Origin of the sequence: Nocardia vermiculata NBRC 100427, assembly GCF_001613265.1 — a bacterium.
Taxonomy (GTDB): Bacteria; Actinomycetota; Actinomycetes; order Mycobacteriales; family Mycobacteriaceae; genus Nocardia; species Nocardia vermiculata.
The window spans coordinates 56,945-515,291 of sequence record NZ_BDCA01000001.1; the positions used below are offsets into that span (position 1 = coordinate 56,945).

Genomic DNA, 458,347 nt, shown 5'->3' on the forward strand with positions numbered 1-458,347 from the left:
CGAGTGTGATGCGGCTGTCGCGGAAGCGGGCCGCCGCTCACGGCTGAGAGCGGTGGCGACAGGCCAGCGGCTCAGGTCGCAGGACTCGGGCTGTGGTCTCCGGGAGGCGGCGCCGGGAGCTCCGGGAGGCGGTCGGCGCCCCAGCTGCGGTGCAGATAGCCGACGACCCGGTCGAGTTCGGCCCGGTCGACCGCGGCGAGTTCACCGCGCTCGAGGGGGTCGAAGTGGAAGATGTACAGCCGTGAGGCGAACTGTTCGAACGGCAGGGACGCCTCACCCGGGCGTTCACCCTGTCCGGCGGTGCCGACCACGACCCCGTCACCCCAGTCCTGCCCGCTGTCGTTGTTGGGGTTGTAGAAGTACACCCGCATGGTGTCGCTCGGGTCGAGGTTCACCCGCAGCATCGTGATCGCATGCCAGCCGACGAATCGGGCCGCGCTGTCGGTGACCGCGACCCCGGCCGGTTGCGGGTGGATCAACGGCTGGTTGTTGTTGTAGAAGGGGTGGTAGCTGGCGTAGAAGTGCCGCAGGAATTCCTCGACACCGGTCAGCTGCCCGCTGGCCACATCGACATTGATCCGGAAACCGCGTCCGGACCACCATCCGTGGAATTCCGGGTTCACCCAGCGGTGCGGGTCGCCCTCGCGCCCGGCACAGCGGCGGCCCATCTCCGCGTAGATCCGGTCCAGATGCGGAACCACCAGCAGCGACACCGGATCCAGATCCATCGGCAGTGCGGTCGCGATACCGGTGCCGACCTCTCGCGACGAGAGCGGCTGTCCCTCGAAATGCATGACGACCTCGTCGTCGCGGGCCGCACACGCCACGATCTGCAGCAGGTAGTCGGGATCGTTGTAGGACCACATCGACAATGCCCGTGCCGACTGGCAGGTGGGGTTGTCGCCCTGGCCCACGCCCAGCGGCAGTCCGAGAATCGACAGCACGCCCGACAGCAGTCGGGTCCCCGGGTCGACACCGGTGCCGAATACGTCGCTCAGCCGCTGCTGCGCCTCGGCCGACAGCCGCATACCCAGTTGCCGCCACAGCGCCGGCGCCACCGGTGGCTGATAGAGGATGCCGCGCTCGAGTAGCAGTGCGAGCCCGTACACGCTCTGCGCCGTGTCGACATGCACCGCGCGCTCGATCAGGGTGCGGACCAGTTCGTGATAGCAGAGCAGGCAGTCCCGGCCGGTGCTCGACAGCCCCAGGGCCTCCCCGATCAGATATTCGCCCTTGGTCAGCAGGAACCGCAGCAGATCCGCGTGGTACGGCGACACCAGACCGGTGTCGTGCATCGAGCGCGCGAAGCCGGTCGCCTCGTATTGCAACGCGCTGTCGTCCATGGATTCCAGGCGCTGCCGGTACACCTCGACGCCGGGATCTTCGCGGCAGGCGTCGGTGGTGGCGTACAGACTGCTGATCAGCCGGTCGGCCCCCAGACCGCTGGACCCGAGGTCGATATCGGGGTTGGCGCGCGCCACGGCGATCTGGGTGATCATCCGCTTCACCTGCTCGACCTGGATCGGCCGCTGCCGCAGGATCCGCCAGATCTCGTCGACCAGGTTCTCCAGCACCTTCTCGTAGCCGACCTCGGTCACCAGGTAGCTCATCAGGGCCCGAGACACCTGCGCCATCCGGCCCTGCTGTTCCCGCTCGGCCTCGGTGGGCGGGGTGAACAACATCGACAGATTGACCGCCAGCACCTGCGACAGATGCGCGAGTGCCTGGTCGGCAGTGACCGCCGGATGGGTGAACTCCTCCTTGGCCACCGCCAGCAGCCGCAGGTCGCTCACCGTCTCCAGCACGACGGTGTCGCCGTTGGCGCTGCGCAGTGAGCCCCCGCTCAAGGCGGGGATCAGGATCTGCGGATATGCCCAGTCGGTGCCGAGGAACAGTCCCGCCGACTCCAGCCGGTGCGACCGCTCCCGGACCGCGGCGCAGCCGCCGGGCAGCGTCAGCACCCGGCGCAACGCCGCGAGCACCCGCGCCAGCGTGACCTGCTTGCCGAATTCGCTGGTCGCGGCGAGGTTCTCGGTTGCCTCGTCGAGCGTGGCGAGCCGCCTGTCCAGGGTCGCGGCGTCGCTGCCGTGTGGGCTCACTCAGGTTCCTCCCTGCCCCATCCTGCCGAACGGGTTCACGTGTAGAAATCGAGCTCTTCCTGTCGCTTCAGCAGGTCCCGCAGACAGTACGGGTCCGCACCGAAGAAGTACAAGAGACCCCAGTGGTTTCCGAATGCGGTGCGCTTGGTGACCTTCTCGGCCAGCGGGGATCCGAGTTCGTGTGATTCGAAGTAGTCGTGATCCTCGGTCTCCTCCGGCAGCGACATACGGCTGACCACCCGGCGGCGCGGATAGACCCCGAACGAACCCGCATGCCCTTTGGCGCCGACCACTTCCTCCGGGAAGAAGTCCTGCAGTTCCTCGTCGGTGGTCTTCGGGTCGAATGCGAGCACCAGCGCGTGGTAGGCATTGAAACCGTATGCCCGTTCGAGGAGTTCGAAAACTTTGAAGCCCGGCGGCCGGTACGCCACCTCACCGAAGTACATCTCCCCGTCGCTGGTGACGAAGTACTCCGGATGCACGAAGCCGAATTCGATATCGAAGGTCTTGATCAGCTTTTCGACCTGGCGTGTGATCTCCGGCCGGAATTTCTCGAGTTCCGGTGTGGCAGGGACGAATACCGAATATCCGAGGGTGACATATTCGGAGATGTTGAGGAATTGGATCTTCCCGTTGTGGACCCACGCCTCGACCGCGAATTCCCAGCCGTCCAGGTGCGACTCCATCAACACCGGGAACTCGTCGTCGGGGATCGCGTCGATCTCGTCGGGTGTACGAATCACCCGATGCCCGAGGCAGCCGGCCTTGTCGAAGGCTTTCACATGGATGGGGTCGTTCGGGTCACCGTCCAGTTTCATCAGCGTCTGATTGACGCGTTTGAGGAACCGGATGACGTCGTCTCGTTCGTGGGCCTCCTCGAAGATGCCCACCCGGATGCCGCCCAGCTGGGCACGCCGCTTCATCAGGGACTTGTCCCGCAGCAGCATCGCCTGTCCGAGCAGTCGCGGATTGTCGAGCAGCACGGAGTTGATCGCCCCGGCCCATTCGACCGTCTCCTCGAAGATCGGGATCGCGACGTCGACCCCCAGCTCCCGTAGCGTCTCCGCGATTTCCATCGAGCGATCGTTGAGCCGCTCGAAGTTCCACGGCAGGTAGGGGATTCCGTGTTCGGTGCAATACTCCTGGGCCCACTCCGGAGCGACCACGATATAGCGTCGATCGAATCGGTCGATCGCCTCGACCGCGTTCAAACTCCACCCCAGCAGGGCGACATAGCCTTTGTCCGGGTTTCGAATCTTCGATTCTGTGACTGAAATCGACAAACTTCTCCCCTCTCGAACTCGTTGCACCGTTCGTCGATTTCGAGCCCACTGCTCCACGGTGAGTACATATTCGAGCCGCACATCGAGCGGGCTACGACGTCACCGCGCACACGCTCGGCATCTCCGACGGCCGGTAAAAACGGTGATCCGCTGCGTCACCGTCATTTATTACGGGTACCCTCACGCCTCGTTCCCAAACAGCGCGGCACCCTTTCCGCATTGTGGCACACTAATATTCGCAGGTCGAATCGTATTTGCGGCGCGAGTGTGTCGCCTGCTCAGGAGAGTGTCAACAGCGCCGCGGTGACGGCGACGGCCGTTTCCGATGCGGCCCCGAGCACGTCGCCGTTGAGACCACCGAAGCGTCGCACGCAATGCCGCACCAGCAGCGCCGCGCCGACCGCACCCACGACGATCGCCATCGGCCCCTGCCAATGCCGGTGGTCGGCGAAAACACTTGCGCCGAGGGCGATAACGTTCCACCCCGCGACAGTCCAGCCCGATTGGGTCCGTGCCACCAGCGTGCCGAATCCCGACCCCGGCGCGGGCGCGCACCCTCGGCACCCCGCCACCATCGCCACTCGCCCCGCAGCTACCGCGAGCCCGATCGCAAGCCACCGGCCCTGCTCGGCCAGTGCCGCGAACGCTGCCGCCTGGACGCCGATCGCGAAGATCAACGCCACCACACCGAACGGCCCCGCCCCACCGCTTTTCATGATCTCGCGGGCCCGTTCCGGCGGCCCGTAACTGCCCAGCCCGTCGGCCACGTCGGCCAGTCCGTCCAGATGCATTCCCCGGGTCGCCACTGCCAGCGCACCCACGCTCACCAGCGCGGCGAGCACGAAACCCATTCCGGCCCAGCACAACACCCACAGCAGCCCGGCGGCGACGGCCCCCAGCCCGACACCCACCAGCGGTGCCAGCGCGATGGCCCGTCCGGCAGCAGTCCGGTCCACACGCCGGCTCCCCCGCACCGGAAGCACCGTCAACCACGACACCGCCAACCAGACCGCGTTCACGACCTACCTCCGACTCCCCGGCAACGAGGCCCGGGCACCCGCGGTAGCACCGACGGTGGCAGCGGAGACACCGACGGCAGTGGGCCGCCGGTCCGAGACCGAGCGCCGCGGCAGGTCAGGACAGGACTTCCGTGGCAGCCGTGACGGATTCCGCCTCGGCGTTGCTCACACCCGCCTCACCGAAGGTCGCCATCTCCGACAGGGCGGCGATGGCGGATCGCAGCAGCGGGAGCGCGCTCACGGCGCCGGACCCCTCCCCCAGACGCATATCCAGCTCCACCAGCGGCTCCAGCCCGAGCCGGTCCAGGGCGCGGGAGTGTGCGGGCTCGGTGGAGCGGTGACCGGCCACCCACCAGCGGTGGGCGCCGGGCGCCAGCATGTCCGCGATCAGGGCAGCGGCGGTGACGGGGGCACCGTCCAGGATCACCGGGGTGCGGCGGGCGGCGGCCTGGGCGAGATATCCGGCGGTGGCGGCGAAATCCGCGCCGCCGGCGATCCGCAGCAGCGAGAACGGGTTCTGCCGGTGCGGACGGGCCCGCCACATCGCATCACGGATCGCCGAGGCCTTGCGCATCCAGCCCGCATCGTCGATGCCGCTCCCGCGCCCCACCGCGACGACCGGTTCGATATCGGTCAGGGTGGCGATGAGCACCGTTGCGGGCGTGGTGTTCCCGATCCCCATATCCCCGGCGATCAGCAGATCCGCACCGCTGTCGATTTCCTCGTCGGCGATCGCCCGGCCCGCGGCCAGCGCGGCGTGCAGTTCCTGCTCGGTGAGCGCGTCCTCGCGGTCGATCGACCCGTTGGCGCGGCGGATCTTGTACGCGGACACGGCGGGGTCGGTATCGGATTCCACGGCCAGATCGACGACCCGGACCGTCGCACCGCTCAGTCGTGCGAGGGCGTTCACCGCGGCGCCGCCGGCGAGGAAGTTCGCGACCATCTGCGCGGTCACCTCGCTCGGATAGGCCGACACCCCGTGCCGTGCGACCGCGTGATCGGCGGCGAACACCACCACCCGGGCCCGCTCGAACTGTTTCGGCGGGCACTGCCCCTGACAGGCCGCCACCCAGTTCCCGAGCGTCTCCAGCCGTCCCAGCGATCCGGCCGGTTTGGTCAGCAGTGCCTGCCGCCGTTCGGCGTCGGCGCGCACCATCGCATCCGGCGCGGCCACCGCCGCGAACACCGGTGTGCTGCCCCCGGTTTCGGCGACCCACGCGAACTGACCGGCGGCCGGCGCGGCGGCCCCAGTCGCTGCGTCGTCCGACGCTGCTGATCCATTCGCCTGTTCCGCAGCCGGGACGGCGACCTTCGGCGCCATCGAATCCGCGGCGTTCCCGGTCGCTGCGGCGCGCGAGACGGTAGCGGCCGCCTCGGATCCTGGTGCTGTGCCTGCCGCGTCGGCTGCGGCAGCGGAGGGAGTTGCGGCTACCCCGCCCGCATTCGTCACCGCGCCGGTGCCGGCTCCGGCGGCCGCGAGACCCGCGGCCGCAACCGCATCCGGTGCTCCGGTCGTCGCGGCGTAGGCGGCACCGGATGTCGCACCACCCGGTGTATCCACCGCGCCGGCGCTCTGCAGCACCACCGGTACTCCGGCGACCACCAGCACGACCTCGTCACAGATCGCGGCGAGGCGCTGATTGAGTGTGCCGATCTCGTCGCGGAGGAGCCTGCCGGAGGCGGTCGCCGGCACGACTCCGAGGCCGAGTTCGGGGCTGACGATCAGCAGCCGCCCGGTATATCCGGTCACGGCCGCGACCAGGGCGTCGGTATCGGGTGCGACGGTGCCGCGCGGCGCCTCCCAGGCCGCCCGCGCATCGATACGCGCGGTCAGCCAGGTGCCGAGATCGTCGATCAGGGTGACCGGCGCCGGATCGCCGAGCACCGTGACGGGATCTCCCTCGACCACCTGCCAGGTGCCGGGGCGGCGCACGCGATGGGCGGCGATGCGTTCGGCGAAGTCGGTATCGGCCGGGTCCGGGACCGCGGTCGCGACGTAGCGGACCGTCCCGGCCCGACCGGCGATCTGCTCGGCGTAAGCCGATTTACCCGAGCGCGCCCCACCGAGCACCAGCGTCCGCAGCCCTCGGCCGCCCGCAGCATCGTTCACCACGTCAGCACGGTACCAACTGTGCCCCGCCACGACCCCCGCGTACCCGCACGGCCGTAGCCGCAGCCGACCCGGCCACACCGCCGATCACGACCATGGGAACGACCTGCGGCCGAGCGATCCCCGCGGTATGTGGGCGCAACCGACGCTTCCCGCCGGTCGGCGCACGGACCACTGCCACGCGTGTGGATCGCCTGCGCCCGCCGTTCGTGAGCGTGGACGGGGAGAATCTGACGAGGCTCCGCGTCGAATAGGGAGGTTCCAGCGACAGGTGCCGACGCGACGTGGCCGATGCGACTCGGCAACTCACACCGCAACAGCCGCGCCGCGCAGCTCAGACCGCGTCGCCGGGCGATACCCGCGGCTTCGGGGCGCGCATGCGGCGGATCTGCGAGGCGCGCACGAACGCGTACCAGCCCAGCGACCAGCGGGAGGTGGTGTCGTCGGGGTAGCGCTCCTGCACCCGTTTGTTGATCATGCGGCCGATCACGAAGCCTTCGACCACCATGAACGCCATCATGATGATCATCGCGAGGGTGACATATGCCTGGACCTGCGGGGTGAGGAACATGGTCAGGATCAGCACCAGCGCCAGCGGCATGAACAGGCCGACCAGGTTGCGGCGGGCGTCGACCAGGTCGCGGACATAGGCGCGGACCGGACCGCGATCGCGTGGCAGCAGGAATTTGTCCTCACCGGCGAGCATCCTCGCCCGCCGGTCGGCGGCACTGGCCCGCCGTTCCGCCGCCGCGGCCTTGCGCTCCTCGCGGTTACCCCGGGTGGCCTTGCGGCGGGCCCGGGCCTCCTTGTTGGTCAGCGGCGCGGGTGCGACCGGGCCGCGGCGCTTGCCCTGGGCTTCCCGCCGGGACGGCGTCGGTCGCCCCTTGCCCGGCGTCGGCGTGGGCCGTTCCGGGACGGCGGCCGCGTCGCCACCGCTCACGGCCGAGGTGTCGTCGGCCTGGTCGTCGGTGGTGCTGGCATCGCCACGGCGGAGGAACTTCACGCCGACCAGGCTATTGGATGACACTTCGCCCTGGAAACAAGGTCCTCGACACCGGGTGTGTTATCGGTCATATCGCCCATATCGACCCTGGTCGCGACCGGCGCTTCCACCTCACCGACACGCCCTCGTACTGTGGTGATTCGCACGCCCGACCGCTGCCGCTCGAGGATTTCCGGGCCCACGGCGTCCGTGCCGCCCACATCAGTGGCAAGATTGGAATAGCCACCCGCGACGTGGCGTTGACAGCTACCGAGCCGTGCGCTGTTCACGGAAACAACGTTCACGGGTTGAACCAGGATCCGCGAGGAGACTTCATGACTGTGCAGAACGAGACCACCACCCACGGTGCGATCCTGACCGACGCCGCGGCGTCCAAGGCCAAGGCGCTGCTGGACCAGGAGGGCCGCGACGATCTGGCGCTGCGCATCGCGGTGCAGCCCGGCGGGTGTGCGGGTCTGCGATACCAGCTGTTCTTCGACGACCGCACGCTCGACGGTGACCTCGTCGTCGAATTCGGTGGCGTGAAGCTGGCCGTCGACCGGATGAGCGCCCCCTACATCCAGGGTGCGTCCATCGACTTCGTCGACACCATCGAGAAGCAGGGTTTCACCATCGACAACCCCAACGCCACCGGCTCCTGCGCCTGCGGCGACAGCTTCAACTGATATTCGGTCCACGGCGCGGAACCCTTACGGGGGTTCCGCGCCGTGTCGTCGACAGCGGCCTCGCACGGTACGGTAATCCTGTTTTCGCCTTCGACAGATAAGGACCGGGTTTCGTGACCATCGCTGTGTCCGCTTCCATCGCGACCGACCACCTGATGCGCTTTCCTGGAAAGTTCTCCGACGCACTGCTTGCCGATCAGTTGCAGCACGTGTCGCTGAGCTTCCTGGTGGACGATCTCGTGATGCGTAAGGGCGGTGTGGGCGGCAATATCGCCTACGCGATGGGATTGTTGCGGGGCAGCCCGCTGCTGCTCGGCGCGGTCGGCTCCGACTTCGCCGAATACCGCGAATGGCTGGAGCGGCACGGCGTGGACTGCTCGGCGGTGCACGTCTCACAGACCGCGCACACCGCGCGCTTCGTCTGCACCACCGACGAGACGATGGCACAGATCGCCTCGTTCTACCCGGGCGCGATGAGTGAGGCCCGCGAGATCTCGATCGCCCAGGTGGCCGAAAACCGTTCGCTGGACCTGGTTCTGATCGGCGCCAACGATCCCGACGCGATGCTGCAGCACACCGCGCAGTGCCGCGAACTCGGTATTCCGTTCGCCGCGGACCCCTCTCAGCAGCTGGCCCGGCTCGACGGTGCGCAGGCGCTGGCCCTGATCGACGGTGCCACATACCTTTTCACCAACGAATACGAGTGGGGCCTGCTGCAGAAGAAGACGGGCCTGTCGGCCGAGGAGATCGACAGCCGCGTCGGCATCCGTGTCACCACCCTGGGCGCCAAGGGCGCGGTCGTCGTCGACGGTGACGGCGTCGAGGTGAATGTGGAAGTGGTGCCGGAGGTTTCGAAGGTCGATCCGACCGGTGTGGGCGATGCCTTCCGCGCCGGCTTCCTCACCGCGCATGCCGCCGGCCACAGCCTGCAGCGCTCGGCGCAGCTCGGGTCGCTCACCGCGGTCCTGGTGCTCGAGACGGTAGGAACCCAGGAGTGGACGCTGGACCGCGATTCCGCCCTGGACCGGCTGCGTGGCGCCTACGGCCCCGAGGCCGCCGGCGATCTCACACCGCTGCTGGGCTGAGATCGCCTACGGCCCCGAACGAGGTCCCGGCCGACCGATTCCGGCGAACGCCTCCGTGAAAACTCACAATTGCGACCGGATGCGCAAGGTTCGCCAGGTATCAATAGGGTGTGGGTATGGGATCCGACCGTTTATATTTTCGTCAGCTGCTGGCGGGCCGGGACTGGGCCGTCGGCGATCCGATCGCCACTCAGATGCGGAACTTTTCGTATCTGATCGGTGACCGGGAGTCCGGCGAATGCGTGGTGGTCGATCCCGCGTACGCGGCGGGAGATCTGGCCGAGATCGCCGAGTCCGACGGACTGCGGCTGACCGGAGTGCTGGCCACCCATCATCATCCCGACCACGTCGGTGGCTCGATGATGGGCTTCACACTGCGCGGCGTACGGGAACTGCTGGAGCAGGTCCAGGTTCCGGTACACGTGAACCGGGAGGAACTGTCCTGGGTCGCGAACGTCACCGGCATCGCCGAGAGTGAGTTCACCGGCCACGACCACGGCGATACGCTGCGCGTCGGCGATCTCGAGATCGAGTTCCTGCACACCCCCGGCCACACTCCGGGCAGCCAGTGCTTCCTGGTGGAGAACCGCTTGGTCGCCGGCGACACCCTGTTCGTCGACGGCTGCGGTCGCACCGATTTCCCCGGCGGCGACTCCGACGCGATGTTCACCAGCCTGCGTCACCTGTCCGAATTGAGCGGCGATCCGGTCGTGTATCCCGGTCACTGGTATTCGGAGGAGCCCAGCGCGGCCCTGTCGGCGGTCCGCGAGAACAACTATGTGATGCGTCCCAAAACCCTCGAACAGTGGCGCATGCTCATGCCCGGCTGATCCGCTGCTCCGAGCCGGTACCCAGCCGACCCGGCAGCCGACCGGCAGGTAGCGACAACCGAACTGTCCGACCCGAGGCCCTCTCACTGCGTGAGAGGGCCTTTCGCTGTCCGGGCCCCGACAACGTCCGGGCGGTCGGACCGCCGGTCCGTCGGCCGACGGACCACCCGACCGGACCCCACCAAATTTTTCCCGACAGCATGTTGATATCTTACCGACACACCGTCAGGAAGACGGGTGGAAAGGTCGACCCGCGCCACCGTGGCGGCCACGACGAGGAGTTGTCATGTTCTTGGCATTGCGCGAACTGTGGTACGCGCGAATGAGATTCGGGCTGATGGGTGGCGTCGTCACCCTGATCTCGATCCTGACCGTCATGTTGTCGGGCCTGTCGTCCGGTCTGGTCGACGACGGAGTCTCGGGCCTGCGCGCCCTCCCGGTGGACGGGTTCGCCTTCGCCGACGGCACCAAAACCGATTCGGCGTTCACTCGCAGCACCATCGACACCGAACAGGTCGCGAGCTGGCGGGCCCGCCCGGACGTGGCACAGGCGGCACCGTTCGGCAACACCCTGGTCAATGCGAAGACCGGCGACGGGGTGGCGATCGACTTCGCGCTGTTCGGCGTCGAACCCGATTCGTTCCTGGCACCCGCACCCGCCCAGGGCTCGGGATTGGCCGAACCCGACGGGATCGTGGTCAGCGACACCGCGCTCGAGAACGGCGCCCACCTCGGCGACACCGTTGTCATCGACCGGCTCGGCACCACATTGCGGATCGTCGGGGTCACCTCCGGTAAGCAGACCTTCGGGCATGTCGACGTCGCGTATGTTCCATTGCGCACCTGGCAGGAGATCCACGCCGGGGCGAAACCGGGTGAGGCGGTGCCGCAGCACGCGTACCGGGAGGCCAGCGCGGTCGCCCTGCAAGGTTCCGGTATCGACCTGGCCGCCGGTGACGCCACCGCCCACACCTCGGCGATGACGCGCGACGATTCCTACGATGCCTCCCCCGGGTTCTCCGCGGAAATGGCGACGATGTCGATGATCAAGGCATTCCTGTACGCCATCTCGGCACTGGTGGTGGGCGCGTTCTTCCTGGTGTGGACGATTCAGCGCTCCGGTGAGCTGGCGGTGCTGCGCGCGATCGGGGCGCCGACCCGATTCCTGCTCGTCGACGGCCTCGCTCAGGCGCTGGTGGTGCTCGTCGGCTCGACCGCGCTGGGTGTGCTGATCGCGGTGGCGGGCAGCAGTTTCATCCAGGGCATGCCTTTCAGTCTCGATCCGGCCGCCATCGCCACCGGCGCGATCGGGTTGATCGTGCTCGGCCTCGTCGGTGCCGCCGCGGCCATCGTGCGCGTCACCCGCATCGATCCACTCACCGCGTTGGGAGCACACCGATGACCACCTCCGGCATTCGCGAATCCGGCACATCTCGCCCGCCGTCGGACGACGCTGCCGGCCTCGTCCTCGACGATGTCTGTCTGCGCCTCGGCGACGGCGCCGGGACCGTCACCGCACTCGATCACGTGCGATTGTCCGTCGCGCCGGGCGAATTCGTCGCCGTCATCGGCCCGTCCGGTTCCGGCAAGTCGAGTCTGCTGGCCGTCGCCGGTGGGCTGACCACCCCGGATACCGGCACCGTTCGTATCGCCGGCACCGAGGTACGCGCGCTCGGCACCCGCGCCCGGACCCGGTTCCGGCTGCAGCACATCGGTTTCGTCTTCCAGTCCGGCAATCTGCTCCCTGCGCTGACGGCCGTCGATCAGCTCCGCCTGGTCGCCCGACTCAGCGGTGCCCGCCGCGATCCGGCCGAACTGCTGGCCGCGGTCGGCATGGCCGACAAGGCCGGACGCCGCCCGGAGCAGCTGTCCGGTGGTGAACGCCAGCGCGTCGGTATCGCCCGTGCCCTGGTCGGTGCACCGAAGGTGCTCCTGGTCGACGAGCCCACCGCGGCCCTGGACCGGGCCCGCAGCGCCGACATCGTGGACCTGCTGGCCGCCGAGACTCGCGCCGCCTCGGTGGCGACGGTCATGGTCACCCACGATCACGACATCATCGACCGCTGCGATCGGGTGTTGCACATGGTCGACGGCACCCTGACCGAGGCGGACCTGCCGCGCGGTTGAGCACCCCGGTGGATCACCGGCGCGCCGCACGCGGCCTCGCCCGTTCACGGTGGCGGATCCGCATCCGCCACCGTGGATCCGCGTCGCGACCGGCTGTCAGGGTTCCGGCGGCAGATGACACACTGATGTTCCCCAGGGCTCGGAGCACCGGCCCGGACAACGATCGAAGGAGGGTGGATGCCGAGGATTCAGGCGGCGACGGTGGCCGAACACCGGCAGGCACAGCGCCGTGCCCTCCTGGATGCGGCCCGCGCGATCCTGGCCGAGACCCCCGGCGTCGCACCGTCTCTGGCGGAGGTGGCGGCCCGCGCGGGCCTGTCCCGGCCGAGCGTGTATCAGTATTTCGGTTCCCGCAACGACCTTCTCGACGCGATCATGGCCGACGCATTACCGCGCTGGAGCGCACGCATCACCGACGGTCTCGCCGCCACCACCGATCCCGGGGCGCAGGTCCTGGCCTACGCACGCATCAACCTGGAACTGGTCGCCGAGGGGGAACATGCTGTGGTGCAGGGCCTTTCCACACTGGTCTCCGCCGACACCCTCGCCGAACAGGGCCGCGCCATCCACGCCGAGTTGCGGACGCCACTGCTGCGCGCCCTCACCGATTTCGGCGCACCCGACCCCGACACGACCGCCGAACTGATCAACGCGGTCGTGCACACCGCCTCCCGCATGATCGAGAACGGTGCGGCATTCGACACCACATGGGCCCGGGTGCGCGACCTGCTGGCGCCGTACCTCACCCCCGCCCCCGGCTGAGGCCCACCGCGGCGGGCGGCCGACGACCTGCCGCCACCCGGGGCGTGGTTGGCGCCGGGGCAGAACCACAGCATTCCGGCCCGCGCGGAAACGTCCGGGGCCCGCTGCTGTGCTCAGGCCAGGGTGCGCAGCCAGCCGTGGGTGTCGGCGAAGGTGCCGCGCTGGATACCGGTGAGGGTGTCACGCAGGGCCATGGTGACCTCGCCGGGCTCACCGCCACCGATGGAGAACTCGCCCTCGTCCGACTTCACCCAGCCGACCGGGGTGATGACCGCGGCGGTGCCGCACGCGAACACCTCGGTGATCTCACCGGAGGCCGCGCCCGCACGCCATTCCTCGACCGAGACCTTGCGCTCCTCGACCGGGTAGCCGGAGTCGGCGGCGAGGGTCAGCAGGCTGTCGCGGGTGATGCCCGGCAGCAGCGAACCCGACAGTTCGGGAGTGACCAGGCGGGCGTCGGCACCGGAGCCGTAGACGAAGAACAGGTTGTTGGTGCCCATCTCCTCGACGTACTTGCGCTCGCAGGCATCCAGCCACACGACCTGGTCACAGCCCTCGTCGGTGGCCTGCTGCTGGGCGAGCAGCGAGGAGGCGTAGTTGCCGGCGACCTTCGCCTCGCCGGTGCCGCCGGGCGCCGCGCGCACGTACTCGGTGGACAGCCACACCCGCACCGGCTTCACACCGCGCGGGAAGTAGGCGCCGGCGGGCGAACCCAGCAGCAGATATTTGTAGGAAGCGGCGGGCTTCACACCGAGCCCGGCCTCGGTGGAGAACATGAACGGCCGTAGATACAGCGATTCCTCACCGCCGGCCGCGGGAACCCAGTCGCGGTCCACGTCGAGCAGCTGGCGCACCGATTCGACGAACAGCTCTTCGGGCAGTTCGGCCATCGCCAGCCGCCGCGAGGACTTGCGGAACCGGGTGGCGTTGGCGTCGATGCGGAAGGTGGCGATGCTGCCGTCGGCCTGCCGGTAGGCCTTGAGCCCCTCGAAGATGGCCTGACCGTAGTGGAACACCATGGTCGCCGGGTCCATGCTCAGCGGGCCGTACGGCTCGACCTGCGCATTGGTCCACTGTCCGTCGACATAGTCGATCGAGACCATGTGGTCGGTGAAGAACCGGCCGAAGCCGGGCGCCGCCAGAATCTCCGTGCGCCGGTCCGCCGGAACAGGGGCGGGATGCGGGGTACGGGAAAACTGTGCAGCGAGGGTCATGATCTCGATCTTAGAGCCGTGTGCGCGAGCCGCGACGCCCGGACCTGCGGTCGGGCACGACGTGGGCTCCGCTCGTGCCCCCGCCGCAGTGCCCGAACCACCTCCCCCGAGCCGCCGCACACCATCCCGTCAACACCCATTTTTGCGGCGAAACGGACCTGATTGCCCTGCTCGTGGCGGGAGGACCCGACGGCACCGCACCTGCGGTATCTCACCGCGTCCGACGCGTCAGGACGTGTGTGAGGTGACGAACGGCGGACGCAGCACGGTGGCGCGCAACCGGCGGCCGCGCACATCGACCTCGACCTCGTCGCCCGGCTCCAGGCCCGCATCGGTGTTCAGCAGGGCGAGCGCGACCCCCACCTTGAGACTCGGCGAGAAGGTGCCCGAGGTGGTCTCGCCGACAGCTCGGTCGCCGCGCAGCACGGTCTGGCCCGGGCGCAGCACACCGCGGTCGAGTGCCTTCAACCCCAGCAGGGTCCGGCGCGGCCCGTCCGCCTTCTCCCGGGTCAGTGCGTCCTTGCCCCAGAAGGCCGGCTTCTTCCAGCCGACGGCCCATCCGGCACGTGCCTGCACGGGAGAGATATCCGGTGACAGTTCGTGCCCGTGCAGCGGATACCCCATTTCGGTGCGCAGCGTATCGCGGGCGCCGAGTCCGGCGGGTTTACCGCCGACGGCCTCCACCTTCGCCAGCAGCGCCCGGAACACGTCTTCGGCATCGTCCCAGCGGGGCACCAGTTCGTACCCGTGCTCACCGGTGTATCCGGTGCGGCACACCCGGATCGGCCGCCCCTCCCATTCGGCGTCGACGAATGCCATGTACTCCATGTCGGTCGGAAGGCCCAGCGCGGCAAGTACTTCCGCCGACTTCGGCCCTTGCACCGCGAACACGGCGTACTCGCGGTGTTCATCGGTGACGGTGATCCCCGCGGGCGCCGCCTCCCGCAGCGCCGCGACCACGGCCGCGGTGTTGGCCGCGTTGGGCACCAGGAAGATCTCGTCGTCGCCGACGTAGTAGGCGATCAGATCGTCGATCACCCCGCCGTCGGTGGTGCAGCACAGCGTGTACTGCGCTTTGCCCGGCCGGATCCGTCCCAGATCGTTGGTCAGCGTCGAGTTCACGAACTCCGCCGCCCCGGCGCCCCGCACCGTCGCCTTACCGAGATGACTCACGTCGAACAGGCCGACGGTGTTGCGTACGGCGGCGTGTTCGGTGACGGTCCCGCCGTACTGCACGGGCATGTCCCACCCGCCGAACGCCGCGAAGGTGGCGCCCAGCTCGGCGTGGACAGAATGGATCGGGCCCTGCAGCAGCGTCTCGTCGGTCACCCGGCGAGCTTAACGAGCCGGTTCCGTCGATGGGCCGCCCCCGCCCCGCCGTGTCGGCTCGATCACCTCTCGAGGCGACCGGACGGTATGTGAGGGCGGCGCAACCAGGGCTGTACACACCGCAACCCCGCCGCGACGCGACACTAACGGCTGCGCAACACACCCTTGATGTCCTGTATTCATGCGTATCTCGTCGATCTTCTCCAAGTCGTCCTCGGAAGCACCGCCGACCGCGCCCTCGATCTACGACCGGATCGGTGGCCGCGAAGCCCTGGAAACCGTCGTCGAGGACTTCTACGTCCGAGTACTCGCCGACGACGACCTGTCCGGCTTCTTCACCGGCACCAACATGTCCCGCCTCAAGGGGCGGCAGGTCGAATTCTTCGGCGCCGCCCTCGGCGGCCCCGACCCCTACACCGGCGCCCCCATGAAGCAGGTCCATCAGGGCCGCGGCATCACCATGCACCATTTCACCCTGGTCGCCGGCCATCTCACCGATTCCCTCACCGCCGCCGGAGTGCCGGAGGAGACCGTCGCGGAGATCATCGGTGCGATTGCACCGCTGGCGCCCGAGATCGCCTCGGACGCACCGAATTCCTGACTCACTCCTCGGACATCGGCCTGCGGTCGGACGGCACGAACTCCGCGAGCACCCCCGCCGCCTGCAGCAACGCCATCGATCGCCGGTCGATATCGGTTTCACGGGCGGCGAGGATCTCCGGCATCTCGCGCCCGCCCGCCTGCCGCAGCGCGGGAAGTACCGCCCGCAGCGCGGGGATTCGGTAGCCCGCCAGACGGAGCTGGTGAACGATCCGGGCATCACGGACGTCGTCCGGTGCATAGAGTCGCGCACCCCGGACCCGGCCGGGAACAACGAGCCCCTCGGCCTCCCAATGCCGCAGTGCCGATGCGCGAATCCCCAGCGCCGCAGCCAGTTCGGCGATCGACATCGCATCATCGACCACCGGCTCACCCACCGGTTCTCCCGCGATCACCTGCGCGGCCCGCTGCGCCTGCCGCAGTTCTCGCCGCTCGGCATGCAGCGCGGCGTGCGCGCCGTCCAGCAACTCCGGCAGCGCGGAACCCCGGTGCGCCGCCCGCATCATCACCTTCGCCTGCACCGGCCCCACTGCCTGGGCCAACCACCGATACGCTCGCGCCGAGAGCACATGGATCTCGGCGTACCGACGATATCCGGACGGCCCACGCGCGACCGCCGGCAGCACCCCGTCATGCTCGAGGTTGCGCACCTGCTGCACCGAGTAACCGGACCGCCTGCCGACATCCACAGTCCTCAGACCAGCAGATTCGCGACTTCTCACTGAACGACCAGGTATTTTTCGCCCAAAAGTCTCCATAACCACATGAATGAAACGCTAGAGCAATGCAGATGGACGAGCTCGTCGAATTCGTGGAAAATCTGGGTGGGATCCTCACCCTGCACCCGCAACCGGGTGACGGCACCCCCGAGATCGCCTGGGGTGACTATTTCTTCTACTACGCCCCCGACGGGGTACTCCCCCGCACCCAACCCTTCGCCACCATCGTCACCAAGGACTACCCGGGCGACGAAACCTCCCAGCTGAATCGCCCGAACATATTCCGGATCAACGTCGCGGCCGGTAAGGATCTCTTCGAACACCACACCGGCCACGCGCCCCGAGACCACCCGGCCCCACCCACCGACACCAGCACCCCCGACGTGATCTTCGCCCATCCGGTCTACACGAGTCAGGCCTGGCTCGCCGTCGTCTCCCCGGGCCCGGCCACCGATCCCGCCGTCCGCGACCTACTCCGTGGCGCGCACAGCACCGCTCGCGCGCGCCACGAGAAACGGGACCCGCACGCCGGCAGTTGAGTTCACCGCCGCATCGGTTGTCCTTGGGTCTCAGTTGAATCCGATGACATCCACCGACTCTCCATCCTCGGATGTGCACACGACAAGCATCGAACCGGGTACCGCGATGGCGGTATCCGGAATCGGACAGTCGTCGGCGCGGCGCTCGACAGCCGACTCGCCGTCGTGCCGGTCCCAGGACCGCACCATCACCGCACCGTCGTCTTCGGCCCGAGCCTCCACGATCTGTTCGGACAGAAATTCTCGAAGCGCGCGATTCGCACCGTGGCCGCGGTCTTCCAAGACGTACCGCACTGTTCCATCAGGTGTGGTGACCGTCGAAATCCTCCCCGAATATCCCTGCCCCGTATGCCGCGAGGTCAGTATGTCGCTGCCGTCGGCGTCCTCCACCATGGCCTCGGCCCCGGCGATCGACGGCTGCGGCTCGGACGTGACCAGGTCGGCGGGCCGCACGATGCGCAAGCGAGTCCGGTCCTGCGCAGTCGAGTCGGACCACGACATATCGACCGTGTTCCGGTACCCCTCGAACAGGATGTGTTCGATATTCCCGGATCCCCGCCCGATATCGCGCGCCGCCAGGATCTTCCCCGTCTCGGGATCTGTTGCGGTCAGATGCCACCACGACCGGCCCGCTGTCCCACACGGATCGGCGCGGTAGATCGCCTCGTCGGCAACATATCCCACGGTCGCTGCCCACGACGACCGTCCCGCCGGGGCGCCGCAATCCTCGGCTGCGGTCTTCGTCGCCCACACCTGTTTGCCGGTGCGACTGTCGTATCGAGCGAGCGAGCCGACACTACTGAGGAGCAGTGGTGCACCCGGGTGAGTGCCCGGATCGTGCCATTCATCAGTGAAACGGGCTCGAATGTATTCCGAGTCCTCCCACAACTTTTCGCCGGTCAGGCTATCGAAGGCAGCCCAGCCGGTGCCGCTCCAATAGGTGAGGACCACATCATCGGCTGCCGACCTCAGCGCGCTGTCACTCTGGGACAACAGGTTTCCGTCCTGTGGGGTGCGGCGATAATGCCAGCGTTCGGCACCGGTCTGCCCGTCGTATGCGGTCAGCCCACGCTCGTCCCCGACCACGAATCCGGCACCGGCGGCAACCACATTCGGCGTCTCGTGGTATTCGAAATACTCCGCAGCATCGACATGGACGTGGAACTTCTCGTCGCCCAACCGGGCCGGCAGGGGCCGAATCTCGGCCGGAGCTGCCGTCGTCCGGTCGATGTTGGCCCCGTCGTCGCCTGCGTGGACGGCACCGGTTGTGACTGCCACCGACACCCCGAGCCCGATTACCAGTCCGCTCGCCACTACCGCCCTGCCGGCCCTCGCGGACGTCTGAAACATCCACGCCGTCATGGCGACGGCACCCCCGAACACCAGCACGGCGGCCGCGCCGGCCGTCGGTAGCTGCGGAAAGTACGGATAGTCGCGCCGCACCTCGGCATACACCGACCACCACCGGGTGCGGATCAGCACGTACACCACGGCAAGCGCCACTGCGACCACCACGGCCCGCACCAGCCAGCTGTCCCGGACCGCACCCGTGCGCCGGGCCACCCACGGCACCAGCGGGGTGATCACCACGGTGAACAGCACTACGGCACCGCCGACGAGCGACCACTGCGCAATACGCTCGGCGACCCCCTCGACCGGAACCTCGTGCCACCGATCCTCCACGACGACCGCGTCCGCGAACCAGCGGCTGTAGATCCCGAGCCCCACCCCGCCGACTACCGCACCGAGCCCGATCCCGAACAGCGTGTCGCGCACAATCGCCGCGCGTGAAGTACCGCCGAACATCCCGCCCCCTGTTGCCGCCCCGATACGGATGCCGTGAATAGTGGAGGCGGGGTCCGACATCGACAATTCGATCCCCGCGGAGGGCCGGGGTCAGCGGCTCGGTTCGTGCCGGTTCAGGAATTCGTCGATGAGGGTGTTCACCCTGTCCGGGACTTCCACAGCGACCAGATGTGCGGCATCGTCCAGGAACAACAATTCGGCGCCGGGGATCGCACGCGCCATGTCCTCGAGCTCCGCGGGCGGGAAGATCGAATCCTGTCGTCCTCCGACGACCAGGGTGGGCGTTCGAATTCCGGCCAGCAGCGGCCGCTGATCCGGTCGGTGGACGACGACACTGCGGACCGCGTGCGCCGCCGACCCGACCTTGTTCGCGCGAACCATCCGCCGGACCCGCGCCACCACATCGGGGCGGTCACGCATCGATGTCGGCCCGAGGAAAGCGGACAGCGCCGCCCGCATCACCGGCCCGGAGAATCCGCCGATCGCCCGCGCCAGAACGAGCAACGCACTGTATTCGAGACGCTGGCGGGCTCCGGCGGGAGAGGCCGTGCCGTTCATCAGCACACTGGTCAGGATCCGCTCCGGGTGACGTGCGGCGAAGGTGGCGCCGATCATCGCCCCCCAGGAATTGCCGATGAAATGTGCGCGGTCGATCCCGGCGTCATCGAGGATCCGGACCACGCACTGCACGCATTCGTCGAAGGTGAACGGCCGGTCGAGCGCGGTGCCGGCGCCGTGGCCGGGTGGGTCGATCGCGTAGGTGGTGAACCGGGCGGAGAAATGCGCGACCTGATCGTCCCACAGGGTGTGATCCATCAGCAGGCTCGGCCACAACAGCATCGGCGGTCCCGATCCGGTGACGCGGACCCGAAGGGTGCCGAGGTCGGTGTCGATGTATCGGTCGGTGCTGTTCACAGGACCTGCCGTTCCGTCGGAGAACTGCCGACGCCCGCGAACGGCCGGCGCTCCACGCGGGGAAGGCAGCATCGCCCGGAGTCGATGTCGCGCACCAGATCTCCGTAGGCGATACTCAGCTCCGCCAGACGCGTCCACGCCGTATGCATGGGCACGCCGGCCGGGTCGTCGTACATCAGTAGATGGAATGCGCGGGCGGCACGAGCGGCGATACCGTCGATCAGTTCCCCGAGCGTGCGCTCGTATACGCGGCTCCCCGTGGTGGGTGCGGGGAGATAGAGTGAACTCCAGGTATTGATTTCGGCGATCAGTGCGCGCCGCCGAGATCGCAGTCGCTCCGCGGCGGGCCCCGCGTCCCGATAGGACTGCGACAGCGCGAACGCGAGGCAACACACAGGCCCGTGGGCGCCTCGACCGCCGATCGCAGTCAACAATTCGGTGGCGCTGGGGAGATGGGAGGTGCCCGGTCCGAGGTGTTGTCGGGTCATCCTCACTCCCCGTGGTTCCTGGGGTGCTGCCACGGAGGCGGGGCCTCGCAGGGTGCGGGGCGACATTGCGGCACGGGAATGGGTCGGCGCGGGCGGCACCTCGGGGTGCGACAAAGCTGAGCAGACATTTCTGAGTCGTACTTTCGCGACGGGTTCCGATGAAACGAACTGGTCTTGTCGAACGAAGATCCACGCCGGCACCGGCGGATTCGTGATACGTGGTGCCGGGTCGAACCGGGCACAGTTATCGTATGGCGCCGTAGCGCCCACACCTATGGGCCGACGCTATGAAACATGCGGCGGATCTCGTGCTGCGCGCACAAAATGGATCGTCGCGCGCCTGCGGTGAGCAGCGAACCGGCCTACACTCCCCGGATATGAAACGCCCGACCCGGCAACCGGATGGGCTGCGTCTGGTTGTGCAGCGAATCCTGCGCGACCACGAAGCGCTGATCGGTTCGGTCGCAGTCGATATGCGCACCCGAGTTCCGGAGCTGGAGCTCGATTCCGATCCGCGGCTGCGCGATCTGATCGAAGCGGGCACCACCGACAATCTGTTGGCGGCCTTGGACTTTCTGCAGAGCGATGCCACCGCGGACCGGATTCGTGTACCGGCACGGGCCGTGGATTTCGCCAGAGTGGTGGCGCAGCGCAATATCCCGCTGTCGGCGTTGATCCGCTCCTACCGCGTCGCGCACGCCGCGTTCATGGATATCGCGATGGATTATGCGGTCGAGCTGACCGGTGAGCAGAGTTCGGCCGTCATCATCCGCCTGGTGCACCGCACAGCGCAGTACATCGATCAGGCATCCGAACAGATCGCCCACGCCTACGAGGCCGAACATGCCCGCTGGGTGGACACCCGCAGCGGGCCGCTGCGGGAGTGGGTGCGCCGGATCCTGGACGACCGGGACACCGATCTCGCCGCCGCCCAGCACGCGCTGGGATACTCACTGTCCCAGCGTCATCTGGCAGCCACCGTCTGGTCCGGCCCCGAGGTCTCCGCCTCGCAGACGGCATCGGCATTCGGTAGCTTGCGCGACATCCTCGCTCCGATCCTCGGAGCCTCCGGGATGCTCATGGTTCCCATCGACGAGCACGAAGCGCGAGTGTGGTTCGCCGTCGCTCCCGGCAGCACTTTCGATCCCGCGACCGTCGATCGCGCTCTCGCCGCACGCGCATTGCCGATCCGGCTGGCCATCGGAGGTTACGGGTACGGGCCCGACGGCTTCCGCGACGCAGCCCATCGCGCGGACCGCGTCCGCGCGGTGGCACTGATCGCCCGGACGCCCGCCCGGATGGTGACCTATTACCACCACGTTGCCGCATTGACCTTGCTCAGCGCGGATCTCGAGGCGCTGCGCGCATTCGTGGCCGAGTACCTCGGGGGTATGGCCGCGGACGACCCGCGGGCAGAGCGGCTACGGCAGACCCTGCAGGTGTTCCTGGCGACCAACGGTAGTTTCGCCGCGACCGCCCAGGAACTGCGACTCCATCGTAATACCGTGCACTACCGGGTCCAGCAGGCTATGGAGCTGCTCGGCGGCTCGCCGGAGGATCTGCACCAGAACCTGCATCTTCGGGTGGCGCTGTACGCGGCGCACTGGATGGGTTCGGCAGTGCTGTAGTCCTCGCCGAGGGATACGAGGGCCGGTGAGCACGGGCTACAACCAGGCCAGCGCCGCCACGACCAGGGCTTCGGTTCCGGCGTCCAGGGTCGGTTGGACGACCGGCGCGAAGAACGGCGAGTGGTTCACCGGAATGTCCTGCGCGACACGTCCGGCCTGTTCTGCCCTTCGATACACCTCGGCGTCGATGCCGCCCACACCCCAGTAGGTGTAGGGCACGCCCAGCGCGCCGGGGATATCACTGAAATCCTCACTGGCGCTGTTCATCGGCGCGTGTACGTGCCGGGCACCGAAGTGGGCGGTGAAGGCGTCGCCGACGCGGCGGGTGACTGCCGCATCGTTGTCGGTGAGGGGAAACCGGTCGTACAGTTCGAATTCCGGTTCGCGCGGGGAACCCGAGGCCTGGCATTCGGCGACGACGATCCGGCGGATCGCGGCGAGCATCGTGGTGCGGACCGCCTCGCTGTAGGTGCGGATATTCAGTTGCAGCACAGCGTGATCGGAGATCACATTGCTCTTGGAACCTGCGGTGATGCTGCCCACGGTGAGTACGGCGGTGTCGGTGGGCGCGACTTCCCGCGCCACCACGGTCTGCAGGCGGACCACGATCATCGCGGCCAGGACCACCGGGTCCACGGTGGCCTGCGGCATCGATCCGTGTCCGCCGCGCCCGTACACGGTGACCTGCATACTGTCGGCGGCCGACAGGAAAGGTCCGGGCCGGGTGCCGATGACACCGGCGGGTGCGGGCAGCACATGCTGGGCCAAGGCGACATCGACGGCGGGCACCAGCTCGGCGAGACCGCCGTCTGTCATCGCGCGGGCACCGTCGCCGAGTTCTTCGCCGGGCTGGAACAGCACCACCAGCGTTCCGTTCCATCGGTCGGTGTGTTCGGCGAGCAGTTGCGCCGCACCGAGCAGGCAGGTGACGTGTGCATCGTGTCCGCAGGCGTGCATCACCGGCACGTCGTTCCCGGATTCGTCGGGCGAGACGACCTCGCTGGCGTAGTCCAGTCCGGTCTGCTCGCGCACCGGCAGCGCATCCATATCGGCGCGCAGCAGCACTCCCGCACCGTCACCGTTGCGCAACACCCCGACCACCCCGGTGCCACCGACCCCTTCCCGCACCTCGTAACCGAACTCGCGCAGCCGCCCGGCGACCAGCCCGCCGGTGCGATGCTCCTCGTGCGACAGTTCCGGATGGCGGTGCAGATCCCGGTAGAAGTCCTCCTGCCACCCGCGGATCCGCTCCAGTCCCGCCAACAGGTCGGTGGTGCGGTCGGTCGAGCTCATCATTTCTCCTTCCGGCGGGTATAGCGCATCCGTTCCGGCCAGCTCACCTGCTCCGGCAGCATCCAGCCACGCCACCGTGCCAGCAGGCACAGTCCCGCACCCACCACGGTTGCCGCGATCGAACCGGCCGTCGCGTGCCCGGACCGCCAGATCAGCACCAGGGTGGCGCTGGCCAGCAGCGCGCAGGTGGCGTACAGCGTGTTACCCCCGAAAATCGCGGGTACGCGCCCGACCGAGATATCGCGCACCGCACCGCCGCCGACCGCCGTCACCGTTCCGAGCAGCAGCGCCGGCAACCAGCCCAGCCCCACCTCGAGGGTCTTCTGCGCCCCCACCGCCGCCCACGTCCCCAAACCCAGTGCGTCCACCCACGGGAACATGGCGTCCCACATCCGTCCCTCGAATCGCACCGCGAACGCCACCAGCGCCCCGACCAGCGCGGTCAGCAGGTAGGCGTAATCGGTCAGTGCGATCGGGGTGCCGCGCTGCAGCAGGGTGTCGCGAATGATGCCGCCCCCGAGCCCCGACGCCGTAGCCAGCACCGCGAACCCGATCGGATCGAACCGGAACGACCGCGCCACCGCACCACCCAGTAGTGCATTCGCGAACACGCCGGTGAGGTCCAAGGCCCGCAGCAGAGTCGGTACCGTCTCCGAAACAGCCGCCATCGGTTCAGCCTCCCGGTCGTCCCACAGTCACAGCAGTGCCATCGCACCTGGTTCCCGCCTTTTCATGGGCACCGTACCGCCTCACTCGCCCACCACCGCCCCACATCACCACCACCGCCGGGCAGCCCCACCGATCGGGGTGCACGCAGGGACGCTGCTCGCCTACGGGTACACCTGTTTTCTGTCGAAGCCGCTGGGCACGGCGGATGCCGAAGACGCGATGTCGGCCTGCCACAACCGATGCCGAGGGTGCCGGCGGTCGTCAGCGGCTGCCAGCATGAGCTCATGACTGTTTCCGGACCGGCTGCGAGCTCCGTTCGCGTAGTCACCTTCAATGTCCTGTCCCCACTCCTGGCGCACTGGAACCGGCGCAAGCCGGTCGTCGCGAACCGGTTACGCGCGGCCCGGCCCGACATCGTGGCGCTCCAGGAGGTGCACGCAGGACAAGACCGGGACCGGGCTCTGGCGGACCTGCTCGGCCCCGGCTGGCACTTCGCGTGGCATTCGCAGACCGCCGACGGCGAGGTCGGGCTGGTCCTGGCCAGCCGCTGGCCGTTGGGCGCGGTGCGCGAGCGGTCGCTGCATGTCACGGCCCGCACGGCTACCGCCGCGTGGTCCGCGATCGTTGTGGCCGAGGTGCACGCACCGGAGCCGCTCGGTGTCGTGCATATCGCCCACCACAAGCCGGTCTTCCAGTTCGGCTACGAGCACGAACGTGAGCTTCAGGCCGTGAAAGCCGCGCGCTTCATCGACGAGGTGCTGGGTGGAAGAGACGAACATGTGGTGTTGCTGGGCGATTTCGACGCCACCCCGGATTCGTCGAGTGTCCGCTTCTGGACCGGACGGCAGTCGCTGGACGGCATGAGTGTCAGCTACCACGACGCCTGGGACATGCTGCGCCCCCGCGATCCGGGCCACACCTTCACACCGGACAACCCGCTCGTCGCAGACGGTGATATGCCCACCGCGGGCGGCCGGCGGATCGACTACGTGATGGTTCGCGGCGCCGGTTTCGGCCCCACACTCGACGCGCGATCGGTCGAACGGATCGGTGTCGAGCCCGAAGGTGGCGTGCACGCCAGCGACCACTACGGCGTCCTGGCCGAATGGGCTGTCCCGGCACGCGCCCCCGGGTGGGTGGGGCTGACCCGCCGCAGGGCGAAGCGGTGGGAGACCCGCTACCGTTGATCGATGGCGTGGTCCGCACTCAATCCGATGAGCGGTTCCGCGTTGCTGAGCGAGTTCGGTGCCCTCGCCGTGCTGCTCGGCACCTTCGCCGAATCCGGGCTGGTCGTCGTCGGTTTCTTCCTTCCCGGCGACACGCTCATCTTTCCCGCCGGGGTGCTGTGCGCGAACGGGACTCTGGTGCTGTGGCAGGTGATGGTGGGTGCGGCGGCCGGTGCTGTCGCCGGGGCCCAGGCCGGCTACGTCTTCGGCAAGCACGGCGGCCGAGCAGTGCTGGCCCGCACGTCGAATCACCGCCTGCACGCCACGGTCGGCCGCGGAGAACAGTGGCTCGCCCGCTACGGCCCCCGCCGCGCCATCGTGCTGGGCCGGTTCGTGCCGATGGTGCGCACCGTGATCAATCCGGTGGCCGGCGTCCTGGAAGTCCCCACCGCGGTCTTCACCCGCTGGCAGGTGGTCGGCGGTATCGCCTGGTCCCAGAGCCTGGTGCTGCTCGGATACTGGCTCGGCACATCGATTCCCGATATCGACAAGTACCTGTTGCCCGCCGTGGGCGTGATCGTCGTGGTGTCGCTGCTACCGCTGTGGTTCGGCCGCCGCGGACAGTCTCCCGAATGAAACTCCGTCGATAGAGTGCCGTCCTGATCGACAACGAGGGCCACGGCGGGCCGAAGATGAGCGAGGCAATGGTGCGGGCGATTGCCGGATTCGCGCTGTGCGCCATTGCTCTCCACCCGCTCAGCCGATCGAGAATCTGCTCATTCGCCCGGGAAGGGCGCGTTGATCGTGGTGAAGTATTGCGCGGCCGCCGCCAGCGCCACCGGTGCGGTGACGAGCAGTTGCCCGGCCACGGTCCCGAGTGCGCCGATAGCCATGATCCCGCCGAGGCACCCCACCACGGCCGCCGGAACGAACGGTCCGAACATGCCGACGATGGTCGCGGCGGCGACCGTCGCGCCGGCGATACCGCCGAGCACACAGCCGATGCCGGCGCCACCGATACCACCCACGAGGGTGCCGATCGTCGCTCCTGCGGTGAGCGTGCTGGTCATTCGCGACCACGCCGCCTGTTCGCGATCGTAGGGGGTTTTCCACGGTGCGCTGTCCTCGAAGGGCAGCGCCACCGGCTTGTAGGTGGCGTGTGCGAGATCGAATTGCGGTGTCAGCGTGGCTGTCCGGTGGTCGATATCGGCCTTGATCGGGAAGACGAAATCGTCGACCCGGAAGGACAGCTCGGTGCCCGCGACATCGGTGCCGTCGGCGGCCTTGATCCGAAAGACGCCGTTATCCGCCACGAGCGATCCCGAATCCGTCGAAATGACAGTAGATTCCGGGGTGGATGTGGCGGTGAAATCCACCGCACCCGCACCCGGCTGTTCGGCACCGGCGGCGCCGGCGCCGAGAGCGACGGCCGTTGACATCACCGCGAGCGCGGCGATATTCGTCGTGAAACCCATGACCTTGTTCCTTCACTTGTTCATTGGAAAGCTGTCGGCGGTGACAGCCGGGGACCGGCCGGAGCCGAGGCTTACCTCGCCACCTCGTCGAGGACGCCGTCGAGATGGCCGGTGACGAGGCGGATGAATTCGGCGGGATGGTCGACCATCGGTGAATGCCCGGCTCCGGGCATCTCGACCGAGCGAGCGTGGGGAATGCCGGATTCGAGTACCGCGACATGGTCGGCGGTCCGCGCACAGTCCGCACTGCCGCGCACGATCAGGGTCGGTGCGGCGATGGCCTGCAACCGCGAGGTGAGGTCGAGTGCACGGGCCGCGCCGAGCACCGCTGCGAGGTAGGCGGGGTCGGTCCGTAGCACCGCCTGGACGTAGGTTTCCCAGTCCCGCTGCGGGGGCCGTGCGCTGACCAGCATGCCTACGGTGTCCTCGACCGCGGCGCGCGATGCCTCGGCCCCGTTGCGGATGCCGACGGTCCAGCGATCCACCGCTGCGGCGAAGCCCGGCAGAGTACCCGCGGTGCTCGCACCCGTGCCGACGAGGATCAGCCGTCGCACCCGCTGCGGCGCTGTGGAGGCGATGACCTGCGCGACGATGCCGCCGACGGAATTGCCCACCAGGTCGACCTGGTCGAGCCCTTCGGCATCGAGCATCGCGAGCACGGCCTCGGCCAGACCGGTCGGACCGGCCACCGCGGTCCAGTCCTGTCCGGTCGACGGCGAGTAGAAGTCGACCGCGTAGCACCGACGGGGTGCCAGGGCCTGCATGGTCGTGGTCCAGAACTGCCAGCAACCGAACCACGGGTGCAGAAATACCGTCGGCACGGCGGTCGGATCGGATCCGCTCACCTGATAGGACAGTGACGTGTGATCCAACGCCAGTGTGCGACTGTCGATTTCCATATCGAACCCCTTCAGGAAGATGTGCCCGATAAGCAGCGGGCGCTACGGTGCGGGCCGGGACGAGGACCGCGCGTGGTTCAGCTGACGGCGGCTTCGGCCGGCGTGGGATCCGGCTCGTCCGTCGAGGCGGCCGCACTGGACGGCAACCGCAGCACCAGTCCGGCCAGCAGGGAGATCGCACCGGTGCCCGCCATATAGATCGCGATGATCAGCCAGCTGTCGGTGGCGTCGAGGATCATCGAGGAGATCGAGGGGGCGATCGCGTTTCCGGCGATGAGCCCGATCGTGATCCCGACGGACATACCGGTGAATCGGAGGGCCGGCGGGAATACCTGGGAGAAGTAGGACGGCACCACTGCGTAGTTGGCCGAATACCCCATGAAGATCACCGCGAATCCGAGAATCATCCATCCGGGCTGCCGGGTGTCCATCAGAGCGAACCAGCAGAACGGCAGCACGATCATCGACGCCGCACCACCGAGGAACACCCGGCGAATGCCGAAGCGGTCGCCGATCGCACCGAACAGGGGCAGGCAGATCAGGATGGCGACGGTGGAGGTCAGCAGGACCGCGAGCATGGTGTCTTTGCCGAGTCCGAGCGTGTCCTTGCCGTAGCTCAGGGAGAAGACGGTCGTCATCGTGAATGCGGTGCCGGCGGCGAGGATGCCCATCGCGAGCAGAAGTACCGTGCCCAGGTGGTTGCGCAGCACGTCGACGACCGGCACCTGCTGGACCTCACCCTGGTGTTCGGCTTCTTCGAACTCGGGGGTCTCCTCCAGCGCGATCCGTGAGATCAGTCCGACGACCACGAGAATTGCACTGAGCAGAAAGGGAATTCGCCAGCCCCACGAGTACAGGGTGTCGTCGGACAACTGGAATGCGACGAGGAAGACCAGGTTGGCCAGGATCAGCCCGACCGTGGCGCCGGTATTGACCAGTGAGCCGAAGAAGCCGCTCTTCTTACCGGAATGTTCCACGGTCATGAGCACGGCGCCGCCGTATTCGCCACCGACAGAGAAGCCCTGCAGCAGCCGGGCGAGCACCAGTATCACCGGTGCCGCCGCACCGATCTGGTCGTAGGTGGGCATGAGCCCGATGAGGAAGGTGGAGGCACCCATCAGGATGAGGGTGAACACGAGCGCGGTCTTGCGTCCGATGCGGTCTCCGAAGTGCCCGAACACGATGGCGCCGACCGGGCGGGCGATGTAACCGACCGCGAAGGTCGCCAGCGACAACACGGTGGCCAGCGTCGGATCATTCGAGGAGAAGAACAGCTTCGGGAAGATCAGTGACGCCGCCAAGCCGTAGCAGGAGAAGTCGTAGTACTCGATCGTGGTGCCGATCCAGCTGGCGAAGGTGGCCTTCGCACGTTGTTTGCTGGACGACTGATGTGTGAGGGACATGATCTCCTCCGGGAAAACAAGCCATGATGCTCGGCCGTGTGAACAAGGACGGCGGAAGAACATCGACCTGTCGAGGTCCCCCGTCCGAGGGGCTGGATCCACATCTCGGTGAACCGGATGCGCGGTGTCTTGACTGGGCAGAAGGGTCAGCAGTCGACACGGGGGCTGTCCGCATGGCGACTATCGGTCGTACATTGATTCGTACTATGTACGGGTCCGGTCGGCCTGTCAAGACAGGAAATACAGATTTAACGGGGGTTGATTTTTCCCCGAGAATGTGATGCTGCCCACGGCGGAGCGGTGCAGCCGGCGGTCCGGCTACACGTCAGGGGCGAACAGCCAGAGACCGCACGGTGGCATCGATGTAGGCCGACAAGCCCGCCTCGAACTGTGCGTCCGAGGGCAGATCGGCCACCTCTTCGGCGTGCGCGACGAGTTGGGGGAACTCCTCGATCGACAGGCCCGCGTAGAAGTGCGTGCGCCGACGGCGCTGTTCGACGCCGTCACTTCCCGACAGTCCCCACTGTCGTGGCATCTGATAGCTGGCGAAGCCGATCGCGTAGGTGATGAGGAAGCCGTAGCAGCGCACGGCTTCCGGTCCCGGAATTCCGGAATCGACCAGACGCTGGATGACCGCTTCCCACGCACCACGCAGTGCCGCCGGACTGTCGGTGACGCGGGTAGCGAACAACCGCACGATGCTCGGATGTTCGCGCATCAACCCGAGTAATGCATACCCCATGGCGCGAAGGGCCTCGGCCGGGCCCGAATCCGGCTCCGGCGGCAGTTGCATCCGCCCGAGCACATGATCGGCCATGCCGTCGAGGATTTCGTCCTTGCTACGGAAGTAGCTGTAGAGCGTCATCGCACCGACCCCGAGCTCGGCGGCGATCCGGCGCATGGTCAACCGGTCCAGGTTCGCTTCCGCATCGGAAATACGCAGGGCGGCTTCGATGATCCGCTCGGCGGTGAGCGGCGTCTCGCGACGTCGAGACCGATTCGATTGGCCGGGCATAGCACTCCTCGTCATGACTGTCCTTGCAGCGTATCGGACGGGATCCGGTACTTAGTTCTCTTCCGGATCGGTCCCGGATTTCGCGCTGGAATTGCCTCTTGTTCGCTGTAGGGGTATTAAGTATCGTACTTAGTACGACATGGAGGTGAACATGACCGACGGCGATGCGGGAGTCCTGGAACTCGAGGTCACCGCGCTGCGGCAGGAATCGGATTGTGTGCTCAGTGTTGAGCTCGCCGACCCCCAGCGGCGACTGCTACCCGCCTGGGATCCCGGCGCGCACATAGACCTCGGACTGCCCGAACACCTGCGGCAGTACTCGCTCATGGGCGATCCGGGCGAGCGCGACCACTACCGGATCGCCGTCCTGCGCGAGCCGGAGTCCGCGGGCGGATCCAGTTACGTTCACGCGATCCTGCGCCCCGGCGATCTGGTGGAGGTCGGTGGTCCGCGCAACAACTTCCCGTTGGTCGCGGCGCAGGACTATCTGATGATCGCCGGCGGGATCGGAATCACCCCGCTACTGCCGATGATCCGGCAGCTCCAGGCCGAGGGAAGGTCCTGGCGGCTGCTCTACGGTGGGCGTTCGCGTCGTTCGATGGCATTCCTGGGCGATCTGCTCGGCGACGACCATGTCGAGGTACATCCGTTCGACGAGGACGGCCATCTGGATCTGGATGCCGCCCTGGAGAATCCGGCCGCGGACACCGCGGTCTACTGCTGCGGCCCCGAGGGCCTCATCGCCGCGGTAGAAGCGCGCTGCGCGTCCTGGCCCACGGGCGCCCTGCATGTCGAGCGCTTCGCCGCCCCCGTCCGCGACGACGAGGACGATCTGCGGGCTTTCGAACTCGTACTCGCGACCTCCGGTCGGCGACTGACGGTTCCGGCCGACAGCACTGCCCTCGACGTCCTGGACGCAGCGGGAATCGACCTGCCCAACGCGTGCCGCGACGGCGTCTGCGGCAGCTGCGAAACCCGGGTGCTCGCCGGCATCCCCCTACACCGCGACGCCCTGACCGGCCCCGATTGCACCGACGTCATCTACCCGTGTGTGTCCCGTGCGCAGAGCGCGGAACTGGTACTCGACCTGTGACGACACCGCCGGTCACCACTTGTCCGACATCCCCGACGAACCCGCTGGAGAAGTTATGAGCGCCCCGAGCTCCGAGACCCCCGAAGCCGCCCCGCGCCGCGCGCCGCGTGCACGCAGGGCCGCTCCCGCGCCCACCACCGTCACCGAGCCCGGGCCTCCGGTACAGGACGGTGCGGACTGGTCGGGCTGGCCGACCTACGATGCGGCAGCCCACGGCTTCCGTGACTACTGGTATCCGACCATCTGGGCACACGAGGTCGGCGAGAAGCCGGTCCCGATCACTCTCGCCGGTGAGCGCATCGTGCTGGTCCGTGACGGTGAGGTGGTGCGCGGCCTGCACGATCGCTGCCCCCACCGGGGAGTGCCGCTCTCACACGGCCGGCGCGAATTCCCCGGGACCATCAGCTGCGCATACCACGGCTGGACCTTCGGCCTGGAGACCGGCCGGCTGGACGCGGTCATCACCGACGGCCCCGAGAGCCCGATCTGCGGAAAGCTCGGTGTCGCAACCTATCCGGTCGAGGAGCGGCTCGGCCTGCTGTGGGTGTACATCGGCGATGTGGACCCCGAAACCGGTCCCCCGCCGGTCGAACGTGACATCCCCGCCGAACTGATCGACAACACCCTGGTGCTCGGCGGTCGCAACGATGTCCGGGAGGGCAACTGGCGCTTCGCCACCGAGAACGGATTCGACGAGGGGCACGCCAAGTACCTGCACAACACCGCCCTGTGGCGCCTGTTCAAGGTCATGCCGACCTGGAACAAGACCCGGATCGTCGAGAAGGACGGCTGGCTGGTCCGGGTCCAGGACGAACTGTTCTGGGAGGCGGAGTTTCCCGGGGTCGGAAAGTTCACCAACAAGCGGTGGTGGAAGCGGATTCCGTTGCCCGACCATCCGGGCAAGAACGGCAATGCCAACCCGGTCATCGACGCCCTGGATATTCCGGGCTTCGTCTCGGTCCGCATGCCCGGGCTGCTGCGGGTCGCCTACCCGAAGTTCATCCACTACGAGTGGTACGTCCCGGTCGATGCCGACCACGTCCGCTATGTGCAGCTGATGGTGCGCTTCGAAACCGGGCTCACCGCACTGGCTTTCAAGGCCAAGTATCTGGCCGCCTTCCGCTGGCTGTTCCACGGTCAGTTCACTCGCCAGGATGCCTGGATGGTGAACGTGACCGATGCACCGCCGGAGCGTCTGTACCGCCCGGACCTGTCGATCACCGCCTGGCGCCGCCACGTCGAACAGGTCAAGCCGGTAGTGCAGCCGACCGAAAAACGTATCGGTCACTGAGTGCGCTGCCATGTCGACCACAGAGCTGAACCACGGCTGGGCCGGGGCCGCGAGCGGACCGGTCACCGTGGTGCTGCACGGTGGCGGGCCGGGCTGCCACGCGGCCTCCGATTTCGCCGCGCTGATGGCCTTGCGTCCGCATCGCCGCTGGCTGTGGGTGGATCTTCCCGGCTACGGCGGTTCACCGGCCCGCACCGACGCGTCGGCATCGCGGCTGAGCACGGCGGCGCGCGCGCTCGACGAATTGCTCACCCGGCGAGGCTGCGGCCCGGTCGATGTGGTGGCCCAGTCGCTGGGCGGAGTCGTCGCGCTGCACCTGGCTGCCGACCACCCCGAACTGCTGCGCCGGCTGGTGCTGATCGGCAGCCAACCCGTACCGGCTCCCGGTGGTCGAGACGACGTGCGCCGAGAGCCGAGCCTCGGGCTCCGAGCGCGGGCACAGTACTACGGCGGTACCGGCCCAGGCGTCGAGAAGATGCGCATGCTGCTCACCGAATTGGAGTGGTACGACGCGAATCTCATCCCGGAGGCCACCGTCGAAGCCCGGTACCAGGCCAGTACCACACCCACGGCACTGGCCGCTGCCACCGCATCCGCACCTGTCGGCGATCCCGATCTGGATCCGGGTGCGGTAGCAGCACCGACCCTGGTGGTGTGGGGCAGCCACGACCCGTTCGGCGGCCCCGATTACGCGAGTGCGCTCGCCGACGCCCTGCCCCGCGGTGATCTCGCGGTCGTCGGGCGCACCGCCCACCATCCTCAGGCCGAGCGTCCCGCCACCGTCGCGGCCCTCACCGAAGCATTCCTCACCGACTGGAGTTGATAACCGTGTCTCGCGCAATCGTTTTGATCACCCTCGGCGCTCTGGCTGCCGGTGCCGTCGTCGCCGCCCGGCGGCCGCGCCTGTTCGCCCGCCTGTTCGGCGCCACCACGGTGCGCACCTTCGGTCCGGGGGCGCGATGAGCGGGCTGAGCGCGCAACAGCGCGCGTGGTTCGACACCGCATGTGCCCTGGTGGACCCGCAGCGGCTCACCGATCTCGTCGTCGGGATGGTCGACATTGCGAGCCCCACCGGCGAGGAGGCCGCACTCGCGCACTGGCTCACCGCAACCCTCGCCGAAGCCGGCCTCGAGGCCCACTATCAGGCGATCGACGACCGGCAGGCCAATGCCGTCGGCCGGTTGCGTGGTGACGGGACCGGTGAGGATCTGCTGCTGTACGCGCCTACCGACACCCTGACCGTCGGCGATCCCGACGAGGACGTGCCCTGGATCGGCGCCGAACTGCGCGCCGATATGCGGCCCCGCGCGCAGGTGCACGGCGATCATGTGCTCGGGCTCGGCGCCAGTAATCCCAAGGGGCACGCGGCCGCGATCGTCGCCGCCGCCGAGGTCGTCGCCGAGGCCGGAATTCCGTTGCGCGGCGATCTGATCGTCGGGCTCGGTGCCGGCGGCATGCCCACCAACGGCCGCCTCACCCGCGGCTTGACCCGGCACAATGCCGGCCAGGGCGTGGGTTGCTCGTTCCTGCTCGAACAGGGTTGGTGGGCCGACCACGCGTTGATCGCCAAACCTGGCTGGGCGGTGGCCTGGGAAGAGGTGGGGTTGTGCTGGTTCGAGGTCCGGGTGCGCGGCACCTATACCTATGTCGGTAGCCGGCACCGCATGCCGTACCGCAACTCGATCGCCGGGGCAGCCACCGTAATCGACGGATTGGAACGCTGGTTCCCCGAATACGCCGCCCGCCACACCGACGGCCTGGTCGCACCACAGGGCATCATCTCCTCGATCGAGGGTGGCTGGCCGCGGATGGCTGCGGTCGCACCGGCGTTGTGCCGGTTCATGATCGACCTGCGCACCAGCCCACGCCGGAACCCCGCCGAGGTGCGCCGCGAATTCGGTGCCGCCCTCGCCGCGATTACCGCCGACCATCCGGAACTCGAGGTGGAGTGGGACATGGTGCTGGCGATCCCGGGCACCACCACCCCGACCGACGCCCCCGTCGTGGCCGCGGCGATCGCGGCCTGGGAACAGGAGGCCGGACGGTCACACGCACCGATCGTCGCCAACAGCGGCGCCACCGACGCCAATATCCTGCGCTCGCGGGGCCTGCCCACCGCGCGCATCGGTATGGACCGGATCGGGCCCGATGCACCACTGCCCCTGGACTTTCCGTCCGGAATGAATGTTGTCGACATCCGGGAGGCAGCGCGGCTGACCCGGGCCATCGTGCACACCGCCATCACGTTGTGTACCCGAGAACGGAGTATTCCGTGAGCGAACTCGTCATGGGTGTGGGTGCCTCGCACAGCACCCTGATGAATACCCACTGGGCGGAGGTGGACGACCTCGATGCCGCGCACCGCTTCCGCAACGGCCTCGGTGCCGCCCGCGCAGCCCTCGCCGAACAACGACCCGACGCGCTGATCGTCATCGGCTCCAACCATTTCCGAGGCATGTTCCTGGATCTGATGCCCGCCTTCACCATCGGTGTCGGCGAGGTGAACGGTGCCGGTGAGGCGCAGACCCCGGGCGGGCCGCTACCGGTGGACACCGCCCTGGCGCGCACCCTCGTCGACGGACTCGTCGGTGACGGCTTCGATCCGGCGTTCTCGCTGCGGATGACCGTCGATCACGGCATCACCCATTCGTTGCAGCATCTGGTGCCCGCACTCGATATCCCGATCGTGCCCGTCGTGATCAATATGTTCGCGCCGCCGCTGCCGTCGCTGCAGCGTTGCCGTGATGTCGGCACCGCGATCGGCGCGGCCGTCGCAGGCGATGGCGAGGACAAACGGGTGGCGGTCATCGCCTCCGGTGGGCTGTCGCATCGGCTGCCGTGGCCGAAATGGTTCGACGCACTGTCGGAAGACGATCAGTTCCTGGTGCAGGCCTGGCTCAACGGCCGCACCTCGTGGAGCGAATACGAGGTGCGGCGCCGCCAGATCATTCGCGCCGCCGAACCCGATATCAACAGCGAATTCGACGAGTGGTTCCTCGGTCTGCTCGAGACCGGGGACCTCGGACCGCTGCTGGCCATGACCGACGAGCAGCTCGAGAAGGAAGCCGGTAACGGCGCCGCCGAACTGCGCGCCTGGATCGCGATGTCCGCGGCGTTGGCCGCGACGGGCCCCGCCCCACGGGGAGTCACCGGCCGCACACTCGCCTACGGCGCCGTCCCCCACTGGCTGACCGGCATGGGCGTCAGCCTGCTCACCCCCACCGACGAGGAGATTTCCGCATGACCATCTGGACCGATCTGGCCGGGACCGCCTTCGAGGTGTCCTACGACGAGGTGAACGGCGCCCGCACCCGCGTACTGCGCGCCGGTAAGGACAACACCGAAGCCGTGGTGATGTTGCACGGCACCAGCGGCCATCTCGAGGCCTTCGTCCGCAATGTGCCCACCTTCGCCGAGCACTTCCAGGTGCATGCCCTGGACATGCTGGGCCATGGATACACCGAGAATCCGGGCGGCGACCTGCGCATCCCACGGTATGTGCGGCACGTGCTGGACTACCTGGACAGCCGCGGTATCGAACGCGCCCACTTCATCGGCGAGTCCCTCGGCGGCTGGGTGTCCGGGCGCTTGGCGGCCGATCATCCCGACCGGGCAGGCCGGCTGGTCCTGGTCGCCCCCGGCGGCACCGTGGCCAATCCGCAGGTGATGGAACGTATCCGCACCAGCACCAAGGCCGCCGTATCGAGCGACGATCGTGCCCTCACCCGGCAGCGTCTCGAACTGCTGATGCACGATTCGGCGAATGTGACCGAGGAACTGGTCGATGTGCGCCACACCATCTACCACCGCCCGCAGTTCGTCGCCGGCATCGACAATCTGCTGTGCCTGCAGAATATGGACAATCGTGTGGAGGATCTGCTCAGCCCGGAGCAGATGGCGCGCATCACCGCACCGACACTCATCGTCTGGGGTGCGCAGAACCCGTTCGGCGATGTACCGGAAGCGCAGCGGATGCACGAGTCGATTGCGGGCTCGAATCTCGAGATCTTCCCCGAGTGCGGACACTGGCCACAGCACGAGCATGCGGAGCGCTTCCACGAGGTGGCGCTGAAGTTCCTGAGGTGACGGCGCGACCGGATCCGGTCTGCGCACCGCATATCGCACAGACGGGATCCGGTTCTGCTCTACTCACCGGTCCGCCGGATAGGCGAAGGTGTGACCTGCGGACCGAACCACCGTTATTCAGCCACCCATTTCGCGGCCCAACCCTCGTTCTGTCCGGATATCACTCGTTCGCATCGCTCGACCAGCGAATCGGACGTACCGGATGTCCCACGACGGTAGTCGTTGACCGCTCTTTCCAATTCGGCAGCGGCTCTGGCGAACTCGAGTTCCTGATAGGCGTAACGCGTCGCGGCGACATGGGCGGTGACGGCGGCGGTCATGGTGGTGACGGTCGCAACCCACGCGGAGGCCCATCCGGCCTCGAAAACGACGGCGATCGCTCCGAGAACCACCGCGATCGCCGTCAGAGTGAATTCCACCGAGCGAATCCTGCGGATCTTGCGGTTCACCCGCGCGGCTCGTGGCCGGTAGTAATTCTCGATCTGGCCGATCACCCGGATGGCGATATAGGTATCGGCGTCGGAGATTTCGGGAACAGATCGAGAGCGGGCGGTGAGGCCGATGGTGCTCGGGATCAGATCGGCGGCCTCCTCCGCGATCCGGTCGGCGCGTCCGAGTAGTTCGGCGTCCGCGTCGCCGTCGCGATACGGTCCGACTCCGGCCAGGTAGATGTGGATTTCACTCTTCAGTTGCTCACTGACCGACCGAAGGCGGACCCACTGCTTGATCTTCGCCGGGCTCGCGAAATTGGCCGCCACGGAAACGAACCCCACCGCAATGGCGGACAACAACGCCAGGGATTTCCCGAACGCGCTGTTCCAGCCCATCATCTGCGTGGCGGCAGTTCCGGCGCATGCACCCACGATTCCCAGGACGAGACCGGCCGCCCTGCCCCTTTCGATCGTGCGCTTGTCGCGGTCGGCTGCCTGCGACCAGACACTCTGCCGATCCAGGACCCACCCCACGGCCGATTCCTGCACACCACCCACGGCCGCCAGTCTGACACAGCTTCATCGCCACAAGACCTCGATTACCAACCATATAGACGTGGGAAGCGCCGACCCGGTTCGTCCGCCGGGATCTCGAGCGGCACAGATTCCGATGATCTCCCACCCTGCTCGGGCGTCGCCACTATGCTGCCGAAAAAGGTTACCTACCACCGTAATACGGGGGCTCAGCAGATGAGCGTAGAAGACCGAACGGTTCCCGACATCGATGTGAACACTCGACAGCCGCGCCCGACGGCGGCGATCGAGCAGTCACCGACCCGGGGGCGAAGACTGGAAACGCTGGGCTGGGTCGCGGTCACACTCGGAGCGGTCGGCGGCAGTGGCGGATCCGCCTTCGACTCACCGGCCGCATGGTTGACGATGGTCGTGGTGGGTATCGCCTTGACCGTCGCCGGCGTATGGGCGATCTATCGTGGCCGGCAGCATTCGACTCCGGTCCTCGGCAGCCTTCGCGAACTCACGCCGAACGAGCGAATCGTGCTGTTCCTCCGCTCGTTCAACGACGATTCTGTCTTCGCGCAATCGGCTGCCACTCGTTTTCGAGGTCTGGGACCGGCACTGTGGTCCGACACCACGACGGCCGCGGACGTTCGCACCGAGGAGCAGCAGATCGCGGCCGCCGTCGCACCGTTCGGACGGATGGTCGCACTCGGTAGTCCGGACGACAGCCTGCCGGCGCTGGGTGCCGCCCGCGCTTATGCCTCGGATGACACCTGGCGCAGTGAGGTATTCGCCGCGCTCGGCCACGCCGAGTGCGTGGTGCTCGCGGCGGGCTCGAGTCGCAACCTGGCCTGGGAGGTCGATCAGGTGGTCCGCGCCGACTGCCCAGCTCGGCTGGTACTCACCGTGGGCCATGACCAGGAGCAGTACGCGCGCTTTCGAAATGCGCTGGGCTCCATGTTCCCTCGTGGGTTGCCGGCGTACCCGGCGGTGAGCCTTCGGCAGCGGCTACTGCGGGCCCGTTCGGTGCGGGCGGTGATCTGGTTCGACAACGACTGGACACCACATATGCAGGTGCTGGCCGGCTGGATACCCTTCATCGGATTCGCCGGCCGGACACAGCGCACGGTCCGCAGGTCGCTGGGCAACGTTTTCCGTCGCGCCGGGCTGCCCACACGGGTGACTCCCACAATCCCACGCCCGGCAGCGGTGCCGGTGAGCATCACGCTTCTCGTGTCCTTCTATTCACTGCCACTACTTTTCGCTGTGATTGCCATCAGACTGTTCGAGAAACAGCTTGCAGGGTGGGTGGACGGCGGATCCGATGCGCGAGACCTATTGTCGACCTTTTCCGGGATGCTTTTCCTGATCTTGGCCTCGATTCTGCTGACGCTGGGTGTCGTCCTCGGGATCTGGGCGTGGCGGATGTGGCGGGGCGGCCCACTGGCCATCACCCTCGCGCGCGTATGGGGCGTGTCGCTCGCCGTCGGCATGTGTGTATCGCTGCTCGGCCCGTCACCGAGCCAGGACGATCAGGGTTCCGGGCCGGTCTCCTCCAGTTCCTCGCAGCAGGGGTCGTCGGATGCGACGGAGGGCGGCCTGTTCGACGACGAATACATCAGCTCGCCGTCCGAGTCCGAGTGGGATTCCTCGGATTCCTCGGATTCCTCGGCGGTCATCACCGCCACGGACGGCGAGACCGACACCGACATCCCCGAGTTTCCCGAACTACTCCCCCTCATCCCCCTGCTGCTGTGCTACCTGTGTTTCCCACTCGGCGTCAGCTATCTGCTGACCCGCCGCGACGTCCGGGAGTGGGTCGATTCCCGGCTGTAACCGCGGTCGACCTCACTGGTCGGCCGGATAGGCGAAGGCCGGGACGCCGTGTGGCATCGCGCGGGCGAGGATCGTCGGCTCGTCCCGGCCGATCCGGACCGTCAACCGGAATCCGTTGCGGTCGTCGGAGTTTCCCTGCGGTTCGAAGGCGACGCAGGCGAACGCGGCATCCGGCCGGGACGCTGCGGCGAGCCGGTCCAGTTCCGCGGTGACTGCTCGCCATTCGTCGGCCGCGACGTATTGGCGCATCACCGAATGCCACACCACGGTCAGCGTGCCCGGCACCACCTCGGTGCCGGCGAGGAACTCGCCCGCGCCCTGTAGGACGATCTCGGCGGGCACCTGCTGGGCTACCTGCAAGGCGCCGTCGAGCCTGGTCGCCCGGGCCCGCTGGTCCGGCCAGACGTAGGCGCGTAAGGCCAGGGAATCGCGGGCCGAGAGCGGGTTGAGCGGTGTGGGGTCACAACCGCGCCGCTCGACGACGTCGATGCGGGGATGGTGGCGGACTGCCGAGGTCAGCCACTGCGGTACCGGACCGCGCCACGCGTCGGTGATCCGGACAGGTGAATCCACCGGCCCCCACCCGATTTCCTCACTGTCCCAACGAAAATGGTCGGCGCGCAGGTTGAGTCCGCCGCTGGTCCCTAATTCGAGCAACCGGACGGGCAGCGGTGTCACCGCAACCGCTGCGAGCAGCCCCGCCAGCAGGGGAACCGCCCGGCCGACTTCGTTGGTCTGCGGTGGCCGGGTCAGCCAGTCACGGATCCAGTCGTGCCGGTCGATCACGGTCTGCCGGAAGGGAATCCGGGCGACAGCGGGATCGAGCACGGGGTCCGCGCCGGAACTCGGATAGAACGGCGCGAGATCGGCTGCCGCACCGGACAGTACGAGCGCATGGACTCCCGCCATCAACCGCAACGGCAGCGCATCGGCGAACGGAACGCTCTCGTATCCACGCAGCACATCCGCGCAGGGCCCACCGTCCCCGACGTCGCGCCCCACGGCCCGCAGCAGCACCCCGTACAGCGGGGATCCGAGTTTGTCGCAGGCCCGGGCCTGCAGGTCGAATTGCGCAGCAAGATCCACGAACGAACTGTGCGCCCAGAACCCGCCACAATCAAGCCGGGCAGCCAGGTGGCGTCCGTGCCCTTTCCGGAGCGAAATAGGACATAAACCGGCCGCAATTGATCCTACCGTCGGCAGCATCCACGACGAGAGGATCACCATGACCACCACCCCCGCCGGATACACCACCGTCGCCCCCTGGGTCGTCACCACCGACACCGGGGCCTTGCTCGACTTCATCACCGCCGCCTTCGACGGGGTCGAATCGGGCCGGGTGCCGCTCGAGGACGGCAGCATCGGTCATGCCGAGATCCGGGTCGGTGACACGGTGGTGCTCGCCTTCGATCAGCGGGCGGACTGGCCCGCCATGCCGTCGCTGCTGCGGGTGTTCGTGCCGGATGCCGACGCCGCGTTCGCCGCCGCCCTCACAGCCGGCGCGCGTGCGGTAACTGCCCTGTCCGACAACGCTTTCGGTCAGCGGGGCGGCCGTGTGCGTGATCCGTTCGGCAATATCTGGTGGATCACCGCCCTCGTCGAGACGGTGTCGCCGGAGGAGGGGATGCGCCGGCTGGATGAGCCCGAATACCAGGAGCAGATGCGCTTCGCGCAGGAGACCCTCGATGCGGAGTTGAGTGGCCGCAGCCGGGGCACCGCGAGTCCCGTCGCGAAACCGTAGCGCCTCGAACGCTCCCGGCCGGCGAGGGACCGCGGCCGGCCGGGGCGGCCATCCGCACCTTGACAGCAAATGTCAAAGATCCTTAACATCAGTGGCGTGGTCAGCGATCAGCCCGCACATCCGGTACGCCTGCGTCGACGCGAGTGCCGAATGACGCAGGCACAGTTGGCGACCACGGTCGGCGTCAGCCGGCAAACCGTGATTTCGATCGAGCAAGGCGACTACGCGCCGAGCGTCTACCTGGCACTTCGGATTGCACGAGCGCTGGGCACGACGGTCGAAGACATTTTCTGGTCCGACGATCTGGAGGCCACGTGGCCCAGCGCACCACCCTCGAAGACATCTTCCTAGCACCCGACGATCCCGCGTGGGGCGATGAGCGTGCCCGTGAGGAGTTCTACCGCGGTTCGACGATCGCGTTGTGCGCGACGGTCTACGGCTGCTACATCATCGCAATCGTCGCCGCCGCCATGGATGCCACCCTGGTGTCGTTCCTTATCTTCGTACTCCCCAGCCTGACCACGATCATGCTGTACCGGTACTGCTCCCGGCGCGGCATCGACGTGCGCGCACTCACCAAGAAATTCTCCCGGCGGCGCAGAATCATCGCCTATGCCACCACGTATCCGCTGGTGGCCGCCTGGCTGATGGTCTATCTGTGGCGGACGCTCCCGCAGGATTCGTTGCCGGGAAGTCTGGCCGGTGCTGCGGTCGGCGCGGTGATCGGTGGCCTCGGCGCCGTGCTCGTAGCGAAGCTGCTACGGCGCCGAGCCGAAGCGCGGCACCTCCCCGAGGACGACAGCTTCGAGTGATCCGGGCAGTATCCACAGTGCCGCAACCTGTTTCACCCGGCCGTCAACGCGAACCGCTCCGCGAACTCCGACATCCGGTCGTGCTGCTGCGCCGGATCGGTCTCGGCGAAGCCCACCACGATGCGGTCCACTCCCTGTGCGGCGAGTTCCGCGATCCGTTCGGGGCTCAGATCGGCCGAACCCCAACGGGTGTACTCGATGTCGCCGGGATCGCGACCCGATTCCACCGCCACCCGGCGGACCAGTTCGAGCTGCCGGTCCCGTTCGTGGTCGGTCAGCATGCCACCGGGAAAATAGCCGTTACCGCGTCGTCCGGCACGCCTGGCGGCTGCGCTGCTGGAACCTCCGACGTGTATCGGCAGCGTGCTCGTTCCGTACGGTTTGGGATAGCTGCACAGATTGTCGAAGGCGAAGAACTCGCCACCGTGGTCGACACCGTCCGGGCCGCCCTCCCAGAGCAGCCGCAACACGTCGATGGCCTCGTCCGCGCGGCGACCACGGCTGTCGAAATCGACACCCATCGCGGAGGCTTCGGCGGGAAAGACGCCCAGCCCGACGGTGAGCAGCCGCATCCGCCCCCGCGACAGCACATCCAGGGTGGCCAGCCGCTTCGCCAGATCCACCGGATGCCGGTACGGCAGCAGTAGTACGCCGGTACCGAGCAGCAGTCGCCGGGTGGCCGCGGCGACGAAGCTCAGACAATCGAGCGGATCGAGGAACGGCAGCGTCGGCGGCAACTCGCCGGTGCCGTAGGTGGCGCCGGGAAACAGTGCGATGTGGTCCTGGACATAGAGCCCCTCGAATCCGAGGTGCTCCGCGTGCCGGGCGAAGTCCACGAGCCGGTCGGGATCGGTGCCGTTGAATGCCGTGCTGTAGCTGGTCGCGAACCTCACGCGCACGTTCCTTCCTGGTTGCTGTTGTCGTCGTGGGTTCGTTGCAGGGAGAACTCGCACCTGGGTGCGGGGCCTGCCACAGCGTCCAGGCGGGCATGCAGTTGCCGTCGGGTGGCGGTGAGCCGGTCCATCGCGTCATCGATCTCGGCGATTCTGCGCCGCAGCGTCTCCACCGATTCCGGACATTCGTCGCCGGACGTGTGGCCGGTACGCATGCAGGTGACGAAGGGTCGAGCAGCGGCCAGGTCGAACCCGAGGTCCAGTAGCGCCCGAATCTTGCGCACGATCTCGAGCTCGTGCTCGTCGTAGATGCGGTACCCGTTGGCGGAGCGTGCCGGGCGCACGAGCCCCAGCTGTTCGTAGTACCGCACCGTGCGCGCACTGGTGTCGGCCCGCTCGGCCAGTTCCCCGATCAGCATGTGCTCTCCTCTTCCGGGCCACTGCGGCAACGGTAAACCTTGTCATCGACGTCAAGGCAAGGTCGCGACCCTGATGCTGTGTAGGTCGACGGCGGCCGGGTAGCCGACCGGCGTGCAACGCCCGACGCGGCGGCAGCGGCGCTGACGGGCGAGATGTGGATCATGAAAGGTGACCCGATATGGCTGATACCGAGGTCGACGACCAACTCTGGGACGAGTTCCACCAGCTGGTGAACATGTCCTCCCGCCAGCTCAGCGAGTGGCTTCGGACGACGGGCGGGTACACCGAGACCGAAACCCTGCCCGATCACGCGGGCCCGGAACTCGGCCGCCGCATCCTGGCTATCCTGGGCAAGCGGCGCACCGATGTGGATACCGACGACATCGCGGTGATGCGTACGGCCGTGGACCGCATCACCGCGGCGATCGGTCCGGACGCCGAGGACGAACCGCGCGCCGGCTCGGATCGGTGGCGCCGACGGCTCATGAGCATGGGCCACGACCCGCTCGGACCGGAGTGAGTACCGCTCCTCCACGGGCAAACCACTCGGTGATGAAGCTCACGTTAGATCGCACTGCCATTTGGGCAGGGGGGAGCGGGTAGGGTTGGTGCCAGCGCCGACCACCGGCCTGGTTGCCGACGCAAATCGTCCCGATCGGACAGCGCTGCCCGATCTGTTGGACACACACACCGAACACACTCCGAGACTCGGCCGTGCAGCCCGCATACCGAAGCTCCGTACAACCACGACTCCGCGGAATTGAAAGAGGGTGATGCCCGTGGCCACGTTCGATCTCGATCCGGTCGCGCCGGATCATCACGCAAAGCCGAGTCTGCGCAGCAGGATTCGGGTTGCCGGGATGCGCTTGACCCATGCCGACAGAGCGTTCTCGGGCGCCGCGTCACTGCGTGAGAGTATTCGTACCCGCCGCCGTGCCGAGGACGAGACCCCGCCCGCCGAAATGCACACCCGCTACTGGGTCATGCGGCGGATCATGGAGGGTCGCCCCGTCTACACCATTCGTCCGCTGAAGCGGCGCAGCCCGCGTCACGTGCTGTATCTGCACGGCGGCTCCTACGTGCACCAGATCCAGCGCGACCACTGGAAGTTCTTGGCGCGCCTCATCGACCGGACCGGCTGCACGGTCACCGTGCCGTTGTATCCGCTGGCCCCCTCGAGCCACGGCGAGGACGCGCTGACCATGGTGCGAACCGTGCACGACACCCTGTTCGCGCATACTCCGTCGGAGAACAAGGTGTTCATGGGAGATTCCGCCGGTGCGGCGCTGGCGCTCGTGTTGGCGCGACAGCTCGGCGAGGCGGGGGCGGTCACGCCGAAGGAGGTCGCGATGATCTCCCCGTGGCTCGACGTCACCATGACCGATCCGATGACGACGGCGCTGGAGCACTGCGACCCTTACCTTCGGATCGAGGGTTTGGCCGAGGCCGGTCGGCTCTACGCGGGCGAACGCGACCGCCGCGACCCGACGATCAGCCCGCTGAACGCGCCCGCGGCGACCCCCGGACGGTTGAGTCTGTTCGCCGGGACGCGCGACATCCTGCTGTCGGATGCGCGACGTTTCCGGGCACAGTGCCGCCGGGAAGGGGTCGAACTGGGCTACTTCGAGTATCCGGGCATGTTCCACGGGTGGCAGCTGTCCGACGTCCCCGAGGCACGGCATGCGCTCCGCCAGATGGAGCGGATCGTGCGCCGCCCCGCACCGAAACCGATCGAGACCGTGGCTCACCGGCGCGTCCCCGACGACCGAACCGATGAGCTCGCGGTGATCGGGGCGGCTGGGTAACCACTGTCTGCGTCGGTTCATGAGCATGGGCCGCGGCCCCTCGGCCCGGAGTGAGCGCTAGGCCGTTTCGGCCACACTCCATATCCGCACCACATCCTGCTCACCAGCAGTGGCGAGCAGGGTGCCGTCGGGGCTCACCGACATGGCATACAGCGGATCGTCCCCGGCGCGCAGCGGCCTCCCGATCGGTTCTCCGGTGCGAGTCTTCCAGAACCGCACCGTCCCGTCCGCGGAGGCGCTGGCGAGCCGGGCCCCATCCGGAAAGAACGACACTGCATGCACCTGACCGGCATGGCCGGTGAGCGGCCGCCCGATCTGTGTCATGGTTCGCGGATCCCACAGTCGCACCGTCTTACCGGAGGCGACAGCCAGTACGGAATCGTCGGGGGCGAAGGCCAGCGAGGACACCCCGTCGGCGTGGCCGTTGAGACCGTCTCCCACTTGCCGGTGGGTCTGCGGATCCCACAGTCGCACTGCGGCATTCCCGGTTCCGGTGGCCAGCAGGGAACCGGCGTGATTGAAGGCCACCGTGTTGCCGGGGCCCGGGTGATTCAGGGCGGCTCCGACCTGCTGGTGGGTGCGGGCATTCCACACGCGCACCTTCTCGTCTCGGCAGACGGTGGCCAGCAGGGAGTCGTCGGGGCTGAACGCGACCCAGTACACCGAATCCGGGTGGTCGAGTGCGGCGACCTGATCGTGGCTTCGCGCATCCCACAGCCGCAGCGTCCGGTCCGCGCTGCCGGTCGCTACCAGCGTGCCATGGTGGTTGAACGCCGCCGTGAACATGATGCGGTCCTCACCGACGAGGGGGCGCCCGAGCTGCTGGTGGGTTCGGGTGTTCCACAACCGCGCCGAGGTGTCGTAGCTCGCGGTCACCAGACGGGTGCTGTCGGGGCTGAAATCGACCGAATAGACCGCGGAGGTGTGGCCGGTGAGGTTGGGCTGTTGCAGCCTGGGCTCGGCAACCGGTGTCGGAACGACCTTGGTGCCCGGGGTCTGTTCGGAGGATCGGCGGGTACCGAGGGTGATTCCCACCGCGGTGGCGGCGGTGATCGGGACGGCGATACCGGCGGCGGTCAGCAGGCGGCGCCGGTTGATCCGGCGCCCGGTCGCAGTCGCCGGCGGTACGGAATCGACGGTCTCGATATCGTCGGCGGACTGCTGTGGGGCGGGAGGCGCAAGAGATTTCGGTGTGACCGGTGCGTGGGTGGCTGGTGCCGTGGCGGCGGCTCGGGCGGCATCGGCGAGGGCGGTGCAGGTGGGATAGCGCGCGGCCGGTTCCTTGGCCATCGCGGTCGCGATCACGGTGTCGAGTTCGACCGGCAGGTCGGCCCGCAACCGGCTGGGTGCCGGTGGTGGTGCGCTCAGGTGTGCACCGATGACGGCGGCCTGGTCGGAACGCGGGAACGGTTGCTGCCCGGTGAGTAGATGGAACAGGGTGGCGCCGAGCGAGTAGATATCGGCGCGCGGATCGGCGGGAGCCTGGGCGAAACGTTCGGGGGCGGCATAGGCGACGCTGGCCGAGATCGCCGACAGGGTGACGGTGCTGTCCAACGTGCGGGCGATCCCGAAATCGGTGAGCAGCGCGCGCCGGCCGTGCCGGGCGTCGGCCTCGATCAGCAGATTCGCCGGTTTGACATCCCGGTGCAGAACCCCGTGAGCATGGGCGTAATCCAGCGCCGCCGCGGCGTCGGCGATCAGCCCCGTCGCCAGATCGGCCGCGAGCCCCCGCGGATGCTCGGTGATCAATGCAGCCGCATCTCCGCCACGGATATAGCGCATGGCCAGCCACAGCGCCGGATCACCGGAAGCGCTGCGGTCGTGGACGGCAACGATATTCGGGTGATCCAGGCGGGCGCACAGTGCGGCTTCCCGATCGAATGCCACGTGCGCGTGCCGGTCGGCGGACAGATTGTCGTGCAGCACCTTCAACGCCACGATCCGATCCAGCCGCGGATGCCGCGCCGCATAGACCACGCCCATCCCCCCGGCGCCGAGCGTCTCCTCGATCACGAATCCAGCGAACTCGTCTCCTGTGGCCAGCGCCACCAGCCGCCCTCCTTCCCCAACGTGCACCGAACCACGCAGAGCTCCAACGAAATTAACACAGCCACGGGGTTGTCGTCGGGGACGGATCAGCTCGGCAACTACCGTCGCGGCACACTAGCCGCGCGCGTGCTCCACATCCCGGATCTGCTGTACCAGGTCCACCACGCGCCGGTCCTGCTCCCCGTAGCGCACCGCCATCTGTCCGTGCAGCCGCCGCAACCGGGCCAGGGCCGCGCCCACGTCCCCGTTCTGCACATCGCAGGTGGCGAGTTGGCGTTGGCAGTGCATGACCTGTTCGTCGTAGGGGCCGCGTTCGGCGGTGAGGTCGTCGATGAGCGTGCGGAGCAGGGCTGCGGCGCCGGCGAAGTCGTTGCTGTCGAAGCGGAGGTCGGCGAGGTTCAAGCGGGCTTCGACGACGTCCGCGTCGCGGGATCCCAGTTCCGACATCGCGGTGTCCAGCACGGTTTTCAGATCGTCGATGGCGGGTGTGTAGCGGGATCGGGCGGCGAGGTCGCGGGCGCGGCGGATGGCGCGTTGCACGTCGGAACGGCTGAAATCCCGCGGCCCGTCGGGGCGGACGACAGCGCCGACACGGGTGGTGGCGGTGTCGTCGAGGGGCGGCAGCCGCCGCGGCGCGAGGATCGTGTCGGCGGTGCGGGAGGTGACGGCCGCGCTCACGGCTGCCGCGTACATGCGGGCGGGCCCGTGGAAGTCACCGATTTCCGGCAGTGCGGCGAGCCCACCCGCATGGCGCAGTAGGACGGCGTGCACGGTGGCGGCGTCCTCGGGCCGGTGCGTGGGCGCTTTGGCGAGCATGCTCATGATCAGCCGCGCCATATCGGCCGGCATGTCGGGGCATTCGTCGCGAATCTCGGGCGGGCTGTAGTGAACTTGGTTCTGCCACACCACATAGGCCGAGGTCCCGGTCATCACCCGGTCGCCGGTGAGCAGTTCGTGCAGTACCAGCCCGAGCGCGTACAGATCGGTCTGGGCGACGACCTCCCCGCCCTCGACTTGTTCGGGGGCCATGAAAGCCGGTGTGCCGAGGGCGTTCCCGGTGTTGGTGAACCGCGTCTTGCCGGTGTCGCTGGTGACGGCGAGACCGAAGTCGAGCACCTTCACCGTCCCGTCGGCGCACAGCATCAGGTTCGACGGTTTCAGGTCGCGGTGGTAGATCCGGTTGCGGTGCGTGGCGGCGAGCACGGCCGCGGCCTGGGCGCCGAGGGCGGCGACCACCCCGAACGACAGCGGTCCGCGCCGGGCGAGCAGATCGTCGAAGGTGATGCCGTCGACGAATTCCATCACCAGATAGGGCCGGCCTTGCGACATTCCGGCGTCGTGGATGGCGGGCATCCCCGGGTGGCTGAGCTGCGCCATGAATTCGGCTTCGCGCAGGAATCGGCGAATCCAGGCGGCATCCTGGTCGAGGCCGGGGTGGGTGAGTTTCACCGCGATACGGCGTTTGAGGTGGCTGTCGTACCCTTCGAAGACCTGCCCCATGCCGCCGGCGCCGATTTCGCGGACCAGTTCGTACCGGCCTCCGTCGATATGCGGTTGCTCCACCGCTACCTCCCCGAATCCTGACAGTGCCGCACCGCCGACGTGTTCCGGCTGTGATGCCCGGCAGACCAGGTCCGCCGGCCCCCGGCCGGGTGTGACGGTTTTCGCCGCATCGGTGAACCTACTCGCCGGCGGTGGCCGGTCGCAGCCCACCCTGCGCCAGTCCCCGCATCCCGGTGCGCACCAGCTGCTCGATGGATGCCCGCCGCAACTGCCAGGCGGTGTCGAGTTCGGCGAGCTGCCGGAACGCCACCCCCATCCGCTGCTGTTCGGCCAGCGGTATCCGCGGGATCGCGACCCGGTACAGGTCGACCGGCCCGGAGTCGACGGCGGCCCGCAGCACCCCGGCCAAGAAGTTCGGATCCACGATATGCGAAGCCCCGCGGACCAGCTGAATCCCGGGCCCGAGCAGCACGCCGTCTTCGATGCAGACCCGCACCCCGGAGTCGGTGCCCATCACCACCGCGACATCGCCCGGGCACACTCGCACCGCCCCGGCCACACCGGCGTTGCCGAACCGTGAGGCCGGTCGTCCGAGCCGAATATCCTTGGCGCACACCATCGGCGTATCTCCGGTTCCGACGGCGACGGTCGGTGGCGCCTCGTGCACGCTCAATGCTTCGGCCGCCACCAGATCCTCGAGTGTCACGGTGTCGGGCGCGGCGGTCCGGGGTTCCAGCGCGGGCACCTCCGGCACCGGTTGCGCGTGCAGCGCCGCCCGCAGTTCCGGATACTCCTGTGCGGTGGCATCGTTCATCGTCCGCTCCCTCCGCCGTCGGGCGCCAGTGCCCCGGCGGTGAGCCCGGTGGTGATCAGTTCCACCGATTGTTCGGCGGCGGCCGCGGCCCGGCGCGCGGTGACACGCAGCAGGAACAGTTGCCGGAACAGCGCCCCGTACCGCCGCTGTTCCTCGAGTGCGAGCACCGGGACCCGTAACCGCCCGAGGTCGAACCGCACCGTGGAAGTCCTGGTGGCGGACACGTTTTCCCCGCCGGTGAGGAATCCGGCGAGGAACCACGGATCGAGCCGGCTCTGATCGACCCGTAACGCATGCACGTGGGCACCGAGCAGCGATCCGGCATCCTCCGCGGTCGCGACGCGCGCACTACGTCCGCCGCTGCTGCTGCGCACGGCGGGCATCAGCACATCCCCCTCCTGCACGTCGACCGGATCTTCTGGTGCGGAATCCATTCCTCCCGAGGCAGTTTCCCCGTTCGCCACGTCCGGCGCGGTCAGCACCCGGCGTTCGCCGCGCGCGGTCTCGGCACTGCGCGGCGCGGCCCGGAACCAGTGCAGCTGCCCGTGATTGGCCAGATCGGCGAGGGTGACGAACCGCCACGATTTCCCGGTCGCCTCCGACAGTCCGGGCATGGCGGGCAGCAGTGAGTTCAGATCCGATGCGGCACTGTCGAGTCCGGTGAGCGCCGCATCGACCTGCACGGAGAACTCACCCGAGTCGAGCGCCGAGCGCACATACCGGGCGGGAGTGAGGTCGATATCGTCGTCGAGCAGATCCACCAGCCGCACCACCGCCGACACCCCGGATTCGGCGGCCGCTTCCGGATTCTGCCCGTCGAAGGTTTGCCAGGCGGCGACAACGGCGTCCGAGCCCACCCTATCCCCGTCGGAGTGCACCGCCACTCCGGTGGAGTCGATGAACAGCATCGAATCCGGCACCACCGCAGTGGTTTCCGGACGCCGCAACACCCAGATCTGCAATCCCACATGCCAGGGCTGGGCCAGCCCGGGCGCGATCCCGATCACCGCGCGCAGCGCCCCGGTCCGCACCAGATTCGCCCGGATCTTGCGTCCCGAGGTGCGTGTCGCCACCGCCGGCGGCAACAACAGCACCGCCATCCCGCCCGGCCGCAGATGCGCGATCGCATGCTGCACCCACGCGAGTTCGGGTTCCCCGCGCGGCGGCAGCCCGTAATCCCAGCGGGTGTCGAACGCGAGCGATCCGGACCCCCAATCCCGTTGCCCGTAGGGCGGATTGCACAGCACCGCGTCGACCTGCAGCTCGGCGAACGCATCCCCGGTGAGGCTGTCACCGGCCCGCACCACGGGTTCGAGCCCGGTGTCGGCCTCGATCAGCAGCCGGGTGCGCTGCACCTGCACCGGCGACACATCCTGCCCGAACACCTCGCGCGCCCCCTCCCGCGCCGCCGCATGCAGCAGCGACCCGCTCCCGCAGGCCGGGTCGAGCACGCTGCCGATCTCGGAGGTCGTCGCCGAGCGCAGCAACGCCGCCATCACCGCGGCGACCCGGGGCGGGGTGATGTAGAGGCCGGTGGAGGTCTCCTCGTCCATCGCCCGCTCGGACAGGATGTCGAGGGTGGTGCGCAGGGTATCGGTGGTGCGCGCCGAGCCCAGTGCAGCGATCACCTCGGCGGCGAGCTCACGGTCCTCGGCCTCCGGTGCCGACCACTGGTCCCCGGTCCGCCGCAACGCCTCCATCACCCGCGTGATCGCCTGCGGTGTGGCGCGAGCCCGCACCAGGGTGCGCAGCTCGGCCTCCGGTGACTGCGCCGCCTCCACGTTGTGGTCGGCGAGCCAGGTCTGCACGGCGTGCAGGTCGAACAGGGGCCGGTTCTCGGTGCCGGCGATCGGGTCGGGGAAGTCGTCGTGACGGCGGCGCCAGTTGCTGACGGTGGCGCGGGTGACCCCGGCCAGCCGGGAGATCTCCGCGGCACTGACCTTCGACACGGGCTGCGACATACCCCTCCTCTCCGGGACCTGCTAGCTCACACCTTCGTCCACGGTTGAGCGAAAATCAATCTTCCAATTTCGATTGACAATGTTTTCATCGCAACTTACCGTTTGCATCAGCTTCGGAAAGTGAGGCCGAAACCACCGGCCCGTCGCCACCGACGCAGCACTCCCCCGGAACTCGCCGCGAGGCGATTCACCTTTCTGCCGCATCTGCACCGCCCGCTCCGCGGGCCCCGAACCCAGGACCTCCCATGACACCGGACCCCGACCGCCCCCTCGACCCACACCAACCGCCGCCCGAGGTCATGCCCTACCCCTCGCACAGCGCCCCACTGCTCGAGCCGTTCACCCCAGCCGCACCGCAGTACCACTCCGCCGACCCCTTCGGCACGCAACCCGTTGTCCCACAACCGTTCCCACCACCGGTGAACGTGATGCACCAGTACCACCCCGGTCCGCAAGTGGTGGTCAAACGCTCGTTCCCGCACGGCCTGCACCTGGTACTGACCCTCATCAGCTGCGGCCTCTGGTCCCCGATCTGGCTCATCCACTACCTCGTCGCCGACAACGACTGATCAGGAAACAACCATGAACTCCACCCGATTCTTCGCCACGCTGCTCACCACCACCGCCCTGCTCACCGCCGCAGCACCGACCGTCCTCGCGGCCGTGCCCGACACCGGCTCCGCCTCGGGCTCGGCCGGCAGCAGCTGCGGCCCGCGCAGTGCCGCCGACCACCAGTTCCTGCGCGACTACGCCGAGGACGACGAAACCTGCCGCGGCGAGGACGCCTCGATCCAGCTCGCCCAGGCCGAATGCGATTGGCTCGACGCCTACGGCAATTCGGCGCACAACCAGATCGTCGTGGCCGAGAAGTCCCGCGGCGCCGTGCAATACCCGTACCTGTTCCTCGAGGCCGCCATCGGCGCCTACTGCCCCGCCTACGAGCTCTGAACCATCCGGTTCAGCCAGGAGTGATCGCCATGACCTACCAGCCTCCGTACCCCGGCCCGCAGTATCCGCAAGGGCCGGCCGGCCACCCCGGGCCACCGAAGAAGTCCAAGACCCCGAAGGCGCTGCTGATCGCCGTCATCGGCATCGTCGCGTTCTGCGGTATCGGCGGAATCATCGCCAATGCCGGCGACAAGGATTCCGAGCCGGCGAAACACACCACCGCCGCGGCACGCCCCGCCGTCGATCCCCCCGCCGCGGACACCCCCGCACCGCAAGCGCCCGCTCCCCCACCCGAGGCCCCGCCGCCGGCTCCCGGCCTCAACACCCCCGTCCGCGACGGCAAGTTCGAATTCGTGATCACCGACGTCCAGACCGGCCTCACAACCCTCGGCGACAACCCCTATCTGCAACGCACCGCCCAGGGCGCCTACACCGTCGTCACGATGACCGTCCTCAACACCTCGAAGGTCCCCTACGGCTTCTCCCCCGGCAACCAGGACCTCTACGACACCCAGGACCGCAAATTCGGCAACGACGCCGCAGCCGCGATCAACCTGCAAGCCGACACCAGCCTGTACGCCGACATCAACCCCGGCAATACCGTGACGGCCAAGGTCGTGTTCGATCTGCCCGCCGATTCCCAGCCGGACCGGATCGTCCTGCACGACTCCATGTTCTCCGGCGGCGCGACGGTTTCGCTGCGCTGACCGGGCCGGGACCGGGACGAGCACCCACGCGCTCGTCCCGGTTCTCGAAAAATTCTTCCCAACCAGCACGAACACGTTGCGTAACCGGCCCCGCCCGCGATGAACGTTGTGCAGCAGCAGCCACCCTGGCGCAGCAACGGTGGCCGAACGTTCTCCCGCACGGGCTACTCGCCCGCGCTCACGCCCTGCGGCCGCAGACACCGAGCCCCGCAGATTCCACCGAACCGAATCATCCAGGAAAAACCATGAACATCGCACGCATACTGCCCACCGTCCTCGCCGCCGGCGCGATCACCGCCGCAACCGTCGTCGCCGCGGGTGCGGCCTCAGCCGATCCAGGCACCAGCCTCTACGAGGGAACCCAGGTGGTCGGCACCGATGTGGTGGCGGGGACCTACTACACCGCGGGCCCCACCGACGCCGACTACGGAAGCTGCTTCATCACGTGGCTGCCCTACAAAGGCGCCAAGTCCTCCGACGCCATCGATATGGATATGTACCAGGGCCCGTCCTATGTCCGTTTGAACGACGGTGACGTCATCACCGTCAACGGCTGCAACTGGACGCTTGAATAGCGTCGCCGGCCGAGCGCACCGCGCATCCGCTCGGCCCCGGCCGAATCGCGTCCTCCGCCTCCTGTACCCCGGGTAGCGCACACTGCCCAGCGCTATCCGGTGGCGTCGGGGCGAGCTCCCTCGCCCGCCCCGACGCCGAATCCCTCGCGCCCTTACCCTTCTACTCGGAAAGAAACGTATCGGCGCACTCCTCCGATCCATCCTTCGGCGCCCTCGCACTGCCCGAAAAGGGTGCCGCCCGGCTACCTAGGTTTCGTTCGAGCCTGACCCCCGAAGCGCTACTGCGGTTTCGGCGGGCGGGAACGCGCCGGCGGTCCGGTCGGTGGGCAGTGCTGGGGCGCCGCGCAGACGAACGTTCCGGCCGGTCAGCCGGTGGCGGTACCCAAAGCTCTGGGCCCCAGGACGCGGCTGTCACCGCACCGACCATCGCCACGCTTGTTCGGGCAGGGGGTTGTTCCGCTGGCTCTGATCCGCCCCGAAACCCGATCCGCCGATCCCCTGTCACATAAGTTCGGTCTCGGCCGATACTGAGTTGATCCACGCCGTGCCGACCCCCAGGAGCTTCGTCGATGACCGTTGCCGAACACCGTGACCTCATGCAGGTCGCACCCGGTTCGATCGTTGTGGTTCGAGACGAGGAGTGGCTGGTCACCTCGGCCGAACAGGGGTCGGACGGGTGGCTGTTACGGGTGCGGGGCCTATCGGAACTGGTCGCCGACACCACTGCCGCGTTCTACAGCAGTCTCGACGAGATCGAGGTCCTCGATCCGGCGCAGGCACAGATCCTGCCCGACGGTTCCTCCGGTTACCGTGATTCGCGCTTGTGGCTGGAGTCGCTGCTGCGCAAAACCCCGTTCCCGTACGGCGATCAAACCCTCACGGTGTCGACCCGTATGCTCGCCGATTCCCTCGGCTATCAGCGTGCGGCGGTGGCGAAAGCCTTGGACCCGACACATATTCGGCCCCGCATTCTGCTGGCGGACGCGGTGGGTCTGGGTAAGACTCTCGAGATCGGCATGATCCTGTCGGAGTTGGTGCGGCGTGGTCGTGGCGAACGCATCCTGATCGTCACGCCCCGCCACGTCCTCGAGCAGATGCAGCACGAGTTGTGGTGCCGTTTCGCGCTGCCGTTCGTGCGCCTGGATTCGGCCGGCATCCAGAAGGTGCGCCAGAAGCTGCCCGCGACCCGTAACCCGTTCACCTATTACAAGCGCGCAATCATCTCCATCGACACCTTGAAAAGCCCCCGCTACAAGGCGCATCTGGAACGTCAGCACTGGGATGCGGTGGTGATCGACGAATCGCACAATCTCACCAATGTCGGCACCTTGAACAACGAGCTGGCCCGCATCCTCGCTCCGAACACCGAGGCCCTGATCCTGGCGTCGGCGACCCCGCACAACGGCCGCGAGGACTCCTTCGCGGAGTTGCTGCGCCTGCTCGACCCCACCGCGGTCGCGGCTGACGGTTCGTTCACCAAGGACGATGTGCAGTCCCTGTTGATCCGCCGCCACCGCCACCATTCCGAGGTCGCGGCCGAGGTGGGTAGCGATTGGGCCGAACGCGCCGAACCGGAGCACCGCCTGGTCACCCCGTCCCCGGCGGAAGAACAGGTAGCCCAGGAACTTTCCCAGGTCTGGTTGCATCCCGCGTCGGGCCGCTCCCCGTATTCGGGCGAGACGAAGGCCCTGTTCCCGTGGACCTTGGCGAAGGCGTTCCTGTCCTCCCCCGCGGCCCTGCGCGAGTCGATCAACCAGCGCCGCACCAAACTTCAGGACAAGGGCGGCCCGCACACGCCCGAGCAGCGCACCGAGCTCGAGGCCCTCGACACTCTCGCGGACCTGAACGACAACGCGTTCACCGAATCGGCCGGTAAACAGGCAGCGTTGGTCGACCGTCTCCGCGACATCGGCGTCGGCCCCAAATCCACCATGCGCGCGGTGGTGTTCGCCGAACGCGTGGCTACCTTGAAGTGGCTGGTGGATCTGCTGCCGACCGCCCTGGGCCTGAAGCCGGATGCGGTGGCGATGCTGCACGGTGGCCTGTCCGATGTGGAGCAGCAGCAGATCGTCGACAGTTTCAAACTGGAGACCTCCCCGATCCGCGTCCTGGTGACCGGCGATGTGGCGTCGGAGGGTGTGAACCTGCACGCCCAATGCCACCACCTGATCCACTACGACATCCCGTGGTCGCTGATCCGCATCGAACAGCGCAACGGCCGCGTGGACCGTTACGGCCAGCAGCATCCGCCGGTGATCTCGTCCCTGATCCTGGCCCCGTCGGACCCGGACTTCTCCGGTGACCTGCGCGTGCTGTCGCGTCTGCTGGAACGCGAGAACCAGGCCCACGGCACCCTCGGCGACGTCGCGTCCCTGATGGGTAAACACAGTGTGGGCGACGAGGAGTCGGCGATCCGCGACGTGCTGGCCGGTAAGGCGAGCCTGGAGGAGGCGATCCGCCCGATCGAGGAGGTCGCCAACGGTGACGACCTGGACGCCTTCTTCGCTCAATTCGATCTGGCAGAAGACGAACCCCCGGTCCTCCCCGAAGAACCGCGCCACAGCCTCTACCCGGACGACATCGGCTTCCTCGACGAGGCACTACGCGCCGCATTCCACGACGTCCCGCACGCCGACCCGGCTGCCGGCGGTGTCGGCTGGATCCGTCACACCAATCACGGTGTCGCCGAGCTGATCCCACCCCGTGACCTGAAACAGCGTCTCGGCCAACTCCCGCAGAACTATCTCACCGACGGCAAGGTTCTGGAACGCCTGAAGCTCGCAACCTCCCCCACCGTCGGCAACGCCCAGCTGCGCGCCGCCCGGGAAGGTAAGGGCATCAACGACACCACCTGGCCGGAAGCTCATTTCCTGGGCCCGCTGCATCCGGTGCTGGATTGGGCGAGCGATCGCGCCCTCAGCGCCCTGGGACGCAATCAGATCTTCGCCATCCGCGGCGCGGTGGATGCGGTGACGGTCCTGCTGATGGGCACCTTGATGAACCGCCGCGGCCAACTCGTCTCCCGAGTGTTCTCCACCGCCGAGTTCCCCAACCCGTCCAACCCTGCGTTCTGCCTGGTCGAACCCCTCGAGGACCTCAACTTCCTCACCACCGACACCGGCCTGAAACCCGGCACCTCCAACCCGGGCCCGCTGCACGACCTCGAACAGCTGCAACCGCTGATCCCGGTAGCGGTCCGCGAGGCCGCCCAGTCGATGAAGGTTGTCCTCGACGCCCAGAAAACCTCCGCCCAGGAACGCCTCGACGCCTGGCGGCACCGCGCCGACCGCTGGCACGCCGGCGCCGAACAGATGGACCTGTTCAGCGGCCAGAAGAAGAAGGTCGAGAAACTGTCCCAGCGCATCGTCGAGGAACAGCGCCTCGCCGAATCCCTCGCCCCCACACAGCAGCTGGTGCGTCCCCTACTGGTGATCGTCCCCGAAAAGGATCAGTGACCATGGCTTCCTTCGATTCCATCGTCGTCGGCGAGGACTGGATCAGCGAGCACTACTTCACCACCGATTCGGTGAAGGAATCGTTCCACGGCAAGGTGATGGAACTGCGCAAAGGCTGGGACTCCGAAGCCAAGGAGGGCCGCGCCACCGTCCGCAGCACCCTGCTGTCGGCGGCCCGCGACCTGCAGACCGCCCTGGCCGGCCTCGCCGAGGATCCACTCAACGCCCCCAAAGCGCACGCCCAGGTGCGGGCGGCGTTCGGCTATCAGGGTGAGCTCGCCCCGTTCACCGCCGAACGCGCGGGCTCCGACCTGGAAATCCCGGATTCCCAACTCCCCGGCATCCCCGATGTGCTGTTCCTGCAAGCGGCACCGGTCGACACCCTCGAAGACCTCCTGGCGCCGGAGACCGGACTGCTCATCGAGCCTGCTCTCGAGGACGGCAAGCCGATCGAATCGGTATCCAAAGCCGTCTCGGCCGCCTTCCGCTCCGACACCCCACCCGCATTCGTGGTAGTCCAGGCCGGCCAATGGCTGCTGCTCGCCGAAGCCGAACGCTGGGCCGAGGGCCGCTACTTGGCCGTGGACCTGCTGGTCGTGGTCGAACGCCGCCACGAGGCACGCGGAGGTGAAATCGACCGGGCGGCAGCCATCTTCGGCTACCAGTCTCTAAAAGCCGACGCCGACGGCAGCATCTGGTGGACCGGCGTCCTGGAGGATTCGGTCAAACACACTGTCGGTGTCTCCAAGGACCTGCGCGAAGGCATCCGGCTGTCCATCGAGATCATCGCCAACGAAGTGGTCAGGCGGCGCGGCGAACGCGACCTCACCATGGACGGCATCGACGGCAATGAACTCGCCAAGCACTCGCTGCGGTTCCTGTATCGAATCCTGTTCCTGCTGTATGCGGAAGCGTCGCCGGAGATGCAGGTGCTGCCGACCGGCGCCGCGGAATACGAAGAGGGCTACGGCCTCGATCGACTGCGGGAACTGACGCTCACCGAACTCGTCTCCCACCGCGCCCGCACCGGCACCCACCTGTACGAATCGTTGAAGCGACTGTTCGACCTCGTCGACCGCGGCCACACCCCTGCGGTCCGGGACAACGTTCTCGACGATCCCGCTCCGGGACTCGAGTTCAACCCGCTGCGCGCAGACCTGTTCTCCCCCAAGGCCACCGCACTCATCGACGAGGTGCGGCTCGGCAACGAAGCCACGCAACGCGTCCTGGAACATCTGCTGCTGACCAAGGAGTCGAAGGGCCGCAAGGGCGGCGACCGGGGTTTCATCAGCTACGCCGAACTCGGCATCAACCAGCTCGGGGCGGTGTACGAGGGGCTGATGTCCTACACCGGGTTCTTCGCGGAAGAGGACCTGTACGAGGTCGCCAAGAACGGTGACCCTGAAAAGGGCTCGTGGGTTGTTCCTGTCGACCGTGCCGATCATCTGTCCGAATCCGATTTCGTCCGTGCTGAGGATCCGGACACGCACGAGCTGAAACCTGTGATCCACCGCGAGGGCACCTTCGTCTTCCGGCTCGCCGGGCGGGAGCGGCAGCAGTCGGCGTCGTACTACACGCCTGAGGTGCTGACGAAATTCGTTGTCTCGCAGGCGCTGGAAGAACTTCTCGACCAGAATGACACTCGCACCACTGCCGATGAGATCCTTCAGCTCACGATCTGCGAGCCCGCATTGGGGTCGGGGGCGTTCGCTATCGAGGCGGCCCGGCAGCTTGCCGGTGAGTATCTGACTCGGAAGCAAGAAGAACGCGGAAAGCTGATCGAGGCCGACCAGTATCCGGTCGAGCTGCAGAAGGTGAAAGCGCACATTGCGCTGCATCAGGTGTATGGGGTGGACCTCAATGCCACTGCTGTCGAACTCGCCGAAATCTCGCTTTGGCTCGACACCATGGTCGCCGGCCTGCAGGCGCCGTGGTTCGGACTGCATCTGCGGCGAGGTAACTCCCTCATCGGCGCCCGGCGCGCGGTGTACATGCCGAACGAGCTTGCCAAGAAGGCGTGGCTCAAGTCCGTTCCCAACGATGTACCCCTCGGCACCGATGTCGGCGCAGGTATCCATCACTTCCTGCTCCCCTCCCCCGGCTGGGGAGCCGTTGTCGACACCAGCGAGGCCAAGACTTACGCACCGGACAAGCGCGAAGAACTCCGTCTGTGGCGCAACGAGATCCGTAAGTCTCCTTCCAAGGACCAGGTAGCCCGTCTGCAGGGCCTCGCGCAAAGAGTCGAAACGCTGTGGGAATTCGCGCTGCGCCGCCTGACCATCGCGGAATCCGAGATCCGGCGCGACATCCAGCTGTGGGGATCCGAAGAGGCGACCCACACGCCGGCCGTCACCCGAGAGCAAATCGAAACCGTCCTCAACAAGCCGGACGGGGTCTTCCAACGGCTGCGGCGAGCGATGGATACCTGGTGTGCACTGTGGTCATGGCCTCTCACGTCACAGACCGTCCCACCGTCCTTGGATTCATGGATCGGCGGCCTGGAAGCCATCCTCGGCCAGGTACCCCACGGCAAGCCCCCGAACGTGCCTAAGCATAAGGCACCGTCGGAGAACCAAATGAACTTCGTGGGAGATCTCGACTGGGACGGACTTGATGCGACCGAGGAATGGGATCTCTCCTTCGCCGGCGCCCGACCGATCGACATCGCGCTGGACCGCTACTCCTGGCTCACCGTCGCGGCTGACATTGCCCAGCGGGACGGGTACTTCCATTGGGAACTAGACTTTGCGTCCGTATTCGCACAGGGTCGGTTCGATCTCCAGGTCGGTAACCCCCCTTGGGTGCGACCGGACTGGGATGAAGCCGGGGTTCTGGCCGAACACGATCCGTGGTGGCAACTCGCGAACAAGCCGTCAGAATCGGAGAAGCGGCGGAAAGCCGAAGAAGCGCTCAAAGTTCCGAACGTCCGCCAGATGCTCCTCGACGAGCGTGCAGCGCAGGCTGCACAGAGCGCGCACCTAGGCTCCAGTGTTGATCGCCCGGTTCTCATGGGATTGCAACCGGATCTCTACCGGTGCTTCATGGAGCGGACTTGGCGGTCCGGCGGTACCGAGGGCGTCGTTTCCCTCATCCACCCGGAGAGTCACTTCACCGAAGCTCGTGCTAAAGGACTTCGCCGCGCAACCTATCGACGACTGCGACGACACTGGCAGTTCCGGAATGAACTCAAGATCTTCACCGAGATCAAAGACACCCGGCAGTACGGCGTACATATCTACGGTGTCGACTCATCCATCAAATTCCTCCAGGGCTCGGCGTTGTACCACCCAGACGTACCAGCACGTTCCCTCAAGGCACGCGAGTCCGGTCACCGTAGCCAGACCTTTGCTCCGGGAGTGAAGGATCCTCAAGGGAACTGGGACGTACGCCCTCACCCAGAACGCATCATCGAAGTAACCGAAAACGAGCTCGCCGCCTGGGCCGCACTTGTCGACGAGCCCGGCACACCCGCGGAGTCTGCCCGGATGCTGTATCCGGTGAACCGGGCAAGCGCCGAGGTACTCGACAAAATAGCCACAGCGCCGCGTCTCGGTGACGTTCCGTTCGAATGGACAGCAGGCTGGCACGAATCTGCCGACCGCAAGCTCGGCTATTTCGAGTCCCGATCAGCTATTCCGGCAACCTGGCAGGAGACCATTCTCCAGGGCCCACACCTAACCGTCGCCACCCCGATCTACCAACAGGGCAACCCGACGATGCGTAGCAATCAGGACTACTCCCCCATCGACCTCAAATCGCTCCCGGAAACCTTCATTCCGCGCACCAACTACCAAGTAGCCCGCCCGCTCTCTGAATACCTGGCCGCCTACCCGAAGTGGATTGGCAAGCCGAGCTCGAACTACTTTCGCCTAGCCTGGCGCCGCATGGCCGACTCGGCGACCGTCCGAACTCTGCATTCAACGATTATCCCGCCGGGCCCATGTCACACACACGGAGTATTAAGTGGGCGGCTTCATGACGCAACAGACCTGGCTCTAGCTGCAGGCTTCTGGTCATCGGTACCCATTGACTTCTTTGTCAAAGTCTCCGGCGCAAGCGAAATGAACCAAGGAATCATTCGCCGGCTTCCACACATCCGTAGCCACTCCCTCGAGCGCCATCTGATCCTCCGCACTCTCCGGCTAAATTGTCTTGTCGATCAGTACGCCCCACTATGGGACGAACTCCATACAGAAAGGTGGGCCGATGATTCCTGGGTCCCGGCAATCGAACCTATCTACAACGGAAGACCAGAACTCGGGACCGCAGAGAAAAATTGGACATGGCACACGCCCCTCCGAGCAAATGCCGACCGCCGACAAGCGCTCGTCGAGATCGACGCCATAGTCGCAGTCATGCTCGACATAACCGCCGAAGAACTCCTAGCCATCTACCGAACCCAATTCCCCGTCCTCCAAAAATACGAACGCGAAGCCCTCTACGACGCCAACGGCCGCCAACTCCCCACCAAACTAGCCTCCGAATACCGAAAAAGGGGCACCCTCCCCACATCCGACCTAACCGTCGACGGCGTCACCTACGAGGAACCAATCAGAGGCGTAAATCGCGAACACGACATGGAACTGGCTCACCGGCACTTCTCCGCTCTCGCCGGTTCGGCATGACAAGCCGCCCCGTCCCCACGTGGGCGTACCACATCACCAGGATTGAGCACCTCCCCTCGATGATTGTCGAGGGCCTGTGCAGCGACTCCGAAGCGTCAGTCCGGGGGCTCACGAAGGTTTCGATCGCCTATGACCACATCAAGGCGAGGCGTGCCAGACGCCGAGTTGGCGCTGGCCCTCAGGGGACATTGGCCGATTACGTGCCCTTCTACCTCGCTCCTCGCAGCCCGATGCTATATGCGATCCACAGCGGAAATGTCAGCGCGGAAGCAGCCGACTGTACCCGGATCGTCTACCTCTGTACGACATCACAGCACCTGCGTGACCAAGGGCGGACGGTGGTCACCACCGACCGGCACGCGGCGAGCGCATTAGCAGAGTTCACCACTGACGACCAGGTATTTGCCTCATCGGTCGACTGGCAGGTGATGGCGGCCAAGTACTGGAAAGACACCGCTGACGATCCCGACCGATCAGACCGCCGACAGGCCGAGTTGCTCGTCCACCACCGCGTACCCTGGGATAACATCCTCGTCATAGCAACTGCCAACGAGCCTGTGCACACCGAGGTCCGCACCGTGCTCGGCAAGTTCGGAATCACCACCAAGGTGGTCGTCCGCCCCAATTGGTACTTCTGAAGGAGGAAGAAGTGATCCGAGAGGAACACGGCAACCTCCTGCGCGACAACGCTGACGCGCTGGTCAACACGGTCAACACCGTCGGCGTGATGGGCAAGGGCATCGCTCTGCAGTTCAAGCGCGCCTATCCGGAGATGTACAAGGCTTACTCCGCCGCCGCGAAGGCGGGCGAACTTCAGATCGGTGCGATGCACGTCTGGGAAACGGGCGCGCTCGCCGGCCCACGCGTCATCATCAACTTTCCAACGAAGCGGCATTGGCGCTCACCGAGCACCCTCGACGACGTAGCGGCAGGACTTCCCGCCTTGGTCGAGGCCCTCCACAAGTACAGCATCACGTCGGTCGCGATCCCTCCACTCGGCTGCGGCAACGGCGGGCTGGATTGGCGGGATGTAGCTCCGCTGATGTGGCAGGCCCTCAGCCCGCTTGCAGACACCATCGACATCCGGATCTACCCTCCGGAGGGCGCACCCGCCGCATCCGAGATGACCGACCGGACAAATGTTCCGAAGATGACCGCAGCCCGGGCGGCAGTCATTCGCCTCCTACAAGTTTACGAGGAATACTCGTTCCACCCCCCGAGCCTCATCGAGGTTCAAAAGCTGGCGTACTTCCTTCAAGGTGCGGGCCAGAATCTTCGTCTCGACTTTTCCAAAGGCACCTACGGCCCCTACGCGGATGCGCTCCGGAAATCGTTGCGAAATATGGAGGGGCATTACATCGAAGGGTTCGGTGACGGCAGCGCCAAGGTTCCGGAGGCAGAACCGATCAGCGTCAAGAATTCAGCTGAGCTGCAAGCGGCACACGTCCTGGACGATGCCCCTGAAACCGCAGCGCGAGTTGGACGAGTAATCGAATTGGCGGATGGGTTCACCAGCATGTACGGCTTGGAACTGCTTGCGACAGTGCACTGGACCGTCACCCGCGAGCATGCGACGACCTCCGACGAAGTTTTCAACAAGATCCAGAGTTGGACACCGCGGAAGGCGGCGCTGTTCACTCGTCAACACGTCGACACCGCACTCACCCATCTCACCGCTCTGGAGTGGCTTCCTGTGTCTGCATGAGGAAGGGGTGCCGCACTTTCCGGCACCACCGTAGGTCGCTCTGGCCGCAGTCTACGCTGCCACTCCCACTCGATGCCCAAGCTCGCGCACCTCACCACGCAACCCGGCCGGTGGCGACTTCATCAACTCCAACACCATCTCCCGCGCAAACCCGTTGTACCTGATCGTCTCCGGCGCCGTACGCTCCGACCTCACCAGCCACTCATACGCAGCCCGCGAATCTCCCTGCTGCGTGCACGCCTGCGCCACCTCGATGAAATGCCGGCTCCGCCTCGGCACCGACACAATCCGGCCTGCCTCGATCCCCTCCGCCGCACGCAACGCCTCCCCAGAACGCCGCAACTCCACCCCCAACGTCACCGCGTGCGCCGCCATCACCGGCACCGAAAACGACGTCTGCACGTGCCGATACGCAGGTCCCAACCGTCGCGCGACCTCATCGGCACGTTCCCACCACGCCCACGCGTCCCCGTATCGACCACGCCGGGCGTGGACATAAGCAATCTCCGCCTCGAGCGCTCCGACGATGCCGCGCCAATCATCGGAAACCTCGCCGCGACCGACGTAGGGCGTGAGCCGGTCGATCGAATCGCGAGCCAGTCCGATCGCCTCGTCCCACCGCCCCGCGTCGCGTAGCGCCTGCACCATCGACCACGCGCTACAAGCGATTACATATGGGTCGTCGGCTTCGTAACCTTCGTGCAGGCCACGGTCGGCAACCATCCACACCAGCTCGGGCGCGGGCTGGTACGCCACATAGAAATCGGCCAGCTGGTACACACCCGCGAGAAGCTTGCGAGCCGTCCGCCTCTCGGGACCAGTTGTCCGCGCGGCGCTCTGCGCATCACGAATCAGCCCCGGCAACAACGATCCGAGCTGGGTCCGGTGGTCGGGGCTCGAATGCCGGATCTGCCAGGCCTGCCGCAGCCGTGCGGCCAGATGTTGAGCGCTCTGCTGCCGATCGCGCGGCGCGATCCGGTAATCCGTCAGCGCCGCCTGCACCTCTGTCAGCGCGGCATGGCGCTCCCCGGCGAACACCACCACAGGCACGGCGTGATCGTTGCCGGTCAGCTCCGCGAGATCCTCGATCTCCAATACCTGCGCGATCCGCAACAGCATCGACAGTCGCGGGGTCTGCAGCCGGCCGTTCTCGACGGCCTTCAACCACTCGGCCGACTTTCCGACCAACCCGGCCAAGACAGGTCGAGACATTCCCGCGCGCTCGCGGTTGATTTTGATCCGCTGGCCGATCGCCAGTCCGTTCTCGACGTGCACGGTAGCGCCCTTCCGCCGAATGGAATGTCCTTCAAGACTATCCCCGCAGGTATGGGGTACGGAACATACCCGACGGGCTCCTCCCTCGCTCGTACCTTCAACCCCAGCCCCGCCGCCGGGTGCCGCAGACCTCGGCGGCGGGTGCGAACCAACCGTCTTGACCGAACTCGAGAGGGGCCGTATATGCGCATCGACGCCATCGGATACATCCGCAGCGACATATCCGGAGTTCACCAGCAGGCGCATGAGGAATGCCTGCGATCGCATGCCAAGGGAAACGGGTACAACCTGCGCAAGATCATCGTGTTCGGTCCGTGGACCGATGATCCCGAACGGCGACTCGCCATGGTCCTCGACAGGATGGACGAGGTCGCAGCGGTTCTCGTGCCGTGCGCTCGGCACTTCGCCGGGGGTGCTGTGCCTTTCACGATCGCCCGCCGTGCAGAGGTCGTCATCGTGACCGCGCCGGCTGCACCTTCGCGCACGCCACAGGCCAGCCGGTGAGAGAATCAAACCCCTCGAAGCAGAGAGCGTTCGTCCATGCTGACGGCGTACTCGCCGAATGGATGTGTCACGTCCACCTGATCGAACTGACGATCGCACGGGCCCGTGAACTCAGGGAAATCCACTGCACACATCCACCCGACGACTGCACCGTCCATCTCGAAGCCGCGTATCTCCTATTTTCGGAAGAGGAGCTCTGAATACTGCCGATGCCGACGGAACCTGATGTCATGCTGACGATTTTCTTCACCCAGTCGAACACTCACCCCATGAAGTTCGTGGCCTGTGATTCCGCGGCTCGGAGGTTTGCGGATCATTGGCAGCGGTACGGACATTGCGGGGCCATCGAATTCGCGGCGCCCGACGGAAGCTGCGGTCGTTTGCCGTGCGAGCGACTGTGGATCGTCCCATGAGAACGACCGTCCTCCACGCGCACGCCATTGCGTCCGTCACGCGGGACTTCCATCAACGGGGAAGCCCCTGTGTCCCTTGGGCAACCGTAGGCCGACTCAGGCGTAGACGCTGTGTCGGATCAGGGAGCAATTCCTTGGAACTGTTTCCTCAGTTCGTCATCCGTCTCGACGTACGCCAGCACAGCCTTACGGAGAACGTCCTGTGCCGCTCGCAGCTCGTCCTGAGCTTCTTGGATTCGCTGCTTGATCGAACCCTCACCGCTGCCCTTCACGGTGAACTTACGCGCGAGGTCCACGCCCATCTGGAACCCTCCGAAACCGGTGACTACCGCAACGTTTTCGATGTCAGGGCCGAAAGCATCCAGCTCGTCAATGAGGTCCTGCAGTCCCTTGATCGCGGCATCGAAGTGCGCGCGGTCGACCCGCAGCCTCAGGTTCCCTGCCTCGATCTCGGCTCCGAGCTGCTTCAAGGTTGTGAGCTCCGACATGTTGCACTCTCCCCACGTGTCTTGCCCTCGGTATTACTGCGGAAGGTTCTTGTCCAGTACGCCTGCGATCCGCGTTGCTTCGGTGCACGGGTCCCCGAACTGCCTAGAACTCAGCTTCGGCGTCAGATCGAACTGGACCGGGCCGGTTGGCATATCGAACGCGATCGTGCAGGCGTGCTCGTCGTCGTTGTGCAGCAGCGCCGTGGCCGGCCGCGCGCCGATGGTCACCGGTCGCGGGTCGTGAAACAGGGTCGTGTTGTGCACGACCTCGTCGTAGGTGTGCGCGTCGGTGGCGAGGATGTTCATCTGATACCAGGAGTCACTGCGCCATGTGCAGATGTCCCATCCGGGGAATTTGACTCCTGCGGAGCCGACTCGTTTTGTCGACGGGTCCAGGCCTGCTGCCGCGATGTCGGCGTCGGAAATATCGCACGGGTTCCACGCAGTGTTGGATGCTGGTGTGGCCGCGGCGCTCGCCGTTGCACTGGTAGATGAGACTGGTTCGGCCGACCCGCCGTTGCCCGACGAGCACCCCGCCGCCGCCAACGCCGCACACATCGACGCCGCTACTACATATCGCCGCACTGATTCCCCTACCTCGACGCCCGGACACAGACCAGATCTGCAGTGTATGGCCCGTGCCGAAACTGTGCGGTTCCAACCTTCGGACGAACGCCGGCACCGCTGACCACCTGCGCAATTCAACGTGGGATCGGTGAGCCGCTCGAGCGTTTCCATGGTTTCGGATCGGCACGTCAGCGGCCACTTCCACGGACGTAAAACGTTCGCATCGGAGAGTTTACCTACGCGGCCAGGGTAAACCGGAGTGCGAGATTATGACTCTATCGCCGACCAGATCGCCAGCTCTCCGCCCGGAAGACTCACAACTCGATACCCGCCTGGCCCCGCGACACTCCACGCCTCGTAATCACTGTCAGAAGGCACACGCAATGCAGCACCCGAATCCAGGCCGAGAGTGAGAGCTCCGGACTCGTCAGCAGTTGACGATCGGATCACCGAACCCTGAAGCGACTTGAGTTGCTGACGCTGTGCATCGTATTCCTCAGATGCGATTTGGTAGACCGATCCCGAACTCAGCGATAGTTCGATATCGCCTTCTATTTGAAGTTCGAACTCCGAGCGCTCACCCATGCGAATCGTCACCATGAATTCGACCATTATCTCAGAAACTACTTTGTCTGACAGTTTCAGATCCATAATCACCAGCCTTTTGGTACCGGGTATGTTCCGTCGGGATTCTTGGGTATATGCGTTGACGCTTTACTTCCGGGTTTTCCATTCAAGTCGACCGGCTGCCCATCCTTGTTATAGTATCGCACGTAGCCATCCGGATAACGGTCCGTGGGTTCAGCATCTCGGAACATGTTTTCGTTTCGCTCCGATCCCGGCTTTTGCCATACCCAACCTTTATCATTATCCGCTCGCCGCGGAACCCAATCTTCTGGCACATGCTCGGGACGTGGCGGTGCTGTCGATTGAGTCTTTGATTCTGTGCTGTCATCATCCTCGCCGTCGATGAGCACTTTCATCGCGATGATGGCCGCGAGTTTGGTGGCTTCGCGTTCGAGGTCTTCGGGGACGTCTGTGAAAGCGTCGATAGCGATGACTCCGCCGACAAGTGCTCCAGCGCCGAGGATGCCGGCCAAGGCGCTGCCGGTGAAGGCGTTTTCGATGGCACCGATCGTAGCCGTGACAGCGGCGGCGATACCCTCGCCGGCGACCTCGGCGGACATACCGACGGTGAAGATGGCCAAAGCGATGCCGGCGACTGCGGCAGCGGCGATGCCAGCTTCGAGCCAGTTGATTTTGGTCGCGACGTTATCGCCGAAAGCGACGGTGGCGTCGTGATACTTGCCGACCGAGGTCGCCACCGACGTCGTGGAGGCGGTTAGGGACGTGGCGCTGCTTTTGAGAGTGGTGAAGTGGTCTTGGATATGCGTGCGGTTGGTGGGGTCGTCGACGCCGTCGAACAGCGCCGAGATCGTGTCGATGCGGGCAGCGGCGCCGGTGAGGGTTTCATGGGTCGAAAAGGTCTTCCATGAGTCGTGAGCGACCTTCAGTTTCGACGCATCGGCATTGGGGAGCTGATGGAACTTTTCGATGACCGCTTTGACCAGATCGTCGAAGAACTGCTTCACGCCGCCGCTGTGTTCGAACCCGGCTCCGTTGTCACCGACCGAGGTCGGCAATACGACACTGTATTCGCCGACCTGACCGGTGTTCGGACGTGGCGGTGGCGGGTTGGACTTGTTCGCAATACCCCAGTTGTATCCCTGGGCGTAGAGCACAGCCCCGTAGTTGGTCAATGCATTGGCGAGGCTCGCGCTCACCTGCAGAGTGTGCTGAGCGGAACGGTCGTAGACCTCGGCCCACTTCACGCAACCGGCAGCGTTGCCGGCCATCCCCTCGCACTGATGTTTGACCGCCTCGTGGACCGGCTTATCGGCCGCCCGCAGATCACTCGCGAGTTGATGACATTGAGCGGCGGCATCATAGTAGGTCTGCCAATCGACGATCACTTCATTGCCCGCTTTGCAGCATCCGCCGATTGGTTTCGAGAGCGCGCGTGTAGGCAGCGTGCGCAGCCTTGGCGGCATCGCTCATATCCCGCACACCGTCCACGAATTCTTTTGCGCCGGCGATCCATTCACGATGGGCATCGTCATAGGCGCGAGCAGCTATGCCTTCCCAACCGGTTCCCTGCAGTTCGGTGACCCGTTGATGGATATCGTCGAGGTGATCATCGATGAACCCAGCCAGGCCGGCCAGGCGCGCAACGACCTGATCGAGATGCTCGAGGTCTACAGAAAATTGTGACGCCATCAGCTCACGACCAGTTCAATTTCGGAATGCCCAACTCGGCGGCACTCGCTTCATCGGTGGCAGCGAACGTTTCGGCGGTGACACCCAGCTTCTCCGCCATACCCGTCAATGCCGTGAAGATCTGCCTGCCACCGTCGTGGACCTCGTTCCAGCCCTCGGAGAACTCATCGGCATAATCACCGGTCCAACTGCTGGTCAGCAGTTCGGCGACCTCCTTGGCCGCCGAATCCAAGGCGCCCGCCAACGTGTCGGCAAGCCCGTAGACATATGTCCCGACATCACGCACCTGCTCGGGAACAATAGAAAACTCCTGCCCGGGACCAGGCGGCGTCCCCCCACTATCACTCACGACGTGATGCTAAGTGTTCCGGTTCCAGACTGTCCATCCAGACAAACACGGCAAATAGGTCTATGGGCTCCGTATAGCAACATCAGTCGCGAAGGTTCGCGAACGGGCGTCTGCCGCCATGCATGGCCTTGAAGCTCTGGATCATCGACTGCTCGAGCATCGACGCATCCGATTCTTCGCGCCAGGCGACCAGGAGTTCGGGACTATCGGCGAGCTGCCAGATGTATCGACCACCGGTATGGCCGACCGTGTGACCACATACATCCCCCGCACCTGCCGGAACATCGCTCGCCGGCAGTGCAGCAAACGGCACGAACCCCTGGAAGCCGGTCAGAGTGAAGCCATGTCATACATGATGCGCCCGGACCAGACTGTGTTTCACCGCTGGCTGCCACATGCAAACTAAGATGGAATCTTAGTTAGATCAGATCTAACTAAGATTCCATCTCACTCGAGCTCCCGGAGCGCGGCCGCCACGACCGGCATTGGCTCACATCGAACTTCGTGGACCACGCGACGCGGCCGGGCTGTCGAGGCTCTCATTCGCGAATCACTGCTCCGGCTGCTGCCGAGCGACAGGTGGACGGACACCGACGCGGTCGGCGGGTGGTGGAACCGCCAGAACAATCCCGAAATCGACCTCATCGGCGCGGACACCACCCCGACAGCGAAGTCCGTGCATTTCGTCGGCTCCGTCAAATGGCTCGAGGACCGATCGTTCGATCGACACGATTACGAGGCCCTCAGCCGGGCTCTGCTGTCGGTACCCGGCACCGAGGTCGACACCCCGCTCGTCGCGGTATCTCGATCCGGAGTCGGCAACGACCTTCCGCTGACCGCGCAGTGGAGCCCAGAAGATCTTGTCGACGCATGGCGCTGACTGAACCGCCACGGGGTTCGGGGCCGGTCGTCTTGGTTGACGTAACCAAATCCGGTCCTCAACCGATGTGCTCGCTGAACTGATCGGCTCGAAGAGGCATCGGCGAGTAGATCATCGAATACGGTTGAGCATCAGGCGTGTTCATGACCGTTAGCTCGGAACCCGAGTTACACCAAAACGTGCACAGCGACCGGACACCGAAGGGGAGTCGAGCATGGGGGCACTACTGCCCACGTTGCAGGCAGAGCGGCTGCAGGAAGGTCTCACCGACTACCTCGCCACCACCTTCGCGCTCACCGACGCCGACACCAAAGGGGCTCTGGTCGATTTCATCGACCATCCGCGGGACGGCATGTTCAAGGGCCCCTACCTGCGGCTTCGGTTGCCGTTCGCACCCGCACGGGGGAACTGGGGGATGCATCTGGACTGGTGGCCGGACACATTCGTGCCGTATGGGCATCAGGCGAAGGCGTTCGAGCAGCTGTCGACGAAGTTCCAGGCGCGGCCCCAGCCGACGCTGGTCACCACCGGTACCGGGTCGGGTAAGACGGAGTCGTTCCTGATTCCGATCCTCGATCATGTGCTGCGGGCCAAGAACGCCGGTGTGGCGGGGATGAAGGCGCTGATCATCTATCCGATGAACGCGCTGGCTAATGACCAGGAGCAGCGGCTGGCGCGGATGATTACCGAGGATCCGCGGCTCGCAGGTGTGACCGCGGGACTCTATACCGGGGAGGCGTCGTCGAATGGTCGCACGCTGGTATCGGCGGAGGGGCTGATCACCGATCGGCGGATCATGCACGATTCGCCGCCGGACATTCTGCTCACCAACTACAAGATGCTCGACCACATGCTGTTGCGGCCGGATCGGGCACCGATGTGGCGGCAGTCGGCGCAATCGCTGCAGTATGTGGTGCTCGACGAGTTCCACACCTACGACGGCGCCCAGGGCACCGATGTGGCGATGCTGCTGCGGCGGCTGGGGCTGACGATCAAATCGTATTGGGGTGCGGACGCGCCGGTCAGCGCCGCGGATCGGGCACGGCCGCTCGGGCGGATCACACCGGTGGCGACGTCGGCGACCCTCGGGTCGGAGAAGGCGCCGACCGCGATGCTCGACTTCGCGCACACGGTGTTCGGGGAGGTGTTCACCGCAGACGCCGTGGTCTCGGAGACCCGGTTGCGCCCGGAGGAATGGCTGGGTGATCGCAGTCCGGCGCTCGACCACCTGTATCGCTCGATCCGCCGCCCGGAACTCGACGAGAAAAGTCTGCGCGATCTCACCAGCCGCGTCGCCGCCGCACCGAACAACTCCGCGGCCACGGCGCTGATTCTCGCGACACTGTTCCGGCGATCCGATATCGAGGGAGAGCTCGCGGAACGGGCCGCGGACCTACGCAAACTCAGCGATACCGAACTGCTCGATCTGCTGAAGAATCACGACCTGTTCCGAAGTCTGCTCAGCAACAGCCTGAAGGCTGTCTCCCTGGCCGAACTGGCCGATATCGTTCTGGAGTCCACGACTGCCAGTCGTGAGCAGCCGCGGGATGCGCTGCGCCGCCGCCGCTACCTCGATTACCTGTTCGCCGCCCTGTCACACCTGCGCGCCGGCATCGGGCGTAGTGCGTTGAATGTCGATGTACACCTGTGGGTTCGGGAGCTGTCGCGCATCGACCGCATCCTCGACACCGCCGCGGTCTTTCATTGGGCCGACGACGGGGCTGTCGAAACGCCCGGCACCACTTATCTCCCGGCGGTGTACTGCCGCCACTGCGGACGCTCGGGGTGGGGTGCTCGGTTGGCGCCGACCGGGATGGCCCTGGATGCGACCGACGACGATATTCGCCGCCAGCATGCCGGCGGCGGACAGCGGTTTCGTGCCCTGATCTCCGCACCGGTGGAAGCGCAACTCGACGAGACAGTCGACGGCCTGCGCTGGCTGCATGTGGACGAACGCGAGATCGTCGAGCAGACACCGGATCCCGAGAGCGCCGAGGTCCTGGAAGGGCGGGCGCTGCCGATTCTGGTACTCACCGGCCCCGATGCCGAGGAGAACTCGCAGAAGGATATGTGCCCGGCCTGCCGGAGCGCGGACGGGATCCGATTCCTCGGTAGCGCCGTAGCCACGCAGCTGTCGGTGGCGCTATCGAGCATGTTCGGCGATCCCGGACTCGACGCCGAGGAAAAGAAGGCGTTGATGTTCACCGACAGCGTGCAGGACGCCGCCCACCGAGCGGGATTCGTGCAGGCACGCTCACACACGCTGAGTCTGCGCTCGACCGTGCGCAACGCTCTCGGGAAGACCGCCTCCGGGCTACTGCCACTGCCGGATCTGTGCGAGGCCGTAATCGATCTGGCCGAACCGAATCCGATGCGGCGCTATCACCTGCTGGCGCCGGATATCGTCGAGCGCAACGAATTCAAGGCCTATTGGGATGCGAACGCCACCCCGGCCGCCCGGACGAAGGCGCTGAAGCTGGTGCGCCGGCGACTGCAGTTCGACATCAACCTCGAGTTCGGTTTGCAGTCGCGGCTGGGACGTACCCTCGAACTCACCGGAAGTGTGGTCGCCGAAGTCGATTTGGGGTCGGTGCAGCGGGTAGCTCAGCTGGGCAGGCTGGCGCTGGACAATACCGAACAGCAGCTGAGCTTCACCGCACCCGAGTCCGCCGCGGTCGTGCGCTGGGTGCGCGGGACCGTCGAGCGGATGCGTACCCAGGGTGCGCTGTCACACGAATGGCTCGACAGATACATCGCCCATGATGCGAACCGCCGGTGGGTGTGGGGCGGGCGGCCCAAAAATCAAGGGATGCCCGCATTCCCGACGGGACGCCCCGCACCGGCCTTCCCGGCGACCGGAGCCCGCACCATCCCTGAAGGTTTCGACGCCATCACCTCACCCGCCGCCTGGTATGCCCGGTGGGCCAGTAAGTGTCTCGGCGTCCCGGCATTCGAGGGTGGGTTCGCGGCGCGGGCGTTGTTCGCGACGCTCGCCGAACAGCGCATCCTCACAACCAAGACCACGGAGAAAGCTCTCACCGTCTACGTACTGGGTGCGGCATCGGTCCTGGTCGGCGCCACCCAGGACGCCGATCTCGAGTCCGGGGCCAACCTGCTCACCTGCGATGTGTGTCAGACACCCAATCCAGGGACCGCAACCGTCACCGAACAACTCGACGGCGCCGCATGTCTGCTGGACCGCTGCCCCGGCACCCTGCACCGCAGCCCCCGCAGCACGAACTTCTACCGCAAGCTCTACGACGACTCGGAGATGAAGCGCGTCGTCGCCCGCGAACACACCTCACTGCTGGAGACGGACGTCCGGCTCGAGTACGAGAACAAATTCAAGCAGTCCAGCTCCGACCCGTCGGCGCCGAACGTGCTCGTCGCGACGCCGACCCTGGAGATGGGTATCGACATCGGCGATCTGTCGACGGTGATGCTCGGTTCGATGCCGCGCAGCGTGTCGTCGTACCTGCAGCGGGTCGGCCGTGCCGGGCGGGCCACCGGCAACTCTCTGGTACTCGCCTTCGTGCGCGGGCGCGGGGAGCATCTGCCGAAACTCTACGATCCCGTCTCCGTGATCGAAGGCGAGGTGCGCCCGCCCGCGACCTTTCTGACCGCCGAGGAGATTCTGCAGCGCCAGTACGTCGCGCACATCGTCGACCGGATCTCTCGGGAACCCGGGGCCCAGGACCCGATCGAAGCGCGGAAAGTGCTGGAATCCTTCGACGAGGGCAGCTGGATGGCGACACTGATCGCCACGGCCGAGACCCACGCGGCCGAACTGGTCGACCAATTCCTCGCGCAATTCGGCGAACTGCTCGACGAACGCGCCCGAAACACCCTGCGGGCGTGGGCCACTCCGGCCGAGGACGGAACCCCCAGCGAACTGACCGAGCATCTGCGTGAACAGGTGCACCGCTGGAACCGCGATGTCAAAGAGCTCACCGACCGGCGCACCGCCGTGGACGCGGCCCTTCCGGACTTCGAGAAGCGCGCCACCTCCCCCGCCGCCACCGATGAGGATCGGCGCGAACTGCGTACGGCCCGCGGCACTTTACGAATCCTGAGCAAGCACATCAAGGAACTCACCCTGGAACATTGGGTCGGTGTGCTCGAACGCTACGGCATCCTGCCCAACTACACGCTGCTCGACGATTCGGTCACCCTCGATGTCGGCATAACCTGGATCGACCCCGACACCAACCAATACGACGGCTCCACGTATAGCTACCAGCGCGGCGCTCGGGTAGCGCTCACCGAATTGGCGCCGGGCGCAACCTTTTACGCTCAGGGACTGGCCGTGCAGGTCGACGCGGTCGACCTCGGACCGGGTGGGGCGAACATCCGCACCTGGCAGATGTGCCCGGCATGTGGCTGGGCCGGCATCTCTCATACCGCCGACGAGCGGCCACTACCGGCGCAGTGTCCGCGCTGCGGCACTCCCGCCATCTCCGATGTGAGCCAGAAACTTCCGGTCGTGGAGATGTCGAAGGTGTCGGCGGAGGTGCGCCGAGACGAAGCGTCCATCACCGATGCCCGTGACGACCGCAAACGCGAAACATTCACCATCGTGACCGCAGCCGACATCAATCCCGACGATGTGACGCACCGGTGGTACCTCGACGACCGCGATTTCGGTGCGGAATATCTACGGCACGTGGATATTCGGTGGCTCAATATGGGACGGCGGACCTCCCAGGGCGGTAAGCGGGAGATCGCCGGACAGGAAACCACCAGCGGGTTGTTCCGCGTCTGCTCGGGCTGCGGGCAGCTCGACCGCATCGCCGGGCACAACCGCACCCATGAACACCGCAGCTGGTGCAAATTCCGGACGGCGACCGATGAGAAGCACGTGCGCGAGATCGCGCTCGCGCGCACCCTCAACACCCAGGCAGTACTCCTGCACGTCCCCCGCTGGATGAAGTACGACTCGTTCACCTATCCGAGCCTCAAGACCGCGATCCTGCTCGGGCTGCGGGAGGTGATCGGCGGATCGCCGGAACATCTGGACGTCGCGATCATCCCCGATGCCTTGCACGCCCCGAGCCAGCAGGCCCTGCTGATCCACGACACCGTCCCCGGCGGCACCGGATACCTCGCCGAATTCGCCGACGCCGCGAAAGTGTGGGCGGTGCTCGCGGCGGCACGCAGGATCGTGCGCACCTGCGAATGCGCCGAACAGGAGCGCCTCGCCTGCCACAAATGTCTGCTGCCGTTCGCGGCGCCGTACGAGCTCGATCGGGTGTCGCGACAGAGTGCCGCGCGGGTGCTCGACGACCTGCTGGGAGTCGACAAGGACAGCGAGCCGGAATGGGCGGACTGGGAGAACATCATCACCAGTGCGCAACCCGCACGGCGGGTGGTCAGCGAAGAGTCCGCGCTGGAAGGACAGTTCTACAAGGCGTTCATCGAGCGGTTGAAGGTAATGGGCGCGACGGTCCGTGAGACCCCCGGCACCTACGGCGCCTCGGCGACAATCACCATGCCCGGCAACACGATCCGGACTTGGACGCTGAAACCGCAAGTGCGAATGGACACCAGCAAACCGGATTTCGAGCTGAGCACCCTCGATTCCGATGTTCCCATCATCGCGATCTTCGCCGATGGGCGCCGGTACCACGCCATGAGCGACAAGAATCGAGTCGCCGACGACGCCCGGAAACGCGAGACGTTGCGCACCGGCAACAAGATTGTCTGGTCGTTCGGTTACGACGATCTGGTGCGTTTCGAGAACGGGACGAGCGCCCCCCCGTCGTGGTATTCGGAAGGCGCTGTCAAAGCCACCATGAGCAACGGTGGCCTGCGCCCGTCGCTGTTCAAACTGATCACCGCCGACCCGGTGACCCAACTGCTGGAGTTCATGCAAGACCCCGACCGGGAAGCGTGGGCCGAGGTCGGCCATTGGCTTCCCATGATGTTCGTGGGAAAAGATCGGGCCAAAGGCGATCTGACCGCGGTCGTGCCGTGGGCGCTGGATCTGCTGGACGGGCGCACGCCGAACATTCCGGCCGGCGAGTACATGTGCTGGTCCTATTCCGACGGTCCCCTGGCGATCACCGCCGCCTTCCGTCCGAATACCAAGCAACTGTTCGCCGTCCTCGTCCTCGACGATCGCGGCGAGCGGCTGGAGATCGACGGCGGACAGGCGTGGAAGGAATGGTTGCGACTGTCGAACTGGTTCGGCTTGTGCGCCAACCACACCGTGTCCGCCCGCAGCCTGCTCAGCACCGACGAGACGGCGGTGACCGAGGTCGTGCCGAGTGAGCCGGTCGAACCCGCGGAACTGGGTCCCGAATGGCAGCAGGCGCTCAGCGACGCCTGGTCGCCGGCCGAGAAGGAGCTGCTGCGCGCACTCGCCACGGCCCGCACACCCGTTCCGGAAGTCGGCGGGGAAAGTGAGGACGGCGAGGTGCTCGACTTCGCCTGGCCCGGCGCACGGGTTGTCGTCCTGTTCGACACCGAATCCGATACTGCGCAGTCGATGGCGCACCGTGGCTGGACGGTCTGCCCGCCCGAGCCCGCACAGATCGTGCGAATCTTGAGTACGAACGGGGTGATGTGATGGCGAACATCGTGATAGCGACCAACACCAAGGCGATGGGCAAGCTCGACGGCTCCGTCAAGCGCAAGGTCTACGACTTCCTGGAGAAGATCCAGGCCGACGACACCGCGCCCGGCCTGCACATCGAGCCGATCAAAGGCTCCGTCGATCCGCGCGTGCGCACCGGCCGGGTCGACCTGAACTATCGGGCGATTCTGTTCCGCCTCGACCCCGCCGGCGGCGACACCACTTACGTCTACATGGGGACGTGGGAGCACGACAAGGCCAACAAACTAGCCGAGCAGTCGACGCTGCGAATCAACGAAATCAACGGCACCGTCGAAGGAATCATCGGCGAACTCCACCGCGAAGCCGGCCGGAAGGCGCCCGTCGCAGCCGAGGCGCGCGCTAGCGCCGCGGCGGCACCACCGTCCTTCCTTGCCGATGCCGGATTCACCGCCGCCGATCTCATCGATCGACTGGGCCTCGACCCTGGCTTGGTCGAACGGGCCCTGGCCGCACCGGACGACTACGCGATCAACACGATCGCCGCCGAAGTCGACGGTTGGCAGGGGGACGCGCTCCTCGACCTCGCCTGCGGCACCTCCATCGACGATATTCGCGAAAAGTACTCGTTCACCGAACCTTCCGTCGACGAGAACCTGGACGAGGACACTCGGATCGTCGCCGCGCTGGACCGGCCCGCCTCGCAGATGCAGTTCAGCTATATCGACGATAACGAGGAACTGCGCCGCGTCATCGAGGGCGGGGATTTCGCGGCCTGGCGCACCTTTCTACACCCCGAACAACGAACCTACGTGCAGAAGGATTTCAATGGCGCGTTCCGGCTCTCCGGAGGGGCCGGCACTGGCAAAACCGTCGTTGCCATCCACCGCGCTCGCCGGCTGTGGCGCAGTAACCCGCAGGCGCGAATCATCCTGACGACTTTCAACAAAACGCTCGCCAAAGGGTTGGAAGCCGATCTGAAGGTCCTCGATCCCGGAGTCACGATCGCGAAGCAGCCCGGCGATCCCGGGATCTACGTAGCCGGCATCGACAAATTGGCCAGCGACATCGTGAACCGGGGCGCCGATCTGACCGACGCCACCGAAGCGGTATTCGGCGCACCGGTCGAAGTGTCACCCAAACGCACCGATCCGGGACGAGTCTGGCGCGAGATCGTGCACACCGCGGGCAGTGGTCTCGACCGCCGGCTGGCAACCGCTTCCTTCCTCGAAAACGAGTACGTCTCCGTTGTTTTGGCCAACAAGGTGACCTCCCTCGACCAGTACGCCCGGGTTCCGCGCACCGGGCGAGGTGTGCGGCTGAGCCGGGCACAGCGGCTGGCGGTCTGGAAGCTGGTCGAATCGTTCCGCCGGCACAATCGCACCGACAACAGTCTTACCTTCCCCGAAATCCTCGCCGTCGCAGCCGAATACCTCACCCGCGAACAGCAATCGGGCCGCGGATTCGTCGCCGATCATGTCCTCGTCGACGAAGCCCAAGACCTGCACGCCACGCACTGGGCGCTGCTGCGTGCGCTGGTCCCCGAGGGCCGCAACGACCTGTTCATCGCCGAAGACTCCCATCAGCGCATCTACGGGCAGCCGGTCGTGCTCGGCCGGCTCGGGATCAAAATCGTCGGCCGCTCCCGCCGACTGACCTTGAACTACCGCACCACCGCCGAAAATCTGAAGTTCGCCATCGGTATCCTCTCCGGCGCCGACTACCGCGACCTCGAAGAAGGCGACGAATCAACCCTGGGCTACCGCTCCGCCCGCCTGGGCCCCGATCCCGACCGCCACCACTGCGATTCCCTGTCCGACGAACTGAACTACGTCGCCACCACCATCCAGCGCTGGATCGACGACGGCATCGAACCCGAAACCATCGCGGTCCTCACCCGCGGCCAGAACGAACGCACCCAATTCGTCCGCGCCCTCGGCGAACGCGGAATCGACGCCCGCGCCCTCGACGACAACCCGGCCACCACCGGCCACGTCCAGGTACTCACCATGCACCGCAGCAAAGGAATGGAATTCTCCCGAGTCGTCCTCGCCGGCGTCGACGAAACCCACGTCCCGTCCCAGGCCGCACTGCGCACCGCGCCCGAAGAAGAACGAGCCGAAGCGGAACTGCGCGAACGGTCCCTGCTATATGTGGCGGCCAGCCGGGCCCGCGATGAGCTCGTCGTGACCTGGAGCGGGCGGGCATCGGCGTTGCTGGGATACGGTGTCCGGCAGTAGCCGATCCGAAAGCTGTTGCGGGGATGACATTTTCGGCGCTGCTACCGGAGTAGCTTGCGCAGTGACCGTCAGCGAAAGGCTCGCCGATCCGCAGACAGCGCATCGGGTGTTGACAGGCTCGGTTCGGTGGCAGCGGTTAGCTCCTAGGGCCTGCCGCCAGGCGAACGTTCGGGCTACGTCCGGCGGCCCGAACCAGCTGATTGGCACCGTTCAGCCCGTGGACACTCGGTAACACCCGCAGCGTCGACGCCGATAAGTTGACGCTCGTCGACACGCGCGCTGGGGCGCAACAGGTTTGACTCCCCAGACGCATCCGGGACGTCATCCGCTGCGCATGAACTCAGCGATACCGAGAGGTGGGGGTTGACGCCAATACACCTTGCGCTGCGCTTACGCCACGTCCCGTGCCTCGCCGATGCCACTATTGATCGAAGGTTGTCATGACAGTCGTAGGTCGACGCGCTTTCAGCACAAAGGAAGCCCAACGAATGCGCCGGCCTCGGGCGGTGTAAGCGTTACAGGGACCGTGCCGGCGTTCTCCCCTCCCCGCTCAGCCGGCGACCGCCAGGATCAACTTCCCAGTGGAGCTGCGGCTCTCCATCAGCCTGTGCGCATCCGTTGCCCCGGCCAACGGGAACTCGGCGGTGATCGGGAGACTCACATCTCCGCCCGTGACCAATTCGAATGCACGCGTGGCGATATCGCGCAGCACCTCGGGTGCATCGCTACTCAGGCCGAGGATCGAGAAACCCGATACCGAAATCCCCTTGGGGTAGAGCTCCGGCTGGCCGACCTGCCAGCCGGGTTCCCCACCGGCGTTGCCGTACGAGATCAGACGACCGAATCGTGCCAGCGAGCTCAGTCCGCGGCTGAGGGTCTTCCCACCGACCGAATCCAGCACCACGTCCACACCGCGTCCGGCGGTGACGCGCTGGACATCCGCGTCGAAGGTTTCGGTGAGGAAAGCGTCGTCATAGCCCACCTCGCGGGCATAGTCGGCCTTGGCCGAACCGGACACCACTCCGTACACCGCACGGGCTCCGGCCAACTTCGCAATCTGCCCGGCCACGGTTCCCACTCCGCCGGCCGCACCTTGTACGAGAACCGTCTCCCCCGGCTGCACCTTCCCGATCGTGTGGATCAGAGCGAACGCAGTGGGCAGAACAGTGGGAAGTGTTGCGGCAGTGCGCAGGTCGATCTCCTCGGGCACCGGGAACGTGGTCGCCGCATCGACCACGGCCACCTCCGCATAGGCGCCGCCGTCGGTGATCGCCGCGACCGGTTGACCAACCGCCAGCCCCCGCACACCCTCTCCAAGCGACCGCACGTGCCCGGAAAGTTCCAGTCCCGGCACGAACGGCAGTCCGGGAACCCGGTAACCGATCGTGCGGGCCTGCAGATCGGCGAAGTTGACTCCCACATACTCCACGTCGATCGCCACCTGCCCTGGCCCGGGCTCCGGCAAGGGCAACTCCACGAGCTGTAGTACCTCAGGGCCACCGAACTCCTCGAAGCGCACGCCACGCATAACCCTGACCTCCATACTCGAACCGAGACGACGCGAGGGGCAACTACGCCGCGCCACTCGGTATTCCGAACTGCCGCAACGGGGGTTGCACGTCGCGGCAGCAGGCGGCGTCCCCGAGGCGGCCGCGAACCGGCTGATCCCTCGCTGGTCAGGGGTTCAGTAGGTCGGCCAGTTGCCCGGCGTCATGAGTTCGAGGAGATGCTCGTCGGGATCCCGGAAGTAGATGCTGCGTCCGCCACGTGCCCAGTTGGTCCGGCCTTCGATCGGGATGTCGTGCGCGTTCAGGTGTGTTTCCCATTCGGTCAGCTGGTCCTCGGAGACGGCGAAGCACACATGGAGCCGACCGCTGCCGTCGTGGGGTGGGATCTCGCCGTTCGGCAAACCCGGTTCGGGCAGCACTTTCGGTTCGAGTGATCCACCGCGACGGAACAGCAGCAGCACATTGTCGCCCCCGATATCGAATGCACACAAGGGATCCGCGTCGAGCATCGGATTCAGCTGCAGCACATCGGTATAGAATTTGCGGGCACGACCAAGGTCGTCGACATACAACGCGGACTCGATGATCCGGTCAAGTTTCGGCATAGTTCGCTTCCCTTCTCGAACACGGCGTCGGAACTATCGTGCAACCTCGAGCCGACTCGAGGTCCAGGGTTGTGTGCGTCACTCACGGTGCAGTTCGGCAACCACCTCGGCCACCGAAACCATGGCACCCGCCGACGTATCGGCAAGTCCGTATACATACGTCCCGACATCACGCACCTGCTCGGGACAACAGAAGAATCTCGGCCGGGACCAGGCGGCGTCGCCCACGATCACTCACGACGCGATGCCAAGTGATCCGATTCCATCCGATTAACGGTGGATCTGGAGGCGCAACCGGCACTGTACGATTCCGGGTTGATAGCCCGCCTGCGCGTTGGTCGAGTCGTGTGCGCAGGACCCCTCAGGGGCGACGGGCTGCCCACACGGTGCGTTGGGAGCGCAGGGCGAGGTCGTCGCGGCGCAGCAGGTTGTGTGGGCTGGTGATGTCGAGGAGTTCGTCGAGTGCGCCCAGATCCTCGGCGCTCAGGGACGGTGCGGCGACGTCTCGGATGTGCTGCACCCCTGCTTCAGGATGGACTTCCTGTTCCGTCATGATTCCGCGCCTCGGTAATGCAGTCTTGCAACCGGTTGCGCACGTCCTGCAGGTCCGTCATCTGCCGGTCGAGGCGGTCGCGTTCGGCCGCGAGCAGCTCCAGCAGTTCCCGTGACACCTCACCGGAGTCGGCGAACGGCAGCACCTCGCGGATGGTTCTGCTGGGCAAGCCCTGGGAGTAGAGCTGTTGGATCAGTCTGACCCGTTCGACGGCACCGGCCGGATACTGGCGTTGGCCACCCGGATTCCGGGTGGAGTGCAGCAAGTCCTGCTGCTCGTAGTAGCGCAGCGCCCTGACGCTGACGCCCGCCTTCGCGGCGACCTCTCCGATCCGCACCCCGGCCTCCTGACTCGACTCCACGTCTGGCTTGCACCTGACGTTGGCGTCAGGTTTTAGCGTAGCGGACACGGCACGAACCAACTCTGGAGCAGGCCTGTGAACAGCACATCTCCAACTAACTCCTCAGGACCCCGGGAAGAATCAGCAATGTTTATCAGGAACACGTCCGTCATCGCCGAAAGCGCAGCGTGGTCGGCATGACCAACATCAACAAAACCGTCGTCGTCCTGGGCGCCACGGGGCAGCAGGGAGGATCGGTCGCTGCTGCGCTGCGGGCCGACGGCTGGGTGGTGCGCGCGGTCGTGCGCGATCCGTCCGGCTACCGGGCCCGGTCCCTCTCCACCTCCGGCGTCGAAACCGTCCGCGGTGACCTTCGAGATCCGGAGTCGCTCCGCGCGGCCTTCGCCGACGCCCACGGTGTCTTCAGTGTCCAGCCGAACTCCGGCCAGGCCGGCGCCGACGTGACCAATGAGGACGAGGTCCGCTTCGGCACGGCGGTGGCCGACATCGCCGAGCGCTGCGGCGTCGCCCACCTTGTCTACAGCTCGGCGGTCACCGCGGGCTCGACAACGGGCGTCGACCATCTCGACACCAAGAGCCGCATCGAGGCCCATATCCGGAATCTGGACATCGCCCGCACCATCATCCGGCCGGCCACGTTCATGGAGCTCCTGGTGACCCCCGAAATCGGCCTCGACCGGGGACACCTGTCCTTCCTGATGCGCCCCGACCAGGCCATGCAGTTCATCGCGGTACGCGACATCGGCCGCATCGCCGCCGCGGTCTTCGGCTCACCCGAAAGCTACGCCGGCCGCACCATGGAGATCGCCGGCGACACTCTCACCGGCAACGCCCTGGCCGGGCATCTGACCCAGGCCGCCGGTCGACCGATCAGCTACAGCCGCCTGCCGGCACAGGACGAGGTCCTCAGCAAGTTGGAAGCACTCGTAGACGACGGCAGGCTGGTGGGAAACGCGAACCTCGACGCCTTACGCACGGAGTTCCCGTTCCTGCTGTGCTTCGACCGCTGGCTGGCGGGCGCTGGTGCGGGCCTCCTCGATGAGGCGCTCCGTTCCACGGACACGGGAATCGCTCCGCGCTGAAGGAGGGTGCACCCGACCCCGGGCCTGCCGCGAGACCGTCACGCGACCGGTAGAACCACTGCCGAATCGCACGTATATGGGAGCCGGGTTCCCGCCGGAAGGACTTCACGCCGGGACGACCACGGGGGCGGTACCCGGCACGAGGGCGAGCAATTGGGCGGCGTGGCCAGGGAGCTCGGCGTCGGCCAGCCCGGCGATGAGGTCCCGCAGGGGCACCAGCTGGTCGACCATCACTGCTCCGGCTGACAGCAGCAGCGTGGGCACGGGAGTGTCGAGTTCGCCATCGCTCAATGTGTGCTCGGCAAGCGCGCACAGGGCCTCCCCTTGAGCACGGATCCGGCCCCGAAGTCCGGCGCTGCCACCACATCTGGCGATGGCGCGTTCCATAGTCCAGGTGTCCAGCGCAAGGCGGTTGTCGTAGGTGGTGCCGGCTCCCGCCGAGACGGTCGCGGCGGTGGCGATGGTGACCGCGTTGACGATGCTGATGTGGGCCAGGATCTGGTCGGCGTTCCATTCGCCGGCCGCAGGGGTGAGGACGTCGTCGCCGGCGGCTGCCACGGTGGCGGCTGCGTCCAACAGTGTCCGGTAGGCGTCGCGAAGCGTGGCGGTGTCCATCAGTTCTTCTCTCCTGAAGGCCCCACACGGGCCACTTGCATGATGCAAGTTAGGTTAGAACGTATGCTTGCATGACGCAAGCACAAGGGTGGAGGTGGCCGTCATGCTGGGCAAGACTTACGACACACAGGTGTGTTCTGCGGCCAGAGCGTTAGAAGTGGTCGGCGAACGGTGGAGCCTGCTGATCGTTCGGGACGTCCTGTTCGCCCGCGCCACCCGCTTCGCCGACTTCCAGCGCCTGGGTATCGCCACCAACATTCTCGCTAAACGCCTTGACAGCCTTGTCGATTCAGGAATCCTCGAACGCCATCCCAGCCCGGAACACCCTGACCGAAGCAACTACACGGCGACCCGGAAAGGGCTGGACCTGGCCCCCGTCATCATCGCTCTGACCCAGTGGGGAGACCGATGGGCCGCACCCGACGGGCCACCCATCCTGTACCGGCACACCGGTTGCGGCGCGGCGGTCACCGAACAGACCACCTGCGCGACATGCGGGCACATCGCCGATCTCACGGAGATATACGTAATTCATGGGCCCGGCATGCCTCCCCGATAACCGGGATTGTTGCAGGTGACGTCGCGTAAGGGCCTACCGTCGCGGATATGGCTGTCAGTGCAGAGGGAATGAAGGTAGGCGAACTCGCCCGCGCATCCGGACTCTCGATCCGCACGGTGCGCTACTACGACCAGATCGGTCTGCTGCCGCCAGCGCAGCGCACGGCGGCGGGCCATCGGCTCTATGGCGATGACGATGTCCGTCGGCTCTATCGGATCTGCCTGTTGCGCGAAATGGGTCTGCCCTTGTCCGGCATTGCCCACGCTCTCGACGATCCGGACTGGGATGTGCAGCACGCCATGCGGGATCACCTGGATCTTCTCGACCGACAGCTCGCACTAGCTCAGGCGGTGCGACGCCGCGTCGCCCGCATGAGCAGGATGGCAAAGCCCCGACAACCACTGAATTGCTCGACACTCTGGAGGAGATGAACATGCTCGACGACCCCCTGCAATCACGGATTTCCATTCTCGTTTACGACGACATTCCCGCGGTCCATGCCCATCTCGTCGGAGTATTCGGCTTGGGCGAAGGGCGCTTGGACTACGACTCCGAGGGCAACTGCGTGCATGGTGAGGTCCAAGCCGGGACGGCGTGATCTGGTTGCACGCGGCCTCGCAGCGATTCGGACTGGCCTCACCGAAGAGCCTCGGCGGCGCGAACGGCATCACCGCGGTCATGGTCGACGACGTCGATGCGCACCACGCCGACGCCGCACGCGCGGGCGCGGACGTCGTCTACGCTCCGACCGACCAGCCCTACGGCTTCCGCGAATACAGTGCCCGCGACCCCGAGGGTGGGCTGTGGTCGTTCATGAAGACCCTCGACTGATGCGCCGCACCGCGCCCGAAGAAGAACGAGCAGACGCGGAACTGCGCGAACGGTCCCTGCTGTATGTAGCGGCCAGCCGGGCCCGCGATGAGCTCGTCGTAACCTGGAGCGGGCGGGCGTCAGCGTTGCTGGGGGTTTATTCCTGATCGGATATTGCGTCGAGAAGCAGGGATTGGGTCGGCGCCACGGCACCGGTGAACTATGCTGACCTCGCCCAAATTACCGATGCGCCAGCCACTTACACGGTCAGGTCGATGTCGCGCGAGGTACGGCCCAGCGTGAACCAGAAGGTCGGAACCGGGTTGGTGCCCGGGGTGACGTCGAGTAGTTCCCAGCCGGGGAACCTGGTGCGGAGTTCATCGGCTGTGACGCCCTCCGTCCATGACGTGACTTCGGGCATCGGGTTGCCCACGGGCTCGGGACCGTATCCGAACATCAGCAGTCTCGCTCCCGGGGCGGCGCGCTCGGTGAGTCCGGCGGCGTAGGCGTCGCGGCGGTGCAGCGGGATCCCGCAGTAGCAGCTCAGGTCGAAGAACAGGTCGAAGGGGCCTGGCGCATCCAGCTCGTCGAGGCGGGTGGCGTCGCCGTGCAGGACGCGCACCGCCGCTCCCATCGCCGAGGCCTTTTCTCTGGCCTGGGCGACGGCGCTGTCGATCAGGTCGACGGCAGTCACTTCCCAGCCGTGGCGCGCGAGGTAGGTGGCGTTGGTGCCTGTGCCACAACCGAGTTCGAGGGCGCGGCCCGGTCGCAGCCTGCCGTCCCCTTCTATCAGGGTGACCAGCTCCGGCGGCGTCACGCCGGTATCCCACGGCACCTTGCCGGCGTTGTAGAACCTCTCCAATGCGTGGTAGACGGACTCCTCTTCCTGGTCTTGCTGCGTTGTGTTCGCGCTGAAGGCGGGGGTGCGGGTGGTGTCGGATCGGTCCATCGTTTCCTCCAACAAATTAGAGTCGAACTCTAGTGACTATATCTAGAGATACGCTTACAAGATGGAAAGCGTCAAGCGGCCGGACAAGAGAGGCGAGCGTTCCCGACGCACGCGCAAAAAGATCGTCGACGCGGCTCGCGAGCTGTTCGTCGCTCAGGGCTACGGGGCGACGAGCCTGCAGGAAATAGCGGACCGGGCGGGCGTCGCGGTTCAGACGGTGTACTTCGTCTTCCACAACAAGCGCACGCTGTTCAAGGACGTCGTCGATACGACGATCGCCGGGGATGCCGAGCCGGTCGCGACCATGGATCGCGAGTGGTTCCGTGCCGCATGCGCCGAGCCCACAGCGGCCGGGCAACTACGCATGCACGTCCACGGCACCGGCGAGATCCTGGGCCGGGTCGCCCCGATCATGCCGTTGATGGCGGCTGCCGCGGCCACCGATCCGGAGATCGCCGCGCAATGGCCTGACGGCCCCGACCCGCGGTACACCGTGCACTACTCAGCGGCCGAAGCCCTGATCGGCAAGCCGGACGCCCGCCCCGGACTCTCCGCCGAGATGGCTGCGGATGTACTGTTCGGCCTGCTCAGCCCGCAGCTCTACCTGATCTTCGTCCACGACCGCAGCTGGTCATCGCAGACGTGGGAAGAGTGGTCCGCCACCACGTTGATCTCCCAGCTCTGCGCCGATCTCGGCTGATCGGGCTGCCGGTCCCGACGGCGCGGTGGAGATACTTTCGACCACGGCGATGAGTTTTCCGGACCGCCCCCGTCGGTACTGGTGAACGCGCTACCAACCCGGCGCGACCGACCCAGAAGGACAAGAAATGACCGCCACCACCGCCACCCGGACCACCGCCGCCGTCCACCCCGGCAAGATCCGCAACCGCATCCTGTGGACCCTGCAGATCGTGCTCGGTCTGTTCTTCGTCATCGCCTCCGGCGGCCCGAAGCTCGTCATGCCGCAGACCCTGATGGAAAACAACGCCACCGCGTTCTCGATCCCGTTGGCGCTGCTGGTCTTCATCGGTCTCGCCGAGGTAGCGGGCGGGATCGGACTGATGGTGCCCCGTCTGACCGCGGCCGCCGCGATCGGCCTGGCGATCGTCACCTTCCTCGCCGCCGGCTTCAACGCCTTCCTGGCCGACAGCCCGGAACTGGCCCCCTTCCCGCTGGTGCTCACTGCGATCTTCGCCTGGATCGCCTACGAACGCCGGGCCTCGATCACCGCCCTGCGCGTGCTGATCAGGCGATGATCCGCGCATAACGCCCGGCTACCGGCGGCACCCAGCCGCCGGTAGCCGCGTTGTGCGTTCTGGGGACGGCCCGGTCGGGTTGGTCGGGCCGTCCCATCGGAGTCAGGGGCGGACGTATTCGGTTCGGGTCGCCCAGCGCGGCAGTCGATCTCGCTTCCTTTTGGACCGACATGCGGCGTGACAGGATGTTCATGGTGAGTACGCACAACACCGACGACAACACGCCACTTCCGGATGGCTGGACGATCGAAGGTGTGCGGCGACGTTCTCAGGACGACGCGGCGCGGTTGCTGGACCTGAGCACCCCAGTATATTTGGCTCCCAACGGTCTTGACCACAGCGTCGCTGTGAACGTCGACCTCATAGTGGAGTTCTCCGGTCTGCATCTCGCACGCTGCGTCGAGGACGGCGAGTGGTACATGGGCCAACGGGCCGCTTCGGACGAACCGATCCTGTGCTGGGCTAGCTACGGCGATGACCTGGGTACTGCGATCGACAACCTCTGACACACAAGCCGGGCGTTGGTACGCTCGCTGTGTGCCTGTGATTGTTGCCACCCTGACTCCGAAGCCCGACAAGTTCGACGAGGTTGCCGAAGTCCTCACCCGACTCATCCCGGAAGTCCACAACGAAGACGGTTGCGAGCTGTACACCTTGCACAAGGGCAAGGACCGCTTCGTATTCGTCGAGAAGTGGCGGGATATGGCCGCTATGGGTGCACACGGTGGCGGGGCGAACATGAAAGCCTTGACCGAAGGACTCGACGGCCTTCTCGCCGGCCCGCTGGATGTCCAGGTCCTCGAAGCCGTCCCCGCGGGCGACCAGACAAAGGGTGCCCTCTAGCCACTATCCGACCACGCGTCCACCGCCGCTGGTCGCGCGTGGTGGGGGCAGTGGCATTCGGTAGTTGCTGTGCCCACCACACGAGCGCATCGCCTGCTCGTCATTCGCCTACCAGAGCTGTGACGGAACCAAGACAGTCCAGACCTGCCCCTGCGCGAAGGGAATCGGTGCACCGTTCGGGCTCGTATATGTTGTGCCCGCATCCTGGGTGGGCCGGGACCACTCTGCCGGGAACTGTTGACCGTCGCGAAGGACGAGCGCCTGGCCGTTACCGGTCGTCTGAACCAGGGGCGAGACAGCTCCCGCGACATCGCTGACGGACGAGTTCTGCACCTGCACGCTCTGCAGCACGACCGTACTTGCCGCGACCCGCTCGCCATCGGCATCGCTGTAGGCGGCACCGTCCATGGACACCAGCCACTTGTTGTCGCTGGGTGACCAGTCGAACCCGATCATCGCGGCCTGATACTGCGCTTGCTGATGTTGGGTGGGTTCGCCACCGGCCGGGGTCGGGCCGAACTGCGGTTGTGAGGCCGCCGGCCAGCCGCCACCCTCCGGCAACTGATTCGGGTGAACGAACAGGTTGTGCGGCGCGGCGCGACTGTTGTCGCGGAAGTACGCACCGGGTTGTCGATCGGCCGAGGCATTCTTCAGCGCTGAGCTGTCGATGGACGGGACCAGCTCGGGTGCGGCACCGGAAGATGCCAGCGTCGGGTTGCCGAACTGGTCCAGCAGTGTCAGATCCGTTTCCCGCGCGCTTCGGACAGGTCCGATCACCGGTGGCTTGTCATTCGAGAACACCGCGGCCAAGCGGCTCAAACCGCCCTCGACCGGCTCGACGTAGACCAGGTCGGCGGCACCGAGTCCAACTGGTGGCCGCCCCTGCGGACTGTTGTCGATCTTCGCGACCAGGACCGGCACTCCCACGCGGGAGGGCGGTGTGGTCGAGCCGGGTGGCGCCGAGCCGGGTGCAGCAGACTCGGGCCCAGGCCCGGTGCCGCTACTGCACGCGGCAACTCCGCACATCCCCAGTGTCACCAGGAACGCGACAATCCATACCCACCGTCGCTGTCTCATATGGCAAACCTCTAGCTACCGACTCTACGCCCACTTGATCAAGACCGGAGCGGTCGAGACGGTGACCAGCCGAGGTTCGGATTTCCACAGACCCCGGAAGCGGTCCGACATGCAGACAACCCCCACCCACATGCAAAGACCCCGCATGAAGAACCCCAGAGGAACTCTTTCCGGCGAAACTGAAAACGTTGTCAATGCCATGTTGTAGATTGACTTCGCTCCTCAGCACGCCTGAGAGATCCGCCGGCGGTGGCTGATCAAGGAGCAATCACTGGAGCGAGGTGACGAAGTGGCAGAGAAGCATCCGGTCCTGGTAGTGCTCGGCGCGCTTCTGCTGCTGGGGCTCGTGATCACGTACTGGTACGTGATCGTGGCAGCCCTCGCCATCGTCCTGGCCGTCTATGCGTTGCGGCGCGCGGTTCACAAGAACAACGAGATTCGGCGTCGACGCGCCTGGGACAACTATCAATTGGCTCAGCGGGCGGATTACGAGCATTACCTGGTGATGACGGGAAACCCGCAGGGGTTCTATGGCCGATACCCACCGGCGAGTGTTTACGGGTCGCGGCGGTAGACGGAGGAGCAATGAGTAATGACTGTGCGGCACAACCGGGTTGGTATGCCGACCCCGCCCGCCACGCACCCCTACGCTGGTTCGACGGGTTCCGCTGGACCGACGCCGTGTCGAGCGCGCCCGGCTGGTACGCCGATCCCTGGCAGCGAGCCCACTACCGTTGGTTCGACGGCCGATTGTGGACCGACGCAGTCCATCCCCCGGCCGAACCTCACCACGGGGGCCGGAGCATTTCGGCACGTCAGGTCATTGTGCCGGAACCCGGAATCGCGCCGCTCGCTTCACTTCTCGGCACCGCAACCCGGTTCGCGGTGATGGATGTGGAGACTACCGGGCTCGGGCGCAACGATCGCGTCGTCGAGATCACCGTGCTCACCCTGGACGCGGCGGGAACGGTGACGAACACCTTCGATACCGTCGTCAACCCGATGCGCGACGTCGGTCCCACCTGGATTCACGGGCTGCGAGCATCGGATGTCGCCGATGCGCCCACCTTCGACGACATCGCGCACACTGTGGCCGAACTGCTCGACGGTGCTGTCGTCGTGGCACACAACCGGCCCTTCGACACGCGGCTGGTGGGTACGGAACTTGCACGGTCCGGGATCGACGTCGATTGGAAGGCGGGGCTCGACACCCTGGCAGTCACACGCTGCAAACTCGGCACCGCCTGCTCTGAATTCGGTATCCAACACGAGAATCAGCACCGCGCCCTGGGCGACGCCCATGCCACCGCGCAGCTCCTCACAGCGGTCGCGGACCGATTCACCGGACCGGCGAGCAGCACAGTCGTCGCCCGGTACACGCGGACCAGCGCAGTGCGGGTCCGCAATCGGGAGAGCGAACCGATCGATCAGCCCGTCCCCTTTCTCACAGACCTCAGCGCGGACCTACACACCGCTGTAGACACCGCACCCTACGAAGTCCTACTCGACCAGGCACTGGCCGATCTGCGACTGACCGCAGAGGAACGAACCGAGCTCCGGAACCTCGCATCGGACCTGGGGCTCGACGACAGCGCAATCCGCGCCGCCCACACCCATTTCCTGCGTGCCGCGACCGACGCCGCACTCGAAGACTCCGTCGTCACCGACGACGAACTGGACCGACTCCTGCAAGTCGCCGCCCTCCTGGAGCTCCCCGCCGATACGGTCACCGCCCGGACACACCGGTACCGCACCGAACCCGTCACCGTGGAGCTGGCTGCGGGAACAACCGTGTGCTTCACCGGTGACGACGGACAGCCCCGGGAAGATCTGATCGCACTCGCGCTGCACTATGGCCTCGAATCCGCGCCGAGCATGACCAAGGCGGTCGACGTGCTGATCGCCGCCGACCCCGCAACGATGTCGGGCAAGGCCAAGGCAGCCCACAAGTACGGCAAACCCATCGTCTCGGTAGCGGACTTCATGGCCGCGCTGCGTTCCGACAGGATCGCGAGCGGAACCCTGCTGCGCACGCACGGCACCGCGTGCGTCTGCGAACAGTGCGGGTCGGCGTGGACCGCGAGCAGACGGAGTCGACTCTGCCGCTCGTGCCGACGCACGTCACGGGCAAAAGGCGCGGCAGGGCAGCTCGTGCGGTGAATGCGTGAGGCGAAGCCGAGAACCCCTCGTGTCGCTGTACGACGACACAGTTTTAATGTCGCCGTACAGCGACACTTAACTAAGTATCGTCGCCATATGGCGCGTTGAGGTCATACAGCGGCGCCAGACGGACGGTTTGCCCACTGAGCATGTCCGGGTCGCTCCAGAACTGCTTCTAGGCGTTCCGGGCGAACGAATTGCGCGGCGCCGGCTAGGTCTTCACCGACATGGCGCACGAGTGAGTAGGCGTCGCTTTCGTGGGATATGCCGAATTGACGCCGCCATTGTCGAAGGGTTTCGGGGCGATCCGGCAGCAGACCGGAGAGCCACGGGTCCAGGACCGACTCACGGTATCGGCCGGCCGGGCTCGGCATAGACACCGACAGCGGGGTGAAAGTCTCACTGAGCGAGTCCGAATAGCGCAGGCGCATCTGGGTGGTCGGGCTTACACCGAGTCACACCAGCGATCAAGAGGTCCTGGCGGGCAGCAACCGGTGCGTAGCATCGTGGTCGTGAGTGGGGACGATCCGTGCGAAGTGCCGGGCGAGGTGCAGCCGGTGCAGGGTTTCGAATGTGCGGTCGCGGTCCTCGTCGAGTAGCGCGCCCGGATAACTTCCCTTCTGGCGAACATGGTCGACCTGGACCGTATGCCAGGCGGCGTCGCCGGCGAGCAGGATCCAGCCCTGCGTTGTGTGGACGAGAATGCCGACGCTGCCGGGCGTATGGCCCGCGAGATCCACCAGCAGGACGGAGGCATCGCCGAACAGGTCGTGGCTGCGGGTGAAGGTCGAGACCGGCGGGCCGTCCAGCTCGTAGTCGACGATCGGCCGATCGAGCAGGGAATCGCGCACCCCTGGCGTCGGAGCCATGGGCCCGGCCGAGATCCATTCGCGTTCGGTGCGGTGCAGGTGCACGGGAAGCCCCGGCAGGTCCAGCAATCCGCAGACATGATCCCAGTGCGTGTGGGTCGGGAGGGCGAAGTCCAGCTCGGGCGGTCCCGGCAATTCGCGCAGCGCCTCGACCGTGGCAACGCTGCCGGCGGGCGGGCTTACCACGACCCGCAGCACCGCGGGGAGCTGCGCGAGCGTGCGCTGTTCGACATCGACACAGATGCTCGGATCAACGATGAACCGCGCCTGCGGATGTTCCACCACGAACGACGTCAAAGACGTGCGCACCCGCGCCGGAGTGAACCGGCCCTCGGCGACACCGCAGGTCGGCACGGCACGCGACCGCTGGGGCAGCGCAGTCACCGTCACCGTCACGCGCGGCTCGGGCAGGCCCGCGTCGATGATCGAGCGCAACAGCCGTTGATCGGCCCGACGCGGGCGGACCATACCGGTAATCATTCCCACTGCGGCGCTGCAACATTCACCGAAACTCGGTGTTCGTGCCGGATCGGACATGTGTGCCGACTCCCCCGTATCGTGTCGACGACCCGATCGGCCGCCGCGAACGCGGCCACAGTAACAGCCGCAATCCCCTTGCGCACCAGCGCTTCCCTGTATGCCCCGGCCATAGCCTGGCGGTTGGATGTGATCGGCACTCACCACGTGCTCCACGACAACAGCAGAACGCCTCGAAGCACGCGGAGAACTCACCGGCGCCGCCATCATGCTGGTCGACCTCACCCAGAAATTCGGACCACTCCCCGGCACATCAGCGACGCCGGCCGACCGGGAAGCACCGAACAACTCCATGCCTGGGGCCGCGCCGTCCTCACAGCCGACACACTCGACGGAATGCCCGATCGTCACCGACTACCTCCGCCTCGGCTCTGCCGGACGTGGCACAACAATGAGGTGGTCGTCGCAGGTAGTGTCATGACCATGGTGGACACCCCCTTCGGTCGAGTCGTCACGGCGATGGTGACCCCTATGCACGCCGACGGCTCGATAGACTACGACGGTCTGCAGAACCTCGCCGTGTATCTCGCCGACCACGGCCATGACGGGCTGCTGGTCAACGGGACCACGGGTGAGTCCGCCACCACCACCGACGAGGAGGACTACGCCTGCGTGCAGGCGGTGGTCGAGGCCGTGGGCGACCGCGTCTCGGTGATGGCCGGCTGCGGCACCAACGACACCGAGCATTCGACCCGTGCGGCCCGCGAAATGGTTGCCCGTGGGGCCGACTCCTTGCTCGTTGTCACGCCGTACTACAACAAGCCGCCGCAGGACTGCATCCTCGAGCACTTTCGCCTGGTCGCCGAGGCCGGCGACGGGGCGCCCGTCATGCTGTACGACATCCCGGGGCGAACCGGGACAGCGCTGAGCACCGACACCATCCGCCGCGCAGCCGACATTCCCGCCGTACGCGCCGTCAAGGACGCCAAGGGTGATTTCTTCGAGGCCAGCCGGCTCATGTCGCAAACCGACCTGCTCTGGTATTCCGGCGACGACATCGTCAACCTGCCCCACCTCGCCCAGGGCGCGACCGGCATCGTGTCGGTGGTCGGACACGTCGCGGGCGACCGCTACGCAGAAATGATCGCCGCCGTCGACCGCGGCGACCTGCCCCGGGCGCGCGAAATCCACCGGCGCCTCATCCCCGCGGTCGACGCGATCATGCACGTCTCCCAAGGCGCCATCCAGTCCAAGGCCGCGATGAAAATGCTCGGCGTCATCTCCTCCGACACCTTGCGTATGCCGTACCGGCAGGGACCGGTGGAGCATCAGCAGCGATTGCGTGCGGGGCTCGAGGAGTCCGGTCTGTTGTAGGCGCGCGGTGTTCAGCGGCCGATGACGACCGCCTTACGCCGTCGTCGCCACATGGCGAGTGCGACGACCAGCACGAAAACCTCTGCCGGACGGTCGAGTTCGGGCAGTTCGGCCTCGGCGTCGCGGATGCCCCTGCGGACCGAGCCGACGCGAGTGTCTCCTTCCACGAGTTCCAGATTTCGGCTGCCGAGTCCGGTGCGAGCCAGCCGGAACTCTCGCCCACCGACCGCGACGCGCCGGCCGCGGAGTCCGTCGCGTTCGGCGCTCGCCACCACCTGCCCATCCTGGGTCCGCAGGACGCACGTGCTCCCGAATGCCGACCCGTCGAGTTGGTAGGTGCGCCCACTGACGTCCAGTTCGCCGCCATGTTGTGCAGTACGGGCGGAAATCGTCGTCACCGGGCTACCGTCGCCGGCTATTTCGTAACGGGCGGGAAGACCGGTCCGGCGTACGTGCAGTGTTGGCATCTCGAGCCTTCTTTCCATGCTGGTTCGTCGGGCGGTGCTTTCCCTCTTCGAGCTTCGCAGCGCAGCGGAATGTCGGGTAGTACGCGTTGTCATCGGTACCGATGACAGTTGTCATCTGCGTTGTCCGGCCGACGCTAGCCTGGGCTGGTGAGCAGCGCAGCAGCCGTCGACGCCGAGGACCTGGTACTTCCCGCTGCGCGCCGCAGAATGGTGATCATCTTCGTCGCGGTCACCGGGACGATTGCCGCGGCGCTGCCGATCGTCTTCCTGGCGGCGGACTGGCCCGGAACCGTGTTCGCCATACCGTTGGTGTTACTGGATATCGGCGTACTGTCGCTGCACGCCTGGTGGTTCCGCCGTTCCCTGCGCCACCCGACGGCGCGTCCGCCGCGGACGTATCTGTTCCTTGCGGTGATCCTGGGAACGAGCCTGCTCGGCCTCGGGATTATCAGCAGCCCACTCGGTTCCGTCTGGGCGTTCGGCCCCGCGCTGCTGCTCGGAGACAGCCTGACCCGTCGCCACCGATGGACCGTCGTCACCTGGGTAACCGGCGCCGGCGTCGCCGCATTCGGCATCGGTGCACTGCTGGCGCCGCAACCGCCCGGTGGTGGACCCAACTGGGTCAGTGCCCTCATCGCTGCCACCTACATGGCCGTGCTGTGGACGGCGAGTTTCAACCGTGTCTACTGGCTGGGGTCGATGAGCAGACTGGACACCTCCCGTCGTATGGCCGCCGACCTTGCCGCCGCCCGCGAACGGCTCCGGCTCGCCGACGACCTGCACGATATCCTCGGTCACGCACTGGAAGTTGTCGCTTTCAAAAGCGAACTCGCCGGCAAACTGCTGCCACCCGATGCCGCCGGGGCACGCAGCGAAATCGAGGAGGTGGCGCGAGTGGCCCGGAACGCGATGAGCGAAGTACGCAGCCTCAGCAGAGCTCGGCGCACCACCACCCTGGCAGCCGAACTCGCCGGAGCCCGCGCAACACTCGGCTCCGCAGGAATCGACCTGGTGGTGACCGGCGACCCGGCGCTGCTCCCCGACACGACCCAGGACGTGCTCGGGCGGGTGCTGCGTGAGGCGATGACCAACCTGCTGCGGCACGCCACGGCCACCCACTGCTCGGTAGTCCTGCGCTACGACACCGGCGTCGCCGAACTGATCGTGGTCAACGACGGGGTCACCGCGAGGAACAGCGGTCTGCGCGGCGCGGGCACCGGACTGCCCGGCCTGCATCGCTACCTGGCCGAACGCCTCGGACGGCTGACCGCAGGACCCGCGGCGGACGGCACCTTCACCGTTCACGCCGAACTGCCGGCACACGCATGATCCGGGTCGTCCTCGCCGAAGACGAGCGCCTCACTCGTCACGCGGTAGCCACACTGCTCGGACTGGAAGGCGATCTCCTGATCGTTGCGCAGGCAGCCACGGGCGAGGAAGCACTGCAGGCCATTCGCACCTATCGACCCGATATCGCGGTGCTCGACATCGAGATGCCCGGACTCGACGGCGCCCAGGTCGCCGAGCGCGTCGCTACGGACCACCCCGGCACCCGCTGCGTCATCCTCACCCGCCACGCCCGCCCCGGCGTCCTACGCCGCGCCCTCGCTGCCCGAGCAATGGGGTTCGTCACGAAGAACACGCCGGCCACCACGCTCGGCGAGGTGATCCGCGCCGTGCACTCCGGCGCCCGCTACGTCGATCCCGAACTCGCCGCGACCGCCCTCGACAGCGCGGACTGCCCGCTCACCGACCGCGAACTCGACGTATTGCGTCACGTAGGCCCCGCGACCAGCACGGGCGAGATCGCCGCGGCAGTGCACCTGTCCCCCGGTACCGTCCGCAACTATCTCTCCTCGGCCATGCGCAAACTTCAAGCCCGCACCAGCGCGGAAGCGGCGGAACGCGCCCGAGATCACGGCTGGGTGTAAAGGTCCACAGGCGCTGATCCTTCCCAGCGGATCACCAACCGCCTGTGAATGAGCGTGCCGCGAGCATCCGGACCGGACTCCGCAGTTCAGCGGTTCGTTCGCTCTCCGTCGGTTGCTGGTGGATTCGCCGCACGGCTGCTCTCATCGGTTGACCGTGCCGTAGCGGCACAGTGTTGACTGCGATTTACGTCAACCGTAGGGAGCACTCATGACCGTGACCACCGACGAGCGGCCACCACTGATCGATGTGGAGACCTTCTTCGCCGATCCGCACTTCGCGCTCCCATCGATCTCCCCCGACGGCACCCGTATCGCCTATGCCGCGCCGCATCGCGGGCGGCGCAACATCTGGGTTCGTGGGATCGACGGGACGCACGAGGAGGCCGTGCCGGTCACCCACGATGCGCGCCGCGGGATCGATACCTACTACTGGACCGACGACCCGCGCTGGTTGCTGTATCTGCAGGACACCGACGGTAACGAGGATTGGCATCTGTTTCGCGTCGACCTCGATGCGCCGGATATGTCGGCCGTGGATCTCACCCCGCTGGCGCCCGGATCGCGGGTGACGGGAGTGGAGCCGATCGCGGAGGCACCGGGCAGTGTTCTGGTGACGATGAACCGTCGCCCGATGTACTTCGACGCGTTCCGGATCGATATCGCCACCGGGACGACCACCGTGCACCACGAACAGGACAACCCCACGGCCGCAACGCTGTTCGACCGATCCGGGCAGGCCCGGTTTCGCACCGCGCTGGCATCGGACGGTGTGCTCGAGGTCTCCGCGATCGACTCCGGCGCCGGGCAGCCGCGGTTGTTGTGTCGCCTCGGCGGCAGCGAGTATCCGCTGGGGATCCAACCGCAGCAGGTCACCGCGGACGGGACCGGGCTGCTAGTCGGGTCGTATCAGGACGGCGACGATCTGCGGTTGGTCCGGATCGATCACCGGACCGGTTCCCAGACGGTCGTCGCCGCGGTCGACGGGCACGATCTCGACATCAGCGGGATGGTGGCACCCGGCGTGCTCCCGCCCGCGGTGCACACCGGGCGGTCCGGTGAACTGTTCGCGGCGCGGTTCGTCGGTCCCCGCCCACACATCGAGATCCTCGACGCTCACTTCGCCGAGGTCTACGCGGCGTTGCGGGAGTTGTCCGACGGGGTGCTGGGCACCATGTCCTGTGACGATTCCGGCGTGCGCTGGATCGTCACCTTCGTCCACGACCGCGATCCCGGCGTCACCTGGTTCTACGACCACGCCACCGGCGCCGCGCGGATGCTGTTCCGCTCCTATCCGGATCGGGACCCGGCCACGTCGGCACCGATGACACCCGTCGAATTCACCGCCCGCGACGGACTCCCCCTGCACGCATATCTGACCGTCCCGGTCGGAGTCCGGGCACGAAACCTGCCGATGGTGCTGATCGTCCACGGTGGGCCGTGGTGGCACAACTCGTGGGGGTACAACCCCGAGGTGCAGTTCCTGGCCAACCGCGGATATGCGGTGCTGCAGGTCAACTTTCGCGGTTCGCTCGGTTACGGGCGCCGGCATGTCACCGCCGCGATCGGCGAGTTCGCCCGGGCAATGCACGACGACCTCATCGACGCCGTCGACTGGGCCGTCGACCGCGGCTACGCCGACCCCGCACGCGTCGGCATCTACGGCGGCTCCTACGGCGGGTATTCCGCGCTGGTCGGTGTCACCGTCACACCGGACCGTTTCGCCGCGGCGGTCGACTACGTCGGCATCTCCGATCTGGCGAACTTCCTGCGCACCCTGCCACCGTTCACCCGGCCGTACCAGGTCAACAATTGGTACCGCTACGTGGGCGATCCCGATATCCCCGAACAAGAGGCGGACATGCTCACCCGATCACCGATCACCATGGTCGACCGGATCACCACCCCGCTACTGGTTGCCCAGGGCGCCAACGATGTTCGCGTCGTCCGGGCCGAATCCGACAACATCGTCGCCTCCCTGCGTGAACGCGGTGTGCCGGTCGAGTATCTGCTCGCCGACGACGAAGGACACGGTTTCGCCAACCCCGATAACGTGATTCGGCTCTGGCACGCCATCGAACGGCATTTCGGTGAGCATTTGTGAGCCGAGGCAATCGCGGCAATATGAGCGGCGAAGAGTTCGGGGTCGGAGCAGTCGAGGAGCAGGTGCACAGCCGCAACAACCTCGCCGTTGGGCACGGTCCGTCCGATCAGGAGCAAGTCGCCGTTCTTCAGACGCTTCGAACACTCCCGAAGGTGGCTCTGCACCTCGTATTCCCAGGGTTTCGGGTGGGGAAGTTTTCGTCCTCCCGGGCTTCTGGGCAGGGGCGTGGTGCACGAGAAGCTCTGCAGCAGTACCGCATCCCTTCGTCGTGTCACCCTCTCCCAGCCGATTATCGGCGCGCTCACCCTGCTTGCCGACTACCGGCAGCCCATCTCTTCAAGTCTGCCGTGCTCGGTCGGTCTTGTAACCGTTCGGCGTAAGCCTCAGCAAGTTGTTCGTCATCCGGCTCGGGGAAATCGATCTCGTCGATCGGTACATCGAGAACCCAAGCAAGGTCCCGGGGCGAAGCGGCGCCGATTTCGACACGACTCTGCAACGCATCGACCACGGTCGACGGAAAACGGCGAGCGGACGAACGCTGCTGCCTCACAATGACACTCTGCACACATGCCGGTGCATCAGCGTGCGCACGAATCAGTCGTGGTGTCGATTCCTGCATAGCGGCAGCGACCCTCGAGGACACTTGAACGCGGAGCACGTCCAAGCGGTTCTTCAGGGCAGCGGTCGAGACGCCTGTTCGCCACAAGAAATTCGCCAGGCCGCGCTCGTCCATGTGCTGCCAATTCCCCTGAAGGATCACCTCTCTGGGCAGAAGCAGTTCCGCCGCGAAACGGTTGGCGGGCGCTTCTTCTCGTTCCGCCGGCTCCGCGGTATCACCGTGGTGACCGAGCGCCAGGTGGGCCAACTCATGCGCCAATGACCAGTTGCTCCGGAACCAGCTCGGAGTCGTGGCGAGCAAAACGACCGCTCGTGCTCCGATTGTGAGCGAGTAATCGGTCGTAAGCCCCGACACGCGAACAACGTCGACACCCAGCCGCTCCTCGGCGACAGCTGCGAACTTTCCGACGAAGTCTGCCCCCAGCACTTCACGCATCCGGACAGCACTGTCGGGGAGTGGCGGGCCGGCCGGCGGTCCGTCGGGAAAAGCCACGCTGTAGATGTGGACCACGTGCGCGAGGACCTCGTCATCTGTGGAACGGCCGGGATTCGTCGAGACCCGCAGGTTCTGATCCCAACTGTGCCGAGCAGCGATGCGGACTCGATGTGGATCCTCATTGCCCGTGACAAGCCAATAAAGGTCGGCACCGAGCTCTTCAGCGACCCTGGCCAGTTCGGTGGTCGAAAAACCCCGTTGCCCATTCAGGGCGCGCGAGAGCGCGTCGGGCTTCATACCGGTCCGAACGGCTAACACGCGCTGACTCATGCCGAGCGGCATCAGCGACCGAATTCGGGCGCCCACCGCCGCGAGACTCTCGTCCATGCACTTACCCTACCGGCGATGTTGGGATTTTCCCAACGTCGCCGGGTGCTTCCGAAACTCAACCAACCGCCGCACACGTCCGACACACCAAATCGTCTTTACCCAATTGTTGCCATCTCAAACCTTTGGTTATGTAACACGCATCACACCAATGGCTATCTCTCAGCACACGACTCCGGTCGCGATGCCAGACCCACCCCCAACCAGAGGCAATCAGTCATGACCACTCCCCCGACCACCCCGCCGCAAATGCCCCCACCACAGCCTCCCGGGCCGTACTACGGCCAGCCTGCCGCACCAACGAAACAGAGGAACACGGTGGGGCTCATTGCCGTAATCGTGGCCGTCGCCGGTTTCCTCTTCGCCTGCATCCCAGGAGCTCTGATAGTCGGTTGGATTCTCCTGCCGATCGCCTTCGTTCTCGGCATCGTGGGCGTGTGTCAGCCAGGGAAAACCAAGGGCACCAGCATCGCCTCCATCATCATCCCGATTGTCGGCACAGTCGTCGGAGTCGTCGTATTCCTGACGGTCGTCTCCAACGCATTCGACGACGCGTTCGACAGCGGAGACGCATCGGTTGCCACGCCGGCCCAGGTAGCAGGCTCCGACGCGGCCGAGCAAGGGAGAGCAGCAGATCAGGGCACCCGAACCAACCCGTACCCCCTGGGATCCACGATAAGCGGCGGGGACTGGAAGGTGACAGTCAACAGCGTCACGCCCGATGCGAATGACGCTGTGGCCGGAGAGAACCCGTTCAACGATCCCCCGTCCGCGGGATCTCAGTACCTGATGGCCAATGTCACCATCACCTACATCGGCACCGACCCGCAAGGGGAAACACCTTACGCATCGATCAGCTATGTAACTGCAGACGGCAACACCGTGAACAGCTACGACAGCGCTGCTGTCGTTCCCGAGTCACTCGACACGACCAGCCCCCTGTTCGAGGGTGCATCGACCACGGGCAATGTCTCCTTCGCGGTGCCGTCGGCAACAGCAACGCAAGGCACCCTGGCGGTCGAGCCCACCATGTTCACCGACAAGGTGTTCGTAGCCGTGAGCTGACAGATTCCACAACGGCACACACGGCCTCCGTCCCCCTGACGTCGGAGGCCATGTGGTGCTTTCGCAGCAAACACGGGGAAGCCGCACACAGCTCTCGGTAGCATCAGCGCATGCCCATCAAACTCGAGAACGTCGGCATCGCGGTTCGCGACCTCGAAGCGACGATCGCGTTCTTCACCGACCTCGGTCTCACGGTCATCGGCCGGGACACTGTCAGTGGCGAGTGGACCGATACCGCTGTCGGCCTCGACGGCAATCACGCGAATATTGCGATGCTCCAGACACCGGATGGCAACGGCCGGCTCGAACTCTTCGAGTACATCCATCCCACGGCGATCGAGTCGGAACCCACGCGCCCCAACGAGATCGGTATGCATCGCGTCGCATTCTCGGTCGACGACCTCGACGCCGCCCTGGAGATCGCGGCGAAACACGGCTGCTATCCACTGCGCGGGGTGGCGAATTATCAGGACGTCTACAAACTCACCTACGTCCGCGGGCCCAGTGGCATCATCGTGATGCTGGCCGAGGAATTGCAGGGAAGCTGATTCTCGGGGGCGATCCGGCAGTGCCGCCGAGCACAGCACCACTCACTCACTCCATCCGTTTGCGCTGTTCACCGATCGCCCACTCCGCCCACTCCCCGATCGCGCGGTAGGCGAAAATGCCGAACTGTGCCGCGTAGACGCCGGGGAGGTCCGCGCCGTCGGCGGCCGCGTCCTTGTAGGTCAGGGTCAGCTCGTCGAGCGTTTCGGCGGTGCGTGCCGCGATGGCTTCGAGGGCGCCTGTTGCTTCTTCGGGGGTGAGCCCGCCGATGAGGAACATCCACAGCAGAAGGGGATTTCGGACGGTGCCTTCCTCCGGGCCGCGGAGGAGCCAGGCGTGCAGGTCGGAGCGGCCGGTCTCGGTCAGGCCGTAGACGCGTTTGCCGCGGGTGCCCTCGGCGACTACTTCGATGGCGCCTTCGTCGGCCAGTTTGCGCAGCTCCGGGTAGATCTGGCTGTGCTTCACGCTCCAGGCGTGCCGGCCGATTCCCTGTTCGAACCGCTGGGTCAGCTCGTATCCGGTGGCGGGGCAGTCCCGAAGCAAACCGAGCAGTGCGTAGCGAATCGTCACGAACCGAAGTCTACCAGTAAATATTGACATGTAAATTCTAACATGTCACGGTTTACGTATGACACAGAGCGCGACCACCTCGACGTCACGAACCGACCGACCCGACACCGCCACCCCACCGGCGGACACCCCACAACATCCGATCGCGACCATCCTGTGGGGCATATTCCTCGACGCGGGATTGGCGATCTTCGTCTATTTCGGGCTGCGGACAGCCGGGGTCGAGCCGTACTGGGCGCTACTCGCGGGAGCCGGCGTCGCCGGATTGCGGCTCTTGTACGGACTGGTGCGTGCTCGCCGGATCGAGGGGTTCGCGGCCTTCATGTGTATCGGTTTCCTGATCGGCACCGGCTTGGCATTCCTCACCGGAAGCGACCGGTTTCTCCTACTCAAGGACTCCTTCTCCACCGCGATACTCGGCCTGGTATTCCTGGGCAGTTGTTTCGTCGGAAAACCGTTCATCTTCCATGCCGCCAAGCGATTCCGCGCCGCAGGCAGCCTGCAGGATCAGCAGTGGGACCGGAACTGGCAGGAACTACCCGGCTTCCGTCGCACCTTCCGCACGCTGACCATGGTCTGGGCAGCCGGGTTCCTGCTCGAATCGGTGGTTCGGGTGCCGCTGATCTACCTGCTGCCGATCGACACCGCGGCGGCTGTCTCAGCAGTCCTCATGCCCACAGTGCTTGTCGCACTCCTGATCTGGACCAGGCGTCGCGGTCGGCACGCCGAACAGCGCTTGATGGGCCTGTGACTGCACAGGTCATCGAGGGGCCGGTCCCGGTAGGGTCTCGACATGGCGCAACGATTTGTCATCTGGGATCTTCCGAACGAACTGAATCCGCGGCAGCGGTCGTCGACGCCACCAATACCATTCCGGCATCGGCACAGTCGTTCGTCAGATCGAAGCCTGCGTTCGGTGGACCTCAGGCTCGGTGGTCGAATTCACCACTGGCCCAGCGTATGTGATTGCCCGCCGACCGGTGCACCACCTGCCGCGCATTGACCGAAGCACTAGCGGTCAGAGCGCCGCCCGCGCCAGCGGATTGACAGCTACCGCTACTTGTTTCAAGATCAGCTGGATTGGTCCGATACTTCGCGGGGGAAGCAGAAACTGTTGCATCCCTTGGCAACAGCTTTCGAACATGGGTTTTCCAGATGGTTGAGACAGTGATGGCACGGCCGCAGGAGCAGGCCGTGCCGCAGGGGGAATTCCAGCAGCGCCGTGGCCCGTCGTGGTGGACAGCATCGGCCGCGGTGCTGAGCGGAATGGCGTTATTGGCCTGGCAGGCAGCGCAATACGGCCAGTGGGTGGTGGATGATGCCGGGATCACCTTTGCCTACGCACGTAGTGTCGCCGAGGGTGCGGGGCCCGTACTGCAACCCGGCTCTCCACCGGTCGAGGGGTTTTCCGACCCCACTTGGCTGCTCGTGCTGGTGGTCGGCAAATGGTGCGGCTTGTTCGACTCCGGCAGCCTCTTCGGCATCCCGGACTTCGTGCTCTATCCGAAAGCGATCGCACTGTTGTGCTGCGGCGGAATCCTGGTCGCCACCTACCTTGCCGCGCGGCGCGTGACGCGGTGGCCCGCACTGGTCACGCTCGCGACAGGCGCACTGCTGGCAGCGATCCCCTCATTCGTGATCTGGTGTTTCTCCGGTCTGGAGAACTCACTGTTCGCGTTGGCAGTGTGCGCGCTCGCGATGCACCTGTTCGTGGCGGTGCACGACGAACGCTTGTGGACACCCACGGTGGCCGTGACAGCGGGACTGATCGCCGCGTTCGCGGCGCTCACCCGGCCCGACGGGCTGATCTATTTGGCCGCATACCCGCTGGTTTCGGTGCTTCTGGTGCGGCGGGCCAGCTGGCGCATCGCACTGACACCGACGTTGTACTCCGGTGTCGCGTTCGCTGTTCCGTTCGGGGCCTATCTGCTGTGGCGGTTCACCGAATTCGGCCGACTCGTCGCGAATACGGCGGTCGCGAAAGGCCAGGCGACACCGACCGTGCACGATCTGACCAGGGCCGGCGATCTGGTGCACTATGCGGGCGCGCCCGCGGTGATAGCTGTTGTCGGCGTGACCGGACTCGCGCTGGCCGCCCCGGGCACCCGCCGCGACCGGATGGTGGCCCTGCTGGTTCCGTTGTCGCTGGCCACCATCGCCTACTGTGTGCTGCAACCGGATTGGATGGAGCAGTTCCGCTTCGCCACCCCGGTGTGGGCGCTCGCCGCATTCGTAGCGGTGCTCTCCGCCACCGAGGTACTGACCGGACTGGGCACCCGGGCCCGCAGTCTGGTGGCGATGGTCCTGGTCGCCTCGCTCGTTCCGTCGGGGGTCGCCTGGGCCGGCGCCGCCGAGTCCTATCGCTCGGATTCGGATATCCCGCTGTGCTGGATCGCTTTCCGGTTCGGGCGCTACTTCAACGGCTACGCCGACCTGCTCGGCCTGCAGCAGGGCACGCTGCTGGCACCGGATATGGGTGGAAGTGCACTGACATCGCGGCTGCAGCTGATCGATCTGGCCGGCCTCGCCGACGCCCGGATCGCCGACATCTATGCAGGCGAGGCCGACATCACCCTCGCGGACTATGTATTCGAGGAGCTCGAACCGACTTTCGTTCACACTCACGGAGTCTGGATGCAGAACGGGCTCACCGTCGATCCACGCATGACCCGCGACTACTACCGCATCCAGCAGTCGGAGAACACTGCCAGCCCGGACGAGGACTGGGTCCGTAAAGACGCGGTGCGCGACGAACATCAGCTCGAACAACTACGCCGATATTCGGGTTCGGTACTGCCGGACCTGTTGTCCGACTATCAGAAGACCGGCGAGTGCGGAACGGAACTACGACCAGGTCAGACCGTGGCACACCCGGGGACTGGAACCGCGTCGCCGTAGCGGCGATACCTGGTGCTCCGGCGATCTCGACAGCCAATCACCCCAGCAACGTTGAAGCTTCCAGTAAACTTGTGGAACGCGATGAATCGAGGGGATATGACCGTCAGCGGGTCGGATCTGTTTGTTCAGCTTGCCGATGCACAACTGGTGCCGGACGAGGATGCGCCGGTGATGCTGCGGCGCCTGAGAACGGATTTGCTCGACCTCGATGTCGCCGCAGTGGATGTGCTGTCGCTCGAATCCGTCCCCGAAGGCGCGAAGAGCGTGTCCGGCACGGTGGGGGCGCTCGCAGTCAAGCTGGCCGGACCGGCAGTGTTGAAAGCGCTGGTGGCGCGGGTGCGGGATTGGGTCACCCGTAACGGACGCAGCGTCGAGATCACGCTCGACGGGGACACACTCAAACTCACCGGCGTCAGCCGGCAGCAACAGGACGAACTGATTGCTGTCTGGCTGGCCCGCCACGAAGGCGGTGCCTGAGTTCCACGGGGCGCGCGCAGCCCTGCTGATCACTACCGCTGCCTACGCCGATTCGACATTGAGTCAGTTGCGCGCCCCGACTCGAGACGCGGCCGGTATGGCCGCCGTACTGGCCGATCCGCAAATCGGCGGCTTCGAGGTCACCGAGATCAGCGACGAACGCGACTATGTGATGAAGCGAGCCGTCGCCGCCTTTCTGGACCACCGAACCACCGATGATCTCATCGTGGTCTATCTGTCCTGCCACGGCATTCAGGACGCGCACGGCCGGCTGTACTTCGCCGCGACCAACACCCGCCGGGACGAGCTACGCGCCACGGCGATCGAATCCTCCTGGCTACTGGACGCATTGGAGGAGTGCCGGGCCCGGCGTCAGGTCCTGATCCTCGATTGTTGTTTCAGCGGTGCGTTCGCCCACACCAAGGGCGGCGATGCCGCGGTCGACCTGGAACATCAGTTCGCTACCGCGGGCCGTGGCCGGGTGGTGCTGACGGCGTCGCGAGCCGAGGAATACTCCTACGAGGGCCGGCTTCCGGACGCCGACGACGCATTCGAGTCGGCGTTCACCGCAGGCTTGATCGCGGGCCTGCGCAGCGGGGATGCGGACGAGAACCGGGACGGTCTGATCACGGTGGAGGAGGCGTATCAGTACGCCGCCGACCACGTCCATTCGCACGGCGCCTCGCAGACCCCGCAACGCTGGGTGTACGGCGGCGAAGCACCGATCATGCTGGCGCGCACCGCCCGTGGGGTATACACCGGCGCCACCCCACCTCCGGAAACATCGCAACTGGCGCTGGAGAGTTCCCGCGCGACGATCCGGCAGGCGGCGATCGCCCTGCTCGAGAACTGGCTGCGCACCGCGGACCCGGCACATCAACTGGCCATCAGCGCCATCCTGGAGTCCATCGTCGGCGGCGGGAGCCCCACCCCGACCCCGGAACAGGTCGCCGGGCCGCAGGCCGCCGCGAAGTCATCGGCAGCCTCCGCCGATGATCCGCCCATCTCGGAGGAGAAACCGATGCCCACCTCCGGCGACGCTCACCCACCCGGTCGACGACTTCCGTTCTGGAGAAGACACCTGTGGGCCCTGCTCGGCGGTCTCGCGGTGCTCGTCGTCGCTGCCGCCACTCTCGGCGTGATCATGACCGATGCGAACTCCGACCGACAGCCGAGCACGCTGCCGTTCAGCGGACTTGCCCACCCGTGGGGAGTGGCGGTCGACAGCTCGAACAACGTCTACGTCACCGACAACGAGAGCAACCGGATTCTGAAATTACCTGCAGGAAAACATAATCAGCAGCAACTGCCGGTGCCCGATCTCGACGGCCTTCCGCTGTCTCGTCCCGCCGGTATAGCGGTCGACGACTCGGGCACCCTGTACGTGGCCGATCAGGGCAACAATCGCGTGCTGAAGTTGCCGTCCGGCTCCGGCGACGACACGACCGCAGCACAGGTCCTGCCCTTCAGCGGTCTCACCGCTCCCGCCGGAGTGGCAGTCGACGAATCCGGCGCCGTCTACGTCGCCGACTACTCACACGACCGCGTGCTGAAGTTGCCGAAGAATTCCGACACCCAAGAGGTGCTCCCGTTCACCGACCTGCACAAGCCCATGGATGTGGCGGTCGATCAGCAGGGCGGGGTCGTCGTCACCGACACCATCGATCACGAGGTGCTGCGCGCGCCGGTAGATTTCGGATACCAGGAGCCACTTCCCTTCCCCGACCTCGACGGTCCCACCGGGGTGAGTGTCGATCAGCTCGGCAACGTGTACCTCGCCGAGCACGGGAAGAACAAACGGGTGCGGAAGTGGTCTCCGGACTCCGAGCAGCTCACCACCCTGCCGATCGACGGCCTCGCCAATCCCAACACCGTCGCTGTTTCCGCTGCCACGATCTACGTGGTCGACTTCGACAGGAACGACGTGTTCACGGTGCCGATCGAACAGTCCTCGCCCTAAGGACGAGGAGGCTGTCAGGCTCCGTCCGAGTAGTCCTGCGTGATCCAGCGATCGGGGCGGATGGTGAATAGCACCGAGGCGAAGTCGTCCATGCCGTCGGTGAAGGCTCGACCGTCCTCCGGCCCGAGATAGCGGATCGCGATCTCCTCCCGTGCTTCTCGCGGTGCCGGTGTGGTGGCGTCGACCACCGTGCCCTCGACGATCGCGTACCGGTACGGCGGTTGTTCGCGCTGCACGGTGACCGTGACAACGCCGGCCTCCCGGACCAGCTTGGCCTTGCGACTGTCGGCCCCGGTGTTGATCCGGATATCACCACCAGGGGTGTAGTCGTACCAGATCGGCACGGCCACCGGCGGGCGCCCGTCTTTCGCGGCCACCGCAAGCACCGCGACGTGCTTCTCCGCGAGAAACTGCTGACGTTCGGCTTCGGTCAAAGGTTTCGGCATGTGAGTGCCAACACAGTCGAGCGGTGCGGCTATTCCCACCGGACATCGGCCGTACTCCCCCGGACCGGATCGCCGAAACGAGCACATCCGGCCGGGCCCTCGGACCTCGCGGCGTCGTCAGTTGCAGGGGGCCGCACCGACCGCAGCTCCGCCCGCAAGGCGCTCCCGCGTCTCGGGTACCGGGCTCCACTGCCCGATACTGTTGCTGTAATCCCATCCCGGTCCGTGCCCGACCAGCGCGGTGACGGCGTCTATCAGCCGGTCGACATCGGCGAGGGTGGTACCCAGGCCGATGCTGGCGCGCAGTGCCCCGTCGACGCCGAGGCGGGTCAGCAGCGGGTGGGCGCAGAATCGTCCGTCGCGCACGCCGATTCCGTGTTCGGCCGACAGGTATGCCGCGACATGGCCCGGGGCGAAGCCGTCGACGGTGAACGCCACGATCCCGACACTGTCGGTGCTGTCGGTCCAGATGCGCAGGAACCGCACTCCGGCAAGGGTTTCCAGTCCGGTGCGGAGACGCTCGGTGAGATGGTGTTCATGCGCGACGACATCGGTGTCGTGCAGCGCACCGAGTGTGTCGCATGCGGTCGCGAGCGCGACCACACCCAAGACGTTGGGCGAACCGGCCTCGTGCCGTTGCGGAGCAGGTGCCCATTCGACGTCGGCGGCGCTCACCTCCCGTACCGCACCGCCGCCGGCTAGATAGGGGTCGGCGGCATCGAGCCAATCCCGGCGGCCGACGAGTACACCGGCCCCGAACGGGGCGTACAGCTTGTGACCGGAGAAGGCGAGATAGTCGACAGCGTCTGCACGCAGGTCGATGCGCCGGTGGGGTGCGAGCTGCGCGGCGTCGACCAGGATGCGGGCACCGAAACGGTGGGCGAGCGCCGCCAGGCGGTCCAGCGGCAGGATTTCGCCGGTCACATTCGAGGCACCGGTAACAGCAAGCAGCGCAGCGGGTTTGCGCCCTAATTCCGCGGCGATGCGTCCGATCGTCTCCTCGATCGTGTCCGCGGCCGCCACGACCCGGCGTCCCCGCCGTCGCCAGGGCAGGAAGTTGGCGTGATGTTCGATATCGAGCACCACTGTGTCGCCGGGCACACAGGTGGCCAGCAAGTTCAACGCGTCCGTGGTGTTGCGGGTGAACACGACGACCTGGTCGGCGGCGCAGCACACGAAGCGGGCCACCGAGTCGCGGGCGGATTCGTAGCAGTCGGTCGAGATCCTGGAGGCGTAACCGGCGCCACGGTGCACGCTGGCGTAATACGGCAACACCTCGGCCAGCCGGTCGGTCACCGTGGTCAGCGCGGGCGCGCTCGCGGCGTAATCGAAGTTGGCGTAGGTGCGAGTTCCGCCCTGCACCAGGGGAACTCGCAGATCGCGGCCGGACACTGCAGGCACAGCGTGGTCGGTACGATCGATGGCGACGGTCATCGAGACTCCTCGGGGTCAGGGACTCCGAGTGGATGACAGCCGAAGTCCGCGCTTGCCGCGCCGAACTGGCGACGGCCAGGTCGTCACCCGGAGCACCCCACCGCGGAGGAGGGTTGCCGACCAGCAAGCCGGGGCTTCACGCTGGCACTCATGACCTGCAGCGAGAGTGGCAGACGATTCCGCTGCTTGTCAACCTCCGGGTGCGCACGCCCCGTTGCCCTCACCCTGATTAATAACGTCTGACCTGCACGGCCTCACCTCGCAGGAGAACCGACCTGTTGCCGTAAGTCGTTGCCGCGCTTACGTTCTGAATGCACGTGCCGTCCGCCCTGGCGGACGATCGCATCGACGCCGGTATACGCCCGGCACGGGGAGAAATACGATGACCGAAACACTCGACAGATCCGGGTCCCAGGATGGCCGCACCACCGGCCGTCCAGTGGACCCGCACATTCTCACCACGACGATCCGCGACTTCTCTGCCGACCATCTGCTGCAACTGCTGAAAGGTGACGTCTACGCGGTGCGAGTGCGCGACGTCGTCACCGGCCCCGCGCTGGACGGATTGCGCGGTCGTTTCGTCGGCCGCGAGGATCACGGCCCGCTCGGCACCGATCCGCAGTTCCGGCGGATCGGATACGCCTTCTCCGAAGTCGGCGCGGGAGGACAGTCCACCTACTTCGACGAGGCCGCCGAACACCGCAGCCGGCTGCGTGAACTCGCCGCACCGTACGAGTATCCCGCCGACACCATCCGGATCCTGCTCGACGAAACCTGGCCGGCCGGAACAACACTGCTCACCTCGCAGAGCCGCAAGTTCTTCGCCGGGGTCGTCCGGTATCAGCTCGGCGGCGTGGATCTGGAGCCGCACACCGACAACGTGCAACGGGGTCTGCCGGACGACGACGTGCTCGGCATCCGCCGCCAGTTGTCGGTGAACGTCTACCTCGACGTCCCCGACGAGGGTGGCGAACTCGAGGTCTGGGACTCGTATCCGTCCGAAGACGATTACCGGGCACTGTCCGGGGCGCGGGTCTGGGGCGTCGACCGGGACGCTGTCGGCGAGCCGGCGCTCACGGTTCGCCCCCGAGTCGGGGAGGCGATCTTCATCGATCCCCGGCGCGTACACGCCGTCACCCCGTCCCGGGATCGGCCGCGCGTGACGATCGGGCTGTTCATCGGAGTCCGCGGCCGCGACCAGCCGCTGGGGGTGTGGAGCTGATGACACTCACCGCAACCACGCCGGTCGGGTCCGCATCGCACAAGGCGGCGTTCGACCTGAAGGGACGACAGTACGACTACGCCGACCGCTCGGCCATCCTGTTGGTGAGCGTCGGCGCCGACTATCACGAGGGTGAGAAGTTCGGCGCCACCATCGATCTGCTCAACCGCAGCGGGTTCGGGCAGATCACCGTCGCCGTGGCCGATACGCTGCAACGCCACAATCTGGGGATCGAATCGGCGCGCGCCTACGCCGAATCGAGGAGACGCGGCGATCAATGGGTGGCACGCAACCGCCCGCTGCTCGATCTGCTCACCGCAGACACCGACATTCTCCGCTGGGACGACGCCCTCGTCGACCCGGAGTATCCGCGAGCGTTGCGCGATGTCCGGGCGGCGTACACGTCGAACACAGGGTATCGGGCGGCGATCGACACGACCATCGATCGGTTCGTCGCCCGCCGCGACGGCGATGGCGCGGATCTCGAGCGGGTACGGCAGCGCTGCCTCGCCTACCTGCTCGAGGAGGTGCCGATCATCCAACCGCTCTGGGCCGCACAGGGTTACGACTTCGTCGTCTATCCGCAGCAGATTTCCGCAGCCATGCAGGCGACGCGCGAACTGTTCGTCGCCGACGGGGCCGCGTGGCTGCCACTACGTTTCAAGAAGCGCAGGTCCGCGCGGTGAGCGTCGTCGACCGGGACATCACCGCCGGACGGCGCACGACCGGGTTCATCGGCCTGGCCACGGCCTCGTTCCTCGGTTGTATCGACCTGACGATCGTGTCGACCGCACTGCCGGCGATCACCCGTGACCTGACCACGACGATCGGCATCTCGCAGCTGGTGCTCAGCGGATTTCTCACCGCACTCGCGATGTTCATGGTGACAGCGGGACGGCTCGGGGACCGGTTCGGTCGCCGGCGCGTCCTGCTGGCCGGGCTCGCTGTCTTCGTGGTCGGTTCGGTGGGCGCGGCGCTCGCTCCGGGGATCGGCTGGCTCATCGTGGCCCGGTTCGTGCAGGGTGCAGCCTGCGCCGTGCTCTACACCGGCACATCCACGCTGGTGGAACAGCTGTTCCCGGAGGGTGAGCGCGGACGTGCGGTGGGGTGGCTGTACGCGGTGAACGGTGTCGGCCTGGCCATCGGGCCGGTATTCGGCGGACTGCTGGTACCCGCATTCGGGTGGAGTTCGGTGTTCTGGATCAATGTGCCGTTCGGGCTGGTGGCGATCGTGCTGATTCTGGCGGCGGTCCCCGCACCCGAGCCTGCCGGCCACACCGCCGCCGACCCCGTCGGTCAAGTGCTGCTCGCGGTGACCGTGGCCGCGGCGGTCGCCTTCGTCTCGCTGCCCGAGAGTGCCGGATGGCTGAGTCTGCCGGTACTGAGCGCCGCCACCGTCGCGGTACTCGGGGCGGCCGGGTTGATCGTGGTGGAACGGCGGGCGAACCAGCCGCTGCTGGACATCGCGTTGTTCACGCACCCGCGCTTCGGTGCGGCACTGCTGTCGGACTTCTTCCTCGCCGCGTTCTACGCCTCCGCACTCCTGGTGCTTCCGCCGTATCTGACGGATCGGCACGACCTCGGTGAACGCACGATCGGCGTGTCGCTGCTGCTGGTCAGCGCGACCATGGCGCTCACCTCGCCGCGGGTGGGACGCTGGGTGGACCGCGTGGGGCCGATCACGCCGTTGCGCTACGGATTCGGCGCCCTCACCATAGCCGCGGTCGCCACCCTGATCGGCGGTGTCTCGGGATCGCTGGTCGTGCTGCTGACCGGTTTCGTGTTCTTCGGGCTCGGCTGGGCGTCGATCCTGGCGCCGGCCACACTCGCCGCCCTGTCCTCGGTACCTGCCGCCGAATCCGGATTCGCGATCGGCGCGTCGTGGACCTTCCACAATCTGGGCGGCGCACTGGGGGCCGCCGTCGCGGCGGCAATCTACGTGTCGTCGGACGCTTCGGGCGGGCTGGTATCCGTCGCGGTGCTGCTGCTGGCCGTATCGCTCACCGCGCTGATCGCGAATCTGGTGATCACCGACCGGAAAGGAGTCCGGTCATGACCGAACTCGATGTGGCTGAACCCCGAAACGGCAGCCGCCTCACTCCCACCGTGCGCGCGGTGACCGCCGCGCTCACCCTGTCGCTCGCACTACCGCTCGCGGCCTGCGGCGGGGCGGCTTCGGCCTCCGACACGCTCCGCTACGGGTTGTCTTCGGCGCCGAGCTGCGCGGATCCGGCCCAGGCGAGCACCAACCAGACCGTCAACGTGACCAGGCAGGTGGTCGACTCACTGGTCGACCAGAATCCCGAGACGGGCACGGTCACTCCGTGGCTCGCCGAACGATTCGACATCTCATCGGATGGGCGCAGTTTCACCTTCACGCTGCGTCCGGACGTCACGTTCAGCGACGGGACACCACTCACCGCCGGGGTGGTGAAGCAGAACTTCGACACCCTCGCGGCACCCCGGCCGGGTGCCGGCTCGACCCGCACACTGCAGGCCTCCGGGTTCCTGCTCGGCTACGACCGCACCGATACTCCCGATCCACGCACCGCGATCGTGCGGTTCGAGTCACCGAATGTGCAGTTCCTGCAGGCTGCGGCGACGACCCAACTCGGCATTCTCGCGCCGTCGACGGTGAACCGCTCGTTCGACGAGCGCTGCATCGCGGCCAACGTCGTCGGCACCGGCCCCTTCACCTATTCCGGCTGGGAACAGAACCGGTCGGTGACACTCACCCGTCGCGACGATTATCGCTGGGCCGCCGATATCGGTCTCGCCGATGAAAGCCGCTATCGGAAGGTCGAATTCAGCGTCGTCCCCGAGTCCGGGGTGCGGGCGGGCAGCATCGGGTCGGGCCGGCTGGATGCCACGGCAGATCCGCAACCGCAGGACCGCGATACCCTCACCTCGGTGGGCGCCACCCTGGTGTCGCGACCGAATCCCGGGCTGCCGTTCGTGATTCAGCCGAATCTCGCGCACGGTGTCCTCGCCGACCGGGAGGTGCGCCGCGCCGTGCTGACCGCCCTCAACCGCCCGGAACTGGTGGACACGATCCTCGGCGACGGCTTCGAACCGGCGACGAGCGTGCTGGCGTCGACGACTCCGGGCTACCACGAGGACGCGGGCGTCCGGTACGACCCGAAGGCATCCGAACGCGTGCTCGATGCCGCCGGTTGGCGTCGGTCGGGTGAGGGCGTCCGCGAAAAGGGCGGGCAGAAGCTGACATTCGATGTGATCTACTCACCCGAGTTCTACGGCAACAAGCCGATCCTGGAGCTCGTCCAGCAGCAGTTACACGCGGTCGGTATCGGTGTGACCATCAGCGCGCTGTCCAACGACGATTTCCTGTCCCGCCGCTCGGCCGGTGACTTCGATGCGGTGTACTACAACGTCACCCGCGCCGATCCGGATATCCTCCGATCACGGGTGAGCGCCGGTGGGACCAACTACTCGCACCGCCAGGCTGATCCGCAGATCGACCCGTTGCTCGACCGGCAAGCCGGGGTGGCCGATCAGGACGAGCGGAACCGGATCGTCGAACAAGCTCAGACCCGGGTGATCGCGGCCGGTTACGCGATTCCGGTGGTCGAACTGTCCCAGGTCGCCGCTGTCGCAGCCGGATTCGACGGGATCGGGTTCGACGCCTCCGGTGTGCTGCGATTGCAGTTCCGGTGACGGGTGGATCATGACGAATGTGTTCGTGCGCGCCGTGCTGGGCCGCGTGGCTGCCGGGGTGGTCGTGGTGTGGGCGGTGTTCACCCTGGTGTTCGGGATCCTGCGGGTGCTGCCCGGCGATCCGGTCTCCCTCGCGGCGAATGCCGACAGCGGCGGTGTCCCACCGTCGGCGGCGACGATCGCGGCATTGACCGCGCAGTACGGTCTCGACCGGCCGCTGTGGCAGCAATATCTGTCCGCACTGGGTGATTTCGTCACCGGCGACTGGGGGACCTCGGTGGTCACCGGGCAACCGGTCACGACGTCACTGCTGGACGCGCTGCCGTCCACCGCGGCACTGGCGGCGGCAGCCTTGGCGCTCGGTGCGGTGGTCGCGTTCGTCCTCGCCTTCGCCGCGACGTTCCGGCCCGACGGGATCACCGCGCGGGTGCTGGGACAGCTGCCGTCGATCCTGGTGTCACTGCCGACCTTCGCCGTGGGCCTGGTGCTGATCCAGGTGTTCGCATTCGGGTTGGGCCTGGTCCCCGGATTCGGTGAGGACGGCGTATCCACGCTGGTACTGCCGGCGATCACGCTCGCCATCCCGATCGCCGGATATCTGGGCCAGGTGATGGCGGCGGGAATGCGGGAAGCGGCCGCGCAACCGTTCGTCGACGTCGCCCGCGCGAAAGGCGCATCGGAGGCGGCGGTGCATCTTCGCCACGTCGCCCCCGCGGCGGCATTGCCGGCGCTGTCAGCGCTCGGCGTCCTCATCGGTGCCGCCCTCGCCGGTGCCGTCGTCGTGGAGACCGTGTTCTCCCGCGCCGGTCTCGGCCGGCTCACCCAGCAGGCGGTCGCCGCCCACGACGGACCGGTACTGCTGGCCGCGGTGGTGATCTCCGCGGCGATCTTCGTGGTGGTAACCCTCGCCGTCGACCTGATCAGCCCGTTCATCGACCCTCGAGCCGGAAGTGTGCACGGATGACGAACTTCGTGGGACCGCGCGTCCGGGACGTCACGCTGCGGCGATTCACGGCGCGGTGGCCGTTTCCACCTGTCGCCACTGTGATTTCGTCGGTGGTGCTGGTGCTCGTGCTGGTCGCGGCGGCGGCGCCCGCACTGCTCACCCGGAGCGATCCGTTCGCGGTGGCGCCCGCCGACCGGTTGCAGGCGCCCGGACTGTCACATCCGTTCGGGACCGACCGGTTGGGTCGTGATGTGTTCACCCGCGTCATATACGGCACGGGGGCCTCCCTGACCGCGGCCTTGGTTGCCGTCGCCATCGCGGTGATCAGCGGCGGGCTCATCGGCGTCGTCGCAGGCTATCTCGGTGGCCGGCCCGACCGGGTCGGAATGCGGATCGTGGATGTGCTGCTCGCCGTGCCGAGCCTGCTGCTGTCGATGACGGTGATCGCCGCGACCGGCGGTGGGACGCTCGAACTCGGTGTCGCGGTCGGCATCGCCGGTGTCGCCACGGCGGCACGCGTCGTCCGGTCTCGCACCCTGCAGTTGCGGTCCGCGCCGTTCGTCGAGGCGGCGGCGGTCAGCGGGTGGAGCCGGCCGGTCGTGGTGAGCAGACATATCGTGCCGCACCTGTGGCCGACGGCGGCGGCGGTCGCCTCCGTGGAATTCGGGCAGGCCGTGCTGGCCGTCGCCGCACTGGGCTTCCTCGGATTCGGGCCACCACCGCCTGCCCCCGAATGGGGTTCGATGGTCGCCGACGGTCGCGCATTCCTCGCGGACGCGTGGTGGCTCACCGCCCTACCGGCTCTGGTCATCATGGTTGTCGTGCTCGCCGCCTACCGGATCTCCCGGGTGATCGAAGGAGCACATCGTGCTCGAGATTGAAGACCTGAACCTCACTTTCGGCGATACTCGCATCCTGCGCGAGGTGAGCCTGCAGGTGCAGCCCGGGGAGGTCGTCGCTGTCGTCGGGGAATCGGGAAGTGGGAAGTCCTCCCTCGCACGCACCATTCTCGGGCTGCACCGCGGGCGGATCCGGGTGGCGGCAGCGCGGCTTCGGCTCGACGATTCCGAGCTGCCCGCGCCGGGCTCCCGAGCATGGCGATCGGTGCGGGGCCGGCGGGTCGGTTATGTGCCGCAGGATCCCGGGAGCTCACTGAATCCGGTGCAGCGCATCGGAAGTCAGGTGCGTGAGGCACTGCGCCTGTGCGGCAAACCATCCGGTGAGGCCGACGCCGTAGATCGCCTCGCCGAGGTGGGGCTGGCGGATCCGTCGTACGTGCGGCGGTACCCGCATGAACTCTCCGGCGGGCAGCGGCAGCGCGTCCTGATCGCCATGGCTCTGGCCGGACGCCCCGGTCTGGTGGTTGCCGACGAGCCGACCAGCGCGCTCGACGCCGAGGTCGCCGATCAGGTACTCGACGCTCTCACCGCACAGGCCACCGGCGGCACCGGCCTGCTGCTGATCACCCATGATCTGCGGGTCGCGGCGGACCGGGCGCATCGGGTCGTCGTGCTCGACGGCGGCCGGGTAGTGGAGGCGGCACCGGCCGAGCAGGTACTGCAGAACCCGGAAAGCACTGCGGCACAAGCTTTGCAGCGGGCCATGCCGGGCCGCAGGGGTCCGGTGGCGGCCTCCGCACCGGGGGAACCGGTGTTACGCGCCCGGCAGTTGAGCAAACGGTTCGGCGCGGTCACCGCACTGGACTCGGCAGAACTGACCGTGCATCGCGGTGAAACGGTCGCCGTCGTCGGCCCGTCCGGCTCCGGCAAATCGACACTGGCCAGACTGCTGACCGGGCTGACCACAGCCGATACGGGTCACGTCGAAACAACCGGCGGGCGCGTGCAATTGGTGGCCCAGAATCCGCTGACAGCCTTGGATCCACGCTGGACGGTGGAGCGAATCGTGGCGGAATCACTGCATCCGTCGCTGGGCCTCACCCGGCCTCAGCGGGCGCAACGGGTACGCGAGGTCCTCGACGACGTCGGCCTCGGTGCCGACTTCGCCCGCCGCCGGCCCCACGAACTCTCCGGCGGCCAGGGCCAGCGCGTCGCCATCGCCCGAGCCCTGGCCCCACGCCCCGCCCTCATCGTCCTCGACGAGGCAGTATCGGCCCTGGACGTCGTCTCCCGGGCAACGGTCCTCGACATCCTCGCCGACCTACAGGCCTCACACGGCACCGCATACGTATTCATCACCCACGACCGACTCGTCGCCCGCGACATCGCCCATCGCACGATAGAAGTGCGCGGCGGGCGAGTGCGCGAACTCTCCACCGCCGAGACCACCAGGGACAATTCCGCCGCTACGCCGCCGGCAATGCTGAGCAGCCCACACCGATAACCACACCGCGTGCCGCATACGATCGCGGCACAGTTCGATCGAGGCTACTGCTCGGGTACTACTGATGGACGGTTCACTATGACGATGTCGCTGCAGGTTCCCACCCCGCTCGGGGATGTGCGCCTCGAGGGAGACGGACCGACGTTCCGGTCACTGATGCCGCCGGAACTGTGCTTCCAGGGAATTGGTTTCGGGGGTTACTCGGCCGCGATCGCCGCGCTGGCTGGCTTCGTGCAGTTGCCCGGCCGCACACTGCGCAGCATCCACGCCGTGTTCACCGCCCCGATCGAACCGGGTCCGCTCGATGTGACGGCGAACGTACTCTCCGCGGGCCGCAGCTGTGGAATGTGCGAGATTACCGTCGCACAGAAGGGCACCCCGGTCCTGACCGCGCTCGCCTGGTTCGTCGATCCACGGATGATGAACGATCGCGAAGCCCCTGCCACACAATCACTTTCCTTCAACAGCTACGACGAGTTGCCCTGGGTCGTCGAGGTGGCACCGTTCCTGAAAGGGCTGAACCTGCGGGCGATCGACTACCCGCTGACCGAAGACACCTTCTGCGACGGGCAGGGACGCGTCGCACTATGGGCCGTACCGGACGCCGCTGCATCGGCGGATCGCCGGGCCGCAGAAATCTCCGGGCGCCTCACCGACATCATGTTCTTCGATGCGTTTCTCATGGACAGCGGCCTGCGAACCGAGCCCGCGCAGACTCGCATGATCAGCTTGGACCTGTCGGTCATCTGGTCCACCGGACACGAGGCACCCGCGCCCACGCTGCTGGAAGCCGACGGACGTATCGACCGTCAACTGGCAACCACGCAAGGCACCCTGCGTGATACCACCGGAGCAACGCGAGCATCGGCTACCTCTCAATGCCGAATCTTTCGAGCCTGAGGCGGAGTTCACCCCTCGCGCAGCAGGAATTCGAGGGCCACCCGCTCGAATGCTTCCCTGGCCTCGATCATCACCCAGTGCCCATCATCGACCAGTAGGGCGCATACCCGAAGTTTCACCCGAGCGACTGGTACACCTCGGCTCAGCTCGAGACCACGAATTCACCGCCGGCAGCCAATGCCAGTTCCGGGCCGAAGAGCCTGGCCGGGGTGAACGCGCCGGGACGGCCCTCCCCCGCGGCCAGCCGACGACCGACCTCGGCGAGAGCGCCGACCGTGAAGGTCATGGCCTCGCCGGTGCGCAACCAGCCCTCACGCACGCGACCGGACGGCCATTCGACGCGGGCGCGACCCCACGACGACTCCCGTGGACGCTCCTTGGCCGTGGTGGTCGTGACGGCGGCCAGGCGGCGGGTGGCGAAGGCGGTGAGGCCGGGCAGGCGCAGTGTGGCACCGATCATCGGCATCGCCGCTCGCGCAACAGGGTTGGCGGGAACCAGAGCCGAGCCGGCGACGACCGATGTGGCGCCACTCGCCTGCCACGCGGCGAAGAGTTCGCCGCTGCCCAGGGAGGCCGTGGTGATCACGTCGCCGCCGGGGGTGGTCAACTGTTCGGCGGCGCCGGCTGCCCGGGTTCGCGTGATCCGTCCCTGCCGTACTTGGCGTCCGCCCTCACGCAAACCTTGAACAATGGTGGCGGCCAGGGCTTCTCCGAGAGCGCCGGACTCGATCGCGACCGAGGCGATGGCATCGACGCGCACGCGTGCGGGCTTCTCCTCCCCCTCGAGCAGATGCCACAGGATGCCTTCGGTGGCGAGCACACCGAAGCCCGCGCCGGAGACCAGCGTGCGGCCGGTCGCCACCGCGTCCCGGTCCATCGCGTGCAGTGACTCGAACGAGCCCAGTTCGTTGGACACGTCGACGTAGTGCGTTCCCGGCGGGCAGGCTCGGACGACCTGCGGCGCCGTGACCGCGAACGGACCCACGGTATTGATCACGACGGCCGGCGCCTCGTCGGCCAGCCGCGCACACACCTCGTCGAGCGAGCCGGTCACGGCCCGGGCGTCCGGGCTCAGCCGGGCCAACCGCTCCCGGTCCCGGCCGGTCACCACCACGTCGACACCTTCGCCCTGCAAGCGCTCGACAACTTCCCGGCCGACCCGTCCGGTCGCGCCGAGTACCCAGATCTCACCTGTCATGTTTGCCTCCATAGCGATGGCACGTCATGTCATCACTATGGCACACCATGACACGTCGTGTCATCACTAGGATGTGGCGTATGGGTCGATGGCAACCGGGTACACGCGAACGGCTCGAGCAGGCCGCGCTCGATCTCTTTCTCGAGCACGGCTTCACCGAGACCACCGTCCCGCAGATCACCGCGCGCGCCGGACTCACGACCCGCACCTTCTTCCGGCACTTCGCCGACAAACGCGAGGTGTTGTTCTCCGGTGAGGAATCGGTGCCCGACCGAGTCGCACACCTCATGGCCGAGGCACCACCGGCACTGCGCCCCATGGAGCTGATCAGCGCATGCCTGGCCCCCGCCGCGGCCCAGATCTTCGAGGGCCGCAGCCTCGACTACGTGCGCCGCCGCCGGGCCGTGATCGACGCCGAGCCCGCCCTGCACGAACGCGAGCTACGCAAGTTCGCGCTCCTGGCTCAGTCCCTGGAACGGGGCTTTCGCGACCGCGGCGTCGACGATCTCACCGCACAGGTAGCCGCCGAGCTCGCGGTCACCACCCTCCGGATTGCAGTGACCCGCTGGCTCGAGCAACACGGCGACTCCGACCTCCCGAAGGTCATCGACGAAACTCTGACTGCCATAAGACATCTCACAGCCACGCCGACCTGACAACCAAGCAGTGCGCTCACACGATCGAGAGCGACACCGCCCCGCTCGATCAGTCCCCGAAGCGGGCAACCAAACGTCCTGCGGCCTCCCGGGCCTCACCACGCGCCGTGGTCGAGCAACCCCAGGACGAGGACGGCTACGGCGGTGAGTAGGAAGACGATGCCGCCGACGATGTTGTGGGAGCCGACCCGCAGGTGGGCACCGATCGCACCGATGAAGTAGAGCACCAGGCCGCAGGCGGCGAGGGTTCCCACGAGCGGTAGCGCGAGCCCCGCCAGCAGACCCACGGTGCCTGCCGCCAGCAGCAGTCCCAGTACCGGAACATACTTTCGCGGAATGCCCTTCATATCGGCCTGAGTCTTGGGGTATTCGTGGCCGATCAGGTAGGTGACGGCGGCGGCGCCGTTGAAGAGCACGCCGAGCGCGGTGACGACGAGGAAGGCGGTGGACACGTTCTCTCCCAACCGTAGCGGGCAACGCTATCGGCTGCCCCGCGACGATCGTAACGCTGGTCGACGCCTCGGAATCGGAGTTTCGGCGCCTATCGGGGAGAGATGCCGGCTGCTGATCCAGCCCTACTGGGCCGGGAGCGTCTACTGCGTTTCAGGTACCTGGTGCGCTACTTCCTTGCGCAACGGTGCTCCGGCCTGGTGCAGGTGCCGCAGCGCTTCGCCGTACGACCGGATCAGCCCCGTCTCGTGATACGGCACGCCGATCTCGGCGCAGTATTCACGCACGATCGGTTGTGCGCGACGCAGATTCGGTGACGGCATGCTCGGGAACAGATGGTGTTCGATCTGATAGTTGAGCCCACCCAGAGCGATGTCGGTGAGTGCACCGCCGCGCACGTTGCGGGAGGTCAGCACCTGCCGGCGCAGGTAGTCGGGGCGGTCGTCGCCGGTCAGGGTGGGCATACCCTTGTGATTCGGGGCGAAGATGGAGCCCATGTAGAGACCGAACAGCGCTTGGTGGACGACGAGGAATGCGAAAGCCTTGTCCACGGGCAGGATTACGAACAGCGCGGACAGGTAGAGGGCGAAATGTCCGAGGAGAAGTACGCCCTCCAACCCGCGGCGTTTGATCGATCGGTTGCCGAGCGCACGGAGGCCGGCCACATGCAGGTTCACACCCTCCAGCAGCAGCAGCGGGAAGAACAGGAAGGCCTGTGCCCTGCCGATCAATCGAGGCAGGCCGCGACTGGCCCGAGCCTGCCGCTGCGACCAGACCAGGACGTCGGGCAGCACATCGGGGTCGAGCTCCTCGTGGTTCGGATTGGCGTGATGGCGGGTGTGCTTGTCCTGCCACCAGCCGTAGCCCAGACCGATCCCGGCGTTGCCGACCGCCCGGCCCGCGATTTCGGCCGGGCGCCGCAACCGGAAGACCTGCCGGTGTGCAACATCGTGCATGACCAGCGCGACCTGAGCGAACGTCACAGCCATGACCGCCGCTACCAACAGCGTCCACCACGAGTCGCCGACAAGAAAGAACGCTGCCCACCCGGCCACGAAGGCGATCCCGACCAGGGTGAGCCGGACGGCATAGTAGACGGGCCGCCGTTCCATGAGTCCCGCGTCGGAGATCCTGCGCAGCAGGCGAGGGTAATCATTGTTGGCGCCGCTGCGCCGCGATGATCGTGGGGTCGGCGTCGGCGCCACGGCAACTGTCGTCATATGTTCTTCCTGAGAGGTGGGACCGAGAGGGTGCCGCCACCCCTTTCCGGTCCGGCGAAGATCTGAAATATGTTCCGGCTGAACATATTTCGTCGCCGATAACGTGTGGTGGCGATGTCGATAGCCCCAAGCTACCCGACAAAATCTCGTTGCATCTCATACTCGGGTATGGCATGAGACGAGGATGTGGTGTGCTACGGCGCCCCGGACGGAGCGACATCGATCATCGAGTGCCCACTTCTGTGTGGTCGATGCCGCCATCCTAGTGGTTGATCCGCACGCGAGGAGACGATCGCGACCATAACAGACACGAATCCTAGGCCCGCCGAGATCGCTCGGCGATGAGGTCGCGAACAGCACCGAAGGCCGGTTTGGGGGTGTAGTCGTCGCGTAGGAGGCCGAAGCGGCCGGCCCAGGCGGCGTCGGTGCGGCCATCTCGTAGGCCGAAGATTTCGTACGCGGTGACTCCGGCACCGGAATCGAGAACGGCTCGCGCGACCGTTTCCAGGACCGTGCGCTGGGTCTGTTCGTCCCGATCGATGTCGGTCGGCCATCCGGTTTCGGTGATATGGATGGGGACGTTTGCGGATATTCCGGATTCTGTTGTGACAGAACGGAACTGCTCGATCAGGAAAGTGACGGAATCGGCGAGCTGGTGATGCGGGATGCGACGGAAGACGTCGGGGAAGGCGTCCAGACCGATGTAGTCGAGTCTCGCGAGAAGTTCCGCCCCGACCGCGTCGGCCAGTTGCGTCCAGAATGCCGCATCGGTCATGCCCGCGGCATTCACGCCGATCGCCACCTCGGCACCGAGGCGTTCGCGTTCCTCGAAGGCGGCGGCCAACCCGGCCGCGACGGCGTCGAAGCATCCGGGGCTACCACCGTCCTGCGGTGCCGGCATATTCGGTTCCTCGCCGACCTGCACCTTGCCGCCACCCCAGGCGGCGACGTCGCGCACGGCTTCGCGAACGAACTCGGCGAAACCATCCGGGTCCGGTTCGGGGCTCTGATAGCAGGCGACCAGATCGATCAGCCGCCCCTCCCCCGCATACAGCTCCGGACGTCGAGGCGTCCGGGACACACCCGGCGACGGGGTGCAGCCGGTTCCGAAGTGCCGATAGCAGCGCACATAGAACGCGGCGGCATCACCTTGCAGCTCCCGCAGCGCCGCCAGAGTCGCGTCGGGGTCTTCCGGTGGGCAGTCGAGTGGCCGGAAGTCGACGAGGTCGGCCGCGACGACACCGGGCCAGATACCGAAAATCATGACACCTCCATTAGTCGTATACGGCTAACCGTATACGACTAATCGGCTAGGCTGCAGCAGTGCCCCAGAACGCGCTCGACAATCCGCTGGTCCTGCCCATTCTCGGCCTCCTGGTCGAGCAGCCGCGCCACCCCTACGCGCTGTTCAGCGAGCTCCGGCGCCGATACGACTACCTGCGCGTTCGTAACGCGACCGTCTACACGCTGCTGGATCGCCTGACCGCCGAAGGATGGATCGGTGCCGCCAACGACGAGCGCGGCACCCTCACTCCCACCGAATCCGGCCGCACCGCACTCGCCGAACGGGTGCGACACCAACTGCGCGAGGCCGATCCGGCCGGCGGTCCGGCGTTCGTCACCGCACTCGCCTACCTCGGAATTCTGGAACCCGGACAAGCCACCGCTGTACTCGCGACGCGAGTGCAGCTGATCGAGCAGACGATCCGCGAGCTCGAGCAGGCGATTCACACTTCCGGGGAACCCGAGATCCACATGATCGAGGCGCACTATCTGCTGGCCCGGCTGCGGCACGACCTCGACTGGCTGGAACGGACAGCGCATCGCATCGAGGCCGGAGAACTCGGCTGGTCGCGCTGAGACGCCGACCGGCGATACACCGCACGTAGGGTGGACAGCGATGACAAGGTGTGTGGACCCGGCGCGGCCGAGGGACGAGATCCGATGAGCCCGGCGCCGAGCTTGCTGTGGCGCGACCCGGAGCACAGAACCGTCGCACAGCCCGCTCCGGAGACTGTTTCCGATCTGAATCTGGACCGTGTGTTCGCCGAGGTCGCGGTGGCGGGCAGCGCTGTCGATCAGCTGCTGCGGGCCCCACTGCTACACAGCGAGGATGTCGACTACCGCCGGCAGGTTTTCACGGATCTGGCGGAACCGTCCGTGCGAGGGCCGCTCGAGAAATTCTCGCGGTCGATGAGTCTGGTCCGGCGGCACCTGTCCGAGCTGCCGCTCGTGCGCCATCCGGTGGTGCGGCGACGGCTCGGCGTGGACATCGTGCACGTGTACTGCCGATCCGTATCGACGCTGCACCGCGGCCTGAGCGAGAGCACACTGCATTCCCCCGCCCTCGAATCGTGGCGCACCTACCTGAACAGCTATATCAGCGGGGCGGGATTCCAGCAGTTGTGCTCGGGGTGCGAGGAAATCCTCGCCGACCTCGCAGAGATTCGTTATTCGATGCAGATCGACGAGCATCGCATCGCGGTCGAACCGGCCGCTGAGATCACCGGCTACACCGCCACCATCGAGCGCTTGTTCGCGCCCTTCACCCAGGGATGGGCACCTACTGAAAAACAGACCTCCCCGCCGTTCGCGGGCGTGCATCCGGTGGAGGAGCGCGTGCTCGACGAACTCGTACACCTGTTTCCGCGCGCATTTCACCGAATGATGGACGGCGCCGAGTTCGACGAATTCATCGATCCGGTTCTCGACCGCCTGGACGGTGAGTTGCAGTTCTATCTGTCGTTCCTCCGGCTGACCGACCGGTTGTCCGCCCACGGCTCGGTGTTCTGCCTGCCCGAGGTCACCGACTCGTTCGACGGAATTCGCGTCACCGGCGCCTACGACGTGGCACTCGCGGTCAAGAATTGCGGTGAGACGGACCCGCCGGTCACCAACGATTACCACCTGTCCGGCAGTGAACGCACCATCGTCGTCACCGGACCGAATCAGGGTGGCAAGAGCACCTTCGCCCGGATGTTCGGACAGGTCACTTATCTTGCGGCCCTGGGTTGTCCGGTTCCGGCGCGCGCTGCGCGGGTGCTGCTCGCCGATACGATAGCCACCCATTTCGAGCGGCGGGAACGCTCCGACGACGCTGCCGGCAAACTCGAGGGTGAATTGACCGCGATCGGCGAAACCCTCGCGCACGCCACCGACCGGACGATCATCATCCTCAACGAGAGTTTCAGTTCGACCGCCACCGCCGATGCGCAGCAGATCGGGGCGCGAGTGCTGCGGAAAATTATGGAACGCAAAGCTGTCGCGGTGTTCGTGACATTCTTGGACGAACTCTCGGACTTGGACGGTGCCGTGAGCATGGTCGCCGGCGTCGGTGCCGATCCGACGCTCCGCACGTTCAAAGTCGAACGGAAGCCGGCAGACGGCCGGGCACATGCGGTCGCGCTGGCGGAACAGTTCGAGCTGTCCTATGACGCGATTGTCGGGCGAGTGACACGGTGAGGGTCGATCTGCTCGGGCCGCAGGGGTGGCAAGCGCCTGCCGCCGAGGTGAACGGGAAGGCCGTCGCCGAGGATCTCGAGCTGTCCGCGATGTACGACGTGATGGCGGGCGGTGACCCCTTCGTTCGCACCGTCGTCGCCGACGTGATTCCCCGGTCGGTGCATGATCGGGACGTGCTGCGGTATCGACAGCGGGTCGTGAACGACGCCTGCGGCAAACCCGCTGCGGTGCGGGAACTCTATGCCATCGCGACCGAGGCCGCCGGTGCCCGCCGCTGGATGGTCGGCCGCGACCGGGGCGCACGCGGGAAACTGCACCTGTCGCTGGAACCGCTCACCAAATTGATCGGTTTTGTGCGCCGGGCACGCGACACCTACGAACATCATTGCGCGGCATTCGATTCGGAGGGATTCGCCGGCTTCGGTCGCCGGCTCGCCGCCACCTTCGGCGACGAGTATCTGGCCGAGGTCGAACATTATCTGGATGCCCTGCGCTTCGACCACGGTTTCCGGATCGGCGCCCAGCTCGGGTCGGACGCCGGGATCGCGCATCCCGTCCTGCTCGAACCGCTTCCCCCGCCACGCCGCCACCGGACGGTATTCGGGCGGCCCAAGCGCAACGCGCTGGAGATCTCCGAATCCGACGAGAGCGCAAAGCAATTCATTTCCCGACTGACCGGTAAGAGTCTCGACCGGATCGCCGACGTGATCACCCACACCACCGACGTGATCGTAGAATTCTTCCACACCCTGCGTACCGAACTCGCCTTCCTGGTCGGCTGCGCGAACCTGGTGGACCGCTTACGCAGTGACGGCTACGCGGTGTGTTTCCCCACTCCGCTGCCGCAGGGCAGCGGATCGTCGTTCAGCTTCCGCGAGCTGCGGGACCCGGCGCTGTGCCTGTCGGGCGCGGCCGGGGTCGCGGGTAATTCGATCGACGGCCGGGACACCTCGCTGACCGTGATCACCGGTGCCAACAGTGGCGGGAAATCGACGTTTCTGCGCAGCCTGGGTGCCGCCCAGATCATGATGCAGGCGGGGATGTTCGTGGTCGCGGAATCGTTCGAATCCGATATCAGGGAGGGCGTTTTCACGCACTTCCGGATCCAGGACGACTCCTCGATGACCTACGGCAGACTCAAAGAGGAGTTGGTGCGGATGCGCGAACTGACCGGGCGGGTCACCCGGTCCTCACTGGTGCTGTGGAACGAACCGTTCGCCTCGACCAGCGAGCGCGAGGCCACCGAAATCCTGGCACCCATCACCGAGGCACTGCTCGACTCGGGCGTGAAAGTCGTTGTGGTGACGCACTTGTACGATTTCGCGTCCGCGCTGGCACACCGGGACCGCGCCACCGATCTGTTCCTGCGCGCCCAGCGACTCCCCGACGGTACGCGTACCTTCCGGCTGGAACCCGGCACACCCGACCTCACGAGTCACGCCCTGGATATCTACCGGAAGGTCTTCCGGGACGAGCCGCACGGCTCGCCATGAGCACAACCGCCCCGGCGATCAGCGGTCCGCCGGATCCTCCGGCACCACAACGAGACTGATGACATGACGGCTGCGGCCGTCCTCGGCGACGGTCCGAGCCCGCCGCGCTACGGTCGCCTCGAGTTCTTCGACGAGTTCGGTGAACTCCTCCGGTGTCAGCCACACCGCACCCTGCCGGTACAGCACGCCGTCGTGGGCGGGATCGGCGTCGGGATGTGCGAGGTATCGGTCGAAATCGGCCATCAGCGCGCCGGTGAAGACCGTGAACGCCTGCCGGTGCTGATCGGGTGTCATGCTCACACGCGCGTCGGTGTCGACCACGGCCTGCTCCTGACGAACCCGATAACTGCGTTCGACCGTGCCGCGCACGGGACGCTCTCGCACCACCTCCAGCACCTCGGCCCTGGTGAGGGCCGCGACGTGCCGATAGAGCGTGGCCGGAGCGATATCCGGAAGACGTTGCCGCAGTTGAGCAATGGTCAACTCATCGACTCCGAGCAGAGCCTGCAGCACGCGCAGCCGAACGGGGTGCAGGAGTAGTTCTGCGGTCGCCATGAACTTATGATCTCATGGTCAATAATGTTATCAACTTTGATATCAATCGAGGGAACTCCGGAATGACCGCTACTGCTTCGTCGGTGGCCGCCGGCCGCCGCAACGATCTGCTCCTGTACCTGACCATCGCCTTCGCGACGAGCTGGGGCGCGTGGCTCGTCGCGATCGGACTCGGTGGAACGCCGATGTCGGCCCCGACGGTGGTGCCCTATCTGCTCGGCGCTTTCGGCCCGCTCATCGCCGCCCTGGTGGTGCGCACACTCCGCGTCCGGCGTGGTGAGCCCATCCCCGACCGGGTGGTGCGCACCGACCGGCGCACCCTGCTCTGGGCTCCCCTCCTGCTGGTCCTGTCGGCGGCGACCGTGCTCGGCGCCGGTGTACTCGCCCGGGCCGCCGGGCAGCCACTGCCCGGCCTCGACGATGTGACAGCCACCATGAGCGAATCCGGCGGCACCGCAGCATTTCTGGTGAGCATGGTGATCTCCGGACCACTGTCGGAGGAGCCGGGATGGCGCGGTACCGCGTATCCGAGACTGCGAGCGGCACTCGGCCGATACCAGGTCTGCGTGCTGCTCGGCGTCATCTGGGCGATTTGGCATGTGCCGTTGTTCTTCGTCCACGGCACGCCCCAGAACGAGCTGGGCATCGCGACGCCCAGCGGAATTCTCTTCCTGGTCAACGCCGTTCCGATGGCCATGCTGACCGGGTACGCCTACGAGAAGGCCGGCGTGATCGCGGCCATGGCGGTGCACTTCGCGACGAACACCACCCTGGTACTGCTGGACGTCCACGACCCGGTGACCTCCGCTCTCGCCCTCGGCATCCAGGGAATCGTGGGAGTGCTGCTACTGCGCACGCTCCGGGAACAGCCGCCCAGCCGGAAGCTCTCCCCGCCCGCGGCCGAACGTGACGAAAACCGCGACCGCATGTCCGCACCCGCGGGCCGGGACTGAGATCGGCAGTGCCCGTGCGGTAGTCAGGGCACCATTGGCATCGCGATCGACGTCTGCTCGCCGGGGCGGGCGATATCGATCGTCGCCACCCTTCCGTTCCTGGTGGCGATGCCGATCACCGCGAACAGGTGACCGCCGGGCGCGATGACGTAGCACCGTCGGTCGTCGACGAACATCGGTGTGGCGGCACGGATCCGGGCGGCGAACAACCGAGTTTCCTCGGCAACCGCCGCGGCACCGGTGACGACGGGGTGGGTACCGGGAGGGGCGATGGCCGGATCCACGGTGCGTACACAGTCACCGGCCATCAGAGTGAGCATTCGATCCATATCGCCCCCGGCCGCGGCAGCGAGAAATGCGTCGACGACGGCGCTGTCGACCGACGGCGTCGCCGGGGCACTGTCGACGTGCGCGATCCGCTCGCGGGCCCGACTGGCGTGTTTCTTCGCATTCCCGGTGCTGGTGGCGAGCGTGGCCGCGATCTCGCGGAAGGGCACGTCGAACAGATCGTGCAACACGTAGGCGACGCGCTGGGCGGGGGTCAGCCGATCGAGGACCACCATCAGCGCGCGCGAGACGTTTTCCCGTTGCAGATAGCGCTCGTCGGCGGCCAGCGAGGCGGCCGGGATCAGATCCGCGAACAGTGGTTCCTCGTGTCGCCGGTGCCGCATGCGGAGCTGGTCGAGGCAGACGCGGGTGAGCACCGTGGTCAACCATGCCGCCGGATTACGAAGCTCACCGGCCGTCGACGCCTTGATCCAGGTGGTCTGCACGGCGTCCTCGGCGTCGTCGATCGAGCCGAGTAGCCGGAACGCCACCGCCGTCAACTGTGGGCGTGCCGCTTCGAATTCCGGATCCGGTACCACCAGGTGTCACCTTTCTCGGGTGTGAGACGTCGGGAAGGACGAGACCACCGATCTCGTATACCGATACTCACCAGAGGAGGCATCCTGCCGATGAGCGTACTGTTCATTGCCACTGTCGTATGCATCGTGGCGAACGTCGCCGTCGCGATCACCGATTATCTGCCGGCGAACTTCGCCCTGCAGAACTCGGCCGAGGTGCATGTCCCGGCCGGCGCCCTCCCGTACCTGGCGACGACGAAACTGGCCGGGGCCGCCGGTCTGATCGGAGGGTTGATCCTCACGCCCTGGCTCGGAGTCGCCGCCGGCGTCGGATTGTCCCTGTTCTTCATCGGTGCCGTGGCCTTCCACGTCCGGGCGCGGGCCTTCCACAACATCGCGTTCCCGGGCTTCTATCTGCTCGTTGCCATCGCCTCGCTGGGCTACATGGTCCACCTCGCGCACTAGCGGCTCATGCGGCTGTTTGCCGGAATGGCAAACTTTCGTGCCACTCGGTGACGGCCGCGGCCACACTGGCCGTATGACGACACCGAAACCGCCGACGAGTGCCACCGATGCGGTCACGTTCTGGAACGACGTATATGCGAACCGGGCCGCGGAGGCCGAACCCCAGCCGAATATTCGTCTCACCGAGACGGTTTCGGACCTGGCGCCGGGCGACGCGCTCGACCTCGGCTGCGGTAACGGCGGAGATTCGCTGTGGCTCGCGCGGCGCGGATGGCGGGTCACTGCCGTGGATATCTCGGCTGTCGCGGTCGAACGACTGCCGGCCCTCGCCGCGTCGCACGGGCTGAACCGGATCACCGCGGAACGACACGATCTGTGCGAGTCGTTCCCGCAGGGTTCGTTCGATCTGGTCACCGCGCACTACCTGCACACCCGCTTCGATCTGGACCGGTCGATCGTGCTGCGCCGCGCCGCACACGCACTACGCCCGGGCGGTCGGCTGCTGGTCGTCGATCACGGTTCCACCGCGCCGTGGTCGTGGAATCAGGACCCCGACCTCCGCCACCCGTCTCCCGCGGAAGTCGCCGCCGAACTCGACCTCGCCCCCGAGACCTGGGTCGTCGATCGCGCCGAGGCCGCCCAGCGGATCGCGGCCGGACCGGACGGGCGCACCGCCGAGGTCACCGACCATATCCTCCTGGTCCGCCGTACGGCCCGAACCGAGGGCGGCCGATGACCACCCGGCGCGATACTCCCCCACCTCGCACCGGAAGCAGCGAAACCGAAGTCCTGCGCGGATTCCTCGACTACCTGCGCACTTCGATCGCCGCCAAGGTCGACGGCGCGCCGGAACCACAGGTGCGAACGGCGGCGGTCGGATCCGGCACCAACCTACTCGGCCTGATCAACCACCTCACGTTCGTCGAACGCGCGATCTTCCTGGGAGACACGGTCTCCGACTGGCCGGCGACCTTCCACGCCGCACCAGGAGACAGCGTCGCCGAGGTCGTTGCCCGCTACCGGCAGGCCGTCGCCGCCGCGAACGAGGTCCTCGATCGATGCACCGACCCGAGCGCACCGGTGCCGCGCCCGGCGGGCCGCGCCCCCAGCGTGCGCTGGGCACTCACCCACATGATCGAGGAGACCGGGCGGCACGCCGGTCACGCGGACATTCTCCGCGAACTGATCGACGGCACGACCGGCCGCTGAACCAGCTCACCGCTGGTGAGCACCGGCCGCGAGGCCGCCCCCTCCGCGCCGAGCCCGATACACGACGGACGCGCGTGCCCGGCGTAGCGCCGTTCCTGCGTGGCCCGTACCCGCCGCTCACGCCTGCGTGCGGCGGAGGTGGGTGGCGTTCACCTCTCCCACATCGCGCACGCCGAGCAGTGTGAGCGCCCGTTCGATCTCGGTGCGGAGGATGGTCAGCACGTGATCGATTCCGCGCTCACCGGAGACCGCGGCTCCGTAGAGGTAGGGGCGGCCGATCATGACCGCATCGGCTCCGAGCGCCGATGCCACGAGTACGTCGGTGCCGCGCCGGATGCCGCCGTCGAGCAGCACCTGCGCGCGCCCGGCGACCGCGGCGGCGACCTCGGGCAGTGCCGCCACCGCCGGGATACAGCGATCCAGTTGGCGCCCACCGTGATTCGACACCACGACGCCGTCCATCCCCAGTTCCACGGCACGAACGGCGTCGTCGGCGCGGACGACACCTTTGACATATATCCGGCCCGGCCAGTTGTCCCGCATCCAGGCCAGGTCGTCCCAGCACAGCCGGGACTGCATCAGGTGGCGTTCCTGGATCTCGATCGACTCCAGCGCCGCGGTGACGCCGGCTCCGGCGGACAGGGTGCGGCCACCGATCCTGCGATGCCGGAGCACGTCGTAGGCCCACCGCGGATGGCGGGCGATTCCGAGCAGCCGGCGCGGCGTCAGGACCGGCGGCACTCCCATGCCGGTGCGCTGTTCGGCCTCTCGATTGCCGACCACCGGCACGTCCACGGTCACGAACATGGTACGGAAACCGGCGGCCCACGCGCGCCGCATCACCGTCGCCGCGACGCCGCCCGAACCGGGATACAGCTGGAATGCGTGCTCCGCAGTGGCCACCTCCGCGATCTCCTCGAGCGACCAGGACGACGCGGTACTCACCACACAGCAGGTGCCGGCCCGTTCCGCGGCGCGCACGGCGTCCAGGTCGGTGCTCCACCGTGTCAGTCCGCTGAAACCGGTCGGCGCCAGCAACACCGGCATCGACACCGGCCGTCCGGCCGCCTGCACGCTCAGGTCGTGGGTGTCGTGTCCTGCCAGCACGGCCGGGGCAAACCACCACCGGTCGAACGCCGATCGGTTGCCTTCGACGGTCCGGAGGTCGTCGGCGCCACCGTCGATATATGCCCACACCATGCGCGGCAGCCGGCCGCGCGCCGCGCGCCGATAGTCCTCGATGCTGAGCAGTCGCTCGGATGCCGTTATCCGCCAATCGAATCCGAGCGCTCTCACCGTCGCCCCTCGGTGTCGCGGCGGTGCGCATACTCGGTCACCTTCCGTACCACCGCCGCCCAGCAGCGATCGAGGGTTCCCGCGGTCGTCCCGGCGATGTGCGGGGTGACCACCGCGCCCGGCGCATTCCAGAGGGGATGTCCGGGCGGCAACGGCTCGGGGTCGGTGACGTCGAGCAGGGCGTAGAGTCTGCGTGCCCGCAGCTCGGTGACGAGGGCGTCCGTGTCGACCAGCGGCCCGCGGCCGACGTTCACCAGCACCGCACCGTCGCGCATCGCGGCGAGAAATTGGGCGTCGACCATGCCTCTGGTCTGTGCAGTCAAGGGAACCGCGAGGACGACGATGTCGAACTCGGCGAGGCGGGCGAGCGCGCCGGGAACATCGAGGACGGTGCCGCGCGCGGTCCGTCCCACCGAGGTCACGACCGTCCCGAACGGTTCGAGGCGGCCCCGCAGGTTGTCGCCGATATCGCCGGCGCCGAACACCAGCGCGTCCGCGCCGGACAGGGTGCCCGACGACACCGCCTCCCATCGCTCTTCGCGCTGCCGGGCACGGTAGGCGTCGAGTCGTCGATAGTGGCTGAGCAGTTGCGCCACCGCCCATTCCGCGACGATTCCCCCGTGCGCTCGATCCGCATTCGACAGGCGAATCCCCGCCGGTATCACGGCCTCCCACTCGTCGGAGCCGGAGCTGAACAGCTGCACCATCCGCAGATTCGGCAGCTGGGCGAAGATCTCGCCGGAGCGGGCCGGGTCCAGCCCGTGGGCAACCAGCACCTCTGCTGCCCGCCCTGCCGCCGGGATCCGGCCGTCGACGTCGTAGACGACCGGTCGGACGAGGGCCGAACCGTCGAATTCCCGCAGCCCGCGCTCGTCCGGTACGAGCACCACGACCGGATCCATATCAGCTCCCACCGTTATCGCGACCGGTCGACAATGATGTCGGCCAGGGCGGGGTCGGCGCGCAGCTGCGCCCGCACCGCCGCTTCCCAGAAGCCGTGGTATCCGTTGCCGTCACTGTTCGCCTGGCGGTCGAGCCACCAGTCCGGCAGCGACGTCTTCTCGGGGCCACCGGCAACCCGAACCATCCACGCATTCTTGCAGCGCTGTTCGAGCGCGACCGCCCGGAGGAACGCCGCCGCGGCGGTATCCGCGATGACGAACACACCGTGCCCGCCCAGCAGGGCCCGATCGGCCGATCCGATCGACGCGACCGCTTTGGTGGCGGCCTCCATACTGTTGACCGCGCCGTCGTATTCGTCGACCAGGACCAGTTCACCGCCGCCGAGGCTGGAGCTCTGGTCGTAGGCAGGTGGGACCTCGAGCAGATCGCCCCACACGGTGCCGTACTCGGAGTGGTTGTGCACGGCGAAGGTGACATCGGGACGGGCGCGATGCAGGGCCAGGTGCAGTGCAATCCCCAGGGGAACCGGCCACTTGCCTTCCAGCACATTGCCTTCGAGATCGATGCGGAGGATGTCTTCGGGGTAGATCTCCTCCCAGGTCAGCAACCACGGATTACACAGCAGGGTGCCGTCACCGGGGCTGTAGGTGATGTGGCCGGCGAGGTGGTCCCGGTAGCCCTCGTGCCAGAGGGTCCGGGCGAGCATGACGATCTGTTCACGCGGATCGAGGTCGGGAATCAGCCGATCCGCCGTCGGGGTGAAGTTCATGACGCACCTTCTCTCAGCCGCGGGGCAGAACCTGGTCCGGCAGCGGATGCCGGTAGAGCCGGGCCGCGTTCTCGCTGCACATCATGCGCAGATCCGGCGCGGAGAATTCGCCCCAATACCGCTCGATCACGTCCTGGGTGTGCGGCCAGGTCCCGTCACCGTGCGGATAGTCGGTCTCGAGCATGATGTTCTCCACCCCGATCACGTCGCGCAGCGCGATCGTGGACGGGTCGTCGAGAGTGCAGAACCAGAAGTTGCGACGCAGCACGTCGGCCGGCCGTTCCGCCCAGCCCAACCCGTATCCGGATCGGTCGATGATGTTGTCGAGCCGGTCGATCAGCATCGGCACCCAGCCGATCCCGCCCTCACTCATCGCGATCTTCAGCGTCGGATGCTCCTTCGGATACCCGGACCACAACCACTCACTGCATGCGGCGAGCGACAGCTGGCCGAACATGGTGGCGCCCAACTGGAGTCCGGGCGCGCCCTGCGGGTAGGCGTACATGCCGGAGCTGCCGACATGCAGGGAGATGACGGTGTCGGTATCGACGCAGGCCTGGATGATCGGATCCCAGTGGTCGCGCTCCCACAGCGAGGGCAGGCCGATGGCGTGCGGCCGCTCGGGGAAGGTGACCGAGGTGAATCCGCGGGCGGCATTGCGTTCGATCTCGGCGACGGCCTCGACCGGATCGGTGAGATAGGTGATGCCGCCGGGGATCACCCGCGTCGGATACTCGAGATACCACTCGTTGTAGAGCCAGTCGTTCCACGCTCGCACAGCCGCCTTGCCGACCTCCGGATCCGAGGCGAAGGCGAATACGCGACCACAGAAACCGGTGATCTGGGACGGGAAGTTCAGCATGGCCCAGATTCCGCCGAGATCCATATCCTTGACCCGCGCGTGGATGTCGTAGCAGCCGGGGCGCATCTGATCGAAGCGGAAGGGCTCGTATTTCACCGAATCCTTGCGCCGGCCGGCGACCGCGTTCATCCCGACCTGAGAGTAGATGTTGCCGTCGAATTCCCAGATCTGAGCGCCCTGTTCGTTCTGGACGATCTTGGGGCCGCGTTCCGCCAGCGCCTTGGGCATCCAGGTCTCGAACAGGTGCGGCGGTTCGACCACATGGTCGTCGACCGAGATCACCGTGTACCTGACCTCGGCCTGCTCCGGTTCCGGATCGAAGAGGGCGGGATCGAGTTCGTCGTGGACGGATGTCATGACCACTCCTTCGCCGAATCGCATTGCCGCGCAACCGACCGGCCAACTAGTATCATTATGTGATACCTTCTATCACTATCTACAACGTTAGGAGTGATCCAGATCGCAGTCAAGACTCTGGGCACACTCGCGCGCGGTCTCCGCGTCATCGAGACCATCGCCGCCTGTCAGCCCATCGGCCTCAGCGCGCTGTGTCAGGAACTCGGCGAGGACAAGAGTGCCCTACAGCGCACGCTCGCCACCCTGCACGAGTCGGGTTGGATTCGGCCGCTGCCGGATTCACCGCCCCGCTGGGAACTGTCCACGAAACCGCTGATCGTCGCGGGCCACGCCCTCGACACCTCGTCGCTGCCCGCACGGGCCCGCCCGGTGCTGGCCGCCCTGCGCGACGAGACCGGTGAAACCGTCCACCTCGCCCTGCTGGACGAGGCGACGATCGTGGTCGTCGACGTCGCCGAGGGCCGGCACCTGGTCCGCACCGCACTGCGAATCGGCCAGACCCACCCGCCGGAAACGAGCGCGGCGGGCCGAGCACTGCTCGCGCACCTGAGCCCCGCGCAACGCACAGCACTGTGCGAAGTCCCCGGCGCACTGCTCGACCCCGCCGAATACGAGCGGATCCGCGCTCGGGGCTGGTCACTGTGCGAGGGGGCCGTGCAAGAAGGCTCGACCAGCCTGGCGGCGGCGGTCACCGACGCGGGCGGCAGACCCCGTGCCGCGATCGTCGTCTCCGGACCCGACAGCCGCCTCACCCCCGATCAGTACGCCGGGATCGCAGAGTTGCTGCGCGATGCGGTCACCCGACTGGGGGAAGGACTGCGCTGAGTCGCCATCCACGCGACCGACCCCGCTGGACCGCAGTCGAACTCACTCGTCATGCCCCGATCTCACACGGTGACGGTGGTGCGTTGCGCCGCGGTGTGCTGCGGGACCGCGGGATCGGGCACCGGCACCGCGTCGACCAAGGCTCTGGTGTGTGGGTGCCCGGGTGCGGTGAACACCGTGTGCACCGGCCCCAGCTCGATGACAGCACCGGAGCGCAATACCGCCACCCGATCGGCTACCTGGTGGACGACGGCCAGGTCGTGGCTGATGAACAGGCAGGCGAAACGCAGGTCGCGCTGGATCTCGGTGAACAGGGCCAGCACCTCGGCTTGGACCGACACATCGAGGGCGCTGGTCGGCTCGTCGGCGATGAGCAAGCGTGGCCGCAGCGCGAGCGCGCGGGCCAGGGCGACGCGCTGGCGCTGACCGCCGGACAGTTGGTGTGGCAGCCGGTCGGCGAGGGCCGCGGGCAGACGTACCGCATCGAGTAGTTCGAGCACCCGCCGGCGGCGTTCGGTGGCCGATCCCACCCGGTGCACGTCCAGCGGTTCCCGAATACTGGCTGCGATCGTCAGCCGGGGATCCAATGAGGTGGCCGGATCCTGTTGCACGACAGCGATATCGCGTCGACATTCGCGCAACTGCCGCGCGCTGATCCTGGTCAGGTCGTGGCCTTCGAACAGCACCCGGCCACCGGTGACCGGTTCGAGCCCGACCGCTACCCGCCCGAGAGTGGTCTTCCCGGAACCGGATTCACCGACCAGACCGAGCACCTCCCCGTGCCCCATGGTGAGCGAGACCGATGCGACGGCCCGGAAAGCCGGAGAACCGTGTCGCGCGGGATAGGTGACCGACACCTGGTCGAATTCGAGTACGGGCGATGCATCGGATTCGGTGTCGGCCCCGTCCACGGAGCCGTGATCACCGCCTTCCGGGAGCCGGGGCACCGCCGCGAGCAGGGCGCGGGTGTAGGGGTGCTCGGGTGTATCGAACAGTGCATACGTGTCACCGGTTTCGACGATCTCGCCGCCGCGCATCACCACCACCCGATCGGCGCACTGGGCGACCACACCCATATTGTGGGTGATCAGCAGGACTCCCATGCCGGTGCGCTGCCGGATCCGGTCGAGCAACGCCAAGATCTCCGCCTGCACCGTGACATCGAGTGCGGTGGTCGGTTCGTCGGCGACGAGCAGATCCGGATCGTTGGCCAGCGCCAGGGCGATCGCGACCCGTTGTTTCTGACCGCCGGAGAGCTGGTGCGGGAAATAGTCCACCCGGCGATGCGGATCGGGGATTTCCACCTGGGTGAGCAACTCGATCGCCATGGCTCTGGCAGCCGCGGCGGAGATCTTGCGGTGGGCGCGCACAGCCTCGCGTAGTTGCCATCCGATCCGGCGCACCGGATTCAGGGCGTGTTGCGGTTCCTGAAAGATCAACGCCACCTTCGCCCCTCGCACCCGGTTCAATTCCGAGTCGGAGGCACCGAGGATTTCACGACCGTCCAGGGTCACCGATCCGGTGGCGGTGGCGGTATCGGGAAGCAGCCCGAGAGCCGCGCGTGCCGTGACGGACTTTCCGGACCCGGATTCACCGACCAGTGCCACGACCTTGCCGCGGTCGACGTCGAACGAGATACCGCCGACAGCGGCCGGGGCAGGCCCGAAGTCGATGCGCAGGGCGCGGACGGACAGGAGCGCAGTGGACATGAATATCTCCTCGGGTGAGTCACTGCCGCCGCGACCGGGCGGCCAGTGCTTGTGAGACGAGCAGCAGTCCGAGGACCAGGACGACCACGACAGCAAGCGGCCCGACCACGAAAAACGGGGAATGGTAGGCACTCTGCGTGCCTTCCTTGATGAGCGAGCCGAGCGAAGGGGCCGGCGGTGTCACCCCGAGGCCGAGGAAGCTCATCGCGCCCTCCACGAACACTCCGACCGACATGGCCAGCGCGAGCTGCACGGTCACCGGTTCCAGGCAGTTGGGCAGGATGTGACGGCGCAGAATCCACTCCTCGCTCGCCCCCAGCGACCGGGCCGCTTCGACGTAGGGCAGCTGCCGGACCTGCAGCACCGAGGTGCGGATCAATCGACCGAACACCGGGATCTCGGCGAGGCCGATCACCACCCCGATCGTCACCACACCCGGCCCGAGGACCATGGTCAGCGCGATCGCCAGGACGATCGCCGGAAAGGCCAGGATCAGGTCGAATGCCCGCTGGATCACCGTGTCGAGCCGGCCGAACCGGGCGGCCGCAAGACCGAGCGCCGAGCCGGCCAGAGCACCGATCGGCACCGCGACGAAGATGACGAGCAGATCGATCCGGATGCCGTACACGGTTCGGGACAGGATGTCGCGTCCCACCGAGTCGGTACCGAGCAGATGCGTGCCACTCGGGTCGGCGAGGGTGGCGCCGGCGAACTGCTGATCCGGAGCGTAGGGGGCGAGCCACGGCGCGAGCAGGCCCGCCAGCGCGACGATCGCCACCAGGATCACCCCGGTCAGTCCACGACCGCTGCGCAGGGCCGCCCAGCGGCTGTCCCGGTCGCGAACGGTGAGCGCGCCGGTCGCGGTGTCGACAGCGGTGCTCATGGCTTGCCTTCCAGTCTGATTCGGGGGTCCAGCCACGCGTTGACGAGATCGGTCAGCAGCTGCACGATCACGAACAGCCCCACCGACAACAGCAGCAGCACCTGCACGACGGGATAGTCGCGGCTCGATATCGCGCGCTCGATCAGGTATCCGAGTCCGGGCCACGCGAAGATGGCCTCCACCAGAACGGCGCCGCCGAGCAGATGTCCGATCTGGATCCCCAGAACCGTCACGGTGGCCGGCAACGCGTTCGGCAGCACCTGGGTGAGCACGATCCGCGCCCGCCCGATCCCGAGCGCACGAGCGGTCGTCACATAGGGTTCGGTGAGCCGGCTGCGCAGTGATTCGGTGAGGAACCGGGTCAGCGCCGCCGCAATCGGCAAGGCCAGGCAGCAGGCGGGCAGAATCAGATACTGCGCCGTGATGCCGAGGTCGTCACCGAATCCCCGGCGCGGAATTCCTCCGGCGGGCAGCACCATCCAGACCACCCCGAACAACACCACCAGGATCGCGCCGGTGACGAAGTTGGGGATCGCGACGGCCACGGTGCCGAATGCGGTCACCACACTGTTGAGCCAGCCGCGGTCCACGATCACCGACACGGTGCTCGCCACGAGCGCGACGACTACCGCGAGTACGAGAGCGGTACCGGACAGGATCAGGGTGTTGCCCACCGCATCGCGCAGCAGGGTGCCGATATCGCCGCCGAGGATCAGCGACCGGCCGGGGTCGAGGGTGAGGATGCCGCCGATCCATGCGAAGTACTGCCCGATCTGGGAACCATTGAGTCCCAGGTCATTTCGCAGCGTTGTCAGCGCTTCCGGCGAAGCGTCCGGACCGGCCAGCATCGAGGCCGGGTCCCCGGGAACCAAGCGGAGCAGCACGAAGATCAGCACCGAGCCGGCGACCAGGACCAACAGGGCGGAAGGTATCCGCCGCAGACTGTATTTCAGCATCGTATTCACCTCCCCAGATAGGCGTCGCTCAGGTCGAGCTCGGATTTCTTCGACCACTGGACCCCGTGCAGTGCAGGTGACATCGCGAGTTCGTTCTCGTTGTCGAACAGTTCGATCACGAAGGCGTTGTCGAGCAGTTCGGTGTTGAGCTCCGCATAGGCGGCCTTCGCGGCCGGGCCTACCGGATCCACGGTGTGCCACGCTGTTTCGACTGTCTTGCGGTAGCCGGGATCGACGAAGTTCGACGCGTTCTTGTGTGCGTTGAACGGGAACGCCCCCGTGGGCAGGGTCACCGGGGTGTACTGCGTGTAGGTGTGGGCGGTGATCCAGAGGCCGTCGGAGGTACCGCCGATCAGGTGTTCGAGGGTGGCGGCGTAGTCCATGGGCTGCAATGTCGTCTCGATGCCGGCCGCGGCGAGATCGGCCTGGACGATCTGCGCGACGGCCTCGGTGTCCAGCGATCCGGTGGTGTAGCTGAGCGGGATCGGCGGGAGATCGCCCACCTCGGCGGCCAGTGCACGCGCCCGGTCGACGTCGTGGCGATAGGTGGCGTTGCGTTGCGCGTCGTAGGCCGGGGAGTACTCGGGCCACGGCAGACTGGTGACGCGTCCGTGTCCCTGGTAGACGTCGGCGAGTATGCGCTCCCGGTCCACCGCATAGGCAATGGCCCGGCGGATCCGAACGTCCTGCAGCACCGGCGACCGAACATTTGCTCCGATATACCAGTTGTGTTGCGCGCCGGTCTGTTTCACCACACGCTGCTTGGTGCGCTCGGTGAGCGCCTCCGCATCGCGAGGTGCGATCGACAGCAGCAGGTCCAGCTGTCCGGTGCGCAGCTGCGAGACGCGGGTCTGCGTGTCGGGCACGATCAGGTACTCGACGCCGTCCAGGTGCGGTGGCCCGCCCCAGTAGTGTTTGTTGGCGTCGAAGGTTATCGATGCGCCCGGTTTCCATCGGGTGAAGCGGAATGCTCCGGTGCCGTTGTATCCCCGGCCGCTCTCGAAATCCGCCATCGTATTGCGGTCGACAATGGGGACCAGATCGAACAGATCGAACAGATTCGCCACGGGCGCAGCGAGTTTCATTGTGAGAGCGTGCGGGTCGGTGGTGTCGTAGTCGGTGATCAGAGCCGCGGTCCGGGCGAGCTGGCCCGCCCGCGCCGGATTCGCGTACGTGGTCAGGCTGAACCGCACATCTTCGGAGGTGAAGGGGCGGCCGTCGTGGAAGGTGACATCGTCACGCAACGTGAGGTGGACGGTCCGCCCGTCCGGCGCGACCTGCCACGAGGTCGCCAGCCGCGGCTGCGGTCGCAGGCTGTCGGCGGGATACCGGATCAAGGTGTCGTAGACCAGGCCGGTGACGAGCGCCTGGGCGGGGGCACCGGCATACAGGCTTGCGGGAGTCAGGTCGCCGGCATCGCCGATGCGGAGTACACCGCCCTCGGTAATCCCCGCCGCCCCACCGGATTCGGCCTGCCGCACCGCCGATTGACACCCCGCCGCCGAGAGCGCTGCGACGAGGCACAACACCAGCACCGACAGGGTCCGGCGTCGTGGCGGGGTGAATCGGTTGTACATGTGTGGTCCTCTCAGGGCCGGGTCACATGAATTCAGGCGCCGAAGGCGGGGAAGCGTTCGGCCGGATCGACGATCGAGAAGTGCGACGCGTCGCCGGTGCGGATCCGGCTCGGCGCGCCGTCCACCGAGACCGGGATGTCACCGGCCAGTGTCACGCGGTGCACCCGGCGCTTGTGATCGCCGTAGTCGGCGATCCCGTAGTGCTGGGTGGCGCGGTTGTCCCAGATCACCAGGTCTCCCGGAGCCCAAGCCCAGCGCAATGTGTTCTCCAGGCGGGTGATCCGCTCCTGCAGCAACCCGAACAACGCCGCCGATTCCGACGATTTGAGACCGACGAAGTTCTTGACGAAATGCCCCAGCAGCAGCGACTTCTCACCGGTCTCGGGATGCACCCGGACCACCGGATGTTCGGTCTCGAACACGATGCGGGTGAAGTTCTGCATGTGTTCGGAGGCCGCGATACCGCGGGCCCTGGCATCGGCATGCACGCCCGCATAGTCGTATTCGTTGCTGTGCACCGCCCACAGCTTGTCCGCCAGCGCCCGCAGCGGTTCGGGCAGCTGATCGTAGGCAGCCGTGGTCGAGGCCCAGGTGGTGGCGCCGCCGTAGGGCGGGACGTCGACCGCGCGCAGGATCGACGCCTTCGGAATCCGGTCGATGAAGGTGACATCGGTATGCCAGCTGTTGGCGGCCCCCTCGAGCACCAGTGTCCGATTGTCCTCGGAGGTCAGGGTCGGATGGGTCGTGGTCGGAGCGCCCAGGGTCGAGGCGAACCGGTACTGCACCTCGTCGTCGACATGGTGCTGATCGCGGAACACGACCACCTTGTTGGCCGCGAGTGCGTAGCGGATCGCATACGCGGTGTCGGCGCCGATGTCGCCGGAAATGTGGACGCCCTCGATGCGGGCGCCGATGTTCTCCCCCAGTTTGGTGACGGTGATGCCACCCGCGGCATAGATCTCGGCGGCGGTCGTGGGTCGGGATTCGGTAGTGGTCACGGCGTTCTCCTCAGGAATCGAACGGGTGAACACCAAAATAATTTGGTTGCATTAATTTGAGAACGAATGCGATCCGGCTGATTCTTTACCTTGGTCTGTAGAGTGAACGCCGATGACCGCCAGACTCGGCCGCTACAGCGTCGGCGAGGGGACCCGGGTGCTGTTGATCGAAACAGCCGAGCGCCTGTTCGCCCGGCACGGTTACGACGCGGTCACCCTGGCCCGGATCCGCAGCGCCGCCGGACAACACAACGCCTCGGTGATCAGCTATTACTTCGGATCCAAGGAAAATCTGCTGCGCGCCGTCTTCGATCACCGGCTGCCGGCGATCAGCGCCGACCGGGACGCACTCGTTGCCCGCCTGACCACCGGCGCGCACGCCCTGACCAGCCGCGAAACCCTGTGGGTCCTGATCCAGCCTCTGGCCGACACCCTGCACGGGCAGAACCATTACGTCGGCCTGCTCGACCGGCTGATGGAGACCGATGTTCTCGGGCGCGTGTTCAGCTCCGCGAATCCTGAGCGGACGGCCAGCGGATTCGCCGTCGATCGGGCGCTGCACGCTGCCCTCGGCGATATTCCGGAAACCGTTCGGCAGCAACGGATCCAGATGACCTACGAGAGTGTGCTGCGGACCCTGGCCCGGTACGACCGGTCCGGAACTGCACCGAGCCGGGCCGAACTGTCGGCACTCATCGACGCCTGGGACGGGCTATTGCACGCACCGTCGTCCGCCGAAACGTGCGCGATCGGCGATGCGGACGGTCGCCACCAGGACCGATGACCGCTCCCCGCGCGCACCGGCGGCCCGTTCCGGCCCGATCGAGCCGTTCATGATCAGTTCACCTACCGTTCACCGGCCCCGGGCACGGGTTTCTCCCCGTCGTTGGCGTTCATGAGACAATACGGGCGTGATCGAGGCAGTCAGCATGAGGATCAGGCATCGGCGCAGCGCATCGACGGGTGTGGCACCGATCCCTGCAACGACCCTCTCCGTCTGGTAGCCCGATGTCGGACCGCGAAATACCGCAGTGGCACGCCGTGCCTAGACCCCGGACCGTCGATCGCTCGTCGAAAGTGGTGCAGCTACCCAAGCGGCCGCGGCGAGTGGAAGACGAAGCCGACCCGCAACCACGCAAGACCTGGCGTTCCGAACGCGGCAATGTCTACGATCCGCCCCCTACCAGGCCAGTGATGCGTTCGGAGTTGCAGGCCGAGACCGGAGCGTGGCAGGCCGAGCCGACCGCCTGGCAATCCGATGTTTCCGCGGCAGCCTGTAGGCCCGAGCGCGACGGGAGCGTCGTCGACCTCGACGAATTGCGACGCAAGCGGGCCGACCACACTCCCGGCGCCGGAATGCGGCGCGCGGTCAAGCCCCGGCGGATCTCCGCCACCATGAACGACCGTCCGGGTGACGACGATCGCGACACCGACGCGCTGCCCACCGACGGTCACATCGGGCGTCATCGCAAGTAGCCGGTTCGATCCGAGCACCGAAAGATCCGGTGTCGGGCCGCGCCGAACGCTCCACCGGTATTACCGTTGAGATCGTTCCACGAATCAGTTCGCCGTTTCTCCCCATTCCGACGGTCGGAAAGAGGCAGGACCATGAACGGTTTCGCGCCCGCACGGGTAGCTTCGTGACCCGGCTCGTCGTCTTCGGCGGCACCGGTGATCTGACCGGGCGATATCTGCTACCAGGCCTGGCAGCACTGTTCGACACCGGACATCTCGACGAACATTTCCGGCTGATCTGCGCCGACATGAAGGAATGGGACGACGCCCGATTCCATGACTGGGTGGCCGACCGGCTCGACCGGCACGCCGCGAACTTCTCGCCCGCGGCACGAGCGTCGGTGGCCGCGGCCGCACGGTACCGGCAGGCCGATATCCGGAACCCGCGCGAGGTGGCCGGGGCGATCGCCGGGGACGGGCCCCTCGTCGTCTATCTGGCGCTTCCGCCGGCACTGTTCCCGCTCGCACTGGACACCCTCGGTGCCGCGGGACTGCCCGCCGGCAGCCGGCTCGTTCTGGAGAAGCCGTTCGGTGAGGATCTCGCCAGTGCCGAAGCCCTCAACCGGCGACTGGCCGATCTACTACCCGAACAGTCGGTTTTCCGGGTGGACCATTTCCTCGCGATGACCACCGTGCAGAACGTGCTCGGCAGCAGACTCGCCAACCGGGTCTTCGAATCCGTCTGGAACAGCACGCATATCGAGAAGGTCGAGATCGTCTGGGACGAAACGCTCACCCTCGAGGACCGTGCCGGATACTACGACACGGTGGGCGCGCTCGAAGATATGGTGCAGAACCACCTGCTGCAGCTGTTGTGCCTGATCGCCATGGAACCGCCGATCACACTGTCCGAGCGCGACCTTCGTGACCGCAAGGTCGATGTGCTGCGATCGATCCACACCCTGACCGACGACGATATCCGCCGATGCACACGCCGGGCCCGCTACAGCGCCGGCACCATCGGCGACCGCCAGGTGCCCTCCTACCGTGACGAGCGGGGCGTGGACCCGAGCCGAGGCACCGAAACCTTCACCGAAATCGACCTCACCATCGACAACTGGCGGTGGTCCGGAACAACATTCACGATGCGCACCGGCAAGGCGCTCGGCGCCGATCACAAAGAAGTCGCCGTTCATTTCCGCCCGGTACCGCAGCGGCCGTTCAGGCCGGACACCACCACACCGAACGTACTGCGGTTCGGACTCGAACCCGAAAGTCTCACCCTGGCACTGACCGTGGTCGGCGCCGCCGTCGACGCCCTGGTCCCCCTGACCATGACCACCCCCGTCCAACCCTCGGACCTGCCGGCCTACGGCCGCTTGCTGCTGAACGTATTGAACGGCGATCCCGCATTGTCCATTCGCGCCGACGAGGCCGAACAAGCCTGGCGCGTGGTCACTCCGGTGATCTCCGCGTGGTCGCGCGGAGTGGTGCCGCTCGAGGAGTATCCGGCGGGATCCTCCGGTCCGGACGACCACCTCCCCGAACCCGCCCGAGACGAACCGCACTGAACCCTGCCCTACGGGGGCGCCACGCGGCACAGACCATTGCCGCATCCGCTTTACCCAAATGTTGTGCTTTTAAACCTCAAAGCGTGTAACGCGCATCGCCGTCCTGACTATCTTTCAGAACGCGGGACGTACCCGCACTGCCGCAGGACCACCCTGGGCGCCGAGATGAGGAACCATGACCACTCCGAACAGGCGTCGAGCGGTCCATATGCGTCCACCAGTTGCGCCGGGGACGCCGGTCAGTAGTAGCCGGTCGGGTCGGTCGCTCTCGGGCGGCCGGCTCGCATCCCCGAAAGAATCCGATGACAACGCCACCACCTCCACCCCCGTACAACCAGCCCTACGGACCATCGTATGGGCCGCCGCCCTATTCGTTGCCGCCGTACCCACCACCGCCACCACGCAAGCCGGTGATCTGGCCATGGATCCTGATCGGCGGTCTGGTCCTTTTGTGCGGCGGATGCTTCGGAATTGTTGGCATCGCAGCCAATTCGTCCGACTCCACCACCGAGAAGACCACGAAAGCACCGGCAGCCGCCATTGCGAACAAACCAGCTGCGCCGCAGCCCCCACCCGGCCCGAATGTGGCGCCGGCAGGCTCGGAAGTGCGCGACGGCAAGTTCGCGTTCGTCGTCACCGGAATCGACCCACCTGTCAAGACTCTCGGCGACAACGTCTTCCTCAGTGACACCGCTCAAGGCGAATACCTCGTAATTCACGTCGACATCAGCAATGTCGGCGACCGACCGAGGAGCTACTTCGGTGATAACCAAGTGCTCATCGACGACCAAGGCCGCGAGTACACCAACGACAGTTCAGCCGAGTTCAATATCAACGATGGAGCAGTCCTCGGCACGGATATCAACCCCGGCAACAAGATAACGGTCGCCATTGCGTTCGACGTCTCCCCCGGAACCGTACCTACGGCCATCGAATTCCACGATTCCATGTTCTCCGGCGGTGTGCGAGTGGCGGTGAGGTAAAAGGATTCAGTGGCCGATCCTTGCCTCGACCAGGGACGAGATCGCCGAATTACTCGCTGCCACCGGCAAGAGGATCGACTGAAACCTCACTGCCGAAGCAGATTTCAACCACATAGGCTCGCGCGAACTCCGCAGTTCGGGCGAAATCACAGAAAAGAACACCCATGTCCAACACCCTGGATCGAATCAATTCCATCGCCGCCAAACTGCGGTCGACCCAGAGCGCAATACTGACCGAGGAGGCTACAAAGAACGCGCTGGTAATGCCGTTCATCGCGCAAGTGCTCGGTTACGACGTCTTCGATCCCGCCGAGGTCGTTCCCGAATTCGTCTCCGATGTAGGAACAAAGAAGGGCGAGAAGATCGATTACGCCATCCTGCGGGACGGCGCCATCCAGATCCTGATCGAGTGTAAGAAGATCGCGGAGCCACTGAACATCAACCACGCTTCGCAACTGTTCCGGTACTTTTCGGTCACTTCCGCTCGGATCGCAATCCTCACCAACGGCCGCGAGTATCAGGTCTATACGGACGGCGACCGACCGAACGTCATGGATTCGAAGCCGTTTCTAGTGTTCGACATTCTTGATATGGACAAGATCCTGGTTCCCGAGGTCGCAAAACTGTCGAAAGAGTCGTTCGATCTGGACTCGATCGTCAGCGCCGCCGAGGAGCTCAAATACATAGGGCAGATCAAACGGCTCCTGAGCCACGAGGTGAAGACCCCTTCCGACGACTGGATTCGGTTTTTCATCACCCGGGTCTACGACGGTAAGGCGACTCAGCGCATCGTCGATCAGTTCCGCCCATTGGTCACCAAGGCAGCCGCACAGTTCGTCGCCGACCAGGTGAACGACCGGCTGAACAACGCGCTGGGTGACAACGCCGGCACGGTCACCGCTGCTCCTTCCGAAACAGCCCCGGCCGAGGTCCGGCCGGCTGCCGAACCGACAGCGCCGGTAGCCGACGACGGAGTCGTCACCACGGAGGAAGAGCTGGACGGATTCAATATCATCCGCGCGATACTCGCAAAGGAAATCGATCCGGTTCGCGTCTGCTACCGCGATGGCAAGGCCTACTTCGCCGTGCTGCTCGACGACAACAACCGCAAGCCCATCGTGCGGCTGCACCTCAACGGCAAGAGCGTCAAGTTCATCACCACCTTCGAGAACGGTAAGGACGGGGAGCGTCACGATATTGCCGGTGTGGTGGATCTTTACCAGCATGCGGACCGGCTCCTGGCGACGGTGAAGAATTATGGCTGAGCGAGGGGCCGAGCTGGGGCGAGGCGGTATACGGCCCGGGTACCCGCATCTACCGTGAACGTATGGCTACCGAATATCAGCATCTGCTTGTGGACCGCACCGATGACACCGTGCGTATCACCATGAATCGTCCCGACCGGCGCAACGCGTTGTCGGCCGGGCATCTGGAGGAGTTGCTGGCGGCGTTTCGGGCGGCTGGGGCGAGCGATGCCACCGGGATCGTGCTCGCCGGGAACGGTTCGGTCTTCTCGGCGGGGCATGATTTCGCGGATGTGGCGGCGCGGGATCTGGTGGGGGTGCGGGAGTTGCTGGTGTTGTGTACCGAGGTGATGCGGACCATCGAGGCGGTGCCTCAGGTGGTGGTGGCGCGGGTGCACGGGCTGGCGACTGCGGCGGGGTGCCAGTTGGTGGCGTCGTGCGATCTCGCGGTGGCCGCGGAGTCGGCGGGGTTCGCGTTGCCGGGCGGTAAGGGTGGCTGGTTCTGTCACACTCCGGCGGTGCCGGTGGCGCGGGCCGTGGGACGTAAGCGGTTGATGGAGTTGGCGCTCACCGGTGACCCGGTCGACGCGGCGACCGCCGTCGACTGGGGGTTGATCAACCGCGCCGTCCCCGATGCGGACCTCGACACGGCGGTCGAGGACCTGCTGGCCCGCGCCACCCGGGGCAGCCGGGCCAGTAAGGCACTCGGCAAACGCACCCTCTACGCCCAGCTCGACCGGCCCGAGGCCGATGCCTACACGCTGGCGGTGGAGGTGATGGCGGCCGCCTCCCAGCTCGCCGGGGCCCGGGAAGGCATGGATGCGTTCCTGCACAAGCGCAGCCCGGTCTGGCCGGACTGAGCCACGCCGTCAGAGGACTTTCGCGGGCTCGTTGTCGAAGTTCAGCGGTTCGGTCCGCGGAAAGGTGACCGGCAGTCCGGTCAGTGCGCGGTGGAACGGGCCGGGGCGCCAACCGGTGGCCCCCTCGGTGGACACGAGCCGGATTTCGGGCAGTGCGTCCAGGAGTTGATCGATGGCTTCCTGGGCGATCAGATAGGCCAGCGATTGCGCCGGGCAGGCGTGCGGGCCGATACCGAAGGCCAGGTGGGACCGGTTCCCGGTCATATCGTCGGCACGGATCTTGGGATCGTTGTTGCACGCGGCCATGCTGATCACCACGGGCTGATTCGCGGGGAGCCAGACATCGTCGATCAGGATCGGCTGGCGCGGATAGGTGATCAGCAGGTTGGCCAGCGGCGGGTCGTTGAAGAGCACCTCGTCCACCGCGTCACGCGAGGACAGATTGCCGCCGAGCACACTGCCGCCGAACCGGTCGTCGGTGAACACCAGCAACAACGCGTTGGCGATCAGGTTCAGCTGGAATTCGATTCCGGTGCCGTAGACCTGCGAGATGTGGTGCGAGACCTCGGTGTCGTTGAGGCCGGAGGGATGCCGCTGCAGGATCGAGGTGATGTCGTTGCCGGGTTTGCTCCGTTTGAGCGTCACCAGATTCATCAACGCCTCACCGAGCATCCGGTTGCCGGCCTCGGCATCGACACCTTCCAACAGGGCGGCGGTACCGGCGGCGACCTGGCTGCCGATTTCCGGCGGGCAGCCGAGCATGAAATTGACGACGTCGAAGACCAGTGGATAGACGTACTGGCTGATCAGTTCCGCCTGGCCGTCCTGGCAGAAACTGTTGATCAACGGCAGCGTGGCCTTTTCGACGGCCCCGCGCAGGGCATAGAGATCCACCCCGTCGATGGCCGCCATAATCGCTTGCCGATATCTGTGAAAATCGGTTCCGGAGCTTCTACTGGCCATCGGACGCCATTCCAGCAGCGGCAGGATCGGACAGTCGGCCGGCACCGTCTGCTGCCAGGCGCGCGGGTCCGCCGGGAAATGTTCGGGATCGTTGAGAATGCGCACCGCGGTGCGATATCCGATTACCAAGGTGGCGGGCACATTCGGTGCCAGTTCGACCGGGGCGAGGGCGCCGAACCTGTTCCGCATATCGCGGTAGACCCGGTGCGGATCGTCGGAGAAGTCCGAGGTGAACATGGCCACCCGTGGGCCGTCGGACCTGGTCGGTGAACCGTGGGTCACCGGGCACGTCCGCGAACGGGTCGGGAACTGCGAGGTATTCATCAGTTACTCCAGGTGTGGAATAGCACGAATGCAGCGCCGATCACCCCGGACGGCCTTGGCCGAGGTCGATCGGATCTCGATAACGTTGCCGGACAACGTTTTCAACAGCAGCGCCCCCTCCGACGCGGCACCGGGAGGACAGTACCGCACCGACATCGAACTCGTTGCCCGCCAACGACATAGCGGACAATTGCGAGGACGCCCCACTCTACGTTTCGACAGATGAGTTGGGCTGCTTCCTATTTGGCGGACATTGCGTTGTCCGCATATTGTCCGGACGACGGACCACCGTGAGCGGGCCGGCACCACGCCCCGGCCGCACGGACTGCGCGGACCTCCCCGTCGGCACCGCCGCAACCCTGGGGTTAGCCGACCATAGCCACCAGTTGACCGCTGTGGCAGTCTTGAACGTATCCATCCACCCCGGATGCGAAGGACCGATCATGTTCACAAATATCATCGAGCCACTTCAGGGCCTCGCCGAGCAGAATCGCGACCTCATCGGTTACGTGGTCATCAACCTGGGCAATGCCATGCTCGGTGTGGCGCGGTGGGGACTCGAGGCTGCCACCCCGTTGCTCCAGCAGTTCTTCTCCGAGTACCCGCCCGGCGGGAACTACTGACCGCCCGACCCCTGTTCGGCGAGCGTTTGCAGCACCTTCGGCACATCCTCCGCCGAAAGGTAGTGGTCGGTGTGTTCGAATTCCTCGATGGTGCGCGGGCCGAAGTCACCGTCGCCGATACGTAGGAAGTCGTCGCCGCCCAGTCCGTGTGCGGTCCAGTCGAAGGCGACCCGGGCCCGCGCGACGAGGGTGCGCAACGCCATCAGGTGGTAGCCGCGAGTCACGAATTGCGCAGGCGCGCCGTGCAGTCCGACCTTCAGTGGACGTGCCACCGCATCCTTGCCGCCGAGATCGACGACCAGGCCGAGATCGGGATGCCGATACGGTCCGGGCCTGGCCCCGCGCAGCGTCGCGACCAGATTCTTTCCCAGATGTCGCCCCTGGCGCATGGCGTGCTGGGCGGTGGGTGCGCAGACCGCACCGGGCTCCTCGGTCAGGTCCGGTACCGCCGCCGCGTCGCCACAGGCCCACACCCCGGGCAGCCCGGGAACCGTGAGATCGGCCGCGGTGACGATGCGCCCCTTCTCGGTCGCCGCCCCCAGGTGGCTCGCCAGCGGGCTCGGCACCGCGCCGGTGGTCCACAGTACGGTCCGGGACGGGATGAAGCGGCCGTTGGTGAGCTGGACGCCGTGCGCGGTGATCTCTTTCGCCGACGCGCCCTGGATCAGCTCGATCCCGCGTTCGGCCAGGATCCGTTTGGTTTCCTCACCGAGCTGATGTCCGAGTTCGGGCATCATCCGGTCACTGCGGGTGACCAGATGCCAGCGCACCATTTCCGACTCCGCCCGGGGGAAGTAGCGCCGGGCGGCCGCCCTGGTGAGCTTGTTCAGGACCGCAGTGGTCTCCACCCCGGCGTACCCCGCGCCGATGGTGACGAAATTGAGCCGTTCCCGGTCCTCGTCCTCGTCGCCGCGCACCGCTGCCACATCCAACTGCCGCAACACGTGATCTCGCAGGTACATGGCCTCCGGAAGAGTCTTCATCCCGAATCCGTGCTCTTCCAGCCCGGGCACGTCGAGAACTCTGGTGATACTGCCCGGGACCAGGATCAGATGATCGAACTCGAGCGCGGTCTCGACCCCCGCCGGTCGGCGCACCACGAGCTGCCGAGTCTCCGGGTGTACCCCGACCCCGCGGCCCGGCACCACCTCGGTGCGGCGCAACACCCGGCGCAACGACACCGAGATCGAACGCGGATTGAGCACACCCGAGGCGACCTGCGGCAACAGCGGTAGATACAGCAGCCCCGCATCCGGGGTGACGAGCTGAACGAACGCTTCCTCCGGACGCAGATGCCGCTCCAGGTAGCGGGCACACTCGACGCCGGAGAAACCACCGCCGACGATCACGATCTTCGCGCGACTCACGCACCACACCCTAGCGGCCGCATGCGTGCGACGGCGTGACACTGCCACCTGCCCCGCCGCTTCCGCCGCCGCCGGTGCGCCGTTACGAGGCCGCCTTCGGGGTACGCGCCGCGTCGATCACACGATGTGGCGCAGGGAGTTTCAGCGCCGAGTGCGCCGGCTGCTCGGTCGCGGCGGGTGCGGTGGTGAGCCGGCGCAGCCGGTTGTTGCGTTGTTCGAGGGCCTGCTCGGTGGCGGGAAACAGTGCGGCACTCCCCTCGCCGACCAGTGCCTGGTTCGCGGTCACGAACTCCCGCATGGCCTGTTCGTAGGCAGCGAATGCGGCGGTGTGCTCCCGGTGTGCCGCGAGCGAATCCGCGAGCAGGTACGCGCCGGCCAGCGCCAGGCTGGTGCCCTGCCCGGTCAGGAACGACGGTGCGGAGGCCGCGTCGCCCACCAGGACGACCCGGCCGCTCGCCCACCGTGGCATGCGGATCTGACTCACCACATCGAAGAACAGGTCGTCGGCCGCACGCATGGCGGTGAGCATGTCGGGCACCCGCCATCCGGCGTCGGCGAAGACCGCCGCGACCAGATCCCGTTGCGCACCGAGGTCGTGGACGATGTCGAACGGTGGCTCCGCCCGGGTGCAGGTCAGCAACGCGTGCAGCCGATCTCCGACCGCGTAGAGGGCTGCGCCCCGGCCCGGCGACGACCACAGCGCTACTTCGTCGCGCAGTCCGAACGTATTCGGCATGGTGAACCCGGCGAAGCAATAGCCGAGGTAGTGGTGGAACCGGGCTTCCGGACCGAACACCGACCGGCGGGTACGCGAGTGCAGGCCGTCGGCGCCGATCACGATATCGAAAGTGCGCCGGGTGCCGCCCTCGAATGTGACGTCCACCCCGTGCTCGTGCTCGTGCAGCACGGCGATCGAGTCGCCGAACCGGAATTCGGTGTGGTCTCGGATCGTCGAGTAGACCACACCGTTCAAGTCGCCTCGGGCGAGTTCGAGGTCCTGTTGCGCCCCACCGGCGACGGTGTGCGGGGCGAGCGCGGCCACCGTGGCGCCCTCGGGGTCGAGGAAGGTGATTCGCCGGGTGTCGATGTGCCGCTCGCGCAGCTGCGGCAGAATTCCCATCCGCCGCACTACTTCCACCGCGGTACCACGCACGTCGATCGGATATCCGCCGGCGCGTGGGGCGCTCGCCTTCTCCACGACGGTGACCTCGAAACCGTTGCGGTGCAACCAGTATGCGGAGGTCATCCCCGCGATACCGGCCCCACAGATCAGGATGGTGCGGTTCGTGGTGTCGTTCATGCGGGTACCTCCGTGTTCATGTGACGGATGAGAAACAGCGACAGCCCGGCAACGACGCCCGCCGCGGCGAAACCGGCGATGAACGCGGATTCGGCCGGATGGTCCGCACCGGCGTGGGTCCCGGCCGCCAGGACGGCGCCACAGATCTGGACCCCGATGGCGGTGCCGGCCACGCGAGTCACCATGAGCAGGCTGGTGGCGATTCCGGTGTCCCCCTGAGCGACCGCGGTGGCGGTCCCGGCCAGCAACGCCGTGACGCCGATCTCCGCGGCCAGCGCGATCAGCGCTCGCGCGGCGATGACATGCCAGAGCGCGTCGTGCAGGAGTCCCAGCGTGAGCAGCGCGCAGGCCGTGATCGCCGTGGCGGTGAACACGACGGCCCTGGGGCCGAAACGTCTCGTCGCAATTCCCGCGAGGGGCGCACCGACCGTTCCGGCGATCGCGGCCGGGAGCAGAAACATTCCGATATCGGTGGTGTCGGCCCCGAATCCGTAGGAGCCGGCGGAAATCCCGAGCAGTTGCGGGACCAGGAAGGCCGCCGCGGCGGCCCCGACGGAGACCAGGAAGGTCACCACACACGGGCGCCACACCCGCCGCATCGCGGGCGCGCGCAGATCGACCATCGGCGCCGCCGCGCGGCGCTCCACCGCGACCCATGCGGCACCGAGGACTCCCACCACCAGTGCGACAGCGGCGAGTGTCAGCAGCGTCAACTCCGCACCGCTCGCAATCTTCAGCCCCAGCACCAGCACGATCAGCGTGGCGCCGAACAGTGCCATACCTGCCCAATCGATGCCGGGGCCGGACGGACTCGGCGGGTCGTGCGGCATCAGCCGGTACACCAGCAGCGTCGCCACCGCCGTCACGAGGGCCGGCAACGCGAACATCCAGTGCCAGGACAGCGCCTGCGCGACCGGCCCGGCCAGCAGCGTTCCCGCCATGCCTCCCCCGACGAACAGACCGGTGACCGTCCCGATCGCGACGTGGGACGCGCCCTGCGGAAGGTAGGTGCGCACCAGGATGAACGACAGCGGTAGTGCTCCGATCATCGCGCCCTGGAGGACCTGCCCGAGCAGCAGGACCGGCAGGTTCGGCGCCAGGGCGGACACCACTCCGCCTACGGCGACCACGGCCATCAGCCGCACCAGCACTCGCTGACCGCCGTAGCGGTCGCCGAGTTTGCCCGCCACGGGCGTGACCACGGCTCCGGTGATCAGGGTCATGATGCTGATCAATGCCCCTGCGGCAGGCCCGATTCCGAGCTCGCGCTGGAGCAGCGGTAGCGCGGGATCCACGACCGACTGCAAGGCGCCGGCCGACAGCGCCAGCATTCCGAGCGCGGCGACCGCCGACCACCGGATGTGCACCGGCGACGGCAACGTTTCCGTCATGAATTGACCTTCCGGTCGGTACAGGGAACAACCTCGACGGCATCCGATGGACGCCTGCGAACTACACTACACCGTGCAGTGTAGTTCTGGTGTGGCCTAGGATCGCACCATGCCGACGAAGACGCTGCGTGCCGGATCCACCGCGAAACGAGCCGCAATCCTCACCGCGGCGCGCGCGCTGTTCCTCGGCGCCGGCTTCGATCGCACCAGCGTCGACGCGATCGCCGCGCAGGCTCAGGTGTCCAAACGGACCGTCTACGACTACTTCGGCGATAAGCACACGCTGGGCCGGGCCGTCATCGAGGCCACCGCCGAGTCGCTGTTCGCCACGGTCCGGCGCACCCTGGACGAGACGTCGAGCGAGGTCTCCACCGCCGGTGAACTCGAGGACGCGCTGATCACCTTCTCCCTGCGGATCACCACCGACATGCTCGACTCGGAGGAATACAGTGCCCTGCAGCGACTCGTGCGAAGCGAGTCCGCCGACGAGCTGCGCACCGGCAACCCACTGGCCGATGTCCCCGAGGAAATACTCGGCGAATACTTCGCCGCGCTCGCCCGGAAAGGACTGCTCGAGATCACCGACGCGCGATTGGCCGCCGACCACTTCCTCGCACTGACCTTCGGCGTCGCGCTGAGCAGACTCGGCTCGGCGAACGCAGCCGACGACGCCCGAGTCGAACCACTCATCGCGGCGGGCGTGCGCACATTTCTCCGGGCGTACCGGGCCGAGTGACGGCGCCGGGAGCGAGCGGTTCCAGCCCGCTCGAGGGCAGCTCGGCGACCGTGGGGCCGGTTCAGCAACCGGTGGGCGTCCCTGAGCACAGGCTGAGGATCGGCGGACGAAATCGCGGATAACGGAAACGTCACGTTAGCATCGGCGACCGTGGTCGACACGATGGTGAGGACGGACGGTGCGCCTGCTGCAGGCTCGAAACCCGGGGCTCCGGGTAGACGGCGCGGCAGCTGGGCGAAGCCGATAGCCCTCATCGCCGGGCTACTGGGGGCCCTGTGCGCGATCGCGGTGCCGCTGCTGCCGGTGAAGGTGGACCACACCACGTTGTCCTGGCCACAGCAGGATTCGGCCCGCAGTATCAACGCGCCACTGGTCTCCTATGCACCGCTGACCTTCGACGTGACCGTTCCGGGGCAGGCGATCGAGGAGTTGAGCGCGCACGGCGGCGTGCTGGCGTCGACGCTGCCCGCGGAGGCGGGCAAACTGGAGAAGTACGGGTTCGTCGCACGGGTCCAGCCCGTGCATGAAGGCAAGCCCGCCCAGCTCGAGGTGGTGTTGCGCAATCAGTCGCTGCTGAATGTGCCGGTCGCCGCGGTCGCCGGGAGCACCCTGACCGTGCATGCCGATATGTCGTCGACCGAGGTCGAGTTGACCGGGTCCGGCGTCACGGCGTCCGAACTGCCGCCGGGTGACTGGCGCCCGCAAGTGGTCGGGCTCTACAGCGATCTGTCCGACCCCGCCGGTGCGAGCATCACCGCGCAGGTCGACAGTCGCTTCTCGGTGACTCCGACCATCCTCAAACGCGCTGCCGAAGTGCTGGCCGTCGTGTTCACCCTGATCGCACTGGTGGCGCTGTACCGCCTGGACCGGCGCGACGGACGGCCGCTGCGCCGCCTGCTACCGCAACGGTGGTGGACGTTCACCGGGGTCGACCTCGTCGTCGGGGCGACCCTGGTGGTGTGGCACTTCATCGGTGCCACCACCTCCGACGACGGCTATCAATTCGGGATGGCGCGGACCTCACTGGTGTCCGGCTACATGGCCAACTACTTCCGATTCTTCGGCGTGCCCGAGAATCCCGTCGGCACACCGCCCTACGACATCATCGCGCACATGACCGAGATCAGCGTCGCAAGTCCGTGGATCCGGTTGCCGACCCTGCTCGCGGCCTTGGTGACCTGGCTCGCATTGAGCCGGGAAGTGATCCCGCGGCTCGGCGTGGCGGTACGCCACGACAAGGTGGCGGTATGGACGGGCGCGCTCGGCTTCCTGGCCGTGTGGCTGCCCTACAACAACGGACTGCGCCCGGAACCGATCATCGCGGTCTGTGTACTGCTCACCTGGTGCTTCGTGGAACGCGCCATCGCCACCCGGCGACTGCTGCCCTACGCGATCGCGATCCTGATCGCCGCCTTCAGTTTCACCGCGGCGCCCTCCGGAGTGATCTGTGTGGCACCGCTGCTGGCCGGGCTGCGGTCGGTGGTCGGCTTCGGCATTCCGCGAGCGCGGGCCCTGACCGGTGTTCCGGACGGCGCGGCGGTGTCGCGAGGGGCCTGGATCCGGGCCTACGGTGCGTTGCTCGCACCACTGCTCGCCGCCGGAGTTCTGGTGCTGGCCTTCGCCTTCGCCGTCGAACCACTGTCGGCGATGTTCGAGATGCAGCGGGTGCACAGCATCGTCGGCCCCTCGGACCCCTGGTACAACGACTACCTCAACTACCAGTGGCTGTTCATGCCTTCCGCCGACGGTTCCATCGCGCGGCGCTTCGGCATGGTCGCCATGTGGCTGGGCCTGCTCGTGTGCATCTTCGTCCTGCTGCGCAAGGGCGGCCGCATTCCGTTCACCGCGGCCGGACCGGCACGACGACTGCTCGGCATCACGTTCGGGGCGATGGTGCTGATGGCGACCGCGCCGACCAAATTCACCCACCACAACGGCGTCTATGCGGGGCTGGCCGGTGCGGTGGCGGTGCTGACCGCGGTCGCGGTCGGCCCCCGGGTGATGCGCTCGCCGCGCAATCGAGCCCTGTTCGCCGCGGTGGTGTCGCTGGCCATGGCGCAGATCTTCACCAGCATCAACCGGTGGTGGTTCGTCTCCAGTTTCGGTATGCCGTGGTTCGACAGCTCGCCCACCGTCCTCGGTATCGAATTCAGCACCATATTCCTGGTGATCGCGGCGCTGTGCCTGCTGCTGGCGATCTGGTGGCATATCCGGGCCCCCAAACCCGGTACCCCGCACCGGGTTTCCCCGCGCGCCTGGCGCCTGGCGAAGTTCCCGCCGTTGACCGCGGCCGCGGCGATCCTGGTGGTGTTCGAGGTCGTCTCGTTCGCCGCGGCGGCGGTGAATCAATACCCGGGCTTCTCGCTGGCATCCTCGAATATCAATGCGTTGACCGGGAATCCGTGCGGACTCGCGGACAAGGTGCTGGTCGAAACCGACCCCAATGCGTCGATGATGAAGCCGCTCACCGGTGACCGGTTCTCGACCTTCACCGACGGCGCGCAAGGATTCGTCCCCAACGGCGTCGGCGACATCCAGTCACCCGAGGAGAAGAACGAGAAGAGCAGTATTTCCAAGGCCTTCCACGACGATCCGGGCAAGAGCGGGCAATCCGGGGACTCCAGTACGCAAACCGGCGGCTCTCCCCTGCCCTACGGGCTCGACGCCGCGACCACACCGGAGCTCGGCACCTACGAGCAGCAACAGCCGGCCGACCTGATCACCGGCTGGTATCGGCTGCCCGAGCAACGCGACCGCAGCGACATCATCTCGATCGCCGCCGCGGGACGGATCGAGGCGATCGGACCCGACGGTGGCACCGTCGGCGGTGAGCCGGTCGACATCGAATACGGCACCATCGATTCCGCGACGACCGCCCGCCCGGGAGGACGGGTGAAGCCGATCGACATCGGCCCGGCACCGTCGTGGCGCAACCTGCGGATCCCGCTGGACCGCATTCCCGACGACGCCGACGTGATTCGCATCGTCGCCAAGGATCACAATCTGGATCCACAGCGCTGGGTCGCGTTGACTCCCCCACGCATCCCGCAGACGCAGACCCTCAACGACCTGATCGGTTCGAGCCAGCCGGTCCTGCTGGACTGGGCTGTGGGCCTGCAGTTCCCGTGCCAGCGCCCCTTCGACCACAAGGACGGCATCGCGCAGGTGCCGGGCTGGCGCATCCTGCCCAACCGGGCCGGCGCCAACGACACCACCATGTGGCAGAGCCACTCCGGCGGCGGGCCCCTGGGCTGGAGCCAGCAGTTGTTGCGGTCGCGCAGCCTGGCCACCTACCTGCGCGACGACTGGAAGCAGGACTGGGGCGAACTGCAGCGACTCACACCGATCGACCCGACGGCGGGCCGGGCACGACCCGCGGTCACCCAGGAGACACACGGTGGTCTGTGGTCTCCCGGACCGATCAACACCTGGTAGTACGCGGCACAGGATCGCTCCCGCCCCGGAACGGGGTGGGAGCGCTGCCTTCGGACATAAGCTCGGACGCAGTCCGGTCAGGGCTTGCGGGCCACGCCGCAGTAGAAGGCGACGTCGGAGTCCATGTCCTGGTCGCCGAGCTGCGCGCCGATGCGCGGCGTCGGCTGTTCGACATGCCATTTGCGGCTCACCACGACGCCCGGATCCAGCAATTCGAGGCCGTCGAAGAACCGGGAGATCTCCGCGTGCGTGCGCAGCCGAGCGTTCATGCCCGCATCGCGGTACACCTTTTCGACGTCCTCGAGTTGGTCGTTGAGATCACCGGTCGCATGGCTGATCGCCAGGTAGCTGCCGGGCGGGACCGCCGCCATGATCCGATCGACGATCTCGTACGGCAGTTCGCCGTCGAAGAAATGCAGTAGTCCGTAGCACGACACCGACACCGGCTCGTCTACGAGGGAACGAAAAGCGTTCGACTCCAGCAGTTTCGCGAGTTCGGAGATGTCGGCTTCGACGAAGTCGATCGAACCGGCCTCGTTACCGTCGGTGTATCCGAAGGCGCGGGCGTGGGCCAGCACCATCGGATCGTTGTCGACGTAGACGATCCGGCTCTCGGGGGCGATGCCCTGCGCGATCTGATGGAGGTTCGGCTCGGTGGGGATCCCGGTCCCGAGATCGAGGAAGCGGCGGATGCCGTGCTCGGCGGCCAGCAGGCGGGTCGCGCGGACCATCAGATCACGATTCTCCCGTGCCGCCTTCTTGATGCCGGGAAACGCCGCTTCGACTTGCTGGGCCGCCTGACGATCGACTTCGTAGTTGTCTTTCCCACCGAGGAAGTAGTCGTATACCCGCGCCGGCGACGGCCGCGTCGAATCCAGCTCGACATCCATGCCGCACATGCTATCTCGCCACCGCGGGTCGGCGCGCGGCGTAATGATGCCGGACGCCGTCCCGGCAGCCGCGGCTCCGCACCGGGCACGCACCACCCGCCTCGGCCACCGGGCGCCCGCGGTGAGGCAGGATGGTCTGGTGTCTGCACTGTGCGTTGTCGTGATGGGCGTTTCCGGTACCGGGAAGACAACCGTCGGCCACCTGCTCGCCGCACGGGCCGGGGTGCCGTTCGCCGATGCGGACAGCTTCCATTCCGCCGCCAGCATCGCGAAGATGTCGTCCGGTGCACCGCTCGACGACGCCGATCGGGAACCGTGGCTGGCGGCGGTCGGGCGCTGGCTGCAGGAGCGGTCGGAGCAGACCGGCGGCGTGATCGCCTGCTCGGCCCTCACGCGGCGTTATCGCGACATCCTGCGCGCGGCGGCGCCCACGGTGTTCTTCGTGCACCTGACGGCCGACCGTGACGAGCTGATCGAGCGCATGGACGGGCGCGATCACTACATGCCCGCCACCCTCGTCGATTCCCAATTGCGCACACTGGAACCGCTGGAGCCCGGCGAACGCGGGATCGCCCTGCGAACCGACCGGGCGCCGGAGCAGCTCGCCGAGGTCGCGGCGGCCGCGGCGCGGAACGCCGGCACCGCGGAAACCGATCCACGCTAGTGCGGGCGCACAGCTCAGAGATGTACGAGTTTTCTTATGCTCCAGCGTATTCCGCGTCCGATACCGACCAGGAACACGACGGTGAGCGCCGCGCCGAGTAGGCACCGTAGCCAGTAGGTCGCGCCGGCGGGCGCCATCCCCATCGCGGCGTGCAGCCCGTTCTGCCAGGCCGCGGCGCGCGCGACCGTCACCGTCACCGCGAACCCGCAGATCAGCAGCACCGGAACCCGGTGCCGGCCGAATCGCCGGTCGATATCCACATTCCAGTGCCGCAACACCGAGCGCAGGAGCCCGACGATGCCGATGGCGAGGGCGACCTGCACGCCGGTGAGAATGGCCTGGGATGCGGACGTGCGGGGCAACACGGCGGGAAGCAGCGACACCGCGACCGCGACCGTGACCGCCACGACCGTATCGACGCGCGGGCGGGTGAGCAGCGGACGGTGTGCGGCTGCGGTGGCCGGCGCCTCGAGGACAGGCTCCGGTGCCACGTCCGGGGCGAGCACGGTGGTCATCGGGTCACACCCGCCTCCACCGCCGCCGCGGCCCGGTTCACCCGCATGCGCCGCCACAGCACCGTCCCGGCGAATGCGGCGACGGCCACTCCCAGTGCCGCGGGGCCCGCGTAGCGGAGCAGCTGGTGCTGAAGATCCTCGCCCGAGAGCTGGGAACCGAAGAGATATTCGGCGTTCGGGGTCGCGTAGCTCTGGCGCAGCGAATTCAGGTCCACTCCGGTGGTGGCGACGGTGGCCACGACATCGCATCCGGCGCGCGCCGCGGTGTCGGCTCGCTGATCGCAGGCGGCGTGCATCCGCCGCTGCAGGGTGGCGTCGATGGCCTGACGTGCCCACGAATGCAGTGGCTGGCGCTGCTGCTCCGCATAGCGCAGCAGGTCGTACCCCAGGTCGTGGGCCTTACATGCCTCGGTGAACTCCGCCGGCAGTTCCACCGGTGACGAGCAACTCCCCCCGGGGTCGACCATGAGCCCGTTCTCGACCTGCGGGCGGTAGCCGGCCTCGGCACCGAAATCGGCCGGCAGCGTCACCCGATCGGGGTGCTCGCCGACCAGCGCTACGACCGCGGCGCGAGCGGCCGCGTTCTCGATCCCCGGCTGCGGCGCCGACGCCGCCGCGGGCATGGCGGGCACGAAGGCCAGTGGCACCATCGCCGTCATCACCGCGAGCGCGACCGAACCGACCACCTGCCGGATCCGCTGCAGCCCGCGGCGCCGGGGAGCTCGAGGCGGCGGGACGGTGGGCACGTGCGGCCGCGCGCGATGCCCGGCCGGCCCTGGTGATGCGTCGGTCATGGGTGCCGAAGGTAACCGATCGATCTGAGAAAGGCCGATTCGCTACGCACATGTTTTACTCGACCACGCGGCGGGTACCGGGGCGCGCGATATCTCGACCAGGGCTTTCATCCACACGGCGCCCGGCAGATGCCGCCGAACGAGCGCGTTCCGCATTCCGAGCCGTTTCTCACACCTACCCGAAGCGGGTCGGCCGGGCGACACCCCATCGGCCGCCTCGAACACCGGGCCGACCGATCGAGGAGATCCCGACCGGCCGGCACTCCGGAGGGAATTCAGCAGTGCAATGGCGCTGCCCGAGAACGGCGTACGCGAGAACTCTGCCCGGTGAATGGTGAATGGTGAATCCCGAAAAGGGCGCGAACACCACACTCGGATAAATTAGGTTCCCCTAAGCGGACGCGTTTATATTGCTTTTCACACCGACCGGCCCGTCCGTAGCCTTTCGGTAAAGTGTCGCGCGCGTCACGCCGCCCAATGTTCCGGTGACCGGGAGCGTGCACATACCGCCTGGCCAGGCGTTTAGCGTTGTCATGTGACCCGTAATCAAACCTTCCCGCACCTACTCGCTCCCGGCACTATCGGCCCGATTACCGTGCCCAATCGCGTGGTTCTTCCTGCGATGGATATGAACCTGTGCGACGACGGCGAAATCGAGCAGGGCGATATCGAGCATTTCGTCGCGCGCGCAGCGGGCGGGACCGGGCTGATCATTACCGGCGCCAGCGCCGTCGCGTATCCCGAGGGGTGCGCGAGCACCAAGGAGCCCGGCCTGTCCGAGGACCGGTTCATTCCGGGACTGAAGGCGCTTGCCGATGCCATACATGCCACCGGCTCCAAACTGTGCGTGCAGATGACACATCACGGCAAGGTCGCCCGGATCGATACCCTGCAGGGGCGACCGCTACTGGTCCCCTCGGTGCCGAACAAGAAGCCGGACTTGTCCGCCCTCGCCGACAACACACCGCCCGAGATGCAGAAAATGGCGGCCGTCACCGAGGGCAAGCAGCCGACGTATCGGGAAGCCACCCAGGACGACATCGACTGGGTGGTGCGCTGCTTCGCCGACGCCGCACGCCGGGTCCAGGCCGCCGGCGGCGACGCGGTCGAGATCCACTGCGCGCACGGCTACATCCTGGGCGGGTTCCTCAGCCGCGCGGACAACCGGCGCACCGACGGCTACGGCGGTTCGCTCGAGAACCGGGCTCGCATGGCCGTGGAGACCATCAAGGCGGTCAAGGCGGCGGTCGGCGACTCACTGGCTGTCCTGGTTCGCGTGGCGGGGCGCGAATTCGGCGAGGAGGACGCGCTGACCACCGACGAGGCCCGGCGGGCCGCCGTGCTGTTCGAGCGGGCCGGCGCCGACGCGATCCATGTCACCGGCTGGGGCCGCAACCCGTTCTCCAATTTCACCGACGGCCCGCTGCCCAACCAGGTGGGTGCGTACGTCGATCTGGCGGCCGAGGTGAAGAAGGCCGTATCCATCCCGGTGATCACCGTCGGGCGGGTGCTGCCGGAGGTGGGCGAGCACGCGATCGCGACCGGTGCGGCCGATTTCGCCGCGATGGGACGCCAACTGCTCGCCGATCCGGAACTGGTGAACAAGCTCAAGGCGGGTACGCCGGAGAATGTCCGTCCCTGCATCAACTGCTACGTGTGTGTCCAGGAGAACTTCTGGGACGACACCCCGCTGTGCGCGGTGAACCCCGCCCTGGGGAACGAGAAGCTGCTGCCGCTGACGCCCACGAGAACCTCGAAACACATCGTCGTGGTGGGCGCGGGTCCGGGCGGACTCGAGGTCGCGCGGGTGGCCCGCGAACGCGGACACCGGGTCACGGTGCTGGACAAGTCCGATCGGCTCGGCGGCACGCTGTGGTTCTCCAGTCTCACCACCCCGGACAATCAGCGCCTGCTGAACTGGCTGAAGGTCCAGGTCGAGCATCTGGGCGTGGACATCCGGCTCGCTACCGAGGCTACCGTGGCGTCGATCAAAGCATTGCGACCCGATGTGGTCGTAGTGGCCACCGGCGCCGTGCGTGATCGGCCCGCCGTGCCCGGCGCCGACCTGCCGCATGTGCACACCGGCGACAGCTTGCGCGCCCTGATGACCGGCGCCGGCGACGTGTCCCGGGTGTCGCCGCTCCTGCGTTTCATCGCCAAGCTGGGCAAGCTGTCCGGTATCACGAAGAGCCCCGCCGCAATCCGCACCGTCACCCGTCGGTTCCTGCCGATGGGTAAGAACGTGGTGGTCGTCGGCGGCTCCCTCGTCGGCCTGGAACTGGCGGAGTTCCTCGCCGAGCGCGGCCGCACCGTGACGCTGCTCGAGGAAGGACAACAGCTCGGTGTTCCGATGGCCCTGCCGCGGCGCTGGACCGCCGTCCGCACCGCCGGGCGGCACGGTGTGACCATCCACCGGCATGCGACGGTGCAGCGGATCACCCCCGATCATGTCGAGTTCCGGATCGACGAGCAGACGATGACCGCGCCGGCGAGCATGGTCATCGTGGCCTCCGGTGTCTCGGCGCAGGCGCCCCTGGCCGACGCGCTGGCGGGTGAGGTGCCCGAGGTGCACGTCGTGGGAGACGCCGGCTCGGTCGACTACATCGAGGGCGCCATCCACTCGGCCTGGAAGGTCGCGACGAAGCTGTAAGTGCCGGGCGCCGCTACGCGCGGCCCCATTCGGCGAGCACCCGCGCGGTCGGTCCGTCCCCCGACGGATCGGCCGCGTCACCCAGCGCACCCGCCGACCTGAGCATCACCCGAACCGGTTCGCCCCGGTCGAGCAGGAATTCACACAGTTCCGGGTGGAGTTCCACGGCCGGATCGGCGACCGAAGCGATATCCCAGCTGTGCAGCACCAACTCCTGCACTCGCATCACCAGCAGAGTCGGCGCGTCCACGTCCCGGACCGGATGATGCAGCACGATGCCGTCGTCGCGGTGGGCCGCGAACGCACCGCGCAGCGCGTCCGAGAGGCGACGATGCGCCGCGCCGGCATCGTCGCCGATATGGTCGGCAGTGCGGGTCCAGGCGGCCTCTTCCGGATCACCACCGGTGAAATAGTGGGTGTATCGGATCGCTCCGCCGAGCACGTGATCGGCCACGGCCCGAGTACTCCAGCCCGCGCACCGGCTGGGCTGAGGGCCGAGAGCACCCGGCACGCCGAGGACCCGGCCGAATTCATTCGTGGCGAGATCGAGCATCCGCATATCGTCGTCGGAAATCATCGGGCTCCGTTCTTCGTGGGCCGTTGATCCTAATTTCCTCCGGCGAACCGCGCCGACAAGTCCCCACATACGGGAAAGCCCGGTGGTCACTGCACTGTGACCACGCGGGCTCAGGCGTATCGGCCGGCTCTCCGGCCTTGTCAGCCGATGCTGATGCCGATATGAAAGAGATCGCCACCGAAGAGGTAGAGGTTGTTGAACAGCTGAGTGAATCCGTCGAGCATTGTCGGTGGTCCTTCTCGTTCGATCTATTCGCAGGCGCCGCATTTTCCGGCGCACCACAAGACTGGCACCGATCCACCACCCCGGTCGGCGTCCGCATGAATCACTGCAGGTCAGAGGCCACTAAGCAGGTTTCCGGACCGGACGGATCCGGTCGGGAACGAGAGGTTACAGCTGCGGTAACAGCCGGTGGGCCGATATTCCGGACGCATTTCACTCCGGACCGGACAGCTCGTTTCCACGTCCGGAGCTGCGGAAACAGATAACAGCCCCACGTCGAACTGGACGGTTGGTGCAAATCTTGTGGTGCGCCGGAATTACGACGCATTCCAGAAAGATCGACGAAGAAGGAACATCACCATGCTCGAGGGCTTCACCCAGCTGTTCAACAACCTCTACCTGTTCGGTGGAGATCTGTTCCACCTCGGCATCGAACTCGCCGCCTGACGTGTCCTGAACAAAGCCCGCACGGTCGTCCCTCATCCGACCGTGCGGGCTTTGTGCGTTACTGCGAGATCATTGCGAGCAAGCGCGGGACAGCTCGTCGTTCCACTGCTCCCACTCCCGGTCGAGCGAGGTGCCGTGCGTCGCGGTACAGACCCGATCGGCCGCCCGATCCGGATCGGTCGACAGCCGGCTGAGCATCGCGTTCTCACCGCCGGCGGCGAGCATGCCGGTGGGGCTGAACTGCACCCGCCACCGCACCGTGCCACTGGGAACGATCGATGCGCCCAGCGCCTTCGGCGCCGCCGGATCGTCCAGCGCCCACAGCCGCACGGTCTGATCGTCGGCACCGGTGGCCAACAGCCGAGACGTCGGATCGAGGCTCACCGAGCGGATCGTGCTCGAATGGCCACTCATCGCCGACACCTCCTCGGCGCGATCACCGGTCAGGCGCAGGATCCGGACGATCCGGTCGTCGCCGCCGATCGCGATCAGGGAGCCGTCCCGGCTGATCGACAGCGAGTTCATCGCACCGCGGTACCGAGCCAGCACGGTCGACTCGGACGACCCGGAATCACCGGAGCGCAGCTTCCAGGCGTGCAGCCGCCCCTCGCTGGTCACCGCGAACAACCGTTGTCCGTCCGGCGCGAATGCCACCGCGTTGATCCAGCCGAGCGGTACCTTCAACGGCTCGACCCGCGGCGTCGGGTGAGCATGATCGGCGACATCCCAGATCCGCACGCTGGTGTTGTCGAAGGCGGTCGCCAGCTGCTTCGAGTCCGGGGAGAAGGCGACCTCGTGCGAATAGCGCGCATGCGGAACGGGCACGGTCGCCGACAGCCGCGGCGCGCGGGGCGTGCTGGTATCGAACAGCAGCACCGCACTGCTGTCGGAGCGGGTCACCGCGAGAGTACGCCCGTCCGGTGCGAGGGCCACGTTCTCCACCGGCAGACCGTCGGCGAGCGGCAGCACCGAGGCGAGCAGGCGCGGTTGCGGACCCGAGCTGTCCCACAGCAACACCTGGCCGTCCCAGGACCCCGTTGCCATCAGCTCCCCCGTCGCATCGAAGCTCGGAGCCTGGACCAGGCCGGTGTGCCCGGCGACGACGGCCGGCGACAGTGTCCACACCTGCAGATCGCCACCCTGGCCGCCGGTGAGCACCCGGTGGTCGTCGAGGAACAACGCCGCGGCCAGACCGCCGCTACTGCCGTTCATCGGCATCCCGACCGGCACCGGGCGGGCCGGATCGGCCACGCTCCACAGTGCGGCGGTGCCGTCCCGGCCCGAGGAAACCAGGGCACGGCTGTCCGGGGAGAACGCCAGCGACCACACCGCCGCCGCCCGCGCCTCCACCGGCGGCCCGAGTGCGACCACGGCATTCCGGTCGCGCATCGACCACAGCCGGAAGGTCTGGTCGTCGCTGCCGGTGGCGATCATGGTGCCGTCCGGACTGAACGCCACGGAGTGCACCGCCAGCGACTGACCGGTCAGCGGTGCGCCGAGCGCGTGGGCGGTCGCCGGATCGGTTACGTCCCACAGCCGCGCGGTGCGATCATCACTACCGCTGACCAGGGTGGATCCGTCCGGACTGAAGGCGACCGAGCGGACCGGACCGGTGTGCTCGGTGAGTGTGGTGGTAGCACCGGAGGCCCCGGAGGTCAGATCGTGTAGGCGGACCGTGTGGTCGTCGCCCGCCGTGGCGAGCCACCGGCCGTCCGGCCGCACCGCGACGGAGTAGATCGCTCCCCGATGCCCCAGGTCGATATCCGCCCCGGGAACCGGATGCGCCGGATCCGAGACGTCCCAGCGCTGCACCGTGCCGGCGCCGGTGGCCGCGAACAGGGTGCGCCCGTCAGGGGTGAACGCCACCGATGTCACCCACGACGCGGTGGGTAACGCGGCACCGAGCGCGACCAGGCCGTCACTCGCGTCGCGGCGCCACAATCGCACCGTGTCGTCGTAACCGCCGACGGCGAGCACACCGTCGCGGGACCGCGCCACCCCGTAGATCGCGCCGACCTGCGCGGGAACGGTTGCCGCCAGCGGTGCGGACTGGGAGGCGAGCAGCAGGCCCCGAGCCCGCGGGTCGTCCGGACGCGCTGTTTCGGCCGCCAGCGCGAGCTGTGCGGAGGCTGTGGGATCGGCTGACTGGTCGTGCTGAGCGGCGGCGATGACGGCGGCGAACTCCGCGTCGGTACGCTCCCGGTCGGCACGTTGACTCTGCCGCATCGACACCACCGCCAACACCGTGGTCACCAGCGCCCCCACCACCAGAAACAGCGCCAGCCCCCGGGTGGCGACGGTGTAGCGCCGCTGCACGTGCCGGGCCGCGTCGAGGAATTCGACACCCTGCGGGGAGAGCGCCGCGGGCGTGCGGGCGCGCAGATCGCTCGCCAGTTCCAGTTTGCTGCCCCGATACAGCAGGGCACGATCGCGGCCGGCGGCCAGCCATTCGTCGACATCGGTCTGCAGCCGATGCCGCACGATCGCGTCCTCACGGTCCTCGTCCAGCCATTCGGCCAGTCGCGGCCAGGCACCGATCACGGCATCGTGGGCGAGGGAGGTGCCGTAGACGTCCTGGGTGACGATGCGAGCCTCGGCCAGCGCTTCGAGGACGTGTTCGGCCGAGTCCCGGTCGGGGCAGCGCCGGATCAGCGTGTCGCGATCGACGTGCAGTCCCACCGCGCTGCCGTCGGCGACCGGTGTGACCAGCTGCAACAGAATCAGACGGGCGGTCTCGCGCCGGCTCGGATCGAACGTCTTCCAGCACTGTTCCGCGCTGTTCGCGATCGCGCCACGTACTCCCCCCGCTTGTTCGTAGGCGCGCACGCTCATCAGATCGCCGTCGCGGAACTGCCAGGTGCTGCGCAGGGCATGTGCGAGCAGCGGGAAGGTACCGGCCGGAATCGTCGCGCCGGCACCCCGGACACCCAGATCGGTGAGGATCAGCTCGACCAGGCCGTCCCCGATACGCAGCCCCACCCGCTTCGCCGGCTCCACGATGGCGGCGGTGAGCTGATCGGCGGTGGGCGGGCCGAGCAGCATCTGGTTGGTTTCCAGCAGTGTTGCCAGCGCGGGGCGACGGGCGGCGTGGGTGTAGAAGTCGGCACGCAGCGCCGCCACCACTCCCGCACACTGTCCGGGCTCGGCGCGGCCGCCGCGACTCAACTCACCGAGCACCTCGAGGTAGCGGTCTGCGGCGGCCGCGTCGAACGAGGGTAGGAACAATTCCTCGAGCTGATCGACGGCGAGGATGTAGGGCTTCGACGGCGCGGCGCGTTCGGTGGCCCAGGCGGCGAGCTCGTCGGCGGCCACCGCCGCCGGAGTCACCAGCAGCACATCGAAATCCGCACGCACCCGCGCCGCGAATCCCGCCTGCAACAGCGAGGATTTACCGACCCCGGAGTCACCGACCAGAATCAGCGGTTCCCGGCGATCGGTGTCCCCGGCGAACCGCGCCCGCATCGCAGCTATCTGGGTGTCGCGCCCGGCGAAGTATTCGGCATCGTTGATGGTGAGTGCGGTCAGACCGGGATACGGGCAGACCGCGGGCGCGCTGGGCTCGTCCGCGCGCTTCTGATGGGCGAGCGACCACAATGCGCGCCAGCCGGTCATCGAATACAACCCCGGCACCACCGGTTCGGGGCGGCGTTGATGGGCGGCGGGAATCAGCACGCTGAGCACGGCCGAGAGCCCGTCGAACTTCGCGGGAACACTGCGTCCGAGCCGCCAGTCGGAGACCCGCTGCGCGCTGACCTCCCGGCCCCGCGGGTTGCGCGCCCGTAGCTCCCGGGTAGCTCTCGCGCTGACCGCTTTCAGCGGCGGCGAGCCGGCGGCGGAGTAGAGGGCGTCCAGGCGCTGCGCCAGCTCGTCCCGTGGACTGGTGGTCACCTGGTGCGCACTCCCTGATCAATACCGGACGGTTTGTGGTCCGTATCGATGCTACGGGGATAAATGTGCAGGTAGTGGCGAGTGTGGGCCAGACCATGACGGGGTGCGCATCACATCCGCACTACCGCTCTACCGGTCTCAGGCGTCCAGATCCGGTGTCCACGCCACGCCGTTGATGTGGCTGCCGCCGTCGACGAACAGAGTGTTGCCGGTCAGATACCGGGAGCCCTCCGACGCCAGAAATGTCACCACCGGAGCGATGTCGTCGTACGGGTCACCCATGCGGCCCATCGGGTTCGCCGCCTCGGCGGTCGCCGCGATCTCCGGGTGTTCGGACATGACCCGGCGGAAAGCCTTGCTCTTCGCACCCGGGCAGACCGCGTTCACCGTGATGCCGGTGGGCGCCCATTCACGGGCCGCGGTGCGGGTGAGGGTACGCAGCGCTTCCTTGGCGGAGTTGTACTCCAGGGAACCGACGTGGGCATTGACGCCGTTGAGACTGCACATGTTGACCACGCGACCCCAGCCCCGCTGCTTCATATGCGGGAAGGCGGCGCGCATCGCCCAGAACGGGCCGTAGTAGCCGACCGCGAAACCCTGCGCGAGCTGTTCGTCGGTCTTGTTCTCGACCCGGCCGATATTGCCCGCGCCCCACGCGTTGTTGACCAGGATGTCGATCGAGCCGTACTCGGAAACCGCTGTCGCGACCGCATTCTCGACATCGTCACGATTGCCGACGTCGGTCCGCAGGAACAGGCCGCCGACCTCGCCGGCGACGGTGCGCCCGGCTTCCTCGTCGAGGTCGGTGAGTACCACGCGGGCGCCCTGCGCGGCGAAATGGCGCGCAATGCCCTCGCCGATTCCCGCGGCGGCGCCGGTCACCAGCGCGACCCGGCCGTCGAGCTGCCCGGTCATCGCGACTTTCCTTCGATACCGGCGGTGAGCAGCGCACGGGCCTCGGGATCACCGTCGATGGTGCGGGTGACGCGGGCGGTGATCTGCCAGTGACCGTCGATGCGGCGCAGCTGGAAGTGGTTGGCGCCGGTGCGGGCGACGATATTGCGCTCCTTGTGGCGCACCACCAGGATCGATTCACACACTGCGACCGCCTCGTCACCATCGACGGTCGCGACGGCGGGGCCGTGGAAATGCAGGCAACCGGTGCCGATCAGGCCCTGATGCAGTTCGGAGGCAACCATATCGGCGACGTCGGCGCGACTGCGCATCTGCCAGTCCTCGACGTCGTAGGTGCCGTCTTCGGCCCACATCCGCGCGGTGCCGTCGACATTGCCGGAGTCGACCAACGGGCCGTAGGAGGCGATCATCCGCTCGATCGCGCGCTCGTCCTCGATCTTTGCCAACCGCCGCTGCAGCTCGGCCAATTCGGTCACAGCCAGATCCTTCCGAAGGGTGTGGTACCTCGACATATAGCGCGGCGCCGGGCGGTATGCGGCCGCGGTCCCGCACACCGGGAGTCACGGATCCGGCGCCCGCCGCCGCACCGGGCCACGCCGGCGTGTCGTATCTCACCCCGGTCCGGCAGGTGCACGATCGTGCCGGACGGCGGGAGTAGCCTTTCTCGCCGGTGCCGGCCCGCCGGCACCGCGCTACTTCGATAACCGGGAGGTCTGCCATGGCGTCGTCGCCCACATCTCGTACCGATGAGCCGCGGATCAGCTATCAACGTTTCGTAGCACTGGGCGACAGCCAGACCGAAGGCTTGTGGGACGGTGACGACGAGACGGGCCTGGGCGGCTGGGCGGACCGCTTCGCCGACCGGCTCGCGGCCGACAACCCCGGGATTCGCTACGCCAATCTCGCCGTGCGCGGTCGCCGTCTCGCCGAGGTGCGCGACGAACAACTCGATGCCGCGCTCGCGCTGGGCCCCGACCTGGTCGGCTTCTGTGCCGGCATGAACGATGTGACCGCACCTCGCGGTGATCTGGCGCAGGCACTGGACATCATGGAGGAGCTGTACGCGAAACTCACCGCATCGGGCGCGACAGTGGTCACCACCCTGTTTCCCGACGCCCGGCTGATCGTCCCGCTGGCCGCCCGACTGATCGGGCCACGGGTGGAACTGGTCAACGACCGGATCCGGTTGTGCGCACAGCGATACGACCTGCGCCTGGTCGACCTGTACGGCGCGGCATCGATGAGCGATCTGCGAATGTGGAGCCCGGACCGGCTGCACGGTTCGCCCGAGGGCCACCTTCGGTTCGCGCTGGCGGTTGCCGAAGCCCTCGGACTCGACGGTGCCGATCACAGTTGGGCGCAGGCACCGGAAGGAACCGAACAGCATAGGGCGGCCGGTGTGGCCGGCGAACTCGCCTGGCTCGGTGCGACCGTGCGGCCCTGGGTGTGGCGGCGACTGCGCGGACGGTCCACCGGCGACGGCCGCACCGCGAAACGTCCCGATCTGCTACCGGTCCGCGACTGAGCGTTGCCCCGACCTGCTAGTCGGCCATCGCCCGCGCGGAGTCGACCACGCTGGTCGGGATCTTGGGCAGCGCCTGCGGATGTTCACGGCCCAGCCAGGCCAGCAACTCCTCACGCACCGCACAGCGCAGCGTCCACACATCGTCCGAATTGCGCGCCGACATCGAGGCACGAACCTGGATCCCGGTGTAGGTGCTGTCGGTGACCAGCAGATTCCAGTTGCGCCGATCCCAGTCGTCCCGGGTGCAGAGATAGTCGTAGAGGTGCGAACGCAACTCGGCCACGGGGGTGTTGTTGTCCAGATACAGATACACGGTGCCGGTGATCTGCGGACCACCCTTGGACCAGTTCTCGTACGGCTTGGAATTGAAATAGGACACCGGCATGGTGAGGCGGCGATCGTCCCAGATACGCACCGTCAGGAACGACAGCGTGATCTCCTCGATGGTGCCCCACTCCCCCTCGACCACCACGGTGTCGCCGATCTTCACCGAATCACCGAATGCGATCTGCAGACCGGCCATGAGATTGCCGAGCGTGGACTGCGCCGCGACACCGGCGATGATGCCGAAGACACCGGCCGAGGCCAGCAGCGAGGTCCCCAGCGCGCGCAGATCGGGGAACAGGATCAGGATCGCCACCGCAGCCGTGGTGATCGCCAGGACCGTGGTGATGATGCGGCGGACCAGCGTGAGCTGGGTGTGCAGGCGTCGCACCCTGGCCGTGTCGATCGTGCGCCGGGCGTATTTGTCCAGCGTGTTCTCGGCCACCGCGTCGACAGCGCGCATTACCACCCAGGCCGCGGACAGGATCGCGACGGCGGCGAAGATATTGAGCACGACATCGTCGCGACTCCAGTGGATCTCTGCCAGCGGATAGGTTGCGTGCAGGGCGACCGATGCCAGAAAGATCTGCAACGGCAGATGGATACGCCGCAGCAGCCCCGGCAACCTGTTCTGTGGATGCTTCTCGGCGGTATGGCGCAGCACGCGATCCGCGGCCAACCCGATGGCGATGGTGACCGCGAGAGTGACGGCGAAAACCACCAGCGGTCTGAGTACCTCCTCCAAGGTTTTCCACTCCTAGCCACAGCTGTAGTTCCATACTTCCCCGGCCACGGTACCCGCCGTGACCGGGGCATGCATTCGCCTGGCGGTGTGCGGAATTCGACATCCGCGGTGACCTGGCACGCCGGGGCAGAGCCGGTTCGACCTCGGGGTTCGCGGGTAATCGACCCGCTCGTGCGAGGTGGGACGTAGTCGCGAATACGCCGCGTGACGCAGGCGCCGCGCCGGCCGCGAGCCTAGGCTGGAGCCAACTGATAGTTCCGGTGTGAGGCGGCTGCCATGACCGATTTCGACCCCGTGGTGTTCGGACCGCCGACCGTGCGGGTGGGTACGGCCGAACGCGAGCAGGCCGCGTCCGCGCTCGGTGAGCACTTCGCCGCGGGCCGGCTCGAACTCGACGAATACGACGAACGGGTACGCCGGGCCTATTCCGCGAAAACCGCCGGCGACCTGAGCGTCTTGTTCACCGATCTGCCGCGCCCGGCACCCGCACCCGCACCGCCCGCCGAGAGCCGCCGCCCGCGGTCATTGCTCCCCGTGGCACTGGTGGCCGCGCTCGTGATCGCGGTCGTCGTGGCGCTGACCACTCACATCGTCCCCTTCTTCATTTTCCCGGCCATTCTTTTCGTGCTGATCCGGGGTCACCAGCGGCTCGGCTTCGGCGGCGGCCGCGGCGCGCGGCGGGACCGGTTCTGACCGCATGCGCAAGATCGGTCAAGCGCGGCACCTGCGGTGCCCGCCAGACTGAATCATGTGACTACCGGACGTGACCGCCTGCGGGAACTGCTCGACGCCGTTCTCGACGAGGACAACAGCACCCTGACCGCGATGGCGCAGGGTGCGTTCGCTTCGCCGTATCACTTCTCCCGCCAGTTCAGCCGCGGCACCGGTGAACCCCCGGTGGCGATGCGGCGGCGCGTTCTGCTGGAACGGGCGGCCTGGCAGTTGAGTCGCGGTGGGGCGGTCACCGATATCGCGTTCGCGGCCGGTTACGACTCGGTGGAGGGGTTCAGCCGGGCCTACAGCCGCGCCTACGGTTATCCGCCGAGTGCGACACCGGCCCGGCCACGGGCGCGGTGGTTACCGGCGGTGAACGGGATCCACTTCCATCCGCCGATGTCGCTGTGGGTGGAGGGCGAACCGAAGGGCAGGCACGACATGGATCCGACTTCCCTACTACTGCATCATGACCTGGCCGATACGCGCGACCTGCTGGAGCTGGCGGGCGCCCTGGACGGTGAACAGTTCCACCGGGTACGTGGCAGCGGTTCGGCCCTGGCGTGGGACGGGCCCGACGATTCGATCGCCACCGTGCTCGATCGGCTGATCCGCACCAAACAGGTATGGCTGGCATCGATCGAAGGAGCGGCGCACCCCGAACCCGGCAGCACCGACCTGCCCGAGTTACGGCAGCGCTTCGAAGCGCTCACCCCGCGTTGGCTGGAAACGGTGCAGCAGATCGACCGGCGCGGCGGATGGGGCGACACCCTCATCGACGCGCTCTGCGAGCCACCGGAAAGTTTCGTACTCGGTTCGGTGATCGCGCACGTACTCACCTATTCGGCCTATCGGCGACTCCTGGTCCGGCAATGGATCGACAGCGAACTCCCCGGCGACACACCGGAACACGACCACGGCGACCCGATCATGTGGTTGCGCGAGAGAGGATGACAATGACCGGCACCGTCTACTACACAGCCACCACTCTGGACGGCTTCATCGCCACTCCCGACCACCGGCTCGACTGGCTGCTCACCCGCGATGTCGACAACAACGGGCCGATGGGATACGACGACTTCATCACCGATATCGGCGCGATGGCCATGGGAGCGAGCACATATCAGTGGATCGTGGACAACGAGCCCGAGATGGCGTGGCCCTATTCCGTGCCGACCTGGGTGTTCACCCATCGGACCTTCCCGGCACGCAGCGACGGCGCCGACATCCGGTTCACCCGGGATCCGGTTCCGGCCGTCCACCGACAGATGGCCGCGGCCGCCGATGACCGGCGTAGCTGGATCGTCGGCGGTGGCGATCTGGCCGGACAGTTCGCCGATCACGGCCTGCTGGACGAGGTGTGTGTATCGATCGCGCCGGTCACGCTGGGCGCCGGTAAACCGCTACTGCCGCGGAAGGTGGAGTTGCGGCTCACCGAGCTGGCACAGAATCGTGAATTCGCCTGCGCCCGTTACGATGTGGTTCGGGATGCGGGATAGACCGGAGGGGAACGCACTCACGACCGCGTAGCGGTGACCACCACGGTGACATACGGCATCGTGAAACTCCCGCCCAGTTCGTCTATCGCCGCCCCGACACCGGCGAGCACCTGGTCGACGACCTCGGCGGGAGCCCGGGTCAAGGTGCCCTGAGTCGGCATCTGATCCAGCCATTCGTCGCGTGAGTAGCGCTTCTGCCAGTCGAAATGCCACTGGTGCACGGCACCGAAGCCACCCGCTTCGCCGATGCCGTCAGCGGCGGCGGCGAAGAGAGACTGGTACCCCTGCATCGCAGAACCGGGATGGGCGGGGATGTGGAAATCCGAATCCGGGAGCAGGCGGCGGTAGACGGCGGCGAACGCCTCGGCCACCGCCTCCGGCAGCTGGAAGACGTGCCAGAACAGCGCCAGCCGGCCGGACGGCCGCAGTACCTGTGCGGCCCGAGCGGCGCCCGCGACCGGATCGATCCAGTGCCAGGCCGTCCCGGCCACGACCGCATTGAAGGTGCGGCCCGCGGGCTCCCATTCCTCGAATCTGGCGATCTCGACGTCGAGCCCGTCCCGCCGGGCGAACTCCACCATTCGGGCGTCGGGTTCGACGCCCAGCACCTCACATCCGGCCGCCCGGAACTGGCGTGCCTCGATACCGGTTCCGCAGCCGACGTTCAGATAACGCGGTCCGGGACTCTCGGCCACGATCCGGTCGATCATCGGTTGCGGGTAGTGCGGCCGGGTCCGGTCGTAGCGCTCTGCATCGACGCCGAACGATTCGCCGATACGGCGGCGCGCTTCGGCCGAGGGCGGGGAGGGAGTCGGCTGTGTGGAGGACATGCAGCCACGGTAGGCCCGAACCCTTTCTTCGTCAACCAGTGGTTGACTAAGCTGAAAAAGTCAATGAGCGGTTGACCAGTTAATGCTCACCGCCCCCAGGCCAGGGTGATACGGGTGGTCGCGAGAAAGTCGGCAGTCAGCTCGCGCAGCGCCAGGAATTGCCCGCCGGTCCCGTATTTCCTTCGCAGACTGCCGAAATCGGTGAAGGCCGCCGCGGCGGCGATCTGATTGGAATCGGGGATGCGAGTGGGGAACAGACGTGGCAGCGTGCGGTTCTCCTGCAGAATATCGAGCGTGGTGCGATGCACGGCCGAGGAGCGGCGGTACTTGGTGACGACCACGCCGAGTTCCTCGAGCGGCGCACCCCACCGGGCGGCGAGATGGCGCAGATGCGCCTGCACCGGCGGAATTCCGTAGGTGGACATGATGTCCGGAATGGTGGGGATCAGGTAGCCGTCGGACAGTCGCAACCCATTCTGGGTGATCGGCCCGAGGTTCGGCGGGCAGTCGACGAGGACGTAGTCGTAGTCCTCCAGCACACTCGACAGGGCGCGTGCCAGCACCACGGTGGGCTCGCACTGGCGCAGGCCGGGCAGGTCGTCCTGGAGTGCAATGAGTTTCGGCGAGGCGGGTAACAGGTCGACCGAGGTCACCGCATCCATCGCAGAAACCCGGTGGCAGATCAGCGATCGGATGTCGGGCACCGGCCGCTGCCCCAGCGCGGCCCGGAACACCTCGGCGAGGGTGTGTCCGGTGGAATCCAGCTCCACGGCCCGGTTCTCACCGACCATCATCGCGGTCAGATTGGCCTGCGGATCCAGGTCGACCAGCAACACCCGCTTGTCGAATTCGGCGGACAGGATCTCGGCCAGCGCGGCCGTGGTGGTGGTCTTACCGACGCCACCTTTCAGATTGAAGGTGGCCACGACGTATGGGCGTGAACGCCCGGGACTGCCACCGGCCTCCCAGATTCGTTGCGGCCGTTCCAACTGCAGGACGCGGCCACCACGCACACGCCCCAGCCAGTTGAAGCCGTCGTCCTCGGTGACGGCGACCGGCCCAGCACTGCGCACGGCAGGGCTTCCGTCGGCCGGACCTGCGTGCTGTCCGGGTATCGCCTCGCTTCGCAACTCCACCAGCCCGAGACCCTCCATTCGCACAGCCATCGGCACGGTTCGGTACACAGTAGTAATCGACACGCTATGTGGCAGTGCGCGACACCTATCCGATACCTGGAATTCGGTGTTCGCGCAGTTCAGCCCGTCGCAGGATCGGTAAATTCGGTGTGCCCCAGTGTGTCCGGAACTACCCGAGGGCCCGAATATCCCGATGCGTCCGGATCGGGTGCGGAGCTCGGACCCCCCGACGAGCCCGCTCGCTCCTGCGCACCGGCACGCGTCCGGAGCGACAAGTATCCCGGCGGTACCGCGTCGACCAGCCAGACGCCGTTGTCGGTGCGGTGGAACATATGCCCCGCGCGGTACATCCGGTCCGCCGCGACCTCGAAGATCACCGGTACGCCGTGCCGAGCCCCCACCGCGCGCGCGGTCTCGCGATCCGCGGACAGGTGCACCGCATGACGGCGCATCGGCAGCAATCCCTCGGCACCGATCACCTCCACCAGATGTTCCGCGGTGCCGTGGTAAAGCAGCCGCGGCGGCTCGACCGGCGCGTACCCGAGTTCGACCGGAATCGAATGCCCCTGCCGCGCCCGGATCGCCGTACCGGACTCGTCGAATTCGTAGCGCTGCTTGTTGTTTCGTGCGACGACAGCGTCCAGCTCCGCGCGCGACAGCGGCGAGCCGGCCGCATTCGCCTGCCGCAGCAGGATCTCCACCGGCACCCAACCGGCGCCGTCCGGTTGCAGGCCGATGCGCTGCGGATGGTGGCGCAACCACGTGGCCAGCTGCTTCGACAGCCGGACCAGATCTCGATCGTTCATAGCCATACGACCTGAACATTGGCACGGAACGAGCCCCGGACGCCACCCAGTAACCTAAGCCCATGACAGCTGTTGCAGATCGTTCACTCGGCCCGGAACTGGCACGTACCGAGAGCATCGGCCCCGATGCCGACGTTCTCGTGATCGGACTCCTGTCCACCGACGACGGTCCTGCGATCGCCGCGGCCGATATCTTCGATTCCGCACTCGACGTCGCCACCCGTGAGGGACTGCTCGCGGCACTGCTGGCAGTCGGCGCGAAGGGGAAGGCGGAGGAGCTGACCCGGATCCCGGCACCGGACGGGCTCGGCGCGACCAGTGTGCTGGCGGTCGGACTGGGTGCGCCCGACCGCGTGGACGCCGAGCAGATCCGCACCTCGGCCGGGGTCGCGGCACGGTCGCTGGCCGGTGTGGGTACCGCGGTGACCACACTGTCCGGACTGGACCTGGGTGCGGCCGCGGAGGGTTTCTACCTGGGCGCCTACACCTTCACCACCTACAAGTCCGACAAGTCGGCCAAGCCCGGTGACCAGCCGTTGCAGCGCGTCGAATTCCTCGTCCCCACGGCCGATGCCGGTGCCGAGGAACTGACCCGCGCGCAGGCGATCGCCGAGGCCGTCGCCACCGCACGCGATTTCGTCAACACACCTCCGAACGACCTGTTCCCCGCCGAATTCGCCGACCGCGCCGCCGAATTGGCGGGCACGCTGGGACTCGACGTCGAAATCCTGGACGAGAAGCACTTGGCGGAGGCCGGCTTCGGCGGCATCGTCGGCGTCGGCAAGGGATCCTCGCGTCCGCCGCGGTTGATCCGCATCACCTACTCCGGCGGCGACCGGAAGGTCGCGCTGATCGGTAAGGGCATCACCTTCGACACCGGCGGTATCTCGATCAAGCCGGCCGCCGGCATGGAGAACATGACCTCCGATATGGGTGGGGCGGCTGCCGTCATCGCGACCACACTGGTGGCGGCGCGGCTGGGCCTGCCGATCACGGTCACCGCGACGGTGCCGATGGCCGAGAACATGCCCTCGGCCACCGCCCAGCGTCCCGGCGACGTGCTGACCCAGTACGGCGGCACCACCATCGAGGTCGTCAACACCGACGCCGAGGGCCGGCTGATCCTCGCCGATGCCATCGTGCGAGCCGGCGAGGACGATCCGGACTACCTGATCGACGTGGCGACCCTCACCGGCGCGCAGATGGTGGCGCTCGGCACCCGCACCCCGGGAGTGATGGGCACCGAGGAGTTCCGGGACCGGGTGGCGCGGCTGTCACAGGGTGTCGGAGAGAACGCGTGGGCGATGCCGTTGCCCGCGGAACTGCGCGCCGATCTGAACTCCAAGATCGCCGACATGGCCAACGTCTCCCCGCACCGCTGGGGCGGAATGCTGGTCGCCGGAACGTATCTGAAGGAGTTCGTGCCCGAGGGCGTGCAGTGGGCCCACATCGACGTGGCCGGGCCCGCCTACAACACCGGTGGCCCGTTCGGTTACACCGGTAAGGGTGGCACCGGAGTGCCGGTTCGCACGCTGGTTGCCGTGCTGAGCGATATCGCCGGCGAATAACCTGCGCGACGCCGGGGGGTTACTCCCCCGGCAGGTCGCGCAGTTCCGCCTCCAGGGCACGTTTGCGCTCGATGCGCTTGCGGGCGTCGTGGTCGCGCATGCGTTGCGGGTACCCGGTGCGCGCGGCGTCGTAGACGGGAATCTTCAGGCGGCTCGCCAGCTGCCGGGCGCCGCGCTCACCGACGACGCGCCGCGTCCATTCCCCATCGGCGGCGACAAGGACTGCTGTGACATCGGTCACCGCAGTTTTCGGTTCGATGAACGCCTCCACGCCGGCGTGGGTGCGCACCCAGTCGGCGAGATAACGAGCATCCGCAGCCTCCGGACCGGCGCTTGCGCTGCCGCGGCGGAAACGATCGAGCAACCCCACGGCCGCCTACCTCTCGGTCGATTATCGGGATATGTGAACTCCCGTTCCATCGATAGTGCCAGTTGTCGGGCATTTCGGGCGCATCACCGGCGCGCCGGGATCGCCGCGCGGACCGCGCGGCGGGTGCGAGAATCCGTCGGCGGACACGCCCGCGTGCGGGGTAGCCCCTTCCGGCCGCTCTCGGCGTTGTCAGCGATGCTGTGAGATCGCCACGACCCCGGCGACAGTCCGGCCCTGTGGTACGTATCGCAACGGCGAGTGCAAGGATGGAGAACCGGAACAAGAACCGCACGGATCTCCGGTGCCACAGGAATGTTCGGTGGCAGTCGGGTGCTCGCCGCGACCCGCGGCGCGTCCCCGCCGAGAGACGAACTGTTGTGAACCCGTCGAGCAGTTAGAGGAGTCAACGGACATGGCCTTCTCCGTCCAGATGCCAGCTCTTGGTGAGAGCGTCACCGAGGGCACTGTGACCAGGTGGCTGAAGCAGGAAGGAGACACGGTCGAGGTCGACGAGCCCCTGCTCGAGGTGTCCACCGACAAGGTCGACACCGAGATCCCGTCCCCCGCGGCCGGTGTGCTCTCCAAGATCGTGGCCCAGGAAGACGACGTCGTCGAGGTCGGTGGCGAACTGGGTGTGATCGGTGACGCCGGTGAGGCGCCTGCCTCCTCCCCCGCCCCGGCTCAGGAAGCCCCCGCTCAGCAAGCCCCGGCCGAGCAGGCCCCGGCCCAGGAAGCCCCTGCCCAGCAGGCCCCGGCCCAGCCCGCCGCTGCTTCCGGTGCCGCGTCCGGCACCCCGGTGAAGATGCCCGAACTGGGCGAGTCCGTCACCGAGGGCACCGTGACCCGCTGGCTCAAGCAGGTCGGCGACGAGGTGGCGGTCGACGAGCCGCTGCTCGAGGTCTCCACCGACAAGGTCGACACCGAGATCCCGTCCCCGGTCGCCGGCACCCTGCTCGAGATCAGCGCGAACGAGGACGACATCATCGAGGTCGGCGGTCAGCTCGGTGTGATCGGCAGCGGTGCGCCCGCGGCGTCGGCACCTGCCGCACCCGCCCCGGCACCGGCACCCGCACCTGCACAGCAGGCGCCCGCCCAGCCCGCTCCGGCACCAGCCCCCGCTCCGGCCCCTGCACCGGCTCCCGCACCTGCCGCACCCGCACCCGCTCCGGCTCCGGCCCCGGCTCCGGCCCCGGCTCCGGCCGCATCCTCGACCGCTTCCGGTAATGCGGATTCGCCGTATGTCACCCCGCTGGTGCGCAAGCTCGCCGCGGAGAACAACGTCGACCTGGCCGCCCTGAAGGGCTCCGGTGTCGGCGGTCGGATCCGCAAGCAGGACGTCCTCGCCGCCGCCGAGGCGAACAAGGCCCCGGCCGCGCCGGCCCCGGCACAGCCCGCCGCGGCACCGTCGGCTCCGGCCGCGCCGTCCGCCCCGGCGGGCGCACGTCCGCAGCTGCAGGCGCTGCGCGGAACCGTGCAGAAGGTCAACCGCATCCGCCAGATCACAGCGGCCAAGACCCTGGAGTCGCTGCAGACCACCGCACAGCTGACCCAGACCCACGAGGTCGACGTCACCAGGATCGCGGCGCTGCGGGCGCAGGCCAAGCAGACGTTCACCGAGCGGGAAGGCGTGAACCTGACGTTCCTGCCGTTCTTCGCGAAGGCGGCCGTCGAGGCGCTGGGCGTGCACCCCAACATCAACGCCTCCTACGACGAGAATGCCAAGGAGATCACCTATCACTCGGCGGTCCACCTGGGCATCGCGGTGGATACCGAGCAGGGTCTGCTGTCGCCGGTGATCCACAACGCCAGCGACCTCTCGCTGGCCGGCCTGGCCCGCGCGATCGCCGATATCGCCAACCGCGCCCGCACCGGCGGGCTCAAGCCCGACGAGCTGGCCGGTGGCACCTTCACCATCACCAATATCGGCAGCCAGGGTGCCCTGTTCGACACCCCGATCCTGGTTCCGCCGCAGTCGGCGATGCTGGGGACCGGTGCGATCGTCAAGCGCCCGATCGTGATCTCCGACAACGGCAGTGAGTTCATCGGCATCCGCTCGATGTGCTACCTGCCGCTGACCTACGATCACCGCCTCATCGACGGCGCCGACGCCGGCCGTTTCCTGACCACGATCAGGCACCGGCTGGAAGAGGCCGCGTTCGAGGCCGATCTGGGTCTGTAAACCGTCCCTCGACACGACGATTCGGTAACCGCATGAGGGTTGTGATCGCTGGTTCGTCCGGGCTGATCGGCACGGCGCTGGTCGCCGCGTTGCGGCGCGGCGGGCACGAGGTGTCCCGCCTGGTGCGCCGTCCCGCCGCGGCCGCCGACGAATTCAGCTGGGATCCGATGCGTGCGCAGGTGCCCGAGCGGGCCCTGCGCACCGCGGATGCCGTGATCAACCTCTGCGGTGCCGGCATCGGCGCGCATCGCTGGAACGGTGGTTACAAACAACAGCTGCGCGACAGCCGCATCGTGCCCACCGATGTGCTGTCCACCGCGGCCGCCGCCGTGGGGGTTCCCACGCTGGTGAACGCCAGTGCGGTGCACTACTACGGCGGCGAGACCGGGGACCGGGTGGTCACCGAGCGTGACCCGGCCGGCGCGGGTTTCCTCGGGACGCTGTGCCGGGACTGGGAGGCGGCCACCAGGCCGGCCGCCGATGCGGGGGTTCGGGTGGTGCTGCTGCGCACCGCGGTCGTCCTGTCGCGCAGCGGCGGCATGCTCGGCGCGCTGAAACCGCTCTATTCACTCGGGTTGGGTGGCCGGCTCGGTAACGGGCGCCAGTACCAACCGTGGATCTCGCTCGAGGACGAGATCGGCGCCATCGTCTTCGCCCTCACCGAATCCACGGTGCGCGGCCCGGTCAACCTGGCCGGACCCGCGCCGGTGACCAACGCCGAGTTCAACCGGGCGCTGGGTCTGGCACTGCACCGACCGGCGCCGTTCGTCGTGCCTGCCTTCGCACTGCGCGCAGCGGTCGGAGAATTTGCGCAGGAGGGCATTCTGCGCGCCCCGCGGGCGATTCCCGCGGTACTCGAGAGCGCCGGATACGCGTTCCGGCATCAGACCATCGGCCGCGCCCTCGAGGCCGCGCTCGGCAAGGCACCCTGAGCGCACCCGGTGAAACCGCTCACACCTGCACCGATACCCGTACTCCTCGGCTCGCCGAACGGTGGCCGCGGCCGATAATGTCGGGCCGGTGACCGATTTTGCGCCGGATGCGCCGCTGGTCCGGGATGCGACCCAGGCCGACATTCCCGCGATCCTCGACATCCACAACACCGCCGTCGCGCACACCACCGCCATCTGGGACACCGAGCCGGTCGATCTCGACGATCGGCTGGACTGGTGGCGCGGGCGGGTGGCGTCCGGGTATCCGGTGCTCGTCGCCGAGCTCGACGGCGAGGTGGCCGGATACGCCGGCTACGGGCAGTGGCGGCCGAAGTCGGGCTACCGCTTCTGCGTGGAGAACTCGGTGTACGTCGCGGATCGATTCCACCGGCGCGGCGTGGCGACCGCGCTGCTCGCCCAGCTGCTGGTGCGGGCGGAGGAGTCCGGCCGGGTACACACCGTGATCGCGGCGATCGAAACCTCGAACAAGGCCTCGATCGTGCTGCACGAGAAGTTCGGATTCCAGGTGGTCGGGCAGCTGCCCGAGGTGGGCCACAAGTTCGGCGGCTGGATGGATCTGACCTTGATGCAACGCACGCTGCCGGGCCGAATTCGCGCGGGCGTAGAGTCGTCGGCGTGACCTCCGTCGACACCCCGACATCGAACAGCGGCGCGGCACACACCGCCACGCCGGCCACGTCGTCCCCGGAACCGCTGGTGCGGGAATCCGGCGGCCGCAAAATGCTTCGCATCGAGGCCCGCAACGCGCAGACCCCGATCGAGCGGAAGCCGAAATGGATCCGAACCCGCGCCACCATGGGCCCCGAGTACTCCGAGCTCAAGGGCCTGGTGAAACGCGAAGGGCTGCACACGGTCTGCGAGGAGGCGGGCTGTCCCAACATCTTCGAATGCTGGGAGGACCGCGAGGCCACCTTCCTGATCGGTGGCGAACAGTGCACCCGCCGCTGCGATTTCTGCCAGATCGATACCGGTAAGCCCGCCGCGCTGGATCGCGACGAACCACGCCGGGTGGCCGAGAGTGTGCAGGCGATGGGCTTGCGCTATTCGACGATCACCGGTGTGGCGCGCGACGATCTCGACGACGGCGGCGCCTGGTTGTACGCCGAGACCGTGCGCGCGATCAAGGCGCTCAATCCGCACACCGGTGTGGAATTGCTGATCCCCGATTTCAATGCCGATCCCGATCAGCTGGCCGAGGTGTTCTCGACCCGGCCCGAGGTGCTCGCGCACAATGTCGAGACGGTGCCGCGCATCTTCAAGCGCATCCGTCCGGCGTTCCGCTACGAGCGTTCCCTCGCGGTGCTCACCGCGGCGCGCGAGGACGGTCTGGTCACCAAATCGAATCTGATCCTCGGCATGGGTGAGACCCCCGAAGAGGTCACCCAGGCGATGCGCGATCTGCACGAAGCCGGATGCGACATCCTCACCATCACCCAGTACCTGCGGCCCTCGCCGCGCCACCACCCGGTGGACCGCTGGGTGAAGCCGGAGGAGTTCGTCGAGCATTCTCGCGTCGCCACCGAACTCGGTTTCGCGGGCGTGATGGCGGGTCCGCTGGTGCGTTCGTCGTACCGGGCCGGTCGGCTGTATGCGCAGGCAATGCATCATCACGGCCGCACCATCGCCCCCGAGATGGCACATCTCGCACAGGAGGGCTCGGCCAGCCAGGAGGCGAGTTCGGTCCTCGCCCGCTTCGGCGGCTGACACGGCACCACCTTCCACGACCGGCCGGACGCGATGTCCGGCCGGTCGTTTCGCTACGAACGGGGTGCGGATGCACCGAACGGGTGACACAGCCACGCACCGGTGGAAAACTCGAATCAATCGCACGTGTCGACTCCGGGAAGTGAAGAGACATGGCAGACAAGTCGAGCACCGCCGCCCGTGGTAGTTCCACCGGGAAGGTCGCCGCGGCCGCGCGGCCGGACGAGATACGCAATGTGGCCCTGGTCGGGCATACCGGTTCGGGCAAGACGACCGTGGTGGAGGCGCTGGCCATGGAGGCGGGGGCGCTCACTCGCTCCGGCCGGGTCGAGGACGGCACCTGTGTATCGGATTACGACGAGATCGAACAGCGCCAGCACCGCTCGGTACAACTGTCGGTGATACCGGTCGCCTGGAACGACATCAAGATCAATCTGATCGACACACCCGGCTATGCCGATTTCGTCGGCGAGCTACGGGCCGGTCTGCGAGCTGCGGACGCGGCCCTTTTCATTGTGTCGGCCGCAGCGGGCCCCGAGGGCGTGAACGGGCAGACCCTGGCGCTGTGGGAGGAGTGCGCCCGGGTCGGCATGCCGCGGGCACTGGTGATCACCCATCTGGACGCCGCCCGCGCCGATTTCGACCTGGTGGCACAGACCTGCGCCGAACTGCTCGGCGGCGGTGATTCCGACGCCATCCTGCCGCTACAACTGCCCGTCTACGGCGAGCCGGGACCCGACGGCCATCGCCCCGTCACCGGTGTGATCGACCTGCTGACCGAACAGGTCTACGACTGTTCGGCCGGTGCGCACACCAGCGTCGAGCCCACCGCGGAGCAGGCCGAGGCAGCCACCCGGGCCCGGAACCGCCTGATCGAGGCAATTATCGCGGAGTCCGAGGACGAAACCCTCATGGACCGCTACCTCGAGGGTGAGCAGATCGAACTGTCCACCGTGATCGCGGATCTGGAGCGCGCGATCGCCCACGACCGCTTCCATCCGATCCTGTTCGCCGCACCGCCGCCGGAGGGCGCCCGCGAGGGTCTGGGCATGGTGGAGATTCTCGAACTGATCACCCGCGGGTTCCCCACCCCCGCCGAACACTCCGTCGCGGCCCGCTGCCCCACCAACGGCCGGGAACCGCGAGCGTTGTCCTGTGATCCCGCCGCACCGCTCGCCGCGGAGGTTATCCGCACGGCATCCGATCCCTATGTGGGCCGGGTATCGCTGGTACGAGTGTTCTCCGGAACCCTGCACGCCGACGACACCGTGCACATCTGCGGCCACGATCACGACGCCGCGAGCTACGACGGTGCCGACGGCCACCGTCCGGGCGACGGGTCCGAACCCACCCATCCCGACTCCACCACGCACGATGCGGACGAACGCGTCGGTGCGCTCACCGCTCCGTTCGGCAAACAGCAGTTCCCACTGCAGCAGGCCATCGCCGGAGATATCGCCTATGTCACCAAGCTCGGGCACGCGGAGACCGGCGATACGGTCTCGGCCAAGGATTCTCCGCTGCTGATCGAACCGTGGCCGCTGCCCGAACCACTGCTCCCCGTGGCGGTGCGCGCACACGGCAAATCCGACGAGGACAAACTGTCGCAGGGGCTGGCCCGGCTGGTCGCCGAGGATCCGACGGTGCGGCTGGAACAGAATTCCCGCACCCGCCAGCTGGTGCTGTGGTGTCTGGGTGAAGCACATCGCGATGTCGCGCTGGAGCGATTGCGCGTCCGGTTCGGCGTGCAGGTCGACGTGGACGAGTATCGCGTCGCGCTGCGCGAGACCTTCGCCGGCAAGGCGGCCGGTCACGGACGGCACGTGAAGCAGTCCGGCGGGCACGGTCAGTACGCGATCTGCGAGATCGAGGTCGAACCGCTACCGGAGGGCTCCGGCATCGAATTCGTCGACAAGGTCGTGGGCGGTGCGGTACCGCGCCAATTCATCAGCTCGGTCGAGAAGGGGGTACGCGCCCAAGCCGAACGCGGAGTGGAGTCCGGCTATCCGCTGGTGGACGTGCGCGTCACCTTGCTGGACGGCAAATCTCATTCGGTGGACTCCTCCGATGCCGCCTTTCAGACCGCCGGCGCACTGGCGCTGCGGGAGGCCGCGGCGGCGGGCCGTATCGAACTGCTCGAACCGATCGCGGAGGTCCTGATCACGGTGTCCGACGAGAACGTGGGCACCGTCCTCGGCGATCTGGCCGGCCGCCGCGGCCGGGTGCTGGGTACCGAACCGACAACGGCGGGGCGCACCACCATCCGTGCCGAGGTTCCCGAGCTCGAACTGCGCCGCTACGCCATCGATCTGCGTTCGCTCTCGCGCGGGGCGGCCAGGTTCAGCCGCGGATATGCCCGCCATGAGCCGATGCCCGCGCAGGTCGCCGCCGAGCTGCGCGGTAACACCGCGTCCGTGATGTGAGGCGAGCGGGCGCGGCATCCGGTACGGCGCACAAGCGGGTCGGGCACCCCGGACCCGGCCCGTGCGGGCGCGATCGCACTGGCCCACTATCCTGAGAGATATGGCAGCAGGTAAGAGCGGCGCGCAGTCGAAGGAAGCGAAGGCCGCGGCGAAGGCGGCGCGCAAGCAGGCCTCGAAGGAACGGCGTCAGCAGCTCTGGCAGACGTTCCAGATGGTGCGCAAGGAAGACAAACTGCTGCTGCCGCTGATGATCGGCGCGCTGGTCGGCATCACCGTGGTCTTCCTGGTGGTCGGCTTCATCTTCGGACTGCAGTGGTTCCTTTTGCCGATCGGCATTCTGCTCGGTGCACTGGCCGCCTTCATCATCTTCGGCCGGCGAGTGCAGAAGAACGTGTACGCGAAGGCGGAGGGCCAGGCCGGTGCGGCCTGGTGGGTGCTGGACAACCTGCAGGGTAAGTGGCGCGCCACCCAGGCCGTCGCCGCCACCACCCAGCTCGACGCCGTGCACCGCGTGATCGGCCTGCCGGGTGTCGTCCTGGTGGCCGAGGGCGCTCCGCACCGGGTGAAATCGCTGCTCGCGCAGGAGAAGAAGAAGACCGCTCGTCTGGTCGGCGATACCCCGATCTACGACATCGTCATCGGTAACGACGAGGGGCAGGTCCCGCTGAAGGGTCTGCAGCGTCACCTCACCAAGCTCCCCCGCAATATCGATGCCAAGCGGATGGATCTCATCGAGGGCCGTCTGACCGCCCTCGCCAACCGGGGCGGCCCGGCGCTGCCGAAGGGCCCGCTGCCGAACGGCGCCAAGATGCGCGGCGTACAGCGCACCATGCGCCGCCGCTGAGTTCCGTCGGCACTTCCTTTTTCGTCGACACTGCCGCCACACCATCGCCCGGGTGGCGGCAGTGTCGTTTCCGGGTTGTTCCGGATCGCCCCGTCGAAAGCGAGGACAGGATCGCACACCGTCCCTTAGGTTCGAATATAGGACATTCTGTTACGAATGTCGGACATCGAACCAGGAGATGCGATGCCGTACTACCGGGCCGTCGGCGAGTTTCCGCAGCAACGCCACGTCGCCTTCACCCTCGGTGACGGCACGCCCACCTTCGAGGAATTCATCGGTGAAGAGGGATTCTCGGGTACCGGGTCGCTGTTGTATCACCGCCGGGTACCCGCTGCCCTGGTCGACGCCCGGGACTGGGATCTCGGTGACCAGACGCTGACCGCCAATACACCACTGCTGCCCCGGCACTTCCATCTGCCGGACCTCTTCCCGGCGGGCTGCGGACGCGACACGGTCCGCCATCGGCGCCCGGTGCTGGCCAACCACGATGTCCGGATCTCCTATGTGGTGGCCGACCAGCCTTCCCCGCTGTACAGCAACGGTATCGGTGACGAGGTGCTCTTCGTCGAGGCCGGTGCCGCCACCGTCGAGAGTGTGTTCGGCCGGATCGAGGTGCGCCAGGGCGACAACGTCGTCATCCCGCGGGTGACCATCCATCGCTGGATTCCCGATCCGGAGGCGGGCCCGCTGCGACTGCTGTGTGTCGAGGCCGCCGGGCACGTCCAGCCGCCCGACAAACACCGCACCCGCTATGGGCAGTTCCTGGAGGGCTCCCCGATCACCGAGCGTGATCTGCGGGGACCGGCCGGACCGCTGACGGCCGCCGCCGACGAGGTGGATGCCGATACCGAGGTCTACGTCAAACATCGGACCGCGTCGGGGCTGCACGGCACGGTCGTGGTCTACGACCACCACCCGTTCGATGTGGTCGGGTGGGACGGGCACCTGTATCCGTACGCGCTGAACTACCGCGATTTCTCCCCCGTCGTCGGCGCGGTCCTGCAACCGCCGCCCACCTATCAGGTGCTGCAGGGGCCCGGCTTCGTGGTGTGCAATTTCGTCCCGCGCCCACTGGAATTCGCGCCCGGCGCGATCAAGGTGCCGTACTACCACTCCAATGTCGACTCCGACGAGGTGATGTTCTACTTCGCCGGTGAGACCGCCGCCCGCAAGGGTTCGGGCATTCGCACCGGATCGGTGAGTCTGCATCCGGCCGCGTACACCCACGGTCCGCGGCGGCAGGCCTATCTGGATTCGCCCGGCTACACCGAGCCGAACGAGATGGCCTTCATGATCGACACCTTCCGGCCGCTGGAGGTGGCCGAGGGCGGCACCGCCAGTGATGTGCCCGGCTATCCGTGGAGCTGGTCGGACAAGCCGTATGCCGGCAGCCCGGACCAGCGTGCGTAGAAGGAGACAGCGTGAGCGAACCATTCGAGCGGATCCCGGTGATCCTGCACAGCGAGGAGCAGCCGACGGTCCGGGAGACCTACGGTTTCACTGGCGGGCACGGCATCGTGCTGGAGGGCCAGCTGCTGCACCCGCCGGGTGAGTCCGGCAGCGGTGGAACGGTTTTCCTGTTCCAGCATCCGACCTCGACGCTGAACCTGTTGCCGATGCCGACGGCACTGGCCGCGCGCGGCCATCACGTGCTGTGCGGGGCGAGCCGCTATCCGAAGAACGATTCCGCGTTGATCATGGAGAAGGTGGTCCTGGATCTGGGCTCCTGGGTGCGTTGGGCTCGGGAGGTCGGTGGGTACGACCGCGTGATCCTGGTCGGCTGGTCGGGTGGGGGTTCGCTGTCGTTGCTCTATCAGGCCGAGGCCCTGCACCCGAGCATCACTCACACCCCGGCCGGCGATCCGGTCGATGTGGCCGGCGCGGGGCTGTCCCCGGCCGACGGGGTGGTTTTCATCGCCGCACACCTCTCGCGTGCGGAAACGCTCACCGAGTGGATGGATCCGTCGGTGATCGACGAGACCGATCCACATCGCCGCGACCGCACCTGGGACATCTACGCCGAGGACGCACCGCACCGGCCACCGTTCGGCCACGAATTCGTCACCGGTTTCCGGCAGGCGCAGCGCGACCGCAATCGCCGCATCTCCGAGTGGGCGCTCGACCGTCTGGCCGAGCTGCGTCGGGCCGGCGGACCGGAACAGGAGCAGCCGTTCCTGGTCCATCGCACCATGTGCGATGTGCGCTGGATCGATCCGGCGGTCGACCCGAACGACCGCCGCCCCGACTGGTGTTATCTCGGCGATCCACGCACCGCGAACGTCGGCCCGGTCGGCTTGGCCCGCTACACGACGCTGCGGTCGTGGCTGAGCCAGTGGAGTCTGGATCATTCCGCGGCCGGTGGTGCGCGCAATGCGGCCCGCATCACCGAGGGCCCGGTGCTGCAGATCGAGAATTCCGCCGACGACGCGGTACCGGCCACCCACAATCCGACGGTGCGCGATGCGCTCACCACCCCGGATCGCACCTACCGCGTCATTGCGGGGGCGACGCATTATTACGTGGATCAATCCGATCATCTGCGCACCTGCCTCGAGCATGTGGAGGGGTGGGCCCGGGAGCGGGAGTTGATCAGCACCCCGCCCACGTAGGATCACGGTCCATGCCGGCACCCGATACCGCACAGACCCTGAGCCGCGGCCTCGACGTGTTGAAGCTGCTCGCCAGCAGTCCGCATGCGCGTACGCCCGCGCAACTGTCCGCGGAGCTCGGTCTGTCCCGCACGATCATCTATCGCCTGGTCGGCACGCTGGTCGAACACGGACTGGTGCGTCGTGGCGACGACGGCAGTGTGAGCATCTCGGCCGGAGCGCTGGTGCTGACCCAGCATGTCCTGGGTTCGGTACGTGAGGCGACGCGCGAGATCCTCGAGGATCTGGCGGGTGAGGCCGAGGCGACCGCGCATTTCTGTGTCGCAGACGGTGACGATGTCCTCGCGGTCGCGGTCGTCGAGCCACCGTTCACGACCTTCCACGTCGCCTATCGGGTCGGTTCCCGCAGCGCGCGCGGTCTGGGTGCACTGGGTGAGGCCGTCGAGGCGGCGCGGCGCAGCGAGAGCGGGATCTTCGAAAGTGTGGGCCGGCTGGTTCCGGGCGCCCACGGCATCGTCGCGGCGCTGCCCGGGCTGCCCGGGCCGCCGGCCGCGGTCGGTGTGGTGACCCTCGCCGGTCAGGAGAACCCGGCCATGGTGGAGGCGGTCCGGCGCGCTGCGACGCGCCTGCACAACACCCTGGGCTGAATCGCCAGTCCTGTCCGATAATCGGATTTCGCTTCACGGAATACGATCGGCGCGTTAGCCTGCTCCCACTTTCGTTCAGCTGTCAGGAGCTCTTCGTGTCCGACTACACCTCCACCGCCCACGCCGACGGAGCACAGGCCCCGACCACGTTCCCGCCCCGGAAGTTGTGGATCGGTGGCCGCTGGCGCGATGCGAGCGGCGGCGCCACCTACCGTTCGGAGAATCCGACCACCCTCGAGCCGATCTGCGAGGTCGCCGACGCCTCCGCCCAGGACGTCGACGATGTGGTGCGGGCGGCCCGGGCGGCGTTCGAGCACAGCGGATGGAAGGAAATGGGCGGCGCCGAACGCGGCCGCATCCTGTTCCGTGCCGCCGATCTGATCGAAGAGCAGACGCAGTACCTGTCCGCACTCGAAACCCTCGAGGTCGGAAAGCTCTACAAGGACGGCGTTTTCGGCGATATCCCGGCCGTGCTGGCCACCTTCCGCTACTACGCCGGATACGCCGACAAGGTGCACGGGTCCACCGTGCAGCTCCCCGACTACGCAGGCCGCCACCGGCTCAACTACACCTTGCGCGAGCCGCTCGGGGTGGTCGGTGCGATCACGCCGTGGAACAACCCGATCGTGGTCGCGGGCTGGAAGATCGCGCCGGCTCTGGCCGCGGGCAACACCGTGGTGATCAAGCCGCCCGAGGACGCGGCGCTGTCGATACTGCGGCTCGCGGAGATCCTCGCCGAGGCCGGGGTGCCCGACGGGGTGTTCAACGTGGTCCCCGGACGCGGGGAGACCGCCGGCGCGGCCCTGGCCCGTCATCCCGGACTCGCCAAGCTGACCTTCACCGGCAGCCCCGAGGTCGGGGCCACCCTGAATGCCCATGCCGGAGGGCAGTTCCGCAAGCTCACCCTCGAGCTGGGCGGAAAGAATCCGCAGCTGGTGTTCCCCGATGCCGATCTCGATCGGGCACTGCCGTTCATCGCCGTCGGAAACTTCCTACACCAGGGCCAGGTCTGCGCGGCGGGCACCCGCGTCTACGTGCACGACAGCCTGGTCGACGAGGTGACCCGCCGCCTGGCCGAGCACGCCGAATCCCTCGTCCTGGGCGACCCTTTCGATCCCGACGCCACGATGGGGCCGGTCGTTAACCGGCAACAGCACGAGCGCATCGGCGGCTATCTGGGGCTCGGGGTGAGCGAGGGTGCCGAACTGGTGACCGGTGGTGCGTTGCCGGAGCGGCCCGGCTATTTCGTCCAGCCGACCGTCTTCATCGGCCGCCAGGAGCACCGTATCGCACGTGAGGAGATCTTCGGCCCGGTCGCCACGATCATCCCGTTCTCCGACAGCTCCGACGTGCTGGCACTGGCCAACGACAGCCACTTCGGCCTGAACGCGATCATCTACACCGAAGATCTGCACACCGCGCAGACCACCGCACGCGATCTCCGGGTCGGCAACGTATGGATCAACGCCTTCGGCATCCCCGATATGACCACCCCGTGGGGTGGGCAGGGCGGCAGCGGTATCGGCCGCGAACTGGGGCCCGCGGGTATCGAGGCGTACACCGAGGAGAAGACCGTGCAGATGATGTTCTGAGCGGTGTCATGATGGCCGTATGACTGAACTCGACCGACTGCGGCGTTGCGTGGACTTGGCCCGGACCGCGCTGGACGAGGGTGACGAGCCGTTCGGGTCGCTGCTGGTGGACCCGAACGGCACCGTCGTGTTCGAGGACCGCAACCGGGTCTCCGGGGGCGACGCCACCCGGCATCCCGAATTCGAGATCGCCCGCTGGGCCGCGGCCAACCTCACCCCCGAGCAGCGCGCGAACAGCGTGGTCTACACCTCCGGCGAGCACTGCCCCATGTGCAGCGCCGCACACGCATGGGTGGGTCTCGGCCGCATCGTCTACGCCTCGAGCACCGAACAGCTCGGCGAGTGGCTGCGCGAGTGGGGAGTGCCGGCGAGCCCGGTCGCATCCCTCCCGATTCAGGCCGTCGCCCCTGATATCCCCGTCTCGGGGCCGTTCCCGGAGCTCGCCGACGATATCCGCGCGCTGCATGCCCGCCTGCACGGGGTCACTGCCTGAGTCGATCGGGAGACGAAGCGGCCGATACGCGTCGAACACACCCCGGAACCGGCACGACCAGCGGGTCAGCCTACGGCGGGGGCGGCTGCGATACCGTCGAGTGCTGCCAGCGCCTGCGCGTCGAGCCGGATCCGGGCGGCCGCCATGTTCTGCTCGAGATGCTCGATGCTGCGTGTTCCCGGAATCAGCAGGATGTGCGGATCGCGGGCGAGCAGCCAGGCCAACGCGATCTGGCTCGGCGTGACGTCGAGCCGGTCCGCGATCTCGCGCACCACCGGGTGCGCCCCGACGTGTGCACGCTCGGAGAATCCGGAACCGAGCGGGAAGAACGGCACGAACGCCGTCGCGCGGGCCGCGCATTCTCCGAGCAGCGCGTCGTCGGTGCGTTCCAGCAGGTTGTACAGGTTCTGCACGCAGACGATGTCCGCCGGTGCCGCACGGATCAGTTGGTCGGCGGTCACCGCGCTCAGGCCGATCGCGCCGATCTTGCCCTCGTCTCGCAGTGTGATCAGTTCGGCCAGCTGATCGTCCAGATCGACGATCTGATCACCGGTGGCGACGATGCCGGGCGGGTTGTCGACGCGGCGCAGGTTGACCACGTCCAGACGCTCGGCGCCCAGCGTGCGCAGATCCGCTTCCACGGCGGCCCGTAACTGCGCCGGCTGCTGCGCGGGCACCAGCCCGCCCTCGACATGCTCGGCACCGATCTTGTCGACCAGCATCAGATCGCCCGGATAGGGGTGCAGCGCCCGGCGGATCAGTGCATTCACCGCACCCCCGCCGTAGAAACCGGCGGTGTCGATGTGATCGACACCCAGCTCACGGGCACGACGCAACACCGCGACCGCATCGGATTCGAACTCCAGCTGCATGGCGCCGTAGCCGATCCGGCCGACGGATCGTCCGGCCAGAACTCCGTTTCGCGAGTGGTTCGGAACCGACATGAGTGCACTCCTCGGTATTCTCGACAGGTAAGCGGAGGACCCTCCGCTTACTCTCGACATTACAGAAACGGAGGAGCCTCCACTTTGTCTGCACCCGCCGGCGGACGCCGTGACGCCCAACGTAACCGGCACAAACTCCTCGAGGCAGCACTCGACGCATTCACCCGCGAATCGTCGGCCGCGAGCCTGGAAGCGATCGCCCGGTCCGCCGGGGTGGGAATCGGCACGCTGTACCGGCACTTTCCGTCCCGGGAAGCGCTCATCGAGGCCGTCTACCGCAACGAACTGGAACAACTGTGCGATCAGGCGGCGGACCTGCTCACCGAACTCCCCCCGGACCAGGCGTTACGCACCTGGCTGGGCCGTTACGCCGATTTCGTCGCCACCAAACGCGGCATGGCCGAAGCCCTGCGCGAGGTGATCGCCTCCGGTGCGGTCACCTCGGCCCGGACCCGGGAACGCTTGAGCACAGCCATCGCGGAGATCGTCGCCGCGGGCACGGCGACCGGGATGCTGCGTGCCGATATCCGCGCGGCGGACGTCACCGCGGCGATGGCCGGGGCGACGCTGGCCGGAACCGATCGCGAGCAGATCGACCGGCTGCTCGATCTCCTCGTCGACGGCCTACGGGCGCACCGGTGACAGCGGCCTACCGGCACTCACCTACCGCGCCCGGACCAGTGCCGTTCCGGTGGCGCGGTCGTGCATACCGCGGCCGTCACCGTCGGTGAACAGGGCAGGCACCACGAAGGTCAGCAAGGCCTGGCGGGCCAGCGCGCGCACGAATCCGACCGGCACCGCATCATCGACCCGAATGGTGCGCAGCCGCAGGAAGAACTGCCCCGGCGTGAAACCGAACAGCATCACGGTCACCAGGCCGAGCAGGAACCAAATGAGGTAGGTGACGGTATTGAGCGAACCGGAACCGTGCACGATCAGCGCGGCGATACCCATCGCGATGAAATAGTCGACGAACAGGGCGACGATGCGCCGCGACATCGGCGCCAGCGAGCCCGCCCCGGACTGCGGCAGGCCGATCAGCTGCCCGCGGTAATCGCCGGTGGGTGGTTCTTCCGGCTGGGCGGCGTTCGGGCCCGACAGCCAGGAACCGGTAATTCGCGACATGGCCCCAGCATAGGCGCGCGACCAGTGAGGATTACGTCACACCCACCCGCCCGCAGCGGCCGCACCAGCACCGGCTCGGACGCCGGCCGGATCTGCGTGCGGCATAACGGCCGCGGCCCCGCGGTCCGGTAACTCGGGTCCGGCAACGGCGTGCCGCATCCCGATCCGGTGGCCCCACTCAAAGCGGTTGCGCGCGGGAAACTCTCACAGAATCGATCGAACCGCACTCGCCCGGCGGCGGTCCTGTGCAGAGTAGTCGCAGGTGAGGATGGCAGGATAAGTGTGCTGGTCCGGCACCGCACCGCTACCGCGCCGTAGCGTCGTGAGGCCTGCAGGGTTCGCCGCTCCGCCCAGCACGACGTGTAACACCGGCGAAACACAGCCTTGATTGCGAGGAAACACCGCATCCATACCGTTCAGCGCTGAACCCAGCAATCGGCACAGGCTGGGAACCGATCCGTAAGGAGTAGCAAGTGGCGTTCAGTACGGCCGAAGAGGTCATCAAGTTCATCAAGGAGGAGAACGTCGAGTACCTCGACGTACGCTTCTCGGACCTTCCTGGCGTTCAGCAGCACTTCTCGATCCCGGCGAAGTCCTTCGACGCCGACCTGGCCGAAGAGGGCCTGGCGTTCGACGGTTCCTCGGTGCGCGGTTTCCAGTCCATCGACGAGTCGGACATGCTGCTGCTGCCCGACTTCACCACCGCCCGGATCGATCCGTTCCGTGCCGCGAAGACCCTAAACATGAACTTCTTCGTGCACGACCCGTTCACCCGTGAGGCCTACTCCCGCGACCCGCGCAACATCGCGCGCAAGGCCGAGGAGTACCTGCGTTCGACCGGTATCGCCGACACCGTCTTCTTCGGTGCCGAGGCCGAGTTCTACATCTTCGACGGCATCCGCTACGGCTCGGAGATGAACGGCTCCTTCTACGAGATCGAGTCCGTCTCCGGCTCCTGGAACACCGGTAAGGAGTTCAACCCGGACGGCTCGCGCAACCTCGGATACAAGGTGCGCAACAAGGGTGGCTACTTCCCCGTCGCACCGTACGACCACTACGTCGACCTGCGCGACAAGATCTCGACCAACCTGCAGAACGCCGGCTTCGTGCTCGAGCGCGGCCACCACGAGGTCGGTACCGCCGGTCAGGCCGAGATCAACTACAAGTTCGACACCCTGCTCGCCGCGGCCGACGATGTGCAGCTGTTCAAGTACATCGTGAAGAACACCGCGTGGCAGGACGGCAAGTCGGTCACCTTCATGCCCAAGCCGCTGTTCGGTGACAACGGCTCGGGTATGCACGCCCACCAGTCGCTGTGGAAGGACGGCAAGCCGCTGTTCCACGACGAGGCCGGCTACGGCGGCCTGTCGGACCTGGCGCGCCACTACATCGGCGGCATCCTGCACCACGCGCCCTCGCTGCTGGCGTTCACCAACCCGACGATCAACTCCTACCACCGCCTGGTGCCGGGTTACGAGGCCCCGATCAACCTGGTGTACTCGCAGCGCAACCGCTCCGCGGCCGTGCGTATCCCGGTGACGGGCAACAACCCGAAGGCCAAGCGCATCGAGTTCCGTGCGCCCGACTCCTCCGGTAACCCGTACCTGGCCTTCGCTGCCATGATGATGGCCGGCCTGGACGGCATCAAGCGCAAGATCGAGCCGCTGGCCCCCGTGGACAAGGACCTCTACGAGCTCCCGCCCGAGGAGGCCAAGAGCATCCCGCAGGCCCCCACCTCGCTGACGGCCGTGATCGACCGCCTCGAGCAGGACCACGAGTACCTCACCGAGGGCAACGTCTTCACCGACGACCTCATCGAGACCTGGATCCAGATCAAGCGCGACCACGAGATCGCCCCGGTCAACCTGCGCCCGCACCCGTACGAGTTCGAGCTGTACTACGACGTGTAAGTCGCTGCGGCCATATCAACGGCCGTGACCTGCATGTTTATCCGGACGCGTTGCTTCGGGTACGCAGTGGGTACGAAGTAGCTCCGGCAGAGTCCATCCGCTCGGCGATCACCAGGCGGGTGGACTCGTCTGTATCCGGCCACAGATGGCCGTAGGTATCCAGCGTGGTCTTCGCGGTCGCGTGCCTCATCCGCGCCTGCACCACCTTGATGTTCGCTCCCGCGGCGATCAGCAGCGACGCCAGATAGTGCCGCAGGTCCTGAAATCCGATCCCCTCCGGCAACTCCTTGATCCTCGGCTTCACGTCGCGCAGCGCCCGCTCCATCTGCCACGGCGGCACCGGCTCCCCGATCTCGTTGCACACCACCCGCTCCCCCGGCCGTTCCTTCACCGCGGCGGACAGCATCAGCGCCAGCTCGTTCGGTATCGGTATCCGCGCCTCGGACCCGTCGGTCTTCAGTGGCTTCTCGGGCCACTGCTGATTTGGGTGCACGATGCCGCGAATGAAATCCACATCTGCCAGTCTCAAGCCGGACACTTCGGCGACGCGCAGGCCGGCGAACGCTCCGAGCAGCACGGCCGGACGGATGTGTTCGGGCATCGCGTCGTAGATCGCCCACACCTGCTCCGTGGTGGCGCAATACACTTTCTGCTTCCCTGCCGGTGGTGAGGTGCGCCGGGAGCATGAATTGCGCGCGCGAGGACGCCGTCAAGGACCGCGTCGCCGAGAATCTGCGACAGGCGGGAATGCAGGGCGTAGATGTAGCTCGCTTCGTTGCCGCGCTGCTTCAGCTTCGCAGTCCACACCTTCACCGCCGACGGCCGCACCGCCGACAGCTGGACGTGCCCGAACTCCGCGGTGATCTGCGCGATATGCCTCCTGGCCTGCCGAACGGCCGAATCACAATGCACCGCATAACCTTTGACCCACTCATCACACCACTGCTGGACCGTCATCTTCGCGTCACGGGGTGCGACGTGAGTGCCCTGCATGAGGGTCGAAGTCTGGCCGCCGAGCCAGGTCTGCGCGTCGACCTTCCTCTCGAATCGCTGTGTGCGCTCCTTGCCGGCGTCATCGACGTAGCGAACGCGCCAGCGCTTCCCCTTGCCGTAGAGCTGAGAATGGACCTTCTCGGTGGTGCCATCGGTTTTGCGGACGGTCTTGTGCCACAGGTCCTCTACGCCACTGCGGCGGTTACGACGGGTCGTCATGGTTGCCCACCGGCCCGCCTCGTCGTCCCGGTGACGGGAAGAGCCTGTCGCTCACCGGGATTGCCGCTTACGCCGCCGAACAGGGGTACTCAGGCCTGCTGTTCTCGGTGGAGATGGACCGCGTCGAGATCACGTCCCGGATCGTCTCGGCGGCCACCCTCTCCGCCTACAGCGAGGTGACCTGGCGCGAACTCGCCGACGGCACCCGCAGCCGGATCGAGCAGTACCTGGACGAGCACCAGGGTATGCGGCTCGCGGTCTACGACAAGGAGCCCATCACGGTCGTCGAGATAGCCGAGCACGCGCGCCGCATGAAACGCACCGTTGGCCTCGACCTCGTGTGTGTCGACTACGTGCAATTGGTGAGCGCGACCGACACGAAGGTCAACCGGGAGCGGCAGATTGCCGAGACATCGGTCGGCCTGCGGAACATGGCGAAGGCGCTCGACATCGTGGTGATCTCGGCGGCTCAGCTCAACCGTTCGTCGGTGAAGGACAACCGGCCTCCAACCAAGGCGAACCTTCGCGACAGCGGATCGCTCGAGAACGATGCCGACGTGATCGTGCCGCTGAACGTGTGCGAGCAACGAGCGGTGTCCGTACGGCATGCTGACGACCTCACCGGCGCGACGAAATGGCTCCGGCGGCATGTGTACTCGCTCGCGACCACCGAGGGCGCTGACGGGGCGTACAGCGGAATCTGGGAGGCAATCCAGGACTGCCGTCGGGAGATCGACCTGCCGGCCGAAGACGAAATCTGTGTGACCCAGGCGCAACTGGATCACGCCAACAACTCAGTGCTCACCGCGTATCAGATCGCGACCGTCGCAACCAAGCTCGGACCACGAGGGCAGGGACTCAACCGGGACCAGGTGCGATATTTGGACAAAGTCGGTGCGATCCGCGTTGTCGGGAGCGATGGTGAGACGAAGTTCTATCGACTGGGTGACGTGCTGGTCGCTCACGTGACCCGTCTGAAAGGAACCGCGGCATGACCATTGCCCCGATATGACCCGGAAGTCCCGGATCTCAGCCAGGATGGGGGCGTGAAATCTGAACCCGCACTGCGCAAACCGGCCCCTACCGACCCGCAGAGGAACGGCAGGAAAGCACTGTGACCCGTTGGCAGCGCTTCGTGACCCGTCGACGACGCTCGTCGGCCGTCAAACCGGCAGGCGAAGGGCGGATGTTCGCGCGGAGCGCGAGCGTGTGGCTAGGTTGCGCGGCGACTGGGCTGATCGCCGTCTCGGCAACCGGATACCTGATGGGGCGCGATCCGGCTGCAGCGACGACATTGGGTTTGATCGGCGCGATACTGGCGTTCGCTGCACCGATCGTGAGGCGGTTCCAAGGTCCGCAGCCGATTAAGGCCATTGAGGCCATTGAGGCGGGTGTGAACCTGGCAGCCCTCACCGCTATCGCCAGGAGGGCGCCGCTCACAGGCAGGGCGACGGTAGCTACCTATGGCCAAGGGGTGCAGGTCATAGACCTCGAGCCAGCTCTGCAAGCAGGCCATCACGACCAAATGAAGGAAACAACCACTGCCACCGTCGCACTGCCGATGGATGCAGAGACGAGCAGGGCTGCTGTCGCCGCCCTGACATCAGCGGCTATCGAGGCACTCAGCGTGCCGGACGCTCTAAGCACTCCCACAGTGCGGATCACCCGGGCGTTCGATTGCTACGTGACGGTGCTCTTTGCCATGCGTCTCGGCAACCCGTACGGCGGCTCACCGATCATCACCCCGCTCGAAGGGAATACCCAGATCGGGTTCGAGGCCGGCGTCTTTCAGCAGATCTACGACCAGGTATCCACAGGCCGATGGTTCGCTTCCGATGAAAACGCCAACACGTTCGCTGAAGCGGTTATCAACGGACTGCACACTATCCATCGGAGTGTTCGGGAGTAGCTCGAGAATGCTCGTGCCGGGAGACAGCTGCACGCCCTGGTTTATGGCCCGAAGATCACGCGCTCAGCCCACCCACCGACGCGCCTGTCATGGGGCCGGCTGAGACGATTGAGAGTGACGTCGCGTCACTCTCAATCCATATCGACTTCCATCATGAAAGGCTCCACCGCATCGCGCTGCTCAAGAGCGATCGCGATGTTCGGCGATAGCAGGAGACTCAGCCGTCCGCCCGATTGAACGGTGACCGTGAATGCCTTGGGGACGGACGTCCCGGAGTCCATCACCGAGAGTTCAGCATCGAGCTTAGCCCAGTCGTCATCGCTGATCCGAAACGATTGGCCCGCGTAGTACAGCGTTGATACCGCCACGTTTAAACCTCCCAGTTCGAGACGCCCCGATGTGAGGCGTGACCGGATCGTATGCCCAGCGCAGGGCTGGCGTACTCCATGTCGACGGAGCTCGCGATCTCCCTCAGCGTATCGACTTGATCTTCCGATTCCCCCTGCATCGTTAAGGTCACCGGAGGGCTGCACCCAGAATCGGGTTGCGGCGCTTTCTCGTGCCCGCGGCGAACCGCGTCAAACCAGGCGCACTGACCGGCAAGCGGCCCGAGGACTCCCACTCCGCAACCCCGCCTCTCGGAACTTCGCGGTGGGCTCAGCTGCGCAACCCGCTGCGCTTTCCTCGCAACCATGGTGCTCATCACCGCGGTTGCCCACGCCTGCTGTTCGGCAGGCGGATACCAGACCCGCACAGCCGTAACAGCAGTGCAGCCGATCAAGGAGATCTCCGAAATCGCCAAGCTCGTCACCCTCGACCGCGCCCAGCGCAAGCTCATCATCGACGGGGAGAAAATTCCCGGGGCATGTCGGCCGGGAGGTCAGTGTCAACGCCGGCGCCAAGAACCGCAGCGTGACCGTGACAATCCTCGCCGATGACGTGCAGGTGATACCCGAGCACGCAGAATCCTGATGGACATCCTGGCCGCCCTGGTGCGCATCCTGCTGCACCACCCGATCGCACCCCACTGCACCGAACCCGTGCTGCGCGTGTGGCTGTGGTGACCATCCGGACCTTCCGGAACATCTGTCCCACGGAGAACCAATGCTGTCCTCGCTCTCGGCTGCCGTATCCGCCATCCCGCTGGACACCGTCGCCACCATCGTCGGCACAGTCATCGTGGACGTGATCAAGGCATTCCTGTAGGCCATGCTGCATGACGCGCACGTCCTGGCGTGGCGCCTCGAAGCGCTGAGGATCCACCTCGGTGCAGCGCTGGGCGTGCCCGTCAACCTCACAACGGTCTTGCGGACGATGTCGCCGGTGTCGTCCCCGGCAAGACCGCGCTGCTCGGCTGACCATGCCAGCCCGTCTGCCCCGAGTGTGTAACCGCTGTCGACAGCCAGCACCCTCGGGGCGGCAGTGCCCATGTCCCCAGCATGGCAAGGCCGCAACGGATACACCGGCAGCGGCAGCACTCGACGATGGCGTGCACTGCGTGACGCCAAGCTCAAAGACCAACCAGTGTGTGAATGGCCCGGATGCTCGGCCCTCGCCCTCGCCGTCGAGGTCGAGGTCGAGGTCGACCATATCCCACCGGATCCGGTGGGAGGTGCGGCGCGGGCGCGTTCATGTGGGCGCTGGCGGCATTCTGTAGGGCTTGGGCGAGGTCGTCCATGTCGATGGGGTAAGCCTGGCTTAGACCATCTGCCAGGCCGGGCTCCCCGCCGTCTATGACCTTGAATGTTCTGTCGTTCTTGCTCATGCGCGGGAAGGTACTCGATAGGGGTGCAGAGGGGAGGTCGGCCAGATCGACACCCCAACGACTAACGCTCACCGAGCCCGGGCAATCCTCCTGACACGGTATGGACGCTCGTTCCCTCTCTACGCTGCCCGGATTGCGGATGTCGCTTCTTGGCTTGCTGCACGGCCAGCGGATATCGGCTCAGATTCCGATGTAGTTTTACAGCGAATTCGCGCAGTTGGCGGTATCGCCGATCGTGGTGCCCGCCCGACTCGATACCTACAAGGAGGCTGCGTAGATCGGCGAGGATTCGACGCGCTTCATTCGCAACAGCTGGTGTGGGGTCCTGCTTGAGCACCTTGCTGTTGGCTCGCGCCCACAGGTCCTCCAGTGCCACTCGATCCTGTTCATATTCGCTCATGGCAGTAGCTGCCACACCAGGTTCCCCGCCCAGCGGCCGTTCACGGTCGGATTGCAATACAGGGTCCGTCCGTCCGGATCGGTGGTCACCGCATCAGGGGCCGTGCAATCATCACCGGCGTGGACCGCCGGCTGCGCGCCGGGAGCCCCGAATCCCGCCGAGCCGGTGTCGATCGCTCCAGCGGCCCCAGCAGCCGCCGACCCGGCCGCGATGACGGCTGCCGCGATACAGACCAGCCTGGAGAGGGATCGGGTATGCATGGCTGACGTCCTTGCAGTACTCCCGACCAGCCCGCACGGTGCGGACCTCTCCGAGCGTATCTACATCCCGCCGCGCTGCGGGCGATCGATCCCGGACCGTGACTCCGCCCTGGAGAAAGCCGCTCCGGGTACGCAGGAAGTACGCAGTACTCCTATTCACTCCCCTATTCATGCCAACGCAAGCAACGCACAATCCCCCGGTCAGAGCCATGACGTTAGCGCGTGTCTGAAACAGCAAACGCCAGGTATTAATCCGAGCTGTGCTACGACGTGTAAGTCGTTGTGAGGCCAGCCGATCTCACGAAGCTCCGGTCGACGCCGACCGGGGCTTCGCCCATCTCTGGGGTAACAACAAACAGGTGTTCTGAGCCGGCCCAGTACGAACACGAGCACTTCGTCTCACTGCGGTCTCGACCCACCCGCCCATCGCGCGAACGACAGACGTGGTGTCACCGTTTCGACGTCGGCAACGCACATCACCGCGTGCAGGGTAAGGATCCCGATGTGAGCGGTACCAGGCGTGATCACTGCCTCGGCTCCCGCCGCGCGTGCCTGGTCGGCCAGTGGTATCCGGCTCGATTCCCGCGGCCATACCAGGCGGTACCCGAGATGGCGGGCGAGGCGCCGTACCTGTGCCACCTCCCAGTCGAGAGCCTCCGATTCCGGATGCACCCAACCGAGTGCGACCGGATGGTCGCCGATCACCGGCGGCTTCCCGGACGATCACGCCGACCACCTGTCTCCGCGCGCGGCGAGTCGACACTTTCCTCTCGCAAGGGCCATGCCACCACGGCCACAGTGAACAAGACCAAACCGACGACCAACAGGACCAGCAACCACATCAGGCACACCCTCCGTCGTTCCGATAGAGAGGCCGCCGGGGACGACTCTTCGGCTTTCGACCCCAGCGCCGGAATACCACCTCAGCTTCGACCGGAGCGGCTTGTTGAAGCGACGACGAAAGCGGCGTCAATCGGTACCCAAATAGGGCGACATTTAGGCGTCATTCACGTACTGTGAGCGCATGGCTACGCCGAACGCCGCCTTGCGTGCCGCCCGCACGGCACGACTCCTCAGCCAGGACGACCTCGCCCGCGCACTGCGCGAAGTGGGATGCCTGAGCGCCACCAAACGGCTCGTCCAACGGTGGGAATCCGGAGCGACGGTCAACCCACGCCCTTCGCACGCCAGAGCACTCGAGCAGGTGATGCGGCTGCCTATCGAAAGCCTCGGCTTCGGCGCAGTCATGGCAGGCCGAAGCCTTTCGGGTGATGGCACCGCCGGCCACGAGGTTGAATCGACGATCGGGGACGTTCCACAGGATCGCCATCCCGGCGCCGCTACGCCACAACCGAGTTCCGGTACCTACTCCGGGATTTGGCTGTCGCGGTACGAATTCTTCTCTTCGGGGCGAGATCAAACATTCACCTCGTCGCACTACGTCGTGTTGCTACAGCACGGCGACCGCCTCACCGTACGGAGTCTTCCGAAATCGGCAGCGGGCACGCTCGAGCTCGATTTGGCTCTCGACGGCCATATCGCGACCGGCACCTGGTCGGAGGTGACCGCGCCGAGCGGCTATTACAAGGGCGCACGGTACTTCGGTGCGATCCAACTACTCTCGGAGCTGACCGCCACCCGTTTGGCGGGAAAATGGGTGGGTTTCGGGAAGAACTTCGATGTGAACGTCGGGCCGTGGGAGCTGAGTCTTCAGGACCGTTCGACATCGAAAGCTACGATCGAGGCATACGATCGCCCATCCGAGCGCAGGTAGCGCTGTCATCGGCATTCGAGGACTGCGATGAGATTCCCCCTCGGCGCCCGGCTGCGGCCGGACCGGCGGAGTGTCGCCGCGAGCGCCCTACCGCTGCTGTCCGCCGCACTTGTCGTGTCGGCCGGGTGCGGCACCGGTGATCCACCGCCGCCGACATCGCTGACCGCACAACTCGGCACCGAGTTCACGGCGGTGGTCGGAAGTACTGCTCATCTCGACGACGACCGCTTGATGGTGTTGGTGCGTCAGGTCTCCGACGACAGCCGGTGCCCGCAGGACGTGGAGTGTGTATGGCCGGGTGACGCGACCGTGGCGCTCCAGGTGACGGTCGGCGACAGCCCCTCCGAGCACGCCTTGCACACCTACGGCACCGACCGGAATGCGACGGAAGTGAGCGTCGACGGCTATCGGATCCAGCTGCGCGGGCTCACCCCGGGAGGACGCACCGGAGATACTCCACAGGAGGACTACCGCGTGCGGGTGCTCACCACACGCGACGTACCGGGCTCCGTGCGGTGAACCGACCCGGCCGTGCTCACCAGTGCGGGTGGCTGCCCAGCGATGCCGTGTACACGGCCGGATGCGCGTGTGCGGCGTCGAGGTTGCGGCGTTCCTGAAAGGTCAGGGCGTGGCGGGCCATGGCGCGGTGGAGATAGGTGCGCAGACTGTGCAGCGGTGAGGGGTGGGTGTGGACGTGAACCATGACCGGCTCCTCCTTCCTGACCTCGGATGGGTGAGAGAACACCAGTCTTGCACCGTCGGGCCGGTTTTTCAGCTGCATCTCGTGGTTGTGGGCGCGTCCTTGCCAACCTTTCGACATAATGAGATGATTCGCACATAATCTTCTCATCGTGTCGAGGGGTCAAAGGAGATCACGAATGACCGCGTCAGTCGCCAGCGTCGAGCACACCGACAAACACCCCGCGCCCCGGCAGCCGATCACGCCCGGGATGCGCATGTGGGATCAGGTCGGGTTGATCACCTTCTCCCTGACCGCCGGTTCGGCATTCCTGCTGCAGACCATGGAGCCGACCATCTCCGCGGTCGTCGACGAGCACTCCACCTTCCGCACCGACCCGATGGGTCGGGCAATGCGCAGCCTCGCCGCCGTGATGACCTGGACCTACGGCGGTGATGAGGCCGTCGCCGAGGCCGACCGGCTGCGTCATATGCACGCCACGCTCAACACTGTCGACGAACACGGCAAGCGGCATTCGGCACTGGCCTCTGGTCCGTGGGCCTGGGTGCTGCACACCGGCACCTTCGCGTTCACCGAGGGGTCGAAGTACTTCACCACGGCGGAACTCACCTACGCGGAGAAGGAGCTGTACTACCAGGAAGTGGTACAGCTGCAGCGGATGTTCTCGGTGGCGCCCAAGGAGATTCCGGCGACCTACGCCGAGTTCGAAGCCTTCTTCGCCGACACCGTGGAAAACCACCTGGTCGCCACCGACACCGCGCGGGACTACCTGAAGACCATCCGCCACGTCGGAGCGCCGAAATCGCTGCCCAAGCCACTGCTTCCGCTGTGGAAGCTCGCGGCGTCGCCGCTCGGGCGCATGCAGTATTTCTGCACCGTCGGCACCACCCCGGAGCCCGCGCGTCGCAAGCTCGGACTCACCTGGACCGCGGAGGACGAGCGCAAGCTGCGCCGGCTGGGCTGGGTGATCGCGCGGGTCACACCGCTGCTGCCGGAGCGGATCCGCTATTTCCCGATCGCCTACGAGGCGCGCAAACTCGAACGTGACCGCGCGCGGCTGCGTAAGGTGCTCGACCTGCGGCCGATGTGATCGCCTGAATTTCGCGACCCCGGTTCTGCGGGCTGGACGAACGCCCGCGCACGAACCATAGTCCTAGGGTGCTCGAGTATCCCTCGCCCCGCGCACGGCGCGTCCTCACGCGTCTGCTGTGCGGGCTCGTCCTGCTGATCGCCGCGGCGGTGCCGGTCACCGCGACCGCCGCACCGCCGCCGGCGTATCAGTGGCGCCAGGAATTCCTCACCACCCCGGACGGGGTGCGTCTGCATGCCGATATCCTGCGTCCGGCCGGAATGGCTGATGACGTGCGCACACCCGTGATCATGACCGTGAGCCCGTACCGCAACCATCTGGCGTTCCTGACCGAGGTCTATCCGGAGGGCGGTCCCTCGACGCGCGACCTGTATCCGGAACTGTTCCTCGATGCCGGATACACGTATGTGATCGTGGATCTGCGCGGTTTCGGTGGCTCCAGCGGCTGCCCGGACTTCGGCGGGCCCGGTGAGCAGAGCGATGTGCGCACCGCGGTGGAATGGGCTGCCGCGCAACCGTGGTCGACCGGACGCGTCGGACTCACCGGGACCTCCTACGAGGCCTGGACCGGAATCATGGGCCTGGCCACCCGGCCCGAGGGGCTGGCGGCAGTGGCCGCATTCGAACCCGACGTGGACCCCTACAGCTATCTGTACATGGACGGCATCTCGTGGAAGTTCTCCGGTAAACCGGTCACCGAGGACGGTATCCGGCCGGCTGAGATGGCTGGTTTCGAACATCTGCTCATCTCCTCGACGCCGGGGCATCCGGCCGATTCCGCGGAATACCGGGCCAATGCGGCACGACTGCCCGCGGAATGCGCCGAGCCGTACCTGTCGGGGCTGCTCGACCACGACCGGGACAACCAGTTCTGGAACGACCGTGACCTGGTCGAGCGGGTCCGGGGCAGTGATATCCCGCTGTTTCTGGGCCAGGGCTTCCTGGACTACAACACCCGCGCCTACCGCGTCGTCGACCTGTGGAAGAACCACAATCTGCCCGAGGACAAGGCGTGGTTCGGTCAGTGGGGGCATCAGAACTGCCACGAGAAATGCGGCACACCGCAATTCGACAGCGAGCTGCTGGGGTTCTTCGACAAGTATGTCGCACAGCGCGACGTGACGGTGCCCGGGCCGCGGGTCACCGTCGGCACTCCGGACGCCCGCTGGCGCAGCGAGAAGTCCTGGCCACCCGCCGATTCCGCGATGGTGGCCATGCCGGTACACCCCGGTGAGTACACCGATCGCGGGGTGGTTCCCGGGCCCGACCGCGAGTACTGGACGCTGTCGCAGCCGTTGCCGGCGGATCAGCATCTGTCCGGCGTCCCCACTGTCGCACTGAATCTGGACGGCCCACCGAATGCCGCGGTGGCCGCCGAACTCTACGATGTCGCTCCCGACGGCCACGCGACGGTCGTCACCGTGGGAATCACCCCGGTCACCGAGTCCGCGACCATCCGGATGCTGGCCCAGGACTGGACCGTGCCGGCCGGACATCGGATCGGGGTGCGGATCACCGATGTGCTCGACACGGTGTGGGCGCATGTACCGGCCAACGCCCGAGTGCGCGTGCTGTCGGGGACCGCACAGCTGCCGCTGCTGACCCGCACCCGCGATTTCGATCTCACCGGCGGTACCAGCGAGGCTCTCGGCAAGTGGATGGCCCGCCACGCCACCACACTCTCGCCGGAGGTATTGCGCGCTCCGGCTGTGCAGGTGGGCTTCCCGGATCGCGGAGGCGATCGATGACGCCGGGCGGACCGGCTCCGGCCGATGTCGACGATGCCACCGCGCAACGCCTTGCCACGGCGCTGCGGTGCATCACCGTGACCCGCGACGAGGCCGACCCGGATGTGGTCGAATTCGACCGGCTGGCAACTCATCTCGAGCAGAGCTACCCGCTCGTGCACCGCCACCTGGAGCTGGAGCGGTTCGGCCACGGGCGGCTGTATCGCTGGGCGGGAACCGACCCCGGCACGGCGGCGATTCTGCTCGCCCACCAGGATGTGGTGCCGGTCGACGACGAGCAGGGCTGGACTCATCCTCCGTTCGCGGGCGTGGTCGACGACGAGTTCATCTGGGGGCGCGGCGCGATCGACGACAAGAGCCGGATGACGGCGATCCTGGAAGCCGCCGAAGCGCTGCTGGCCTCCGGCCACCGGCCGCGCCGCACGCTGTATTTCGCGTTCGGCCACGACGAGGAGATTTTCGGGCGTGCCGGTGCCGCCCGGATGGCCGCCCGGCTGCGTGAACTCGAGGTGTATGCGGATCTGCTGCTCGACGAGGGCGGAGTCGTCACCGACGGCGTCGCAGACGGCGCCACGACACCCGTCGCCACCGTGATGCTCGGTGAAAAAGGATGGGCCACAGTGCGGTTGACGACCACCGACACCGGTGGTCACTCCTCGATGCCGGGGCGTGAGACCGCGGTAGGGCGGATCGCGCGGGCCGTCGCCCGGCTCCAGGACCACCCGATGCCGCTGCGGTTGACGCCGGTGATCGCGGATATGCTCGCGCGACTGCGACCCACGATGAGCCAACCACGCCGGTCGGCGCTGCGGTTGGCGCCGGTGGCGAGCGGGGTGGTCACCCGGATGATGGCGGCCCGTCCGCAGACCGAGGCACTGGTCCGGACCACCACCGCACCCACGGTGATCCACGGTGGCGTGAAGGCCAATGTGCTGCCGCAGCGGGCCGAGGCGCTGGTGAATTTCCGTATCCTGCCCGGCGATTCGGTTCGCGGCGTACTCGACCACTGCCGCCGCGTGGTGAACGACCCCCGGGTCTCGGTGGAGACGGTGGGGGCATGCTCGGAGCCCTCCGACATCACCGGCCCGGGGCCCGTCTTCGAGGTGATCGCCGAGATCACCCGCGCGCTGGTTCCCGCGGCCGTGGTGACGACGGGCATCGTGCCGGGTGCCACCGATTCGCGCTATTACGACGGTCTGGCCGCCACCCGGTGCAATTTCGCACCGATTCTGGTCGACGCCGCGGATCTGGATCGTATTCACGGCACCGACGAGCGGCTCTCGCGCGCCAACTATGCCCGGCTCATCGAGTTCAACCGCAGAATTCTGGCGCACTTCACCGAGGCCGGTGGCTGATGCCGGGAATGCCGGGGTCCGCGGCTAGGCTCAGCCCGTGCGAGCTACAGCAACGTTCTCCGTCAAATCCTTCGTCGCCACCGACGTCCTTCCCGATCCGGACATCCCGACCGCGACGCCCGTCGGAATCGCCCGGCTGGAAAAGCATTTCGAGGGTGAGGCCGTAGGGCGGGCAGCGACCCTGTTCACCTCCGCGTTCGATCAGCTCACGGGGGTCGGCACATATGTGGCGATGGAATCGTTCGAGGGCTCGCTCAACGGGCTCGCGGGCACCTTCAACTTCGCGCATTCGGCGACCACCTCCGGCAGCGACCGCACCGCCGAATTCTTCACGATCGTGCCGACCAGCGGCACCGGTGAGCTGAGCGAGATCACCGGCACCGGCGGGATGGCCGTCGACGCGGACGGCACTCACCGGATCTGGTTCGACTACGAACTGGGCTGAGCGGCTCCGGTCGGGCATACCGCGACACGACCGAGCCGCGGTATGTCACCGCAGCGGACTGTCGTTAGGCGACAATGGTCGGCGCGGAGGGTGGACGGAGGTCGGCGATGACAGGCGATACCGGTGTACTCGACACCGCGCACGGAGAGGTCTTCTGGCGGGCCTGGCTGCCCGAGCAGCCGCCACGGGCGATCGTGGTGCTGGTGCACGGAGTCGCAGAACACTCCGGCCGCTACGACCGGGTCGGGAAAATGCTCGCCGACAAGGGCTTCGCGGTCTACGCCGATGACCACCTCGGCCACGGACGCTCGGCGGGAGCACCGGCCAATATCGAATCGATCGACGTCGCCGCCGACACCGTGGAGCGCATGCTCGCTCTCGCGAGCACGCGCTTTCCACATCTCCCACGTTTCGTGGTCGGGCACAGCATGGGAGCGTCGATCACGCTGTATCTGGCCACCCGGGCGCCCCTGGACGTCGCCGGGATCGCGGTATCCGGTCCGGCGCTGGTGTTCGACGACGCCAATCCCGTGCAGCGCCTGCTGGCCCCGGCTCTGAGCCGGTGGACGCCGAACCTCGGTGTGTTGCAGCTGGATTCGAGCGGGCTGAGCCGGGATCCGGAGGTGGTGCGCGCCTACGAACAGGATCCGCTGGTCCACCGCGGCAAACTCCCGGCCCGGACCGCCGCCGAGATCCTGCGCGGCGCCCGTCACGTCCTCGGGCATCTCGACGCGCTGCACGTGCCGACACTGATCATGCACGGTGGCTCCGATTCCGTCACCGACCCGGCCTCCACCGATCGGGTCGAGGCCGGGGCCACCGGGACCGAACTCACGGTGCGCCGCTACCCCGGCCTCTACCACGAGATCTTCAACGAACCCGAACGCGACGCCGTCCTCGCCGACCTGGTGCGCTGGTTGGAGGACCATATCGGCGGGCAGTAGCATCCGGGGAATGAGCAATACCGAGCAGGGGCGTATCGCGTTCGTCCGGGCCAGCTGGCACCGGTCCATCGTCTCGCAGGCGTACGAGGGTTTTCTCGCCGAGTACGGGGAGCAGGGACATGCGGCCGAGACGGTCGAGGTCTTCGATGTGCCCGGCGCGTTCGAGATCCCCCTGCACGCCCAGCGACTGGCCCGCACCGGGCGCTATGCGGCGGTCGTGGCGGCGGCCCTGGTGGTCGACGGCGGCATCTACCGGCACGATTTCGTGGCCTCGGCCGTGGTCGACGGGCTGATGCGGGTGCAACTGGACACCGATGTGCCGGTGTTCTCGGTGGTACTGACTCCGCATCACTTCCATGAGCACACCGAGCACCTCGAGTACTTCACCAAGCATCTCTACGGCAAGGGAGCCGAAGCCGCACGGGCGGTCGCTGCGACGCTGAGCTCGCTGTACGCGCTCCCCGGAGAAGCAGGCTGATATGCCACCGGCGGCCGTGAGTCGAATACTGCCCACGGCCGCCGCATCGACTAGGTGTAGTTGGCCAGGCAGGCACCCTCACCGTCCAGGACACCGGTACGGAAAGCGTCGAGCCGCTGGTATCCGCTGGGAACCACCGCGCCGTCGGCATCACCGGCGGCCAGACCGTCTGCGAGCAGACCCGAGACGGCGGCGTCCAGATCACCCGCGGTCAGGCGCGGATCGCTGGCCGGATCGCTCAACTTCGTGGTGACCACGCCGGACAGGCAGGCGGTACGCAGGCCGGCCGATTCCGCACCGGTCAGCGACAGGTTCCGCTCTCGTTCCACCGCCAGCAGGTAGCGGGAGATGAATACGACATAGGCGTTGTAGTTACCGTCCACGACCGCCGAGAGTGGTTCGTCGGCACCGGGGAGATCTCCGGCCCGTTCGGCCAGTTCCGGAACATCGGTGCCGACGGTATTGGTCGCCGGACAGTACGAAACCGGTTCGACCGCCGTGTCGTTCGGGCAGTTCCGCACGATGCCCGAGTAATCGAGCCGGGGCGGTTCGGCCAGGGGATAGAGCCGCTGCAGTGCCGCGGCGACCACATTCAGCCCGTCGATGTCGACGCCCATCTGGTTTTCCTTGTCACCGGGTTCGAAGCTGGTCGGCAGCCCACCGCGGCGCTGCTCGATCTCCTTCTTGTCGATGGTCTTGCAGCCGTCGGTGCCGTCGGTCCAACCGATCTGCACCGCGGTGACCCGCTCGAATGCCGAACCGTGCACACTGTCCGGATCACCGGGGTCCTGATCGCGCACCGCCACTGCCGCACCGAGGACCCCGTTGAGCCCGTCGGTCGTGTTGAGCGTGAAATGCGCGGCACCACCTTCGGCCACATGCCGCAGGAACACACCGGCGAAGCAGTCGGCCTGCTGCTCCAGCACGATGCCCGGAGCGAAGAAGCCGTTGAGCTTGGCCTGAGCCTGCAGTGAATGGCCGTATTCGTGGGCCAGCACCATCACCACGGCCATATCGCCGTACTTGTCGGCAACCAGTGGCAACAGCCGGCCGCGGTCCCAGCCGATGGTCTTGTTGATCTTGCAGTAGGCCGCGTTCACCACGTGATAGGTGCTCGACAGGCAGAAACGGACCGCCTGTTCCCGGGGTGCGGCCGCATCCCAGGAGATGAACCGATCGACCGGGTCGAATGTGCCCGGGAAGAACTTGCCGTATTCACCCGTCCAGTACTCCTGCAGGTCCGACAGGGTATTGAGCGCGAGCCGATCCATCAGCCCGCCATCGCCGTTCTCCGCATGCAAGGGCGCGTCGGGCACACCCGGGCGGGGGCCGCTGGGCACCGAAGCGCTCGGTGCCGCGCCACTGAGGGCCCACGGATCGTCCTGGGTCGCGGCGACATCGTGCGCCACACCGGATTTCGTCTCGCCACCGCACCCGGTCAGCGCCACACCGAGCACCAGCAGCCCGGCCAGCGCCACCGCACGCACCGAGTACGCCCCGCGCATCGAGCGGCCTCGCCTGTTGCTTCTCATATCGAGTTGTCCTCCCCGAAGTTACTGTCGACGCCCGGACCGACGAAGATCCGGATTCCGCACAGCGGCTCCCCCCGTCTCCGAGCGCTCACATAGTAATCGGGTGACGTCGCGAACGTGCAACATCCGCAGCGGAATTCGAACGCCGCAGAATTCGAGCCCCGAGGTTCAGTCCTGCTTGCGGTGCGGGACGAACTCGAGGGTGAGCAGCGCGGCCGCGGTGAACACGATCTCGCGCCAGCGGATCAGCACGAACCGCTGATCGCCGAAGGAGTTGAATTTGCGCAGGAACCGGAACAGCGATTCCAGCCGGATCAGTGGATCCAGGGTCCGGGCCAGCACGTAGATCAGCTGCGCCGAGCGGGTCCGGTCCTTGTCGGCGAACAGTTCCGGGAAGGCCGCGAACGCCAGCGAGATCCGTCGCACGCCGCGCTCCCGGCCGTATTCGACGAGGTCGACGATCATCCGCTCGTCGAGGCCGTTGGGTGCGTCCTTGCGCCGCCACGGCACATCGAGGCTGAGTTCGCTGCCGTCGTTGGAGGAGCCGTAGCGCTGGAAGCCGGCGACCCGGCCGTCCCCGTCGCGTGCGATCACCACGAGCATGCCCGGATGTCTGCCGTCGAGCAGATGGTCCAGGATCATCGAGAAGCCGCGAGTCTGATGGCCCGTGCCCCATTCGTCGACGATCCCCAGCAAGGTGGCGCGCATCTCGGTGTCGAGGTCACGTTCGGCGATCACCTCGGTTTTCACGCCGAAGTTGCGGGTGCGGCTGGCCGCCTGACGCAGATTGCGGAATTTGCGGCCCACCATGTCGAAGGACCCGACATCCACCACGACGTCACGACCGATCGGAATGGCGTGCATGCCGTGGTGGTCGGCGGCCCGGCTGCGCCACAGCGCACTGACGTCCGGGCTCGCCCCCAGCACCGCGATGCGCCAGCCCTGTCCGGCGGCGAAATCGGAGAATTCCGAGATGAGCGTGCCGAATTCGGCACGGTTGCCGATCGGGTCACCGGCTACCACGGCAATGCCGAAGCGGGCGCGATATCCGATGGCCGCGCTGGAATCGCTGCCGAAGAAATAGGATTTGGCCGAGTGCAAGGCGAAGGGAGCCAGTGGGTCGTCCACCGTGCGGTCCACCAGTGCGGCGATGCGATGGCGCTGATCGGGCTGCGGGCGTGACCCCTGCGGCAACATCATGATCAGGCCGGTGGAGGCCAGGCAGAGGAACCCGATGGTGTGGTGATCGCCGCGGTAGGCGATATTCGACACCCCGAGCACGATCACGGCGACGGTGAAGTGCGGCAAGGTGATCGGGCGCCGCAGATGCAGCCCGCGCGCGATGAACAGACCCGACAGCGAGACCGCCACGAACCAGGCGTGGTCGACACCTTCCCTGGATGCGCGATCGGCATCGTAGAGCAGCACCACGCCGACCAGCAGCAACACAGCGATCAGCGGAACCCGTATCGCGCGCGTGGGACTGACCGCAGCATCCCGGTAGGTTCGGTAACCGGTTACGGCCGACTCGAGTTCTGCCATCTCACGTACTCCGATCCCGACTATTCGCGTATACCACCACAATATCCGGAACGCTCGTTCCGGCTCAGTGTCGGGTCCGCGATGTCCCACACAGCGACACCGATGTCCCATACAGCGACACCACTGTGCCGCGCGGCCGTAACCGACCACGCGGCATGCCTTTGTATCAACCGATATCGCGAGCAGAGTGTTCCCCGCAACACCTTTTCGGTTGCGGTTCGGCGTTGTCTACGCCCCGAAAACGCGCTCGACCACGGTCTTCGCCCGGCGCGTCACGCGCATGTAGTTGTCGAGGAATTCGCTGCCGTCGTCGGTGGGCCAGCCGGCCACGCGGGCGACGGCCGACAGCAGCGGTCCGGGGCCGGGGAGTTGGTCGTTGGGTTTACCACGCACCAGCACCAGCGCGTTGCGGGCCTTGGTGGCGGTGAGCCAGGCGTCGCGCAGCAGTTCCACGTCCTCGGCGTCTAGCAGTTTGCGCTGCTCGATCACCGCGAGACAGTCCAGTGTGGAGGTGTTGTGCAGCTCCGGCACCTCGTGGGCGTGCTGCAGTTGCAGCAACTGCACCGTCCACTCGATATCGGCGAGGCCGCCGCGCCCCAGCTTGGTGTGGGTGGCCGGATTCGCGCCGCGCGGGAGCCGCTCGGAGTCCACCCGGGCCTTGATCCGCCGGATTTCGCGCACCGCGTCCTCGGAGACACCACCCTTGGGGTAGCGGACCGGGTCGATGGAATGCAGGAAGCGCACGCCCAGGTCCTGATTGCCCGCAACCTGATGCGCGCGCAGCAGCGCCTGTACCTCCCAGGGCTGGGCCCACTGCTGGTAGTAGGCGCGGTAGGCGGACAGTGTGCGTACCAGGGCGCCGTTGCGGCCTTCGGGGCGCAGTCCGGTGTCGACCTGCAGTGGCGGGTCGGTGCTCGGGGCGCCCAGCAGTCGCTGTACCTGCTCGGCCACGCCGATCGCCCATTTCACCGCGACCGTCTCGTCCGCGCCGGGACGTGGATCGCAGACGAACAACACATCGGCGTCCGAGCCGTAGCCCAGTTCCAGCCCGCCCAGCCGGCCCATGCCGATCACCGCGATATCGGCCGGTGCGTCGGCATCGTGCTGAATCACCCAGGCACGGACGACGGCCTGCAGCGAGGCCTCGAGCACCGCAACCCACACCGAGGACAGCGCCCGGCACACCTGCGGGACCTCCAGAAGGCCGAGCACGTCGGCGGAGGCGATGCGGGCCAGCTCGTGGCGGCGCAGCGAGCGGGCGGTAGCAATGGCGCGACGAGGGTCCTCGTAGCGGGCAGCACCGGCGAGGGTGCTGGTGCGCACATCCTCGGCCTTGGGCTTGAGCAGCAGCGGACCGCTGGGACCGTCGGCGTACATCCGGATGGTTTCGGGAGCATTGATCAGCAGATCGGGCAGATAGGCCGAGGAGCCGAGCACGATCATCAGTCGCTGCGCGATCGCGCCCTCGTCACGCAGTTCGCGCAGGAACCAGATCTCATCGTCGAGAGCTTCCGAGACGCGGCGGTAGGCCAGCAGTCCGGCGTCGGGATTCGGTGTGTCGCCGAGCCATTCGAGCAGGGTGGGCAGCAGCAGCGCCTGAATCCGGCCCTTGCGCCCGACCTCACCGGTAAGGGCCTTCAGGTGCCCGAGGGCATTCTCCGGTGCGGCGTAACCGAGGGCGGCGAGCTGTCGTACCGCGGCCTCGGGGCTCAGCCGCAGTGCCGCGGCATCGAGGCGGGCGACCGATTCCAGCAGCGGGCGGTAGAACAGCTTGGCGTGCAGCCGCCGCACCCGCAGCGTGTTGCGTTTGATCTCGCTGCGCAGTACACCCAGCGCGTCGTGGCGGCCGTCGGGACGCATGTGGGCGGCGCGCGCCAGCCAGCGCAGACCCTCCTCGTCGTCGGCGGCGGGCAGGGTGTGGGTGCGCTTGAGGCGCTGCAACTGCAGCCGGTGTTCGAGCAGCCGCAGGAATTCGTAGGAGGCGGTGAGGTTGGCGGCGTCGTCGCGCCCCACGTAGCCGCGATCGGCAAGTGCGGTCAGCGCCTCCACGGTGCCCTGCACGTGCAGTGCTTCGTCGACCTTGCCGTGCACCAATTGCAGGAGCTGGACGGCGAATTCGACGTCTCGCAGGCTGCCGTGGCCCAGTTTCAGTTCGCGCTCGCGCATCTCGGCGGGCACCAGATCCTCGACCCGGCGCCGCATCGCCTGCACATCGGTGACGAAATCCGGGCGCTCGGAGGCGGTCCAGACCATGGGGGTGAGCGCCGCACTGTACTGGGCGCCGAGTTCCAGATCGCCGGTGGCGGGGCGGTTCTTCAGCAGCGCCTGGAACTCCCAGGTGCGGGCCCAGCGCTTGTAGTAGGTGAGGTGGGAATCCAGGGTACGTACCAGCGCACCGGCCTTTCCTTCCGGCCGCAGTGCCGCGTCGACGTCGAAGAATGCGGTGCTCGCGACGCCCATCATCTCCGCGGCCAGCCGGGTGGCGGTGGTGTCGGCAGGTTCGGCGACGAATACGACATCCACGTCGGAGACGTAATTCAGTTCGCACGCACCGCATTTGCCCATCGCGATCACTGCCAGGCGCACCGGTACCGGCTCGTCGGGACAGATCCGGGCCACCGCCACCGACAGCGCCACGGTGAGCGCCGAATCCGCGAGGTCGGTGAGATGCTGCCCCACCTGGCGGTACGGCAGCACCGGCTCGTTCTCGACAGTGGCGGCCAGATCGTGGGCGGCCAGCAACATCAACTGATCGCGGTATCGCTTGCGCAGTTTCGCCACGACCTCCGGTCCGGCGTCGGCCGCCCGGTACAGCATCTCGGTGGCGTGGGGCCCGGTCTCGGGCACCGCACCCACCACGGCGAGCAGATCGTCGAGTATGTCGCGACGACTCGGCAGGTCTCGGCGCAGCAGTTGCCAGCCGGTCGGATCGGCGACCAGATGGTCGGCGAACGCGCTCGACGAACCGATCAGCGCGAACAGCCTGCCGCGCAACGGAATATCGGTGCGCAGCGCGGAATCCAGCACGTCCCACTGCGGCCCCAGCACCTCCCGCAAGCGGATCAGCGTGAGCAGCGCCAGATCGGCGTCCGGGGCGCGCGACAATGCCCACAACAGCGCGACGCTGTCCACATTGTCCCAAGCGAGCTCCCGTAGCGATGCGGCTGCCGTCGGCTCCAGCAATCCCAGCCGACCGGCGCCGGGCACTGCGGGACGTGCAGTCGGTGGCCGGACCATGATGTCAAACTACCCCTGTGCGGGCCGGAACTCGGCAGAGACCGGCTGATCGACGGAAAGCGTGCTGCCCCAGGCGATCACAGTGTCAGGTACTCGTCCAGTTCCCACTGGGTGACCTGGGCTCGGTAGGTGGCCCATTCACGGCGTTTGTTACGCAGGAAGAAGTCGAAAACATGCTCGCCGAGCGTCTCGGCGACCAGCTCCGACCGTTCCATCGCCTTGAGCGCCTCGTCCAGGGTCGAGGGCAACTCACGGAAGCCCATCGCACGGCGCTCCGCGGTGGTCAGCGACCACACGTCGTCCTCGGCCTCGGCGGGCAGGGTGTACCCCTTCTCGACCCCGCGCAGCCCGGCGGCCAGCAGCACCGCGAACGACAGATACGGGTTGCAGGCCGAATCAGGGCTGCGGATCTCGACCCGGCGCGAGGACTGCTTGTTGGGCGTGTACATCGGCACCCGGACCAGCGCGGAACGGTTCGACCGGCCCCAGGACGCGGCCGTCGGCGCTTCACCGCCGTGGATCAACCGCTTGTAGGAGTTCACCCACTGGTTGGTGACGGCGCTGATCTCGTTGGCGTGCTCGAGGATCCCGGCGATGAACGCGCGCGCGGTCTCGGACAGGTTGTTCGGATCGTCGGCATCGGCGAAGGCGTTGTGCTCACCCTCGAACAGGCTCATGTGGGTGTGCATGGCCGAACCGGGATATTCGGCGAAGGGCTTGGGCATGAACGATGCGCGCACGCCCTCGTCGATCGCCACTTCCTTGATGAGATAGCGGAAGGTCATCACATTGTCGGCCATCGACAGCGCATCGGCGTAGCGCAGGTCGATCTCCTGCTGGCCGGGTGCGCCCTCGTGATGGCTGAACTCCACCGAGATGCCCATCGACTCCAGCGCGTCGATGGCGTGGCGGCGGAAGTTGGGCGCGGCATCGTGCACGGCCTGATCGAAGAAGCCACCGTTGTCCGCGGACAACGGCCGGCCGTCCTTCAGTTCCTTGCGGATCAGGAAGAACTCGATCTCGGGATGCACATAGCAGCTGAAACCGAGGTCACCGGCCTTGTTCAACTGCCGGCGCAGCACATGCCGCGGATCCGCCCAGGACGGCGAGCCGTCGGGCATCGCGATATCGCAGAACATGCGCGCCGAATGCTGATGCCCCTTACTCGTGGACCACGGCAGCACCTGGAAGGTCGACGGATCGGGTTTGGCGACCATATCGGCCTCCGAGACCCGGGAGAAGCCCTCGATGGCCGAGCCGTCGAATCCGATGCCCTCCTCGAAGGCACCCTCGAGCTCGGCCGGGGCGATCGCCACGGACTTCAGGTAGCCCAGGACGTCGGTGAACCAGAGCCGCACGAAACGGATATCCCGCTCCTCGAGCGTCCGCAGCACGAATTCCTTCTGGCGATCCATACGCGCGAGCGTAGGACACCTGCGGTTAAATCCGTGTTACATCGTGCAACAAATGCCGGTCCGCCTGTGTGGCGTCAGCCGCAGGTGAGCCCGTCCGGCGGGGTCCTGAGGTCGGTGAGATAGGCGATGACGGCGTCGTCGACGCACGGCTCCCCCGCCGACAGGAACGCGGTGTGCCGGTTTCCCTTGTTCGTGATCAGCGCCGCGCCCAGTTGATTCGCCAGATCCACACCCGCCTGATACGGGGTGGCCGGATCGGCAGTGGTGGAGACGACGACCGTCTTCGGCAACCCCGGCGCGTACACCTCGTGCGGGGAGCCGCTGTTGGGTACCGGCCAGAACGCGCACATCTCGAGCGGGGCCTGCCCGGTCGCGTGACCGTCGTCGAGGAAGGGCGCGGCCTTGCGGAATTCCGCGTCCTGTTCGTTGGTCTTCTTACGATCCTTCTCGGCCGGATCGTCGACGCAGTGGATGGCCATGAATGCGGCCTGGGAATTGTCGTAGCTGCCGTCCTCGGAGCGGCCATCGTACATATCGGCCAAGCGCAGCAGGATATCGCCCTGCCCCTGGGTGAGCTGGGCCAATCCGGCACTCAGCACATTCCAGCCGGACTCGTCGTAGAGCGAGTTCTGCACGCCGGTCACCGCGTCGCCGTAGGTCAGGGGACGCCCGTCGCGGGTCTGCGCCGGATGGTCCCACAGCGGGTTGACCAGCTCGCGGAAGCGGTTCACCGCCTGGCTCGGATCCGATCCGAGCGGGCAGTCCGGTTGGCCGGTGCACGAGGCGGCATAGGCATCGAAGACCTTCTGGAATCCGGCTGCCTGCTGGATCGACTCCTGGTCCGGATCGGCGGTGGGGTCCAAGGCACCGTCGAGCACCATCGCCCGCACCTTGTCCGGGAACTTCTCGGCGTAGGTGTAGCCGAGACGGGTGCCGTAGGAGTAGCCGACGTAGTTGAGTTTCTCGTCCCCCAGTGCGGCGCGGATGACGTCCATGTCCTGCACCACCTCGCGGGTGCCCACATGCGCCAGGAATTCGTTGCCGGTCTTCTCCGTACAGTTCGACGCGAAGTCCTTGCTGTCCTGTTCGGCGGCGGCGATACCGGCCGGGGTGTAGTCGGTCGGCGGCTCCGCACGGTCGGCATCCCACTGCTGCGCGGTGAAGCATTCGATCAGCGGTCTGGATCCGCCGATGCCACGCGGGTCGAAGCCGATGCGGTCGAACCGTTGCGCGAGCGGTGTGCCCTGCCCCTGTCCGGCCATCCACAGCCCGGACTGACCGGGGCCGCCCGGATTGAACAGCAGGGAGCCGATCCGCTTGCCGGTCGCCCGTTGGCGCGAGATCGCGATCTGCGCGGTCTCCCCCTCGGGCTTGTCGTAGTCGATCGGGACCGAGATGTGGGCACATTCGGTGCCTTGCGGGAAGCGCGTCCCCGGATCGGCGAACCCCTCACAACCACCCCACTGCGGGACCTGTTCGTAGTACTTCTGCAGGGCCGCCGTACTCGGCGGGGACGGTCGCGGGGCAGGACGGTTGTTCGACGTCGACGAGCAGGCGGCGGCCACACAGACGAGGGCCAGCACGGCGGCTAAGCGACCGGAGCGCGACAAGGGCATGCGCGCCATCCTTCCATCCCGCGTTGTACCCCTCAGCGGTGTCCGCGGCGGCTCCGTGGTTACGCAGACTGCCTCCTCGGGCTGCGTGTGACGAATCCCATCCCCGCCACGGCTTAAAAGCGCCCGCGCACGGGTGGCAGACTGGACGGGTCATAACAACCCGGGGACCCGATCGGGCCTCGAGGAACGACGAAAGGGACGATGATGTCCGCTGCTCAGGACAATCCTGTTTCCGGCACCACTGTTCCCGCGGAGAGCACTGCCTACGGTGCCGCACCGGCGACTTCCCGACGGAAGACGCGAGTGCAGCACCTGCAGCAGTGGAAGGCCGCGGGCGAGAAGTGGGCCATGCTCACCGCCTACGACTATTCGACTGCGAAGCTGTTCGAAGAGGCCGGCATCCCGGTGCTGCTGGTCGGTGATTCGGCGGCCAATGTGGTCTACGGCTACGACACCACGGTTCCGATCACCATCGACGAACTGCTACCGCTGGTCCGCGGCGTGGTGCGCGGCGCACCGCACGCGCTGGTGGTGGCAGATCTGCCGTTCGGCAGTTACGAGGGCTCCCCCGAACAGGCCCTCACCGCGGCCACCCGCTTCATGAAGGAGGGTGGTGCGCACGCGGTCAAACTGGAAGGCGGAGAACGGGTTTCCGAGCACATCGCCCGGCTCACCGCGTCCGGTATCCCGGTGGTGGCGCATATCGGTTTCACCCCGCAGAGCGTCAACACCCTCGGCGGTTTCCGAGTGCAAGGACGCGGCGACGGCGCCGAACAGCTGATCGCCGATGCCATCGCGGTCCAGGAAGCCGGGGCGTGCTCGGTGGTGATGGAGATGGTGCCGGCCGAGCTGGCCGGTCAGGTCACTCATAAACTCACCATTCCCACCGTCGGCATCGGCGCCGGCAACGATTGTGATGCCCAGGTCCTGGTCTGGCAGGACATGGCCGGGTACACCAGCGGCAAGACGGCCAAGTTCGTCAAGCACTTCGGCCGAGTCGGCGACGAATTGCGCAATGCCGCAGCGGCGTACGCGCAGGAAGTGGCCCGGGGCACCTTCCCCGGACCGGAGCACAGCTTCTGAGAACCGGCGGTGCGGGACCGATACCGGACCGAAGGTCCTGTCCCGCACCGCCGACCGGTTCGGCCGGCCGGACACGGTTCGGGCGAACTTCTCCCGAGCGGAACGACCCGGGCGTCGAGGATGGCAAAATTGTAGGTTCACTACGTGACCGCCGGAATCGAACAAAGGGAACAGATGTCGCAGAGCCGTTGGATGAGGTGCGCCGGGCTGGCCGCGGGAGCAGCGTTGACCGCCGCACTGGTCGCCGGATGTGGTGGCTCGGGCACCGATTCGGCCGAGTCCACGAATTCCGGCACCTCCGCATCCGCCACGGCCGCACATCCCAGCGGATCGTCCGGTGTCGACAAGGGACCGGGACCGAGCACGCCGGTGCAGGTCGAGGACCCGGTTGCCCAGAAGCTGTGCGACGCCATCTCGCCGCAGCTGTCGGACTGGCGTGTGCAGGGCCCGACGCTGGGGCGGGTGGCACTCAACATCACGGTGCACGAATGGGCCGCGCAGAACGGCGGTATCAACCTGGCGGTGCTGGGTGACAAGAGTTCGGTGGACCGCATCACCACCAAGACCTGTTCGGGTGTGCGCGACGAAGCGTTGCAGGCGCTGGAACTGCCCGATTTCGCCTCCGGGATCGCGTTCTGATGCGCACCCTGTACCCGCCCCTGCAGCCCTACCGCGACGGTATGCTCGACGTCGGCGACGGCCAGCAGCTCTACTGGGAGGAGTCGGGTAATCCCGACGGGAAGCCGGTGGTGTTCCTGCACGGCGGCCCGGGCGGCGGCACCACGCCGGCCCATCGGCAGTTCTTCGACCCGGCCGCCTACCGGATCGTGCTGTTCGACCAGCGCGGCTGCGGGCGTTCGGTTCCACACATCGCCGACGGTGCCGATCTCGCGACCAACACCACCTGGCATCTGGTGGCCGATATCGAACGGCTGCGTACCCAGCTCGGTATCGAACGCTGGCAGGTGTTCGGCGGCTCCTGGGGATCGACACTGGCACTGGCCTACGCGCAGACCCACCCCGAGCGGGTCACCGAGATGGTGCTGCGCGGAGTATTCCTGCTGCGGCGCAAGGAGATCGACTGGTACTACAACGGGGCGGCCGGCTTCGTCTATCCCGACGAGTGGGAGAAGTATCTGGCGCCGATCCCGGAACACGAGCGAGACGGTGACCTGGTCGCCGCCTATCACCGGCTGCTGGCCTCCCCCGATCCCGAGGTGGCAGCCGCCGCCGCGGTGGCCTGGTCCTGCTGGGAGGGCGCGACGAGTTCGCTGCTGCCACAACCGGATCGCGTCGAAGAGGCGGCCGATCCACGGTTCGCGCTGGCCTTCGCCCGGATCGAGAACCACTATTTCGTGAACGGCGGATTCCTCTCCGACGGCCAGCTGCTGCGCGATATCGACCGCATCGCTCATATCCCCGCGGTGATCGTGCAGGGCCGCCACGACATCGTGTGCCCGCCGGTGAGCGCATGGGATCTGCACCGCGCCTGGCCGGGTTCACGGCTACACCTGGTGCCCGATGCCGGTCATGCCGCGGCCGAGCCCGGGACCACCCACCACCTGATCGAGGCCACCGACGAGTTCCGGGATCACAGATGAGTAGCGCAGCCGGTCCCGCGATCGTCACCGCTCTCGGTGACGATGTGGATCGGCTGCTGTCCGCGGAGCCGCAGGTGCGCGCGGACCGCTACGACTCCGTCCACCAGATGCGCGTGGCCACCCGCCGCCTGCGCTCGGTGCTGCGTTCCTACCGGAAAGTGTTCCACCGCGCGCAGATCGACGCGCTCCGCGACGAATTACGCTGGCTCGCCGGTCTACTCGGTACCGCACGCGACGCCGAGGTGCGCGCCGAGCGGTTCGCCGCACTGCTGGACGAACATCCCGATATCGCACATCACCTCGGTCATCGTCTGGTGAGCACCGAGCGCACGGCCTACACCGACGCCCACCGCGCGGTTCTCGATGCCCTCGACAGCGATCGCTACGCCGCCCTGCGCGACCGGCTGCTGCGGTTGCGGACCGATCCGCCGTTGCACCGGCGCCGTGCCGCACGCGGTGATCGGGAGGTGTTCAGCGCCGCAGTGCGCGCCGACATCCGCCGACTCGACCGGAGGGTGCGAGCCGAAACGGCGGTCGACGACGCCGACCGGGTGGAGAGTTTGCACGATATCCGCAAGGCCGCCAAGCGATTACGCTATTGCGCCGAATCCGCGGAACGCGTGCTCGACGGCCCGGCCGAGGAGGTGGCCCGGCGGGCGAAGAAGATCCAGTCGGTGCTGGGGGATCACCGCGATGCGATCGAGGCCCTCGCGACGATCGCCACCCGCGCGGAATTCGCCCGCTCCCACGGGGTCGATATCACCGCATACGAGCAATTGTGCGCGATGGAGGCCGATGCGGCACGCCGGGCCCTGGACCGATACCCCGGCACCGTCGCCTTCCTCCGTGACGACCCGCTATCGTACGAATCCGGCGGTCGGCCGCATTGATTCTGTATCGGCCGGCATTCGTGTCGCCTCGACAATCGCTGATGCTGCGCGGACCACACCGGGCAACTAGAGAAATATCGATGCAATCGGCCCGGACGCCCGCGAGCGCATCCACTACGCCGCGGGCCTCCGAGACCGCCTCGGGCGAAAGTCCGAGGCGAGTTCGAATTCGAAACGCACGGCACCGCAATTCGACGGCACCGAGTCGATTCGACATGCGTTCCACGCAGAACGCTGAAATCTACTTCAGCGCCAGCATGGTGCCGTTCAGCTGATCCACCGGCCCGTAGACGGTGAACACGACGCGCCCGTCGGGGTACCGCGACGACAGGGCGGCCGCCGAATCGAGGGCCTGCCCGAACGAGGAGGCCGACGGATGCGGCAGCACCGCGATGGTGCGGCCGAAGTGGTTCTGGTTGACCCAGGCGGTGTCACCGTGGTTGAGATCGACCTGCACACCACCCGGCAGCGGCGTCACCGCGACCGCGGACGCCGAACCCGCTCCCATTACTGCCGCACCCGACGCAGCGGCGACGATTACCGCACCGGCTGCCATCTTGCGAACTCGCATATATATAGAACCTGCTTTCCGACACTCGTAGCACCCATGTCCACTGCCATCCCCGACAGCAGCCATTTCCAACGGCAACACCTTATGACGTCGGTCACCACCAGGCCACCCCGGCCCGGACCGTCGCCCGGGACACGCCGAGGATGTCCGATTCCGGCGGTGCGACATTCAGAGCATTTCGGTATCGAGCCGAAAAATGCCCGCGGGCCGAATCCGGTCCGTCGCCACTATTCGAATCGTGCACCGGGGTCTGTTTTCCGCCGATACTGCAACCGCCCGAATGCGCTGTTACTGTGAGCAATGGTGCGGCGAGCGAAATTTCGTGCTGCCGTTACCGAACTCGAACGGTCGCGGGCCCACACCGTGCCAGGCCGCAGGGGTCCGTGCGGTAACGCGAGTTCGCCGCGCAACGAGAATCGTCGAGTAACAGTTCACCGAGTACAAGGAGTTCCATACCTGATGTCGTCCATCGTCTACGACTACCTGCTGCCGCTCCTCGGTCCCGAGCAGGCCACCCACTGGGCACAGATCCTGGTGATCAGCCCCGCCGGCTGAGTCCCGGCACCGCCCGGTGCCCGCCACGGCGGGCGCCGGCTCCGGGCCGCCCGCCGTCCGGGCAGCCCGTCGAATACCGAGAACCACGCGCCGAAGGATGGCCACTGTCGTGCTCACCGCCGAAGACCGCTTCGCCATCACCGATCTGATCAATCTGCACGGCCACCTCACCGACAACGGTGACCTCGACGGCTGGCCCGCACTGTTCAGCGAGGATGTCGTCTACGACGTGACAGCGCTGGGCGGGGACGTGCTGGTGGGCCTGCATGCCCTCCGCGCCGCCGCCCTGGAACTGGGCGAGCGCAATCCCGTCGCCCACCACGTGACCAATATCGTGCTGAACGAAGTCGCCGACGGCACCGTGCGGGCGTTGTCCAAGGGCCTGTCGATCTGGACCGACGGTTCGGCGGGCAGCGTCACCTACGAAGACACCATCGGGCGCGTCGGCGACGGCTGGAAGATCACCCATCGCATCGTGCGCCCGCGCAGGCAACCACTGCGCCCCTGACTCGCCGGAGGCCAGTCCGGCACAAGCGGCCATCGACACCCGCCATCGGCTCGAACACACTGACCGATGTGATGATTTCTACCGCAGCCGTTCTCGGTATGGCCGTCACCGCCCTGGGGATGGTTCTCACGCCCGGACCGAACATGATGTACCTGGTGTCGCGCAGTATCAGCCAGGGGCGTATCGCCGGACTGATCTCGCTCGCCGGGACCGCCGTCGGCTTCGTCGTGTACATGGGGATGGCCAATGCCGGTCTGGCGGTGGTGTTCGTCGCGGTGCCGTGGCTGTACGTGGGGTTCAAGGCCGCCGGCGCACTGTATCTCGCGTATCTGGCGTGGCAGGCGCTGCGGCCGGGCGGCCGGGGTTTGTTCGAAACAACTGCGTTGGAACGTGATTCGGCCGGGCGCCTGTTCCGGATGGGACTGTTCACCAACCTGTTGAATCCGAAAGCCGCGATCATGTACCTGGCATTGATCCCCCAGTTCGTCGATCCGGGACGGGGTCACGCTGGGCGGCAGGGGCTGTTGCTCGGTGGCATACAGATCACCGTCAGTGTGCTGGTCAACGCCGTGATCGTGCTCGCGGCCGGCACCGTCGCGGCCGTGGTCGCGCGCCGACCCGCGTGGACCTCCTGGCAGCGCCGGATCACCGGCACACTACTGGGAGCGGTGGCGGTACTGCTGGCGCGGGAGGTCCCGGCCAGAGCTCCGGCATAGTCGGCAACGACGACACCGCCGCGGTCGCGATGTCGACAACCACGAACGGCCCCGGAGGGTGACGAGCCGGTCTGTAAGCCGGATCCTGTTCCCGGTTCGCACCGGGAGGCGACCATCCATCTGGGTGCACCGTCACCGGGCACCTCGAGCAGTCAACCCGCAGGCTCGGGCGAGCAGCCCTCGGACACCTGCGCAGTCGCACTCACCGAGTGCGACCTTCGACCTTGCTCCGGGCGGGGTTTACCTAGCCGCCCCGGTCACCCGGGGCGCTGGTGCGCTCTTACCGCACCGTTTCACCCTTACCGGCGGTCTCCGAGGAGGCCACCGGCGGTTTGTTTTCTGTGGCACTGTCCCGCGGGTCACCCCGGGTTGCCGTTAACAACCGCCCTGCTCTGTGGAGTCCGGACTTTCCTCGGCGACAGGCGGCGGTACAACTGCACCCGTTCCCGTCGACGCGGTCGCCCGACCGACTCGTCGCTGCCTATTGTGCCGTGTGCGCACCGTGTGCACGCACCCACCCCCGTGGGGTTCCGCAGACGTAGCGCGGTACCGGCGGTAACGCATAGGGTCCGGATGCACGGCGTCGGCGCCGTGCACGATCCGGTACGAAAGGGCAGCGCATATGGGGTTCGGCGACTTTCAGAACGAGATCTACTTCCAGGGGCTGCGCGGTGTGGTGCCGGAACTCCCGGTCACCTACGCCGACCTCGAGCAGCGCGCCCGGGCGGCCCTGCCCCCGGCGATCTGGAGCTACGTCGCGGGCGGTGCCGGCGACGAACGAACGCAACGAGCGAACGTGACCGCGTTCGACCGATGGGGGCTCATCCCCCGCATGTTCGTCGGCGCGAAGGAACGCGACCTCTCGGTGGACCTGTTCGGAACGACTCTTCCGACACCACTTTTCCTGGCTCCGGTCGGCGTGATCGGACTGTGCGGACAGGACGGGCACGGTGACCTGGCCACCGCACGTGCCGCCGCACGCACCGGCGTGCCGATGGTCGCCTCCACACTCACCGTCGATCCGATGGAAGACGTCGCGGCCGAATTCGGCGACACCCCAGGGTTTTTCCAGCTCTACACACCCACGGACCGCGACCTGGCGGCCAGCCTGGTGCAGCGCGCGGAACGAGCCGGGTTCAAGGCCATCGTGGTCACTCTCGACACCTGGATCACCGGATGGCGCCCGCGGGACCTGTCCACCGGGAACTTCCCGCAACTGCGCGGGCACTGCCTGGCCAACTATTTCACCGATCCGGTCTTTCGCGCCGGTCTGGAGCGCACTCCGGAGGAGGATCCGATGGGGGCGGTGCTGCGCTGGGTGCAGTTGTTCGGCAACCCACTGCGCTGGGAGGACCTGAGCTGGTTGCGTTCACTCACCGACCTGCCCCTGATCGTGAAGGGTATCTGCCACCCCGACGATGCTCGCCGGGCCCGCGACGGCGGCGTGGACGGCATCTACTGCTCCAATCACGGCGGCCGGCAGGCCAACGGCGGGTTGCCGGCGCTGGACATGCTGCCGGAAGTGGTCGCCGCCGCGGACGGGCTGCCGGTGCTGTTCGACTCCGGAATTCGCAGTGGCGCCGATATCGTCAAGGCCCTCGCGCTCGGAGCGAGTGCGGTGGGAATCGGACGCCCCTACGCCTACGGTCTGGCGCTCGGCGGGGCGGATGGAATCGTGCATGTGCTGCGCTCACTACTGGCCGAAACAGACCTGATCATGGCGGTCGACGGTTATCCCGAACGCAAAGATCTGACTCGCGAATGTTTGCGTTCTGTTCACCTGTGAACGCACCATGACCGGGGATCCAGGTCATCGTCCACCGGCGCGACACAGTACCGTTGTCGCCCATGGAGCGTGTCGAGGTGGGGTTCGGTTCGGGAAACGAACAGTGTGCAGCGTGGCTCTATCTTCCGGACGGTCCGCCCAAACCGCGTCCACTGGTGATCATGGGACACGGGCTGGGCGCGAACCGGGAAATGGGGCTGGATCGGTATGCGCGCCGGTTCGCAGCGGCCGGAATGGGCGTGCTGGTCTTCGATTACCGACATTTCGGGGCAAGCGGTGGAAAACCCCGGCAGTTGATCAATATCTCCCGGCAACGTGACGACTGGCGCGCCGCGATCGCCTTCGCCCGGACCCTCAAGGGTTTCGATGCCACCCGGATCGCGTTGTGGGGCACCTCGTTCGGTGGCGGACACGTGCTGTCCATCGCACACGAGGACGACTACCTGGCCGCGGTGGTCGCCCAGTGCCCGTTCACCAGTGGCTCGTCCTCGGCATGGGCGAAGGGACCGATCAGTGTCACCAGAACCGGCACGCTGGCACTGATCGATGTGCTGGTGGGCCCGATCCGGCGCAAGCCGGTGGGCGTCCGGCTGGCCGGGCGGAAACGGTCGGCCGCCTTGATGAGCGCATCGGACGTGCCGGAGGGGTTCGGCCGCCTCGCCGAGGAGAGCGATCAGTACCAACCGAAAGTGGCCGCCCGCATAGGGTTCTCAGCGCTGTTCGATGCACCGTGGCGGCGCACCAAGGGCATCAAGGTGCCGGTGCTGTACGCGGTCTGCGACAACGATTCGGTGGCGCCAACGGGCCCGACCCTCAAGGCTGCCGAGCGCACCAAGCACAGTGTCGTCAAGCAGTACCCGATCGGGCATTTCGACATCTACTTCGACGACTGGTTCGAGAAGGCCGTCTACGACCAGACCGAATTCCTGGTGTCGGTGCTGCGCCCCTGAGACCTCAGAGGTAGGAGGTGTCGTTGACCAGCCGAACCGAGGATCCACCGTCGGGATAGAACTCGGCGATCGACAGCGAGGCCAGATCCAGGTGCAGGCGGTACAGCAGTGCGGGTCCGACCTGGAGGGCCAGCTGCAGCAGGGTTTTGATCGGCGTCACATGGCTGACCACCACGATGTTCTGCCCGGGATACAGTGCGATCAGATCACGGCGTGCCGCCTCGACCCGCTCGCGCACCCGGTCGAAGCTCTCGCCACCCGGGGCCGGCAACGAGGGGTCGCCGAGCCAACGCTGATGCAGCTCCGGATCACGCTGTGCGGCTTCGGTGAAGGTCAACCCCTCCCATTCTCCGAAGTCGGTCTCGGTGAGCGACTCCAGCACTCGCACCGGAACGTCGAGCGCTTGCGCCGCCGCCTGTGCGGTTTCGCGGGCGCGACCCAACGGTGAGGTGACCACAGCGGCGATATCTCCCTTGGCGGCAAGATATTTCGCCGCCCGCAGCGCCTGCTCGCGACCGAGTTCGGTCAGCTCCGGGTTCCCGCGACCGGAGTAGCGGCGTTGCACCGACAGCGCGGTCTGCCCGTGTCGCAGCAACAGCAGCCTGGTCGGTCGGCCCTGTGCGCCGGTCCAGCCCGGGCCGGCGTTCGCTGCCGTTTCCGCGGGTGCCGGCACCGCGGGATCACGCTGCGGCGAACGCGTGTCGGCGACATCGTCGACCCAGCTGGGTTCCGGCTCGCGCGCAGCACCGCCACCGACCGCGGAATCCGCGGTGTCGGCCTCGCGAACTTCGGCGACCACCTCGGCGTCGTCCATGGCTTCGTTGGCGAGCCGATCGGCGTGCGAATTCTGTTCCCGCGGAATCCATTGAAAGCTCACGCGTTCGAATCCGGCGACCAGTTGCCGGGCTCGCTCGGCGAGCGGAATCATCGCCGCGTGCTTGACCTTCCAGCGGCCCGACATCTGCTCGACGACGAGCTTGGAGTCCATCCGCACCTCGACGATGCGGGCACCGAGTTCGGCGGCAGCCGCCAAACCGGCGATCAATCCCCGATATTCGGCGACGTTGTTGGTGGTGACGCCGAGATATTCCCGACGTTCGGCGAGCACCGCCACATGGTCGGCATCCCAGATGACCGCACCGTACCCAGCGGTCCCCGGATTGCCACGGGAGCCGCCGTCGGCCTCGACTATCACATTGCGCACCGCCATCGCCGGCACCGTCACAATCCGGACTGCTTGGTACGCACCATGATCGCGCCGCATTCGGGGCACCGAACCACCACCTGCGGTTCGGTCTTGGCGATACGGGCGATCTCACCGCGATCGAGTTCGATGCGGCAGGCTCCACAGCGGCGCGCCTGCAGCAGTGCCGCGCCGACACCGTGCTGAGTGCGCTGTTTTTCGTAGACGGCCAGCAGCTCTTCGGGGAATCCGGGGACGAGGGCGGTGCGATCGGCTTCGCAGCGCTGCACCGCGACGTCCAGATCGGCCAGCGCCTCGTCGCGGCGCCGCTGCGCGAGGCCCAGCTCCTCCTCGGCGTGGGAGAGGTTCGCACCGGCATGCTGATGGTCGGCCTCCGCGGCTTCGCGGCGTTCCATGACCTCGAGCAGTTCGTCCTCCAGTACGCCACGGCGGCGTTCCAGACTGCCCAGCTCGTGCTGGAGCTCCGACAACTGCTTGGCGCCGACACTGCCGCCTTCGAGCATGCCGCGGTCACGCGCCTCACGCTTACGCACGGCGTCGACCTCGCCCTCGAGCTTGCGAATGTCGCGGTCCAGGTCGTCGAGTTGGATCTCGACCTTGACCGCCGCATCCTTACGTTCGGTGCGTTCGGTTTCCAGCCGCTGCACTTCCTGCTGTTCGGGCAGCACCTTGCGGCGATGCGCGATCCGTGTCAGCTCGGCGTCGACAGCCGCGAGGTCGAGCAGTTTGGCCTGGATCGGTTGTTCGACATTCAACGCGGGACGTACTCCTCGACACTATGGACGGATGCGAGGCGACGCACAACGGGTGCGCGACGCCGGTGCCCAACCGTACTCTGCCCGCGCCCGCTTTCGTCCCAAGCCCGCCGGACCGCTGCTCGAGCGGCTGTCGCCGACCGGCGCGTCCGAATACCGCGTGCGGGAGCCGTCCCGATCTGCGACGCTCATCGGATGGCCGAGCATCGATATCGGGTCGACGTGGTGTGGACCGGTGCGACCACAGATTACCGGACGTATTCGCGCAACCACGAGGTCCTCGCTCCGGGGCCACCCCCACTGCCCGCCTCCGCGGATCCGGTCGTGGGGCGCGGGGACCCGGACCGCTGGAATCCCGAGCAACTGTTGGTCGCGTCGCTGTCCCAATGCCACATGCTCTGGTACCTGCATCTGGCCGTCGAGGCCGGGATCGTGGTGGTCGACTATCTCGACGAGGCCGAAGGTGTGATGAACGCCCGCCGCTTCGAACAGGTCACGCTGCGTCCCCGGGTCACCATCACCGATGCCGCACTGACCGAGCGGGCACGAGCGCTGCATGAGCAGGCCCACGAACGCTGCTTCATCGCGAACTCGGTCAACTTCCCCGTGCACCACGAACCCGATATCCGGGTCGAGTAGACACCGGCCGTCGTCCACACGGCCGTGGCATGACCGCACCGCCGGCGGCCGACCGGGACGAGAACTCTTCGTGCCGACGCCCCGGGCCCACGCGTCAGTCGTCCGCGGCCCCGATCGTCCACGGGTCGGTGCGCACTCTGCAGACTCGTGTCTGCAGGCCGGGCAGCGCATCCCGGACGCGGGCTTCCGCCTGCTCGCACCACGGGAATTCGCTGGCCCAGTGGGCGACGTCGACGAGCGCCGGACCGCCCGCACGCAGATGTTCGTCGGCCGGGTGATGACGCAGATCGGCGGTGACGTAGGCGTCGACGCCCCGTGCCGACACCTCCGCGAGCAAGGAGTCGCCCGCGCCCCCGCACACCGCGACCGTGCGGATCTCCCGGTCGGGATCGCCGGCGGCGCGCACTCCCCAGGCGGTACCCGGCAGAGCGGCACGCACCCGGGAGGTGAATGCGCGCAAGGTCTCCGGTTCACGCAGGGTGCCGATGCGGCCGAGCCCCAGGCCGGTGGGCAGTGCCGCACGCTCGGTGATGTCGAACGCGGGTTCCTCGTAGGGGTGCGCCGCGCGGAGAGCGGCCAGCACGGCGGCGCGCGCGGAAGGCGGCGCGATCACCTCGACCCGATCCTCCTCGACGTACTCGAGGTCCCCCACCCGGCCGATCGCCGGATTCGCACCGTCGAGCGGACGGAACTGTCCGGTCCCCGGAACCCGCCACCCACATTCGCGATAGTTCCCGGCCCCACCGGCACCGGCGGCGAACAGCGCGGTGAGCACCTCGTCGGTGTGGGTGCGCGGCACGAACACCACCCAGGTGTCCACCGGTCGCGCGGATTTCGGCTCCAGCGGACCGGTCACCGTGATCCCCAGCGCGTGCGCGAGGGCGTCGGAGACCCCGGGATCGGCCGAGTCCGCGTTGGTGTGCGCGGTGAACAGGGCACAGTCGTTGCGGATCAGCCGGTGCAGCAGTGCGCCCTTCGGGGTGTTCGCGGCGACGGTGTCCACTCCGCGCAACAACAACGGGTGATGCACAACCAAAGCCTGTGCGCCCCAGTCGATCGCCGCGTCGACCACCGCCGCGGTCGCATCGACCGCGAACATCACTCGATGGGCCGGCGCCTCCGGATCACCGCAGACCAGGCCCACCGAATCCCACTTCTCGGCCAGCCGGGGCGGATAGGCCTCGTCGAGTATCTCTATCAGATCTTTCAGTGCCACATCGGAATTCGCTGCTGTCACCACCGCACCTCCACCATATCGCTTACCGTCCATGTCACAGGCCGATGTCCGCGATCGCGGTGATCAACCGGTCGACCTGCTGTGGTCCGCGCACCGCCAGCCGCAGGAAGCCACGCTCTAGTCCGGGAAAGGTGTCTCCGCGCCGGACAGCAATGTCGTTGTCGGCCAGCCGTTTCCGTAGCAGCTCGGCGTCGGGGACCCGGACCAGCAGAAAGGGGCCCGCTGCCGGTTCGTGCACCTCGATGCCGAGGGCTCGTAGCCGGGGAATCATCGCCGCGCGATCGGCCGCGATCCGCGCCGCACTAGTCGCGGCCTCGGCCAGTGCGGCCGGTTCGCTGGTCGCCGCGATCGCCTCGAGCTGCAGTGTGCCCACCGCCCAGTGCGCCCGGCCCTGCTCGAACCGGGCCAGCACATCGGGGGCGCCCAGCAGGTACCCACAGCGCAGCCCGGCCAGCGCCCACGTCTTGGTGAGGCTGCGCAGCACCACCACATCCGGAGTGGATTGTCCGGCGAGGGATTCCGGCTCGCCCGGGACGGCATCGGCGAATGCCTCGTCCACCACGACGATGCGGCCGGGGCGTCGCAACGACTCGACGGCCGCGCGCGGGTGCAGAACCGAGGTCGGATTGGTCGGGTTGCCGAGCACCACCAGATCGGCCTGCTCGGGCACCAGCGCCGACGCCAGCTCGTACGGCGGCGCCAGCACGACCCGCGTCACCGGAACATCGGCTTCGCGCAACGCCAGCTCCGGTTCGGTGAACGACGGGTGGATCACCGCGGCCAGGGCCGGGGCCATCCGGGGCAGCAGCGCGAAGCCCTCGGCGGCGCCGGACAGCAACAGCACCTCTTCCGGCGAGCGACCGTGCCGGGCGGCCACCACCGCCCGCACCGCCGCGGTCTCCGCCGCGGACGGGTAGCGGCCCAGTTCCGGCAGCCGCCGCGCCAACCGCCGCTGCAACCACTCCGGTGGCGCTGTGCCCTGCACATTCACCGCGAAGTCCAGCATCCCGGGCCGCACCTCGCTGTCGCCGTGATGCCGCAATGCGGCACGGTCGACCGGGGCACTGTCCGGGGTGTGCGGCGCATGCCGCGCGGCGCTGTCGTCCGCGGCGGGCATGGCGGTCTCTGCGGTCGGGTGAGTGTCCTCGGGCACAGCCACCCACCCTACGTGGCCACCGTCCGCGCTCACCGGCCACAATGGGTGCGTGGGCGAGCTGCACGTGACCTTCATCTGCACCGGCAACATCTGCCGGTCGCCGATGGCCGAGAAGATCTTCGCCGCGCATCTGGAGCGGGCCGGACTGGCCGATCGGGTGCGCGTGAGCAGCGCCGGCACGACTGCCTGGCATGTCGGCAAGGATGCGGATCCGCGCACCACGGCACTGCTGACCCGCTACGGATATCCGATCGGCCATGTGGCGGCCATGATCGGACCCGACCATCTCGAGGCCGATCTGCTGGTCGCCCTCGATTCCGGTCACGCCCGCGAACTCACCCGGCTGCGGGTCCCCGACGCCCGGCGCCGGTTGCTGCGTAGTTTCGATCCCGGGGCCGATGATCACGACGTGCCCGACCCGTACTACGGCGACGACACCGATTTCGAGCTGGTCCGCGAGCAGATCGAGGCCGCGGTTCCCGCCCTGTTGACGTGGGTGCGCGAACAGCTCGGCGAACCGATCGGTCCGCGATGATGCGGGTACTGCGCCGGCTCACCTTCCTGTTCCGGCCGAGCTGGCTGATTCTGGCGGTCGTGGTGGTGGCGTTCGCGTACCTGTGCTTCACGGTGCTGGCGCCGTGGCAGCTGGGGAAGAACAACTCCACCTCGCACCGCAACGATCTGATCGCCGCATCGGTCAATGCCGATCCGGTGCCCGCGGCCACCCTGCTCAATGCTGCCGACGGCACCCCGCCGGCAGGGGTCGATCCTGCGGACACCGAGTGGCGGCGGGTCGATGTTTCGGGCAGTTACGTCCCGGATGCCACCGTGGTCGAGCGGCTGCAGCGGCTCAACGACAAACCCGCATTCGGCGTGCTGTCGGCATTCCGTCTGGACGACGGTCGCATGGTCCTGGTGGATCGGGGCCTGATCGCGGCGGTCGACGGCACCCAGCTCCCGGTGATTCCGGAGCCCCCGTCCGGGCCGCAGCACCTCGCGGGCCGGATCCGGCATTCCGAGGGCGCGGTCCCCGGTAAGGAACCGATGATGCGCGACGGCGTCCGCCAGGTGTATTCGGTCGACACCACCCAGGTCGCGGCGATCCTCGATACTCCCCTGGCTTCCTTCGCCACCGGTGAGCGCGGCGGCTACCTGCAGTTGGACGCCGGTCAGGCCGGTGCCTTCACCCCGCCGGAGTTGCCGCAGCTCGATGCCGGCCCCTACCTGTCCTACGGCCTGCAGTGGATCGCGTTCGGTGTGATGGCGCCGCTGGGCCTGGGCTATTTCGTCTACGCGGAACTCCGCGAACGCCGCCGCGACCGCGCCGCCGGCGATACCTCCGTCGCGCCCGGCGAACCGGACTCGGCCGACGCGATGGAAACCGCGACAACTCCGGGTCACCGGGAACCCGCACCGACCGCCGCGGCCGGGTCGTCCGGGCCCGACACGGCCACCGCAGCGGAACCCGGCCGGGTCGACACCGTCACGAAGCCGAAGCCGAAGCCCACCACCGCCGATCGCCTCGCCGACCGCTACGGCAATACCCGCCACTGACCACGGGCTCCGCGATGCCGCGGAGCGCGCCGATCTCCACCGTCCGCGGGGTCGTCATACATCGTGGGCAGTGGCGTACACCGGCCCGAGACGAGGCGGCTGGGGCAACCCGCACCCGCCGTCTCCACGAATTCGGTGGGAGCTGCGTGCCCCCTGCCCGGGCCGATCAGCTGTCGCCGCCCCGGCGCCGGTTCCACCGTCCGCGAGCGTATGCCGTGCCGGCTGCCAGCAGCACGGCCCCGACCTGCACGGCGGTCGACAATCGCACCGCACGCCGCAGATCACTCACTGCGGGCACACGGCCGTCCCCCAGCACCGGTCGCAGCTCGATTCCGTGACGGTATTGCGTGCGACCACCCAGCGTGACCCCCAGCGCACCGGCCATCGTCGCTTCGGCAACGCCTGCGTTCGGGCTCGGATGCGAGCGCGCGTCGCGTCGCCAAGCGCGCCACGCGGCGGCGGGCCGTCCGCCGAGCACCGGCGCCACCGCCACGGTCAGCGCCCCACTCACCCGGGCGGGCAGCAGATTCGCCAGATCGTCGGTGCGGGCCGCGGCCCAGCCGAAGTGGCGGTAGCGCTCGTTGCGGTAGCCGATCATGGCGTCGAGGGTGTTGATCGCGCGATAGCCGAGTACTCCGGGAACCCCGGCGATCGCACCCCACACCAGCGGTGCGACCGTCGCGTCCGAGGTGTTCTCGGCGATGGATTCGACTGCCGCCCGGGCCAGTCCGTCCGCATCGAGCAATTCCGGATCACGCCCGCACAGCGACGGCAACACCTCCCGCGCGCCGGCCACGTCAGCGGCTTCCAGCAGGTTCGCCATCTGCAGTCCGGTCCGTGCGAGGGTCGTTCCCCCCAACGCGACCCAGGTCGCGGCGCCTGTCACCACCACCGTGCCGAGACCGGCACCCGACCGGTTGCGGTGGCCCCTCGGACCGCGCCGGGATCCCACCCGGGCGGTGCGCTCGGCCAGCACACCCAGGCCCACGACACCGCCGACCAGCACCGCTTCGCAGACGACACCCCGTGCGCGGTCATCCCGGTACCACCGCGATTCCGCCGCTCCCGCCACGGTGCCGAACAGTGCCACCGGATGCCCCTGCCGCGGATCGCCCAGGATCCGGTCCGCGACGAATCCGATCAGAAGTCCCGCGGCTCGCGCCGTCCCATATCGCACCGGGCGAGAGTATCGGGAGGCGTGGTGCGCGCTGTCGGGCGGCGCGGGGACGCCGAACGGATGCCGTCCCTGCCGGTGACGAGTGCCTTCCCCGCCCGGGGCGAGCCGGTGTCACATTCGGGCGGACAGGATCGTCACCAGTAGGTAAGACTTTCCGATACAGGCGCACCGGATCCTCCCGCGCCCCGGACCGAACGAGGGCGACAGCAGTGACAAGCGGAGCGGACGATATCGATCAGGCCGAGCTGGCGCGGCAGTTCGAGGAGCACCGCCCGTATCTGCGGCGCGTCGCCTACAGCACGCTGGGCAGCCTCAGCGACGCCGACGATGTGGTGCAGGATGCGTGGTTACGGCTACAGCGCTGGTACGAGACTCGCTCACCCGGCGATCGGATCGACAATCTGCGGGCCTGGCTCACCACCGTCACCGGCCGGTTGGCGCTGGATCTGCTGGGTTCGGCGCGGGCCCGGCGTGAGGAGTACGTCGGCGAATGGTTGCCGGAACCGGAGGTGACCTCCTGGGAGGACCCGGCCGACCGGATCTCGCAGGACGAGCGGGTCACCACGGCGCTGCTGGTGGTGCTGGAATCGCTGTCCCCGGCCGAACGCACCGCGTTCGTCCTGCAGGACATCTTCGGGATGTCCGGCCCCGAGGTCGCCGAGGTGGTGGGCCGGACCCCGGCCGCGGTGCGCCAGCTGGCCTCGCGGGCCCGCAAGCATGTGGACAGCGGCACCCCGCGCTTCCCGGCCAGCCGTGACGACCACGAGAAGGTCGTGTCGGCCTTCGCGCTGGCCTGGCGTTCCGGTGATCTGAGCGGTCTGGTCGGTGTGCTCGACGACAATGTCGTGCTGGCCGCCGACGGGGGTGGGCGCGTGCCCGCGATCCGGCAGCCGGTGCGGGGTGCGGAACTGGTGGCGAAGCTGTTCTTCGGCTGGTTCCGGGCGGGGAAGGGCGCGTGGGCGCGGATGGTGCGGGTCAACGGGAATCTCGGACTCATGGTGTTCGACGGCAGCCACATCGGAATCATGTCGTTCACGGTGGAGCGCGATCGGATCACCTCGGTGGCGATCGTGCGCAATCCGGAGAAGTTGCACGACCTGCCCGAGGGCGCGCCGGACTGGAACCTCTAGGCCGGCAGGGCTTTATCCGGGGACCGCGGCGACCAGGCCGTGCGCCTGCGCCACCTCGGCCGAGTACAGCTGTCCCGCCTCGGCGGTGAGGCCCGCCGCCAGCCCCGGATCGGCCGCGCACGCCGCCCGCACCCCGTGATCGGCAACAGCCCGAACGTAGGGCAGGGTCGCAGTGGTCAGTGCCACCGTCGCGGTGTGCGGGACGGCGCCGGGCATATTCGCGACGCAGTAGAACAGCGCATCGCCTACCCGGAAGGTCGGCTCGGCATGTGTCGTGGGCCGGGTGCTCTGGAAACAGCCTCCTTGATCGACGGCGATGTCCACCAGCACGGCGCCGGGACGCATCCGGGCGACGAGGGCGTCGGAAACCAACTGCGGCGCGCGGGCGCCCGGGACCAGCACAGCGCCGATCACCAGGTCCGCCGCCATGACCGCCTGCTCGATATCGGCGGCCGTCGAGGCGAGTGTGGTCAGACGCCCCTCGAAGCGATGGTCGAGGTGCCGCAGCTGCGCCGGATCGGTATCGAGCACACTCACCCGCGCGCCCATGCCGACCGCGACCGACGCGGCATTCGAGCCTGCCGTCCCACCGCCGATCACCACGACATCCGCGGGCCGCACGCCGGGCACCCCACCGAGCAACACTCCGGCACCACCGACGGGCGACATCAGGTGGTAGGCGCCGACCTGGGTGGCGAGCTTGCCCGCGATCTCACTCATCGGCGTGAGCAACGGCAGTGTCCGGTCCGGGGCGCGCACGGTCTCGTAGGCGAGGGCGGTGATACCGGAGGCGAGCACGGCGTCGGTGCAGGACCGGGATGCGGCCAGATGCAGGAAGGTGAACAGTACCTGCCCGGACCGCATCCGCGAATACTCCTGCTCCACCGGCTCCTTCACCTTCAACACCAGCTCGGCGCCGGCCCACACCGCGGCGGCGTCGCCGGCGATCCGGGCCCCCGCAGCCCGGTAATCGGCATCGGTGAAACCGGAGCCCACGCCGGCGCGGGCTTCGATCAGCACCCCGTGTCCGTGCCGGGTCAGTTCCCCGGCACCGGCGGGGGTCAGCGCGACCCGGCTCTCCTGCGGTTTGATCTCGCGCGGAACACCGATTCTCATATCGACATCGTGGCCTCCATGCGGGCGGCTCGCCACGAACCCGGGCCCGCGATTCACACTTCGGCTATCGATCGGCAACCGCGGGGTGGCGGCTCGCCGCCGATACGCTCGGGAGTCCGGCGGTCTGCGGGGGCGTATCCGATCGCGACACCCGGCCGCTATGTTGACCGCATGATGATCAAGCTGGGTGAGCACGAGCCACACATCGACGACGCTGCATGGCTGGCACCGACCGCCACGGTGATCGGCCGGGTGCGACTGGGCGCACAGGTCAGCATCTGGTACGGCGCGGTACTGCGCGGCGATCTGGAGGACATCGAGGTCGGCGCGGGCAGCAATATTCAGGACGGTTGCGTGCTGCACGCCGATCCCGGATTTCCGCTGCGCGTCGGTAGTGGCGTGTCGGTCGGCCACAATGCGATCCTGCACGGCTGCACCGTCGGCGACGATGTACTGGTCGGCATGGGCGCGACCGTCCTCAACGGCGCGGTGATCGGTGCGGGCAGTCTGATCGCCGCGAACGCCCTGATTCCGGAGGGTGCGCAGATCCCACCCGGCTCACTGGTCGCCGGCGTGCCCGGCAAGGTCCGGCGGGAACTCGGCGAGGCCGAGCAGGACCGCATCAAGGCCAATGCGGCGGTGTATCTGCACAATATGTCCACTCACCGGGACACCGGAATCCAGCTGTGATGCACACCACTTCGCCCTGAGCGTGCACCCCCTGCGCTTGGTAGCATCGGCCCTGCACGGTCCTGGTGCGGCGCCGAAAAACGGTGCCGCACATCGGGTGGTGCGAAGCGGTATGCAGGAGGTTAGACGGTGGCGTACGAGAAATCCGGTATGCACCGACCCCAGGGGCGGATCAGTGTGGCCGATATCGCGGCCCAACCCGGCGGCATCGAGGCGCTGCAGCGCCGGGTTCACGAATTACGTTGCAGCGGAAGTGATTTCGCCGCCAACGCGATAGAGCGGGAAATGGACGCGCTACACCTGCGGTAATCGGGCCCGACCCGGTGCCCGGTCGGCGCCGGCGAGCACGACGCGGTGCGATGAGATAATGAAAGCCGTCCTTCCGCATCGACGCGGTACCTCGCCGATTCGACTGGAGATCCGATGCCTCCCGTGCCGTCCATCCTGGCCCGCATCATGGAGAAGCCGCGCGCCGACGGCGAGCAGCTTCTCGAGAGCGCGCTGTCGGCGTTCCTGGACTTCGGGATCAAGCGCACCAGCATGGGTGAGATCGCGCGCCGCGCCGGTATCAGCCCCGCGACCCTGTACCGGCGCTTCGAATCGAAGAACGATCTGGTGGAAGCGGTCAGCGTGCGGGAGGCGCAGCGCTTCGTCGCCGATATCGAGCAGCGGGTCGCCGGTATCTCCGACAACGAGGATCAGCTGGTGGAGATCTTCATCGTCTTCATCACCGCCCTCGCGCACAACGAATTGCTGCAGCGGCTGCTGCGCACCGAACCCGAACTGATCCTGCCGCGGCTGACCACCGACGCCGGGCCGATCCTCGAGGTCGGCCGGGTCTATCTGGCCGACAAATTACGCGGACTGCACGGTGACGGCGCCGAACTGGATTTCGAACCGGATCTGGTCGCCGAGATCATGGCCCGGCTGGCCCAGTCGCTCGCCCTGACGCCCGACGGGCTGATCCCGCTGGGCGACAAGGAGGCCGCCCGCACCTTCGCCCGGCGCACCTTGCTGCCGATGGTCGGCGCGCGCGGCTAGCTCCAGCTCACCGGATCCGGACGGTCGGGATCCAGCCCGAACGCCCTCGCGACCCGGTCGTCCAGAAGTGCGATATCGGGTTCGGCTCCCCCGCCGGCGAATTCCGCTGCCAGCGCGATGAGCGAGCGCCCCGGTGCGGTTACGGGGTCCGGTAGCGGCAACCGCGCCACGTACTGGGTGATCCACCGGCGCCGCCCGGCATAGAGCCGGTTACCGCACACGGCATCATAGAAGTGCCGCCCGAGCGACGAATTCGCCACCCCCATCAGCAGATACGCGATTCGCTCGTCGCCGATGTCGTGCAGCGACATCCAGTAGCAGTCCCCGTTGACCACCGCGCCACTGCGATCGAGCGCGAACCGCGGTGCCACACTGATATCCGGGAACACCACCTTGGGCGGGCCCCACAGGTTCGGTCGCTGCGGCACCCAGATCTCGAACCATTCCCGGCCGCTGCCGGTGAGGTAGTCCCGAGCGGACAAGACCTCTCGATGCTGGGCGAGATACGCCCGCGTTGCGGGGTATTCGCTGAGCTGCACGGGTGTGCGGCGGGACTGCGCGACATCGTAGGGATAGAGCACCTTGGTGTCGTGCGCCCGATCTATTCGCCACGGCGCCACATCGTGATGGGTCAGCAGATCGCGGAGCAGCTCCGCTTCGGGCCGCACTGGTTGCTCGTCCCAGCGGTCGGATATGAAGACCCGGTCGGCGGTCGTTTTGATGCCCACCCTGATCCGGGCGACCTCACCGAAGGTGCGCCAGGTCCCTTCGCCGATGCGCCGCAGCCACTCGTCGGTGCCGGGCCGCGACATTCGCCACGGAACCGACGCGTCGAAGGCGGCCGGCGCGCCGCGTCCGCGCCGGGCGGGCGGGCCGGATTCGGCGGTGATCGGGTCCTGCCTACCGGTGCGGTTCCACCGGTAGGCGTCGGTGCACAAGGTTCCGGTCTCGATCGCGATCCGCCGATCCTCGTGTTCGACCACGCAATCGCGGGCCGTGGTCAGCGCCTCGAAAAGACCCGCTGTGCTGGTGGATCCGCGGTCTGTCTCGTAGGCGGCGGTGAACCGGCACGGTGGCGCGACAGGCCCGCGGACGGCAATCGTCACCGCGGGAAGTACCGCGGCGTCGAACAGCCGGGTGTCGCCGAGATCGTAGAGCTCGACCGGGGACAGTTCCTGCGACAGCACGGTACGCAGATTGGCGCCGGCCTTCGTGCTGAGAAACCGGTTCGCGCACAGTAATCCGAGCACACCGCCCGGTCGCAGCAACAGTGGCACCGAGGCGACGAACGGATGAGTGAGATCGATGCGCCCGGACAGCCCGAACTTTCGACTCAGCAGCTGCGCGGTGGCCCCGCCCAGCTGCTGGGTACGTACGTACGGCGGGTTGGTGATCACCGCGTCGAACCGGACATCATCCGATGCCGCCGCCTCGTCTGCCGCCGCACCGAGGAAATCCGCCACTTCCCACTCGAACCGGATCGACCCCGCCGAGAGTGCGGGCGCCGGATCACCAGGAACCCCGGCGCCGAGTGCGATATCACCGTCCACCGGCACGGCGAACTGCTGATCCCGCCGGACGGCGAATCCGGCACTGCGGGCCCGGCCCGAGCGGACCGCGTCGGCATCGGAGTCACGGCCGACCAAGCGCCACGACACACCGGGAAACCGCCGCGCTGCCACCCCAGCCACGGCCAGCAGTAGCTCCCCGTCACCGCATGCCGGATCCAGCACCGTCATCTCGTCCCGCACCCGCAGCCGGGCGATCGTCCGCTCGGCGAGAAACTCCGCCAGTCGTGGCGGCGTGTAGTGCCGACCGTGCCGCTTGCGCGCCCCAGCGCCGCCCGGCCCCTCACCCGCCCGGCGGTCCGCTGCCTGCCCTCCCCGGCCGTGCATAAGGGGCATTCTGCCTGCTCCACGCGAATATGTACGACAACCCGACGGATCGGCTGCCGCGGACGGGAGCCACCTCAGCCCGCGGGCGTTTCCGGGCGCATGTCGTAGGCGGTGGCCACCGTCGGTGCTCGCTCACCGACCCCGTCGGTGGTCTGCCGATCCCATACCGAGTCGATCTGCTCGCGCAGCCCGCCGACGATTTCGGCCGGTACCACGTTGCGATAGGTGCCGATCTCCCCGGTGAGCACGCCGACGGCGATGTCCGCGACTTCCGAGGGCTCGTATTGTTCGTGCGGGAAAGCCAGTTGTGAGTAGTCGAACAAGCGCTGCTGCGGGTCGTCCTCCCAGCTGCGCCACGTCTCCAGCAGACGATCGTTGAACCCGGTCAGATATGGGCCGGGGTTGATCGTGGCCACCTCGATCCCGAATTCGGCCAATTCCTGCCGCAGTGCGTCGGCCACGGCCTCCACCGCATGTTTGGACGCGGCGTACGCGCCACCGAACGGGTCGGTCATCATCCCCGCGATCGAGGACATGAACACGATCCGGCCGCGCCGCCGGGCGACCATCCGCTTCGCGATGTCCTGGGTCAGCAGCACCGGGCCGATGACATTGACCTCGAACTGCCGGCGCAGATTCGCGGCGGGAATGTCCACCATCGACCCGCCCTCACTGACGCCGGCATTGTTGAGCAGGACGTCGACCTCCCACTCCGCGGCTTTACGCCGGTCTCCGGGATCGGTGACGTCGAGTTTCTCCACGCGCAGCGGGACGCCCCGGCGGTCGGCCTCCTGTTCCAGAGCCCACACCTGGGCGTAGATCTCGACACCCGCGATCACGTCGAAGTCGGCCCGCTCGGCCAGGCGGAACGCGGTATCCCACCCGAACCCGGTACCGGCCCCGGTTATCAGTGCAGTCGTGTCGGCCATGGGTTCGTGCTGCCCGATCGACGGCGCCCGAAACCGGTCGGCCGGAGCTACCGCCGAGCAGGGCCGGCCAGCTCGCTCACTCGACGATGAACGGCAAGGTTTCCCAGCCACGCACCGTCGAGGTCGACGACAGGCTCATCCCGTCCTGATCCACTTCCCAGGTCGGGAACCGCTTCAGCAGTTCTTCGAGCGCCACCCGCCCTTCCAGCCGCGCCAGTGCGGCGCCGAGGCAGAAATGGGTGCCGAAGCCGAAGGTGCGCAGATTGGCGATCTTGCGGTGAATATCGAAGCTGTCCGCGTCGGCCCAGCGCTGCTCGTCTCGGTTCGCCGAGGCGATCAGCAGCATCATGGCGCTGCCCTCGGGCACGGTCGTGCCGTAGAACTCGACATCGGTGGTGACATAACGGGCGATGGCGTGTCCGGTCGGTTCGAATCGCAGCGTCTCCTCGACGGCGTTCGGGATCAGCTTCGGATTCGCCACCAGCTCGGCGCGCTGCTCGGGATGCCGGGCCAGCAGGGCACCCATCCAGCCGATCAACCGGGCCGTGGTCTCGTTCCCCGCCCCGGCGACGACCGAGACGTAGGTCAGGATCTCCTCGCGGGTCAGTGTCCGGGTGACGCCCTCGGTGTCGACGAATTCGGCGCGCATCAGTTCGGTCATGAGGTCGTCGGACGGGTTGTCCGCGCGCCAGTCGATGTACCGCGCGAACTGCTCCGCATCCGGAATGGCCTTGTCCGAGATCTGCATACCCTGGCCGGGCTCGGTGCGCAGGGTGTTGTCGGCACTGTCGCGGATGCCCTGCTGATCGGCTTCCGGGATGCCCAGCAGCATCCCGATCACCCGCATCGGGACCTCGTTGGCGAACGAGCTCATCAGATCGAACCGGTCCTTGCCCGCGAGCCGGTCCAGCGAGCGCGCGCACAGATCTCGGATCTGCGGCTCCAGCGACATCACCCGCCGCGGTGTGAATACCCGCTTGAGCAGTGCGCGATGAATATCGTGCGCGGGTGGATCCTCCATCAGCAGGGTTCCCGGCGGAATCTCGATCCCGGCCTTGATGATCTCCAGGATCGGGCCGCGCGAGGACGAGAACGTCTCCCAGTCCTGTAGCGCTCGATCGATGTCGTCACCGCGGGTGAGTGCGTAGAAATCGTGCTTGTCGTTGTAGTAGAGCGGCGCTTCGGTGCGCATCCGCTGATAGATCGGGTACGGATCGCGTCCGATCTCGGGGTCGAACGGGTCCCAGTAGACGGCGTCGGGCGACGGTGCGGTGTCGACGGCTATTGCAGGTCGGGGCGAGGATTCTTCCGGCATGATCAGTATTCTCCCTTACCGAGAACGATAATTCCACAATCGAGAATACCGATACCCGCGGCCGGTTCGTCGAATACCTCCGGGACAACTCGGCCGACCAGACAGTCGGTGGCGCGCTCACGCCGCTCGCGCGACTGTGTACGGACGTGACTTCGGCCGCCGAGATTCCGATATCTCTCCCTGCAGCACCGACCAGCACGGGCACCCACCCGGAGCAGACACATCCGGGTGGTGCCGGGACGTGCACGTGCCGACAGACAGGGACATACCGAATGCCGTCAGCCCCGCGATTGCATCGCCGCGAACGAGCGACCGGATACACCGCGCCCCCTGTGGCACAGATCGGGAACCGGCAGCCAGTCGCAGGGCGCGCCGCAGCTACCGCTGTGCCGATCGCTCGGTAGCGGGCGCGATGACCGAACGGGCGGGACTACCCCGCGCTCACGAACCCCAGCAAGCGCGCGACGCGCTGCCCGTCCATTTCGAGCTCCGCGACCCCGCGCTCCCCCTCGGCGGTACGCACACTCACCGTGACGAACTTTCCCGCCGCAACGGGTTTGCTGATCTCCGCACCCCGCAGGCGGTTGACGAACTCGGCATGACCGATCGGTTCACCGGCGGGCCACTGCACCACCGCGGTGGGCGCGAGGACCGCACGCACGGCGGCAACGTCTCCCCGGGACGCGGCGTCGAGCATGCCGGTGGCGGCACGTTTGCCTGCCGCACCCACCCGGATGAATCCGCGAGCGAAACCCAGTGCGCCGGTGGCGCCCTGATTTCCGAGCAACTGCGGTGCGAGTTTGGCGGCAGCCGTCAGGCCGCGACCGCCGGCGGCGAGGAGCTGTCCGACCATCACCGGAAGCTCCCAGTGCGCGTAGAGCCGATCGATCCGCCACTCGGCATCCACCTGCCGCAGGTCGTAGCGCAGGTGCATGGGCACGTGCAGGGTGACTCCGGTCGACATGGTGGTGGCCAGGGTGAGATCGCGATAGACCGTGGTGCCACGGACGACGTCGTGGTCGACGGCGAATTCGATGGTGTTGGGAGCGATGAAGGTGTCGTAGAAGCGCTCGATCGCGGCGCGGCCGGTGTGCGGTGTGGATCCGACGGGGTCCTCGACCCGGGCGTCGGGAGCGAACAGGTCGACCCAGGCTGCGCGGTCGTGTACCCCCACCGCCTGCGGGGACAGTTCCACCGTGGCGAGCAGTTCGGCTGCCGACGCGTTCGCGGACATGATTCCTCCTCGACCTGTACCTGCCTCCAATCTATAACCTGTTGCATTTTCTGTGTGGCGGGGCGCGCGTAATGTTGGCGGCATGCAGGTCGGGCAACCCAGCGCCACCGCCATGGCCGTCGCGCGAGCCAGGGCTTACCACCAGATCGCGGACGAGCCGCGGATCTTCACCGATCCCCTGGCCGTACGAATCGTCGGCACCCGGGCGACGCGGGACGACCAGTTCGATTCCGGGGTGGATCCGGACTTCGTACGCCGGCGCCGACTGTTACTCGCCGCGCGCAGCCGCTTCGCCGACGACACCGTCGCCGAAGCAGTCGCCGCCGGTACCCGCCAGGTGGTGATCCTGGGCGCCGGGCTGGACACCGCCGCATACCGCAACCCGCACTCGGACGTGCGGTACTTCGAGGTCGACCACCCCGACACCCAGGCCTGGAAGCGAAACCGCCTGGCGGAGACCGGTATCGCCGTGCCGTCGACCGTGTCGTTCACACCGGTCGATTTCGCTCGAGACGACTTGGCCGCGGGTCTCGCTCGCGCCGGGTTCGCCTCCGACGCCGCCGCGGTGTTCGTCTGGCTGGGCGTGGTGGCCTATCTGGAGCGCGATGCCATCGCCACCACCCTGCGCTACATCGGCGAACGGACCCCGGCCTCGATCCTGGTTTTCGACTATTCCACCCCACCCACACCCGAGCAGCTGGAGGCTCAGCGCGAGCGCGCGAAACGCGTTGCCGCGGTGGGTGAACCATGGGTGAGCTATTTCACGGTCGAACAGATGCGTACGGAGTTGGAGGCGGCCGGATTCGTCGAGGTGGACGACCACTCCGGCGTGTCCCTGGTACGGGCCTACCTGGGCGAGTCGGCCGCTCCGGGCATTCCCGGCCCGCACCTGGTGCGGGCCCGAACCGCCTGACCGGCAGGCGGTAGCGGTCCGAAGAGCACCGGGGATACACGTCTCCACCATTCACAATACCTCCAGTGAAAGCTGTTGCTGCACAGTCACATCACATGACATCCGGGGGGCGCCTCCGATAAAGTCTCTGCGTTACAACGCATCCGGAGGCAGGGCTCGACCATGCTGATCATCAACGGCGTTACCAGGAAACCGCGTGCTGAACAACAGGTGGTGGAATGGCTCTCGAACTACATCACCCACCCCGGAGTAGCGGTTTCCGGTGTGCACGTGCCGGATTCGCGCGGGCGCACCACGGCGGCCGACTTCGTGGTCTTCACGCCGTACGCCGCGGCAGTGATCGGGGTCGAAGGGCTGCGCAAGAAGGTCGGCGGCATGCTGATGTGCTCGATGAACGAGCGCTGGTCGATCGTCGGGACGAATGTGGACCCGGTGCATGTGCACCCGGGTGACCTCAACCCGTTGTACCGAGTGCGGGAAGCGGCATCCGGACTGAGGAAACTGGCGACGAGCAAGCTCGATCGAGAGCCGTTCGTCGACGGCTTGGTACTGGTGATTCCCTTCCCCCACCGGACCGTCCGGCTCGACCGCGGTCCGCTTTCACCCGGTTTCAACGTGCTACTCGGAGACAGTGCCGCGCAGCTGTATTCGTGGTTCAACCGAGCAGCTCAGCAGCGCAGGGGCCCGGTATGGAACGCCGGCGCCGTGCTGGAGATGCTGACCGTCCTGCGGGCCGACGGGACCGGCGGGACGACGAACGATCGCCTGTTCGACCAGCTCGTCGCCGAAGGATTCCCGACCGACCTCCCGGACCTGTCCGCCGACGACCGCGCGCCCGCTCCGGCATCTGGATCCGTCGACGCGGACACGTCCCCCGCTCCGGCAACCGTACTTGCCGATGCGGATGTATCGGACACCCCAGCGGTCGGAGAACTTCGTGGCACCGAGAACTCGGGGGTCCTCATGCCGGGCCGACCCTCCGCCTCCGGCCGGATGTCGGTGCCCACGACCACCCCCGCTTCCTCATCTCCGGACCGACCCGTGTCCACCCAGCCGATTCGTCCGCACCGCGCGGCATCTCTGGCATCCCAATTGTCGGCCGGTCACTCGACGACGGGCACCACCGAGCGACCGAGACTGCCGATCCGCACGCCCGGGAGCACCTGGGAGACGAACTGGCCGTCCCACCCGGCGCGGAGAGCCGAATACCAGCCGCCGACTGCAGCCGACGTACCCGCTGCACTGCGACCGGACCCACCGACGGGCCCCGTTCGCAACGTGTCCACCGTTCACAGTCCGGACTTCCCGCAGACAGCACCGGCGGATACCGACACGGGTGCTTCCACCACCACATCGGGCGCAGATACCGCACGGACCCCGGACGCCACCGCAGCCGGGGGCCCGGCCACAGCGCTTTCTGCAGACTCTCCCTCCGCGGCACGTACGATCGAGCCTCTCGTCGCGCCACACCCCACCGGGCCCGTTTTCCCGCCCCGCCCTACCGAGCCCGGCTCATCAACGCCTGGGCCCGAGCCGGCACAACAGGACCGGGTGGACCACGCCGCACCACAGCCGGGCACTGACATCCGACACGGAGTACCGGCTGCCGCCCCGGGTACAGCACACCCGGATCCCACCTCTCGGAACGCCCAGGCGAGTCCGGACGGGTCGGGCACGAACCAGTGGTCGCAGGATGCCGACCGCCCGCCTCGGCACCGCATGCGGACGGCGCTACTGACCGCTGCCGCCGTCATCTTTCTCGCCTGCGGGATCTGGGTGGTGACCGGTAACGACAACGCGCGAGCGCAGCCCGACGGGCACTCCCCACCGACCACCGCGGCAGTTCACCCGGCGGCCGAGTACTTCCCGCCGCCGCTCTCCGAAACCGCACCGCCGGCCCCGGCTCCGCGCCTGTTTCCCGATGAGAAGACCTGTTACCCGTTCCAACCGGAGTGCTGATCACCACAGCTCCCCCGGCACCCCCGGCCGCTCGCCCGCCGGGCGGCAGCCAGGCCGATCGCGGGGCGTCACCGCCGGGCCGATGGCGCGTACCGACGTGCAGTAGCCCCGGTCGGAAGCCACACACAGCCGCGTCACCGGCCGCAGCACGCGAGTTCCATTCAGCCGCACAGTGAAACGCCGACCGGCCGAGCACCCCCTGTCGACCCGGACGGCAGACACACCGATGGCGACCCGTATATCCACAACCGCTAGGGATATGTATGATGCACGAGGTATGCATAGTGCAATAGTCAACTCGCGAATATCCGAGAGGTAAAGGGCGTGGAAAAGGCACAATCCGCCGGGCGTTCCGGCGGCATCCTGGCGGTGCTGGCTTTCGCCGGCATCGTCGCATCACTGACGCAGACGCTGGTGGTGCCGCTACTGGGCGAGTTGCCGCAGATTCTGGACACCAGCGCCGCCAACGCGACCTGGGTGGTCACGGTCAGCCTGCTGGCCGCGGCGGTGACCACACCGGTATCCGGGCGGCTCGGCGATCTCTACGGCAAGCGGCTGGTGCTGCTCGCCTCGACCGTGCCGCTGCTCGCCGGTTCGGTGCTCTGCGCAGTGTCCTCGTCGCTGTGGCCGATGATCATCGGCCGCGGCCTGCAGGGAATGAGCGCCGGCATCGTGCCGGTCGGTATCGCCGCACTGCGCGATCTGCTCCCGCGCGAGAAGCTCGGTTCCGGTATCGCGCTGATCAGCTCGTCGCTGGGTATCGGCGGTGCGCTGGGCCTGCCGATGGCGGCCGCGATCGTGCAGTACTCGAACTGGCGGGTGCTGTTCTGGGTTGTCGCCGGGCTCGCGGTGGCCGTCTTCCTGCTGATCCTGGTGCTCATTCCGTCCACCCCGCGTGCCGTCGACGTCGGCCGCTTCGACTACCTCGGTGCGGTCGGACTCGGCGCCGGCCTGGTGTGTTTGCTGCTGGCCGTATCCAAGGGCTCCGGCTGGGGCTGGGGCAGCGGCCTGACCATCGGCCTGTTCGTCGCCGCCGTCGTCGTACTGCTGCTGTGGGGCTGGTGGGAATTGTCCACCCGGGCTCCGCTGGTCGACCTCCGCGTCGCCGCCCAACCGCAGGTGCTGCTGACCAACGGCGCCTCGCTCACCATCGGCATGGCCATGTACGCGCAGTCGCTGGTGGTGCCGCAACTGATGCAGCTACCGGAGGCGACCGGTTACGGGCTCGGCCAGTCGATGATGGCGATGGGCCTGTGGATGGCTCCGAGCGGTTTGATGATGATGCTGGTCTCCCCGGTCGGCGCCAAACTCTCCGCCGCCCGCGGTCCCAAGACCACCCTCATCACCGGCTGCGTCATCATCGCCGCGGGCTACGGTGCTGCCATCGGGCTGACCGGAACCGCTTGGGGCTTGATGATCGCCACCATCATCATCGGTACCGGCACCGGATTCGCCTACGGCGCCATGCCCGCGCTGATCATGTCCGCGGTGCCGATGTCGGAGACCGCCGCCGCCAACAGCTTCAACACCCTGATGCGTTCGATCGGCACCTCGACCGCCGCCGCCATCGTCGGCGCGGTGCTGGCGCAGATGACCATTTCGATGGGCGGGCAGTCGCTTCCGAGCGAGAACGGCTTCCGGGTGTCGCTGCTCATCGGCTGTGGTGTGGCCGCGCTCGGTGCGCTCGTGGCGTGCTTCATTCCCGGTGTGCGCCGGGCGGCCGCGGTACGGGCCGCCGCGGAGGCCGCGGCGCACGAGACGGCCGACGTCGACCATGCGCCGGCGACCGAATCCGCCGTCGCCGGCGTGCCCGAGCCGGCGGCTGTCGCCGCCGCGATACCGGCCCTGCCGGTCACCGACGGACCGGTGGCTTTCGGACGCGTGCACGACACCCGCGGCACCGCGCTTCCGGGTGCGGTGCTGACGTTGATCTCGTTGTCCGGCCGTCAGATCGGGCGCACCACCTCGACCTCGGACGGTTACTTCGAGGTCAACGCGCCGGAGCCCGGTTCCTATGTGCTCATCGCCTCCACCGACGGCCGCCGGCCCGACGCGTCGACGGTGACACTCGGCGAGCTGCCCTCACCGTGCGATGTGACGCTGTCGGCCATCTCCGGGATGGCCGGGACCGTCACCCGCGCCGACGACGGCACCCCCGTCGCCGAGGCCCGAGTGTCGGCACTCGATTCCCGCGGCGAGGTGCTCGCCTCGGCCGCTACCGACGAGGCCGGCGGCTTCGTGCTGGCGGAGGTCCCGGACGGCGATTTCACCGTCGCGGCCAGCGCCGCCGGATATCACCCGACCGCCGTCCCGGTGCGGGCGGCCGGTAGCGAGGATGCCCACCTCGAGATCGCACTGCGGGCGAGTTCCAGCCTGCGCGGCATCGTCCGCGGGCACAGCGGCCTGCCGCTGGCCGGTGCCCGGGTCACCCTCACCGACTGGGTCGGCAATGTGGTGGACACCGCGATCACCGGCCCCGACGGTGTCTACGCCTTCGCCGATCTGGACGAGGGCACCTACACGGTCGTCGCCAGCGGCTACGCCCCGGTGCACACCCCGGTGACGGTGGGCCCGGAGTCCGCCGAGCTGAACGTGGAGCTGGGACACGGAGAGTCGAACGACACCGAGGCCGACACCACACTGCCGGCACAGCCCGCGGTCGTTCAGCACGCCGCCGAATAGGAGGACTTCTCCGCAGGGAGGCGAACCCGCACAGCACCGGGCCTGTCGCACGAATCACGTGCGACAGGCCCGGTTGTCGTTGTCCCCGCAGGCGTTCGCCGCGGTCTTGTACCCCACCGTTTTGCCGATGTACTGTTCGGACAACTGTCCACCAGCATCGGCAGGCCACGACCCTCTCATGGTCGGCCGAGCGCCCGCCGGCGCCGCCGCGCGCTGCCGAAGGAGTTTCCGGCATGGAAATCACCGCTGCCGTCGCGCGAGGTGCCGATGCGCCCTTCTCGATCGAACGTCTCACCCTCGCGGCGCCCGGTCCCGGGGAGGTACTGGTCCGGATCGTGGCCTCCGGTATCTGCCATTCCGACCTCACCGCGAAACAGAACTTCCCCGCCGAACTGCCCATCGTGCTGGGCCACGAGGGTGCCGGCATCGTCGAAGAAGTGGGTTCCGGCGTCGCGGGAATAGAGGCCGGTGACCATGTGATCGTCACCTACTCCAGTTGCGGTGCATGCGCACTGTGCGAGCGCGGCCTGCCCGGATACTGCGACGACTGGGTGGTACTCAACGGTGGTAAATACGGGCCGGACTCACCGCTGTCCGGCGGCGGCCAACCGGTGGTCGGCGCGTTCTTCGGCCAGTCCAGCTTCGCGTCCCATATCCTCACCGGCCCACGCAATCTGGTGGTTGTCGACGACGATATCGATCTCGCACTGACCGCCGCCTTCGGCTGCGGTATCCAGACCGGAGCCGGGACGGTTGCCAACGTCCTCGCACCCGACTCGAATTCGTCGGTGGTGATCTTCGGCGTCGGCGGCGTGGGGATGGCCGGGCTGATGGCGGCCCAGGCCCTGGGAGCGGGGACCGTCATCGCCGTCGACCTGTCCGAGTCCCGGCTCGAGATCGCGAAGGAACTGGGCGCCGACGCCGTGATCGACGGCGCCGCAGGCGATGTCGCCGAGCAGATCAAGGCCGCCACCGGAGGCGGCGCCACCCATGCGCTGGACACCACGGGGGTGGAGCAGGTCGTCGCGAACGCTATCGACGCGCTCGCGCCGCTCGGTACGCTCGCGCTCGTGGCACTGGGCGCATCCTCCCTGCCCATCGAGGTCGCCAAGCTGACCGGCCTCGGTAAGTCGCTGCGCGGATCCATCGAAGGTGACTGCGACCCACAGGTTTTCATTCCCCAGCTGATCGACTGGTACCGGCAGGGCCGTTTCCCGATGGACAAGCTCGTGCGTACCTACCCGTTCGCCGATATCAACGACGCCGTCGCGGCGGCACACAGCGGTGCGGCAGTGAAGCCGGTGCTGACGTTCACTTCGTGAGACGCGGCGAGCGGTACCCCCACCGGCCTCGCACCACTACCCCAACAGCTGACGAGCGTCGCCGACCTCGTACTCCGACACCGATGCGGCGACGATCGCCGCCTGTTGTTCGTCATCGGGCCCATCGGTGCGGAATGCCTCGAGTTCGCCCCGTGAGGCCCAGCGTTCGAGGATATTGATCCGTCCCGGCACGACCAGGTCCGCGGAGAGCGCGAAATCCAGGCACCCGGCGGCCCGGCGTGCCTGCTCGACAACGCTCACACAGCCCGCGAGGTAGGACTCCCGCGTGCCGGGTTCGACCGAGATGTGGCCGGCAACGATGATCATGTACGCCCTCCTGCTCCGATAAACACTTCACCCATTCGGACGCGTCGAGCGCAGCGAACTCATCGGTGGCCGGTGATCACGCCTCGATCTGCGGGTGCAGCCGGTCGAGGGTCCACATCCGCTGCCGGCGCACCACCAGGCTGGTGGCTGCGAGGAAGGCGATCGCGAAGCCGGCCAGGACCAGCAGGTCGCGAACAAGATTCGTGGTGAGCCCGCCGGAGACGGTGACCCGAAGTCCGTCGACCACATACGTCATCGGGATCAGCGGATGGATCGCCCGGAAGGGTGCCGGTGTGGTCTCGATGGGATACAGACCGCCGCAGGCGGTGAGCTGAATGATCAACAGAGCCAGCGAGATCGCTTCACCGATCGCGCCGAGCGCCACCCGCAGAAAATGGTCGATCGCCACATACGCACCCGCGGCCAGCACCAGTAGTCCGATCATCCAGAGTGGGTGGATCGGATTCAGGCCGAGCCCGAGCTGCACCACGAGATACAACAGCAGCCCACCGACCGCCGCGATCACGGCGACGGGCAGCCAGCCGGCCGTCGCGACGGTGAACGCGTCGACTCGTCCCGCCAGCGCCCGCGGGTTCAACGGCCGGATGAACAGGTAGGCCAGCAGCCCCACCACCCAGAGGGCGATCGCGAAGAAGAACGGCGCGAATCCCCTGCCGTACACCCCGGCCGGATGCAGATTGTCCGTCGAGATCCCGACCGGTGAGCCCAGCACATCGGCCGCCTTCGCGGTCTGTTCGGGACTCGTCTCCGGAATCTTCGCGGTCGCGTCGTCGATCACCTTCGTGATGTCGGCGGCACCGCTGTTGAGCTGATCGGCACCGGTCTGCAAGGTCCGGCTGCCGGCGTGCAGCGACTCGAGCCCCGAGGTGACCTGGGTGGCACCGCCGCCGACGGTGCGCGCGGCGGCCGACAGTGCTTGCAGCGGTGCGGTCGCGCCGGTGACGGCCTGCGTGAACGGCCCGGAGTCGGCCTGCAACCGGCCCGCCCGCTCGGTGAGCTGCCGGGCGGCCTGCTGCGCATCGGCGGCACTGGCATGGGCAGTGGCAGCGGTGTCGGTCATGGTCTGTGCGCTGCGTCGCACGGCCCCCAGCAGTGGGTCGCCGGCGAATTCCGGATGTGCCGCGCTGAACTGTTCCAGCGCCGTACTCCCTTGTGCGGCGGCCTGTCCGACGAGCCCGGTCGCCTCGTGCACCACCGCAAGACTCTGCGCCGCGGCCGTACCGGCGTTCGCGAGTGCGGCGGTGGCGGTCGGCAGCGCGGCGGCACCGGCCTCGGTGATGGCCGCGATCGCGCGATCGGCTCCTTCGGCGGCGGCCGCGAGCTGACCGACTCCGTCGCTGATCGCGCCCGAGCCGGCCTGCGCGGATGCCACTCCCTGGGTGAGCGCAGCACTGCCCTGCTGGGCGAGCACAGTGGCGTCGAGCAGTCGGTGCGCACCGGCGGAGGCGATCTGCAGTTGCTGTTTCACCAGGGACAGGTCGCCGTAGATGGCACGGGCGTAGGCGGCGTGCGCGGCGCTGTCCACCTGGCTCTGCAGTTCGGTTTTCGCTGTCTGGGCGACGATTCCGACGATGTAGTTGTTGGCGTCGTTCATCGTGATTCCCAAGCTCGCGCGTTCGGGCGTGGGGTTCTGCGCACTGGCCAGCTTGGCGCTGAAATCGGGTGGGACGGTGATGGTGAAGTAGTACCGGCCGTGCCGCAGGCCGTCCAGCGCCTCGTCGGCATCGACGAAATGCCAGGCGAAGACGCCCGACGCTTTCAACTGTTCGGTGAATTGCTGCCCGGCATCGATCTGCTGGCCGTTGGCGACGGCGGGCCGGTCCTGGTTGACGACCGCCACCGGAATCTGATCGGTGCGGCCGTAGGGATCCCAGTTCGACCACAGATACAGCGAGCCGTACAGCAGCGGGATCATCATCAGACCGATCGGGACCAGCCGGCGCATCGGCGCCCGAAAGCGGCGAAATTCCACCAACGCCAAGCGGAACACGGTCATCACTCACTCCTGTGGAAGAGGGATCTGATCTCGCTGTGCCGGATGTGGTAATTCGACGACCGTGACCGGGTCGGCCAGTGCCGGAACGTCGGTGCTCGCGGCGAGCACGGTGCATCCGTGCGCGGCGAGGGTCGCCAACGAGTCCCACACGCCCCGCGTCTGCTCGGCACCACAACCGCGCCCGATATCGTCGACGACCACCGCCGCCGGTGCCTCGGCCGCGGCCAGTGCGACGGCCAGCAATGCCTGCTGCTCAGGGGGCAGTTGCGCCACCGTCGAATCCGATGCTGCCTCGATACCGAGCAGGGTGAACGCCTCGGCGATCGCCGCTCGGTCCGCCGGTCCGATCAGGGTCCGCTCGGCGACCAGATCGCGGACGCGCAGTTCGTCGTCCAGTCCGGCCGCGGGCTCGGCTCGCGCCACTGCCACCAGCCGACGAACGGCGCGCGCCTGCTCCGGCAACCGGTAACCGCCCACCGATGCGGCACCCGCGACCAACCGCATGCGTCCCGACAGCGCCAGCAGCAGCGAGGTGCGGCCGGACCCCTGCGGACCCACGATCACCCCCAGCGCGCCCGCCGCCACCTCCAGCGATACTCCGGCGAATGCGCATCCACGGGCCCCGCGCGCGGTGATACCCCGAGCGGCGATGTCGATACCGGAGAAACGCATCGAGCCGATAGTACCCGGCGAACCTGCACGCAAGTGGTCAGCAATCGCCGGAGAAAACACAGCGCGGAGGCCCGGCAGTGGACCTCCGCGCGTGGACCGGACGGCTCACCGGCCCGAATTCCGGGACCGGCAGCGCCGATTCGGGCTAGGCCGAGATCTCGCTGCGGTCACCGCTCCACAAGGTGTGGAACTTGCCGTCGGCATCCACCCGCTCGTAGGTGTGGGCGCCGAAGAAATCGCGCTGAGCCTGGGTCAGCGCGGCGGGCAGGCGCTCGGCGCGCAGTGCGTCGTAGTAGGACAGCGACGAGGCGAAGGCCGGGACCGGAATACCCAGCAGGGTTGCGGTCGACACGACGCGCCGCCAGCTGTCGATGGCGTGCTCGATGGCCTCACGGAAGTAGGGGGCCAGGATCAGGCTCGGCAGTGCCGGATTCTGCTCGTAGGCCTCCTTGATGCGGTTGAGGAAGCGCGCGCGGATGATGCAGCCGCCACGCCAGATGGTGGCCATGTCACCGGGGTGCAGATCCCAGTCGTATTCGGCGCTGCCGGCCGCGATCTGGTCGAAGCCCTGGGCGTAGGCGACGATCTTGGAGGCGTAGAGGGCCTGGCGGATGTCCTCGGTGAACTGTGCCGCGTCGGCCGGCTTGTCGGCCAGCGTTCCGGAGGCCAGGCCCTGGGCGGCCTTGCGCTGGTCCCGCGAACCCGACAGCGCGCGAGCGAAGACGGCCTCGGCGATACCGGTGACGGGGATGCCGAGGTCCAATGCGGACTTGACCGTCCAGCGGCCGGTCCCCTTCTGCTCGGCCGCATCGACGATCACATCGACCAGCGGCTTTCCGGTCTTGGCGTCGGTCTGCTTCAGCACCTCCGCGGTGATCTCCACCAGATAGGACTCGAGGTCGCCCGAATTCCACTCGGTGAACACGTCGGCGACCTGACCGGCATCGAAGCCCAGCGCCCCGCGGAACAGGTTGTAGGCCTCACCGATCAGCTGCATATCGGCGTATTCGATGCCGTTGTGCACCATTTTGACGAAGTGGCCGGAGCCGTCCGGGCCGATGTGGGTGCAGCACGGGGTGCCGTCGACCTGGGCGGCGATCTTCTCCAGCATCGGGCCCAGCGATTCGTAGGACTCCTTCGGTCCACCCGGCATGATCGCCGGGCCGTTGAGCGCACCCTCCTCACCACCGGAGATGCCGGCGCCGACGAAGTTCAGCCCGCGCGCCTTCATCGCGGCTTCGCGGCGGATGGTGTCGGTGTAGAGGGCGTTACCACCGTCGATGATGATGTCGCCGGGCTCCATCGCGCTCGCCAGTTCCTCGATGACGGCGTCGGTGGCGTCACCGGCCTTCACCATGATGAGTACCCGGCGCGGCTTCTCCAGTGCGCCCACGAACTCGGAGATGGTCTCGGTCCGCACGAACTCGCCGTCGTCACCGTGCGCCTCGAGCAGCGCATCGGTCTTGGCGATGCTCCGGTTGTGCAGTGCGACGGTGTAGCCGTTGCGGGCGAAGTTCCGGGCGATATTGCTGCCCATGACCGCCAGCCCGGTGACGCCGATCTGAGCACTTGCAGTAGCAGAAGTCATCATTCATCTCTCTTCGAGTTGGGCCGCGGATGTCCGGGCGGCAGTATTCGACTCGCGCGCGTTCCGGTAACGCATTATCAGTGCGTCGGTGGAACTGTCGAAACCGGGTTGCCGATCGGACCGAAGTTCGTCGTGGATCCGGGTGGCGAGCGTCTTGCCGAGCTCGACGCCCCACTGATCGAACGAATTCACACCCCAGATCCAACCCTGTACGAAAACCTTGTGCTCATACAGGGCGACCAACCGGCCCAGAGTGCGGGCCGTGAGGCGGGGCAGCAGGATGGTGTTGGTGGAGCGGTTGCCCGGAAACCACCGGTGCGGCGGTCGGTCGCCGGGATCGTCGGCGGCCCCGAAGGCCAGGGCGCGGGTCTGCGCGAACAGGTTGGCCATCAGCAGGTCGTGATGCTCGCGCAAGTCGTGTGCGGGTTCGAGCACTCCGATGAAGTCGCACGGCACCGGCGTCGTGCCCTGATGCAGCATCTGGAAGAAGGCGTGCTGCCCGTTGGTTCCCGGCTCCCCCCAGATGATCGGTGCGGTGTCCACCGCAACCCGGTCTCCGTCCCGGTCGACGCTCTTTCCGTTGCTCTCCATGTCCAGCTGCTGCAGATAAGCGGGCAGGCGGCTCAGCCGCTGGTCGTAGGGCAACACCGCATATGCCTGCGCACCACGGAAGTTCCGATGCCAGATCCCGAGCAGGCCGAGCAGCACCGGCAGGTTCTGTTCGAACGGCGCACTGCGGAAGTGGCTGTCCATCCCGTGCGCTCCGGCGAGCAGTTCCCGGAACTGTCCGGGACCGACGGCGATCATCAGCGACAGCCCGATCGCCGACCACAGCGAGTACCGACCGCCCACCCAGTCCCAGAATTCGAACATATTGGCCGGGTCGATCCCGAACGCCGCGACCTGTTCGGCATTAGTCGATACCGCGACGAAATGCTTGGCGACCGCATCCGGGTCGTCGAGCCGGTCCAGCAGCCACTGCCGCGCGGTCCGGGCATTGGTCAGGGTCTCGACGGTGGTGAAGGTTTTCGACGAGACGACGAACAACGTGGTCTCCGGGTCGAGATCGCCGAGTGTCCGGGTGATGTCGTGACCGTCGATATTCGAGACGAACCGAGCCTCGATACCTGCGTCCGCCAGTTCCGACAATGCCCGATAGGCCATGGCCGGACCGAGATCGGAGCCGCCTATACCGATATTCACGACCGTCCGAATCGGCCGCCCGGTCGCACCGCACCACCGGCCCGCCCGCACCCGGTCGGCGAAATCGCTCATCCGATCCAGCACCTCGTGCACCGCGGGCGACACCTGCGCGCCGGCGGGCGAGAGCGCACCGGCGACCGGCGCGCGCAGCGCGGTATGCAGTACCGCACGATCTTCGGTGGTGTTGATGTGATCGCCGGCGATCATCGCGTCGATCCCGGCACGCAGACCGCGCTCGGTGGCCAAGCGCACCAGCAGGTCCAGGGTGTGTTCGGTGACGGTGTTCTTCGAATAGTCGAGCACCAGGCCGTCGTACTCGGCCGACATGACGGTGCCGCGCCGCGGATCCGCGGCGAACAGCTCGGTCAGCGAGGTCGCGGCCAGTTCGTCGCGATGTGCGCACAATTCGCGCCAGACGGGTAGGTCCACCGGGCCGCCCGGGCGCCGGCCGATGGTCGAACCGGGTGCGTCCTGGTCGAGAAACGGTTTCGCGGAGCGATTCATGGTGGCCTCGAATCCCGGTTGTGCCCGATATCGCGTTGTGCACGAAATCGCGCAGGCTGTGCTCGAAATCATGCACTTCGATGAGCGAGCAAGTCAACCGGAACTCCTAGTACTATGCGGAAACCGCAGTACAGCACCAGTGACGCACGACCCGCCTCGGGAGGCACAGTTGCTCGCCAGCACGCGACGGCGCGAAATCATGCACAGGCTGGTCACCAACGGTTACGTGGAGGCCAAGGCCCTCGCCGACGAACTCGGCGTCGATGCGTCCACGATTCGCCGCGACCTCGACGCCCTGGAGCGAGCCGGGCAGGCACAACGCACCCACGGCGGCGCCCGCCCCACCCCCGGCGCCACCGCGAAACTGCCCTACACCATGAAAGAGGGCGAACACCTCACCGAGAAGGCGGCGATCGGCGAGGCGGCCGCGACCCGGGTCCGCGACGGCGACACGGTGATCCTCGACAGCGGTTCCACCACCTACGAAGTCGCCCGCGCCCTGCGCGACCGATCCGACCTCACCGTCATCACCAATGACCTGCGCATCGCCACCCTCGTCGCCGACACACCCGGCGCCCGCCTGCTCGTCACCGGCGGCGAACTCCTCGGCTCGGTCTACACCCTCGTCGGCGAACGCGCGATCGCCTTCCTGTCCGACTACGCCGCCGACTGGGCCTTCCTCGGCGCCGACGCGGTCGACCGCACCGCAGGCATCACCAACATGAACACCCTCGAGGTTCCGCTCAAACGCGCGATGATCGCCACCTCCGCCCAGGCGATCGTGGTGGCAGACAGCTCCAAATTCGGCCGCCGCGCCCTCGCCAAGGTCGCGGGAGTGGACGAGATCGACGGCGTGATCACCGATTTCGGGTTGGATCCGGAAATCTCGGATCAGTTCGGAGATTCGGTGGCGCAGGCGGGGGCAGCCTGAGTTCGCGGCGCCGCCCATCGGCTTTCCCCGGCTGTGCCGACTGTCAGCCGGCGGACCCGGTGGCCATCAGCTCGCTCAGCCCGTAGGCCAACGCGCACAGACCAGTCTGCTGCGAGGTCGCGGTGCAACCGATCGACGACGACCCCGCATCGGCCACCACGCCGGTAGCAGGTACGGGTGCCGCCGCGGCGGTGCCGATCCCGAGGAACGACACTGCACCCCCCAACACCACTCCTGCGACTGCGTATTTCATCTGTCTCCCTTTCTCGCATGCGACAACGGGAGTCGACGGTAGTTGCCCCCCACCCCGGACCGTAGCCCCGACTTCCCGGGGCGCCCGCGCAATGCCGTCGCTACGATCCGCCTACTCCGTTCGTACAGCTCGTGGAGCACCACCGGCGCCCTGCCCCGATCCGTTTCGCTGAACTTTTGCTGTTGCGCTCCCATGAACCCGGTCGGAGCGCACAATAGTGGCTGTCAGGCGCAGTCGTTCACTCCGGTTGCGAGATGAGGGCCGGAGCGTAGTCGGTATTCCGCCTCCCGCGAGGAGCGAGGATGGACCCGTACCCTCCGATCGCCGACCACGGCATCGTCGGCGATCTGCAGACCGCGGCGCTGGTGTCGTCCGCGGGGACGGTCGACTGGTGGTGCACGCCACGATTCGATTCACCGAGCGTCTTCGGCGCCCTGCTGGACCACGAACGCGGCGGATACTTCCGGATCGCCGCAGATTTGCCGGAGGGCGACGTTGCGATCAAGCAGCTGTATCTTCCCGATACCGCGGCGCTGGTAACCCGGTTCATGGCGCCCGACGGAGTCGGTGAGGTCGCCGACTTCATGCTGCCGATCGACAACGACGCACCCACCGACCGGCACCGGCTGATCCGGGTGGTGCGGGTCGTGCGGGGCACTCTGCCGTTCACGGTTGCCTGCCGGCCTCGCTTCGACTACGGCCGAGCCCAGCACCGCACCGAGACCCACGGCGAGCGATGGATCGTCTTCGCCGGGCCCGAGACCACCGTGCATCTGCAGGCCTGCGCACCGGTCGTCTTCGGCGTCGAGGACGGCGATGCGGTCGGTCGTTTCGAGCTCGGCCAGGGCGAGACGGCGGTGATCACGCTGACCGCGACCGCCGCCGGTTCGGACTTCCCCGCGGCACCGGAACGCGACCGGGTCGCCGCCGAATTCGGGCAGTGCCGCGAATGGTGGCAGCAGTGGTTGCGCCATTCGACCTATCGCGGCCGGTGGCGCGATATGGTCGACCGCTCGGCGATCACGCTGAAGCTCCTCACCTACGCGCCGACCGGTGCGCCGATCGCGGCGGCGACCATGGGCCTGCCCGAACAACCGGGCGGGGAACGGAACTGGGATTACCGCTACACCTGGATCCGCGACGGCTCGCTGTCGGTGCGGGCACTGCTCGATCTGGGATTCACCGCCGAGGCTCTCGCATTTCGCCGCTGGCTGCGAGATCGACTGGAAGCGGGCAATACTGCCTCCGGCGAGCCGTTGCAGATCATGTACCGCGTCGACGGCGATCCGCGGCTGGACGAGCAGGTGCTCGAACACTGGGAAGGCTATCGCGGGTCGGCGCCGGTACGCGTCGGCAACGGTGCGGCCGACCAGCTGCAACTCGACATCTACGGCGAGGCGGCCGACGCACTGGCCCAGACCTCCGATATCGGAAGTATTGCCGGGTGGCGGGTGTTCGCCGACCTACTGGACTGGCTCGTCGATCATTGGGATCGTCCCGACGAGGGAATATGGGAAACCCGGGGCGGCAGACAGGATTTCACCTACAGCCGGTTGATGACCTGGGTGGCCTTCGACCGCGGCATCCGCCTCGCGACCGCCCATGCGCGCCCGGCCGATCTTCCGCGCTGGACCCGGGCCCGCGACGCCGTCTTCGCCCAGATCATCGACCGCGGGTGGAGCCGCAAGCGCCGAGCATTCGTCCAGCATTTCCGCACCGAAGTGCTGGATGCATCGCTGCTGCTGATGCCACGCATGGGCTTCATCACGCCGCGCGATCCCGACTGGCTCAGCACTCTCGACGCCATGGATGCCGAACTGGTCAGCGACAGCCTGGTCTACCGTTACGATCCGGCTGCCTCACCGGACGGGTTACGCGGCGCGGAAGGCACTTTCACCCTGTGCAGCTTCCTGTACGTGGAGGCGCTGGCCCGAGCGGGGCGGGTGCAGCAAGCCCGTTACGCTTTCGACAAGATGCTCACCTACGCCAACCATGTCGGGCTGTTCGCCGAGGAGATCGGCCCGTCCGGGGAGCAATTGGGCAATTTCCCACAGGCCTTCACTCATCTGGCACTGGTGGCCGCGGCGATGGCGCTCGACGACGAACTCGATCGCGTCGAATCCGGCTCCGGAACGTCGTGAGACCATGATCGAGCCCGGCGCTCCGACCCGCCCGCGCGGCGTGCTGGTGCCGCTGGCGCTCGCCCAGTTCATCTGTAGTTTCGCCGGTACCAATATGGCGGTGATGATCACCGACATCAGCACCGACCTCGACGCCGACGTGGCCGGGGTACAGCTGGTGATCACGCTGTTCCTGCTCATCATGGCGGCGCTGATGATCCCGGGGGGCAAACTCACCGACCGCTTCGGCCGCACACGCTGCTTCACCGTAGGTCTCTCGGTGTACGGCGTCGGCGCGATCGTGAGCGCACTCGCCCCGGCACTGGGTGTGCTCGCGCTGGGCAACTCCGTGCTGGAAGGGGTCGGCACCGCGCTGCTGATCCCACCGGTGTACATCCTGACCACGCTGCTTTTCACCGAAACCAGCTCCCGGGCAAGGGCCTTCGGAATCATCATGGCGATGGGCGGGCTCGGCGCCGCCGCCGGACCGCTGCTCGGCGGCCTGATCGCCTCGGGGGTGGGGTGGCGGGCGGCCTTCGCCTTCCAGGCAGTGGTGGTAGCAGTCATCCTGATCTCGACTCGTCGCCTGCACGACCCCGTCCCACCGGACCCGAGCCGCACCCTCGATCTCACCGGAACCATCGTGTCGGCGACCGGACTCGTCCTGCTGGTCCTCGGAATCCTGGTCGCCGACAACGACCTGCGGTGGAGCGTGGTACTGATCGTGGTGGCGGTGCTCCTGCTGATCGGATTCTTCGTCCACGCGCGCGCCGCCGACAAGGCGGGCCGCGAACCCTTGGTTTCGCCGACGCTGTTTCGCAGCCCCGCCTCCAACCTCGGCCTGATCACCCAATTGCTGCAGTGGCTGATCCTGATGGGCACCTCGTTCGTGGTATCGGCCTACCTGCAGGTGGTCCGCGGCTACGATCCCATCGGCACCGGCGTCATCTTCACCGCCGCGACCGCCGGCCTGCTGCTGTCATCGCTGAGCGCCGCACGGCTGACACGCCACTTCGCCCAGCGCACCCTCGTCATGGCCGGATTCGTCGTGGTCGTCGCAGGCATTGCGATCCTCGTCGCGTTGGCCGGGCGCACACTCGCCCCGTGGGCCTTCGCACCCGGACTCCTCCTGATCGGCCTCGGGCTCGGCTCGATGCTCACCCCGTCGGTGAACATCGTGCAGTCGGCGTTCACCGAGGAGCACCAGGGCGAGATCTCCGGACTGTCGCGGTGTGTCTCCAACCTGGGTTCGACGCTGGGCACCGCGATCGCCGGCACCATCCTCGTCGCCGGCCTGAGCAGTCATGCCTACGCGGCCGCGATGCTCGTACTGGCCGGGGCCGGAGTGATCGGACTGTTCGCGGCGGCGGGACTGCCCCGCCCGGTAGCCGTCCCGCGATGATGAGCGGCCACCCTGGCGCGGGCGTTGTCACTGCCGAGTCGGCGCAGAGCGGAGGTTCAAGCGCAGACGCGGTTGAGCTCGTCGGTGAACGGATCCAAGGGCCACCACCCGATATGAGCAATGGGGTTTTCAGAATGACCGGGCCGAATAGCGAGCCGCACAACGCGCACCGCCTGCACCGAGGCAAGCCGTGCCGAGTACGGCAGTGCTCTTACCCCCGCTCGCCGGGGACCACTGTCCCGGATTCGTAGGCGAAGACGACGAGCTGGGCGCGGTCGCGCGCACCGAGTTTGGTGAGTAGGCGTCCGACGTGGGTCTTCACGGTGGCGATGCTGACATACAGCGTCCCGGCGATCTCGGCGTTGGAACTCCCGGCGGCGATATGGCCGAGCACCTCGCGTTCGCGGTCGGTGAGGGCCGCGAGTGCCTGCAGCGCCGCGGACTGCGGGGGCGACGTCGCCGGGTGGCGAGCGAAGGCGCTGATCATGCGGCGGGTGACGCTCGGCGTCAGCAGCGCGTCACCATCCGCGACGACCCGGATGGCGTGCAGCAATTCCTCCGGCGAGGATCCCTTGAGGATAAATCCGGCCGCACCGTTGCGCAGCGCGCGGAATACGTGCTCGTCCTGATCGAAGGTGGTCACGATCAGCACATGCGGCCGGTCGACACCGTCGGCGGCGATGTGCCGCATCGCTTCCAGGCCGTCCATCACGGGCATACGAATGTCCATCAGCACCACATCGGGCGACAGCTGCCGGGTCAGGCGCACCGCCTCGCTACCGGTTCCGGCTTCACCGACCACGGTGAGATCCGGCGCGGAATCGACGAGAACGCGAAAACCGGCGCGCACCAACGCTTCGTCGTCGGCGATCAGAACACGGATCGACTCCGGTGAGTGCGCGGTGTCAGACACGGCGGTCCGCATCGATCGGGAAGCTCGCGGTCACCGCGAAGCCGCCGTCGTCGAGTGGCCCGGCATCGAATCGGCCGCCGAAAAGCGCTACCCGCTCTCGCATGCCGGCCACACCGAGCCCCGATCCGCTGGAACCGATTCCGTCGTCCGTCCCGGCGGTGGATCCGTTGTCGGTGATCGAGGCGGCCAATTCCGCTGACGTATGCCGGATCTCGACCACCGCGTGGTCCGCATGTGCATGCTTGACGATGTTCGTGAGAGCCTCCTGCACGATCCGATACACCGTGGTCTGTAGCAACAGCGGATAGTCGGCCGCCGCACCCAGCACGCGATATTCCAGCATGAGCCCATCGTGCCGCATACGGTCGACGAGCTCGGGCACCTCGGCCAAGGCGGGTTCGGCCGGTTCGGCGTGCCCCGGCTCGCGGATCTGCGACAGCACGTCCCGCAGTTCGGTGAGCGCGGCACGGCTGGCCGTTTCGATGGTGCTCAGCGCGCGGCGCACCTCCCCCGGATTCTCGTCGATCAGCATCCGCGCCACGCCCGAGCGGACCGCGACCATGCTCAGCGTGTGCGACAGTAGATCGTGCACGTCGCGGGACACGCGCAGTCGTTCCTCGGCCCGGATCCGGCGTTCGGTCTCGATGGCTCGTGCACGTTCCTGCTCGGCCAGGCGCTGCCGGTATTCGCGCCGGGTCCGGAGCATGTCACCGAGCAGCCAGGCCGGCACGGCGATCAGCAACTGCACCATATTCTGGTCCTGATCCGGGTATGCAGCGAACGCCACACCGGTTGCCACGGACACCGCGCCCACGGCAATACCGGTCTCCACCAGCGATTCCCGCCGTGGCCGCCGGTGGGCGAGCGTGGCCACGGCGATCGCGAGCGCCGGGCCGGTGTTGCTCACCCATGGCGTGAACCGCACCCCGGCAAGCGCGGCGGCGCACAGCACGACCGCAACCGCGATGAGCACGGCCGCCGGCATGCGCCGGCGCACGAGCAACGGCACGACCGCAGCGATGCCGAATCCGGCGATCGCCGCGGTCGAACCGATCCCGTCGCCGAGGCCCACCAGCAGCGGTCCGGTGAACAGCACGAAGCATGCGACCGCGATCGCGATGTCGATCGCATCCGGCCCGCCGGAGGCCGCACGACGGCGGCAGGCGAACCGCTGATACCACTGCGGCGTGGCCGAAGGCGCGACGGTGCGGAACATGGCTCGACCGTAATCGTCCGGCACGCCGGGGCGCGTCACCCTTCGGTCCGGTTCCGCAGTCATCCGGAGGTCGGACGCCGCGGGTGCCGTCCGTCCGAGGTGGACCGGCACTACTGTGCCACGAGCCGACGACACGGCCGGGTCCCGGAAGCGAGGCTGATCCCATGAACACTCACGGCATCCAGCGCCCCTCGCCCGAATCCCGGACGCCGACCCGATCACGGCTGTCGACCGCACTGGTCGCGCTCGCGACCTCACTCTTCGCGGTAGGCGTCGTATCCGGCGGCATATCGTGGCTGGGCCGCTCCGCGCAGCGCGAAACCCACGTGGCGGGCACGGCCGCCTGGTGGCCACATCTGGTGCTACTGGCTCTCACGGTGCTCGGCGCCGTGTGGCTCGCACGCCGCTCCGCGGACCCGCTCGGCCTCCTGCTCGCGCCACTGGGCACCCGTGCCGCCCAACGGATCACGCGCACCGCGTCCGCGGCTCGACGCCATCCGACCGCGGCGCTGCGTCTGCTGATCTCACTGCTGCCACTGGCCCTTCTGGCGTACAGCTGTTGGCGTGTCGGCGAACAGCTCCTCGGCGGGCTCGACCCGAATTTCACCGTCAACGCCTGGGGCGGCCCCGGCTATTTCGGGGCGATGGCCTGCCACTACCTCGACGCCATCCTGATGATGGCGGCCGCGGCCGGGCTGCTGCACCTGCTGCTACTTCCCGCGAAGGATCGGTCCGCACCACCGAACAGTCGGGGATAGGGCGCCGCTCAGTCGAACAGCAGGTGGGCGGCATGCGCGACCACGTCACCGCGACTCTGCCCCGGATGGTCGGCCTTGATCAGGTGATTGCCGATCACGACCGAGAATGCGAGTAGCGCAACGGCTTCGAGATCACGCTCCGCGACGCCGGAGCTCTCGAGCATGCTGCGCAGATAGTCCATCCGGGCGTTGTCCACCTTCCGCAGCCGCTGCGCCACGGTGTCGTCGCGGCGTGCCCAGGCGCGGATCGCGAGATCCAACGGGGTCAAATCTTCGGCGAAGGTGAGCATTCCGGCGCGGCGCGCCTTCTCCCTCGGATCTCCGCCCTCGGCCTCGACCTGGCCGACCACATCGTCGACGGCACGGCGCTCCCACTCGTCGAGCATCGCCTCGAGCAGTTCGTTGCGGGAACCGAACTGCCGGTAGAAACCGCCGCGAGTCACCCCGAGTCGGGCCGCGAGTGGTTCGACCCGCACGGCATCGGGGCCGTGTTCCTCGAGGACGGCCAGCCCGGCCTCGATCCAGGCCCGTCGCGGGGTGCGCACGGGTGGCGCCATCGCCTTCTCCTTGTCGACCGGCTCTTCTCCCCCTTGATTAGACCACCATACATAGATACAGTACTGTTCTGCATCTATCGAGAACAGCCGAAAGGTCTCGCCATGTCAGTAGCCACCCCCGTCGTAGTGCGGCAATCCGGTATCTCCGACGATCTCCTCGCCCTCACCACACTCACCGATGTCGCCTACGTCGACTGCCACGTCCTGGAAACCCCCGCGGCCACCACCCGCACCGCGCAACAGTGGGCGCGCGCAATCATGGAAGATGTTCCCGCCGCCGTCCACGAGCGACTGCTCACCGGTTGGGGCGGCCTCCGCCTCGACCTGGAGCAGGACGCTCCGAACACTGTCTGCGGCTGGCGGATCGCTGTCGATTCACCGGAGTGTGTGGTGTTGCGCGCGAATTCGGAACTCGGCTTTCGCGGCGAACTGGTCACCGAAGTGCTCGATCGGTCCGTACGCTTCGCCACCTTCGTCACGATGTCCGCCCCACAAGGCCCGGAGGTGTGGTTTCCGCTGGTGCCGAAACACACTGCGGTGGTGCGGTCACTACTCGAGGACGCCGGGCGAGGTGTTCCCGCGCCCGTCCGGTAGGTAGGTTCCCCTCAGGGTGCAGTCACCGTCCCGCACCCTGAGGAGGGTTGCATGTCCGATCCACTACCGACTGCCGATATCGCCGACCTGGCGAAACGACTGTCTCGATGGGAAGCCGTCGAGCAGATCAAATCGCTCAAACACCGCTACTTCCGCGCGTGTGATGCCAAGGATCCGCAGGGTTTCCGGGACTGTTTCGTCCCCGGCGCGCCCGTCGACTACGGCGAGCTGGGCAGCACCGATGCCGAGGGAATGGCGTCGGTGTTCGAGTCGATCGCCCTGCAAGAGGTCGACGGCCGTCATGTGATCCTCGATATGCACCACGGCCTGCACGCCGATATCGAGGTGCACGAGGACGGCACTGCGACCGGGCGATGGACGCTGCGATTCCGTCAGGTGAATCTGATCGAACGCACCGAATCCGTCACCAGCGGTGAGTATCGCGACGAATACGTTGTGCAGGACGGCCGGTGGCGGATGGCGGCGTGCCGGTTCCAGCGGAACTGGTCGATCACCCGGCCGATCGACGCCGACTGCCGGATCACACAGTAGCCGTCCAGGACCGCAGTTTCTCCGGATTCCGGATCGCCCAGATACGGGCGATCCGGCCGTCCGCGATATCGAACGCATACACCGAGACAACGGTGCCGTCGAGCTCAGCCACCAGACCGGGCTGACCGTTCACGGTGCGCTCCAGCACCGCTACCGCCGGTCCGCGCGTCGCGATCTCCATCCAGGTGCGGGCGATCCGTTCGCCGCCGATGATCGGGTCCCGGAACGCCGGGGCCAAACCGCCGCTGTCGGCCGTCGCGGTAGCCTGCGGGTCGAGCACACCGATCAGGGCTCCGATATCCCTGGTTTCCCACGCGTGTTTGAACCTGCGGACCACCTCGGCGCGCTCGTCACCCGACGGTTGCCGCGAGGTATCGATGCGGCGGCGGGCGCTGGATGCGAGCTGGCGGCAGGCCGCGGGGGTACGGCCGACCACCTCGGCGATCTCGGCGAACGAGTAGCGGAATACGTCGTGCAGCACGAAGGCCACTCGCTCGGCCGGGGTCATGGAATCCAGCACGACGAGGAAGGCCATGCCGATCGACTCGTCGAGGGTGATCCGATCGGCGGGATCGACCGGGGTGGGGCCACCGAACCAATCGGAGCGCCCGGGAACCGGCTCCGGAATCCACTCGCCCACATAGTGTTCGCGCCGGGCTCGCGCGGAACCCAGCAGATCGAGGCAGATCCGTCCGGCCACCGTGGTCAACCAGGCGCCGGGCACCACCACTTCCCGGCGCTGTCGCTCGGACAGTGCGTACCAGCGCGTGTAGGTCTCCTGCACCACGTCCTCGGCTTCGGCCAGGGAGCCCAGCAGTCGGTAGGCCAGCTGGAGCAGCTGCCGGCGTTCGCCGATCACCCTGTGCAGATGCGGGTCCGTCATTGTCGGCTCCTTCGGTCCGTATCCCTCACCCGTACCGACGAGACAGCACGGCGATATGTGAGCCGGACGGTCCGGGCCTGACATTCCGGAGGGCTACCTCGTCGGGAGGTCGTGACAACGTCGGCACGACAGGAGTTCGGACCATGATCAGAATCGGCATCATCCTCGGCAGTACCCGCCCCAACCGTAACGGCGCGCAGGTCGCCCGGTGGGTGCTGGACACGGCAGCCCAGCGCGGCGACGCCGAGTTCGAAGCGATCGATCTGCGCGACCACCCACTCCCCCATCTCGACGAGCCCGCACCACCGATGTTCGGCCCCTCGGCCAACGAACACACCCGCGCCTGGGCCGAGCGGATCGCACCGTTCGACGGTTTCGTGCTGGTGACCCCGGAATACAACGGCGGGATCCCCGGCGTGCTGAAGAACGCCATCGATCATCTGTTCACGGAATGGACCGACAAGGCGGTCGGATTCGTCTCCTACGGCGTGTCCGGCGGCGCCCGCTCGGTCGTCCAGTTGCGGACCGTCTGCGGCACTCTCGGCATGGCCGATGTCGGCCGTCAGGTCGCGATCTCGCTGCTCACCGATTTCGAGAACCACACCACCTTCGTACCGCAGGCCACGCACGACGCAACCCTGCACAAGACCCTGGACCAGGTCATCTCCTGGAGCACCGCCCTGGCGCCGCTGCGCGCGACCGCCGCCACCCACCCCGAAGGAGCAGATCATGACGACACCGATCGACTCTCGCCCGCAGGCCGACCGCGGTGAGCCGGAGGAAATCCGCATCCGCCGCCGGCTCGACCTGCTGATCGACGCACTGCGCGCCCGGAACCTGGACGCGTTGCGAGCGCTCTACACCGTCGACGTGGTGTCCTTCGATGTCGAGCCGCCGCTGCAGCACAGCGGTATCGCGGCCAAACTGGAGAACTGGGCGAAAGTCTTCCTCGTCTTCGACACCGTGAACTACGAGATCCGCGAGCTGACGGTCACCGTGGGCGGGGACGTCGCGTTCGCCCACGCCTTCGCCCGTCTGTACGGCACTCTCGCGGACGGCACCACGACCGACGGGATGTGGGTACGGGCCACCTTCGGCCTGCGCAAGATCGACCACACCTGGCTGATCGCCCACGATCAGGTCTCGGTGCCGTTCGATATGGCTACCGGACGCGGGGTGCTCGATCTGGTCCCCTGACGACGCGATCCACGGACGCCGGTCACGCTCCGCCGGCGCGGGGCCCGGTGGAGCTTCCCCGGTCCTGCTGCAGGAGCAGCCCGTTGGCGACGACATCGGTCGCGGTCACGAGAAGCTCGCGCAGTTCGGATACGTTGCGGCGTAGGTGGTCCGGCCGCCAGGCAAGGCTGATGATGCCGTTCCACGCGGACCAGAGCATGGTGGCGACTCGGACCGGGTCGACCGACCGCATCAGGCCGTCCGCTATGCCGCGGCGCAGGGCGGCAACCATGCGCGCGTTCTGCTCGTCGATCGCGCGGGCCAAGCTCTCGGACAGGTCCTTACCGGCGGCGTAGCGTCCGGGGCCGGTGGGAAAGGCGAGCATCCGGAAGTACTCGGGGCTGTCGAGGTAGAACTGCAGGTACTGTTCCGCGGCGGCGTAGAGCTGCTCCACCGGGCCACGCTCGGCGGTATACGCGTGGTCCATGTACCGGCGGTCGATATCGAGCGCGCGTTGCACGACCGCGGCGTGTAAGCCGCGTTTGGAACCGAAGTGGTTGTAGATCGACCCGACGGCCACGCCCGCGCGGGCGGCGATCTCCTCGACGGTGACGTCCTCCACGGATCGTGCACTGAAGATTTCCTGCGCGGCCTGCTGGAGCGCATCCATGGTGCGCTGTTTCCGGGGATCCACGCGGCACACTCCAGTTCTTGCAGCCATTGCAGCACATCGATTCGGCCAGTATTCTAGCCACGGACAGTTTCTTGCAACCATTACAAGAATCGGTCACACGTTCCTCGTCTCACGCGAAGGAGTGCTCATGGCGGATTGGCCGACACTGCACGACAAGGTGGTGAGCACCTTCGCGGCAGGCTGGAACGAACCGGCCCCACACGCGTGGGACGAACTCCTGGCCACCGATGTCGAACTCGCGCAACCGATGCTGCGGCACTGTCACAGTCGTGCCGCATGGCAGGACGAGGCGAAACGGCTACTGACCCTGGTGCCCGACCTGCGGGGTGAGGTGGTGTCCTGGTCGGCTCACGAAGACACGATGTTCATCCGGGTCCGCTTCACCGGCACCCTCGGCGGCGCACCGCTGACATGGGAAGCGGTGGACGTGGCCCGGATAGATCAGCAGGGCACGGTGCTACGCCGCGAATCGTTCTTCGACTCGGCAGTACCCGCCACCGCGGTATTGCAGCGCCCGAGCGCATGGTTGCCGTGGTGGCGGTCCGGCATCGCCCCCTTGGCCGGGCGCCGCCGCATCCTCGGGCGGCCACGATGATCCCGACTCCCCCACACCGGGTTCCCGCATCACCGCAACAGTTCGTCCGCGAAGCCCAGCGCAGCACCAACGAACGCGATACCACCGCCGCCCGAAGGGTATTCGCTCGTGACGCCCTCTGGGTCAGCATCATCGACGGCATGGTCATCGAAGCGCACGGCATCACCGAAATCGACCAGCGCTGGCAACTGCTGTGCCGCTTCATGCACGCCCGCCGGATGACGGTCACCAAACGCCTGATGACCTCCGACGACCGGCTGATCGTCAACGAATGGTCCGGCAGCCTCGACGGGAGGGACACCGCTGTCGGCATCGAATACTGGATCTTCGACGACAAGGGCTCGGTCACCGAACAACGGCTCTACGGATTCCTCGACGCCCACCCCGACACCAGCCTCCGCCAATCCCTGCGCATGCTGTCGTCCTATCCCCGCACCGCCCTGGCCTTCGCCCGCGCCCGGGTGAGCACGGCCGCCGCGGCGCCCGTGCGGTGAACGGCGAACATCGGAGCCGGGCACGAGCGGCACGATGTCACCGGGAAAACCCGGTGCGCCGGATTGCCTCGGTGTTGTAGCGTCCCCGCCGTGTGTAACGCAGGCATCGCAGTGATCAGGTTCCGCCGCAGCTAGCGGCGGAGAGCTGACGTCTACCAGGCTCCGCCGCTTTCAGCACTCCAGTTGCTGGGCGGCGTCCTCGTGCTGCCCGGGCCATCCACTATCGCCCGGAGTTGTTTCCTACCATGCCTACCTACCGTGCCGGCCGTCACGAACTCGGCCAGAACTTCCTCACCGACCGCAGGACCGTCGACACCATCGTCGATCTGGTGGCGCGCACCGACGGACCCATCATCGAAATCGGCTCCGGCGGCGGCGCGTTGACATTGCCGCTGCAGGATCTGCGCCGGCCGCTCACCGCGGTCGAGATCGACGCCCGGCAAGCGCACGTACTGAGCAGTCGCGTGCATGCCGGCACGGACATCGTGCACGGCGACTTCCTGCGCTACCGGCTGCCCCGATCCCCGCACACGGTCGTGGGGAACCTGCCGTTCCACCAGACCACCGCCATCTTGCGGCGCCTCCTGCACGCCGAACACTGGACAACGGCGGTGCTGCTGGTGCAGTGGGAGGTCGCCCGGCGCCGCGCCGCTGTCGGCGGAGCGACGATGATGACCGCGCAATGGTGGCCGTGGTATGCGTTCGAGGTGTCCGGCCGCGTTCCCGCCTCGGCCTTCACCCCACGCCCCGGAGTCGACGCCGGCCTGCTGACGATCACCCGCCGCTCCGCCCCGCTCGTCGACCCGGTACTGCGCCCTCGCTACCAGGCCTTCGTCCATGCGGTCTTCACCAGCAGAGGCCATGGACTACCCCAGATCCTGCCCAGGGTGGCCGGGGCGGGCGCGAAAGCCGCCGTGCGGAAATGGCTCGCCGCACAGCGCTTCCGTGGCACGCCACTGCCACGCGATCTCTCCCCCGAACAATGGTGCGCGATCTTCGCCGTCGTCGATCGACACCCGGCGACTACTCACCAGCGAGCCGCCTCCCGCCGCTGACCCGGTGCACTCGGCGGTATCACCGGTAGGCGCGGGGACTCTGCATGCACGATCGGCCTCACCGTGGGGCGGGCGGAAGGAAGGCCTGGGCGTAGTCGTGGGCGAAGTCGGTGAGGTCGCGGGCCGGGTGCCCGGTGAGGTCGGCGACGCTGGTGTGGACTTCGGCGGCTTCGCCGCGGGCATAGTGGGCGTAGTCCTCGACCAGCCCGTCGAGTTGCCAGGTCGGAAGTACCCCGGTCAGCGCGGTGCTGAACTCGGTGGCAGACGCATCGTGGAAGGCGATCTCTCGACCGGTTGCGGTGGACAACGCCGCGGCGATCTGGTGGTGGGTGACGGCGCGGGGCCCGGTGAGCGTGTAGGTGCGGCCGCTGTGCCCGGCGCCGGTGAGCACAACCGCGGCGGCGTCCGCGATGTCCCTGGTATCGATGGCGCTGACGGCGGCGTCGCCGATGGGCGCGGCGAACCAGCCGTGGGCGATGGTTCCGGCGAAGCTCAGCAATGCCTGCAGGTAGAGGTTGGGGCGCAGCACGGTGTGGTCGAGGCCCAGGCCTCGCAGGTGGGTTTCCACCGCCGCATGCCAGCGCAGGAACCGTACCGGCGAGTCGGGGCGTGCCGCGTACTGCGACAGCAGTACGAGCCGGTCCACTCCGGCGTCGCGAGCGAGGTCGGCGAACCGGATCTGCAGTGCGGCAGCGTCTTCGGCGGACGGGCTGTTGAGGAATGCCGCATCCACCCCCTGCAACGCGGCCGCGACCGATTCCGGATCGCGCAGGTCGGCGACGACGTTCTCCACCCCGGCGACACCACGGGCGGGGTCGCGCACCATGGCACGAACGGTGACATTGCGGGCTTGCAGGGCAGGGATCAGGGCGGATCCGACTGTTCCGGTTGCCCCGGTGACGAGCACGGTGGGTGCGATCGACATGGTGTTTCCTTTCTTCGTGCGGCCGGGCTCCTCCCGGCCGCCCGTTCCGGTTCACGATGTGGCGGCGGTGACTTTCCGGGTCCTGACGGCGAAGTCGATCGACAGCAGGAGGGCGAGGAGGGCAAGCGCGGACTGGCCGAGGAACGCGGTGGTGAACGAGATGTCCCCGTGCGTACCCGCGGTGCCGATCGCGATCCCGGCGAGGGCGGCCAGACCGACCGCGCCACCCAACTGCTGCGCGGCATTCACCAACCCACTGAGCAGACCCGATTCATGGTCGGCACTGTCGCGCACCGCGATCGCGGTGGCATTGACGGACCCGAGCCCCAGCCCGGTGCCGATCAGCAGGAACGCGCCCATCATGGTGACCGAGAACACCTCGGTCGTCGAAGCCAGTGCCAGGCAGAGGAAGCCGGTGAGCAACACAGCGAGGCCGACGGGCAGGGCGCGGGCCACTCCGATGCGCTCGGCCACTACCGGCGCGAGCACACTGCCCACGATGATCATTGCGGCCAGCGGCAGCTGAACCAATCCCGCTGTTTGCGGGCTCATTCCGAGAATGTCCTGCTGGTACTGCGGCAGAAAGAAGAACAAGCTGGTCAGGGTGCCGCCGATCAGCACCATCACCAGGTTCGCGGTAACCACCGGCGGCCGGCGGAACACCCCGAGCGGTACCAGCGGCCGGGGCGACCGCCCTTCGACGAAGACGAATGCCGCCAACGCGACCAGGCCCACCGCGAAGCCGAAAACCGTTCCGGGCGAGACCCATCCGGCGTCGGAGGCGGAGACCATGCCCAGTGCGAGGCCGGAGATTCCGAGGGTGACGGTGACGGCACCCAGCGTGTCGAATCGGCCGGGCCGCCCGGAAACCGGAGTGACCGAGCGCCAGACGATGAAGGCGCCGAGCAGCCCGAACGGCACCGGGGTCAGGAATACCGACTGCCACCCCAGCATCCCGGTCAGCGTCCCACCGAGAAATACGCCGATCACACTGCCCGCGCCCGCCACGGCACCCCACACCCCCATCGCGCTGGTGCGTTCTGCGGCAGAGGAATAGAGCGCGAGCACCAGCGAGAGCGCCGCCGGCATCAGCATCGCCGCGCCGACCCCCTGCCCGATCCGGCCGGCGATCAACAGTGCGCCACTGGTGGCCAGGGCACACCAGACCGATGCCGCGAGGTACACCCCCATCCCCGCGAAGAACACTCTGCGCGCGCCCAGTACATCGGCGAGGCGGCCACCGAGCAGCAGCAGACCCGCGAACGTGACCAGATAGCTGTCCACCACCATGGTGAGCTCGGTGGCGGACAGACCCAGGCCGCGGCGGATCGTGGACCCGGCGAGGTTCACCATCGCGGCGTCGAGAACGACAAGGAACATCGCGGTCGCCAGGCCGACCATCGCCACCGCGCGCGGTAGCGGCGAGCGGGAGGCCACGCCGGCGGGTGCGGTTACATCACTCATACCGGAACTTTCCCGCGACCACCCCCTTGCTCGCGTCGGTGACAATCACCTAGTTCCGTGCCGGCGGATCACCGATGACCACGAGACCGGCGGTGGCGTGACACAGCCATCCCTCATAGGGTTCGCAGCATGCCTACGTCCCCGCAGCGCTCGCTCGTCGGCCGGTCCGAGGAGATCGATCGCCTTCTCGCTGTGGCCGGTGCCGCGGAGCAGGGCGCGGGTGGTGCGCTGGTGCTGCGCGGCGAGCCGGGCATCGGCAAGAGTGCACTGCTGGACCACGTCGAGCAGGCGCTACAGGGGAAGTTCCAGGTCATTCGCGCATCAGGGGCGGAGTTCGAGGTCGAACTGCCGTTCGCGGCATTGCACCAGCTGTGCACGCCGGTATCGGGGTATCTCGATTCGCTGGCCGCGCCGCACCGCGACGCACTGCTGGTCGCCTTCGGTTCGATCGATGCGACACCGGACCCGTTCCGCGCCGGCCTGGCCACCCTCGAGCTGCTGGCGACAGTCGCGGCCGAACGCCCACTGCTGTGCATCATCGACGACGCGCACTGGATGGACACCGCCTCGGCGAGTGTGCTGACCTTCGTCGCCCGGCGCATCGCGGCCGAACCGATCGCGATGGTGTTCGCCACCCGCGATCAGCACAGCACTCGTGGGCTGGACGAGCTGCCCACACTCGTGGTCGGTGGCCTGAACAACGAGTCCGCGCGCGAGCTGCTGGCCGCGGACAAGACGCTGGCCCTTGATCTGCGGGTGCGGGATCGGGTGCTCGCCGAGGCCCGTGGGAATCCGCTGGCCCTGCTCGAGTTACCGAAGGCCGGCGGCTTCGCACTGCCGGCGGCCTCGCCGGTGGCGGGCCGAATCGAGCAGAGCTTCCAGACGAGAATGGCGGAGCTGCCCCCGGATTCGCGGATGCTGCTGATTCTCGCGAGCGCCGACCCCACCGGAGATCCGGGTCTGCTGTGGCCGGCCGCGCAGCAACTGGACCTCGAGCTGTCCGCCGCGAGCGCCGCCGCCGAGGCGTCGGGGTTGGTGCAGTTCGGTACCCGGGCGCGGTTCTGCCATCCGCTGGCCCGGTCGGCGGCCTACCGGGCGGCGGAGCCGCGGCTGCGTCAGGCGGCGCATCGGGCGTTGGCAGCTGCCACCGATCCAGCCACCGCCCCGGATCGGCGGGCCTGGCATCTCGCGCAGGCGACCACGGGCACCGATGAATCCCTCGCGGCGGAACTGGAGGCGTCGGCGTCCCGGGCGCAGGCACGCGGAGGAGTAGCTGCCGCCGCCGCATTCCTGGAACGTGCCGCGGAGCTGTCACTCGATCCCGGCCGGCGCGTCACCCGCACGCTCGCGGCATCACGGGCAACCCTGGCGGCGGGACGAGTGGCTGCGGCGGCAGACCTGCTGGCCAGCATCGACGTCGAGACACTCGATGATTCGCAGCGTTCGTGCGTCGACCTCCTCCGCGGGCAGATCGCCTTCGTCGGAGGCGCCGACGGGTATGTCAGGGGCCCGGAACTCATTCTGCGGGCGGCGCAGCGCATCGCCGTCAGCGACCCACAGACCTCCCGCGAGCACTTCGTGACAGCTCTGGACATGGGGCTCGTCGTCGGTCGGGCCGCGGGGGTGATGGACCGGGTACTCGAAGCCGCCCGTTCGGCGCCCCCGGCGGCAGGAGCGCAGGATCTACTCGATGCGCTGATGCTGCTGCACGACAAGGGACATCACGCCGGTGTGCCGGCACTCCGACAGGTTCTCGAGGGCGAGGATGCCGGGTGGGCTCGCTTCCCCGCGCTGGCAACGGTTCTCGCGGGTGAGTTGTGGGATCTGGAGCTGCACACGACGATCGTCGAATGGCTGGTGCGGTCCGGACGCGACACCGGATCGCCGATGACCATCCGGCTCGGGCTCTCCCAGGCGGCCTTGTCCGCGGTGTTCGTCGGGGATTTCGGGCAGGCGATGGCCTCGATCGCCGAGGAGGAGGCGATCGCCGACGCCGCCGGCGATGTGCCGCAGCTGTATCCGAAAGTGCATCTGGCAGCCTTGCGGGGCCGCCGCCGGGAGGTGCTCGATCTGCACAGCGAGGTGATGGATCGAGGGACCGGCCAGCTCACCGCGAACGCCCATTGGGCGATGGCCGTGTTGTACAACGGCCTCGGTGAGTACCCGGCGGCCCTCGACGCCGCCCGGCACGCGGTCGCGGGCGGCGATCTGTTCCTGACCGGCCTCGCCCTGTCCGAATTGGTGGAGGCCGCCGTCCGATGTGATGCGGACGAGATCGCGCGGCACGCATTGGACTCGTTGCTCGAGCGCACCGGACCCGCCGGCACCGGATTCGCCCGCGGAGTAGCGGCGGGAGCGCGGGCGCTGGTCGGCAATACCGAGGACGACCATCTGGAGGCGCTCGCGCAGCTGACACAGACGCCGCTGGCGCCGCACCTCGCGCGGACGCACCTGCGCTACGGCGAGTGGCTGCGCCGCGCGGGTCGTCGTCGCGACGCCCGCGAACACTTGCGCACCGCGCACGAACAGCTGTCGAAGATCGGGATGGAAGCATTCACCCGGCGAGCCGCCGACGAACTGCGCGCCACCGGCGAAGTGGCCCGCAGCCGCTCCGAGCACACCTACACGCAGCTGACCATGCAGGAGATGCATATCGCGCGTGAGGTCGCGGCAGGCGCTACGTCGAAAGAGGTGGCGACCCGTCTGTTCCTCAGCCCGCGCACGGTAGACGCGCACCTGCGCAACATCTTTCGCAAGCTGGGCATCACCTCACGCAGGCAGCTCCGGGATATGCCGGATCTCGGATGATCCGGACCCGGGGCCGTTCACCCGGCCCCCGGAGTCGGCGGCATCGCCGCGGCAGCCCGGAATATCCTGCGGCCGGCCGGAGTACGCGCTCCGGCCGACCGGCGGATCAGGATCGCACGAAGCGCAGTAGTGCGGTGTTGACCTCCGCGGCGTGCGTCCACAGCAGGCCGTGCGGCGCACCGTCGATCTCAATGACGGGAGAATGACTGTCCCCCACGAGGTTCGACGCTCGGCATCTCAATCGGGTGTGGCCGCGGCGGCTGCTCGATCGAGGAGTCCCTCGAGATCGATCTCTCCCGCCGCTGTCTGGCCACCCGCGGCAACCGTGTACCGCATGCGCTCCACCATCTCCGGCGGGGACGGATACACCTTCGCGTGCGCGCTCGCCTCTTCGGTGAGGTTCGGCACCGGACCACTGGCTTCGGCGGCATCGATCGCCTCCATCGCCGCCGTGGCGACGCCGTCGGGCAATGCCGCGACCCGGCGCGCCAGGTCGTCGACGTACTCGTCGAGTTGTTCGGGCGGCAGGGCCCGGTTGATCCACCCGTACTTCTCGGCGATGTCGGTGCCGTACAGGTCGCCGCTCAAGACGACCTCGACGGTTCGGGCCCGCCCGAGCAGCCGGTTCAGGTATTGGGTGCCGCCCCCGCCGGGGAAGATCCCCATCCGGGTTTCCGGCTGCCCCAGCCAGGTCTGCCCTGCGGCCGCGAAACGCATATCGGCGGCCATCGCGAGTTCCACTCCCCCGGCTCGCAGCCGACCGGTGAGTTTCGCGATCTTCACCTGCGGCAGCCGGCGGAATCGTTCGTGAAGCTGCTGCAGCGGGTTGAGCGCCGGATCCCCCTCCGGATCGGACAGTGAGGTCAGTTCCTCGGGGTCGAACATCCACCCGAAATCCGCGTGTGCCGCAAAGAATTCCGGGTTGGCGCCGGCAAGAACCACGACCTTGATCGTGCTGTCCCGCTCGGCCCGTTCGACAAAGTTCCGCAGATCACGGACCAGGGCGGCGTCGATCGCGTTGACCGGCGGATTGTCCATGGTCAGGGTCGCGACGCCGTCGTCGACGTCGACTCGCAATGCGGAATACACGTGCGGAGAGGTGCTCATAGGGACTCCGATAACACCGGGACGACGATGGTCACCGCCGTCGACTTGATCTGAACACGAGCCACCGTATGTGTGGATGTGTGCGCCTTTGTATGCCTGAATGGTTCATATTCTTTGCTGAAGCGCTCATGAACCGCCCCGCTCCCGGTCGACCCGATACGACGGATCGTAGCCTGGCGGTTATGGATCTACTCGGCGACTGGCTGGCCGTGGCCGGTGTCCGCGGCACGGTCGGCGCCCGTATCGAGGCGGGCGGCGACTGGGGCGTGCGATGGGACGGACAGGGCGATGCGGTGATCTATGCCGTCATCACCGGTGCGGCATGGATAGAGCCGGAAGGTCACCCACCTGTCCAACTGGTGGCCGGTGACGCCTATCTGGTCTCCTCCGGAACACCACATGCGCTCGCCTCGAGTACGGGTGCGATGCCGCGTCGCTGCGAAACGCAGGCGGCGAGTGAGACTTCCGCTGCCGAGCTGATGCGGCTCGGCACCGCGCCACCCAGCACCCACGTCCTGGCTGCTCGCTATTCGTACGACGCCACGATCGGCACCCAAATTCTCGCCTTGCTGCCGACCACGGTCCACCTTCGTGCCGACTTCGGCGACAGCTGCCTGAGCGACACGTTGCGCCTGCTCGCCCGGGAACTCGCCACGCCTCGACCGGCCGCCGGCCTGGTCCTGGATCGGCTGGTCGACATCATGCTGGTGCAGTTCCTGCGAGTGTGGATCGACGCAGCCGCACAGCGACCCGGCCGTGGCCTGTCCTCGTTGCTCGACGCCGCTACCGATCCGATCGTGGCGGAGGCCGTGGGCCTGATCCACTCGGAACCGGCTCGGCCGTGGACCGCACACGCCCTGGCCGCCGCTGTCGCCGTATCGCGAGCCACCCTGATCCGCCGTTTCGGCGAGGTCGTGGGAACCACGCCCTCGACCTACCTCGGCCGCTGGCGAATGGACCTGGCAGCACGCCGACTCCAGGACACCGACGACACGGTCGAGACCGTCGCACGCCACGTGGGCTACACCTCGGTCCCCGCATTTACCAGGGCTTTCACCCGCGCGCACCAGGTATCTCCGGCGCGGTATCGGCGATCCACCAGCTCAGCAGGGCTCAGCGCCGGGGAATAGAACGCGGCTTCGACATCGCGAATCCCTGGACACACGCTATTGAAAACACTCGTACCGATATGTTTTCATAGACTTCAGACGGCCGGAGAACCGCCGCGACCCGAGGAGCAGAACCGTGGGCACTACGCAGATCACCGCGAACACTTTCGGACTCACCGACGAGAACTGGCGTAAGCACGCGAACCCGTGGAGCGTGTGGAGTCGCATGGGCGCGTTCGCGATCATGATCGCCGCCGTCTATCTGCGAGAGGCGCTGAGCTGGTGGGCCCTTGCGGTAGTGCTGGCCGGCATCGCGTTCATGTTCGTCAATACCCGCATCTTCCGCCCCATCGACGTGCCGCGCCGCTGGGACGAGAAGGGCATCTACGGCGAACGCCTGTGGACCGAGAAAGCCCCGGCCGCCGAACCGCACCGCCACGCGATCTCGGCGATCATCGCCATTGCCGCAGTAGGCTTTCCGATGACCGCGTGGGGGCTGGTGACCATCCAGATCTGGCCGACCGTCTTCGGCTGGACACTCATGCTCCTGTCCCAGCTGTGGCAGATCGACCGGTTCGTCGCCATCTACGACAGCGCCGTCCACGAAGTTGTTTGCGGTATGGGAGGTTCGAGGTGCCGGTAGCGTTCACCGATCAGGAGCGCACTCATATCGCCGACGCGTTGCGCTCGACGGGCCACCGACTGTTCACCACCGTGGGCCTGAAGAAGACATCGCTGGCCGAACTCGCGGCCGGCGCCGGGATCGTGAAGTCCACCTTCTACGCCTTCTTCGATTCGAAGGAGGCGCTGTACCTCGACCTGCTGCTGGCCCGTGCGCAACGCGTCCGCGAGGCGACCATCGACAACGGCCTGCACCGGGGAGACGACACGGTCGACGCACTGCGCCGCTACCTCCGGGCCGTGGTGCGAGTGCTGGACGAGGACCCGCTGTACCGCAGGCTGATGTCACATCCGGACGAGGTCGCACTACTGCAACGCAAATTGACCCCGGAAGTCGTTGCCGCAGCGGGAAATAACGGCATGACGGAACTGGCCGAGTTCATCGCGGCCCAACAGTCGGCCGGCGAGATCGTCGGCGACGACCCGTGGGTGGTGGTCGGCACACTCCGCAGCGCACTGCTGCTGGTGTTGCACGCGCAGGAGTACGGCGCCGCCTACCCTCGGATTCTGGCTCTGACGATCGACGCGCTGACCGCCGGAGTCACCACTCGCGCCACCGCGAGCCCGTAACGCTGCAGTTCGGACGGTGTCCACTCCGCACTCTCGACCGGCCCTGCGCCGCAAGAGGGTTCGAGGCCGACGTTCGGGCCCGGCACTTACGTCCGCGCGAAACGGGCCGGCTCGGAACTCGGGACCTGAGCGACCAGGTCGCGGGCCACCAGATGCCGCAGGTGGGCCGCGGCCTCCGACAACGCCATATGCTTGCCCATCGGGGACAGGTCCGCCCACGCTTTGTACCACTTCATGCGCTCGGCGACCTGCCACACCGTGATCGGATCATCACCGAAATTGGCATGGAGATGTTCGAGTCGCTCCTCGTGGTGCTCGATCAATTCCGCAGCGCGGCCGGCGACGTCATCGATGGGCAGCCCGTGCGCGCCGAGCCCGCGGGTGACATTCATCGCTTGCACGCGCCGCAGCGAATCGATGAACTCCGCCAGGCCGTCGCGTTCCTCGAGCGGGTAGACGAAATTCCCCACATGAGGTGTGGTCTTCTGCAGGACGTGGTCGCCGGTGAACATCACGTCGGCGTCTTCGAGATAGAAACACACGTGGCCGGGAGTATGGCCCGGGGTGTAGATCGCTCGAAGGCTGCGGCCGGCCAACGCGATGCGTTCGTTGTCGACGAGGACGCGATCGGGTGCCGAGTCGCGACCGACGGGTGCTTCCTCGCTCGCCGCGGCCACCCAGGCATCCTGATCGATCGGGCCGGCACCCGCTCGGGCCATGTTCTCCCTTTGAGCGGCCATCTCGGCCTCGTCCCGGTCGGCCGTCATGTGGGCGAACAGATCATGATCAGCTTCGTGCATCGCGATCCATGCACCGGAGGCGTCCCGGACCCGACCGCACAGACCACTGTGATCCGGGTGGTAGTGGGTGAGTACGACGCCTTCGATATCTGCCACCGAATGGCCGATGGCCGCGAGCCCCGAGGTGAGCCCGCTCCACGCGTTGTCGTCGTACCACCCGGCGTCGACCAGGACGAGACCGCCCGGCGACTCGAGTGCATAGACCAGGGTGTGCCCCAGCGGATTATCCGTGATCGGAACCTGGATCTGATAGATGCCGTCACCGACAGATAACGCGTTCTCCATACAATGCACCATATTACTTAGGCTGCATAAGCATTTGCCGCGACTCCCGGCAGGCGAGACTCAGCAGGCCCGGGCCCCGAGTCGACTCGTCCGCACGCAGGTGCCGCTGCAGCACGCGCAGAAGCTTCTCGGGCACGCTTCGATCCGGAGGACCCAGCGCTACGCGAGCCTTGCGGACAGCCAGTGGGAGAACGTCCGGAGCATCCTCGGATGAAGCCCGTGCCCCACGTTTGCACCCACGGATTCGAGCGTGGGCGCATCGTAGGCCGGATGACCTGCACGAACACTGTGGGCGCAGAGGGGTTCGAACCCCCGACCGCTGGTGTGTAAAACCAGAGCTCTACCACTGAGCTATACGCCCGGACTTCACCAGCCGAGTCGGCGGTGAAGGTCTGCCGCTGCGTTCCGGGGAACGGAACGATGCGGCGGGTTATGAATCTAACGCAGTGAGCGCTTTCTCCCAAGCCGCCTGGTCACGGGGCTCTCCGGGGCCGTTCATTTCGGCGAAACGGATGATTCCGTCCTTGTCGACGACGAACGTGCCGCGGTTGGGGAAGCCGGTCTTCTCGTTGAAGACGCCATAGGTCTGCGCGACCGCACCGTGCGGCCAGAAGTCCGACAGCAGGGGGAAGGTGTAGCCCTGCTCGGCCGCCCAGATCTTGTGGGTGGGCGGAGGTCCGACCGAGATCGCGAGGATTTCGGCGTTGTCGTTCTGGAACTTGGGCAGCTCGTCGCGTACCTTGCACAGCTCACCCTGGCAGATACCGGTGAATGCCAGCGGATAGAACACGATGAGGACGTTCTTGTCGCCCCGGTAAGCCGCGAGACTCACGTCCTGATTGTTCTGGTCCTTCAGCGTGAAATCCGGTGCGGCGGTGCCCACTTCGAGCGGCATGCGCAGTCCTCCTGTCTCGATGGTGGGCTGTCCGGCGTACTCGGCGACTGCCCGCTGCGCAACCTTAGTCACGCGGGGGGTCAGCGTTGCTTCGAGGGCGTCTTGGGCTGCATCAGCTTGGTTCCGGTCCAGTTTCCGAGCTTCACCGGGGTGGTCGACGTCAGCCCCGCGGTGGGAGCCGATTCGGCGATCTCACTGGGATCGACATGCCCGGGTTCACCGGTTTTGGGAGTGAGTACCCACACCACGCCGTCTTCGGCGAGCGGGCCGATGGCGTCCATCAGCTCGTCGACCAGATCACCATCGCCGTCGCGCCACCACAGCAGCACGACATCGATCACCTCGTCGGTGTCCTCGTCGAGTATCTCGGCTGCGGTGACTTCCTCGATGGACGATCTCAAATCGTCTGCGGTGTCTTCGTCCCAGCCCAGTTCCTGAACCACCATGCCGTGAACAATGCCAAGCTTCTGAGCGTAATTCTGCGCGTCCGCCGCGGCGACCACGGTGGTGTCCTCCTCAACTCCCGACAACAGATACGTGCAAGCGAACATGGTTATCGGCCGCAACGCAAGCCGATCGACGCAATTCGCCTAGGAAAATTCGCGGACGAATACCCCGGAACAGACCGCCCGGATACGACGCACAGGGCCCTGACCGGCGCGGCTGTACCGATACGACGGTTATCGCGCCGGGCATGCGATTCGCACGACATTCAGCGCGTCGTTGACCCGCTTACTGGCATCGTTGAGTAGCCCGACGGGAGCGGTATAGGTCATCTTGCGCGATTCGGTGGCCAATTCCCGGGCGGCGTTCACGTACTCGGTGAACTTCTGCGCCAGATCCGCCGGCAGTGCGTCCGCGGCGTCGGTGACGCGCTTCTCGACGGTGTTCGCGGCCTCCTCGAGCGTCTGCGCGGCATCGTCGCGCTTGGCATCCTGATCGGGGGCATTCGAATCGTGCGCACTGACGAAATCGTTGTAGTTGGTGACCGCGGGTCCGGTGGTGGACCGGAACGGGTTGCAGTTGTCGGAAATCGCCTTCTGCAGTGCGGCAGCCTTTTTCGATGAAGTGGCCGCGGCCGACGAGGCGGCCATCTCGGTGCGATAGGCGGCGGCGACGGCCTGATCGACAGTGGGGGTGCCCTGGACGGCGTTGGAGCAACCTGCCAGCACGATGCCGGTGCCGAGTGCCAAGGCCGCACATGTCAGTCCGAACCCACGTGGGTTCAGCAGTTTCATCGTCCTCCCCGCTTCTCGAGCAGTCGAAAAGATTCTCATCCGTGGCGCGTCCCCGTGGTGCCGTCACAGCGCCGTCGCACCCAGTGGGCACCACAGCCTAGCGAACGGTACTGGATCCGGGACTGACATGATGACCTGGGACGCACTATCGGCAAGGATGTGAGGTGCGCCCCAACCGTGAGCGACGGACGACCCGCGCACCAGCGGCGTCGTCCGGGGTTAGAGCCATCAGCTTGTCCACCCCGTACGAGGAGCATTGATTTTGACCGACCTGATGCACCCAATTTCGTCAAGTTCTGCGTCCGAACCCCCCGAGCAGTCCGGCACCAACGGTCCCGCTCGGCCGTCCGGGGCGCGTGTGCGCGTGATCCGCGAGGGGGTGGCGTCCTACCTACCGGACATCGACCCGGAGGAGACCAGCGAATGGCTGGAATCGTTCGACGAGATGCTCGAGCGTGAGGGCTCCGGCCGCGCGCGATACCTGATGCTGCGCCTGCTCGAGCGCGCCGGTGAACGTCATGTCACCATTCCGTCGTTGACCTCCACCGACTACGTCAACACCATCCCCACCGAGAACGAGCCGTGGTTCCCCGGCGACGAAGAGGTGGAGCGCCGCTTCCGCGCCTGGATCCGCTGGAACGCCGCGATCATGGTGCACCGCTCGCAACGTCCCGGGATCGGCGTGGGTGGGCACATCTCGACCTACGCCTCCTCGGCCGCGCTGTACGAGGTGGGGTTCAACCACTTCTTCCGCGGTAAGGACCATCCCGGCGGCGGCGACCAGATCTTCATCCAGGGCCACGCCTCCCCCGGCATCTACGCCCGCGCCTTCCTGGAGGGACGCCTGACCGAGGATCAGCTCGACGGCTTCCGGCAGGAATACAGCCACGGCGGTCCGGGGCACGGGCTGTCCTCGTATCCGCATCCGCGGCTGATGCCCGATTTCTGGGAGTTCCCGACCGTATCGATGGGTCTGGGCCCGATGAATGCCATCTACCAGGCCCGGTTCAACCACTACCTGCACGATCGCGGCATCAAGGACACCTCCGATCAGCACGTGTGGGCCTTCCTCGGTGACGGCGAGATGGACGAGGCCGAATCGCGCGGTCTGTGCCATGTGGCCGCGCTGGAGGGCCTGGACAACCTGACCTTCGTCATCAACTGCAACCTGCAGCGCCTGGACGGCCCGGTCCGCGGTAACGGCAAGATCATCCAGGAGCTGGAGTCCTTCTTCCGTGGCGCCGGCTGGAACGTCATCAAGGTGGTCTGGGGCCGCGAGTGGGACGCGCTGCTGGGCGCCGACCGCGACGGCGCACTGGTCAACCTGATGAATTCCACACCCGACGGTGACTACCAGACCTACAAGGCCAATGACGGCGCGTATGTGCGCGAGCACTTCTTCGGCCGCGATCCCCGCACCAAGGAACTGGTGCAGGGCCTGACCGATCAGCAGATCTGGAATCTCAAGCGCGGCGGCCACGACTACCGCAAGATCTACGCGGCGTATGCCGCGGCCCTGGCGCATCAGGGCAAACCGACGGTGATCCTGGCCAAGACCATCAAGGGGTACGGCCTGGGCAAGCACTTCGAGGCCCGCAACGCCACGCACCAGATGAAGAAGATGACTCTCGATGATCTGAAGGCGTTCCGCGATGTGCAGCGCATTCCGATCACCGATGCGCAACTCGAGGCCGATCCGTATCTGCCGCCGTACTACCACCCCGGCAAGGAGGTGCGCGAGATCGGTTACATGCTGGACCGGCGCCGCGCACTCGGCGGCTTCCTGCCCGAGCGGCGTTCGGCGGCCGCACCGCTGCAACTGCCGGGCGATGCGCCCTACGCGTCGGTGCGCAAGGGCTCCGGTAAGCAGAACGTCGCCACCACCATGGCGTTCGTGCGACTGATGAAGGAGCTGCTGCGCGACAAGAACATCGGCCATCGGATCGTACCCATCATTCCGGACGAGGCCCGCACCTTCGGGATGGACTCGTGGTTCCCGTCGCTGAAGATCTACAACCGCAACGGGCAGCTGTACACCTCGGTGGACGCGGAACTGATGCTGGCCTACAAGGAGAGCCAGATCGGCCAGATTCTGCACGAGGGCATCAACGAGGCCGGCTCGACCGCATCGTTCACCGCGGCGGCCACCTCCTACGCCACCCACGGCGAACCGATGATCCCGCTCTACATCTTCTATTCGATGTTCGGCTTCCAGCGCACCGGTGACGGCCTGTGGGCCGCGGCCGATCAGCTGGGCCGCGGTTTCGTGCTCGGTGCGACCGCCGGGCGGACCACGCTCACCGGTGAGGGACTGCAGCACAACGACGGTCACTCGCTGTTGCTGGCTTCCACGAACCCGGCCGTGGTCGCCTATGATCCGGCCTTCGCCTTCGAGATCGCCCACATCGTGCGTGACGGCCTGCGCCGCATGTACGGCGGCGGCCGGCCACAGCTGGGGCCGGGTGGCAGCGCTGCCTCGGAGGTCCCGGGGACTCATCCCGTCCTGCACAACGACGTGTTCGGCGGGGAGAACATCTTCTACTACATCACCCTGTACAACGAGCCGTATCAGCAGCCGGCCGAGCCCGACGACCTCGATGTCGAGGGTCTACTCAAGGGCATCTACCTGTACCGCCGTGGCGGGCAGGGGCAGGTGCGTACCCAGCTCCTGCTGGCCGGTGTGACGATGCCCGACGGTCTGCGCGCACAGGAACTGCTCGCCGACGACTGGGGTGTGCAGGCCGATGTGTGGTCGGTGACGTCGTGGAGCGAGCTGCGCCGGGAGGCGCTGGCCAAGGAGATCCATGCGCTGCGCCACCCCGATGCCGGGGTGGATCCCGCCTACGTCACCCAGGTGCTCTCGCAGGCGCAGGGGCCGGTCGTGGCGGCTACGGACTGGATGCGGGCGGTTCCGGACCAGATCCGCAAGTGGGTCCCCGGCGACTACACCACGCTGGGTACCGACGGCTTCGGCTTCTCCGATACCCGGCCGGCGGCGCGACGGGTGTTCAACGTCGACGCCCAGTCCATCGCGCTCGCGGCGCTGGAGGCGTTGAGCCGCACCGGCGCGATCGAGCAGTCGGTGGTGACGCAGGCCGCGGCCCGCTATCGCATCGACGACGTCGACGCCGCGCCGAAGTCGACCGGTACCGAAGAACAGCCGGCGTAATCGTTCGGGTGGGGGCGCGACATCGCGTCCCCACCGGGGGGTTGCGGTCGCCCACTATGCGATGACGGACTATTGAACAGTGGAACGTAAACCGCCGCGGCCTCGCCGGGTCTCCGATGGGTCGTCCGAACACGAGGTCTATCTACCGACCGGCGCGCTGTCACCGAATCGGCAAAATCGCGATCCGCTGCCGGACACCCTGCTCAAACGGGTGAAGCAGTTCTCTGGCCGGCTCTCGACCGAGGCCATCTCCTCGATGGAGGACCGGTTGCCGTTCTTCGGCGATCTGGATGCCGCGCAGCGCGCCGGGGTGCAGATGCTGGTGCAGACCGCGGTCGTGAACTTCCTGGAGTGGCTGCAGGATCCCGAGAGCGATATCCGTTTCAGCCTGGACGCGTTCCAGGTGATCCCGCAGGACCTGGCCCGGCGGCTGACTCTGCGCCAGACCGTGGACATGGTCCGGGTGGCGATGGAGTTCTTCGAGCAGTGGCTGCCGGCGCTGGCTCGTAACGATCGCCAGCTGGTGGCATTGACCGAGGCGGTACTGCGGTACGGGCGTGAGCTCGGTTTCGCGGCCGCGTCGGTGTACGCCAGTGCGGCCGAGTCCCGAGGTGCGTGGGACACCCGCCTGGAGGCTCTGGTGGTCGACGCGGTGGTGCGCGGCGACACCGGGCCGGAAATGCTCTCGCGCGCGGCGACACTGAACTGGGACGCCACCGCGGCGGCCACGGTTCTGGTCGGCACGCCACCGAAAGATCAAGTGGCGGTGGTGGGTTCGGTTCACACCATCGCCGCCCAGCACGGTCGTGCCGCACTGGCGGTGGTACAGGGCTCGCGGCTGGTGATGGTCATCAGCGGCAATATCGGCGACACCGGCTATCCGTCTCCCTTCCTGACCGATCTGCTCAGTGACGCCTTCTCCGACGGTCCGGTGGTGATCGGGCCGACCATGCGGACGCTGTCCGCAGCCCATGTCAGTGCGGTCGAGGCGATGGCGGGGATGGAAGCGGTCGTGGGCTGGCGAGCCGCACCACGACCGGTGCACTCGACCGAACTACTGCCCGAGCGTGCCCTGCTCGGCGACCGGGCGGCCGTCGATGCCCTCAACGAATACCTTGTGCTACCGTTGGCCGCCGCTGGGTCGGCCCTGTCGGACACTCTCGACGCCTATCTCGATTGTGGTGGAGCAGTGGAGACATGTGCCCGCCAGCTGTTCGTTCATCCAAATACCGTCCGCTATCGGCTCAAGCGCATCGCCGAAGTCACCGGCCGGGACCCGATGAATCCTCGTGACTCGTACGTGCTCAGAATCGCGGCAACGGTAGGTCGCCTGACACGAATACGTAACGAACCGTCCACCTCTGTCCCAGAGGGCACTCCTGCCACTTTCTACGAAGATCCGCTGTAACGGATCCCCGGAATCGGTCGATGCCGACATCTCACGTCGGCTTTTGTGGAGACCGCACAAAAGCGATCGGTAAACATCATCGGCGTCGACATCTCCACGGAGCCCTCCGACGGTGTTTCGTTGAGGACGTGATCGCGTTGTTCGCCCCTGGACAGGGCTCCCAGACACCCGGCATGCTCGCGCCTTGGCTCGACCTTCCCGGCGCGCGTGACCGTATCGAACTGTGGTCCAAGGCCTCCGGCCTGGATCTGCTGCAGCTCGGCACCACCGCGACCGCGGAGGAGATCACCGATACCGCGGTGACTCAGCCGTTGGTCGTCGCGGCCGCGCTGCTGGCTTTCGCCGAGATTCCCCATGATGCGGTCCCGGCGGATACCATCGTCGCCGGACATTCGGTCGGTGAACTCGCCGCCGCGGCCATCGCGGGCATCATCTCCCACGACGACGCGGTGAAACTGGCCGCGATTCGCGGCGCCGAGATGGCCAAGGCCTGTGCGTTGGAGCCGACCGGTATGTCCGCCGTGCTCGGTGGCGACGAAGCCGCCGTGCTCGCCCGGCTCGCCGAGCTCGACCTGGTTCCGGCCAACCGCAATGCGGTCGGCCAGATCGTGGCGGCAGGCCGGCTCGATGCGTTGGCGGAACTGGCCGCGAATGCGCCGGAGAAAGCGCGGGTTCGCGCACTTCCGGTCGCCGGGGCCTTCCACACGGCGTTCATGGCGCCCGCCCAGGACGCCGTGACCGAGGCCATCTCCCAGATGGTCCCGGGTGAGCCGACTCGGACGCTGCTGTCGAACTTCGACGGCAAGCCGGTCGACTCCGGCAAGGACGCCATCGAGAAGCTCGCTGCACAGGTGACCCGGCCCGTCCGGTGGGATCTGTGCACCGAAACCGTTCGCGCGGCAGGGGTCGGCGCAGTGGCAGAGCTGCCACCGGCCGGAACCCTGGTCGGCATCGCCAAGCGGGAGCTGAAAGGCACCCCGAATCTGGCGCTGAAGACCCCCGAGAACATCCCCGCGTTTGTCGAGCTGACGGCAACCGGATAGCTTTCCTCGCGGTCCGCATAACGCGGCCGTGAGCGGGGTGGCGAAACATTCGCCCGCCTCGTACCGAAGAAATAATCGGACCTCCGAAATAATCGGACCCTACGAAGTACAAGAAGGGAGCCACGAAGTGGCCGCTCTGACCCAGGAACAGATCGTCGAAGAGCTCGGCAAGATCATCGAAGAGGTGACCGGTATCGAGCCCTCCGAGGTGACCATGGAGAAGTCCTTCGTCGACGACCTGGACATCGACTCGCTGTCGATGGTCGAGATCGCCGTCCAGATGGAGGACAAGTACGGAGTCAAGATTCCGGACGAGGATCTCGCCAGCCTGAAGACGGTCGGCGACTCCGTTGCTTACGTGCAGAAGCTCGAGGCCGAGAACTCCGAGATGGCCGCCGAGCTCAAGGCCAAGTTCGACGCGAACGCCGAGTAAGGGCCGATACCGTGACCACTCCTTCCACTTTGAACGGGAACTTCCCGAACGTAGTCGTCACCAGTCTCGCGGCGACCACGTCGATCGCCGGTGACGTCGATGCGACGTGGAAGGGACTCCTCAACGGCGAGAGCGGCATCGACGTTCTCGAGGACTCCTTCATCGAGGAATACGACCTCCCGGTTCGCATCGGCGGCCACCTGAAGGTTTCGCCGGACGCACAGCTCAGCCGAGTCGAGATCCGCCGTATGGCGTATGTCGAGCGGCTGGCCACGGTCCTCGGTCGCGAGGTGTGGCGCAATGCCGGCAGCCCCGAGGTCGATCCCGAGCGCCTCGGCGTGGCGATCGGCACCGGACTCGGTGGCGGCGACGCGCTCATCGACTCGGTGGACAAGCTGAAGAACGGCGGCTATCGCAAGATCTCGCCGCTGGCCGTTCAGATGGTCATGCCGAACGGGCCGTCCGCTGTCGTAGGCCTCGAACTCGGGGCCAAGGCGGGAGTGGTCACCCCGGTGTCGGCGTGTTCGTCGGGCTCGGAGGGCATCGCGAACGCATGGCGGATGATCGTCATGGGCGATGCCGACATGGTCGTCACCGGCGGCGTCGAGGGCTACATCTCCGATGTGCCGATCGCGGCGTTCTCCATGATGCGTGCGATGAGCACGCGCAACGACGACCCGAAGGCCGCCTCGCGGCCCTTCGACAAAGATCGTGACGGCTTCGTCTTCGGCGAGGCCGGTGCACTGATGGTCATCGAGACCGAGGAACACGCCAAGGCGCGCGGGGCCACCATCCACGCTCGCCTGCTGGGTGCGGGCATCACCTCCGATGCCTTCCACCTGGTCGCGCCGGATCCCACGGGTGCCGGAGCGGCGCGCGCCATGGAGCGTGCGATGCAGACCGCCGGGCTGGCCAAGTCCGACATCACTCATATCAACGCGCACGCGACCGCCACCCCGATCGGGGATACAGCGGAAGCGAACGCTATCCACCGGGCCGTGGGCACCCATGCCTCGGTCTACGCACCCAAGTCCGCCCTGGGCCACTCGATCGGCGCCGTCGGCGCTCTCGAGTCGGTACTCACCGTGCTCAGCATCCGGGACGGTATCGTGCCGCCCACGCTGAACCTGGAGAACCAGGATCCGGAGATCGACCTGGATGTCGTGCACGGTGAGGCACGCCGCCAGGAAATCGAGTACGCGATCAACAACTCGTTCGGATTCGGCGGCCACAACGTGGCCCTCGCCTTCGGCCGGTACTGATCCACCTCGGTCGGCCGAGACGGTCGGCAACTTCAGCGAACCCGGTGGGGCTTTCCGCTTCAGCCGAAAGCCCCACCGGGATTTCACTTTTCGCAGCCGCGTCAGCGACTCCGTATCTCCTGAGGAGACAACGCGATGACCATCATGGCCCCCGCCCACGCGGGCGCCGCGACCGATTTCCGCGATCCGCTCGGACGGTTGCAGCGCTTCTTCGATCCCGGCACCGTGCTCCCGCTGCATCCGCGCGACTCCTCCGGGGTACTGGCCGCGATCGGTGAGGTCGACGGTGTCCGTACCGTCGCCTACTGCTCCGATGCCACCGTGATGGGTGGCGCGATGGGAGTCGACGGCTGTAAGCACATCGTGGATGCGATCGATACCGCGATCGACTCCCGCCTTCCCGTGGTCGGTATCTGGCATTCGGGTGGTGCACGCCTGGCCGAAGGGGTCGAGGCGCTGCACGCCGTCGGTACCGTCTTCGAGGCCATGGTCCGTGCGTCGGGCCTGGTCCCCCAGATTTCCGTGGTCGTCGGATTCGCCGCCGGCGGTGCCGCATACGGCCCGGCGCTGACCGATGTGGTGATCATGGCTCCCGAGGGCCGCGTCTTCGTCACCGGCCCCGATGTGGTCAAGTCGGTGACCGGCGAGAACGTCGATATGGCGACGCTCGGCGGCCCGGATACGCACGGCAAGAAGTCGGGCGTGTGCCATATCGTCGCCGACGACGAGAACGACGCCATGCACCGCGGCCGCCGGCTGGTCTCGATGTTCGCCGAGCAGGGCGAGTTCGATCAGTCCGCCGCCGCACACGGCGATGTGGACCTGAAAGCCATGCTGCCCGCGTCGGCCAAGCGCGCCTACGACGTCAAGCCGGTGGTGCGGGCACTGCTCGACACGATTCCCTCCCCCGACGGCGCGGACGAATCCTCGTTCGAGGAGATGCAGGGCGGTTACGCACGCAGCATCGTCACCGGTCTCGGGCGCCTCGGCGGCCGCACCGTGGGCGTGCTGGCCAACAATCCGCTGCGCATGGGTGGCTGCCTGACCAGCGAATCCGCCGAGAAGGCAGCGCGTTTCGTGCGGCTGTGCAACTCCTTCGGCATTCCGATGGTCGTGATCACCGACGTCCCCGGCTACCTGCCCGGAGTGGATATGGAGTGGGAGGGCGTGGTACGCCGCGGCGCGAAGCTGCTGCACGCGTTCGCCGAGGCCCGCGTCCCCCGGGTCACCCTGGTGACCCGCAAGATCTACGGCGGCGCGTACATCGCCATGAATGCCCGTGCACTCGGCGCGACCGCGGTGTACGCGTGGCCGGAGTCCGAAGTGGCTGTGATGGGCGCCAAGGCCGCGGTCGGCATCCTGCACAAGAAGGCCATCGCCAAGGCGCCCGAAGCCGAACGAGAAGCGCTGATCGAGCGACTGACCGCCGAGCACGAAGCCATTGCCGGCGGAGTGGAGCGAGCGGTGTCGATCGGCGTGGTCGACGAGGTCATCGATCCGGCCCGGACCCGCTCGGTGATTACCGCGGCATTGGCCTCGGCGCCGGCCCGGCCCAGCCACAACAAGAATATCCCGCTGTAAAGCCTTCGGCTCGAACGAGAACGGGTGACCCGCTCCGGGTCACCCGTTTTTCGTCAGCCCACGTCGCGGCGCAGCCAGGTGACCTCGGCTCCTTCGCCGCCGGTGCGGAAGGGTTCGAGATCGTCGTCCCAGGCGGTACCCAGCGCGCGGTCGATTTCTGCGGAAATATCGGCGGCATCGTGCAGTCCGCGCGCATGCGCCGAGCGCACGATTTCCCGCAGGCGCATCTCGCCGACCATGATGTCACCGTTGGCGCTCGTGGCACCGCACCACAATCCGAGAGTGGGAACGAAACTGTAGCGTTCACCGTCCACCCCGTCGGACGGATCTTCGGTGATTTCGAAGCGCAGTACCGACCAGTCCCGCAACGCGTGAGCAATCCTGGAGGCGGTACCCACCGGCCCCACCCAATCGGTGGTTGCGCGCAGTTGTCCGGACGCGGCCGGTTGCGCAGTCCAGCGCAGCGAGGCAGGTGATTTGAGGGCGGAGGAAAGCGTCCACTCGACGTGCGGGCACAGCGCGGCCGGTGACGCGTGGATGTACACCACACCACACGTCACATCCGCGAACTGATCAGATGCGCGCACCTGTATACCTCCAGCCTCGACGTGGGACGTCTTCCCCAACATCCCGCCGAGCGCAGGCGTTGCCCGAGTTTACTGGAGTGCCCGTTGTTACGACTGTTACTTTTCGGCCGTGTCGCGAATCCGCTGAATATCAGCGATGACAGCGTCACTGAGCGTCGGCCACATCGCACGTGCCCAATCGCCGAAATTCTCATCACTCAAACCCACACAGGCGGTCCCGATTTCCGGATCCACCCACAGGAAGGTGCCGGACTGACCGAAATGGCCATAGGTACGTGGGGAGTTGGCTCCCCCGGTCCAGTGCGGGATCTTGTGGTCGCGAATCTCGAATCCCAGACCCCAATCATTGGGGCGTTGCGAACCGTATCCGGGAAGTACGCCACCGAGGTCGGGAAATTGCACGGAGGTGGCAGCGGCGAGCATCTCACCGGAGATCAGTTGGGGGTTCAGCAACTCTGCGGCGAAACGCAACAGATCGCCGAGGGTGGAGCGTGCGCCGTGTCCGGCGGATCCGGTCAACTCCGAGGATTCCATACCGAGCGGTTCGAATACCGCCTCGCGCAGATAATCGGGAAATTCGATACCGGTCTGCCGCGTGAGGAATTCGGCGAGCACCTCGAAGCCGGCGCTGGAATAGATCCGCTTGCGGCCCGGCTCGGTCAGGATGACCGTGGTGTCGAACGCCAGCCCGGAGGTGTGCGCCAGCAGATGCCGCACCGTCGAACCGGGTGGGCCCGCCGGTTGGTCGAGTTCGACCGCCCCCTCCTCGATCGCCACCAGGACCGCGTACGCGGCAAGGGGTTTGGTTACCGAGGCGAGTCGGAAGACCCGGTCGAGATCACCTTCGGTGCCGATCACTCCGCGCGCATCGATCACTCCCGCGGCGGCGTGCCGGACCGGCCATTCGCGAATCTGCTCCAGTGCTCGCACGGCAGAAAGCCTACGAGAGGGCTCGCGACACCGGCGCACCGGCCGCGCGGATACTCCCGCGAGCGGCGTGCCGGATTGCCGCACCGAGGTGACCGTTACCATCGGTTGCACTATGGGCGAGGGTGCTGAGATTCACGGTGAGGTGGCGGCCGGGTTCGAGCCGGTCGCCGATGCCTTTCGGCGTAACTTCGCGCACGGCGGCGAAGTCGGGGCGGCGGTCGCGGTCTACGACGGCGACCGTCCCGTGGTGGATCTGTGGGGTGGCGTGCGCGATCGAGCACGCGGCCTGGCCTGGGAACGCGACACCATGGTTCCGGTGTTCTCCTCGACCAAGGGGATGACGGCCTTTCTGATCGCGCGGGCCGTCTCCCGCGGGGATCTCGACTATCAGGCCCCCGTCGCCCGGTACTGGCCCGAATTCGCCGCGCACGGCAAAGGTGCGATCACCGTGCGGCAATTGCTGGATCATCGAGCCGGCCTGCCGGTCCTCGATCGGGTGGTGCGGTTGTCGGATATGTCGGAGCCGGACCGGCTCGCGGAGATACTCGCGGCACAGAAACCGCTGTGGAGTCCCGGGACGCGGCAGGGATATCACCCCATCACCGCGGGACTGTATCTGGGCGAACTGGTGCGCCGGGTGGACCCGCACGCCCGGAGCCTGGGACGGGTGTTCGCCGAGGAGTTCGCCGCGCCGCTCGGGCTCGACTTCTTCATCGGTCTGCCCGAGGACGAGCCGCTCGATCGGATCGCGACGCTGTCGGCCACCTCCGGCCTGGATATCCTGCGCTACGAGCGCGATATCCCGCTGCGCATCGGTATCCAGATGGTGTTGCGGCGCGGTCTGACCTACCGCGCGCTGAGCAGCCCCCGCACCGGCGCACCCGAGCGCGCCACCCGCCGGGAATTCCTCGGCGTCGAGAATCCGGCCGCGGGCGGGGTCGGCACCGCACGATCACTCGCGCGGGTCTACGGCGCCGCGGCCGGTCGGACCGGCGAATTACCTATCACGCCAGGAGTTCTCGATCGTCTCGCCACCGCCGACACGGTCGACGACGTACCCGCCGACGATCTGGTGCTACTCACCCGCAGCCGGTACCACCTGGGTTTCCGCAAGCCGTGCGGCGACTTCCGATTCGGCAGCGACAAACGCGCCTACGGCACCACCGGATACGGCGGTTCGTTCGGTTTCGCCGATCCGGGTACCGGACTGGGTTTCGGCTACGTGACCAACCGGCTGGGCACCGCGGTGCTCGACGATGCCCGCACCCGCGTGGTGCGCGAGGCATTGCTGCGCTGCGTCTGAGCACGATCGCCGGCTCGCCGGCACGGAACGCGACCACTCCCAGCACTGAAGATGTTCACTTCCATGCTGTTAACTCCCTCTTCGCCCACTGGTGACCGGGTGTGCGAACCGACCGCACACACTGTCCGAGCCGGACAGCACAGAGGAAACACGGATGCGGATGGTGATCGGACACATGCCCCAAACGCCCCTCCGAGACGGCGCTCTGGACTCGGCCAGATTCGGCGTGTTCGGTGGCCGCTACGTCCCTGAAGGGCTGATGGCGGCCCTCGCCGAGGTGGAAACCGCACACCAGCGTGCCTGGGCGGAGCCCGCATTTCATCGTGAGCTCGATCAACTGCTGCGTGAGCGCGTCGGCCGGCCGACGTTGTTGCATTCGGCACCACGGCTCGCCCGCGCACTGGGCGTCCCAGGAGTGCGGGTGTTCCTCAAGCGTGAAGACATGGCTCATACCGGCGCCCACAAGATCAACAATGCCCTCGGACAGGGACTATTGGCCGCGCGGCTGGGCAAGTCCCGCCTCGTCGCCGAGACAGGGGCCGGACAGCATGGTGTCGCGGTGGCGACCGTGTCCGCGATGCTCGGCCTGACGTGCGTGATCTACATGGGAATCCGCGATATGGCCCGCCAGCAGAGCAATGTAGTGCAGATGCGCCTGCTCGGTGCCGAGGTACGGGCGGTGCGCACGGGCGACGGCGGCGTGAAGGCCGCGATCACCGAGGCGGTGCGAGATTGGGTGGCGCACACCGAGAACACGCACTTCCTGTTCGGTACCGTCGCGGGGCCCGCACCCTACCCGCGAATGGTGCGCGATCACCAGAGCCGGATCGGCACCGAAGCACGCAGGCAGGTGCTGGCGGCGACCGGGCAACTGCCCGATCACGTCATCGCCTGCGTGGGCGGCGGCAGCAACGCGATCGGCATGTTCCATCCGTTCACCGGCGACCCGCAGGTGCGGCTGATCGGTGTGGAAGCCGGCGGTCGTGGTTTGCACACCGGTGAGCATGCGGCCACTCTCAGTGTCGGCACCCCCGGCGAGATGGATGGCTCCTACAGCTATGTCCTGCAGGATCACGAGGGCCAGATCGCGCAGACCCACAGCATCGCGGCCGGACTGGACTATCCCGGCGTGGGCCCCGAACTCAGTCATCTGAAGGACATCGGTCGCATCGAACATGCAGTGGCGACCGATGCGGCGGCCCTGCGCGGCCTGGACACCCTGTGCCGGACCGAGGGCATCATCACGGCCCTCGAATCCGCGCACGCGGTCGGACATCTGCTGGAGCTGGCCGAACAGGACGCCCTCGCGGCGAATACCTTGATCCTGCTGTGCTTGTCCGGCCGGGGCGACAAGGACCTCGCCATCGCGGCCGAACTACTCGACGCCGGCCGGTCAAACCGGTAGCCCCCGGCTCACTCGCAGAGGCGGCGCGCCTTCTCGAACAGCTCCAAGGTGATGGCGTGCAGGAAATCACCGGTCTGCTTCGGTGCCTTGCCGGCGAAGGCGCGCGCATGGGTGCCCTCCAGCACGATGCCCAGTTTGAAGCAGGCCAGCACCGTGTACCAGGTGGCGTGTGAGAGATCGCGGTCGGAGAAGGTGGCGTAGTGGGCGATCATCTCCTCGGCCGTCGGCAGGCCACCCGCCTTGCCGAGCTCACCCAGCAAGGCGGCACCGGTGGTTCCGGGTTCGGGACGGGTGGCGATCTGCCAGCCCAGATCCAGTAGCGGATCGCCGATGGTCGACATCTCCCAGTCGACCATCGCAGCGACCTCGGGGCCGTCGTAGGAGAACATCATGTTGGCCAGGTGGCAGTCACCGTGCAGAATGCCGGGCCGCCACTGCGCCGGACGATTGCGCTCCAGCCAATCTCCGACGTGTTCGACCCCCGGGATCTGCGGGCCGGTGTAGCCCTCGTTACTGCGGTAGGACTCGAGCTCGCCGAGCCAGCGCGGAACTTGACGCTCGAGGAAGCCGTCGGGCTTGCCGTAATCGGCGAGACCCAGTGCTTCGTAGTCGAGCGCACCGAGCCGGGCGATGGCCTCGACCGCGGACAGTCCCATCTGCCGCCGGATCTCGGGGTCGCCGGCGTGCAGCGCGGGCAGCTCGGTCTGCGGGTTGAAGCCGGTGATCGGTTCCATCAGGTAGAACACGGCGCCGATGACGGATTCGTCGGCGCCGGCGGCGGTCACGCGTGGCGCGCGGACGTCTGTGCCGTCCAGCGCGCTCAGCAGCCGCGACTCCCGGCGGATCACGTCATTGCTCTTCGGCCGCAGGTATTCGGGGCCGCGGCGCAGCACGACATCGCGCCCACCGCGCCGGAACCGCAGCATGATGTTCTGGGTGCCGCCCCCGAGCGAGACCACATCCTCGAACTCCCCACCGGGCAGGCCCTGCTCATCCATCCATCGACCGACGGCCTGGAAGTCCACGACCTCGCGCTTCACACCGGCTGGTTGCACCACAGACATGTCCCATATTGTGCACCACCATCCCCACACAACTGAAGGCATATGCCATCACTGTGACCGTCCGGGACCCCGTTACGGTGATGCGTATGAGCACGACCCGGTCTCGGCCCGGCGACGAGACCACCGTCGACCAGCTGGTGAGGGGCGCGACAACAGCGCCGGTGCGTACCCTGCTGATCGATAATCACGACTCGTTCACCTACAACCTCTTCCAGCTGATCGGGTCGGTCAACGGCATCGAACCGACCGTGGTGCGCAACGATGAGGTCGCCGCGATCGCGGAGCTGGACCTGGCGCGCTTCGACAACATCGTCATCTCCCCCGGACCGGGTCGCCCCGATGTGCCGAGGGATTTCGGGATTTCGCAACAGTTGATCGAACAGGCCGAACTACCGCTGCTCGGGGTGTGCCTCGGCCATCAGGGCATCGTGCTCGCGGCCGGCGGGCAGGTCGTGGCGGCGCCGTCGCCTCGGCACGGCTACCCGGATCGCATAGCGCACGACGGTCGCGAGCTGTTCGCCGCGATACCCGCGGATTTTCTGGCCGTCCGGTATCACTCGCTGTGCGCGGACTCGCCGCTGCCCGAGGCGCTGGCGGTCACCGCCACGGCGCCGGACGGCGTGGTGATGGCGGTGCGCCATCGGCACCGGCCGCAGTGGGGTGTGCAGTTCCATCCGGAATCGGTGTCGAGTGAATGCGGTGCCGCGCTGCTGCGCAACTTCGCGCGGCTCACCCGGGCCGTACCCCGCTGTGCGCCGGCCGTGGTGGCCAGCGGCGTCTCGGCGAGCACTACGGGCACGGCACACTCGACGAGCGATACGGCGCCTCGCGAGGCGGAAGTTCGCGATACCGCCGGCGTGGACGAGTCATCGCGCACCACACCCGTCGCGCTGACGGTGCTGCACGACATGATCGAGCGGGCGGTGGATACCGAAGCCGTGGTGCTGCGGTTGTATCCGGACTCGCCGACCGTGTTCTGGCTCGACAGCGCACACGTCGAGCCGGGGTCGACCGGATTCTCGTTCGTGGGCGACGCGGCCGGGCCGCTCGCGGAGGTGGTGCGTTATCGGATCGGCTCGGGGTGTGAGATCACCGATCGTGCGGGCGTACGCACCGACGCACGGCCCGTCCTGGACTATCTGGCGGCTCGGTTGCGCGAGCACACTGTCACACCTCCCGATGTTCCCTTCGATTTCGCCGGTGGATACGTCGGATATCTCGGCTACGAGATGAAGGCGGACTGCGGTGGCGCACAGGTGCATCGGTCGCCGTACCCGGATGCGCAGTGGATCTTCGCGGATCGATTCGTGGTGGTCGATCATCTGGCCGGGCGCACCCATCTGATCGCGGTGACCGACCGGGGCGCGGCCGCGGAGAATCAGCGGTGGTTACAGGAGACGCGTCGAGCCGTTGCCGCACTCCCCGACCGGGCCGAATTCGACACCGTGGCACTACCCGCCGACGAACCCGCCGTGATCGCGCGGCTCACGCGCGGTCGCGCGCGCTACCTCGCCGATATCGCCGCCGTCGACGCCGCACTGCGCGCCGGGCAGACCTACGAGGTGAACCTGACCGACACGGTCGTATCGGACTCCGAGACCGGATCGGACGTGTCCGGGGACGGGCTCGAGGTGTACCGGGTGCTGCGACGCAGCAACCCGGCACCCTACGCGGCATATCTCCGATTCGGCGATATGCATATCGCCTGCTCCTCACCCGAACGATTCTTGAAGGTCGACCGGGCCCGCGCGGTGGAGACCAAACCGATCAAGGGCACCGCACCCCGCGGGGTGAACTCCGATGCCGACGAAATCCTCAGGCGCACCCTGGAATCGGATCCCAAGACCCGCGCCGAGAATCTGATGATCGTCGACCTGCTGCGCAACGATCTGGGCCGAGTGTGCGAGGTGGGCAGCGTGCACGTTCCCGAACTCATGCGCGCCGAGACCTACACCACCATGCATCAGCTGGTCAGCACGGTTCGCGGGCGGTTGCGCCCGGACGTCGACGTGATCGACTGCCTGCGTGCCTGTTTCCCGGGCGGCTCGATGACCGGAGCCCCCAAATTACGCACCATGGAAATCATCGACGAGCTGGAAACCGAAGCGCGCGGCGTCTATTCGGGCACCATCGGATTCCTCGGACTGGGCGGCACCGCCGATCTCAATATCGTGATCCGCACCGCAGTGCGCGACGCCGAGGGCTGGCGGATCGGCGCCGGCGGCGCGATCGTGCTCGACTCCGACGCCGAAGCAGAATTCCACGAAATGGTCCTCAAGGCCTCCGCCGCCCTGCGCGCAGTGGATCACACTGCGCGGGCCACGGCGAGCGATTGCGCACTACCGGCCGGTTGAACACGGGCTCCGCCCCGCCGGGGCCCGTTCGTGTCGGCGTGGCCTGGCATAGTTTCCTGACGATGACAACCTCTGCGCACACCGTCGACGGCGATGCCACGCCGGTACCGACTTCGCTACTGTCGGTGCTGGTTTCGTGGCGCTCGACGCGCAGGCCGGACGCCCACGCACTGCTGCTCGACGCGAGCGGACGGGTGCGATCCGGACGCGACGTGGTGTATTTCAACGCGCCCCGCCATCCCTCGCAGGCGGTGACGGTGGATCAGGATCCGCAGCCGGGGACGGCCCGGTTGTCGGTATCGCTGCCCCGGACCGAGGCCGCGATCGTGCGGATCGTGCTCGCGGTCTCGTGTCCGGACGAACAGCTGGGCGCCGCGCCCGGACTCACGGTGTCGGTCGACGATGCCGAGGGCCTGGTCGCGCGCGGGGATATCGCCCCCGCACCGGGACTGCGCGCCGCGGTCCTGGGGGAATTCCGGCGGCGCGAAGACCGCTGGTGGTTCGTGCCCGGCGGGATCCAGTGCGGCGATGCGGCGGAATTGTTCGCCGCATTCGGTGCCCCGGTGACGGCGACGGGTCACGCCCGCGCGGAGCAGCTCTCGTTGCACCGCAGCACCGTCGCCCCGGTCTCGGCTCCACCGTCGGACCCCCGCCCCGACTGGCATCGAGATCCGGGCGATCCCGCGGTGCTGCGCTGGTGGGACGGGGTGGGCTGGACGGACGAGACCCGCCCACATCCGGTCGGCGATGCACGGAGCTGCGGTCGCTGCGGCCGGCGGCGGGGCTGGCGACTGCGCGGCTCGGCGCCGTGCCGTGCCTGCGCTGCCGAGATCGAGGACTATCTGGCCGGTTGGTGCGGCCGCGCGATGCGCGTACTGAACTCCGCCGGGCCCGCTGGTCCGCAATGGGACGACCTCTGGGCGCGAATCCGCTATCTACGCATCGACGATGCCACCGCGCGGGCAGCGCTGCGCGGGCCCGCACAGGCGCAGCTGGAGCGGATGGCGGCATTCGCCCTCGCCGACGGAGCGGTGGACGCCGAGGAGTTGCAGCGCTTCGACGCCACGGTCGGCGCGCTCGGGTTGCGCGGTGCGGCCGTGGACGACCTGCGGCGCGGGCTGCGCCGGGTCCGGATTCTGTCGCGACTGCGAGAGGGACAACTGCCCACGATCGCCGTACCGGAACTGCATCTGGATCCACACGAGCGAGTACATCTCGATACCCCGGCCACTCGAATCCGCCGCACGTCCCGCGGTGCGGGCACCGTAGCGGGGCGGTTGATCTGCTCGAACAAGAAGCTGCGTTTCGTCGGGTCCGGGGCGGGTATCGAAATCCCTTGGGGGCGCGCGGTGTCGGTGTCGATCACCGACGAGCACACGGTGGTGATCGCGGCGACCTCGGCCCGTGGCGGCGCCGAATTCGAGGTCGACGAACCGGAATTGGTCGCAGCGATCGTAGAAGGTGCGCTGCGCGTAGCGAAACGGCTCGCCGTCGCACCCGGGCAACGAGACAGCCGGTCGATCGCACCCGATGTCAAGGCGCAGGTGTGGCATCGCGACGGCGGCCGGTGTGTGGAATGCGGATCGGCGCACTATCTGGAGTTCGACCACATCATCCCACTCAGCCGCGGTGGTGCGACCAGTGCGGCCAACCTGCAGATCCTGTGCCGGGGATGTAACCGCGACAAGGGCGAACACATCTGACCCGGCACCGCGCGCCCTACTCGTCGGCGATATCGAACCCGGCGGCCGTGAGTGTCTCGGTCGCCGCGCCACCACGGGTTTCGGGCACGAGTACCAGATCGGCGTGAAAGGTGGAGGCGACGAATACCGGAATTCCGCTGTGTGCCAGTGGTTCCAGGATCGCGGCCAGAACACCGGCGGTGTCGAGTTCACGTGGGGTGACCGCGTAGAAACCGACCCAGCACTGCTCACGTTCCCACGGTGGCGCCTCCCGCACCACCGTCAGCCCCTCCGGCGCGCGGACCAGCGCAACCCACTCGTCGTCCTCCGGGAAGGTCGCGGTCGCGACATGTTCGACGCTGAACCTGGACGGCACGATCCGGAGCCGATGCGATCTGGTCATTCGCCGATCGTAGGCAGGGCCGTGCCGGCCGCCTCAGGTGGTCGCCACCAGGAGTTCCTCACCATTGGTGGTCTGCAGTCCGTCCGGACGGCCCGCGAAGTACCGCTCGTTGAGCAGACCCGCCGACACGTGGCGGGCCTGGGTGAATCCGGCGTCGAGTGCCATGGCGACGATCCGGTCGGGAGGGTAGAAACTCACGAACGGGGTTCCGGATGCCGCCGCGCCCGTGTCCGCGAATTCCCGCCCGGAACGATCGTGTTCGTAGATCAGCTCGGCCGGGGGCATGAAGGTCATCACCACCGTCGAGCCGGGTGCCGATCGCGCCAGCAGCGACAGCGTTTCACGATTCGCCTCGTCGGTGAGATACATACTGACCCCCAGTGAGGCGACGATCGCGGGGCGAGCCGGATCGAAACCGGCCGCGACCAGTCGATCCCACCACGAGTCGGTCTCGAAATCGACCGGCACCGAATGCAACCACTCCGGGAGTCCGTATCCGGTCTCGGTGAGGCGCTGCCGCTTCCACTGTTGCGTACCGGGCTGATCGACCTCGAAAATGCGGTACTGCGCGGCGATGTCGGGACGACGTTGTGCGAAGGTGTCCAACCCGGCTCCGAGCAGGACGTACTGCGGGACCCGTCCGGCCTGTTCGGCGAGCAGATCCTCGACGAATCGCGAACGCACCACGATGCTCGCCCGGAAACGGCTGGTGACCACCGGATCCATATCGCCACGGTCGCGCCAGCCGGTGGGCGGATCGACCAATTGCAGCCCGATCTCGTCGTCCAGCACGTGCGGTGCGGGATCGAGTTGCACGTGCAGGGCCCGCCACAACGCCACCCGCACCGCGGTCTGGTCGGGAATCTCCGGGCTCATCGGCTCTGACCGGGGGCCTGCAGGGTCCAGCTGCGTCCGTCCGGGTCCCGGACCGTCATCTCACGGGTCCCGTAGTGGGTATCGGTGAACGGGCTGAGCACCTCGACCGGCGAGTCATCCGAAAACCCTTGTTCGTCGGGAACTTTCAACACCACCTGCATTCCCGGATCACGTTCCGCGGGCACCTCCGCGATGAACAGGTAGGCGCCGTCGCCGTTGCGGAGCTGTCCGGAGTTGTGGTCGGTGGCGAATTCCAACTCGAAACCCAACTGCTGGAAGAACTTCGCCGCCTTCCCCCAGTTGTGTGTCTCCAGGAAAATCGCCTCGACTCCTCGATCCGCCATATCACTGTTCCTTCCGAGATTCGGGTTCGTGCACTGGTCGGCCGGTGCCGAGATAGGAACGAAGCGCCTCGGTCACCAGCGCCGACAGCGACATCTCCGATTCGACCGCCCGGAACTTGACCTGCTTGATCAACTCGACCGGGAGGTACACGTTGAACTGCTTGACTTCCTCAGCGCCCACGCACCGACCTTAGCATGCTAGCAATATAGGTTGCTAGATCGGAGAGTCACAAAATCCCACACACTGCCTTCGATCCGGAACCCGCCCGGATCGCAGCGCACTGTGACGGGCCGCCCCACCGCTCACACCGGCGGGAGCCGAACCGGCTACTCCGAGGCTTCACCCTCCGCACGATCCCCCGCACGCGATGCCGGGCCCGAGAGCCTGATCACGCCGGCGTCCAGATCGAGATCGAGACGGGGATGTTGCTCGCCGTCGGTGTCGCCGGTGCCCTCGTCGGTCAGTTTCTTGCCGGGAAAGATCTCGCCGAACACACCCATATCCCCACGATAACCGCCCGGTCGGCACGGCGCCGGAGTCGCGCGCCGCGGACCCTACGCCCACCTGCGCGAGCGCCCGTCGATCAGCCCTGACCACGCCTTGTGTTGGAGGTCACTACACTCGGGTGAGGTTCCTGTTCATGATCGGAGGCATCGATGCCACTGGCCACTTCGGCAGCTCGGCCCCTGCCGCCGTCGATGGTGGAGCGGATGACGCTCATTCTCGACATGTTCGAGCACCGTTCGATGCGGCTCAGCCTGATGGAAATCTGCAATCACAGTGGGCTGCCCCGGTCCACCGCGCATCGAATTCTCGAGCAACTGGTGAAGCTGCACTGGCTCGAACACACCCCCACCGGATACACCTTGGGACGGCGCGCGTTGGGCCTGGGCGGATACGACGGCACGCACGGCGAGATCCGCGCCGCTGCCGCCGAACATCTCCACGAACTACAACTACGCACCGGCATGGTCGTGCACCTGGCCGCGCTCGAGGGAGCCGACGAAATCTTCCTGGACAAGATCGGGGGGCCGTTCGCCCGCACTCTCGAATCCCATGTGGGACAACGGAGTTTCGCCTACCGCACCACCGGTGGGCGGGCCATGCTCGCCTGGCTGCCACCGGAGGAAGTCGAGGCACTGCTGGGTAAGCGCCTGGCGAAGGCCAAAGACTGGACGCTACCGACCCTGCATCGTGAGTTGAACCGAATCCGACGCAGCCGGGGGCTGTCGTTCGATCGAGGCGAGAACAGCACCATGATGGTGGGGCGAGCGCTGCCGAGTGTGGCCACTGCGATCCGCGGCCCACAGGGCCCGGTCGCAGCGATCTGTCTGTGCGGGGATACGAACACGAGCTTCGCGACCATCCAGCGAATCGCCCCGCTGGTGGCCGAAACCGCCGCCCGCGCCTCGCGAGCCCTGTCCCCGGACGTCCAGCCCCGGCCTCGTGGCCAGCACCGACATCCGAACCGTCCGGTATCGCGCCCAGCGGCGGCATCGCCCCGACCGGCGTAGGAGACGGCGAGGCGGCCCCGCCGGAGGTCTCGGTGAGCGGACAATTCGGCGCATTCCGAGAGCGGCCCGTGGCAGGGTGTAGTGGTTGTGACGCTCCACACAGAAGGACTGCCGATGACCACTACCTCCGCTTCCGGACCCGACCTCGGCGCCATCATGGCCGGCCTGACCGGCCCCGGTGCGCGGTTCGAATTGGTCGAGGAGGAGGTGCTCGGCGCCCGCATGCCGGTCATGCGGGAGCGGCGCCGAGCCGTCGCGGAACTGCTCGTCGAATCACTGCGGTTCGGCGAGCGCGACTACCTCGTCACCGAGGACCGGCGGCTGTCGTTTCGCGAACACGCCGAGGCCGCAGCGGCCCTCGCTGCCGCGCTGCGCGCCGACTACGGCATCGGTCGCGGTGACCGGGTCGCCATCCTCGCCGCGAACACCGTCGAGTGGGTGATCGCCTTCTGGGCGACGCAGCAACTCGGTGCCATCACCGTCGGCCTCAACGGATGGTGGGTTCCGCGTGAGATCGAATACGGAATTCAGCTCAGCGATCCGGCCGTCGTCATCGCCGACGCGAAGCGGGCGAAGGTTCTCGCGGAGGTCGACACCACCGTTCCGGTCCTGACCATGGAGCAGGATCTGCCCCGGCTCATCGCCGCACATGCCGGTGCGCAGCCGGAAGTACCCGACGTCGCCGAGGACGACCCGTCGGTCATCCTCTTCACCAGCGGCACCAGCGGAAAGCCCAAGGCGGCGTTGCATTCTCAGCGCAACCTGCTGGCGGTGACCGGCTACTTCGAATACACCGACGCGCTCGCCGCGGCGTTCACCGGCCGAACCCTGGAACCGGGTGCTCCGGTGGACGTGCGGTGTCTGCTCACGTCGCCCCTGTTCCATATCGCCAGCCTGCACAATCTGGTCGTTCCCCGGATCGCGACCGGTAGCGCGCTCATCATTCCGCAGGGAGGCTTCGACGCCGACAAGATCCTGCGGTTGATCGAGCGCGAGAAGGTCACCAACTGGGGCGCTGTTCCCACCATGGCGTCACGGCTGCTCGAGCACGGCGACATCGGGCGCTACGACACCTCGTCACTCACCGCCTTCGCCCTGGCTTCGGCGCCGTCGTCGACAGCATTCAAACAGCGTCTGCGCGAGGAGATTCCGTTCGCCGCGAACGCCCTCGTCGACAGCTACGGTCTGACGGAATGCAGTACCGCTGCCGCAGTCGCCACCCCGATGGACCTCGCCGAGGCGCCGGGCACCCTGGGCCGCCCGATCATCGGCGTCACCCTGGAGATCCGGGACCCCGACGGGGCCGCGGTCCCCGAAGGCGTGGAGGGTGAGGTGTATGTGCGCAGCCCGTACGTCATGATCGGCTACTGGCGCAATCCGGAAGCCACCGCTGCCGCGATCGATTCCGAGCGCTGGCTGCGGACCGGTGATTTCGGCGCGGTCCGGCAGGGACGGCTGTATCTGACCGGTCGCCGTTCCGATCTGATCCTGCGCGGTGGGGAGAACATCTACCCGGTGGAGATCGAGCAGACCCTCGACGAACACCCCGGGGTCATCGAATGTGCGGTCGTCGGCGAACCGCATCCCGACCTCGGTCAGCAGGTCGCCGCCGTGGTGGTGGTGCCCGAGGGCTCCTCGGTCTCGGAGAACGACCTGCGGGCCTTCGCCACCGATCGTCTCTCCTATTTCAAGGTTCCGGAGCGGTGGCGCATCACCACCGAACCGCTGCCGCGCAATGTGACCGGCAAACTGGTGCGCGGACAGATCGGCTCCGTCGACTGAGCTGCTCCACGAGGCACACCCGAACGAGCGGTCCGCGAGTCGAGGCGACGAACCCACGACTCGTGGACCGCGCCGTACTGTCCGGGCCCATCACGGCGCCGCGTGTGGAAGGGTGGGGGCTCGCATCGACGAATCCGAGAACACGAGGAGCAATTGGGTGGACACAGCGTCGGATATCTCTGAGCTCGAAGGCTATCGCTACCGGATGGCCGACTACTACGAGGTCGGCCGGGAGAAGATCCGCGAATACGCCCGCGCGGTACAGGATTTCCACCCCGCGCACTGGTCCGAGGACGCGGCCGCCGAGCTCGGCTACTCCGGTCTGGTCGCACCCACCACCTTCATCTCCACCGCCGCGATGCTGGCCAACCGCCGGCTGTTCGAATCGGTCATCACCGGCTACGACGTGTTTGTGCAGACCGATCAGGTCTTCGAGATGTACAAACCCGTGACCACCGGCGATCAGCTGGTCAGCGATGTCGAATTGTCCTCGGTGCGCCGCATCGCGGGTAAGGATCTGATGACGGTCACCAACACCTTCGTCGATCAGACCGGCGATGTCGTGCACGTGATGCACACGACGGTGGTCGGTGTCACCGGCGAGGACGTCGACGCGGGCATCAGCGAATCCATCGACCGCGTGATCATGCACGGGATCGATGCCACCTCGCGGGGCTCGGCCCGGCCCGAGGCTTCCGAGGAGACTCCCGCCGGCGACGGGCTGCGGCACTCCCCGATCTCCCATGGACGCACCCCCGGGACCGCAATGCGCTTCGAGGACATCAGCGTCGGCGACGAACTGCCCGCCCGCACCGTCGCGCTCACCCGCGGCGATCTGGTGAACTACGCCGGCGTCGCCGGAGACGCGAATCCGATCCACTGGCACGACGGTGTCGCCTCCCTCGCCGGCCTGCCCGATGTCATCGCGCACGGAATGCTGACCATGGGCCTGGGCGCAGGTTTCGTCACCGGTTGGCTCGGCGACCCGGGCGCGATCACCCGCTACGGGGTGCGGTTGTCGAACTACACCGTCGTCGCGGCCGACACTGCCGGCACCGTGGAGTTCACCGGCCGCGTGAAGTCGGTCGACCCGGAGAGCCGCTCGGCGGTGGTCGTGATCATCGCAAAATCCGCGGGCCGCAAGATCTTCGGCCTCGCCACCGCGAACGTGCGGCTCGCCTAGGTTCGCGCCCCGAGCCACGGGCCGCGGCACCCGCTTTCCGCGAGCGAGCGGGTGACCGCCGTCCGGTGGACTCCGGTGCGCACGGCGGAAGTCAGCGATCGACGCCGCGGCGACGTTCGGCACGGTGGGTGAGCGTGTCGGCGATGCGGTGCCACGCCGGTGTCTCCGCAGCAATCCGCGCGAACACCAACTGCGCGTGCCCGGATCCGGTGCCGTCACGGTCGTGCCGCGCGTTCCACGCATCCAGTTCGTCGATCAGCGCATCCAGGCGCGGATCGCCGGGATCCCAGTCGGCCGCCCGGTCGCAGGCGAGATACATCCGCACCGTCTCCGGGTCGTCGAAGGCCGCGTTCTTCTCCCGGAGCCGGCGCGGCACCGTAGCCGGTTCCATGGCGTGCATCAGGATCCACGCATCGCGCTCGATGCGCAGTCTGCGCTCCCCGACGCCCAGTCCGCGCATCCGGTCCAGCAGCGCGACCACCTCGGCGGGGAGTACGAGCCGTTCCCCGCTGTCCAGCTGGGCGATCCGGCGGCGATATTCGGCGAGTTCGTCGATCCGGCGCTGCAACTCGGCGTCGATATCGACGATGGCGGCGGCGAACTCGCTCGGCTGAGCGTGCAGCAGCGCGTCGATGCGTGCCAGCGGAACACCGGCATCGGCGAGGGTGCGGATGCGAATGAGATCCACCGCCGCCTGCGCGTCGTAGCGACGGTATCCGGAGGCGTCACGCTCGGGCTCGGGTAACAGGCCGACCTGGTGGTAGTGGCGTACCGTACGCACGGTGACACCGGCGGCCGCCGCGAGCCTTCCGATCGTGAGCACCGCCCTCCCTTCACCCGCTGTGGACCAGGCAAGTCTAGGGGTGTGTGGCCCGGTCGAAAACGTCACGTGCCGCCTGCACCACGGCGTCGGGGCGGTCGAAGCAGAGCCGATGGTGCACGGTGTCGGAGACGATGCGCTGTTCCCCCTGCGATACCGCACCCACCAGCGCAGCGTCCAGCCGCGTCTTGGCATCGTTCATCTCCCGTATCGCCTGATCGCCGACCACTGCCTGTTGTCCGGGATCGACACCCACCACGGTGAGAGCGACCACCGGCACATCGGGAATGTTCGGCCCGGATGCCAGCTCGGCGGCGAGCCCGGTCAACATGCTGCGTTCGGCGATACCGGCACGCAGCCACTCGTCGCTCACCTTCGCATCGACCAACTGTTCCCCGAGCCCATCCGGATAATCCGCGTGCAGTTCGGCGAACATCTCCCGCAGCGCCGGACGCATGCGCTGCATCTGCTCCAGCTCGGGTGCCGACTGCTCGGCCACCGCGAATCCCGACGCGGGCGGCATGAACGCGTCCCAGTCGCGATGCAGACCGTCCAGCCAGACCAGTCCCGCAACCTCGTGCGGGTACAGCTGAGTGAACCGGTGCGCGTACAACCCGCCGAGTGAATGTGCCGCCAGGATGTAGGGGCCGGGAATGTGCTGGGCCCGTAGCAATTCCCGTAGTTCCGTGGCGACCGCCGCGGCGGTGCGGGGCAGGGCGAGCGCGTCACTGAAGCCGGTTCCGCCACGGTCGTACACCACCGCCGTGGTGAACGCCGAAACACCCTGCTGCACACCGAAATAGTCCAGACCGACAGCGCTCGCGCCCGGCAAGAACACGACCGCCGGCCCGCCGCTCCCGGCTCGGTATACGAAAAGACTGCGGTCGTCGATGTCCTGAAACTCCCCGATCGGCGGAACCGACCGATCCGGCGCGGTACTGATGTTGGTCATATGACAAGACTGCAACCCTGACGCAGCGTCAGGGTCAACCTCGGGCTGCATGCCTGCGTCGACCGTCACGCCGCACCGTGCAGTCGGGTCGGCACCGAACGTCCGCCTGCAGCGCTATCGACTGTCGCCGGTGCGGTCGGGGCGCCCCGCGCGCTGCTCGGCCCTCGTCTCCAGGAGACCTTCGTCGGTCCCGAGAGCCGCGAGCAGGTGCAGTCCGTCCTCGGTCGGGCTGTCCGGGGCAGCGGAGAGCACCAGCAGTTCCATACCCGATTCGTCCGGCAGCGCGAAGTTCTCCTGATGCAGTTCCAGCAGTCCCACCAGCGGGTGCCGGAACGGCTTGAGCCCATGGGTGCGGGCGCGGACATCCGCACGGGCCCAGAGGCGACGGAAGCGTGCACTGCCCATCGACAGTTCGCCGATGAGCGAGGCAAGGCCCGGATCGTCGGGGTACTTTCCGGCAGCCAGGCGCAGATGCCCGACCGCGTCCAGCGTGCATTTCTCCCAGTCCGCATACAGCCCGCGCTCGTTCTCCTCCAGGAAGATGTGCCGGGCGGTGTTGAATCCCGGCATCGGCCGGCCGTAGAGCAGCCTGGCAAGACGATTGCCGGCGAGCACATCCATGCGATGGTTCATGATCATCGCGGGCGCGCCGGGCACCAGGTCGAGCACCCGCAGCAACTCCGGCCTGACGCGCCCGGCCGGTACCTTCGCCCGGCGGCGGGTCTGGCACGCGAGCCGGTGCAGATGTTCGCGTTCGGTGTCGTCGAGGCCCAGCACCCGGGCGAGGGCGTCGAGGACCTGCTCGGAGGGCTGGGTGGCGCGGCCCTGTTCCAGCCGGACGTAGTAGTCGACGCTGACGCCGGACAGGTGTGCGATTTCCTCCCGGCGCAGACCCTCGACCCGTCGATGTCCTCGGGTGGGAATGCCGACCGATGCGGGCTCGACCCGGGAGCGTCGAGTCCGCAGGAAGCCCGCGAGATCGTCCATTACCCCAGTATGGCCTCGCTTCTTCCGGTGAGGGTGGTCCTGTCATTACCAGGACCCCGGAGCCCACGGAAGAAGCGTCCCTGAACGGCGGTCGGTGCGGCGCCCAGGATCGAAGCATCCGATCCGAAGGAGTTCTGTCGTGAAAACACTGATCGTGCACGCCCATCCGGAACCGAAGTCACTCAACAGCTCACTCACCGACCTCGCGGTATCGACGTTGACGGCCGCCGGGCACGAAGTGCAGGTGAGCGACCTGTATGCGATGAACTGGAAAGCCACCGTAGACGCCGCGGACTACGGTCCGTCCGCCTCGGCCCCGTTGCGGGTCGCGCGCGATTCGGGCCGCGCCTTCGACACCGGCACCCTCACCGCCGACGTCCGCGCCGAACAGGAAAAACTGCTCTGGGCCGACACGATCATCTTCCAGTTCCCGCTGTGGTGGTACGGCATGCCCGCGATCCTCAAGGGCTGGGTGGACCGGGTGTTCACCTACCACTTCGCCTACGGCGTCGGCGAACACAGTGCCACCAAGTACGGCGAACGCTACGGCGAAGGCACCCTGGCCGGCCGCCGAGCCCTGCTCTCGGTGACGATCGGCGGCAAGGAGTCCCACTACGACGCCCGCGGCATCAACGGCCCGATCGACGACCTGCTGTTCCCCATCCAGCACGGCATCCTGTACTACCCGGGAATCGAATCGCTGCCCCCGTTCGTGCTGTACGGCACCGACCGCCTGACCGACGAGGACTACCCGGATATCGCGAAAGCCTGGCAGCAGCGCCTGCATACCCTGGAGACGACCGAGCCGATCCCGTTCCGGAAGCAGAACTTCGGCGACTACGAGATCCCGTCGCTGCAGTTGAAGGAGGGGTTGGAGCCGCTGGGGCGCAGCGGTTTCGGACTGCACGTGCGCGGCTGATGGTGGGGCGGGCGGGGCTCGAACCCGCGACCAGCGGATTATGAGTCCGCGGCTCTAACCGACTGAGCTACCGCCCCTTACCGCGGCACGCCGCGGACGTGGGGGATGCTACCGGGTCCGGAGGCGATGAACCTACTTGGGTTGCCGGAACGGCGGAGATCGGTGAGAGCCGAAATCGCTGAAACCCTTGGGGACACGGGGTGCGCCTGTCGCGCGACACGGGACCGGGACCGTTGTGGCGGCTACGGTTGGGGCACGGTTCGCGATGGGAGGTGCGGGATGGCTGATCTGTTCACGACCGCGTTGCGGGTGCACCAGGCGGTGTACGAGAAATCCGGTGGGCTGGTGGGGCATCGGCTGCTCTTCGGGAATCCGACATTGCTGTTGCGCACCGTGGGGCGCAAGACCGGGAAGCCGCGGACCAGCGCACTGACCTATGCGCGGGACGGGCAGTCCTACATCGTCACCGCATCCAATGGGGGCTCGTCGCGGCCGCCGGGGTGGCTGGCGAATGTGAAGGCGGCGCCGGAGTGTGAGATCCAGGTCGGGCGGCGGCGGATTCCGGTCACGGCGCGGCCGACCTATCCGGACGATCCAGACTACGCACGGCGCTGGGCCTTGGTCGACAAGGTCAACAAGGGCCGGTATTCGCAGTATCAGACGATGACCGACCGGCCGATCGCGCTGGTCGTCCTCGACCCGCGCGGCTAGCTGCTTCGTGGGTGGACCGCCGCCGGACTGTGCCGTCGGTCCCATTGCTTTTCGATTCACTTGGATTTGAGCAAAGGCTTCGCTATCCTCGCCTCCGAGGGGAGTACTTCCCAAGCGTCACATCGGTCAGTACGGATTCCGCCGTCGGGATCCCCGGGTGGCCACCCGAATATCGGGTGAAGGAGACCTCGGGTGCTAACGCATACCCGAGGAGACCCGTGAATTCGACCGTTCTCGCAGCTCAGCAGTTGCACACCATCGGCACGCCGTGGTTGTGGGCCGCCACCATCGCCGGGGTACTGATCCTGCTCGCGCTGGACTTCATCGTCACCCGGAAACCACATGAGGTCTCGATGCGGGAGGCCGTCGGGTGGACCGTGTTCTATCTGGCCCTCCCGTTCGCCTTCTTCGGCCTGATCTGGGCGGGCTACGGCTCGACCCCCGCCACCGAATTCATCACCGGCTACGTGCTCGAGAAATCGTTGTCGGTGGACAACCTGTTCGTCTTCATGCTGCTACTGGCCGCCTTCGCGGTACCGGCGGCACTGGCCCAGCGGGTCCTGCTGTTCGGCATCGTCGGCGCGCTGGTGCTGCGCGGTATCTTCATCGCGATCGGTGCGGCCGCACTGGCGTCGCTGAACTGGGCATTCCTGTTGTTCGGGATAATCCTGCTGCTCACCGCGCTCAAGCTGATCCGCGACGCGATCGGTGGCGACGACCAAGAAGTCGATATCTCGAAGATGCGCACGGTCCGGCTGATGCGCCGGCTGATGCCGGTCACCGACGACTACCGTGGCACGAAGATGACGGTGCGCGAAGCCGGGCGGCGTGCGCTCACCCCGCTGGCTCTGGTCGTCACCGCCGTCATGGCGACCGACCTGGTGTTCGCGATCGACTCGGTGCCGGCCGTGTACGGCGTGACCGGCGATCCGTATCTGGTGTTCGCGACCAACGCCTTCGCACTGCTCGGCCTGCGAGCGCTGTACTTCGTGCTGCAGTCGGTGCTGTCGCGACTGGTGCACCTGGCCTACGGCCTGGCGGTGATCCTCGGATTCATCGGCGTGAAACTGGTGCTGCACTGGGCGCACGAGATCTGGGACGGGGTGCCGCAGATTCCGACCCCCGCCTCGCTCGTGGTGATCGTGGTGGTGCTCGCGGTGGTCACGGTCACCAGCCTGCTCGCCACCCGGACCAAGGACGACGAGGACACCACGGCAGCCGATTCCGCCACGCACTGACCTACTGAGAATGGGCTCGGCATCCCCGACTACCGGTGCGGCGGGACGGCCCGCACCGGTCAGGTCAGTTTGATGCGCGCTGCGAGGAAGCGGTTCAGTGCGGGCGCCAGCCTGCTGAAGTGGTACTGCACCCGGGCTTCAGGAGTCACCGGCACGATATCGCGATGGGATTGCACGGCCGCGACGATCTGTTGTGCGACCCGCTCCGGCCCGTAGTTGCGTCGGCGGTACAACGCATCGTATTCGGCTTGTTTCGCCGCTTCCTCGTCGGCGGACAGTCCGGAGAACCGGGTGGTGGAAACGATATTCGTGCGCACCACGCCAGGGCACACGGTGTGCACCTCGATGCCGCTACCGGCGAGCTCGGCGCGCAGGCAGTCCGAGAACATGAAGACCGCCGATTTACTGGTCGAGTAGGCGCTCATCCCCTGTTGCGGGCTGTAGGCCGCCATGCTGGAGACGTTGACGATATGCCCACCGAGGCCACGCTCGGACATCGCGGCGCCGAAGGTGCGGCATCCGTTGACCACACCGCCCAGATTCACCCGCAGCACCCGGTCGAATTCGGCGGCGGGGGTGTCGAAGAAATCGCCGGCCTGACCGATTCCGGCGTTGTTGATCAGAATATCGGGCACCCCGTGGGCGGCGATCACCTCGGCCGCGTGGTCACGCAGGGCAGTCTCGTCGGAGACGTCGACTCCGTAGGCGTGCGCGGTGCCACCGGCCGCCTCGATCGCGGAAACGGTGCGCTTGGCGGCGTCGGGGTCGATATCGGATACCACCACCTCCGCACCGAGCGCGGCGAAGGCGAGCGCGGTCTGCTGCCCGATTCCGCTTCCGCCACCGGTGATCACGACCAGTCGATCACCGAAGGGCGAAGTCTGCGCACCGACTTCGGCGCGGCGCAGGGTGCGCGGCTGCGCACCGGTGGTTACTGCTTCCGCCAGTTCGGTGGCGGAGGTGGCCAGCAGTTCCGGGTGGGAGAAGGGCAGCCAGTGCCCGCCGGCGATCTCGCGGCGCCACAGCCGCCGCGTCCACTTCGTGGCATCGTCGAATCCGGCCGGGCGCACCGCGATATCGCGGCGGGCGACGATCAGCTGCACCGGGACCTCGGTGTGCCGTTCCCGCGGGCCGAACATGCGGGGCAGAATGTTGGCCTGGTAGATCCGCATCCCGTCGAAGAAGTCCTGCCGGAATGCGGGCCCGAGTTTCACGTTGTCGGGTGAGGTTTCGTTCATCAGCGCGATGAACCGTTTCCAGATCTTCTCCGACGACAGCGGCCGCATCACCACCTTGTTGAGCCCCGGGGTCATGAACAGGGCGGTATAGGCCGAGGACAGCAGTTGGGTGGCCGGGCCCCACAGCGCGCCGCGGCCGAGCCGGTCGCGAGTCCAGTGTGCGAGGTGGTCGAGGTTCGGCCCCGACACGGAGGTGAACGAGGCGATCCGGGCGGTCGCGCGTGGCTCGCACACCGCCTCCCACACCTGCACCGAGCCCCAGTCGTGAGCCAGGACGTGCACCGGCTCGCCGGGGCTGACCGCGTCGGCCACGGCGTAGAAGTCCGACGCGAACCGGTCCAGCTCGTAGTCCTCGGTGCGATCCGTGCGAGTCGAACGCCCGTGGCCGCGGGTGTCGTAGGCCACCACGTGAAAACGCCCGGCCAGCAAGGGAATCACGCGATCCCAGAGGTGATGATCGTCGGGCCAGCCGTGCACGAGCAGCATCGCGGGCGCGGACGGGTCGCCGTACTCGTAGACGGCGATATCGATATCGCCGTTGCGGACGAAGTGCTGGGCATCGGGAACGGGAGCGGTCACGAATATCTCCTCGAAGAGACGAGAGTGGTCAGAGGTCGAGCACCAGACGCTCACCGGCACAGCGGGATACGCAGATGAGCAGTTCACCGGCAGCACGTTCGTCCGGGGTCAGTACGGTGTCGCGATGGTCGGGGGGACCATCGAGGACGTGGACCTTGCAGGTGCGGCAGAATCCTTGGCGGCAGGAGTAGGCGATATCGGGACGAACACGCAGCACTTCGTCGAGCACGGTGCGGTCGGCGGGGATGGCGAGCACCTCACCGGTGCGCGCGAGCTCCACCTCGAACGGGGTCCCGGCCACCACCGGGGCGGCGGAGAAGCGCTCGGAATGCAGTTCCACTCCGTGCATCTCGCGTACCGCGGCGGCGATCACCGCGGTCATGGGCACCGGACCGCAGCAGTAGACGGAGGTGTCGCGCCCGACCCCGGCCAGCAGTGCCGCGGCGGTGGGCGTCCCGGATTCGTCGTCGGTACGCACGGTGACCCGGTCACCGAAAGATTCGATCTCGTCCAGGAAGGGCATCGCATCGCGGCAGCGGCCGGTGTAGACCATGGCCCAGTCCACGCCGAGCCGGTCCGCCATGCGCACCATCGGCAGAATCGGGGTGATTCCGATGCCGCCGGCCACGAAATGCACCCGAGCGGCAGGCGATCCGTATCCGGGCAGGACGAACGGGAAGGCGTTACGGGGGCCGCGCACGGTGAGGTCGTGACCCGGACGCACCGCATCGTGGACCTCGATCGAACCGCCGAGCCCGGTGGGGATGCGACGGACCGCGATCCGGTAGTGGTACCGGTCGGCCGGGTCTCCGCACAGCGAGTACTGCCGTAACCGGCCCGAGGGCAGCTCCACGTCCAGGTGCGCCCCCGGCCGCCAGGACGGCAGTACCGCGCCGTCGGGTGCGGCCAGCAGCACGCTGACGACATCGGTGTCGTGGGCTTCCACCCGGCGTTCGATCACCCGCAGCCGGAGCCGTCCGTCGTCCGAGGTGCCGGCCGAGTTCGTCCGGTTGACCAGGGCCGACCAGCGGATCCGGGCACCGGCCAGCAGGCTGATGAGCTGGGTCGTCCGGTCGACTCCGGAGTTACGGTAGAGGTCCGGCGGCAGCGCCACCGGAACCGGGCGACGGGTGGTCACGAGGCGAGGGCCTGCGCCGCCGGCGACTTCGCCAGATATGCCACGGCCTGTGCGGTCGAGCCGACCGACGCCGGGGTGTAGCCGGGCCGGGCGACCGACAATGCCGAACGCAGCAGCGACGGAATACCCGGGAGCGCACCGCGCCACATCGCGCCGAATACCTTGGGCGCCAGGCGTGGATAACCCATATCGGGCAGTCCCGGGTCCTGTTGCACAAGGTATTTGGTCCCCCGCATGAGCAGCACCGTGAACACCGGGAAGACGAGTGCCATCAGCGCGCAGCGGCGGATATAGCCGACCTCGAAATATTCGGCCACATCGTGGGCGACGAAGCGGTGCTCGACCTCTTCGGCGCCGTGCCAGCGGAACAGGTCGAGCATGGCCGGATCGGCCCCGAATCGTTCCAGGTCGGCATTGATGATCCAGTCGCCGAGGAATGCGAAGAAGTGCTCCAGGGTGGCGATGAAGCCCAGCCGTTCGACAAGTGTCTGGAATTCCTGCTGCGCCTGCTGTCCTGCTCGGGGACCCAGTGCCTTGCGGAAGACGTATTCCATCTGCCGCAGGTAACTCTCGACGTCCACTCCGTGCGTCTCGAGTACCTTCCGAAGCGAATCGTTGTGGGTTTCGGCATGCATGGCTTCCTGCCCCATGAAGCCGATGACCTGCTCGCGCAGTTTCTCGTCGCGAATCAGGGGTAGCGCCTCGGAGAAGGTCTGGATGAACATCCGCTCCCCCTCGGGAAGCAGCAGGTTGAGCGAGTTGAACACGTGGGACGCGATCGGTTCCGAGGCGAGCCACCGCAGCGGCGTGGCCTGCCAGTCGAACCGCACGTTGCGCGCATGCAGCGCCACCTCGCCGGGGTCACCCGCGGCGGTGGACAGTGGAAGCAGCTTCATCGGTACTCCTGATCACGGTTGCTACAGCAGCGTAGCAACGATCGGGCAGTACGCGATACCCCGAGTATCACTTATTTTCGCGGCGAGGGCCTCAGCGTGGTGTCATCGGCCAGGTCTGCGTCTTCCCCTCGGCATCCACGGTCGTCACCGAGGTGAACACATTCCCCGGCTGCACCACCTTCGACAGGGTCAGGTGCACCTGGCGGGTGATGTAGTTCCCGGCGGCGCAGTTGGGTTCGCACACGTTGTCGTGTTCGGTGCCGTCACCTTCCGCCTTGTCCTGCCCCCAGCTCTGCCATCGGATCTCTTCCACCTGCGCACCCAGATCGGCACAGGCGAGGATCAGGCTCTGTGGCCGGACCGCCGGCTTGTTGAACGAACAGTCGATGACCTCGGGCACGGTGGAACTCGCGGTCGACTTGGCCGCGACCGGGTCGGCCGAGCGCCCGTGCCCGGGTTCGGTGGATCCACACCCCACCAGTGCCAGCGCGGCGACGACCGCAACCAGACCCGACAGTGGGCGAGCGCTGCGCCGAATGATGTCGCCGTTCATATCGAGCCCCACCTTGTCCTCGAACTGCACACCCCGCTACCTCACGACGTGGACTGCCACCAACCTAGCCGATGCGCGGCGCCGACATCGGACGTCGTCACACCAGCACGGCGACACCGCCTCGACCGGGCCGACACCTCACTCCCCCCTCCACACCAGCCGCGCCGATTCACAGCGGACATGATCCACCGGGTCACCCCCGGCCCGGTCCGTCACCCGAATCCAGGTATCGCCGCGCCCACCCCCACAGCGGTGCCAGTGCCTCAGCGAGCGCAGTGCCCGGCGCGGTCAGTTCGTACGCCTTGTCGGCACGCTTCACGATCACTCCGGCGCCCTGCAGCGTCTGCAACCGCACCGAGAGCATGCTCGACGAGCAGTTGTCCATCCGCCGGCGCAGCTCGAGAAATCCGAGTGGCCCCGGCTCCAGCTCCCGGATGATGCGCAGCATCCAGCGCTGCCCCAACAGCTCCATCGCCGCGCGTTCGGCGTCCCCGACCTCGGTTGCACTTCTCATTTCGAACTACCATAGTGGTTCTGAATCAGAAGCAAACAGGTGGGAGTGCACCGTTGGATTCACAACGCATCGTGTTGGTCACCGGCGCCTCCCGCGGGATCGGGGCGGATACGGCCCGAATACTCGCGGGACGCGGCGACCACGTTCTGGTGAACTACCGGGAGAAGGCCAAGCGCGCGACCGAACTCGTCGACTCGATCGCCGCCGCGGGCGGAACCGCCACCCCGCTCGGCGCCGACCTGGCCGATCCGGAGCAGAGCAGCAGGCTGATCGAGGAGATCGCCGACCGCTTCGAGCGACTGGACGTCCTGGTCCTCAACGCCTCCGGTGGGCTGGAGCACGGCGCAGCACCCGACTACGCGATGCGAATCAACCGGGACGCCCAGGTACGACTGGTAGAACAGGCGCTGCCGGTCCTGGCCCCGGGCGGGCGGATCGTGTTCGTCACCAGTCACCAGGCACATTTCCACGGGCGCAAACCCACCCCGCCCGGCTACGAGCCGATCGCGGCGAGCAAACGGGCGGGCGAAGACGCGCTACGCGCGATGGCAGCCGAATTCGCCGCGCGCGGAATCGGTTTCACGGTGGTCTCCGGCGACATGATCGAGGGCACGATCATCGTCCGGCTGCTGGAGCGCCGCGACCCCGATGCGGTCGCCGCCCGTACCGAGCACGGTGCACTGCCCACGGTCGAGGAGTTCGCGACCGCGATCGCCGACGCCACCGCGGCGACCGACGCCGGACCGGGGCACACCGTGTACGTCGGTGGGGCCGACTACCTCACCGGAGCCTGACGACCGCGCAACCGCGTCAATGCTGCGCTCGATCGAACCACTCGTGGGGGATCGACCAGTCCCAGTCTGCGTCGACCACCTCGTCGCACGGTCTGTCGTCGTTCAGGTAGAGCGGCACCATGGCGCCGAAACCGGCGCCCAGCGCGGACAGCCCGATCAGAACACCACGCCACAGGGCGGAATTTTCGAGACGGTGCACCGAGATCGACCTCCTTGTCGCACGCGGCGGGGGCAGTCGGCGAGACGGTCACCGGCGGCACCCTTGCCGACCATCGCTGTGAGCCAAGACGGTACGCGGGTCAGCGCGTGCCAGGGCCGGTTTCGGCAATGTTCACACCGCGAAGTGAATCGGGCACCGACACCGACACTCCGCCCGGATCCCGACCGGCACAGCACTTGTCGGTGCTGTCGCATACCTTGTGCGCATCGTGATCGACCGGGAGGGAGAACAATGGCCTCGAATCCGAGTGCCATGCCGGATGAGCCGGCGTGGGAGCACGCCGCGGTGCTGCGGGTGCTGCCCGCCGCAACGCCGCGCAAGTTGAACAAGGTGCCGTTCGTCGAGCTGGCCGACGGACGCCTGCAGGGAGTGGTATCGAGCGGCTCCGACATCGCCCGTGTCTACGTGGCCTCGGTGACCGCGGGAACGCACGGGCTCAGCTGCAGTACCAACAACAACCGGCCGTGCGGCGGGCTGAATCAGGGCGGGGCCTGCAAGCACCTGGACGCGCTGATCGATGCGGCCGTACTCCAGTACGGGCAGGCCAGGGTGGCCCGGTTCCTGCGGGTCGAGGTGCCCGACGGCGACCGAATCGCGAGCTGCCTGAACGGAAGCCGCGATCCGGCGCCCGCCGCGGCGGTGTTCAGCCGGTTCCTCCGGCATCTGAGGTATCTCGAACTGCCTGCCGCCGCCACGCCGCTGCCGGAGTTGCAGTGGTTCCCGGCGGGGGTGGTGAAGTGATGCAGGCGGTACAGCTGGGCGCGCTCGCCGATCCGCCCGCAGGCGTCGCCGCGGTTCTGGACGTGGTGAACAACTTCGATGCGGTCCTGGTCGACGGGCTCGCCCGGCTGTCCGAACCACAGGGCACGGCGCTGGCGGCGCTGGCCGGGGCGGTATCGGGATCACCGCTGGCGGAGGTGGTCGTGACGGCCGTGTCGGCCGTGCGGGCGGGCACGTTCGGGGTCGACGAGCTGTCGGCGCTGGCCGCGGCACGTGCCGCGCTGCTCGGCGCGCTGCACGATGCCCTGCTCGACCAGATCGATACCGCGTCGAACCGGGGCCGATCCGAGTGGGCAGGTGCTACCGGGATCGGCGCGGCGGGCCCGCTCGCCGCGGGAGTTCAGGCCTGGCTGGGCGAGCTGGCCATCGCCGGTTGGCGCGGCGTGGACCACGATCTGGTCACCGCGGCCGATCGGACCGTCGAATCCCTGTTCGCCGAGCCTTCGTTGCGCCGGGTGGCCGTACTGCTGGACGGTTTCGCTGCCGAACTGGGTGCGTGTGCGCCGATCGCCACCATGGACCGGGTGCCCGCACGACGCTGGGCCGACCTGTGGTCACGCGCCCTGCTGCTGTCCGCACGCGGCACGGAAACCGTGGGAACCGAGCTGGTTTCGGGACGCCTACTACCGCTCGGGGTGGAATTGCACGAGCACGGGACCGCTGTGCAGGCTCAGCTGCACGGCATACTCGAGGTCACCGGCGCGCCCGCGCGTCGGGTGCGGGTGTCGGTGGCGGCGGCCAAGGTGGACACCATCGTGGGGCCGGCGGTGTGGCAACTACTCGGTGCGCATCCGCGCCTGCTCACCGCGCTGGCCGAGCATCGGGCCCTCGGACTCACCGATATGGCACTGACCGCCGCCGGAGATCTGCTGTGGGAGGACCACCGCGCCGAGGCCGGGGAATCCGCCGACCCGTTCGTCACCGCTGCCGTGCAGCTCCCCGGGGCTCACGCTCCGGCGGTGGCGCCACTGGATCGCGATCCGATCCATATCGCCGAACCGGTGCTGCTCGAGGGGTACCGAATTCGGGACGGCCTGCTCGAACTGGGCGATCAGCGCCTCCGGGTGGACCTCGCGGCACTGCCACCCGCCGGCCCGCTCACCGTGGCGGGGGTGAACGGCTCGGTCGACATGATCGGACTGCTGCGCTGGGACGGCGGCTGGTCGGTGCGCCCGCTGGCGGTGCGGCGCAAGGTCAAGAACACCCTCACCGCCGCTCACAACGGTGATTGGGCGCTCGGGCCCACCGATGCGAAAGTCACCAAGGCGCAAGCGAAGTCGGGCGACGCCGTCGCGGTGTTGCGCGAGCGGGCAGGACGGTTGCTGCGAACATGACGACACCACCACGCAGTTCCGCCGCACACACCGGCCGGGCAGCGAGCGAACCGAACCACGAGACGCGGCGGCAGATCGTCTATTGGCGGCTGCTGGCCGGCGTCTTCGGCGGGGATCAGCAACCGACGTTGGAACAGGCGAGCGCGGGTGTCGCCGACGACCTGGGGTTGCCGCTCGCCGTGCTCGACCCGAGTATCGCCGTCGATACCGTGGTGCAACGGTATCCGGAGCTGAAGGCCGAGTTCGAAGGTCTCGACTTCTCGGGCGGCACGTCCGAAGCCGCCCCGACCGGAGGGGAGGTCTCCGCCGACTACGCGGGCCGGCCCGTCGGCGCCGCCGAGGTTCGCTCCGCCGCACTGGTATCGAAGTTGCTGCTCAACGTCTTCGCCACCGGTTCCGGTCAGGTCAGCGCCACCCAACTGGCCGGCTGGCAATCCGATGCCGGGTGGTTGCGCCGCTGTCTGGGCGAGGAACAGGCAGGTGCCGTGCACGGGGTGCTGGCCGGCATCGAGGGTGAGCTGGTGTCGCGGATGCGGCTGCGCGAAGTGCTGGCCGATCCCCATCTGGCCGCACAACTCACCCCGAGCATGTCGCTCATCGAACAGTTGTTGCGCGACAAGCACAATTTGTCGGGCGTGGCCCTGGCCAATGCCAAACGCCTGATCCGCCGCTACATCGACGAGGTCGCCGAGGTGCTGCGCACCCAGGTGCAGCAGACCAGCACCGGCACCGTCGACCGGTCCGTGCCGCCCAAGCGCATCCTGCGCAACCTCGATGTGGATCGCACCATCTGGAAGAACCTGCCGAACTGGAATCCGGAGGACGAACGCCTCTACGTCGACCGCCTCTACTACCGGCAGACCGCGAAACGCACCGTCCCGGCCCGCATGATCGTGGTGGTCGACCAGTCCGGCTCGATGGTCGACTCCATGGTGAACTGCACGATTCTGGCGTCGATCTTCGCGGGCCTGCCCAAGGTGGACGTGCATCTGATCGCCTATGACACTCGCGCCATGGATCTGACGCCGTGGGTGCACGACCCGTTCGAGGTACTGCTGCGCACCAACCTCGGCGGCGGTAACGACGGCCCGGTCGCCATGGCCATGGCGCAGCCCAAGATCACCGATCCGACGAATACCGTGCTGGTGTGGATTTCGGACTTCTACGAGTTCGATCGTTCGCAGCCGCTGTTCGAGGCCATGGAGGCCGTGCACCGCTCCGGCGTGAAATTGATCCCGGTGGGTTCGGTGAACAGTTCCGGCCGGCAAAGCGTCAACCCGTGGTTCCGCGAGCGGTTCACCAAGCTCGGCACCCCGGTGATTTCCGGACGCATCCAGAAGCTCGTGCGCGAGCTGAAGAACTTTCTCGATTAGGAGACACCCGTATATGAACGACGTTTTGCGCGCGCCCGCCGAGGTCAAGTACGCCGCGGAACTGGATTGGCTGGAGTCGATCGACGACGGCCCCAAGCCGTTCGCGTGGCGACTGAGCCCGAAGATGGTGCGGCTGTTCATCCTCGGCTCCGAACGCGCCGACGGCCTGGACCGTGTGGTGGAACAGAAATGGTTCGGGGACCGGAGTTTCGTCGAGCGCAGCATCGTCACGCTCGCCTCGGACCGCGGTCTGCTGCTGATCGGTGATCCCGGGACCGGCAAGAGCTGGCTCGCCGAACTGCTGTCGGCCGCGATCAGCCGCAATTCCACACTGGTCGTGCAGGGTACCGCCGGTACCACCGAGGACCACATCAAGTACTCGTGGAATATCTCGATGGTCATCGCGAAGGGCCAGTCGCGGGAGTCGATGATCCCCTCGCCGATCATGACCGCGATGGAACAGGGAGTAATCGGCCGTTTCGAGGAACTCACCCGCTCCACCAGCGACGTGCAGGACGCGCTGATCTCCATCCTGTCGGAGAAGTACGTCTCCATTCCCGAGCTCGACGACGACAATGTGGTGTTCGCGCAACCCGGTTTCTCCATCATCGCGACCGCCAACAGCCGCGACCGGGGTGTGAACGACCTGTCCTCGGCGCTGAAACGGCGCTTCAACTTCGTGCGCATCCCGGTCGTGTCGAACAAGAAGAGCGAGGCGGAGATCGTCCGTTTCCGCACCGCGGAACTGCTGCGCCGGCACAGTATCGAACTGGAGCTGCCGCCCACCCTGCTCGATGTACTGCTGGAGAGTTTCGCGGATCTGCGGGCCGCCGCGGCCGCTGCCACCAGCGACGACGACAAGCTGGAATCGGCACTGTCCACCGCCGAGCAGATCGGGGTGCTCGAGGACGCGATCCTGCACAGCCAGTTCTTCGGTGCCAAGGAGTTGCGCGCGGAAACCCTCGCCGGGTCGCTGGTCGGGTCGCTGGCCCGGCGCACACCCGAGGACCTGGCCATTCTCAACAAGTATCTGCACGGCGTGGTGGAGCCGCGGGCCAAGGACACGCAGGGGAACGGCGCGTGGGGCGAATTCCTGGAGGGTGGCCGGGCGGCGATCGCGAGGCTGTCGTGAGCCCTTCCGAGACGCGGTCCGCGACCGCTGCCGACGGACCGGCCACCGTGCCCGGACCGGCACCGAGCGGTGGCCCGAATACCTTTGCCGCGCTGCGGGATCAGCTGGCGGAGGCGGCGGTGAGCTTCGTCGGCAGCCCCGGGGCGGCGGGCGACATCCTCGCCGGCATCGTCGACGACGTCGACCGAGCACTGGCGCAGCGGCTGGAGATCTTCCCGGTCTGCCACCACTCCCCCGCCTCCGGTCTGGCGATGGTGCGGCGGCTGCGCGAGAAACAGCCGAAGGTCGTCTATCTGGAGCTCTGCGAAGATCTACGACCGCTCCTCGACGAACTGCGCAACTGCCGCCTACCGGTCGCGCTGCAGGCCTTCGCCACCGATATCGACGGGTTCCCGGCGCAATGGGCACCATTGTCGGTGGTCGCGCCGATCACCGAGTCCTCCGCCGAGTACCAGGCCATCGCCTACGCACTCGATACGCCCGGAGTGGAACTGGTGCTGGTGGACCGTTCCACCGACCACGTGTTCCAGTGGGCGCCAGAGGATTCGCAAGCGGACCCCGGCACCGACGACGACGACCAACTGCACGGTGCGGCGGTCGGGCTCGACATCGGCGACCTGCGACCGCGTTTCGCCGAGCTGGAACAGCATCTGCTGCATCACGGCAAGGTCCGGCACTGGTCGGAGTGGTGGGACCAGTTTGTCGAGCAGCCCCTCACCGACGCCGACTACGACACCTACCGTCAGGTCATGGTGATGATCGGCAGTCTGTTCCGCCGGCTCCGACGGGGCAGCACCGCCGAGGACGAGGACCGCGAACGGTATATGTGGACGCGGATGCGTGAACATCTCACCGCGGGCGCGATCGATCCGTCCCGAGCGTTGTACGTCTGTGGTGCGGCCCATGCGGCCAGTCCGGTCGAGCAGTTCGGACTGGACTCCGCCGCCCCGTTCGAGATATCGCCCCGTTCGGCCACCACCTGGCACTACGGGTTGATCCCGTCCAGTCACTCCGCCATCGAGGCGCAGTTCGGGCTGTCCGGTGGCGCGGTGTCGATATCGGCGGCCACCTGGCGGAAGGGGCTGCGGCGCAGCCGGTTGTCGTCGTTCCAGCTCGAAGGACAACAGCGGGCCACCCAGCGCGCGAAGCAGCCACTGCCACCGCAGCCGGACACTGCGGTCGCGGACCAGTTGTCGGGTTTCCTGTCCCGGCCCCCGGCACTGGATCGGCTGGACGAAGCCGAACTGCTCGAATGGTCGGTGGATATCGTTCGCCTCGCCCGGCGCAACGGCTATCCGGCCAGCACTGCCGACGCGATTGCCGTCTTCGAGACCTCGATCCTGCTGGCGGGTCTGCGTAATCGCGCCCGTCCGACACCGTACGACTTCCAGGACGCGGCCGTCACCTGTATCGAGAAGGATCTGGTGCCGGGCCGACGCGATGTACGGCGGCTGTGCGAGATCCTGCTCGGCGGGGATCGGATCGGCCGGGTCGGCTACGCGGCGCTGCCGCCGCTCGCCCGCGATGTGCTCGACCGGCTGGAGCCGCTCGGGCTGGATCTGTCGAAGCGAACACTGCAGCGCGCCCTGCTGGATCTGCAGGCGAACCCGCACCTGCGTCCGTGTTCGGATCTGCTGTGGTTACTGCGCCGACTGCTCCCGCCGGAGGCGCTGCGGCCGATCATGGGCTCGCGCGGCCTGGGTGAGAACTCGATCCAGGAGAGCTGGGATATCGGGCTCGGCAAGTACCAACGCTCATTGGTGGAGCTGGGCTACGAGGGGGTCTCGGTGGAGCAGGTGCTCGAGCAGCGCCTGCGGCAAGCCGTCACCGCACCGGACGCGACGGCGGCGGTGGCACTGACCGCTGTCACGGACGCGCTGGTGTATCTACGCTCGGTTCGACTCGCCGACGAGCTGGGCCGGCGCGCGGTCGACCTGCTCGCCGCGGAACGCACCGTGGACGACGCCCCCCTCGTGCTCCGGCGTATCAGGGTGCTGCTCAACTACTTCCGCTCCACTGGGGACGGACTGCCCGCATGGTGCGAACAGTTCGTCACCGCTGGCTATGCGCACTACTGCACCTTGCTGCCGACCGCGTTCACCGCGGAGGACAGCGGTCCGCAGCAGGTGGCAGCCGTGCTGGGCTTCCTGTTCGGCATGGAGAACCTGGCGCTGTCGCTGGGGTGCGACCATACCCAGTTGGAACTCGCAGTGCTGCAATCACATCCGGAGGCACCGGCCAAGGTGGCCCTGCTGTGGGCAGCTCGATTCCAGCTCGGCATGCTGGGCCTGGCGGAGCTGCGTGAACGCTGCGACGAGATGCTCTCCAATCCGCTGATACTGCCGACGGTGCCGCAGTACGTGAGCGGGTTCGTGCAGGCCATCGACCCCGTCCCCGCACTGAAACCCTTTGTGGTGGAACTATTGTCGAAGGCCTTCGGTACCCTCCCCGATGCGGTGCTGCTGCCGTGGCTGCCGAAGCTCATCACGACCTTGAAGGAGCAGGCGGGCGACCTGATCCCCGGGCTGGTCCGGGAAGCGGGCCGCACCTTTCCCGGTGCATTGCCCGCCGTGGACGCCTTCGTACCGCCGTGGTCAGCTACGTCCGCCACACTCGCTGTGCGGGCCGCCGCCCCCGCGCAGGGACTGGCCAACCGGCTTCTGGCTGCCTATCCCGCCGCATGCGACGCGGTGGCCGGTGCCCTGGGCATCGGCGGAGAGTGGCAGCACCCCGAACCGGACGAGACCTCCGACGCCGCAGCCCTGCTCGATCGATTCCCGGACACTGCTGCGGCTCTGGCTGCGCACCTCGAGGTATCGGCCGGGCCCAGCCGAACATGAACACTCGTGGTGGTGGCGACATAACCGCCTCATTCGCCCGTGCTGATGAAAATGGTTTCCACCAGCAGGTCTCCGCAACCGAACTATGGTCCAGACACCTGTCCGGTCAATCGCGTCCGGGCATAGACTGTGCCTCAGCTGAACCGGCCCCCGATGCGTAGAGGAGATTTCATGTCCCAGAAGGTTCGCGGCGTCATCGCCCGCAGTGTGGGCGCACCGGTCGAGATCGTCGATATCGTCATTCCCGATCCGGGCCCACACGACGTCGTGGTGCGCGTGCAGGCCTGCGGGGTGTGTCATACCGATCTGACCTACCGCGAGGGTGGCATCAACGACGAGTTCCCGTTCCTGCTCGGCCACGAGGCCGCCGGAGTGGTGGAGACCGTCGGTACCGATGTCACCCATGTCCAGCCCGGCGATCACGTGGTGTTGAACTGGCGCGCGGTCTGCGGGCAGTGCCGCGCCTGCAAGCGTGGCCGCCCCTGGTACTGCTTCGACACACACAACGCGAGCCGCCCGATGACGCTCGACGACGGTACCGAACTCACCCCCGCGCTGGGGATCGGCGCCTTCGCCGACAAGACCCTGGTACACGAGGGGCAGTGCACGGTGATAGACGCCGAGACCGACCCCGCCGTCGCAGGCCTGCTCGGTTGTGGCGTGATGGCCGGGCTGGGCGCCGCGATCAACACCGGCAATGTGCGCTACGGCGATTCGGTGGCGGTGATCGGCTGCGGCGGCGTCGGTGATGCCGCGATCGCCGGGGCACGCCTGGCCGGTGCGACCACGATCATCGCGATCGACCGCGATCAGCGAAAGCTGGAGTGGGCCAGGGAACTCGGCGCCACCCACACGCTCGAGGCGGGTGACGATGTGGTGGCGAAGGTGCAGGAGCTGACCGGCGGTTTCGGCGCCGACGTCGTGATCGACGCGGTCGGCCGGCCCGAGACCTGGAAGCAGGCGTTCTACGCCCGCGACCTGGCCGGCACCGTGGTGCTGGTGGGCGTACCGACACCCGATATGCAGCTGGAGATGCCGCTGATCGACTTCTTCTCCCACGGCGGTTCACTGAAGTCGTCCTGGTACGGCGACTGCCTGCCGGAGCGTGATTTCCCGATGCTGCTGGACCTGTATCGCCAGGGCCGGTTGCCGCTGGAGCGGTTCGTCAGCGAGCGGGTGAGCCTCGACCAGGTGGAGCAGGCCTTCACCACGATGCATCACGGCGATGTGCTGCGTTCGGTGGTGACGCTGTGAACATCGACCGCGTCGTCACTTCCGGAAAATTCGAATTGGACGGTGGCAGCTGGGATGTCGACAACAACGTCTGGGTGATCGGCGACGACCGCGAGGCGATCGTTATCGACGCGGCCCACCAGGCCCAGCCGATCCTCGACGCCGTCGCCGGGCGCACCGTGCGAGCCATCGTCTGCACCCACGCCCACAACGACCACATCAACGTCGCCACCGAGCTGGCACAGGCCTTGCAGGCCCCGATCCGGCTACACCCCGCCGACGAGGTGCTCTGGAGTGCGCTGTATCCCGACACTCGCTACGAGGCCATGACCGACCACGAGCGAATTCCGGTGGCGGGCAGCGAACTCGAGGTCCTGCACACTCCCGGCCACTCCCCCGGTGCGGTCAGCCTGTATCTCCCCTCGGAGCAGACGGTCTTCACCGGCGACACACTGTTCCAAGGCGGCCCGGGGGCGACCGGGCGCTCGTTTTCGAGCTTCCCCACGATCATCGAATCCATCCGCACCCGTTTGCTGACTCTGCCGGGCGAGACCGTGGTCCACACCGGGCACGGCGACTCGACCACCATCGGCGCCGAGGCGCCACAGCTACCGGAGTGGATCAAACGCGAGCACTGATCAACGAGTTCCGGCAAGGCCGCATCGCCCCACGGCGATGCGGCCTTCGCATTCCACCGGCCGCCCCGGGACATGGCAGGTGGTAGCATCGGCCTCAATATAAGTTTTCACTTATGAAGGAATGGCGATGCCCATCTCGATCGACCCCGCCGAAGCGGCCGGGCTGATGACTCGCGAGGTTCGCACCGGCAACCGCGACGGCACGCCGACGAAGATCGCCGTCGCCCGGCGCACCTACCCCACGGGACAGACGGACCTCTGGCAGGCACTGACCGATCGCGACCGACTTCCGCGATGGTTCCTCCCGGTCACCGGCGATCTCGCGGTCGGCGGCCACTACCAGCTCGAAGGCAATGCCGGCGGCGTGGTGGAACAGTGTGAAGCGCCGACCCGGTTCGCGGTCACCTGGGAGATGGGCCCGCAGATTTCCTGGCTGGAGGTGACACTGACCCCGGAGCAGCACGGCACCGTGCTGGAGTTGGTGCACGAGGCGCCCGTCGACCCCGACATGTGGACCCGATACGGACCGGGCGCGGTCGGCGTGGGCTGGGACCTCGCACTGATGGCACTCGGGCTGCACAGCGCCGACGGCGCCGCGGTGGACCCGGCCGAGGGACTGGCATATCCGACCACGCCCGAGGGAACCGAATTCGTGCGCCTCGCCGCGTTCGACTGGGCCGCGGCCGCCATCGCCGACGGCGACGACTCGGCGGCGGCCCGCGCGGCCGCGGAGCGGACCATCGAGTTCTACACCGTGGAACACGAAGGTGGGTCGGCCTGTTGAGCGCTCCGGCTCCGGCGAACATCTTCGAAGCGCTCGCGGATCCGGTTCGGCGCTACATACTCGTGCTGGTGGCAGGTGATGAGCAGCCCGCGAGCGCGATTGTCACCGCGGTGCAACGGTATACGCGGATCTCGCAGCCGGGCGTCTCGCAGCATCTCAAAGTGCTCCGCGACGCCGGCCTGGTGAGCGTGCGCGCCGAGGGCACCCGCCGGATCTATTCCCTGGACCCGGCCGCCGTGCAGACTGCCCGCGGCTGGCTGCTGACACTGATCGACCCGTTGCGGCAGTTCGCCGGGCCGCTGGACGCGCTGGGCACCGAGATCGCCCGCGGCACACGCGCCCGCCGGGGCTCGGAATCGGACCGCGGCGGCGAACTGCCCGGCTCGAAGGCCCGGCCGGCCTGACCGCCACGGCTGTACCGCCGGCCTCAGGAGTACGCGACCTCCCAGTGCTTGATGCCGTTGATCCATCCCGAACGCAACCGCTCCGGCGCGCTGACCTGGCGCAGATCCGGCATCACGTCGGCGATGGCGTTGAACATCAGGTCGATCTCGAGGCGTGCGAGGTTGGCGCCGACGCAGAAGTGCGCGCCGGTGCCACCGAAGGCGAGATGCGGGTTCGGGTCGCGCAGGACGTCGAATTCGAAGGGCCTGTCGAAGGCATCGGAATCGAAATTGGCGGAGCTGTAGAACAATCCGACCCTGTCGCCGGCCTTGATCAGTTGCCCGCCCAGTTCCACGTCCTCGGTGGCGGTGCGCTGGAACGCGGTGACCGGGGTTGCCCAGCGGACGATTTCGTCGACCGCGGTGCGGGGCCGCTGTTCGCGGAAGATCTTCCACTGCTCCGGATTGTCGACGAACGCCTTCATTCCGTGCGAAATGGCATTGCGGGTGGTTTCGTTTCCGGCAACAGCCAGCAGAATGACGAAGAAGCCGAATTCGTCCGAGGCCAGCGCTTCACCGTCGATATCGGCGTTGACCAATTGGCTCACGATGTCCTCGGCCGGCGTGGCGCGGCGTTCCTCGGCCATATTCCAGGCATAACCCAGGATTTCGGCGGACGCCACCACGGGATCACCGTATTCGGGGTCGTCGTAGTTGAGCATCAGATTGGACCAGTCGAATACCTTGTGCCGGTCGTCCTGCGGCACCCCGAGCAGTTCGGCGATGGCCTGCAAGGGAAGTTCGCAGGCCACCTGCTCGACGAAATCACCGCCGCCGGACTCCTTGGCCGCGGTCACGATCCGCTGGGCGCGCTCGGTGAGCGCGGCGCGCAGACTCTCCACCGCGCGCGGCGTGAAACCCTTCGAGATGATCCGGCGCACCTTGGTGTGCTTGGGCGGATCCATGTTCACCAGCAGCGCATTGGTCACCGACAGCTGTTCGGGGGTGGCGTATCCGGGCAGCCGGATGATGGACCCCTTCTTCTCCGAGGAGAAGACCTCGTGGCGGCGCGAGACCTCCTTGATGTCCTCGTGCCGGCTCACCACCCAGTAGCCGCCGTCACCGAACGGGTAGGCCTGCTCTTCGCTCTGGGCGTTCCACCAGACCGGCGCGGTGCGCCGCAATTCCGCAAATTCGGTGACCGGACTCCTCTCGGCCCACAGCCCCGGGTCGGTGAAATCGAATCCGGCCGGTATCGACGGAGCAGCCACAGTTCCTCCTCGTATCCGCTGCATTGCGAATCATGGATTGTTTCGAAACCTGTTCTCCCTCAATTAGAACACGTTGCAGTGAACGGCAAAAGGGTCGCAGACATACGTCCGCCGGGAAAACAGAAGTTAGGACAAAAAGGTTTCGGACAGGCCGAATTCGATCCGCATGGAATCGATTTTTTCGACCGTCCGGACCAATGTCACCGAAAATATTCGCTTGTAGTGTTCGACAGCGCCCGCGCACCCCGGGCCGACCGTCGGCGTGAGTCGGGGATCGGCCCGGGGTGCGTGTTCAGCCGCGCACCCCGGCGCCGCGGTCCCGGCCGCCCCGCCGCAGCCGGTGCGCGGCACGGCCGGCCGGCAGTGGCAGGTCGAGATACGTGCGTACTCCCGGTGCGGCGGCGACCACATCCGGAATGGCGTTGACACAGTTCATCGCGGTGGCGACGATCGACGGGTTACGCCGCGCCCCCTCGGCGAGATCGTGCGCATGCAGTCCCGACAGGGTCAGCACACATCCCGGATCGCCGCGCACCTCCACCTCGAAGCGCTGACCGCCGGGGCCGAAGCGCCACGGTGGGTCGAAATCCGCCTCACCCATCAACCAGTTGACCGCGGCGGTGAGTACCGGCTCCCCGTCGACCGTGCCTTCCCAGCGGAAGTGCTGGGCCGCAACCTGTCCGGGTTCGATGATGCCGATCGGCGATTCGATGGGCGCGGTGGCGACCGCGATATCGTGCGTGGTGCGGATATCGGGATCCAGATCGATGCCGAGCGCGTCGGCCAGCATCCACACCGACTGGCTGTAACCGCCGGCCAGCAGCGCGGCGACGGTACTACCCGCCGCCTCTTCGGGCTTGCGCCCGAACATCATCCAGTCCCGCACCACCTCCGGCGCACCGTAGGTGCGGATATCGGAGAACTCCTCGGCCCGGATTCCGGTGATCGAACCCGACAGCGCCGAGAGCACCAGAGGCAGCCGTTCGGTGAGGCCGCCGGGATGAATGCCGGTGCCGTGCAGGGTCACTCCGCCTTCGGCGCATACCGCGTCGAACTTCTCGCGGTCACGCTGCCTGGGGTAGAACCATCCGAGCGGGGTCACCACATTCTTGCCCGAGCGCAGGATGGCTCGCAGTACCGAGGTGTCGGCGAAGACCGGGCTGTAGAGCACACAGTCGGCGTCGAGCGCCAGCAAGGCATCGGCATCGGTGGTAGCGGTGACGCCGACCGGATCGCGCCCAACCAGAGTGCCCAGATCCGTCCCCTCCTTGTCGGCACTGTGCACCCAGGCACCGACGAGTTCGAGCTCCGGGTGATCGAGAACGGCCTCGATCGCGGCGCGTCCGACTCCGCCGGTGGCCCACTGGATCACCTTCGTCACGGGCGGTCTCCTTTCACCGGGCCGGCGGCCCGCACGAGCGTGCCCATCACTGGTCCCGCACGATCGACAGCGCCTGGGTCGGGCAGTACCGCACGGCGTTCTCCACATCGGGACGGTCGGCCTCGTCCACCTCGGGGCGCAGGATTTCGACCTTGCCGTGTTTGGGTACGGCGAAGTAGTCCGGTGCCTCGCCCAGGCACATGGCGTGGCCCTGACACAGGTCCAGATCCACCTCGATCCGCATCAGCTCTCCTTCGAATCCGTCTCGCGCAGCGGCGCTTCCGGCTGCACCTCGACCAGGACCAGATGCGCGCCGCGGGGCGTGTTGACCACCGCCGCGACCGCGGCGGCGAGATCGGAGGCCCGCAGGAAGAACGGGTGACGTGCGAAGCCCCACTTCAGCCAGTCGTCGAGCAGCGGCCCGACCTGCTCGGGGGCGGCATTCATCCCCATCCCGGTCTGCGTCGCACCCGGGCGCACGATGGACGCCCGCACGCCCGTACCTTCCAACTCCATCCGCAGTTGCCGAGCCATCGCCTCGAGGCCGGTCTTGGCGGCGTTGTACGCACCGTTGCGCGGGCGGACCTGATCGGCGCAGTCGGACCCGATGAAGACGAAATCGCCCCGGCGCCGCGCGATCATCCCCGGTAGCACTCGGTGTGCAAGTCGCTGGGCGCCCACCAGATGCACGTCGACCTGCTTGGCGAAGGTCTGCGGATCCATCTCGTAGGCCAGGCCGAATTCGATATCGCCGGCGCCCGAGACCACCACTTCGGCGGGTCCGAGCGCCTGCTCGGCGGCGGTGACGAAGGCATCGACGGAAGCCTCGTCGGTGACGTCGAGCGCGCCCGCGAAGGCGGTGCCGCCGCCGGCGACGATCTTGTCGGCCAGCTCCTGGCAGGTCTCCACTCGCCGCGCGCCCAGCGCGACCGGAAATCCGGCCTCGGCGAGGGTGACAGCGGTGGCCGCGCCGATACCCGACGAGGCCCCCGCGATCAGGACCGGTCGCACATCCGGATGCGGATCGAAACGCGGCATATTATGAAACCTCCACGGTTACTGGGAGTTTGGCGAACCCCCGGACATTCGTCGAATGCACCCGCTCGATGCCGGACTCGCCGATCGAGTACTCCCGGACCCGGGCCGCGAACTCGCGCAGGGCGATCACGGCCTCCAGCCGGGCCAGATGCGCCCCGAGGCAGAAATGGACGCCGCCACCGAAACTCGCGAGAGCGTTCTTGTCGGGACGTTCGATGTCGTAACTGTCCCCGTCGACGAAGATCGAGTCGTCGCGGTTGGCCGAGCCGATCAGCAGCAGCACCTTCGATCCGGCGGGAATCACACCGTGTTCGAGCGGCACGTCCACCGCGGCCGAGCGCGCCACCATCTGACTCGAGGTGTCGTAGCGCAGGGTCTCCTCGACCCAGTCCGGGACCAGATCGTTGTCGGCGACCACCTTGGCGAACTGCTCGGGATTGTGCCCGGCCCAGTAGAGCGCGTTGCCGAGCAATTTGGTGGTGGTCTCGTTGCCGGCCACCACCATCAGGAACATGAAGCCGATGATCTCGTCGTCGGTGAGTTTGTCACCGTCGATCTCGGCATCGAGCAGCGCCGAGGTCAGATCCTCGGTGCGGCTGCGGCGGCGCTGCGCGACCATCTCCGCGTAGTAGACGATCAGGTTCAGCGAGGCTTCGACCGCGGCATCCGGAACGTCGAGCACTCCTTCTTCGCGGTGCACCACCAGATCCGCCATCCGGCGGATCTCGGCCCGATCGGGTTCGGGCACACCCATCATGTCGGAGATGACGTCCATCGGCAGCTTGCCGGCGAAATCCTCGATCCAGTCGAAGCTGCCACTCTCGAGCGCCGGTTCCAGGTGCTGCAGGGTCAGTTCCCGGATCCGGTCGCCCATCCCGGCGACCCGGCGCGGAGTGAAGCCCTTGTTGACCAGCTGCCGCATTCGCAGATGCCGCGGATCGTCCATGGCCAGGAAGGACATGGTCTTGTGCGCGTGCGGCCCCCATGCCGCCGGGTCCAGGGAAACACCGTTGGCGCTGGACAGCCGGGTGGCGTCCCGGAAAGCCGCGGCCACATCGGCGTGCCGGGACAACGCCCAGAATCCGAGGTCCGCGTTGTGATAGAGCGGCGCCTCTTCGCGCAGCCGCCGGTACACCGGGTAGGGGTCCTCGTGGAACCCGTAGTCGTAGGGGTCGAATACGACCGGATGCACAGATGCCACAGTCATCCCACCCACCTCGCGAGACAGAACGAGTTCACATCGAATCTCATACACACACCGCCAACCGAGACACAGGACTGGACATGTGTCTGGACGCTACCATCGGACGGATTTTCCGACAATGGGCGACCACGGAAAACCACCCCGTCACGCCGTGCCGCCGATCAGCGGATGCAGCTCGGACACCGCCCACGGCGGCGTCTGTGCATGGTCGCGATAGCCGATCGGCTGCAATACCGGACGGACGAAACGACCGACGAAACCACCTGCGGCCACGAAGATCTCACCGGTCACCGCGCTGGAAAGATCGTCGGCCAGATACAGATACACCGAGGCGGCGTGGTCCGGCGGCGGCGCATCCAGCGACGACTGCGCGGTGAACTCGTCCAGCATTCCGCGCTCGCGCAGTTCGGCGATCTTGGCCTCGTAGTCCGGCCCGGTCGAGAGCCGGGTCCTGGCACCGGGGCAGACCGCATTGACCCGCACCCCGTGCTCCTTCAGTTCCGCGGCCATGGCCAGGGTCAGACTGGCCACCGCACCCTTGCCCGCGGGATAGCCGGTGCCGCCGTAGTCGCCGAGGTAGGCGAAGGAGCCGGTGTTGACGATCGACCCGGCGCCACGGGCCACCATCAGCGGTGCGACCGCCCGGCAGGTATTGAACACCGTGGTCAGATGGGAATCCAGCAGTGCCCGCCAGTCGGCGGTGCTGATGTCGAGGATCGAGGAACGGGTGGGTTCGGCGATCCCGGCACAGTTGACCAGTACGTCCACCGCACCGAAACTCTCGATACACCGCCTGACCATCCGGTCGGCGACGGTCTCCTCCGCCGCCGACCCGGCAACCCCGACGGCGCGGCCACCAGCGGCGCGAATCTCGCGCACCACCTCCTGTACCGCCGACTCGCTGCGGGAATTGACCACGACGCCTGCCCCTCGCCGTGCCAGTGCGACAGCAATCGACCGGCCGACACCGCTACCACCACCCACCACGATCGCCGCCTTACCGGCCGCCGCCTCATCTCCGGTCATCACCGGTACCGCCTCTCGCCGCTCCGATTCGCCTGAAACATTCGATTCGCCTGAAACACGTTCTTGTATTCACAGGCCCGTCCAAACTATATTCCGTACAGGTGTCCAGACAGCCCTATCGGAGAGGCGAATGACAAAACTGCTGCCCCACAGCGAGGGCTCCCGACTACTGATCGACGGCAAACTGGTCGCCGGCAGCGCGGGTGTATTCGAGACCGTCAACCCCGCGACCGAGGAGGTCCTCGGCCACGCGGCCGATGCCGACGCCGCCGATATGGATGCGGCCATCGCCGCGGCCCGTACGGCGTTCGACACCACGGACTGGTCGCGCAACCACGCATTCCGCGCCCGGTGCCTGCGGCAGCTGCGCGACGCCCTGCGCGACAACATCGAGGAATTGCGCGAGATCACCATCGCCGAGGTCGGCGCGCCACGCATGCTGACCAGCGGCCCTCAGCTGGAAGGCCCGATCGGCGATCTCGGCTATTTCGCGGATCTGGCCGAAAGCTACCAGTGGGAAACCGATCTGGGCCTCGCGCAGCCGATGGGTATCCCCACCGCACGCACACTGCGCCGGGAGCCGATCGGCGTGGTCGGCGCGATCACACCGTGGAACTTCCCGCACCAGATCAACTTCGCCAAGATCGGTCCCGCACTGGCCGCCGGCTGCACCGTGGTGTTGAAGCCTGCGCCCGACACCCCCTGGGTCGCCGCGGTGGTCGGCACCGTCATCGCGGAGCAGACCGACATCCCACCGGGCGTGATCAACATTGTCACCTCCGACGACCACGAGTTGGGCGCGCAGCTGGTGACCGATCCTCGGGTGGACATGATCTCGTTCACCGGATCGACCCGGACGGGCCGGTCCGTCATGGCCGGTGCGGCCGAGAGTTTGAAGAAGGTCTTCCTCGAGCTCGGCGGCAAATCGGCGTTCGTCGTACTCGACGACACCGACGTGGCCGCGGCCGCGAGCTACGCGGGCTTCACGGTCTGTGTGCACGCCGGCCAGGGCTGTGCGCTCACCACCCGGCTGCTGGTGCCCCGGGAGCACTACGACACGGCGGTCGCGGCCGCGGCCAAGTCGATGGGCGGGATCGTCCCCGGCGATCCGAACGAGGCAGGGACCGTGTGCGGGCCGCTGATCTCCGCACGCCAGCGCGATCGGGTCCAGCATTACATCGATATTGCGCGGTCCGAGGGCGGCACCATCGTCACCGGCGGCGGGCGTCCCGACCGCGAGTCCGGGTTCTTCATCGAACCCACGCTGATCAGCGGGGTATCCAACACCTCGACGGTGGCCCAGGAGGAGATCTTCGGCCCGGTACTCGTGGTGATCCCGCACGACGGCGACGACGACGCCATCCGGCTCGCCAACGAATCCCCCTACGGGTTGTCGGGCGAGGTCTGGGGCACCGACACGGCGCGGATCGACCACGTGGTCAACGGGGTTCGCACCGGCACCTTCGGCGTCAACGGCGGGATCTGGTACAGCGCGGACGCACCGTTCGGCGGCTACAAGCAGTCCGGCATCGGTCGTGAGCTCGGCGTCGCCGGCTTCGAGGAGTACCTCGAGACCAAGTTGATCGCCACCGCCCAGAAGTAGACCTCCCGCGAAGTTCGCGACAATCACCCGAGGAGAACACAACTCATGGCTCGTTTCACCGATCGCGTCGCGATCGTCACCGGCGCGGCACAGGGTATCGGCGCCGAGTACGCACAGGCACTGGCCGCCGAGGGCGCCACCGTCGTCGTCGCCGACCTCAACGAGGACAAGGGTAAACAGGTCGCCGAGCAGATCACCGGCTCCGGTGGCACCGCGGTCTTCCATCCGGTCGACGTGTCCGACCCCGAATCGGCCACCACCCTGGCCGATTTCACCAACACCGAGTTCGGGAAGATCGACCACCTGGTCAACAATGCCGCCATCTACGGCGGGATGAAGCTGGACCTGCTGCTCACCGTGCCGTGGGACTACTACAAGAAGTTCATGAGCGTGAACCTCGACGGCGCACTGAACGTGACCCGCGCGGTGTGGCCGCACATGTCGGCCGCCAAGGGCGGTTCCATCGTGAACCAGTCCTCCACGGCCGCCTGGGTGTATTCGAACTTCTACGGTCTGGCCAAAGCCGGCGTGAACAGTCTCACCCAGCAGCTGGCGGTCGAGCTCGGTGGCTCGAACATCCGGATCAATGCCATCGCGCCGGGGCCGATCAACACCGAAGCCACCCAGACCGTCACCCCGGGCACCATCGTCGACGACATGGTGAATCGCCTGCCGCTCAAGCGGATCGGCACACCACAGGACCTCGTCGGCGCCTGCCTGTACCTGCTGTCCGACGACGCGGCCTGGGTGACCGGCCACATTCTCAACGTCGACGGCGGACAGATCATTCGCTGACCCGCGTTGCCGGCGCCCGGTCCCGGCGGACCGGGCGCCGTTGCGCTCCGAGCGGGCGGGAATTTCCGACCGGGATCAGATTTCGGCGCGGTCGCGGTGCGCGGTGACCGGTTCGGCAGTGCGCTGTTCGTCGCAGACCCGCTGCAACGTCGCCAGGGTTTCGTCCAGGCCCGGCCCCAGCCTCGGGCCGGGCGTGAAGGTCGCCGGAAGCTTACGCATACCTTGGATCACACCGATGGTGTCGTAATGCACGGCACCCTCGGGGTCGCACCGGAAATCCGGCATCCGGTCCAGCACGGCCACGAGCATCCGTTTGAAGACGGTGCGGGCGACATTGGACCCGATACAGCGATGCACGCCGATGCCGAAACTGAAGTGCCGATTACCCTTCCGGTCCAGATCGAGGGTGTTCGGCTCGGGAAACAGCTCCGGATCCCGATTGGCCATCGCCCACGACAACCACAGCCGCTCGCCCTCCTGCAACCGGACGCCCGAGTATTCACAATCCCGCGAGACGGTGCGGCCGTCGCCGGGGGCGGGAGTGAAGAATCGCAGAAATTCCTCGGTGGCCGAGTTCAGGAGCAGATCACGTTCCGCGCTGAGGGTTTCGCGCTGATCGGGATGTTCCGACAGCCATTCCAGCGCATGCGCGGTCAAGGCGGTGGTGGTGTCGAAACCGCCACCGATGAGCAGGCCCAGCATGCCCAGGATCTCGATGTCCGACGGTGCCTCGCCGTCGATTTCGAGGTTCGCCAACGCATGGACGATCCCCGGTCGCGGCCGGGTACGCACCTCGGTGAGATTGGTCAGCAGGTCGATACCCATCGCCTGGTGTTGTTCACGCACCCGCGCCAGATCCGGCGAATCCGGCGGGGTGTAGACCGACGCATGCGCCGGTTCACAGTACAACTGCCATTTGCGCAGCGGAATGCCCAGCATCGCCAGCGTGAGCACCGCGGGCACGATATTGGCCAGATCGTCGACGAAATCTATGCGCCCGCTCTCGATCCGGTCGTCGAGGGCGGCACGCACCACCTCGTCGACGAACGGGATCCAGCGATTCACCGCGGCCGGCGAGAGATACGGATTGAGGGCCTGACGCCACACGCGCTGTTCGGGCGGGTCCATCTCGAGGATGCCGTTCCGAATGGCGGTGCCGGTCTCCGGAAACGGGATGGTGATACCGCGGTACCCACGCCGCTCCCCGTTCGGATCGTGGTCACTGGACACGTCTTGTGAGCGGGCCAGCCCGAAAACCTCGCGACTACCGGCCGCGACCCAGTGGCCACCATAGGTCGGCGACCAGGCGATCGGGCACGTTCGCTGCATCTCGGTGGTGATGGTGTCGAATTCGTCGCGGTATCGCGGCGCATGCCGGTCGAAGTCGTAACGGGGCTGCCGGTGGTCGTCGGAGTGCACGGTCACGATGCTGTCCTCTCCCGCGTCCGGGGTCTCGGGCTCCAATGAACCAGACTAACCCGACACGGCAATACTGTTCTCCTAAACAAAGAACTCAATTTTGATGGTGCCGGCTCTTCCGGCGCACCGGACGCCGGAATCCCGTCCCTGCCATGCGCTACAGTGCTGCCGAACGTTTCACAGCACAGACGGGGGCAACCGCCAGATGTCGATTCCGGCCGCGGCACAGCACATTTGCGCAGGAGGGGAGCGGTAGGCGATGGCGACCGACGATCAGCGCGAACCCGGCCGATCCGGCCAATCCGGCCCCGGCGAGCAGCCTGCGCCGCCCACTCAGGCCTATCCGGGCCCTCCGCCCGCGCCCGGCCCGGGCGGGCCGCCTGCTCCGCCGACCCGGGCGTACCCCGGTGGACAGCCGATGCCACCCGGTCCCGGGAATCCGGGCGGACCGGTGGCGCCACCGACACAGGCGTACCCGGCCGGGCAACCGGCGCCACCCACCCAGGCCTACGAGGGGCAACAGCCGCCGCCCGGGTACCCGGGCGGATACCCGGCGGACGGTTCCGGCGACCCGACCGTGCAGGCCGGACCGGGATACGCCGGCGGTGCCCAGTACGGTGCTCAGCCCTACGGTGCGGACCCGAATCAACAACCGCCGGGATACGGCCCCGGCCAGGGATATCCACCACCGGGTCCGGGCTACCCCGACGGCGGATATCCGGGCGGCCCGCAATACCCACCGCAGTATCCGTATCCTCCGGCGCCGCCGGGCAATTCGGGCAACGGCAAAGTCATCGGCATCATCGCCGCGATCCTCATCCCGATCCTCGGCATCGCCGCCGTGATCGGGGTCCGGGTACTGCGCAACCAGTCACACCACACGTCCACCGACGCGGCCGCGGACCACAGCACCTCCTCCACGTACTCGACGTCGTCACCCGCGCCCACCACCGACTACGAGACACCGACCAGCGAATACGCACCGCCCCCACCGCCTCCGCCGCCGGCCCCGGCCGACGTCTGGATCGCCGCCGGCTACAACACGAATACGGGCAAGGTCACCTGGGCACGCAGCAGTGTCAGCTCCGACGACGCCACCGAACAGGTCGCCAACCACTGCCCCGACTGCGCGAAGCCCGCGGCATGGGCGCGCAACGCCTGTGTGGCGGTGGTCGTCGGCGCCGGCAACGGCTGGGCCTCCACCTGGGGAACCACCGCGGAGGAAGCCGAATCCAAGGCGGTCACCAGCGCTCAGGACAACTACGGCGTATCCGGCCCGTTCGATACCTGGTCCAAATGCACCGAGGACTGAGAGTGCACCGGGAGCACGGTTCCCACCGTCGGGAGTAGTCGGCACCCACGGAGGAACCTATGCTTCCAGCAGACGTATCGGTGGTCTCCACACCCACGTGACGGAGGACAACTCGCCACTGCCCTCGAGGCACCGCCGGTGATCGATCCGTGCCGACCTTGTCAGCCCGAGTGAGAGCGAGGCGCCGATGAGCCCGAAAGGCACCAAGCAACTCGGTGATGTACACGACCTGCCCGCCTGTGCGCCCGATGCGTTGAAGTATTTGTTCCGGGTCGCCGAGGCGGTGATCCAGGAGCAGATCCGGATGCTCGGATCCGGTACTCCGTCGAAGGCCCCGGATATGCAGAAGCTGCTCAGCAGCAGTGGATTCAGCGATCCGGAAAACGAATCGAAGATGATCGACGATTACAAGGGCCACAAGACCGAGATGAACGACGCCACCACCGGTCTCGAGCACAAGGACAAGGGCGTCGTGGTGAAAACCGCGGGCATCGGCGACGCGGTGACAGATGCCTACAGTGCCATCGATACCGCGGTGGGAGAGCTGAACGCCAAGGTCGACGCCTCGTTCAAAGCGGTGCGCACCGTGGCCACGATCGACAAGAACGGCAACAAGAGCACTCACGAGGAACTGCCGAAACACATTGTCGACGGCCTGTTCAAGGCTGCCTGGGAAACCGTGAACACCACCTACGACAAGGCGCACGGGGTGACGGACAAGGCGGCGGCCGCGGCGGTCGCGATCAACGAAGCTACCCCGCCGGCACCGCCACCCAGCGCAGGCGGCGGTCAATATCCGTCCTCGCCGGTTCCTTCCCACGTCCGGCAGGCGGCGTTCAACCCCTCGGATGGTCCCGCACCGAGCATCACCGAAGGACAGAAGCCCACCGCCGAGGCCATCTACCAATACCTGTTGGAGAAGGGCTTCACCCCGGCGCAGGCCGCCGGGATCATCGGCAATATGCAGATCGAATCGGGATTCGAGACCGACGCCTACAACGCCGGCGAAGGTGCGATCGGTCTGTGTCAGTGGGAAGGTGGACGCCGCACGAACCTGGAGGCATTCGCCGCCGGAAAGAACCTCGGAGACTGGCGCACCCAGGTGGATTTCATGGTCCACGAGATGCAGACCAGCGAGTCGCTGGCCTACTCACAGGTCAAGGCCGCACAGACGCCGGGCGAAGCGGCAGCCGCATTCGACCAGTACTACGAGCGCAGCTCCGGCGAAGCCCGCGGCCAGCGCATCAGTGCGGCGCAGAACTTCGCCGGCAGCATGGCCGACGTGGCGGTGTGATGAGAGCCCGTCCGCTCAGGGCACGATGACCGCCCGTCCCCGCAGGGTGTTGGCGGCGAGGCGGCGATAAGCCTCGGGAGCGTTGTCGAGGTCGAAACGTTCGACCGCGATATCGAAGGCGCCCTCGTGCGCGAGATCGATCAGCTCGATGAGTTCGCTGCGTGCACCCCAGTACGGTGAGGTCACCGCCGCCTCGTACGGACTGACCCCGAATCCGACACGGGCCGCGGACTTCCCGTCGCCGACGCCGACGATCGTCACGTCCGAGTCGATACCGGCGACGCCCATCGCGATATCGATGGTCGGCTGGTATCCGACGAAGTCGAGGACCAGACTCGCCCCGGCCGCACCGGTGATCTTGCGAACGTTGTCGGGAGCCTGCGCATTCGACAACACGGCCTCGTGCGCACCGACCGATTTGGCGAATTCGAGTTTTTCGTCGTTGACATCGAGGGCGACGACACGGGCCGAGGACAGCTGCCGCAGCAGCTGGATCGCGACGTGGCCGAGTCCGCCACTGCCGATGACGACCGCCCACGAGCCCGGACGCAACTTGCCCAGCGACCGTTTGATCGCGTGGTACGGGGTGAGACCGGCATCGGTGAGCGGAACCGTCTGCACCGGATCGAGATCTCCGATCGGTACGAGGTGGCGCGGCGAATCCACGATCAGGTACTCCGCGATCGCACCCGGCGCACCCAGCCCCGGCGGGAAGATTCTCAGTTCACCGGCACGTGAACAATAGTTCTCCATCCCCTGCGCACAGAACCAGCAGGTGCCACACCCCCACGGGCCGTAGACCACGGCGCTGGTCCCGAGTTCGAGCCCGCGTACCCCCTCGCCGACCGCGGCGACGGTTCCGGCCCCCTCGTGCCCGAGCGTGAGCGGCAGGTCGAAGCCGAACATCTCCAACGGCATCGACATCACGAAGTCGTCGGAGTGGCATACCCCGGCCGCAGTGACCTTCAGCAACACCTCGCCGGGGCCCGGTTCGGGTGTCGGGATCTCGCGGACTTCGGGTTCCGCGCCTACTGTGACGTACTGCAATGCCTTCATAGCGCCATTCCTCTCGGTCAAGAGCCGGCTCGCGATACGGCCACCGGGCCGCACGTTCAGGCTGGTTCGTTCTGGTTCTCTCCTTCGACGAGCACCACGATCAACTGCCTGGGACCGTGAACCCCCTGGACCCGGGTCATCTCGATATCCACCGTCGCCGAAGGCCCACTGATCCAGGTGGTCGGCCGACGCGGATCCAGTTGCGGAACCACTTCCGGTAGCGAGGATTTCACCTGGTCGGCGGCCACGACACACAGATGGCAGTCCGGAACGAGCGTGGCGGCGCGGCGGCCCTGCCCGGCCGCACCGTCCAGCACGATGGTGCCGGACTGGGCGATCGCCGCCGCGCAGGTCGTGACGATCGCGTCGACGTCGTCCAGTTCGAGGGGCGTCAACGGCGGCTCGTCGCGCACCACATGATGCTCGGCCCGGCCCGTCCACCGGCTCAGCCACGCCTCGGGCAGGCCGGGCGGTGCCAGGATCGACCGCGCCGACGCTGCCCGCAACTCCGTATCCACCGCCGCGGCGATCCCTGCCACCGGCGTGCGGCGCAGCCGCGCGCCGTAACGGGTCAGCCGCTGTTCGAACTCGTCCAGGATTCCCGCCCGGTCGCCGGGGTCCAGCCCCGGCGCGTGCCGGAGGTAGTCGCGCGGGATGGTGCGGGCGGGCGAGGATGCACCTGCACCGTTCGCGAGCCGGATTCGCTGCATCATCTCGGCCCGGGCATTCACGACCGGCTCCCGTCGTCCGAACCGTTCGCGTCCCCCGCGGCACCGTCCTGGGTCCGCGACCACCAGCCCCGGAACGACTCGTCCGGGATGTCGGGGACCAGCCGGCTGTCGGTCCAGCCGCCCAACGGTCCGGGCAGATGCCGCTTCGGCAGCACCACGCCCGCGCGCGAGGCCGCGCGTACCGCCATACCCCAGAGCGTGGGACGGCGCATCACCCCGGCCATCGCGTCCAGTGCCATCCGCTCCACCGGATGTTTCACCGCGGCATCACCTTCGACCACCTCGTGCCGCAGTGCCAGCAGGTTTCCGGTGATATCGATGCGGACCGGGCAGACGTCGTTGCACGCTCCACACAGCGCGGACGCGTACGGCAGCGACGCGGTCTGCAGGTCGTCGGCCCCTTTCAACAACGGGTTGAGGATGGCTCCGATCGGGCCCGGATAGACCGAACCGTAGGCCTGGCCGCCGGTGCGTTCGTACACCGGGCAGATATTCATGCAGGCCCCGCAACGGATGCAGCGCAGCGCTTCCCGGCCCAGTTCGTCGCGCAGCGCACGCGTCCGGCCGTTGTCCACCAGCACCAGGTGGAAGGCCGACGGCCCGTCTCCGGCGGCGACACCGGTCCAGGTCGACACGTACGGCGACATCCGTTCGCCCGTCGCGCTGCGGGCGAGCAGTTCCAGATACACCTCGAGGTCGCGCCAGGCCGGCACCACCTTTTCGATACCGGCCACCGTGATCAGCGTGTCCGGCAGGGTCAGGCACATCCGGCCGTTGCCCTCCGATTCGACCATGACCACCGTGCCGCTGTCCGCGACCAGGAAGTTCGCGCCGGTGATACCGACCCGGGCCCGCAGGAATTTGTCCCGCAGATGCAGTCGGGAGGCATCGGCGAGAGCCTGCGGATCATCGGACAGATCCGCGGGGGCGGGACGGCCGTGCTTGCCCATCTCGCGGCGGAAGATGTCGCGAATCTGGTGGCGGTTCAGGTGCATCGACGGCACCACGACATGCGACGGCAGATCGTCGCCGAGCTGGAGAATGATCTCGGCGAGATCGGTTTCCCGAGCATCTATTCCGGCGGCGGCCAACGCGGCGTTCAACCCGATTTCCTCGGTGAGCATCGATTTGGCCTTCACCACCTCTGTTTCTCCGGTGGCACGGACCAGCTCGGTCACCACGGAGTTGGCCTCGGCGGCGTCCCCGGCCCAGTGCACCACTCCCCCGGCCGCCTCGACCGCCGTGGCCAGCTGGTCGAGATAGGTGTCGAGGTGGCCGAGGACCTCGTCCTTGATCGCGGCACCGGCCGCCCGCAGCTCCTGCCAATCCGGACGTTCGTCGACGAGGGCGTCGCGCTTCCCGCGGATGGTGTGGGTCGCTCGGTGCACATTGGCCCGCAATTGCTCGTCCGCGGTGGCGGCGCGCGCAGCCTCCGGGAACGGCGGCCATCCCACGAAGCTCCTACTCATCGCTGCTCCCGGCCGCCACGACCACCGGCAGCCCCGGCATCGGCCCGTCGGCTCTGGTGCGCGCCAGAATCTCCACCAGATGCAGATTGCGTACCGGGCTGCCGTCCGCGGCGAGGCGACCACCGATATTCATCAGGCACGAATTGTCCACCGCGGTCACCACCGCGGCGCCCGTCTCGCGGATATGGTCGGCTTTATCGCCGTTCATGGCGCCCGACGCCGCAGCATTCTTGACCGCGAATGTGCCACCGAATCCACAGCATTCCTCTGCCGCGGGCAACTCGACCAACTCCATCCCCGATACCGCGCGCAGCAATCGGTACGGCCGATCGCCGATGCGCTGCACCCGCAGGGAATGGCAGGTCGGATGGTAGGTGACCCGGTGCGGGAAATAGGCGCCGACATCGTCTACCGCGAGGTCGTCGGTCAGGAATTCGGTGAGTTCGCGGATTCGGGGTAGCAGTGCCTCCGCATCGCGGGCCAGTGCCCGATCACCGACCTGCTCGGCCACCGTCCGGTAGAACTCCTCCGGAGCGGCCCCGCACGATGCCGACGGCACGATGATCCGGTCGTAGTCGCCGAACACCGAAACGAAATGACGAGCCATTTTCGCGGCATCGGCGCGATATCCGGTATTCGCATGCATCTGGCCACAGCAACTCTGCGCCAGTGGAAATTCGACGTCGACACCGAGCCGGCGCAGCAAATTCACCGCGGCGCGACCGGTATCGGGATACAAGACATCGTTGACACAGGTGATGAACAATGCCGTACGCACCGACATGCGGCCCCTTCCGTCACCGGTGCCGCCGGCCGGGCACGAGAGGGCGGCACCTCGAGTGGAATGCTGGCGAAAGCTGTCTATCGGACGATCTCCGGCCAGACTACGCCGTGGCACACCGCGGCGAGGCGAGATCTGCACGGCGTGTGCACCGCGCACCCCGCCCCGCCGGCACTGCTCTCAGCTGGTGATATCCGCCCCGGTCAACGGCCGCTCGTCGGCGAACTCGGCCAGCTCGGCATCGGTGAGCAACCGGGAACGGATCAGGAAACGCACCCCCTCGGGAGCTTCGAGGGAGAAGCCGCTGCCTCGTCCGGGAACCACATCGATCGTCAGGAAGGTGTGCTTCCAGTACTCGTACTGATCGGCGCTCATCCAGAACGGGACGTCCGCGCCGACCCGGCCGAGGAGGACATCCGCGGCACCCACCCGGAATTCACCACGTGGGAAGCACATCGGGGAGCTGCCGTCACAGCAGCCACCGGACTGATGGAACATCACCGGTCCGTGCCGGTGAACCAGGTCGTCCAGCACAGCCCGGGCGGCCTCGGTCAGGTCGACGCGGGCGCCCATCAGAAGAAGCCCTGCTTGTTCGGCGAGTAACTGACCAGCAGGTTCTTGGTCTGCTGGTAGTGATCGAGCATCATGCGGTGGTTCTCCCGGCCGATGCCGGACTTCTTGTAACCGCCGAAGGCCGCGTGCGCGGGATAGGCGTGATAGCAGTTGGTCCACACCCGCCCCGCCTTGATGCCGCGGCCCAGCCGGTAGGCGGTGTTGCCGTCACGAGTCCACACGCCCGCGCCGAGCCCGTACAGGGTGTCGTTGGCTAGCTCGAGCGCCTGTTCGGTGCTGTCGAAGGTGGTCACCGCGACGACCGGGCCGAAGATCTCCTCCTGGAAGACCCGCATGTCGTTGCTGCCCTGCAGGATGGTCGGCTCGACGTAGTAGCCGTCCGCCAGGCCGTCGACCTTGCGCGCAGTACCTCCGGTCAGGACCTCGGCGCCTTCCTGGCGGCCGATGTCGATGTAGGACATGATCTTCTCGTACTGGTCGTTGCTGGCCTGAGCGCCGATCATGGTCTCGGTGTCGAGCGGATTGCCGCTGACGATCGCCTTGGTCCGTTCCAGGCAGCGAGCCATGAACTCGTCGTAGATCGAGGAATGGATGAGCGCGCGCGACGGGCAGGTACACACCTCGCCCTGGTTCAGCGCGAACATCACGAAACCCTCGACCGCCTTGTCCAGGAACGCGTCGTCAGCAGCCATCACATCGGGCAGGAAGATGTTCGGGCTCTTACCACCCAGTTCCAGGGTGACCGGAATGATGTTCTCGCTGGCGTACTGCATGATCAGCCGACCGGTGGTGGTTTCGCCGGTGAACGCCACCTTCGCCACCCGCGGACTCGACGCCAGCGGCTTGCCCGTTTCCACACCGAACCCGTTGACCACGTTCAGGACTCCCGGCGGCAGCAGATCCGCGATCAACTCGACCACCTTCAGGATCGAGGCGGGGGTCTGCTCGGCCGGCTTGAGCACCACGGCATTGCCCGCGGCCAGTGCCGGCGCCAGTTTCCAGGTCGCCATGAGGATCGGGAAGTTCCACGGAATGATCTGTCCCACCACACCCAGCGGTTCGTGGAAGTGGTAGGCGATGGTGTCGGCATCGATCTCGCTGACGCCGCCCTCCTGCGCGCGGATGGCGCCGGCGAAGTATCGGAAGTGGTCCACCGCCAAGGGCAGATCGGCGGCGAGAGTTTCACGGACCGGCTTGCCGTTGTCCCAGGTTTCGGCGACCGCCAGCCGTTCCAGATTCGCCTCGATCCGGTCGGCGATCTTGTTCAGGATGTTGGCACGCTCACCGGCCGCGGTGGCGCCCCATGCGTCGGCGGCAGCGTGCGCGGCGTCCAGCGCCAACTCCACGTCGGCAGCCGAGGACCGCGCCACCCGGCAGAACGTCTGCCCGTCCACCGGCGACGGATTCTCGAAGTACCTGCCCTCGACCGGTGCCGTCCATTGACCACCGATGAAGTTGTCGTAGCGGTCGGCGTAGGAGACGATGCTGCCTTCGGTGCCGGGCTTGGCGTAGATCATGACGGGCGCTCCTCGATGAGTCACGAAGGGTCGGCATCACGACATGGTTCATCGTGATGTGGACCACTATGAGCCACGAAGGTTGGCACAAGGTTGAACCCGGCCGACATGCTCGAGAGCACGGCGTGCGTTGCGGGGTCAGCCCGTGCGGAGGGCGGTGTGCAGACGCGCAGCCGCCACCGCGCGGCGGGCGTCACCGACCGGCAGCAGGCGCAACGCGTGTTCGTGGATCTCGATGTCACCGGGCGCTCTGGCGCCGTAGTCCAACGCATATCCGGCCTGGTCGGCAGCCAGCACCGCGGTACGGACACCGACTTCGAGATACTCGCGCCACTCGACGATGCCCGGGGTCTGCGAGCCGGGCAACAGCGGGCCGCGATAGAGCCGCACCGCGGCGGCGATGTCACCGGCGGCGAGGGCGGCGAGCAGCTCGGTGGCATCGCAACGCACCGGGGTGGTCAACCGGTAGACCCGGTTACTGATATCGCCTCCGGTGGCACGGCGCAGATGCGAGACATCGGCTTTGAGGGTGCTGGACCCGGTGACCCGGTCCCCGTAGACCGCCAGTTGCAGTTGCTCCGGGGTATAACCGTCGGGTTCCAGCGCGAGCAGCGTGAGGATTTCGAGTAGCCGGCGGCGCAACCGCACCGGCCGGCCGGACCGCATCAGCGTGCCACCGCCGAGACATTCCAGGCGCACCCCGGATTCGGTGACCACACCGGCGCAGTGCAGTTTGGCCTCCACCGCGGCGGTCAGCGACAGCACGGTGGACATGGCCAGCGGATGGGAACGGTCCCACGTGGTCGACAGGTCCAGCACCCCGAGCTGCCGGCCGTCGGCGGCGCGGATCGGCGCGCAGTAGCAGACCCAGCCGTGCAGCGCCTCCACCAGATGCTCGGCGGAGAAGACGGTGTTCGGGCGGCCGGTGTGCAGCGCCAGCGACAGCGCGTTGGTGCCCATGTGGTTCTCGTCCCACCGGCCCCCGGGAGTGAAACCCACCCGTTCGGCGCGCCGGCGCATCACCTGTCCACCGTCGGACCACAGGATGGTGCCGGCCTCGTCGGTGACCGCGGCGACGAAACCGGCGTCGTGGGTGATGCCGTGCAGCTGATCCGACAGCTCGGCGATGGGGGCACGCAGTGGTGACTGCGCCCATTTCGAGGCCACGTCCCCGTCCGCGGCGGGCGCACAGTCGGTGGCGGGATCGACGAACGCTCGCGATCGAACCCACGACTGCGCCACATCGGGACGCGGGCGTACCGCGTCGGCGCGCAACGAACGCCCCGCACCGCGCGCGTCCGGAACCCAGCTCGCCCACTGTCGTTCCAGTGCAGCGCGGCGCCGAACCAGTGCGCTGTCCTGTCCTGATCGCATCCGTATCTCACCCGTCACCGGTCGGTCCGCACGTGTGTCGGCTCGGCACTCATTGTCCAGCAGCGCGGGGTGACCGGGGCGCGAAATCGGCCGGTACGGGATCAGATGGGCGTGAGTTCGAACAGCCGGAACCGGCGGGATCCCGCCAGGCGCTGTTCCATGGCGTATCCGGGCCAGTAGGCCACGGCGCGCTCCCAGGCTCGCTCCCGCGCCGCACCGCGCAGATGCTCGACACGAACCTTGATCCGCACGCCCCCACTGTGCACCTCGGCGTCGGTGGCCGCCGCCAGATTCGCCGACCAGGACGGATGCTCGGACCGGCCCCAATTGGACCCGACCAGTAGGTACCGATCGGGGCGTTCGGGAACGTAGAGCAGCGAAACCGTGCGCGGCACTCCGGACCTGCGCCCCAGCACGGTGAGCTCCATGGACGGCAGCCCGGCCAGATCGAGGACGCCGTGCCGACCGCGGGTCAGGCGCCGCACGGACCGTTCCAGCACCGCGATCACCGGACCGGTGCGCATCACCCAGGGCATGCGCGCGAGCGTCCGGCCGAGCGCCGGCAATGGATTGATCACGGGACTACTGCGAGGTCGCAGAGCGCTCCGGCAACTTCCAGCCCGGCCGCGGGAAATGGCAGGTGTAGCCCTGCGGGTAGCGCACCAGATAGTCCTGATGCTCGGGCTCGGCTTCCCAGAACTCACTCGCCGGGGTCACCTCGGTCACCACGGGGCCGGGCCACAGGCCGGAAGCGTCCACATCGGCAATGGTGTCGCGCGCGATGCGCTGCTGTTCGTCGTCCAGGTAGAAGATCGCCGAACGGTAGCTGGTGCCGATATCGTTGCCCTGCCGGTCCTTGGTGCTCGGATCGTGGATCTGGAAGAAGAACTCCAGCAATGCCCGGTAATCGGTGCGGGCCGGGTCATAGGTGATCTCCAGCGCCTCGGCATGGCCCGGATGGTTGGGGTAGGTCGGGTAATCGTTGCTGCCACCGGTGTAGCCGACGCGGGTCGACACCACACCCGGCTGCTTGCGGATCAGATCCTCCATGCCCCAGAAGCATCCGCCTGCCAGAATCGCCCTCCGCGTTTCGGTCACGCTTTCTCCTTCGATCTCGAGTTCCACAGAAAGGTCCCACACCTACAACTCCGGACAGCACCGAAAAATGCCGGACGGGCCGTAATCACGCCGTCGGTGCTCTGGTCGTGACGTGCCCCAGCGCACCGGCCGCGGTTCCGCTGCCGGATCACTGCACTCGTGCAGGGCGCGCAGCCCGGTCACGCGGACCGCTCGACACGAACCCCGGTACCCGGCGGCGGCGCGGTAAGGGATCAATCCGAGGATATCGGCGCGACACTCCTGTCCGGCGCTGGTTCGGCCCGCCGGGCGGGGTACCGCGCGGCGGCGACGATTTCCCGGGTCGGTCCGGTGCCCAGGGCGGTGGCGTGCTCGTCGATCCGCATCTCGTCGTCCCCGCGCAGCGCCTGCTCGCAGCGGCGGACCAGATCGCGCCGGTCGGTACCGGGGCCTTCGACCGGTAGCAGCACCAGTTCGGCGACCACCCCCTCGGCGCGCAACACACGACGTGCCGAATCGAGGAACCCTTCCGCGCCGACGAAGGCCGGCACGGTCGACAGCTCGCCTCCGGCGCTCAGATAGCGCAGCCGGATCGGCTGCACCGGTGTGGCGGTGTCGACCGCGGCCTGGAACAGGGCCGGGCGAAATCGCCCGTGCGCACGACCGCACCAGGTGGTGCCCTCGGGAAACACGCCGACCCGCTCTCCGGCCGCCAGCCGCGCACTCGTCGCGGCGATCACCTCGGGCAGTTGCCGCAGCCGCTCGCGTTCGATCGGGATCACCCGCATCAGCCGCGCCACCCGGCCCAGCACCGGCCAGGCGACCAGATCGGCCCGCGCAACGAAGCCCATCGGCGACACAGTGGCGAGTGCGAGCACATCGGCCCACCCGATATGTCCGGCCACCACGAGCAGGCCCGAACCACTGGGCGCCCCCTCGGCAGCGCCCCGCCGATCGATGACCCGTACCCGTATTCCACAGCAGCGCAACAGCCACCGGGCACACCGGCGCTGCAGGCCCGCCCGACGCTTCGACGGCGTCAGCAGGTTGACCACCGGGAAGGCCGCCAGCAGCCCCGCGATACCCAGCACCCGCGCGGCCCGGCGGATCAGGCCCGCCCCGGTCGGCACCTCCACACAGCCGGAGCCACACGGACTGACCGGAGTCCACGCATGGACGGGCGGAACCGGAATCCGAGCCGGCTCGACCGGGGCGGCGACGAGGCACCGTGCGTCCGCAACTCGGCTGCGATGCGCTGCGACGACCGAATCGCCTGGCACACCACGCAGCTGCTTCGCCTCGGTGCCGACCACGGATGACGTCATCACACACCTCCGGCCGTCCGCGCGCTCGCCGCTGCCGGCTTCGGCTGTTCGGCCGCGCGTCCATCCATCGCTCCCGCCGCGCTCTGCAGCCGGTCCAGATAGCGGGTGTTGATGGTCTCCAGGCCCAGCAGCGCAACGAAATCCGCGACACCGAAGTCCGGATCGTGCGCCGGTTCACCACAGATTTCGGCACCCAGGCGCAGGTATCCGCGCAGCAGTGGTGGCGGTGCGGGACGGGCTGTGCCCGCGAGTTCGTCGAGCCCGCGGCCGTCGACGACGACCGGGCGATGCGGGCGCACGCGGTAGGCCGGATCGGCGGCATGCCTGTCGAGCAGCAGGTTCCGGACCGCCGCCACGTTCACGCCGGGTGCCTCGGGCGGGGTCGCCCGCATCGGCACCGAGACACACCCCATCACCCAGTCGTAGCCGGTGAGCTGGATGTAGTGCAGAATTCCGGCCCACATGAGGGTCAGCACCGAGCCGTTGCGATGTTCGGGCACCACACAGGCCCGGCCCATCTCCACGATCCGGCGGCGTTCGGGATCCATTGCGCTCAGGTCGAATTCGGTGGCGGTGTAGTACCCGCCCGCGGCGCGCACCCGGTCCGGAGGCAGCATCCGGTAGCACCCGGCGAACTCACCGGTCGTCTCGTCACGGACCAGCAGATGGTCGCAGTGGTCGTCGAATCGGTCGGCATCGCGCCCCTCGGCGTTGAACGGAATGTCGAAGCCCGGTTCCCCGGCGAACACCCGGTAGCGCAACCGCTGTGCGGCCATACGGTGGTCGGAGTCGGACGACACGACCAGGGAATATCGTGGCGCCGCCACCCCTGAACCGGTCGTGCGGGTCGCTGTCAGCACGGACGATGGCGTCATGCATCGATGAAGCCAGGCCGATCCGGCGTCCCGGCGACAGACCGGTGTCGCCGCGATGCCGACCCGGTGAACGAGATGTCGGTCACACCGACTGTTCACGGCGACGACGGCTGCGGGCTACCTCCTACAGCGGATTGTTCGGATCACGTTCCGGCAGCGGCCGTTCGGTGATCACCGGACGCCCCAGTGGGTTACGGACCCGGCGCTTGGCGGCTTGATAGACCTGAATCGTTTCCGCGGCCACCACATCCCAGGCGAAGTCCTCGCTCAGCCGCTCGTGTGCGGCGTAGGCACGGCGCTGTGCGGCGATCGGATCGTCGAGTACCGCCGTCACCGCTTCGACCAGACCGGTCACGTCCGCGGGGTCGAACGAGGTTCCGGTGACACCGTCGATCACCAGCTCACCCAGCCCACCGGCCGTGGAGGTGACCAGCGGGGTTCCCGCGGCCGCGGCTTCCAGCGCGACGATGCCGAACGGTTCGTAGCGGCTGGGCAGCACCACGGCATCGGCACCGTGCAGCCAGCCCAGGAGTTCGGCGTGATCCAGCCGCCCCGCGAAGTTCACCGCCCGCGCCACCCGATGCACCCGGGCACGCTCACGCAGCCATTCGAATTGGGTGCCGACACCGGCGATGGTCAGGGTGGCGCCGGGATGGGCCCGCCGGATCCGCGGCAGTGCGGCAATCGCGTCCTGGATGCCCTTCTCGTATTCGAGCCGGCCCACATACAGCAGCCGCGGCGGCCCCGACCGCGGCGAGCGCTCACGAAAGGTCCACGCCCCCACATCGATCCCGTTGCGAATCACGGTCACCGGAACCAGTTCGGGGCCGTAGAGGCTCTCCACTTCTTCCTGCATCGAGGTCGAGCAGGTGATCAGCGCGTCGGATTCCCGTGCCAGCCACCACTCCACCGAATGCACCTGTTTGTTGACCCGGCCCGACACCCAGCCGCTGTGCCGACCGGCCTCGGTGGCGTGGATGGTCGACACCAGCGGTACGTCGTAGTGTTCGGCCAGCGCGATGGCCGAGTGCGCGACCAGCCAGTCGTGCGCGTGCACCACATCGGGCGTCCAGCCCTCGGCGATGCCGGGTTTACTCAGCGCGATACCCGCCCGCACCATGGCATGGCCCATGGCCAACGTCCAGGCCAGCATGTCCTCGCCGAAGTCGAAGGACGGTGGGTCCTCGGCGACGGCGACCACCAGCACCCGTTCGTCGATGAAGGTGTGGGTGGGATGCGTCGTGGCGTCGGTTCCCATCGGCCGGCGCGCCAGCACGACCACCTCGTGGCCGGCCGCTGCCAGTTCGACGGCCAGGTGATGGACGTGGCGACCGAGCCCGCCGACGACTACCGGTGGGTACTCCCACGACACCATCAAGATCTTCATGCCGGTCCTTCTGTTACTCCCGCCGAGCGGTGACCGACCACGGGGCTGCCCGTACCTCGCACGTCGAGCCGTCGCGCGTCCAGAGCGGGGAAGAATCCGTCGGCCGCATACCATCCTGCCGCCAACTGCCGTGCTTTGGCGAGTTGTCCGCCGGCGACAGCTGCGGCGATCTCCCGGACGGCGTGGGCGTGTTCGTGCGCGCGGTCGCGGGCGTACCCGGCCGCGGAGTCCTTGCTGACCATGAACGCCCAGTCACTGGACACCGCCAGGACGGCCTCGCGCAGCAGTTGATCGGCCATCGGGTCACGCAGGCCGTCGGACTGCGCGGCCATCTTGTCGAGCGTATCCAGCGCGGTACGCACCACCTCGGCGTTCAGGTCCACCAGGTCGCGCACCTGGTCACCGGCCCAGACCCGCCAGTCCTTGCCCGATCCCCAGGACGAGTCGGCCAGGTCCACGGGGCTGCCGACATACCCGGCGGCGCGGGCGTCGGCCAAGGTCCCGACCGTCACACCGGCCTCGGGCAGGGCACGCAGCACCTGCTCGAGCCACTGCGGGCCCTCGTGCCACCAGTGTCCGAACAGTTCGGTGTCGAATGCGGCCACCACGAGCGCCGGACGTCCGATGCGCTCGGATTCCGACAGCAACCGTTCCCGGACCGTGTCGACGAAATCGGCGACATCGCGACGCACCGACCGGGCGGCGGCCGCGGGATCATAAGGCGCCTTGTCCGGCCCGGCGACCTGCTTGCCGGTGACGCGCGCCGGCTTCAGACCGGTGTCGTGGTCGTAGTGGTGGAAGTCGCGATAGTGGCTCTGGCCTGGATATCCCGATTTCGGCGACCACACTCGATAACTGACCTGGAGATCGCGGCCGAAGGCCAGAACATCGCTGCCGCGGACCGGGCGCCCGAGGGTCGTGTCACCGCGCAGCGCGGGTCCGTCGACCATGAAATGTGTCACACCGGCATCGGCATAGCCCTGTTCCATCCCAGGCGTGAAGCCGCATTCCGGCGCCCAGAGCCCGGTGGGCCGGCGGCCCCAGCGATGCCGCGCATCGGCCAGACCCTCGCGCAGCTGGAAGGACCGCAGCCGCGGGTCCAGCAGCGGCTGGAACGGATGCGCGAGCGGTCCGCCGAGCAGTTCGATCGCCTCGGCGTCGATCAACTCACGCCACACCGGTGAGCCGCCGTGCCGCCAGCGCACCTCGAAATCCTCGATCGCCGCGACGGCCAGGCCGTGTTCGTAGCGGCCCAGGTCGGTCCGGCCGGCCATCGACGCCTCGTCGGCGCGCATCTGCCAGTTGCCCAGCCAGTGATGCATGGCCGCGAGGGCATGTGGATCGTCGAGCTGTGCTGCCAGCACCGGGGTGATGCCGAAGCTGAGCAGATGCGATCGGCCTTCGGCGGCCAGCTGTGCGAGCACGCGGGCGACGGGAAGATAGGACGCCGCCCAGGACTGGTACAGCCATTCCTCACCGACCGGCCACCGACCGTGGTGGGCCAGCCAGGGCAGATGCGAATGCAGGACCAGAGTGAACTGGCCCGGTACCGCGCGGGAATCGGTCACGGCTTCACCGCGATGGACACCAGATCGAGGCTCGCGTCGATATCGGGACCCCACCCTCCGGGTGCGGTAGCCGCCGGCAGCGGCCGCAACTCGAAATCGTCGATCCGCACTCCGGCCACGGCCGCGGTCAGCTCGTCCGGCCACGGATCACCGGCCAGCGCCCGCTCGATCTGGGCGTCGATGAACGACCCACCCCACCGCTGGTCGAGGTCGACCAACGCGGGGCCGTGGTGCACACCGGCCATGGTCTCGACCCGGAATCCGGCCTGCACCAGCAACTCCGAAAGTTCCGCGGCGTTGAGCTCACGGGTGTGAAAGGGATTGAGCGGCGTATCGCGCCCCGGCGAGAAGGTGATCCGATTCGGCGTGCTGATCAACAGTTCACCGCCCGGCCGAAGCACCCGCAGACATTCGCGCAGGAATTGTCCTTGATCCCAGAGGTGTTCGACGACCTGGAAGTTCACCACCACATCGACCGAGGCGTCGCCGAGCGGCAACTCGGCGAGATTGCCCTGCATCATCTCCACCCGCGGGTAGGCAGCGCGTACGTGTTCCACCGCACCGGTGTCGTAGTCGAGGCCGATGACCCGGGTTGCCACATCGGCGATCATGTTCGCGCCGTAGCCTTCTCCGGACCCCGCTTCCAGGACGGTGGCACCGGCACACCGCTCGAGCAGGCGGGCATAGACGATCTCGTGCCGGCGGAACCAGTAGTTCTCCTCCGCGATCCCGGGCACGGTCCGCTCACCGGTCAGCGGCAACGGCGCCACCGACTCCCCCGGTTCCACCTGGGCGGACTTCCCGCTCACCGGGTCGACAACAGCCTCACTCATTGGGTCGACGTTAGCGGTTGCGTGTATCACACCCACGTCCGGACCGGACATGGAGAACATCACACCCTAAGTTACCCGCGAGTAACTTAATGTAGGGTAATCTCCCGGACGGAGCTTTAGATGTGACGGAGCTTTTCATGTGGACGTACGGCCACCCCCGATCGTGCGACCCCACTCACGTGCCACCAGAACAGGAGGTCGACGAAGACCAATGCCGAATATCGTCGTACTGATCAAGCAGGTTCCCGACACCTGGTCCGAGCGCAAGCTCAGCGATGGTGACTTCACCCTCGACCGGGAGGCCGCCGACGCGATCCTGGACGAGATCAACGAGCGCGCCGTCGAAGAGGCCTTGCTGATCAAGGAAGCCCAGGGCGGCGAGGTCACCGTCCTCGCGATGGGTCCCGAGCGCGCCACCGAAGCGATCCGCAAGGCCCTGTCCATGGGTGCCGACAAGGCCATCCACGTCAAGGACGACGCCATCCAGGGCTCCGACGCGGTGCAGACCGCATGGGTGCTGGCCGGTGCGCTGGGCCAGATCGAAGGCATCGAACTGGTCATCGCCGGCAACGAAGCCACCGACGGTCGCGCGGGTGCCGTGCCGGCCATCATCGCCGAGTACCTGGGCATCCCCCAGCTGACCCACCTGCGCAAGCTCACCGTCGACGGGGAGAAGATCTCCGGCGAGCGCGAAACCGACGAGGGCGTGTTCAAGCTCGAGGCCACCCTGCCGGCCATCGTCTCGGTCACCGAGAAGATCAACGAGCCCCGCTTCCCCTCCTTCAAGGGCATCATGGCCGCGAAGAAGAAGGAAGTTCAGACCTTTGCCCTGGCCGACCTGGGCATCGACCCGTCGACCGTCGGTGTGGCGAATTCCGGCACCACGGTCACCGGCGTGACCCCGAAGCCGCCGCGCACCGCCGGCGAGAAGGTCACCGACGAGGGCGAGGGCGGCAACCAGGTCGCGCAGTACCTCGTCGGACAGAAGATCATCTGAGTCGCCCGTTCGCCGCACTCCGGCTTCGCCGGCCGGACGAGAGTCTCACTAGGAGAAGAATTCCATGGCAGAAGTACTTGTGCTCGTAGAGCACGCCGAAGGTGCCCCGAAGAAGGTCACCACCGAACTGCTCACCGCCGCCCGCTCGCTGGGCACCCCCGCCGCGGTCGTGCTGGGTGCGCCCGGCACCGCCGACAAGCTGGCCGATGCGCTGGCCGCTGCGGGCGCCGAGAAGATCTACGTCGCCGAGTCCGACGACGCCGAGGGCTTCCTGGTGACCCCGAAGGTCGACGTGCTGGCCGGTCTGGCCGAGTCGGCCTCCCCGGCCGCCGTGCTGGTCGCCGCCTCCGCAGAGGGTAAAGAGGTCACCGGTCGCCTGGCCGCCCGGATCGGCTCGGGCCTGCTGGTCGATGTCATCGACGTCAAGGCCGACGGTTCGGCCACGCACTCCATCTTCGGTGGCGCGTTCACCGTGGACGCCAAGGCCACCGGCGACGTGCCGGTGATCTCGGTGCGCCCGGGCGCGATCGAGGCCGCTCCGCAGGCCGGCGCGGGCGAGAAGGTCACCGTCGAGGTTCCGGCTCAGGAAGAGGGCGTCACCAAGGTGACCTCTCGCGAGCCCGTCGTCGGTGGCGATCGTCCGGAGCTCACCGAGGCCACCATCGTGGTCTCCGGTGGCCGCGGTGTCGGTAGCGAGGACAACTTCCACAAGGTCATCGAGCCGCTGGCCGATGCGCTCGGTGCCGCCGTCGGCGCCTCGCGTGCGGCCGTCGACTCGGGCTACTACCCGGGCCAGTTCCAGGTCGGCCAGACCGGTAAGACGGTGTCGCCGCAGCTCTATGTCGCCCTGGGCATCTCCGGCGCCATCCAGCACCGTGCCGGTATGCAGACCTCGAAGACCATCGTCGCGGTCAACAAGGACGAAGAGGCGCCGATCTTCGAGATCAGCGACTACGGCATCGTGGGCGACCTGTTCAACGTCGCCCCGCAGCTGACCGAGGCGGTCAAGTCCCACAAGGGCTGACAACAAGACCCCTGCAGGGAGAACGGCCCGTCGGTGGCGATACTTCGCGGTATCGCCCCGGCGGGCCGTCTGCATTTCCGATATTCGACCGATCGTCCACGTCCGGCAGATCGGACAAGATCGGCAACAGTTCCGGATAAGTTCGCGTCACACAGGCTTGTCGGAGCCGAGGATCGAATTCGGCGAGATTCAGCCGTCGCGCATCTGTCAGCGCATGTAATCGGGCGATGATCTTCCGCGATCCGCCCCGGCGCCCGACACTCGGTCCCCGCTGGTCAAGCCGGGTTGTCAGGATCGATGGTGACGGGGTGGACGAAACCGTCTCTGCCCGAACAAATCCGAAACACCTGCGACGAAGATATACTACCGAGCCGTACATAACGAATCGGTCGCTGCCACCCGGAATTGCTGATATCTTGGCTGTCGTCGGGTGCTGGGGCCGATCGGGATCCTCCGCCGGTAAGGCGATAGTGAATTCGCCTGTCCGGTAAGCGCTTCGAGGTCCCATCCAGGTGAGGTGCAGTATTATCCTGCCTGCCGCGTTCCGGCCGTCCGACCTGTATGTCATTCGGCCGTGTTTGTTCGCGGCCGCCGAGCAGGGAAGGACCAACCGGCCGGACATCCGGCACCGAGGTAACTGATGAATCAAGCTACCGCCGTGACACTTTCGTGGATCCTCGCCGCCATTCTGATCGTGACGATCGCGGGAGCCCTATACGCCGTTTACTACGCGTCGCAACAGAAGACGCGCGCGCTCGCCGCGGAGGCGGAGTTACGCGCTCACGAAGATCAGCTCGAGAATTTTTCGACTACGACCATGGGACTGGTGGCCGACTCGGTGCGCCGGTCCGAGTCGACCGTCGAATTGCCCGCAATCGACCGAGGCGGCTCCCGCTTCGCCCGTCTGTTGCAGCGACTCACCGAGCGCTATGCCGACGATCTGCATCGTGTCGCGACCGAAACACACGAACGCACCAGCCAGGAGCTGGAATACGAGAAGCAGCAGGCGGTCGCCGCCGCCGAGTCCGGCGTCCGGGAACAGATCGAGAACGCCTCGCGTGAAGCGACCAGTGCGGCCGTGCGCGCGTTCGGCACCTCTGTGGTCAGCCTGGGCGCCGACGTCGGTCAGGTCGTGAGCACTGCGCTGCGCGAACACCGCGGCGACGACGTCTACGAGACGCTGATCCGCATCGATCACAGTGTGCAGCAGATGATCCGCCAGGCGCAGTCCTACGTGATCGTCTGTGGTGGCCTGCCCGGCCGCCGCTGGCCCCAGCAGTCGCTCACCGATATCGTCGGCGGCTCCGTCGGCCGCGTCCGCGACTTCACTCGCGTGCGGCCGCAGCAGCTCGAGCGCGTGGTGATCAGCCGCGCGGTCGAACCACTCGTGCACACGCTGGCCACCCTGCTGGACAACGCACTGCGCTACTCGCCACCGACCTCGTTCGTGGATGTCACCTTCCAGGAAGGCCATCACGGCCTGACGGTGATCATCGACGACGCCGGTGTCCGGATGAACCCCGAGCAGATGGAGGAGGCGCGCCAGGTTCTCGCCGGCGAGCGCACAGTCGATATTCACCAACTGGGCCCGACTCCGCGCGTCGGCTTCCCCGGTGTCGCCGCGCTCGCCCGCCGCTACGGTTTCACCGTGTATATCGACGGCCCCAACGTCTACGGGGGTATGCGCGCGATGGTCTACGTACCCGAAACTCTGCTCACCGCCCGGCCCGAGACCACCGACAACGAGGCCGCGGTGCCGCTCGCTTCACCGATCGAGCCCGCGACACCTGCCGTGAGTAGTGCCCCGGCGCCCGCCGCGGTCAGCCTCGCCTCCGCGTCGAACGGCATCGGCTCGGCCCCGAACAACATCGGCTCGGCCTCCAGCAGCATCGGCTCCGCGTCGAGCAGCATCGGCTCGGCGTCCAGCAGCATCGGCTCGGCCTCCAGTGATATCGGCACGCCGAACCGCCACGTGCTGGCCGAGGCACCGGCTGCCGCACCTGCTGCGGATCCGATTCCCACGGGACAGAATTCGACCGTGCACGAGATCACCCCCGGCGGCCTGCCCCGGCGGCGTCGGCGCAGTGTGTCGGTTCCTCCTCCGGTGCGGGGACGGACCAGTGGCGGGCCGACCACCGACAGCGGCCTGCCTCGCGTCGATATCGCTCGGGCCTGGCAGTCCGGCACCACCACTGGACGTGAAGCCGCACACGACAACTCCGAAGGGACGAACTCCTGATGGCCACACCCGGCACAACCATCAGCGACAACGACAACAAGCTGGCCTGGATGCTCGAGGACCTCACGGTCCCGGGTGTCAGATTCGCGGTCCTGCTGTCCGAGGACGGCCTGCGTATCGCCCACGCGGGTGCCATCGCCCTCGACGACGCCGAGCGTTTCGCCGCCGCTGCCTCCGGGCTGCGTTCGCTCGGTAAAGCGCTCACCGAGTTCTGTGGCGGTGCGAACTCGGTGCGCCAGAACATGACCGAGTACGACGAGGGCATGATCTTCATTACCGCAGCAGGTGAGGGCGCGTTGATCGGTGTCTCGACGATGGCTGATGTTGATGTCAGCATGGTCGCGCACCGGATGAACGAGCTCGCTGTCAGAGTCGGTCGCGAACTCGGCAGCTTGCCCCGCCACAGGCCCGGTAGCGACCGGGCATGAGCACCCACCGGCGCGATCCCGACCTGGTCCGTGCCTATGTGCGCACGGGCGGTCGCACGCGTGCGACCCGCTCGGTGGACCTGGTGACACTTGTTGTGGTAGCGCAGGATCCCCCTCCTGCCGCCGGCCCGGATGCACGCCGGGTGATGAGTATCTGCAGCCGGCGTGGTGCACTGTCGCTCGCCGAGGTGGCCGCCTATCTCGATCTGCCGCCCTCGGTAGTGAAGATTGTGGTATCGGACCTTCTCGACAGCGGCCATCTGGTCAATCCGACCCCGGAAGGCTATGTGCCGGAGGTCGCCCTGCTCGAGGAGGTACTGAATGGGCTCCGCGCTCTCGCCGTCTGAGCGCCCGACTGCCCTGTCCGAACGACACAGCCCCGCACCCGACCGCACCGTCGACTACGTCCCCGAGACGGTCACGCGGTCGGTCAAGCTGTTGGTAGCGGGCAACTTCGGGGTCGGCAAAACCACATTCGTCAACAGCGTGTCCGAGATCCGACCGCTGCGCACCGAGGAGACCATCACCGAGGCCAGCGTCGGCGTCGACGATATGGCCGGTCTCCCCGGTAAGCAGACCACCACTGTGGCGATGGACTTCGGCCGGATCACGCTCAATCCGCAGCTGGCGCTGTATCTGTTCGGCACTCCCGGGCAGCGGCGCTTCCTGCCATTGTGGGAAGAACTGGCACAGGGTGCGCTGGGCGCATTGGTTCTCGTCGACACCCGCCGGATCGACAAGGCCGACGAGGTGTTGTCGATTCTCGAGGAACGCGGCGTGCCGTACTCGGTCGCGATCAACGAGTTCGACGGGGCACAGCGCTTTCCGCTCAGCGAGATCCGCGATGCGCTCGACCTCGAGCCGGGCACTCCGCTGACCGCGCTCGACGCGCGTGACCGCGGCACCTGCCTGCGTTCACTGATCACCCTGGTGGAATTCCTGTTCCACCGCATCGAATCGCGGTCCTGAGGTCCCTCAGCGCGCACCCAGCGCATCGAGAACCATCGGACGGGCCGCGGCAATTGCTCGTTGCCAGTACGGCCAGCAGTGTGTGCCGTTACCGACTTCCACTCTGGCATCGAGTCCCAACGCCGCGGCCCGATCACCGAACATTCGGGCGGCAGTGCCGGCCATCATCTCCAACCCACTGGCATTGGTGGTGTTCACGGCCCCGTTCGGCAGGTCGAGCGGACCGGGTACACCATTGCCGGAGGAGACGTACACCGGCAGGCCGCGCAGCAGTTCCGCCTGGTTGGTGGCGTCGTTGCGGTTCCAGGCCGGATCACCGGCCGGGCCCCACATATCGTCGACATCGAACTGTCCCTCGTCCCACATCGCAGCGCGCATCGCCTCGTTCCACAGCGGGAAGGTGGGGTGCACCATCCCCGAGAACGATCCGGCCATCCGGAACTGATCACGATAATGCCCTGCGATCACCAGCGCGGCGTTCCCGCCCATCGACGCACCGACGATCGCGTTGTTGCTGCGTGAGACCCCGTAGCGGGACAGGAATTCCGGCAGTTCCCGGGTGGGAAATGTTTCCCACTTGTAGGTCGTGGTCTGGTGGTTGGTGCTGCTCGGCCGGTACCAGTCGGTGTAGAAACTGGAGCGTCCGCCGACCGGGAACACCAATGTGACGTCGTCACCCGTGAATTGACGCAGCACATCGGTATCGCTGACCCATTGGCTGTGGTCGTCGGGCGCGCGCAGGCCGTCGAGGACGTACACGGCGGAGCTTCCACCGCGGGCCGCCCATTGCACCTGCACCTTGATCGGCCCCATGCTGGAAGGGACGAACAGGTCCTCGAATCCATGCGCCGATACCCGCACAGGTGCGGCCCCGACCTGAGCGATACCTACCTGAGCAATGCCTACCGATGCCATCAGTACCACGGCGGACACGACGCCGACGGCGCGCAACCAGCCGCGAATTCCCTGACGACGCTTGGACTGTGCTGCACAACCCACCCCGAAACCTCCACGCTTCCCCTCGTGTGGGCACTACGGTACCCGACCCCCGGTAGGTCCGCGCGGCACAGCAGGTGAGCGCGGCCTCAGGCGCTGTGTAATGCCTGGAGCAGAGTCGTCAGGATCGGCGAGGGCCGGGCATCGCCCCGCAGCACGGCCGATACCGGGATTCGCAATGGACGCCCCTCGAGTTTCAGCGTCGCTATCCCCTCGGTGGCACTGTCCGCGTACAGGATGGTCCAGGCGTTGGGCCGATTCACCAATTCCATCGTCGCGGTGTGGTCGGGCGGGATGGACGGGCCGTAGCTCGGGCGGACCGGCAGGTCCGCGAAGGCGTGCCGGACCACGTTGTGCAGCAGCACCTGTTCGGTCTCCGGAGGCAGCAACAGCGGAAATTTCCCCAACTCGGTCAGTTTCACATCGACGCGCCCGGCCAATTGATGAGCCGGCGACGTGGCGATGACGAGGTCCTCGACCCACAGTTGTTCCACCGTCAGACCAGGCTGCTCCACACTGCCTCGAATGAGAGCAAGATCACAATCGCCGTCGGAGACCGCGGCGATGCGCTGCCGGAAAGGCTTGATGACGAACTCGATTTCGGCACCCGGATGCGCAGCGCGTGCCCCCGCGATCGCCGACAGCGAACGGGTTGCGAAGGACATGTTCGCTGCCAGGCGAATTCGTGGCCCGGAGTCGCGTACAGCTGCGCGGATCGCCGATTCGAGGCTCAGCATTTGTTTCGCAAGGGGAAGTAGCCGAGCGGTAGCCTCGGTGGGCAGAACCGAACGCGTGGAGCGTTCGAACAACTGAACACCAAGATCATGTTCCAAGCGCGCGATCTGATGACTGATAGCCGATTGCGATATGAAGCACCGGACAGCGGCCCGGCTGAAGCTCAGCTCCTCGCACACGGCAACGAAGTAAGTGAGCTGACGCAGTTCCATCAAGATCTCCATTCATGAGCGATCTAGATAAGAGTCATCAATATTATGCGCCCTGACCCTAGGAACATCCAGCGCATGAATCGCGGTTAGTAATGACAGAAGGAGGCTGTCATGCAACACGTGGATGCGGGAATGGAAACCACCGATGTGGTCATCGTGGGTTCGGGGTTCGGCGGGCTCGCCGCCGCGAAGCAGCTCAGCAAATCGGGGGTCGACTATGTACTGATCTCGGCCACCCCGGAACATCTGTTCCAGCCGCTGCTGTACCAAGTAGCGACGGGTGTGCTCCCATCGACCGATATCGCCCCGCCGATCGCGAGCATTCTGCGGCGGCACAAGGGCGGTGATGTGCGCCTGGGCAAGGTCGTCGACATCGATGCCGAGGCCGCGGTGCTCACCTACGACACCGAACAGGGCCCGCGCCAGATCCGCTACGGGTCGCTCATCGCGGCTACCGGGGCCACCCAGTCCTATTTCGGCCGCGACGATTTCGCGGACAAGACGTTCTCACTCAAGACCATCGACGATGCCAAGCTGCTGCGGGCGCAGATCGAGCGGGTCTTCGCCGAGGCATCGAAGGCCGACCCCGAAACCCGTGAACGCCTGCTGAGCTTCGTGGTGGTCGGCGCGGGCCCGACCGGCGTCGAGGTCGCCGGCCAGCTGAAGGAACTGTCCAAGCGGCACTTTCACCAGGAGATTTCGGTCACCCTCGTGGAAGGCGCCGGCGCCGTACTACCGCCGTTCGGCGGCAGCCTCTCGAAGTACGCGCGAGAATCGCTGACCCGCAACGGTGTCGAAGTCCTGCTCGACACGTTCGTCACCGATATCGAGGCCGGCAAGGTGACGGTCAAGACCAAGGACGGCGTCGAACGCGGCATCGGTGCCGAGACGGTGGTGTGGTCGGCAGGTGTGGCGGCCGGCGGATTCGCCAAGCTGCTCGCCGAGGCCACCGGCTGCGAAACCGACCGCGCCGGACGGCTGCTCATCAACCCCGACTGCACGGTGGGCGGGCACGCCGACATCTTCGCCATCGGCGATATGACCTCGCTCAACGGCTACCCGGGACAGTCGCCGACGGCCATGCAGGAGGGCCGCCACGTCGCCGACATCATCCGCCGCGACAAGCAGCCCGGCACCCCGTTCGTGTACTGGGACAAGGGATCGATGGCGGTGATCAGCACCTTCAGCGCCGTCACCAAGCTCAACGACCGGGTCAAGTTCACCGGCACCATTGCCTGGATCACCTGGCTGGCCGTCCACCTGTTCTATCTGGTCGGCTTCCGCAACCGCTTCACCGCTGTCCTGTCCTGGCTGGTCGCCTTCATCGGCACCGGACGCCCCGGCTTCGACGAGGAGGAGACGAAGCCCGTGGCGGACAGCCCTGCACACCGACGACAAGCAGCCTGAGCGAACCGGCCCACTCCCCTCGGGTGGGCCCGCTCGACAAGGCCGAACCACGGCCGCATTCCGCGTACCAGCGCACCTGAACCCGATCAGGTGCGCTGTTTTCCGTCCCCCTCCCACGATTGGGAAGAGCAGTCCGGATGCCGACACGGTGACCTTGACAAACTGAGAGTCGAGAACCGGCTAGGAGAGGACCGCGCGCACCATGAACGAGGGCGATCGGTGAGGGAACTCCACCCCGACGTCAATGCCACGCTCGGGATGACGCGCGAATTGCGACACCGAATCGCCACGGTGCGTGAGCGATCGGACGCGATTGTCGCGCGCCGCCCTTCGCCGAGTGGACTCGTGATTCCGGAAGTGGATGCCAAGGGGCGGCTGCGCGATCTGTTCCTGGCCCCCGGAACCTGCGACCGCTTCGACAATCAGGAGCTGGCCGCGGAAATCGTTGCCGCCATCGCGGAGAGCACTGCGGATGCCCGCAGGCAGTATGAGCTGGTCATGAACGACCCGACCGAGATCCCTCGCCCCCTTGCCGACATCGTGCGGGAGTGGCGCGCCAATCCCGGAAGCCCGGTCCCCAACTTTGGGAAGTCGGAAGAATAGTGGCAGCTGGGCTGACGGGAGGAATCGCCGAGGATGCCGGATTACATCAACGTCGAGCCCGATGAACTGCGCAGAACCGCGGCGCAGGAGGATCGGCTGGCAGCCAAGATTCGCGCCTGGGGACAGATCCCGGAGGACTGGCTGAAGGAGTTCCCCGACGGCTACGGCACCATCGCCCATCCCGTCCATCAGGCTCTGACGGACTACTACAACCGACGCCACGAGAAGGCGGAGCGCCTCGCCGACACGCACGAGAAGACGCGCGACGAGTTGCTCACCGCGGCACAGCGGTTGGAGGAGTCGGACCAGGGTGGTGGGGGCAATATCCGGCACAGCGGCAACAGTTTCGGGCCAGATGCCGTGCACACCCCCGGAGTCGGCCCAGGATTCGCACCACCAGGCCACATCGCGCCGAACACAACGGCGACGAACTACAACGAGCCGGGTCGGTCTCCCGCCACGCCGGAGTCGTCGAAGGCGCCCGCACCAGTTCCGCTGCCCGGCGCGACGGCGCCGATTACCGTCCCGTCGAGCGCGCAACCGGACCGGCCCACCCCGGTGACGGGTCGACCGCCGAGCGGGGTGTCCTTTCCGGCGCCCACACAGCTCGGCAAACCACACAGCGAAGTTTCCGAACCCGCTACCGGGATTTCGGCACCAGCGGCTGCCGACGGCACCCCACTCACCCGCGTCCCCTCGACCACGAACGTCGTCCCTGGACAGATACATGATCAGGTACCGGTCGCGGCGGCCGGTGATACCGCGATGAGCCGACCGGCGACACCGACCGATTCCGGAGCTTCTGGTGCAAACCGCAGTCCCCGGCCTCTTCGGTCCGGTGCATTCGTGGCGTCACTACATACTCCCGCGGCTCGCCGAACGTTGCCGCCGTTGGAGGGGGGGAGGCGCAGTGACCAGGACCTCCTACTGGCCACAACGCTACTCGGCGCCATTGCTGCCGCGGCCGAAACTTCTGCCCCCGGTGTGGAATGGGCCGTGGCAGTCGCACGACGCCGCGGAGCGTTGGTGATGGTGACCTCGAATCAAGGCCGCGGGTGGCTGCCGGCCGGGTTGCATCTCCCGGAGGAGGTCGTGGTCCCCTGGCATTGGAGCAGCAGCTTCGAACCGGCCTACGGCCCCGCGATCGCGGCACTGGAAGATCTCACCGACCCCGCGCGAATTTTGACAGGTTTCTGTTCCCTGGCAACCCGACAAGTCGGCGGCCGGCTCAGTGCACTGGCCTCGACAACCGCATTGCCGGAGGACATCCATACGTGCACCGACGCCAGGGTTTCGTTGCAGGGCTCGGTGCGGGCTGCGGAGTGCGCGGTCGATCTCGGGTCACCCGGCCCCGGCTTGGTCGACAGGCTCGCGGTGGTCGGCTCCGACACTTTGCTGCAGCACGCGATCGACGTACCGGACAGCCAAATCCGCAGCATGTGCGTCCGTCTGGCCCGTTCAGCAGACACCCGGCTCCGCGCCACGTTGCCCGACGGGGAAGGAATCTGGGCCCGGCACCGGACCGCACGAGCGCAGGTCCTCGACTCGCTACTGGCGCAGCGTGCCGTTCCGACGCACTCGTGGGACCAACTACACGACGCTTTCCATTCACTCGCAGCGATGCCCCGGGAACTCACCGCCGTCTCTGTCGGTCGTACCGGCGACGGTAGGGCCTCGGTTCGGTCCGCCGGCGTATGTGAGCGACTGGCGGACGAGTTGCTACTACTTGTCGCAGCAGGTAATTCCGATCGGCAGACCCTGCGCGAAGTGCTCTATACGTACGGACAGATCGCCGACTACCTGTCACTCCCTTTGTCCTTCGAAAATTTGGGTCAGGATGCGGTCGCCTCCGCTCCGGCCGACCGCACACTCCCCGCGTCAGCTCTTCGTGCAACCGACGCGACCTTCAGTACTGCCACCGTATCTACCGAGGTCAGGAATGCGCCGCTGACCCCGCAGGCCGATCCTCACAGCCTCCGTTGATCAGAGGGATGTCCAATGGGAAAAGTTGACGAAGTCGCCGACAATGTGAACAGCGAACACGAGAGAGGCTGGGGCGACACCGAATATTACGCCGGCGACGAGGCGAAAAAGACACTGGACGCGATACTGGACGCCGACCTTACTCCGGGTCAGCTCGAACAGGTCTTCGATAAAGTCGACAAGACCGTACGAAAAGATCTTTTCGACGACGCTACCAACGACGACGGCGACAACCTGATGGAGCAAGCAAAATACAAGAATTTGCTTGTTGCGCTTGAATCCGGAGACTACAAGGACGCCCAACTCAAGGAAAAGAAGCCAGAAAAGATCGAGTTCGATCCGAAGCAGGGCGGTTTCCTCCCCCTCGCCGAGGGAAAACATCTGGAACCTGTTCAGTTGTGGGTTCCCAAGGGTGCCAGCGCACTCCTCGAATCCTTGATCGCGGACACTCAGGCCACGATGCAGCTCGGCTTCGACACCCTCGGAACGAGCACGCCCAAAGATCACCCCGATTTCAGCAGCATCCTGCTGGGCAACGGAGTCGACACCCCGGGGGGCTGGTCGCACACCATCGACCAGTACGACTCACTGAAGGGGCAGTTGAAGGGGCGCAAAGAAGAACATACCGCCGCCTACAAAGACGTCAAGTTGATCACGGTCGACAGCAAGGACAAGAACTACGAAACCATCAAGAAACTGAAACAGATCAAGGATGAACTGAACGATCACCTGGACGACACCTACACACCGACCAAGGGAAACACCACAATTCGTCGCGAAGGCGACAAGGTCGTCCGGTACAGCGGCAATCCCAGCGACCCGATGACCGACACCATCTACGAGAAAGGGTCGGGAAAAGATGGATACTGGAAACTGACTTACGAAGCGGAACAAAGCCTTTACGTTCACTACTTGGACGTTGCGGCCGAACAGTGGGACAAGGCCTACGATGCCGCGGCGAAGGCATTCCAGAAGGATGGTGAAAACGTCGACGGCAAGGACCCGGAAACCGGCGATGCCGAGGCCGCACGCAAGGAAGGATACGAGCAAGGCTACGCAAAGGGTAAGGAGGCGGCGAAGGGCAAGGAGGGCGCGGGCAAGCAGGCGACGCCGAGCGGCCCCCCTGGTGGAACACAACAACCCACCGGCACCGAACAGCCCACGGGTAGCGGAACCCCGACCGGTAGCGATACCGACACGGAGAAGGAGCCGACCGACTTCAGTGATCTGTTCCCGAAGGAGATAGGTGACGACACCGAGCTGGGCAGCGGTGACGATGCGGACTCGACGACAGACGGTGCCGACGGTGTGACCGACACAGATGCCGACGACGATCCCACCGGCACAGACGAATCCACCGGTGCTTCGAGCGCGATCGACGATGCGATCGCCACGATTACCGACAGTGCCGGCGACGGCTCCGAAACTCCCACCCCCGCGACTCCGGCCACGAATACGGGTGTCACGTCGGATCCCAGTTCCTCGATGTTCAACCCGAATTCGATGTTCAGCCCATTCGGTTCGGCGCTGAATTCGGGTAATCCGCTCGGGCAGCAGCAGGGCGGGTCTGCATCCGGGGGCACGCCGTTCGGTATCCCGGGGAGCGATTCAGGAGCCGGGGCCACCCCTAAGAATCCGATGCTGCAGATTCCCGGAACCGATACGGCATCGGCAAGCAGCCCGGTGCAGGGTAGTGCCGTCTCTTCCAACCCGATCACCGCCACGGGTTCACCCGTATCGCAGTCCCGCGCACCGCATTCCCCGGTGGATATGAAGTTGTGGCCCGATGAGAGTCAACCTCAGAAGGTGTCCTCGGCGGTGGCCGACGCGGTCAACACGGAGGTCAACAGCAACGCAACCGATGCGATAGCTGCCTATGGCAACGCCCTCGGCGAGTTGAATGCGATCGGTAGTTCTCAGTTGCAGACCGGCGACATCATCCAATGGGAGCACGGCAGCGCGATCATCGCGTGCAAGGGCAACGATGCTTACATGATCGTCAATGGTGACTACAAGCCGCTCGATCCGCACAGCCCGCCCAGCGGCCCCTACGGGAGCTTCCAAGGCTTCTTCCGTCCGGATGCGGCCGAAATCCAAGGCAGTGAACGGGCGAACGAGAATCTCCAGCCGGCCGCTGCGGTCACCACCGGTACTCCTCCGGCACCGGGCACCACTACGCGACGAGTATGACGGCCACGACCGCCGCGGCCGCAGCAGACTTCCTGATCGACTTGTCCGGACGACTGATGTCGGCCACTTCGGACCCGCCGATTCGTACCGTGATGAACATCGCCTGTGGCGGGCGACTCGATTCGCACGCCCCCGACGGACGCCCTGCCAGCGGGCTGACCCTGTCGGGCCTACCGTTCGAAACGAGTGTGTCCGGGGGACGGGGCCGCTACTCTCCGGCAGTCCGCTATGTCACGGAGTCGGCAACACAGCTGCCGCTTTTCGCCGAGCGCGTGACAACTCAGCTCACTGCCATCAGTGACCTGCTGACGTGGCTACCGAACGCAGGCCGGACCACCGCCGATCTGGTGCATTCCTTCGTCACCGCGCTGTACCCCGACCCGACACAGGTGCCTGCGAGACAACGCAGCGCGCTGTGGACCGGAGTGGTGCACCACCCCGAGGCGCCGCAACATGCTGCCCGGCTCAAGGTGTACGGCGGCCCCTCGGTCGTTCCGGGTGCGCTGCAGCGCCTCCGAAACCGATGGCCGGATTTCGCCGACCTCACCACTGTTCCCGAAGACGACAGATTCTTCCGCTACGCCGGGGCAGCGATCGAAGCGGATGCACTCGGCCAGGTCAGCCACAAGACCTATCTGGCCGCGCGGTACCGCGACAAGGCGGTGCCGATGAAGCTGGTGCGTCACTTCGGCGACCCGGCGTGGGAGATTCTGTCCGAACTCATCCGTGCCGGTGTCGACGCGACGGCACTGCACGAATACAGCTTCTTCGCGTGTTGTACCGGCAGTTCCGACTCCCCTTCGTTTGCGCTGTCGATGATGCCTCGGCGAGCAGACCAAGACCTGACCGGGCTCGCGCGTGAACTTGCCGGACGCCATCACGGCAGCACCTATGCCGTGGACGCACTCCGGCAGGCCGCTCGAGCGCACGGAGCACGCTGGCGCTATTCCGGCATCGGGCTGGGCTTTTCCGCTGATTACGGCATCGACAAACTCAACGTGTACGGCACGCCCACCTGGGATACCGCAGCGGATGCACCGACAACGCGCTCCGGTACTGCACCATGAGAAGGGCGGCTGCCCTCACGCAGCGTGTTCCACCCCCACATCCGTGGTCGCCATGGTGAACAGCTGCTCGGCCAGTTCGTCCGGGTGGACCCGCTCGATGTCGCCCGGTTCGACCGAGTCGAAATGTCCGGAGGTGAAGAGTTTTTCGGCGGCGCTGTTTTCGATGAGGCGGCCGACGAGCAGTGCGCCGACTCGGACGCCTCGGGGGCGGACCTGCTGGTCGACCGAGTGCAGGTAGTTGAGCAGGCCGGACTGCGGGGCGCTGACGCTGGCCAGGGCGGCGCGGGGTTCACGCACGGAGCTGCCCTGGACCACGAGGACGGCGCCGGAGCCGCGGGCCGTCATGGCGGGCAGCAGGGAGTGCGCGATGTGTAGCGGGGTCGTCAGGTGGAGCGGGAGCCAGTCGCGCAGGATGTCGGCGCTCAGGGAGGTGGCGTCGACCGGGAACTTGGCGGTGCCGCCGGGCGCGTAGAGCACGACGTCCGGAACGCCGTGTGCGGATTGAAGTTCCGCGAGAGCGCGATCGACCTGAGCTGCGTCCTCCAGATCGGCGACGAGCACGTCGACCTCGATTCCGGCCTCCGCCACCTCGGCACGCAACTGTTCGAGGGTGCCGGGGTTGCGCGCAATCAGGGTTACCCCGTAGCCGGCCCGCCCGAAGCGCAGGGCCGCCGAGAGACCGGTTGCGGGACCCGCGCCGAAGATCGCCAGATGTGCCATGATTCCTCCATAAGTTGATACCCCACTCAAGTTGAGTGCCTACTCAAGTTAAGCTGAAGTCGAGAGGGTTTTCAAGTTGCTAGAGTCATGTCATGGCCGAGGTGACCGCGGGGGTAGGTGACGAGCCCGGCGCGGCACGGTCGCGGCCCCGCCGGCGAGACGCACGCGACAACCGCGACCGGATCGCCGCCGTGGCGCGCAAGCACTTCGTTGCCGAAGGGCTCGCAGCGTCGCTGAATCGGATCGCGCGGGAGGCCGGCGTCAGCATCGGCACGCTCTACAACCATTTCCCCACTCGCGAAGCGTTGATCAACGACGCACTGCTGGATCTGGTGACCGCATCCGTGCGCAGCGCCGAGACCGCCCTGGAGGCCGCCGACCCGTGGACCGGGCTGGTCGAACATCTGACGACCTTGGCGCAATGGCAGGCCGACGACCACGGGTTCACCGATATCTGTGTGTACGCACTGCCCGAGGACAGCCCTATCGAGATCGAGAAGAAGCGAGGGCACGAGCTCTTCGAGCGAGTGGTGGCACGCGCCCGGGAATCGGGGCAGTTGCGTGCCGACATCAGCGAAACCGATTTGGGACTGCTGCTGTGGTCCGTGGTTCGCGCAACCGATGGGGTGCGCGAGTCCGCGCCGCAGGCGTGGCGGCGGCATCTGATGGTGCTGCTGGACGGATTGCGGGCCGAGGCTGCCCATCCGCTGCCCGGCGACTCCCTCGACCCGGCCACGGTCCGGGCAGCGATGACACTGGGATAGCCGGAAATGCCCTGACTCGAGCGCGGATGCCGGGGCATTTCTCCCCCGAACGCAGCAGTCCCCGGTAGTCCTATTCTTCGCGGAACCTCAGTCGTCGCTGATGGCTCCGGTTCGAACCGACTTGCCGGGGGCCTGGCCGGATCCTGGAAAACATCTCGTGTGCCGACCGACGTCTCGATCGGTTACTCGGTCTTCTCCGGTGCTCCGGTGTACCTCCAGTCTGCTCCTGTCGGGCCGCCACCTCAACCCCTCGAGGCGGGTAACCGCGCACAATTTCGACAGCTCGAACTGTGGGCGCCCCTACAACTTCGCCAGTACCTTCTGCACCGTCAGCCACGTGCGCGTAGTGATGTTCTTGCCGTAGACCGATTCCAGCCAGGTCATGTGGTTGGGGGTTCCCGACCCGGAATTGTCGAGCACCGCGAGCAGCGCACCGGCCGGCTGGTCGTAGCGCACGACCCGGACGTAGGGAGCCAGTGCTTCCGGTGGCGCGGGCGGAGCCGCAGCGGAGCGGTCCTTGACGAAGGTGGCGGTGAGGTAGGTGCCACGGGAGTGGGTGAGTCCGGGGAACGGGTCCGATTCCACCAGCTCCCGCAGCTCCGCACGGCTGCGGAGAATGGTACCGCCGGCAATACCGAGCTGCGACTGCAGTGCGGCTTGAATGCGTGCCTCCATCGCCGCGGTATCGGTGTCCTCGCTACCGAACACGATGTTGCCGCTGGCGAGCAGCGACCCCACGCCGTCGTAGCCGAGTCCTTCGAAGACACCGCGCAACTTCTCACCGCGCATATTCGGGTTACTGGGCATGATGCCCCGCAGCCAGGCCGCATACCGGTTCATGCTCGGCACGCTACCCACAGCCACCGACAGGTACCGCCGTCAGCGCCGGGAACACGGCCGGCCGGTGTGCCGGGTCAGCCTTCGGTACCCGCGCCGACGCCGGCCTTCTTGCGTTCGATATCGGCGAGGGCCTCAGCCTGCCGGGCCCGCTCGTCGGCAGCCTCTTCCCAGGCCTTCTTCCGGTTCTTCACCACTCGCGCGGGCGCGCCCACCGCGATCCCGTAATCCGGGATGTCGCCCTTCACCACGGCATGCGCACCGAGCACACAGCCCCGGCCGACGGTGGTTTCGCGCAGCACCGTCACCTTCGCCGCGATCCAGGTGTCCGGGCCGATGCGCACCGGACTCTTCACGATGCCCTGATCCTTGATCGGCATCGTCACATCGTCCATGCGATGGTCGAAATCGCAGATGTAGCACCAGTCGGCGACCAGCGTCGAGGCCCCGATCTCGATGTCGAGGTAGGTGTTGACGACGTTGTCCTTACCGAAGACCACCTTGTCGCCGATGCGCAGCGAGCCCTCGTGGCAGCGCAGCGCGTTGCCGTCGCCGATATGCACCCATTTGCCGATCTCCATCCGGCCCAGTTCGGGAGTGGCGTGGATTTCGACGTTGCGGCCGAGGAAGACCATGCCGCGCAGCACGATGTGCGGATTGCTCAGCCGGAATTTGAGCAACCGGTAGTACCGCACCAGATACCACGGCGTATAGGCCCGGTTGGCGAGCACCCAGCGCAACGAGGCCCTGGTCAGGAAGTGCGCCTGCTCCGGATCACGGCGGCGCGAACCCCGCCAACGCGAACGCAACGGTGCGCCCCACATGCTCGTCACGGGCCTGCTCCCTTTCCTCGGGCGAACGGTTACCTGCAGCGGTCACCGGATCGAGGTACCAGCGTACTTTCGTCGCGTGGGCACGCGTTTCCACCCCGGAAATTCGACCGGCGTGAGCTGTGCCACGATCGGCGCTCGTCTCCACTGCCCCACCATTCTCACCCAGCACAGCCGCGGTCACGGCCGATGTTCTAGTCTCGTGCAGGCCCGTTACGAACAGATGGGAGTCCAGCAGGTGCTAAGCGGCAGCCGGCGACCCGAGCGCAGCGAGCACGACCGCGGCGGACACCACCCGACAGCATTGCGGCACTCGATGATTCGAGTGGGCGCAGCCACAGCGACAGCCACGCGCTCGATCGCGCTGCTCGGTGCCCTGGGCATGCTGGCGCTGACGGGATGCGGAAGTACCACCGTCGACGACATCGCCGTGGGATCCGGTGAAGGCTGGCAGTCGTCGTTCCACGATGCCCGCAACAGCAGCTCCAGCCCCGTCGACGGATCCCGTCGTCTGAGCCTGAGCTGGTCCCGCCCGGTCGGCGGCCCGCTGGCCGGAGCGACCACGATCGGCCCCGACGGTCAACTGTTCGTCACCTCCCGCACCGAAACCGATTGTGTGGGCAAACCCGGGACCACCGGCACCGTCTTCTCCTTCCAGATGGAGACCGGGCGCAAACGTTTCTGCAATGCCCTCGGACCGGACGCCATCTCGGCGGCCACCGCGGTCGACGGGGCGAGCAACGTGTACCTGGGCGACAACGGTGCGGTGTTCGCGTTCAACGCGCTGGGACAGCCACGCTGGCGCACTCCGGTGGCCGGCGTCCCGATCTCGATGCAGTTCACCGGCGACGGCACGGTGCTGTCGGTATCGCAGTCCGGTCAGGTCGACATCCTGGAACGGCAGACCGGGGATCGCGAGGTCTCGACCTATCAGATCCTCGGCGATCCCGATTTCCTCGCTCATCCCGATGTGCCCCGCCCGCCGGACGGACAGGGCATCCGTGACTGCGCCATCGGCGGGCCGGACTGCCCCGTAGCGAATGTTTCCGCACTGGACAAGGATTCGGGCCGGTTCTACGTCACCGCGTGGCGTCACGGCGCTCCCAGGGCCTCGCTGGTGGCCCTGCACTACGCCGACAAGAAGGTCACCGAGGACTGGAGCGTGGATATCCTGACCGACGGCAGTGCGACCAGCCCGACACTGTCGGAAGACGGTAAGACGCTGTGGGTGGGTGACAACAGTGGCCGGTTGCTGGCCGTCGATACCGCCGACGGGCACACGAAGTGGACGCAATCGCTGGGCTTCACCCCGCGCGGCGGTATCTCCGAGATCGACGGCCTGCTGATCCCCGGCGGCGACGGACATCTCACGGCGTTGCAGGACAACGGCGACAGCGCCACGGTCGTCTGGGAACGCAAGGATCTCGCGCTGCGCGGGCAACCGGTGCAGACCGCCGGTAACACCGGCTATGTGGTGGTTCCGATGGGTGCGGCACTGAACCTGCTCACCTTCGACACCGAGAGCGGTGCCACGGTCGCCTCCGCACCGTTGCCGGGTGCCGAGGGCTCGACCGTGTCCACCTCGATCGGTCCCGAGGGCGAGGTCGTGGTCGCGACCCGCATCGGTGAGCTGTTCGCCTTCGAACCGGAGCAGTAGCGGCGGAATTCAACGGGCCGGCGGGGTTTCGCAGACGAACACCGTCGCGGCCCGGCCGATTCGGGTGATCACCAGGGTGTGGGGCGTGGCGCCACGCGGTTTGAGACGCCGGCGCAGCGCATCGGGATCTATATCGACACCGCGGACCAGGATTTCCAGCGGCCCGCAATCGCGCCGGTGCAGTTCGGCACGTAGTGCCTTCTCCCGCAACTCCAGCCGATCCAGCACCCGGAATCCCCGTACCCCCGCAGGCACGGAATCACCGGTGAGATAGGCGATCCGCGGATCCAGCTGCCACAAACCGTATTTCGCGGCGTACTGACGGACCAGGCCGGCGCGCACCACCGCGCCGTCGGGATCGACGATCCACTCCCCCGGCGCCCGTTCGGGCAGCTCGCCGGGTTCGGCGTCGGTGATGCTCCACCCCGTCCCGTCGCCGTGCAGGACCGTCGCCCTGCGGGTGACACCACGGTCGCCGAGGCCACGCGACCACAGGCAGGCTTCGCGGACGCCACCGTCGAGTGAGACCACCTCGACCTCACCGTCCCACGACAGTCCCGCGTAGCCGCCACCATCTCCGTGCGGAATCGGCGCAACGTCACGTCCGCCCACCGCGAACCGTTCGAAATCCAGTCCGGGAGCGCACTTCACGACCAGATCGCGGCCCCGGTAGCGGGCCAGCAGTTCCGGCAGTGGGGGCTGCAATCGGGTCGGGTCGTAGGTTCTGCGGCCACCCGCACGCCGGGCCGGATCGGCGATCACGACGGTGTCGCGGCTCGTCGGGTGCAGCGCATCCGCCTGCAACAGCAGCACATTCGCTGCGGCAGCGAGGTTGTGCGCGGCCATCTCCAGGCGCACCCGGTCCAGGTCGCTCCCCAGGACGGCCGGGCATTCCCGCTGCAACGCAGCCAATTCCGCGCCGATCGAACAAGTGATGTCGTGGACGGCGCGACCGCTCAGGCGGCGGGCCCGGTGCCGTGCGACCGGGCCGGGCGTGGCCTGCTGCACGGCATCGTCGGTGAGCAGCCACCGCCCCGCATCGTCGAGTTTGGCTGCCGCACGCCGGCGCAGCCGTACCGTCTCCACCAGGGCGGACGTACGCTCACCGTGCACCCTCCGGAGCGATTCGAGATCACGCAGCAGATCGGCCGGTGCCAGTGAATACTGCTCGACCAGTGCCAGAGCATCGTTCCCGGCTGTCCCCGCGAGATAGTCGACGTCGGCGACCGTGAAGTCGTATCCCATCAGAATTGTCCGGAGCAGGCGCGGCGTGTGGTGCGCGGCGATCGTCGCGCACCCCAGCGGCACTGCCGTCCCGATGCCGTGGCATTCGAACGCGAAAACGGCACCGAGGGCAGCGAACAGGCAGCCGTGCAACGCCCCGCGGCGCCCTCCGGCATGCCGGCCCTACTCTCCGGCGTGACCCGGCTTCACGCCGGTGATCATGGCGTTATAGAAGAACTGCCGAGGCACCACGTGGCGCAGCACCTTCTCGTCGAGGCGGCTCAATCCCAGCCACGCCTTGTACTGGGCCATGCGATAGCCCCAGGTGAGCTTCTCCTCCGGCACCGCGGCCTCGAAGGTACGCACCGGCCAGCCCCACAGCGCGGCGGCGAATTCCTCGGTTTCGGCGTGCACCTGCACCGCACCCGCGTTGCGGGCGATGCCCTCGAGATCGGACGGGTCGAAGGTATGCAGATCCACCACGGCCTCCAGCGCGGCAGCACGCGAGGATTCGTCCAGTTCGGCCTGCGGACGCCGCCAGTCGGTCAGGAACGGCAGCTTGGTCACCTCGGTGGTGACCTTCCAGGTGATCTGGCCGAGTTTGCGGGCGTAGAAGTTGCCGACGGTGGTCGGCTCACCGGCGAATACGAAACGACCGCCCGGCTTCAGCACACGCAGGCATTCCCGCAGTGCCAGTTCCACATCCGGGATGTGGTGCAGCACCGCATGCCCGACGACCAGATCGAAGGTGTCGTCCTCGTAGGGAATGGTTTCGGCGTCGGCGACGCGGCCGTCGACATCGAGGCCGAGGTGCTGCGCGTTGCGGGTGGCGACCTTCACCATGCCCGGGGACAGGTCGGTGACCGAACCCGACTTGGCCACCCCGGCCTGCATCAGGTTCAGCAGGAAGAAACCGGTCCCACAGCCCAGTTCCAGGGCCCGCTCGTACGGCAGCGGTGCATCCGGGGCCACGGCGTCGAACCGGCCGCGCGCGTATTCGATGCACCGCTCGTCGTAGGAGATGGACCATTTGTCGTCGTAGGTCTCCGCCTCCCAGTCGTGGTAGAGGACCTGCGCGAGCTTGTTGTCGGCGAGCGCGGCCTGGACCTCGGCCTCGGTGGCGTGCGGGTTCGGCGCGGGGTCGTCAAGACGTGCGGTCATGGTCGCACAGCGTATCTATCGATCGGCCGGGTCCGCTCAGCGGCCCACGAATTCCGCGACCCCCGGACCGGACGCCGAATAAGAACACGTTCCTATGCTGCGATCTTCGGTCCCGAACAGCTCCGCCCACTCGGTCCGGGCACTGCCGGCGGTGTCGGGGCCCGCTTCGAAAACACGCTTGGCGGCGGCCAGCGCACGGGCGGGACCGGCAGCGAACTGCCGCGCCCACCGCAGCGCCGCGACGAAGACATCGTCCGGCGCGACGACCTCGTCGACCAACCCCAGCGCCGCAGCCTCGGCAGCATCGACGAAGCGACCGGTGTACACCAGCTCCTTCGCCGGCCCGGGACCGATGACCCGGCTCAGCCGGCCGATGCCCGCGACCGGGATCAGTCCCGCCCGGATCTGCGGCAGGCCGAGTTTGACGTTGTCACCGATGAGGCGGCGATCGGCGCCCAGCGCCAGTTCCAGGCCCACCCCGACCGCATACCCGCTGATCGCCGCGATCGTCGGTTGCGGGATCCGAGCCAGGCATCCCAGCGCGTCCTGCAGATCCGCCGCGACGGCCCGGGCCTGCGCGGGAGTCCAGCGCGCGAGTTCGGCCGTCTCGTCACCGGCGCTGAACACCCGCTCGTCGCCGTAGACGATCACCGCGCGCACCTCCTCGTCCAGCGCGAGGGTGTCGGCCGCCGCGGACAGTTCCAGCGCCAGCTGTAGATCGATGCGGTTCAGCGGCGCGCGGGCGAAGCGCAGTACGGCGATGCCCGGCTCGACACGGTCCACGGTCACGAATTCGGCCACGGCGGCGAGCCTACTGGGCGGGCCCCTCAGTCCCGCTTGGAGCCCTGCAGCCGGGTCGGGTCGGGATTGTCGGCGAAGTAACGATCGTTGCCCGGGAACTGCAACATCGGCTTACCCTCGACCGGCGCGAAGATCGGCTGAATCGGAGCGATGGTGCGCTGGGCCGCGAAAATCTGCTCGGTCGACCCGAACTCGCCGAGCGTGCTCAACTGGGTCCAGGTCGGGGGCAGCAGCACATCGTCACCGGCGCGCCAGCGCTCCAGCGCCTCGGCCGGGGTCCGCCAGGCCACCTCGTGTGCCTCGGAGGTCGCGCCGTCGGCATCTTGTCCCTGCGGCAGCACAGCCACGAAGAAGTAGGTGTCGTAACGGCGCGGCTCCACCACCGGAGTGATCCAGTTGTCCCACGGCCGCAGCAGATCGGCACGCAACACCAGATTCTCCTCGGCCAGGAACCGCGCCAGCGACACCTCGCGCCGCTCGAGTCGTCCACGCGCCGCGCGGTAGACGGTGGGGTCGGCGATCACCGAATCGGCGGTCGGGCCGGCCAGCAGCACACCGCATTCCTCGAACGTCTCGCGAACCGCCGCACACACCAACGCCTGCGCGCGTGCCCGATCGACACCGAAACGCTGCCCCCACCAGGTCGGGTCCGGTCCGGCCCACCGGATTTCGGCCTCTGCATCGGAAGGATCGACACCACCGCCGGGAAAGACCGTCATCCCGCCGGCGAATGCCATCGCCTTCACCCGACGTTGCAGGAAGATCTCCGGACCCGCGACACCGTCCCGCACGAGCAGCACAGTCGAGGCATCCTTCGGCGCCGGTACCTCGGCGTCGTTCCGGTCAGCAGTTTCACTCACACTCGCACCCTAACGCCCGCTTGGTAACAGGTACCGCGAGGTACACCGGCACGATCGTTACCCGTGCACCCCCACGGCAGCCACTCAGGCGCGGTGCCGACCGAAACGCTGGGAACGACGGGCGAAGTACCGGCCGTCGATGCGATCGAGTGCGATCGACTGCCGGAAGGCCTCACTGAGATTCTCCGCGGTCAACACCTCCGACAGCAGCCCCTGCGCGACCACATCACCCTCGTTGAGCAACAGGGCATGGGTGAAACCGGGCGGAATCTCCTCGACGTGGTGCGTAACCAGGACCGTCGCCGGGGCATCCGGATCGGCGGCCAGATCACCGAGCTGCTCCACCAGCTCCTCACGGCCGCCCAGATCCAGCCCGGCAGCGGGTTCGTCGAGCAGCAGCAGTTCCGGGTCCGTCATCAGGGCCCGGGCGATCAGCACCCGCTTACGTTCCCCCTCGGACAGGGTGCCGTAGGAGCGATCGGCCAGATGCTCCGCGCCGAAACTCTCCAGAATGTCCACGGCCCGGTCGGTATCGATGTCGTCGTACCGTTCACGCCAGCGGCCCATCACGGCATATCCGGCCGACATCACCAGATCCGAGACCTTCTCGTCCTTCGGGATCCGGCTGGCGACCGCCGCGGACGACAAGCCGACCCGCGGCCGCAACTCGCTGATATCGGTCTTGCCGAGAATTTCCCCCAGCAGGGTCGCCGAGCCCGAGGTCGGGTAGAGCTCGGCCGCCGCCATCCGCAGCAGCGAGGTCTTCCCCGCACCATTGGGGCCGAGCACGACCCAGCGTTCGTCGAGCTCCACCTGCCAGGTCAGCGGGCCCACCAAGGTGTGGCCCGACCGCCGGACGGTCACCTCGTTGAAATCGATGAGCAGATCGGGATCCGGTTGCGGCACGAGCACCATCTTTGCCGACGCGCTCGATGCATTGCCAACGTGGTCGGTGTGCACGCTGTCCGTCATAGTCGGCCGCGGCGATCCGCACCAATCGAAACCGGTATTGCCACAGTGAGATACCGCACGTTTGAGCGCCGTTGTCCCGATCGGGAGTCCGATCCCGCAGGTACGCCGCCGATCGCGCAGAGCTACACCGGCGCTACCGCGATCACCGTCATCGATCCGGGCGCCACCTCGGTGAACCCGGCATCACGCACCGCGGCCACGCCCGGGGCGTCCTCGTGCACCAGCGCACACAATCGGGACCACTGCTCCGGGTCGGTGTCGCGCACACCGCACCGGAATCCACGTTCGGCCCAAGCGAACACCTGCTCCACCGGAAGCACCCCGGCCAGCAACATGGTGGCGTGCCCGACCTGCGCGGCCGCCTTGCCGACCGTCATCTCCAGCGACGAGTTCACCCACAGCACAGGCAGTTCCGGATCCGGCGGGCCGGGATCGTCGTGCTCGAGATCGGTGCCGCCGATTTGCAGCTTGCGGATCCGCGGGTCGATCTCGCCGACCGGGCCCGGCACCAGCGCCCGGGCCTGGGCACCGTCGGCGTCCACGGTGACACCGTCGACCTCGCCGCTCGCCGACCACTGTGCCCCGCGGGCCCGCCGAGCCACCTTCCGGATACGGGAACGTTTCCACGCCAGATAGCGGGATTCCCACTCACCGCCCGGCCCCACTCGCGGATCCAGGCACAGCGCCACCGCCGCCGCGGCGGATGCCTCCAATACCGCACTGCGCCGGGGCGGCTCGGCCTTCGGAATGTGCAGCACCATCTGCATCGCCTGCACCAGCGCCGGATCCTCGGGATCGCCACTGCCGCCGTACCCGAGGGCGAGCTCCGCGTGCCGAGCCCGGAAACCCGCATCCAGCACCAGTGCCGGAGCGTCGGCGCCGATCTGCATGTCTGCCGAGAGGCCGGGACCGCTCGCTTCCCCGGTGTTCTCGGTACCCGAAGTGACCGGCGCACCGGCATCGGTGTCGGCCATGGTGACCTCCGCTCGTCTGTTCATCCCCCGTGGCCGTTCACGTCTTCAGCTCAGCGGTACTCGCCGTAGCACGCCGTCGCGCGCATCGGCTGCCTCGACCTCGTCGCGAGTCACACCGAGAATGAACAGCACCGTATCCAGGAAGGGATGCGACAACGCGGTGTCGGCGACCTCCCGCAGCGCGGGTTTGGCCTGGAAGGCGACACCCAGACCGGCGGCGTTGAGCATATCGATGTCGTTGGCGCCGTCACCGACCGCGACGGTCTGTTCCATCGGCACCCCGGCCTCGGCCGCGAAACGCCGCAACGCCACCGCCTTACCGGGACGATCCACGATGTCGCCGATCACCTTGCCGGTCAGTTTGCCCTCGACCACCTCGAGGGTGTTGGCCTGCACGAAATCCAGCTCCAGCTCATGCGCCAGCGGTTCGATGACCTGCCGGAAACCACCGGAGACCACACCGCAACGGAATCCGAGCCGGCGCAGGGTCCGGATAGTGGTGCGAGCTCCCGCGGTGAGCTCGATCCGCTCAGCGACCTGATCGATCACGGCCTCGTCCAGACCGGCCAGCGTCGCGACCCGCTGGCGCAACGATTCGGCGAAATCGATCTCACCGCGCATCGCCGCCTCGGTCACCCGGCGGACCTGCTCCTCGACACCGGCGTGTGCCGCCAGCATCTCGATCACCTCACCCTGGATGAGCGTGGAATCCACATCGAAGACGATCAACCGCTTCGCCCGCCGCGCCAGACCGGCCCGCTCGACGGCGACATCGACATTCTCCTTGGCCGCGATCTCGGCGAGCGCAGTCCGCAGGCGAGTCTCCGCGACGCTCGGGTCAGGGCCGGAGGCGGCAGCCTGCGTCACCACGGAGGCCCCCCGAGTGTCGCCATCGGACACAGCGACGCTCGGGTCAGGGGCGGAGACGGCGGCTCGTTCGGTTGCTTCCGCACCGGCGCTCAGATCCAGGCCCGTGGTCGCGGACGCGGGTGCGGTGACCATCAGCTCCAGCCCGGTGACCGGATAGTCGGCGATACCGCGAATGGAGTCGATATTGACGTCCTGGGAGGCCAGTGTCCGGGCGATCGCACTGAATGCCCGCGCGGTGACCGGGCTCCCGAGCACCACCACCGCATGAGTCGACAGCGGTGCGCCGGACACCGAATTGGCGCCGATCTCGACATCGACGTCCATACCGACGGTGGCCATGGCGTCCTCGAGCTGGTCCTGCAGGTCCTCGGGATCCCCCGGAGCGGTCACCAGGACGCCGAGGGTCAGACGACCGCGGATCACGACCTGCTCCACATCCAGCAGGCTCACACCGTGCCGCGACAACGCCGCCAGCAGCACCGAGGTCACGCCCGGCTTATCGGGTCCGGTGACCGTGATCAGCACCGTCGTCTCGGTCGCCACGCGCAACTCCATCTCTCGTTCACAGCTCCACTCACACCGGCCACCACCGCCGGCCACCGAACATTCTCTCAGGTCGAATCCGCGCCCCGGCGCGCACATCCGTCCGCGTGATCAGAGGTGGCGCTTTCCGGAGTCGATCACGGCCCACGAACGCCGAACGCGGCGGCCGTCTCACTGGACGGCCGCCGCGCCGGGATCGTGCTCTGTGTGCGCCGAGTGCTAGCTCGACACCTTCTCGAGCTCGGGGGTGTGGGGCTTGGTGCCCCAGCCGACGTGGGCCTCGGCCCGCATCCGCTCCACCATGTGCGGGTAGTGCAGCTCGAACGCCGGACGCTCGGACCGGATCCGCGGCAGCTCGTAGAAGTTGTGCCGCGGCGGCGGGCAGGTGGTGGCCCATTCGAGGGAGTTGCCGTAACCCCACGGATCGTCCACGGTCACGACCTCGCCGTACCGGTAGCTCTTGAAGACGTTCCAGATGAACGGCAGCGTCGAGGCACCGAGGATGAAGGCACCGATCGTGGACACGGTGTTCAGTGCCGTGAAGCCGTCGGTCGGCAGGTAGTCGGCGTAGCGACGCGGCATACCTTCGGCACCCAGCCAGTGCTGCACCAGGAAGGTGGTGTGGAAGCCGATCAGCGTCGCCCAGAAGTGCCACTTCGCCAGGCGCTCGTCCATCATGCGGCCGGTCATCTTCGGGAACCAGAAGTAGATACCGGCGAAGGTGGCGAACACGATGGTGCCGAACAGCACGTAGTGGAAGTGCGCGACCACGAAGTAGGTGTCGGACACGTGGAAGTCCAGCGGCGGGCTGGCCAGGATGACACCCGACAGACCACCGAACAGGAAGGTGACCAGGAAGCCGACGGACCACAACATCGGTGATTCGAAGGTCAATTGCCCCTTCCACATGGTGCCGATCCAGTTGAAGAACTTCACGCCGGTAGGCACCGCGATCAAGAACGTCATGAACGAGAAGTACGGCAGCAGCACCGCGCCGGTGGCGTACATGTGGTGCGCCCACACCGCGATCGACAGCGCCGCGATACCGAGGGTCGCGTAGACCAGCGTGGTGTAACCGAAGATCGGCTTACGGCTGAAGACCGGGAAGATCTCGGACACGATGCCGAAGAACGGCAGCGCGATGATGTACACCTCGGGGTGGCCGAAGTACCAGAACAAGTGCTGGTAGAGCAGTGAACCACCGGTCGCCGGGTCGTAGATGTGGCCACCCAGGTGGCGGTCGTAGGCCAGGCCCATCAGCGCGGCGGTCAGCAGCGGGAACGCCAGCAGGATCAGCACGCTGGTGACGGCGATGTTCCAGGTGAAGATCGGCATCCGGAACAGGGTCATACCCGGGCAACGCAGGCAGACGACGGTGGTCAGCATGTTGACACCACCGAGGATGGTGCCCAGGCCGGAGACGGCCAGACCCATGATCCACAGGTCGGCACCGACACCCGGAGAGTGCACGATGTCCGACAGCGGGGTGTAGGCGGTCCAACCGAAGTCCGCCGCACCGCCGGGGGTGATGAAGCCCGCGGTCGCCATGGTCGCGCCGAACAGGTACAGCCAGTAGCTGAACGCGTTCAGACGCGGGAAGGCGACGTCGGGTGCACCGATCTGCAGCGGCAGCACGATGTTCGCGAAACCGAACACGATGGCGGTCGCATAGAACAGCAGCATGATCGTGCCGTGCATGGTGAACAGCTGGTTGAACTGTTCCGGCGACAAGAACTGCAGACCCGGACGAGCCAGTTCGCCACGCATCAGCAGGGCCATCAGGCCGCCGATCATGAAGAACGACATCGCGGTCACCAGGTACATCACGCCGAGGACCTTGGGGTCGGTCGTGGTGACGGCCTTGTAGATGAACGACCCCTTCGGGCCCAGTCGTGCCGGATACGGCCGTGTCGCTTCCAGCTGGGGGACTGGCTGGGGCTCTACAGCAGTCACTGATCCTCCTGAAGGTGTGCCTTCTGCTCGTTTCGCACGCTCGTGCGTTCCTGTGCATGCCGAACGACTGCATGACGAAACGACGGTGGCTTGCGCTAGAGGCATCGTAAACCGTGGCGCCACAAGCGACCGAAGGGGTCCTACTCTGTGTCGTAATTCCCCGCCGGGTCCGCCGCGTTTCCCTGCCCACCCCCCGGGGCGAGCGAACGCGCCCGGTCGGCGCATGTACCCTACGCTGCATGCCGGTGAGCGAACGCGTCTCCGCCCGAATCCCCCTGACCCGCAAGCGCAGCTGGGTGCGTCGGTGGTATCTCGGCGGTGCGGCGTTCGTCGCCGCGACCACCCTGATCTCCGGCTGCAGCACCGGGGGCGACGACGCCGAGAATGCCATCATCCGCACCACCACCAGCGTCGCGGGCGCGAGTGTCGTAGGCGTCGAGCGGGACACCACCCGGGCATGCGCGCTGCCGAGTGCGCCGGACCAGGCATCGGGCACCCACACCGTGGCGGATACGCAGGTTCCGGCAGATCCGAAACGGATCGTCGTACTGGATACCGCGGCACTGGATTCGGTGTGCGCCGTCGGGCTCTGGGAGCGGGTGGTCGGCGCGACGACGCTGGCCGGGCCGGCGCCGCAGCCGAGCTATCTGGGCACCGGCGTGCTCGACATCCCGAGTGTCGGCACCGCCGGGTCGATCGATACGGCGAAGATCTCGGAGCTGAAACCGGACCTGATCCTCGGCACGGTGGGTGACGGCGATCTCACGACCCTGCGCGACATCGCCCCCACCGTCCTCGTCGAACGGCAGGGCTGGCAGGACGATTTCGCCGCCTACTCCGAGGCACTGGGCCGCGGCACCGCCGGTACCAAAGCACTCGCCGACTATCGCACCGACGCCCACGACACCGGCGTCGCGATCGCCGCGAACTTCTCCCAAGCCTCGGTGATCCGCTTCTCCGACAAAGACATTCAAGTCCAGGGCAATGACACCTTCGCCGGGAACGTACTCGCCGACGCCGGAGTCCACCGGCCCGAGGCCCAACGCGGCCCGTCCTACACGGTCACCGACCTGTCGTCGCAGCAGCAGCGCAACAAGGTCGAGGGCGACATCATCTACCTGATGTTCAACGGCGAGAACGGTAAGAGCCATGCCGAATCAGTCATGCGCGGCGACGACTGGAAGAAACTCGGCGCCGTCTCCGATAAACGCGACTTCGCCGTCGACGACACCATCTGGAACGGGTCGGGTGTCACGGCCGCGCGGGCGATCCTCGACGATCTACGCAATTCGCTGAACGGGTACGTCACCGACTGAACGGGGACATTCGACCCTGACTCTCCGACCGGTGCTGCGCTCGGTGGGCAGCTGAACCTCACCGGCGCCGTGGCGTGCGACGAGGGTCGTCTCCGGCCGCTCGCGGACGCAGTGCGTAGGCGGGCACCAGTTGATCGGTGAGATGCAGTGGGGCGCGGCCGTCGGCGTAGCTCACCGCGAAGTTGACCCGGCCCATCCAATCGCCGGCGAAGGTCGGCACCCAATGAGTAAGCGTCCCCGGCCGCTCCCCTGTCATATCCAGCCCGGCCCCGTTGACATGCCTGGGCGCGCCCGGGTCCCGGATCAGGATCGCATCCAGGCGCACCCACACCGGCTTCGGCGGTTGCACCAGCACGCGGTAGTAGTAGCCCAGCTCATTGGGATACTGCAGCTCGGGTGCAGTCCCCTCGGTCCGCGGAATATCGGCCGGAAGCGGCCGCGCCTCCTGCGCTGCCCGCTCCCCTGCCACCTCCCAACCAGAACTCGAACACATATTCGAACAATACCGCCCGGTCGGCCTCGTTTACATCTCCCCCTGGTTTCCCCACAGACGCGGTGGCGTGTGGTGGGCAAAGATCGCGGGCACGAGACCTCGACGCTATGGTCAGAGTTCCAGCGTCGCACCACGTTGAAGGATATCGAGATGCGTATCGGAGAACTGGCCGATCTCACCGGCGCCAGTGCCCGGTCCCTGCGCTACTACGAGCAACAGGGTCTGCTGGCTCCGCAGCGTACCGACAACGGTTACCGCACCTACGATCGGCAGGACGCCGTGCGGGTCGCGAACATCAAAAGACTCCTGGATGCGGGACTCACCCTGGACGACGTGCGCCCCGCCCTGAAGAAGGGCTGCCTGGACGTGCCGCTGCGGCAATCGCCTTTCTGCAACGAGCAGTTGAGTGTGGCCTCCGACCGGCTGACCACACTCGATAATCGGATCGCCGCGCTGCAGCGGCTACGGGAACGGTTGGCCAAGCACATCGACGAGACGATGGCCGACCAGGCTTGACCATGACGCTGGTGTCAAGGTCATAGCGTGCGTGCCATGGTCGCAGACATTAACGATTGGAACGAACGAATCATCGCCGAATTCCGGGCGAACGCCGGTCAGGTGCACTGGAATACCGACGACGACATCGCCGCGGGCCGCCCCGTCCCACCCCCGCTTGCAGGCTTCGACACCCGGTGTGGTGTACCGATTCTCCTGGTACACCACATGGGCGCCAAGACCGGACGCCAGCGAACCAACCCGATGATGTATCAGCCAGTTGGCGAGGACTTCGCTGTCTTCGCCACCTACGGCGGCAGCCCACACCACCCTGCGTGGTATCGAAACCTGACCGCCAATCCGCGCGCCACCGTCGAGGTGGGCAGGGAGACAATCTCGGTCACGGCCCGGCTCGCCACCGGGGCCGAGCGCGAACGAATCTGGGCCGCACAAGTATCGCTCGTGCCGACATTCGCAGAGTTCGAGGCGGCAGCCGACAGACAGATCCCGGTCATCGTGCTCGAACGCAATTCCTAGATCGCTCGTGTGAGAACGGACCGCGCCGACTGGTCGGACCGGCCATGCTGCCGGCCTGTTCGAAGACTGGGACGCAGTCAGGGCCGGCAGCACATCGTGGCCAGGTTGGTGCGGCGCCTCAGAACTCCCAGTCCTCGTCCTCGGTGTTGACCGCCTTGCCGATGACATAGCTGGACCCCGACCCCGAGAAGAAGTCGTGGTTCTCGTCGGCGTTGGGCGACAGCGCCGACAGGATGGCCGGGTTGACGTCGGTCTCGTCCTTCGGGAACAGGCCCTCGTAGCCGAGGTTCATCAGCGCCTTGTTGGCGTTGTAGCGCAGGAACTTCTTGACGTCCTCGGTGAGGCCGACCTCGTCGTAGAGGTCCTGGGTGTATTCGACCTCGTTCTCGTACAGCTCGAACAGCAGCTCGAAGGTGTAGGACTTGATCTCCTCCTGCTCGGCCGCAGTGAGATCCTCGAGGCCCTTCTGGAACTTGTAGCCGATGTAGTACCCGTGCACGGCCTCGTCGCGAATGATCAAGCGGATCAGGTCGGCGGTGTTGGTGAGCTTGGCGCGCGAGGACCAGTACATCGGCAGGTAGAAGCCGGAGTAGAACAGGAAGCTCTCCAGCAGCGTGGAAGCCACCTTGCGCTTGAGCGGCTCGTCACCCCGGTAGTAGTCCAGGACGATCTCGGCCTTGCGCTGCAGGTTCGGATTCTCCTCCGACCAGCGGAACGCGTCGTCGATCTCGCGGGTCGAGCACAGCGTGGAGAAGATGGAGCTGTAACTCTTGGCGTGCACCGACTCCATGAACGCGATATTGGTGTATACGGCCTCCTCGTGCGGAGTACGCGCATCCGGGATCAGGCTCACCGCACCGACCGTGCCCTGAATGGTGTCCAGCAGGGTGAGTCCGGTGAACACTCGCATGGTCAATCGCTTCTCGTGCTCGGTCAACGTCGCCCACGAAGGAATATCGTTCGACACCGGAACCTTCTCCGGCAACCAGAAGTTGCCTACGAGCCTGTCCCAGACCTCGGCATCCTTCTCGTCGGGCACCCTGTTCCAGTTGATCGCAGACACTCGATCGATCAGCTTCACGCCCGCTACCTCACCCTTCTGACCATCGCTGGATCATGCGGTTATCTGTCAACCTTGGACACTACCCCTTGGGTCCGACAACAACGAATAACACAACACCTTGTGTCTTCGATGTCTCTGGGCAAATGCGTTCCGGGGTGGGAAGATCCACATCGCGACGGTCCGCGCATGACCGGCGAGGCAGTTCGCGCGAACTGGCACTGCCACGACGCCGCCGCGTTTGTGCCAAAAGTTTGCCGTCCCGATCCAGTCGGGCAGTTGCGGGTCGGCGCAGCGCGCACACCGTCACCCCAGACGCGCACCGACAACACCACCGAGTCGGTGCTGCACGAATCCCAGCGGATCACTGGCGTCCTTACTGTCACCCCAAGTAGGGCTCGGTCCGCCGCTCGGCATGGTGCCGCAATCGGAGTCGCACAGTCGGATGCACCGGGACGGATTCGAGTTCCGCCATCGTCACGAACCTCACCGATGTCGATTCGTCCGACACCTGAATCGTCCCGCCCAGAACCCGACCGTAGTAGACCACCGCGAACTCTTGGCGCACCTCACCGTCGGAGTACTCGATGACATGGTCCGGGTCGGTATAGATTCCGAGCAGCCCGGTGACTTCTATTTCGAGGCCGGTTTCTTCTCTCGTCTCTCGCACAGCACATTCGGACAGAGTCTCGCCAACCTCCATGATCCCGCCAGGCAACGACCAGTTGCCGGAGTCACCGCGCCGTTGCATGAGCACCCGACCGGAATCATCGACAACGAGCGCGGAAGCTCCCGGTTTCAGAGAGTTGGGTACAGGGGCACCCGGCTCTTTGTAATAGTCACGCCGTGAGCCCACGGTTCTCCCCTGCCGGATACGGCGTGGCAGTTCCCCAAATCTGCTCGAACTGGCCGGAGAACGATTCGAATATCCCGTGCGGAGACAGCTTCCGCAGGTGCAGTGCAGTGTGCTGATATCCACGGGCACCGAACAAATAGGGGGTCACGATCATCTCGTCATCGAATCGGAAGATGGAGTTGTACAGGTGCGTGGTGTGCAGGCCGATCGCACATCGTGGGGTGTCGGTGAGCGGTCCCAGCATGGACAACGCGTTGCGTATACGGCCCGGCAGCGTCCCGCCCATCTGTTCCAGCGTGTCCCGTTCCCTGACATGTTCACAGTCCGGGTCGGCGAAACCAAGCCGTACCTCGCATCCAGCACGGCATTTGGCCGCCATCACCTCGGATGCTTCAGGCAGTAGTTCGAGCACGAACGGGTATGCGTATCCCATGATGTCGATCCGCTGAGTCGCCTTATGCACCAACGAAATCCACAGATCGTTCGGTATCTCCGCGCGGTGGGCATAAGCACTGAGCACCTCAGCGGTCGCGGGTGCCCCTACTTGCTTGTCCGGGCGTGCGGACGGCCACAACGTCTCTTCGGTTTCACCGAGGAGTTCAGCTACCCGCACTCGCGTTCCGCGGTGCGGAACCCGACCGGCGCGCCATCGGTTGACGGTTTTCACGTCGACGCCCGCCTTGTCCGCCAGATCTGAAGAGCTGAACCCGGACCTGAGCATTGCCGTCTCCAGCCGCTGCTGAGCCATGCCCGCAAGAGTAGAAGACATCCAGGGCGTTCGAAGTGTCTTCCAATATGTCCTCAGCACAGTTCCAGCGTCCCCGGCCTGCCAATACCTTCGGTCCAAGCCTCCGGGCCGGCTGCCTACTCGCCGGTCCGGGGTGCCTTACCAAGCAGACCGACCACAGGGGTTGCCATGAACACCAACGAGGCAGGTTCACCAAGACGACGCACAAGGCTTCACATATTTCCGGGCGGCATACTCGAAACTGCCGACTACGGCGACGACGACTGCGGCGGCTTCTACCTTGAGTTCTCTGCACACACTCTGCCGCAACGTGTTCCACGTACAGAGACCATGCAACAAGTCGCCTCCGCCGACTCCGAGACGTGCCGTCGGGTGCTCCGGTTGCTACACGTGTGGGACCGACCGGACCGAGATCTCCCGGCGGCCGAAGACGGGTGTTCCGCGTGATGCTTACGCTCGGATGGACCGTTGTCATCGGTCTACCGCTGAGCGTCGTCGGGTGGGCTCTCTTCCCCTACCAGGGCCAGTCCGACACGAAAGTCGATGACGCCGAGACTTCCCGGTCCACAGGCGGACTCGACATCCTCCGCAAACGCTCCGACGATGAAGCAGACGATCGAACCGGCGGCACCCGTCCAGAGTTCCGCCTCCGGCGATTCATTCGTTGAGCAGTAGTTCGGCAACAGCCTCCGGGTCTTCGTGCATGGCGTCGTGGCCGGTCGGGAGATCGTGAACCTGCCACTGCGGGTCGGCCAGGAGCCGGGTGCGAAGGCCGGCGAAAGGCGTCTGGCCTGCCCATCCTGTGCAGTAGACGAACTCCTTGCGCGGGACTTCGGCAAAGATTCCCGTGAGCCGGACCGTCTGCGTGATCGAGGCGAGCGGGTGCGGACGGCGGCGGGGGTCACCTCCGGCGGGCGGGGAGACCGAATAGCCGGTGCTCGCGGCGCCGGCTGCGTACACCTCGCGGAAGTGCTCGTTCGTTGCCGACCAGCATGATTCGCCATCGCGTGGGACGTAGGCATCGAGGTGGACCAGGCGGGCGACCCGGCCGTGGGCGCGGTCGGCCGCTGCGGCGATCACCATACCGCCGTAACTGTGGCCGACCAGCGTCACGTCGGTGATGCCGGAGCGATCGAAGTGCCGCAGGACGTCTTGGGCGTGGGTGTCGAGGTTAGCCGTCGCCACCGTCGCTGCGTCGTCTTCCGGCCGAAGACCGGTGAGGGTCAGGGAGTGAACGGTGTGACCGGCCTGTTCCAGTAGCGGGATCACCGCCTCGAACGTCCAAGCGCCCTTCCAGCCACCGGGCACGAGCACGAATGTAGTCATGTGACTTCCTTCGGTTTCGAGCTGTTTCGCCGAGACCTGCTGCCGCGACGATCATTTCGTACGGAGAAAGTGTCGCCAGATCACCTCGTGGCTTGCTACCGATAGAATGCCAACTGATGCCTGTTCCCCGCCAACCTCCTCCGGATACCGGCGTGACCTCACATCTATGGCCGTCGGGTGGGCGCCACCGCTGGCCTTCCGGCAAAGCGAGCGCAGTGCAGTCGCACGCCCGCGGCCATCTGGTCTACGCAGCCGACGGTGTTCTGGCGGTGCATACCGAGCACGGCACATCGATCGTTCCCGCCAATCGGGTTGCCTGGACCCCTGCGGGTTTCACGCACTACCACCGCGCCCACGGCGAGACCGATATGCGGATCGCGTTTCTCCCACCTTCGCTCGCCCGGCTGGTACCGGACCATCCGGCCGTGTTCACCGCTTCTGGACTCGCCCGCGAGGTGCTGCTCACCCTGACCGGCCCCCGCAACTACGACGCCGCTACGCCCGGCTACAACCGCACCGCCCGCACTCGCCTGCTCCGCGTCCTGGTCGACGAACTCCACGAAGCCCACGAACAGCCACTGCAGCTGCCGGAGCCACGCGACGACCGTTTGCGAGCCGTTGCCCGGATCCTGCACGAGACACCATCGGACAACGCCACGCTGGCGGAACTGGGGGCAACGGTCGGGGCCGGTGCACGCACTCTCAGCCGACTGTTCCGCACCGAACTCAGCATGTCGTTCTACGAGTGGCGTACCCAGCTACGCATCTACCACGCGCTCGTACTCCTCGCCGACGGCCACGACACCACCTACACCGCGCATGCCTGCGGCTGGGCCAATCCCAGCAGTTTCATCGCGGCGTTCACGGCCGTCATCGGCACCACTCCGGGCCGCTACCGCACCGGCCGTCCGAGCGCCGCCGACACGGCTCAGCTCCCGAGAGCCGGCGAGCGCTCCGAATGACGATGCGGCGCGGCCATCTCCGATGAAGGTCGGACCGACGGAGCGTCTCAGATCCCCAGGACGATCTTCGCGGTCGTGAAGTAGATGATCAGCCCGGTTGCATCGACCAGTGTCGTCACCATGGGTGCGGAGATAACCGCGGGGTCGATGCGTAGCTTCTTGGCCAGCAGTGGCATCGTGCCCCCGATGGTGGCGGCCCAGCCGCAGATGATCACGAGCGTGATTCCCACGACCAGCGCTATCTGGGTGCCGACGAATGCGGTGCCGATGACGACGCCGACCACGGCGAGCATCGCGCCGAGCACCAGGCCGACCCGGCATTCGCGCCAGATCACCTTGAACAGGTCCGATACTCGCACCTCGCCGACGGCCAGGGCGCGCACGCAGGAGGTCGCCGCCTGCGCGCCGGCATTACCGCCCGCGCCGATCAGCAGTGGGATGAACAACGCCAGATGCGCGGCCTGCGCCAGGGTTGCCTCGAATGCATCGGTGACTGTCACCGTCAAGGTGGCCGCGACCAGCAGCAACAGCAGCCACATGGCACGGTAGCGGGCCAGCTGGAACACTCCGGCGGCCATGTAGTGCCCGGCCCACGGGCTGGCACCGGCCTGGCGTGCCATGTCCTCGCTGTCGGCGGCCTCGATCACCTCGACCGCGTCGTCGATGGTGAGCAGACCGACCAGGCGGTCCTCACTGTCGACGACCGGCAGGTTGATCAGGTTGGTTTCGCGCATCAGCCGGGCCGCCTTCTCCGCGGCATCGGTGGCGCGGGCGAAAACCGGTTCGGTGACGGTGAGTTCGGTGAGCGGGGTGCTCGGATCGCTGAGGACCAGCTCCCGCATCTCGACCACACCCGTGAGCCGGCGCCCGTCGTCCACTACCGGCAGGGTGTACACGGTTTCTGCGTGCGCACCCTTGGCCCGGACCACACCGAGGGCCTCCGCGGCGGTCAGATCACGGTGCAGTGCAACGACTTCGGGGGTCATGAAGCGCCCGGCCGAACCCTCCGGATAGCCGAGCAGGGCGGCAGTCATCCGCCGTTCCCGCGGGCTCAACCCGGCGAGGACCTTCTTGGCGACGGTGGCCGGGGCCTCGCGCAGCATCCGCGCGCGGTCGTCCGGGTCCATCCCTTCGACCAGTTCGCGGAAGCTCTGATCCCGCAGGCCGGACAGGATCTGCTGCTGGTCGACGGGCTCGAGCTCCTCGAAGACCTCCAGCGCCCGGTCCTTGTCCAGCAGGCGGAACGCGAGCCCAGCGTCGACGGCGTTCATGCGAGCCAACTCGTCGGCGATGCGGTGCGGGGCGTGCTCGTCCAGCCAGGTCAGCACGGCGCCGACATCGCGGTCGTCGATGAGTTCACGCAGGGAGGTCCGGTCCGAAGAAGATTGTGTCACAGCGTTTTCCGTAGCGTCGGTGTCATCGGTCTCGATCTCGGTGACAACGTCGCTCGCCGTGGAGTCCACGGCAGCCACGCTGTCGACCGCGGCCGGATCCACCGGACGGTCATCCGGGTCACCAGGGCGTACGGGCGCAGCAAAGTACAGGTCGGTCGACATAACAGAACCTCGGCATACAGCGAAGTGGGTACGGAATCACGGATGACACCGCGGGGCACCGACCTCGCTACCGAACGTTCTACCGGCAGATCAGGAGGACGGTGCCGCGCGGTGTTCGACTCGGGGGCTCGCTACGCACAGCTACCCACCTCCTCGTCTCGGCAACTACACCGTCAGGAAATTTCATTCGTCTCGATGCCGCTCCGGCATCGGATAACCAGCGCCGTCGCATGATCATCGGAATGGACACACAGTGCCCGAGTGCAGGCTACACCTCTTTGCACCGAAATGCCGAACGGAGAACCTGGCAACTTCCTTCGATAACCACTTGGCAAGACTTCTGAAAAAGTTCAGAATAGACAGGTGGTTACCGAAGTTCAGTGGAGTGAATTACAGCGCGACCCGAAGCAGGTTGCGCACCTCGCCGATGCCGGCGCCGTACGGGTCCGCCGCCGGGACGGCGCACCTCTACTGCTGCTACGGGAAGACAGGGCCGGGGCAGCGTCGGAAGGTTCGGTGACGGCGGCCCGCGCCCTACGCAACGTGCTAGTACACCTACCGCCCGACATCGCGGCACGCTCTCTGCTGGACGAGTTTCCCTGGGTAGACGTCCTTCCTAACGATGAACAAGCACAGTTCGTCCGCGATTTCGCTCGCGCGTTCCAGGCCTCGGCCGAACTCGGTGAGTGGTCCGTTCTCGCGCAGACGATCCGGGAATGGCGCGCCACCGCAGCGATCCACGCAGATCCCGCTCTGGCCGAACAGCTTTCCGGTCCGCTGGACGGTGACTTCGGCCCGGTTCCACCACCGATAGAGGAGTGATCCGTGCCCGCCAAACGTGGTGACCGCGTCGCACCACCTCCTCGTCCGGGTGCCTGGGAGGCACGATTCGCATCTTTCCGATGCCGCAAAAGGCTGGGAAGACCTGTGCCGCGCCGCGCAGTCCAACACCTGGGAAGCATGGATCGTGCTGACCGAACGCCCCACCGCACCAGAGAATCCGGCGCGACAGCACCGGCTCCGAGGTGCCTACTCCGCCAGAGAGGTCGGTGGAACAATGCTGGACCAGTGGCAGTACGAGGTCACAGCGGGTGGTCGGGTCTGGTACTGCCCCGACCCGACCAGACGCATTGTCTGGCTGACAGTGGCGACTGCGGCACACCCGAAACAAACGGAGTAGTCGACGACGCGAAGGCGCCCCGGCTCCGGCCGGGGCGTCCGTCGCTCGTCGGCCCTACAACATGCAGCTGACGCAATTCTCCACTTCAGTCCCCTCCAGCGCCATCTGCCGGATACGGATGTAGTACAGCGTCTTGATGCCCTTGCGCCAGGCGTAGATCTGGGCCTTGTTCACATCGCGGGTGGTGGCGCTGTCGTTGAAGAACAGGGTCAGCGACAGGCCCTGGTCCACGTGCTGGGTGGCCGCGGCGTAGGTGTCGATGATCTTCTCGTAGCCGATTTCGTAGGCGTCGGCGAAGTATTCGAGATTGTCGTTGGTCAGGTAGGGGGCCGGGTAGTAGACGCGGCCGATCTTGCCTTCCTTGCGGATCTCGATCTTCGAGGCCACCGGGTGGATCGAACTGGTGGAGTTGTTGATGTAGGAGATGGATCCGGTCGGCGGCACGGCCTGCAGGTTCTGGTTGTAGATGCCGTGCGCCATGACCGAGGCCTTCAGCTCGCGCCAGTCGTCCTGGGTCGGGATGTGCACGCCGGCGTCAGCGAAGATCTCGCGGACCCGGTCGGTTTTCGGCTCCCACACCCGATCGGTGTACTTGTCGAAGTACTCACCGCTGGCGTACTTGGACTCCGGGAAGCCACCGAAGGCGGTGCCGCGCTCGATGGCGAGCTTGTTCGAGGCCCGCACCGCGTGGTACGCCACGGTGTAGAAGTAGATGTCGGTGAAGTCGACACCCTCTTCGGACCCGTAGTGGATGTACTCGCGCGCCAGATACCCGTGCAGGTTCATCTGACCGAGACCGATCGCGTGAGACTGGTTGTTGCCCTGCTCGATCGAGGGCACCGAGTAGATGTGGGTCTGGTCCGAGACCGCCGTCAGCGCCCGGATCGAGGTTTCGATGGTCTGCCCGAAGTCCGGTGAGTCCATCGCCTTGGCGATGTTGAGCGAGCCGAGGTTGCAGGAGATGTCCTTGCCGACCTTCGCGTAGGACAGGTCGTCGTTGAAGATCGACGGGGTGGAGACCTGCAGGATCTCCGAGCACAGGTTGGAGTGGGTGATCTTGCCCGCGATCGGGTTCGCCCGGTTCACCGTGTCCTCGTACATGATGTACGGGTAGCCGGATTCGAACTGCAGCTCGGCGATCGTCTGGAAGAACTCGCGGGCGTTGATCTTCGACTTGCGGATCCGCCGGTCGTCGACCATCTCGTAGTACTTCTCGGTGACGTTCACATCGGCAAAAGGCGTCCCGTAGATGCGCTCGACGTCGTACGGCGAGAACAGGTACATGTCCTCGTTCTTCTTCGCCAGCTCGAAGGTGATGTCCGGAATCACCACACCCAGCGACAGTGTCTTGATGCGGATCTTCTCGTCCGCGTTCTCCCGCTTGGTATCGAGGAAGCGGTAGATGTCGGGATGATGGGCGTGCAGATACACCGCACCCGCACCCTGACGGGCACCGAGCTGGTTGGCGTAGGAGAACGAATCCTCCAGCAGCTTCATGATCGGAATGACGCCCGAGGACTGGTTCTCGATCTTCTTGATCGGCGCACCGTGCTCACGAATGTTGGTGAGTAGCAAGGCAACTCCGCCACCGCGCTTGGACAGCTGCAGCGCCGAGTTGATGGAACGCCCGATGGACTCCATATTGTCCTCGATGCGCAGCAGGAAGCAGTTGTGCACAACCGTGCCGCGGATCGTATAAGTGTGAGTGCCTGCGACGTGCAGATTGTACACCTTCTCCGGAGTGTCCGACGTGTGCTCGATCGCACGGACTCCGTACACATGACGGCCATGGACCACCTGGTACGTCGTACGCTTGGTCCCCTTGCGGCCCGTGTAATTGTGCAGGTTCTTACCGATATCGAAAATGAACTCTTCGTTGGTTCCGGGCAGGCCGGGCACGAACACCTGTCCTGTCGGGTTGCCGGCCTGGTTGACATAGGTACGAACCACCGACACGATGCCGAGCCGTCGCAGAATCAACTGCACCTGATCGATCAGCTCCGGATTGACCAAATCGAGAACCATGCCACCGGTGGTGGCACATCCGTCCCCACGGAACAGACCTCCTACCAGGCCACGCAGGAAATCATCTCCAGCGGTCATCACTTCGTGCGACAACCGTTTGGTGGCATATCCGGTCCCGGCCATCGACAAGAGCATCGAGGCAACAGTCTTGCTGTTGCAGACCATGCGGGTGGAGTGGTCGGAGTGGTTGGTGTGCAAGGACAGGTCGCTCCCGAACACCTGCTTGAACGCCATGCCGAGCTCGACGTGATATTCGGCTTCGTGTGCGCCCAGAGTGAAGTGCACACCATTCGGCTGCACGCCGTCGACTCCGGAACGCTTGGATACGTGCCCCTCGGCCAGGTACCAGCCGAGGATCAGACCGAGTTCGTAAGACTCCTCGACGTACCGGTTGACCGGAACGAACACCTGGCTGTAGCGCTGCTTGTTGCGGTGCTTGGCATCCGTGTTCACCTTGCGGACCAGCCCGTCCGACTCTTCGTAGACGCCCTTGCCCGTGAACTTCATCATGTCGAAGGTTCGTCGCTCACGCGTATCCAGCGGCGCGGTCGTGACGATGAAATCGGAAGGATGCACGTCCTGGGCGGCCAACCACACAAACCCACGGAATGGGTCGGCGCCGTCACCGTCGATGATCGTTTCGACGTCGCGGCTGGTCCACACCAGAATCGGATGTTCGGGAGTGCACCGGATCGGCTCCTTGTGACCGAAGTGCGAAATCGATACCAACGCTTGATCGTTCGGATTCTCGATCAGTTTCTCGATCTCGGCATAAGAGCCATCGTGGGACAGCACGAGGTCTCCCGGGCGCAGACTCTCGATCGGGCGCGGGCCTGCACTGGTATCCACGGGAGTTCCCGCAGGAAAGCAGCTGACCGGCTCGCCACGCTGCTTCTTACCGGAGTTCAGGAAGGTCGGGGTGGCCGGCTGGAAGCGGCCGTCGATGATCTCCTCGACCAGTTGGCGGGCGAGGATCTCATCGCCCGCGGCGAGGGTCAGCGCGACCATGCACACGCGGTCCTCGAACCGCTCCAGGTAGCGCTTGCCGTCGAACGTCTTGAGCGTGTACGAGGTGTAGTACTTGAACGCGCCGAGGAAGGTCGGGAACCGGAACTTCTTGTCGTAGGCCTGCTGGAACAGTGATTTCACGAAGGGCCGGCCGTACTGTTCCAGCACCTCGGGCTCGTAGTAGTTCTCCTCCACGAGGTAGTCGAGCTTCTCGTCGAGATTGTGGAAGAACACCGTGTTCTGGTTGACGTGCTGCAGGAAGTACTGCCGGGCAGCGGCGACATCCTTGTCGAACTGGATCTCACCATCCGGTCCGTACAGGTTCAGCATCGCGTTGAGCGCGTGGTAGTCGAGCCCCTCGGTGGCGGCGTCGTTGCTGACCGGACGCTCTAGGCGGGCCGTCTTTCCGGCCGGTGCTGTTGTCGTTGCCAAAACAATCCCAATCCCTCTCGGACGCGCTCGACGTCCTCGGCGGTTCCCATCAGTTCGAAGCGATACAGGTAAGGCACCCCGCATTTGCGCGAGATCACCTCTCCCGCATAGCAATACGTATCGCCGAAGTTCGTGTTGCCGGCTGCGATCACCCCGCGCAACAGCGCACGATTATCCGGATCGTTGAGGAACTTCGCGACCTGCCTGGGCACGAATTCCTTGTCCGATCGACCGGCTGCTCCCGCGCCGCGCTGCGCGTCGAACACGTGCCGACCGCCACCGTAGGTGGGACAGATCAGCACATAGGGCGTGTCGACGCGCAGCGAATCGGCGGTGCGGAGCGGAATGCGAACGGCGGGCAAGCCCAGCCGTTCGACGAATCGGTGCGTGTTCTCCGAGGCGCTCGAGAAGTAGACCAGAGCGGGTGTCGATTGGGTCCCTTCCCCGGACAACCCAGCCATCCCACTCCCCCTTCCTCCGCTGTTCGGACGAACGGTGACCGGCGGCTCAGGCCGCCTGGGCCACCAGAGACTTGATGCGATCCGGACGGAAGCCGGACCAGTGGTCGTCGCCTGCGACGACCACGGGGGCCTGCAGATACCCCAGTGCCATGACGTAGTCGCGGGCTTCCGGGTTCTCGGAGATATCGATGATCTCGTACTCCATACCGGCCTTGTCGAGGGCGCGGTAGGTGGCATTGCACTGGACACAAGCGGGCTTGGTGTAGACCGTGATACTCATAGGTGTCCCTCTCTCCTTGCGTTATCCGATGCAGCCTTGAATCGGTACGTCGAGCTGCTGCGAGCATCCGTACTGAGCACGATCCATGCGGTACTGCGCAAACCTCTGGAAGCGAGTGGCTATGAGGGCCTTCACCAGCGATCACACTGCGGCGACCGACTCCGAGTCCGTCTCCCCTTCCAGTGCCGTAGACACTACACCTAGTGGCCGACAGTTTCATCCAACACGACATGTTGCGAACCACAAAGATGAAATTCGACGGCGGTAAGTACCAGGACAGTCGATTCGCAAGCCGACACGACAGTGGTACAGATCACGATTTTGCAGCGTAGCGCGCTCCCAGCAAACTCATTGTCACCACTGGACGCACCCGCAACAAGCACCTCGTCAACGCCTGTCTCCACCCCCGCCGCAGGCCACTCACACACCCCACACCACACCTGCACGCAACGGCCGGGAACACACGAGGGCCGCGCCCACACCGAGGAGTGGACACGGCCCTCGATCGACCGATGCCGGGCGTGTCGCAACACATCCGGACGGCGAATCCGGAAACCGAACTCAGCCCTGCCGGGCCTTGAAACGCGGATCCCGCTTGTTGATCACATACGTCTTCCCACGCCTCCGTACCACTTGCGCCCCGGGCTTGCTCTTCAGTGATCGCAGCGACTTGCGCACCTTCATTGCCGACTCCTCCTATTGGAAATGGTTTTCATATCCTATAGGTGAACAGGGCAGGCGGCGATATAATCCTCATCCCGGCACGACTCAGGGGCCGCACCGCCGTGGTGCGACCCCTGAACAGTTTCGGAGCTCTACTCCGATAATCCTTGCCGAACCGTCGCCGTCAGGCGTTCACCGACTCGCGCACCGCAGCGACCACCTCGGCCACCGCACCGGACAGCTGGGTCAGCGCCTCGGCGTCCTCGCGCGGGTGCGCCTCGGCGAACCGCTGGCCGATGGTCCCGAAGTGCAGATGCGCGCTCTCGACGATCGTGCCCCCGGCCACGCCGGCCGACTTGACGGTGTCACCATGGGCCCACTTCGCGGCATTCTGGCTGATCGACGCGCTCACCACGGCGATCGGCTTGTCCTTGATGGACCCGGCACCGTAGGGGCGCGAGGCCCAGTCGATCGCATTCTTCAGCACGGCGGGAATGGTGCCGTTGTATTCGGGAACGAACAGCAGCAGCGCGTCGGCCTCGGTCACGGCCGAACGCAGAGCCTCGGCCGCGGCCGGTACCTCACCCGGCAGGTCGATGTCCTCGTTGTAGAACGGGATGCCGCCGAGACCCTCGAAGATATCGACCTGCACATCCGCGGGGGCGGTGTGCGCGGCGGCTTCGGCCAGCTGCCGGTTGATCGAACCGGAACGCAGGCTGCCGACGAGAGCCAGAATGCGGGTTTGTGACATGATCACTCCTTGTACGGTGGGCGGCGGCGGTGGCATCCGCTTTCACGAGACGACAACCGGACTACGGTCCACTTCTATTCCCGAACCAGGGGTAGCTGCACTGTGAACCGCGACACTCCGGATCCGAAACCGCCGACCTCGCACGGCTTTCGCGAACTTCGCGTATCGGATCCGCTGACCCTTCTGCCGCAACCGAACGAACTCGAACTCGCTCCCGATGCGATAGCGTCACCCGCGCTCGACACACCCCTGCCGCTGGCCGGGCACTCCGAACGCAGCGACGCGGCACGCAACCGGCAACTGCTGCTGGATGCTGCCGAACAACTGGTCGGCGAACTCGGCGCAGACGGTATCACCATGGACGCGGTCGCCAAGCGGGCGGGAGTCGGCAAGGGCACCGTATTCCGGCGCTTCGGCAACCGGGCGGGGCTGATGCTGGCACTGCTCGACCAGTCCGAGCAGAAGCTGCAGGCGGCGTTCATGTACGGGCCGCCGCCACTGGGTCCGGGCGCGCCGCCGCTGCAACGGCTGATCGCCTACGGCCGCGCCCGGCTGGCCGGTATCGAGGTGGAGGGCGAGATGCGCCGCGCCGCCGACGAATCCGATCGCTACAGCACCGCCCCGTACAACATTTCCAAGACCCACGTGGCGCTGCTGCTGCGCCAACTCGGCGCGAGCGGCGATATCGGGCTGCTCACCGATACTCTGCTGGCGACCCTGGACGCCGGTCTGGTACTGCATCAGATCCGAGTCCTCGGATATCGGCCCGAACAGATCGCCGACCACTGGGAAAACGTGGCCCGCGCACTGGTGACACCACGCCAGTAGAGTAAGCGCATGTCGACTCTTCGGGAACAGATCATCGCCGAATTAGGTGTCCTACCGGCCATCGAGCCGAAGGTCGAAGTGCGGCGCCGCGTGGGATTCCTGGCCGATTATCTGACCTCCACGCCGACGACGGGATTCGTTCTCGGTATCAGTGGCGGCCAGGACAGCACTCTGGCCGGCCGGCTGTGCCAGCTCGCCGCGGAAGAGTTGCGTTCCCGCGGGCGGGACGCGCAATTCGTCGCGGTTCGCCTGCCCTACGGCGTCCAGGCCGACGCCGACGATGCCCAGCGGGCGCTGGATTTCATTCGGCCCGACCGGGTGGTCGAGGTCGACGTCGCACCGGGCGCCGACGCGGTATCGGCGGCCACGGCGGCCGGAGTGCGTGAGTTGCTGGGTGCCGACACCCGGCTGCGGGATTTCGTCCGCGGCAATATCAAGGCCCGTGAACGCATGGTGATTCAGTACGCCATCGCGGGCCAGCTGAACCTGCTCGTCGTCGGCACCGACCACGCGGCGGAGGCGGTGACCGGCTTCTTCACCAAGTACGGCGACGGCGGTGCCGACGTCACTCCGCTCACCGGCCTCACCAAGGGCCAGGGCGCGGCGCTGCTGCAGGAATTGGGTGCACCGCCGAGTACTTGGAGCAAGGTGCCGACGGCCGATCTCGAGGACGATCGCCCGGCGCTTCCGGACGAGGAGGCGCTCGGAGTCGGCTACGCCCAGATCGACAGTTATCTCGAGGGCAAGGAGGTGGCGCCGGAAGCAGCCGAGCGGATCGAGACCCTGTTCCGCAATACCCGGCACAAGCGCACCGTTCCGGTCACCCCGCTCGATACCTGGTGGAAACAGGGCTGAGTCGGTTCCCCGTGCTCACCCGCCGGCGAACGGCGGCAGTACGTCCACTCGGGCGCTCAGCTGCACCGTGCCGTCGCGGGTGAGTTCGTCTCCCACCAGGTAGGCACATACTTTCAGCATCGGCTCGAGTTTCGTGCCGTAGGCCGAGTGCAGTGCCGTGCGCAGATCGGCCACGGTCGCGGGCTCGGGCAGCTCGAAGCGCTCGCTGTCCTTGCCGACGGCGTCCGCGATCGCGGCGAAATATCGGACCTCAACCACCGATGGCTCCCATCGTGCGTTCCGGCGGGACGAAATCGGCGGCGTCGATGCCGTGACCGGCCCATTTGTTCCACATCGCGCCGCGCCACCGCTGCGCCAGCTCGTCGTCGCTCGCTCCCGCTCGCAGCAGCGATCGCAGATCGTATTCCTGATCGCTGAACAGGCACGATCGGATCATGCCGTCCGCGGTCAGGCGGGTGCGGTCGCAGTCGCCACAGAATTGGCGTGTCACCGAGGCGATGATGCCGACGGTCGCCGGGCCGCCGTTCACCAGCCAGGTCTCCGCCGGTGCCGACGGATCGGTGCGACCGGCCTCGGTGAGGGTGAACCTCGCGCCGAGCACCTCGAGCAGTTCGGCCGCGGTGACCATATTCGCGCGCGCCCACTCGTGATCGGCGTCGAGTGGCATCTCTTCGATGAACCGCAGCTCACACCCCTCGTCGAGGCACCATTGCAGCAGGTCGACGGCGCCGGAGAGGGTTTCGCGCATCAATACGGCGTTGACCTTCACCGGGGCGAGGCCGCAGGAATGGGCGGCGCGGATTCCGGCGAGCGTCGAGCCGAGCCGGTCGCGGCGGGTGAGGCGGGCGAAACCGGCCCGGTCCACGGTGTCCAGCGAGACGTTGACCCGCCCCAGACCGGCCGCGGCCAGTCCACGAGCGCGATGCTCGAGCCCGATGCCGTTGGTCGTCATCGCGAGCGGAGTGTCCGGGACGGCGGCCCGGCATCCGGCGATGATCTGTTCGAGGTCGCGCCGCATCAGCGGTTCGCCACCGGTGAACCGGACCTCACGAACCCCCAACTGCCGCACCGCCAGTTCGACCAGCCGGACGATCTCCCCCGTGGACAGCAGTTCGTCCGAGGGGATCGCGGGCAGCCCTTCCTCCGGCATGCAGTATGTACAGCGCAGTGAGCATTTCTCGGTGATGGAGATCCGCAGATCCCGTGCTACCCGGCCGAATTTGTCGACCAGCAGGTCGGTGTCGGGTCGTCCGTCCAGCGAGGGCCGCCCGCCCCGGACGGCAGGAATCCCCATGAGAACGACGGTCACGACTCCATTATGAGGGGAAGGACAACCTCACGTCCTGCAACAACAGAGAGTGAGTGTTGCGTAACCGGATGGAAGCCGGAACGGGTTTCGGTCCGGAGGGCGGGACCGCGGCCGGAACGAAGGCCATAATTGCAGCTATGAGTTCACGGCCCGCTACTACTTCCGCCCGGTCCGTCGAGGATCATCGTGAGCGGATCGAGCAGCTGCTGCGACCGTTGGCGGACCGCAGGGGTGAGCGGGTTCCGGTGTCCGCTGCGCTGGGTCGGCTGCTGAGTGACGAGGTGCGGTCGCCGCTGGATCTTCCGGTTTTCCGGAACTCGGGAATGGACGGGTACGCGGTGGCGGCGGCGTCGGTCGCGGTGGCACCCGTGACACTTCCGGTCGACGAGGTGGTCGCGGCGGGGCAGGCCGGCCCGGAGCGGTTGCGTCCGGGTACGGCGGTGAAGGTGATGACCGGGGCACCGATTCCGCCGGGGGCCGATTGTGTGGTGCCGGTGGAGGACACCCGAGCGGGCTCGGGTTCCGTGGTGGTCGAACGAGGCCGTAACGCCGGTGATTTCGTGCGTGAGGCGGGTACCGATATCCGCCGGGGTGAGCTGCTGGTGGCGGCGGGAACGCTGCTGACCCCGAATCGGGTCGCGGCGCTGGCTGCGGTCGGGATCGAAACCGTCGCGGTGGCGCGGCGAGTGCGGGCCGCGGTGCTGACCACCGGTGACGAGTTGGTGGCGGCGGGGCTGGCATTGCGTCCGGGGCAGATCTACAACTCCAACGGGATCGCGCTCGCGGCGGCGGCGGAATCCAACGGTGTCGAGGTGGTCGATGTGGCACACAGTCGTGACGACCCGGACGAGTTCCGCGCGAAGCTCGCGGTGGCGCTCGCCGCCGCGGATGTGGTGTTCACCTCCGGCGGGGTGTCCCAGGGCGATTTCGAGGTGGTGAAGGAGGTTTTGGCCGGTTCCGGCGGGGAGTTCGGGCCGGTGGCGGTACAACCCGGCGGGCCGCAGGGGCTCAGTGTCGTCGACGGTGTTCCGGTGCTGAGTTTCCCGGGGAATCCGGTGAGCACCATGGTGTCGTTCGAGGTGTTCGCCCGGCCGGTGTTGCGGCAGTTGAGCGGTTTGCCGCCGATGGCGGACTATGAAGTGGCGCTGCTGGAGCCGGTGCGTTCACCGGCCGGGCGGCGGCAGTTCCTGCGCGGGCGGCGTGCCGACGGCGGGGTGCGGTCGGTGTCGGGCCCCGGTTCGCATCTGGTGGCCACCATGGCGCAGGCTGATGTTCTGATCGATATTCCGGCGGCGACGACCGAGGTGGCCGCGGGATCGCTGGTGAGGGTGCGCGAATTGTGAGTGAACTGTCGCATGTCGATGCCGAGGGCCGTGCCCGGATGGTCGATGTGAGTGCGAAGGCGGAGACGACGCGGGTAGCGGTCGCGGCCGGGCTGTTGCGGACCACCGCCGAGGTGGTGGCGCTGGTTCGCGCGGACGACATGCCGAAGGCGGATGTGTTGTCCACGGCGCGGCTGGCCGGGATTTCGGGCGCGAAGAAGACGTCGGAGCTGATTCCGCTGTGCCATCAATTGGCGTTGTCGTCGGTGGATGTGCGGTTCGGTTTTGCCGAGGACGCCATCACGATCGAGGCGCGGGCGAAGACGAAGGGCCCGACCGGGGTGGAGATGGAGGCGCTCACCGCGGTCGCGGTCGCCGGTCTGACCTTGCACGACATGGTGAAGGCGGTGGATCCGGCAGCGGTCTTGGACGGTGTGCGGCTGCTGACGAAAGACGGTGGTAAGCACGGGCATTGGGAACGCCCGGATGCCGGTGCCGCCGAAACCGCTGCGGGGCCTGCTGCTTCGCTCACCGATGCCGGGCGCACGGACGCGGAGCCCCGGCACGACCACGGCGAGCACTCGCATCCCGGCGCTCATACGGGTCAGCGGCACGGAAGTCCGAACCACAACGACGCATCGTCCTCGGGCGAGGGCTCCCGGTCGGCGGTGGTCGTCGTCGCCTCGACCGGTACCGCCGCAGGCACCCGGGTCGACAAGACCGGCCCGGTGCTGGCCGACTGGCTTGCCGGGCTGGGGTTTTCGGTGCGCGGACCGCTGGTCGTCGCCGATGCCGAGATCGCGGCAGGCCTGCGTGAGGCGCTCGATGGGGCGCCGGGTCTGGTGATCACCACCGGTGGTACCGGCGCCTCCCCCACCGATGCCACCCCGGAAGCCACACTGGCGGTACTGGATCGGGAGCTGCCGGGGGTGGCAGAGGTGATCCGTCAGCGCGGCACCGCGACCTTCCCGCTCGCCGCACTGAGCCGTGGCGTGGCCGGGCTGTCGGGCAGTACCGTGATCGTGAATCTGCCCGGTTCGCCGGGTGGGGTCCGCGACGGGATCGCGGTACTGGAACCGTTGCTGGACCATCTACTGGCCCAGGTCGCCGGAGGAGGCCGTCATGAGTGAGAATTCGCTACTCACCGGCATCAGTGATCAACCGCTCGACCCCGCGGAGCTCGAACGGGCGGTGACCGGCCCCGAGCACGGCGCGGTGGTCGTGTTCAGCGGTAAGGTGCGCAATCACGATGGCGGGCAGGCGGTGTCGTCGCTGGAGTATTCGGCGCACCCGGATGCGGGTCGCTTCCTGGCGCGGTTGTGTGCGGAGGTCGCCCGGGAGTCGGGCCTTCCCGTCGCCGCCCGGCATCGGGTGGGTTCGCTGGCCGTCGGCGATCTGGCGATCGTGGTCGCGGTGGCCGCACCGCATCGCCGTGAGGCGTTCGACACCTGCTCGACCCTGGTGGACCGGATCAAGCACGAGGTACCGATCTGGAAGCGCCAATTGTTCGCCGACGGCCTGTCCGAATGGGTCGATGCCTGCGGCTGAGCCTGCGGGCAGCTCAATCGCGTGGCACGTAGCGCCAGACCGGCAGCAGCGACTGCTCGTCGAGTGGTTCGGCTCCCGCGTGCGTGGTCGCTCGTAGCCGGTCGGTGGTGGCATCGCTGTCGAGACCGGAGCCGATGAACACCAGGCTGGTACCCCCGCGCACCGCGGGCGCCGGTTCGAAGATCACATGGCGGCCGACCATGTGGAGCAGGAATTTCCGGGTTTCGCCGCGGACATCGAAGACGGCGGCGCCCTTGGCCCGGAACAGGCCGGGCGGTGGGTCCTCCAGGAATCCGACGAGCCGGCGGGGATCGAGGTCGGTGGCGCTGGTGAAACTCACACTGTCGTATCCGTCGTGCAGATGGTGATGTCCGGGCGCGTCGTGGTTGTGTTCGGTGAGTAGTTCGTCGAAGGACAGTTGCCGCGCGACCGGCGGCTGCGTGCGCTCGGGAACATCGAAGAGCAGATGCGGGTCGACCCGGCCGTGTGCGGTGGCGTATACCGGCACCGGCCCGCTGATCTGCCGGATCCGCTCACGGAGGTCGTCGATCTGTGCGTCCGGCACCCGATCGGCTTTGTTGAGCACGATCAGATCTGCCAGGCCCAGGTGGGAGACGAGTTCGGGATGACGGGCGCTGCTGTCGTCGAAATGTTCGGCGTCGACCACGTCGATCAGGCCGCCGTAGCGGATGCGCGGGTTGTCGCTGCCGATCACCATGCGGATCAGGTTGCGTGGTTCGGCCAGGCCGCTGGCCTCGACCACGATAACGTCGATGCGGTGGCGTGGTTCGGCGAGCCGCGCGAACATGTCGTCGAGTTCGGTGACGTCGACCGCGCAGCACACACATCCGTTGCCAAGGGAGACCATCGCGTCGACCTGCCCGGCGACCAGCATGGCGTCGATATTGACCGCGCCGAAATCGTTGACCACCACACCGATTCGGACCTCACGCCGCCGCAGTAGGTGATTCAGCAGCGTGGTCTTACCCGATCCGAGGAATCCCGCGACCACCAGAACAGGTATGCGCCGATCCATTGCACGAAGCCTAGCAGCCACGATCCGCCGCTGACGCGCCCGTGCCCGCCCCTCGCGGTGGGGCGGGCACGGATGGGTGCGCTGTTCGGTGGCGCCGGCTATTCGATGGCTTCCAGGAGCGTGGAGGCCAGCGTATAGGCGAGGTTCACCAGTTCGTCGCTCATCGCGCCTTCGTCGATGCCGAGAGATTTCGCCAGCGGCAGCAGCAGCTTCATCGCCGTGGTGGCGACTTCACCGGCGGCCGAGCCGGTTTCGGGCGTGCTCTGCTGTGCGTCGTTGCCCGAGCGACCGGGCAACGCCTGTGCGTCGGCTTGCGGGCTCGTCCGCGCTTGCGGTGTGGTGCTCGGGGAGGTTCCGGGCGCGCTCCGATAGGTGTCCGACGAGGCGCTCGCGGGGTTACCCGGCCGGGTCTGTGCGGCGGGATCGCGGGTGCCGTCGGTGCTCGGTTGGGTGGTGGCCGGAGTGCCGGATTGTGCGGGGCGGGTCGTTTCCGGTGTCGACGGGTTCTGCTGGGCCGAGGCGCCGGGCTTCGGAGTCGGCGCACCTCGCAGTGAGTCGGCAGGCGACGGGGTGGGCGCCTGCGAATCCGCTGATGTCGATCCCGGTGCCGGCGATGCCTGGTCGTGCGTCGGAGAGGCGGGATCCTCGGTCGGGGAGGTCTGGCCCGGCGGTGTCGGAGGCTGCGACGGCGACGGATCCGGTGCCCGCACCGGGGCATCCGCCGGTGCCGATGCCTGCGAGGTAGCGGCGCCCGGGTCCACACCGAGCAGATAGCCGACCAGGCCGGTGGTGATGGCGATGGCGTGCTGGAGTTGCCCGTCCTGCGATTCGAGCAGTTTCGCGTCGTCGGCGTTGGCTCCGTTGCCCATCTCCACGAAGACGTCGGGCACCTGGGTCAGCGCCGGGCCCGCGATATCGGACCGGGTCTGCAGGCCGTCGACCGCGCCCGCATAGTTGGCGGGAGCGAATCCGGCCTGGACGTAGGCGTCCCGCACAGCCTGGGTGGCAGCGCGCCCGGGACCCGATTGGGCTCGGTCCGCGGCCGCGTCCGGAATCGGCAACTGGGGCACGATCAGATGGAAGCCGTGGTCCTGTTCGGGGGCGCCGTCGGCGTGGATGCTGAGCGCGACGTCCGCGCCCGAGCGGTTGGCGGCCTCGGCGCGTTCGTCGACGCATCCGCCCCAGCCGGTGTCGTCCTGGCGGCTCAGCACGACGTGTGCGCCGAGCGATTGCAGTGACTGGCTCACCAGCTGCGCCACATTCCAGTTGATGGTGTGTTCGGCGACGCCGTTGCGGGTCGTCATGCCGGTGGTCTGGCAGTCCTTGGTGCCGCCGCGGCCGTCGTTGACCTGCCGGGCGAGATCTTGGGAATGGTCGGAGCCCTGATGGCCCGGGTCCAGGAAAACCGTCTTCCCTGCGAGCGTGGTCGAGGTATCGGGGTCCGCGGGTGCGGGTGGGGTCGCGAGCGCAGCGGTGGGAACCAGAACGCCGGCCGTGGTGACGGCGGCGACGGCGAGCCTGACTCCGGTCTTGATGATGCGTGGATGGTTCATGTTGGACGGTGCGCCCGGAGCCGGGAGCACCCCTCCCTTCCCACTAGTAACATCAAACCCAGTGGTTCACTCTGGCAACGGCTGTCTCGGAAATGCAAGTCTGGTTACCGAACCGTTACTCCCGCCGAAACGAGGCAGACCTACTCCTTGCAGCACAAATACCGACAACGCTGAGCAGCATGCAACACGCGGACACGAATCAGCTACCCATCAGGCAGCCTGCCGCGCCGACCAGACAGAAAACCGCAAGGTTTGTGTCACTGACCACAGTTTCGAAACCCACACAAACAGCAATCAGGCGTTGCCCAAATTTCGCTGCCCATCGAGTGAGTCGATATTCACGGCCTCTGTCCAGGCCTGTTTACGCGGTATCCGGAATGCTACGTCCGGTTGTACGCAAAAGTACCGGATCGTGGGCCCGAGTAATTGAATTCTTGAACACAAACTACGCTTGCCACGCTGCTCGACGCTGCAGTAGCTTCCCATGTCGCACCCGGTGGACGACATGACACAGGTGCGGTCCCCGTGGGGCCGAGGGGATCCCGCGGGGACATTTCGATACCTTCTGGTGAATCTCCCGATATTTCCCGGTTCCGATCCCTCGGTACCCGGAATTCTGATAGACCGAGCCGCGGAAGATACGGGGTTCTTCCGCGGCCGCGACAGTCGATCGGCGGCCTGGTTGTGCGATATCGAGGAGGGACCGTGGTGCGTACACGCACATGGGTGATCACCGGAGCCGTCGTCTCCGCGGCGGCGATGCTCGGCTCGGGAACTGCCGGCGCCGCACCGGCGACAGCGGTGCCCGGTGACGGGCTCTACCGGGTGGGGGTCGATCTCGCCCCCGGGATCTATCAGTCCGCCGGACCGGCCGACCCCGCCCATCCCTGCGTCTGGAAGCGGCTGCGCCATATCGCCGAGCCGGGCGACACCGCCGATCCCAACACCTATCTGGTGGCGAGCGACTACGTCCGCAACAGCCCGGTGCGGGTGATGGTGAAGCCGAGTGATGCCGGTTTCGACACCGCCAATTGCGGCGGGTGGGTCATGATGCCCGCACCGCCGGCGACCGGATCGTACGGGCCGGGCGGCACCTTCGGCAGCGAATACTGACCTACCGGCTCCACCGGACGCCACGCCGTCGCGGGCTTCCGCGGGACGTCGGTGCGCGGTGCTACTGTCCGCTGAGTTCCGCGGGCGAGCAAAGGGGTGCGATGGCACGGTCCAGTCCGGTGCTGAGTCGTCGGTCTCTGGCCGACGGCCGCGAGATCATCTATTTCGACAGCGAACCGACGACACGCACCGCCACCGATACTCGCGACCTCCCCACGACCAGCACCCATTCGCAAGCTCGTTTCGATCCGCTGCTGGGTGAGTGGGTGGTGATCGCCTCACATCGGCAGAGCCGCACCTTCCTGCCACCGGCCGACCTGTGCCCACTGTGCCCGTCCCGCCCGGGTCATCCCAGCGAGATTCCCGAATCCGACTACCAGGTGGTGGTCTTCGAGAATCGCTTCCCTTCCTTGTCCACCGTTCGCGAGCCGCTGCCGGACCACGTCGAGGGCTCACCGGAGACGCTGTTGCGCAATGGCTTCGGGCGGTGCGAAGTGGTGTGCTTCACCAGCGACCACACCGGCTCGTTCGCCCGTCTCGATCCCGGCCGGGTCCGCCTGGTGGTCGATGTGTGGGCGCAACGCAGTGCGGAACTCCGCGAACTCGAGGGCGTGGCCCAGGTGTTCTGCTTCGAGAATCACGGCGAGGAGATCGGCGTCACGCTCACCCATCCGCACGGGCAGATCTACGCCTATCCTTTTCCCACTCCCCGCGCGGCCACCATCGCGGCCAATGCGGCCCGGCACCGGAAAGCACACGGCAGCAATCTGTTCGGTGACCTGCTCGGCGCCGAGCGCGCAGCAGGCATCCGGGTGGTCGCGGCGAACGACGAATGGACGGCCTTCGTGCCACCGTTCGCACGCTGGCCCTACGAGGTGCAGCTGTATCCACACCGCCGGGTCACCGATATTCCCGAACTCGACGAGGCGCAACGCGACGGGTTCGCCCAGCTGTATCTCGATGTTCAGCAGCGCTTCGCGCACCGCTTCCCGACCCCGATGCCGTATGTCGCCGCCTGGAATCAGGCGCCCTCGACCGAGCCCGCCCGCGACGACTGGTGGTTGCACATGCAACTGTTCTCCATCCGGCGCACCGAGCACAAGATCAAGTACCTGGCCGGCTCGGAATCCGGAATGCACGCCTTCATCAGCGACACCTCCCCCGAAACAGTCGCCGCGGAACTGCGGGAGGTGCGGTGACACCACGCCCCGCACAGGGGGTCTGGGTAGCTCCCGGCCGGGTCAACATCATCGGTGAACACACCGACTACAACGACGGTTACGCCCTGCCGATCGCCCTGCCCCAGGTGGTGACCTGCACCGCGACGGTCACCACCGACGCCGTGGTGCAGGTGAGTTCGAAGCAGCATCCCGGACAGCCCACGCGGGTGCCCCTGCGTGAACTGGCCGATTCGCCGATCTCGGGATGGGCCCGGTACCCGCTCGGCGTGGTGCACGAATTCCTGCGCCGCGGACACGCACTGCCCGGCGTGCGCCTCGAGATCGACGGCGAAGTCCCCGTCGGCGCGGGACTCTCCTCGTCCGCGGCACTGGAATGCGCGGTGGCGCTGGCCGTTCGGGATCTGTTCGAGCTGGAGGTGAGCACCCGCGAACTGATCGATATCGGGCGTGCGGCGGAGAACTCGTATGTCGGCGCCGCCACCGGAACGCTGGACCAGTCGGCAGCACTGCTCGGCACCGCCGGACACGCCCTGTTCCTGGACTTCGCCACCGGCGAGCACGAACCGGTGCCCTTCGACCTCGCCGCGGCCGGGCTGCAGTTACTGGTGGCCGATACCAACACCCCCCACCGTCTGACCGACGGCGGTTACGGCCAGCGGCGCCGCGAATGTGAGGATGCCGCCAGGGAACTCGGCGTACATTCCCTGCGAGCGGTGACCGAGCCGGACGAGCTGCGGCGCCTGCCCGACCCGATACTGCGCCGCCGGGCCCATCACGTGGTGACCGAGAACGCTCGGGTCCTCACCGTGGTCGACCTGTTGCGCGACGGCAGCGATCCGCGCACGATCGGACCGCTGCTGGTCGGTAGCCATACCTCGCTGCGCGACGACTTCGAGGTGTCCACACCGCAATTGGATGCGGCGGTACAGGCCGCAATCGACGCGGGGGCGCACGGGGCGCGGATGACCGGCGGCGGATTCGGGGGCAGCATCATCGCCCTGGTGGACACCGACCGCGTCGACGCCGTCGCCGCCGAAATCCGGGAGCGCTTGCACGCGCGGGGTTTCGCGTCGCCACGCTTGTTCGTCGCGGTTCCCGCGGCAGGCGCACGCCGGACGGCCTGAGTCCGATCGCTCGCAGCGGGTGGCATCGGCCGCCGTACCGGTGAGGTCCCTCACAACGAGAAGCGACCCCGGCTGTGAAATCTCCCAGCTGGGGTCGATGCGGACTGTTTGCGGCAGTGCCGACTGCCTACGCAATAGATATCCAGACCCTGGTAGCACTCCAACCGGAATGATTGCCATACCGTAGCCAAATATCTGCGCCGCACAGTTACAGAAACTTGCGCCCGCGAGGCTTCGGAAGAAGGTCGAGATGCACACCCGCCAATCGCTAGTTACTCTCCGGTAGCATCACCATCCGTACGAATTCCACAAGCATTCGTGATGCCAATTCAGGAGGGGCGGCGTGCCGTATTCTCGGTTCGAATCCATCGGCGCATATCTACCGGAAAAATCGGTCACCACGGAGGAATTGATAGCTCGGCTCGCGGTACCACCGGCGTTCGACGTGGAAAAGATCACAGGCGTGCGTGAACGCCGCGTCCACGACACACGACCCGAGTCCTACGAGGATTCCTTCACGCTGGCCGGAAAGGCACTCGACGACTGTCTTTCCAGGTCACAGTATGCAGGATCGGATATCGACGTGCTGATATCCACCTCGATCACTCGCAGCAAAGATGGCACCAGAATGTATATGGAGCCGTCGTTCGCCTCCGCGCTGGCACGACGGATCGGTGCCGAGAATGCGATTACTTTCGACCTGTCCAATGCATGCGCAGGAATGCTCAGCGGCACCTACATTCTCGATCGAATGATCCGTTCCGGAATGGTCCGAAACGGCATTGTCGTCAGTGGCGAAGCGATTACTCCGATCGCCGATACTGCCGTACGGGAAATTTCCGAAAAATATGATCTGCAGTTCGCTTCGCTGACCGTGGGCGACTCCGCAGCCGCCGTCGTGCTCGACCCATCGGTGGACGAGTCCGACCGCATCGACTACATCGAACTGGTCACGGCCTCGGAGTTCTCCCACCTGTGCCTGGGTATGCCCAGCGACAAATCCTCCGGCGTGGCCCTGTACACCGACAACCGCAAAATGCACAACGAGGCGCGGTTCCTGGTGTGGACCGATACGCAGCGCATGTTCTACGAGAAGCGCGGAACCGCCTTCGCCGAGGAGAACTTCGACTACATCATCCACCACCAGTTCGGTGCGGCCGCGGTGCCGTTCATGAACGCTCTCGCCGAGCGCGAGTTCGAAACCCCGATGCCGCCCGATCTCAATGTCATCTCCGAGTACGGGAACACCTCCAGCACGTCACATTTCATCGTCCTGCACGACCACCTGCGCCGCGGAGAAATCCCGGACGGGTCGAAGTTGCTGATGGTTCCGGCCGCCTCGGGTGTGGTCGGCGGCTTCCTGTCCACCACGATTTCGTCTCTGAAGGTCTGAGGTACTGCGCATGGGCGTACGCATCGCATCCACCGGAATCAGCCGCGCGAACGGCACATTCAGCATCGTCGAGCACAGCGGCCGGGCCGCGCGGCACAGCCTGGAGCGGGCCGGAGTCACACCGAGCCAAGTCGGTGTGCTCATCAACACCGGAATCTTCCGCGATTCCAATACCGTGGAACCCGCGGTCGCCGCGCTGATCCAGAAGGAGGCCGGCATCGGGCTGGACTACGAGTTCGGCGATCCGCGCTCGTTCTCCTTCGATCTGATGAACGGCGCCACCGGCGTGCTCAACGCGGTCCAGGTCGCGCAGTCGATCCTCGAGACCGCCGGTGCCGGGCATGTTCTGATCGTCTCCGGCGACACCCACCCTTCGCTCACCCGCTCGGCAGCCGACGACGAATTCCCCTACGCGACCTCCGGTGGCGCCCTGCTGCTCGAATATGCCGACGGCACCGCGGGTTTCGACCGCGTACACACCGTCAACGGCGACGGCGGCCCGCTGGTGGAGTCCTACGTGGACACCGCCACCATGGGCACCGTCGGCCGCGGGCTGATGACGGTGGAACGCGAGCCCGGCTACGAGAGCCGGCTGCTGGAGATCGCGACCGAAGCGGGCCGCCGGGCCCTCGATGCCGTCGCCGGCGTCGATCCCGCCACCACCGTCCTGATCTCCTCCACACCGACGCCGAAGTTCCCGCACCTGCTGGCCGATGCGCTCGGCCTCGGCGCGGTACGCACCCCCGATCTGTCCGAGGGCGATCCGCACACCGCTGCCCTGCCGCTGGCCTACCACTCTGCGGTGGAAGAGGATTCGCTGTCGGCGTACACCACCGTACTGTTCGTGGCGGCCGGTGCGGGGCCCTCCGCGGCCGCTGCGATCTACCGGTTGCCGGCGCCTGCCGATATCCCGGCATGAGCGGAACCTACTGGCAGGCGATCGACCGGTTCCGGGACGTCGTCGCGGCCGAACCCAGCCGAGTAGCAGTGCATTTCAGCGATGCAAACCGGGCCGGGGATCCGCAGTACCGTTCGCTGAGTTACGCCGAGCTCGATCAATGGTCCGACACGATCGCCGAACGGCTCGACGCCGCAGGGGTGGGTAGCAGCACCCGGACCATCGTGCTGGTGTTACCCGGCCCCGAGCTCTACGCCGTCATGCTGGGGCTGCTGAAGATCGGTGCGGTGCCCGTGGTCATCGATCCCGGGATGGGGCTACGCCGCATGCTGCGCTGCCTGCAGGCCGCCGACGCCGAAGCGTTCATCGGCATCCCGCAAGCTCATGCGGCCCGGGTGCTGTTCCGGTGGTACTTCCGGGACGTCCGTGTCGCGGTCACGGTCGGGCGACGCTGGTTCTGGCGCGGCCACACCCTCGACTCCTGGGGTCGCCGTCCCGAGGCTCCGGCACCGCGGCGCACCCCGGGCGCTGCCGAGGATCTGTTGCTCATCGCGTTCACCACCGGCAGCACCGGACCCGCCAAGGCGGTGGAGATGACCCACGGCAACCTGTCGGCGATGATCGAACAGGTCCATGCCGCACGCGACCACATCGCGCCACACACCTCACTGATCACACTGCCGCTGGTCGGTATCCTCGATCTGCTGCTCGGATCCAGATGTGTGCTGCCGCCACTGATTCCGAGCAAGGTCGGATCCACCGATCCGGCCCATGTCGCCGCGGCGATCCGGACCTTCGGGGTACGCACGTTGTTCGCCTCCCCCGCGGTGTTGATCCCGCTGCTGCGTCACCTGCAACAGTCCGGAACCGAACTGCCGACGCTGGGCAGCATCTACTCCGGTGGTGCCCCGGTCCCGGACTGGTGTATCGCGGGCCTGCGTGACGTACTGGCCGACGAGGTCCGCATCTACGCCGGCTACGGCTCCACCGAAGCGCTGCCCATGTCGATGATCGAATCGCGGGAGCTGCTGGCCGGTCCCGCCGAACGGGCACGGACCGGAGCGGGTACCTGCATCGGCCGGCCCGCCGACCGGATCCGGGCGCGAGTCGTCGCGATCACCGACGATCCGCTGCCCACCTGGACGCAGGTGCGAGCGCGCGAGGACGAACTCGAGGGTACCCGCCGGATCGGTGAACTGGTGGTGACCGGACCGAATGTGAGCACCCGGTACTACTGGCCTGCGGCAGCGAACACGACGGGCAAGATCGTCGACGGCGATACCGTGTGGCATCGCACCGGTGATCTGGCCTGGATCGACGACGCGGACCGGATCTGGTTCTGCGGCCGGAAATCCCAGCGTGTCAGCACATCGGCCGGGCTCCTGTTCACCGTGCAGATCGAGCAGATCTTCAACGCCGTGCCGGGGGTGGCCCGCACCGCACTGGTCGGGGTCGGCGCACCCGGTGCGCAGCAGCCGGTGCTCTGCGTGGAACCGGATCCCGACGCCGACCGGACCGATGTGCTGAAGGGGTTACGTGCCCGCGGTGCCGAATACCCGCTCACCGAGCCGATCACGGAGTTCCTGTGTCATCCGCAGTTCCCGGTGGACATCCGCCACAACGCCAAGATCGGGCGGGAACAGCTCGCCCGCTGGGCCGAGGCGCAACTCCGGAAGGACGCCCGATGAAAGTCCTGCTCCTGCGCCTGATTCCGATCGCGGGCTGGCTGTACCTGCTGGCGGGGCCGAAGGTGCTGGGCCGGTCCCCGCTGCTGCGCACACTGTGGTGGATCGACGCGGTACTCAGCATCGGAGTGCACGCGGCACAGATTCCCGCCGCGCTGCGGGCTACCACGGGCAGTGGCCGCTCCCGGCTGCACACCGCGGTCATGACCCAGCTCTTCGGACTGACCTGGTGGCGGACGCAACCGGGCACTGCCGGCGAACACGATGACGACGGAAAGGCCCGGTCATGAGGGCACTGGTCACCGGTGCGTCCGGATTTCTCGGCGGTGCGCTGGTGCGGCGTCTGGTCAGCGACGGCGGACACGAGGTGACCGTCCTGGCCCGGCCCACCAGCAAACTGGGTGATCTCACCGGACTCGACGGCGTGCGGGTCGCCTACGGTGATCTCACCGACGAAGCCTCTCTGGCGCGCGCCTGCGCCGGCGTCGACGTGGTCTTCCACAGCGCCGCCCGCGTCGACGAGCGTGGCACCCGGGAACAGTTCCGGAACGAGAACGTGCGCGGCACCGAGGCATTGCTGCGCTGCGCCCGTGCGGCCGGAGCCGGTCGTTTCGTCTTCATCTCCAGCCCTAGCGCGCTGATGGACCGGGACGGCGGCGACCAGCTCGAGATCGACGAATCGGTGCCTTATCCGCGGCGGTATCTGAATCTGTACTCCGAGACGAAGGCGGCCGCCGAACGTGCCGTCCTGGCCGCGAACGCCGACGGGTTCACCACCTGTGCGCTGCGTCCGCGCGCGATCTGGGGTGCGGGCGACCGGTCCGGGCCGATCGTGCGCCTGCTCGGCCGCACCGCACAGGGGCGGCTACCCGATCTGTCGTTCGGCAGGTCCGTGCAGGCCTCACTGTGTCATGTCGACAATGTCGTGCACGCCTGCCTCGGCGCCGCCGCCTCCGATCGGGTGGGCGGTAAGGCCTACTTCCTCGCCGACGCCGAGCACACCGACGTGTGGGCATTCCTGGCCGAGGTGGCGACCGGGCTCGGCTACGCACCTCCCAGCCGGACACCCGACCGCCGAGTGCTCGATGCCGCAGTGGCAGTGATCGACACGGTCTGGCGGGTACCGGTGATCGCGCGACGCTGGTCACCACCGCTGTCCCGGTACGTCGTGGCACTGATGACGCGCAGCGCCACCTACGACACCGGCGCCGCGACACGGGATTTCGGATACGCGCCGATCATGGACCGGGATCGTGGCCTGGAATTGTTCCTGGCCTGGCTCGAATCCGAAGGCGGCGTCGAACATCTCACTCGCGGCCTGCACTGACCGACTTCCAGGAGCCCAGCATGAGCACCGCCTTCCGGCGCCGGATCTCCCCCACCGAGCGTATGTACTTCCCCATGCGCGATATGGCGCCTCCGTTCCTGATGCAGCTGGCGATCCCCGGAACCGGCAGTCTCGACGCCGACCGGTTGCGCGCTGCCGTCGCCACCGCCGCGTCCGCTTGTCCCGGGGCGCGGCTGCGGCGCGACGGCAAATACTGGGTGGATACCGGTGTTGCTCCGGCAGTGCGTGAAATCTCCGGGCACACTCCGGTTTACGACCGGCTCGAAGCCGACCCGGTGCTCTGCTCCCCGATTGCTCCGACCCCGGAAACCACCTGTGAAGTACTGCTCCTGACCGGTGACCCGGTGACCGTGATCTTCCGGGTGTTCCACGGCGTGATGGACGGCATGGGCATGGTGATCTGGGCACGCAGCGTGCTCGCCGCCCTCCGTGGTGACCGGCCCGAGCGGTTCGCCGATCCCGTTGCCGACCGGGAATTGGTACGGCGACTCGGCGCCCCCGGGCGGCCCACAGCGATGATCCCGCGTTTCCGGTCCGCGGCCGGCCACGGTCGGCAGCACGCCGATCTGCCCCGGCATCTGCTGCGCCGGCGCACCATCGCCGCCGCCGTACCCGGGGCGGTCGCCCGGGTGTCGGCGCTGCTTGCCGACCACGCGGGCACCACCGCGCGCATCATGGTGCCGGTGGATCTGCGCCGCCACGATCCGCAGCTGCGGTCGACGGCGAATCTGGCATTGCCACTGTTCCTCGACATCCGGCCCGGCGAACAGTGGCTGCAGGTCCGCGACCGCATGCGCGCCGGACTGCGCGACCGGACCGAACTCGACCAGCTGGCCGCCAGTGCGATCGCCGGTGCACCACATCCGGTCAGCCGCACCGTATTGCGCGCGACGAATGCACTCGGGGCCCGCTTCGGCCGCAATCTGGCATCGGCAACGGTCTCGCACATGGGTCGATTCGATGCGGCCGAACTCGCCGTGCCCGGGTGGTCGCCCACCTCGGTGCTGGTGCTGCCGCAGCACAGTGTGGCGATGCCGCTGCTGTTCGCGATGGTGGAGTTCGACGGGCGCACCGAGCTGACGGTCTCGGCCCGAGGCGGCGCCGGGATCGAGCAGCGGCTGGAGGTGTTGCTCGATCGCATCGTCGCGGAGTTGGAGAGTGCGGCACCGCAACCGGATTCGGTGTCCCCGTGAGCCGCTGGGCGCGGCTGGTCGGCTCCCGGCCGAAGCTGGTGTTGCTGGCCGCAATCGCGGTGGCGGTGCTGGCGGGACTGTTCGGCGCGGATGTACAACAGCGGGTGAGCGCCGCCGGATTCGCCGATCCGGGCAGTGAATCCGCACTGGTCGACGAGGTGGTCACCGCCGGCCTGGGCCGGCAGAACCCGGATGTGATCGCGATCTACACCGCTCCCGAGGGCCGGAGCCTGGACAGCCTGGGCCCGCGTGTGCAGCAGGCCGTCGACGGGATCGATCCGGCATTGCTGGCCGAACCGGTGCAGACCTATTGGAACAATGCGCCGCCGCGCCAGCGCTTTCTGCGTTCGGACGACGGACGGCAGGGGCTGGCGGTCGTCTTCGCGGCGGGCGACGACAATCAGCGTATCGCCGCCTACCGCGAGATCGCCGATTCGTTGCGGATCCCGCAGGTGCAGGTCACTTTCACCGGATACAGTGCGCTCGCGGACGAGGTTGCCACCCAATCGCGCCACGATCTGATTCTCGCCGAATCCCTGTCACTGCCGGTCACCCTCGCGATTCTGGTGCTGGTCTTCGGCGGCGTCGTCGCGGCCGGACTCCCACTGCTAATCGGGGTGCTCGCGGTAGTGGGTTCACTCGGCGCCGTGGGCGTGATCGCGCATGTCACCGAGGTCAGTGTGTTCGCGGTGAACGTGGCCTCCCTGCTGGGCCTCGGCCTGGCCATCGACTACGGTCTGTTCGTGGTGACCCGTTTCCGCGAGGAGCTCGCCACGGGCGCCGACGTCCCCGCCGCGGTGGCCCGCACGATGGCTACCGCCGGTCGTACGGTCGCATTTTCGGCGCTGCTGTTGGCCTGCGCATTCGCGGGCACCTTCGTTTTTCCGCAGGCGGTGCTGCGGTCGCTGGGTTTCGGTGCCGTCGCGGCGGTCCTGCTCGCAGCCGGCCTGTCGCTGACCGTGCTGCCGGCCGCGCTGACCCTGCTCGGGCATCGGATCGGTGCGTGGAGTTGGCGCACGGACGCCTTCGAGCGCGGGCAGCTGCGCACCCGACGCTGGTGGAGGCGGGTCGTCGACGCAGTGGTGCGGCGGCCCGGGATCGTCGCGGTCACGGTCGGCGGACTGCTCCTGGTGCTGGCAACACCGGTTCTCGGCGTCCGTCTCGGCGATGTGGACCATACGGCGCTCCCCGCGGGCAATGCGGTGCGGACCGGTGTCGATGAGCTCGCTGCACGATTCCCCGCGGCCGGCAGCGGCGCCACCGTGCTGCTGCGCGGCGACGGCGCTCCACCGAATTCCGCACCCACCGCCGCGGCGATCCGCGCCCTCGAAGACGTATCCGGTGTGCACGAGGTGATGCGCCTGGCCACCGTGGACGATGCGGTGGTCCTGCATGCCTCGCTCGACGATCCGGATCGTTCCGCGTCCGCGACCGAAACCGTCACGCGCATCAGAGATCTCGACCTTCCCGAAGGGGTGCGGATGCAGGTCGGTGGCGAATCCGCGGCCACCGTCGACAGTGTCGCGGCCATCACCGCCAGGATGCCGTGGATGATCGCCGTCATGGTCGCGGCCACCCTGGTGCTGCTCGGGGTGGCCTTCCGGTCGGCGGTACTGCCGTTGAAGGCGGTGTTGCTGGCATTCCTCAGTCTGTCGGCGACCTTCGGTGTGCTCGCCTGGATCTTCTGGCAGGGGCACCTCGCCGATGTCCTGCAGGTGAGTGTGGGGCCGCTGTCCGCGGGCATGATGGTGCTGATCATCGCCGTGGTCTTCGGATTGTCGACCGATTACGAGGTGTTCCTGCTCTCCCGGATGGTGGAGGCCCGGCAGGCGGGGGCGACCACGGTCGACGCCGTGCGGTCGGGCACGGTGCATACCGCACGTGTCATCACCGCCGCTGCGCTGCTGCTGGTGTTCATCACCGGTGCGTTCACCTTGTCCCCGTTGACTCCGATGCGTTTTCTCGGGCTGGGCATGATCGTCGCGCTGATCATCGACGCCACCCTGGTGCGCATGCTGCTGGTTCCGGCACTGGTCACCCTGATGGGCCCGGTGAACTGGTGGCCGATGCGACGCCCGGCGCCCGACCGTGCACCCGGTGATGGACGGGATGCGCCGCAGGGGGCAAGCTCGAGCGCATGACCGATTCCGAAGTCTCCACCGATGTCGAGGGCACCACGCTGTTCCACAGCACCATGCCGTTCACGGCCGAACTGGGTGTCGAGGTTCTCGAGCACGGACCGAAACTGGTGCGCAGCCGGATCGCCTGGGACGAACGCCTGTGCACACTGGGTGGTGCACTGCACGGCGGAGTGCTGATGTCGCTGGCCGATGCCACCGCCGCCGTGTGCGCCTACCTGAACCTGCCGGACGGAGCACAGGGCACCACCACCGTGGAGTCCAAGACGAATTTCCTGCGCGCGGTCCGGTCCGGATACGCGGTGGCCTCGTCCACGCCGCTGCACGCCGGCCGCAGCTTCATCGTCGTGGAGACCGAAATCCACAACGACGCGGCACAGCTGGTCGGCAAGGTGACCCAGACCCAAGCCGTGCTCTGAGGCCGCTCATCGCGTGGTGATCGCCATCCGCCCGAGGGTACGGCGGGCGGCGATCTCGGCGATGACGCCGGCCAGCCCGGCCCGCTCGGCGATCCGAACCCGCGGCCGCAACGCCTTCTCCCGCAGCAGTTTCCACATCTGCTCCCGCCATTGCCGGACGAGTTCGGGCCGGGTGCGGGACGGCAGGGCGACGGAGAACGCGGTGACGGTCTTGCACTCACCCAGCAGTGTGGCGGCATCCACGGCGCCGCCGGCGGCGCTGAAGGCCACCAGCACACCGTACGGTGCGAGCTGATCCACCCCGCGCTGCACCAGCTTCCCTCCGACGCCGTCGAGTACGACATCGACGGCCGGTGGCCACTGCTCGTCGTAGGTGACGACGTCGTCGGCGCCGCAGTCCCGAACGAATCCCGCTTTGTCCGCCGAACCCACCGCGGCCGTCACCCGCGCGGCCCCCGCCGCACGGGCCAGTTGCAGCGCGAGATGCCCGCATCCACTGGCCGCCCCGGTGATCAGTACCGATTTTCCCGCCACCGATCCCGCGGCGTGCAGCGCACCCGAGGCAACCAGGCCGCCACGCACCACGGCCAGTGCCTCGGCGGAGCCGACACCCTCGGGTATCGCGGTGACCAATGCGGGGGCGGCACAGACGTGGTCGTCGTAGACGGATTCGAAGACCACCCCTCCGATGCGGCGCCCGAGCCACTCGGAATCGGTATCGTCCCCGACGGCGACGACCGTGCCGACCATCTCCCCGCCCGGGTCGGCCACCGGATCGGCGCGCAGCATCCGGACGGTGCCGATTCCGACACCGGCCAACTCGACCCGGACCAGCAGTTGCCCCGGACCGGGCTGCGGCCGAGGACGATCGACGCACTGCGCCATCGAGCTGCCGTCTGGCCCAGCCGAGAATCGAATGCCCTGCACGACGCCGCCTTTCGAGGTCAGTGCGCGAGTACCGGATCTGCGGTCTGCCGGGAGCGTCGGCGGATCGAGATCAGCGCACAAAAACTTACTACGAGAGTAATTTTATGTCCGTACACATACTAGGGCAAGAGTATTTTTACCCTCGTAGTAACATTGCTGCCATGACCAGTACGACCCCCGGTCTCCGAGCGACGAAGAAGCAGCAGACGCGCCAGGAAATCTCCGACGCCGCGACCCGCCTGTTCATCGAGCACGGCTTCGAGCCGACCACGATCGCGCAGATCGCCGCCGCCGCGCGCGTGGCGAAGAAGACCGTGACCAATTACTTCCCCCGCAAGGAAGACCTGGCGCTGGACCGGCACGAGCACTTCGTCGCCGCACTCGCCGACGCCGTGACCGCGCGCCGCGCCGGCGAATCGGCCCTGACCGCGCTACGCACCCGATTCCATCGAGCCGCGCAAACCTACGACGCCGACGCCGGATTCTCGGGGCCACAGTTCAGCCGGATGCTCACCACCAGCCCCACCCTTACCGCACGCCTGCGCGAGCTACAGGACCTGCGCGAACACGCCCTGGCCGCAGCGCTTCCCGGTGACGACCTGATGCGCCGTGCCGCCGCCGCACAACTCGGCGCGGCACATCGCCTGCTGTTCCAGCGCATTCAGGAGCTCCAACTGGCACACCTGCCACGACCCGACATCACCGCAACCATGACCGCCGAGGCCGAGCGGATCTTCGACCTGCTCGAGCCTGCGTTCGGCACCTACGGAGTGGACCGGATCACCGCGACAGGCGAATCACCCCACGGGGACCGTCCCACGGCACCGTAACCCTTCCGAGACTGGTTAATCATTCGCTACCCCACCTGCCGGACTTATTCTGCCCACATGACAACCAGCAAAGAATCAGTTTCCGAAGGGCCACTGCATCTGCTGGCCCGCGGCGCATGGCAATCGATGGTGGTCATCGGGTTGCTGTCGGTAGTGGTCGGCATCATCGTGCTGATCTGGCCCGGCCCGACACTCGCGGTGGCCGGGGTGCTGTTCGGCATCTATCTGCTGATCTCCGGGATCCTGCAGCTGGTTGCCGCCTTCGGCCCGCACGTCGGCACCGGTTACCGGGTGCTGACTCTCATCAGTGGCATCCTGTCGTTCATCCTGGCCTTCCTGTGCTTCCGCAGTATCGGTAGCTCCCTGGTCCTGCTGGGCCTGTGGATCGGCATCAGCTGGCTGTTCCGCGGCATCTCGGCAATGGTGGCGGGAGCCGAAGCACCGGAGGGGGTTCCGGGACGTGGCTGGTCGGTCCTGTTCGGGGTATTGCTGCTGATCGGCGGGATCGCACTGGTGGTCTGGCCGATTCACTCGATCACGGTGCTGGCGCTGGTGGTGGGCTGGTGGCTGATCTTCATGGGCGCGATGGAGATCGTGTACGCGATCGAAGTCCGCCTCGTCGCGAAGAAAACCCCCGCCTCTCTGTAGCCCGCACCGCCGGTGCGGGTGCGCGACTCCCGGTCTGTTGCTACCGTCGGATTCCGACATTCCGGTTGCCAGCAAGGAGATTCACCATGGGAATCATCACGATGATCATCATCGGCCTCATCGCCGGCGCCATCGCACGTCTACTGGTCCCCGGTAAGGAGGACTTCGGCTGGATCATGACGATCGTTCTCGGCATCGTCGGTGGTTATGTCGGCGGCACCCTGGGCAGTCTGGTCTTCGCCCCGCACAAGTTCGACTTGCGTCCGCCGGTCGAGCACAGCTTCATCGGCGCCATCATCGGTGCCGTGATCATCCTGATCATCTACAAGGCGGTTCGCAGCCGCACCTAGTCACCGCTCCCCGGCCCGGCGGCACGCCGGGTCAGGGACGGCAGACCTCCGACTGGGAGTGTCCGCCGATCTGCGAAAATATCCCGCGGGGGAACAGAATTCCGTAGAGCGAGACATCCAGCGAGCACACATAGGCGTTCGCGTAGGCGCCGTCCTGGGTGAACTTCCCGACATCGGAGAGAATCCCGGGGAGGTCGATGGCAGCCTGATCCAGTTTCGCTCCGTTGTCGATCAGCAGGGTCAGCGCATCATGCGTGGCGTTCTGCACCGGCGCGAGCCGCGGCTGCACCTGGGAGACCATTCGCACCAGACTGTCACTGGCGGTGGCGATCTGCGTCGTCGACGCCAGCAGCGACTGCCCCTGATCGTAGAGGCCGCCGATCAACGCCCTGGTCTGGGTGATCAACGTTTCCAGCTCGCCGCTGCGCCGGGCCAGCCCCGACATGACGCCGGACAGATTGGTGATGATGTCGCCGAGGATCGCGTCCCGGCGTTGGAAGTCCGTGGCCAGGCCCGCGGCCTGGGTGATGAAGGTGGACAACGAGACCCCGTCGCCCTGCAGCGCTTGAATGAGAGTCATCGACAGGTCGTTGACCTTCGCGGGCTCCAGGTTCTCGAACAGCGGCTGGAAACCGTTGAGGAATCCGGAGATGTCGAACGACGGTTCGGTGCGCTCCACCGGGATCCGGGCGCCGGAGCGCAGCAGCCGCGCATCGGGAGCACTTCCGGGGGCCAGCGCCACGTAGCGCTGCCCGATCAGGTTCTGATAGCGGACCAGGGCTTTGGTATCGGTGAACAGGTGCTGATCACGCTGCACCTCGAACGTCACCCGAGCCAGATGCTTATTGGTCGCCTCGTCGCGCTGCAATCCGATCGCGGTCACTTTCCCCACCCGCACCCCCGCGATGCGCACATCGTCGTTGGGACGTAATCCGAGCACATCGGTGAAGATCGCGGTGTAGGTGTCGGTCGACCCTTTCACCGTGCGCGCCAACGTATTCCAGATCACGACGGTGACCAGAACCGACACGATCGCGAATATGCCGAACCCGAGAGCCTGCTTGCGGATACTCATCGGCATCCGGAACCACGAACGAGCAAACCACGCCTCCTCGAACTTCCCTGCGAAACCCGAACATCGGCCATGCTTGTGGTAATCGCAGGTAGAGTAGTCGGCCGCGCGATCGTGTGACCTGCGCCACGCCGCAGCGAAGGCAGGTGGATCGGATCATCCGACCGGAGCGAGACGAGGGACCGCACAAGACAACAGCCCGGCGCCGAAGCGCCGGGCTGTTGTGCGGCCGGAATGTTCTGTATGTCCGCCGGGTGGACGGTCGGGGACCCTCGGGTACGGACCCGATCAGTCGATGATCGTGCCGTTCGCGGCGGCCCGCTGCTTGGCGGCCCGGGCACGTTTGCGCTCGGCCCGCAGTTCGGCGAGTTCCTGTTCGAGGGTGTCGGCGATACGGAACTGGCCGGTGTCGTAATCGGCCAGCGGATCCTCGTCGGCCAGATCGGCTTTCGCCGATTTCTTCCCACCGTCGGCATCCGAATCGGAATCGGAGCGGCTGCTCGGCGTCTTCTTCGGAGTCCAGATATCGGGCTCGACCACCGGGTCGACCGTTTCCACGGTCTCGGCCGTGTCGGCCGGCTCCGCCGAATCCGCGGCAGTGGCTGCGGCCGGCTTGGCCTCGTCGGCGCCCGGCAATGCTGCCATCGACGACGTCGGCCGGGTGTCGGGTGCGGACTGACGGATGAAGCTGACGAAGGTCGGCATGGTGCGGCGGATCTGCTCGGCCGGGTCGGGGAGGTCCCGTACCTGTTCGGTCGCCTGCAGAATGGCCTGGCCGTACCGCTGACTGGCCGCGTCGTGCACCAGCAGCGCGACACCGATCATCACCGGCGCCACCGCGTGGACACCGACGTTGTACCAGTCACCGCCACGCAGATACGGGTAGGTGTTGAGACCGACGGTCAATGCCAGCAGCGCCAATTCGGCCAGTGCGACCTGGCGGCGACTCTGCAGGATGCCCCATTCGGAGACCTTGTTGGTACCGATCATGATCACGACCAGACACACGCTGATCATGGCCTCGAGCAGGTAGCTGAACCAGTACAGCGGATCGGTGGGACCACCGGGGGCGATGTTGTGCTGCACGTTGACCGCGGACCACAGCATGCCGGCGACGACGACACCCGCGAGGGCACGCATCGACCACGCACGGTGTCGGTACAGCGAGGCCAGTTTGGCGTGGGGGCTCGATTCCCGCCGCTGAGCCGCAATTGCCTTGCGGGCCATCAACAGATCTCGCATATCGGCCTTCGCGATCGCTTCGGAGGTCTGCCTGGCGCGGTCGGATGTGGACGCCGCGGCCTGCACATTCTTCCAGCGCTGCTCGCGCTCCTGTTCACGAATTTTCTCCGCGAGGTCACGTTCGGCGTGAAGCTCGTTCTCCGAGAGAGCCTCGGTCAACGCCGGATCGAACTGATAAGCCAACCGCCCGCGGGCCTTCTCGACCCGGCGTGCGAGCTGTCCGACCTCGTCTTCTCCGGGGGATTCGACGGTCAACTAGACCACCGCCCGGTGTGAAACGGTGGCCGACAGGTGTTCACGAAGTGAGAACGGCACATGCCATTCATAGTCGATGAACCGCCATATGCGAAACTGCGGATTTGCCGTAACGCCAGACTTATTCGGTTTGCGTCGGCGTGTCGCTCGCGGCACGCCGACGCAAACTCCTGGACAACCACCACATTCGGCGTGATACGGCGCCGGCGGAGCTCCGGTACGCGAGATCAGGCCGCCGCAGCGGCCGGGATATCGGGCCTCGGCGGCAGCGAGATCAGGCTGCGGCGGCAGCGACGGCGAGACGACCCCGGACCTCGTCCGCATCCGCCACGTCGACGACGATCCGGCTGAATTCGGTACCGGACAATTCGATTCGGATACCGCGACCGTCGAACCTGGTGTCCCAGAATTCCTTGCGGCCACGGCCCCGGAAGACTCCGGCCGCGATCACGCCCGGGAAGAAGGTGCCCGGCGCGCGCATCCACGGCGGCCGCAGATCCACTTCCGCCGGCGCGATCTCACGCACGTGCGACAGATCGAAACTCACCCGTTCGCACAAAGCGAGGACCCGATGGGCGCCCCGAATCTCGACGGTGACCTTCGTACCAGTGATCTCGATGTCGACCATCGCGCACCCCATCTCGCCGAGTTTCGTCCTCGGTATCCATGGTGCCGACCGGTCCTGACCGGAAACTGTGGCGTTCCTATGATTTTTCTCAGATTCTCCGCCGGTCCGACGCGGGCCGCGGTACCGGGAACTACCGGGCGCGATCGGCGAGGATGCGCTGTTCGAGCCGCTGGGTCAGGGTGCGCACCCGCTTGTCGACGCTGAGTTTGTGGTCGAGCGCCACATTCACCACCCCTCGGAGCAGGGCGTAGGGCTCCCACCCCACCGGCGCCACCGCACGGGCGGAGCGATTCTCGATCGCCCCGGCGATCACCTCGGCGGCCTGCCGCGCCGTGATGCGCTGATCGAGCGGCCACGGCAACAGCGCACCGATATCGGCGCCCAGTTCGTCCTCGTCGAGCGTGCCGTGGGTCATGGCGGTCTCCACCACACCGAAGTAGACGATCCCCGCGGTGGCGCCGGTGCCACCCAGTTCGACGCGCAGCGCACGGCCCAGCTGCTCCACCCCGGCCTTGCTCACCATGTACGGCGAACCGCCCATACCGGGTGCGAAGGCGGCGCACGAGGACACCACCACCACATGACCTTTCGCGGCGATCACATCGTCGAGCGCGGGCTGGACGGTGTTGAAGGCGCCGGTGAGATTGATCGCCAGCACCCGATCGAATTCCTCGGGATCCAATAGTCGTACCGTGGCCGGGCGCGGCACCACGCCGGCATTCGCCACGACCACGTCGATCCGGCCGAACCCCTCGCGCACCTGTGCGATCGCGGCGCGCACCCCGGCGCGGTCGGCGACGTCCACAGCGATGCCGACCGCACGCACCCCCAGCGCGGCGGCACGAGCGCGGACCGCATCGGCGTCGATATCGAGCAGGGCGACATAGGCGCCGCGCCGGTGCAGCAGCCGTCCCAGTTCGTCACCGATCCCCGCGGCACCGCCGGTGATCACCACAACCCGGTCCTGTAGGTCGATCCGCTCCCCACCACCGATGACCGGAGCCAGCAGGGTACGCATCATGTCGAAGGGGCCTGTGATCATCGGATTTCACTCATCTCTGCGGTCCGCTGCTCGTGCGGGGTCAGCCGGTAGGAGTCCGGGTCGAAGGCCGCCACGCGGCGGCGATATTCGAAACTCCAGTTCGGGTACAACCCGGCGTTGTCACCCTTGTCGGTGGTGTAGTAACTGTCGCAGCCGCCGCCCAGCCAGACCGTATCGCGGCTGCGCCGGCTCATCTCGTCCAGGAAACGTTCCTGGACCGAGGTCCGGACCTCCACTCGCTCGATCTCGTTGTCACGCAGGGTCCGCAGCGCATCCACGATATAGGCGATCTGCGATTCGATCATGAAGATCGCGGACTGGTTCCCCGCGGCCCCGAACGGCCCGAGGGTGAGGAACATGTTCGGGAAGCCCGCGATCGCCGCGCCCAGATAGCTGCTGGGCCGGCGCCGGTAGTGATCGGCCACCGAGAGACCGCCGGTGCCCACGATGCGGTCGTAGAGCTGCGGTATCGCACCGAAGCCGGTCCCCCACACGATGGTGTCGATCTCGTGTTCCACCCCGTCGGAGGTGAGGATCGAATGTTCCCGGATCTCGGCGATCGATGCCGTCACCACGTCCACGTTGTCCCGGGTGAGCGCCGGATAGTAGGCATCGGAGAAGATCGCGCGCTTACAGCCGATCATGTAGTCGGGAGTCAGGGTGCGCCGCAGTCCGCGATCGTGGACCTGGCGGCGCAGCTGTGCCCCGGACAGGGTCTGGAAGATGTGCCGGAACCGGCGGTCCACGAATCCGACCAGACCGAAACTCTCGATGCCCGCGTAGTAGGCTCCGCGCAATGCGGTGCCCAGCAGCGGCATCCGGCGCAGCAGTGCGCGCTCGACGCCCAGGGTCGGCCGGTCCAGCCGGGACACGATCCACGGCGCCGAGCGCTGGAATACCGTGAGCTGCTGCGCCTTCGGCGCGATCTCCGGAATGAACTGCACCGCCGAGGCTCCGGTGCCGATCACCGCGACGCGCTCACCGGTCAGGTCGTGGTCGTGGTTCCAGTGCAGCGAGTGGAACTGGGTGCCGCCGAAGTTGTCCCGGCCCGGCATGTTCGGGATCTTCGCCTCGCTGAACGGGCCGACCGCCGAGATCAGCACATCGGCGCTGAGCATTCCCCGGTTCGTCCGCACGGTCCAGCGTCGCTGCGTCTCGTCCCATTCGGCATGCTCGACATCGGTACCGAATCGCATGTGCCGGATCGCGTCGTGTTCGTGCGCCACCCCGCGCAGATAGGCCAGGATCTCCGGCTGCTTGCCGTAGGTGCGTGACCAGTCGGGGTTGGGGGCGAAAGAATAGGAATACAGATGTGAGGGCACATCGCAGGCACATCCGGGATAGGTGTTGGCCTGCCAGGTGCCGCCCAGATCGTCGGCGCGTTCGAGGATCAGGAAGTCCTCGAATCCGGCCGCGCCCAGTGCGGCGGCGAGGCCGATTCCGGCGACACCGGCGCCGATGATCGCGATCGGGGTGTGTTCGACGGGTGCGCTGTCCGAACCTGCCATCGTCGAATTCCTTTCGGTGCGGGTGCGGAGCTCGCTCACAACTCGAGTTCGAGTGTGTCGCCGGCGGCGCGGGAGACGCAGGTGAGCATGGTGTTCTGTCGTTCGTCCGGAGCCAGGCGCCGGTCGCGGTGGTCGACCTCGCCGGCGCGTACCCGGACCGCGCAGGTGCCACAGAAGCCCTGCCGGCAGGAGTACGGCGTGTCGGGCAGAACCCTGGTGATGGCGGTCAGTGCCGATTCGTCGGCACCGACGTCCACGCTGCGGTCGCTGCGCACCAGCTCGATGCGGAACGGCTTACCGTGCAGGACCGGCGGTGGCGAGAATCGCTCGAGGTGCATCGATACGGTCGGGTCCTGGGCGGCGGGTGTCGCCAGTGCCGCCGCCATCAACGGTGGCGGTCCGCAGACGTAGACGGCTGCGCCGCTCGGTACGCCGGCCAGGATCTCGTCGAGGTCCGCGATGCCGAATTCGTCGTCGGGCCGGATCTCGAGCCTGCCGCCGCGGCGGGCCGACAACTCGGCCAGGAACGGCATGCTGTCCCGGCTGCGGCCGAGATATACCAGCCGCCAGCCGATTCCGCGCCGCTCGGCGTCGGCGACCATCGGTAGCAACGGTGTGATGCCGATACCGCCGGCGACGAAGACGTAGTGCGGTGCGTCGATATGGGAGAAGGCGTTGCGCGGTCCCCGGATGCGCAGCCGGTCGCCCACGGACAGGGCGCGATGGATCTCCTCGGAGCCCCCGTTCCCGTCGGGCAGGCGGCGCACGGCGATGCGGTAGGACCCGCGGTCGGCCGGATCGCCGTTGAGCGAATACTGTCGCAGGCGGCCCGAGGGCAACAGCACATCGATGTGCGCACCCGGGATCCAGCTGGGCAGCGAGCTCCCGTACGGCGAGACCAGGGTCAACACCACGACATCGCCCGCGTGTACCTCGCGTCGCGCGATGATCAGCTCACGCTCGAAACCGCTGCGGCGCACCGGAGCCGAGCGGGCCAGTAGCTCCGGCTCGGAGGCCACACCGCGCCGGTACAGGTCGGCGACAGCACCTATCGCCCGCAGCGGAAGCGACGGCCGATACGTCGGTCCCGCGGCTGCCGCACTCACTGCTCCCCTGCTCTCGCGGCCGGTGACTGGGCCAGATAACGCAGCGCGTTGTCCATGGGGCCGAGCTGCGAGGGGTGGAATCCGGGCCGCAGATAGCGCGGGATCTCGGTGAGGAAGGTGGACATCCGGGGAACGACGCCACGTGCGGAGGCGCTGAGGAACTGGACCGGCCAGAACCGGCCCTTGCGCGGTTCCGGATCCTTGGTGAACAGGTAGCCCCCGGCGATGAAGAACAGCACCAGCAGCGATGAACTCGCCACCAGGCCGGTGCGGGCTTTGCGCAGATATCCGCCGTCGACGTGCATGTACGCGTCGTAGACGACGCTGCGGTGTTCGACTTCCTCGGCGCCGTGCCACCGGATCAGGTCCAGCATCACCGGATGCATGTTCTTGGCCTCGAGGATATCGTTGCCGAGCAGCCATTCGCCGATCACCGCGGTGTAGTGCTCCATCCCCGCGAACAGGCCCAGCCGTTCGCACAGCCACTGATGTTTGGCCCGTCCGGTCAGGCCGTTGTCACCGAGGACTCGGTCCACCAGCCACGACACGGTGTCGACCATCGGCGCCACATCCAGGCCCAGCGATTCCAGATGGCGGCGCGCCTGGGCGTGCGAGCTGGCGTGCTGGTTCTCCTGCCCGATGAACCCTTGCACCTCTTCGCGCAGGCGTTCGTCGTCGATATGGGGCAACGCCTCGGCGAGGGCAGCGGCCATCGCGCGTTCCCCTTCCGGGAGAACCAGGTGCATCACGTTGATGATGTGGGTCGCCATGACCTCGTCCGGTATGTAGTGCATCGGGACGGAGTCGAAGTCGAACCGCACGTCGCGAGCCTTGATCGCGTGGGCTTGGTCCTCGTAGACCGCTGTGTTCATGGCGCGTCCTTGCGTCTGGTCGAAGCGATGACCCCGACAGTATTGTTGACATCATGGGATGTCAACAGCAGTCGATGTCAAAAAGGCGAGCCCGGGCACCGCCGGTAGCATCACCGCCATGGCCGAATCGCCGCAGACCTCGAAGACGGGCAGTAGACCGTGGCGCGGTCGCGAACCGGCCGATCGCATCGCCGCGCGCCGCGCGCGGCTGATCCAGGCCTGCTACGAACTCATGGCAGGCGCCGGAGCGGCCGATACGTCGATGCGCGGAGTATGCCGACAGGCAGGACTCACCGAACGTTATTTCTACGAGAGTTTCACCAATCTCGACAGTCTGATGACCACCGTCCTCGAGAACACCGTGCAGCAGTGCCGCGACCGGCTGCTCGCAGCACTGGCCGACGCGCCGGAGGACCGCGATCTCCTGTTCGGTCATGTGGTGCGCGCATTCACCGATTTCCTCCTGGAGGACCCTCGGCGCGGACGCATTCTGTTCGTGGAGTCACTGGCCACCCCCGCGCTGACCCGACGCGGTGGCGAACTCGTCGAATTGATCACCGGGCCGATCGCGGCCGTCATCGCCGCCGACGACACCGACACCCCCGCCCCGGACGACACCGACGCCACCCTCAATGCGATGGCCATCTTCGGCGCCCTCGCCTATTGCTATCGCCCCTATCTGATCGGTGAGATCAGGATCGATCGCACCCGCTTCGACGCCCACGCCGCGTCGATCATCCGGCAGCTCAGCACCGTGCGCTCGGCCACCGCGCTGCGCTGACGCGGCGCCGCTTCCCCGCCCCCGAACCCCGGTCCGACCTTGCCATGCCCATGCTTCCGTAGTACCGTCCAGACACGTGTCCATACGGACGGATGGATCCGGATTGCGGAAGGAAATCTCATGACCTTGGTCAAGCCGCGGCAGGTGTCCGGGGGCGAACACGAGCACGGCCACCTCGAAGAGTTCCGCACCGATCCGATCGCGCTGATGCGGCGGGTACGCGAAGAGTGTGGCGACGTCGGGCAGTTCCGGCTCGCCGACAAGGACGTCATTCTGCTCACCGGAGCCGAGGCCAACGAATTCTTCTTCCGTTCGGCCGACGAGGACCTCGACCAGGGCGCAGCCTACCCGTTCATGAAGCCGATCTTCGGTGACGGCGTGGTGTTCGACGCCAGCCCCGAGCGGCGCAAGGAAATGCTGCACAACCAGGCTCTGCGCGGTGAACACATGCGTGGGCACGCGGAGACGATCGCCCGCGAGGTCGATCGCATCGTCGAGCGATGGGACGACGAGGGCGAGATCGATCTGCTGGAGTTCTTCGCCGAGCTGACGATCTACACCTCTTCGGCCTGCCTGATCGGCAAGAAGTTCCGCGAGGAGCTCGACGACCGGTTCGCCCACCTGTACCACGAACTCGAACAGGGCACCGACGCGCTGTGCTACGTCGACCCCTACGCGCCGATCGAGAGTTTCCGCAAACGCGACGAGGCCCGCGCCCAGCTGGTCGAACTCGTCCAGGACATCATGAACGGCCGCATCGCGAACCCACCACAGGGTAAAGAAGACCGGGACATGCTGGATGTGCTGGTCTCGATTCGCGACGAGCAGGGCGAACTACGGTTCTCCGCCAGCGAGATCACCGGCATCTTCATTTCGATGATGTTCGCCGGCCACCACACCACCTCGGGGACCGCGGCCTGGTCGGTGATCGAACTGCTCCGCAATCCGGACGTGCTGACCGGCGTGGTCACCGAGCTCGACGAGCTCTACACCGACGGCCAGGACGTGAGTTTCCATGCACTGCGCCAGATTCCGCAGCTGGAGGCGGTGCTGAAGGAGACGCTGCGGCTACATCCGCCGCTGATCATCCTGATGCGGATCGCGCGTGGCGAATTCGAGGTGTGCGGCCACCGCATCGAACCCGGCGACATGGTCGCGGCCACCCCCGCGATCTCCAACCGGATCCCGGAGGACTTCCCCGAGCCCGACCGGTTCGACCCGGGCCGCTACATCGACCCCAATCAGGCCGATCTACTGAATCGGTGGACCTGGATTCCGTTCGGTGCCGGCCGGCACCGTTGTGTCGGTGCCGCGTTCGCGCTCATGCAGCTCAAGGCGATCTTCTCGATCCTGTTGCGCGACTGGGAATTCGAGATGGCGCAGCCGTCGGAGAGTTATCGTAATGATCACTCCAAAATGGTGGTGCAGTTGCAGCAGCCGTGTACAGTGCGCTACCGCCGCCGCACCCGGGGGTGAGCCGTTGAGCCGAATCGGCCTCGTTCGCGGATAAAATCTCGTTTCGGCGCATGCCCTGGTCATCACCGATCATTCGGTGAATAATCGGGTCGTGCGCTGATTCGCGTCTTTTGAGGATCGCACCATTGGGTACCCCGACATCGTCGGATTCAATTGGAAGCGAGGCGTCTCGAATGACATCTGAACCGATCACCCGTCGCAACGAACGTGCCCCCCGGCACGGGATCAACAGTTACGACAACATCGAACCCTGGTTCGACAAACTCGCTGCCCTCGGCGAAGATGATCCGCATCGTGACCCGATTCGGTCCGAGATTATCGAACTGTGCCTGCCGCTGGCCGAACATATTGCCCGCAAATTCGCGGGACGCGGCGAGAATTTCGACGACCTGCACCAGGTGGCCCGACTGGGCCTCGTCCTCGCGGTCGACCGTTACGATCCCGCCCGTGGTAATTCCTTCCTCTCCTTCGCGGTCCCGACCGTGATGGGTGAGGTCCGCCGGCACTTCCGCGACTACACCTGGTCGACCCGGGTGCCGCGCGCGGTCAAGGAGCTGTGGCTGCGGGTCGGCCCGACCACCGAACAGCTGGCCCACGAGCTCGGCCGGATGCCTACCGCCCGCGAACTGTCGAAGGCCCTGGAGGTCGAAGACGCGCAGGTCGTGCAGGCCATGCTGGCCGGAAATGCGTACCAGCCGAATTCGATCGATGCGGTCGCCGATCCCGACGACAGTGCGATGCTGGACAAACTCGGCACCGAGGAGCAGTGCTACGAACTGACCGAGGAGGCCATGGCGGTACGCCCGCTCATCGATGCGCTTCCTCCGCGGGAACGCACCATACTCGTGATGCGTTTCTTCGAATCCAAGACGCAGAATCAGATCGCGGACAAGCTGCACATTTCCCAGATGCACGTATCGCGAATTCTGTCGCGCACGTTGAAGGGCCTTCGCCAGGACGCCCTTTGCGAAGCCGCATAGTACCGACGGATCGAATTTCTACCACTCCGAGGTGAAAAACATCATGCCCAAGTCGTGGACCCGGAAAGAGGAACGTCAGTATCAACATGTGAAATCGTCGGCCGAGGACCGCGGTGAAGGTTCACGGCGGGCAGAGGAAATCGCGGCGCGCACCGTGAACAAGAATCGCGCACAATCCGGTGAGACCCGCACCGCGAGCCGCACTTCCACCGAGGATATGTCACCACAGCGCCGCGGCGGATTGCGTTCCGGTAAAGGTTCGCAGGGCCCCACTCGCGATCAGCTGTACAACGAGGCCCGGCAGCGCAACATCAAGGGCCGGTCCAAGATGACCAAGAAGCAACTGTCCAACGCCCTCGGCAGGTGAGCCGGACAAGGCCGGCACCATCGCTCAGGGCAGGTCGGACCGGCGGCGCTCACGCCACGGCAGCACCAGCCAGACCCCGAGAAACAACAGCGCACTGCAGCAACCGACGACCGTCGCGGCCACCGCACCCGCGACGGTCACGAAGATCAGGACCGCCACCCCGGTGAGGGCGAATCCGAGCAGGGCCAGCCCGATCAGTGCGAAGGTGTGCGCGTTGCGCACGACCGTGGCGAGCCGGTGGCGGCGAAACAGAATCCGATGTGCCGCCACCGGCGCGACGAGGAACACGGTCGCAGCGATGGACGAGCTCACCACCGCCAAGTAGAGGCCCCGCATCGGGGTGGACACGGTGTCGAAGCGGGACTGGAACGGCAGGGTGAGTAGGAAGCCGGTGAGCAGCTGCACCCCGGTCTGCACCACTCGCAACTCCTGGAACAGGGCAGCCAGATTACGGTCCAGCTGCTGTGTCTCGGTTTCCCCTCGGGCCCGAAGGTTCCAGTCGGCCCCGCCCGTGGGCTGCGCCTGCTCCATCGACCAACCCTATCTCCGCCCGGCCTGCACAGTTCATCAATAGTTCCGGCCATAATGGTGGTATGCACACCGTCGAGTCGCCCGAGGTCCGCACCTGGAACTTCGCTCGTGGAATCGCCAGCGTCACCGTCATGACGGAATTCGCGGCCGAACGCGGGATACCGGCGGAGCGGCTGTTATCGGGTTCCGGCATCGCGCCGGCCGCCCTGGCCGACCCGGCCGCCCAGATTCCCGCCGAGGCCGAACTGAGGGTGGTACGCAATCTGGTCGCCGAACTCGGCGATGTCCCTGGGCTCGGCATCGAGGTCGGGCGCCGGTACCGGTTGAGCACCTTCGGCATCTTCGGTTTCGCCTGTGTCACGAGCCCCACGCTGCGTGAGGCGATCTCATTGGCGCTGCGCTACTACCGGCTCGGATTCGCCTTCTGCACCCCGATCGTCGAGTACCGCAACGACGATGTGGTGGCCTGGATCCACCACGAACTCATTCCGGCCGACGTCCAGCAGTTTCTCGTCGAACGCGACATCGTCGCGATGCACCGGGTGATGGGCGATCTACTCGGGCACGACTTCGCCTTCGCCCGTATCGAATTCGGCTATCCGGCGCCGCGCTACGCCGACCGGATCCGCGGCGTTCTGGGTGCCGAACCGGCGTACGGACGCCCACACACCATGTTCACGGTCGCGCCCCAGATCCTGGCGCAACCACTGCCGCAGGCCAATCAGCAGACCTGGGCGGTCTGTATCGCGCAGTGCCGGGACCTGGTGCAGCGACGCAGCGCTCGCACCGGCATCGCGGCGGAGGTTCGCGAGCGACTGCTGCCGGGCAGCGGGGCCACCGGCATCACCACCCCGCCGCCGATCGAGGTGGTGGCCCGCGACCTCACCATGAGCGTGCGCACCCTGCGACGCCGCCTCACCGACGCCGGGACCAGCTATCGAGCCCTACTCGACGAGGTGCGCCGCGCACTGGCCCAGGAAATGCTGTCCGGTACCCCGCTCACGATCGACGACATCGCCATCCGGCTGGGTTACGCCGAGGCGACGCCGTTCATCCATGCCTTCAAACGTTGGACGGGCACGACCCCCGCGGCATACCGACGTGACCGAAACTATTGATTTCTTGGCCGTCGCTCTTTGAGGTCCGCCGCGAGCCGCTCCTAGGCTACGAAGAGCGGATCGTGACGAGGAAAGGCGCCGACGATGGGGTTCGACTACGACGTGGTGGTGATCGGGTCGGGATTCGGTGGCAGCGTCAGCGCGTTGCGCCTGACCGAGAAGGGCTACCGCGTCGGCGTCCTGGAGGCCGGACGCCGTTTCGCCGATCACGAGTTCGCGAAAAACTCCTGGCGCGCCCGCCAGTTCCTGTGGGCGCCCAAGCTGGGCTGCTTCGGAATCCAGCGGCTGACCCTGCTGAAGGACACCTTCATCATGAGTGGTTCCGGCGTCGGCGGCGGTTCCCTGGTCTACGCAAATACGCTCTACGAACCGCCGGCCAAGTTCTACGCCGATCCGCAGTGGGCCCACATCACCGATTGGGGTCAGGAACTGGCGCCCCACTACGACCAGGCCAAACGCATGCTGGGCGTCACCGACAATCCGGCCACGACGGCGTCGGACCGGGTCCTGCGCGAGGTGGCCGACGAGATGGGGGTCGGCGACTCCTATCGCGCCACCCCCGTCGGAGTCCTGTTCGGCGGGAAGGGAACCAGGGCCGGACAAGAGGTGGCCGATCCGTTCTTCGGCGGCACCGGCCCGACACGTCGGACCTGCACCCACTGCGGCGAATGTATGACCGGATGCCGGCACAACGCGAAGAACACGCTGGTCAAAAACTATCTGTATCTGGCCGAAAAGGCCGGCGCCACCGTGCACGAGCGGACCACCGTCGTCGACGTGGTGCCGCTGGCAGCGGGCGGATACCGGGTCGACACCGTGCGCACCGGGCGGTGGATCCGGACCTCCCGGCGCAGCTTCACCGCCGAGCAGGTGATCTTCGCCGCCGCCGCGCTGGGCACCCAACGCCTGCTGCACCGGTTGCGTGACCGCGGTTCGCTACCGCACATCTCGCCGCGTCTGGGCTACCTGTCGCGCACCAATTCCGAAGAGCTGATGGCGATTCGCAGCCGCCGCCGGGATACCGATTTCACCAAGGGCGTGGCCATCACCTCGTCGCTGCATCCCGATGCCGACACCCATGTGGAGCCGGTGCGCTACGGCAAAGGCAGCAATGTGCTGTCGCTGATGACGACGGTGATGTACGACGAGGACGGCACCACCGCACCGCTGCGGCTGTGGGCGCGGGCGAACTGGCGGCACCGTCGCGACCTGCACCGGGTGCACAACCCGCGACACTGGTCGGAACGGATGGTCGGCCTGCTGGTGATGCAGTCGCTGGACAATTCGCTGACCACCTTCACCGAGCGCAGCCTGTTCGGTCGCCGCCGGATGACCACGAAACAAGGTGAAGGGCAACCGAATCCGACCACGATCCCGGCCGGGCACGAGGTAGCCCACCGGGTGGCCGACAAGATCGACGGCGTGGCGACCACCGGATTCACCACACTGTTCGGCGTCCCGATGACCGGCCATTTCATCGGCGGCTGCGCCATCGGCGACTCCCCCGAAACCGGTGTGATCGATGGGTATCAGCGCATGTACGGCCATCCCGGTCTGCACGTGATCGACGGATCGGCGATATCGGCGAATCTCGGCGTGAATCCGTCACTGACCATCACCGCCCAGGCCGAGCGCGCCGTCGCACTGTGGCCCAACAAGGGTGCGGCCGATGCCCGACCGGCCCTCGGCACGGCCTACCGGCGGCTGGCGCCGATCGCCCCCGAGGCGCCGGTGGTACCGGCCGACGCACCGGCCGCGCTGCGGTTGCCCATCGTCGGTATCAGCTGAGCGGGGCGCCGGGTCAGGTCCGCGTTCGGGGCAGCTGCACCGACGACTCGAGCAAGGCCGCGTGCACGAACGCCTGCGGCAGATTGCCGCGCAGCTGGCGCTGAGTGACGTCGTATTCCTCGGCGAACAGACCGGGAGTCCCGCACGCGGCACGGTTGCGTTCGAAATACCGCATCGCAGTGAGCGGCTGCCCGAGCTGGTGCGCGGCAGTCGCCATGGTGAACCCGCACAGCAGAAATGCGCCTTCGCTCACCTCGAGCGGGCGGTCGTCGTGACGGTAGCGATACACGAAGTGATCGGTGGACAGCTCGTCACGCACCGCGCCGAAGGTCGCCGCATACCGCGGATCGTCGGCCGGCACGGCGCCGCGAATCATCGCCAGCATCAGCGATGCGTCGACCCCGGCCAGGTCCGGTGCGCGTTGCCAGCGTCCACTCGAATGCAGGCCGACCCGCGAGGAGTCGGCGAGCAAACGGTCGGCCAGTGCACTGCAGGCCGCGGTGTCGGCACCGGTCGCCGGCGACGCGGCGACCGCGCGCAGGCCCGCTGCGCAGATCAGGCGAGAATGCGTCCAGCGCCGGTTGTCGAGCTCCCAGATGCCGGCTTCCGGACGGTGATGGTTCTCGGCGATCGCAGCCACCGCGAGCGCGATCGCGCGCCGCTGATCGTTGTCGAGACGATCGTGGCGCGCCGCGGCGGCGAACAACAACAGCAGCTCACCGAAGGTGTCCAGCTGAAATTGGCCGTACACGCGGTTGCCGGTGACCGGTTGTGCACCCGGATATCCGGGCAGATCGACCGGCCGCACCGGCGGTAGCCCGGCGCCGTTCACCGTGTAGGCAGGTGACAGCTCCGGCCCGTCGGCGAGGATACGCGCGGTCGCGAACCGGATCGCGTCGTCGAGCAGCGGGTGCCCTCCGGCGGCTGCCGCGACCGCCTGCCCGGCCAGACATTGATCGCGGAGCCAGACGTATCGGTAGTCGTAGTTCTCGTTCCGATCGGCTCGTTCCGGCAGGCTGGTGGTCGCCGCCGCCACCATGCCGCCGGAATCGGCGGTCATTCCGCGCAATACGGCCAGGGCATGGGCCGCATCGCGCGGAGCGATACTGTCGCCGATGTCGAGACGCTCGCTCGCCCAGGCATTTTCGGTCGCCGACCAGCAGATATCCGGATCCGGTAGTTGGTCGGGCAGGCCGTGATCGGACAGCTCCAGGATCAGGTCGCGGTGTTCTCCTTCCGGGACACGGAGGTGGGCGGTCCAGCCCTGCTCGGTCCCTTCTCCGGTGATCCGGGCTGTGGGCGCTCCGCTCCAGCGCACCCGGATCGCGCCCGCCCGCGCGGACCAGATCCCCTGGTCGAGGCTCTGTGCACGGATCGGATGCTGCCCGAAGCCGGCCACCGGCCGCAGCAGGATGTCGACCTCCGCATCCCCGTATTCGGCGACGATGCGCCGCAGCAGAATCGCGCGGTGCCGATCGCCCGGAAAGACCAGTGCCTCCCGGCATTCGATCACCGCCCGTCCGGCCACCCAGCGCGAGCGCCAGATCAACGTGTTGTTCTCGTAGTACCCACCCCAGACGAACGGGTCGGAGGGGGTGATCGCGTACATCCCCGAGCCGCCGAGCAACGTCGCGAAGACGGCGTCGTCGTCCCAACCGGGCAAGCACATCCACGAGATGTCACCGCGCGGGCCGATCAGGGCACCGCGCCGGCCATCGGCGATGAAGGCGTATTCACGAAGAACATGCGGGGCGGCGGCGGAATTCGCGATCATGCTCGCGCAGTACCACGAGCGTGCACCGCTAACCGCCCCGCGTCCCGGCTACGCCTTCTTCTGGGCGGAAGAACGGCCCGGATTGTCCTGCCCGGCAGCCTTCGGATCCTTGACACCCTGCTGCTGTTTCTCCCGGACCCCGGCCTCGACCCGCGCGCCGAGATCGGCATCGACATTGCGCCAGTACTCGAATGCTCGGGTCAGCACCGGCTCACTCACATTGTTGAGCAGATGCCCGACGATGTTGTACACCAGCCGTTCCCGGGCCGCATCGTCGAGTACGTCACGGACCATGGTGCCTGCCTGACCCCAATCGTCGTCGTCGCGGCGCAACGTGTACGCCGCACGCACCATCTCGCCGTCGGTGTACCAGCCCGCCAGCGGCCCGGCCCGGTCCGGCTCGGCGTGCGGGCCGCCCTTCGAATTCGGCACGTACACCGGATCGCCCGGATTGTGATGGCGCATGTGGCCATCCTTGGTGTACGAATGCCGCGGTGATTCGGGCGCATTGACCGGCAGTTCCTTGTAATTGGCCCCGATCCGGTAGCGATGTGCGTCCGGGTACGAGAACCAGCGTCCCAGCAACATCTTGTCCGGGCTCGGGCCGGTACCGGGTACCGAATTGCTCGGTTCGAAGGCGGCCTGCTCGATCTCGGTATGGTAATCGGCGGGGTTGCGGTTCAACGTCATCCGGCCCACCTCGTAGAGCGGGTAGTCACCGTGTGGCCACACCTTGGTCAGATCGAACGGGTTGAATCGGTAGGTCTTGGCGGCCTCGAAGGGCATGATCTGCACCTTCAACGTCCAGCTCGGGTGCTCGCCCCGGTCGATCGCCTCCCACAGGTCACGGGTGTGATAGTCGGTGTCCATCGAGGCCATCTGGTCGCCCTCGTCCTGGGTGAAGAACTCCACCCCCTGGTCGGTGATGAAGTGGTATTTCACCCAGTGCTTCTCGCCCTCGGCGTTGATCCACATGTAGGTGTGGCTGGAGTAGCCGTTCATGTGCCGCCAACTGCGGGGGATCCCGCGGTCACCCATCAGCCAGGTGACCTGATGCGCCGATTCCGGTGACAGGGTCCAGAAGTCCCACTGCATATCGTGATCGCGAAGGTTGTTGTCCGCGCGGCGTTTCTGCGAGCGGATGAAGTCCTGGAACTTCATCGGGTCGCGCATGAAGAAGATCGGCGTGTTGTTACCGACCAGATCGAAGTTGCCGTCCTCGGTGTAGAACTTCAGCGCGAAGCCGCGCGGATCACGCCAGGTGTCCGGGCTGCCGCGTTCTCCGGCCACCGTGGAGAAGCGGGCCAGCATGGGCGTCTTCTTACCGGGCTGGAACAGCTTCGCACAGGTGTAGGGGCTCATGTCCTGGGTGGTTTCGAAGACCCCGAATGCGCCGCCGCCCTTGGCGTGTGGCTGTCGCTCGGGCACGCGCTCACGGTTGAACGCCGCCATCTTCTCGATGAGATAGGCGTCCTGCAGCAGAATCGGGCCGTCCGGGCCTACCGTCAGCGACTCCTGGTCGCTGGGGACCGGAATTCCCGCGTCGTCGGTGGTGAAGCTGCCGTGTGTCGGGTCGACCATCTCTCTCCTCTCCTACCGTCGATCGTGCGTGGGTCAGTGGCCCTGCCGCTGTGGTGGCTCCCACTGATCCCGGGCACTGGTGCGCTTGCTCTCGAGCGCGATCCAGGTGATCCCACCGATCAAGCAGGCCGCGCAGACGATGCCCGCCACGATCGCCCATCCGGCGAAGCCGTAGCCGGCCGCGGTGAGCGCCAGCGCCAGCGCCACCGCCCCCAAACCACACAGCACGATGCCGGGGATGTTGTAGGCATCCTCGATCCCCTCGCCCGCATGTTTGCGTGGGCTGCGTAACAGTTGCCGCCGCCGGCTCCGCTGCGCCGCGGTCTCCCGAGTCGGTTGCGATCCAGCCATCAGGCACCTCCGTTTCGGCGGATGCGGCCACACGTGTGCTGTCGTGGGCCGTACTACCCGGGATCGGCGGTTCGAATCAGGCGAGTTTCGCCGCACTATGCTGGCGGCGTGGACCTGGTGTGCGTACCCGCCGACCCGGATGCCGTGACCGCGGTCGGGCCGGAGGACGATCCCACGACGGTGGGACTGACCCGTGGCGATGTCGAGCAGATCTGGGCCTCGGTGCTGGACTGGTATCGCCTGGGGACCACCCCGGCGATCCAGATCTGCCTGCGCCGGCACGGTGCCCTCGTCCTGAACCGGGCGATCGGTCACACGCGCGGGAACGCGCCGGCCGAGGCGCCGGATGCGGTGGTCGAGCCGATCACGGTCGATTCCCCGTTCTGCGGGTTCTCCACCGCCAAAGGTGTCACCGCAACGGTGATCTCCATGCTGATCGAACAGGGTGTCTTCGCCGCCGCGGATCGGGTGTGCGATTACATCCCGGAATTCGCCGCGCACGGCAAGGGTCGGATCACAATCGCCGATGTGCTCACCCATTCGGCGGGGGTGCCGTTCATGCCGGCCGGCTACCGCGGCTTCGACGCCGTCGTGGACGAGGAGGTGGCGCGGCGGGCACTGATCGAGTTGCGCCCCAGTTGGGCACCGGGTCGCTTCCGCGTCTACCACGCCCTGACCAGCGGGCTGATCCTGCGGTCGCTGGTGCAGCGGGCGACGGGTCTGCGGGTCCGCGACCACCTGGCCGCTCGGATTCTGGATCCGCTCGGATTCCGCTGGACCACGCTGGGCGTCGCCCCCGAGGACGTGGATCTGGTGGTTCCCAGCGTGCGCACCGGCCCGCGGCCGTCGCGGGCCTGGTCGATGGTGGCCGGGAAGGCACTCGGCGGCGGCATGTCCTCGATGCCGGAATCGGCGACGCGCTCGTTCCTGACCGCGGAACTACCCTCCGGAAATCTGGTCACGACCGCATCCGAACTGTCGCGTTTCTACGAAATCCTCACCCGCGGAGGTGAGCTCGACGGAGTGCGGGTGTTGTCGCCGGAAACCGTCCGCTGGGCGATCGGGCCGGCGCCCCGCATCCCGGGCATCGCCGGCCGGGTGAGTCGCGCCGGATTCGAACTGGGCGCCCGGCGCTCCAAGTTCGGCGCCGATACCGGCCATCACTTCGGCCGCAGCGGCCTGACCACCCAGTACGGCTGGGCCGATCCGGACCGCGGACTCGCCGGAGCAATCCTGACCAGTGGAAAAGCCACCACCGACACCGACCGCCCGACCCAGCTGTGCGCCCTGATCTCGGCCCTCATGCCCCGCACCGGAGCAGCCTGGATCTGACGCTCCCGCCGTGGTGCTCAGTCACGATCGAGGTCATCGGCATGCAGCAGCACGCGCAGCGCCGATGTAGCCGGGTCGTCCACCAGCTGCTGCGCCGTGCCTTGTTCGGTGATACGGCCGGAGTCCACCACTGCCAATCGATCGGCTCGGTGCACCGCGGTGCGAATATCGTGGCTTATCCACAGCACGGCCGTACCCCGGCCGTGGCAGCGATCCTCGACCACAGCGAGGATTCGCTGTGCCAGCCGGTGATCCAGCGCAGTGGTGACTTCGTCGCAGATCAGTGCCCGGGGTTCGGCGGTGAGCGCCCGCGCGAGGGCCGCTCGCTGCAGCTGGCCGCCGGACAGATTCGGCGGGTACCGGCGGGCCTGCTCGACGTCGATCTCCAGTTCCGCCAGTACCGCCACAGCGGTGGCGTACGCCTCGGTGCGCGTGTGCCCGCGCAGCCGCAGCGCGGTCGCCGCGACCTGGTCCAGTACCGTTCGCCGCGGATCGAACGATCCCGCCGATTCCTGCCAGACGTACTGCACCGCGGCGATATCGGCACGAGAACGCTTACGCAGCACCGGAAGCGGCGCACCGTCCAACTCCACCCGCCCGGCTCCGGGAGCATCGAGTCCGGCGAGGACTCGGGCGATGGTGGACTTACCCGCGCCCGACACCCCGACCATTGCCAGCAGTTCTCCCGCGCCGAGTTCGAGGTCCACATTCCGCAGGATCGGCGTATTCCGCCGGGTCACCGAGATATCGCGCAGGCACAGGACAGGCCGCTGCGGTACCGGCCGGGAGGGTGCCGGGCCGTCCGGTCCGGGCGCCGGGAGCCCGCCGGATCGCACGCGCCCACGCTCCACCCTCAGGACGCGGCCACCGAGCCGGCGCACAGCCACGCGGTCATGGGTCACCAGTACGACCGCAGTGCCGTTGCGGCGCAACAGATCCAGACTGTCCAGCAGTTTCGCACGGGCGGGCGGGTCCAGCCCCACGGTCGGCTCGTCGACGATCAGCACCTGGGGGTCGGATGCCAGCACCTGGGCAAGTGCCAGGCGAGCCCGCTCACCGCCGGAGAATTCGACCGGAAACCGCCGCAGCAGCCGGCCGAGATCGGCGCCGTCGATATCGAAGGCCGCCGCCGACAGGGCCTGCGCTACCAGGACCCGACGGGCACCGCGGCCGAGCCGGTGCCCACCGGGACGAACATGAATACCGGCGTATTCGCCCAGTGCGGCGCCGATCCGCCGGGCCGGATTCAGCGTCGCGGCGGCATGCTGAGGCAGATAACCGACTCGCGCGCCCGAAAGCCGGATCTGTCCGTCCACCACCACTCCCGGCCTGCGCACCCCGGCGATCGCGGCCGCGATCGTCGTCTTACCCGCACCCGACGGGCCGAACAAGGTCACCGCCTCGCCCGCGGCCACATCCAGGCACACATCGTCCACCAGCACCGTGCTCCCGGCACGCACGCGCAGTCCGCGCACCGAAATCATCGGCTCCCCCGTCGTCGCGTACCCGCCCGCGCGAGATCCCGGGCGGCCACGGCGGCCGGGTCGGCGAGCAGTTCGTCGCAGAGCAGGTTGACGCCCACAGCCAGCAGCACGATCAAGGTGGCCGGTAACGCGACCGACCACGGCGCCACGGTGAGCGCGTCCTTGTTGGCGGCCACCGATACCGCCCAGTCGGTCGAACTCGTATCGAACCCGAGTCCGAGGAAGTTGGCGGAGGCGAGGAAGTACATCGCCGCGGTGAATCGGACACCCACATCCGCGGCCAGCGGGCGGGCCAGTGCACGGGCGGCGTACCCGCCGTAGCGATATCCGCGGCTCTCCCCTTGCATGCGCAGCGCATCCATCACGGGACCGCGCACCACGCCATCCGCCGCCATTCGGACGAATCGAGCGATCGGGGCGATCAGGGCGACACCGATCGCGATCGAGATCGCCACGGCCGACCCCTGCGAGCGCATCGCGGCCACCATCACGATCAACAACGACGGCAGGCACAGCAAGACATCGATCGGGCGCATCAGCAGCTCCTCGATCCAGCCCCGCGGGGCAGCCGCGGCGGCGACTCCGATCGTGAAGCCGACCAGGTACGCGCCCAGGACCGTGACAGCCGCGACCAGTAGGAATCCACGACCACCGGTGAGTGCGGCGGCGAGCACGTCCCGGCCGAAACGATCGGTGCCGAACGGAGACCACGACGACGGCCCGAACGGAACCTGTCGCTCACGCGGCGCCGAGACCGCGAACCACGGGCCGGCGATCGCGATCAGCAGCGGCACCGTCACGGCGAGCGACGCCGTCCACAGCCGGGCCCGTCGCATCATCTCCCCTCCGCCCGCGGCGTGAGGCGACGGCCGATCAGATCGATCACCAGGTTGATCGCGATGGCGCACACTCCGGTGACGGCTACGATGGCCAGGATCACCGGGTCGTCACGATTGCCGATGGCTCCGATCAGCTCCGAGGCGATTCCCGGCATCACGAAGACCGCCTCCACGATCAGCACTCCGGACAGCAACCCGTCGCCGGTGCGGCCGAGTTCCTGGATTGCGGGCCCCAGCGCATTCGGCGCGATATGGCGCAGCAGCACCGATATCCGACCGGCACCCAGCCGCCGGGCCTGCTCGATATAGGGCTGCGCACAGACGTCGATCACACCGGCCCGCACCAACCGCACCAGCGGCGCACCGACCCGCACCACCATCACCAGCAGCGGTAGCACCAGATATTCCGGACGGCTGAGAACGGTGTCGGTGTCGACCCCGAGAAAGGTGGCCGGGAACAGCTGCAGGCGCACGGCCACATAGGTCACCAGCAACACCGCGAGCACGAAATCCGGAATGGAGTCGAGGCCGATACTCGCCGTCGTGATCAGCCGATCGCGCCGTGAACCGGGTCGCAGCCCCGCGGCGAATCCCACCGCGCCGGCCACGGGCACGAGCACCACCAGTGTGAGCGCAGCCATCGCCCCGGTGACCAGGAACGGTTCGGCGATCAACGTGGTCACGCGCTCGCCACCGGCATACGAGGTACCCAGGTCGCCGGTGAGCGCATGCGCCAGCCAGTCGAGGAAGCGCCGCACCGGCGAAACGTCGAGCCCCATCAATTCGCGGGCGGCCTGCTGCTGGCTCGCGCCCAGCATATCGTTGCTCTGCACGTCGGCCGCGTCGCCGGGCAGCAGTAACGACAACACGAAGACCACGACCAGAAGTACGAACAGCTGCCCGGCGACGATCGCCGTGCGACGCAGTGCGCTTCGCCACCATCGCGGCGGTGTCGTCGGCACCCAGCGCGGCAGGGCGCGCTCAGCGGACAGCGACCACGACACGGTCGTCGCCGTACTGCCAGACGATGCCGGATTCGGCGAAGCCCGCCGCACGTGCGAAGTTCACGTAGTCGTGCGCGGTGGGCCGATCGTGCACTGTGTGCTCGAATCCGCCGGCCCGCCGCCGCACCAGTTCCGCCAGTTCGGGCGCGGCATCGACAGCCGCCCACCAGGCCGACCAGTCCTCGGCTGCCGCCGTGCCCTGGCGCTGCGCCCGGCGGGCGGTGAGGGCCCGGCCCAGCGTATCCAGCCGCGGCCCGGCCGGGCCCTCGTACAGATGATCACCGTCGACGAACACACCACCGGCGGGCAGCGCGCCGGCACAGACGGTGATGAGTTCCCGCAGTGGTTCCCGGTTCATCCAATGCAGGGCCGTAGTGCTGACGAAGGCGTCGGGGGCCCGGTCCAGCGCCAGGGCGTCGAGCCAATCCGCAGTGCGCAGGTCCGCGTCGACGGTGCGGAAACGGTCCGAGCCCAGGGTCAGCTCGGCCAGCGCCAGCAGCAGCGGATCGGCGTCCACACCGACGATCCGCGCCTGCGGCAGCCGCTGCAGGATGCGCTGCGCGAGGGTGCCGGGCCCGACCCCGAGGTCGACGATCAACGGGTCCGGGCGGTCGAGGAGTTCGTCCAGGACATCGCCGATCACCTCGAAGCGCTGCTCCCGATCGGGCATGTAGTGCTCCTGCTGCCGATCCCAGCGCTGCACCCAGTAGTGTGCCCGCTCGGGTGACAAGCCCACCGCGGTCATCGCGCCGACACCTTGTCGAAACGGGCCCACCGATGCGAATTGGGGACCGCGGCCGGTACGTTCGTGTATTCGTTGCGGGCCGCACGATTCCAGTGGGCATTGCCGTAGAACACGAAACCTCCTCTGTCGTATTGAATCTCGTGCATGGTGCGATAAACCGCCGCGCGCCCTTCGACCGAGGGCGTCGCCTGCGCCCGCGCGTAGAGCGCATCGAACTCGGGATCGGAGAACTTCGTGCGGTTCTGCGGTGATCCGGTCAGCAACCGCGACGCGAAGTGATTGGGGATCGCCAGCGGACCGGACTGCCCCATCGTGAGCTGACCGGTTTCCAGCGCGTCGGTGTAGTAGCTGTCCTTGGAACCGACCACGACGTTCACCCGCACTCCGCAGGCCGCGGCGTGCTCGGCGAAAAGCCGCGCCGCTTCGATGAAGCCGTGTCCTACCTGCGCGGTGAACAGATCGAAACTCAGATCCCGGACGCCTGCCGCGCGCAGCAGACGACCCACCAGATCCGGATCGTATTCGTGCTGCGGGAGCTCGGCGTAATACTGACATCCCTTGCCGAACACGTCGTTGCCGATCTCGCCCTGACCTTCCAGCGCCACCTTGACCAGTTCGGCCCGGTCGACCATGTGCATGACCGCACGGCGCACCACGGGATCGTCGAACGGCGGCCGATCTGTTTTCATCGCGAAGAAGTAGATGCCGCTGTTCGGGACGGACTCCAGCGAGACGCCCGCGCGTCCGCGCAGGGCCCGCGCCGCCGACGGGGTGAGATCCTCCGCGTAGTCGATCTGACCGCTCTGCACCGCCGCGAGCCGCGCATCGGGATCGGCGCCGACGATCCGTAACTCCGACAGCTCTGGCGCACCGTCCCAATAGTGCTCGTTCGCTCGCGCGACGAATTGTCCCCCCGGCTCGAAGGACTCGAAGACGAAGGGGCCCGTGCCCACCGGATGCGCGAAATCGGTGGTGCCGTTGCGGACTATCTTGGTCCCGTATGCCGACAGCGCGGTCAGGAAGTCGTAGGAGGGCTGTTTCAGCGCGATCTCCACCGTATGCGGATCCACCGCCCGGCACAGCGACAGATCGATGTTCGCGAGGGTGGTGGCCGCGATGAACGGGCGGCGTTGCGGCGGCCCGAGCACACGAGCCAACGTGAACAACACGTCGTCGGCGGTGAACGCGGAGCCGTCGTGCCACCGGGCCTCACGCAGCGCGATGCGCCATCGGGTCCCGCCCGCATCGGGCTCTCCGGACAGTGCCAGGCGCGGAACGGGTGTCATGGTGTCGTCGACCTCGAACAGTCCGTCGTAGACCGCCTTCATCCGCACCTCGTCGATGAACAGCGAATTCACACCGGGGTCGATCCCTTCGGCGGCTCCCGACCCCTGCAGGGCCGCGGTGAAGGTCCCGGTATCGCCACCCGCACCACAGGCACTCAACACACCTCCGGCGGCCAGGGCGCTGCCCACCAGGAACGACCGGCGGCTCAGCCGTGGTGAAGCGGTCGGCGACATCTGCGACTCCCATCGCGCTCGGTGATACACGCGACGAGATATGCGAAACGGGCCGCGGCGAGGCGGCTCATTCGGCGCATCGACCAATACCCACGTGATCATGTCCGTTCAACACTGCACCCGCGGGTATCTGGCTTCGGATCGCGCACGATCCTCACAGTTGCGGGACAGCTCCGGACTCGCACCGGTCTTCCCCACGGGCAAGGTCATCCTAACCGTACGGGGACATTCGCACCGTCGGGTCAGCGCGCGGGGCGCAGCCGGCCGACCAGCAGGACGACCAGTGCGCAGCCGAGGGCGATGACGGCCGAGACGATTCCGGGCAGCGCCGAGTTCGTGGTCTCGGCGCTGCGGTACCAGCTCTGGGAGTATTCGACCCGACCGAAATCGTGGCCCTGCAGGGCCACGCCCGCCGAGGGGATGAACAACACCGCGATGCCCACGACCGCACCGGTCGCGTGTGCTCCGACGGCGCAGCCGAGGGTGTAGCCGGCGACCGTCGCGACCACGAGACAGCCGGCGACGGTAATCACCGCGGACGGATCGTCCACCAGTGCCGCGCCCGCCACGCCGACGATCGCCAGCAGCACCGACCCGGCGACCGCCCGCAGCGGCTGCCGATCACGCCATCCCACATACAGCGCGATGCCCGCGATCACGACGATCGGCACGGTGGACCAGCCGGGCCTGGGCACGACGAGCACCGCCGATCCGGCCGTCGCGAATGCGACCATGACCACCACCAGCAGCCCGTCCCGACCGGGCAGCAGCAACGCCGCGACCGTCGTCGCCGCCAGCAGGACCGCGACGGCCGCGACGGCCGTGGTGACCGTGACGCCGTGCGCCAGCCACACCGAGGTACCCAGAATCGTGGTCACGATGACCACCGCCGCCACCACCGGCTTCAACGGCACCACAGTGCTGTCGTCCGGTTCGGTGCCCGGCCCCTGCCGGTACAGCACGGCTGTGAACAGCATCAGGGCGATCGCCGCGACGATCAGCCATACCGGTGGCGCGCCGCGCAGCGCATCGGTACGCCCGTCGGGCGCGGGAGTGAGATCCGCGACGAGGATCGAGGTGAGAGCGCCGAACAGGTAACCGGCAGCCGGGGCCCGGCGCTGCCAGACCGCTGCCGCCAGACAGCCGAGGATCACTCCCGCCAACATCGAGTCGACATAGTTGAGCGTCGACAGCGTGCGTGTCTCCAACCGGACCAGCAGCACATGATTGACCAGCATCGCCGCGGTCGCACAGAAGACTGCGCACCAGGCCAGCCGGTCGTTGCCGATCGCGCACGACACCGATACCGCGATCACCGAGATGAGCGCACCGATGGTCAACGCCAGCGGCATATTGAAGATCAGCAGGTCGACCTGCATGGCAGAACCGGGCGACACCCAGGACCGGCCGATGGGCATCATCATGCCCAGCCCGGCCACCCCCGCGCTCACCGCCGCGGCCGCGGTCTCGGTCACCGCTCGCAGTAACCGGACATCGGCGCTGCCGACGGACAGCCGTGGTGAGGTCACAGCGCTCATACCAGGCTCCGTTCCGCCGCGGGCACGTCGACGCGTGATATCCCCGCCGATTCGATAGCCGAATGATTGCGGTGACGACACTACCCGAGCGGTAAAGACCCCTGAAAGCCAGAAATTGGCAGGTAAAAGGATTGGCCTGTAATTCGACCTATGTTTGCTAACGGTTCGATAGCTGCGGATACCGATTTCGCATCACTATCCGCCACACTTCCGCATTTCCGCAGCTGAGGCCGCAGAACGGAATTATCTCTCCGAAAGCGCCCGTTGCCCGATCGTATCCGGACCGGCTCCGGGCGCAACGGCATTCAGCGCGCGATATCGTCGGCCGGCGCCTCGGCACCCTCGGATCCGGCGGCCACCGGCCCCGCGCTGCGAAACAGGGGACGATGCGCCACCCCGCCCGACGGCACCGGGGTCTCGATCGGGCCCGGACTGTGGCTGAACAGGTTCGGCTGCTCACTCATATCGGATGTCCTTTCCCTGCATACGGTTTCGGCGATCGGATCTACACCGTGGCTGCCATGACGCAGCCGGAACCGGCGGGAATCGAGTAGCGCAGGACCACCGAATGTCCCACGTTCACTGGATTGTCGGTATACGGATCCACCATCGACGCTCCCGTCCGGCCAACGGATCGGCTGAACTCTTCACGTACCCAGCGGCACTCGATCGATCACCGACAAACATCACAATACCTCACGAGCACCGTCTGCGGATGCAGACCGTCTCGTGAGGCACCGCGGAATCGGTTCGGCGGGCAGGGATTCCGCGACCACGCGGGTTTCCGACAGCGCCGAGGCCCGGTTTCAGCCGCGCCCGTAGCGCGCTTGGTAACGCTCTCGTTCGGCGGCAGCGCGCCGGCGTTCGGCGACATCGGCCAGTTCCGGGTCGAGACCGTGCTTGAGCAGACGATGCCGCCGATACACGTAGATCAGGGCCACCGTGAAGTAGACCAGCGGGAGATACAGCAGCGCCATCATCGACAGACCGACCCACAGCGGGCCCGGGACCAGCAGAAACAGACACAACACCGGGATGATCGGCACCAGGAATCGCACCAGGTAGCGGCGGGCCGCACCGGGGCCGGTCAGGTCCTCGAGCACCCACTCGCGCATCGAGGGCGGCAGGGTGGCGCCACAGATATAGCGCACCCGCTGGATCACGTTGGGCTTGTGTTCACTCATCAGTGCCTCCCTGAGTTCCGGCGAGAGCCGCCCGTCGAGCTGCCCGGTTCACGCGGGTCAGCACCTCACGCAACTCCTCCAGATCGGCCAGGCTCACACCGAGCCGCTCGACCACCGCGGGCGGGATCCGCTCGGCGTCGGAGCGCAGCGCGCGGCCCGCCACCGTCAGATCGATCAGCAGCGTGCGCTCGTCGCGGTGATCGCGGTGACGCGTGATCAGACCAGCGGCTTCGAGCCGCTTGAGCAGCGGGGACAACGTCGCGGAATCGAGCTGGACAGCCTCGGCGATAGCCTTCACCGACATCGGCGCCTCCCCCCACAGCGCCAGCATCACCAGATACTGCGGATGGGTGAGCCCCAACGGCTCGAGCAGTGGCCGGTACACGGTCAGCACGGACCGGTTCGCCACAGCGAGCGCGAAACACACCTGCCGATCCAGCCGCAGCGGATCCTCGACCTCGGCCACCATCGGCGACACCTCCTCGTCACCGAAAGATTAGCCCGCTAATAGTTAACGCACAAACCATTAGTGACGGAGGCCACCACCGGGCACGAACACAAGGAGCAGTAACGCCGGTACAGCGCGGGTGACTCGCTCGCTGCTCAGCGGGCGCGGTTGTCGTCCGGATCCGGCGGCGGTGGCGGCAGTGCGCCGCCTTCGTTGGCCCACCGGTCGAGCTGTTTCGGCTCGGGATCGGGTAGCTTGCGCCGCGTCAGGTGCAGCCGATCCATGACGTCTCTCACTCTGCCCATGCCGACACCTGCACCCTTCCGTTCCTGCCGGAAATCGAACCTGTCGCGGAGTGGGCCGCGTTTCCGCAGATGCTACCCGGTGAACGCGGCCCGGGGGCGCACGAGATCAGATGATGGCGTGCTCCTTCTCGAGGCGCTTACGCAGGTCGCGCATCAGCCAGTGGGTCGGCGCGAAGCGAATGAACTTGGGGATGAAGCGGTTCACGAAACCGACGAACAGGAAGAGATTCTCGAACCGCCGCTGATCGGATTCCGACCACTCGATGCTGTACAACTCCCGGAAGTAGGTGCCCAGGAAACCCTTGGTCAGGAACCGCAGCAGTTCACCGAAGACCAGGCGCAGCGGCCAGAAGATCATCCGCAGGTGCAGCAGATCGTCGACATAGGCCTGGACCTTGTCGTCGACCACCGCCAGTTCGGACGCCGCATTCCAGTAGACATCGAACTCGGCGCGGGTGGCCGGCCACATATCTTCGGTGACCTGCAGCGTGGTCGCCAACGTCGACGACGTCTGATAGAACTCCTCGGCCTGTTCGGGACTCATCTTGCCGTGCAGCAACTGGTAGGAGTCCTCGAATCCGATGTAGAGGCAGCACGCCACCCACAACTGCAGATTCCGGTCGAAGGCGTTGTACTTCACCTTCGCACCCGGATCCGAGCGCACCCGCCGGTGCGCGGTGTTGACCGCCTCGCGGAACAGCCGCTTCTCCTCCTCGCTACCGAGGATCGCGACCGCGAGATACTGCGTCGTGGTGCGGGCCCGCTTCCACGGGTGCACCATCAGCGCTCCGGTCTCGACCTTGCTGTCGGCCACGCCGTGACCGACACCGGGACGCGCCATCTGCATCGCCACATTGGCCGCGGCGCCGGCGAACTGCCAGAAATCGAGGGCATCGGTGAGCGACGGCGGGCGTTTGGTCTCGGAGCGATGGGTCGCCGGAATGTGGACCCGCGTGCGTTCCGTGGTCAGTGGCACATCGCCGGCGAAGTCGGCGGCATCGAGGGCCGCGGACTCGGCCCGGGTGGGGTGGGCCGTCATGATCCGGCGCATCCGCTCGGTCCCCTCCTCGTCGGTGCTGGTCGCCAGCTCCGCCTCGGTGGGCACGTAGGACTGCGATGTCGACATGGCCTTTTCCTTTCACATGAGTAGTCAGTCATTCCTGGAGCGTTGGTTCTCCTGCTCCCGCACCGCGAGCCGGCCGAACAGAGTCGCCTCCATCAGCCCGATCACATGCGTACGCGGACAGATCCGCTGGTCGTTACCGAAGAGCCGGCCCAGCCCGACGACCAGCCCGAAACCGGCGTGCACCAGAATCCGGGCCTGCGCTCGCGGCAGGTGCGGGCGCGCATCGACCAGCAACTCCACCCACTCGGCCACCACCAGTCGCTGAATATTGCGCAGGACCTGTTGCTCGTGGGCATCGACGCTGCCGAACTCCGCGAAGTAGACGAAGGTCAGCTCGCGTTCGGCGAACGAACCCTCGACGTAGAGATCGACCAGTCCGGCCAGCGCCCCTTCCGAGGTCGGCGCCGCGTCGACCGCCGGAGCAATCGCGGCGGCCATCCGGTCGGCCACCCGCCGGAACGCCGCGGCCAGCAGCGCATCCTTACTGCGGTAGTAGCGATAGACCGCCGAGGCCGCCGACAGACCGGCCGCCGCCGCGATATCCTCCACACTCACATTGGGATACCCGCGTTCGTGGAAGAGTTCGACCGCCTTGTTCAGCACCACCTGATGTTTGAACGAGTGCGGAACCTCGCCCGGCGCTTCGGGTTCGGGCAGCGGGCTCCGCTGCGGCAGATCGACCCGGACCAGCGACCAGGCCGCCTCCGACAACACCACGGCCAGTGACTTCACCGGCAGATGCGCGTGGTGGTCACCGATGCTGCTGACCACACTGAAGACCGCCACAGCGCGCACCAGAAGTTCCCGCCCGCGCAGCTCGGGGCGCAATTCTCCGATCAGGGCCCGCAACGCCGAGATGGCCGAACCGAACTGCTGGTCGAAGACCTTGCGGTCCTCGGCGTCGAGATAGC

The 458,347-nt window shown here is 67.0% G+C and carries 434 protein-coding genes, 2 tRNA genes, 1 other RNA gene, 4 pseudogenes and 2 riboswitches (1 of these 443 only partly in view); of the genes and pseudogenes, 224 read left to right on the plus strand and 217 right to left on the minus strand.

Annotation, left to right across the window (positions count from 1 at the left end; genetic code table 11):
• Nucleotides 1-71: 71 nt before the first annotated feature.
• The 5 genes from NV2_RS00285 to NV2_RS00305 form a co-directional block, all read right to left on the minus strand.
• Nucleotides 72-2,099, minus strand: coding sequence for a hypothetical protein (locus tag NV2_RS00285; protein ID WP_067867447.1), 2,028 nt, complete (start codon nt 2,097-2,099; stop codon nt 72-74).
• Between the two features lie 35 nt (nt 2,100-2,134).
• Nucleotides 2,135-3,382, minus strand: a complete 1,248-nt coding sequence (locus NV2_RS00290; RefSeq protein ID WP_210748931.1) for an ATP-grasp domain-containing protein — start codon at nt 3,380-3,382, stop codon at nt 2,135-2,137.
• Nucleotides 3,383-3,660: 278 nt separating this feature from the next.
• On the minus strand, nt 3,661-4,401 hold the full coding sequence (locus NV2_RS00295) for an adenosylcobinamide-GDP ribazoletransferase (RefSeq protein ID WP_067867450.1): 741 nt from the start codon (nt 4,399-4,401) through the stop codon (nt 3,661-3,663).
• A gap of 115 nt (nt 4,402-4,516) precedes the next feature.
• Nucleotides 4,517-6,514, minus strand: a complete 1,998-nt coding sequence (gene cobT / locus NV2_RS00300) for a nicotinate-nucleotide--dimethylbenzimidazole phosphoribosyltransferase (protein ID WP_084473738.1) — start codon at nt 6,512-6,514, stop codon at nt 4,517-4,519.
• Nucleotides 6,515-6,845: 331 nt separating this feature from the next.
• Nucleotides 6,846-7,514: a DUF3043 domain-containing protein gene (locus tag NV2_RS00305; protein ID WP_067869007.1), complete on the minus strand. Its 669-nt coding sequence runs from the start codon at nt 7,512-7,514 to the stop codon at nt 6,846-6,848.
• Between the two features lie 314 nt (nt 7,515-7,828).
• Between NV2_RS00305 and NV2_RS00310 the strand changes: the two genes are divergently transcribed.
• From NV2_RS00310 to NV2_RS00335, 6 genes are all read left to right on the plus strand, one after another.
• The gene (locus NV2_RS00310; RefSeq protein ID WP_067869009.1) at nt 7,829-8,179 is read left to right on the plus strand and encodes a HesB/IscA family protein; all 351 of its coding nucleotides are present in this window, start codon (nt 7,829-7,831) and stop codon (nt 8,177-8,179) included.
• Between the two features lie 113 nt (nt 8,180-8,292).
• A complete protein-coding gene (locus NV2_RS00315) occupies nt 8,293-9,264 on the plus strand; it encodes a carbohydrate kinase family protein (protein WP_067867455.1) in 972 nt (323 codons plus the stop codon).
• Between the two features lie 116 nt (nt 9,265-9,380).
• The gene (locus NV2_RS00320) at nt 9,381-10,094 is read left to right on the plus strand and encodes an MBL fold metallo-hydrolase (protein WP_067869013.1); all 714 of its coding nucleotides are present in this window, start codon (nt 9,381-9,383) and stop codon (nt 10,092-10,094) included.
• Between the two features lie 286 nt (nt 10,095-10,380).
• Nucleotides 10,381-11,496, plus strand: a complete 1,116-nt coding sequence (locus NV2_RS00325; protein ID WP_067867458.1) for an ABC transporter permease — start codon at nt 10,381-10,383, stop codon at nt 11,494-11,496.
• Nucleotides 11,493-12,221, plus strand: a complete 729-nt coding sequence (locus NV2_RS00330; RefSeq protein ID WP_067867460.1) for an ABC transporter ATP-binding protein — start codon at nt 11,493-11,495, stop codon at nt 12,219-12,221. Before NV2_RS00325 ends, NV2_RS00330 begins: the two co-directional genes overlap by 4 nt.
• Before the next feature lie 177 nt (nt 12,222-12,398).
• Nucleotides 12,399-12,983, plus strand: a complete 585-nt coding sequence (locus tag NV2_RS00335) for a TetR/AcrR family transcriptional regulator (RefSeq protein WP_067867463.1) — start codon at nt 12,399-12,401, stop codon at nt 12,981-12,983.
• Nucleotides 12,984-13,096: 113 nt separating this feature from the next.
• Here NV2_RS00335 and NV2_RS00340 read toward each other — a convergent pair whose 3' ends face one another.
• The gene (locus NV2_RS00340; RefSeq protein WP_067867465.1) at nt 13,097-14,197 is read right to left on the minus strand and encodes a branched-chain amino acid aminotransferase; all 1,101 of its coding nucleotides are present in this window, start codon (nt 14,195-14,197) and stop codon (nt 13,097-13,099) included.
• 228 nt (nt 14,198-14,425) lie between these two features.
• Nucleotides 14,426-15,526: a glycine cleavage system aminomethyltransferase GcvT gene (gene gcvT / locus NV2_RS00345; RefSeq protein ID WP_067867468.1), complete on the minus strand. Its 1,101-nt coding sequence runs from the start codon at nt 15,524-15,526 to the stop codon at nt 14,426-14,428.
• Nucleotides 15,527-15,707: 181 nt separating this feature from the next.
• Between gcvT and NV2_RS00350 the strand changes: the two genes are divergently transcribed.
• Entirely contained in the window at nt 15,708-16,127 is a 420-nt protein-coding gene (locus NV2_RS00350; RefSeq protein WP_067867472.1) for a group I truncated hemoglobin, read from the plus strand.
• A 1-nt stretch (nt 16,128) separates the two neighbouring features.
• Here the strand turns inward: NV2_RS00350 and NV2_RS00355 are convergent, their stop codons facing one another.
• The gene (locus NV2_RS00355; RefSeq protein ID WP_245662372.1) at nt 16,129-16,815 is read right to left on the minus strand and encodes a MerR family transcriptional regulator; all 687 of its coding nucleotides are present in this window, start codon (nt 16,813-16,815) and stop codon (nt 16,129-16,131) included.
• Nucleotides 16,816-16,910: 95 nt separating this feature from the next.
• On the opposite strand from NV2_RS00355, the gene NV2_RS00360 reads away from it, so the two are divergent.
• Complete coding sequence (locus tag NV2_RS00360; protein ID WP_067867475.1) at nt 16,911-17,384, plus strand: DUF6194 family protein; 474 nt, start codon at nt 16,911-16,913, stop codon at nt 17,382-17,384.
• Between the two features lie 30 nt (nt 17,385-17,414).
• On the opposite strand, the gene NV2_RS00365 is transcribed toward NV2_RS00360, so the two are convergent.
• From NV2_RS00365 to NV2_RS00375, 3 genes are read right to left on the minus strand one after another with little or no spacing between them, the layout of a single operon-like run.
• Nucleotides 17,415-19,250, minus strand: coding sequence for an outer membrane protein assembly factor BamB family protein (locus NV2_RS00365; RefSeq protein WP_084473740.1), 1,836 nt, complete (start codon nt 19,248-19,250; stop codon nt 17,415-17,417).
• Between the two features lie 30 nt (nt 19,251-19,280).
• Complete coding sequence (locus NV2_RS00370) at nt 19,281-20,105, minus strand: alpha/beta fold hydrolase (protein ID WP_067867479.1); 825 nt, start codon at nt 20,103-20,105, stop codon at nt 19,281-19,283.
• On the minus strand, nt 20,102-20,593 hold the full coding sequence (locus NV2_RS00375; protein ID WP_084473742.1) for a hypothetical protein: 492 nt from the start codon (nt 20,591-20,593) through the stop codon (nt 20,102-20,104). The genes NV2_RS00370 and NV2_RS00375 overlap by 4 nt, the downstream gene beginning before the upstream one ends.
• 377 nt (nt 20,594-20,970) lie before the next feature.
• Here NV2_RS00375 and NV2_RS00380 point away from each other — a divergent pair, with 377 nt between their 5' ends.
• Nucleotides 20,971-22,221, plus strand: a complete 1,251-nt coding sequence (locus tag NV2_RS00380) for a PucR family transcriptional regulator (protein WP_168436077.1) — start codon at nt 20,971-20,973, stop codon at nt 22,219-22,221.
• Between the two features lie 36 nt (nt 22,222-22,257).
• Here NV2_RS00380 and NV2_RS00385 read toward each other — a convergent pair whose 3' ends face one another.
• Nucleotides 22,258-23,487 carry an amidohydrolase gene (locus NV2_RS00385; protein WP_174550543.1) on the minus strand — a complete coding sequence of 410 codons (1,230 nt, stop codon included), beginning with the start codon at nt 23,485-23,487 and terminating at the stop codon, nt 22,258-22,260.
• Nucleotides 23,488-23,513: 26 nt separating this feature from the next.
• Nucleotides 23,514-24,182, minus strand: a complete 669-nt coding sequence (locus NV2_RS32590) for a trimeric intracellular cation channel family protein (RefSeq protein WP_067867491.1) — start codon at nt 24,180-24,182, stop codon at nt 23,514-23,516.
• A gap of 285 nt (nt 24,183-24,467) precedes the next feature.
• Between NV2_RS32590 and NV2_RS00395 the strand changes: the two genes are divergently transcribed.
• Both NV2_RS00395 and NV2_RS00400 read left to right on the plus strand, forming a co-directional pair.
• Entirely contained in the window at nt 24,468-25,370 is a 903-nt protein-coding gene (locus NV2_RS00395; protein WP_168436076.1) for an endonuclease/exonuclease/phosphatase family protein, read from the plus strand.
• Between the two features lie 3 nt (nt 25,371-25,373).
• Nucleotides 25,374-25,985: a DedA family protein gene (locus NV2_RS00400; protein ID WP_067867498.1), complete on the plus strand. Its 612-nt coding sequence runs from the start codon at nt 25,374-25,376 to the stop codon at nt 25,983-25,985.
• 140 nt (nt 25,986-26,125) lie between these two features.
• Here the strand turns inward: NV2_RS00400 and NV2_RS00405 are convergent, their stop codons facing one another.
• The 4 genes from NV2_RS00405 to NV2_RS00420 form a co-directional block, all read right to left on the minus strand.
• Nucleotides 26,126-26,824, minus strand: coding sequence for a DUF8020 domain-containing protein (locus NV2_RS00405; protein WP_067867501.1), 699 nt, complete (start codon nt 26,822-26,824; stop codon nt 26,126-26,128).
• 71 nt (nt 26,825-26,895) lie between these two features.
• Nucleotides 26,896-27,723 carry an alpha/beta fold hydrolase gene (locus tag NV2_RS00410; protein WP_067867503.1) on the minus strand — a complete coding sequence of 276 codons (828 nt, stop codon included), beginning with the start codon at nt 27,721-27,723 and terminating at the stop codon, nt 26,896-26,898.
• Nucleotides 27,724-27,800: 77 nt separating this feature from the next.
• Complete coding sequence (locus NV2_RS00415) at nt 27,801-29,126, minus strand: MFS transporter (RefSeq protein ID WP_067867505.1); 1,326 nt, start codon at nt 29,124-29,126, stop codon at nt 27,801-27,803.
• A 325-nt stretch (nt 29,127-29,451) separates the two neighbouring features.
• Complete coding sequence (locus NV2_RS00420; RefSeq protein ID WP_067867508.1) at nt 29,452-30,141, minus strand: TetR/AcrR family transcriptional regulator; 690 nt, start codon at nt 30,139-30,141, stop codon at nt 29,452-29,454.
• 151 nt (nt 30,142-30,292) lie between these two features.
• Here NV2_RS00420 and NV2_RS00425 point away from each other — a divergent pair, with 151 nt between their 5' ends.
• The 7 genes from NV2_RS00425 to NV2_RS00450 are packed head-to-tail and all read left to right on the plus strand — an operon-like array spanning nt 30,293 to nt 36,611.
• Nucleotides 30,293-31,234 (plus strand): PDR/VanB family oxidoreductase, encoded by a 942-nt coding sequence (locus NV2_RS00425; RefSeq protein WP_067869019.1) that lies wholly within the window; start codon nt 30,293-30,295, stop codon nt 31,232-31,234.
• 55 nt (nt 31,235-31,289) lie between these two features.
• The gene (locus tag NV2_RS00430; RefSeq protein ID WP_067867511.1) at nt 31,290-32,525 is read left to right on the plus strand and encodes a Rieske 2Fe-2S domain-containing protein; all 1,236 of its coding nucleotides are present in this window, start codon (nt 31,290-31,292) and stop codon (nt 32,523-32,525) included.
• A gap of 10 nt (nt 32,526-32,535) precedes the next feature.
• Nucleotides 32,536-33,348 (plus strand): alpha/beta fold hydrolase, encoded by an 813-nt coding sequence (locus NV2_RS00435; RefSeq protein ID WP_067867514.1) that lies wholly within the window; start codon nt 32,536-32,538, stop codon nt 33,346-33,348.
• A 5-nt stretch (nt 33,349-33,353) separates the two neighbouring features.
• The gene (locus NV2_RS32595) at nt 33,354-33,488 is read left to right on the plus strand and encodes a hypothetical protein (protein ID WP_281198492.1); all 135 of its coding nucleotides are present in this window, start codon (nt 33,354-33,356) and stop codon (nt 33,486-33,488) included.
• On the plus strand, nt 33,485-34,801 hold the full coding sequence (locus NV2_RS00440; protein WP_067867517.1) for a zinc-binding metallopeptidase family protein: 1,317 nt from the start codon (nt 33,485-33,487) through the stop codon (nt 34,799-34,801). Before NV2_RS32595 ends, NV2_RS00440 begins: the two co-directional genes overlap by 4 nt.
• On the plus strand, nt 34,798-35,769 hold the full coding sequence (locus tag NV2_RS00445; RefSeq protein WP_067867520.1) for a DODA-type extradiol aromatic ring-opening family dioxygenase: 972 nt from the start codon (nt 34,798-34,800) through the stop codon (nt 35,767-35,769). Before NV2_RS00440 ends, NV2_RS00445 begins: the two co-directional genes overlap by 4 nt.
• Entirely contained in the window at nt 35,766-36,611 is an 846-nt protein-coding gene (locus NV2_RS00450; protein ID WP_067867523.1) for an alpha/beta fold hydrolase, read from the plus strand. Before NV2_RS00445 ends, NV2_RS00450 begins: the two co-directional genes overlap by 4 nt.
• A 113-nt stretch (nt 36,612-36,724) precedes the next feature.
• Here the strand turns inward: NV2_RS00450 and NV2_RS00455 are convergent, their stop codons facing one another.
• Entirely contained in the window at nt 36,725-37,600 is an 876-nt protein-coding gene (locus NV2_RS00455; protein ID WP_067867526.1) for a DUF4231 domain-containing protein, read from the minus strand.
• A 192-nt stretch (nt 37,601-37,792) separates the two neighbouring features.
• Here NV2_RS00455 and NV2_RS00460 point away from each other — a divergent pair, with 192 nt between their 5' ends.
• Complete coding sequence (locus NV2_RS00460; protein ID WP_067867529.1) at nt 37,793-39,397, plus strand: hypothetical protein; 1,605 nt, start codon at nt 37,793-37,795, stop codon at nt 39,395-39,397.
• A 12-nt stretch (nt 39,398-39,409) separates the two neighbouring features.
• On the opposite strand, the gene NV2_RS00465 is transcribed toward NV2_RS00460, so the two are convergent.
• The gene (locus NV2_RS00465) at nt 39,410-40,483 is read right to left on the minus strand and encodes a DUF2332 domain-containing protein (protein WP_067867532.1); all 1,074 of its coding nucleotides are present in this window, start codon (nt 40,481-40,483) and stop codon (nt 39,410-39,412) included.
• 139 nt (nt 40,484-40,622) lie between these two features.
• Between NV2_RS00465 and NV2_RS00470 the strand changes: the two genes are divergently transcribed.
• From NV2_RS00470 to NV2_RS00480, 3 genes are all read left to right on the plus strand, one after another.
• Nucleotides 40,623-41,138 (plus strand): VOC family protein, encoded by a 516-nt coding sequence (locus NV2_RS00470; protein WP_067867535.1) that lies wholly within the window; start codon nt 40,623-40,625, stop codon nt 41,136-41,138.
• A gap of 69 nt (nt 41,139-41,207) precedes the next feature.
• On the plus strand, nt 41,208-41,489 hold the full coding sequence (locus NV2_RS00475; RefSeq protein ID WP_084473746.1) for a helix-turn-helix transcriptional regulator: 282 nt from the start codon (nt 41,208-41,210) through the stop codon (nt 41,487-41,489).
• Nucleotides 41,453-41,950, plus strand: a complete 498-nt coding sequence (locus NV2_RS00480; RefSeq protein ID WP_067867538.1) for a hypothetical protein — start codon at nt 41,453-41,455, stop codon at nt 41,948-41,950. Before NV2_RS00475 ends, NV2_RS00480 begins: the two co-directional genes overlap by 37 nt.
• 32 nt (nt 41,951-41,982) lie before the next feature.
• On the opposite strand, the gene NV2_RS00485 is transcribed toward NV2_RS00480, so the two are convergent.
• Entirely contained in the window at nt 41,983-42,843 is an 861-nt protein-coding gene (locus NV2_RS00485) for a TIGR03619 family F420-dependent LLM class oxidoreductase (protein WP_067869025.1), read from the minus strand.
• Nucleotides 42,840-43,262 (minus strand): MerR family transcriptional regulator, encoded by a 423-nt coding sequence (locus tag NV2_RS00490; RefSeq protein ID WP_067867540.1) that lies wholly within the window; start codon nt 43,260-43,262, stop codon nt 42,840-42,842. The genes NV2_RS00485 and NV2_RS00490 overlap by 4 nt, the downstream gene beginning before the upstream one ends.
• Nucleotides 43,263-43,441: 179 nt before the next feature.
• Here NV2_RS00490 and NV2_RS00495 point away from each other — a divergent pair, with 179 nt between their 5' ends.
• Together NV2_RS00495 and NV2_RS00500 are read left to right on the plus strand one after the other, a co-directional pair.
• The gene (locus tag NV2_RS00495; protein ID WP_067867543.1) at nt 43,442-43,783 is read left to right on the plus strand and encodes a DUF3140 domain-containing protein; all 342 of its coding nucleotides are present in this window, start codon (nt 43,442-43,444) and stop codon (nt 43,781-43,783) included.
• A gap of 259 nt (nt 43,784-44,042) precedes the next feature.
• A complete protein-coding gene (locus NV2_RS00500; protein WP_168436075.1) occupies nt 44,043-45,068 on the plus strand; it encodes an alpha/beta hydrolase fold domain-containing protein in 1,026 nt (341 codons plus the stop codon).
• Nucleotides 45,069-45,125: 57 nt separating this feature from the next.
• Here the strand turns inward: NV2_RS00500 and NV2_RS32600 are convergent, their stop codons facing one another.
• The 4 genes from NV2_RS32600 to NV2_RS00520 form a co-directional block, all read right to left on the minus strand.
• On the minus strand, nt 45,126-47,117 hold the full coding sequence (locus NV2_RS32600; RefSeq protein ID WP_067867547.1) for a WD40 repeat domain-containing serine/threonine protein kinase: 1,992 nt from the start codon (nt 47,115-47,117) through the stop codon (nt 45,126-45,128).
• Between the two features lie 114 nt (nt 47,118-47,231).
• The gene (locus NV2_RS00510; RefSeq protein WP_245662373.1) at nt 47,232-48,680 is read right to left on the minus strand and encodes a serine/threonine-protein kinase; all 1,449 of its coding nucleotides are present in this window, start codon (nt 48,678-48,680) and stop codon (nt 47,232-47,234) included.
• Nucleotides 48,681-48,798: 118 nt separating this feature from the next.
• Nucleotides 48,799-49,434: a hypothetical protein gene (locus tag NV2_RS00515; protein WP_067867549.1), complete on the minus strand. Its 636-nt coding sequence runs from the start codon at nt 49,432-49,434 to the stop codon at nt 48,799-48,801.
• Entirely contained in the window at nt 49,431-51,395 is a 1,965-nt protein-coding gene (locus tag NV2_RS00520) for an N-6 DNA methylase (protein ID WP_067867552.1), read from the minus strand. Before NV2_RS00520 ends, NV2_RS00515 begins: the two co-directional genes overlap by 4 nt.
• A 245-nt stretch (nt 51,396-51,640) precedes the next feature.
• Here NV2_RS00520 and NV2_RS00525 point away from each other — a divergent pair, with 245 nt between their 5' ends.
• The 8 genes from NV2_RS00525 (at nt 51,641) to darG (ending at nt 63,410) form a co-directional block, all read left to right on the plus strand.
• Nucleotides 51,641-51,964 carry a hypothetical protein gene (locus NV2_RS00525; protein WP_067867555.1) on the plus strand — a complete coding sequence of 108 codons (324 nt, stop codon included), beginning with the start codon at nt 51,641-51,643 and terminating at the stop codon, nt 51,962-51,964.
• A gap of 13 nt (nt 51,965-51,977) precedes the next feature.
• The gene (locus NV2_RS00530; protein WP_067867558.1) at nt 51,978-52,343 is read left to right on the plus strand and encodes a DUF732 domain-containing protein; all 366 of its coding nucleotides are present in this window, start codon (nt 51,978-51,980) and stop codon (nt 52,341-52,343) included.
• 29 nt (nt 52,344-52,372) lie between these two features.
• Entirely contained in the window at nt 52,373-53,050 is a 678-nt protein-coding gene (locus NV2_RS00535; RefSeq protein ID WP_084473797.1) for a DUF4352 domain-containing protein, read from the plus strand.
• A 245-nt stretch (nt 53,051-53,295) separates the two neighbouring features.
• Entirely contained in the window at nt 53,296-53,625 is a 330-nt protein-coding gene (locus NV2_RS00540) for an Rv1352/Rv1906c domain-containing protein (RefSeq protein ID WP_067867564.1), read from the plus strand.
• 569 nt (nt 53,626-54,194) lie between these two features.
• The gene (locus tag NV2_RS00545; RefSeq protein ID WP_067867567.1) at nt 54,195-57,080 is read left to right on the plus strand and encodes a helicase-related protein; all 2,886 of its coding nucleotides are present in this window, start codon (nt 54,195-54,197) and stop codon (nt 57,078-57,080) included.
• Nucleotides 57,081-57,082: 2 nt separating this feature from the next.
• Nucleotides 57,083-61,705, plus strand: coding sequence for a DNA methyltransferase (locus tag NV2_RS00550; protein WP_067867570.1), 4,623 nt, complete (start codon nt 57,083-57,085; stop codon nt 61,703-61,705).
• Complete coding sequence (darT, locus tag NV2_RS00555; RefSeq protein WP_067867573.1) at nt 61,702-62,343, plus strand: type II toxin-antitoxin system toxin DNA ADP-ribosyl transferase DarT; 642 nt, start codon at nt 61,702-61,704, stop codon at nt 62,341-62,343. Before NV2_RS00550 ends, darT begins: the two co-directional genes overlap by 4 nt.
• A gap of 11 nt (nt 62,344-62,354) precedes the next feature.
• A complete protein-coding gene (gene darG / locus NV2_RS00560; RefSeq protein ID WP_067869030.1) occupies nt 62,355-63,410 on the plus strand; it encodes a type II toxin-antitoxin system antitoxin DNA ADP-ribosyl glycohydrolase DarG in 1,056 nt (351 codons plus the stop codon).
• 51 nt (nt 63,411-63,461) lie between these two features.
• On the opposite strand, the gene NV2_RS00565 is transcribed toward darG, so the two are convergent.
• The 8 genes from NV2_RS00565 to NV2_RS00605 all read right to left on the minus strand — a co-directional run bounded on the left by NV2_RS00565 (nt 63,462) and on the right by NV2_RS00605 (nt 69,596).
• Nucleotides 63,462-65,087, minus strand: coding sequence for a helix-turn-helix domain-containing protein (locus NV2_RS00565; RefSeq protein ID WP_245662374.1), 1,626 nt, complete (start codon nt 65,085-65,087; stop codon nt 63,462-63,464).
• Nucleotides 65,088-65,721: 634 nt separating this feature from the next.
• Nucleotides 65,722-66,090, minus strand: a complete 369-nt coding sequence (locus NV2_RS00575) for a hypothetical protein (protein ID WP_067867582.1) — start codon at nt 66,088-66,090, stop codon at nt 65,722-65,724.
• A 33-nt stretch (nt 66,091-66,123) separates the two neighbouring features.
• Nucleotides 66,124-66,828, minus strand: a complete 705-nt coding sequence (locus NV2_RS30565; RefSeq protein ID WP_084473748.1) for a DUF3558 domain-containing protein — start codon at nt 66,826-66,828, stop codon at nt 66,124-66,126.
• A gap of 96 nt (nt 66,829-66,924) precedes the next feature.
• Nucleotides 66,925-67,308 carry a DUF6188 family protein gene (locus NV2_RS00585; RefSeq protein ID WP_067867588.1) on the minus strand — a complete coding sequence of 128 codons (384 nt, stop codon included), beginning with the start codon at nt 67,306-67,308 and terminating at the stop codon, nt 66,925-66,927.
• Between the two features lie 2 nt (nt 67,309-67,310).
• Entirely contained in the window at nt 67,311-68,630 is a 1,320-nt protein-coding gene (locus tag NV2_RS00590; RefSeq protein WP_067867592.1) for a hypothetical protein, read from the minus strand.
• A 1-nt stretch (nt 68,631) separates the two neighbouring features.
• Nucleotides 68,632-68,934 carry a WXG100 family type VII secretion target gene (locus NV2_RS30570; RefSeq protein ID WP_084473749.1) on the minus strand — a complete coding sequence of 101 codons (303 nt, stop codon included), beginning with the start codon at nt 68,932-68,934 and terminating at the stop codon, nt 68,632-68,634.
• 4 nt (nt 68,935-68,938) lie between these two features.
• Entirely contained in the window at nt 68,939-69,283 is a 345-nt protein-coding gene (locus NV2_RS00600) for a WXG100 family type VII secretion target (RefSeq protein WP_067867598.1), read from the minus strand.
• Nucleotides 69,284-69,365: 82 nt separating this feature from the next.
• Entirely contained in the window at nt 69,366-69,596 is a 231-nt protein-coding gene (locus NV2_RS00605) for a hypothetical protein (protein WP_067867601.1), read from the minus strand.
• Between the two features lie 252 nt (nt 69,597-69,848).
• Between NV2_RS00605 and NV2_RS33045 the strand changes: the two genes are divergently transcribed.
• The 3 genes from NV2_RS33045 to NV2_RS00620 all read left to right on the plus strand — a co-directional run bounded on the left by NV2_RS33045 (nt 69,849) and on the right by NV2_RS00620 (nt 78,956).
• A complete protein-coding gene (locus NV2_RS33045; RefSeq protein ID WP_247609894.1) occupies nt 69,849-70,163 on the plus strand; it encodes a hypothetical protein in 315 nt (104 codons plus the stop codon).
• 214 nt (nt 70,164-70,377) lie between these two features.
• A complete protein-coding gene (locus NV2_RS00615; protein ID WP_067867607.1) occupies nt 70,378-76,731 on the plus strand; it encodes a DEAD/DEAH box helicase in 6,354 nt (2,117 codons plus the stop codon).
• Complete coding sequence (locus NV2_RS00620) at nt 76,731-78,956, plus strand: 3'-5' exonuclease (RefSeq protein ID WP_067867610.1); 2,226 nt, start codon at nt 76,731-76,733, stop codon at nt 78,954-78,956. The genes NV2_RS00615 and NV2_RS00620 overlap by 1 nt, the downstream gene beginning before the upstream one ends.
• Before the next feature lie 550 nt (nt 78,957-79,506).
• Here the strand turns inward: NV2_RS00620 and NV2_RS00625 are convergent.
• The 5 genes from NV2_RS00625 to NV2_RS00635 form a co-directional block, all read right to left on the minus strand.
• The gene (locus tag NV2_RS00625; protein WP_210748930.1) at nt 79,507-80,499 is read right to left on the minus strand and encodes a quinone oxidoreductase family protein; all 993 of its coding nucleotides are present in this window, start codon (nt 80,497-80,499) and stop codon (nt 79,507-79,509) included.
• Between the two features lie 141 nt (nt 80,500-80,640).
• Entirely contained in the window at nt 80,641-81,069 is a 429-nt protein-coding gene (locus NV2_RS00630) for a VOC family protein (RefSeq protein WP_067867617.1), read from the minus strand.
• Between the two features lie 78 nt (nt 81,070-81,147).
• A complete protein-coding gene (locus NV2_RS31250) occupies nt 81,148-81,303 on the minus strand; it encodes a hypothetical protein (protein WP_218018936.1) in 156 nt (51 codons plus the stop codon).
• A 127-nt stretch (nt 81,304-81,430) separates the two neighbouring features.
• Nucleotides 81,431-81,622 (minus strand): hypothetical protein, encoded by a 192-nt coding sequence (locus NV2_RS31255; RefSeq protein ID WP_210748929.1) that lies wholly within the window; start codon nt 81,620-81,622, stop codon nt 81,431-81,433.
• The gene (locus tag NV2_RS00635) at nt 81,597-81,983 is read right to left on the minus strand and encodes a MerR family transcriptional regulator (RefSeq protein ID WP_245662375.1); all 387 of its coding nucleotides are present in this window, start codon (nt 81,981-81,983) and stop codon (nt 81,597-81,599) included. The genes NV2_RS31255 and NV2_RS00635 overlap by 26 nt, the downstream gene beginning before the upstream one ends.
• 176 nt (nt 81,984-82,159) lie before the next feature.
• Here NV2_RS00635 and NV2_RS00640 point away from each other — a divergent pair, with 176 nt between their 5' ends.
• Complete coding sequence (locus tag NV2_RS00640) at nt 82,160-83,065, plus strand: NmrA/HSCARG family protein (protein ID WP_067867621.1); 906 nt, start codon at nt 82,160-82,162, stop codon at nt 83,063-83,065.
• 105 nt (nt 83,066-83,170) lie between these two features.
• Here NV2_RS00640 and NV2_RS00645 read toward each other — a convergent pair whose 3' ends face one another.
• Nucleotides 83,171-83,680 (minus strand): hypothetical protein, encoded by a 510-nt coding sequence (locus NV2_RS00645; RefSeq protein WP_210748927.1) that lies wholly within the window; start codon nt 83,678-83,680, stop codon nt 83,171-83,173.
• 103 nt (nt 83,681-83,783) lie between these two features.
• Here NV2_RS00645 and NV2_RS00650 point away from each other — a divergent pair, with 103 nt between their 5' ends.
• Genes NV2_RS00650 through NV2_RS31905 form a run of 4 tightly spaced genes read left to right on the plus strand, consistent with a single transcriptional unit; the run spans nt 83,784 to nt 85,070 of the window.
• Entirely contained in the window at nt 83,784-84,239 is a 456-nt protein-coding gene (locus tag NV2_RS00650; RefSeq protein ID WP_067869037.1) for a winged helix-turn-helix transcriptional regulator, read from the plus strand.
• Between the two features lie 47 nt (nt 84,240-84,286).
• Complete coding sequence (locus tag NV2_RS31895) at nt 84,287-84,670, plus strand: MerR family transcriptional regulator (protein WP_210748926.1); 384 nt, start codon at nt 84,287-84,289, stop codon at nt 84,668-84,670.
• Between the two features lie 2 nt (nt 84,671-84,672).
• Entirely contained in the window at nt 84,673-84,837 is a 165-nt protein-coding gene (locus NV2_RS31900; RefSeq protein WP_210748925.1) for a hypothetical protein, read from the plus strand.
• On the plus strand, nt 84,834-85,070 hold the full coding sequence (locus tag NV2_RS31905) for a VOC family protein (RefSeq protein WP_210748924.1): 237 nt from the start codon (nt 84,834-84,836) through the stop codon (nt 85,068-85,070). The genes NV2_RS31900 and NV2_RS31905 overlap by 4 nt, the downstream gene beginning before the upstream one ends.
• Before the next feature lie 238 nt (nt 85,071-85,308).
• On the opposite strand, the gene NV2_RS00660 is transcribed toward NV2_RS31905, so the two are convergent.
• Complete coding sequence (locus NV2_RS00660) at nt 85,309-85,998, minus strand: class I SAM-dependent methyltransferase (protein ID WP_067867626.1); 690 nt, start codon at nt 85,996-85,998, stop codon at nt 85,309-85,311.
• 61 nt (nt 85,999-86,059) lie between these two features.
• Here NV2_RS00660 and NV2_RS00665 point away from each other — a divergent pair, with 61 nt between their 5' ends.
• From NV2_RS00665 to NV2_RS00680, 4 genes are all read left to right on the plus strand, one after another.
• The gene (locus tag NV2_RS00665; protein WP_067867630.1) at nt 86,060-86,698 is read left to right on the plus strand and encodes a TetR/AcrR family transcriptional regulator; all 639 of its coding nucleotides are present in this window, start codon (nt 86,060-86,062) and stop codon (nt 86,696-86,698) included.
• 127 nt (nt 86,699-86,825) lie between these two features.
• On the plus strand, nt 86,826-87,254 hold the full coding sequence (locus tag NV2_RS00670) for a DoxX family protein (protein ID WP_067867632.1): 429 nt from the start codon (nt 86,826-86,828) through the stop codon (nt 87,252-87,254).
• A gap of 194 nt (nt 87,255-87,448) precedes the next feature.
• Entirely contained in the window at nt 87,449-87,760 is a 312-nt protein-coding gene (locus NV2_RS00675; protein WP_157102689.1) for a hypothetical protein, read from the plus strand.
• 31 nt (nt 87,761-87,791) lie between these two features.
• A complete protein-coding gene (locus NV2_RS00680) occupies nt 87,792-88,097 on the plus strand; it encodes a putative quinol monooxygenase (protein WP_067867638.1) in 306 nt (101 codons plus the stop codon).
• 108 nt (nt 88,098-88,205) lie between these two features.
• Here NV2_RS00680 and NV2_RS00685 read toward each other — a convergent pair whose 3' ends face one another.
• Complete coding sequence (locus NV2_RS00685) at nt 88,206-89,174, minus strand: DUF3048 domain-containing protein (RefSeq protein WP_067867640.1); 969 nt, start codon at nt 89,172-89,174, stop codon at nt 88,206-88,208.
• Between the two features lie 289 nt (nt 89,175-89,463).
• On the opposite strand from NV2_RS00685, the gene NV2_RS00690 reads away from it, so the two are divergent.
• Both NV2_RS00690 and NV2_RS00695 read left to right on the plus strand, forming a co-directional pair.
• Nucleotides 89,464-89,748 (plus strand): hypothetical protein, encoded by a 285-nt coding sequence (locus NV2_RS00690; protein WP_067867645.1) that lies wholly within the window; start codon nt 89,464-89,466, stop codon nt 89,746-89,748.
• 11 nt (nt 89,749-89,759) lie between these two features.
• Nucleotides 89,760-91,334 (plus strand): exonuclease domain-containing protein, encoded by a 1,575-nt coding sequence (locus tag NV2_RS00695; protein WP_067867647.1) that lies wholly within the window; start codon nt 89,760-89,762, stop codon nt 91,332-91,334.
• Between the two features lie 110 nt (nt 91,335-91,444).
• Here NV2_RS00695 and NV2_RS32905 read toward each other — a convergent pair whose 3' ends face one another.
• The gene (locus NV2_RS32905) at nt 91,445-91,765 is read right to left on the minus strand and encodes a HipA N-terminal domain-containing protein (RefSeq protein ID WP_084473751.1); all 321 of its coding nucleotides are present in this window, start codon (nt 91,763-91,765) and stop codon (nt 91,445-91,447) included.
• A 36-nt stretch (nt 91,766-91,801) separates the two neighbouring features.
• Nucleotides 91,802-92,671: an MBL fold metallo-hydrolase gene (locus NV2_RS00700; RefSeq protein ID WP_245662376.1), complete on the minus strand. Its 870-nt coding sequence runs from the start codon at nt 92,669-92,671 to the stop codon at nt 91,802-91,804.
• A 492-nt stretch (nt 92,672-93,163) separates the two neighbouring features.
• On the opposite strand from NV2_RS00700, the gene dapA reads away from it, so the two are divergent.
• Nucleotides 93,164-94,054 (plus strand): 4-hydroxy-tetrahydrodipicolinate synthase, encoded by an 891-nt coding sequence (gene dapA / locus NV2_RS00705; RefSeq protein WP_067869040.1) that lies wholly within the window; start codon nt 93,164-93,166, stop codon nt 94,052-94,054.
• 11 nt (nt 94,055-94,065) lie between these two features.
• Here the strand turns inward: dapA and NV2_RS00710 are convergent, their stop codons facing one another.
• Nucleotides 94,066-94,521, minus strand: coding sequence for a hypothetical protein (locus NV2_RS00710; RefSeq protein ID WP_169811549.1), 456 nt, complete (start codon nt 94,519-94,521; stop codon nt 94,066-94,068).
• Between the two features lie 147 nt (nt 94,522-94,668).
• Here NV2_RS00710 and NV2_RS00715 point away from each other — a divergent pair, with 147 nt between their 5' ends.
• The 3 genes from NV2_RS00715 (at nt 94,669) to NV2_RS00725 (ending at nt 98,553) form a co-directional block, all read left to right on the plus strand.
• Entirely contained in the window at nt 94,669-95,850 is a 1,182-nt protein-coding gene (locus tag NV2_RS00715) for a sensor histidine kinase (protein WP_067867654.1), read from the plus strand.
• Nucleotides 95,847-96,452 carry a response regulator transcription factor gene (locus NV2_RS00720; protein WP_067867657.1) on the plus strand — a complete coding sequence of 202 codons (606 nt, stop codon included), beginning with the start codon at nt 95,847-95,849 and terminating at the stop codon, nt 96,450-96,452. The genes NV2_RS00715 and NV2_RS00720 overlap by 4 nt, the downstream gene beginning before the upstream one ends.
• Before the next feature lie 208 nt (nt 96,453-96,660).
• Nucleotides 96,661-98,553: a S9 family peptidase gene (locus tag NV2_RS00725; protein ID WP_067867659.1), complete on the plus strand. Its 1,893-nt coding sequence runs from the start codon at nt 96,661-96,663 to the stop codon at nt 98,551-98,553.
• A gap of 301 nt (nt 98,554-98,854) precedes the next feature.
• Here NV2_RS00725 and NV2_RS00730 read toward each other — a convergent pair whose 3' ends face one another.
• The gene (locus tag NV2_RS00730; protein ID WP_067867662.1) at nt 98,855-99,994 is read right to left on the minus strand and encodes a helix-turn-helix domain-containing protein; all 1,140 of its coding nucleotides are present in this window, start codon (nt 99,992-99,994) and stop codon (nt 98,855-98,857) included.
• Between the two features lie 318 nt (nt 99,995-100,312).
• Between NV2_RS00730 and NV2_RS00735 the strand changes: the two genes are divergently transcribed.
• Nucleotides 100,313-101,059: a DUF4352 domain-containing protein gene (locus NV2_RS00735; protein WP_210748923.1), complete on the plus strand. Its 747-nt coding sequence runs from the start codon at nt 100,313-100,315 to the stop codon at nt 101,057-101,059.
• A 110-nt stretch (nt 101,060-101,169) separates the two neighbouring features.
• Complete coding sequence (locus NV2_RS00740) at nt 101,170-101,607, plus strand: VOC family protein (protein ID WP_067867667.1); 438 nt, start codon at nt 101,170-101,172, stop codon at nt 101,605-101,607.
• A gap of 46 nt (nt 101,608-101,653) precedes the next feature.
• On the opposite strand, the gene NV2_RS00745 is transcribed toward NV2_RS00740, so the two are convergent.
• A complete protein-coding gene (locus NV2_RS00745; protein WP_067867670.1) occupies nt 101,654-102,175 on the minus strand; it encodes a PadR family transcriptional regulator in 522 nt (173 codons plus the stop codon).
• Between the two features lie 58 nt (nt 102,176-102,233).
• Here NV2_RS00745 and NV2_RS00750 point away from each other — a divergent pair, with 58 nt between their 5' ends.
• The 4 genes from NV2_RS00750 (at nt 102,234) to NV2_RS00765 (ending at nt 107,510) form a co-directional block, all read left to right on the plus strand.
• Nucleotides 102,234-102,926 carry a VC0807 family protein gene (locus NV2_RS00750; RefSeq protein ID WP_067867673.1) on the plus strand — a complete coding sequence of 231 codons (693 nt, stop codon included), beginning with the start codon at nt 102,234-102,236 and terminating at the stop codon, nt 102,924-102,926.
• A 404-nt stretch (nt 102,927-103,330) separates the two neighbouring features.
• Nucleotides 103,331-105,073: an ArnT family glycosyltransferase gene (locus tag NV2_RS00755; RefSeq protein WP_245662378.1), complete on the plus strand. Its 1,743-nt coding sequence runs from the start codon at nt 103,331-103,333 to the stop codon at nt 105,071-105,073.
• A 96-nt stretch (nt 105,074-105,169) separates the two neighbouring features.
• A complete protein-coding gene (locus tag NV2_RS00760; RefSeq protein ID WP_067867677.1) occupies nt 105,170-105,550 on the plus strand; it encodes a hypothetical protein in 381 nt (126 codons plus the stop codon).
• Nucleotides 105,543-107,510 carry a caspase, EACC1-associated type gene (locus NV2_RS00765; protein WP_067867680.1) on the plus strand — a complete coding sequence of 656 codons (1,968 nt, stop codon included), beginning with the start codon at nt 105,543-105,545 and terminating at the stop codon, nt 107,508-107,510. Before NV2_RS00760 ends, NV2_RS00765 begins: the two co-directional genes overlap by 8 nt.
• A 14-nt stretch (nt 107,511-107,524) precedes the next feature.
• On the opposite strand, the gene NV2_RS00770 is transcribed toward NV2_RS00765, so the two are convergent.
• A complete protein-coding gene (locus NV2_RS00770; RefSeq protein WP_067867683.1) occupies nt 107,525-107,956 on the minus strand; it encodes a pyridoxamine 5'-phosphate oxidase family protein in 432 nt (143 codons plus the stop codon).
• Between the two features lie 117 nt (nt 107,957-108,073).
• Entirely contained in the window at nt 108,074-109,390 is a 1,317-nt protein-coding gene (locus tag NV2_RS00775; protein WP_067867686.1) for an aminotransferase class V-fold PLP-dependent enzyme, read from the minus strand.
• Between the two features lie 43 nt (nt 109,391-109,433).
• Nucleotides 109,434-109,546, minus strand: a riboswitch (SAM riboswitch).
• 226 nt (nt 109,547-109,772) lie between these two features.
• Here NV2_RS00775 and NV2_RS00780 point away from each other — a divergent pair.
• The 8 genes from NV2_RS00780 to NV2_RS00815 all read left to right on the plus strand — a co-directional run bounded on the left by NV2_RS00780 (nt 109,773) and on the right by NV2_RS00815 (nt 118,476).
• Nucleotides 109,773-110,612, plus strand: a complete 840-nt coding sequence (locus tag NV2_RS00780) for a 2OG-Fe(II) oxygenase (RefSeq protein ID WP_067867689.1) — start codon at nt 109,773-109,775, stop codon at nt 110,610-110,612.
• On the plus strand, nt 110,612-111,298 hold the full coding sequence (locus NV2_RS00785) for a tRNA-dependent cyclodipeptide synthase (protein ID WP_067869046.1): 687 nt from the start codon (nt 110,612-110,614) through the stop codon (nt 111,296-111,298). The genes NV2_RS00780 and NV2_RS00785 overlap by 1 nt, the downstream gene beginning before the upstream one ends.
• The gene (locus NV2_RS00790; RefSeq protein WP_067867692.1) at nt 111,295-112,668 is read left to right on the plus strand and encodes an MFS transporter; all 1,374 of its coding nucleotides are present in this window, start codon (nt 111,295-111,297) and stop codon (nt 112,666-112,668) included. Before NV2_RS00785 ends, NV2_RS00790 begins: the two co-directional genes overlap by 4 nt.
• Nucleotides 112,665-114,287, plus strand: coding sequence for an ABC transporter substrate-binding protein (locus tag NV2_RS00795; protein WP_084473754.1), 1,623 nt, complete (start codon nt 112,665-112,667; stop codon nt 114,285-114,287). The genes NV2_RS00790 and NV2_RS00795 overlap by 4 nt, the downstream gene beginning before the upstream one ends.
• Before the next feature lie 10 nt (nt 114,288-114,297).
• A complete protein-coding gene (locus NV2_RS00800) occupies nt 114,298-115,251 on the plus strand; it encodes an ABC transporter permease (protein ID WP_067867695.1) in 954 nt (317 codons plus the stop codon).
• A complete protein-coding gene (locus tag NV2_RS00805; protein WP_067867698.1) occupies nt 115,248-116,114 on the plus strand; it encodes an ABC transporter permease in 867 nt (288 codons plus the stop codon). Before NV2_RS00800 ends, NV2_RS00805 begins: the two co-directional genes overlap by 4 nt.
• Nucleotides 116,101-117,576: an ABC transporter ATP-binding protein gene (locus NV2_RS00810; RefSeq protein WP_084473755.1), complete on the plus strand. Its 1,476-nt coding sequence runs from the start codon at nt 116,101-116,103 to the stop codon at nt 117,574-117,576. Before NV2_RS00805 ends, NV2_RS00810 begins: the two co-directional genes overlap by 14 nt.
• 78 nt (nt 117,577-117,654) lie before the next feature.
• Nucleotides 117,655-118,476 (plus strand): acyl-CoA thioesterase domain-containing protein, encoded by an 822-nt coding sequence (locus NV2_RS00815; protein WP_067867701.1) that lies wholly within the window; start codon nt 117,655-117,657, stop codon nt 118,474-118,476.
• 142 nt (nt 118,477-118,618) lie between these two features.
• Here the strand turns inward: NV2_RS00815 and NV2_RS00820 are convergent, their stop codons facing one another.
• Nucleotides 118,619-119,674, minus strand: a complete 1,056-nt coding sequence (locus tag NV2_RS00820; RefSeq protein ID WP_067867703.1) for an NAD(P)H-binding protein — start codon at nt 119,672-119,674, stop codon at nt 118,619-118,621.
• A gap of 80 nt (nt 119,675-119,754) precedes the next feature.
• Here NV2_RS00820 and NV2_RS00825 point away from each other — a divergent pair, with 80 nt between their 5' ends.
• Nucleotides 119,755-120,330: a TetR/AcrR family transcriptional regulator gene (locus NV2_RS00825; RefSeq protein ID WP_067867706.1), complete on the plus strand. Its 576-nt coding sequence runs from the start codon at nt 119,755-119,757 to the stop codon at nt 120,328-120,330.
• Nucleotides 120,331-120,425: 95 nt separating this feature from the next.
• On the opposite strand, the gene NV2_RS00830 is transcribed toward NV2_RS00825, so the two are convergent.
• The 3 genes from NV2_RS00830 to NV2_RS00840 all read right to left on the minus strand — a co-directional run bounded on the left by NV2_RS00830 (nt 120,426) and on the right by NV2_RS00840 (nt 123,264).
• On the minus strand, nt 120,426-120,782 hold the full coding sequence (locus NV2_RS00830) for a DoxX family protein (RefSeq protein WP_067867709.1): 357 nt from the start codon (nt 120,780-120,782) through the stop codon (nt 120,426-120,428).
• 141 nt (nt 120,783-120,923) lie between these two features.
• Nucleotides 120,924-122,000, minus strand: a complete 1,077-nt coding sequence (locus NV2_RS00835; protein ID WP_067867712.1) for a fatty acid desaturase family protein — start codon at nt 121,998-122,000, stop codon at nt 120,924-120,926.
• Between the two features lie 316 nt (nt 122,001-122,316).
• Nucleotides 122,317-123,264 carry a hypothetical protein gene (locus NV2_RS00840; RefSeq protein WP_067867714.1) on the minus strand — a complete coding sequence of 316 codons (948 nt, stop codon included), beginning with the start codon at nt 123,262-123,264 and terminating at the stop codon, nt 122,317-122,319.
• Between the two features lie 59 nt (nt 123,265-123,323).
• On the opposite strand from NV2_RS00840, the gene NV2_RS00845 reads away from it, so the two are divergent.
• From NV2_RS00845 to NV2_RS00855, 3 genes are read left to right on the plus strand one after another with little or no spacing between them, the layout of a single operon-like run.
• Entirely contained in the window at nt 123,324-123,860 is a 537-nt protein-coding gene (locus NV2_RS00845) for a PadR family transcriptional regulator (protein WP_067867717.1), read from the plus strand.
• Nucleotides 123,861-123,890: 30 nt separating this feature from the next.
• Nucleotides 123,891-125,462, plus strand: coding sequence for a MutS-related protein (locus NV2_RS00850; RefSeq protein WP_067867720.1), 1,572 nt, complete (start codon nt 123,891-123,893; stop codon nt 125,460-125,462).
• Nucleotides 125,459-126,955 (plus strand): MutS-related protein, encoded by a 1,497-nt coding sequence (locus NV2_RS00855; protein WP_067867723.1) that lies wholly within the window; start codon nt 125,459-125,461, stop codon nt 126,953-126,955. Before NV2_RS00850 ends, NV2_RS00855 begins: the two co-directional genes overlap by 4 nt.
• 18 nt (nt 126,956-126,973) lie before the next feature.
• Here NV2_RS00855 and NV2_RS00860 read toward each other — a convergent pair whose 3' ends face one another.
• A complete protein-coding gene (locus NV2_RS00860) occupies nt 126,974-127,510 on the minus strand; it encodes a helix-turn-helix domain-containing protein (RefSeq protein ID WP_067867726.1) in 537 nt (178 codons plus the stop codon).
• Nucleotides 127,511-127,572: 62 nt separating this feature from the next.
• Between NV2_RS00860 and NV2_RS00865 the strand changes: the two genes are divergently transcribed.
• Nucleotides 127,573-128,463 (plus strand): CPBP family intramembrane glutamic endopeptidase, encoded by an 891-nt coding sequence (locus NV2_RS00865; protein WP_067867729.1) that lies wholly within the window; start codon nt 127,573-127,575, stop codon nt 128,461-128,463.
• A 23-nt stretch (nt 128,464-128,486) separates the two neighbouring features.
• On the opposite strand, the gene NV2_RS00870 is transcribed toward NV2_RS00865, so the two are convergent.
• Entirely contained in the window at nt 128,487-129,329 is an 843-nt protein-coding gene (locus NV2_RS00870) for a sigma-70 family RNA polymerase sigma factor (RefSeq protein ID WP_157102690.1), read from the minus strand.
• Between the two features lie 90 nt (nt 129,330-129,419).
• Here NV2_RS00870 and NV2_RS00875 point away from each other — a divergent pair, with 90 nt between their 5' ends.
• The 3 genes from NV2_RS00875 (at nt 129,420) to NV2_RS00885 (ending at nt 130,982) form a co-directional block, all read left to right on the plus strand.
• Nucleotides 129,420-129,773, plus strand: coding sequence for a DoxX family protein (locus NV2_RS00875; protein ID WP_067867735.1), 354 nt, complete (start codon nt 129,420-129,422; stop codon nt 129,771-129,773).
• 73 nt (nt 129,774-129,846) lie between these two features.
• Nucleotides 129,847-130,509, plus strand: coding sequence for a class I SAM-dependent methyltransferase (locus tag NV2_RS00880; RefSeq protein ID WP_067867738.1), 663 nt, complete (start codon nt 129,847-129,849; stop codon nt 130,507-130,509).
• Nucleotides 130,506-130,982 carry a DinB family protein gene (locus NV2_RS00885; protein WP_067867741.1) on the plus strand — a complete coding sequence of 159 codons (477 nt, stop codon included), beginning with the start codon at nt 130,506-130,508 and terminating at the stop codon, nt 130,980-130,982. The genes NV2_RS00880 and NV2_RS00885 overlap by 4 nt, the downstream gene beginning before the upstream one ends.
• A 117-nt stretch (nt 130,983-131,099) precedes the next feature.
• Here the strand turns inward: NV2_RS00885 and NV2_RS00890 are convergent, their stop codons facing one another.
• Genes NV2_RS00890 through NV2_RS00905 form a run of 4 tightly spaced genes read right to left on the minus strand, consistent with a single transcriptional unit; the run spans nt 131,100 to nt 135,169 of the window.
• Nucleotides 131,100-132,278, minus strand: coding sequence for an alpha-hydroxy acid oxidase (locus NV2_RS00890; protein ID WP_067867743.1), 1,179 nt, complete (start codon nt 132,276-132,278; stop codon nt 131,100-131,102).
• On the minus strand, nt 132,275-133,180 hold the full coding sequence (locus NV2_RS00895) for an NAD(P)-dependent oxidoreductase (RefSeq protein ID WP_067867746.1): 906 nt from the start codon (nt 133,178-133,180) through the stop codon (nt 132,275-132,277). Before NV2_RS00895 ends, NV2_RS00890 begins: the two co-directional genes overlap by 4 nt.
• A gap of 14 nt (nt 133,181-133,194) precedes the next feature.
• On the minus strand, nt 133,195-133,950 hold the full coding sequence (locus NV2_RS00900) for a class II aldolase/adducin family protein (protein ID WP_067867747.1): 756 nt from the start codon (nt 133,948-133,950) through the stop codon (nt 133,195-133,197).
• Nucleotides 133,951-133,963: 13 nt separating this feature from the next.
• Nucleotides 133,964-135,169 carry an amidohydrolase family protein gene (locus NV2_RS00905; protein WP_067869051.1) on the minus strand — a complete coding sequence of 402 codons (1,206 nt, stop codon included), beginning with the start codon at nt 135,167-135,169 and terminating at the stop codon, nt 133,964-133,966.
• A 93-nt stretch (nt 135,170-135,262) separates the two neighbouring features.
• Between NV2_RS00905 and NV2_RS00910 the strand changes: the two genes are divergently transcribed.
• Entirely contained in the window at nt 135,263-135,994 is a 732-nt protein-coding gene (locus NV2_RS00910; RefSeq protein WP_067867750.1) for an IclR family transcriptional regulator, read from the plus strand.
• A gap of 62 nt (nt 135,995-136,056) precedes the next feature.
• Here the strand turns inward: NV2_RS00910 and NV2_RS00915 are convergent, their stop codons facing one another.
• The 5 genes from NV2_RS00915 to NV2_RS00935 are packed head-to-tail and all read right to left on the minus strand — an operon-like array spanning nt 136,057 to nt 142,117.
• Nucleotides 136,057-137,703, minus strand: a complete 1,647-nt coding sequence (locus NV2_RS00915; RefSeq protein WP_067867752.1) for a dipeptide ABC transporter ATP-binding protein — start codon at nt 137,701-137,703, stop codon at nt 136,057-136,059.
• Between the two features lie 19 nt (nt 137,704-137,722).
• Nucleotides 137,723-138,586 (minus strand): ABC transporter permease, encoded by an 864-nt coding sequence (locus tag NV2_RS00920; protein ID WP_067867755.1) that lies wholly within the window; start codon nt 138,584-138,586, stop codon nt 137,723-137,725.
• A complete protein-coding gene (locus NV2_RS00925) occupies nt 138,583-139,542 on the minus strand; it encodes an ABC transporter permease (protein ID WP_067869054.1) in 960 nt (319 codons plus the stop codon). Before NV2_RS00925 ends, NV2_RS00920 begins: the two co-directional genes overlap by 4 nt.
• Before the next feature lie 5 nt (nt 139,543-139,547).
• Nucleotides 139,548-141,119 (minus strand): ABC transporter substrate-binding protein, encoded by a 1,572-nt coding sequence (locus NV2_RS00930; RefSeq protein WP_067867758.1) that lies wholly within the window; start codon nt 141,117-141,119, stop codon nt 139,548-139,550.
• A 32-nt stretch (nt 141,120-141,151) separates the two neighbouring features.
• Complete coding sequence (locus tag NV2_RS00935) at nt 141,152-142,117, minus strand: TauD/TfdA dioxygenase family protein (RefSeq protein ID WP_067869057.1); 966 nt, start codon at nt 142,115-142,117, stop codon at nt 141,152-141,154.
• A 112-nt stretch (nt 142,118-142,229) separates the two neighbouring features.
• Here NV2_RS00935 and NV2_RS00940 point away from each other — a divergent pair, with 112 nt between their 5' ends.
• From NV2_RS00940 to NV2_RS00965, 6 genes are all read left to right on the plus strand, one after another.
• Nucleotides 142,230-142,901, plus strand: a complete 672-nt coding sequence (locus NV2_RS00940; protein WP_067867762.1) for a TetR/AcrR family transcriptional regulator — start codon at nt 142,230-142,232, stop codon at nt 142,899-142,901.
• A gap of 224 nt (nt 142,902-143,125) precedes the next feature.
• The gene (locus NV2_RS00945; protein WP_157102691.1) at nt 143,126-143,593 is read left to right on the plus strand and encodes a hypothetical protein; all 468 of its coding nucleotides are present in this window, start codon (nt 143,126-143,128) and stop codon (nt 143,591-143,593) included.
• Nucleotides 143,594-143,757: 164 nt separating this feature from the next.
• Nucleotides 143,758-145,143 (plus strand): glucose-6-phosphate dehydrogenase, encoded by a 1,386-nt coding sequence (locus tag NV2_RS00950; RefSeq protein WP_067869061.1) that lies wholly within the window; start codon nt 143,758-143,760, stop codon nt 145,141-145,143.
• 410 nt (nt 145,144-145,553) lie between these two features.
• Complete coding sequence (locus tag NV2_RS00955) at nt 145,554-146,126, plus strand: DUF4352 domain-containing protein (RefSeq protein WP_245662379.1); 573 nt, start codon at nt 145,554-145,556, stop codon at nt 146,124-146,126.
• A gap of 164 nt (nt 146,127-146,290) precedes the next feature.
• On the plus strand, nt 146,291-147,391 hold the full coding sequence (locus NV2_RS00960; protein WP_067867772.1) for a type I restriction endonuclease: 1,101 nt from the start codon (nt 146,291-146,293) through the stop codon (nt 147,389-147,391).
• Between the two features lie 62 nt (nt 147,392-147,453).
• Entirely contained in the window at nt 147,454-148,230 is a 777-nt protein-coding gene (locus tag NV2_RS00965) for an enoyl-CoA hydratase-related protein (protein ID WP_067867775.1), read from the plus strand.
• 9 nt (nt 148,231-148,239) lie between these two features.
• Here the strand turns inward: NV2_RS00965 and NV2_RS00970 are convergent, their stop codons facing one another.
• Entirely contained in the window at nt 148,240-149,517 is a 1,278-nt protein-coding gene (locus tag NV2_RS00970) for a cytochrome P450 family protein (RefSeq protein ID WP_067867778.1), read from the minus strand.
• Between the two features lie 443 nt (nt 149,518-149,960).
• Here NV2_RS00970 and NV2_RS00975 point away from each other — a divergent pair, with 443 nt between their 5' ends.
• Entirely contained in the window at nt 149,961-150,140 is a 180-nt protein-coding gene (locus NV2_RS00975; protein ID WP_067867781.1) for a hypothetical protein, read from the plus strand.
• Here NV2_RS00975 and NV2_RS00980 read toward each other — a convergent pair.
• From NV2_RS00980 to NV2_RS00990, 3 genes are all read right to left on the minus strand, one after another.
• On the minus strand, nt 150,134-151,507 hold the full coding sequence (locus NV2_RS00980; protein WP_067867784.1) for an NAD(P)/FAD-dependent oxidoreductase: 1,374 nt from the start codon (nt 151,505-151,507) through the stop codon (nt 150,134-150,136). The two genes, NV2_RS00975 and NV2_RS00980, sit on opposite strands and share 7 nt — an antisense overlap.
• 82 nt (nt 151,508-151,589) lie before the next feature.
• On the minus strand, nt 151,590-152,807 hold the full coding sequence (locus tag NV2_RS00985) for an FAD-dependent oxidoreductase (protein ID WP_067867787.1): 1,218 nt from the start codon (nt 152,805-152,807) through the stop codon (nt 151,590-151,592).
• Complete coding sequence (locus NV2_RS00990) at nt 152,804-154,198, minus strand: MFS transporter (RefSeq protein WP_067867790.1); 1,395 nt, start codon at nt 154,196-154,198, stop codon at nt 152,804-152,806. Before NV2_RS00990 ends, NV2_RS00985 begins: the two co-directional genes overlap by 4 nt.
• Nucleotides 154,199-154,307: 109 nt before the next feature.
• On the opposite strand from NV2_RS00990, the gene NV2_RS00995 reads away from it, so the two are divergent.
• Both NV2_RS00995 and NV2_RS01000 read left to right on the plus strand, forming a co-directional pair.
• On the plus strand, nt 154,308-154,934 hold the full coding sequence (locus tag NV2_RS00995) for a TetR/AcrR family transcriptional regulator (protein ID WP_067867794.1): 627 nt from the start codon (nt 154,308-154,310) through the stop codon (nt 154,932-154,934).
• 162 nt (nt 154,935-155,096) lie between these two features.
• Nucleotides 155,097-158,369, plus strand: a complete 3,273-nt coding sequence (locus tag NV2_RS01000) for an arabinosyltransferase domain-containing protein (protein WP_157102692.1) — start codon at nt 155,097-155,099, stop codon at nt 158,367-158,369.
• A 77-nt stretch (nt 158,370-158,446) separates the two neighbouring features.
• On the opposite strand, the gene NV2_RS01005 is transcribed toward NV2_RS01000, so the two are convergent.
• Nucleotides 158,447-159,259, minus strand: coding sequence for an SAM-dependent methyltransferase (locus NV2_RS01005; protein WP_067867800.1), 813 nt, complete (start codon nt 159,257-159,259; stop codon nt 158,447-158,449).
• Nucleotides 159,260-159,395: 136 nt separating this feature from the next.
• Between NV2_RS01005 and NV2_RS01010 the strand changes: the two genes are divergently transcribed.
• On the plus strand, nt 159,396-159,923 hold the full coding sequence (locus tag NV2_RS01010) for a gluconokinase (RefSeq protein ID WP_210749001.1): 528 nt from the start codon (nt 159,396-159,398) through the stop codon (nt 159,921-159,923).
• 14 nt (nt 159,924-159,937) lie between these two features.
• Here NV2_RS01010 and NV2_RS01015 read toward each other — a convergent pair whose 3' ends face one another.
• A complete protein-coding gene (locus NV2_RS01015) occupies nt 159,938-160,438 on the minus strand; it encodes an alpha/beta-hydrolase N-terminal domain-containing protein (RefSeq protein ID WP_067867803.1) in 501 nt (166 codons plus the stop codon).
• Complete coding sequence (locus NV2_RS31660; protein WP_067867806.1) at nt 160,435-161,232, minus strand: hypothetical protein; 798 nt, start codon at nt 161,230-161,232, stop codon at nt 160,435-160,437. The genes NV2_RS01015 and NV2_RS31660 overlap by 4 nt, the downstream gene beginning before the upstream one ends.
• A 535-nt stretch (nt 161,233-161,767) precedes the next feature.
• Here NV2_RS31660 and NV2_RS01025 point away from each other — a divergent pair.
• Entirely contained in the window at nt 161,768-163,882 is a 2,115-nt protein-coding gene (locus NV2_RS01025; protein ID WP_067867809.1) for an oxidoreductase, read from the plus strand.
• A gap of 13 nt (nt 163,883-163,895) precedes the next feature.
• Here NV2_RS01025 and NV2_RS01030 read toward each other — a convergent pair whose 3' ends face one another.
• Entirely contained in the window at nt 163,896-164,459 is a 564-nt protein-coding gene (locus NV2_RS01030; protein WP_067867812.1) for a maleylpyruvate isomerase N-terminal domain-containing protein, read from the minus strand.
• A gap of 525 nt (nt 164,460-164,984) precedes the next feature.
• Between NV2_RS01030 and NV2_RS31260 the strand changes: the two genes are divergently transcribed.
• Complete coding sequence (locus NV2_RS31260) at nt 164,985-165,128, plus strand: hypothetical protein (RefSeq protein ID WP_157102693.1); 144 nt, start codon at nt 164,985-164,987, stop codon at nt 165,126-165,128.
• Between the two features lie 69 nt (nt 165,129-165,197).
• Here the strand turns inward: NV2_RS31260 and NV2_RS01035 are convergent, their stop codons facing one another.
• The 3 genes from NV2_RS01035 to NV2_RS01045 all read right to left on the minus strand — a co-directional run bounded on the left by NV2_RS01035 (nt 165,198) and on the right by NV2_RS01045 (nt 170,443).
• A complete protein-coding gene (locus tag NV2_RS01035; RefSeq protein ID WP_067867815.1) occupies nt 165,198-169,016 on the minus strand; it encodes an NACHT and WD repeat domain-containing protein in 3,819 nt (1,272 codons plus the stop codon).
• A gap of 138 nt (nt 169,017-169,154) precedes the next feature.
• Entirely contained in the window at nt 169,155-169,931 is a 777-nt protein-coding gene (locus NV2_RS01040; RefSeq protein ID WP_067867817.1) for an SDR family NAD(P)-dependent oxidoreductase, read from the minus strand.
• On the minus strand, nt 169,928-170,443 hold the full coding sequence (locus NV2_RS01045) for a nuclear transport factor 2 family protein (RefSeq protein ID WP_210748921.1): 516 nt from the start codon (nt 170,441-170,443) through the stop codon (nt 169,928-169,930). The genes NV2_RS01040 and NV2_RS01045 overlap by 4 nt, the downstream gene beginning before the upstream one ends.
• Nucleotides 170,444-170,649: 206 nt before the next feature.
• On the opposite strand from NV2_RS01045, the gene NV2_RS01050 reads away from it, so the two are divergent.
• The gene (locus NV2_RS01050; protein ID WP_067867822.1) at nt 170,650-171,456 is read left to right on the plus strand and encodes an SGNH/GDSL hydrolase family protein; all 807 of its coding nucleotides are present in this window, start codon (nt 170,650-170,652) and stop codon (nt 171,454-171,456) included.
• A gap of 16 nt (nt 171,457-171,472) precedes the next feature.
• On the opposite strand, the gene NV2_RS01055 is transcribed toward NV2_RS01050, so the two are convergent.
• The gene (locus tag NV2_RS01055; RefSeq protein WP_067867825.1) at nt 171,473-172,525 is read right to left on the minus strand and encodes a mechanosensitive ion channel family protein; all 1,053 of its coding nucleotides are present in this window, start codon (nt 172,523-172,525) and stop codon (nt 171,473-171,475) included.
• Between the two features lie 276 nt (nt 172,526-172,801).
• Between NV2_RS01055 and NV2_RS01060 the strand changes: the two genes are divergently transcribed.
• Genes NV2_RS01060 through NV2_RS01070 form a run of 3 tightly spaced genes read left to right on the plus strand, consistent with a single transcriptional unit; the run spans nt 172,802 to nt 174,738 of the window.
• Nucleotides 172,802-173,218, plus strand: coding sequence for a DUF1707 SHOCT-like domain-containing protein (locus NV2_RS01060; RefSeq protein WP_067867828.1), 417 nt, complete (start codon nt 172,802-172,804; stop codon nt 173,216-173,218).
• A 57-nt stretch (nt 173,219-173,275) separates the two neighbouring features.
• Entirely contained in the window at nt 173,276-174,193 is a 918-nt protein-coding gene (locus NV2_RS01065; RefSeq protein ID WP_218018938.1) for a helix-turn-helix domain-containing protein, read from the plus strand.
• Between the two features lie 2 nt (nt 174,194-174,195).
• Complete coding sequence (locus NV2_RS01070) at nt 174,196-174,738, plus strand: dihydrofolate reductase family protein (RefSeq protein WP_067867831.1); 543 nt, start codon at nt 174,196-174,198, stop codon at nt 174,736-174,738.
• Between the two features lie 17 nt (nt 174,739-174,755).
• Here the strand turns inward: NV2_RS01070 and NV2_RS01075 are convergent, their stop codons facing one another.
• The 3 genes from NV2_RS01075 to NV2_RS01085 all read right to left on the minus strand — a co-directional run bounded on the left by NV2_RS01075 (nt 174,756) and on the right by NV2_RS01085 (nt 177,510).
• Complete coding sequence (locus tag NV2_RS01075; protein ID WP_067867834.1) at nt 174,756-175,568, minus strand: class I SAM-dependent methyltransferase; 813 nt, start codon at nt 175,566-175,568, stop codon at nt 174,756-174,758.
• A gap of 86 nt (nt 175,569-175,654) precedes the next feature.
• Nucleotides 175,655-176,734, minus strand: a complete 1,080-nt coding sequence (locus tag NV2_RS01080; RefSeq protein ID WP_307612238.1) for a ParA family protein — start codon at nt 176,732-176,734, stop codon at nt 175,655-175,657.
• Nucleotides 176,735-176,823: 89 nt separating this feature from the next.
• On the minus strand, nt 176,824-177,510 hold the full coding sequence (locus NV2_RS01085) for an RNA 2'-phosphotransferase (RefSeq protein WP_084473760.1): 687 nt from the start codon (nt 177,508-177,510) through the stop codon (nt 176,824-176,826).
• Nucleotides 177,511-177,572: 62 nt separating this feature from the next.
• Here NV2_RS01085 and NV2_RS01090 point away from each other — a divergent pair, with 62 nt between their 5' ends.
• Nucleotides 177,573-179,078, plus strand: a complete 1,506-nt coding sequence (locus NV2_RS01090) for a leucyl aminopeptidase (RefSeq protein WP_067867837.1) — start codon at nt 177,573-177,575, stop codon at nt 179,076-179,078.
• Nucleotides 179,079-179,097: 19 nt separating this feature from the next.
• On the opposite strand, the gene NV2_RS01095 is transcribed toward NV2_RS01090, so the two are convergent.
• Nucleotides 179,098-179,448 carry an oxidoreductase gene (locus tag NV2_RS01095; protein ID WP_067867840.1) on the minus strand — a complete coding sequence of 117 codons (351 nt, stop codon included), beginning with the start codon at nt 179,446-179,448 and terminating at the stop codon, nt 179,098-179,100.
• A 412-nt stretch (nt 179,449-179,860) separates the two neighbouring features.
• Between NV2_RS01095 and sucB the strand changes: the two genes are divergently transcribed.
• The 11 genes from sucB to NV2_RS01150 all read left to right on the plus strand — a co-directional run bounded on the left by sucB (nt 179,861) and on the right by NV2_RS01150 (nt 192,892).
• Nucleotides 179,861-181,627 carry a 2-oxoglutarate dehydrogenase, E2 component, dihydrolipoamide succinyltransferase gene (gene sucB, locus NV2_RS01100; RefSeq protein WP_067867843.1) on the plus strand — a complete coding sequence of 589 codons (1,767 nt, stop codon included), beginning with the start codon at nt 179,861-179,863 and terminating at the stop codon, nt 181,625-181,627.
• Between the two features lie 32 nt (nt 181,628-181,659).
• Nucleotides 181,660-182,559, plus strand: a complete 900-nt coding sequence (locus NV2_RS01105) for a TIGR01777 family oxidoreductase (RefSeq protein ID WP_067867845.1) — start codon at nt 181,660-181,662, stop codon at nt 182,557-182,559.
• Between the two features lie 88 nt (nt 182,560-182,647).
• Complete coding sequence (locus tag NV2_RS01110) at nt 182,648-183,199, plus strand: GNAT family N-acetyltransferase (protein WP_245662380.1); 552 nt, start codon at nt 182,648-182,650, stop codon at nt 183,197-183,199.
• A gap of 101 nt (nt 183,200-183,300) precedes the next feature.
• Nucleotides 183,301-184,284, plus strand: a complete 984-nt coding sequence (gene lipA / locus NV2_RS01115; protein ID WP_067869075.1) for a lipoyl synthase — start codon at nt 183,301-183,303, stop codon at nt 184,282-184,284.
• Between the two features lie 152 nt (nt 184,285-184,436).
• Complete coding sequence (locus tag NV2_RS01120; RefSeq protein WP_067867848.1) at nt 184,437-186,707, plus strand: elongation factor G-like protein EF-G2; 2,271 nt, start codon at nt 184,437-184,439, stop codon at nt 186,705-186,707.
• A 100-nt stretch (nt 186,708-186,807) separates the two neighbouring features.
• Entirely contained in the window at nt 186,808-187,551 is a 744-nt protein-coding gene (locus tag NV2_RS01125; protein ID WP_067867851.1) for a DUF4191 domain-containing protein, read from the plus strand.
• A 183-nt stretch (nt 187,552-187,734) separates the two neighbouring features.
• Nucleotides 187,735-188,961 carry a homogentisate 1,2-dioxygenase gene (locus NV2_RS01130; protein WP_067869078.1) on the plus strand — a complete coding sequence of 409 codons (1,227 nt, stop codon included), beginning with the start codon at nt 187,735-187,737 and terminating at the stop codon, nt 188,959-188,961.
• A gap of 11 nt (nt 188,962-188,972) precedes the next feature.
• A complete protein-coding gene (locus NV2_RS01135; RefSeq protein WP_067867854.1) occupies nt 188,973-190,160 on the plus strand; it encodes an alpha/beta hydrolase family protein in 1,188 nt (395 codons plus the stop codon).
• An 11-nt stretch (nt 190,161-190,171) separates the two neighbouring features.
• A complete protein-coding gene (locus tag NV2_RS01140) occupies nt 190,172-190,807 on the plus strand; it encodes an IclR family transcriptional regulator (RefSeq protein ID WP_067867858.1) in 636 nt (211 codons plus the stop codon).
• Nucleotides 190,808-190,902: 95 nt separating this feature from the next.
• Complete coding sequence (locus NV2_RS01145; protein WP_084473761.1) at nt 190,903-192,399, plus strand: aldehyde dehydrogenase family protein; 1,497 nt, start codon at nt 190,903-190,905, stop codon at nt 192,397-192,399.
• Between the two features lie 19 nt (nt 192,400-192,418).
• Nucleotides 192,419-192,892 carry a nucleoside deaminase gene (locus NV2_RS01150; RefSeq protein ID WP_067867861.1) on the plus strand — a complete coding sequence of 158 codons (474 nt, stop codon included), beginning with the start codon at nt 192,419-192,421 and terminating at the stop codon, nt 192,890-192,892.
• Between the two features lie 65 nt (nt 192,893-192,957).
• Here the strand turns inward: NV2_RS01150 and NV2_RS01155 are convergent, their stop codons facing one another.
• The gene (locus NV2_RS01155) at nt 192,958-193,836 is read right to left on the minus strand and encodes an aldo/keto reductase (protein WP_067867863.1); all 879 of its coding nucleotides are present in this window, start codon (nt 193,834-193,836) and stop codon (nt 192,958-192,960) included.
• Nucleotides 193,837-193,920: 84 nt separating this feature from the next.
• Between NV2_RS01155 and NV2_RS01160 the strand changes: the two genes are divergently transcribed.
• Nucleotides 193,921-194,478: a TetR/AcrR family transcriptional regulator gene (locus tag NV2_RS01160; protein WP_067867866.1), complete on the plus strand. Its 558-nt coding sequence runs from the start codon at nt 193,921-193,923 to the stop codon at nt 194,476-194,478.
• A 21-nt stretch (nt 194,479-194,499) separates the two neighbouring features.
• On the opposite strand, the gene NV2_RS01165 is transcribed toward NV2_RS01160, so the two are convergent.
• On the minus strand, nt 194,500-194,961 hold the full coding sequence (locus NV2_RS01165; RefSeq protein WP_067867869.1) for an RDD family protein: 462 nt from the start codon (nt 194,959-194,961) through the stop codon (nt 194,500-194,502).
• Between the two features lie 473 nt (nt 194,962-195,434).
• On the opposite strand from NV2_RS01165, the gene glnA (NV2_RS01170) reads away from it, so the two are divergent.
• Entirely contained in the window at nt 195,435-196,871 is a 1,437-nt protein-coding gene (gene glnA, locus NV2_RS01170; protein ID WP_067867873.1) for a type I glutamate--ammonia ligase, read from the plus strand.
• A 37-nt stretch (nt 196,872-196,908) separates the two neighbouring features.
• Here glnA (NV2_RS01170) and NV2_RS32065 read toward each other — a convergent pair whose 3' ends face one another.
• Together NV2_RS32065 and NV2_RS32070 are read right to left on the minus strand one after the other, a co-directional pair.
• Nucleotides 196,909-197,472 carry a site-specific integrase gene (locus tag NV2_RS32065; RefSeq protein WP_245662381.1) on the minus strand — a complete coding sequence of 188 codons (564 nt, stop codon included), beginning with the start codon at nt 197,470-197,472 and terminating at the stop codon, nt 196,909-196,911.
• On the minus strand, nt 197,397-198,083 hold the full coding sequence (locus tag NV2_RS32070) for a hypothetical protein (RefSeq protein WP_245662382.1): 687 nt from the start codon (nt 198,081-198,083) through the stop codon (nt 197,397-197,399). Before NV2_RS32070 ends, NV2_RS32065 begins: the two co-directional genes overlap by 76 nt.
• Before the next feature lie 2 nt (nt 198,084-198,085).
• On the opposite strand from NV2_RS32070, the gene NV2_RS01180 reads away from it, so the two are divergent.
• Together NV2_RS01180 and NV2_RS01185 are read left to right on the plus strand one after the other, a co-directional pair.
• Entirely contained in the window at nt 198,086-199,078 is a 993-nt protein-coding gene (locus tag NV2_RS01180; protein WP_067867876.1) for a DnaB-like helicase C-terminal domain-containing protein, read from the plus strand.
• A 119-nt stretch (nt 199,079-199,197) separates the two neighbouring features.
• Nucleotides 199,198-199,992 (plus strand): hypothetical protein, encoded by a 795-nt coding sequence (locus tag NV2_RS01185; RefSeq protein WP_157102695.1) that lies wholly within the window; start codon nt 199,198-199,200, stop codon nt 199,990-199,992.
• Between the two features lie 131 nt (nt 199,993-200,123).
• Here NV2_RS01185 and NV2_RS01190 read toward each other — a convergent pair whose 3' ends face one another.
• On the minus strand, nt 200,124-200,360 hold the full coding sequence (locus NV2_RS01190) for a hypothetical protein (protein WP_067867881.1): 237 nt from the start codon (nt 200,358-200,360) through the stop codon (nt 200,124-200,126).
• A 324-nt stretch (nt 200,361-200,684) separates the two neighbouring features.
• Between NV2_RS01190 and NV2_RS31910 the strand changes: the two genes are divergently transcribed.
• The gene (locus tag NV2_RS31910) at nt 200,685-200,930 is read left to right on the plus strand and encodes a hypothetical protein (RefSeq protein WP_157102696.1); all 246 of its coding nucleotides are present in this window, start codon (nt 200,685-200,687) and stop codon (nt 200,928-200,930) included.
• A gap of 1,223 nt (nt 200,931-202,153) precedes the next feature.
• On the opposite strand, the gene NV2_RS01200 is transcribed toward NV2_RS31910, so the two are convergent.
• Complete coding sequence (locus NV2_RS01200; RefSeq protein WP_067867887.1) at nt 202,154-202,417, minus strand: hypothetical protein; 264 nt, start codon at nt 202,415-202,417, stop codon at nt 202,154-202,156.
• Between the two features lie 399 nt (nt 202,418-202,816).
• Nucleotides 202,817-203,122, minus strand: a complete 306-nt coding sequence (locus tag NV2_RS01205) for a hypothetical protein (protein WP_067867891.1) — start codon at nt 203,120-203,122, stop codon at nt 202,817-202,819.
• Nucleotides 203,123-203,441: 319 nt separating this feature from the next.
• Between NV2_RS01205 and NV2_RS01210 the strand changes: the two genes are divergently transcribed.
• Complete coding sequence (locus NV2_RS01210) at nt 203,442-204,191, plus strand: helix-turn-helix domain-containing protein (RefSeq protein WP_067867895.1); 750 nt, start codon at nt 203,442-203,444, stop codon at nt 204,189-204,191.
• Between the two features lie 27 nt (nt 204,192-204,218).
• Nucleotides 204,219-204,710: a hypothetical protein gene (locus NV2_RS01215; protein ID WP_067867897.1), complete on the plus strand. Its 492-nt coding sequence runs from the start codon at nt 204,219-204,221 to the stop codon at nt 204,708-204,710.
• 16 nt (nt 204,711-204,726) lie between these two features.
• Here NV2_RS01215 and NV2_RS01220 read toward each other — a convergent pair whose 3' ends face one another.
• Nucleotides 204,727-204,894 (minus strand): hypothetical protein, encoded by a 168-nt coding sequence (locus NV2_RS01220; protein ID WP_157102697.1) that lies wholly within the window; start codon nt 204,892-204,894, stop codon nt 204,727-204,729.
• 175 nt (nt 204,895-205,069) lie between these two features.
• On the opposite strand from NV2_RS01220, the gene NV2_RS01225 reads away from it, so the two are divergent.
• From NV2_RS01225 to NV2_RS01250, 6 genes are all read left to right on the plus strand, one after another.
• Nucleotides 205,070-205,981, plus strand: a complete 912-nt coding sequence (locus NV2_RS01225) for an oxygenase MpaB family protein (RefSeq protein WP_067867902.1) — start codon at nt 205,070-205,072, stop codon at nt 205,979-205,981.
• Between the two features lie 68 nt (nt 205,982-206,049).
• A complete protein-coding gene (locus tag NV2_RS01230) occupies nt 206,050-207,729 on the plus strand; it encodes a CocE/NonD family hydrolase (RefSeq protein ID WP_067867905.1) in 1,680 nt (559 codons plus the stop codon).
• On the plus strand, nt 207,726-209,084 hold the full coding sequence (locus NV2_RS01235) for a M20/M25/M40 family metallo-hydrolase (RefSeq protein WP_067867909.1): 1,359 nt from the start codon (nt 207,726-207,728) through the stop codon (nt 209,082-209,084). Before NV2_RS01230 ends, NV2_RS01235 begins: the two co-directional genes overlap by 4 nt.
• A 37-nt stretch (nt 209,085-209,121) precedes the next feature.
• On the plus strand, nt 209,122-209,529 hold the full coding sequence (locus tag NV2_RS01240; RefSeq protein WP_067867912.1) for a DUF3224 domain-containing protein: 408 nt from the start codon (nt 209,122-209,124) through the stop codon (nt 209,527-209,529).
• A 107-nt stretch (nt 209,530-209,636) separates the two neighbouring features.
• Complete coding sequence (locus tag NV2_RS01245; RefSeq protein ID WP_067867915.1) at nt 209,637-210,473, plus strand: alpha/beta hydrolase; 837 nt, start codon at nt 209,637-209,639, stop codon at nt 210,471-210,473.
• A gap of 10 nt (nt 210,474-210,483) precedes the next feature.
• Nucleotides 210,484-210,951, plus strand: a complete 468-nt coding sequence (locus tag NV2_RS01250) for a 6,7-dimethyl-8-ribityllumazine synthase (RefSeq protein WP_067867918.1) — start codon at nt 210,484-210,486, stop codon at nt 210,949-210,951.
• A 50-nt stretch (nt 210,952-211,001) separates the two neighbouring features.
• On the opposite strand, the gene NV2_RS01255 is transcribed toward NV2_RS01250, so the two are convergent.
• The 5 genes from NV2_RS01255 to NV2_RS01275 all read right to left on the minus strand — a co-directional run bounded on the left by NV2_RS01255 (nt 211,002) and on the right by NV2_RS01275 (nt 220,302).
• Entirely contained in the window at nt 211,002-212,483 is a 1,482-nt protein-coding gene (locus NV2_RS01255) for a neutral zinc metallopeptidase (protein ID WP_245662383.1), read from the minus strand.
• A 168-nt stretch (nt 212,484-212,651) separates the two neighbouring features.
• Nucleotides 212,652-214,025: a bifunctional lysylphosphatidylglycerol flippase/synthetase MprF gene (locus NV2_RS01260; protein ID WP_067867922.1), complete on the minus strand. Its 1,374-nt coding sequence runs from the start codon at nt 214,023-214,025 to the stop codon at nt 212,652-212,654.
• Nucleotides 214,026-214,253: 228 nt separating this feature from the next.
• A complete protein-coding gene (locus NV2_RS01265; protein ID WP_067867925.1) occupies nt 214,254-217,262 on the minus strand; it encodes a bifunctional [glutamine synthetase] adenylyltransferase/[glutamine synthetase]-adenylyl-L-tyrosine phosphorylase in 3,009 nt (1,002 codons plus the stop codon).
• Between the two features lie 77 nt (nt 217,263-217,339).
• Nucleotides 217,340-218,677, minus strand: coding sequence for a type I glutamate--ammonia ligase (glnA, locus tag NV2_RS01270; protein WP_067867928.1), 1,338 nt, complete (start codon nt 218,675-218,677; stop codon nt 217,340-217,342).
• Nucleotides 218,678-218,751: 74 nt separating this feature from the next.
• Nucleotides 218,752-220,302: an alpha/beta hydrolase gene (locus NV2_RS01275; protein WP_067867931.1), complete on the minus strand. Its 1,551-nt coding sequence runs from the start codon at nt 220,300-220,302 to the stop codon at nt 218,752-218,754.
• Nucleotides 220,303-220,494: 192 nt separating this feature from the next.
• On the opposite strand from NV2_RS01275, the gene panB reads away from it, so the two are divergent.
• From panB to NV2_RS01295, 4 genes are all read left to right on the plus strand, one after another.
• Nucleotides 220,495-221,376, plus strand: a complete 882-nt coding sequence (panB, locus tag NV2_RS01280; RefSeq protein ID WP_084473762.1) for a 3-methyl-2-oxobutanoate hydroxymethyltransferase — start codon at nt 220,495-220,497, stop codon at nt 221,374-221,376.
• 144 nt (nt 221,377-221,520) lie between these two features.
• On the plus strand, nt 221,521-222,015 hold the full coding sequence (locus NV2_RS32075) for a hypothetical protein (RefSeq protein WP_245662384.1): 495 nt from the start codon (nt 221,521-221,523) through the stop codon (nt 222,013-222,015).
• Entirely contained in the window at nt 222,015-222,977 is a 963-nt protein-coding gene (pip, locus tag NV2_RS01290; RefSeq protein ID WP_067867933.1) for a prolyl aminopeptidase, read from the plus strand. Before NV2_RS32075 ends, pip begins: the two co-directional genes overlap by 1 nt.
• On the plus strand, nt 222,974-223,867 hold the full coding sequence (locus NV2_RS01295; RefSeq protein WP_067867937.1) for a CHAD domain-containing protein: 894 nt from the start codon (nt 222,974-222,976) through the stop codon (nt 223,865-223,867). The genes pip and NV2_RS01295 overlap by 4 nt, the downstream gene beginning before the upstream one ends.
• Before the next feature lie 241 nt (nt 223,868-224,108).
• Here NV2_RS01295 and NV2_RS01300 read toward each other — a convergent pair whose 3' ends face one another.
• Nucleotides 224,109-224,438, minus strand: a complete 330-nt coding sequence (locus NV2_RS01300) for a hypothetical protein (RefSeq protein ID WP_067867940.1) — start codon at nt 224,436-224,438, stop codon at nt 224,109-224,111.
• Nucleotides 224,439-225,090: 652 nt separating this feature from the next.
• On the opposite strand from NV2_RS01300, the gene NV2_RS01305 reads away from it, so the two are divergent.
• Complete coding sequence (locus NV2_RS01305) at nt 225,091-225,501, plus strand: nuclear transport factor 2 family protein (protein WP_067867943.1); 411 nt, start codon at nt 225,091-225,093, stop codon at nt 225,499-225,501.
• Between the two features lie 71 nt (nt 225,502-225,572).
• Nucleotides 225,573-226,217, plus strand: a complete 645-nt coding sequence (locus NV2_RS01310) for a LysE family translocator (protein WP_067867946.1) — start codon at nt 225,573-225,575, stop codon at nt 226,215-226,217.
• A 58-nt stretch (nt 226,218-226,275) separates the two neighbouring features.
• Here NV2_RS01310 and rnpB read toward each other — a convergent pair.
• Nucleotides 226,276-226,691: RNase P RNA component class A (rnpB, locus tag NV2_RS01315), an RNA gene on the minus strand.
• A 148-nt stretch (nt 226,692-226,839) separates the two neighbouring features.
• Here rnpB and NV2_RS01320 point away from each other — a divergent pair.
• Both NV2_RS01320 and NV2_RS01325 read left to right on the plus strand, forming a co-directional pair.
• A complete protein-coding gene (locus tag NV2_RS01320) occupies nt 226,840-228,003 on the plus strand; it encodes a lactate 2-monooxygenase (protein WP_067867950.1) in 1,164 nt (387 codons plus the stop codon).
• Between the two features lie 62 nt (nt 228,004-228,065).
• Nucleotides 228,066-228,953 (plus strand): alpha/beta hydrolase, encoded by an 888-nt coding sequence (locus tag NV2_RS01325; RefSeq protein ID WP_067867954.1) that lies wholly within the window; start codon nt 228,066-228,068, stop codon nt 228,951-228,953.
• Nucleotides 228,954-228,957: 4 nt separating this feature from the next.
• Here NV2_RS01325 and NV2_RS01330 read toward each other — a convergent pair whose 3' ends face one another.
• Together NV2_RS01330 and NV2_RS01335 are read right to left on the minus strand one after the other, a co-directional pair.
• Nucleotides 228,958-230,163, minus strand: coding sequence for a bifunctional RNase H/acid phosphatase (locus tag NV2_RS01330; protein WP_067869089.1), 1,206 nt, complete (start codon nt 230,161-230,163; stop codon nt 228,958-228,960).
• 11 nt (nt 230,164-230,174) lie between these two features.
• Nucleotides 230,175-230,912 carry a zinc ribbon domain-containing protein gene (locus NV2_RS01335; protein ID WP_067867958.1) on the minus strand — a complete coding sequence of 246 codons (738 nt, stop codon included), beginning with the start codon at nt 230,910-230,912 and terminating at the stop codon, nt 230,175-230,177.
• 195 nt (nt 230,913-231,107) lie between these two features.
• Here NV2_RS01335 and NV2_RS01340 point away from each other — a divergent pair, with 195 nt between their 5' ends.
• Complete coding sequence (locus NV2_RS01340; RefSeq protein ID WP_067867961.1) at nt 231,108-231,551, plus strand: OsmC family protein; 444 nt, start codon at nt 231,108-231,110, stop codon at nt 231,549-231,551.
• Between the two features lie 94 nt (nt 231,552-231,645).
• Here NV2_RS01340 and NV2_RS01345 read toward each other — a convergent pair whose 3' ends face one another.
• Nucleotides 231,646-232,788, minus strand: a complete 1,143-nt coding sequence (locus NV2_RS01345; protein ID WP_373863523.1) for a Nif3-like dinuclear metal center hexameric protein — start codon at nt 232,786-232,788, stop codon at nt 231,646-231,648.
• Between the two features lie 34 nt (nt 232,789-232,822).
• Nucleotides 232,823-233,905: an Rv2231c family histidinol phosphate aminotransferase CobC gene (gene cobC / locus NV2_RS01350; protein WP_084473803.1), complete on the minus strand. Its 1,083-nt coding sequence runs from the start codon at nt 233,903-233,905 to the stop codon at nt 232,823-232,825.
• Nucleotides 233,906-233,993: 88 nt separating this feature from the next.
• Here cobC and NV2_RS01355 point away from each other — a divergent pair, with 88 nt between their 5' ends.
• Both NV2_RS01355 and NV2_RS01360 read left to right on the plus strand, forming a co-directional pair.
• Nucleotides 233,994-234,479: a low molecular weight protein-tyrosine-phosphatase gene (locus tag NV2_RS01355; RefSeq protein ID WP_084473763.1), complete on the plus strand. Its 486-nt coding sequence runs from the start codon at nt 233,994-233,996 to the stop codon at nt 234,477-234,479.
• 8 nt (nt 234,480-234,487) lie between these two features.
• Entirely contained in the window at nt 234,488-235,498 is a 1,011-nt protein-coding gene (locus NV2_RS01360; protein WP_084473804.1) for an SURF1 family cytochrome oxidase biogenesis protein, read from the plus strand.
• Between the two features lie 166 nt (nt 235,499-235,664).
• Here the strand turns inward: NV2_RS01360 and NV2_RS01365 are convergent, their stop codons facing one another.
• Nucleotides 235,665-236,675 (minus strand): cobalamin biosynthesis protein, encoded by a 1,011-nt coding sequence (locus tag NV2_RS01365; RefSeq protein WP_067867969.1) that lies wholly within the window; start codon nt 236,673-236,675, stop codon nt 235,665-235,667.
• Nucleotides 236,676-236,884: 209 nt separating this feature from the next.
• Between NV2_RS01365 and sigJ (NV2_RS01370) the strand changes: the two genes are divergently transcribed.
• Complete coding sequence (gene sigJ / locus NV2_RS01370) at nt 236,885-237,805, plus strand: RNA polymerase sigma factor SigJ (protein ID WP_067867971.1); 921 nt, start codon at nt 236,885-236,887, stop codon at nt 237,803-237,805.
• 12 nt (nt 237,806-237,817) lie between these two features.
• Here the strand turns inward: sigJ (NV2_RS01370) and ald are convergent, their stop codons facing one another.
• Nucleotides 237,818-238,921 (minus strand): alanine dehydrogenase, encoded by a 1,104-nt coding sequence (gene ald, locus NV2_RS01375; RefSeq protein ID WP_067869098.1) that lies wholly within the window; start codon nt 238,919-238,921, stop codon nt 237,818-237,820.
• A 171-nt stretch (nt 238,922-239,092) separates the two neighbouring features.
• Between ald and NV2_RS01380 the strand changes: the two genes are divergently transcribed.
• The 3 genes from NV2_RS01380 to NV2_RS01390 all read left to right on the plus strand — a co-directional run bounded on the left by NV2_RS01380 (nt 239,093) and on the right by NV2_RS01390 (nt 240,652).
• Nucleotides 239,093-239,611 (plus strand): gamma carbonic anhydrase family protein, encoded by a 519-nt coding sequence (locus NV2_RS01380; RefSeq protein ID WP_067869101.1) that lies wholly within the window; start codon nt 239,093-239,095, stop codon nt 239,609-239,611.
• Between the two features lie 129 nt (nt 239,612-239,740).
• A complete protein-coding gene (locus NV2_RS01385; protein ID WP_067867974.1) occupies nt 239,741-239,920 on the plus strand; it encodes a hypothetical protein in 180 nt (59 codons plus the stop codon).
• Nucleotides 239,921-240,034: 114 nt separating this feature from the next.
• Nucleotides 240,035-240,652, plus strand: coding sequence for a TetR/AcrR family transcriptional regulator (locus NV2_RS01390; RefSeq protein WP_067867977.1), 618 nt, complete (start codon nt 240,035-240,037; stop codon nt 240,650-240,652).
• On the opposite strand, the gene NV2_RS01395 is transcribed toward NV2_RS01390, so the two are convergent.
• From NV2_RS01395 to NV2_RS01410, 4 genes are all read right to left on the minus strand, one after another.
• Nucleotides 240,649-242,547, minus strand: coding sequence for an Eco57I restriction-modification methylase domain-containing protein (locus NV2_RS01395; protein WP_067867980.1), 1,899 nt, complete (start codon nt 242,545-242,547; stop codon nt 240,649-240,651). The genes NV2_RS01390 and NV2_RS01395 overlap by 4 nt on opposite strands.
• A gap of 74 nt (nt 242,548-242,621) precedes the next feature.
• Nucleotides 242,622-243,476 carry an SDR family oxidoreductase gene (locus NV2_RS01400; protein WP_067867982.1) on the minus strand — a complete coding sequence of 285 codons (855 nt, stop codon included), beginning with the start codon at nt 243,474-243,476 and terminating at the stop codon, nt 242,622-242,624.
• Between the two features lie 76 nt (nt 243,477-243,552).
• On the minus strand, nt 243,553-244,791 hold the full coding sequence (locus tag NV2_RS01405) for a cytochrome P450 (RefSeq protein WP_067867983.1): 1,239 nt from the start codon (nt 244,789-244,791) through the stop codon (nt 243,553-243,555).
• Nucleotides 244,792-245,221: 430 nt separating this feature from the next.
• Nucleotides 245,222-246,025, minus strand: coding sequence for a nuclear transport factor 2 family protein (locus tag NV2_RS01410; protein WP_067867984.1), 804 nt, complete (start codon nt 246,023-246,025; stop codon nt 245,222-245,224).
• Nucleotides 246,026-246,107: 82 nt separating this feature from the next.
• Between NV2_RS01410 and NV2_RS01415 the strand changes: the two genes are divergently transcribed.
• The 5 genes and pseudogenes from NV2_RS01415 to NV2_RS01430 all read left to right on the plus strand — a co-directional run bounded on the left by NV2_RS01415 (nt 246,108) and on the right by NV2_RS01430 (nt 252,901).
• Nucleotides 246,108-246,938 (plus strand): class I SAM-dependent methyltransferase, encoded by an 831-nt coding sequence (locus tag NV2_RS01415; RefSeq protein WP_067867986.1) that lies wholly within the window; start codon nt 246,108-246,110, stop codon nt 246,936-246,938.
• A gap of 162 nt (nt 246,939-247,100) precedes the next feature.
• Nucleotides 247,101-248,897: a hypothetical protein gene (locus tag NV2_RS01420; RefSeq protein WP_067867989.1), complete on the plus strand. Its 1,797-nt coding sequence runs from the start codon at nt 247,101-247,103 to the stop codon at nt 248,895-248,897.
• Between the two features lie 324 nt (nt 248,898-249,221).
• A pseudogene (locus NV2_RS32080) lies at nt 249,222-250,616 on the plus strand (MFS transporter); the annotation flags it as partial.
• 162 nt (nt 250,617-250,778) lie between these two features.
• Complete coding sequence (locus NV2_RS32085) at nt 250,779-251,579, plus strand: MSCRAMM family protein (protein ID WP_281198516.1); 801 nt, start codon at nt 250,779-250,781, stop codon at nt 251,577-251,579.
• Between the two features lie 233 nt (nt 251,580-251,812).
• On the plus strand, nt 251,813-252,901 hold the full coding sequence (locus NV2_RS01430) for an NAD(P)-dependent alcohol dehydrogenase (RefSeq protein WP_067867991.1): 1,089 nt from the start codon (nt 251,813-251,815) through the stop codon (nt 252,899-252,901).
• 36 nt (nt 252,902-252,937) lie between these two features.
• On the opposite strand, the gene NV2_RS01435 is transcribed toward NV2_RS01430, so the two are convergent.
• The 5 genes from NV2_RS01435 to pgi form a co-directional block, all read right to left on the minus strand.
• Nucleotides 252,938-253,228, minus strand: a complete 291-nt coding sequence (locus NV2_RS01435) for a putative quinol monooxygenase (RefSeq protein WP_067867993.1) — start codon at nt 253,226-253,228, stop codon at nt 252,938-252,940.
• 76 nt (nt 253,229-253,304) lie between these two features.
• Nucleotides 253,305-255,245: a YhgE/Pip family protein gene (locus tag NV2_RS01440; RefSeq protein WP_067869104.1), complete on the minus strand. Its 1,941-nt coding sequence runs from the start codon at nt 255,243-255,245 to the stop codon at nt 253,305-253,307.
• 3 nt (nt 255,246-255,248) lie between these two features.
• Nucleotides 255,249-255,917: an ATP-binding cassette domain-containing protein gene (locus NV2_RS01445; RefSeq protein ID WP_067867996.1), complete on the minus strand. Its 669-nt coding sequence runs from the start codon at nt 255,915-255,917 to the stop codon at nt 255,249-255,251.
• A gap of 145 nt (nt 255,918-256,062) precedes the next feature.
• Nucleotides 256,063-257,505, minus strand: coding sequence for an NADP-dependent phosphogluconate dehydrogenase (gene gnd, locus NV2_RS01450; RefSeq protein WP_067869107.1), 1,443 nt, complete (start codon nt 257,503-257,505; stop codon nt 256,063-256,065).
• Nucleotides 257,506-257,508: 3 nt separating this feature from the next.
• The gene (pgi, locus tag NV2_RS01455) at nt 257,509-259,212 is read right to left on the minus strand and encodes a glucose-6-phosphate isomerase (protein ID WP_084473805.1); all 1,704 of its coding nucleotides are present in this window, start codon (nt 259,210-259,212) and stop codon (nt 257,509-257,511) included.
• Between the two features lie 139 nt (nt 259,213-259,351).
• On the opposite strand from pgi, the gene NV2_RS01460 reads away from it, so the two are divergent.
• Nucleotides 259,352-260,143 carry a DeoR/GlpR family DNA-binding transcription regulator gene (locus NV2_RS01460; RefSeq protein WP_281198494.1) on the plus strand — a complete coding sequence of 264 codons (792 nt, stop codon included), beginning with the start codon at nt 259,352-259,354 and terminating at the stop codon, nt 260,141-260,143.
• A 43-nt stretch (nt 260,144-260,186) separates the two neighbouring features.
• On the opposite strand, the gene NV2_RS01465 is transcribed toward NV2_RS01460, so the two are convergent.
• Entirely contained in the window at nt 260,187-260,396 is a 210-nt protein-coding gene (locus tag NV2_RS01465; protein ID WP_067867999.1) for a hypothetical protein, read from the minus strand.
• A gap of 302 nt (nt 260,397-260,698) precedes the next feature.
• Here NV2_RS01465 and NV2_RS01470 point away from each other — a divergent pair, with 302 nt between their 5' ends.
• Nucleotides 260,699-262,537, plus strand: a complete 1,839-nt coding sequence (locus tag NV2_RS01470) for a glycoside hydrolase family 15 protein (protein WP_067868002.1) — start codon at nt 260,699-260,701, stop codon at nt 262,535-262,537.
• Nucleotides 262,538-262,541: 4 nt separating this feature from the next.
• Entirely contained in the window at nt 262,542-263,918 is a 1,377-nt protein-coding gene (locus tag NV2_RS01475) for an MFS transporter (RefSeq protein ID WP_067868004.1), read from the plus strand.
• Between the two features lie 211 nt (nt 263,919-264,129).
• Here NV2_RS01475 and NV2_RS01480 read toward each other — a convergent pair whose 3' ends face one another.
• Nucleotides 264,130-264,831, minus strand: a complete 702-nt coding sequence (locus tag NV2_RS01480) for a response regulator (protein ID WP_245662387.1) — start codon at nt 264,829-264,831, stop codon at nt 264,130-264,132.
• Complete coding sequence (locus NV2_RS01485; protein ID WP_157102700.1) at nt 264,824-266,047, minus strand: sensor histidine kinase; 1,224 nt, start codon at nt 266,045-266,047, stop codon at nt 264,824-264,826. The genes NV2_RS01480 and NV2_RS01485 overlap by 8 nt, the downstream gene beginning before the upstream one ends.
• 164 nt (nt 266,048-266,211) lie before the next feature.
• On the opposite strand from NV2_RS01485, the gene NV2_RS01490 reads away from it, so the two are divergent.
• Nucleotides 266,212-266,805 (plus strand): hypothetical protein, encoded by a 594-nt coding sequence (locus NV2_RS01490; protein ID WP_210748919.1) that lies wholly within the window; start codon nt 266,212-266,214, stop codon nt 266,803-266,805.
• An 8-nt stretch (nt 266,806-266,813) separates the two neighbouring features.
• Here NV2_RS01490 and NV2_RS01495 read toward each other — a convergent pair whose 3' ends face one another.
• Nucleotides 266,814-267,362: a TetR/AcrR family transcriptional regulator gene (locus NV2_RS01495; protein WP_067868012.1), complete on the minus strand. Its 549-nt coding sequence runs from the start codon at nt 267,360-267,362 to the stop codon at nt 266,814-266,816.
• Between the two features lie 102 nt (nt 267,363-267,464).
• Here NV2_RS01495 and NV2_RS01500 point away from each other — a divergent pair, with 102 nt between their 5' ends.
• Nucleotides 267,465-267,956, plus strand: coding sequence for a hypothetical protein (locus NV2_RS01500; RefSeq protein ID WP_157102701.1), 492 nt, complete (start codon nt 267,465-267,467; stop codon nt 267,954-267,956).
• 51 nt (nt 267,957-268,007) lie between these two features.
• Complete coding sequence (locus NV2_RS01505) at nt 268,008-268,508, plus strand: nuclear transport factor 2 family protein (RefSeq protein WP_067868018.1); 501 nt, start codon at nt 268,008-268,010, stop codon at nt 268,506-268,508.
• Here the strand turns inward: NV2_RS01505 and sigJ (NV2_RS01510) are convergent.
• The gene (gene sigJ / locus NV2_RS01510; RefSeq protein ID WP_067868021.1) at nt 268,498-269,391 is read right to left on the minus strand and encodes an RNA polymerase sigma factor SigJ; all 894 of its coding nucleotides are present in this window, start codon (nt 269,389-269,391) and stop codon (nt 268,498-268,500) included. The genes NV2_RS01505 and sigJ (NV2_RS01510) overlap by 11 nt on opposite strands.
• Before the next feature lie 143 nt (nt 269,392-269,534).
• Between sigJ (NV2_RS01510) and NV2_RS31270 the strand changes: the two genes are divergently transcribed.
• Together NV2_RS31270 and NV2_RS31275 are read left to right on the plus strand one after the other, a co-directional pair.
• A complete protein-coding gene (locus NV2_RS31270) occupies nt 269,535-270,164 on the plus strand; it encodes an NADPH-dependent FMN reductase (protein WP_067868024.1) in 630 nt (209 codons plus the stop codon).
• Nucleotides 270,121-270,588, plus strand: a complete 468-nt coding sequence (locus NV2_RS31275) for a YybH family protein (protein ID WP_067868027.1) — start codon at nt 270,121-270,123, stop codon at nt 270,586-270,588. The genes NV2_RS31270 and NV2_RS31275 overlap by 44 nt, the downstream gene beginning before the upstream one ends.
• 22 nt (nt 270,589-270,610) lie before the next feature.
• Here the strand turns inward: NV2_RS31275 and NV2_RS01525 are convergent, their stop codons facing one another.
• Entirely contained in the window at nt 270,611-271,261 is a 651-nt protein-coding gene (locus NV2_RS01525) for a TetR/AcrR family transcriptional regulator (protein WP_067869120.1), read from the minus strand.
• A gap of 127 nt (nt 271,262-271,388) precedes the next feature.
• On the opposite strand from NV2_RS01525, the gene NV2_RS01530 reads away from it, so the two are divergent.
• The 3 genes from NV2_RS01530 to erm(46) all read left to right on the plus strand — a co-directional run bounded on the left by NV2_RS01530 (nt 271,389) and on the right by erm(46) (nt 273,405).
• A complete protein-coding gene (locus NV2_RS01530) occupies nt 271,389-271,856 on the plus strand; it encodes a nuclear transport factor 2 family protein (RefSeq protein ID WP_067868030.1) in 468 nt (155 codons plus the stop codon).
• Complete coding sequence (locus NV2_RS01535) at nt 271,853-272,350, plus strand: hypothetical protein (protein ID WP_067868033.1); 498 nt, start codon at nt 271,853-271,855, stop codon at nt 272,348-272,350. The genes NV2_RS01530 and NV2_RS01535 overlap by 4 nt, the downstream gene beginning before the upstream one ends.
• Nucleotides 272,351-272,595: 245 nt before the next feature.
• Nucleotides 272,596-273,405 (plus strand): 23S rRNA (adenine(2058)-N(6))-methyltransferase Erm(46), encoded by an 810-nt coding sequence (gene erm(46), locus NV2_RS01540; protein ID WP_067868036.1) that lies wholly within the window; start codon nt 272,596-272,598, stop codon nt 273,403-273,405.
• Between the two features lie 58 nt (nt 273,406-273,463).
• Here erm(46) and NV2_RS01545 read toward each other — a convergent pair whose 3' ends face one another.
• Nucleotides 273,464-274,330, minus strand: a complete 867-nt coding sequence (locus NV2_RS01545) for an SDR family oxidoreductase (protein WP_067868039.1) — start codon at nt 274,328-274,330, stop codon at nt 273,464-273,466.
• 51 nt (nt 274,331-274,381) lie between these two features.
• A complete protein-coding gene (locus tag NV2_RS01550; protein ID WP_067868042.1) occupies nt 274,382-275,794 on the minus strand; it encodes an MFS transporter in 1,413 nt (470 codons plus the stop codon).
• Between the two features lie 129 nt (nt 275,795-275,923).
• On the opposite strand from NV2_RS01550, the gene NV2_RS01555 reads away from it, so the two are divergent.
• Nucleotides 275,924-278,602: an AAA family ATPase gene (locus NV2_RS01555; protein ID WP_067868045.1), complete on the plus strand. Its 2,679-nt coding sequence runs from the start codon at nt 275,924-275,926 to the stop codon at nt 278,600-278,602.
• A gap of 106 nt (nt 278,603-278,708) precedes the next feature.
• Here the strand turns inward: NV2_RS01555 and NV2_RS32090 are convergent.
• Both NV2_RS32090 and NV2_RS01560 read right to left on the minus strand, forming a co-directional pair.
• Nucleotides 278,709-278,795, minus strand: a pseudogene (locus NV2_RS32090) (alpha/beta hydrolase); the annotation flags it as partial.
• A 44-nt stretch (nt 278,796-278,839) separates the two neighbouring features.
• Nucleotides 278,840-279,709 (minus strand): enoyl-CoA hydratase/isomerase family protein, encoded by an 870-nt coding sequence (locus tag NV2_RS01560; RefSeq protein ID WP_067868049.1) that lies wholly within the window; start codon nt 279,707-279,709, stop codon nt 278,840-278,842.
• A 182-nt stretch (nt 279,710-279,891) separates the two neighbouring features.
• Between NV2_RS01560 and NV2_RS01565 the strand changes: the two genes are divergently transcribed.
• From NV2_RS01565 to NV2_RS01575, 3 genes are all read left to right on the plus strand, one after another.
• On the plus strand, nt 279,892-280,839 hold the full coding sequence (locus tag NV2_RS01565) for an AraC family transcriptional regulator (protein ID WP_067868052.1): 948 nt from the start codon (nt 279,892-279,894) through the stop codon (nt 280,837-280,839).
• A gap of 115 nt (nt 280,840-280,954) precedes the next feature.
• Nucleotides 280,955-281,461, plus strand: a complete 507-nt coding sequence (locus tag NV2_RS01570; RefSeq protein ID WP_067868055.1) for a DUF6653 family protein — start codon at nt 280,955-280,957, stop codon at nt 281,459-281,461.
• Nucleotides 281,452-282,069 (plus strand): TetR/AcrR family transcriptional regulator, encoded by a 618-nt coding sequence (locus NV2_RS01575; RefSeq protein ID WP_067868058.1) that lies wholly within the window; start codon nt 281,452-281,454, stop codon nt 282,067-282,069. Before NV2_RS01570 ends, NV2_RS01575 begins: the two co-directional genes overlap by 10 nt.
• Nucleotides 282,070-282,155: 86 nt before the next feature.
• On the opposite strand, the gene NV2_RS01580 is transcribed toward NV2_RS01575, so the two are convergent.
• Complete coding sequence (locus NV2_RS01580) at nt 282,156-283,154, minus strand: MBL fold metallo-hydrolase (protein ID WP_067869123.1); 999 nt, start codon at nt 283,152-283,154, stop codon at nt 282,156-282,158.
• Here NV2_RS01580 and NV2_RS32910 point away from each other — a divergent pair.
• A complete protein-coding gene (locus tag NV2_RS32910; RefSeq protein WP_084473806.1) occupies nt 283,123-283,368 on the plus strand; it encodes a tyrosine-type recombinase/integrase in 246 nt (81 codons plus the stop codon). The two genes, NV2_RS01580 and NV2_RS32910, sit on opposite strands and share 32 nt — an antisense overlap.
• A gap of 75 nt (nt 283,369-283,443) precedes the next feature.
• Here NV2_RS32910 and NV2_RS01585 read toward each other — a convergent pair.
• From NV2_RS01585 to NV2_RS01600, 4 genes are all read right to left on the minus strand, one after another.
• Nucleotides 283,444-283,515: transfer RNA gene (locus tag NV2_RS01585), tRNA-Val, on the minus strand.
• A 69-nt stretch (nt 283,516-283,584) separates the two neighbouring features.
• On the minus strand, nt 283,585-284,049 hold the full coding sequence (locus NV2_RS01590) for a peroxiredoxin (RefSeq protein ID WP_067868061.1): 465 nt from the start codon (nt 284,047-284,049) through the stop codon (nt 283,585-283,587).
• Between the two features lie 80 nt (nt 284,050-284,129).
• Entirely contained in the window at nt 284,130-284,552 is a 423-nt protein-coding gene (locus tag NV2_RS01595) for a DUF3052 domain-containing protein (RefSeq protein ID WP_084473807.1), read from the minus strand.
• Nucleotides 284,553-284,729: 177 nt separating this feature from the next.
• Nucleotides 284,730-285,287 carry an Rv2240c family protein gene (locus NV2_RS01600; RefSeq protein WP_067868066.1) on the minus strand — a complete coding sequence of 186 codons (558 nt, stop codon included), beginning with the start codon at nt 285,285-285,287 and terminating at the stop codon, nt 284,730-284,732.
• A 262-nt stretch (nt 285,288-285,549) separates the two neighbouring features.
• Between NV2_RS01600 and aceE the strand changes: the two genes are divergently transcribed.
• The 6 genes from aceE (at nt 285,550) to NV2_RS01630 (ending at nt 294,183) form a co-directional block, all read left to right on the plus strand.
• The gene (gene aceE, locus NV2_RS01605; protein ID WP_067868069.1) at nt 285,550-288,456 is read left to right on the plus strand and encodes a pyruvate dehydrogenase (acetyl-transferring), homodimeric type; all 2,907 of its coding nucleotides are present in this window, start codon (nt 285,550-285,552) and stop codon (nt 288,454-288,456) included.
• Between the two features lie 79 nt (nt 288,457-288,535).
• Nucleotides 288,536-289,864, plus strand: coding sequence for a PucR family transcriptional regulator (locus NV2_RS01610; RefSeq protein ID WP_067868072.1), 1,329 nt, complete (start codon nt 288,536-288,538; stop codon nt 289,862-289,864).
• A 128-nt stretch (nt 289,865-289,992) separates the two neighbouring features.
• Nucleotides 289,993-290,907, plus strand: coding sequence for an ACP S-malonyltransferase (locus NV2_RS01615; RefSeq protein ID WP_067868075.1), 915 nt, complete (start codon nt 289,993-289,995; stop codon nt 290,905-290,907).
• Between the two features lie 127 nt (nt 290,908-291,034).
• The gene (acpM, locus tag NV2_RS01620; protein ID WP_067868077.1) at nt 291,035-291,340 is read left to right on the plus strand and encodes a meromycolate extension acyl carrier protein AcpM; all 306 of its coding nucleotides are present in this window, start codon (nt 291,035-291,037) and stop codon (nt 291,338-291,340) included.
• A gap of 11 nt (nt 291,341-291,351) precedes the next feature.
• Nucleotides 291,352-292,602, plus strand: a complete 1,251-nt coding sequence (locus NV2_RS01625) for a KasA/KasB family beta-ketoacyl-ACP synthase (protein ID WP_067868080.1) — start codon at nt 291,352-291,354, stop codon at nt 292,600-292,602.
• Between the two features lie 135 nt (nt 292,603-292,737).
• Nucleotides 292,738-294,183, plus strand: a complete 1,446-nt coding sequence (locus NV2_RS01630; RefSeq protein ID WP_067868083.1) for an acyl-CoA carboxylase subunit beta — start codon at nt 292,738-292,740, stop codon at nt 294,181-294,183.
• Nucleotides 294,184-294,236: 53 nt separating this feature from the next.
• Here NV2_RS01630 and NV2_RS01635 read toward each other — a convergent pair whose 3' ends face one another.
• Both NV2_RS01635 and NV2_RS01640 read right to left on the minus strand, forming a co-directional pair.
• Complete coding sequence (locus NV2_RS01635) at nt 294,237-294,770, minus strand: DUF3145 domain-containing protein (RefSeq protein ID WP_067868086.1); 534 nt, start codon at nt 294,768-294,770, stop codon at nt 294,237-294,239.
• Between the two features lie 96 nt (nt 294,771-294,866).
• Nucleotides 294,867-295,700, minus strand: coding sequence for a serine hydrolase domain-containing protein (locus NV2_RS01640; protein WP_067868090.1), 834 nt, complete (start codon nt 295,698-295,700; stop codon nt 294,867-294,869).
• Between the two features lie 112 nt (nt 295,701-295,812).
• Here NV2_RS01640 and NV2_RS01645 point away from each other — a divergent pair, with 112 nt between their 5' ends.
• Complete coding sequence (locus NV2_RS01645) at nt 295,813-297,003, plus strand: serine hydrolase domain-containing protein (protein WP_067868093.1); 1,191 nt, start codon at nt 295,813-295,815, stop codon at nt 297,001-297,003.
• Nucleotides 297,004-297,178: 175 nt separating this feature from the next.
• Complete coding sequence (gene trpB, locus NV2_RS01650) at nt 297,179-298,408, plus strand: tryptophan synthase subunit beta (protein WP_067869126.1); 1,230 nt, start codon at nt 297,179-297,181, stop codon at nt 298,406-298,408.
• Between the two features lie 8 nt (nt 298,409-298,416).
• Here trpB and NV2_RS01655 read toward each other — a convergent pair whose 3' ends face one another.
• Nucleotides 298,417-299,472, minus strand: coding sequence for a phosphotransferase family protein (locus tag NV2_RS01655; RefSeq protein WP_067868096.1), 1,056 nt, complete (start codon nt 299,470-299,472; stop codon nt 298,417-298,419).
• 161 nt (nt 299,473-299,633) lie between these two features.
• Here NV2_RS01655 and pabB point away from each other — a divergent pair, with 161 nt between their 5' ends.
• A complete protein-coding gene (gene pabB / locus NV2_RS01660) occupies nt 299,634-301,826 on the plus strand; it encodes an aminodeoxychorismate synthase component I (protein WP_067869129.1) in 2,193 nt (730 codons plus the stop codon).
• Nucleotides 301,827-301,888: 62 nt separating this feature from the next.
• Entirely contained in the window at nt 301,889-303,529 is a 1,641-nt protein-coding gene (locus NV2_RS01665) for a TerD family protein (RefSeq protein ID WP_084473766.1), read from the plus strand.
• Nucleotides 303,530-303,545: 16 nt separating this feature from the next.
• Here NV2_RS01665 and NV2_RS01670 read toward each other — a convergent pair whose 3' ends face one another.
• From NV2_RS01670 to NV2_RS31665, 5 genes are all read right to left on the minus strand, one after another.
• Nucleotides 303,546-303,911 carry an ACT domain-containing protein gene (locus NV2_RS01670; RefSeq protein WP_067868098.1) on the minus strand — a complete coding sequence of 122 codons (366 nt, stop codon included), beginning with the start codon at nt 303,909-303,911 and terminating at the stop codon, nt 303,546-303,548.
• Nucleotides 303,912-303,944: 33 nt separating this feature from the next.
• Nucleotides 303,945-304,787 (minus strand): class I SAM-dependent methyltransferase, encoded by an 843-nt coding sequence (locus NV2_RS01675; RefSeq protein ID WP_067868100.1) that lies wholly within the window; start codon nt 304,785-304,787, stop codon nt 303,945-303,947.
• The gene (locus tag NV2_RS01680) at nt 304,784-305,131 is read right to left on the minus strand and encodes a VOC family protein (protein ID WP_067868104.1); all 348 of its coding nucleotides are present in this window, start codon (nt 305,129-305,131) and stop codon (nt 304,784-304,786) included. Before NV2_RS01680 ends, NV2_RS01675 begins: the two co-directional genes overlap by 4 nt.
• Before the next feature lies 1 nt (nt 305,132).
• A complete protein-coding gene (locus NV2_RS01685; protein ID WP_067868106.1) occupies nt 305,133-305,312 on the minus strand; it encodes a ribbon-helix-helix domain-containing protein in 180 nt (59 codons plus the stop codon).
• A 146-nt stretch (nt 305,313-305,458) separates the two neighbouring features.
• Nucleotides 305,459-305,632, minus strand: coding sequence for a hypothetical protein (locus NV2_RS31665; RefSeq protein WP_168436071.1), 174 nt, complete (start codon nt 305,630-305,632; stop codon nt 305,459-305,461).
• Nucleotides 305,633-305,788: 156 nt separating this feature from the next.
• Between NV2_RS31665 and NV2_RS01690 the strand changes: the two genes are divergently transcribed.
• The 3 genes from NV2_RS01690 to NV2_RS01700 all read left to right on the plus strand — a co-directional run bounded on the left by NV2_RS01690 (nt 305,789) and on the right by NV2_RS01700 (nt 309,611).
• On the plus strand, nt 305,789-306,646 hold the full coding sequence (locus NV2_RS01690) for an IclR family transcriptional regulator (protein WP_067868109.1): 858 nt from the start codon (nt 305,789-305,791) through the stop codon (nt 306,644-306,646).
• A gap of 114 nt (nt 306,647-306,760) precedes the next feature.
• Complete coding sequence (casG, locus tag NV2_RS01695; protein ID WP_067869135.1) at nt 306,761-308,428, plus strand: steroid-24-oyl-CoA synthetase; 1,668 nt, start codon at nt 306,761-306,763, stop codon at nt 308,426-308,428.
• Nucleotides 308,429-308,633: 205 nt separating this feature from the next.
• Nucleotides 308,634-309,611, plus strand: coding sequence for a fused (3R)-hydroxyacyl-ACP dehydratase subunits HadA/HadB (locus NV2_RS01700; RefSeq protein ID WP_084473810.1), 978 nt, complete (start codon nt 308,634-308,636; stop codon nt 309,609-309,611).
• 91 nt (nt 309,612-309,702) lie between these two features.
• On the opposite strand, the gene NV2_RS01705 is transcribed toward NV2_RS01700, so the two are convergent.
• The 3 genes from NV2_RS01705 to NV2_RS01715 form a co-directional block, all read right to left on the minus strand.
• Nucleotides 309,703-310,434 (minus strand): MerR family transcriptional regulator, encoded by a 732-nt coding sequence (locus tag NV2_RS01705; RefSeq protein ID WP_067868114.1) that lies wholly within the window; start codon nt 310,432-310,434, stop codon nt 309,703-309,705.
• A 34-nt stretch (nt 310,435-310,468) separates the two neighbouring features.
• Nucleotides 310,469-311,383 carry an alpha/beta fold hydrolase gene (locus NV2_RS01710; RefSeq protein WP_067868118.1) on the minus strand — a complete coding sequence of 305 codons (915 nt, stop codon included), beginning with the start codon at nt 311,381-311,383 and terminating at the stop codon, nt 310,469-310,471.
• 114 nt (nt 311,384-311,497) lie between these two features.
• Nucleotides 311,498-312,370, minus strand: a complete 873-nt coding sequence (locus NV2_RS01715; RefSeq protein WP_067868121.1) for a helix-turn-helix transcriptional regulator — start codon at nt 312,368-312,370, stop codon at nt 311,498-311,500.
• Between the two features lie 139 nt (nt 312,371-312,509).
• Between NV2_RS01715 and NV2_RS01720 the strand changes: the two genes are divergently transcribed.
• Nucleotides 312,510-313,289 (plus strand): NAD(P)H-dependent oxidoreductase, encoded by a 780-nt coding sequence (locus tag NV2_RS01720; protein WP_067868124.1) that lies wholly within the window; start codon nt 312,510-312,512, stop codon nt 313,287-313,289.
• Here the strand turns inward: NV2_RS01720 and NV2_RS01725 are convergent.
• A tRNA-Ile gene (locus NV2_RS01725) sits at nt 313,290-313,366 on the minus strand. It lies immediately after the preceding gene.
• 202 nt (nt 313,367-313,568) lie between these two features.
• On the opposite strand from NV2_RS01725, the gene NV2_RS01730 reads away from it, so the two are divergent.
• Both NV2_RS01730 and NV2_RS01735 read left to right on the plus strand, forming a co-directional pair.
• Nucleotides 313,569-314,000: a nitroreductase family deazaflavin-dependent oxidoreductase gene (locus tag NV2_RS01730; protein WP_067868127.1), complete on the plus strand. Its 432-nt coding sequence runs from the start codon at nt 313,569-313,571 to the stop codon at nt 313,998-314,000.
• Nucleotides 314,001-314,218: 218 nt separating this feature from the next.
• Nucleotides 314,219-315,238: a TerC/Alx family metal homeostasis membrane protein gene (locus tag NV2_RS01735; protein WP_067868129.1), complete on the plus strand. Its 1,020-nt coding sequence runs from the start codon at nt 314,219-314,221 to the stop codon at nt 315,236-315,238.
• Between the two features lie 59 nt (nt 315,239-315,297).
• Here the strand turns inward: NV2_RS01735 and NV2_RS01740 are convergent, their stop codons facing one another.
• From NV2_RS01740 to NV2_RS01760, 5 genes are all read right to left on the minus strand, one after another.
• Nucleotides 315,298-317,055: an SDR family oxidoreductase gene (locus NV2_RS01740; protein ID WP_067868132.1), complete on the minus strand. Its 1,758-nt coding sequence runs from the start codon at nt 317,053-317,055 to the stop codon at nt 315,298-315,300.
• Between the two features lie 28 nt (nt 317,056-317,083).
• Nucleotides 317,084-318,193: a PDR/VanB family oxidoreductase gene (locus tag NV2_RS01745; RefSeq protein ID WP_067868135.1), complete on the minus strand. Its 1,110-nt coding sequence runs from the start codon at nt 318,191-318,193 to the stop codon at nt 317,084-317,086.
• Nucleotides 318,190-319,089: a metal-dependent hydrolase gene (locus NV2_RS01750; RefSeq protein WP_067868138.1), complete on the minus strand. Its 900-nt coding sequence runs from the start codon at nt 319,087-319,089 to the stop codon at nt 318,190-318,192. Before NV2_RS01750 ends, NV2_RS01745 begins: the two co-directional genes overlap by 4 nt.
• A 91-nt stretch (nt 319,090-319,180) precedes the next feature.
• Complete coding sequence (locus NV2_RS01755) at nt 319,181-319,672, minus strand: hypothetical protein (RefSeq protein WP_067868141.1); 492 nt, start codon at nt 319,670-319,672, stop codon at nt 319,181-319,183.
• 163 nt (nt 319,673-319,835) lie between these two features.
• Nucleotides 319,836-320,156 carry a winged helix-turn-helix transcriptional regulator gene (locus tag NV2_RS01760; protein WP_067868144.1) on the minus strand — a complete coding sequence of 107 codons (321 nt, stop codon included), beginning with the start codon at nt 320,154-320,156 and terminating at the stop codon, nt 319,836-319,838.
• 53 nt (nt 320,157-320,209) lie between these two features.
• Between NV2_RS01760 and NV2_RS01765 the strand changes: the two genes are divergently transcribed.
• Nucleotides 320,210-320,950 carry an SDR family oxidoreductase gene (locus NV2_RS01765; RefSeq protein ID WP_245662388.1) on the plus strand — a complete coding sequence of 247 codons (741 nt, stop codon included), beginning with the start codon at nt 320,210-320,212 and terminating at the stop codon, nt 320,948-320,950.
• Nucleotides 320,951-320,966: 16 nt separating this feature from the next.
• Here the strand turns inward: NV2_RS01765 and NV2_RS01770 are convergent, their stop codons facing one another.
• Complete coding sequence (locus tag NV2_RS01770; RefSeq protein WP_067868147.1) at nt 320,967-321,149, minus strand: hypothetical protein; 183 nt, start codon at nt 321,147-321,149, stop codon at nt 320,967-320,969.
• A 252-nt stretch (nt 321,150-321,401) separates the two neighbouring features.
• On the opposite strand from NV2_RS01770, the gene NV2_RS01775 reads away from it, so the two are divergent.
• From NV2_RS01775 to NV2_RS01815, 9 genes are all read left to right on the plus strand, one after another.
• Complete coding sequence (locus NV2_RS01775) at nt 321,402-321,911, plus strand: hypothetical protein (RefSeq protein WP_174550534.1); 510 nt, start codon at nt 321,402-321,404, stop codon at nt 321,909-321,911.
• Nucleotides 321,911-323,284 (plus strand): hypothetical protein, encoded by a 1,374-nt coding sequence (locus NV2_RS01780; protein WP_067868150.1) that lies wholly within the window; start codon nt 321,911-321,913, stop codon nt 323,282-323,284. The genes NV2_RS01775 and NV2_RS01780 overlap by 1 nt, the downstream gene beginning before the upstream one ends.
• A complete protein-coding gene (locus NV2_RS01785; protein ID WP_210748912.1) occupies nt 323,281-324,657 on the plus strand; it encodes a VWA domain-containing protein in 1,377 nt (458 codons plus the stop codon). Before NV2_RS01780 ends, NV2_RS01785 begins: the two co-directional genes overlap by 4 nt.
• Before the next feature lie 13 nt (nt 324,658-324,670).
• Nucleotides 324,671-325,789: an ATP-binding protein gene (locus NV2_RS01790; RefSeq protein ID WP_067868153.1), complete on the plus strand. Its 1,119-nt coding sequence runs from the start codon at nt 324,671-324,673 to the stop codon at nt 325,787-325,789.
• Nucleotides 325,786-328,629 carry a DUF5682 family protein gene (locus NV2_RS01795; RefSeq protein ID WP_245662389.1) on the plus strand — a complete coding sequence of 948 codons (2,844 nt, stop codon included), beginning with the start codon at nt 325,786-325,788 and terminating at the stop codon, nt 328,627-328,629. The genes NV2_RS01790 and NV2_RS01795 overlap by 4 nt, the downstream gene beginning before the upstream one ends.
• A 171-nt stretch (nt 328,630-328,800) precedes the next feature.
• A complete protein-coding gene (locus NV2_RS01800) occupies nt 328,801-329,883 on the plus strand; it encodes an S-(hydroxymethyl)mycothiol dehydrogenase (protein WP_067868155.1) in 1,083 nt (360 codons plus the stop codon).
• Nucleotides 329,880-330,500 carry an MBL fold metallo-hydrolase gene (locus NV2_RS01805; protein WP_067868158.1) on the plus strand — a complete coding sequence of 207 codons (621 nt, stop codon included), beginning with the start codon at nt 329,880-329,882 and terminating at the stop codon, nt 330,498-330,500. Before NV2_RS01800 ends, NV2_RS01805 begins: the two co-directional genes overlap by 4 nt.
• Nucleotides 330,501-330,627: 127 nt before the next feature.
• Nucleotides 330,628-331,284, plus strand: coding sequence for an SRPBCC family protein (locus NV2_RS01810; protein WP_067869150.1), 657 nt, complete (start codon nt 330,628-330,630; stop codon nt 331,282-331,284).
• A complete protein-coding gene (locus NV2_RS01815; RefSeq protein WP_067868161.1) occupies nt 331,281-331,688 on the plus strand; it encodes an ArsR/SmtB family transcription factor in 408 nt (135 codons plus the stop codon). The genes NV2_RS01810 and NV2_RS01815 overlap by 4 nt, the downstream gene beginning before the upstream one ends.
• 23 nt (nt 331,689-331,711) lie before the next feature.
• Here NV2_RS01815 and NV2_RS01820 read toward each other — a convergent pair whose 3' ends face one another.
• The 6 genes from NV2_RS01820 to NV2_RS01850 all read right to left on the minus strand — a co-directional run bounded on the left by NV2_RS01820 (nt 331,712) and on the right by NV2_RS01850 (nt 337,587).
• Nucleotides 331,712-332,938, minus strand: coding sequence for a cytochrome P450 (locus NV2_RS01820; RefSeq protein ID WP_067868164.1), 1,227 nt, complete (start codon nt 332,936-332,938; stop codon nt 331,712-331,714).
• 292 nt (nt 332,939-333,230) lie between these two features.
• Nucleotides 333,231-334,319: an NAD(P)H-dependent amine dehydrogenase family protein gene (locus tag NV2_RS01830; protein WP_067868170.1), complete on the minus strand. Its 1,089-nt coding sequence runs from the start codon at nt 334,317-334,319 to the stop codon at nt 333,231-333,233.
• Nucleotides 334,320-334,365: 46 nt separating this feature from the next.
• Complete coding sequence (locus tag NV2_RS01835) at nt 334,366-334,563, minus strand: ferredoxin (protein WP_067868173.1); 198 nt, start codon at nt 334,561-334,563, stop codon at nt 334,366-334,368.
• Nucleotides 334,563-335,357, minus strand: a complete 795-nt coding sequence (locus NV2_RS01840; RefSeq protein WP_067868176.1) for an SDR family oxidoreductase — start codon at nt 335,355-335,357, stop codon at nt 334,563-334,565. The genes NV2_RS01835 and NV2_RS01840 overlap by 1 nt, the downstream gene beginning before the upstream one ends.
• A gap of 1 nt (nt 335,358) precedes the next feature.
• Nucleotides 335,359-336,564 carry a cytochrome P450 gene (locus NV2_RS01845; protein ID WP_067868179.1) on the minus strand — a complete coding sequence of 402 codons (1,206 nt, stop codon included), beginning with the start codon at nt 336,562-336,564 and terminating at the stop codon, nt 335,359-335,361.
• Between the two features lie 141 nt (nt 336,565-336,705).
• The gene (locus NV2_RS01850; RefSeq protein WP_067868182.1) at nt 336,706-337,587 is read right to left on the minus strand and encodes an SDR family NAD(P)-dependent oxidoreductase; all 882 of its coding nucleotides are present in this window, start codon (nt 337,585-337,587) and stop codon (nt 336,706-336,708) included.
• Between the two features lie 130 nt (nt 337,588-337,717).
• Between NV2_RS01850 and NV2_RS01855 the strand changes: the two genes are divergently transcribed.
• Entirely contained in the window at nt 337,718-339,190 is a 1,473-nt protein-coding gene (locus tag NV2_RS01855; RefSeq protein ID WP_067868184.1) for an aldehyde dehydrogenase, read from the plus strand.
• Nucleotides 339,191-339,235: 45 nt separating this feature from the next.
• Entirely contained in the window at nt 339,236-339,985 is a 750-nt protein-coding gene (locus NV2_RS01860; RefSeq protein WP_067868187.1) for an SDR family oxidoreductase, read from the plus strand.
• A gap of 75 nt (nt 339,986-340,060) precedes the next feature.
• On the opposite strand, the gene NV2_RS01865 is transcribed toward NV2_RS01860, so the two are convergent.
• Nucleotides 340,061-341,413 carry a cytochrome P450 gene (locus NV2_RS01865; protein ID WP_084473812.1) on the minus strand — a complete coding sequence of 451 codons (1,353 nt, stop codon included), beginning with the start codon at nt 341,411-341,413 and terminating at the stop codon, nt 340,061-340,063.
• Nucleotides 341,414-341,822: 409 nt separating this feature from the next.
• Here NV2_RS01865 and NV2_RS01870 point away from each other — a divergent pair, with 409 nt between their 5' ends.
• Together NV2_RS01870 and NV2_RS01875 are read left to right on the plus strand one after the other, a co-directional pair.
• Nucleotides 341,823-342,716 carry a DUF4189 domain-containing protein gene (locus tag NV2_RS01870; RefSeq protein ID WP_067868193.1) on the plus strand — a complete coding sequence of 298 codons (894 nt, stop codon included), beginning with the start codon at nt 341,823-341,825 and terminating at the stop codon, nt 342,714-342,716.
• Nucleotides 342,717-342,903: 187 nt separating this feature from the next.
• Nucleotides 342,904-344,010 (plus strand): phage tail tip lysozyme, encoded by a 1,107-nt coding sequence (locus tag NV2_RS01875; RefSeq protein ID WP_067868197.1) that lies wholly within the window; start codon nt 342,904-342,906, stop codon nt 344,008-344,010.
• A 15-nt stretch (nt 344,011-344,025) separates the two neighbouring features.
• Here NV2_RS01875 and NV2_RS01880 read toward each other — a convergent pair whose 3' ends face one another.
• From NV2_RS01880 to NV2_RS01945, 14 genes are all read right to left on the minus strand, one after another.
• A complete protein-coding gene (locus NV2_RS01880; protein WP_067868200.1) occupies nt 344,026-345,066 on the minus strand; it encodes an NAD(P)-dependent alcohol dehydrogenase in 1,041 nt (346 codons plus the stop codon).
• A gap of 56 nt (nt 345,067-345,122) precedes the next feature.
• Entirely contained in the window at nt 345,123-345,797 is a 675-nt protein-coding gene (locus NV2_RS01885) for a LutC/YkgG family protein (RefSeq protein WP_218018939.1), read from the minus strand.
• Nucleotides 345,794-347,266, minus strand: a complete 1,473-nt coding sequence (locus NV2_RS01890) for a lactate utilization protein B (RefSeq protein WP_067868202.1) — start codon at nt 347,264-347,266, stop codon at nt 345,794-345,796. The genes NV2_RS01885 and NV2_RS01890 overlap by 4 nt, the downstream gene beginning before the upstream one ends.
• Nucleotides 347,259-348,050, minus strand: a complete 792-nt coding sequence (locus tag NV2_RS01895; protein WP_210748911.1) for a (Fe-S)-binding protein — start codon at nt 348,048-348,050, stop codon at nt 347,259-347,261. The genes NV2_RS01890 and NV2_RS01895 overlap by 8 nt, the downstream gene beginning before the upstream one ends.
• A gap of 177 nt (nt 348,051-348,227) precedes the next feature.
• Nucleotides 348,228-348,620 (minus strand): DUF779 domain-containing protein, encoded by a 393-nt coding sequence (locus NV2_RS01900; RefSeq protein WP_067868205.1) that lies wholly within the window; start codon nt 348,618-348,620, stop codon nt 348,228-348,230.
• Nucleotides 348,620-350,137 (minus strand): acetaldehyde dehydrogenase ExaC, encoded by a 1,518-nt coding sequence (gene exaC, locus NV2_RS01905; protein WP_067868208.1) that lies wholly within the window; start codon nt 350,135-350,137, stop codon nt 348,620-348,622. The genes NV2_RS01900 and exaC overlap by 1 nt, the downstream gene beginning before the upstream one ends.
• Before the next feature lie 138 nt (nt 350,138-350,275).
• Nucleotides 350,276-351,511 carry a sigma-54-dependent transcriptional regulator family protein gene (locus tag NV2_RS01910; RefSeq protein ID WP_067868211.1) on the minus strand — a complete coding sequence of 412 codons (1,236 nt, stop codon included), beginning with the start codon at nt 351,509-351,511 and terminating at the stop codon, nt 350,276-350,278.
• 101 nt (nt 351,512-351,612) lie between these two features.
• Complete coding sequence (locus NV2_RS01915; protein ID WP_245662390.1) at nt 351,613-352,089, minus strand: nitroreductase family deazaflavin-dependent oxidoreductase; 477 nt, start codon at nt 352,087-352,089, stop codon at nt 351,613-351,615.
• Between the two features lie 4 nt (nt 352,090-352,093).
• Nucleotides 352,094-352,609 carry a peptide-methionine (S)-S-oxide reductase MsrA gene (msrA, locus tag NV2_RS01920; RefSeq protein ID WP_067869159.1) on the minus strand — a complete coding sequence of 172 codons (516 nt, stop codon included), beginning with the start codon at nt 352,607-352,609 and terminating at the stop codon, nt 352,094-352,096.
• A 233-nt stretch (nt 352,610-352,842) separates the two neighbouring features.
• Nucleotides 352,843-353,913 (minus strand): lysophospholipid acyltransferase family protein, encoded by a 1,071-nt coding sequence (locus NV2_RS01925; protein ID WP_084473769.1) that lies wholly within the window; start codon nt 353,911-353,913, stop codon nt 352,843-352,845.
• Nucleotides 353,913-354,788: a GNAT family N-acetyltransferase gene (locus NV2_RS01930; protein WP_067868214.1), complete on the minus strand. Its 876-nt coding sequence runs from the start codon at nt 354,786-354,788 to the stop codon at nt 353,913-353,915. The genes NV2_RS01925 and NV2_RS01930 overlap by 1 nt, the downstream gene beginning before the upstream one ends.
• 124 nt (nt 354,789-354,912) lie before the next feature.
• Complete coding sequence (locus NV2_RS01935; protein WP_067868217.1) at nt 354,913-356,175, minus strand: glycosyltransferase family 4 protein; 1,263 nt, start codon at nt 356,173-356,175, stop codon at nt 354,913-354,915.
• Nucleotides 356,172-357,743, minus strand: coding sequence for a 1,4-alpha-glucan branching protein domain-containing protein (locus NV2_RS01940; protein WP_067868220.1), 1,572 nt, complete (start codon nt 357,741-357,743; stop codon nt 356,172-356,174). The genes NV2_RS01935 and NV2_RS01940 overlap by 4 nt, the downstream gene beginning before the upstream one ends.
• Entirely contained in the window at nt 357,740-358,576 is an 837-nt protein-coding gene (locus NV2_RS01945; RefSeq protein WP_067868223.1) for a class I SAM-dependent methyltransferase, read from the minus strand. Before NV2_RS01945 ends, NV2_RS01940 begins: the two co-directional genes overlap by 4 nt.
• Before the next feature lie 211 nt (nt 358,577-358,787).
• On the opposite strand from NV2_RS01945, the gene NV2_RS01950 reads away from it, so the two are divergent.
• The 6 genes from NV2_RS01950 to NV2_RS01975 all read left to right on the plus strand — a co-directional run bounded on the left by NV2_RS01950 (nt 358,788) and on the right by NV2_RS01975 (nt 364,233).
• On the plus strand, nt 358,788-359,573 hold the full coding sequence (locus NV2_RS01950; RefSeq protein ID WP_067868225.1) for an electron transfer flavoprotein subunit beta/FixA family protein: 786 nt from the start codon (nt 358,788-358,790) through the stop codon (nt 359,571-359,573).
• A 64-nt stretch (nt 359,574-359,637) separates the two neighbouring features.
• Entirely contained in the window at nt 359,638-360,597 is a 960-nt protein-coding gene (locus NV2_RS01955) for an electron transfer flavoprotein subunit alpha/FixB family protein (RefSeq protein ID WP_067868226.1), read from the plus strand.
• A 658-nt stretch (nt 360,598-361,255) separates the two neighbouring features.
• Complete coding sequence (locus tag NV2_RS01960) at nt 361,256-362,836, plus strand: ATP-binding protein (RefSeq protein WP_307612369.1); 1,581 nt, start codon at nt 361,256-361,258, stop codon at nt 362,834-362,836.
• Entirely contained in the window at nt 362,836-363,264 is a 429-nt protein-coding gene (locus NV2_RS01965) for a roadblock/LC7 domain-containing protein (RefSeq protein ID WP_067868237.1), read from the plus strand. Before NV2_RS01960 ends, NV2_RS01965 begins: the two co-directional genes overlap by 1 nt.
• A complete protein-coding gene (locus NV2_RS01970) occupies nt 363,261-363,611 on the plus strand; it encodes a DUF742 domain-containing protein (protein ID WP_067868240.1) in 351 nt (116 codons plus the stop codon). The genes NV2_RS01965 and NV2_RS01970 overlap by 4 nt, the downstream gene beginning before the upstream one ends.
• Complete coding sequence (locus tag NV2_RS01975) at nt 363,586-364,233, plus strand: GTP-binding protein (RefSeq protein ID WP_067868243.1); 648 nt, start codon at nt 363,586-363,588, stop codon at nt 364,231-364,233. The genes NV2_RS01970 and NV2_RS01975 overlap by 26 nt, the downstream gene beginning before the upstream one ends.
• A 6-nt stretch (nt 364,234-364,239) precedes the next feature.
• On the opposite strand, the gene NV2_RS01980 is transcribed toward NV2_RS01975, so the two are convergent.
• Entirely contained in the window at nt 364,240-365,232 is a 993-nt protein-coding gene (locus tag NV2_RS01980; RefSeq protein WP_245662391.1) for an alpha/beta hydrolase, read from the minus strand.
• An 86-nt stretch (nt 365,233-365,318) separates the two neighbouring features.
• Nucleotides 365,319-366,176: a LysR family transcriptional regulator gene (locus NV2_RS01985; protein ID WP_067869168.1), complete on the minus strand. Its 858-nt coding sequence runs from the start codon at nt 366,174-366,176 to the stop codon at nt 365,319-365,321.
• A gap of 111 nt (nt 366,177-366,287) precedes the next feature.
• Here NV2_RS01985 and NV2_RS01990 point away from each other — a divergent pair, with 111 nt between their 5' ends.
• From NV2_RS01990 to NV2_RS02010, 5 genes are all read left to right on the plus strand, one after another.
• The gene (locus tag NV2_RS01990; protein WP_067868247.1) at nt 366,288-367,583 is read left to right on the plus strand and encodes an NAD(P)/FAD-dependent oxidoreductase; all 1,296 of its coding nucleotides are present in this window, start codon (nt 366,288-366,290) and stop codon (nt 367,581-367,583) included.
• 219 nt (nt 367,584-367,802) lie between these two features.
• On the plus strand, nt 367,803-368,186 hold the full coding sequence (locus NV2_RS01995; protein WP_507763248.1) for a YbaB/EbfC family nucleoid-associated protein: 384 nt from the start codon (nt 367,803-367,805) through the stop codon (nt 368,184-368,186).
• 33 nt (nt 368,187-368,219) lie between these two features.
• Nucleotides 368,220-370,169: a type VII secretion target gene (locus NV2_RS02000; protein WP_067868250.1), complete on the plus strand. Its 1,950-nt coding sequence runs from the start codon at nt 368,220-368,222 to the stop codon at nt 370,167-370,169.
• A 15-nt stretch (nt 370,170-370,184) separates the two neighbouring features.
• A complete protein-coding gene (locus NV2_RS02005) occupies nt 370,185-372,359 on the plus strand; it encodes a hypothetical protein (RefSeq protein ID WP_067868253.1) in 2,175 nt (724 codons plus the stop codon).
• Nucleotides 372,356-373,426 carry a hypothetical protein gene (locus NV2_RS02010; protein WP_067868256.1) on the plus strand — a complete coding sequence of 357 codons (1,071 nt, stop codon included), beginning with the start codon at nt 372,356-372,358 and terminating at the stop codon, nt 373,424-373,426. Before NV2_RS02005 ends, NV2_RS02010 begins: the two co-directional genes overlap by 4 nt.
• 15 nt (nt 373,427-373,441) lie before the next feature.
• Here NV2_RS02010 and NV2_RS02015 read toward each other — a convergent pair whose 3' ends face one another.
• The gene (locus NV2_RS02015; RefSeq protein ID WP_067868259.1) at nt 373,442-374,146 is read right to left on the minus strand and encodes an SDR family NAD(P)-dependent oxidoreductase; all 705 of its coding nucleotides are present in this window, start codon (nt 374,144-374,146) and stop codon (nt 373,442-373,444) included.
• Nucleotides 374,147-374,238: 92 nt separating this feature from the next.
• Here NV2_RS02015 and NV2_RS02020 point away from each other — a divergent pair, with 92 nt between their 5' ends.
• Nucleotides 374,239-374,910, plus strand: coding sequence for a TetR/AcrR family transcriptional regulator (locus tag NV2_RS02020; RefSeq protein WP_067868262.1), 672 nt, complete (start codon nt 374,239-374,241; stop codon nt 374,908-374,910).
• A gap of 300 nt (nt 374,911-375,210) precedes the next feature.
• Here the strand turns inward: NV2_RS02020 and NV2_RS02025 are convergent, their stop codons facing one another.
• Both NV2_RS02025 and NV2_RS02030 read right to left on the minus strand, forming a co-directional pair.
• Entirely contained in the window at nt 375,211-375,750 is a 540-nt protein-coding gene (locus NV2_RS02025; protein WP_067868265.1) for a DUF1697 domain-containing protein, read from the minus strand.
• Nucleotides 375,751-375,824: 74 nt separating this feature from the next.
• Nucleotides 375,825-376,580 carry an acyltransferase gene (locus tag NV2_RS02030; RefSeq protein ID WP_067868268.1) on the minus strand — a complete coding sequence of 252 codons (756 nt, stop codon included), beginning with the start codon at nt 376,578-376,580 and terminating at the stop codon, nt 375,825-375,827.
• Nucleotides 376,581-376,893: 313 nt separating this feature from the next.
• On the opposite strand from NV2_RS02030, the gene NV2_RS02035 reads away from it, so the two are divergent.
• Nucleotides 376,894-378,234 (plus strand): outer membrane protein assembly factor BamB family protein, encoded by a 1,341-nt coding sequence (locus tag NV2_RS02035; RefSeq protein WP_084473813.1) that lies wholly within the window; start codon nt 376,894-376,896, stop codon nt 378,232-378,234.
• Nucleotides 378,235-378,243: 9 nt separating this feature from the next.
• On the opposite strand, the gene NV2_RS02040 is transcribed toward NV2_RS02035, so the two are convergent.
• From NV2_RS02040 to ctaD, 8 genes are all read right to left on the minus strand, one after another.
• A complete protein-coding gene (locus NV2_RS02040; protein WP_067869175.1) occupies nt 378,244-379,479 on the minus strand; it encodes a THUMP-like domain-containing protein in 1,236 nt (411 codons plus the stop codon).
• A 162-nt stretch (nt 379,480-379,641) separates the two neighbouring features.
• A complete protein-coding gene (locus NV2_RS02045; RefSeq protein WP_067868271.1) occupies nt 379,642-380,619 on the minus strand; it encodes a class I SAM-dependent methyltransferase in 978 nt (325 codons plus the stop codon).
• A gap of 36 nt (nt 380,620-380,655) precedes the next feature.
• On the minus strand, nt 380,656-381,420 hold the full coding sequence (locus tag NV2_RS02050; protein WP_067868273.1) for an enoyl-CoA hydratase-related protein: 765 nt from the start codon (nt 381,418-381,420) through the stop codon (nt 380,656-380,658).
• A 26-nt stretch (nt 381,421-381,446) separates the two neighbouring features.
• Nucleotides 381,447-382,280, minus strand: coding sequence for an NUDIX hydrolase (locus NV2_RS02055; RefSeq protein ID WP_067868276.1), 834 nt, complete (start codon nt 382,278-382,280; stop codon nt 381,447-381,449).
• A gap of 84 nt (nt 382,281-382,364) precedes the next feature.
• Nucleotides 382,365-383,195, minus strand: a complete 831-nt coding sequence (locus NV2_RS02060; RefSeq protein WP_067869178.1) for an ABC transporter ATP-binding protein — start codon at nt 383,193-383,195, stop codon at nt 382,365-382,367.
• A gap of 179 nt (nt 383,196-383,374) precedes the next feature.
• Nucleotides 383,375-384,142, minus strand: a complete 768-nt coding sequence (locus NV2_RS02065; RefSeq protein ID WP_067869181.1) for a peptidyl-tRNA hydrolase — start codon at nt 384,140-384,142, stop codon at nt 383,375-383,377.
• A 129-nt stretch (nt 384,143-384,271) separates the two neighbouring features.
• Complete coding sequence (serB, locus tag NV2_RS02070; protein WP_067868279.1) at nt 384,272-385,651, minus strand: phosphoserine phosphatase SerB; 1,380 nt, start codon at nt 385,649-385,651, stop codon at nt 384,272-384,274.
• Between the two features lie 207 nt (nt 385,652-385,858).
• Nucleotides 385,859-387,592 carry an aa3-type cytochrome oxidase subunit I gene (gene ctaD, locus NV2_RS02075; protein WP_067868283.1) on the minus strand — a complete coding sequence of 578 codons (1,734 nt, stop codon included), beginning with the start codon at nt 387,590-387,592 and terminating at the stop codon, nt 385,859-385,861.
• Nucleotides 387,593-387,831: 239 nt separating this feature from the next.
• Here ctaD and NV2_RS02080 point away from each other — a divergent pair, with 239 nt between their 5' ends.
• On the plus strand, nt 387,832-388,908 hold the full coding sequence (locus tag NV2_RS02080; RefSeq protein ID WP_067868286.1) for an ABC transporter substrate-binding protein: 1,077 nt from the start codon (nt 387,832-387,834) through the stop codon (nt 388,906-388,908).
• Between the two features lie 58 nt (nt 388,909-388,966).
• Here the strand turns inward: NV2_RS02080 and NV2_RS02085 are convergent, their stop codons facing one another.
• Nucleotides 388,967-389,401 (minus strand): hypothetical protein, encoded by a 435-nt coding sequence (locus tag NV2_RS02085; protein ID WP_245662394.1) that lies wholly within the window; start codon nt 389,399-389,401, stop codon nt 388,967-388,969.
• Between the two features lie 150 nt (nt 389,402-389,551).
• Between NV2_RS02085 and NV2_RS02090 the strand changes: the two genes are divergently transcribed.
• Together NV2_RS02090 and NV2_RS02095 are read left to right on the plus strand one after the other, a co-directional pair.
• Nucleotides 389,552-389,917 (plus strand): MerR family transcriptional regulator, encoded by a 366-nt coding sequence (locus tag NV2_RS02090; protein ID WP_067869187.1) that lies wholly within the window; start codon nt 389,552-389,554, stop codon nt 389,915-389,917.
• 36 nt (nt 389,918-389,953) lie between these two features.
• Nucleotides 389,954-390,433: a nitroreductase family deazaflavin-dependent oxidoreductase gene (locus tag NV2_RS02095; RefSeq protein WP_067868289.1), complete on the plus strand. Its 480-nt coding sequence runs from the start codon at nt 389,954-389,956 to the stop codon at nt 390,431-390,433.
• 118 nt (nt 390,434-390,551) lie between these two features.
• Here NV2_RS02095 and nrdF read toward each other — a convergent pair whose 3' ends face one another.
• From nrdF to NV2_RS02120, 4 genes are all read right to left on the minus strand, one after another.
• Nucleotides 390,552-391,514: a class 1b ribonucleoside-diphosphate reductase subunit beta gene (nrdF, locus tag NV2_RS02100; protein WP_067868292.1), complete on the minus strand. Its 963-nt coding sequence runs from the start codon at nt 391,512-391,514 to the stop codon at nt 390,552-390,554.
• 361 nt (nt 391,515-391,875) lie between these two features.
• Entirely contained in the window at nt 391,876-392,349 is a 474-nt protein-coding gene (locus tag NV2_RS02105; protein ID WP_067868294.1) for an NUDIX domain-containing protein, read from the minus strand.
• Nucleotides 392,333-393,097, minus strand: a complete 765-nt coding sequence (locus tag NV2_RS02110) for a helix-turn-helix domain-containing protein (RefSeq protein WP_210749022.1) — start codon at nt 393,095-393,097, stop codon at nt 392,333-392,335. The genes NV2_RS02105 and NV2_RS02110 overlap by 17 nt, the downstream gene beginning before the upstream one ends.
• A 657-nt stretch (nt 393,098-393,754) precedes the next feature.
• Complete coding sequence (locus NV2_RS02120; RefSeq protein WP_067868301.1) at nt 393,755-394,423, minus strand: alpha/beta fold hydrolase; 669 nt, start codon at nt 394,421-394,423, stop codon at nt 393,755-393,757.
• Nucleotides 394,424-394,539: 116 nt separating this feature from the next.
• On the opposite strand from NV2_RS02120, the gene NV2_RS02125 reads away from it, so the two are divergent.
• Nucleotides 394,540-395,385 (plus strand): AraC family transcriptional regulator, encoded by an 846-nt coding sequence (locus NV2_RS02125; protein ID WP_084473770.1) that lies wholly within the window; start codon nt 394,540-394,542, stop codon nt 395,383-395,385.
• A 47-nt stretch (nt 395,386-395,432) separates the two neighbouring features.
• Here the strand turns inward: NV2_RS02125 and mgtE are convergent, their stop codons facing one another.
• Nucleotides 395,433-396,941 carry a magnesium transporter gene (gene mgtE, locus NV2_RS02130; protein WP_245662396.1) on the minus strand — a complete coding sequence of 503 codons (1,509 nt, stop codon included), beginning with the start codon at nt 396,939-396,941 and terminating at the stop codon, nt 395,433-395,435.
• 363 nt (nt 396,942-397,304) lie between these two features.
• Here mgtE and NV2_RS02135 point away from each other — a divergent pair, with 363 nt between their 5' ends.
• A complete protein-coding gene (locus tag NV2_RS02135) occupies nt 397,305-397,763 on the plus strand; it encodes a DUF6247 family protein (protein ID WP_067868306.1) in 459 nt (152 codons plus the stop codon).
• Between the two features lie 412 nt (nt 397,764-398,175).
• On the opposite strand, the gene nrdE is transcribed toward NV2_RS02135, so the two are convergent.
• The 7 genes and pseudogenes from nrdE to NV2_RS02155 all read right to left on the minus strand — a co-directional run bounded on the left by nrdE (nt 398,176) and on the right by NV2_RS02155 (nt 403,741).
• On the minus strand, nt 398,176-400,077 hold the full coding sequence (gene nrdE / locus NV2_RS32785) for a class 1b ribonucleoside-diphosphate reductase subunit alpha (protein ID WP_373863527.1): 1,902 nt from the start codon (nt 400,075-400,077) through the stop codon (nt 398,176-398,178).
• Nucleotides 400,057-401,004: pseudogene (locus NV2_RS32790) on the minus strand (LAGLIDADG family homing endonuclease); the annotation flags it as partial. The pseudogene NV2_RS32790 and the gene nrdE, both read right to left, overlap by 21 nt.
• Nucleotides 401,005-401,010: 6 nt before the next feature.
• Nucleotides 401,011-401,586: pseudogene (locus NV2_RS32795) on the minus strand (ribonucleotide reductase N-terminal alpha domain-containing protein); the annotation flags it as partial.
• Nucleotides 401,544-402,047 carry a class Ib ribonucleoside-diphosphate reductase assembly flavoprotein NrdI gene (nrdI, locus tag NV2_RS02145; RefSeq protein WP_067868312.1) on the minus strand — a complete coding sequence of 168 codons (504 nt, stop codon included), beginning with the start codon at nt 402,045-402,047 and terminating at the stop codon, nt 401,544-401,546. The gene nrdI and the pseudogene NV2_RS32795, both read right to left, overlap by 43 nt.
• Before the next feature lie 46 nt (nt 402,048-402,093).
• Nucleotides 402,094-402,327, minus strand: coding sequence for a redoxin NrdH (locus tag NV2_RS02150; RefSeq protein ID WP_067868315.1), 234 nt, complete (start codon nt 402,325-402,327; stop codon nt 402,094-402,096).
• Nucleotides 402,328-402,888: 561 nt separating this feature from the next.
• Nucleotides 402,889-403,011 (minus strand): type B 50S ribosomal protein L36, encoded by a 123-nt coding sequence (gene ykgO / locus NV2_RS30600; protein ID WP_084473772.1) that lies wholly within the window; start codon nt 403,009-403,011, stop codon nt 402,889-402,891.
• A gap of 163 nt (nt 403,012-403,174) precedes the next feature.
• The gene (locus NV2_RS02155; RefSeq protein WP_067869196.1) at nt 403,175-403,741 is read right to left on the minus strand and encodes an NAD(P)H-dependent oxidoreductase; all 567 of its coding nucleotides are present in this window, start codon (nt 403,739-403,741) and stop codon (nt 403,175-403,177) included.
• A 222-nt stretch (nt 403,742-403,963) separates the two neighbouring features.
• Here NV2_RS02155 and NV2_RS02160 point away from each other — a divergent pair, with 222 nt between their 5' ends.
• Both NV2_RS02160 and nadE read left to right on the plus strand, forming a co-directional pair.
• Nucleotides 403,964-404,569 (plus strand): TetR/AcrR family transcriptional regulator, encoded by a 606-nt coding sequence (locus tag NV2_RS02160; protein WP_067869199.1) that lies wholly within the window; start codon nt 403,964-403,966, stop codon nt 404,567-404,569.
• Between the two features lie 9 nt (nt 404,570-404,578).
• A complete protein-coding gene (nadE, locus tag NV2_RS02165) occupies nt 404,579-405,424 on the plus strand; it encodes an NAD(+) synthase (protein ID WP_067868318.1) in 846 nt (281 codons plus the stop codon).
• 15 nt (nt 405,425-405,439) lie between these two features.
• Here the strand turns inward: nadE and NV2_RS02170 are convergent, their stop codons facing one another.
• Entirely contained in the window at nt 405,440-405,682 is a 243-nt protein-coding gene (locus NV2_RS02170) for a MoaD/ThiS family protein (RefSeq protein WP_067868320.1), read from the minus strand.
• Nucleotides 405,675-406,733, minus strand: coding sequence for a GTP 3',8-cyclase MoaA (gene moaA / locus NV2_RS02175; RefSeq protein ID WP_067868323.1), 1,059 nt, complete (start codon nt 406,731-406,733; stop codon nt 405,675-405,677). The genes NV2_RS02170 and moaA overlap by 8 nt, the downstream gene beginning before the upstream one ends.
• 137 nt (nt 406,734-406,870) lie before the next feature.
• Here moaA and NV2_RS02180 point away from each other — a divergent pair, with 137 nt between their 5' ends.
• The 3 genes from NV2_RS02180 to NV2_RS02190 are packed head-to-tail and all read left to right on the plus strand — an operon-like array spanning nt 406,871 to nt 409,603.
• Nucleotides 406,871-408,076 carry a molybdopterin molybdotransferase MoeA gene (locus NV2_RS02180; protein ID WP_067868328.1) on the plus strand — a complete coding sequence of 402 codons (1,206 nt, stop codon included), beginning with the start codon at nt 406,871-406,873 and terminating at the stop codon, nt 408,074-408,076.
• Nucleotides 408,073-409,185, plus strand: coding sequence for a bifunctional molybdenum cofactor biosynthesis protein MoaC/MoaB (gene moaCB, locus NV2_RS02185; protein WP_067868331.1), 1,113 nt, complete (start codon nt 408,073-408,075; stop codon nt 409,183-409,185). The genes NV2_RS02180 and moaCB overlap by 4 nt, the downstream gene beginning before the upstream one ends.
• Nucleotides 409,178-409,603, plus strand: coding sequence for a molybdenum cofactor biosynthesis protein MoaE (locus NV2_RS02190; protein WP_067868334.1), 426 nt, complete (start codon nt 409,178-409,180; stop codon nt 409,601-409,603). The genes moaCB and NV2_RS02190 overlap by 8 nt, the downstream gene beginning before the upstream one ends.
• Nucleotides 409,604-409,616: 13 nt before the next feature.
• Here NV2_RS02190 and NV2_RS02195 read toward each other — a convergent pair whose 3' ends face one another.
• Both NV2_RS02195 and NV2_RS32915 read right to left on the minus strand, forming a co-directional pair.
• Nucleotides 409,617-410,639 carry a CobW family GTP-binding protein gene (locus NV2_RS02195; RefSeq protein WP_067868337.1) on the minus strand — a complete coding sequence of 341 codons (1,023 nt, stop codon included), beginning with the start codon at nt 410,637-410,639 and terminating at the stop codon, nt 409,617-409,619.
• A 98-nt stretch (nt 410,640-410,737) separates the two neighbouring features.
• Nucleotides 410,738-412,192, minus strand: a complete 1,455-nt coding sequence (locus NV2_RS32915) for an N-acetylmuramoyl-L-alanine amidase (RefSeq protein ID WP_067869202.1) — start codon at nt 412,190-412,192, stop codon at nt 410,738-410,740.
• Between the two features lie 708 nt (nt 412,193-412,900).
• On the opposite strand from NV2_RS32915, the gene NV2_RS02205 reads away from it, so the two are divergent.
• The 11 genes from NV2_RS02205 to NV2_RS02255 all read left to right on the plus strand — a co-directional run bounded on the left by NV2_RS02205 (nt 412,901) and on the right by NV2_RS02255 (nt 424,684).
• Nucleotides 412,901-413,305 (plus strand): Rv1352/Rv1906c domain-containing protein, encoded by a 405-nt coding sequence (locus NV2_RS02205; protein WP_067869205.1) that lies wholly within the window; start codon nt 412,901-412,903, stop codon nt 413,303-413,305.
• Nucleotides 413,306-413,442: 137 nt separating this feature from the next.
• Entirely contained in the window at nt 413,443-414,504 is a 1,062-nt protein-coding gene (gene galT, locus NV2_RS02210) for a galactose-1-phosphate uridylyltransferase (protein WP_067869208.1), read from the plus strand.
• Nucleotides 414,501-415,610 (plus strand): galactokinase, encoded by a 1,110-nt coding sequence (galK, locus tag NV2_RS02215; protein WP_084473773.1) that lies wholly within the window; start codon nt 414,501-414,503, stop codon nt 415,608-415,610. Before galT ends, galK begins: the two co-directional genes overlap by 4 nt.
• A gap of 343 nt (nt 415,611-415,953) precedes the next feature.
• Nucleotides 415,954-417,003 carry a 3-oxoacyl-ACP synthase III family protein gene (locus NV2_RS02220; protein WP_067868340.1) on the plus strand — a complete coding sequence of 350 codons (1,050 nt, stop codon included), beginning with the start codon at nt 415,954-415,956 and terminating at the stop codon, nt 417,001-417,003.
• A gap of 10 nt (nt 417,004-417,013) precedes the next feature.
• Nucleotides 417,014-417,922 (plus strand): beta-ketoacyl-[acyl-carrier-protein] synthase family protein, encoded by a 909-nt coding sequence (locus NV2_RS02225; protein WP_067868342.1) that lies wholly within the window; start codon nt 417,014-417,016, stop codon nt 417,920-417,922.
• Nucleotides 417,919-419,589: a fatty acid CoA ligase family protein gene (locus tag NV2_RS02230; protein ID WP_067868345.1), complete on the plus strand. Its 1,671-nt coding sequence runs from the start codon at nt 417,919-417,921 to the stop codon at nt 419,587-419,589. Before NV2_RS02225 ends, NV2_RS02230 begins: the two co-directional genes overlap by 4 nt.
• Nucleotides 419,586-419,876, plus strand: a complete 291-nt coding sequence (locus NV2_RS02235) for a hypothetical protein (protein ID WP_067868348.1) — start codon at nt 419,586-419,588, stop codon at nt 419,874-419,876. Before NV2_RS02230 ends, NV2_RS02235 begins: the two co-directional genes overlap by 4 nt.
• On the plus strand, nt 419,873-420,913 hold the full coding sequence (locus NV2_RS02240; protein ID WP_067868351.1) for an NAD-dependent epimerase/dehydratase family protein: 1,041 nt from the start codon (nt 419,873-419,875) through the stop codon (nt 420,911-420,913). The genes NV2_RS02235 and NV2_RS02240 overlap by 4 nt, the downstream gene beginning before the upstream one ends.
• Nucleotides 420,914-420,933: 20 nt before the next feature.
• Entirely contained in the window at nt 420,934-422,127 is a 1,194-nt protein-coding gene (locus NV2_RS02245; RefSeq protein ID WP_067868353.1) for a peptide synthetase, read from the plus strand.
• Nucleotides 422,124-424,268, plus strand: coding sequence for an MMPL family transporter (locus NV2_RS02250; RefSeq protein WP_067868357.1), 2,145 nt, complete (start codon nt 422,124-422,126; stop codon nt 424,266-424,268). The genes NV2_RS02245 and NV2_RS02250 overlap by 4 nt, the downstream gene beginning before the upstream one ends.
• The gene (locus tag NV2_RS02255) at nt 424,265-424,684 is read left to right on the plus strand and encodes a PaaI family thioesterase (RefSeq protein WP_067868360.1); all 420 of its coding nucleotides are present in this window, start codon (nt 424,265-424,267) and stop codon (nt 424,682-424,684) included. The genes NV2_RS02250 and NV2_RS02255 overlap by 4 nt, the downstream gene beginning before the upstream one ends.
• 6 nt (nt 424,685-424,690) lie before the next feature.
• Here the strand turns inward: NV2_RS02255 and NV2_RS02260 are convergent, their stop codons facing one another.
• The gene (locus NV2_RS02260; protein WP_067868363.1) at nt 424,691-425,569 is read right to left on the minus strand and encodes a quinone oxidoreductase family protein; all 879 of its coding nucleotides are present in this window, start codon (nt 425,567-425,569) and stop codon (nt 424,691-424,693) included.
• A 203-nt stretch (nt 425,570-425,772) separates the two neighbouring features.
• Here NV2_RS02260 and NV2_RS02265 point away from each other — a divergent pair, with 203 nt between their 5' ends.
• From NV2_RS02265 to NV2_RS02275, 3 genes are all read left to right on the plus strand, one after another.
• Nucleotides 425,773-426,441 (plus strand): TetR/AcrR family transcriptional regulator, encoded by a 669-nt coding sequence (locus NV2_RS02265; protein ID WP_067868366.1) that lies wholly within the window; start codon nt 425,773-425,775, stop codon nt 426,439-426,441.
• A gap of 57 nt (nt 426,442-426,498) precedes the next feature.
• Complete coding sequence (locus NV2_RS02270) at nt 426,499-427,089, plus strand: HdeD family acid-resistance protein (protein WP_067868369.1); 591 nt, start codon at nt 426,499-426,501, stop codon at nt 427,087-427,089.
• Nucleotides 427,090-427,175: 86 nt separating this feature from the next.
• Nucleotides 427,176-427,439, plus strand: a complete 264-nt coding sequence (locus NV2_RS02275) for a GlsB/YeaQ/YmgE family stress response membrane protein (RefSeq protein WP_067868371.1) — start codon at nt 427,176-427,178, stop codon at nt 427,437-427,439.
• A 31-nt stretch (nt 427,440-427,470) separates the two neighbouring features.
• Here NV2_RS02275 and NV2_RS02280 read toward each other — a convergent pair whose 3' ends face one another.
• The 7 genes from NV2_RS02280 to NV2_RS02310 all read right to left on the minus strand — a co-directional run bounded on the left by NV2_RS02280 (nt 427,471) and on the right by NV2_RS02310 (nt 435,164).
• The gene (locus tag NV2_RS02280; RefSeq protein WP_067869214.1) at nt 427,471-428,514 is read right to left on the minus strand and encodes an MCE family protein; all 1,044 of its coding nucleotides are present in this window, start codon (nt 428,512-428,514) and stop codon (nt 427,471-427,473) included.
• 285 nt (nt 428,515-428,799) lie between these two features.
• The gene (locus tag NV2_RS02285) at nt 428,800-430,008 is read right to left on the minus strand and encodes a hypothetical protein (protein WP_067868375.1); all 1,209 of its coding nucleotides are present in this window, start codon (nt 430,006-430,008) and stop codon (nt 428,800-428,802) included.
• A 274-nt stretch (nt 430,009-430,282) separates the two neighbouring features.
• Nucleotides 430,283-430,636, minus strand: a complete 354-nt coding sequence (locus NV2_RS02290; protein ID WP_067868378.1) for a hypothetical protein — start codon at nt 430,634-430,636, stop codon at nt 430,283-430,285.
• A 130-nt stretch (nt 430,637-430,766) separates the two neighbouring features.
• Nucleotides 430,767-431,678 carry a short-chain dehydrogenase/reductase gene (locus tag NV2_RS02295; RefSeq protein WP_245662397.1) on the minus strand — a complete coding sequence of 304 codons (912 nt, stop codon included), beginning with the start codon at nt 431,676-431,678 and terminating at the stop codon, nt 430,767-430,769.
• Entirely contained in the window at nt 431,675-433,186 is a 1,512-nt protein-coding gene (locus NV2_RS02300; protein ID WP_067868381.1) for a flavin-containing monooxygenase, read from the minus strand. The genes NV2_RS02295 and NV2_RS02300 overlap by 4 nt, the downstream gene beginning before the upstream one ends.
• Nucleotides 433,187-433,221: 35 nt before the next feature.
• Nucleotides 433,222-434,292: a PDR/VanB family oxidoreductase gene (locus tag NV2_RS02305; protein WP_067868384.1), complete on the minus strand. Its 1,071-nt coding sequence runs from the start codon at nt 434,290-434,292 to the stop codon at nt 433,222-433,224.
• Complete coding sequence (locus tag NV2_RS02310) at nt 434,289-435,164, minus strand: metal-dependent hydrolase (RefSeq protein ID WP_067868387.1); 876 nt, start codon at nt 435,162-435,164, stop codon at nt 434,289-434,291. The genes NV2_RS02305 and NV2_RS02310 overlap by 4 nt, the downstream gene beginning before the upstream one ends.
• Before the next feature lie 58 nt (nt 435,165-435,222).
• On the opposite strand from NV2_RS02310, the gene NV2_RS02315 reads away from it, so the two are divergent.
• The 4 genes from NV2_RS02315 to NV2_RS02330 all read left to right on the plus strand — a co-directional run bounded on the left by NV2_RS02315 (nt 435,223) and on the right by NV2_RS02330 (nt 438,768).
• Nucleotides 435,223-435,945 carry a TetR/AcrR family transcriptional regulator gene (locus NV2_RS02315; RefSeq protein WP_245662398.1) on the plus strand — a complete coding sequence of 241 codons (723 nt, stop codon included), beginning with the start codon at nt 435,223-435,225 and terminating at the stop codon, nt 435,943-435,945.
• 120 nt (nt 435,946-436,065) lie between these two features.
• Nucleotides 436,066-437,421, plus strand: a complete 1,356-nt coding sequence (gene cyp51, locus NV2_RS02320; protein ID WP_067868390.1) for a lanosterol 14-alpha demethylase — start codon at nt 436,066-436,068, stop codon at nt 437,419-437,421.
• 173 nt (nt 437,422-437,594) lie between these two features.
• Nucleotides 437,595-438,401: an RNA polymerase sigma factor SigF gene (locus NV2_RS02325; protein WP_067868393.1), complete on the plus strand. Its 807-nt coding sequence runs from the start codon at nt 437,595-437,597 to the stop codon at nt 438,399-438,401.
• A gap of 43 nt (nt 438,402-438,444) precedes the next feature.
• Complete coding sequence (locus tag NV2_RS02330; RefSeq protein ID WP_067869221.1) at nt 438,445-438,768, plus strand: plasmid stabilization protein; 324 nt, start codon at nt 438,445-438,447, stop codon at nt 438,766-438,768.
• A 24-nt stretch (nt 438,769-438,792) separates the two neighbouring features.
• On the opposite strand, the gene NV2_RS02335 is transcribed toward NV2_RS02330, so the two are convergent.
• Nucleotides 438,793-439,299, minus strand: coding sequence for a DUF6328 family protein (locus NV2_RS02335; protein ID WP_067868396.1), 507 nt, complete (start codon nt 439,297-439,299; stop codon nt 438,793-438,795).
• A gap of 62 nt (nt 439,300-439,361) precedes the next feature.
• Here NV2_RS02335 and NV2_RS02340 point away from each other — a divergent pair, with 62 nt between their 5' ends.
• Both NV2_RS02340 and NV2_RS02345 read left to right on the plus strand, forming a co-directional pair.
• Nucleotides 439,362-440,417, plus strand: coding sequence for an AraC family transcriptional regulator (locus tag NV2_RS02340; protein ID WP_067868398.1), 1,056 nt, complete (start codon nt 439,362-439,364; stop codon nt 440,415-440,417).
• Between the two features lie 84 nt (nt 440,418-440,501).
• Complete coding sequence (locus NV2_RS02345; RefSeq protein ID WP_067868401.1) at nt 440,502-442,205, plus strand: FAD-dependent oxidoreductase; 1,704 nt, start codon at nt 440,502-440,504, stop codon at nt 442,203-442,205.
• Between the two features lie 13 nt (nt 442,206-442,218).
• On the opposite strand, the gene NV2_RS02350 is transcribed toward NV2_RS02345, so the two are convergent.
• From NV2_RS02350 to NV2_RS02360, 3 genes are read right to left on the minus strand one after another with little or no spacing between them, the layout of a single operon-like run.
• Nucleotides 442,219-443,979, minus strand: a complete 1,761-nt coding sequence (locus NV2_RS02350) for a glycoside hydrolase family 15 protein (protein WP_067868404.1) — start codon at nt 443,977-443,979, stop codon at nt 442,219-442,221.
• 48 nt (nt 443,980-444,027) lie between these two features.
• Nucleotides 444,028-445,560 (minus strand): catalase, encoded by a 1,533-nt coding sequence (locus tag NV2_RS02355; RefSeq protein WP_067868407.1) that lies wholly within the window; start codon nt 445,558-445,560, stop codon nt 444,028-444,030.
• A gap of 33 nt (nt 445,561-445,593) precedes the next feature.
• Nucleotides 445,594-445,911, minus strand: coding sequence for a hypothetical protein (locus NV2_RS02360; RefSeq protein WP_067868410.1), 318 nt, complete (start codon nt 445,909-445,911; stop codon nt 445,594-445,596).
• Between the two features lie 108 nt (nt 445,912-446,019).
• On the opposite strand from NV2_RS02360, the gene NV2_RS02365 reads away from it, so the two are divergent.
• Nucleotides 446,020-447,243, plus strand: coding sequence for a serine hydrolase domain-containing protein (locus NV2_RS02365; protein ID WP_245662399.1), 1,224 nt, complete (start codon nt 446,020-446,022; stop codon nt 447,241-447,243).
• A gap of 17 nt (nt 447,244-447,260) precedes the next feature.
• On the opposite strand, the gene NV2_RS02370 is transcribed toward NV2_RS02365, so the two are convergent.
• The 12 genes from NV2_RS02370 to NV2_RS02415 all read right to left on the minus strand — a co-directional run.
• Complete coding sequence (locus tag NV2_RS02370; RefSeq protein ID WP_067868413.1) at nt 447,261-448,727, minus strand: ABC transporter ATP-binding protein; 1,467 nt, start codon at nt 448,725-448,727, stop codon at nt 447,261-447,263.
• Nucleotides 448,724-449,566, minus strand: coding sequence for an ABC transporter permease (locus tag NV2_RS02375; RefSeq protein WP_245662400.1), 843 nt, complete (start codon nt 449,564-449,566; stop codon nt 448,724-448,726). Before NV2_RS02375 ends, NV2_RS02370 begins: the two co-directional genes overlap by 4 nt.
• Nucleotides 449,563-450,570 (minus strand): ABC transporter permease, encoded by a 1,008-nt coding sequence (locus tag NV2_RS02380; RefSeq protein ID WP_245662401.1) that lies wholly within the window; start codon nt 450,568-450,570, stop codon nt 449,563-449,565. The genes NV2_RS02375 and NV2_RS02380 overlap by 4 nt, the downstream gene beginning before the upstream one ends.
• On the minus strand, nt 450,548-451,315 hold the full coding sequence (locus tag NV2_RS02385) for a class I SAM-dependent methyltransferase (protein WP_067868415.1): 768 nt from the start codon (nt 451,313-451,315) through the stop codon (nt 450,548-450,550). The genes NV2_RS02380 and NV2_RS02385 overlap by 23 nt, the downstream gene beginning before the upstream one ends.
• Nucleotides 451,312-452,835: an ABC transporter substrate-binding protein gene (locus tag NV2_RS02390; RefSeq protein WP_067868417.1), complete on the minus strand. Its 1,524-nt coding sequence runs from the start codon at nt 452,833-452,835 to the stop codon at nt 451,312-451,314. The genes NV2_RS02385 and NV2_RS02390 overlap by 4 nt, the downstream gene beginning before the upstream one ends.
• 104 nt (nt 452,836-452,939) lie before the next feature.
• Nucleotides 452,940-453,075: riboswitch (cobalamin riboswitch) on the minus strand.
• Nucleotides 453,076-453,077: 2 nt separating this feature from the next.
• Entirely contained in the window at nt 453,078-454,373 is a 1,296-nt protein-coding gene (locus NV2_RS02395; RefSeq protein WP_067868420.1) for a hypothetical protein, read from the minus strand.
• Nucleotides 454,374-454,678: 305 nt separating this feature from the next.
• On the minus strand, nt 454,679-454,837 hold the full coding sequence (locus NV2_RS31285; RefSeq protein WP_157102703.1) for a hypothetical protein: 159 nt from the start codon (nt 454,835-454,837) through the stop codon (nt 454,679-454,681).
• A 342-nt stretch (nt 454,838-455,179) separates the two neighbouring features.
• Nucleotides 455,180-455,560, minus strand: a complete 381-nt coding sequence (locus tag NV2_RS02400; protein WP_373863528.1) for a DUF5313 family protein — start codon at nt 455,558-455,560, stop codon at nt 455,180-455,182.
• A complete protein-coding gene (locus NV2_RS02405) occupies nt 455,550-456,026 on the minus strand; it encodes a MarR family winged helix-turn-helix transcriptional regulator (protein ID WP_067868426.1) in 477 nt (158 codons plus the stop codon). The genes NV2_RS02400 and NV2_RS02405 overlap by 11 nt, the downstream gene beginning before the upstream one ends.
• 134 nt (nt 456,027-456,160) lie before the next feature.
• Nucleotides 456,161-456,310 (minus strand): hypothetical protein, encoded by a 150-nt coding sequence (locus NV2_RS31290; protein ID WP_157102704.1) that lies wholly within the window; start codon nt 456,308-456,310, stop codon nt 456,161-456,163.
• 106 nt (nt 456,311-456,416) lie between these two features.
• Entirely contained in the window at nt 456,417-457,349 is a 933-nt protein-coding gene (locus NV2_RS02410; protein ID WP_084473816.1) for an oxygenase MpaB family protein, read from the minus strand.
• Nucleotides 457,350-457,460: 111 nt separating this feature from the next.
• Nucleotides 457,461-458,347 carry the 3' portion of a TetR/AcrR family transcriptional regulator gene (locus NV2_RS02415; RefSeq protein ID WP_245662403.1) on the minus strand. 400 nt of this gene lie beyond the right edge of the window, so the window shows 887 of its 1,287 coding nt (coding positions 401-1,287); the start codon falls outside the window, past its right edge; it ends in the stop codon at nt 457,461-457,463.

Excerpts from the sequence above, each read along its gene's own strand:
- NV2_RS00310 (WP_067869009.1), top strand. The coding sequence starts at position 7,829 with ATGACTGTGCAGAACGAGACCACCACCCACGGTGCGATCCTGACCGAC.
- NV2_RS00320 (WP_067869013.1), top strand. The coding sequence starts at position 9,381 with ATGGGATCCGACCGTTTATATTTTCGTCAGCTGCTGGCGGGCCGGGAC.
- NV2_RS00325 (WP_067867458.1), top strand. The coding sequence starts at position 10,381 with ATGTTCTTGGCATTGCGCGAACTGTGGTACGCGCGAATGAGATTCGGG.
- NV2_RS00330 (WP_067867460.1), top strand. The coding sequence starts at position 11,493 with ATGACCACCTCCGGCATTCGCGAATCCGGCACATCTCGCCCGCCGTCG.
- NV2_RS00335 (WP_067867463.1), top strand. The coding sequence starts at position 12,399 with ATGCCGAGGATTCAGGCGGCGACGGTGGCCGAACACCGGCAGGCACAG.
- NV2_RS00340 (WP_067867465.1), bottom strand. The coding sequence starts at position 14,197 with ATGACCCTCGCTGCACAGTTTTCCCGTACCCCGCATCCCGCCCCTGTT.
- NV2_RS00350 (WP_067867472.1), top strand. The coding sequence starts at position 15,708 with ATGCGTATCTCGTCGATCTTCTCCAAGTCGTCCTCGGAAGCACCGCCG.
- NV2_RS00360 (WP_067867475.1), top strand. The coding sequence starts at position 16,911 with ATGCAGATGGACGAGCTCGTCGAATTCGTGGAAAATCTGGGTGGGATC.
- NV2_RS00365 (WP_084473740.1), bottom strand. The coding sequence starts at position 19,250 with ATGTCGGACCCCGCCTCCACTATTCACGGCATCCGTATCGGGGCGGCA.
- NV2_RS00375 (WP_084473742.1), bottom strand. The coding sequence starts at position 20,593 with ATGACCCGACAACACCTCGGACCGGGCACCTCCCATCTCCCCAGCGCC.
- NV2_RS00380 (WP_168436077.1), top strand. The coding sequence starts at position 20,971 with ATGAAACGCCCGACCCGGCAACCGGATGGGCTGCGTCTGGTTGTGCAG.
- NV2_RS32590 (WP_067867491.1), bottom strand. The coding sequence starts at position 24,182 with ATGGCGGCTGTTTCGGAGACGGTACCGACTCTGCTGCGGGCCTTGGAC.
- NV2_RS00395 (WP_168436076.1), top strand. The coding sequence starts at position 24,468 with ATGACTGTTTCCGGACCGGCTGCGAGCTCCGTTCGCGTAGTCACCTTC.
- NV2_RS00400 (WP_067867498.1), top strand. The coding sequence starts at position 25,374 with ATGGCGTGGTCCGCACTCAATCCGATGAGCGGTTCCGCGTTGCTGAGC.
- NV2_RS00405 (WP_067867501.1), bottom strand. The coding sequence starts at position 26,824 with ATGGGTTTCACGACGAATATCGCCGCGCTCGCGGTGATGTCAACGGCC.
- NV2_RS00410 (WP_067867503.1), bottom strand. The coding sequence starts at position 27,723 with ATGGAAATCGACAGTCGCACACTGGCGTTGGATCACACGTCACTGTCC.
- NV2_RS00415 (WP_067867505.1), bottom strand. The coding sequence starts at position 29,126 with ATGTCCCTCACACATCAGTCGTCCAGCAAACAACGTGCGAAGGCCACC.
- NV2_RS00420 (WP_067867508.1), bottom strand. The coding sequence starts at position 30,141 with ATGCCCGGCCAATCGAATCGGTCTCGACGTCGCGAGACGCCGCTCACC.
- NV2_RS00425 (WP_067869019.1), top strand. The coding sequence starts at position 30,293 with ATGACCGACGGCGATGCGGGAGTCCTGGAACTCGAGGTCACCGCGCTG.
- NV2_RS00430 (WP_067867511.1), top strand. The coding sequence starts at position 31,290 with ATGAGCGCCCCGAGCTCCGAGACCCCCGAAGCCGCCCCGCGCCGCGCG.
- NV2_RS00435 (WP_067867514.1), top strand. The coding sequence starts at position 32,536 with ATGTCGACCACAGAGCTGAACCACGGCTGGGCCGGGGCCGCGAGCGGA.
- NV2_RS00440 (WP_067867517.1), top strand. The coding sequence starts at position 33,485 with ATGAGCGGGCTGAGCGCGCAACAGCGCGCGTGGTTCGACACCGCATGT.
- NV2_RS00450 (WP_067867523.1), top strand. The coding sequence starts at position 35,766 with ATGACCATCTGGACCGATCTGGCCGGGACCGCCTTCGAGGTGTCCTAC.
- NV2_RS00460 (WP_067867529.1), top strand. The coding sequence starts at position 37,793 with ATGAGCGTAGAAGACCGAACGGTTCCCGACATCGATGTGAACACTCGA.
- NV2_RS00470 (WP_067867535.1), top strand. The coding sequence starts at position 40,623 with ATGACCACCACCCCCGCCGGATACACCACCGTCGCCCCCTGGGTCGTC.
- NV2_RS00475 (WP_084473746.1), top strand. The coding sequence starts at position 41,208 with ATGTCAAAGATCCTTAACATCAGTGGCGTGGTCAGCGATCAGCCCGCA.
- NV2_RS00490 (WP_067867540.1), bottom strand. The coding sequence starts at position 43,262 with ATGCTGATCGGGGAACTGGCCGAGCGGGCCGACACCAGTGCGCGCACG.
- NV2_RS00495 (WP_067867543.1), top strand. The coding sequence starts at position 43,442 with ATGGCTGATACCGAGGTCGACGACCAACTCTGGGACGAGTTCCACCAG.
- NV2_RS00515 (WP_067867549.1), bottom strand. The coding sequence starts at position 49,434 with ATGAACGATGCCACCGCACAGGAGTATCCGGAACTGCGGGCGGCGCTG.
- NV2_RS00520 (WP_067867552.1), bottom strand. The coding sequence starts at position 51,395 with ATGTCGCAGCCCGTGTCGAAGGTCAGTGCCGCGGAGATCTCCCGGCTG.
- NV2_RS00525 (WP_067867555.1), top strand. The coding sequence starts at position 51,641 with ATGACACCGGACCCCGACCGCCCCCTCGACCCACACCAACCGCCGCCC.
- NV2_RS00530 (WP_067867558.1), top strand. The coding sequence starts at position 51,978 with ATGAACTCCACCCGATTCTTCGCCACGCTGCTCACCACCACCGCCCTG.
- NV2_RS00535 (WP_084473797.1), top strand. The coding sequence starts at position 52,373 with ATGACCTACCAGCCTCCGTACCCCGGCCCGCAGTATCCGCAAGGGCCG.
- NV2_RS00540 (WP_067867564.1), top strand. The coding sequence starts at position 53,296 with ATGAACATCGCACGCATACTGCCCACCGTCCTCGCCGCCGGCGCGATC.
- NV2_RS00545 (WP_067867567.1), top strand. The coding sequence starts at position 54,195 with ATGACCGTTGCCGAACACCGTGACCTCATGCAGGTCGCACCCGGTTCG.
- NV2_RS00550 (WP_067867570.1), top strand. The coding sequence starts at position 57,083 with ATGGCTTCCTTCGATTCCATCGTCGTCGGCGAGGACTGGATCAGCGAG.
- darT (WP_067867573.1), top strand. The coding sequence starts at position 61,702 with ATGACAAGCCGCCCCGTCCCCACGTGGGCGTACCACATCACCAGGATT.
- NV2_RS00575 (WP_067867582.1), bottom strand. The coding sequence starts at position 66,090 with ATGTCGGAGCTCACAACCTTGAAGCAGCTCGGAGCCGAGATCGAGGCA.
- NV2_RS30565 (WP_084473748.1), bottom strand. The coding sequence starts at position 66,828 with ATGGAAACGCTCGAGCGGCTCACCGATCCCACGTTGAATTGCGCAGGT.
- NV2_RS00585 (WP_067867588.1), bottom strand. The coding sequence starts at position 67,308 with ATGGATCTGAAACTGTCAGACAAAGTAGTTTCTGAGATAATGGTCGAA.
- NV2_RS30570 (WP_084473749.1), bottom strand. The coding sequence starts at position 68,934 with ATGGCGTCACAATTTTCTGTAGACCTCGAGCATCTCGATCAGGTCGTT.
- NV2_RS00615 (WP_067867607.1), top strand. The coding sequence starts at position 70,378 with ATGGGGGCACTACTGCCCACGTTGCAGGCAGAGCGGCTGCAGGAAGGT.
- NV2_RS00620 (WP_067867610.1), top strand. The coding sequence starts at position 76,731 with ATGGCGAACATCGTGATAGCGACCAACACCAAGGCGATGGGCAAGCTC.
- NV2_RS00625 (WP_210748930.1), bottom strand. The coding sequence starts at position 80,499 with ATGGAGGTCAGGGTTATGCGTGGCGTGCGCTTCGAGGAGTTCGGTGGC.
- NV2_RS00630 (WP_067867617.1), bottom strand. The coding sequence starts at position 81,069 with ATGCCGAAACTTGACCGGATCATCGAGTCCGCGTTGTATGTCGACGAC.
- NV2_RS31255 (WP_210748929.1), bottom strand. The coding sequence starts at position 81,622 with ATGACGGAACAGGAAGTCCATCCTGAAGCAGGGGTGCAGCACATCCGA.
- NV2_RS00640 (WP_067867621.1), top strand. The coding sequence starts at position 82,160 with ATGACCAACATCAACAAAACCGTCGTCGTCCTGGGCGCCACGGGGCAG.
- NV2_RS00645 (WP_210748927.1), bottom strand. The coding sequence starts at position 83,680 with ATGGACACCGCCACGCTTCGCGACGCCTACCGGACACTGTTGGACGCA.
- NV2_RS00650 (WP_067869037.1), top strand. The coding sequence starts at position 83,784 with ATGCTGGGCAAGACTTACGACACACAGGTGTGTTCTGCGGCCAGAGCG.
- NV2_RS31895 (WP_210748926.1), top strand. The coding sequence starts at position 84,287 with ATGGCTGTCAGTGCAGAGGGAATGAAGGTAGGCGAACTCGCCCGCGCA.
- NV2_RS31900 (WP_210748925.1), top strand. The coding sequence starts at position 84,673 with ATGCTCGACGACCCCCTGCAATCACGGATTTCCATTCTCGTTTACGAC.
- NV2_RS00660 (WP_067867626.1), bottom strand. The coding sequence starts at position 85,998 with ATGGACCGATCCGACACCACCCGCACCCCCGCCTTCAGCGCGAACACA.
- NV2_RS00665 (WP_067867630.1), top strand. The coding sequence starts at position 86,060 with ATGGAAAGCGTCAAGCGGCCGGACAAGAGAGGCGAGCGTTCCCGACGC.
- NV2_RS00670 (WP_067867632.1), top strand. The coding sequence starts at position 86,826 with ATGACCGCCACCACCGCCACCCGGACCACCGCCGCCGTCCACCCCGGC.
- NV2_RS00685 (WP_067867640.1), bottom strand. The coding sequence starts at position 89,174 with ATGAGACAGCGACGGTGGGTATGGATTGTCGCGTTCCTGGTGACACTG.
- NV2_RS00695 (WP_067867647.1), top strand. The coding sequence starts at position 89,760 with ATGAGTAATGACTGTGCGGCACAACCGGGTTGGTATGCCGACCCCGCC.
- NV2_RS32905 (WP_084473751.1), bottom strand. The coding sequence starts at position 91,765 with ATGCGCCTGCGCTATTCGGACTCGCTCAGTGAGACTTTCACCCCGCTG.
- NV2_RS00700 (WP_245662376.1), bottom strand. The coding sequence starts at position 92,671 with ATGGTCCGCCCGCGTCGGGCCGATCAACGGCTGTTGCGCTCGATCATC.
- dapA (WP_067869040.1), top strand. The coding sequence starts at position 93,164 with ATGGTGGACACCCCCTTCGGTCGAGTCGTCACGGCGATGGTGACCCCT.
- NV2_RS00710 (WP_169811549.1), bottom strand. The coding sequence starts at position 94,521 with ATGCCAACACTGCACGTACGCCGGACCGGTCTTCCCGCCCGTTACGAA.
- NV2_RS00720 (WP_067867657.1), top strand. The coding sequence starts at position 95,847 with ATGATCCGGGTCGTCCTCGCCGAAGACGAGCGCCTCACTCGTCACGCG.
- NV2_RS00725 (WP_067867659.1), top strand. The coding sequence starts at position 96,661 with ATGACCGTGACCACCGACGAGCGGCCACCACTGATCGATGTGGAGACC.
- NV2_RS00730 (WP_067867662.1), bottom strand. The coding sequence starts at position 99,994 with ATGGACGAGAGTCTCGCGGCGGTGGGCGCCCGAATTCGGTCGCTGATG.
- NV2_RS00740 (WP_067867667.1), top strand. The coding sequence starts at position 101,170 with ATGCCCATCAAACTCGAGAACGTCGGCATCGCGGTTCGCGACCTCGAA.
- NV2_RS00750 (WP_067867673.1), top strand. The coding sequence starts at position 102,234 with ATGACACAGAGCGCGACCACCTCGACGTCACGAACCGACCGACCCGAC.
- NV2_RS00755 (WP_245662378.1), top strand. The coding sequence starts at position 103,331 with ATGGTTGAGACAGTGATGGCACGGCCGCAGGAGCAGGCCGTGCCGCAG.
- NV2_RS00760 (WP_067867677.1), top strand. The coding sequence starts at position 105,170 with ATGACCGTCAGCGGGTCGGATCTGTTTGTTCAGCTTGCCGATGCACAA.
- NV2_RS00770 (WP_067867683.1), bottom strand. The coding sequence starts at position 107,956 with ATGCCGAAACCTTTGACCGAAGCCGAACGTCAGCAGTTTCTCGCGGAG.
- NV2_RS00775 (WP_067867686.1), bottom strand. The coding sequence starts at position 109,390 with ATGACCGTCGCCATCGATCGTACCGACCACGCTGTGCCTGCAGTGTCC.
- NV2_RS00780 (WP_067867689.1), top strand. The coding sequence starts at position 109,773 with ATGACCGAAACACTCGACAGATCCGGGTCCCAGGATGGCCGCACCACC.
- NV2_RS00785 (WP_067869046.1), top strand. The coding sequence starts at position 110,612 with ATGACACTCACCGCAACCACGCCGGTCGGGTCCGCATCGCACAAGGCG.
- NV2_RS00795 (WP_084473754.1), top strand. The coding sequence starts at position 112,665 with ATGACCGAACTCGATGTGGCTGAACCCCGAAACGGCAGCCGCCTCACT.
- NV2_RS00800 (WP_067867695.1), top strand. The coding sequence starts at position 114,298 with ATGACGAATGTGTTCGTGCGCGCCGTGCTGGGCCGCGTGGCTGCCGGG.
- NV2_RS00805 (WP_067867698.1), top strand. The coding sequence starts at position 115,248 with ATGACGAACTTCGTGGGACCGCGCGTCCGGGACGTCACGCTGCGGCGA.
- NV2_RS00815 (WP_067867701.1), top strand. The coding sequence starts at position 117,655 with ATGACGATGTCGCTGCAGGTTCCCACCCCGCTCGGGGATGTGCGCCTC.
- NV2_RS00820 (WP_067867703.1), bottom strand. The coding sequence starts at position 119,674 with ATGACAGGTGAGATCTGGGTACTCGGCGCGACCGGACGGGTCGGCCGG.
- NV2_RS00825 (WP_067867706.1), top strand. The coding sequence starts at position 119,755 with ATGGGTCGATGGCAACCGGGTACACGCGAACGGCTCGAGCAGGCCGCG.
- NV2_RS00835 (WP_067867712.1), bottom strand. The coding sequence starts at position 122,000 with ATGACGACAGTTGCCGTGGCGCCGACGCCGACCCCACGATCATCGCGG.
- NV2_RS00840 (WP_067867714.1), bottom strand. The coding sequence starts at position 123,264 with ATGATTTTCGGTATCTGGCCCGGTGTCGTCGCGGCCGACCTCGTCGAC.
- NV2_RS00860 (WP_067867726.1), bottom strand. The coding sequence starts at position 127,510 with ATGGCGACCGCAGAACTACTCCTGCACCCCGTTCGGCTGCGCGTGCTG.
- NV2_RS00865 (WP_067867729.1), top strand. The coding sequence starts at position 127,573 with ATGACCGCTACTGCTTCGTCGGTGGCCGCCGGCCGCCGCAACGATCTG.
- NV2_RS00875 (WP_067867735.1), top strand. The coding sequence starts at position 129,420 with ATGAGCGTACTGTTCATTGCCACTGTCGTATGCATCGTGGCGAACGTC.
- NV2_RS00880 (WP_067867738.1), top strand. The coding sequence starts at position 129,847 with ATGACGACACCGAAACCGCCGACGAGTGCCACCGATGCGGTCACGTTC.
- NV2_RS00885 (WP_067867741.1), top strand. The coding sequence starts at position 130,506 with ATGACCACCCGGCGCGATACTCCCCCACCTCGCACCGGAAGCAGCGAA.
- NV2_RS00895 (WP_067867746.1), bottom strand. The coding sequence starts at position 133,180 with ATGGATCCGGTCGTGGTGCTCGTACCGGACGAGCGCGGGCTGCGGGAA.
- NV2_RS00900 (WP_067867747.1), bottom strand. The coding sequence starts at position 133,950 with ATGAACTTCACCCCGACGGCGGATCGGCTGATTCCCGACCTCGATCCG.
- NV2_RS00905 (WP_067869051.1), bottom strand. The coding sequence starts at position 135,169 with ATGACATCCGTCCACGACGAACTCGATCCCGCCCTCTTCGATCCGGAA.
- NV2_RS00915 (WP_067867752.1), bottom strand. The coding sequence starts at position 137,703 with ATGTCCACTGCGCTCCTGTCCGTCCGCGCCCTGCGCATCGACTTCGGG.
- NV2_RS00920 (WP_067867755.1), bottom strand. The coding sequence starts at position 138,586 with ATGAGCACCGCTGTCGACACCGCGACCGGCGCGCTCACCGTTCGCGAC.
- NV2_RS00925 (WP_067869054.1), bottom strand. The coding sequence starts at position 139,542 with ATGCTGAAATACAGTCTGCGGCGGATACCTTCCGCCCTGTTGGTCCTG.
- NV2_RS00930 (WP_067867758.1), bottom strand. The coding sequence starts at position 141,119 with ATGTACAACCGATTCACCCCGCCACGACGCCGGACCCTGTCGGTGCTG.
- NV2_RS00940 (WP_067867762.1), top strand. The coding sequence starts at position 142,230 with ATGACCGCCAGACTCGGCCGCTACAGCGTCGGCGAGGGGACCCGGGTG.
- NV2_RS00945 (WP_157102691.1), top strand. The coding sequence starts at position 143,126 with ATGTCGGACCGCGAAATACCGCAGTGGCACGCCGTGCCTAGACCCCGG.
- NV2_RS00960 (WP_067867772.1), top strand. The coding sequence starts at position 146,291 with ATGTCCAACACCCTGGATCGAATCAATTCCATCGCCGCCAAACTGCGG.
- NV2_RS00965 (WP_067867775.1), top strand. The coding sequence starts at position 147,454 with ATGGCTACCGAATATCAGCATCTGCTTGTGGACCGCACCGATGACACC.
- NV2_RS00970 (WP_067867778.1), bottom strand. The coding sequence starts at position 149,517 with ATGAATACCTCGCAGTTCCCGACCCGTTCGCGGACGTGCCCGGTGACC.
- NV2_RS00975 (WP_067867781.1), top strand. The coding sequence starts at position 149,961 with ATGTTCACAAATATCATCGAGCCACTTCAGGGCCTCGCCGAGCAGAAT.
- NV2_RS00985 (WP_067867787.1), bottom strand. The coding sequence starts at position 152,807 with ATGAACGACACCACGAACCGCACCATCCTGATCTGTGGGGCCGGTATC.
- NV2_RS00990 (WP_067867790.1), bottom strand. The coding sequence starts at position 154,198 with ATGACGGAAACGTTGCCGTCGCCGGTGCACATCCGGTGGTCGGCGGTC.
- NV2_RS00995 (WP_067867794.1), top strand. The coding sequence starts at position 154,308 with ATGCCGACGAAGACGCTGCGTGCCGGATCCACCGCGAAACGAGCCGCA.
- NV2_RS01000 (WP_157102692.1), top strand. The coding sequence starts at position 155,097 with ATGGTGAGGACGGACGGTGCGCCTGCTGCAGGCTCGAAACCCGGGGCT.
- NV2_RS01005 (WP_067867800.1), bottom strand. The coding sequence starts at position 159,259 with ATGGATGTCGAGCTGGATTCGACGCGGCCGTCGCCGGCGCGGGTATAC.
- NV2_RS01015 (WP_067867803.1), bottom strand. The coding sequence starts at position 160,438 with ATGACCACCGTGCTCGCCCCGGACGTGGCACCGGAGCCTGTCCTCGAG.
- NV2_RS31660 (WP_067867806.1), bottom strand. The coding sequence starts at position 161,232 with ATGACCGACGCATCACCAGGGCCGGCCGGGCATCGCGCGCGGCCGCAC.
- NV2_RS01030 (WP_067867812.1), bottom strand. The coding sequence starts at position 164,459 with ATGATTTCCGACGACGATATGCGGATGCTCGATCTCGCCACGAATGAA.
- NV2_RS01040 (WP_067867817.1), bottom strand. The coding sequence starts at position 169,931 with ATGACCGGGCAGCTCGACGGCCGGGTCGCGCTGGTGACCGGCGCCGCC.
- NV2_RS01045 (WP_210748921.1), bottom strand. The coding sequence starts at position 170,443 with ATGTCGAGGTACCACACCCTTCGGAAGGATCTGGCTGTGACCGAATTG.
- NV2_RS01050 (WP_067867822.1), top strand. The coding sequence starts at position 170,650 with ATGGCGTCGTCGCCCACATCTCGTACCGATGAGCCGCGGATCAGCTAT.
- NV2_RS01060 (WP_067867828.1), top strand. The coding sequence starts at position 172,802 with ATGACCGATTTCGACCCCGTGGTGTTCGGACCGCCGACCGTGCGGGTG.
- NV2_RS01070 (WP_067867831.1), top strand. The coding sequence starts at position 174,196 with ATGACCGGCACCGTCTACTACACAGCCACCACTCTGGACGGCTTCATC.
- NV2_RS01075 (WP_067867834.1), bottom strand. The coding sequence starts at position 175,568 with ATGTCCTCCACACAGCCGACTCCCTCCCCGCCCTCGGCCGAAGCGCGC.
- NV2_RS01080 (WP_307612238.1), bottom strand. The coding sequence starts at position 176,734 with ATGGCTGTGCGAATGGAGGGTCTCGGGCTGGTGGAGTTGCGAAGCGAG.
- NV2_RS01085 (WP_084473760.1), bottom strand. The coding sequence starts at position 177,510 with ATGAACGATCGAGATCTGGTCCGGCTGTCGAAGCAGCTGGCCACGTGG.
- NV2_RS01090 (WP_067867837.1), top strand. The coding sequence starts at position 177,573 with ATGACAGCTGTTGCAGATCGTTCACTCGGCCCGGAACTGGCACGTACC.
- sucB (WP_067867843.1), top strand. The coding sequence starts at position 179,861 with ATGGCCTTCTCCGTCCAGATGCCAGCTCTTGGTGAGAGCGTCACCGAG.
- NV2_RS01105 (WP_067867845.1), top strand. The coding sequence starts at position 181,660 with ATGAGGGTTGTGATCGCTGGTTCGTCCGGGCTGATCGGCACGGCGCTG.
- lipA (WP_067869075.1), top strand. The coding sequence starts at position 183,301 with ATGCTTCGCATCGAGGCCCGCAACGCGCAGACCCCGATCGAGCGGAAG.
- NV2_RS01120 (WP_067867848.1), top strand. The coding sequence starts at position 184,437 with ATGGCAGACAAGTCGAGCACCGCCGCCCGTGGTAGTTCCACCGGGAAG.
- NV2_RS01125 (WP_067867851.1), top strand. The coding sequence starts at position 186,808 with ATGGCAGCAGGTAAGAGCGGCGCGCAGTCGAAGGAAGCGAAGGCCGCG.
- NV2_RS01130 (WP_067869078.1), top strand. The coding sequence starts at position 187,735 with ATGCCGTACTACCGGGCCGTCGGCGAGTTTCCGCAGCAACGCCACGTC.
- NV2_RS01140 (WP_067867858.1), top strand. The coding sequence starts at position 190,172 with ATGCCGGCACCCGATACCGCACAGACCCTGAGCCGCGGCCTCGACGTG.
- NV2_RS01150 (WP_067867861.1), top strand. The coding sequence starts at position 192,419 with ATGACTGAACTCGACCGACTGCGGCGTTGCGTGGACTTGGCCCGGACC.
- NV2_RS01155 (WP_067867863.1), bottom strand. The coding sequence starts at position 193,836 with ATGTCGGTTCCGAACCACTCGCGAAACGGAGTTCTGGCCGGACGATCC.
- NV2_RS01165 (WP_067867869.1), bottom strand. The coding sequence starts at position 194,961 with ATGTCGCGAATTACCGGTTCCTGGCTGTCGGGCCCGAACGCCGCCCAG.
- NV2_RS32065 (WP_245662381.1), bottom strand. The coding sequence starts at position 197,472 with ATGCCCGAACACATCCGTCCGGCCGTGCTGCTCGGAGCGTTCGCCGGC.
- NV2_RS32070 (WP_245662382.1), bottom strand. The coding sequence starts at position 198,083 with ATGACGACCCGTCGTAACCGCCGCAGTGGCGTAGAGGACCTGTGGCAC.
- NV2_RS31910 (WP_157102696.1), top strand. The coding sequence starts at position 200,685 with ATGGTGCTCATCACCGCGGTTGCCCACGCCTGCTGTTCGGCAGGCGGA.
- NV2_RS01200 (WP_067867887.1), bottom strand. The coding sequence starts at position 202,417 with ATGCATACCCGATCCCTCTCCAGGCTGGTCTGTATCGCGGCAGCCGTC.
- NV2_RS01210 (WP_067867895.1), top strand. The coding sequence starts at position 203,442 with ATGGCTACGCCGAACGCCGCCTTGCGTGCCGCCCGCACGGCACGACTC.
- NV2_RS01215 (WP_067867897.1), top strand. The coding sequence starts at position 204,219 with ATGAGATTCCCCCTCGGCGCCCGGCTGCGGCCGGACCGGCGGAGTGTC.
- NV2_RS01220 (WP_157102697.1), bottom strand. The coding sequence starts at position 204,894 with ATGGTTCACGTCCACACCCACCCCTCACCGCTGCACAGTCTGCGCACC.
- NV2_RS01225 (WP_067867902.1), top strand. The coding sequence starts at position 205,070 with ATGACCGCGTCAGTCGCCAGCGTCGAGCACACCGACAAACACCCCGCG.
- NV2_RS01235 (WP_067867909.1), top strand. The coding sequence starts at position 207,726 with ATGACGCCGGGCGGACCGGCTCCGGCCGATGTCGACGATGCCACCGCG.
- NV2_RS01245 (WP_067867915.1), top strand. The coding sequence starts at position 209,637 with ATGACAGGCGATACCGGTGTACTCGACACCGCGCACGGAGAGGTCTTC.
- NV2_RS01250 (WP_067867918.1), top strand. The coding sequence starts at position 210,484 with ATGAGCAATACCGAGCAGGGGCGTATCGCGTTCGTCCGGGCCAGCTGG.
- NV2_RS01255 (WP_245662383.1), bottom strand. The coding sequence starts at position 212,483 with ATGAGAAGCAACAGGCGAGGCCGCTCGATGCGCGGGGCGTACTCGGTG.
- NV2_RS01260 (WP_067867922.1), bottom strand. The coding sequence starts at position 214,025 with ATGGCAGAACTCGAGTCGGCCGTAACCGGTTACCGAACCTACCGGGAT.
- NV2_RS01265 (WP_067867925.1), bottom strand. The coding sequence starts at position 217,262 with ATGGTCCGGCCACCGACTGCACGTCCCGCAGTGCCCGGCGCCGGTCGG.
- glnA (WP_067867928.1), bottom strand. The coding sequence starts at position 218,677 with ATGGATCGCCAGAAGGAATTCGTGCTGCGGACGCTCGAGGAGCGGGAT.
- NV2_RS01275 (WP_067867931.1), bottom strand. The coding sequence starts at position 220,302 with ATGGCGCGCATGCCCTTGTCGCGCTCCGGTCGCTTAGCCGCCGTGCTG.
- panB (WP_084473762.1), top strand. The coding sequence starts at position 220,495 with ATGATGTCCGCTGCTCAGGACAATCCTGTTTCCGGCACCACTGTTCCC.
- pip (WP_067867933.1), top strand. The coding sequence starts at position 222,015 with ATGCGCACCCTGTACCCGCCCCTGCAGCCCTACCGCGACGGTATGCTC.
- NV2_RS01295 (WP_067867937.1), top strand. The coding sequence starts at position 222,974 with ATGAGTAGCGCAGCCGGTCCCGCGATCGTCACCGCTCTCGGTGACGAT.
- NV2_RS01300 (WP_067867940.1), bottom strand. The coding sequence starts at position 224,438 with ATGCGAGTTCGCAAGATGGCAGCCGGTGCGGTAATCGTCGCCGCTGCG.
- NV2_RS01305 (WP_067867943.1), top strand. The coding sequence starts at position 225,091 with ATGGCCACTGTCGTGCTCACCGCCGAAGACCGCTTCGCCATCACCGAT.
- NV2_RS01310 (WP_067867946.1), top strand. The coding sequence starts at position 225,573 with ATGATTTCTACCGCAGCCGTTCTCGGTATGGCCGTCACCGCCCTGGGG.
- NV2_RS01320 (WP_067867950.1), top strand. The coding sequence starts at position 226,840 with ATGGGGTTCGGCGACTTTCAGAACGAGATCTACTTCCAGGGGCTGCGC.
- NV2_RS01325 (WP_067867954.1), top strand. The coding sequence starts at position 228,066 with ATGGAGCGTGTCGAGGTGGGGTTCGGTTCGGGAAACGAACAGTGTGCA.
- NV2_RS01330 (WP_067869089.1), bottom strand. The coding sequence starts at position 230,163 with ATGGCGGTGCGCAATGTGATAGTCGAGGCCGACGGCGGCTCCCGTGGC.
- NV2_RS01340 (WP_067867961.1), top strand. The coding sequence starts at position 231,108 with ATGGCCGAGCATCGATATCGGGTCGACGTGGTGTGGACCGGTGCGACC.
- cobC (WP_084473803.1), bottom strand. The coding sequence starts at position 233,905 with ATGCCCGCCGCGGACGACAGCGCCGCGCGGCATGCGCCGCACACCCCG.
- ald (WP_067869098.1), bottom strand. The coding sequence starts at position 238,921 with ATGAGAATCGGTGTTCCGCGCGAGATCAAACCGCAGGAGAGCCGGGTC.
- NV2_RS01380 (WP_067869101.1), top strand. The coding sequence starts at position 239,093 with ATGATGATCAAGCTGGGTGAGCACGAGCCACACATCGACGACGCTGCA.
- NV2_RS01390 (WP_067867977.1), top strand. The coding sequence starts at position 240,035 with ATGCCTCCCGTGCCGTCCATCCTGGCCCGCATCATGGAGAAGCCGCGC.
- NV2_RS01395 (WP_067867980.1), bottom strand. The coding sequence starts at position 242,547 with ATGCACGGCCGGGGAGGGCAGGCAGCGGACCGCCGGGCGGGTGAGGGG.
- NV2_RS01400 (WP_067867982.1), bottom strand. The coding sequence starts at position 243,476 with ATGGCCGACACGACTGCACTGATAACCGGGGCCGGTACCGGGTTCGGG.
- NV2_RS01405 (WP_067867983.1), bottom strand. The coding sequence starts at position 244,791 with ATGCCGGAAGAATCCTCGCCCCGACCTGCAATAGCCGTCGACACCGCA.
- NV2_RS01410 (WP_067867984.1), bottom strand. The coding sequence starts at position 246,025 with ATGTCCGCGAACGCGTCGGCAGCCGAACTGCTCGCCACGGTGGAACTG.
- NV2_RS01415 (WP_067867986.1), top strand. The coding sequence starts at position 246,108 with ATGCAGGTCGGGCAACCCAGCGCCACCGCCATGGCCGTCGCGCGAGCC.
- NV2_RS01420 (WP_067867989.1), top strand. The coding sequence starts at position 247,101 with ATGCTGATCATCAACGGCGTTACCAGGAAACCGCGTGCTGAACAACAG.
- NV2_RS01430 (WP_067867991.1), top strand. The coding sequence starts at position 251,813 with ATGGAAATCACCGCTGCCGTCGCGCGAGGTGCCGATGCGCCCTTCTCG.
- NV2_RS01435 (WP_067867993.1), bottom strand. The coding sequence starts at position 253,228 with ATGATCATCGTTGCCGGCCACATCTCGGTCGAACCCGGCACGCGGGAG.
- NV2_RS01440 (WP_067869104.1), bottom strand. The coding sequence starts at position 255,245 with ATGACCGTGTTCCGCTTGGCGTTGGTGGAATTTCGCCGCTTTCGGGCG.
- NV2_RS01445 (WP_067867996.1), bottom strand. The coding sequence starts at position 255,917 with ATGCGTTTCTCCGGTATCGACATCGCCGCTCGGGGTATCACCGCGCGC.
- gnd (WP_067869107.1), bottom strand. The coding sequence starts at position 257,505 with ATGACTTCTGCTACTGCAAGTGCTCAGATCGGCGTCACCGGGCTGGCG.
- pgi (WP_084473805.1), bottom strand. The coding sequence starts at position 259,212 with ATGAATCGCTCCGCGAAACCGTTTCTCGACCAGGACGCACCCGGTTCG.
- NV2_RS01465 (WP_067867999.1), bottom strand. The coding sequence starts at position 260,396 with ATGAAATACGCAGTCGCAGGAGTGGTGTTGGGGGGTGCAGTGTCGTTC.
- NV2_RS01470 (WP_067868002.1), top strand. The coding sequence starts at position 260,699 with ATGGACCCGTACCCTCCGATCGCCGACCACGGCATCGTCGGCGATCTG.
- NV2_RS01475 (WP_067868004.1), top strand. The coding sequence starts at position 262,542 with ATGATCGAGCCCGGCGCTCCGACCCGCCCGCGCGGCGTGCTGGTGCCG.
- NV2_RS01485 (WP_157102700.1), bottom strand. The coding sequence starts at position 266,047 with ATGTTCCGCACCGTCGCGCCTTCGGCCACGCCGCAGTGGTATCAGCGG.
- NV2_RS01490 (WP_210748919.1), top strand. The coding sequence starts at position 266,212 with ATGAACACTCACGGCATCCAGCGCCCCTCGCCCGAATCCCGGACGCCG.
- NV2_RS01495 (WP_067868012.1), bottom strand. The coding sequence starts at position 267,362 with ATGGCGCCACCCGTGCGCACCCCGCGACGGGCCTGGATCGAGGCCGGG.
- NV2_RS01500 (WP_157102701.1), top strand. The coding sequence starts at position 267,465 with ATGTCAGTAGCCACCCCCGTCGTAGTGCGGCAATCCGGTATCTCCGAC.
- NV2_RS01505 (WP_067868018.1), top strand. The coding sequence starts at position 268,008 with ATGTCCGATCCACTACCGACTGCCGATATCGCCGACCTGGCGAAACGA.
- sigJ (WP_067868021.1), bottom strand. The coding sequence starts at position 269,391 with ATGACGGACCCGCATCTGCACAGGGTGATCGGCGAACGCCGGCAGCTG.
- NV2_RS31270 (WP_067868024.1), top strand. The coding sequence starts at position 269,535 with ATGATCAGAATCGGCATCATCCTCGGCAGTACCCGCCCCAACCGTAAC.
- NV2_RS31275 (WP_067868027.1), top strand. The coding sequence starts at position 270,121 with ATGACGACACCGATCGACTCTCGCCCGCAGGCCGACCGCGGTGAGCCG.
- NV2_RS01530 (WP_067868030.1), top strand. The coding sequence starts at position 271,389 with ATGGCGGATTGGCCGACACTGCACGACAAGGTGGTGAGCACCTTCGCG.
- NV2_RS01535 (WP_067868033.1), top strand. The coding sequence starts at position 271,853 with ATGATCCCGACTCCCCCACACCGGGTTCCCGCATCACCGCAACAGTTC.
- NV2_RS01545 (WP_067868039.1), bottom strand. The coding sequence starts at position 274,330 with ATGTCGATCGCACCCACCGTGCTCGTCACCGGGGCAACCGGAACAGTC.
- NV2_RS01550 (WP_067868042.1), bottom strand. The coding sequence starts at position 275,794 with ATGAGTGATGTAACCGCACCCGCCGGCGTGGCCTCCCGCTCGCCGCTA.
- NV2_RS01555 (WP_067868045.1), top strand. The coding sequence starts at position 275,924 with ATGCCTACGTCCCCGCAGCGCTCGCTCGTCGGCCGGTCCGAGGAGATC.
- NV2_RS01560 (WP_067868049.1), bottom strand. The coding sequence starts at position 279,709 with ATGAGCACCTCTCCGCACGTGTATTCCGCATTGCGAGTCGACGTCGAC.
- NV2_RS01565 (WP_067868052.1), top strand. The coding sequence starts at position 279,892 with ATGGATCTACTCGGCGACTGGCTGGCCGTGGCCGGTGTCCGCGGCACG.
- NV2_RS32910 (WP_084473806.1), top strand. The coding sequence starts at position 283,123 with ATGCCGTCACCGACAGATAACGCGTTCTCCATACAATGCACCATATTA.
- NV2_RS01580 (WP_067869123.1), bottom strand. The coding sequence starts at position 283,154 with ATGGAGAACGCGTTATCTGTCGGTGACGGCATCTATCAGATCCAGGTT.
- NV2_RS01590 (WP_067868061.1), bottom strand. The coding sequence starts at position 284,049 with ATGCCGCTCGAAGTGGGCACCGCCGCACCGGATTTCACGCTGAAGGAC.
- NV2_RS01600 (WP_067868066.1), bottom strand. The coding sequence starts at position 285,287 with ATGAAACTGCTGAACCCACGTGGGTTCGGACTGACATGTGCGGCCTTG.
- NV2_RS01630 (WP_067868083.1), top strand. The coding sequence starts at position 292,738 with ATGACCATCATGGCCCCCGCCCACGCGGGCGCCGCGACCGATTTCCGC.
- NV2_RS01645 (WP_067868093.1), top strand. The coding sequence starts at position 295,813 with ATGGGCGAGGGTGCTGAGATTCACGGTGAGGTGGCGGCCGGGTTCGAG.
- trpB (WP_067869126.1), top strand. The coding sequence starts at position 297,179 with ATGCCCCAAACGCCCCTCCGAGACGGCGCTCTGGACTCGGCCAGATTC.
- NV2_RS01655 (WP_067868096.1), bottom strand. The coding sequence starts at position 299,472 with ATGTCTGTGGTGCAACCAGCCGGTGTGAAGCGCGAGGTCGTGGACTTC.
- NV2_RS01665 (WP_084473766.1), top strand. The coding sequence starts at position 301,889 with ATGACAACCTCTGCGCACACCGTCGACGGCGATGCCACGCCGGTACCG.
- NV2_RS01670 (WP_067868098.1), bottom strand. The coding sequence starts at position 303,911 with ATGACCAGATCGCATCGGCTCCGGATCGTGCCGTCCAGGTTCAGCGTC.
- NV2_RS01675 (WP_067868100.1), bottom strand. The coding sequence starts at position 304,787 with ATGAGCCCGGAGATTCCCGACCAGACCGCGGTGCGGGTGGCGTTGTGG.
- NV2_RS01680 (WP_067868104.1), bottom strand. The coding sequence starts at position 305,131 with ATGGCGGATCGAGGAGTCGAGGCGATTTTCCTGGAGACACACAACTGG.
- NV2_RS31665 (WP_168436071.1), bottom strand. The coding sequence starts at position 305,632 with ATGGGTGTGTTCGGCGAGATCTTTCCCGGCAAGAAACTGACCGACGAG.
- NV2_RS01690 (WP_067868109.1), top strand. The coding sequence starts at position 305,789 with ATGCCACTGGCCACTTCGGCAGCTCGGCCCCTGCCGCCGTCGATGGTG.
- casG (WP_067869135.1), top strand. The coding sequence starts at position 306,761 with ATGACCACTACCTCCGCTTCCGGACCCGACCTCGGCGCCATCATGGCC.
- NV2_RS01700 (WP_084473810.1), top strand. The coding sequence starts at position 308,634 with ATGGCCGACTACTACGAGGTCGGCCGGGAGAAGATCCGCGAATACGCC.
- NV2_RS01710 (WP_067868118.1), bottom strand. The coding sequence starts at position 311,383 with ATGACCAACATCAGTACCGCGCCGGATCGGTCGGTTCCGCCGATCGGG.
- NV2_RS01715 (WP_067868121.1), bottom strand. The coding sequence starts at position 312,370 with ATGGACGATCTCGCGGGCTTCCTGCGGACTCGACGCTCCCGGGTCGAG.
- NV2_RS01730 (WP_067868127.1), top strand. The coding sequence starts at position 313,569 with ATGGCTGATCTGTTCACGACCGCGTTGCGGGTGCACCAGGCGGTGTAC.
- NV2_RS01750 (WP_067868138.1), bottom strand. The coding sequence starts at position 319,089 with ATGAAGCTGCTTCCACTGTCCACCGCCGCGGGTGACCCCGGCGAGGTG.
- NV2_RS01760 (WP_067868144.1), bottom strand. The coding sequence starts at position 320,156 with ATGAGAAGTGCAACCGAGGTCGGGGACGCCGAACGCGCGGCGATGGAG.
- NV2_RS01775 (WP_174550534.1), top strand. The coding sequence starts at position 321,402 with ATGGCCTCGAATCCGAGTGCCATGCCGGATGAGCCGGCGTGGGAGCAC.
- NV2_RS01780 (WP_067868150.1), top strand. The coding sequence starts at position 321,911 with ATGCAGGCGGTACAGCTGGGCGCGCTCGCCGATCCGCCCGCAGGCGTC.
- NV2_RS01785 (WP_210748912.1), top strand. The coding sequence starts at position 323,281 with ATGACGACACCACCACGCAGTTCCGCCGCACACACCGGCCGGGCAGCG.
- NV2_RS01790 (WP_067868153.1), top strand. The coding sequence starts at position 324,671 with ATGAACGACGTTTTGCGCGCGCCCGCCGAGGTCAAGTACGCCGCGGAA.
- NV2_RS01800 (WP_067868155.1), top strand. The coding sequence starts at position 328,801 with ATGTCCCAGAAGGTTCGCGGCGTCATCGCCCGCAGTGTGGGCGCACCG.
- NV2_RS01810 (WP_067869150.1), top strand. The coding sequence starts at position 330,628 with ATGCCCATCTCGATCGACCCCGCCGAAGCGGCCGGGCTGATGACTCGC.
- NV2_RS01835 (WP_067868173.1), bottom strand. The coding sequence starts at position 334,563 with ATGCGGATCGAGGTGGATCTGGACCTGTGTCAGGGCCACGCCATGTGC.
- NV2_RS01840 (WP_067868176.1), bottom strand. The coding sequence starts at position 335,357 with ATGCCGCGTTTCGATCCGCATCCGGATGTGCGACCGGTCCTGATCGCG.
- NV2_RS01845 (WP_067868179.1), bottom strand. The coding sequence starts at position 336,564 with ATGACTGTGGCATCTGTGCATCCGGTCGTATTCGACCCCTACGACTAC.
- NV2_RS01850 (WP_067868182.1), bottom strand. The coding sequence starts at position 337,587 with ATGACCGGAGATGAGGCGGCGGCCGGTAAGGCGGCGATCGTGGTGGGT.
- NV2_RS01855 (WP_067868184.1), top strand. The coding sequence starts at position 337,718 with ATGACAAAACTGCTGCCCCACAGCGAGGGCTCCCGACTACTGATCGAC.
- NV2_RS01860 (WP_067868187.1), top strand. The coding sequence starts at position 339,236 with ATGGCTCGTTTCACCGATCGCGTCGCGATCGTCACCGGCGCGGCACAG.
- NV2_RS01870 (WP_067868193.1), top strand. The coding sequence starts at position 341,823 with ATGCCACCCGGTCCCGGGAATCCGGGCGGACCGGTGGCGCCACCGACA.
- NV2_RS01875 (WP_067868197.1), top strand. The coding sequence starts at position 342,904 with ATGAGCCCGAAAGGCACCAAGCAACTCGGTGATGTACACGACCTGCCC.
- NV2_RS01880 (WP_067868200.1), bottom strand. The coding sequence starts at position 345,066 with ATGAAGGCATTGCAGTACGTCACAGTAGGCGCGGAACCCGAAGTCCGC.
- NV2_RS01890 (WP_067868202.1), bottom strand. The coding sequence starts at position 347,266 with ATGAGTAGGAGCTTCGTGGGATGGCCGCCGTTCCCGGAGGCTGCGCGC.
- NV2_RS01895 (WP_210748911.1), bottom strand. The coding sequence starts at position 348,050 with ATGTCGGTGCGTACGGCATTGTTCATCACCTGTGTCAACGATGTCTTG.
- NV2_RS01900 (WP_067868205.1), bottom strand. The coding sequence starts at position 348,620 with ATGGGCGCCCGCGTCGACCTGACCGAGGCCGCCCGGGCTGTGCTGGAC.
- exaC (WP_067868208.1), bottom strand. The coding sequence starts at position 350,137 with ATGATCTACGCCAAGCCCGGCACCGAAGGCAGCATCGTCTCCTACGCC.
- NV2_RS01910 (WP_067868211.1), bottom strand. The coding sequence starts at position 351,511 with ATGCGATCAGGACAGGACAGCGCACTGGTTCGGCGCCGCGCTGCACTG.
- NV2_RS01925 (WP_084473769.1), bottom strand. The coding sequence starts at position 353,913 with ATGACGTCATCCGTGGTCGGCACCGAGGCGAAGCAGCTGCGTGGTGTG.
- NV2_RS01930 (WP_067868214.1), bottom strand. The coding sequence starts at position 354,788 with ATGACGCCATCGTCCGTGCTGACAGCGACCCGCACGACCGGTTCAGGG.
- NV2_RS01935 (WP_067868217.1), bottom strand. The coding sequence starts at position 356,175 with ATGAAGATCTTGATGGTGTCGTGGGAGTACCCACCGGTAGTCGTCGGC.
- NV2_RS01945 (WP_067868223.1), bottom strand. The coding sequence starts at position 358,576 with ATGAGTGAGGCTGTTGTCGACCCGGTGAGCGGGAAGTCCGCCCAGGTG.
- NV2_RS01950 (WP_067868225.1), top strand. The coding sequence starts at position 358,788 with ATGCCGAATATCGTCGTACTGATCAAGCAGGTTCCCGACACCTGGTCC.
- NV2_RS01955 (WP_067868226.1), top strand. The coding sequence starts at position 359,638 with ATGGCAGAAGTACTTGTGCTCGTAGAGCACGCCGAAGGTGCCCCGAAG.
- NV2_RS01965 (WP_067868237.1), top strand. The coding sequence starts at position 362,836 with ATGGCCACACCCGGCACAACCATCAGCGACAACGACAACAAGCTGGCC.
- NV2_RS01970 (WP_067868240.1), top strand. The coding sequence starts at position 363,261 with ATGAGCACCCACCGGCGCGATCCCGACCTGGTCCGTGCCTATGTGCGC.
- NV2_RS01975 (WP_067868243.1), top strand. The coding sequence starts at position 363,586 with ATGGGCTCCGCGCTCTCGCCGTCTGAGCGCCCGACTGCCCTGTCCGAA.
- NV2_RS01985 (WP_067869168.1), bottom strand. The coding sequence starts at position 366,176 with ATGGAACTGCGTCAGCTCACTTACTTCGTTGCCGTGTGCGAGGAGCTG.
- NV2_RS01990 (WP_067868247.1), top strand. The coding sequence starts at position 366,288 with ATGCAACACGTGGATGCGGGAATGGAAACCACCGATGTGGTCATCGTG.
- NV2_RS02000 (WP_067868250.1), top strand. The coding sequence starts at position 368,220 with ATGCCGGATTACATCAACGTCGAGCCCGATGAACTGCGCAGAACCGCG.
- NV2_RS02005 (WP_067868253.1), top strand. The coding sequence starts at position 370,185 with ATGGGAAAAGTTGACGAAGTCGCCGACAATGTGAACAGCGAACACGAG.
- NV2_RS02010 (WP_067868256.1), top strand. The coding sequence starts at position 372,356 with ATGACGGCCACGACCGCCGCGGCCGCAGCAGACTTCCTGATCGACTTG.
- NV2_RS02015 (WP_067868259.1), bottom strand. The coding sequence starts at position 374,146 with ATGGCACATCTGGCGATCTTCGGCGCGGGTCCCGCAACCGGTCTCTCG.
- NV2_RS02020 (WP_067868262.1), top strand. The coding sequence starts at position 374,239 with ATGGCCGAGGTGACCGCGGGGGTAGGTGACGAGCCCGGCGCGGCACGG.
- NV2_RS02025 (WP_067868265.1), bottom strand. The coding sequence starts at position 375,750 with ATGAACCGGTATGCGGCCTGGCTGCGGGGCATCATGCCCAGTAACCCG.
- NV2_RS02035 (WP_084473813.1), top strand. The coding sequence starts at position 376,894 with ATGATTCGAGTGGGCGCAGCCACAGCGACAGCCACGCGCTCGATCGCG.
- NV2_RS02040 (WP_067869175.1), bottom strand. The coding sequence starts at position 379,479 with ATGGGATACGACTTCACGGTCGCCGACGTCGACTATCTCGCGGGGACA.
- NV2_RS02045 (WP_067868271.1), bottom strand. The coding sequence starts at position 380,619 with ATGACCGCACGTCTTGACGACCCCGCGCCGAACCCGCACGCCACCGAG.
- NV2_RS02060 (WP_067869178.1), bottom strand. The coding sequence starts at position 383,195 with ATGGTGCTCGTGCCGCAACCGGATCCCGATCTGCTCATCGATTTCAAC.
- NV2_RS02065 (WP_067869181.1), bottom strand. The coding sequence starts at position 384,142 with ATGCAGATCGGCGCCGACGCTCCGGCACTGGTGCTGGATGCGGGTTTC.
- serB (WP_067868279.1), bottom strand. The coding sequence starts at position 385,651 with ATGGAGTTGCGCGTGGCGACCGAGACGACGGTGCTGATCACGGTCACC.
- NV2_RS02080 (WP_067868286.1), top strand. The coding sequence starts at position 387,832 with ATGCCGGTGAGCGAACGCGTCTCCGCCCGAATCCCCCTGACCCGCAAG.
- NV2_RS02085 (WP_245662394.1), bottom strand. The coding sequence starts at position 389,401 with ATGTGTTCGAGTTCTGGTTGGGAGGTGGCAGGGGAGCGGGCAGCGCAG.
- NV2_RS02090 (WP_067869187.1), top strand. The coding sequence starts at position 389,552 with ATGCGTATCGGAGAACTGGCCGATCTCACCGGCGCCAGTGCCCGGTCC.
- NV2_RS02095 (WP_067868289.1), top strand. The coding sequence starts at position 389,954 with ATGGTCGCAGACATTAACGATTGGAACGAACGAATCATCGCCGAATTC.
- NV2_RS02110 (WP_210749022.1), bottom strand. The coding sequence starts at position 393,097 with ATGGCTCAGCAGCGGCTGGAGACGGCAATGCTCAGGTCCGGGTTCAGC.
- NV2_RS02120 (WP_067868301.1), bottom strand. The coding sequence starts at position 394,423 with ATGACTACATTCGTGCTCGTGCCCGGTGGCTGGAAGGGCGCTTGGACG.
- NV2_RS02125 (WP_084473770.1), top strand. The coding sequence starts at position 394,540 with ATGCCTGTTCCCCGCCAACCTCCTCCGGATACCGGCGTGACCTCACAT.
- mgtE (WP_245662396.1), bottom strand. The coding sequence starts at position 396,941 with ATGTCGACCGACCTGTACTTTGCTGCGCCCGTACGCCCTGGTGACCCG.
- nrdI (WP_067868312.1), bottom strand. The coding sequence starts at position 402,047 with ATGGCTGGGTTGTCCGGGGAAGGGACCCAATCGACACCCGCTCTGGTC.
- NV2_RS02150 (WP_067868315.1), bottom strand. The coding sequence starts at position 402,327 with ATGAGTATCACGGTCTACACCAAGCCCGCTTGTGTCCAGTGCAATGCC.
- ykgO (WP_084473772.1), bottom strand. The coding sequence starts at position 403,011 with ATGAAGGTGCGCAAGTCGCTGCGATCACTGAAGAGCAAGCCCGGGGCG.
- NV2_RS02155 (WP_067869196.1), bottom strand. The coding sequence starts at position 403,741 with ATGTCACAAACCCGCATTCTGGCTCTCGTCGGCAGCCTGCGTTCCGGT.
- nadE (WP_067868318.1), top strand. The coding sequence starts at position 404,579 with ATGTCGACTCTTCGGGAACAGATCATCGCCGAATTAGGTGTCCTACCG.
- NV2_RS02180 (WP_067868328.1), top strand. The coding sequence starts at position 406,871 with ATGAGTTCACGGCCCGCTACTACTTCCGCCCGGTCCGTCGAGGATCAT.
- NV2_RS02190 (WP_067868334.1), top strand. The coding sequence starts at position 409,178 with ATGAGTGAGAATTCGCTACTCACCGGCATCAGTGATCAACCGCTCGAC.
- NV2_RS02195 (WP_067868337.1), bottom strand. The coding sequence starts at position 410,639 with ATGGATCGGCGCATACCTGTTCTGGTGGTCGCGGGATTCCTCGGATCG.
- NV2_RS32915 (WP_067869202.1), bottom strand. The coding sequence starts at position 412,192 with ATGAACCATCCACGCATCATCAAGACCGGAGTCAGGCTCGCCGTCGCC.
- NV2_RS02225 (WP_067868342.1), top strand. The coding sequence starts at position 417,014 with ATGGGCGTACGCATCGCATCCACCGGAATCAGCCGCGCGAACGGCACA.
- NV2_RS02230 (WP_067868345.1), top strand. The coding sequence starts at position 417,919 with ATGAGCGGAACCTACTGGCAGGCGATCGACCGGTTCCGGGACGTCGTC.
- NV2_RS02235 (WP_067868348.1), top strand. The coding sequence starts at position 419,586 with ATGAAAGTCCTGCTCCTGCGCCTGATTCCGATCGCGGGCTGGCTGTAC.
- NV2_RS02240 (WP_067868351.1), top strand. The coding sequence starts at position 419,873 with ATGAGGGCACTGGTCACCGGTGCGTCCGGATTTCTCGGCGGTGCGCTG.
- NV2_RS02245 (WP_067868353.1), top strand. The coding sequence starts at position 420,934 with ATGAGCACCGCCTTCCGGCGCCGGATCTCCCCCACCGAGCGTATGTAC.
- NV2_RS02255 (WP_067868360.1), top strand. The coding sequence starts at position 424,265 with ATGACCGATTCCGAAGTCTCCACCGATGTCGAGGGCACCACGCTGTTC.
- NV2_RS02260 (WP_067868363.1), bottom strand. The coding sequence starts at position 425,569 with ATGGCGCAGTGCGTCGATCGTCCTCGGCCGCAGCCCGGTCCGGGGCAA.
- NV2_RS02265 (WP_067868366.1), top strand. The coding sequence starts at position 425,773 with ATGACCAGTACGACCCCCGGTCTCCGAGCGACGAAGAAGCAGCAGACG.
- NV2_RS02270 (WP_067868369.1), top strand. The coding sequence starts at position 426,499 with ATGACAACCAGCAAAGAATCAGTTTCCGAAGGGCCACTGCATCTGCTG.
- NV2_RS02275 (WP_067868371.1), top strand. The coding sequence starts at position 427,176 with ATGGGAATCATCACGATGATCATCATCGGCCTCATCGCCGGCGCCATC.
- NV2_RS02280 (WP_067869214.1), bottom strand. The coding sequence starts at position 428,514 with ATGAGTATCCGCAAGCAGGCTCTCGGGTTCGGCATATTCGCGATCGTG.
- NV2_RS02290 (WP_067868378.1), bottom strand. The coding sequence starts at position 430,636 with ATGGTCGACATCGAGATCACTGGTACGAAGGTCACCGTCGAGATTCGG.
- NV2_RS02295 (WP_245662397.1), bottom strand. The coding sequence starts at position 431,678 with ATGATCACAGGCCCCTTCGACATGATGCGTACCCTGCTGGCTCCGGTC.
- NV2_RS02300 (WP_067868381.1), bottom strand. The coding sequence starts at position 433,186 with ATGGCAGGTTCGGACAGCGCACCCGTCGAACACACCCCGATCGCGATC.
- NV2_RS02310 (WP_067868387.1), bottom strand. The coding sequence starts at position 435,164 with ATGAACACAGCGGTCTACGAGGACCAAGCCCACGCGATCAAGGCTCGC.
- NV2_RS02315 (WP_245662398.1), top strand. The coding sequence starts at position 435,223 with ATGTCAACAGCAGTCGATGTCAAAAAGGCGAGCCCGGGCACCGCCGGT.
- cyp51 (WP_067868390.1), top strand. The coding sequence starts at position 436,066 with ATGACCTTGGTCAAGCCGCGGCAGGTGTCCGGGGGCGAACACGAGCAC.
- NV2_RS02325 (WP_067868393.1), top strand. The coding sequence starts at position 437,595 with ATGACATCTGAACCGATCACCCGTCGCAACGAACGTGCCCCCCGGCAC.
- NV2_RS02330 (WP_067869221.1), top strand. The coding sequence starts at position 438,445 with ATGCCCAAGTCGTGGACCCGGAAAGAGGAACGTCAGTATCAACATGTG.
- NV2_RS02335 (WP_067868396.1), bottom strand. The coding sequence starts at position 439,299 with ATGGAGCAGGCGCAGCCCACGGGCGGGGCCGACTGGAACCTTCGGGCC.
- NV2_RS02340 (WP_067868398.1), top strand. The coding sequence starts at position 439,362 with ATGCACACCGTCGAGTCGCCCGAGGTCCGCACCTGGAACTTCGCTCGT.
- NV2_RS02345 (WP_067868401.1), top strand. The coding sequence starts at position 440,502 with ATGGGGTTCGACTACGACGTGGTGGTGATCGGGTCGGGATTCGGTGGC.
- NV2_RS02350 (WP_067868404.1), bottom strand. The coding sequence starts at position 443,979 with ATGATCGCGAATTCCGCCGCCGCCCCGCATGTTCTTCGTGAATACGCC.
- NV2_RS02355 (WP_067868407.1), bottom strand. The coding sequence starts at position 445,560 with ATGGTCGACCCGACACACGGCAGCTTCACCACCGACGACGCGGGAATT.
- NV2_RS02360 (WP_067868410.1), bottom strand. The coding sequence starts at position 445,911 with ATGGCTGGATCGCAACCGACTCGGGAGACCGCGGCGCAGCGGAGCCGG.
- NV2_RS02370 (WP_067868413.1), bottom strand. The coding sequence starts at position 448,727 with ATGATTTCGGTGCGCGGACTGCGCGTGCGTGCCGGGAGCACGGTGCTG.
- NV2_RS02375 (WP_245662400.1), bottom strand. The coding sequence starts at position 449,566 with ATGATGCGACGGGCCCGGCTGTGGACGGCGTCGCTCGCCGTGACGGTG.
- NV2_RS02385 (WP_067868415.1), bottom strand. The coding sequence starts at position 451,315 with ATGACCGCGGTGGGCTTGTCACCCGAGCGGGCACACTACTGGGTGCAG.
- NV2_RS02390 (WP_067868417.1), bottom strand. The coding sequence starts at position 452,835 with ATGTCGCCGACCGCTTCACCACGGCTGAGCCGCCGGTCGTTCCTGGTG.
- NV2_RS02395 (WP_067868420.1), bottom strand. The coding sequence starts at position 454,373 with ATGAGCGCTGTGACCTCACCACGGCTGTCCGTCGGCAGCGCCGATGTC.
- NV2_RS31285 (WP_157102703.1), bottom strand. The coding sequence starts at position 454,837 with ATGAGTGAGCAGCCGAACCTGTTCAGCCACAGTCCGGGCCCGATCGAG.
- NV2_RS02405 (WP_067868426.1), bottom strand. The coding sequence starts at position 456,026 with ATGGTGGCCGAGGTCGAGGATCCGCTGCGGCTGGATCGGCAGGTGTGT.
- NV2_RS31290 (WP_157102704.1), bottom strand. The coding sequence starts at position 456,310 with ATGGGCAGAGTGAGAGACGTCATGGATCGGCTGCACCTGACGCGGCGC.
- NV2_RS02410 (WP_084473816.1), bottom strand. The coding sequence starts at position 457,349 with ATGACGGCCCACCCCACCCGGGCCGAGTCCGCGGCCCTCGATGCCGCC.